This is a genomic window from Hydrogenophaga sp. IBVHS1, assembly GCF_002127265.1.
In the GTDB taxonomy this organism is placed as follows: Bacteria; Pseudomonadota; Gammaproteobacteria; order Burkholderiales; family Burkholderiaceae_C; genus Hydrogenophaga.
The window spans coordinates 277,800-649,053 of the sequence record NZ_NFUU01000002.1; the positions used below are offsets into that span (position 1 = coordinate 277,800).

General features: G+C 65.4%; 346 protein-coding genes, 6 tRNA genes, 1 other RNA gene and 1 pseudogene (1 of these 354 running past the window's edge). 189 read left to right on the forward strand and 165 right to left on the reverse strand.

All coding sequences use genetic code 11. The annotated features are described in order from the left end of the window. Positions 1–1,239, forward strand: the 3' portion of a protein-coding gene (locus CAP37_RS16070) for an MATE family efflux transporter (protein WP_086125238.1). 123 nt of this gene lie to the left of the window's left edge; only the last 1,239 of its 1,362 coding nucleotides appear in the window; its start codon lies off the left edge, out of view; it ends in the stop codon at positions 1,237–1,239. 32 nt (positions 1,240–1,271) lie between these two features. Then, positions 1,272–1,621, forward strand: an RNA gene (gene rnpB, locus CAP37_RS16075) — RNase P RNA component class A. Positions 1,622–1,633: 12 nt separating this feature from the next. Here rnpB and CAP37_RS16080 read toward each other — a convergent pair. Further along, complete coding sequence (locus tag CAP37_RS16080; protein ID WP_086125239.1) at positions 1,634–2,722, reverse strand: alpha/beta fold hydrolase; 1,089 nt, start codon at positions 2,720–2,722, stop codon at positions 1,634–1,636. 157 nt (positions 2,723–2,879) lie between these two features. Between CAP37_RS16080 and CAP37_RS16085 the strand changes: the two genes are divergently transcribed. After that, entirely contained in the window at positions 2,880–3,869 is a 990-nt protein-coding gene (locus CAP37_RS16085) for a hypothetical protein (protein WP_086125240.1), read from the forward strand. 223 nt (positions 3,870–4,092) lie between these two features. On the opposite strand, the gene CAP37_RS16090 is transcribed toward CAP37_RS16085, so the two are convergent. Genes CAP37_RS16090 through CAP37_RS16120 form a run of 7 tightly spaced genes read right to left on the reverse strand, consistent with a single transcriptional unit; the run spans position 4,093 to position 11,477 of the window. Beyond that, positions 4,093–5,814: an MBL fold metallo-hydrolase gene (locus tag CAP37_RS16090; protein WP_086125241.1), complete on the reverse strand. Its 1,722-nt coding sequence runs from the start codon at positions 5,812–5,814 to the stop codon at positions 4,093–4,095. Positions 5,815–5,838: 24 nt separating this feature from the next. Further along, positions 5,839–6,576, reverse strand: coding sequence for an aspartate/glutamate racemase family protein (locus CAP37_RS16095; RefSeq protein ID WP_086125242.1), 738 nt, complete (start codon positions 6,574–6,576; stop codon positions 5,839–5,841). 7 nt (positions 6,577–6,583) lie between these two features. Further along, complete coding sequence (locus tag CAP37_RS16100; protein WP_086125243.1) at positions 6,584–7,288, reverse strand: GntR family transcriptional regulator; 705 nt, start codon at positions 7,286–7,288, stop codon at positions 6,584–6,586. Continuing rightward, positions 7,285–8,181, reverse strand: a complete 897-nt coding sequence (locus CAP37_RS16105) for an ABC transporter permease (protein WP_086125244.1) — start codon at positions 8,179–8,181, stop codon at positions 7,285–7,287. Before CAP37_RS16105 ends, CAP37_RS16100 begins: the two co-directional genes overlap by 4 nt. Before the next feature lie 2 nt (positions 8,182–8,183). Then, positions 8,184–9,083: an ABC transporter permease gene (locus CAP37_RS16110; protein ID WP_086125245.1), complete on the reverse strand. Its 900-nt coding sequence runs from the start codon at positions 9,081–9,083 to the stop codon at positions 8,184–8,186. A 5-nt stretch (positions 9,084–9,088) separates the two neighbouring features. Then, positions 9,089–10,378: a PotD/PotF family extracellular solute-binding protein gene (locus CAP37_RS16115; RefSeq protein WP_086125246.1), complete on the reverse strand. Its 1,290-nt coding sequence runs from the start codon at positions 10,376–10,378 to the stop codon at positions 9,089–9,091. 55 nt (positions 10,379–10,433) lie between these two features. Further along, on the reverse strand, positions 10,434–11,477 hold the full coding sequence (locus CAP37_RS16120; protein WP_373271096.1) for an ABC transporter ATP-binding protein: 1,044 nt from the start codon (positions 11,475–11,477) through the stop codon (positions 10,434–10,436). 182 nt (positions 11,478–11,659) lie between these two features. On the opposite strand from CAP37_RS16120, the gene dapF reads away from it, so the two are divergent. The 5 genes from dapF (at position 11,660) to CAP37_RS16145 (ending at position 15,888) form a co-directional block, all read left to right on the forward strand. Then, complete coding sequence (dapF, locus tag CAP37_RS16125; RefSeq protein ID WP_086125247.1) at positions 11,660–12,535, forward strand: diaminopimelate epimerase; 876 nt, start codon at positions 11,660–11,662, stop codon at positions 12,533–12,535. A 21-nt stretch (positions 12,536–12,556) separates the two neighbouring features. Further along, the gene (locus CAP37_RS16130; RefSeq protein WP_086125248.1) at positions 12,557–13,237 is read left to right on the forward strand and encodes a DUF484 family protein; all 681 of its coding nucleotides are present in this window, start codon (positions 12,557–12,559) and stop codon (positions 13,235–13,237) included. Continuing rightward, positions 13,234–14,235, forward strand: a complete 1,002-nt coding sequence (locus CAP37_RS16135) for a tyrosine recombinase XerC (RefSeq protein WP_086125249.1) — start codon at positions 13,234–13,236, stop codon at positions 14,233–14,235. The genes CAP37_RS16130 and CAP37_RS16135 overlap by 4 nt, the downstream gene beginning before the upstream one ends. Positions 14,236–14,343: 108 nt before the next feature. Then, positions 14,344–14,736, forward strand: coding sequence for a DsrE family protein (locus CAP37_RS16140; protein WP_179190274.1), 393 nt, complete (start codon positions 14,344–14,346; stop codon positions 14,734–14,736). A gap of 84 nt (positions 14,737–14,820) precedes the next feature. Next, entirely contained in the window at positions 14,821–15,888 is a 1,068-nt protein-coding gene (locus CAP37_RS16145; RefSeq protein WP_086125251.1) for a GTP-binding protein, read from the forward strand. Between the two features lie 218 nt (positions 15,889–16,106). On the opposite strand, the gene CAP37_RS22080 is transcribed toward CAP37_RS16145, so the two are convergent. Beyond that, on the reverse strand, positions 16,107–16,271 hold the full coding sequence (locus tag CAP37_RS22080) for a hypothetical protein (protein WP_256927048.1): 165 nt from the start codon (positions 16,269–16,271) through the stop codon (positions 16,107–16,109). Between the two features lie 94 nt (positions 16,272–16,365). On the opposite strand from CAP37_RS22080, the gene dksA reads away from it, so the two are divergent. The 21 genes from dksA to CAP37_RS21750 all read left to right on the forward strand — a co-directional run bounded on the left by dksA (position 16,366) and on the right by CAP37_RS21750 (position 40,443). Further along, a complete protein-coding gene (dksA, locus tag CAP37_RS16150; RefSeq protein ID WP_306297837.1) occupies positions 16,366–17,292 on the forward strand; it encodes an RNA polymerase-binding protein DksA in 927 nt (308 codons plus the stop codon). 41 nt (positions 17,293–17,333) lie between these two features. After that, positions 17,334–19,220: an STAS domain-containing protein gene (locus tag CAP37_RS16155; RefSeq protein ID WP_086125253.1), complete on the forward strand. Its 1,887-nt coding sequence runs from the start codon at positions 17,334–17,336 to the stop codon at positions 19,218–19,220. 102 nt (positions 19,221–19,322) lie between these two features. Continuing rightward, a complete protein-coding gene (gene hslV / locus CAP37_RS16160) occupies positions 19,323–19,880 on the forward strand; it encodes an ATP-dependent protease subunit HslV (protein WP_086125254.1) in 558 nt (185 codons plus the stop codon). Positions 19,881–19,962: 82 nt separating this feature from the next. Beyond that, the gene (gene hslU / locus CAP37_RS16165) at positions 19,963–21,303 is read left to right on the forward strand and encodes an ATP-dependent protease ATPase subunit HslU (RefSeq protein ID WP_086125255.1); all 1,341 of its coding nucleotides are present in this window, start codon (positions 19,963–19,965) and stop codon (positions 21,301–21,303) included. A gap of 270 nt (positions 21,304–21,573) precedes the next feature. Next, entirely contained in the window at positions 21,574–21,999 is a 426-nt protein-coding gene (mraZ, locus tag CAP37_RS16170) for a division/cell wall cluster transcriptional repressor MraZ (RefSeq protein WP_086125567.1), read from the forward strand. Positions 22,000–22,004: 5 nt separating this feature from the next. Next, on the forward strand, positions 22,005–22,931 hold the full coding sequence (gene rsmH / locus CAP37_RS16175; RefSeq protein ID WP_086125256.1) for a 16S rRNA (cytosine(1402)-N(4))-methyltransferase RsmH: 927 nt from the start codon (positions 22,005–22,007) through the stop codon (positions 22,929–22,931). Further along, the gene (ftsL, locus tag CAP37_RS16180) at positions 22,928–23,233 is read left to right on the forward strand and encodes a cell division protein FtsL (RefSeq protein WP_086125257.1); all 306 of its coding nucleotides are present in this window, start codon (positions 22,928–22,930) and stop codon (positions 23,231–23,233) included. Before rsmH ends, ftsL begins: the two co-directional genes overlap by 4 nt. Beyond that, positions 23,230–24,963, forward strand: a complete 1,734-nt coding sequence (locus CAP37_RS16185; protein WP_086125258.1) for a penicillin-binding protein 2 — start codon at positions 23,230–23,232, stop codon at positions 24,961–24,963. Before ftsL ends, CAP37_RS16185 begins: the two co-directional genes overlap by 4 nt. After that, positions 24,963–26,519 carry a UDP-N-acetylmuramoyl-L-alanyl-D-glutamate--2,6-diaminopimelate ligase gene (locus CAP37_RS16190; RefSeq protein WP_086125259.1) on the forward strand — a complete coding sequence of 519 codons (1,557 nt, stop codon included), beginning with the start codon at positions 24,963–24,965 and terminating at the stop codon, positions 26,517–26,519. Before CAP37_RS16185 ends, CAP37_RS16190 begins: the two co-directional genes overlap by 1 nt. Beyond that, positions 26,516–27,952, forward strand: a complete 1,437-nt coding sequence (murF, locus tag CAP37_RS16195; protein WP_086125260.1) for a UDP-N-acetylmuramoyl-tripeptide--D-alanyl-D-alanine ligase — start codon at positions 26,516–26,518, stop codon at positions 27,950–27,952. Before CAP37_RS16190 ends, murF begins: the two co-directional genes overlap by 4 nt. After that, positions 27,942–29,120 carry a phospho-N-acetylmuramoyl-pentapeptide-transferase gene (gene mraY, locus CAP37_RS16200; RefSeq protein ID WP_086125261.1) on the forward strand — a complete coding sequence of 393 codons (1,179 nt, stop codon included), beginning with the start codon at positions 27,942–27,944 and terminating at the stop codon, positions 29,118–29,120. Before murF ends, mraY begins: the two co-directional genes overlap by 11 nt. After that, positions 29,117–30,901 carry a UDP-N-acetylmuramoyl-L-alanine--D-glutamate ligase gene (gene murD, locus CAP37_RS16205; protein ID WP_086125262.1) on the forward strand — a complete coding sequence of 595 codons (1,785 nt, stop codon included), beginning with the start codon at positions 29,117–29,119 and terminating at the stop codon, positions 30,899–30,901. Before mraY ends, murD begins: the two co-directional genes overlap by 4 nt. A 50-nt stretch (positions 30,902–30,951) precedes the next feature. Further along, positions 30,952–32,205 (forward strand): putative lipid II flippase FtsW, encoded by a 1,254-nt coding sequence (gene ftsW / locus CAP37_RS16210; RefSeq protein WP_373271102.1) that lies wholly within the window; start codon positions 30,952–30,954, stop codon positions 32,203–32,205. Beyond that, the gene (murG, locus tag CAP37_RS16215; RefSeq protein WP_086125263.1) at positions 32,202–33,281 is read left to right on the forward strand and encodes an undecaprenyldiphospho-muramoylpentapeptide beta-N-acetylglucosaminyltransferase; all 1,080 of its coding nucleotides are present in this window, start codon (positions 32,202–32,204) and stop codon (positions 33,279–33,281) included. The genes ftsW and murG overlap by 4 nt, the downstream gene beginning before the upstream one ends. Beyond that, positions 33,278–34,687, forward strand: a complete 1,410-nt coding sequence (gene murC, locus CAP37_RS16220; protein ID WP_086125264.1) for a UDP-N-acetylmuramate--L-alanine ligase — start codon at positions 33,278–33,280, stop codon at positions 34,685–34,687. Before murG ends, murC begins: the two co-directional genes overlap by 4 nt. Next, a complete protein-coding gene (locus CAP37_RS16225) occupies positions 34,684–35,661 on the forward strand; it encodes a D-alanine--D-alanine ligase (RefSeq protein WP_179190255.1) in 978 nt (325 codons plus the stop codon). Before murC ends, CAP37_RS16225 begins: the two co-directional genes overlap by 4 nt. A 13-nt stretch (positions 35,662–35,674) precedes the next feature. Then, positions 35,675–36,478, forward strand: coding sequence for a cell division protein FtsQ/DivIB (locus CAP37_RS16230; protein ID WP_086125266.1), 804 nt, complete (start codon positions 35,675–35,677; stop codon positions 36,476–36,478). A gap of 13 nt (positions 36,479–36,491) precedes the next feature. Next, on the forward strand, positions 36,492–37,721 hold the full coding sequence (gene ftsA / locus CAP37_RS16235; RefSeq protein WP_086125267.1) for a cell division protein FtsA: 1,230 nt from the start codon (positions 36,492–36,494) through the stop codon (positions 37,719–37,721). A gap of 164 nt (positions 37,722–37,885) precedes the next feature. Continuing rightward, entirely contained in the window at positions 37,886–39,100 is a 1,215-nt protein-coding gene (gene ftsZ / locus CAP37_RS16240; RefSeq protein ID WP_086125268.1) for a cell division protein FtsZ, read from the forward strand. A 225-nt stretch (positions 39,101–39,325) separates the two neighbouring features. Then, positions 39,326–40,249 (forward strand): UDP-3-O-acyl-N-acetylglucosamine deacetylase, encoded by a 924-nt coding sequence (gene lpxC, locus CAP37_RS16245; RefSeq protein ID WP_086125269.1) that lies wholly within the window; start codon positions 39,326–39,328, stop codon positions 40,247–40,249. A 44-nt stretch (positions 40,250–40,293) separates the two neighbouring features. Beyond that, positions 40,294–40,443, forward strand: a complete 150-nt coding sequence (locus CAP37_RS21750; protein WP_218776878.1) for a hypothetical protein — start codon at positions 40,294–40,296, stop codon at positions 40,441–40,443. Here CAP37_RS21750 and CAP37_RS16250 read toward each other — a convergent pair. The 8 genes from CAP37_RS16250 to CAP37_RS16285 form a co-directional block, all read right to left on the reverse strand. After that, entirely contained in the window at positions 40,440–41,702 is a 1,263-nt protein-coding gene (locus tag CAP37_RS16250; RefSeq protein ID WP_256927026.1) for an MFS transporter, read from the reverse strand. The two genes, CAP37_RS21750 and CAP37_RS16250, sit on opposite strands and share 4 nt — an antisense overlap. 77 nt (positions 41,703–41,779) lie before the next feature. Then, positions 41,780–42,328 carry a crossover junction endodeoxyribonuclease RuvC gene (gene ruvC / locus CAP37_RS16255; RefSeq protein WP_086125271.1) on the reverse strand — a complete coding sequence of 183 codons (549 nt, stop codon included), beginning with the start codon at positions 42,326–42,328 and terminating at the stop codon, positions 41,780–41,782. After that, the gene (locus CAP37_RS16260; RefSeq protein ID WP_086125272.1) at positions 42,325–43,317 is read right to left on the reverse strand and encodes a phosphatidate cytidylyltransferase; all 993 of its coding nucleotides are present in this window, start codon (positions 43,315–43,317) and stop codon (positions 42,325–42,327) included. Before CAP37_RS16260 ends, ruvC begins: the two co-directional genes overlap by 4 nt. After that, positions 43,317–43,934 carry a 1-acyl-sn-glycerol-3-phosphate acyltransferase gene (locus CAP37_RS16265; protein WP_086125273.1) on the reverse strand — a complete coding sequence of 206 codons (618 nt, stop codon included), beginning with the start codon at positions 43,932–43,934 and terminating at the stop codon, positions 43,317–43,319. The genes CAP37_RS16260 and CAP37_RS16265 overlap by 1 nt, the downstream gene beginning before the upstream one ends. Beyond that, positions 43,931–44,677 carry a monofunctional biosynthetic peptidoglycan transglycosylase gene (gene mtgA / locus CAP37_RS16270; protein ID WP_086125274.1) on the reverse strand — a complete coding sequence of 249 codons (747 nt, stop codon included), beginning with the start codon at positions 44,675–44,677 and terminating at the stop codon, positions 43,931–43,933. Before mtgA ends, CAP37_RS16265 begins: the two co-directional genes overlap by 4 nt. Positions 44,678–44,689: 12 nt before the next feature. Continuing rightward, a complete protein-coding gene (locus CAP37_RS16275; RefSeq protein WP_179190257.1) occupies positions 44,690–45,556 on the reverse strand; it encodes an energy transducer TonB in 867 nt (288 codons plus the stop codon). 34 nt (positions 45,557–45,590) lie between these two features. Then, on the reverse strand, positions 45,591–47,663 hold the full coding sequence (locus tag CAP37_RS16280; RefSeq protein ID WP_086125275.1) for a ribonuclease catalytic domain-containing protein: 2,073 nt from the start codon (positions 47,661–47,663) through the stop codon (positions 45,591–45,593). Between the two features lie 41 nt (positions 47,664–47,704). After that, positions 47,705–48,325, reverse strand: a complete 621-nt coding sequence (locus tag CAP37_RS16285) for a YqiA/YcfP family alpha/beta fold hydrolase (RefSeq protein WP_086125276.1) — start codon at positions 48,323–48,325, stop codon at positions 47,705–47,707. 23 nt (positions 48,326–48,348) lie between these two features. Between CAP37_RS16285 and rodA the strand changes: the two genes are divergently transcribed. From rodA to CAP37_RS16310, 5 genes are all read left to right on the forward strand, one after another. Beyond that, entirely contained in the window at positions 48,349–49,503 is a 1,155-nt protein-coding gene (gene rodA, locus CAP37_RS16290) for a rod shape-determining protein RodA (RefSeq protein WP_086125277.1), read from the forward strand. Beyond that, positions 49,500–50,396, forward strand: coding sequence for an NAD(P)-dependent oxidoreductase (locus CAP37_RS16295; RefSeq protein WP_086125278.1), 897 nt, complete (start codon positions 49,500–49,502; stop codon positions 50,394–50,396). The genes rodA and CAP37_RS16295 overlap by 4 nt, the downstream gene beginning before the upstream one ends. Positions 50,397–50,433: 37 nt before the next feature. Then, the gene (gene tldD / locus CAP37_RS16300) at positions 50,434–51,894 is read left to right on the forward strand and encodes a metalloprotease TldD (RefSeq protein WP_086125570.1); all 1,461 of its coding nucleotides are present in this window, start codon (positions 50,434–50,436) and stop codon (positions 51,892–51,894) included. Positions 51,895–52,101: 207 nt separating this feature from the next. Next, complete coding sequence (locus CAP37_RS16305; protein ID WP_086125279.1) at positions 52,102–53,235, forward strand: 3-deoxy-7-phosphoheptulonate synthase; 1,134 nt, start codon at positions 52,102–52,104, stop codon at positions 53,233–53,235. 69 nt (positions 53,236–53,304) lie between these two features. Beyond that, on the forward strand, positions 53,305–53,625 hold the full coding sequence (locus CAP37_RS16310) for a hypothetical protein (RefSeq protein WP_086125280.1): 321 nt from the start codon (positions 53,305–53,307) through the stop codon (positions 53,623–53,625). Here CAP37_RS16310 and mpl read toward each other — a convergent pair. Beyond that, on the reverse strand, positions 53,619–55,007 hold the full coding sequence (mpl, locus tag CAP37_RS16315; protein WP_086125281.1) for a UDP-N-acetylmuramate:L-alanyl-gamma-D-glutamyl-meso-diaminopimelate ligase: 1,389 nt from the start codon (positions 55,005–55,007) through the stop codon (positions 53,619–53,621). The two genes, CAP37_RS16310 and mpl, sit on opposite strands and share 7 nt — an antisense overlap. Positions 55,008–55,096: 89 nt before the next feature. Between mpl and CAP37_RS16320 the strand changes: the two genes are divergently transcribed. The 7 genes from CAP37_RS16320 (at position 55,097) to CAP37_RS16350 (ending at position 61,253) form a co-directional block, all read left to right on the forward strand. After that, positions 55,097–55,723 carry a hypothetical protein gene (locus CAP37_RS16320; RefSeq protein WP_086125282.1) on the forward strand — a complete coding sequence of 209 codons (627 nt, stop codon included), beginning with the start codon at positions 55,097–55,099 and terminating at the stop codon, positions 55,721–55,723. Further along, positions 55,720–56,247 carry a TlpA disulfide reductase family protein gene (locus tag CAP37_RS16325; RefSeq protein ID WP_086125283.1) on the forward strand — a complete coding sequence of 176 codons (528 nt, stop codon included), beginning with the start codon at positions 55,720–55,722 and terminating at the stop codon, positions 56,245–56,247. The genes CAP37_RS16320 and CAP37_RS16325 overlap by 4 nt, the downstream gene beginning before the upstream one ends. 239 nt (positions 56,248–56,486) lie before the next feature. Then, a complete protein-coding gene (accB, locus tag CAP37_RS16330) occupies positions 56,487–56,951 on the forward strand; it encodes an acetyl-CoA carboxylase biotin carboxyl carrier protein (protein ID WP_086125284.1) in 465 nt (154 codons plus the stop codon). 15 nt (positions 56,952–56,966) lie between these two features. Further along, positions 56,967–58,316 carry an acetyl-CoA carboxylase biotin carboxylase subunit gene (accC, locus tag CAP37_RS16335; protein WP_086125285.1) on the forward strand — a complete coding sequence of 450 codons (1,350 nt, stop codon included), beginning with the start codon at positions 56,967–56,969 and terminating at the stop codon, positions 58,314–58,316. 34 nt (positions 58,317–58,350) lie between these two features. Further along, positions 58,351–59,235 carry a 50S ribosomal protein L11 methyltransferase gene (gene prmA, locus CAP37_RS16340; RefSeq protein ID WP_086125571.1) on the forward strand — a complete coding sequence of 295 codons (885 nt, stop codon included), beginning with the start codon at positions 58,351–58,353 and terminating at the stop codon, positions 59,233–59,235. A gap of 36 nt (positions 59,236–59,271) precedes the next feature. Beyond that, positions 59,272–60,348, forward strand: a complete 1,077-nt coding sequence (locus tag CAP37_RS21755; RefSeq protein WP_179190258.1) for a DUF3426 domain-containing protein — start codon at positions 59,272–59,274, stop codon at positions 60,346–60,348. A gap of 17 nt (positions 60,349–60,365) precedes the next feature. Further along, positions 60,366–61,253, forward strand: coding sequence for a carbohydrate kinase family protein (locus CAP37_RS16350; RefSeq protein WP_086125286.1), 888 nt, complete (start codon positions 60,366–60,368; stop codon positions 61,251–61,253). 65 nt (positions 61,254–61,318) lie between these two features. Here CAP37_RS16350 and CAP37_RS16355 read toward each other — a convergent pair whose 3' ends face one another. From CAP37_RS16355 to CAP37_RS16390, 8 genes are all read right to left on the reverse strand, one after another. After that, positions 61,319–61,819 carry a histone H1-like DNA-binding protein gene (locus tag CAP37_RS16355; RefSeq protein ID WP_086125287.1) on the reverse strand — a complete coding sequence of 167 codons (501 nt, stop codon included), beginning with the start codon at positions 61,817–61,819 and terminating at the stop codon, positions 61,319–61,321. Between the two features lie 232 nt (positions 61,820–62,051). Further along, positions 62,052–63,239, reverse strand: coding sequence for a ribonucleotide-diphosphate reductase subunit beta (locus CAP37_RS16360; protein ID WP_086125288.1), 1,188 nt, complete (start codon positions 63,237–63,239; stop codon positions 62,052–62,054). Between the two features lie 142 nt (positions 63,240–63,381). Then, complete coding sequence (locus CAP37_RS16365) at positions 63,382–66,249, reverse strand: ribonucleoside-diphosphate reductase subunit alpha (protein WP_256927047.1); 2,868 nt, start codon at positions 66,247–66,249, stop codon at positions 63,382–63,384. Positions 66,250–66,710: 461 nt separating this feature from the next. Beyond that, complete coding sequence (gene ampD, locus CAP37_RS16370) at positions 66,711–67,325, reverse strand: 1,6-anhydro-N-acetylmuramyl-L-alanine amidase AmpD (protein WP_086125290.1); 615 nt, start codon at positions 67,323–67,325, stop codon at positions 66,711–66,713. Continuing rightward, complete coding sequence (locus CAP37_RS16375) at positions 67,315–68,793, reverse strand: sigma-54 dependent transcriptional regulator (RefSeq protein WP_086125291.1); 1,479 nt, start codon at positions 68,791–68,793, stop codon at positions 67,315–67,317. Before CAP37_RS16375 ends, ampD begins: the two co-directional genes overlap by 11 nt. Beyond that, positions 68,790–70,595, reverse strand: a complete 1,806-nt coding sequence (locus CAP37_RS16380) for a PAS domain-containing sensor histidine kinase (protein WP_086125292.1) — start codon at positions 70,593–70,595, stop codon at positions 68,790–68,792. The genes CAP37_RS16375 and CAP37_RS16380 overlap by 4 nt, the downstream gene beginning before the upstream one ends. A 1-nt stretch (position 70,596) precedes the next feature. Next, positions 70,597–70,842: a PP0621 family protein gene (locus CAP37_RS16385; RefSeq protein ID WP_086125293.1), complete on the reverse strand. Its 246-nt coding sequence runs from the start codon at positions 70,840–70,842 to the stop codon at positions 70,597–70,599. Positions 70,843–70,853: 11 nt separating this feature from the next. After that, positions 70,854–71,654 carry an inner membrane protein YpjD gene (locus tag CAP37_RS16390; protein ID WP_086125294.1) on the reverse strand — a complete coding sequence of 267 codons (801 nt, stop codon included), beginning with the start codon at positions 71,652–71,654 and terminating at the stop codon, positions 70,854–70,856. Positions 71,655–71,807: 153 nt separating this feature from the next. On the opposite strand from CAP37_RS16390, the gene ffh reads away from it, so the two are divergent. Continuing rightward, positions 71,808–73,178: a signal recognition particle protein gene (gene ffh / locus CAP37_RS16395; protein ID WP_086125295.1), complete on the forward strand. Its 1,371-nt coding sequence runs from the start codon at positions 71,808–71,810 to the stop codon at positions 73,176–73,178. A 42-nt stretch (positions 73,179–73,220) separates the two neighbouring features. On the opposite strand, the gene CAP37_RS16400 is transcribed toward ffh, so the two are convergent. Beyond that, a complete protein-coding gene (locus CAP37_RS16400) occupies positions 73,221–73,982 on the reverse strand; it encodes an IclR family transcriptional regulator (protein ID WP_086125296.1) in 762 nt (253 codons plus the stop codon). A gap of 92 nt (positions 73,983–74,074) precedes the next feature. On the opposite strand from CAP37_RS16400, the gene CAP37_RS16405 reads away from it, so the two are divergent. Genes CAP37_RS16405 through CAP37_RS16425 form a run of 5 tightly spaced genes read left to right on the forward strand, consistent with a single transcriptional unit; the run spans position 74,075 to position 79,055 of the window. Further along, entirely contained in the window at positions 74,075–74,890 is an 816-nt protein-coding gene (locus tag CAP37_RS16405) for an SDR family oxidoreductase (protein WP_086125297.1), read from the forward strand. Next, positions 74,887–76,194 carry an NAD(P)/FAD-dependent oxidoreductase gene (locus CAP37_RS16410; protein WP_086125298.1) on the forward strand — a complete coding sequence of 436 codons (1,308 nt, stop codon included), beginning with the start codon at positions 74,887–74,889 and terminating at the stop codon, positions 76,192–76,194. Before CAP37_RS16405 ends, CAP37_RS16410 begins: the two co-directional genes overlap by 4 nt. Before the next feature lie 31 nt (positions 76,195–76,225). Further along, positions 76,226–77,152 carry a bile acid:sodium symporter family protein gene (locus tag CAP37_RS16415; RefSeq protein WP_086125299.1) on the forward strand — a complete coding sequence of 309 codons (927 nt, stop codon included), beginning with the start codon at positions 76,226–76,228 and terminating at the stop codon, positions 77,150–77,152. Beyond that, the gene (locus CAP37_RS16420; RefSeq protein ID WP_086125300.1) at positions 77,149–78,147 is read left to right on the forward strand and encodes an SDR family oxidoreductase; all 999 of its coding nucleotides are present in this window, start codon (positions 77,149–77,151) and stop codon (positions 78,145–78,147) included. Before CAP37_RS16415 ends, CAP37_RS16420 begins: the two co-directional genes overlap by 4 nt. Next, a complete protein-coding gene (locus tag CAP37_RS16425) occupies positions 78,144–79,055 on the forward strand; it encodes an EamA family transporter (RefSeq protein ID WP_086125301.1) in 912 nt (303 codons plus the stop codon). Before CAP37_RS16420 ends, CAP37_RS16425 begins: the two co-directional genes overlap by 4 nt. A 93-nt stretch (positions 79,056–79,148) precedes the next feature. On the opposite strand, the gene mdoH is transcribed toward CAP37_RS16425, so the two are convergent. The 7 genes from mdoH to CAP37_RS16460 form a co-directional block, all read right to left on the reverse strand. Then, the gene (gene mdoH / locus CAP37_RS16430) at positions 79,149–81,128 is read right to left on the reverse strand and encodes a glucans biosynthesis glucosyltransferase MdoH (RefSeq protein WP_086125302.1); all 1,980 of its coding nucleotides are present in this window, start codon (positions 81,126–81,128) and stop codon (positions 79,149–79,151) included. Continuing rightward, complete coding sequence (locus CAP37_RS16435) at positions 81,101–82,621, reverse strand: glucan biosynthesis protein G (RefSeq protein ID WP_086125572.1); 1,521 nt, start codon at positions 82,619–82,621, stop codon at positions 81,101–81,103. The genes mdoH and CAP37_RS16435 overlap by 28 nt, the downstream gene beginning before the upstream one ends. A 242-nt stretch (positions 82,622–82,863) precedes the next feature. Next, positions 82,864–84,297, reverse strand: coding sequence for a sigma 54-interacting transcriptional regulator (locus tag CAP37_RS16440; protein WP_086125303.1), 1,434 nt, complete (start codon positions 84,295–84,297; stop codon positions 82,864–82,866). Positions 84,298–84,311: 14 nt separating this feature from the next. Beyond that, positions 84,312–85,001, reverse strand: a complete 690-nt coding sequence (locus CAP37_RS16445) for a hypothetical protein (RefSeq protein ID WP_086125304.1) — start codon at positions 84,999–85,001, stop codon at positions 84,312–84,314. Next, positions 84,995–86,407, reverse strand: a complete 1,413-nt coding sequence (locus CAP37_RS16450; protein ID WP_086125305.1) for an ATP-binding protein — start codon at positions 86,405–86,407, stop codon at positions 84,995–84,997. The genes CAP37_RS16445 and CAP37_RS16450 overlap by 7 nt, the downstream gene beginning before the upstream one ends. A 109-nt stretch (positions 86,408–86,516) precedes the next feature. Then, a complete protein-coding gene (miaB, locus tag CAP37_RS16455) occupies positions 86,517–87,860 on the reverse strand; it encodes a tRNA (N6-isopentenyl adenosine(37)-C2)-methylthiotransferase MiaB (RefSeq protein WP_086125306.1) in 1,344 nt (447 codons plus the stop codon). Between the two features lie 68 nt (positions 87,861–87,928). Continuing rightward, positions 87,929–88,348 (reverse strand): hypothetical protein, encoded by a 420-nt coding sequence (locus CAP37_RS16460; protein WP_179190259.1) that lies wholly within the window; start codon positions 88,346–88,348, stop codon positions 87,929–87,931. Between the two features lie 107 nt (positions 88,349–88,455). Here CAP37_RS16460 and CAP37_RS16465 point away from each other — a divergent pair, with 107 nt between their 5' ends. After that, on the forward strand, positions 88,456–89,019 hold the full coding sequence (locus CAP37_RS16465; RefSeq protein WP_086125307.1) for a lipocalin family protein: 564 nt from the start codon (positions 88,456–88,458) through the stop codon (positions 89,017–89,019). A 9-nt stretch (positions 89,020–89,028) separates the two neighbouring features. Here CAP37_RS16465 and CAP37_RS16470 read toward each other — a convergent pair whose 3' ends face one another. From CAP37_RS16470 to CAP37_RS16480, 3 genes are all read right to left on the reverse strand, one after another. Further along, positions 89,029–89,589, reverse strand: a complete 561-nt coding sequence (locus tag CAP37_RS16470) for a YaeQ family protein (RefSeq protein WP_086125308.1) — start codon at positions 89,587–89,589, stop codon at positions 89,029–89,031. 58 nt (positions 89,590–89,647) lie between these two features. After that, a tRNA-Met gene (locus CAP37_RS16475) sits at positions 89,648–89,724 on the reverse strand. A 37-nt stretch (positions 89,725–89,761) separates the two neighbouring features. After that, complete coding sequence (locus CAP37_RS16480) at positions 89,762–90,550, reverse strand: enoyl-CoA hydratase (RefSeq protein ID WP_086125309.1); 789 nt, start codon at positions 90,548–90,550, stop codon at positions 89,762–89,764. A 146-nt stretch (positions 90,551–90,696) separates the two neighbouring features. Here CAP37_RS16480 and CAP37_RS16485 point away from each other — a divergent pair, with 146 nt between their 5' ends. From CAP37_RS16485 to CAP37_RS16500, 4 genes are all read left to right on the forward strand, one after another. After that, the gene (locus CAP37_RS16485; RefSeq protein ID WP_086125310.1) at positions 90,697–91,491 is read left to right on the forward strand and encodes an enoyl-CoA hydratase-related protein; all 795 of its coding nucleotides are present in this window, start codon (positions 90,697–90,699) and stop codon (positions 91,489–91,491) included. A gap of 71 nt (positions 91,492–91,562) precedes the next feature. After that, a complete protein-coding gene (gene paaI / locus CAP37_RS16490; protein WP_373271103.1) occupies positions 91,563–91,925 on the forward strand; it encodes a hydroxyphenylacetyl-CoA thioesterase PaaI in 363 nt (120 codons plus the stop codon). Beyond that, positions 91,922–93,217: a phenylacetate--CoA ligase PaaK gene (paaK, locus tag CAP37_RS16495; protein WP_086125311.1), complete on the forward strand. Its 1,296-nt coding sequence runs from the start codon at positions 91,922–91,924 to the stop codon at positions 93,215–93,217. Before paaI ends, paaK begins: the two co-directional genes overlap by 4 nt. 146 nt (positions 93,218–93,363) lie before the next feature. Then, positions 93,364–93,873, forward strand: coding sequence for a hypothetical protein (locus CAP37_RS16500; RefSeq protein WP_143435960.1), 510 nt, complete (start codon positions 93,364–93,366; stop codon positions 93,871–93,873). 6 nt (positions 93,874–93,879) lie between these two features. On the opposite strand, the gene CAP37_RS16505 is transcribed toward CAP37_RS16500, so the two are convergent. Genes CAP37_RS16505 through CAP37_RS16515 form a run of 3 tightly spaced genes read right to left on the reverse strand, consistent with a single transcriptional unit; the run spans position 93,880 to position 97,629 of the window. Continuing rightward, positions 93,880–95,697, reverse strand: a complete 1,818-nt coding sequence (locus tag CAP37_RS16505; RefSeq protein ID WP_373271098.1) for a M61 family metallopeptidase — start codon at positions 95,695–95,697, stop codon at positions 93,880–93,882. Further along, positions 95,694–96,407 carry a DsbC family protein gene (locus CAP37_RS16510; RefSeq protein WP_086125313.1) on the reverse strand — a complete coding sequence of 238 codons (714 nt, stop codon included), beginning with the start codon at positions 96,405–96,407 and terminating at the stop codon, positions 95,694–95,696. The genes CAP37_RS16505 and CAP37_RS16510 overlap by 4 nt, the downstream gene beginning before the upstream one ends. 52 nt (positions 96,408–96,459) lie before the next feature. After that, entirely contained in the window at positions 96,460–97,629 is a 1,170-nt protein-coding gene (locus CAP37_RS16515; protein WP_086125314.1) for an FAD-dependent monooxygenase, read from the reverse strand. Between the two features lie 87 nt (positions 97,630–97,716). Between CAP37_RS16515 and CAP37_RS16520 the strand changes: the two genes are divergently transcribed. Then, on the forward strand, positions 97,717–98,619 hold the full coding sequence (locus CAP37_RS16520; protein ID WP_086125315.1) for an MOSC domain-containing protein: 903 nt from the start codon (positions 97,717–97,719) through the stop codon (positions 98,617–98,619). A gap of 4 nt (positions 98,620–98,623) precedes the next feature. On the opposite strand, the gene CAP37_RS16525 is transcribed toward CAP37_RS16520, so the two are convergent. Genes CAP37_RS16525 through CAP37_RS16535 form a run of 3 tightly spaced genes read right to left on the reverse strand, consistent with a single transcriptional unit; the run spans position 98,624 to position 102,074 of the window. Further along, positions 98,624–99,544: an AraC family transcriptional regulator gene (locus CAP37_RS16525; RefSeq protein WP_086125316.1), complete on the reverse strand. Its 921-nt coding sequence runs from the start codon at positions 99,542–99,544 to the stop codon at positions 98,624–98,626. Next, a complete protein-coding gene (locus tag CAP37_RS16530; RefSeq protein ID WP_086125317.1) occupies positions 99,541–101,607 on the reverse strand; it encodes a xanthine dehydrogenase family protein molybdopterin-binding subunit in 2,067 nt (688 codons plus the stop codon). The genes CAP37_RS16525 and CAP37_RS16530 overlap by 4 nt, the downstream gene beginning before the upstream one ends. Continuing rightward, a complete protein-coding gene (locus CAP37_RS16535) occupies positions 101,604–102,074 on the reverse strand; it encodes a (2Fe-2S)-binding protein (protein WP_086125318.1) in 471 nt (156 codons plus the stop codon). Before CAP37_RS16535 ends, CAP37_RS16530 begins: the two co-directional genes overlap by 4 nt. Positions 102,075–102,224: 150 nt before the next feature. Between CAP37_RS16535 and ychF the strand changes: the two genes are divergently transcribed. After that, positions 102,225–103,316: a redox-regulated ATPase YchF gene (ychF, locus tag CAP37_RS16540; protein ID WP_086125319.1), complete on the forward strand. Its 1,092-nt coding sequence runs from the start codon at positions 102,225–102,227 to the stop codon at positions 103,314–103,316. Positions 103,317–103,321: 5 nt separating this feature from the next. On the opposite strand, the gene CAP37_RS16545 is transcribed toward ychF, so the two are convergent. Next, positions 103,322–103,921: a TetR/AcrR family transcriptional regulator gene (locus CAP37_RS16545; RefSeq protein ID WP_086125320.1), complete on the reverse strand. Its 600-nt coding sequence runs from the start codon at positions 103,919–103,921 to the stop codon at positions 103,322–103,324. A 115-nt stretch (positions 103,922–104,036) separates the two neighbouring features. On the opposite strand from CAP37_RS16545, the gene CAP37_RS16550 reads away from it, so the two are divergent. Then, positions 104,037–105,263: an MFS transporter gene (locus CAP37_RS16550; RefSeq protein WP_086125321.1), complete on the forward strand. Its 1,227-nt coding sequence runs from the start codon at positions 104,037–104,039 to the stop codon at positions 105,261–105,263. Between the two features lie 79 nt (positions 105,264–105,342). Then, positions 105,343–106,116, forward strand: coding sequence for an RNA pseudouridine synthase (locus CAP37_RS16555; protein WP_086125322.1), 774 nt, complete (start codon positions 105,343–105,345; stop codon positions 106,114–106,116). On the opposite strand, the gene CAP37_RS16560 is transcribed toward CAP37_RS16555, so the two are convergent. Both CAP37_RS16560 and CAP37_RS16565 read right to left on the reverse strand, forming a co-directional pair. Then, a complete protein-coding gene (locus CAP37_RS16560; RefSeq protein WP_086125323.1) occupies positions 106,089–107,267 on the reverse strand; it encodes an MFS transporter in 1,179 nt (392 codons plus the stop codon). The two genes, CAP37_RS16555 and CAP37_RS16560, sit on opposite strands and share 28 nt — an antisense overlap. Further along, on the reverse strand, positions 107,264–107,746 hold the full coding sequence (locus tag CAP37_RS16565; RefSeq protein WP_086125324.1) for a YqaA family protein: 483 nt from the start codon (positions 107,744–107,746) through the stop codon (positions 107,264–107,266). The genes CAP37_RS16560 and CAP37_RS16565 overlap by 4 nt, the downstream gene beginning before the upstream one ends. A 179-nt stretch (positions 107,747–107,925) precedes the next feature. On the opposite strand from CAP37_RS16565, the gene dusB reads away from it, so the two are divergent. Genes dusB through purH form a run of 3 tightly spaced genes read left to right on the forward strand, consistent with a single transcriptional unit; the run spans position 107,926 to position 110,813 of the window. After that, complete coding sequence (dusB, locus tag CAP37_RS16570) at positions 107,926–108,957, forward strand: tRNA dihydrouridine synthase DusB (protein ID WP_086125575.1); 1,032 nt, start codon at positions 107,926–107,928, stop codon at positions 108,955–108,957. Continuing rightward, on the forward strand, positions 108,954–109,190 hold the full coding sequence (locus CAP37_RS16575) for a helix-turn-helix domain-containing protein (protein WP_086125325.1): 237 nt from the start codon (positions 108,954–108,956) through the stop codon (positions 109,188–109,190). Before dusB ends, CAP37_RS16575 begins: the two co-directional genes overlap by 4 nt. Positions 109,191–109,226: 36 nt before the next feature. Continuing rightward, the gene (gene purH / locus CAP37_RS16580; protein WP_086125326.1) at positions 109,227–110,813 is read left to right on the forward strand and encodes a bifunctional phosphoribosylaminoimidazolecarboxamide formyltransferase/IMP cyclohydrolase; all 1,587 of its coding nucleotides are present in this window, start codon (positions 109,227–109,229) and stop codon (positions 110,811–110,813) included. A gap of 22 nt (positions 110,814–110,835) precedes the next feature. Here purH and hemL read toward each other — a convergent pair whose 3' ends face one another. Both hemL and CAP37_RS16590 read right to left on the reverse strand, forming a co-directional pair. Then, positions 110,836–112,140, reverse strand: a complete 1,305-nt coding sequence (hemL, locus tag CAP37_RS16585; protein WP_086125327.1) for a glutamate-1-semialdehyde 2,1-aminomutase — start codon at positions 112,138–112,140, stop codon at positions 110,836–110,838. Positions 112,141–112,153: 13 nt separating this feature from the next. Continuing rightward, positions 112,154–113,083, reverse strand: coding sequence for a bifunctional hydroxymethylpyrimidine kinase/phosphomethylpyrimidine kinase (locus CAP37_RS16590; RefSeq protein WP_086125328.1), 930 nt, complete (start codon positions 113,081–113,083; stop codon positions 112,154–112,156). A 154-nt stretch (positions 113,084–113,237) separates the two neighbouring features. Between CAP37_RS16590 and CAP37_RS16595 the strand changes: the two genes are divergently transcribed. The 6 genes from CAP37_RS16595 (at position 113,238) to CAP37_RS16620 (ending at position 123,157) form a co-directional block, all read left to right on the forward strand. After that, complete coding sequence (locus CAP37_RS16595; protein ID WP_086125329.1) at positions 113,238–113,411, forward strand: rubredoxin; 174 nt, start codon at positions 113,238–113,240, stop codon at positions 113,409–113,411. 99 nt (positions 113,412–113,510) lie between these two features. After that, on the forward strand, positions 113,511–113,906 hold the full coding sequence (locus CAP37_RS16600; protein WP_086125330.1) for a PleD family two-component system response regulator: 396 nt from the start codon (positions 113,511–113,513) through the stop codon (positions 113,904–113,906). Beyond that, complete coding sequence (locus tag CAP37_RS16605; RefSeq protein WP_086125331.1) at positions 113,906–114,271, forward strand: PleD family two-component system response regulator; 366 nt, start codon at positions 113,906–113,908, stop codon at positions 114,269–114,271. Before CAP37_RS16600 ends, CAP37_RS16605 begins: the two co-directional genes overlap by 1 nt. A 29-nt stretch (positions 114,272–114,300) precedes the next feature. Then, positions 114,301–114,846 (forward strand): chemotaxis protein CheW, encoded by a 546-nt coding sequence (locus CAP37_RS16610; RefSeq protein WP_086125332.1) that lies wholly within the window; start codon positions 114,301–114,303, stop codon positions 114,844–114,846. A gap of 62 nt (positions 114,847–114,908) precedes the next feature. Next, on the forward strand, positions 114,909–117,161 hold the full coding sequence (locus tag CAP37_RS16615) for a methyl-accepting chemotaxis protein (protein WP_143435961.1): 2,253 nt from the start codon (positions 114,909–114,911) through the stop codon (positions 117,159–117,161). Between the two features lie 41 nt (positions 117,162–117,202). Further along, positions 117,203–123,157 carry an Hpt domain-containing protein gene (locus CAP37_RS16620; RefSeq protein ID WP_086125333.1) on the forward strand — a complete coding sequence of 1,985 codons (5,955 nt, stop codon included), beginning with the start codon at positions 117,203–117,205 and terminating at the stop codon, positions 123,155–123,157. 33 nt (positions 123,158–123,190) lie between these two features. Here the strand turns inward: CAP37_RS16620 and CAP37_RS16625 are convergent, their stop codons facing one another. After that, on the reverse strand, positions 123,191–124,672 hold the full coding sequence (locus CAP37_RS16625; RefSeq protein WP_086125334.1) for a deoxyribodipyrimidine photo-lyase: 1,482 nt from the start codon (positions 124,670–124,672) through the stop codon (positions 123,191–123,193). Between the two features lie 64 nt (positions 124,673–124,736). Here CAP37_RS16625 and CAP37_RS16630 point away from each other — a divergent pair, with 64 nt between their 5' ends. From CAP37_RS16630 to CAP37_RS16655, 6 genes are read left to right on the forward strand one after another with little or no spacing between them, the layout of a single operon-like run. Then, on the forward strand, positions 124,737–125,324 hold the full coding sequence (locus CAP37_RS16630; protein WP_086125335.1) for a YqgE/AlgH family protein: 588 nt from the start codon (positions 124,737–124,739) through the stop codon (positions 125,322–125,324). A gap of 2 nt (positions 125,325–125,326) precedes the next feature. Then, positions 125,327–125,749: a Holliday junction resolvase RuvX gene (ruvX, locus tag CAP37_RS16635; protein ID WP_256927027.1), complete on the forward strand. Its 423-nt coding sequence runs from the start codon at positions 125,327–125,329 to the stop codon at positions 125,747–125,749. Next, positions 125,746–126,261 carry a bifunctional pyr operon transcriptional regulator/uracil phosphoribosyltransferase PyrR gene (gene pyrR / locus CAP37_RS16640; RefSeq protein WP_256927028.1) on the forward strand — a complete coding sequence of 172 codons (516 nt, stop codon included), beginning with the start codon at positions 125,746–125,748 and terminating at the stop codon, positions 126,259–126,261. The genes ruvX and pyrR overlap by 4 nt, the downstream gene beginning before the upstream one ends. A gap of 2 nt (positions 126,262–126,263) precedes the next feature. Continuing rightward, positions 126,264–127,223, forward strand: a complete 960-nt coding sequence (locus tag CAP37_RS16645) for an aspartate carbamoyltransferase catalytic subunit (protein WP_086125337.1) — start codon at positions 126,264–126,266, stop codon at positions 127,221–127,223. A gap of 4 nt (positions 127,224–127,227) precedes the next feature. Continuing rightward, positions 127,228–128,580 (forward strand): dihydroorotase, encoded by a 1,353-nt coding sequence (locus CAP37_RS16650; RefSeq protein WP_086125338.1) that lies wholly within the window; start codon positions 127,228–127,230, stop codon positions 128,578–128,580. Further along, entirely contained in the window at positions 128,577–129,314 is a 738-nt protein-coding gene (locus CAP37_RS16655; RefSeq protein ID WP_086125339.1) for a 1-acyl-sn-glycerol-3-phosphate acyltransferase, read from the forward strand. The genes CAP37_RS16650 and CAP37_RS16655 overlap by 4 nt, the downstream gene beginning before the upstream one ends. Here CAP37_RS16655 and CAP37_RS16660 read toward each other — a convergent pair. Then, a complete protein-coding gene (locus tag CAP37_RS16660) occupies positions 129,311–130,537 on the reverse strand; it encodes a helix-turn-helix domain-containing protein (RefSeq protein WP_086125340.1) in 1,227 nt (408 codons plus the stop codon). The two genes, CAP37_RS16655 and CAP37_RS16660, sit on opposite strands and share 4 nt — an antisense overlap. Positions 130,538–130,781: 244 nt before the next feature. Between CAP37_RS16660 and CAP37_RS16665 the strand changes: the two genes are divergently transcribed. Both CAP37_RS16665 and CAP37_RS16670 read left to right on the forward strand, forming a co-directional pair. Next, positions 130,782–132,917: a PQQ-dependent dehydrogenase, methanol/ethanol family gene (locus CAP37_RS16665; RefSeq protein WP_086125341.1), complete on the forward strand. Its 2,136-nt coding sequence runs from the start codon at positions 130,782–130,784 to the stop codon at positions 132,915–132,917. Then, entirely contained in the window at positions 132,895–135,042 is a 2,148-nt protein-coding gene (locus tag CAP37_RS16670; RefSeq protein ID WP_086125342.1) for a TonB-dependent receptor domain-containing protein, read from the forward strand. The genes CAP37_RS16665 and CAP37_RS16670 overlap by 23 nt, the downstream gene beginning before the upstream one ends. Here the strand turns inward: CAP37_RS16670 and CAP37_RS16675 are convergent. The 3 genes from CAP37_RS16675 to CAP37_RS16685 form a co-directional block, all read right to left on the reverse strand. Beyond that, positions 135,039–136,136, reverse strand: a complete 1,098-nt coding sequence (locus CAP37_RS16675) for a hypothetical protein (protein ID WP_143435962.1) — start codon at positions 136,134–136,136, stop codon at positions 135,039–135,041. The genes CAP37_RS16670 and CAP37_RS16675 overlap by 4 nt on opposite strands. Then, positions 136,111–137,616, reverse strand: coding sequence for an MBOAT family protein (locus CAP37_RS16680; RefSeq protein ID WP_086125344.1), 1,506 nt, complete (start codon positions 137,614–137,616; stop codon positions 136,111–136,113). The genes CAP37_RS16675 and CAP37_RS16680 overlap by 26 nt, the downstream gene beginning before the upstream one ends. Before the next feature lie 206 nt (positions 137,617–137,822). Further along, positions 137,823–138,467, reverse strand: coding sequence for a glutathione S-transferase (locus CAP37_RS16685; RefSeq protein ID WP_086125345.1), 645 nt, complete (start codon positions 138,465–138,467; stop codon positions 137,823–137,825). A 102-nt stretch (positions 138,468–138,569) separates the two neighbouring features. Between CAP37_RS16685 and CAP37_RS16690 the strand changes: the two genes are divergently transcribed. From CAP37_RS16690 to CAP37_RS16700, 3 genes are all read left to right on the forward strand, one after another. Further along, positions 138,570–138,947: a DUF2946 domain-containing protein gene (locus CAP37_RS16690; RefSeq protein WP_179190261.1), complete on the forward strand. Its 378-nt coding sequence runs from the start codon at positions 138,570–138,572 to the stop codon at positions 138,945–138,947. Positions 138,948–139,038: 91 nt separating this feature from the next. Continuing rightward, positions 139,039–139,530, forward strand: a complete 492-nt coding sequence (locus tag CAP37_RS16695) for a copper chaperone PCu(A)C (protein WP_086125347.1) — start codon at positions 139,039–139,041, stop codon at positions 139,528–139,530. 4 nt (positions 139,531–139,534) lie between these two features. Further along, the gene (locus CAP37_RS16700) at positions 139,535–140,947 is read left to right on the forward strand and encodes a PepSY domain-containing protein (RefSeq protein ID WP_218776872.1); all 1,413 of its coding nucleotides are present in this window, start codon (positions 139,535–139,537) and stop codon (positions 140,945–140,947) included. On the opposite strand, the gene CAP37_RS16705 is transcribed toward CAP37_RS16700, so the two are convergent. Continuing rightward, the gene (locus tag CAP37_RS16705) at positions 140,868–142,016 is read right to left on the reverse strand and encodes an ABC transporter ATP-binding protein (RefSeq protein WP_086125349.1); all 1,149 of its coding nucleotides are present in this window, start codon (positions 142,014–142,016) and stop codon (positions 140,868–140,870) included. The genes CAP37_RS16700 and CAP37_RS16705 overlap by 80 nt on opposite strands. Before the next feature lie 78 nt (positions 142,017–142,094). On the opposite strand from CAP37_RS16705, the gene CAP37_RS16710 reads away from it, so the two are divergent. After that, positions 142,095–143,702, forward strand: a complete 1,608-nt coding sequence (locus tag CAP37_RS16710; protein ID WP_086125350.1) for an iron ABC transporter permease — start codon at positions 142,095–142,097, stop codon at positions 143,700–143,702. Positions 143,703–143,753: 51 nt separating this feature from the next. Next, the gene (locus CAP37_RS16715) at positions 143,754–144,194 is read left to right on the forward strand and encodes a hypothetical protein (RefSeq protein ID WP_086125351.1); all 441 of its coding nucleotides are present in this window, start codon (positions 143,754–143,756) and stop codon (positions 144,192–144,194) included. 4 nt (positions 144,195–144,198) lie between these two features. Here CAP37_RS16715 and CAP37_RS16720 read toward each other — a convergent pair whose 3' ends face one another. Then, positions 144,199–144,630 (reverse strand): VOC family protein, encoded by a 432-nt coding sequence (locus CAP37_RS16720; RefSeq protein WP_086125352.1) that lies wholly within the window; start codon positions 144,628–144,630, stop codon positions 144,199–144,201. 155 nt (positions 144,631–144,785) lie between these two features. Here CAP37_RS16720 and CAP37_RS16725 point away from each other — a divergent pair, with 155 nt between their 5' ends. Next, a complete protein-coding gene (locus CAP37_RS16725; protein ID WP_086125353.1) occupies positions 144,786–146,039 on the forward strand; it encodes a nucleoside recognition domain-containing protein in 1,254 nt (417 codons plus the stop codon). On the opposite strand, the gene CAP37_RS16730 is transcribed toward CAP37_RS16725, so the two are convergent. The 3 genes from CAP37_RS16730 to aac(3) all read right to left on the reverse strand — a co-directional run bounded on the left by CAP37_RS16730 (position 146,021) and on the right by aac(3) (position 149,636). Further along, positions 146,021–147,463 (reverse strand): UdgX family uracil-DNA binding protein, encoded by a 1,443-nt coding sequence (locus CAP37_RS16730; RefSeq protein WP_086125354.1) that lies wholly within the window; start codon positions 147,461–147,463, stop codon positions 146,021–146,023. The two genes, CAP37_RS16725 and CAP37_RS16730, sit on opposite strands and share 19 nt — an antisense overlap. Before the next feature lie 8 nt (positions 147,464–147,471). Beyond that, complete coding sequence (locus tag CAP37_RS16735) at positions 147,472–148,752, reverse strand: putative DNA modification/repair radical SAM protein (RefSeq protein ID WP_086125355.1); 1,281 nt, start codon at positions 148,750–148,752, stop codon at positions 147,472–147,474. 71 nt (positions 148,753–148,823) lie between these two features. Continuing rightward, entirely contained in the window at positions 148,824–149,636 is an 813-nt protein-coding gene (gene aac(3) / locus CAP37_RS16740) for an aminoglycoside 3-N-acetyltransferase (protein WP_086125356.1), read from the reverse strand. A gap of 392 nt (positions 149,637–150,028) precedes the next feature. On the opposite strand from aac(3), the gene CAP37_RS16750 reads away from it, so the two are divergent. The 4 genes from CAP37_RS16750 to CAP37_RS16765 all read left to right on the forward strand — a co-directional run bounded on the left by CAP37_RS16750 (position 150,029) and on the right by CAP37_RS16765 (position 154,508). Continuing rightward, positions 150,029–151,075 carry a site-specific integrase gene (locus tag CAP37_RS16750; protein ID WP_179190262.1) on the forward strand — a complete coding sequence of 349 codons (1,047 nt, stop codon included), beginning with the start codon at positions 150,029–150,031 and terminating at the stop codon, positions 151,073–151,075. A gap of 140 nt (positions 151,076–151,215) precedes the next feature. Continuing rightward, complete coding sequence (locus tag CAP37_RS16755) at positions 151,216–152,598, forward strand: hypothetical protein (protein ID WP_143435963.1); 1,383 nt, start codon at positions 151,216–151,218, stop codon at positions 152,596–152,598. A 229-nt stretch (positions 152,599–152,827) separates the two neighbouring features. Further along, positions 152,828–153,963 (forward strand): IS3 family transposase gene (locus CAP37_RS16760; RefSeq protein ID WP_373271099.1). Its coding sequence is split into 2 segments (ribosomal slippage): positions 152,828–153,083 and positions 153,083–153,963, totalling 1,137 coding nucleotides; the frame shifts between segments, so codons are not numbered across the junction. Positions 153,964–154,076: 113 nt separating this feature from the next. After that, complete coding sequence (locus CAP37_RS16765) at positions 154,077–154,508, forward strand: hypothetical protein (RefSeq protein ID WP_179190263.1); 432 nt, start codon at positions 154,077–154,079, stop codon at positions 154,506–154,508. Here CAP37_RS16765 and CAP37_RS21580 read toward each other — a convergent pair. The 3 genes from CAP37_RS21580 to CAP37_RS16775 form a co-directional block, all read right to left on the reverse strand. Further along, a complete protein-coding gene (locus CAP37_RS21580) occupies positions 154,505–155,278 on the reverse strand; it encodes a hypothetical protein (RefSeq protein ID WP_143435966.1) in 774 nt (257 codons plus the stop codon). The two genes, CAP37_RS16765 and CAP37_RS21580, sit on opposite strands and share 4 nt — an antisense overlap. Positions 155,279–156,167: 889 nt before the next feature. Next, on the reverse strand, positions 156,168–157,049 hold the full coding sequence (locus tag CAP37_RS16770; RefSeq protein ID WP_086125360.1) for a hypothetical protein: 882 nt from the start codon (positions 157,047–157,049) through the stop codon (positions 156,168–156,170). Between the two features lie 91 nt (positions 157,050–157,140). Continuing rightward, positions 157,141–157,216, reverse strand: a tRNA-Arg gene (locus tag CAP37_RS16775). A 66-nt stretch (positions 157,217–157,282) separates the two neighbouring features. Between CAP37_RS16775 and CAP37_RS16780 the strand changes: the two genes are divergently transcribed. Then, positions 157,283–157,756: a hypothetical protein gene (locus CAP37_RS16780; protein WP_179190264.1), complete on the forward strand. Its 474-nt coding sequence runs from the start codon at positions 157,283–157,285 to the stop codon at positions 157,754–157,756. Between the two features lie 128 nt (positions 157,757–157,884). On the opposite strand, the gene CAP37_RS16785 is transcribed toward CAP37_RS16780, so the two are convergent. Continuing rightward, positions 157,885–158,856, reverse strand: a complete 972-nt coding sequence (locus tag CAP37_RS16785) for a LysR family transcriptional regulator (protein WP_086125362.1) — start codon at positions 158,854–158,856, stop codon at positions 157,885–157,887. Between the two features lie 126 nt (positions 158,857–158,982). Between CAP37_RS16785 and CAP37_RS16790 the strand changes: the two genes are divergently transcribed. Next, positions 158,983–159,615: an FMN-dependent NADH-azoreductase gene (locus CAP37_RS16790; protein ID WP_086125363.1), complete on the forward strand. Its 633-nt coding sequence runs from the start codon at positions 158,983–158,985 to the stop codon at positions 159,613–159,615. 3 nt (positions 159,616–159,618) lie between these two features. Here CAP37_RS16790 and CAP37_RS16795 read toward each other — a convergent pair whose 3' ends face one another. The 5 genes from CAP37_RS16795 to CAP37_RS16815 are packed head-to-tail and all read right to left on the reverse strand — an operon-like array spanning position 159,619 to position 168,437. After that, entirely contained in the window at positions 159,619–163,743 is a 4,125-nt protein-coding gene (locus CAP37_RS16795) for a translocation/assembly module TamB domain-containing protein (protein WP_086125364.1), read from the reverse strand. Between the two features lie 7 nt (positions 163,744–163,750). Next, positions 163,751–165,775, reverse strand: coding sequence for an autotransporter assembly complex family protein (locus CAP37_RS16800; RefSeq protein WP_086125365.1), 2,025 nt, complete (start codon positions 165,773–165,775; stop codon positions 163,751–163,753). Between the two features lie 7 nt (positions 165,776–165,782). Further along, positions 165,783–166,970, reverse strand: a complete 1,188-nt coding sequence (locus CAP37_RS16805; RefSeq protein ID WP_086125366.1) for a VWA domain-containing protein — start codon at positions 166,968–166,970, stop codon at positions 165,783–165,785. Positions 166,971–166,995: 25 nt separating this feature from the next. Continuing rightward, entirely contained in the window at positions 166,996–167,598 is a 603-nt protein-coding gene (locus CAP37_RS16810; protein WP_086125367.1) for a GNAT family N-acetyltransferase, read from the reverse strand. Then, positions 167,595–168,437, reverse strand: a complete 843-nt coding sequence (locus CAP37_RS16815) for a MoxR family ATPase (RefSeq protein WP_086125368.1) — start codon at positions 168,435–168,437, stop codon at positions 167,595–167,597. Before CAP37_RS16815 ends, CAP37_RS16810 begins: the two co-directional genes overlap by 4 nt. Before the next feature lie 103 nt (positions 168,438–168,540). Between CAP37_RS16815 and CAP37_RS16820 the strand changes: the two genes are divergently transcribed. Further along, entirely contained in the window at positions 168,541–169,209 is a 669-nt protein-coding gene (locus tag CAP37_RS16820; RefSeq protein ID WP_086125369.1) for a cytochrome c, read from the forward strand. A 49-nt stretch (positions 169,210–169,258) separates the two neighbouring features. Here the strand turns inward: CAP37_RS16820 and CAP37_RS16825 are convergent, their stop codons facing one another. Genes CAP37_RS16825 through CAP37_RS16835 form a run of 3 tightly spaced genes read right to left on the reverse strand, consistent with a single transcriptional unit; the run spans position 169,259 to position 170,792 of the window. Further along, positions 169,259–169,693: a DUF1841 family protein gene (locus CAP37_RS16825; RefSeq protein WP_086125578.1), complete on the reverse strand. Its 435-nt coding sequence runs from the start codon at positions 169,691–169,693 to the stop codon at positions 169,259–169,261. A 35-nt stretch (positions 169,694–169,728) separates the two neighbouring features. After that, positions 169,729–170,490, reverse strand: a complete 762-nt coding sequence (locus CAP37_RS16830; RefSeq protein WP_086125370.1) for an IclR family transcriptional regulator — start codon at positions 170,488–170,490, stop codon at positions 169,729–169,731. Continuing rightward, the gene (locus tag CAP37_RS16835; protein ID WP_086125371.1) at positions 170,487–170,792 is read right to left on the reverse strand and encodes an NIPSNAP family protein; all 306 of its coding nucleotides are present in this window, start codon (positions 170,790–170,792) and stop codon (positions 170,487–170,489) included. Before CAP37_RS16835 ends, CAP37_RS16830 begins: the two co-directional genes overlap by 4 nt. A gap of 182 nt (positions 170,793–170,974) precedes the next feature. Between CAP37_RS16835 and CAP37_RS16840 the strand changes: the two genes are divergently transcribed. The 14 genes from CAP37_RS16840 to CAP37_RS16905 all read left to right on the forward strand — a co-directional run bounded on the left by CAP37_RS16840 (position 170,975) and on the right by CAP37_RS16905 (position 185,059). Next, complete coding sequence (locus CAP37_RS16840) at positions 170,975–171,376, forward strand: cupin domain-containing protein (protein WP_086125372.1); 402 nt, start codon at positions 170,975–170,977, stop codon at positions 171,374–171,376. Further along, entirely contained in the window at positions 171,373–173,121 is a 1,749-nt protein-coding gene (locus CAP37_RS16845; protein WP_086125373.1) for an FAD-dependent oxidoreductase, read from the forward strand. The genes CAP37_RS16840 and CAP37_RS16845 overlap by 4 nt, the downstream gene beginning before the upstream one ends. A gap of 116 nt (positions 173,122–173,237) precedes the next feature. Continuing rightward, entirely contained in the window at positions 173,238–174,212 is a 975-nt protein-coding gene (locus tag CAP37_RS16850; RefSeq protein WP_086125374.1) for a tripartite tricarboxylate transporter substrate binding protein, read from the forward strand. Positions 174,213–174,216: 4 nt separating this feature from the next. Continuing rightward, the gene (locus tag CAP37_RS16855) at positions 174,217–174,744 is read left to right on the forward strand and encodes a nuclear transport factor 2 family protein (protein ID WP_086125375.1); all 528 of its coding nucleotides are present in this window, start codon (positions 174,217–174,219) and stop codon (positions 174,742–174,744) included. After that, positions 174,741–175,865: an alkene reductase gene (locus CAP37_RS16860; protein WP_086125376.1), complete on the forward strand. Its 1,125-nt coding sequence runs from the start codon at positions 174,741–174,743 to the stop codon at positions 175,863–175,865. Before CAP37_RS16855 ends, CAP37_RS16860 begins: the two co-directional genes overlap by 4 nt. Before the next feature lie 19 nt (positions 175,866–175,884). After that, a complete protein-coding gene (locus CAP37_RS16865; RefSeq protein WP_086125377.1) occupies positions 175,885–176,655 on the forward strand; it encodes an SDR family NAD(P)-dependent oxidoreductase in 771 nt (256 codons plus the stop codon). 2 nt (positions 176,656–176,657) lie between these two features. Beyond that, the gene (locus tag CAP37_RS16870) at positions 176,658–177,425 is read left to right on the forward strand and encodes an SDR family NAD(P)-dependent oxidoreductase (protein WP_086125378.1); all 768 of its coding nucleotides are present in this window, start codon (positions 176,658–176,660) and stop codon (positions 177,423–177,425) included. 3 nt (positions 177,426–177,428) lie between these two features. Beyond that, complete coding sequence (locus CAP37_RS16875) at positions 177,429–179,240, forward strand: acyl-CoA dehydrogenase (protein WP_086125379.1); 1,812 nt, start codon at positions 177,429–177,431, stop codon at positions 179,238–179,240. A gap of 9 nt (positions 179,241–179,249) precedes the next feature. Further along, entirely contained in the window at positions 179,250–180,098 is an 849-nt protein-coding gene (locus CAP37_RS16880) for a MaoC/PaaZ C-terminal domain-containing protein (RefSeq protein WP_086125380.1), read from the forward strand. A gap of 46 nt (positions 180,099–180,144) precedes the next feature. Continuing rightward, positions 180,145–181,305: a thiolase domain-containing protein gene (locus tag CAP37_RS16885; protein ID WP_086125381.1), complete on the forward strand. Its 1,161-nt coding sequence runs from the start codon at positions 180,145–180,147 to the stop codon at positions 181,303–181,305. Positions 181,306–181,309: 4 nt separating this feature from the next. Continuing rightward, positions 181,310–181,702 (forward strand): Zn-ribbon domain-containing OB-fold protein, encoded by a 393-nt coding sequence (locus CAP37_RS16890; RefSeq protein WP_086125382.1) that lies wholly within the window; start codon positions 181,310–181,312, stop codon positions 181,700–181,702. Positions 181,703–181,707: 5 nt separating this feature from the next. Next, positions 181,708–183,327 (forward strand): class I adenylate-forming enzyme family protein, encoded by a 1,620-nt coding sequence (locus CAP37_RS16895; RefSeq protein ID WP_086125383.1) that lies wholly within the window; start codon positions 181,708–181,710, stop codon positions 183,325–183,327. Beyond that, positions 183,324–184,250: an SDR family NAD(P)-dependent oxidoreductase gene (locus CAP37_RS16900; RefSeq protein WP_086125384.1), complete on the forward strand. Its 927-nt coding sequence runs from the start codon at positions 183,324–183,326 to the stop codon at positions 184,248–184,250. The genes CAP37_RS16895 and CAP37_RS16900 overlap by 4 nt, the downstream gene beginning before the upstream one ends. Beyond that, a complete protein-coding gene (locus CAP37_RS16905) occupies positions 184,247–185,059 on the forward strand; it encodes an SDR family NAD(P)-dependent oxidoreductase (RefSeq protein ID WP_179190265.1) in 813 nt (270 codons plus the stop codon). The genes CAP37_RS16900 and CAP37_RS16905 overlap by 4 nt, the downstream gene beginning before the upstream one ends. On the opposite strand, the gene CAP37_RS16910 is transcribed toward CAP37_RS16905, so the two are convergent. Beyond that, on the reverse strand, positions 185,019–185,711 hold the full coding sequence (locus CAP37_RS16910; RefSeq protein WP_086125386.1) for a TetR/AcrR family transcriptional regulator: 693 nt from the start codon (positions 185,709–185,711) through the stop codon (positions 185,019–185,021). The two genes, CAP37_RS16905 and CAP37_RS16910, sit on opposite strands and share 41 nt — an antisense overlap. Before the next feature lie 92 nt (positions 185,712–185,803). Next, a pseudogene (locus CAP37_RS16915) lies at positions 185,804–186,049 on the reverse strand (ORF6N domain-containing protein); the annotation flags it as partial. A 129-nt stretch (positions 186,050–186,178) separates the two neighbouring features. On the opposite strand from CAP37_RS16915, the gene pcaF reads away from it, so the two are divergent. Next, the gene (gene pcaF / locus CAP37_RS16920) at positions 186,179–187,384 is read left to right on the forward strand and encodes a 3-oxoadipyl-CoA thiolase (protein ID WP_086125388.1); all 1,206 of its coding nucleotides are present in this window, start codon (positions 186,179–186,181) and stop codon (positions 187,382–187,384) included. Between the two features lie 3 nt (positions 187,385–187,387). Here the strand turns inward: pcaF and CAP37_RS16925 are convergent, their stop codons facing one another. Continuing rightward, entirely contained in the window at positions 187,388–188,026 is a 639-nt protein-coding gene (locus CAP37_RS16925; RefSeq protein WP_086125389.1) for a trimeric intracellular cation channel family protein, read from the reverse strand. Positions 188,027–188,046: 20 nt separating this feature from the next. On the opposite strand from CAP37_RS16925, the gene CAP37_RS16930 reads away from it, so the two are divergent. The 3 genes from CAP37_RS16930 (at position 188,047) to CAP37_RS16940 (ending at position 189,941) form a co-directional block, all read left to right on the forward strand. Further along, entirely contained in the window at positions 188,047–188,802 is a 756-nt protein-coding gene (locus tag CAP37_RS16930; protein WP_086125390.1) for a sulfite exporter TauE/SafE family protein, read from the forward strand. 66 nt (positions 188,803–188,868) lie between these two features. Then, positions 188,869–189,486, forward strand: a complete 618-nt coding sequence (locus tag CAP37_RS16935) for a ParA family protein (protein WP_086125391.1) — start codon at positions 188,869–188,871, stop codon at positions 189,484–189,486. Continuing rightward, a complete protein-coding gene (locus CAP37_RS16940) occupies positions 189,486–189,941 on the forward strand; it encodes a MaoC family dehydratase (protein WP_086125392.1) in 456 nt (151 codons plus the stop codon). The genes CAP37_RS16935 and CAP37_RS16940 overlap by 1 nt, the downstream gene beginning before the upstream one ends. A gap of 28 nt (positions 189,942–189,969) precedes the next feature. Here the strand turns inward: CAP37_RS16940 and CAP37_RS16945 are convergent, their stop codons facing one another. From CAP37_RS16945 to CAP37_RS16955, 3 genes are all read right to left on the reverse strand, one after another. Then, positions 189,970–190,206: a hypothetical protein gene (locus tag CAP37_RS16945; RefSeq protein WP_086125393.1), complete on the reverse strand. Its 237-nt coding sequence runs from the start codon at positions 190,204–190,206 to the stop codon at positions 189,970–189,972. Positions 190,207–190,442: 236 nt separating this feature from the next. After that, complete coding sequence (gene trmL / locus CAP37_RS16950; RefSeq protein WP_086125394.1) at positions 190,443–190,916, reverse strand: tRNA (uridine(34)/cytosine(34)/5-carboxymethylaminomethyluridine(34)-2'-O)-methyltransferase TrmL; 474 nt, start codon at positions 190,914–190,916, stop codon at positions 190,443–190,445. Between the two features lie 42 nt (positions 190,917–190,958). Further along, positions 190,959–191,696: a ComF family protein gene (locus tag CAP37_RS16955; RefSeq protein ID WP_086125395.1), complete on the reverse strand. Its 738-nt coding sequence runs from the start codon at positions 191,694–191,696 to the stop codon at positions 190,959–190,961. A gap of 54 nt (positions 191,697–191,750) precedes the next feature. Here CAP37_RS16955 and CAP37_RS16960 point away from each other — a divergent pair, with 54 nt between their 5' ends. The 8 genes from CAP37_RS16960 to CAP37_RS16990 all read left to right on the forward strand — a co-directional run bounded on the left by CAP37_RS16960 (position 191,751) and on the right by CAP37_RS16990 (position 198,179). Beyond that, complete coding sequence (locus CAP37_RS16960; RefSeq protein WP_256927029.1) at positions 191,751–192,659, forward strand: biotin synthase; 909 nt, start codon at positions 191,751–191,753, stop codon at positions 192,657–192,659. 201 nt (positions 192,660–192,860) lie between these two features. Next, positions 192,861–193,292: a DUF2244 domain-containing protein gene (locus tag CAP37_RS16965; protein WP_086125397.1), complete on the forward strand. Its 432-nt coding sequence runs from the start codon at positions 192,861–192,863 to the stop codon at positions 193,290–193,292. A gap of 125 nt (positions 193,293–193,417) precedes the next feature. Beyond that, positions 193,418–194,590, forward strand: coding sequence for a cytochrome c oxidase subunit II (coxB, locus tag CAP37_RS16970; protein WP_086125579.1), 1,173 nt, complete (start codon positions 193,418–193,420; stop codon positions 194,588–194,590). Between the two features lie 40 nt (positions 194,591–194,630). Continuing rightward, complete coding sequence (ctaD, locus tag CAP37_RS16975; protein WP_086125398.1) at positions 194,631–196,256, forward strand: cytochrome c oxidase subunit I; 1,626 nt, start codon at positions 194,631–194,633, stop codon at positions 196,254–196,256. 16 nt (positions 196,257–196,272) lie between these two features. Then, a complete protein-coding gene (locus CAP37_RS21840; RefSeq protein ID WP_218776873.1) occupies positions 196,273–196,386 on the forward strand; it encodes a cytochrome oxidase small assembly protein in 114 nt (37 codons plus the stop codon). A 22-nt stretch (positions 196,387–196,408) separates the two neighbouring features. Next, positions 196,409–197,026 (forward strand): cytochrome c oxidase assembly protein, encoded by a 618-nt coding sequence (locus tag CAP37_RS16980; protein ID WP_086125399.1) that lies wholly within the window; start codon positions 196,409–196,411, stop codon positions 197,024–197,026. Next, the gene (locus CAP37_RS16985) at positions 197,023–197,229 is read left to right on the forward strand and encodes a DUF2970 domain-containing protein (RefSeq protein WP_086125400.1); all 207 of its coding nucleotides are present in this window, start codon (positions 197,023–197,025) and stop codon (positions 197,227–197,229) included. Before CAP37_RS16980 ends, CAP37_RS16985 begins: the two co-directional genes overlap by 4 nt. A gap of 68 nt (positions 197,230–197,297) precedes the next feature. After that, positions 197,298–198,179, forward strand: coding sequence for a cytochrome c oxidase subunit 3 (locus CAP37_RS16990; RefSeq protein WP_086125401.1), 882 nt, complete (start codon positions 197,298–197,300; stop codon positions 198,177–198,179). 87 nt (positions 198,180–198,266) lie between these two features. Here the strand turns inward: CAP37_RS16990 and CAP37_RS16995 are convergent, their stop codons facing one another. After that, entirely contained in the window at positions 198,267–198,503 is a 237-nt protein-coding gene (locus tag CAP37_RS16995; protein ID WP_086125402.1) for a twin transmembrane helix small protein, read from the reverse strand. A 41-nt stretch (positions 198,504–198,544) separates the two neighbouring features. Here CAP37_RS16995 and CAP37_RS17000 point away from each other — a divergent pair, with 41 nt between their 5' ends. From CAP37_RS17000 to CAP37_RS17035, 8 genes are all read left to right on the forward strand, one after another. Further along, entirely contained in the window at positions 198,545–199,285 is a 741-nt protein-coding gene (locus CAP37_RS17000; protein WP_256927030.1) for an SURF1 family protein, read from the forward strand. Further along, on the forward strand, positions 199,266–199,943 hold the full coding sequence (locus CAP37_RS17005) for a hypothetical protein (RefSeq protein ID WP_086125403.1): 678 nt from the start codon (positions 199,266–199,268) through the stop codon (positions 199,941–199,943). The genes CAP37_RS17000 and CAP37_RS17005 overlap by 20 nt, the downstream gene beginning before the upstream one ends. Position 199,944: 1 nt before the next feature. Then, on the forward strand, positions 199,945–201,111 hold the full coding sequence (locus CAP37_RS17010) for a heme A synthase (protein WP_086125404.1): 1,167 nt from the start codon (positions 199,945–199,947) through the stop codon (positions 201,109–201,111). Beyond that, on the forward strand, positions 201,108–202,013 hold the full coding sequence (gene cyoE, locus CAP37_RS17015; RefSeq protein ID WP_086125405.1) for a heme o synthase: 906 nt from the start codon (positions 201,108–201,110) through the stop codon (positions 202,011–202,013). The genes CAP37_RS17010 and cyoE overlap by 4 nt, the downstream gene beginning before the upstream one ends. A gap of 4 nt (positions 202,014–202,017) precedes the next feature. Beyond that, on the forward strand, positions 202,018–202,629 hold the full coding sequence (locus CAP37_RS17020) for an SCO family protein (RefSeq protein WP_086125406.1): 612 nt from the start codon (positions 202,018–202,020) through the stop codon (positions 202,627–202,629). 34 nt (positions 202,630–202,663) lie between these two features. Further along, positions 202,664–203,326 carry a response regulator transcription factor gene (locus CAP37_RS17025; RefSeq protein WP_086125407.1) on the forward strand — a complete coding sequence of 221 codons (663 nt, stop codon included), beginning with the start codon at positions 202,664–202,666 and terminating at the stop codon, positions 203,324–203,326. Positions 203,327–203,328: 2 nt separating this feature from the next. Then, the gene (locus CAP37_RS17030; RefSeq protein WP_086125408.1) at positions 203,329–204,666 is read left to right on the forward strand and encodes an ATP-binding protein; all 1,338 of its coding nucleotides are present in this window, start codon (positions 203,329–203,331) and stop codon (positions 204,664–204,666) included. A gap of 66 nt (positions 204,667–204,732) precedes the next feature. Then, positions 204,733–206,214 carry a Do family serine endopeptidase gene (locus tag CAP37_RS17035; protein ID WP_086125409.1) on the forward strand — a complete coding sequence of 494 codons (1,482 nt, stop codon included), beginning with the start codon at positions 204,733–204,735 and terminating at the stop codon, positions 206,212–206,214. Position 206,215: 1 nt separating this feature from the next. Here CAP37_RS17035 and CAP37_RS17040 read toward each other — a convergent pair whose 3' ends face one another. Further along, a complete protein-coding gene (locus tag CAP37_RS17040; RefSeq protein WP_086125410.1) occupies positions 206,216–207,187 on the reverse strand; it encodes a tripartite tricarboxylate transporter substrate binding protein in 972 nt (323 codons plus the stop codon). A 28-nt stretch (positions 207,188–207,215) separates the two neighbouring features. Further along, positions 207,216–208,250 (reverse strand): CDP-6-deoxy-delta-3,4-glucoseen reductase, encoded by a 1,035-nt coding sequence (locus tag CAP37_RS17045; protein WP_086125581.1) that lies wholly within the window; start codon positions 208,248–208,250, stop codon positions 207,216–207,218. Positions 208,251–208,330: 80 nt separating this feature from the next. On the opposite strand from CAP37_RS17045, the gene CAP37_RS17050 reads away from it, so the two are divergent. Continuing rightward, positions 208,331–209,269, forward strand: a complete 939-nt coding sequence (locus CAP37_RS17050) for an SDR family oxidoreductase (RefSeq protein WP_086125411.1) — start codon at positions 208,331–208,333, stop codon at positions 209,267–209,269. Positions 209,270–209,305: 36 nt separating this feature from the next. On the opposite strand, the gene CAP37_RS17055 is transcribed toward CAP37_RS17050, so the two are convergent. Beyond that, positions 209,306–209,390, reverse strand: a tRNA-Leu gene (locus CAP37_RS17055). Between the two features lie 40 nt (positions 209,391–209,430). On the opposite strand from CAP37_RS17055, the gene cysM reads away from it, so the two are divergent. The 4 genes from cysM (at position 209,431) to CAP37_RS17075 (ending at position 212,304) form a co-directional block, all read left to right on the forward strand. After that, on the forward strand, positions 209,431–210,333 hold the full coding sequence (gene cysM, locus CAP37_RS17060) for a cysteine synthase CysM (protein ID WP_086125412.1): 903 nt from the start codon (positions 209,431–209,433) through the stop codon (positions 210,331–210,333). A 13-nt stretch (positions 210,334–210,346) separates the two neighbouring features. Continuing rightward, entirely contained in the window at positions 210,347–210,901 is a 555-nt protein-coding gene (locus tag CAP37_RS17065) for an NUDIX domain-containing protein (protein ID WP_086125413.1), read from the forward strand. Between the two features lie 86 nt (positions 210,902–210,987). Then, complete coding sequence (locus CAP37_RS17070; protein ID WP_086125414.1) at positions 210,988–211,215, forward strand: sulfurtransferase TusA family protein; 228 nt, start codon at positions 210,988–210,990, stop codon at positions 211,213–211,215. Between the two features lie 45 nt (positions 211,216–211,260). After that, positions 211,261–212,304: a D-isomer specific 2-hydroxyacid dehydrogenase family protein gene (locus tag CAP37_RS17075; RefSeq protein ID WP_086125415.1), complete on the forward strand. Its 1,044-nt coding sequence runs from the start codon at positions 211,261–211,263 to the stop codon at positions 212,302–212,304. Positions 212,305–212,388: 84 nt separating this feature from the next. Here CAP37_RS17075 and CAP37_RS17080 read toward each other — a convergent pair whose 3' ends face one another. The 4 genes from CAP37_RS17080 to CAP37_RS17095 form a co-directional block, all read right to left on the reverse strand. Next, entirely contained in the window at positions 212,389–215,286 is a 2,898-nt protein-coding gene (locus CAP37_RS17080; RefSeq protein ID WP_086125416.1) for a valine--tRNA ligase, read from the reverse strand. Between the two features lie 67 nt (positions 215,287–215,353). Further along, positions 215,354–215,536, reverse strand: a complete 183-nt coding sequence (locus CAP37_RS17085; protein WP_086125417.1) for a DUF2783 domain-containing protein — start codon at positions 215,534–215,536, stop codon at positions 215,354–215,356. Further along, on the reverse strand, positions 215,533–217,263 hold the full coding sequence (locus tag CAP37_RS17090; protein ID WP_086125418.1) for an FAD-dependent oxidoreductase: 1,731 nt from the start codon (positions 217,261–217,263) through the stop codon (positions 215,533–215,535). Before CAP37_RS17090 ends, CAP37_RS17085 begins: the two co-directional genes overlap by 4 nt. A gap of 309 nt (positions 217,264–217,572) precedes the next feature. Beyond that, a complete protein-coding gene (locus tag CAP37_RS17095; protein WP_086125419.1) occupies positions 217,573–218,187 on the reverse strand; it encodes a VOC family protein in 615 nt (204 codons plus the stop codon). A 287-nt stretch (positions 218,188–218,474) separates the two neighbouring features. On the opposite strand from CAP37_RS17095, the gene CAP37_RS17100 reads away from it, so the two are divergent. From CAP37_RS17100 to queF, 6 genes are all read left to right on the forward strand, one after another. Beyond that, positions 218,475–218,897 carry a rubrerythrin family protein gene (locus tag CAP37_RS17100; RefSeq protein ID WP_086125420.1) on the forward strand — a complete coding sequence of 141 codons (423 nt, stop codon included), beginning with the start codon at positions 218,475–218,477 and terminating at the stop codon, positions 218,895–218,897. Positions 218,898–218,998: 101 nt separating this feature from the next. Further along, positions 218,999–220,348, forward strand: a complete 1,350-nt coding sequence (locus CAP37_RS17105; RefSeq protein WP_086125582.1) for a (Fe-S)-binding protein — start codon at positions 218,999–219,001, stop codon at positions 220,346–220,348. An 11-nt stretch (positions 220,349–220,359) separates the two neighbouring features. Beyond that, positions 220,360–220,950: a DUF3501 family protein gene (locus CAP37_RS17110; protein ID WP_086125421.1), complete on the forward strand. Its 591-nt coding sequence runs from the start codon at positions 220,360–220,362 to the stop codon at positions 220,948–220,950. 60 nt (positions 220,951–221,010) lie between these two features. Further along, complete coding sequence (yaaA, locus tag CAP37_RS17115) at positions 221,011–221,787, forward strand: peroxide stress protein YaaA (RefSeq protein WP_086125422.1); 777 nt, start codon at positions 221,011–221,013, stop codon at positions 221,785–221,787. 11 nt (positions 221,788–221,798) lie between these two features. Then, positions 221,799–222,686 carry a 2OG-Fe(II) oxygenase gene (locus tag CAP37_RS17120; protein ID WP_086125423.1) on the forward strand — a complete coding sequence of 296 codons (888 nt, stop codon included), beginning with the start codon at positions 221,799–221,801 and terminating at the stop codon, positions 222,684–222,686. Next, positions 222,683–223,528, forward strand: a complete 846-nt coding sequence (gene queF / locus CAP37_RS17125; protein ID WP_086125424.1) for an NADPH-dependent 7-cyano-7-deazaguanine reductase QueF — start codon at positions 222,683–222,685, stop codon at positions 223,526–223,528. Before CAP37_RS17120 ends, queF begins: the two co-directional genes overlap by 4 nt. A gap of 15 nt (positions 223,529–223,543) precedes the next feature. Here queF and CAP37_RS17130 read toward each other — a convergent pair whose 3' ends face one another. The 4 genes from CAP37_RS17130 to CAP37_RS17145 form a co-directional block, all read right to left on the reverse strand. Then, positions 223,544–224,323, reverse strand: a complete 780-nt coding sequence (locus CAP37_RS17130) for an anti-sigma factor domain-containing protein (protein ID WP_086125425.1) — start codon at positions 224,321–224,323, stop codon at positions 223,544–223,546. A 10-nt stretch (positions 224,324–224,333) separates the two neighbouring features. After that, positions 224,334–224,906, reverse strand: coding sequence for a sigma-70 family RNA polymerase sigma factor (locus CAP37_RS17135; protein ID WP_086125426.1), 573 nt, complete (start codon positions 224,904–224,906; stop codon positions 224,334–224,336). Positions 224,907–225,030: 124 nt separating this feature from the next. After that, a complete protein-coding gene (locus CAP37_RS17140; RefSeq protein WP_086125427.1) occupies positions 225,031–226,095 on the reverse strand; it encodes a histone deacetylase family protein in 1,065 nt (354 codons plus the stop codon). A 54-nt stretch (positions 226,096–226,149) separates the two neighbouring features. After that, the gene (locus CAP37_RS17145) at positions 226,150–227,214 is read right to left on the reverse strand and encodes an ornithine cyclodeaminase (RefSeq protein WP_086125583.1); all 1,065 of its coding nucleotides are present in this window, start codon (positions 227,212–227,214) and stop codon (positions 226,150–226,152) included. A 121-nt stretch (positions 227,215–227,335) separates the two neighbouring features. Between CAP37_RS17145 and CAP37_RS17150 the strand changes: the two genes are divergently transcribed. Beyond that, positions 227,336–227,761, forward strand: coding sequence for an Lrp/AsnC family transcriptional regulator (locus CAP37_RS17150; RefSeq protein ID WP_086125428.1), 426 nt, complete (start codon positions 227,336–227,338; stop codon positions 227,759–227,761). Between the two features lie 19 nt (positions 227,762–227,780). After that, the gene (locus CAP37_RS17155) at positions 227,781–228,311 is read left to right on the forward strand and encodes a cysteine hydrolase family protein (protein ID WP_086125429.1); all 531 of its coding nucleotides are present in this window, start codon (positions 227,781–227,783) and stop codon (positions 228,309–228,311) included. Positions 228,312–228,323: 12 nt separating this feature from the next. Here the strand turns inward: CAP37_RS17155 and CAP37_RS17160 are convergent, their stop codons facing one another. From CAP37_RS17160 to CAP37_RS17185, 6 genes are all read right to left on the reverse strand, one after another. Further along, entirely contained in the window at positions 228,324–229,166 is an 843-nt protein-coding gene (locus CAP37_RS17160; protein WP_086125430.1) for an enoyl-CoA hydratase-related protein, read from the reverse strand. Next, complete coding sequence (locus CAP37_RS17165; RefSeq protein ID WP_086125584.1) at positions 229,126–230,364, reverse strand: DNA polymerase IV; 1,239 nt, start codon at positions 230,362–230,364, stop codon at positions 229,126–229,128. Before CAP37_RS17165 ends, CAP37_RS17160 begins: the two co-directional genes overlap by 41 nt. A gap of 72 nt (positions 230,365–230,436) precedes the next feature. Then, a complete protein-coding gene (locus CAP37_RS17170; RefSeq protein ID WP_086125431.1) occupies positions 230,437–231,720 on the reverse strand; it encodes a S8 family serine peptidase in 1,284 nt (427 codons plus the stop codon). 2 nt (positions 231,721–231,722) lie between these two features. Next, positions 231,723–232,403, reverse strand: a complete 681-nt coding sequence (locus tag CAP37_RS17175; RefSeq protein ID WP_143435967.1) for a hypothetical protein — start codon at positions 232,401–232,403, stop codon at positions 231,723–231,725. Beyond that, positions 232,396–233,010 (reverse strand): RNA polymerase sigma factor, encoded by a 615-nt coding sequence (locus CAP37_RS17180; RefSeq protein WP_086125433.1) that lies wholly within the window; start codon positions 233,008–233,010, stop codon positions 232,396–232,398. The genes CAP37_RS17175 and CAP37_RS17180 overlap by 8 nt, the downstream gene beginning before the upstream one ends. Positions 233,011–233,067: 57 nt before the next feature. Continuing rightward, positions 233,068–233,634 (reverse strand): CARDB domain-containing protein, encoded by a 567-nt coding sequence (locus CAP37_RS17185; RefSeq protein WP_086125434.1) that lies wholly within the window; start codon positions 233,632–233,634, stop codon positions 233,068–233,070. 299 nt (positions 233,635–233,933) lie between these two features. Here CAP37_RS17185 and CAP37_RS17190 point away from each other — a divergent pair, with 299 nt between their 5' ends. Next, entirely contained in the window at positions 233,934–234,386 is a 453-nt protein-coding gene (locus tag CAP37_RS17190) for a hypothetical protein (protein ID WP_086125435.1), read from the forward strand. Between the two features lie 4 nt (positions 234,387–234,390). Continuing rightward, positions 234,391–235,494 (forward strand): beta-propeller fold lactonase family protein, encoded by a 1,104-nt coding sequence (locus CAP37_RS17195; RefSeq protein ID WP_086125436.1) that lies wholly within the window; start codon positions 234,391–234,393, stop codon positions 235,492–235,494. A 10-nt stretch (positions 235,495–235,504) separates the two neighbouring features. Here CAP37_RS17195 and CAP37_RS17200 read toward each other — a convergent pair whose 3' ends face one another. The 8 genes from CAP37_RS17200 to argH all read right to left on the reverse strand — a co-directional run bounded on the left by CAP37_RS17200 (position 235,505) and on the right by argH (position 250,231). Next, complete coding sequence (locus CAP37_RS17200; RefSeq protein WP_086125437.1) at positions 235,505–236,014, reverse strand: anti-sigma factor domain-containing protein; 510 nt, start codon at positions 236,012–236,014, stop codon at positions 235,505–235,507. A gap of 9 nt (positions 236,015–236,023) precedes the next feature. Next, positions 236,024–237,175, reverse strand: coding sequence for an alpha-hydroxy acid oxidase (locus CAP37_RS17205; RefSeq protein ID WP_086125438.1), 1,152 nt, complete (start codon positions 237,173–237,175; stop codon positions 236,024–236,026). 103 nt (positions 237,176–237,278) lie between these two features. Next, positions 237,279–238,832: a bifunctional aminoglycoside phosphotransferase/ATP-binding protein gene (locus CAP37_RS17210; RefSeq protein WP_086125439.1), complete on the reverse strand. Its 1,554-nt coding sequence runs from the start codon at positions 238,830–238,832 to the stop codon at positions 237,279–237,281. Positions 238,833–238,838: 6 nt separating this feature from the next. Next, positions 238,839–239,327: a hemerythrin domain-containing protein gene (locus CAP37_RS17215; protein ID WP_086125585.1), complete on the reverse strand. Its 489-nt coding sequence runs from the start codon at positions 239,325–239,327 to the stop codon at positions 238,839–238,841. Between the two features lie 51 nt (positions 239,328–239,378). Then, entirely contained in the window at positions 239,379–241,547 is a 2,169-nt protein-coding gene (gene pbpC / locus CAP37_RS17220) for a penicillin-binding protein 1C (protein ID WP_086125440.1), read from the reverse strand. Further along, positions 241,544–247,522 (reverse strand): alpha-2-macroglobulin, encoded by a 5,979-nt coding sequence (locus CAP37_RS17225; RefSeq protein WP_256927031.1) that lies wholly within the window; start codon positions 247,520–247,522, stop codon positions 241,544–241,546. Before CAP37_RS17225 ends, pbpC begins: the two co-directional genes overlap by 4 nt. 44 nt (positions 247,523–247,566) lie before the next feature. Beyond that, positions 247,567–248,676 carry an HDOD domain-containing protein gene (locus CAP37_RS17230; RefSeq protein ID WP_179190266.1) on the reverse strand — a complete coding sequence of 370 codons (1,110 nt, stop codon included), beginning with the start codon at positions 248,674–248,676 and terminating at the stop codon, positions 247,567–247,569. Positions 248,677–248,779: 103 nt separating this feature from the next. Continuing rightward, on the reverse strand, positions 248,780–250,231 hold the full coding sequence (gene argH / locus CAP37_RS17235) for an argininosuccinate lyase (RefSeq protein ID WP_086125443.1): 1,452 nt from the start codon (positions 250,229–250,231) through the stop codon (positions 248,780–248,782). Between the two features lie 148 nt (positions 250,232–250,379). Between argH and CAP37_RS17240 the strand changes: the two genes are divergently transcribed. Together CAP37_RS17240 and CAP37_RS17245 are read left to right on the forward strand one after the other, a co-directional pair. Beyond that, positions 250,380–251,441, forward strand: coding sequence for a sensor histidine kinase (locus CAP37_RS17240; RefSeq protein WP_086125444.1), 1,062 nt, complete (start codon positions 250,380–250,382; stop codon positions 251,439–251,441). Positions 251,442–251,477: 36 nt separating this feature from the next. Next, the gene (locus CAP37_RS17245) at positions 251,478–252,218 is read left to right on the forward strand and encodes a LytTR family DNA-binding domain-containing protein (RefSeq protein WP_086125445.1); all 741 of its coding nucleotides are present in this window, start codon (positions 251,478–251,480) and stop codon (positions 252,216–252,218) included. 127 nt (positions 252,219–252,345) lie between these two features. Here CAP37_RS17245 and CAP37_RS17250 read toward each other — a convergent pair whose 3' ends face one another. Further along, positions 252,346–252,840, reverse strand: a complete 495-nt coding sequence (locus tag CAP37_RS17250) for a DNA-deoxyinosine glycosylase (protein ID WP_086125446.1) — start codon at positions 252,838–252,840, stop codon at positions 252,346–252,348. Then, entirely contained in the window at positions 252,837–253,691 is an 855-nt protein-coding gene (locus tag CAP37_RS17255; protein WP_256927032.1) for a TatD family hydrolase, read from the reverse strand. The genes CAP37_RS17250 and CAP37_RS17255 overlap by 4 nt, the downstream gene beginning before the upstream one ends. Before the next feature lie 24 nt (positions 253,692–253,715). Here CAP37_RS17255 and CAP37_RS17260 point away from each other — a divergent pair, with 24 nt between their 5' ends. Next, a complete protein-coding gene (locus tag CAP37_RS17260; protein WP_179190267.1) occupies positions 253,716–254,141 on the forward strand; it encodes an META domain-containing protein in 426 nt (141 codons plus the stop codon). Here the strand turns inward: CAP37_RS17260 and lolD are convergent. Then, complete coding sequence (lolD, locus tag CAP37_RS17265; protein WP_086125447.1) at positions 254,138–254,812, reverse strand: lipoprotein-releasing ABC transporter ATP-binding protein LolD; 675 nt, start codon at positions 254,810–254,812, stop codon at positions 254,138–254,140. The genes CAP37_RS17260 and lolD overlap by 4 nt on opposite strands. Further along, positions 254,805–256,061, reverse strand: a complete 1,257-nt coding sequence (locus CAP37_RS17270; protein WP_086125588.1) for a lipoprotein-releasing ABC transporter permease subunit — start codon at positions 256,059–256,061, stop codon at positions 254,805–254,807. Before CAP37_RS17270 ends, lolD begins: the two co-directional genes overlap by 8 nt. A 36-nt stretch (positions 256,062–256,097) precedes the next feature. On the opposite strand from CAP37_RS17270, the gene CAP37_RS17275 reads away from it, so the two are divergent. Both CAP37_RS17275 and recJ read left to right on the forward strand, forming a co-directional pair. Then, a complete protein-coding gene (locus CAP37_RS17275; RefSeq protein WP_086125448.1) occupies positions 256,098–257,051 on the forward strand; it encodes a hypothetical protein in 954 nt (317 codons plus the stop codon). Positions 257,052–257,076: 25 nt separating this feature from the next. Continuing rightward, the gene (gene recJ / locus CAP37_RS17280; RefSeq protein WP_086125449.1) at positions 257,077–258,813 is read left to right on the forward strand and encodes a single-stranded-DNA-specific exonuclease RecJ; all 1,737 of its coding nucleotides are present in this window, start codon (positions 257,077–257,079) and stop codon (positions 258,811–258,813) included. Positions 258,814–258,979: 166 nt separating this feature from the next. Here recJ and CAP37_RS17285 read toward each other — a convergent pair whose 3' ends face one another. Beyond that, on the reverse strand, positions 258,980–259,801 hold the full coding sequence (locus CAP37_RS17285; protein WP_086125450.1) for a mechanosensitive ion channel family protein: 822 nt from the start codon (positions 259,799–259,801) through the stop codon (positions 258,980–258,982). 146 nt (positions 259,802–259,947) lie between these two features. Between CAP37_RS17285 and CAP37_RS17290 the strand changes: the two genes are divergently transcribed. From CAP37_RS17290 to CAP37_RS17315, 6 genes are all read left to right on the forward strand, one after another. After that, on the forward strand, positions 259,948–260,730 hold the full coding sequence (locus tag CAP37_RS17290; RefSeq protein WP_086125451.1) for a spermidine synthase: 783 nt from the start codon (positions 259,948–259,950) through the stop codon (positions 260,728–260,730). Between the two features lie 7 nt (positions 260,731–260,737). Next, positions 260,738–262,549: a GspE/PulE family protein gene (locus CAP37_RS17295; protein ID WP_086125452.1), complete on the forward strand. Its 1,812-nt coding sequence runs from the start codon at positions 260,738–260,740 to the stop codon at positions 262,547–262,549. Between the two features lie 17 nt (positions 262,550–262,566). Continuing rightward, complete coding sequence (locus tag CAP37_RS17300; RefSeq protein WP_086125453.1) at positions 262,567–263,061, forward strand: tripartite tricarboxylate transporter TctB family protein; 495 nt, start codon at positions 262,567–262,569, stop codon at positions 263,059–263,061. Between the two features lie 17 nt (positions 263,062–263,078). Further along, positions 263,079–264,632, forward strand: coding sequence for a tripartite tricarboxylate transporter permease (locus CAP37_RS17305; RefSeq protein ID WP_256927033.1), 1,554 nt, complete (start codon positions 263,079–263,081; stop codon positions 264,630–264,632). 63 nt (positions 264,633–264,695) lie between these two features. Next, positions 264,696–265,637 carry a DMT family transporter gene (locus CAP37_RS17310; protein ID WP_086125454.1) on the forward strand — a complete coding sequence of 314 codons (942 nt, stop codon included), beginning with the start codon at positions 264,696–264,698 and terminating at the stop codon, positions 265,635–265,637. Between the two features lie 25 nt (positions 265,638–265,662). Next, positions 265,663–266,460 (forward strand): SDR family oxidoreductase, encoded by a 798-nt coding sequence (locus CAP37_RS17315; RefSeq protein WP_086125455.1) that lies wholly within the window; start codon positions 265,663–265,665, stop codon positions 266,458–266,460. A gap of 4 nt (positions 266,461–266,464) precedes the next feature. On the opposite strand, the gene CAP37_RS17320 is transcribed toward CAP37_RS17315, so the two are convergent. After that, positions 266,465–267,406, reverse strand: coding sequence for a DMT family transporter (locus CAP37_RS17320; RefSeq protein ID WP_086125456.1), 942 nt, complete (start codon positions 267,404–267,406; stop codon positions 266,465–266,467). 122 nt (positions 267,407–267,528) lie between these two features. On the opposite strand from CAP37_RS17320, the gene CAP37_RS17325 reads away from it, so the two are divergent. Beyond that, the gene (locus CAP37_RS17325; protein WP_086125457.1) at positions 267,529–268,524 is read left to right on the forward strand and encodes a quinone oxidoreductase; all 996 of its coding nucleotides are present in this window, start codon (positions 267,529–267,531) and stop codon (positions 268,522–268,524) included. Between the two features lie 176 nt (positions 268,525–268,700). Here CAP37_RS17325 and CAP37_RS17330 read toward each other — a convergent pair whose 3' ends face one another. The 5 genes from CAP37_RS17330 to CAP37_RS17350 all read right to left on the reverse strand — a co-directional run bounded on the left by CAP37_RS17330 (position 268,701) and on the right by CAP37_RS17350 (position 276,217). After that, positions 268,701–269,849 (reverse strand): aminotransferase class V-fold PLP-dependent enzyme, encoded by a 1,149-nt coding sequence (locus tag CAP37_RS17330; protein WP_086125458.1) that lies wholly within the window; start codon positions 269,847–269,849, stop codon positions 268,701–268,703. A 73-nt stretch (positions 269,850–269,922) separates the two neighbouring features. Beyond that, positions 269,923–271,581, reverse strand: coding sequence for a Na/Pi cotransporter family protein (locus CAP37_RS17335; RefSeq protein ID WP_086125459.1), 1,659 nt, complete (start codon positions 271,579–271,581; stop codon positions 269,923–269,925). A gap of 70 nt (positions 271,582–271,651) precedes the next feature. Beyond that, positions 271,652–272,161 carry a signal peptidase II gene (gene lspA, locus CAP37_RS17340; protein ID WP_086125460.1) on the reverse strand — a complete coding sequence of 170 codons (510 nt, stop codon included), beginning with the start codon at positions 272,159–272,161 and terminating at the stop codon, positions 271,652–271,654. Continuing rightward, positions 272,161–275,034 (reverse strand): isoleucine--tRNA ligase, encoded by a 2,874-nt coding sequence (ileS, locus tag CAP37_RS17345; protein WP_086125461.1) that lies wholly within the window; start codon positions 275,032–275,034, stop codon positions 272,161–272,163. Before ileS ends, lspA begins: the two co-directional genes overlap by 1 nt. 118 nt (positions 275,035–275,152) lie before the next feature. Beyond that, positions 275,153–276,217, reverse strand: coding sequence for a bifunctional riboflavin kinase/FAD synthetase (locus tag CAP37_RS17350; RefSeq protein WP_086125462.1), 1,065 nt, complete (start codon positions 276,215–276,217; stop codon positions 275,153–275,155). A 182-nt stretch (positions 276,218–276,399) separates the two neighbouring features. Between CAP37_RS17350 and CAP37_RS17355 the strand changes: the two genes are divergently transcribed. After that, a complete protein-coding gene (locus CAP37_RS17355; protein WP_086125463.1) occupies positions 276,400–276,957 on the forward strand; it encodes an HNH endonuclease in 558 nt (185 codons plus the stop codon). Between the two features lie 14 nt (positions 276,958–276,971). Here CAP37_RS17355 and CAP37_RS17360 read toward each other — a convergent pair whose 3' ends face one another. The 4 genes from CAP37_RS17360 to CAP37_RS17375 form a co-directional block, all read right to left on the reverse strand. Next, on the reverse strand, positions 276,972–278,348 hold the full coding sequence (locus CAP37_RS17360; protein ID WP_086125464.1) for an alpha/beta fold hydrolase: 1,377 nt from the start codon (positions 278,346–278,348) through the stop codon (positions 276,972–276,974). Beyond that, positions 278,345–279,460: an acyl-CoA dehydrogenase family protein gene (locus CAP37_RS17365; protein WP_086125465.1), complete on the reverse strand. Its 1,116-nt coding sequence runs from the start codon at positions 279,458–279,460 to the stop codon at positions 278,345–278,347. The genes CAP37_RS17360 and CAP37_RS17365 overlap by 4 nt, the downstream gene beginning before the upstream one ends. Positions 279,461–279,471: 11 nt before the next feature. Continuing rightward, a complete protein-coding gene (locus CAP37_RS17370) occupies positions 279,472–280,653 on the reverse strand; it encodes an acyl-CoA dehydrogenase family protein (RefSeq protein ID WP_086125466.1) in 1,182 nt (393 codons plus the stop codon). Between the two features lie 79 nt (positions 280,654–280,732). Continuing rightward, positions 280,733–281,458, reverse strand: a complete 726-nt coding sequence (locus CAP37_RS17375; protein ID WP_086125467.1) for a YceH family protein — start codon at positions 281,456–281,458, stop codon at positions 280,733–280,735. Between the two features lie 23 nt (positions 281,459–281,481). On the opposite strand from CAP37_RS17375, the gene purN reads away from it, so the two are divergent. After that, complete coding sequence (gene purN, locus CAP37_RS17380; protein ID WP_373271100.1) at positions 281,482–282,066, forward strand: phosphoribosylglycinamide formyltransferase; 585 nt, start codon at positions 281,482–281,484, stop codon at positions 282,064–282,066. Here purN and CAP37_RS17385 read toward each other — a convergent pair whose 3' ends face one another. Beyond that, positions 282,067–283,686 (reverse strand): peptide chain release factor 3, encoded by a 1,620-nt coding sequence (locus CAP37_RS17385; protein WP_086125469.1) that lies wholly within the window; start codon positions 283,684–283,686, stop codon positions 282,067–282,069. It lies immediately after the preceding gene. A gap of 116 nt (positions 283,687–283,802) precedes the next feature. On the opposite strand from CAP37_RS17385, the gene CAP37_RS17390 reads away from it, so the two are divergent. Together CAP37_RS17390 and CAP37_RS17395 are read left to right on the forward strand one after the other, a co-directional pair. After that, the gene (locus CAP37_RS17390) at positions 283,803–285,071 is read left to right on the forward strand and encodes an RsmB/NOP family class I SAM-dependent RNA methyltransferase (protein WP_086125470.1); all 1,269 of its coding nucleotides are present in this window, start codon (positions 283,803–283,805) and stop codon (positions 285,069–285,071) included. A 124-nt stretch (positions 285,072–285,195) separates the two neighbouring features. Further along, positions 285,196–286,422 carry a fatty acid desaturase gene (locus CAP37_RS17395; protein WP_086125471.1) on the forward strand — a complete coding sequence of 409 codons (1,227 nt, stop codon included), beginning with the start codon at positions 285,196–285,198 and terminating at the stop codon, positions 286,420–286,422. An 82-nt stretch (positions 286,423–286,504) separates the two neighbouring features. Here the strand turns inward: CAP37_RS17395 and rpmG are convergent, their stop codons facing one another. From rpmG to trxB, 3 genes are all read right to left on the reverse strand, one after another. Next, entirely contained in the window at positions 286,505–286,675 is a 171-nt protein-coding gene (gene rpmG / locus CAP37_RS17400) for a 50S ribosomal protein L33 (RefSeq protein WP_086125472.1), read from the reverse strand. Positions 286,676–286,687: 12 nt separating this feature from the next. Then, complete coding sequence (rpmB, locus tag CAP37_RS17405; RefSeq protein WP_069045502.1) at positions 286,688–286,921, reverse strand: 50S ribosomal protein L28; 234 nt, start codon at positions 286,919–286,921, stop codon at positions 286,688–286,690. 182 nt (positions 286,922–287,103) lie between these two features. Continuing rightward, positions 287,104–288,051: a thioredoxin-disulfide reductase gene (gene trxB / locus CAP37_RS17410; RefSeq protein ID WP_086125473.1), complete on the reverse strand. Its 948-nt coding sequence runs from the start codon at positions 288,049–288,051 to the stop codon at positions 287,104–287,106. A 155-nt stretch (positions 288,052–288,206) separates the two neighbouring features. Between trxB and CAP37_RS17415 the strand changes: the two genes are divergently transcribed. The 9 genes from CAP37_RS17415 (at position 288,207) to lysS (ending at position 298,718) form a co-directional block, all read left to right on the forward strand. Continuing rightward, positions 288,207–288,881, forward strand: coding sequence for a Crp/Fnr family transcriptional regulator (locus tag CAP37_RS17415; protein WP_086125474.1), 675 nt, complete (start codon positions 288,207–288,209; stop codon positions 288,879–288,881). A gap of 78 nt (positions 288,882–288,959) precedes the next feature. Then, the gene (locus CAP37_RS17420; RefSeq protein WP_086125475.1) at positions 288,960–291,311 is read left to right on the forward strand and encodes a DNA translocase FtsK; all 2,352 of its coding nucleotides are present in this window, start codon (positions 288,960–288,962) and stop codon (positions 291,309–291,311) included. A 45-nt stretch (positions 291,312–291,356) separates the two neighbouring features. Next, a complete protein-coding gene (gene lolA / locus CAP37_RS17425; RefSeq protein WP_086125590.1) occupies positions 291,357–291,992 on the forward strand; it encodes an outer membrane lipoprotein chaperone LolA in 636 nt (211 codons plus the stop codon). A gap of 24 nt (positions 291,993–292,016) precedes the next feature. Further along, positions 292,017–293,309: a replication-associated recombination protein A gene (locus CAP37_RS17430; protein ID WP_256927034.1), complete on the forward strand. Its 1,293-nt coding sequence runs from the start codon at positions 292,017–292,019 to the stop codon at positions 293,307–293,309. A gap of 228 nt (positions 293,310–293,537) precedes the next feature. Next, complete coding sequence (locus CAP37_RS17435; RefSeq protein ID WP_086125476.1) at positions 293,538–294,467, forward strand: branched-chain amino acid ABC transporter permease; 930 nt, start codon at positions 293,538–293,540, stop codon at positions 294,465–294,467. 18 nt (positions 294,468–294,485) lie between these two features. Further along, positions 294,486–295,571 (forward strand): branched-chain amino acid ABC transporter permease, encoded by a 1,086-nt coding sequence (locus CAP37_RS17440; protein WP_086125477.1) that lies wholly within the window; start codon positions 294,486–294,488, stop codon positions 295,569–295,571. A gap of 13 nt (positions 295,572–295,584) precedes the next feature. Next, entirely contained in the window at positions 295,585–296,355 is a 771-nt protein-coding gene (locus CAP37_RS17445) for an ABC transporter ATP-binding protein (protein WP_086125478.1), read from the forward strand. Positions 296,356–296,371: 16 nt separating this feature from the next. Continuing rightward, a complete protein-coding gene (locus tag CAP37_RS17450; RefSeq protein ID WP_086125479.1) occupies positions 296,372–297,088 on the forward strand; it encodes an ABC transporter ATP-binding protein in 717 nt (238 codons plus the stop codon). Positions 297,089–297,164: 76 nt separating this feature from the next. Beyond that, positions 297,165–298,718 (forward strand): lysine--tRNA ligase, encoded by a 1,554-nt coding sequence (gene lysS / locus CAP37_RS17455; protein ID WP_086125480.1) that lies wholly within the window; start codon positions 297,165–297,167, stop codon positions 298,716–298,718. A gap of 66 nt (positions 298,719–298,784) precedes the next feature. Here the strand turns inward: lysS and rpoH are convergent, their stop codons facing one another. Beyond that, entirely contained in the window at positions 298,785–299,732 is a 948-nt protein-coding gene (gene rpoH / locus CAP37_RS17460) for an RNA polymerase sigma factor RpoH (RefSeq protein ID WP_086125481.1), read from the reverse strand. A gap of 274 nt (positions 299,733–300,006) precedes the next feature. On the opposite strand from rpoH, the gene CAP37_RS17465 reads away from it, so the two are divergent. The 3 genes from CAP37_RS17465 (at position 300,007) to CAP37_RS17475 (ending at position 303,441) form a co-directional block, all read left to right on the forward strand. Then, entirely contained in the window at positions 300,007–301,686 is a 1,680-nt protein-coding gene (locus CAP37_RS17465; protein ID WP_179190268.1) for an alpha/beta hydrolase, read from the forward strand. A gap of 120 nt (positions 301,687–301,806) precedes the next feature. Beyond that, positions 301,807–303,144, forward strand: a complete 1,338-nt coding sequence (locus CAP37_RS17470) for a tetratricopeptide repeat protein (protein WP_143435968.1) — start codon at positions 301,807–301,809, stop codon at positions 303,142–303,144. 9 nt (positions 303,145–303,153) lie between these two features. Further along, positions 303,154–303,441 carry a DUF2917 domain-containing protein gene (locus CAP37_RS17475; protein ID WP_086125484.1) on the forward strand — a complete coding sequence of 96 codons (288 nt, stop codon included), beginning with the start codon at positions 303,154–303,156 and terminating at the stop codon, positions 303,439–303,441. A gap of 4 nt (positions 303,442–303,445) precedes the next feature. On the opposite strand, the gene CAP37_RS17480 is transcribed toward CAP37_RS17475, so the two are convergent. The 9 genes from CAP37_RS17480 to CAP37_RS17520 all read right to left on the reverse strand — a co-directional run bounded on the left by CAP37_RS17480 (position 303,446) and on the right by CAP37_RS17520 (position 311,719). Further along, on the reverse strand, positions 303,446–304,777 hold the full coding sequence (locus CAP37_RS17480) for a tetratricopeptide repeat protein (protein ID WP_143435969.1): 1,332 nt from the start codon (positions 304,775–304,777) through the stop codon (positions 303,446–303,448). 6 nt (positions 304,778–304,783) lie between these two features. Next, positions 304,784–304,978: a hypothetical protein gene (locus tag CAP37_RS17485; RefSeq protein ID WP_086125486.1), complete on the reverse strand. Its 195-nt coding sequence runs from the start codon at positions 304,976–304,978 to the stop codon at positions 304,784–304,786. A 61-nt stretch (positions 304,979–305,039) separates the two neighbouring features. After that, positions 305,040–306,098 (reverse strand): aldose epimerase family protein, encoded by a 1,059-nt coding sequence (locus CAP37_RS17490; protein ID WP_179190269.1) that lies wholly within the window; start codon positions 306,096–306,098, stop codon positions 305,040–305,042. A gap of 48 nt (positions 306,099–306,146) precedes the next feature. Then, entirely contained in the window at positions 306,147–307,115 is a 969-nt protein-coding gene (locus CAP37_RS17495) for a tripartite tricarboxylate transporter substrate binding protein (protein ID WP_086125488.1), read from the reverse strand. 27 nt (positions 307,116–307,142) lie between these two features. Further along, positions 307,143–308,429, reverse strand: a complete 1,287-nt coding sequence (locus CAP37_RS17500) for a TRAP transporter large permease (RefSeq protein WP_086125489.1) — start codon at positions 308,427–308,429, stop codon at positions 307,143–307,145. Further along, entirely contained in the window at positions 308,429–308,959 is a 531-nt protein-coding gene (locus tag CAP37_RS17505; protein WP_086125490.1) for a TRAP transporter small permease, read from the reverse strand. The genes CAP37_RS17500 and CAP37_RS17505 overlap by 1 nt, the downstream gene beginning before the upstream one ends. Positions 308,960–308,980: 21 nt before the next feature. Further along, positions 308,981–309,958 (reverse strand): TRAP transporter substrate-binding protein, encoded by a 978-nt coding sequence (locus CAP37_RS17510; protein WP_086125491.1) that lies wholly within the window; start codon positions 309,956–309,958, stop codon positions 308,981–308,983. 46 nt (positions 309,959–310,004) lie between these two features. Next, positions 310,005–310,907: an SMP-30/gluconolactonase/LRE family protein gene (locus tag CAP37_RS17515; RefSeq protein WP_086125492.1), complete on the reverse strand. Its 903-nt coding sequence runs from the start codon at positions 310,905–310,907 to the stop codon at positions 310,005–310,007. Positions 310,908–310,909: 2 nt separating this feature from the next. After that, a complete protein-coding gene (locus CAP37_RS17520; RefSeq protein ID WP_086125591.1) occupies positions 310,910–311,719 on the reverse strand; it encodes an NAD(P)-dependent oxidoreductase in 810 nt (269 codons plus the stop codon). A 145-nt stretch (positions 311,720–311,864) separates the two neighbouring features. On the opposite strand from CAP37_RS17520, the gene CAP37_RS17525 reads away from it, so the two are divergent. From CAP37_RS17525 to CAP37_RS17565, 9 genes are all read left to right on the forward strand, one after another. Then, a complete protein-coding gene (locus CAP37_RS17525; RefSeq protein ID WP_086125493.1) occupies positions 311,865–312,623 on the forward strand; it encodes a FadR/GntR family transcriptional regulator in 759 nt (252 codons plus the stop codon). A 104-nt stretch (positions 312,624–312,727) separates the two neighbouring features. Continuing rightward, positions 312,728–313,312: an NnrU family protein gene (locus tag CAP37_RS17530; protein ID WP_086125592.1), complete on the forward strand. Its 585-nt coding sequence runs from the start codon at positions 312,728–312,730 to the stop codon at positions 313,310–313,312. A gap of 73 nt (positions 313,313–313,385) precedes the next feature. Continuing rightward, the gene (locus CAP37_RS17535; RefSeq protein ID WP_086125494.1) at positions 313,386–314,519 is read left to right on the forward strand and encodes a PQQ-dependent sugar dehydrogenase; all 1,134 of its coding nucleotides are present in this window, start codon (positions 313,386–313,388) and stop codon (positions 314,517–314,519) included. Between the two features lie 4 nt (positions 314,520–314,523). Further along, a complete protein-coding gene (gene egtB, locus CAP37_RS17540; RefSeq protein ID WP_086125495.1) occupies positions 314,524–315,798 on the forward strand; it encodes an ergothioneine biosynthesis protein EgtB in 1,275 nt (424 codons plus the stop codon). Further along, complete coding sequence (gene egtD, locus CAP37_RS17545; protein ID WP_256927035.1) at positions 315,795–316,799, forward strand: L-histidine N(alpha)-methyltransferase; 1,005 nt, start codon at positions 315,795–315,797, stop codon at positions 316,797–316,799. The genes egtB and egtD overlap by 4 nt, the downstream gene beginning before the upstream one ends. 60 nt (positions 316,800–316,859) lie before the next feature. Next, positions 316,860–317,936: a selenide, water dikinase SelD gene (gene selD / locus CAP37_RS17550; protein WP_086125496.1), complete on the forward strand. Its 1,077-nt coding sequence runs from the start codon at positions 316,860–316,862 to the stop codon at positions 317,934–317,936. 16 nt (positions 317,937–317,952) lie between these two features. Next, the gene (locus CAP37_RS17555; protein ID WP_086125497.1) at positions 317,953–318,336 is read left to right on the forward strand and encodes a RidA family protein; all 384 of its coding nucleotides are present in this window, start codon (positions 317,953–317,955) and stop codon (positions 318,334–318,336) included. A 51-nt stretch (positions 318,337–318,387) separates the two neighbouring features. Then, positions 318,388–319,569 carry an ATP-binding protein gene (locus CAP37_RS17560; protein ID WP_256927036.1) on the forward strand — a complete coding sequence of 394 codons (1,182 nt, stop codon included), beginning with the start codon at positions 318,388–318,390 and terminating at the stop codon, positions 319,567–319,569. 13 nt (positions 319,570–319,582) lie between these two features. After that, positions 319,583–320,284, forward strand: coding sequence for a haloacid dehalogenase type II (locus CAP37_RS17565; RefSeq protein WP_086125498.1), 702 nt, complete (start codon positions 319,583–319,585; stop codon positions 320,282–320,284). Position 320,285: 1 nt separating this feature from the next. On the opposite strand, the gene CAP37_RS17570 is transcribed toward CAP37_RS17565, so the two are convergent. From CAP37_RS17570 to CAP37_RS17585, 4 genes are read right to left on the reverse strand one after another with little or no spacing between them, the layout of a single operon-like run. After that, positions 320,286–321,095 carry a DUF4399 domain-containing protein gene (locus tag CAP37_RS17570; protein ID WP_179190270.1) on the reverse strand — a complete coding sequence of 270 codons (810 nt, stop codon included), beginning with the start codon at positions 321,093–321,095 and terminating at the stop codon, positions 320,286–320,288. A gap of 55 nt (positions 321,096–321,150) precedes the next feature. After that, the gene (locus CAP37_RS17575) at positions 321,151–322,299 is read right to left on the reverse strand and encodes an FAD-dependent oxidoreductase (protein WP_179190271.1); all 1,149 of its coding nucleotides are present in this window, start codon (positions 322,297–322,299) and stop codon (positions 321,151–321,153) included. 22 nt (positions 322,300–322,321) lie between these two features. Further along, positions 322,322–323,092, reverse strand: coding sequence for a DUF3047 domain-containing protein (locus tag CAP37_RS17580; RefSeq protein WP_086125500.1), 771 nt, complete (start codon positions 323,090–323,092; stop codon positions 322,322–322,324). Then, complete coding sequence (locus CAP37_RS17585; RefSeq protein WP_256927037.1) at positions 323,089–325,251, reverse strand: FAD-dependent oxidoreductase; 2,163 nt, start codon at positions 325,249–325,251, stop codon at positions 323,089–323,091. The genes CAP37_RS17580 and CAP37_RS17585 overlap by 4 nt, the downstream gene beginning before the upstream one ends. Before the next feature lie 90 nt (positions 325,252–325,341). Between CAP37_RS17585 and CAP37_RS17590 the strand changes: the two genes are divergently transcribed. After that, positions 325,342–326,394, forward strand: coding sequence for a phosphotransferase (locus tag CAP37_RS17590; protein WP_086125501.1), 1,053 nt, complete (start codon positions 325,342–325,344; stop codon positions 326,392–326,394). Continuing rightward, positions 326,391–327,695, forward strand: a complete 1,305-nt coding sequence (locus CAP37_RS21760; RefSeq protein ID WP_179190272.1) for a TIGR04283 family arsenosugar biosynthesis glycosyltransferase — start codon at positions 326,391–326,393, stop codon at positions 327,693–327,695. Before CAP37_RS17590 ends, CAP37_RS21760 begins: the two co-directional genes overlap by 4 nt. Here the strand turns inward: CAP37_RS21760 and CAP37_RS17600 are convergent. The 12 genes from CAP37_RS17600 to CAP37_RS17655 all read right to left on the reverse strand — a co-directional run bounded on the left by CAP37_RS17600 (position 327,682) and on the right by CAP37_RS17655 (position 337,405). Further along, entirely contained in the window at positions 327,682–328,896 is a 1,215-nt protein-coding gene (locus CAP37_RS17600) for an ATP-binding protein (RefSeq protein ID WP_086125502.1), read from the reverse strand. The genes CAP37_RS21760 and CAP37_RS17600 overlap by 14 nt on opposite strands. A 53-nt stretch (positions 328,897–328,949) precedes the next feature. Continuing rightward, positions 328,950–329,243: a hypothetical protein gene (locus CAP37_RS17605; RefSeq protein ID WP_086125503.1), complete on the reverse strand. Its 294-nt coding sequence runs from the start codon at positions 329,241–329,243 to the stop codon at positions 328,950–328,952. After that, positions 329,240–330,079, reverse strand: a complete 840-nt coding sequence (locus CAP37_RS17610) for an undecaprenyl-diphosphate phosphatase (RefSeq protein ID WP_086125504.1) — start codon at positions 330,077–330,079, stop codon at positions 329,240–329,242. Before CAP37_RS17610 ends, CAP37_RS17605 begins: the two co-directional genes overlap by 4 nt. A gap of 50 nt (positions 330,080–330,129) precedes the next feature. Then, positions 330,130–330,735, reverse strand: a complete 606-nt coding sequence (locus tag CAP37_RS17615; RefSeq protein WP_086125505.1) for a CDP-alcohol phosphatidyltransferase family protein — start codon at positions 330,733–330,735, stop codon at positions 330,130–330,132. Then, positions 330,725–331,360, reverse strand: coding sequence for an ATP-binding cassette domain-containing protein (locus CAP37_RS17620; protein WP_086125506.1), 636 nt, complete (start codon positions 331,358–331,360; stop codon positions 330,725–330,727). Before CAP37_RS17620 ends, CAP37_RS17615 begins: the two co-directional genes overlap by 11 nt. Next, entirely contained in the window at positions 331,357–333,006 is a 1,650-nt protein-coding gene (locus CAP37_RS17625; protein ID WP_256927038.1) for an ABC transporter permease, read from the reverse strand. The genes CAP37_RS17620 and CAP37_RS17625 overlap by 4 nt, the downstream gene beginning before the upstream one ends. Next, a complete protein-coding gene (locus CAP37_RS17630; protein ID WP_256927039.1) occupies positions 332,999–334,216 on the reverse strand; it encodes an ABC transporter substrate-binding protein in 1,218 nt (405 codons plus the stop codon). Before CAP37_RS17630 ends, CAP37_RS17625 begins: the two co-directional genes overlap by 8 nt. A 35-nt stretch (positions 334,217–334,251) precedes the next feature. Continuing rightward, positions 334,252–334,740 carry a DoxX family protein gene (locus tag CAP37_RS17635; protein ID WP_086125508.1) on the reverse strand — a complete coding sequence of 163 codons (489 nt, stop codon included), beginning with the start codon at positions 334,738–334,740 and terminating at the stop codon, positions 334,252–334,254. Next, positions 334,737–335,537 carry a DNA-binding domain-containing protein gene (locus CAP37_RS17640; RefSeq protein ID WP_086125509.1) on the reverse strand — a complete coding sequence of 267 codons (801 nt, stop codon included), beginning with the start codon at positions 335,535–335,537 and terminating at the stop codon, positions 334,737–334,739. Before CAP37_RS17640 ends, CAP37_RS17635 begins: the two co-directional genes overlap by 4 nt. Continuing rightward, positions 335,534–336,439: a DUF692 domain-containing protein gene (locus CAP37_RS17645; protein WP_086125510.1), complete on the reverse strand. Its 906-nt coding sequence runs from the start codon at positions 336,437–336,439 to the stop codon at positions 335,534–335,536. Before CAP37_RS17645 ends, CAP37_RS17640 begins: the two co-directional genes overlap by 4 nt. A gap of 25 nt (positions 336,440–336,464) precedes the next feature. Then, positions 336,465–336,746, reverse strand: a complete 282-nt coding sequence (locus CAP37_RS17650; RefSeq protein ID WP_086125511.1) for a DUF2282 domain-containing protein — start codon at positions 336,744–336,746, stop codon at positions 336,465–336,467. Positions 336,747–336,889: 143 nt separating this feature from the next. Further along, a complete protein-coding gene (locus CAP37_RS17655; protein ID WP_179190273.1) occupies positions 336,890–337,405 on the reverse strand; it encodes a TlpA disulfide reductase family protein in 516 nt (171 codons plus the stop codon). A gap of 59 nt (positions 337,406–337,464) precedes the next feature. On the opposite strand from CAP37_RS17655, the gene CAP37_RS17660 reads away from it, so the two are divergent. Beyond that, on the forward strand, positions 337,465–338,046 hold the full coding sequence (locus CAP37_RS17660) for a sigma-70 family RNA polymerase sigma factor (protein ID WP_086125513.1): 582 nt from the start codon (positions 337,465–337,467) through the stop codon (positions 338,044–338,046). After that, positions 338,043–338,246 carry a zf-HC2 domain-containing protein gene (locus tag CAP37_RS17665; protein ID WP_086125514.1) on the forward strand — a complete coding sequence of 68 codons (204 nt, stop codon included), beginning with the start codon at positions 338,043–338,045 and terminating at the stop codon, positions 338,244–338,246. Before CAP37_RS17660 ends, CAP37_RS17665 begins: the two co-directional genes overlap by 4 nt. A gap of 12 nt (positions 338,247–338,258) precedes the next feature. On the opposite strand, the gene ftsY is transcribed toward CAP37_RS17665, so the two are convergent. Further along, positions 338,259–339,272, reverse strand: a complete 1,014-nt coding sequence (gene ftsY / locus CAP37_RS17670) for a signal recognition particle-docking protein FtsY (protein WP_086125515.1) — start codon at positions 339,270–339,272, stop codon at positions 338,259–338,261. A 29-nt stretch (positions 339,273–339,301) separates the two neighbouring features. Here ftsY and CAP37_RS17675 point away from each other — a divergent pair, with 29 nt between their 5' ends. Genes CAP37_RS17675 through CAP37_RS17695 form a run of 5 tightly spaced genes read left to right on the forward strand, consistent with a single transcriptional unit; the run spans position 339,302 to position 343,584 of the window. Next, positions 339,302–340,705: a pitrilysin family protein gene (locus CAP37_RS17675; protein WP_086125516.1), complete on the forward strand. Its 1,404-nt coding sequence runs from the start codon at positions 339,302–339,304 to the stop codon at positions 340,703–340,705. A gap of 2 nt (positions 340,706–340,707) precedes the next feature. Further along, complete coding sequence (locus tag CAP37_RS17680) at positions 340,708–342,069, forward strand: pitrilysin family protein (RefSeq protein WP_086125517.1); 1,362 nt, start codon at positions 340,708–340,710, stop codon at positions 342,067–342,069. A gap of 28 nt (positions 342,070–342,097) precedes the next feature. Then, complete coding sequence (gene rsmD, locus CAP37_RS17685; RefSeq protein WP_086125518.1) at positions 342,098–342,712, forward strand: 16S rRNA (guanine(966)-N(2))-methyltransferase RsmD; 615 nt, start codon at positions 342,098–342,100, stop codon at positions 342,710–342,712. Positions 342,713–342,748: 36 nt separating this feature from the next. Further along, positions 342,749–343,267 carry a pantetheine-phosphate adenylyltransferase gene (gene coaD, locus CAP37_RS17690; protein WP_086125519.1) on the forward strand — a complete coding sequence of 173 codons (519 nt, stop codon included), beginning with the start codon at positions 342,749–342,751 and terminating at the stop codon, positions 343,265–343,267. A 14-nt stretch (positions 343,268–343,281) separates the two neighbouring features. Then, entirely contained in the window at positions 343,282–343,584 is a 303-nt protein-coding gene (locus CAP37_RS17695; RefSeq protein ID WP_086125520.1) for a YfhL family 4Fe-4S dicluster ferredoxin, read from the forward strand. Here CAP37_RS17695 and pth read toward each other — a convergent pair. The 7 genes from pth to CAP37_RS17730 all read right to left on the reverse strand — a co-directional run bounded on the left by pth (position 343,530) and on the right by CAP37_RS17730 (position 349,460). Continuing rightward, on the reverse strand, positions 343,530–344,198 hold the full coding sequence (pth, locus tag CAP37_RS17700) for an aminoacyl-tRNA hydrolase (protein WP_086125521.1): 669 nt from the start codon (positions 344,196–344,198) through the stop codon (positions 343,530–343,532). The two genes, CAP37_RS17695 and pth, sit on opposite strands and share 55 nt — an antisense overlap. Positions 344,199–344,270: 72 nt before the next feature. Further along, positions 344,271–344,906 carry a 50S ribosomal protein L25/general stress protein Ctc gene (locus tag CAP37_RS17705; RefSeq protein ID WP_086125598.1) on the reverse strand — a complete coding sequence of 212 codons (636 nt, stop codon included), beginning with the start codon at positions 344,904–344,906 and terminating at the stop codon, positions 344,271–344,273. A 99-nt stretch (positions 344,907–345,005) separates the two neighbouring features. Beyond that, the gene (locus CAP37_RS17710) at positions 345,006–345,980 is read right to left on the reverse strand and encodes a ribose-phosphate pyrophosphokinase (RefSeq protein ID WP_086125522.1); all 975 of its coding nucleotides are present in this window, start codon (positions 345,978–345,980) and stop codon (positions 345,006–345,008) included. Positions 345,981–346,054: 74 nt separating this feature from the next. After that, a tRNA-Gln gene (locus tag CAP37_RS17715) sits at positions 346,055–346,131 on the reverse strand. A 94-nt stretch (positions 346,132–346,225) separates the two neighbouring features. Then, positions 346,226–347,140 (reverse strand): 4-(cytidine 5'-diphospho)-2-C-methyl-D-erythritol kinase, encoded by a 915-nt coding sequence (gene ispE / locus CAP37_RS17720; protein ID WP_086125599.1) that lies wholly within the window; start codon positions 347,138–347,140, stop codon positions 346,226–346,228. 14 nt (positions 347,141–347,154) lie between these two features. Continuing rightward, positions 347,155–347,667 carry a lipoprotein insertase outer membrane protein LolB gene (locus CAP37_RS17725; protein ID WP_256927040.1) on the reverse strand — a complete coding sequence of 171 codons (513 nt, stop codon included), beginning with the start codon at positions 347,665–347,667 and terminating at the stop codon, positions 347,155–347,157. After that, positions 347,664–349,460 (reverse strand): tetratricopeptide repeat protein, encoded by a 1,797-nt coding sequence (locus CAP37_RS17730; RefSeq protein WP_086125523.1) that lies wholly within the window; start codon positions 349,458–349,460, stop codon positions 347,664–347,666. The genes CAP37_RS17725 and CAP37_RS17730 overlap by 4 nt, the downstream gene beginning before the upstream one ends. 101 nt (positions 349,461–349,561) lie before the next feature. Here CAP37_RS17730 and mutM point away from each other — a divergent pair, with 101 nt between their 5' ends. From mutM to mutY, 3 genes are all read left to right on the forward strand, one after another. Continuing rightward, a complete protein-coding gene (gene mutM, locus CAP37_RS17735) occupies positions 349,562–350,380 on the forward strand; it encodes a bifunctional DNA-formamidopyrimidine glycosylase/DNA-(apurinic or apyrimidinic site) lyase (RefSeq protein ID WP_086125524.1) in 819 nt (272 codons plus the stop codon). A gap of 104 nt (positions 350,381–350,484) precedes the next feature. Beyond that, on the forward strand, positions 350,485–352,428 hold the full coding sequence (locus tag CAP37_RS17740; RefSeq protein ID WP_086125525.1) for a dynamin family protein: 1,944 nt from the start codon (positions 350,485–350,487) through the stop codon (positions 352,426–352,428). After that, complete coding sequence (gene mutY / locus CAP37_RS17745) at positions 352,425–353,495, forward strand: A/G-specific adenine glycosylase (RefSeq protein WP_086125526.1); 1,071 nt, start codon at positions 352,425–352,427, stop codon at positions 353,493–353,495. Before CAP37_RS17740 ends, mutY begins: the two co-directional genes overlap by 4 nt. On the opposite strand, the gene rapZ is transcribed toward mutY, so the two are convergent. Genes rapZ through CAP37_RS17760 form a run of 3 tightly spaced genes read right to left on the reverse strand, consistent with a single transcriptional unit; the run spans position 353,492 to position 356,981 of the window. Then, the gene (gene rapZ, locus CAP37_RS17750) at positions 353,492–354,403 is read right to left on the reverse strand and encodes an RNase adapter RapZ (protein WP_086125527.1); all 912 of its coding nucleotides are present in this window, start codon (positions 354,401–354,403) and stop codon (positions 353,492–353,494) included. The genes mutY and rapZ overlap by 4 nt on opposite strands. A 12-nt stretch (positions 354,404–354,415) precedes the next feature. Continuing rightward, positions 354,416–356,059 carry a DNA repair protein RecN gene (gene recN / locus CAP37_RS17755; protein ID WP_086125528.1) on the reverse strand — a complete coding sequence of 548 codons (1,644 nt, stop codon included), beginning with the start codon at positions 356,057–356,059 and terminating at the stop codon, positions 354,416–354,418. Positions 356,060–356,063: 4 nt separating this feature from the next. Next, positions 356,064–356,981, reverse strand: a complete 918-nt coding sequence (locus CAP37_RS17760; RefSeq protein ID WP_086125529.1) for an NAD kinase — start codon at positions 356,979–356,981, stop codon at positions 356,064–356,066. A gap of 95 nt (positions 356,982–357,076) precedes the next feature. Here CAP37_RS17760 and hrcA point away from each other — a divergent pair, with 95 nt between their 5' ends. The 3 genes from hrcA (at position 357,077) to CAP37_RS17775 (ending at position 358,323) form a co-directional block, all read left to right on the forward strand. Continuing rightward, on the forward strand, positions 357,077–358,096 hold the full coding sequence (gene hrcA, locus CAP37_RS17765; protein WP_086125530.1) for a heat-inducible transcriptional repressor HrcA: 1,020 nt from the start codon (positions 357,077–357,079) through the stop codon (positions 358,094–358,096). A gap of 41 nt (positions 358,097–358,137) precedes the next feature. Then, a tRNA-Ile gene (locus CAP37_RS17770) sits at positions 358,138–358,214 on the forward strand. 32 nt (positions 358,215–358,246) lie between these two features. Then, positions 358,247–358,323 (forward strand) — tRNA-Arg (locus CAP37_RS17775). 103 nt (positions 358,324–358,426) lie between these two features. Here the strand turns inward: CAP37_RS17775 and CAP37_RS22085 are convergent. After that, a complete protein-coding gene (locus CAP37_RS22085) occupies positions 358,427–359,551 on the reverse strand; it encodes a tyrosine-type recombinase/integrase (RefSeq protein ID WP_056269345.1) in 1,125 nt (374 codons plus the stop codon). A gap of 1,516 nt (positions 359,552–361,067) precedes the next feature. On the opposite strand from CAP37_RS22085, the gene CAP37_RS21585 reads away from it, so the two are divergent. Next, entirely contained in the window at positions 361,068–361,751 is a 684-nt protein-coding gene (locus CAP37_RS21585) for a hypothetical protein (RefSeq protein ID WP_143435970.1), read from the forward strand. Here CAP37_RS21585 and CAP37_RS17785 read toward each other — a convergent pair. The 4 genes from CAP37_RS17785 to CAP37_RS17810 all read right to left on the reverse strand — a co-directional run bounded on the left by CAP37_RS17785 (position 361,721) and on the right by CAP37_RS17810 (position 366,598). Continuing rightward, positions 361,721–363,016, reverse strand: a complete 1,296-nt coding sequence (locus CAP37_RS17785; RefSeq protein WP_143435971.1) for a hypothetical protein — start codon at positions 363,014–363,016, stop codon at positions 361,721–361,723. The two genes, CAP37_RS21585 and CAP37_RS17785, sit on opposite strands and share 31 nt — an antisense overlap. Beyond that, positions 363,013–363,921 (reverse strand): hypothetical protein, encoded by a 909-nt coding sequence (locus CAP37_RS21590; RefSeq protein ID WP_143435972.1) that lies wholly within the window; start codon positions 363,919–363,921, stop codon positions 363,013–363,015. Before CAP37_RS21590 ends, CAP37_RS17785 begins: the two co-directional genes overlap by 4 nt. A 96-nt stretch (positions 363,922–364,017) precedes the next feature. Next, complete coding sequence (locus tag CAP37_RS17795; protein ID WP_056269337.1) at positions 364,018–364,206, reverse strand: hypothetical protein; 189 nt, start codon at positions 364,204–364,206, stop codon at positions 364,018–364,020. Positions 364,207–365,512: 1,306 nt separating this feature from the next. Next, positions 365,513–366,598 (reverse strand): plasmid segregation protein ParM domain-containing protein, encoded by a 1,086-nt coding sequence (locus CAP37_RS17810; RefSeq protein ID WP_086125532.1) that lies wholly within the window; start codon positions 366,596–366,598, stop codon positions 365,513–365,515. Positions 366,599–368,214: 1,616 nt separating this feature from the next. Here CAP37_RS17810 and CAP37_RS17815 point away from each other — a divergent pair. Next, positions 368,215–369,645: an integrase domain-containing protein gene (locus CAP37_RS17815; RefSeq protein ID WP_086125533.1), complete on the forward strand. Its 1,431-nt coding sequence runs from the start codon at positions 368,215–368,217 to the stop codon at positions 369,643–369,645. Between the two features lie 93 nt (positions 369,646–369,738). Here the strand turns inward: CAP37_RS17815 and CAP37_RS17820 are convergent, their stop codons facing one another. Both CAP37_RS17820 and CAP37_RS17825 read right to left on the reverse strand, forming a co-directional pair. Continuing rightward, positions 369,739–370,221, reverse strand: a complete 483-nt coding sequence (locus CAP37_RS17820) for a DNA-binding transcriptional regulator (protein ID WP_086125534.1) — start codon at positions 370,219–370,221, stop codon at positions 369,739–369,741. Between the two features lie 176 nt (positions 370,222–370,397). After that, positions 370,398–371,254, reverse strand: an 857-nt coding sequence (locus CAP37_RS17825; protein WP_086125535.1) for a nucleotidyl transferase AbiEii/AbiGii toxin family protein, incomplete at its 5' end; no start/stop codon positions are given.

The window sequence follows — 371,254 nt, forward strand, 5'->3', positions numbered from 1 at the left end:
CAGATGCTGGGCACGCACGCGCTGGCGGCGGTCTCGGGCATGTTCCCGATCGTTTTCTTCTTCATTTCGCTCGTGATCGGCATCGGCGCGGGCGCGTCGGTGTTGATCGGCCAGGCCTGGGGTGCGCGCGAACCGCACAAGGTGAAAGCCATTGCGGGCACCGCACTGGTGCTGGGTGGCTTGATCGGCCTCGTCGCGGCTGGGCTGGGCTTGCTGGTGGCGCGCCCTGCCATGCAGGCGCTGGGCACGCCGCTGGATGTGATCGACGACGCCGTGGCCTACGCCCGCGTGGTGCTGCTCATCATGCCGCTGCTGCTGGTGTTCATTCTGTTCACCCAGTTGCTGCGCGGCGTGAGCGACACCGTGTCGCCGCTGCTGGCGTTGCTGCTGTCGACCACGCTGGGCTTGCTGCTCACGCCGGCGCTTATCAAGGGCTGGCTGGGTCTGCCGCCGCTGGGCATTCAAAGTGCGGCCTACGCGGGGCTGGTGTCCTACGCCGTGGCGCTGGGTTTTCTGGTGTGGCGGCTGCGCCGCCTGCGTCACGTGCTGGCGTTCGACCGCGAGTTGCTGGCCGCCTTGAAGCTGGACCGCGCCATCCTCGCCAAAGTGATGCGCATCGGTCTGCCCACGGGCTTGCAGATGGTGGTGATTTCCCTGTCGGAGCTGGTGATCCTGGCGCTGGTGAACGGCCACGGCTCTCAGGCCACGGCAGCGTATGGCGCGGTCACGCAGATCGTGAACTACGTGCAGTTCCCGGCACTGTCGATTGCCATCACGGCGTCGATCCTGGCGGCGCAGTCCATCGGAGCGGGCCGGGTCGACCGCCTGGGCGCGATCCTGCGCACCGGGCTGTGGCTCAATGCGGCGCTCACCGGCGGCCTGGTGCTGCTGGGTTATGCGCTCTCGCACAGCCTGCTGGGCCTGTTCCTCACCGAGCCCGGGGTGCGCGTGCAGGCCGAGCAATTGCTCCACATCATGCTGTGGAGCATCCTGGCCTTCGGCTTCCAGGCGGTGGTGGGCGGCATCATGCGCGCCAGTGGCGTGGTGCTCGTCCCCATGGCGATCTCCATCTTCTGCATCCTTGGCATCCAGCTCCCTGCGGCCTACGCGCTCGACGCCTACATGGGCTTGCCGGGTGTGTGGGTGGCATTTCCGGTGGCCTATGTGGCCATGCTCGTGCTGCAGACGGCCTACTACCGGCTGGTGTGGCGCCACCGCAAGATCGAGCGCCTCGTCTGAGCGATTCCGAACGCAGGGGATAATCGCGCGGTGAAGCGCACCAGGCCGTCGCTGGCACGATACCCCGAAAGGGAGTGCTGGAGGAACGTCCGGACTGCACAGGACAGCGTAGGAGGTAACACCTCTCCACCGACAAGCTCTGAGAGTTCGCTCGATGGGCCCTAAGGTGAGGATCAGAGCAACAGAGACGAGCCGATTCAGTTCGGGTGAAACGGGCAATCTCTACGCGCAGCAATACCAAATAGGCCAGCGTTGACGTGGTTCCGCGGAGCTGGCGGGTAGGTAGCACCGAGCCGGGGGGTGACCCCCGGCCCAGATGAATGGCGGTCACATCCGGAGCAATCCGGATGCACAGAATCCGGCGTAACGGTGCGCTTCACACTTTTTCTGCCACTCAGGGCTGCCGATCGCGCACGTACACGATCGCCTCCGCCCGCGTGCGCACGCCCAGCTTGTCGAAGATGCTCGACACCTGGTTGCGCACCGTCTTCTCGCTCTTGTTCAACCGCTGCGCGATGGCGGGGTTGTCCAGGCCAAGGGCCACGAGGTGCAAGACCTCGCGCTCGGCCAGCGTCAGCGCCGCACCGCCGGCGTCTTCGGCCGCATCGACCTTCGCGGTGCCCAGAAAGGCACGCAGCTCCGCCAGGAAAGTGGACCACGCCGGCTCGGTGTCCAGCAGCACGTGGTTGTCGCTGTCCAGCGGCACGAAGCGAGCCCCCGGGATCAGCGCGGCCAGCCGCAGCCCTTCGTCGAACGGCACGCGCGCATCGCCACGCGCATGCAGCACCAGCGTGGGCACGCGCAACTGGCGCGCCAGGTCGGTCACGTCGACGCGGTGGAACGCATCGAGCGTGCGGGCAGCGTTCTCGGGGCTGGCGGTCAGGCGCTCCAGTTCGTTCCACCACTGGTGCTGCGCTGGCGTGCCGCCTGGGATGAACTGGTTGGTGAACACCTGGCGGAAGGCCGCGTTGTCGCGCCCCCAGCCCAGGCGAATCAGGTTGACCAGGGTCTCGGCTTCCAGCCGCTCGGCGTCGCTGGTGGCGCGTTGCAGTGCGCCGCGCGCGTAGGCGCCGGGCAGGACGAGGTGCGACACTTTGTCGGGGTGGCGCACCGCGTAGGCGATCGCCACTGCGCCGCCTTGCGACATGCCGATCAGCGGGAAGCGGCGCAGGCCCAGGCTGTCGACCACGGCTTCGAGGTCGCCGACCCAGGCGTCGAGCGAGAAGTCGGCCACCGAGCTGTCGGACAGGCCGCAGCCGCGCTGGTCGTAGCGGATGTAGTAGTGGTCGCGGGCGAGTTCGGCCAGCCAGGGTCGCCAGACCGGGCTGTGCAGGTCGTGCTCGACATGGCTCAGCCAGTGCGCGGCACGCAGCAGCGGCGGGCCAGAGCCGATCGACGCGATCGCGATGCGCGTGCCATCGGTCGCGGTGCAGAAGCGCAGGCTCTGACGCGGGTTCGAGGGCGGACGCTGAACAGCGGGCATGCGCGATTGTCTCGCGCCTGGGTCGTCCGTCCCATGCCATGGAGCCTGCGATCTCCCCCGCTGAGGGATGCGGGACATCCGCCTCATGCGCCGGCGCTCGCACCGGTGAATCCTTGGCTCACGTCGACACGACGGATCCCACCCGAAAGGAAACACCATGGAAACCCAAGCCATTCCCCTGGACATCTCTCGCTACGCGAGGACCATCGAAGTCTCGAAACGCATCCGCTGGGACATCGATCACGATGTGATCCGCGGCCGCAGCTTCGATCTGGACCACACCTTCCTGCCCGACGGGCTGTCGCTGGCCGACGAATTGGCCTTCCTGAGCCCGGCCGAGCACCGCTTCCTGAGTCAGGTGCAGGGCCGCACCTACGCCAACATGTTCGGCGTGGTCGAGCGCTTCATCGGCGCGAAGATGCTGGAGGTGAGCCGCGACCACTGGCTTGGCGACCAGACCGCGCTGGAAGCCCTGGTGCGCTTCACCGACGAGGAGCTGAAACACCAGGAGCTGTTCCGCCGCATCGAGTTGCTGGTGGGCGCCGACATGCCGGCGGGCTACCGCTTCGACGTGTCAGCCAACGATGTGGCCGCCTTCGTGCTGGGCAAGTGCACCTGGGCCGTGCTGGCGCTGACCTGCCACATCGAGCTGTTCTCGCAGGCGCACTACCGCGCCAGCATCGACGCCGCGCCAGACCTGTCGCCGCTCTTCAAGGATGTGTTCCTGTTCCACTGGAAGGAGGAATCGCAGCACGCGATCATCGACGAGCTGGAATGGCAACGTGAAGACGCCAGACTGGCGTCCGAAGCAGAACGCGATGCGGCGGTGGACGACCTGATCGCACTGGTCGGCGGCGTCGACGGCATCCTGCAGGCGCAGGCCCAGGCCGATGCGACGTACTTTTTGACAACCATCGGAATGGCCGGACACAGCGAGCGCGCCGAGCAGATGAACGCCACGGTGCTGAAGGCCTACCGCTGGCAGTACATCGTTTCCGGCACCCTGGAGCCGCGCTTCCAGACACTGCTGGGCAGACTGGTGAGTTCAGCGCAGATGGCACGCATCCAGGCCGCGCTGGCGCCGCTGAGCTACGCGGTACCGGCGCGCGCGGAGGCGATGAACGCGATGAGAGCCACGGTGCACTGAGGCCTCAAGCGCGTGGCTGACCTGCGTGGCGAGGAAGTTGCGAGGGCAGGATGCAACGTCAGGCTTCCGGGCTGTCGGTGTCGGTGCCGCCCCTCTTCAGCCAGACCCCGATGAGCGCGGCCGCCAGCGTGAAGACGCAGGGCCGCCCTCAGAAGTGGGAAGCGGCCTTGGCGAATTGGGAGTACCGGTTGGTGGACTTGGGCATGTCGGGCCTCGATGGCGGTCAGAGGTTGAAGCCGCCCAGGCTCTGGATGCGTTCCACATGCGCCATGAGCGAGCGCTTGGCCACCGGCCACAGGCGTTCGGGTACATCGTCGTAAGCGAGCTCTACCCAGTCGTCGGGCGAACCTTCGGGCAGGGCTTGCAGCGCGCGGGCCACTTTCGCTTCGCGCTTCAAGCGGTGCGCCTTGAGTTGCGCGATCGCGGCGCGTGCGCCACCTTCCGCGGGCGCCGAAGGGTTGTTTTCGCTTCGCCGCAGATCGCCAAGCACATAGCCGTGCGCGGGCAATATGAATTCGATGCCGTGCCGCACGCAGGCCGCGTCGAGCTTGTCGAGCGAATCGAGGTAGGCGCCCATGTTGCCGTCGGGTGGGTCGATCACCGTGGTGCTGCCGTTCAAGATGTGGTCACCGGTGAAGAGCAGGCCGTCTTCTACCAGCGCGAGGCACAGGTGGTTGGCGGCGTGGCCCGGCGTGTGCAGCACCTCCAGCGTGTGCGACACCATGCCGTGCCCCGCTTGCCCCACCAGCATGATCTGCTCGCCATCCGAAAGCGAGCGCTCGGGCGAGAAACGGCTGTTCTCGCGCGCGGTGGCGGCACTGGGCAGACCCAGGATGGGTGGCCGGGCCAGGCCCGCGTCGGTGCACAGGGCCTGCAGGCGGGGTGCACCGGGGGAATGGTCGGGGTGCGAATGGGTGCACACGATGGCGTTGATGCGGCCACCGGTCGCGCGCCACAGGCGTTCGATGTGCTCGGGCTCGTCGGGGCCGGGGTCGATCACCACATGGCCGCTGGCCGGATCGCCCACGATGTAGCTGTTGGTGCCGGGTCCTGTCATGTAGCCGGGGTTGGGCGCGGTCAGGCGTTGCACGTTCTTGAGCAGTTGCACCGGCTGATCGTGCTGCCAGTCCAGCGTGTGCACGATCTGGCCGTCAGGGCAGACCATGGCGAGTTCACCGAAGGGCGCCTCGTGTTCCATGTGGCGCGACTCGGCGCCATGCGTGAGGCCTGCGCGTGGGCAGCTGGTCCACAGCGGTTCGTCATTTTCGGCACAGGCGTCCAGCACTCCCTGCACATCCGCATAGGCCTGCAGCCGCTCCAGCGTGCGGATGGTGGGGAAGATGATGAAGAAACCACCGGCCTTGTGGCGTTCCAGCGCGTCGGCCGGGCGCACCCAGCAAGGCTCGAACTGCTCGGCTTCATCGGCCACCGGGGCCTGGCCCTCGGGCATGCGCGCCACGAGGAAAGGCACGTCGAAACGGCGCGGCAGGTCGCGGTCGGTGATCCAGTGCGCCAGCACGAACACACCGGCACCGTCCAGCGTGAGTCCCCTGGCCTGGCATTGCGCGGCAAACGGAGCCTTGCGGTCGAGCGTGGCGATGTCGCTGTCGTCCACCGGTGTGCCATCGGCCCGGTGCGCCAGCAGCACGCCCAGTTCTTCAAAACTTTCGCGAATGGCCGCAATCGCCTGCGTGAGGTGCAGGTCGCTCTGGGTAGGACGGCGCGAGGCGATGGCGTGCGCCTGCGCGTCGGCCGCGTCGATGCCACCGCCGGGGAACACGTAGGCGCCCGGTGCAAAACTGGCCGTCATCGATCGACGCGTCATCAGCACCTCGATGCCGGGGTTGGCGGCGTCGGTGCTGTCGCGCAGCAGCAGCACGGTGGCGGCGGGGCGAACGGGAACGCTCGGGCGGGGTGGGTGCAGGAGTTGGGTGGGTCGGACCATTTCCGCATTTTGCGGCAAGTGTCCTTATCGCGTTCCGAGCGCAGCCATCTCGGGTGAAAGCCCTTGCCAGGCGACGTCGAAGCCGGCTCGCTCACGCGCGGGTGGCAGCGGTGCGCTGCGCAGGGCCCAGTGCGCGCCCGCCACCACGCTGTCGATCACGGGAATCGGCACCTCGGCCTGTACGAGCGCAGCCATGCCGGCCAGCCCGGCGCCGCCAAGGATGACGGCTTCTACGCCCAACTGGCGCGAGGCGTCGCGGCAGGCCTGGGCCAGCAGGGTGCGCGCGGCCACCGGGTCTGCCGCGAGCTGCGCGCCGGTGGGCGCCACGGTGTGGATGCCGGCGAGTTGCTGAGACTGCCCGAGCGCCTGCGCCAGGCGCTGCAGCATGGGGCCCCAGCGCGCGCCGCCGGTCACGATGGCGTAGCGTCCGTGGCGCGCGGCCTCGATGAACGCAGCCTCGGCCAGACCAGTCACCGGCACCGGGCTGCTCTCGCGCAGGGCCATCAGGCCGGGGTCGCCGAAGCAGCCGATCAGCACGGCGTCGGGGGCACGCGTTTCGCTGACAAGTGCGTGGGCCCAGGCGTCGAGCGCGGCGTGGGACGCCACGGCGTAGCTGGCCTCGTCGGCAATGTAGGGCGAACCGAAGCGGGCGGTGACCGTGCGAACGCTCACATGCAACCCCGCTGCCTGTTGCACATGGGTCTGCAGCAGCTCGCTCACGCTGGCCGAGGTGTTGGGGTTGATGACCAGCAGTTGCCGCATGGCGCGTTCAGAGCGAGGGCGTGAAAAGGCTTTCGAGATCGGGCACCTTGCCGCCAGACGGTGAAAAATCGAGCTGAGACTCCAGCCGGTCCAGGTGGTCGCGCATCAAACGCGCCGCCTCGCGCGCGTCGCGCAGGCGAATGGCGGCGAGCAGCGCACGGTGTTCCACGCAGCCGCAGGCAGTGGCATCGCGCCGCGCCTGCGCATGGCTGCTGCTGTAGGTCATGAGGATGAGCGATGTGCGGGAGACCATCTCGCGCAGGATGCGGCCCATCGTCTGCTGCCCGGCGCGGTCGGCAATGTGCAGGTGGAAATCGCCCGAGAGGCGGATCGCGCGGCGCATCTCGCCGGCTTCCCGTGCCGCTTCCTCGTCGCGAATGCAGCGGCTGAGCAACTGGATGTCGTCGTGCACGGCGCGGTCCACGAAGCGTTCGACCAGTTGCGATTCGATCAGGCGACGCACCTCGAACACCTCGCGCGCTTCCTGCTCGCTGGGCTGGGCGATGGTGGCTCCGCGGTTGGGCGTGAGGGTGACGATGTGCTCATTCGCCAGGCGCACCAGCACCGGTCGGATCAGCGTGCGCGAAACCCCGAAGGCACTGGCCAGGCGGTCTTCCACCAGCTTGGTGCCGGGCGGGAGGCGGTGATCGAGGATGGCGGAGACGACGCGGTCGTAGATGGTGCTGTCGCTCGCCGAGGGAACACCGGTCATTCCGCGCGTCCCTTCTTCTGGCGCTTGCCCAGCCACATCGCCAGCGACACCGCCACCCCCATCACCAGCAGCGAGACCACGGTGGTCACCGTGCCCAGTGCGTAGATGGCTGGCGTGGTCACCTTGGAGGTGAGTCCCTGCAGTTCGAGCGGCAGCGTGTTCACATCGCCGATGGCCTGCGAGGTGCGCGCAATTTCGTCCCAGCTCAGCGTGAAGCCGAACATGCCGATGCCGACCACCGAGGGGCCGATCAGCGGCAGCACGACGTGGCGGAAACCTTGCCAGGGCGTGGCGCCCAGGTCGCGCGCGGCTTCTTCGTAGGCCGGGTTGAAGCGGTTGAACACCGCGAACATGATGAGCAGGCCGAACGGCAGCGTCCAGGTGAGGTGGGCGCCGAGTGCGGAGGTCATGAGGCCCAGCGCGGTGCCGTAATTCTCCAGCGTGCCGGTGGCGCCCATGGCCTCCAGCAGCCATTTGATGCCACCATCGAGCAGACGGAACTGCAGGCCGATGCCGAGCGAAACAATGATGGACGGCATGATCAGGCTCGCCACCGTCAGGTAGAAGAGGGCGTTGCCGCCGCGCAGCGGTTTGCGGAATGCGAGGCCGGCAAGCACCGAGAGCACCACGGTCAACAGCATCACCACGCCGCCCAGCCACAGCGAGCGCAGAAATGCCGCGCCAATGTCCACCGTGCCCAGACCTTCGGCGAGTTTGTAGAACCAGTGCAGCGACACACCTCGCAGCGGAAAGGTGAGGCCGCCTTCGGGCCCCTGGAAGCTGAGCACGAAGATGACGAACATGGGGCCGTACATGAACAGCACGAACAGCGCGAAGACGATCGCCAGCGGCCAGAAGCCGGGCGCGCGGGGTTCTGAAATCCGGCTGGCCATGATCAGAGTTCCTTTCTGATGTCGACCAGGCGCGTCAGGCCCCAGATGATCATGAGCACGATCGCCAGCAGGATCACCGCATTGGCCGCGGCCAGCGGGAACTGCAGGTAAGAGGTCTGCACCTGAATGATCTTGCCTACCGAGGCGATCTGCTGCCCGCCCATCACGCCGATGGTGACGAAGTCGCCCATGACGATGGTGATGACGAAGATCGAGCCGATGATGATGCCGGTCTTGGAGAGCGGCACGATCACGTTCCACAGCGTCTGCCAGCTGCTCGCGCCGCTGTCGCTGGCGGCTTCGAGCAGGCTGCGGTCGATGCGCATCATGCTGTTGAAGATCGGCACGATCATGAACATGGTGTAGAGGTGCACGAACGCGAGCACCACCGAAAAGTCGGAGAACAGCAGCCACTCCACGGGCTCGTTGATCACGCCGATGCCCATCAGGCTCTGGTTGACCAGGCCATTGCGGCCCAGCAGCGGCACCCAGGAAATCATGCGGATGACGTTGGACGTCCAGAACGGCACGGTGCACAGCACGAACAGCAGCGTCTGCATGCCGGGCGAGCGCACGTGGAAGGCGAGGAAATACGCCACCGCGAACCCCACCACCAGCGTGATGCCCCAGACCAGCAGGCAGAACTTGAGTGTGGAGAGGTAGGTGGACAGCGAGACGCAGAAGTCGCCATGCTCGGTGAGCACCGAGCAGCCCTCGAAAATGGCCGCGTAATTGCGCAGCGTGAAGCCGGGAATGAGCTCGTACTCGTTGAAATTCCAGAAGCTCACCATGACGGTGAGCGCCAGCGGAATCAGGAAGAACACCACGAACACCAGCGTGAACGGCGCGGCCTGCCACCAGGCACGCACGGTCTTGATGGGGTTCGTGGTGGTGTTGCTCATGGCATTCAGGCTGCTACGAACTCATTCCACTTGCGAACCATGTACTCGTTCTCGTCCATCACGGCGTTCCAGCAGGCGATGCCACCCATGCGCGCCTCGTAGCTGCCGCCGTCGCGCACCGCGCCGGTCTTGGCCAGCACATCGCCGTTGGGGCTCTTGATGTCTTGCGAGGCGGGTTTGCCTTCCATCCAGTAGGCCCACTCATAGGCTTCCATCTTGGTCTTGGCGGTGTCGAGCACGGCGCTGTAGTAGCCCTGGCGGTTCAGGTAGGCGCCGGCCCAGCCGTCGAGGAACCAGTTGATGAACTCGTAGGCACCATCCTGCTTGCGGCCGCTGAGCGTGGCGGGCAGGCCGAAACCAGCCGCCCAGGCGCGGTAGCCCTCTTTCAGTGGCTGGAAGTTGCAGGCGATGCCCTTGGTGCGCACGGCGGTCACGGCGGGGCTCCACATCGACTGGATCACCACCTCGCCCGAGGCCATCAGGTTCACCGATTCGTTGAAGTCCTTCCAGAGCGCACGAAACTGGCCAGCCTTCTTGGCCTCGATCAGGGTCTTGATCGTCAGGTCGATCTCGGCCTTGGTCATGTTGCCCTTGTCCTTGTACTTGTGGATGCCCTTGGCCTCCACCACCATGGCGGCGTCCATGATGCCGATCGAGGGGATGTTCAGGATCGCGGCCTTGCCCTTGAACTCGGGGTTGAGCAGCTCGGCCCAGCTCTCGATCGGGCGCTTGATCAGGTCGGGGCGGATGCCCAGCGTGTCGGCGTTGTAGACCGTGGGGATCAGCGACATGTACTGCGTGGGCGAGGTCGCGAACTTCTTGCTCTTCTCGCCTTCGAGGTAGATCACCTTCTTGGGCGCCGTGCCCTGGTCACCCACGGTTTTACCGGCCACCGTGCCGGTGGTGAACAGCGGCGTGATCTTGTCGGCTTTCTTGATCTTCTTGGTATCGATGCCTTTGAGGTTGCCCGTGGGCACGATCTTCTTGAGAGAGAAGTACTCGGTGTCGATCAGGTCGAAGCTGTTGGGGGCGGTCACGGCGCGCTTGGTCACGTCGTCGGTGGTCACGGCCACGTACTGGATCTCGATGCCGGTGTCGGCCTTGAACTTCTCGGCGATCGCCTTGTCCTGGTTCACGGCGGTGCCCAGGTAGCGCAGCACGATCTTCTCTTGCGCATGTACGGCGGGCGCGAGCCCCGTGGCCAGGATGCCGGCCATGCCGGCGGTGCCTTGCAGCAGGCTGCGGCGGCTCAGGCCAGCGGCGGCGATGGTGGGCTCTTGATCGGGTTTCGACATGGCAAATCTCCTGCGGTGCGGGTTGGGAAGGAAAGGAAAAAATCCGCCTGGAAAGTCAGGCGTTGAGGGTCGGCGCAAAGCTGTGCGCCTGCCAGGCCGCCCAGCTCAGGCTGACCTGGTCGCCCGGCGCATAGGGGCGCTGGGCAAAACTCGCCTCGGGCAGCATCACCGAGACGTTCTCGCCCGCCTGACCCTCGGCCAGGTGCAGGCCGAGCAGCACATAGCTGCCCTGGTACTCGACATCGTTCACCGTGGCGGGCCAGCCGTTCTCGCCAGCCTCCAGCGGCGCCACGCGTATGTGGTCGTTGCGCACGGCCACCTTGCCCTGCGTCGTCTGCAGCACGTTGTGGCCGCCCATGAACCGCGCCACGAACTCGCTGGCGGGCCGGTTGTAGACCTCGTGCGGCGAGCCGACCTGTTCAATGCGGCCGTGGTCCATGACCACCATGGTGTCGGCCAGCGCCATCGCCTCTTCCTGGGAGTGCGTGACGTGAATGAACGTGAGCCCCAGTTCCTTCTGCCAGCGGCGCAGCTCGGCGCGCATCTGTACGCGCAGGAAGGGGTCGAGCGCGGACAGCGGTTCGTCGAGCAGCAACACGCGCGGCTGCGTGATGAGGGCGCGCGCCAGTGCCACGCGCTGCTGCTGGCCCCCCGAGAGCTCGCCGGGCTTGCGCTGGGCGAGGTGCCCCATGGCCACGCGCTCCAGCAGGTCCTGCGCCTGCCTGTGGCGCGCGTCCTTGTCGATGCCTTTCATCTTCAGGCTGAAGGCCACGTTGTCCAGCGCCGAGAGATGGGGGAACAGCGCAAAGCTCTGGAACATCATGGCCGTGCCGCGCCCAGCGGCTGGCAAGTGGGTGATGTTGCGGTTCTCCAGCAGGATGTCGCCGCTGGTGGTGCTCTCGTGCCCGGCGATCATGCGCAGCGTGGTGCTCTTGCCGCAGCCCGAAGGCCCCAGCAGACAGCAGTAGCTGCCACTGGCAATGCGCAGGTTGATGCTGTCCACCGCCACGCTGCCTGCGGCGTACTGCTTGGTCAGCGCGATCAGTTCAATGCCGGCGGCCTGGGGCGTGGGATCGTTCATGACGATCGCTGTTTGCATAAGCCGTGCCAGCCGTTTTGTACGCACTTTTCTTCAGATTGCGTACAGAAAAGCACCCCGTTTGTGCGCAGTGTTGCGGGACCGGCGCCGTTCAAGTCATCGCGGTGCGCCCGCTGTGCACCAGCTTGTGGCCCCGCGCCAGTGCGGTGCGCGCCAGACGGGCTGGACGGATAATCCCGTCCATGCACATCCGATTCACCAAGATGCAGGGCGCGGGCAACGATTTCGTTGTGCTCGACGAGACGCAGGGACGCCTGGGCCTGAGCGCGGCCCAGTACCGTTTCCTGGCCGACCGGCATTTCGGTGTCGGCGCCGACCAGATCCTGAGCGTGCGGCCTTCGCCGGGCGCGGGGCTGGATTTCGAATACGCCATTCACAACGCCGACGGTGGCGAGGTGGAGCACTGCGGCAACGGGGCTCGCTGCTTCGTGCGCTACGTGCACGACAAGGGACTGAGCCAGAAGAACCCGCTGCGCGTGAAGGTGATCAATGGCGAGCTGGAACTGCGCATGCACGGCGACGGCCGAGTGACAGTGAACATGGGGCCGCCGGTGTTTGAACTCGATCGCGTTCCTTTCCTGGCCGAGGGCTTCCAGCCCGAGCCCATGGGCGACTTCGAGCGCTGGCCGCTGGCGCTGCCCTACGCCGGCGATGTGCCGGTCGCGGTGCTCTCCATGGGCAACCCCCACGCCGTGCTGCTGGTGGAAGACGTGCAGACTGCGTCGGTGCAGGCCTGGGGTCCGTGGATCGAATCGCACGAACGCTTTCCCCAGCGCGTGAACGCCGGCTTCCTGCAGGTGGTCAACCGCGGCGAGGTGCGCCTGCGGGTGTACGAGCGCGGCGCGGGTGAAACCCTGGCTTGCGGCACCGGCGCCTGTGCCGCTGTGGTGGCCGGCATTCGCCTCGGCCTGCTTGATGCGAGGGTGGATGTGCACACGCGCGGCGGCGTGCTCAGCATCGAATGGGAGAACACGCCGGGCCACGATCAGCCGGTGTTCATGACCGGCCCGGCCACCACCGTGTTTGACGGTGAGATCGAGCTGCCCGACCTGGCGTGATGTCGTCTACAGTGCAGCACCATGAACCCCAACCAGATTCCCCCCATCACCGAAGACGACATCGCCAATTACCTGGCGAACACGCCCGACTTCTTTGAGCGCCACGCCAGCCTGCTGGCCGCCGTGCAGCTCACCAGCCCCCATGGCCAGCGCGCCGTGAGCCTTCAGGAACGCCAGGCCGAGATGCTCCGCGAGAAGATCCGTGGCCTCGAGCTCAAGGCGGCCGAGATGATCCGCAATGGCCACGAGAACACCACCATTGCCGACAAGCTGCAGCGCTGGACCCGTGAACTGCTGCTGACCCGCGAGGCCAACGATCTGCCGACCGTGGCCGCGCGCGCCATCGGCGAGCACTTCCTGGTGCCTCAGGTGGCGATCAAGGTGTGGGACGTCTCGCCTGAGTTCGCAGACGAACCTTTTGCGCAGGGCGCGAGCGAAGACGTCCGGTCTTTCGCCTCGTCGCTCATGCATCCCTATTGCGGCGCCAACCCCGGCCTGGAGGCTGCGCAGTGGCTCGCCGACCCGACCTCGGCCGCCTCAGTGGCCCTCATTCCGCTGCGCGCAGGTCTGGCGCCCCAGGCGTTCGGATTGCTGGTGCTGGCCTCTGCCGACCACCAGCGCTTTGCTGCCGACATGGGTACCGACTTCCTGGAGCGCATTGGTGAACTCTCCAGCGCGGCGCTCTCCCGCTTGCGCCCATGAACATCCCCACCAGCGTTGAAGATGCTGCGCTGGTGACGGCCTACCTGAACCACGTGCGCGTGGAGAAGCGCCTGGCCGAGCGCACCGTCGAGCTTTACACGCTGGATCTTGAAAAACTCGCCGCCCATGCGCGCGAGGCCGGCGTGGCGCTTACGGCAGTGCAGAGTCCCCACATCCGCCGCTGGGTGGCGAAGATGCACGGCGGTGGCCGCAGCGCGCGCGGCATTGCACTCATCCTCTCGGGCTGGCGAGGGTTTTATGTGTGGCTGGGTCGCCAGGCCCTGATCAACCACAACCCGGTGCAGGACGTGCGCGCGCCCAAGGCCGGCAAGCCCCTGCCCAAGGCGCTCGGGGTGGACGAGGCGGTTCAGCTGGCCTCGCACCATGAAGCGGCCGACCCTCCGTCGCTGGAGGCGCGAGATGCCTGCATCACCGAATTGCTGTATGGCTGCGGCATGCGCATTGGCGAGCTGGTGGGGCTGGATGTGGCGGCCAGCGCCAGCGCGCGCGGCTGGATCGACGCGCGGGACGGCGAGGCCCATGTGCTGGGCAAAGGGGCCAAGCGGCGCAGCGTGCCGGTGGGCCGCCAGGCGCTCGATGCCCTGGCTCGCTGGCTGGAGCTGCGCGCCGCCTGGGCGAGCGACAACCCGGCGTTGTTCATTGGCGCGCGTGGCCAGCGTTTGACGCCTCAGCACATCCGGCTGCGGCTCAAGCGCCGATCCCTGCTCGCCGGCCTGGCCACACCGGTGCACCCGCACATGCTGCGGCACTCGTTTGCCAGCCACGTGCTGCAGTCCAGCGGCGATCTGCGCGCCGTGCAGGAACTGCTCGGTCACGCCAGCATCAGCACCACGCAGGTCTACACCCGGCTGGATTTTCAGCACCTCGCCAAGGCCTACGACGCGGCGCACCCCCGGGCGCATGCGAAAGGTGCTGCGCCCGGGGCGGCCGACGATTCGCTGGCACCCGCAGCGCCTCGCGTCCGATCTCCCCGCTGAGGCCCCGGTCGGGCCGATGCTTGTAGGATGCGCCCTTGCCTGCATCCATTGGAGACCACCGTGTTCAAATTTCTCGCCGCTTTCAAGTCCCTGTTGCTTGCCGCCGTGATGGCCACGACGCTTCAGGCGCAGGCCCAGACGCCGCCGGCCGTGAAGGTCGTCTACCACCTGAGCGACGGCATTCCTCAAGCCTCGCGCGCGATCCAGAACATCCGGAATCACCTGGCTGCCGACCCCACCGCCAAGATCGTGGTGGTGACGCACGGCGCCGGCATCGATTTCCTGCTCGACGGTGCCAACAACACGGCCAACCAGTCCTTCGCCGGGGCCATCGGCGACCTGTCCGCCAAGGGCGTTGGGTTCTTCGTGTGCAACAACACGCTGGTCTCGCGCAACATCGATGCGTCCAAAGTGGCGATGGAAGCCAAGGTGGTGCCCTCGGGCGTGGCCGAGGTGGCCCGTTTGCAGGCCCGTGAAGGCTACGTCTACCTGCGCCCCTGATCCCGGCCTGCGCAACCGACCGGGCTCGCATACACTCCCCGGTTTGCTTCCGCTCCCCCCTCCACCGATCGCCGCGCCCGCCCCATGTCACTCATTCCCGCCACCATACTCACCGGCTTTCTGGGCTCGGGCAAAACCACGCTGCTCAAGCGCGTGCTCTCGGAGGCGCATGGTCAGAAGATCGCCGTGGTGGAGAACGAATTCGGTGAAGAAAATATCGACACCGAAATTCTCGTGTCGGACACGCAGGAAAACATCATCCAGATGAGCAATGGCTGCATCTGCTGCACGATTCGCGACGACCTGCGCGCCACGCTGCAGGACCTGGCGCAGAAGAAGCGCAAGGGCGAGCTCGATTTCGACCGGGTGGTGATCGAGACCACGGGTCTGGCCGACCCAGGGCCTGTGGCGCAGACGTTCTTCATGGACGACGAAATCGCCGAGCAGTACCTGCTGGACTCCATCCTCACGCTGGTGGATGCGAAGCACGCCGCCGATCAGCTCAACGACCGGCAGGAAGCGCGCCGACAGGTGGGCTTTGCCGACCAGATCTTCATCAGCAAGGCCGATCTGGTGACTGGCGAGGAGCTGGACGCGCTGACCCACCGCCTAAAGCACATGAACCCGCGCGCACCCATGCGACCTGTGCACTTCGGCGAGGTTTCGCTCAAGGAAGTGTTCGACCTGCGCGGCTTCAACCTCAACGCCAAGCTCGACATCGACCCCGACTTCCTGAAGGTCGATGACCACGACCACGACCACGACCACGATCACGAACACGAACATGGTGAGCACTGCGACCATCCCTCGCACCAGCACGACCACGGAGACCACGGTCACCACCACCATCACGACGACGATGTGAAGAGTTTTGTGTATCGGGCCACCAGACCCTTCAGCCCCGCCAAACTCGAAGACTTCCTGGGCGCCATCGTTCAGGTGTATGGCCCGCGCATGCTGCGCTACAAGGGCGTGCTGCATATGGATGGCACCGACCGCAAAGTAATCTTCCAGGGTGTGCACCAGCTCATGGGCAGCGACCTCGGACCGGTCTGGGCCGAAGGCGAGCCTCGGGTGAGCAAGATGGTGTTCATCGGCATCGACCTGCCCAAGGACATCCTGATCCAGGGTCTGGACCAGAGCCTGGCCTGAGGGTGCGAGTCCGCAGGTCCGTGCTTCTCCATCAGAACCAGGTCCGAACGTGTTGTTTGTCTCGCTTCTCCAACGTGTCGGGTTGCCCCCGGGGCAGGAATCCGGGCCGCTTGGAGCAGTCTCGTTACAATCGCGGCCCAAGTCGGCAGGCCGGCGGTCTGCAACGCTTGACCTCCACCCGCCTTCAAAGGCGTTGGGCAATGGGGGTATAACGACCCTCAGCGGCGCCCCGGCCCCAGATCCCGCATCGTCAGGTACACAGAGGAGACCGTTGTGAAAGCCCCGGCAACCAGGACAGCGAAATCAGGCAAACCCGCCGCACCGGGAGCCAAGTCACGCGCGCCGGTGGCCAGCAAGACCGCCACCACCAGGTCGGCGGTCAAGTCGAAGCCTCCTGCCAAGGCCGCCACCAAGTCCAAAGTGACGGCGAAACCCGCCGCCAAAGAGCCTGTCAAGAAGGCTCCAGTGAAGGCCGCTGTGAAACCTGCCGCCAAGAAGCCCGCTCCCAAGCCGGTCGCCAAGAAAGTGGCGGTCAAACCTGCCGCCCGACCTGCGGTCAAGAAAAGCGCTCCCCTGCCGGTGCCGAAGGCGTCAGCCAGGAAGCCCGTGCCCTCCAAGACGACCCAACCGGCGGCCCAGGCCGCCAAAACCAAGATCCAGCCCGTTGCCAAGGCGGCTGCCCCCAAAGTGATTCCTCCGGTTACCAAGGCCGCGCCCGTCGCAGCGCCTGCTCCCAAGCCCTCCAGCGCCAAGCGCGCGGCCACTCCCGCACCTGTGGTGGTGGAGCCCACGCCGCGCCCATTGGGCAAGCGGGCCGCCAAGAAAGTCATGATGGAGCAGATGACCCAGGCCGCGGTGGTTCCCACCCACGCCCCGGACGCTGCCAAAGCGACCTTTTCCCAAATGAACGAACGCGCCGTCATGACCCCTCCCGTCCCCTCATCCATTCAGAAAGATCCCAAGCGGGCCAACAACTGGAAGACCCTGTCGGTGGAACAACTCACCGACCAGGATGTGCAGGCCATGCCCGACACCGAGTACATGAGCGACTTGCAGCTGGCCTTCTTCCGCCGCAAACTCTCTCAGCTCAAGGCCGACATGCTGGCCAATGCCGGCGAAACCACCGAGCACCTCCGCGAGGACACCGTGGTCGTGCCCGATCCGGCCGATCGCGCCACCATCGAAGAAGAGCACGCGCTCGAGCTCCGCACACGGGACCGTGAACGCAAGTTGCTCAAAAAGATCGAACAGGCGATTGCCCGCATTGATTCTGGCGACTACGGCTACTGCGAAGAAACAGGCGAGCCCATCGGCGTGGGCCGGCTCATGGCCCGCCCCACCGCGAGCCTGTCGCTCGAGGCGCAGCAGCGCCGTGAGCTCAAGCAGAAGATGTTTGGCGACTGAACCCGGTCCGGCACGCTTTCTTCATTGCGATAACAGCACCCATGTCCAAGGACGACTCCAACGGCGGTTTCCTGTCCAAGGTGGTGAAGTTCGTCCGCCACCCGACGACGAGCTGGTCGGATCTGGACACGCGTTCTGCGGACCGCGAGAGCGAGTACAGCAAGGCCGCGCTCAAGGAAATGATCGAGCGCAAGCGGCGAAACGATTTCGTGCGCAAGCGCGAGTTCGACATGCTCCGCAAGATCCGCAGCCGTGAAGGCACGCCGGGCGAAGGTCAGGGCATGCGCCCGTCTTTCTTCCAGAGCAGCCTGCCCTCAAAGCCGGACGATCGCGCCGAGACGCTGAAGAAGATCGACGAGATCGAAGCCCAGATGTCGATGCAGTGGTGGAAGACCAAGGGACCGGACTCGCTGGTGAGCACGGGCTCGGGTTTGAACACCGCGCCGCATGGCCCAGGTGGCCCGTCCTCCAAAAAGGACGACTCCAGCTCGGTGCCGGCCGCACCAGACCCCAACGTCAAGCAGCGCAAGGCCCAGTACGACGAAACCGAACCCGGCCCGCTGCCCAACCCGGCGTCGGCCGGCCCGAACTCGGCCAGCCAGAGGCTGGAGCGGTCGATGCTCGACACCCAGCCGGGGAGTGCCCCGGTGCCGCTCCGCAAGACCTGGTCACCCTCTCGTGAGCGTCAGGTGGCCGACGCACCACCGCCGCCCGCGGCCACGCCACCCGCGCGCACCGGCCTGATGGCGCCCACGTCGCAGCGGCAGTCGGGCAGTCCCGCTTCCCTGTTCTCTGCCTCGCATTTTTTTGCGCTGGATGTGCAGGAGATTGCGCAGGATCCCGAGGTCGAAGAGGCCGCGATCCGCTTCGCGAATGGCGACGATGCCGGTGCGGAGCAGGGCTTGCTCGAGGTGTTGAACGAGGGAGGCAGCAAGGCCGACCAGCAGGAAGACTGGCTGGCTTTGTTCGACCTATACCGCGCCACCGGCCAGCTCGCACCCTTCGAAAGCCGCGCGGTGGACTTCGTCAACCGCTTCGACCGCTCGGCACCGCAGTGGTACGACATGCCCGATGCGGTGTCCCGCATGACGGGCAAGGTCTATACCCCCTCCACCGGTCAGAACCGCGCGGTCTGGGTCAGCGAAGCCGAACTCGACGCGCATGCGGTGGGTACCCTGCAGAACGTGCTTTTGCGCGCGCCACAGCCCTGGGTGCTGGACTGGACGCCACTGGAAAGCATGGACCTCAAGGCCGCTCGTGCCCTGTTGGGCATGTTCACGCTCTGGGGCGACCAGGATGTGGAGCTGCGTTTTCAGGGCGCAGCTTCGTTTCGTGACCTGCTGAAGAGCCAGACACCTTCGAGTCGGCGCGACGTGGAGCAGCTCTGGTGGGAACTGCGCATGGCCGTGCTGCGCATCATGAACCGCCCGGATGAATTCGAGCTGACCGCGCTCGATTTTTGCGTCACCTACGAGGTGTCGCCACCGGGCTGGGAGAAGCCCCGCTGCCACTACACGTCGGTGTCCAACAGCAAGCCCGGTGACGCTGGGCAGTCTGTGCTGGGCGAATCGGTGCTGGAACAGGTGGCCTCGGGCTACCCTGGCGGTGGCGAGTCGCTGCTCGACAGCCAGGGGTCGGAGACCAGCCAGCTGGGTCTGGTGGAACTCTCAGGCGAGATTCGTGGCGATCCGCAGACCACGCTCGATGCGCTGGAGCGCAAGCTCAAGGGCGCCGACGTGCTCATCATTTCCTGCCGCCACCTGATCCGGGTGGACTTTTCTGCAGCGGGCACCCTGCTCAACTGGGTCTCCAGCCACCACGCCGAAGGCCGTCTGGTGCAGTTCGTGGACGCGCACCGCCTGGTGTCGGCTTTCTTCCACGTGATCGGCATTACCGAATACGCCAAAGTGGTTGTTCGCGTCGACTGACACTTCGCGTCCGCTGGCCTTGGGCCGACCCCGGTACCATCCGTTGCAAAACCCGCCATGCCCGGCGGTTGCAATTTCTTCCCAAGACCCCAACTCGAATCCATGGAATCCTTTCACGGCACCACCATCATCTGCGTTCGCCGGCAGACACCCCAAGGCGTGCAGGTGGCCATTGGCGGCGATGGCCAGGTAACCTTGGGCAACATCGTGGTCAAGGGCACGGCGCGCAAGGTGCGCAAGCTCTACCACGAGAAGGTGCTGGCTGGCTTCGCAGGCGCTACCGCCGACGCTTTCACCCTTTTTGAACGCTTCGAGGCCAAGCTGGAAAAGCACCAGGGGCATCTGGTGCGGGCCGCCATCGAACTCACGCGCGACTGGCGCACCGACCGCGTGCTCCGCCGCCTGGAGGCCATGCTCGCGGTGGCAGATCACAGCGCCTCGCTCATCATCACCGGCAACGGCGACGTGCTCGAACCTGAGCACGGCATCGTCGCCATTGGCTCGGGCGGTGCCTACGCTCAGGCGGCCGCTAAAGCCCTGGTCGACCACACGGAACTCAGCGCCGAAGAGGTGGTGCGCAAGTCGCTGGCCATTGCCGGTGAGCTGTGCATCTACACCAACATGAACCACACCATCGAAACGCTGGAGACAACGACATGAGCGCCGCGCCGGGCCGCCCCAAGCAAGCTCGCACCCCCTTGGGGGGCAGCGCAGTACACGGAGTGACAAGCGAGGGGGCTTCATGTCTTCAATGACTCCGCAGGAAATCGTTTCCGAACTCGACCGTTTCATCATCGGCCAGAAAGGCGCCAAGCGCGCTGTGGCCATTGCTCTGCGCAACCGGTGGCGGCGCCAGCAGGTCGACGACAAGCTGCGCCCCGAGATCACGCCCAAGAACATTCTCATGATCGGCCCGACCGGCGTGGGCAAGACCGAGATCGCGCGCCGTCTGGCTCGGCTGGCTGATGCACCGTTCATCAAGGTGGAGGCCACCAAGTTCACCGAGGTGGGCTACGTGGGCAAGGATGTGGACAGCATCATTCGCGACCTCGCCGAAATCGCCATCAAACAGACGCGTGAAGTGGAGATGCGAAAGCAGCGCACACGCGCGGAAGACGCCGCCGAAGACCGCATCCTCGACATCCTGATTCCGCCGCCGCGCAGCATGGCGGCCGAACCGGCCAGTGTGGTGGCCACCACTGAAAGCACGGCGCGCCAGAACTTCCGCAAGAAGCTGCGCGAAGGCGAGCTGGACGAGCGGGAGATCGAGATCGATCTCATCGAGCAGCGGCCGCCGATGGAGATCATGGGTCCGGCCGGCATGGAAGAAATGGCCGAACAACTGCGCGGCATGTTCAGCCAGATGGGTGCAGGCAAGCGCCAGACGCGCAAGCTGCCCATCGCCGAGGCGAAGAAGCTGCTCATCGAAGAAGAGGCCGGCAAGCTCGTCAACGAAGACGAGATCCGCACGCGCGCGCTGCACAACGCGGAGCAGAACGGCATCGTGTTCATCGACGAGATCGACAAGGTCACCTCGCGCAACGAAGGCGGCGGCAACGCCGAGGTTTCCCGCCAGGGCGTGCAGCGCGACCTGCTGCCGCTGGTGGAAGGCACATCGGTCACGACCAAATACGGTGTGATCAAGACCGATCACATCCTGTTCATCGCCAGTGGCGCCTTCCATCTGGCCAAGCCGAGCGACCTGATCCCCGAATTGCAGGGCCGCTTTCCGATTCGTGTGGAGCTACAGTCGCTGTCGGTCGACGACTTCGAGGCCATCCTTACGCAGACGCACGCCTCGCTGGTGCGCCAGTACCAGGCGCTGCTGGCGACCGAGGGTGTCACGGTCGAATTCAGCCCCGAAGGCATCCGCCGCCTGGCGCAGATCGCCTGCGATGTGAACGAGCGCACCGAGAACATTGGCGCGCGCCGCCTGGCCACTGTCATGGAGCACCTGCTCGACGAGGTGAGCTTTGGAGCGGCCCATCTGAGTGGTCAGACCATCGCCATCGACGCCGCCTACGTGGACGGCCGGTTGAGCGAACTCAGTCAGAACGAAGACTTGTCTCGCTACATCCTCTGAGTTCCAGGCGCGAGACTGCCGCGCAGACACCTGATTGCCCGTACAGCCCTCTCTGCCAGAGGGTTTTGAAGCATCACATGCAGTGATTCGTCTAAGTGCTTGCTTTTAATGCGCTTTTGTCGATTCAACATCCGCTTGCATGTTTGCGCCCTAAGTGGTTGATTTCATTGAAAAAAACTGTAGCCACGCGCTTGCAGCGCGACTGTTTCCTGCTAAAGTGGGGAAAAGTGCAATTAAGTGGTGAAAAGTGTTTTTCAAGGATTGGCTGCGGTGTTCCAGGGTGCGTCTTCTCTCAATCTCGATGTCAAGGGTCGGCTCTCCGTGCCGACGCGGCACCGTGACGCCCTGGGTGCGGGTTCCAACCAGCTCACCATCACCAAACACCCCCATGGTTGCCTGATGATTTTCCCGCGCAGTGCGTGGGAAGAGTTCCGTGATCGGATTGCAGCTCAGCCCATGGCAGCGCAGTGGTGGAAGCGAATTTTCCTCGGCAATGCCATGGACGTCGAGATGGACAGCACGGGACGCGTGCTGGTCTCGCCCGAACTGCGCGCGGGCGCCGGCATCACCCGCGACGTGATGCTGCTGGGCATGGGTTCCTACCTTGAGTTGTGGGATGCCTCGACCTACGCGGCGCAGGAATCCGAAGCCATGAAGGCCGACATGCCCGATGTCTTCAAGGACTTCTCCTTCTAAGGGCGATGGTGCAAGGCACATGGACTCACCACACCGTCCTGTTGAACGAAGCTGTGCAGGCGCTGTCGATCAACCCGGATGGTCATTACGTGGACGCCACATTCGGACGCGGTGGTCACACGCGCCTGATGCTGGAGAGCCTGTCTGCGAAAGGCCGGCTGACCGCCTTCGACAAAGACCCACAGGCCGTGTCGGTGGCGCAGGAACTGGCGGCCAGCGATGGCCGTTTTTCCATTCGGCACGAAGGCTTTGCCCATCTGGCGGAGCTGGGCGCAGCGTGCGCAGATGGCGTGTTGATGGATCTGGGCGTGAGTTCGCCGCAGATCGACGATCCCCAGCGGGGATTCTCTTTTCGCCACGATGGTCCTCTGGACATGCGCATGGATACCACGCGCGGACAGAGCGTGGCGCAGTGGCTGGAGACGGCCGATATTTCCACCCTGGCGGAGGTCATTCGTGACTATGGCGAAGAACGGTTTGCTCAATCGATTGCAAAGGCGATTGATCGTCGCCGACAGGAACGGGGCCCTTTTCGAACCACCAGCGAGCTGGCCGAAATCGTGGCTGGCGCGGTCAAAACCCGCGAGCCGGGCAAGGACCCTGCAACGCGCACATTTCAGGCTCTTCGGATTTTCATCAACGCCGAGCTTGAAGAGTTGCAACAAGCGCTAGAAGCCAGTCTGAAAGTATTGCGCCCGGGAGGAAAACTGGTGGTGATCAGCTTCCATTCGCTCGAAGACCGCATGGTCAAGCAGTTCATGGCGCGCCATTCGCGCGCCGTGGTGGATCGCCGCGTGCCGTTTGCCGAACCCGCCCCGATGGCCCTGCGCGGTCTGAAGCGCGTGATGCCCTCTGACGAAGAAGTCAAAGGCAACCCGCGTTCACGCAGTGCGGTGATGCGGGTGGCCGAACGAACCGAGGCGGCCGCATGATCCGTCTCAATCTCGTCCTGCTGGTTGTGGTGATCGCGAGCGCGTTCTACCTGGTGCACACGCAGTACGAATCGCGCCGTCTGTACGCAGCCGTGGACCGCGCGCAGGCGCAGTCGCGCAAGCTGGAATCGGAGCACGAGCAGCTGCAGGTGCAGAAGCGAGCCCAGGCCACGCCCGCGCGCGTGCAGCTGATCGCCTCGCGCCAGTTGCAGATGCGGCCCGTCACACCGGGCATCACGCAGTACGTCACCGTATTCGAGCCGCAACCGGCTCTGGCGCCCGTGCCGGAGCGCAGGCCATGAGCCGCAGCATCAACTATTCCGCGAGCCCCTTGCTCGCCAGCCGCACGCCGGTCTGGCGCAGCAAGTTCATCGTTGCCTGCCTGGCCGTGGCCTTCGCGGGCCTCGCGGGGCGCGCCGCCTACGTGCAGGTGTTCGGCAACGATTTCTTCCAGCGCCAGGGCGAAGTGCGCTTTGCCCGCACGCTGGAACTGCCCGCCAACCGTGGCCGTGTGCTCGACCGCAATGGCCTGATCCTCGCGTCCAGCGTAGTGGCGCAGAGCATCTGGGCGATTCCCGAGGACGTGGACCGCGCCGATCCCAAGCTGCGCCAGCTCGCGAAACTGCTGGAGATGCCGCTGGCCGATCTGCGCAAGCGCCTGGCCCACGAAGACAAGACCTTTGTGTGGGTCAAGCGACAGGTGGACGATCCCGTGGCCAAGCAGATTGCCGCACTCGACATCAAAGGCATCTACCAGCGCCGCGAGTACAAGCGCGAATACCCCGAAGGCGAAGCCGGTGCGCACGTGGTGGGCTTCACCAACGTGGAAGACATCGGCCAGGAAGGCGTGGAGCTGGCCTTCAACGCACAGCTGGCGGGCAAAAGCGGTTCGCGCCGCGTGATCAAGGACCGCCTCGGGCGCGTGGTGGAAGATGTGCGCGATGTGGTGCCGCCGGTGGATGGACCGGACCTGCAGCTCTCGATCGACAGCAAGGTGCAGTACTTCGCCTACCAGAAGCTCAAGGACGCGGTGCTGCAGCACAAGGCGCGCGCGGGCAGCGTGGTGGTGATTGACACGCTGACGGGCGAGGTGCTGGCACTGGCCAACTACCCGAGCTACAACCCCAACCGGCGCCAGAACCTCACCGGCGAGCAGCTGCGCAACCGAGTGCTTACCGACAGCTTTGAACCGGGCTCGACCATGAAGCCGTTCATCGTCGGGCTGGCGCTGGACAAGGGGCTTGTTACGCCCAACACGCCCATCAACACCGCCCCAGGCCGCATCACGATCGGCGGATCCACCATCAGCGACTCGCATCCGAACGAGGTGCTTACGGTGTCGCAGGTGATCCAGAAGTCGAGCAACGTGGGCACCGTCAAGATGGCGATGCAGATGAGCCCGCGCGAAATGTGGGAAACGTATGCCCAGGTGGGCTTCGGGCAGAAACCGCAACTGCCCTTTCCCGGTGCTGTGGCCGGCCGGCTGCGGCCTTACAAGAGCTGGCGCCCGATCGAGCAGGCCACCATGAGCTATGGCTATGGGTTGTCGACCTCGTTGTTCCAGTTGGCGCAGGCCTACACCGTGTTCGCGCGCGACGGCGAGCTGATTCCCGTGACGCTGCAGAAGTCGGCCGATACCGTGGCAGGCGTGCGCGTGTTCAGCGCAAAGAACGCGGTCGCCGTGCGCCAGATGCTGGGTCTGGCCGCCGGCCCGGGCGGCACCGGTTCACGCGCGCAGACCATGGGCTATTCGGTCGGCGGCAAGAGCGGCACGGCGCGCAAGCAGGAAGGCAAGGGCTACGCCGACAAGAAGTACCGCAGCTGGTTCGTTGGTCTGGCGCCGGTTGAATCGCCGCGCATCGTGGTGGCGGTGATGGTGGACGAACCCAGCAACGGCGCCTTCTACGGCGGCGTGGTGGCGGCCCCGGTGTTCAGTGAGACGGTGCAGCAGACGCTGCGCATTCTCGGCGTGCAACCGGACATGAACGTCAAGCCGCAGATCGTCACCGAAGTGGTCGAGGAATCCTTCTGATGCGCACCATCCTCCATCCCCACGCGGTGGCCGAATGGCTGCGTGAGCGTGTGACGGGCGAGCTGCATTGCGACAGCCGCCGCCTGCGCGCGGGCGATGGATTTGTGGCCTGGCCAGGAGCGGCCACCGATGGCCGCCGCTTCGTGGCCGATGCCCTGCGTGCCGGCGCCAGCGCGGCGCTGGTCGAGCTCGACGGCGTGGAGGCCCACGGCTTCACCGATGAGCGGATTGCCGCCGTGCCGGGCCTCAAGGCTTCGGCGGGTGCCATCGCCAGCGCTTTTCACAGCATGCCCAGCGCAGCGCTGGACATGGTGGCCATCACCGGCACCAACGGCAAGACATCCACCGCCTGGTGGACCGCCCAACTGCTCTCGGCCTGCCAGAAGCCCTGCGCGGTGGTGGGCACGCTGGGCATGGGCCAGCCGCCAGTGGCGGCGGAACGCGGCGAGGCGCTGGTGCCCACCGGACTCACCACACCCGACCCGGTGATGCTGCAGACGCAGTTGCGCCGATTTGTCGATGAGGGGCTGAAGGCCTGCGCGATCGAGGCCTCATCGATCGGGCTGGTGGAAGGTCGCTTGAACGCCACGCGGCTGCGCGTTGCTGTGTTCACCAATTTCACCCAGGACCACCTCGATTACCACGGCAGCATGGAAGCCTACTGGGCTGCCAAGGCGGCCCTGTTCGACTGGCCCGCGCTGGTCAGCGCGGTGGTGAATCTGGACGATCCTCGTGGCGTGTCGCTGGCGGCCTCGCTGGCCAGCCGAGGTCTCGATCTCTGGACAGTGGCCATCGAGACCGAAGGTGTGGGCACCGAACGCCTGGCGCGTTCGCGCCTGTTCGCCACGGGCCTGCGCTTCACACACGAAGGCATGGCCCTGCAGGTCGGTGAACGCCACACGCAGGGCCAGGTGCTCGAGAACCACGAACTGACGTTGCCCCTGGTCGGCCGCTACAACGTGTCCAACCTGCTGTGCGTGCTCGCCACGGCACGCGCGCTGGGTGTGTCGCTGCGCGAAGCGGTGCGCGCCTGTGCGGCCCTCACGCCGGTGCCCGGCCGGATGGAGCAGGTGGCTGCCCCTGCGCCGGGGCAGCCCCTGGTGCTGGTCGACTACGCACACACCCCCGATGCCCTGCAGAAAGCATTGCAGGCCTTGCAGCCGCTGGTGCAGCAGCGCGGCGGTTCGCTCTGGGTGGTGGTGGGCTGTGGCGGCGATCGAGACGCCAGCAAACGCCCGCTGATGGCCGCTGCCGCCGAGCACGAGGCCGGGCAGACCGTGCTTACCAGCGACAACCCGCGCAGCGAAGACCCGCAAGCGATCCTGCTCCAGATGGTGGCAGGCCTGTCGAGCCCGGACGCGGCACGGGTCGAACCCGATCGTGCGCGCGCGATCGACCTGGCGGTGTCCCAGGCTGACGCACGCGACGTGGTGTTGATCGCCGGCAAGGGCCACGAGGACTACCAGGACGTGATGGGCGTGAAGCGCGCTTTCTCCGATGTGCACGAAGCGCGTGACGCGCTGCAGCGGCGTGCGCGCCAGGGAGCCACTGCATGAAGACCATGGGCCAGCTTCTCTCGCAACTCAGCGGCGCTCAGGTGGTGGGCCAGGTGGATCTTCCGTTCATCCGGGTGCACACCGACACGCGCAGCCTGCAACCTGGCGATCTGTTCGTGGCGCTCAAGGGCGAGCGTTTCGACGCGCACGAATTTTTGCCCCAGGCACACGCACAAGGCGCGCTGGCCGCCATCGCCGATCATGGCCTGGTCGAGGCCGGCCTGCCCGGCGTGCTGGTGGCCGACACACGGCGCGCGCTCGGCGAACTGGCGCGGCTGTGGCGCAACCAGTTCACACTGCCATTGATCGCCGTAACGGGCAGCAACGGCAAAACCACGGTCACGCAGATGATTGCGTCCATCCTGCGCGCGGCCGCTGGCGAGTCCGCACACGCCACGCAGGGCAATTTCAACAACGACATCGGCGTGCCGCTCACGCTGCTGCGCCTGCAGGCGGGGCACCAGCTCTCGGTGGTCGAGCTCGGCATGAACCACCCGGGCGAGATTGCCGAGCTCGCGCTCCTGACCCAGTCCACCGTGGCGCTGGTGAACAACGCGCAGCGCGAGCACCAGGAGTTCATGGCCAGCGTGGAAGCGGTGGCGCTGGAAAACGGACAGGTCATCCAGGCACTGGCTGCAGACGGCGTGGCGGTTTTCCCATCGGACGACACCTACACGCCGCTGTGGCGCAAGCTGGCTGCGCAGCGTCGTGTGCTCACCTTCAGCGATACCGACCCTGGTGCAGACGTCACCGCTGTCAGTGCGGAGTGGCAGGGTGGCGCCTGGGAACTTCGGTTCAACTCATCCGCCGGGCAAGCCAGCGTGCGCCTGCGCATCGCTGGGCGCCACAACGTGCGCAATGCGTTGGCGGCGACCGCCTGTGCCCTGGCCGCCGGCGTTCCGCTCGAAGCCGTGGCGCGCGGGCTCGATGCGTTTGAACCCGTGGGCGGCAGATCACGCGCACTCTCGCTGCGGCTGGGTGAGCGTCAGCTCACGCTGATCGACGACACCTACAACGCCAACCCCGACTCCGTGCGCGCCGCCATCGACGTGCTGGCCGAACTGCCGGCGCCGCGCCTGCTGGCGCTGGGCGACATGGGCGAAGTTGGTGAACAGGGCCTGGCCTTTCATGAAGAAGTGCTTCGCCATGCGCAGGCGCGAGGCATCGAAGCGGTCCACGTCACCGGCGAATGGATGTCGCGGGCCTGTGCCGCGCTGCGTGAAGCCGGTGCGCCGGAGCCCGTGCATTGGGTCGAAGTGCCCGCCATGGCTGGCGCCATCTGCGCCGCGGTGAGCGACGACCGCCCGGTGTTTCGCAGCGTGCTCGTCAAGGGTTCGCGGTTCATGCGCATGGAGCGCGTGGTGCAGGCCTTGCAGGGGCTTGAACACGCACGTCAGCCGGACCATCTCAAGGACAACGCCCATGCTGCCTAGCCTGGCCCTCTGGCTGCAAGGCCTTTCGCCCGAATTCGGTTCCCTGCGGGTGTTCCAGTACCTGACCTTTCGCGCCGTCATGGCCGCGCTCACCGCCTTGCTCGTGGGCCTGGTGGCGGGTCCCTTCTTCATCCGCCGGCTGGCCGCGCTCAAGATCGGCCAGCCGATCCGTGAGTACGCGATGCAGACGCACCTGAGCAAGGGCGGCACGCCCACCATGGGCGGCGTGCTGATCCTGTTCGCCATTGCGCTCTCCACCCTGCTGTGGTTCGACCTGTCCAACCGCTTCGTGTGGATCGTGTTGCTGGTCACGCTCGGTTTCGGGGCCATCGGCTGGGCGGACGACTGGCGCAAGGTGGTGCACAAGGACCCCGAGGGCATGCGCTCGCGCGAGAAGTACCTGTGGCAATCGGTGATCGGGTTGGTGGCGGCGTTCTACCTGGTGTTCAGTGTGTCCGAGAGCAACAACCTGCGCGTGCTCGAACTCTTCGTCGCCTGGGTGCGCTCGGGCTTTACGGTCGACCTGCCGCCGCAAGCCGGGTTGCTGGTGCCGTTCTTCAAGGAAATCAGCTACCCGCTGGGTGTGTTCGGTTTCGTGGTCATGACCTACCTGGTCATCGTGGGTTCCAGCAACGCCGTGAACTTGACCGATGGCCTGGACGGCCTGGCCATCATGCCTGTGGTCATGGTGGGCTCGGCACTCGGCGTGTTCGCCTACGTCACCGGCAACGCGGTGTTCTCGCGCTACCTGCTGCTGCCGCATATTCCGGGTGCCGGTGAGCTGCTGATCTTCTGCGCCGCCATGGCGGGCGCCGGTCTGGCGTTCCTCTGGTTCAACACGCACCCCGCGCAGGTCTTCATGGGCGACGTGGGCGCGCTCGCACTCGGCGGTGCGCTGGGCACCATTGCCGTCATCGTCCGCCAAGAAATCGTGCTCGCCATCATGGGCGGCATCTTCGTGGTGGAAGCGCTCTCGGTCATGCTGCAAGTGACCTGGTTCAAGTACACCAAACGCCGCTATGGCACCGGCCGCCGCCTGTTTCAGATGGCGCCGTTGCACCACCACTTCGAGAAGAAGGGATGGAAGGAGACGCAGGTCGTCGTGCGTTTCTGGATCATCACCATGCTGCTGTGCCTGGTGGGTCTGTCCACCCTCAAGCTGAGATGAAAGACCAGGCCGTCCTCATCCTTGGGCTCGGGGCCTCCGGCCTGGCCATGGCACGCTGGTGCCAACGGCAGGGCGCGCGCGTGACGGTGGCCGACACACGCGAGTCACCCCCGCAACTCTCGGCCCTTCAGGCTGAGTGTCCGCAGGCCAGTTTCGTGGCGGGTCCATTCGACGAATCCCTGCTGGCGCGTGGTGACTGGCAACTGATCGCCCGCAGCCCGGGTCTGGCACCGGCTTCGTTGCAGGCGGTGTTCAGCTGGGCCCGGCAGCGCAGCGTGGCCGTGGTCGGTGAACTGGATCTGTTCGCACGCTCGCTGGGCGAACTTGCCCAGCGCGAACGCCTGCCGTACCGGCCCCAGGTGCTCGCGATCACCGGCACCAACGGCAAGACCACCGTGACCTCGCTCACCGGCCTGCTGCTGCAGCGCGCAGGGGTGAACGTGGCGGTGGCCGGCAACATCGGCCCGGCGCTGCTCGATGTGCTTGGCGCCGCGCTGGACCACGAAGCGATCGCCCAGCAGGCCGACGACGAGCGTGCGGCAGCCGAGGTGCAAGCCGATACGCCGCCCGAGGTGTCGCCCGAGGTGTCGCCCGAGACGCCGGTGGTCGCTGCACCGCTCGATGACATCGCGGACGAAGCAGCGAGCGAAGAAATGTTGCCGCCTGCCGCCGAAGGCGATGACGAAGGACCGACACAGCTGGTGCCGCCACCCATCGCGCCGCCGCAACCCGCCCACCTGCCATCGACGTGGGTGCTCGAACTCTCCAGCTTCCAGCTCGACGGCACGGCCGGTGGCGACTGGGACCGCGTGCCCACGGCGGCGACCGTGCTCAACCTCACCGAAGACCACCTCGACTGGCACGGCGACATGCCGGCCTACAGCCAGGCCAAGGCCGCAGTGTTCGGCGCGCAGGCGCTCATGCTGCTCAACCGGGACGACCCGCTGGTGATGGCCCTGCAACCTGGTCTGGTGACCGTGAAGGTGGGCAACCGCAACCGCAAGCAAAGCGCCCGGCCCTGGGCCAGCTTCGGCCTCGACGTGCCGACGCGCGCGGGGGACTGGGGCATCGAGACGGTCAACGGCATGGCCTGGCTGGTGCGGGCGTTGGCACTGGATGAAACGCGCAAACGGGGCCGCACGGCCGACGATGACGAAGAGGTCTATTTCCAGCGCCTCATGCCGGTGGACGCGCTGCGCATCCGCGGCCGCCACAACGCCGCCAATGCGCTCGCCGCGCTCGCGCTGGCCACCTCCACCGGCGCTGCGCTGGGCCCCATGCTGCACGGCCTGCGCGAGTACCGGGGTGAGCCGCACCGCGTGGAGCCGGTGGCCATCGTCGACGAGGTCGAGTATTTCGACGACAGCAAAGGCACCAACGTGGGCGCCACGCTGGCGGCGGTGAATGGCCTCGGTGCCGAACGGCGACTGGTGGTCATTCTGGGTGGCGATGGCAAGGGGCAGGACTTCTCGCCTTTGGCCGCACCGCTGGCGCGGCATGCCCGCGCGGTCGTGTACATCGGCCGCGACGCCGCATTGTTGCGCGCAGCGTTGGGTGCGGCACTTGAAGACGCCGGAACGCCCCAGCTCGATGCCAGCACATTGCCAGAGGCCGTGACCCTGGCCGCGCAGCAGGCGCGTTCGGGCGATGCGGTGCTGATGTCGCCCGCCTGCGCCAGCCTGGACATGTTCGACAACTACGTGCACCGCGCACGCGTGTTCGTGGAAGCCGTCCAGTCGCTGGCGCTTGAGCACGGTGTGAGCCTGGAGAGTGGCCAGTGAAAAAGAAACCTGCACCCACCAAGCCCTGGCTGCAGCGCCTGCGCGAGAGCCTGCCGCATCTGGGTGGTCGCGACCTTGCGGGTGCGCTGGCGGGTGGTTCCTCGCGCGACGACCTGCCGGTGCGGCTGTCCAACCGCACCTACGCCGGCACGCGCAACGTGGCCGTGCGCGAACTTGGCTTTGACCAGCCCTTGCTGTGGGTGGTGGTGGCGCTGCTGGCCTGGGGCCTGGTGATGGTGTATTCAGCCTCCATCGCCTTGCCCGACAACCCGCGCTTTGCCAACTACGCGCACACGCACTTTGTGCTGCGGCACGGCATTTCCATGGTGATCGGTGTGATCGCCGCCATGGTGGTTTTTCAGTTTCCGCTGCGCTCCTGGGAAAAGATGGCGCCATGGCTGTTCGCCGCCGCGCTGCTGCTGCTCGTGCTGGTGCTCATTCCCGGCATTGGCAAGGGCGTCAACGGAGCGCGGCGCTGGATCTCGCTGGGCATCATGAATTTCCAGCCCTCCGAACTCGGCAAGCTCGCCGTGCTGCTCTACGCCGCCAGCTACATGGTGCGCAAGATGGAAGTGAAAGAGCGCTTCTTCCACGCCGTGGCGCCGATGGCGGTGGCCGTGGGCGTGGTGGGCATGCTGCTGCTGGCCGAGCCCGACATGGGCGCCTTCATGGTGATCGTGGTGATCGCCATGGGCATCCTGTTCCTGGGTGGCGTGAACGCGCGCATGTTCTTCCTGATGGCTCTCGTGGTGGTGGGCGCGTTTGCGCTCATGGTCATGACCAGCGACTTCCGGCGCCAGCGCGTGTTCGCCTACCTCGATCCCTGGAGCGTGGAGCATGCGCTGGGCAAGGGCTACCAGCTCTCTCACTCGCTCATTGCCTTCGGCCGCGGCGAGATCTTCGGCGTGGGGCTGGGTGGCAGCGTGGAGAAACTTCACTGGTTGCCCGAAGCCCACACCGACTTCCTGCTCGCCGTCATCGGCGAGGAGTTCGGGCTCATCGGTGTGGTGGTGCTCATTGCCCTGTTCCTCTGGCTCACGCGCCGCATCATGCACATCGGCCGCCAGGCCATCGCGCTCGATCAGGTTTTTGCCGGACTGGTAGCCCAGGGCGTGGGCCTGTGGATGGGGTTCCAGGCGTTCATCAACATCGGTGTGAACCTCGGTGCATTGCCCACCAAGGGTCTCACGTTGCCGCTCATGAGTTACGGCGGCTCGGCCATCCTGCTCAACCTCGTGACCATCGCCATCGTGCTGCGCGTGGACTACGAGAACCGCCAGATGATGCGGGGAGGGCGTGCATGAAACAGCAACCCTGCGCGCTTGTCATGGCCGGCGGTACCGGTGGGCACATCTTCCCCGGCCTTGCGGTGGCGGAAGCTCTGCGCGAGCGCGGCTGGCGCGTGCACTGGCTGGGCGCGCCCGGCAGCATGGAAAGCCGGCTGGTTCCGCCGCGCGGCTTCCCGCTGGAGACGATCGACTTCGGCGGCGTGCGCGGCAAGGGCGTGATCACGCTGGCCTTGCTGCCGCTGCGCCTGCTGCGCGCTTTCTGGCAATCGCTGCAGGTGGTGCGCAAGGTGCGGCCCGACGTGGTGCTGGGCCTCGGTGGTTACATCAGTTTTCCGGGCGGCATGATGGGCGTGCTCGCCGGCAAGCCGTTGGTGCTGCACGAGCAGAATTCAGTGGCCGGCATGGCCAACAAAATCCTGGCGGGCGTCGCTGACCGTGTGTTCACCGCCTTCCCCAACGTGTTCAAGAAAGCCGAGTGGATCGGAAACCCGCTGCGCGCACCCTTCCTGCGCCAGCCCGAGCCCGCCACGCGCTTTGACGGCCGCACGGGCCCGCTGCGCCTGCTGGTGGTGGGTGGCAGCCTGGGGGCAAAAGCGTTGAACGACACCGTGCCGCAGGCGCTGGCGTTGCTGCCCGAGGCCGAGCGGCCACAGGTCACACACCAGAGCGGCGAGAAACAGATCGACGCGCTGCGCGCCAGTTACGCCGCCGCGGGCGTGAAAGCCGAACTCACGCCCTTCATCGACGACACGGCCCAGGCCTTTGCCGATGCCGATCTGATCGTCTGCCGCGCCGGCGCCAGCACCGTGACCGAAATCGCCGCCGTGGGTGCTGCTGCGCTGTTTGTGCCTTTCCCGGCGGCGGTGGACGACCACCAGACCACCAACGCCCGCTTTCTGGTGGATGCCGGTGCTGCCTGGCTGGTGCCCCAGACACAGTTCACGCCCCAGGCGCTGGCGCACACGCTTCAGACCGTGGCCCGAGCTCAATTGATGGCGATGGCGCAAAAAGCCTTGCAGATGAAAAAAACAGAAGCCGTGGCGGCCGTGGTGTCCGCCTGCGAGCAACTCGCGAAAGTTCAGAAGACATGAAACACGCCATACGCCACATTCATTTCGTTGGCATCGGCGGTGCCGGCATGAGCGGCATCGCCGAGGTGCTGCTCAACCAGGGCTACCGAATCTCGGGCAGCGACCTGGGCGAGAGCTCGGTCACGCGCCGGCTGGTGGCATTGGGGGCCGAGGTGTTCGTCGGCCACGACGCGGCGCACATTGAAGGTGCCGATGCCATCGTGACTTCCACGGCGGTCAAGGAAGACAACCCCGAGGTGATCGCAGCGCACGCGAAGCTGATCCCCGTGGTGCCACGGGCGGTGATGCTGGCCGAACTGATGCGCATGAAGAAGGGTGTGGCCATCGCCGGCACCCACGGCAAGACCACCACCACGAGCCTGGTGACCAGCGTGCTGGCCGCGGGGCACCTGGATCCCACCTTCGTGATTGGGGGACGCCTGAACAGCGCGAACGCCAACGCGCAGCTCGGCTCGGGCGAGTACATCGTGGTCGAGGCCGATGAATCCGACGCCTCCTTCCTCAACCTGCTGCCCGTGCTCTCGGTCGTCACCAACATCGACGCCGACCACATGGACACCTACGGTCACGACTTCGGCAACCTCAAGACCGCCTTCGTGGAGTTCCTCCACAAGATGCCGTTTTACGGAGCGGCCGTGGTGTGCGTGGACGATCCCGCCATCCGCGAGATCCTGCCGCGCATTGCACGGCCCATCACCAGCTACGGCTTCTCGGAAGACGCGCAGGTGCGCGCCGTCAACGTGCGCGCGGTCGACACCCAGATGCACTTCACGGTGCAGCGCCGCAACGGCGTTGAACTGCCCGATCTGGACATCGTGCTCAACCTGCCCGGCGAGCACAACGTGCTCAACGCGCTGGCGGCCATCGGCATTGCGGTGGAGCTCGGCGTGGAAGACGCAGCAGTGCAGCAGGCGCTGGCCGAATTCAAAGGCGTGGGCCGGCGCTTCCAGCCCTATGGTGAAGCCGCATTGCCTGGTGGCGGCAGCTGCACCGTGGTGGACGATTACGGCCACCACCCGGTGGAGATGGCGGCCACGCTGGCTGCGGCGCGCGGTGCGTATCCGGGTCGGCGGCTGGTGCTGGCGTTCCAGCCGCACCGCTACACCCGAACGCGCGATTGTTTCGAGGATTTCGTCAAGGTCATCGGTCAGGCCGACGCCGTGCTGCTGGCCGAGGTTTACGCCGCTGGAGAGGCCCCGATCGTGGCGGCCGATGGCCGCTCCCTGGCGCGCGCGCTGCGCGTGGCGGGCAAGCTGGAACCGGTGTTCGTGGACGACATCACCACCATGGCGCAGGCGGTGCTGGACAACGCGCGAGACGGCGACGTGGTGCTGTGCATGGGCGCGGGCACCGTGGGCAACGTGGCGGGGCAGGTAATCGAACTGGCACAGGGAGTCCAGGCATGAACGGAATGGAGAACACGGTGGTGAACGTGCAGGCGCTGGGCAAGGTGGCGGTGCTCATGGGCGGCAGCTCGGCCGAGCGTGAGGTTTCCATGATGTCGGGCACGGGTGTGCTGGCTGCGCTCAAGTCCAAGGGCGTGGATGCGCACGCTTTCGACCCGGCCGAGCGCGATCTGGGGGACCTCAAGCGCGAGGGCTTCCAGCGCTGCTTCATCACGCTGCATGGCCGCCACGGCGAGGACGGTACGGTACAGGGCGCGCTGGAACTGCTGGGCATGCCTTACACCGGCCCGGGTGTGCTGGCATCGGCCATTGCCATGGACAAGGTGATGACCAAACGCATGTGGATCGCCGAAGGCCTGCCCACGCCGCGCTACGTGGTGCTGGCGCCGGAGCACCAGACGCGCGAGGACGCCCGGGGTGTGCCCGACGTTCTGGGTCTGCCCCTCATCGTCAAGCCCCCGCGCGAAGGTTCCTCCATCGGCGTCACCAAAGTGCGCGGCTACTCGGACATGCAGGACGCGGTGGCGCTCTCGGTCCGTTACGACCCCGATGTGCTGTGCGAAGAGTTCATCGAGGGCGAGGAAGTGACCTGTCCGGTGCTGGGCACCGGCGAACAGGCCCGAGCCTTGCCGGTGGTGCGCATCGTGGCACCCGATGGCGCCTACGACTACCAGAACAAGTACTTCACCGATGCGGTCAAGTACCACTGCCCGAGCGGCCTGCCGCAAGCGGAGGAACGCGAGATCCAGCGCATCGTGCTGGCCAGTTACCGCGCCCTGGGTTGCCGCGGCTGGGGCCGCGCCGACGTGATGATCCGCGCGAGCGACCGCAAGCCCTTCCTGCTCGAGATCAACACCTCGCCCGGCATGACCGGCCATTCGCTCGTGCCCATGTCGGCGAGGGCGGCCGGTCTGTCTTACGAAGACCTTTGCCTGCAGATCATCGCGTCTGCAGCGCTGGACAACCCGGCCTGATCCCGCTCCAGCCATGGCCACCACCCGCCCGACCCCGCTGCCACTGGACGTCAGACTCATGACGCTGGTGACGCACGTGCTCGTGGTGGTGTTCGTGGTGCTTTGCACGGCCCTGTTCGCCACCTGGCTGGTGCAGCACCCGGTGTGGTCGGTGCGCGCCATCACCGTGCAGGGCGATGTGGCCCACCAGAATGCGGTGACCTTTCGGGCGCAGTTGGCCACCCAGATGAAGACGCGGCTGACCGGCAGCTTCCTCACCGTCGACCTGGGCCAGGTGCGTGAACTGTTCGAGTCGGCACCCTGGGTTCGCAAGGCCGTGGTGCAGCGCGAGTTCCCGAACCGGTTGCGCGTCACGATTGAAGAACACCAGGCCGTGGCCTGGTGGGGCCAGTCCGGCTCGGGGCAGCTGGTCAATCAGCAGGGCGAGGTTTTCGACGCCAGCCCCGACGACGGCGACGGCTTGCCCGAACTGGCGGGCCCGGCCGAGCAGTCGAATCGCGTGTGGTCGCTCTACCAGACTCTGGGCGCGGAATTCGCGCGCCTTCAACTGGGGCTGGAGCGCCTTGAACTCAGCGAGCGCGGTGGTTGGCAAGCGCGCCTGGACAACGGCGCCGTCATCGAGCTGGGCCGTGGCACGCCAGAAGAACTGATGGAGCGCACCCGCCGTTTCACCGCCACGCTGGGCCAGCTGACCGAGCGCTACGCCGGCGCGGTGCAGTCCGCCGATCTCCGCTATCCCAACGGCTACGCCCTGCGCATGCGAGGCGTGACCACCGTCACCGACCTGCCGGCCGGGACAACGCAATCACCGAGGTAATCAAGAAGCAATCATGGCCAAGGAATACAAGGATTTGGTGGTCGGACTCGACATAGGCACCGCCAAGATCATGGTGGTGGTCGCCGAGGTCCAGCCCAATGGCGATCTCAAACTCGCGGGGCTCGGCGTGTCGACCAGTCATGGCCTGAAGCGCGGCGTGGTGGTCAACATCGACGCCACCGTGCAGAGCATCCAGCAGGCGTTGAAAGAGGCCGAGCTGATGGCCGACTGCCGCATCGCGCGCGTCTACACCGGCATCACCGGCAGCCACATCCGCGGCATCAACTCCAGCGGCATGGTGGCCATCAAGGACCGCGAGGTGAGCGCCACCGACGTGGCTCGCGTGATCGAAACCGCCAAGGCGATCAACATCTCCACCGACCAGCGCCTGCTGCTGGTGGAGCCGCAGGAATTCGTGATCGATGGCCAGGAGGTCAAGGAGCCGATCGGCATGAGCGGCATCCGGCTGGAAGCCAAGGTGCACATCGTGACCGGCGCACAGAGCGCGGCGGAAAACATCATCAAGTGCGTGCGGCGTTGCGGGCTGGAAGTGGACCAGCTCATGCTCAATCCGCTGGCCTCCAGCCAGGCCATCCTGACCGACGACGAGAAGGAGCTTGGCGTGGCGCTGGTGGACATCGGCGCGGGCACGACCGATGTGGCGATCTTCTCGGGCGGTGCGATCCGCCACACGGCGGTGATTCCGATTGCAGGCGACCTCATCACCAGCGACATTGCCATGGCCTTGCGCACCCCCACCAAGGACGCCGAAGACATCAAGGTGGAAAGCGGGTGCGCCAAGCAGCTGCTGGCCGACCCGGATACCCAGGTGGAAGTGCCTGGCCTGGGCGACCGGGGGCCGCGCATGCTGAGCCGCCAGGCGCTAGCCGGCGTGATCGAGCCGCGCGTGGAAGAAATCTTCTCGCTGGTGCAGCAGGTGCTGCGCGATTCGGGCCACGAAGAAATGCTGTCCTCGGGCATCGTGCTCACGGGCGGCAGCGCGGTCATGCCCGGCATGGTCGAGCTGGGCGAGGACATCTTCCTGAAGCCGGTGCGCCGAGGCATTCCGAACTACACCAGCGCGCTGTCGGACATGGTGGCCCAGCCCCGCGCGGCCACGGTGATGGGCTTGCTTGAAGAAGCCCGCCTGGCGCGCGTGCGCGGGCACAAGGTGTCGCAAAAGGCGGGCTCCATGCAGGGCGCCTTTGAACGAGTGAAAAACTGGTTTGTAGGGACATTCTGATGAACACGATCACCTGGGTTCCCTTCCGCACGCCACGCACCCGACCAAGACCCCGATGCACGGAATGCACGGGACCGCCTGGCTGAAGCCCGATCCCTTTCCTGAATCCGAAGCGTTTTTCTGAATCACTGGCGCCCTGAGAAGGGCCACACAAGGAGCACCAAATGAGCATCGAAATGATTGAAGTCGAGGAATTCAACCTGGGTACGCAGATCAAGGTCATCGGGGTGGGCGGCGGCGGCGGCAATGCGGTCGAACACATGATTTCGCGCAGCGTGCAGGGCGTGGAATTCATCTGCGCCAACACCGATGCGCAGTCGCTCGCACGCAGCGCTGCCCACAAGACCATTCAGCTCGGCACCAGCGGCCTGGGCGCGGGCAGCAAGCCGGAAAAGGGCCGCGAAGCCGCCGAAGTGGCCGTGGACGACATCCGTGAAGCCATCGCTGGCGCGCACATGCTGTTCATCACCGCCGGCATGGGCGGCGGCACCGGCACCGGTGCAGCACCCGTGATCGCCCGTGTGGCCAAGGAGATGGGCATCCTCACGGTGGGCGTGGTCACCAAGCCGTTCGACTGGGAAGGCGGCCGCCGCATGACCAACGCCGACAACGGTCTGTCCGAGCTGGAAGCCAATGTGGACTCGCTGATCGTGGTGCTGAACGAAAAGCTGCTCGAAGTGCTGGGCGACGATGTGACGCAGGACGAGGCCTTTGCGCATGCAAACGACGTGCTGAAGAACGCGGTGGGCGGCATTGCCGAAATCATCAATGAGTACGGTAACGTGAACGTGGACTTCGAGGACGTGCGCACCGTGATGGGCGAGCCCGGCAAGGCCATGATGGGCACCGCCGTGGCTTCGGGTCCGGACCGCGCGCGCATCGCCGCCGAACAGGCCGTGGCCTGCCCTCTGCTCGAAGGCATCGACCTCTCTGGCGCCAAGGGCGTGCTGGTGCTGGTCACCGCCGCCAAGGGTTCGCTCAAGCTGTCGGAATCGAAGCTGGCCATGAACACCATCCGCGCTTACGCATCGCCGGAAGCGCATGTGATCTACGGCGCGGCCTACGACGACAACCTGGGCGACGAGATGCGCGTCACGGTGGTGGCCACGGGTCTGTCGCGTCATGGTGCTCGCCGCACGGCGCCTCCGCTGCAGGTGCTGCGCACCGGTACCGACAACGTGCCGTTCAACGTGCCCACCGTCAATGCCGCCGTGAGCGGCCCAGGCGTGGGTTCGGCTCAGCCGGACTACAACTCCATGGCGGTGCCCAGCGTCTGGCGCACCAACCGCACGCAGGCGGCAGCGAAGGTGGATGCGCTGGCTTCGGGTGGCATGGACGATTTCGAGATTCCTGCTTTCTTGCGCAAGCAGGCGGATTGATCGGGGTTGGGGGTGTTTCGTGCGTGAGACCTCGCAGGCGCGCAGACGCATGGCGCTCTGCTCCGCGAATGTCCTCCGGCGGCGGGAGGCCGCCTCCCCCTTTATTTCGCTGTGCAGAGCGCCATGCGCCTGCGCGCCCGGGGGACATTGGAGCAATGCCTTTCTCAATCGCGGCCATCACCTTTCCCAACAGCACGCAGGCACCGTAAAACTTAAAATCACCGAATGCTCGCGCAACGCACCCTCAAATCCCTGACCAAAGCGGTCGGCGTCGGCCTGCACAGTGGTCAGCGCGTGGAGCTCACCCTGCGCCCCGCTGCGCCCGACACCGGCATCGTGTTCCGTCGGGTGGATTTGTCGGCGCCTGTGGAGATTCCGGTTAATGCGCTGGCAGTGACCGACACACGGCTGGCCTCCACCATCTCCACCGGCGGCGTCAAGGTTCACACCATCGAGCACTTGATGAGCGCGTGCGCCGGCCTGGGGCTGGACAACCTTTATGTAGACATCACGGCCGAGGAGGTGCCCATCCTCGACGGATCGTCCGCCTCCTTCGTCTACCTTCTGCAAAGCGCCGGCATTGTGCTGCAGAACGCGCCCAAGCGCTTCATCCGAGTGACCAAGCCGGTGGAGGTTCGCGAGGGTGAGGGACGGGGACTCAAGTGGGCACGGCTCGACCCCTTTCATGGCTACAAGCTCGCCTTTGAAATCGAGTTCGATCATCCGGCCGTGACCTCCACCGGCCAGCGCGTGGAGTTCGATTTTGGCAGTGGCCAGTACGCCCGCGAAATCGCCCGGGCGCGCACCTTCGGTTTCACGCGCGACGTGGAAATGATGCGCTCCAATGGCCTGGCCATGGGCGGTGGGCTGGACAACGCCATCGTGATGGACGACGTGAAAGTGCTCAATGCCGACGGATTGCGTTACCGGGACGAGTTCGTCAAGCACAAGATTCTGGACGCCATGGGCGACCTCTACATCATCGGCAAACCCCTGCTGGCTGCGTACAGCGCCTTTCGCAGCGGCCACGCCATGAACAACCAGCTGCTGCGCGCGCTGCTGGCGCGGCCCGACGCTTACGAGGTGGTGAGTTTCCAGCAGGATCGCGAAGCGCCCAGCGGTTTTGCGCAGCTCGCGCCGGCCTGGTAAGCCGTCGCTCGTTCGACATGCTGTTGTTCCGCTGGACTGTCCTGTTGCTGCTGATCGCTGCGGGCGTGTGCTTCGCGTTCTACGTCGGCACCGGCCAGATGCGTTTTCGCACCTGGGGAATCATCATTTTGAAATGGACCGTGCTCGCGGCGCTCGGCTTTTTCGCCGTGCTGATCCTCGAGCGGGTGATCTAGCCTGGGTTTACCCGCGCCGGCGCCGGCTTGATCCGCACCGGCAGGCTCATCGACACCACGGCCGCGGCCACCAGCAGTGCGCTTGCCGAGCCAAACGAAACCCAGTGCGTGCCGAAGGTGTCGAACGCCCAGCCGCCCATGAGCGAGCTGATGGTGGCGCCCACCTGGTGCCCCAGGTAGGTCCAGCCGTAGAGCACGCCAACCAGGCGCACGCCGTAGGCATCGGCCAGGATCGCTGAAGAGAGCGCGATGCTGCCGGCCCAGGCCAGACCGCCAATGGCCGCCGTGGTGTACAGCTCCCAGTGGAGCGTGACGGCGGTCATGGCGAAGAAGCCGATGCCACGCACCAGATAGATGGCGGCCAGCAGCGTGCGGCGTGGCAGCACGTCTGAAAGCCGACCCAGCACGAGCGTGCTGAAGATGGCCACCAGCCCGATGGTGCCGATGCCCAGCGAACTGGTGACGGCATCGAAACCATGGTCCATCAGCATGGGCATGCCGTGTGTGCCCATCAGGTTCATGCTGAAGCCGCAGGTGAACAGGCCGAAGCCGATCTGCCAGAAGGTGGCCGTGCGCAGCGCGTCGCGCACTCGGGTGAACGGCGCCGGCGCGGTGCCTGCATTGGCCGCTGCGGCGGCGATGTCCTGCGGTCGCTGGTCGGCGTGGATGGGGGCGTCGTCGCGCACCACGAACAGCACGGTGGGCAATGCGAGCAAGGCGAACGCCGCCGCGAAGCCCAGCAGCGTGGCTTGCCAGCCAAACGCCGCAATCGCCCACGAAAACACCGGCGTCAGGATGGCAATGCCCGCCATGGAACCGGTGGAGAGGAAGAACAGCGCGGTGCCCCGGCGCCGCACGAACCAGCGGCTGAGCACCGGCGTGAGTGCCACCGGGCTGGTGAAAGCCAGCCCGATCGACGAACACACACCAAAGGCCAGGAAGAAGCTCACCGGATCGCGCGCGAGCACGGTCCAGATGGTGGAGGCGATGATGATGGCTGTGCCGGTCAGCAGCACGAAGCGGGTGCCGCGAATCGCCACCAGGTAGCCCGCCAGGGGCATGCCGATGCCGTAGCACAGCATGCCGGCGGCCACGATGCCCGAGAGCAGGCTGCGGCTGAAGCCGAGGTCTTCGGCCATGGGCAGAAAAAACGGACCGATGCTCATGCGCATGCCCACCGTGAGCAGCGTCAGCACGGTGGCGGCGGCCACGATGTTCCAGCCGAAATACCAGGCTTCCTTGGGTCGCTCGGGGGTCACTTTGTCGTCTCCTTTGAGTCGGGCCAATATACCCGAGAGAAACAAAATGGTCATACCAATTCTGCCGGTCTCCGGCGTCAGTAGCTCCGGCCCCCCTTGTAAGCGCCGTGGGTGCGCGCTTGCAGGGTGGATACCTTGTTGATCGCCATCATCGTGCGGCTCACCTGAGCGTGGGTGATGGCCAGACCCAGCGCATCGGCCGCGTCCTTGCCGGGCAGGCCGGGCAATTGCAGCAGCCGCTTCACCATTTCCTGCACCTGCGGCTTGGCGGCCTTGCCGTAGCCGACCACGGCTTTCTTGAGCTGCAGGGCGGTGTACTCGGCCACCGGCATGCCGTTGGCCACCAGTGCGGTCAGGCAGGCGCCGCGCGCCTGGCCCAGCAACAGCGTGGCCTGCGGATTCACGTTCACAAACACGATCTCGCAGGCGGAAACATCGGGTTGGTAGCGTTGCACCACCTCCGAAATGCCGTCGAAAAGCACCTTCAGGCGCGCCGGCAGCAGCGCGCCGTCTTTCGGGCTGGTCTGGATGGTGCCGCTGGCCACGTAGCGCAGGCTCCCGCCCTCGGTGTCGATGACGCCGAAGCCGGTGCATTGCAGGCCCGGGTCGATGCCGAGGATCCTCATAGGTTGAACGTCCAGCGCACCGAGTGGAAAAACACAGGCGCGGCGAAGCACAGCGCGTCCACGCGGTCCAGCAGCCCGCTGGCACCCGTCACGGATCGACCCCCCAGGCCCCAGTGCGTCACGCCGCGGTCGCGCTTGATGGCTTTCATGACCAGGTGGCCCAGGCTGCCGGCCACGCAGGCAACCAGCGCCATGGCCAGCGCAGGCAAAGGCTTGAAGGGCGTGAAGCCGGACAGCGCCGCGCCCAGCAGGCCACCTGCGGCCAGGCCCAGGGCCCAGCTGCGCCAGTGAAAACTGTTGCTGATGGCCGGGGCGGCTGGCTTGCGCAGTCCGCGTGCCGCCAGATGCTGCACCAGCATGCAGGTCTGAACCACCAGCACCAGGAAGAACACCAGAAAGGCGGTCTTGCCCGCGAAACCGGGGAAGTTCAGCAGCAGCAGCGCGGGCACGTGGCTCATGCCATAGACGCAGACCATGATGCCCCACTGCAGCTTGGCGTTGCGTTCCAGAAAACGCTGCGGGTCGTTGCCCAGGGCGCTCACCACCGGAATCAGCAGGAACACATAGACCGGAATGAACACGGTGAACAGGTTGAATCGCTCGGTCCAGACCAGTGCGTACTGCAGCGGCAGCACGATGAAGAAGGCCAGCACCAGGCTGCGGTGGTCGCCCCGGCGCGTGGGCGAAAGGCTGATGAATTCGCGCAGCACGAAGAACGAGACCAGGCCGAACAGCACGATGGCGAAGCCTTCGCCCATCGCCCAGCCCACCCAGAACACCAGCATCATCATCCAGGAGCTGCGCAGCAATGCCTGGTTGTCCTGCAGGAACAGCGCGCGCAAGCCGGTAGCGTCTTCATCGGCCGCGCGCCTTTCGCGCAGCGAAAGCAACACGCCCACGCCGCTGGCGATGAGCAGCAAGCCGAACAGCACCACGAAGACCAGGCTGACCTGCTGGTCGGGGGTGAGGTTGCGAAGGAAGGAGCCCATCAGACTTCCCGAAGAGCGATCACGGCGTCGCGCGCACGCGCGAGGAAATCGGCACGAGGCTCATCGGCCCCGAGCGCGACCGGTTCACCAAAGGTGACCGAGCACAACACTGGCACCGGCACCACCTCGCCCTTGGGCATGACGCGCTGCACGTTGTGGATCCACGCGGGCACCAGCACCACGCCGGGGAAGCGCTGCGCCAGGTTGTACAGGCCCGACTTGAACGGTTGTGGATCTTCTTCGTGGCCACGCGTGCCTTCTGGAAACAGGATCAGCGAATCGCCGCTCTCCAGCGCCTGGATCAACGGGGCCAGTGGGTCTTCGTCGCCCTTGCGCTCCCGCTCCACATAGACGGCGTTGAACACCTCGGTGGTGATCCAGCGCTTGAAGCTCGAGGCGGTCCAGTAGTCCTTGGCGGCGATGGGGCGCGTGATGCTGCGCAATTCCTGCGGCAGCGCGGCCCAGATCAGCACCAGGTCCGCATGGCTCTGGTGGTTGGCGAAATAGATGCGCTGCTCGGCCTTGGGGGGGCAGCCATGCCAGCGCGCCTGCGCACCGGTGAGCAGGCGCACCAGACCTAGCAGGAACACGCTCATGACGGTGGCGGGGATTCTCATGGTGGCGTGACGGCGCCCATGCGGGCGACGATGGTGCCGGTGCGCCGCGCGAGATACGCCGAGCCCTGACGCGTTTCGAAAAACTTGGGCGAAGGCAGCATCACGGCCAGGCGCGCGGCTTCGTGGGGGGTGAGGCGGCTGGCCGGTTTCTTGAAGTAACGCTGCGCCGCCGCTTCGGCGCCGAACACGCCCTCTCCCCATTCGACGCTGTTGAGGTAAATCTCCAGGATGCGTTGCTTGTCCAGCAAGGCTTCCAGCAGCAGCGCCAGCACCAGTTCCTGTCCCTTGCGGAGAAATTGCCGTTCACCCGAAAGCAGAAGGTTCTTGGCGAGCTGCTGCGTGATGGTGGACCCGCCCACGATCTTCGGCTCACGGGCCGGTTTTTCGGGCTGGCGCTCGGCGCGTTTCTCGGCCTGCTGCTGACGGCGCTCGTTCTTCTGCCAGGCGCCTTCGATCGCGGCCCAGTCCACGCCGCCATGGTCGATGAAACCGGCATCCTCCGAAGCGATGACCGCCCGCTTGAGGTGAGGGCTGATCTGCGCATCGTCCACCCACTGGTGAGACCAGTTCCACGGTTTGTCGCTGCCGCGGCTGCTGCCGGCGGTGCGCCAGGCCTCGGAGCGCATGAACGTCGTGCTGGCCGGGTCCACCGCCACCATCAGCGCGATGCGCGCCACGAAGAACAATTGCAGGGACACGCCCGCGAGCAGGATCCAGAGCAGCCAACGTCCGAACGATCTCATGCGGTGCGGCGCCTATTGGCTCGTCATCTGGGTCTGCAGCGTCTCGTCGCGCGTGAAGCGGAAACGCGACACCACGACGATCTGGTCGGCCTGACGGCGCATGCCGTCGTTGAAGCGGCCAAACACCAGGCTGCGCACGATGGCCTGGGCCCGACGGTCCAGCAGCGGCGTGCCGGAGCTCTGAACCACCTCGGTGTCGAGCACGGCACCGCTGTGGTTGACCGTGATGATCATGGTGAGCTCGCCATACAGCTTGCGCCCGCCGGCTTCAGGAAAATTCGACGTGCCACGGTCCTCGATCTTGCGGCGCAGTTCGTCGTAGTAGACGGCGTATATTTCCTCGCGCGTGGCCGGGCTGATGTAGCGCTTCTTCGGGCGTGCGTTCTCTTCGTTGATGCGCTTTTCGATCTCGGCGAGGATCTTCACCAGCGCCTTGCGCTTCTGTTCGCGCTCCACCGAATCGCGGCTCGGCGTGACCGATTCCGTATCGGGCGGCGGCATGTTGGCGAGCTCACGCCGAACCTGCGCGAGCAACTGGCTCTGCTGCTCGCGCAGCGCCTCGATCATGCGTTCGTCTTCCTCGGGGGTGTCGCCGATGCGCGCCACCGTGGCCGGTGGCAGTGGGGATGTGGCCCTGCCACGCTCGACATCGCCACCGCCGGCGAGCGAAGCCTGTGCAATGGCCGTGGCCTTCTCGGGCTTCTCGTCGCTGCGGGCATTGACGAGGATCACTTCCAGGGGCGTGTCCTGGAACACCCGGTTGAAGCCTTCGGGGTTCACGAAACGCACCGTGAGCAAAGCCGCGTGCACCGCCACCGAGACGGCCAGCGCCAATTGCAGCGTGCTCAGTTGTTTCAGGAACTTGGCGGGGGACTTCACGGGCGCATTATCTGTGGTGAAAGCGGTGGGGCTGTCAGTGGGTTGCCGGGTCGGGCGTTTGAGGGGACTGGGCGGTTTCTTCGGCCTCGTTCACGTCGATCGCCAGTGCCAGCGGAGCCGCCAGTTCCTCGTCGTCGCCGTCTTCTCCCGAGCCGCTGTCCTCACTCATGTCGTCCGCCGGCAAGTCCAGCCGCTCAATGACCGTGCCGTGCACGTCGAGCGTGATGTCGTCGATGTCACCCAGCCGCACCCGCACGTGCGCGCCGCGTGGCAGGCCGTCCGCACCCATCACCGGCAGCACCAGCGGCAGCGAGTCGGCGCGCACCAGGTTGTCCTTGATCAGCGTGGCGGTAATTTCGGTGGTGCCGTTCTGGCGCAGGTGCTGCAGCGTCCAGTAGCGTTCCATGCCGTTCTGGAAGCCGTTGTAGGCGGTGTAGGCGGCGTCGAACGCGCTGATCACCGAGAACAGGTTGGCGTCTTTGGGTTTGAACGGCGCTGCCAGCGCAGCGGTGCGGCCGTGGCGCGCGCAGGCAATGATCTGCCACTGGTTCACCAGATCGACATAGCGGCGCAGTGGCGATGTGCTCCAGGCGTAGCTTTTCACGCCGATGCCGGCGTGCGGCTGGGCCTTGGTGCCCATGCGCACCTTCACGCCTGGCGCCATGCTGGCCTGGCTGCGGTAGATGCCGGGCACACCGCACTCGGCCAGCCAGTTGCCCCAGGTGCTGTTGGCCAGAATCATGGCCTCGGCCACCATCAGGTCCAGCGGGGCGCCGCGCTGGCGGGTGCCTATCACCACGCGTTCGTCGCCCGCCGGCGCGTCGCCCTGCACGCCTTCAAGGCGGAAGGTGTAGTCGGGCCGGTTGAAGTTCTCGGGTTTGCCACGCACCACCTCGCGCTGCGCCTTCAGGTGCCGCGCCAGGCGGTGAAGGAAGGCGAGTGAGGGTTGCAACGCAGCGATTTCAGGCGCGGCCTGGGTCGCAGGGGAATCGCCGTTGAGCCAGGTCTCGGTGATCACTGTGTCGAGCTGGTCGTGTCGCAGGTTGAGCGCGATCGGCACGCGCTCCAGCACGGTGCGGGTCTCGCGCTGCTCCAGCGTGGCTTCGTCAAAACTCACGTACAGCGAGACAGCAGGGCAGTCGCGACCGGCCATGAGGGTGTAGGCCTGCACCACCTCGTCGGGCAGCATGGTGATCTTGTGGCCCGGCATGTAGACGGTGGACAGGCGGCTGCGCGCCATCTGGTCCAGTGCGCCTTCGGGCTGGACGGCCAGGCCGGGCGCCGCGATGTGAATGCCCAGCGTGATGGTGCCGCTGCCCAGGCCCTGCACCGAGAGCGCGTCGTCGATCTCTGTGGTCTGCGAATCGTCGATGGAGAAGGCCTGCACTGCGGCCAGCGGCAAATCGTCGGTGATGGCGGGCGCTTGCAGCACCGGAAAACCCGTGCCCTTGGGAAACTGATCGAACAGAAAACGCTGCCAATGAAACTGGTAAGCGCTGGTGATGGCGCCCGCTTTCTGCAGCAGCACCAATGGCGCGGTGTGGCTCAGGTGAGCCGCTTCCACCACCGCCTTGTATTCCGGCGCGTTCTTGTCGGGCTTGAAGAGGATTCGGTAGAGCTGTTCGCGCACTGGCACCGGGCACTGGCCCGCAGCAAGCTCGGCGGCCCAGGTGTCAATTTGCGCCTGCACCTGCTTTTTCTTCTCGATGGCGGCGAGCGCCTGTGCGAGGACTTCGGGCGGTGCCTTTTTGTAGCGGCCTTTGCCGGCGCGGCGGAAGTAGTGGGGAGCACCCTGCAGGCAGAGCAGCGCAGCCACCTGCTCGGACGTGCCCGCGCTGGTGCTGAAGTACTCGTGCGCGAGATCGGCAAAACCGAACTCGTCTTCTGGCGCGAACTCGTAAGCCAGTTCCAGTTCCATGGATTCGGCCAGGGCGGTGGCGGCAGGCATGAGCTGGGCGGGCGCGGGTTTGTCAAAGCGCAGCAGCGCGTTGGCGGCCTTGACCTTGACGCGCTTGCCCGAATCGAGCTCAACCTGGAGCGAGTTTTCGGCTTCGGACAACAGGCGGCCGGTCATCAACTTGCCGGCTTCATCAAACAGAATGTGCATGGCGGCGATTGTCCCATGCGGGGAACCGCGCCCTGGCCAATTCAGGTGGGGTTGAAAAGGAATTGCACAACAGCGTCGATGTGGTCATCGAAGTCGCTGATGGCGTGGTCGCTGTCGGGCAGAAGGCGGAGGGTTCCGCCGTGGCAAAAGGCCTGCATCTCGCGCCAGTCCAGCACCTCGTCGCCCTGCGCCACGATCGCCATCTGGCGCTCGGGCGTCGCCGGTTGCCCCGGTGCCAGTTTTTCAATGTCCGCCTGCAGGGCGAGCAGCTCATCGACATAGCTGGCCTGGAAGAAGAACCGCTCGCCTGGGTCGTGCCAGGAGGTCTGCTCGCCGATGTACTTCGAGAGATCGCGCGCAGGAAAAGCCGCCGGGTTGAGCAGCACCGAGCGGCAGCCGGTCTGCAGCGCCACCCAGCGGGCGTAGAAGCCGCCGAGGGAGGAGCCCACCACCACCATGTTCTGGCGCGGCCAGTCGGCAACACCCTGCATCACCTGCGCCATGGCCTCGGCCGGGGAGGGCGGCAATTGCGGACACCACCAGCGCACCTGCGGATGCCGCTCGCTCACCAGAGCTCCGACCTTCTGCGCCTTCATGGACCCGGGAGACGAACGGAAGCCGTGCAGGTACAGCAGGTGGGTGGTGGGGGCGGTCGGCTTCATGGAGAGAAGGATAATCGGCGTCCATGGCCGTCGTTTTTGACAAACCTTCCCCGCTGCAGCGAATCGCCCCGATCTTCCAGGGCTTCGACCTGCCCTTGTTGCTGGCGATCCTGATCATGGCCGGTGCGGGCCTGCTCACCATGTACTCGGTGGGCTTCGACCACGGCACCCGCTTCGCCAACCACGGCCGCAACATGATGCTGGCGGCTGGCGTGCTGTTCATCGTCTCGCAGATTCCGCCGCACCGCCTCATGACGCTGGCCGTGCCCATCTATGTGCTGGGCGTGATGCTGCTGCTGGGGGTCGAGCTGTTCGGCATCGAGCGCAAGGGGTCTCAACGGTGGCTCAATGTGGGCATCGTCATCCAGCCCAGCGAGCTGCTGAAAATTGCCATGCCGCTCATGCTGGCCTGGTGGTTCCATCGGCGCGAGGGTCAGCTCAAGCCGCTGGATTTCGTGGTGGCGGGCATCCTGCTGCTGTTTCCGCTGGCTCTCATCCTGAAACAGCCCGATCTGGGCACCTCGCTGCTGGTGCTGTCTTCGGGGCTGTTCGTCATTTTTTTCGCCGGACTGAGCTGGAAGCTCATCCTGCCCCCCGTGGTGCTGGGCGTGGTGGGCGTGGTGGTGCTGATCTTCATGGAGCCCCAGCTGTGCGCCCCCGACGTCGACTGGCGCGTGCTGCACGAGTACCAGCGCCAGCGCGTGTGCACGCTGCTCGATCCTTCCAAGGACCCGCTGGGCAAGGGCTTTCACATCATCCAAGGCATGATCGCCATCGGCTCCGGCGGGGTCTGGGGCAAGGGCTTCATGCAGGGCACGCAGACGCACCTGGAGTTCATTCCCGAGCGCACCACCGATTTCATCTACGCCGCCTTCTCCGAAGAGTTCGGCCTGGTGGGCGTGCTGGCGTTGATGGCCGGCTTCCTGTTCCTCATCGCGCGCGGTCTGGTCATCGCCGTGGAGGCGCCCACGCTGTTTTCCCGCCTGCTGGCGGGCGCCATCACGCTCAACATCTTCGTGTACGCGTTCGTCAACATGGGCATGGTCAGCGGCATCCTGCCGGTGGTGGGCGTGCCGCTGCCGTTCGTGAGCTACGGCGGCACCGCGATGGTGACCATGGGTGTCGGACTGGGCATTCTGATGTCGACCGCCAAGTCGCGAAGGTTCATGCAGTCATGACGCGCACACCAGTGGGCGTGATCGGTGCCGGCAACATGGGCGGGGCCATGGTGGAACGCCTTTGCAAGGCGGGCTGGGCCCTGACGGTGTGCGATATCGATCCGGCACGGCAGCGTCAGGCCACCGCCGCGGGCGCTTCCGTGGTCGGGGCACCCCTGCAGGCGGCACAGGCACTTGGGCCTGGCCATGCCCTGATCGTGGTGGTGGTCGACGCCGCCCAGGTTCGGCAAGTTCTTTGGGGTCCGGCCGGGGCCGCGCAGGCGTTGCAGCCTGGGCAGACCGTGCTCCTTTGCCCCACCATTTCCCCCGAAGATGTGGAGGCCATTGCGGCCGATCTGGCCCGGCAAGGTGTGGATTGCATCGATGCGCCGCTGTCAGGTGGGCCGGTGCGTGCACGCGACGGCCGCATGAGCCTGATGGTGGCTGCCCCCGAACCCGTGCTGGTGCGTCAGACGGCGCTGTTGTCTGCCCTGTCGGACCATGTGATGCGCATCAGCGAACGGGTGGGCGATGGCGCCCGCACCAAGCTGGTCAACAACCTGCTCGCCGGCATCAATCTGGTGGGGGCCGCTGAGGCGCTGGCCATGGCCGAGCGCATGGGGCTGGATGTGACCACCACGCTGGACGTGATCGAGCGCTCCAGCGGTCAGAGCTGGATCGGCAGCGACCGCATGCGACGCGCGGTGACCGGCGATTTCGAGCCGCGCGCCCATGTGACGCTGCTGGAAAAGGACACCCGCCTGGCCGTGGCGGCTGCGGCCGCAGCAGGATTTGAAGGGCCGCTTGGAGCGTGCGCAGCCCGTGTGTTTGCGCAAGCCCATGAAGCTGGCATGGCTGATCTGGACGATGGCGCGCTGCTGGATCTGCTGCGCCGGGCGCCACCAAGACCCTGATGGTCGTGCGCGGGGCAGAGGTTCTTACAATGGCCCGATGATTGCTCGCGAACCCACCCTGGCCCGACTGGCCACCGCCCAAAGCCTCCTGCTCGAACCCTTTGGCCTGAGTCCCTCTCACCTCCAGCGTGCGCTGGGCGAGATCATGTCGCATGGCGTGGACGATGCCGACCTCTATTTCCAGACCACGCGCAGCGAAGGCTGGAGCCTGGAAGAGGGCATCGTGAAGACCGGCAGCTTCAGCATCGACCAGGGTGTGGGCGTGCGTGCCGTCAGCGGTGAGAAAACCGCCTTCGCCTATTCCGACGACCTGTCGTGGGACTCGTTGCTCGATGCCGCCCACACGGTGCGCTCCATTTCCGCTCAGGGCCAAGGCCGCAAGGCGCGCGTGCCTTCCACCAAGGTGGCGAAGTCCCGCTCTCTCTATCCGGGCATCGACCCCATCGCCACGCTCGACAGCACCGCCAAGGTGGCCCTGCTGGAGAAGGTGGAGCGCATGGCCAAAGCCAAGGACCCGCGTGTCAAGCAAGTCATGGCCGGCCTGGCGAGTGAATACGACGTGGTGCTGGTGGCGCGCGCCGACGGCACGCTGGCGGCCGATGTGCGCCCCCTGATCCGCCTCTCGGTCACTGTGATCGCCGAACAGACGGGGCGGCGTGAATCCGGCTCGTCGGGCGGCGGTGGCCGCTACGGGCTGGCCTATTTCGACGACGCCATGGTGCAGTCTTATGTGGACGAAGCCGTGTCCTACGCGCTCACCAACCTGGAAGCGCGCCCTGCACCCGCAGGCGAAATGGTGGTGGTGCTGGGCGCTGGCTGGCCCGGCATCCTGCTGCACGAAGCGGTGGGCCACGGACTGGAAGGCGACTTCAACCGCAAGGGCTCCAGCGCGTTTGCCGGCCGCATCGGCCAGCGCGTGGCGTCCAAAGGCGTGACCGTGCTTGACGACGGCACCATCGCCGACCGGCGCGGCTCGCTCAACGTGGACGACGAAGGCCATGCCTCGCAGCGCAATGTGCTGATTGAAGACGGCATCCTGCGCGGCTACATCCAGGACTCGATGAATGCGCGCCTGATGGGCGTGAAGCCCACGGGCAATGGCCGGCGCGAGAGCTACGCCCACGTGCCCATGCCGCGCATGACCAACACCTACATGCTCGGCGGCGACAAGGCGCCCGAAGAAATCGTGGCCAGCATCAAGAAGGGCCTGTACGCCACCAACTTCGGTGGCGGCCAGGTCGACATCACCTCCGGCAAGTTCGTTTTCTCCGCCAGCCAGGCCTACTGGGTGGAAAACGGTCAGATCCAGTACCCGGTGAAGGGCGCCACCCTGGTGGGCAACGGCCCCGACGCGCTGACCCGCGTTTCCATGATCGGTAACGACATGAAGCTCGACAGCGGTGTGGGCACCTGCGGCAAGGAAGGCCAGAGCGTGCCGGTGGGCGTGGGTCAGCCCACGTTGCGCATCGATGGGCTCACCGTGGGTGGTACCGCCTGAGCGGCACTTCCAATTGCCTGTGCTACATTTCGTCCCCATGTCCCCGCGCTTCGCCTTTTTTGCCTTTTACTTCTGGTTCTCTGTCCCCGGCGGACGAGAGGCGAGGCTGTAAGCGCATCACCGAATCTCGAAACAACCGCCGGAGCCCAAAGCCCGGCGGTTTTTTTTCGTCCTCTTCCCACTCATTCCATCCTCAGGAGCACCGTGATGAACGCGAAAACCGTCCCCGCCAGCAGCGACGCCTGGCATGCCCGTCCTGTCGACAAGACCAGCCAGACCGACGACGAACGCATCAAGGACATCACCGTGCTGCCCCCGCCAGAACACCTCATCCGCTTCTTTCCCATTGGCGGCACACCGGTGGAGGCCCTGATCAGCCAGACCCGTCGGCGTGTTCACCGCATCCTGCACGGCCAGGACGACCGCCTGCTGGTGGTCATCGGACCCTGCTCCATCCACGACCCAGCCGCCGCGCTGGACTACGCGCGCCGCCTCAAGACCCTGCGCGACAAGTATGCTGATTCGCTGGAGATCGTGATGCGCGTGTACTTCGAGAAACCGCGCACCACGGTGGGCTGGAAGGGACTCATCAACGATCCCTATCTGGACGAGAGCTTCCGCATCGATGAAGGCCTGCGCATCGCCCGCCAGTTGCTGATTGACATCAACCGCCTGGGCGTGCCGGCCGGCAGTGAATTCCTCGATGTGATCTCGCCGCAATACATCGGCGATCTGATCGCCTGGGGCGCCATCGGCGCGCGCACCACCGAGAGCCAGGTGCATCGCGAACTCGCCTCGGGCCTGTCGGCGCCCATCGGCTTCAAGAACGGCACCGACGGCAACATCCGGATCGCGACCGACGCGATTCAGGCTGCGTCGCGCGGTCACCATTTCCTCTCGGTGCACAAGAACGGCCAGGTGGCCATCGTCCAGACCAACGGCAACAAGGACTGTCACGTCATCTTGCGCGGTGGCAAGACACCCAACTACGACGCCGCGAGCGTGGCCGCTTCAGTGAAAGAACTCGAAGCAGCGAAGTTGCCACCGCGCCTGATGGTGGACTGCAGCCATGCGAACAGCAGCAAGCAGCATGAGAAGCAACTCGAGGTGGCGCGAGACATCGCCGGGCAGATCGTCGGAGGTTCACGCAGCGTGTTCGGCGTGATGATCGAAAGCCACATCGAAGCGGGTGCACAGAAGTTCACGCCTGGCAAGAACCGCATTGGCGATCTGAAGTACGGGCAGAGCATCACCGACGCCTGCCTGGGCTGGACCGACTCGGAGCATGCGCTGGAAGTGCTCTCTGATGCAGTGCTGGCGGCGCGCAGCGCGCGGGCCTGAGCCATCGGGGTTTTACGGGTTGGATGACGAGGGTGCGCGGTCCACAATGCACGCAACAGGAGAATCGCCATGCGCAGCCAAGTCATCGTGAGCTGGGGTGAACCGTCCACCTACCACTTCGACCTTGAAGAAGTGCAGCCCATGCCGCACGACCTCGCGCGAAGCTGGCTAGACGAGCAGTTCACTTTTCTGGGCTGCGACCCGATCCGGCCGACCGGCAAGGTGCTGACGGCCGACAAGATCCTTTGCGTGGCTCAGGCGGCAGGCGAAGTGCGTTTTCGTGACGCCGCGCACCGGCCATGGGCCATGGCCTTCGCGCGTGCAGCCAGCGCCGCGCTGGCCAAACCGGTGGTGTCGGTCGATGTGCCTGGGCAGGCGTTGAACTATTGAGATGCAAGCGCTTTGAGCAGGCGCTCGTGCACGCCGCCAAAGCCGCCGTTGCTCATGCACACGATGTGGTCGCCCGCCCGGGCGGCGGCGCTCACCATGTCCACCAGTTCCTCGATGTTGCGCGCCACCATGGCGCTTGAACCCATGGGCGCCAGGGCCTCCGCGGCATCCCAGTCCAGCCCGCCCGAATGGCAGAAGGACAGGTCTGCCGCCTCCAGACTCCAGGGCAATTGAGACTTCATGGTGCCCAGCTTCATCGTGTTGCTGCGCGGCTCGAACACGGCCAGGATGCGACCGGGCGAGGTGCCGAGTCGGCGGTGCAGTCCATCGAGCGTGGTCCGGATGGCGGTGGGGTGGTGGGCGAAATCGTCGTAAACCGTGATCTCGCCACCGGGACGCGCCACCGTGCCTCGCACTTCCATGCGGCGGCGCACGTTCTCGAACGAGGCCAGCGCGCGGGCCGCATCCGCAGGCGTCACGCCCACGTGTTCGGCCGCCGCGATGGCCGCCAGCGCATTCAGCTGGTTGTGAGTGCCTGTGAGCGCCCACTCCACCCGACCCACAGCCTGGCCCTTGTGAAGCACATCGAACGCATGCGGTTCGCCATGCGCGGTGAAGTCGCTCACCGCTGCGCCAAAGCTGCGCACCTCGCTCCACAGGCCCTTGTGCAGGACGCGCTCCAGACTGTCCTCCAGACCGTTGACGACGACGCGGCCGGTAGAAGGCACGGTGCGCACCAGGTGGTGGAACTGGCGTTCGATTGCGTGCAGGTCGTCGAAGATGTCGGCGTGGTCGAACTCGAGGTTGTTGAGGATGGCGGTGCGCGGCCGGTAGTGCACGAATTTGCTGCGCTTGTCGAAGAAGGCCGTGTCGTACTCGTCGGCTTCGATGGTGAATGTGTTTCCGGTGCCCAGGCGAGCCGAGAGGCCGAAATTCATCGGCACGCCACCGATCAGGAATCCGGGCTGCAGACCTGCGGACTCCAGAATCCACGTCAGCATGGCGGTGGTGGTGGTTTTGCCATGGGTGCCCGCCACGGCAAGCACATGGCGACCCTGCAGCACGTGCTCGGCCAGCCACTGTGGTCCGCTGCTGTAGGCGGCTCCGCTGTCCATGATGGCTTCCATCAGGGGAAACTTCGGTGATCCATCCGCTTGCCGGGCCCTGCTGACCACGTTGCCCACCACGAAAAGATCGGGCTTGAGCGCCAGCTGGTCGGCGCCGAAGCCTTCAATGAGGTCGATGCCGAGCGCGCGCAACTGATCGCTCATGGGCGGGTAGACGCCGGCGTCGCAGCCGGTCACGCGGTGGCCCGCTTCGCGGGCGAGAGCGGCGAGGCCACCCATGAAGGTGCCGCAAATGCCCAGAATGTGAATGTGCATCTGGCGATTCTAGGGGGCGGCAGCGGCGTCTCTGTGGGCATGGCCGCGCGCTGGGCGCTTCCCCGTTTGAGCGGGCACAATCCCTTCCCATGGATTTGCGTCGAGACGTCATCACCGCCGAGATCGCCGCCGTGGCCGCCCGCTTCGTGGTGGACGAAGGCCTGGAATACGCGGCGGCCAAGCGCCGCGCGGTGAAACAGATGGGCTTGCCGGCACGCACGGCCTTGCCCGACAACGCGACGCTCGATGCCGCGGTGCGCGAAGACATCGCGGTGTTCTGCGCCGACACCCAGCCCGTTGAACTGCGTGCCCTGCGCGAACGGGCCCTGGTATGGATGGATCGCCTGGAGGCATTTCGCCCGCACCTGGGCGGCGCCGTGTGGCAGGGCACCGCCACGCGACACAGCGACATTTACATCCAGCTTTTTTGCGACGACCCCAAGGCCCCGGAGTGGGCGCTGCTGGATCACCGTGTGGAATACCACCCCGGCGAAGTGTCCGGCTGGCGCGGTGAACCGGTGCAGGCACTGAGCCTGCGCGACCGCAGCGAGGCCTTGGGCCAATGGGTGCTGGTGCACCTGATGGTGCATGCGCACGACGACATGAGAGGTGCCTTGAAGCCCGACGCGCAAGGCCGGAAGCCGCGGGGTGATGCGACCGCATTGCGCCGTCTCATGGCCGTACAGGGCGAATCAGGCAACGAGGCGGCCGCATGAAAGTGCAGCGTCGCACGGTCTTGGTGGCGGGCGTGGCGCTGGCCGCTGCCGGGGCGGGCGCGTGGTGGTCACAGCGCCGGCTGCAACTCCAGCCAGCGCTGGACGAGGCGCAGGCGGCCTTCTGGCTGAGCGAATTCGATGGACCCAACGGTGAGAAGGTGCGCGTGGCCGATTTCCGGGGTCGGCCGCTGCTGGTGAACTTCTGGGCCACTTGGTGCCCTCCCTGTGTGGAAGAGCTGCCCATGCTCAACACGTTTCAGAAAACCCAGGCAGCGCGCGGTTGGCAGGTGCTGGGCCTTGCGGTGGACCAGCCCAGTGCGGTGCGCAGCTTCATGAAAAAGCTGCCGCTTGATTTTCCCGTGGGCATGGCCGGCTTCGGTGGCACCGAGCTCAGCCGCACGCTCGGAAATCCCGCAGGCGCATTGCCCTTCAGTGTGGTGTTCGGCGCGTCGGGTGAGCTTCACCACCGCAAGTTGGGCAAGCTCACCGAAACCGACCTGAGTCAGTGGGCCATGCTGGTTTAGTCCCGGGCTGCCTTTGGTCATTCCACAGGAACTGAGTCGAAAATCAGGGTAAATTCCGACTTCTTGCAAAAAAGCGGCATGACACGGGTTGGCTCAACGCACCATCGAGACCACCTGGATCGAGGCACCAAACGGATTGCTCTCGTGTACACTGCGGCACCCCGGCGGGTTGATGTGCTTCTACTTCGATGAAGTTAAATGCTTTTAAATCAATTTGACCGAAATTCGTTGGAGAAATCATGGATTTGCGAAAACTAAAGACTTTGATCGACCTCGTTTCCGAGTCGAACGTGTCAGAACTTGAAATCACCGAAGCCGAAGGCAAGGTCCGCATTGTCAAGAGTGCCCCGGTTGCCATGGCAGCCCCCGTGACCTACAGCATGGCCCCCGCGCCAGTGGCCCCCTCCCTCGTGCCTGCCGTCGAGGTGGCGCCCGCGCCGGTGGTCGCGGCCGCTCCGGCAGCACCTGCCGGGCACACGGTGAAGTCGCCCATGGTGGGCACCTTCTACCGCGCATCCAGTCCAGGTGCCAAAGCCTTCGTCGAGGTGGGTGACACCATCAAGGAAGGCGAGACGATCTGCATCGTCGAGGCCATGAAGATTCTCAACGAGATCGAGGCCGACAAGTCCGGCACCGTGACCCAGATCCTGGTGGAGAACGGCCAGGCGGTGGAATACGGTCAGCCTCTCTACGTGATCGAATAAAGAAGACGACGATTCATGTTCAAGAAAATCCTGATCGCCAACCGGGGGGAGATCGCGTTGCGAGTCCAGCGCGCCTGCCGGGAAATGGGCATCAAGGCGGTAATGGTGTACTCGGAGGCCGATCGCGACGCGAAGTACGTGCGGCTCGCTGACGAGGCGGTTTGCATCGGCCCGGCGGCCAGTGCGCACAGCTACCTCAGCATGCCAGCCATCATTTCGGCCGCCGAAGTGACCGATGCCGAGGCCATTCACCCCGGCTACGGCTTCCTGTCGGAAAACGCCGACTTCGCAGAGCGCGTCGAAAAGAGCGGCTTCACCTTCATCGGCCCCTCGCCGGACTCGATCCGCATGATGGGCGACAAGGTCTCGGCGAAGCAGGCGATGATCCGGGCGGGCGTGCCTTGCGTGCCGGGCTCCGAGGGCGCGCTGCCCGACGATCCCGTGGTGATCAAGCGCACCGCCAAGGCGGTGGGTTATCCCGTGATCATCAAGGCCGCCGGCGGCGGCGGCGGGCGTGGCATGCGCGTGGTGCACACCGAGGCGGCCCTGCTGCACGCGGTGCAGACCACCAAGGCAGAAGCTGGCGCGGCCTTCGGTAACCCCGAGGTTTACATGGAGAAGTTTCTCCAGAACCCGCGCCACATCGAAATCCAGATCCTGGCCGATCAACACCGCAATGCCGTGTACCTCGGCGAGCGCGACTGCTCCATGCAGCGGCGCCACCAGAAGGTGATCGAAGAAGCGCCCGCGCCAGGCATTCCACGCCGCTTGATCGAAAAGATCGGCGAGCGCTGCGCAGCGGCTTGCAAGAAGATCGGCTACCGCGGGGCGGGCACCTTCGAGTTCCTGTTTGAAAACGGCGAGTTTTACTTCATTGAAATGAACACGCGCGTGCAGGTGGAGCACCCGGTAACGGAGTGGATTACCGGGATCGACATCGTGCGCACGCAGATTGCCGTGGCCGCGGGTGAGAAGCTGCCGTTCACGCAGCGGCAGATCCAGTTGCGTGGGCATGCCATTGAGTGCCGCATCAACGCCGAGGACGCCTACAAGTTCACGCCCTCGCCGGGTCGCATCACGACCTGGCATGCGCCGGGCGGCCCCGGTGTTCGGGTGGACTCGCATGCCTACGCCAACTACTTCGTGCCGCCCAATTACGACTCCATGATCGGCAAGATCATCGTGCATGGCGACACGCGCGAACAGGCACTGGCGCGCATGCGCACAGCGCTGGCCGAGACGGTGATCGAAGGCATCAAGACCAACATCCCGCTGCACCGGGAACTGATGGTGGACGCCAGCTTCGTGGCCGGTGGCACCAACATTCATTATCTGGAAGAGTGGTTGTCCCAACGTGAGCGCTGAAGCCTCCATGCTGACCCTGCCGCCGGCAGGGACCCTGTTCGAGCTCGTGCTCCTCGTGCCCGAGGCGGCCGTGGACGACGTGGGTGATGCCTTTGTGGCGCTCGATGCGCTGAGCGTGTCGGTGGAAGACGCTGACGCCATGACGGACGCGGAAACGGCGCTGTTCGGTGAGCCGGGCATGCCTCCGCCCAAAGAAGGCTGGCAACGATCGCGCGTGGTGGCCCTGTTTCCCACCGAGACCGCCGCGAAGGAAGCGGCCGCCTTGCTCAAGCTGCAGGATTTCTTTGAAGGCTGCGTGGTGCAAGGCGTGCGCGCGGTGCTGGAGCAGGACTGGGTGCGCCTGACGCAGTCGCAGTTCGAGCCGGTGGCGATCACGCCCGAGTTCTGGATCGTGCCCACGTGGCATGAGCCCCCTGCGGCCGCGCAGAAGGTGATCCGGCTCGACCCCGGTCTGGCCTTCGGCACTGGCACCCATCCCACCACACGCATGTGCCTGCGCTGGATTGCCCAACACCCGCCCACGGATCAGCGTGTGCTCGACTACGGCTGCGGCTCGGGCATTCTGGCCATTGGCGCCGCGAAGTTCGGCGCGCGCGCCATCGTGGCGGTGGACATCGATCCCTCGGCGGTCGAGTCGACCCGATTGAACGCGGAAGCCAACCAGGCGCGACTCGACGCCGGGCTGCCGAATCTGGCCACAGGCGAGCACGACCTGGTGCTGGCCAACATCCTGGCCACACCATTGCGCGTGCTGGCTCCGCTGCTCTGCGCGCACGTTCGGCGGGGCGGGCAGCTGGTGCTCGCCGGCATCCTGGCGCGCCAGGTTGACGAACTGCGCACTGCTTATGCGCCCTGGGTGGCCCTGGACGTGAGCGACGAAGAGGATGGCTGGGTCCTCATGACCGCACGCAAGGCCTGATCTTTTCGGGCGGCACCCGCCTGCAATAATCGGCGCATGAGTTTCACCACCCGTTGCCCCGCGTGCGGAACGATGTTCAGGGTCGTCGCCGACCAGCTGAAGATCTCCGAGGGCTGGGTGCGTTGTGGCCACTGCGCCGATGTGTTCGACGCCACGCTTTACCTGCAACCCTGGACGGCGCCTGGCTCCTCCGCCGAACCCGAAGGTCAGGTGGACCCGGCTCCCGAGCCCGAGTACGACCCCGAGGAAGAACCCGAAACCGCCATCATGGAGGATTCGGAAATGTCGGGCGAGTGGGGCCAGCTGGAAGGTTCCCGAAGGTTCCAGGATTCGCAGGAATCGTCCCCGCCGTCTTCGGTGCCTGAAGTTCAGAGCTCGGCATCCGGGTACGACGATTCAGAGGTGTCGGATTTCCATACCGATCTGCAGCGCTTCGCTGCCGGCGTGGGTCGTGCTGGGGAAGACGAGTTCGAGGACTCGTCGGATGGGATTGCGGCCGAGGTCAGCGCCGCGGCGCAGGCCGCGCGCGGCGTTCCCAGCACCAACTCAGGCGCCTCGGATTTCGAGCGCAGTGAACTCGAGGACCCACTATCAGTGCCCGGCTTCGTTCGCCAGGCGCGCCGCCGAGCGTTCTGGTCCTCGAACGGCATGCGCGCCGCGCTGGCCGTGCTGATGTTGCTGCTCGGCGCCTTGCTGATGGCGCAAGTTGCCCTGCACGAACGCGACCGACTGGCGGCGGCGCGGCCCGATCTTCAGCCCCTGTTGCAGCGCGCCTGCGATGCACTTGGTTGCCAGCTGGCGCCCGTGCGCCGCATCGATGCCATCGTGATCGACAGCACGGCGCTGGTCCGGCGGCTGGGCGATTTCTACTCTTTCGACCTCGTGCTCAAGAACACCGCATCGACGCCCCTGGCTTTGCCCGCGCTCGAACTCAGCCTCACCGACACGCGTGATCAGGTGATTGCGCGCCGCGTTTTTCTGCCCGAAGAGTGGCCCGATTCGCCATCCCTGTTGCCCGCTCAGGGTTCGGTCAGCGTGAGCCTGCGGCTCGCGCTCGCGCTGGGAGATGCCACGCCCATGGCAGGCTACCGCGCTCTGGTTTTTTATCCCTGACCCAAGGAACCCTTCCCATGCCCATTCTTGTCTGCGGCTCGCTGGCCTTCGACACCATCATGACCTTCGAGGGCCGCTTCGCCGAGCAGATCCTGCCCAGTCAGCTGCACATTCTCAACGTATCTTTTCTTGTGCCCGGGCTGCGCCGCGAGTATGGAGGCTGCGCCGGCAACATCGCTTACGGCTTGCGCCAGCTGGGTGCACAGGCCGTGCCGCTGGCCACGCTGGGCAACGACGGACACGAATACCTGGAGCGCTTGCAGGCCTTGGGCGTGGACACGCGCCACGTGTCAAAGGCGGCCGACAGCTACACCGCGCAAGCCATGATCATGACCGACCGCGACAACAACCAGATCACCGCGTTCCATCCTGGGGCGATGTCGATGGCGCACGACAATCCGGTGCCACAGCGCGACGACCTCTCTGTGGCCATCATCTCGCCCGACGGCCGCGACGCCATGCTCACCCATGCGCGCCAGTTGCATGCGGCCGGTGTGCCCTTCGTGTTCGATCCGGGCCAGGGCCTGCCCATGTTCAACGGTGAGGAGTTGCGCCAGTTCATCGAACTGGCCACCTGGGTCACGCTCAACGACTACGAAGCGCAGATGCTGTGCGACCGCACCGGTCTCACGCTCGATGCCATCGCCACGCAGGTGAAGGGGCTCGTCGTCACGTTGGGCGCGCAGGGTTGCGATGTGTGGGATGGCGGGAGCAAGGTGCACGTGCCTGGCGTGGTTGCGACCGAAGTGGTGGACCCCACCGGCTGCGGCGACGCGTTCCGCGCAGCACTGCTGCATGGCCTCGAACAGGGCTGGTCGCTGCAACGTTGTGTTGAGCTCGGCAACCGCATGGGCGCTACCAAGATCGCCAGCCGAGGTGGCCAGAACTACACGTACGCGATCTAGGCTCTCCAGAAAAGAAAAAGCCCGGCGCTTTCGCGCCGGGCTGCAGGGTCATCTCAACGAGAGACTCAAGGCTTGCTGGACGTGGGGAACGGCCAGGCAGCCTGAGGGTTGAGCTTCGTCTGCGCCGCAGGTGCTGCAGCAGGGGCTGCCGGCTTCTTGGCCGGCTCAGCTTTTTTTGCTGGGGCTGCCTTCTTCGCAGGGGCCTTCTTCGCAGCGGCCTTTTTCGCAGGAGCCTTCTTCGCAGCGGCTTTCTTCGCCGGCGCTTTCTTGGCAGCAGCCTTCTTCGCAGGCGCCTTTTTCGCGGCGGCCTTCTTGGCAGGCGCCTTCTTGGCAGCGGCCTTCTTCGCCGGAGCCTTCTTCGCTGCGACCTTCTTGGCCGGAGCCTTCTTCGCCGGAGCTGCCTTCTTCTTCGCCGGTGCGGCTTTCTTCGCCGGGGCCTTCTTCACAGCGGCCTTCTTGGCCGGAGCCTTTTTGGCCGGAGCTGCTTTCTTCGCAGCGGGTTTCTTGGCCGGAGCCTTCTTAGCCGGTGCGGCCTTTTTGGCCGGGGCTTTTTTTGCAGTTGCCATTGTTTTCTCCTTGATCAAGTTGCAAAGAGCACTTCATCCGGTCTTGACGCCGGTGAAGTGATTCAGCGCCCTGGAGTCGCGCAGATGCATCCGCGACTGGCCCCAAGGTGTTGAATCCTGTGACAAGACTCCGCCACCGCCGCCATCGCGTCGGGTACAGAGTCTTGAATGTTCAAAATACATTTCAATTTCAGGTTTTTACGGGCAATGCAGCCCCGGCTGTGGTGTGGCATCAATCCCAGGAAAGTGCCCCGCCGGACTGGTATTCGATGACGCGAGTTTCAAAGAAATTGCGTTCCTTCTTGAGATCGATCATCTCGCTCATCCAGGGGAACGGGTTCTCTTCATTGGGGAACATCGGCTCCAGGCCGATCTGCGTGGCGCGCCGATTGGCGATGTAGCGCAGATAGCCCTTGAACATCGAGGCATTGAGGCCGAGCACGCCGCGCGGCATGGTGTCTTCGGCGTATCGGTACTCGAGTTCAACGGCCTTCAGAAACAGTTCCTTGATCTCGGCCTTGAATTCGCTGGTCCACAGCATCGGGTTTTCCATCTTGATCGCGTTGATCAGATCGATGCCGAAGTTGCAGTGCATGGACTCGTCGCGCAGGATGTACTGGTACTGCTCGGCGGCACCGGTCATCTTGTTCTGGCGACCCAGCGCCAGGATCTGCGTGAAGCCAACGTAGAAGAACAGACCTTCCATCAGGCAGGCGAAGACGATCAGGCTCTTCAGGAGGCGCTGGTCGGTCTCGGGTGTGCCGGTGTGGAAGTGGGGGTCCATGATCGCCTCGATGAAGGGGATCAGGAACTCGTCCTTGTCGCGAATGGACTGAACTTCGTTGTAGGCGTTGAAGATCTCGGCTTCGTCCAGGCCGAGCGACTCCACGATGTACTGGTAGGCGTGTGTGTGGATCGCTTCTTCGAATGCCTGACGAAGCAGGAACTGGCGGCACTCGGGCGCAGTGATGTGGCGGTAGGTGCCCAGCACGATGTTGTTGGCGGCCAGCGAATCGGCCGTGACGAAGAAGCCCAGGTTGCGCTTGACGATGCGGCGCTCGTCTTCGGTCAAGCCGTTGGGATCTTTCCAGAGCGCGATGTCGCGGCTCATGTTCACTTCCTGCGGCATCCAGTGATTGGCGCAGGTGGCGAGGTATTTTTCCCAAGCCCACTTGTACTTGAAGGGGACCAGCTGGTTGACGTCGGTCTGGCCGTTGATGATGCGCTTGTCGGCCACATTGATGCGGCGTGCAGGCGCGGTCGTTGCGGCGGCCTTGGGTGCGGTAGCGGTCGGAATCGAAGCGGAGAAGATGGGAGCGCGCTCACTGGACAGTGAGGCTTGCAGTCCCGACATGCCGGAGGGCAGTGGGCTGATCGCTGGCTTCGATGAGGGCGTGATTTGGTCGTCCCAGGTCAACATAGATTTGTCCAATGCTCGGATTATCAAAGTGTCTGCTTGAAATGCAAAGTGATCATGTGCGTTGAGCGCAATTTGTGTTGCGGTGTTGCATCGAATGCGACCCGCATCGGATCGCATCGACGTGCGTCAACGCACACACGCATCACTGGCAAGCCTCGCATCCGGGGTCGTCGATGGCGCAGAACTTGATGTCGGTCGCGGGCTCTGCGTCGATCGTCGGTGCGCTCATCGGTGCAGCTTGCGCGACAGCGGGACTGAGTGACACAGCGTTGAGCTGACCAGTGCGACCGGTCGATTTTTCGACCTGAGTGGCAGAGGTGGTGCGCAGGTAGTACGTGGTCTTCAGACCGCGCAACCACGCGAGCTTGTAGGTGTCGTCGAGCTTCTTGCCCGATGCACCCGCCATGTAGATGTTCAGGCTCTGCGCCTGGTCGATCCACTTCTGGCGGCGCGCTGCTGCTTCCACCAGCCACAGCGGTTCCACTTCGAAGGCCGTGGCGTACAGCGCCTTCACTTCTTGCGGCACGCGGTCGATGGGACGCAGCGAGCCATCGAAGTGTTTGAGGTCCATGACCATCACGTCGTCCCACAGACCCAGGCGCTTGAGGTCTTTCACCAGGTAGCTGTTGATGACCGTGAACTCGCCCGACAGGTTGGACTTCACCGAGAGGTTGCCGAAGCAGGGCTCGATGGAGGCGTCCACACCGATGATGTTGGAGATGGTCGCGGTGGGCGCGATGGCCACGCAATTGGAGTTGCGCATGCCGTCGGCGGCGATCTTCTTGCGCAGCGCATCCCAGTCCAGCGTGCTGGAGCGGTCCACGTCCACATAGCCGCCGCGTTCGCGGGCCAGCAGGTCCAGCGTGTCGGAGGGAAGAATGCCCTTGTCCCAAAGCGAACCGCGGTAGCTGGCATAGCGGCCGCGCTCGCGGGCGAGTTCGGTGGACGCCCAGTAAGCGTAGTAGCAGACGGCTTCCATGGAGCGGTCGGCAAACTCCACCGCGTCGTTGGATGCATAAGGAATGCGCAGTTCGTAGAGCGCGTCCTGGAAGCCCATGACACCCAGACCCACCGGGCGGTGGCGCATGTTGGAGTCGCGCGCCTTCTTCACGGCGTAGTAGTTGATGTCGATCACGTTGTCGAGCATGCGCATGGCGGTCTTGATGGTGACCTGCAGCTTGTCGTGGTCGAGCACCTTGGTGCCGTCGTCGGTGCGCTTGATGTGGTTGAGCAGGTTGACCGAGCCCAGGTTGCACACGGCGGTTTCGGTGTCGCTGGTGTTGAGCGTGATCTCGGTGCACAGGTTGGAGCTGTGGACCACGCCGGTGTGCTGTTGCGGGCTGCGCACGTTGCAGGCGTCCTTGAAGGTGATCCAGGGGTGGCCGGTCTCGAACAGCATCGAGAGCATCTTGCGCCACAGGTCGCTGGCGGGCACCTTGCGGTAAGGCTTGATCTCGCCGCGCGCGGCTTTTTCTTCGTAGGCCACATAGGCCTTCTCGAAGTCTGCACCAAAAAGGTCGTGCAGATCGGGCACGTTGTTGGGCGAGAACAGGCTCCATTCGCCTTTTTCCATCACGCGCTTCATGAACAGGTCGGGAATCCAGTTCGCCGTGTTCATGTCGTGGGTGCGGCGGCGGTCGTCGCCGGTGTTCTTGCGCAGTTCCAGGAACTCTTCAATGTCCAGATGCCAGGTTTCCAGGTAGGTGCAGACGGCGCCCTTGCGCTTGCCGCCCTGGTTCACGGCCACAGCCGTGTCGTTGACCACTTTCAGGAAAGGCACGACGCCTTGCGATTCGCCGTTGGTGCCCTTGATGTGGCTGCCGAGGGCGCGCACGCGCGTCCAGTCGTTGCCCAGGCCACCCGCGAACTTGGAGAGCAGCGCGTTTTCCTTGATGGACTCGTAGATGCCGTCGAGGTCATCGGGTACGGTGGTCAGGTAGCAGCTGGAAAGCTGCGAGCGCAGCGTACCGGCATTGAAAAGGGTGGGTGTGGACGACATGAAGTCGAACGAGGACAGCACTTCGTAGAACTCGATGGCGCGGGCTTCGCGGTCGATCTCGCCCAGCGACAGGCCCATGGCCACGCGCATGAAGAACGACTGGGGCAGCTCGATGCGGGTCTTGCGCACGTGCAGGAAGTAGCGGTCGTACAGCGTCTGCAGGCCGAGGTAGTCGAACTGAAGATCGCGCTCGGGCTTGAGCGCAGCGCCGAGGCGAGCCAGATCGAACTGCAGCAGTTTTTCGTCCAGCAGGTCGTTGTCGACACCCTTCTTGATGAAGGTCGGGAAGTACTCGGCGTAGCGCCCGCCCATTTCGGTGGAAGGCACTTCCTCGCCCATCACTTCCTTGACGATGGTGTGCAGCAGCAGGCGGGCCGTGGCGTAGGTGTAGTCCGGGTCTTTTTCAATCAGCGTGCGCGCGGCCAGGATGGACGCCTTGTAAACCTCCTCGATCGGCACGCCGTCGTACAGGTTGCGCTTGGTCTCGGCCACGATGGGGTCGGCCTTCACGTCTTTGCCCAGGCCCTTGCAGGCGTCTTCGATCAAACCTTGCAGGCGCTGCAGGTCCAGCGGCACGCGCTCGCCGCCGTCGATCACGTGCAGGATGGGTTCGGCTGGCTGGGCGGCCACGGCCTGGTGTGCGCGTTCCTGGGTACGGCGCTCACGGTAGAGCACGTAAGCCCGGGCCACCTCGTGGTGACCGCTGCGCATGAGGCCCAGCTCGACCTGGTCCTGCACGTCTTCTATATGGAAGGTACCGCCGCCGGGACGCGAACGCATCAGCGCGCGGGCCACGTTCTGGGTGAGTTCATCCACCGTTTCCCGCACGCTGGCCGAGGCCGCACCTTGCGTGCCGTGCACGGCCAGGAAGGCTTTCATCATGGCCACGGCGATCTTGCTGGGCTCGAAAGGCACCACAGCGCCGTTGCGCCGGATGATCTGGTAGTGGGCGAAAACCGAGCTGCTCGCTGTAGGAGAAGCCGCGCCAGTCATGCCGGCAGTGGACTTCATCTGGGCTTGTGCGGGGGTGTGAACGGGAGAAGCGGTCAGCATGTTTCCTCTTTCATTTGTTGTGTGGTGACTGCGCCTGGTGCTCGGCGTCAGGGATGGTTGCGGGTCGGGTGCCGTCGTCAGGGCAGGGTGCGCAGAGGCTCGACGAGAGCCGCCTGAATGCCAGTGTTCAGACGGTGTCGTTGCTGGACGGGGATGGTTCCGAAACTCACAGCGCACACTATATATGGTGTGCCGCCCCCATTCAAGCCACTACAGGTAGTGTTTCTTAAATACCACCGGGAGAAGTGCGCCGACGAAACCGTCGGCCTGGTGGGCCGTGTGCAGAGGGCCGGCGGGAAGCGCTGATCGTTGCTGACGTTGATTTTTCAGACGCAGTCGGGGCGCGCCATTCCGGCCGATTTGTCGCCGCATGCCGCGCCGTTGCGTGGCTCTCTCGCCAGGCCGCTTCGCGGGGTTGCTCATGCTTGCGGCGTGGCCCGTTCGTCGCTCAACGCAGACTCGGGAAAACACGCAGACACCCAACCGAGTTCCCGGCGAAGACGGGCCCACTCGAACCCCGGCCCCGGGTCCTGCTTGCGTTGCGGTGCAATGTGTTCATGGCCCGCGATGTGCGCCACCGGGTAGCGGCGTGCCAGTTCGGTGCACAGGCTGACCAGGCTCTGGTACTGGGCTGGTTCGAAGGTGTCGCCCTCCAGGCCTTCAAGCTCGATGCCGATCGAGTCATCGTTGCGGTTGTCGCGACCCTGCCAGTGCGAAGCGCCCGCGTGCCACGCACGGGCTTCGACATCGACGAACTGCACCAGCTCGCCATCGCGTCGAATGAAGAAATGGGCCGACACCTCCATGCCCCTGATCTGCTCGAAGTAGGGATGTGCCTGCCAGTTCAAGACATTGGTGAACAGGTGTTCCACTTCGGGGCCGCCGTACTCGCCGGGTGGCAGGCTGATCGAATGGATGACGACGAGGTCGATGTGAGCGCCGTCCGGGCGTGCACCGTGGTTGGGTGACGGGCTGTGGCGAGCGCTTAACAGCCAGCCACCGCGCCAGGATGGGGTCGCCTCCTCAGGCTGCATCGTCGTCCGCAGTGGGCATGGCGATGCCCAGCCGCTGGATGCGGTAGCGGATCTGCCGCAGGTTCAAGCCCAGGCGCGCCGCCGCCGCCGTGCGGTTGAAATCGCATTCGCGCAAAGCCTTGAGCAGCACCTGGCGCTCTTGCTCGTCCAGGTACGCCTGCAGGTCGGCGGGGATCTGCTCCGGGGGGCGGGATGCCACCGCGATGGGTGCGCTGGGTTCGGGCAACTGGTCGGGCTGTGTGGGCACCTCGGATCGGTCGTCGACATCACCGAAATCCTCGGGCTCCAGGGTCTCGCCGCTGCTGAGGGCGAGCGCGCGTTGCAACAGGTTTTCAAGCTCGCGCACGTTGCCTGGCAGGTCCCGGGCTTGCAGCCAGGCAAGTGCGCGCGGTGACAGCGCGGGCACGTTCTGCGCAGATTCGGCGCACAGGCGGGTGAGCAGCGCGCCCACGAGGCTGGCCAGATCTTCGCGGCGCTCGCGCAGCGCGGGCGTGCGCAGTTCGATCACATTGAGCCGGTAGAACAGGTCCTGGCGAAACTGGCCGATCTGAACCAGCGCGGTGAGGTCACGGTGGGTGGCGCTGACCAGCCGCACGTCCACCGTCTCTTCCTGAACGCCACCGAGCGATCGCACGCGCCGCTCCTGGATCACCCGCAACAGCTTGGCCTGCATGGCCAGCGGCAGGTCGCCGATTTCGTCGAGAAACAGGGTGCCCCCCTTGGCCGCCTGGAAGTAACCCTCGCGGTCTTGCGTGGCGCCGGTGTAGGCGCCCTTGCGCGCGCCGAAGAACTCGGCCTCAATGAGATTTTCAGGGATGGCGCCGCAGTTGACGGCGACGAAAGGGCCGCTGCTGGGGTGGCTGCAGTCGTGCACGGCGCGGGCCACCAACTCCTTGCCGGTGCCCGATTCGCCCAGAATGAGCACCGGCGCCATGCTGGTCGACACCTTCTCGATGCGGCCCTTGATCTGCACGATGCTGGGCGAATGGCCGACGATGCGGTTGAGCGACTGCACGCCGCTGGGGGGAGGCGAAACCTTGCGCGTGGGTTCGCCGTTGGGGGTTGTGGTGGCGGCGGAGCCTGGCACGGGCCGCTGGCTTTGCACCGCCGCGCTGACGGCGCCGCGCAACTGTTTGAGGTCGACCGGCTTCGTGAGGTAGTCGAAGGCGCCCGACTTGAGCGCTTCCACCGCGTTCTCGGCCGACCCGTAAGCGGTGATCACGATGCATTTTTCGCTGCGTTGTTGCTCACCGAGTTCGCGCAGCAGCTCCAGGCCCAGGCCGTCGGGCAGGCGCATGTCGGTGATCAGCACGTCGAAGCGCCGCTGCGCCAGCCATTCGCGCGCCTGCGTCAGGTCGGGCGCGGCGACCACCGCATGGCCTTCGCGCAGCAGAGTGAGTTCGTACAGGGTGCGCAGGTCGGGTTCATCGTCGACGACCAGCACCGAGGCGGGAGAGGTGGCGGTCATCGGGTCGCCAGAGGGGGATCGCCCGAGAGTGTGCTGCCTTGCGTGCCGGAGCGCGTGGCCAGCGAATCGATCACGGGGTACGACAGACTCTGCTGCACCGGCTGCTGGCCTGCAGAGGATTGCACGGAGGACGGCATGAGCACGTAGAACTCGTTGCCTTCGCGCTGGTCCAGGCGCGTGCGCTGGTAGGCGATCTGTGCGCCATAGCGTTCGCACAGCTCGCGGCAGATGTAGAGCCCCAGCCCGCTGGAGCGGCTCTCGGACGAGAAGAAGGGTTCAAACAGGTGGCGCATCACGCTCGCCTCCAGCGGCTGGCCATCGCTCCAGACCGACATGCGGATGTGGTCGCTGCCACTGGGTTGCGTGATCAGCCGGATGGACGAAGGCTTGCCGCTGGCGTGGCGGATGGCGTTGTCCAGCAGGTTCACGAGCAGGCGGCGAAGGTGTTCGGGATCGAAGCCCACGTGCGATGCGGGCGCGTGCGCGTGCACACCCAGGGTGCGCTGGGCCTGGTTCTGCCGCGCCCATTCGTGCGTGATCTGGCGCACCATCTGGTCCAGCGGCAGTGAGGTGGCCGCGCCCACACCCTGGCTGGGCTGGGCCCGCGCCACGTTCAGAATGTCATCGACGATGCGCGAGAGGCGTTGCGCGTTCTGCTCAATCATGCTGGTCAGGCGTTTCTGTCCCGGCTCGCGCACTTCCTCGTCCAGCAAGGCATTGGCCTGCGAGATCGCCGAGAGCGGGTTGCGAATCTCGTGCGCCACAGCGGCGGACATGCGCCCCATGGAGGCGAGCTTCTCGGTGCGCACACGTGCCTCGACCTCGCGCAGGTCTTCCAGGAACAGCACGCACAGGCCAGAGCGCCGACCACCTTGCGCCGTGAGTTTGGTGCGCGCGTGCAGGCGCTGGCTCGGGCGTTCCTCGTTGTCGATGGTGGTTTCGGCTTCGAGCGACTGGCCCGAGGCGAAGGTTTCATGCACCAGCGCGGCCAGGTGGTGCCAGCTGGAGCGGGCGGACAGCAGCAACTTGGCGGGCTCGGCCGACACTTCACCCAGCAGCATCGCCTGCGCGGCCGGGTTGGCATTGCGCACCACGCCGTGCGGGTCCACCACCAGCACGCCCACGCTCAGGCTTTCGATCACCAGTTCGTTGACCTGAGCTTGCGTGCGGGCTGCCGCCTGGCTGCTGGCGGCCAGTGCTTCCTCGCGCGCCAGCCGCAGCGCGAGCTGGTTGGCCAGCACCGCGACCAGAAAGAAACCCGTGCCCGTCAGGCCGGTTTGCAGAAAACGCGCCGTGGACACATCGCTCAGCAAGGGCGCGCTCACCCACGCCTCGCCCAGCAAATACAGCGTGACGCTGGCGGCTGTGGCCAGCGCCAGCAACAGCGGGCCCAGGATGGAGGCCAGCAGCACGGGCAGCGCGAACAGCGCCGTGTAGTTGATGCCGCCGACCTGGAAGAACTGCAACAGCGCGAACACCACCACATCGACGCCAATGGTCACCAGCCATTGCACCTTCATGGGCTTGCCTTGTTCCACCGGGCGCCAGAAGTAAAGCACCGCGAGGCTGGCGCACAGATGCAGCGCGCACAACAGCACCAGCCAGTCCGGGCCACCGGTCTTGGTGACCACCACGACCACCTGCAGCGCCAGCAGCACAGCGGCGATGAACACACGCGCCCGCATGAAGGCGCGCCACAGGCGCACGAAAGCGCGCATGCGCTGCTCGCGGCTCTGCGTGGTGGTGCCCTCGAAGGCGGAATACCACGAAGGGGCGAACTGCGAGCTGTTTTCCCTGGCCATGTCAGTGCGCGGCGCCTTCGTGTTGACGCTGGTGCTCGATGCTGCAGTACGCCCCCTGGCGGCCCCGCACCGAATCGGTGTCGGGCAGATGGGTGCCGCATTCGAGGCAAGCCACCATGATGGCCGGCGGATTCGGTTTCCCGGGAGGTGCCTTGGGGGCGGCTGCGTCGCTCCGGTCGGTCTGGCGGTTGTTGCGCCATATATAGAAGGCGAACAGCACGACGGCCAGGACGAGCAGGTATTTCATGGGAGACGGCCCTAGCTGCGGTTCAGCAGCACTTCAAGCACAAACCGCGAGCCGACGTAGCCCAGCAGCAGGAATCCGGCGCCCAGATACAGCGTGCGCACCGCCACGCGACCACGCCAGCCCAGTTGCCAGCGGCCCCACAGCAGCACGCCCATGGTGAGCCAGGAGAGCACCGAAAAGGTGGACTTGTGATCCCAGACCCAGCGGTGGTTGAGGCTTTCGGAGAAATACCAGCCTGCCAGCAGCGTGGCGCTGAGCAGCGCAAACCCAGCCGCCACGAAGCGGAAGGTGAGGCGCTCGAGCGTGAGCAAGGGCATGGAAGATTCTGCGGTGGTGCCCAGGCGCATGGCGCGTTCGGCGCGTTGCATCAACCACGCATGCACGACCGCCGCAGCAATCAGGCCATAAGAGGCGATGCCCAGAGCCCAGTGAAGTGGCAGCCAGTTCGAGCGCAGCGCCGGGTAGGGTGAACCGGGAAACACCAGGGCGAGCAGCACCACCACCGTGCCCAGCACCGCCAGCGTCCAGCGGGCGCGCAGTTGCGGGAACAGGCGACTCTCGACGAGGTAGACGGTGAGCACCAGCCAGGCCGTGACGGAAAGGGCGGGTGCAAAGCCAAAGCGCGCGGGCTGTTCAAACAGCCCCAGCACCAGCACCACCAGATGCAGCAGCCAGGCCAGACCCAGCAACGCCCGGCTTTGTGGCGCAGACATGCGGGGGTGGGCCAAGGCCAGGCCGGCATAGGCCAGCGCCGCTGTACCGGACAACACAGTGGCCGGCAGGTTGGACGCGAGCGCGGGCAAGAGGCTCATCCAGGGTTACTTTGATCAGGCTCTAAAATCATCCGCACAGTTTAACGGGCCTTGTGCGCCCTGGCCGCGCCGACCCGCTGGCCAATCCGGCCGCTGGCCGGCCCGCGCGCCGCGGGCGCCGCGGCAATTTCCCTTGTCCAACCCGAGCGCAGCATGGCCTCAGCCCTATCAGATCGTCTCTCACGCATCGTCAAGGAAATGCGCGGCCAGGCCCGCATCACCGAAAGCAATGTCACCGACATGTTGCGCGAAGTGCGCATGGCCCTGCTGGAGGCCGACGTGGCGCTGCCCGTGGTGCGCGACTTCATCGCCCGGGTCAAAGAGAAGGCGCTGGGCCAGGAGGTGGTGGGCTCGCTCACGCCCGGGCAGGCGCTGGTGGGCATTGTCAACCGCGAGCTCGCGGCCACCATGGGCAATGGCGTGGCCGACATCAACCTCGCGGCGCAGCCACCAGCGGTGATCCTCATGGCGGGCCTGCAAGGCGCGGGCAAGACCACCACCACGGCCAAGCTGGCCAAGCACCTGATCGAAAAGCGCAAGAAGAAGGTGCTCACTGTTTCTGGCGACGTCTACCGCCCGGCGGCCATCGAGCAGCTCAAGACCGTGACGGCGCAGGCCGGCGCCGAGTGGTTTCCGAGCACGCCCGACCAGAAGCCGGTCGACATCGCACGCGCCGCCCTCGACTACGCGCGCAAGCACTACTTCGATGTGTTGCTGGTCGACACGGCCGGGCGCCTCGCGATCGACGAAGCCCTGATGCGCGAAATCCAGGAACTGCACGCGGTGCTGAACCCGGTGGAGACGCTGTTCGTCGTGGACGCCATGCAGGGCCAGGACGCCATCAACACCGCCAAGGCGTTCAAGGACGCCCTGCCGCTGACCGGCATCATCCTCACCAAGCTCGATGGCGACTCGCGCGGTGGTGCGGCGCTGTCGGTGCGGCAAGTGACGGGTGCGCCCATCAAATTCGCTGGTGTGTCCGAGAAGCTCGACGGGCTGGAGGTGTTCGACGCCGAGCGCCATGCGCAGCGCGTGCTGGGCATGGGCGACATCCTGGCGCTGGTGGAGCAGGTCACGGCGGGTGTGGACGTGGCCGCGGCGCAGAAACTGGCGGCGAAGGTGAAGAGCGGTGAGGGCTTTGACCTCAACGACTTCCTGGACCAGATTCGCCAGATGAAGCAGATGGGCGGGCTCTCCAGCTTCATGGACAAGCTGCCGAGCGCGATGGCGGCGAAGGCGAGTCAGGTGGACATGGGCCGCGCCGAGAAGGACATCAAGCGCAAGGAAGGGATCATCTGCAGCATGACGCTGAAGGAGCGCCGCAAGCCCGAGATCATCAAGGCCACGCGCAAGCGCCGCATTGCTGCCGGCGCGGGTGTGCAGGTTCAGGAGGTGAACCGTCTGCTCAAGGAGTTCGAGCAGATGCAGGACATGATGAAGAAGATGAAGGGCGGCGGGATGATGAAGATGATGAAGCGCATGGGGGGCATGAAGGGCATGCCCAAACTGCCTGGGATGGGGTGAAGCCCGGTTTGCGTTTGCTTGCCGGAATCTCCGGCGAATACTTCAACCCAAGGTACGGGCAAGCGCCTGCGCAGCCACCTGCAGACGCGGCAACTGCAAGCGCGCCTGCACCAGCGTCATCCGCGCGGCCGGCGCCTGCAGGGCCAGTGCGCAGCGCACTTTGCGGTGACCCGGTGCAAACACCGGAACCGCCACACACACCAGGCCTTCGACAAACTCTTCTGCGTCCACCGAATAGCCATCGCGGCGGATCGCATCGAGTTCTGATTCAAGCGCCTTGCGCTCGGTCAGCGTATGGGCGGTGTAGCGGGTGAGCGTGAGGCCGTCGAGCAGGGCGCGGCGCTGGCGCGTGGTCATCCAGGCGAGAAAGAGTTTGCCGCTGGCAGAGCAGTGTGCAGGCACCCGCGTGCCCGGGCGAAGCTCCAGCCGCAACGGAAATGCCGCCTCCACGCGGTCGAGGTAAACCACCTCGGCACCCGACAGGGCGGTGAGGTTGCAGCTCTCGCCCACTTCGCTCACCAGCTGGCGCAACACCGCGTGCCGCACACCTTGCTGGGTGCTGTTGGAGAGCACCGATTCGGCGAGGCGCAGCAGGCGCGAGGCCATCGCGTAGCGCCTGCCGTCGGGCTCGCGCACCAGCCAGCCACCGCCCTCGAGTTGTGCCAGCATGCGGTGTACCGTGGGCTTGGGCCAGCCCGTCAGCGCCACCACTTCGGGCAACGCCATGGGCTTGCTCTGGCGGGCCAGCTGGTCCAGCAATTCAAGAAGGCGCAGGCCAGGGCTGTTGTCGGGTTCGGTGCTCATATCTCGAAAAGTGAGACGAATCGGTAAATTATTTCGAGACGAATTCTAGGCCCCACTACATTGCGGGCACAAGGTTCTGGAGGCATGGGGTTTTGCCAGTTTCGAGTTTTCACAACGCGGTGGTGACCGGTGCCTGTGGTGGCCTGGGGCAGGCGCTGGCGCGCGCGCTCATCACCGGTGGCGCGCGCGTGGCGCTGGTGGGTCTTCAACGGCCGGCGCTGAATGCCCTGGCCTCATTGGCGCCGGATCGCTGCGCCATCTACCTGCCCGACGTGTCCGATGCCAGCGCCATGCAGGCCATGGCCGCCGACTTCATGGGCCGCTTCGGTGTGCCCGATCTGGTGATTGCGAACGCCGGCGTGGCCGGGGGCTTCGATACGGCGCAGGCGAGCGACCTGGCGGTGATGCGCCGCATGCTGGAGATCAACCTGCTCGGCGTGGCCACCACCTTCCAGCCCTTTCTGGAACCCATGCGCGCCAGCGGCCGAAGCGGTGCGCTCGTGGGTGTGGCCAGCCTCGCGGGCTGGCGCGGCATGCCGGGCAATGGCGCCTACTGCGCGAGCAAGGCCGGGCTCATTGCGTACCTGCAGAGCCTGCGTGCCGAGCTTCGGCCCACCGCGCTCACGGTGCACACCATCAGCCCCGGCTACCTGCGCACCGCGCTCACCGCCGGCAACCGCTTCGCCATGCCCGGCCTGCTCGAACCCGATGAGGCCGCGCGCCGCCTGCTGGCCGGTGTGGCGGCTGGCACCGAACACATCGTGCTGCCGCGTCGCATCGGCTGGCTCTCGCGCCTGCTGGGCATGCTGCCGGCGCGGCTGCACGATCACATTCTGCTGGGCCAACCGCGCAAACCGCGTGTGGGCGAAGCTGGCGCGACCGAAATTCCCGGCATCCGCAAACCATGAACACCACCGAACAGATCGCTCTCATCGGCGCCGGGCCTTCGGGTCTCGCTGGCGCACGCTGCCTGCAGAAGCACGGCATTCCGTTTCAGGGTTTCGAAGCCCACACCGACGTGGGTGGCCTGTGGAACATTCACAACCCTCGCTCCACGGTGTACGCCTCGGCGCATCTGATCTCCAGCAAACGCATGACTGAGTTCAGTGAATTTCCCATGGGCGAGCGGGTGGCCGATTACCCGAGCCACCGCGAACTGCTCGATTACTTCAGCGCCTTCGCCGAGCACTTCAAGTTGCGCGAGCACTACCGCTTCGGCACCCGTGTGCTGAAGGTGGAGCCGGTGAGCGATGCGCCAGACACGCTCTGGCGCGTGACGACCGAAGCCGCTGACGGGCAACAGCAAGTGGACGACTACAAAGGTGTGGTGGTGGCCAACGGCACGCTGGCCGAACCCAACATGCCGAGCTTCGAGGGTCGCTTCGCGGGCGAGTTGCTGCACACCTCGGCCTACAAGCACGCTGACCTGTTCAAGTACAAGCGGGTGCTTATCGTGGGCGCGGGCAACTCGGGCTGCGACATTGCGGTGGACGCGGTGCACCAGGCGCGCAGCGTGGACATCTCGGTGCGCCGTGGCTACTACTTCGTGCCCAAGTACGTGTTCGGCAAACCGGCTGATTCGGTCGGCGGCAAGATCACGTTGCCGCCGTGGCTCAAGCAGAAAATCGACAGCACGGTATTGAAGTGGTTCACCGGCGACCCGGTGCGCTTTGGCTTCCCCAAGCCGGCCTACAAGATGTACGAATCGCACCCCGTGGTGAACTCGCTCATCCTGTACCACATCGGCCATGGCGACGTGGGCGTGCGCGCTGACATCGCCCGGCTCGATGGTCACACCGTGCACTTCAAGGACGGCACTCAGGGCGAGTACGACCTCATCCTCGCGGCCACGGGTTACAAGCTGCACTACCCCTTCCTCGACCATGCGCTGCTGAACTGGAAGGGCATGGCTCCCTCGCTCTACCTCAACATCTTCGCGCCGCGATTCGACCGCCTGGCCGTGCTCGGCATGGTGGAGGCCAGTGGCCTGGGCTGGCAGGGCCGCTACGAACAGGCTGAACTGGTGGCGCGCTTCTTCAAGGGGCTGGACGAAGGGAAGGCGAGCGCGGCCGCGTTGAAAGCCGCCAAAGCCGGGCCGCCGCCGGATCTTTCGGGCGGCTACAGATACCTGCAGCTCGAGCGCATGGCCTATTACGTCAACAAGGACGCCTACCGCAAGGCGGTGCGCGAGGCGGTTGCCGCCCAGCGCTGAGCCCACACAAGAACACAACAGGAGACCACGCATGCTGCCCGTCGATGAAATACGGTTGAACTTCAACCCGGCCTCGCTCGCTGTGCTCAATGGTGTGCTGGCGTTCCTCATGTTCGGCATTGCGCTGGACACGCGCATCGACGATTTCCGCCGCGTCATGCGCATGCCGGTGGCGTTCACCGTGGGCATCGTGGCGCAGTTCATCGCGCTGCCGGCCATCACGTTTGTGCTCACGCTGGTGCTGCAGCCGGGCCCCAGCATCGCGCTGGGCATGATCCTGGTGGCCTGCTGCCCGCCGGGCAACGTGAGCAACATCCTCACGCACCGGGCCAATGGCAACGTGGCGCTCAGCGTGTCCATGACGGCGGTGTCCAATGCCATCGCCATTGTGGCGATGCCGCTGAACTTCGCGTTCTGGGGCGGCATGCACCCCACTGCCGCGCCGCTGCTCAAGACGATTGCGCTCGATCCGCTGGAGATGTTCGGCCACATCCTGCTCATCATCGGCGTGCCTTTCGTGCTCGGCCTGTGGTGTTCGCACCGGTTCCCGAACTGGACGCTGCGCTTCAAGAAGCCGGTGCGCATCCTGAGCTTCCTCGCGCTCATCGCTTTCATCGTCGGTGCCATCGCGGGCAACTGGCGTTACTTCCTGGATTACGTCGGCCTGGTGCTGCTGGCGGTGGTGATCCACGACGCGTTGGCTTTCGGCACCGGCTATGTCATCGCGCGGGCCGCCGGCCTGCCGGACTACGACCGGCGTGCGCTGTCCATCGAGGTCGGCATCCGCAATGCGGGCCTGGGGCTGGTCATCATCTTCAGTTTCTTTGGTGGCCTGGGCGGCATGGCCGTGGTCGCCGGCGTCTGGGGTTTCTGGGACATCATCGCCGGCCTGATCCTGGCGGGCTGGTGGGCAAAACGGCCTTTGAAGGGCGGCATTCCCGCCGCGTCAAAACCATGACAACGGGCCAAGCGGCCCGGCGCGTGCTGGTCACGGGCGCCGATGGTTTTCTCGGGCGCGGCCTCATCACGGCATTGGCGCAGCGGTCGCCCATCGAGCAGGTGGTGGCGATGGATGTGCGCGAGGTGCCTTCCGAGCGCCGCCTGCCGGGTGTGCTCTACGTGGCGCAGGATGTGCGTGACGCCGCCCTGGCCGACACCGTGGCGCGCCACGCCATCGATACCGTGGTGCACCTGGCTTCCATCGTCACGCCCGGCAAGGGCTCGAACCGCGAGTTCGAACACTCGGTGGATGTGGGCGGCACGCAAAACGTGATCGCGGCCTGCCTGGCCCATGGCGTGGCGCATCTGGTGGTTTCGTCCAGCGGCGCCGCGTATGGCTACCACGCCGACAACCCGCCCTGGCTCACCGAATCGCACCCGCTGCGCGGCAACAAGGTGTTCGCCTATGCGCACCACAAGCGCCTGGTCGAAGAGATGCTGGCGCAGACGCGCGCGAGCCGCCCCGGCCTGCGCCAGACCGTGCTGCGCATCGGCACCATCCTGGGCGAGCGGGTGGACAACCAGATCACCGCGCTGTTTGAAAAGCCCCGCATTCTGGCGATTGCCGGCAGCGACAGCCCGTTCGTTTTTGTGTGGGACGAAGACGTGACCGGTGCCATCGTGCACGCCTTGAGCGGCCACGCCGAGCCGGGTTGCTACAACCTCGCGGGCGATGGCGCGCTCACTTTGCTGGAGATTGCACGCCGGCTGAACAAAAAGCCGCGCGTGCTGCCTGCCGGCCTGCTGCGCACGGGGTTGCGCGTGGGCTCGGCGCTGGGGCTTACACGCTACGGTCCCGAGCAACTCGACTTTTTGCGCTACCGCCCGGTGCTGCTCAACACCGCTTTGAAAGAACGCTTTGGCTACACGCCGCGCAAGACCAGCGCCGAAGCGTTCGAGGCGTTCGTGGCCGCGCGCGAGGCGCAAGGCCGCCCGGTGAAGGCGCCCGCATGACGGTGTTGCCGTTGTCCCGTGGTGATCTGCTGCGCGCGCTGGGCGTGGTGGTGATCTGGGGCCTGAACTTCGTGGTGATGAAGGTGGGCCTGCAGGATGTGGGCCCCATGCTGCTCGGCGCCATGCGTTTTGCGCTGGCCGCGCTGCCCTTTCTTTTGTTCGTGAAGTTTCCCAACCTGCCGTGGAGGTATGTGATCGGCTATGGCCTGGCGCAGGGGCTGGGTCAGTTCGGGTTTCTGTTTCTCGGCTTGAAGCTGGGCATGACGGCGGGCATGGCTTCGGTGGTGATGCAGACGCAGGCGTTCTTCACGCTGCTGCTCGCGGTGCCGGTGCTGGGCGAGCGCGCAAGGGGCGCGCAGTGGCTGGGGTTGGGTGTGGCGCTGGCGGGTTTGCTGCTGATCGCCACCGCGCATGGCGACGGGCCCGGGCAAATGACGCTGGCCGGTTTCGTGCTCACATTGTCGGCGGCCTTCATGTGGGCGGTGTCGAACCTGGTGGCGCGCCTGGCGAACCGCGTGGCCGACTACGACCCCTTGCCCTTCATTGTCTGGAGCAGCCTGTTCCCCATTGCGCCGTTCCTCTTGCTGGCGGTCTGGATGGATGGTCCGCAGCTCGTGTGGCTTCAGGTGGCGGGCTTGACCTGGCGCTCCATGCTCGTGGTGCTGTTCCTGGCCTGGTTCGCCACGCTGCTGGCCTACAGCCTGTGGACGCGCCTGCTCAAGCGCCACCCGGCCGGGCGTGTTACGCCGTTTTCACTGCTGGTGCCCGTGGTGGGCTTGTGGGCGGCGTGGGTGTTCTTCGGCGAGTTGCCGTTGCCGCAGCAGTGGCTGGGTACCGGGCTGGTGCTGATGGGTCTGGTGGTGAATCAACTGGGGAGTGTGTTGATGGCCAGGTTCGGCAAGAGGTAACGCCCGTCCAGTGACACCAAGGGTCCGGCTCCGCCGGCCCAAGGTGTCGCCCCCCTTGAGGGGGGTGGCGCCGAAGGCGACGCGGGGGGTGCTTCAAGTCAGCGCAAACCGGCTGGCATGCCGCCAGGCGCGGCGCAACACCGCAGGCGACCAGGATTCCTCAGGAATCAGTAGCACACCCCGCGAGCGCATCCACGCACCCAGGTCCACATGGCTGGTGGCCACGGTGAGCGGCACGGCCAGCAGCAGCGGCAGGGCGACAGGTGCGAGCCAGATCAGGGCCATCGGGTTGATGGCGGTCACGCCCAGACCCAGCAGGCCGATCACGAGCGACATCGGGGCCAGACTCGTCAGGGCATCGCGCCAGCTCACGCCATTGGCTTCACGCGGGGGCGACTTCCATTCCAGCTTGATGCCCGTGATGGCCACCAGCACGAACAGCGAATGCGCCAGCATGCGGATGGGGGCTTGCAGCAGTGCCAGCACGGTTTCCACCACCGAGCTGCCCAGCAGCGCTGCGGTGCCGCCAAAGGACTTCTGCTCGCGCTTCATGAACACCGCCAGCAGACCCAGCACGCGCGGCAGGAACAGCATGGACAAGGTCCAGGCCCACAGCGCGCGAAGCTCGTCCGGCAGCGCCTGCCAGAACGTGGCCATGCCCGCGTCCGACACCCACAGCGCGGTGCCGAAGCTCAGGAACGCCAGCCACAGTGGGGCGGAGATGTACGACATGGCGCCAATGGCGAACATGGTGCGGTGCACGCGGTGAATGCCGGGCTCGGCCATCAGGCGCGAGTTTTGCAGGTTGCCCTGGCACCAGCGGCGGTCGCGTTGCAGCTCGCTCAGCAGATCGGGCGGCTGCTGCTCGTAGCTGCCGGTCAGGTCGGACACCAGCCACACGTGGTAGCCGGCACGGCGCATCAGCGCGGCTTCCACGAAGTCGTGCGACATGATGCCGCCGGACATGCCGCCCGTGCCCTTGATGGGCGCCAGCGCGCAATGTTTCATGAACGGTTCGACGCGGATGATGGCGTTGTGGCCCCAGTAATGCGATTCGCCGAGCTGCCAGAATTGCATGCCCAGCGTGAACAGGCGACCGGTCACGCGCGAGCCGAACTGCTGCGCGCGAGCGTGCAGCGTGGCGTGGCCAATGGCTTGCGTGGCGGTCTGCACGATGCCGGCCTGGGGGTTGGCTTCCATCAGCTTCACCATGGACACGATGCAGCTGCCGCTCATGACACTGTCGGCGTCGAGCACCACCATGTAGCGGTAGTCGTTGCCCCAGCGGCGGCAGAAGTCGGCCACGTTGCCGGCCTTGCGGTGGCTGCGGCGGGTGCGCAGGCGGTAGTACACCTCGATCTGCGGCAGATCCGGCTGGGCGGCCAGCGCGGCGCGCAGGTCTTCCCAAGCCGATTTTTCAGCCGCTGCAATGGCCGGGTCGTAGCTGTCGGAGAGCACGAACACGTCGAACTGGCGTGCGTGGCCGGTGGCAGCCAGCGATTCGCAGGTGGCACGCAGGCCGGCGAACACCGTGGGCACGTCCTCGTTGCAGATCGGCATGATGATCGCGGTGCGTGCATCCGGGTTCATCGGATCGTTGCGCACGGAAGCTGCCGAGAGGGTGTGGGCGTCGCCACGCAGCGAGACCCAGAAGCCCATGAGCGCGGTGACGAAACCGGTGACCACCCAGGCCGAGAGCAGGGCGAACAGCGCGAGCTGCCCGTATTGCAGCCAGGGGTTGGGGTGCACGGGTTGTGCATCGGCAAACAGGCTGGTGGCAAACGCGGTGCTCAACACCGTGAGCAGCGCGAACACCGCGCGGCGGCGGTTGGCTGCGCGTTGCCAGGCCATGGTCGGTTCGGCCGCTTCGGCAGCTGCAGCGTCCCGGTTGTAAGGGGGCAAGGCGCGGCTCGCCGTGCTCAGCAACGCGGTGCCGATGCTGTTCCAGAAACCGCGCCAGGGGCGGGGCACCATGGAGCCACGGTTGATCGGCGGCGCGGTGACCGAGTTCGGATGGCGCTCTTCGCGCAGGTGGGCGTTGACGCTCACTCGGGTAGCAGCAGATGTGTCCATGTTTCGCTCACGGTGTCGTTGGAGTGTTGGAGGTAGGCGCGCAGCTCGACGGGCTGAGTCGCATCGATGCGCTCAACGCGCAGGCTCACGCGCCAGGAGCGCGTGGCGGGATTGGGGTAAGCCAGGGCTTCGATCACGCGGCCGTTGGCGTTGGCGGTGACCACGGCACGCACGGGCGCGTCGGCGGGCAACGCGTCCAGCGCGGGCCCGGTGAAATCGAGCACGTACTGCGGCTGCTTGATCTGTTCTGCTGCAGTGAGGCGCGTGAAGCCGTAGCCGCGCCGCGTCTGCGTGACCCAGCTCGACGGTGGGCGCTGCTGGGCATCGCCCTGCCAGGCCATTTCGTAAGCCACTTCCAGCGGCTGGCCTGGTGCGGGCAAGGCGCTGGGCACCCAGTAAGCCACGATGTTGTCGTGTGTCTCGTCGGGCGTGGGCAGCTGCACCAGTTCCACCCGGCCGGCGCCCCAGTTGCCCAGCGGCTTGATCCACGCGCTCGGGCGACGCTCATAGCGCGCTTCCACGTCTTCGTAGCTGGCGAAGCTGCGGTCGCGCTGCATGAGGCCAAAACCGCGCGGGTTCTGCATGACAAACGAACTGACGGCGATCCCCTTCGGGCGCTGCAGCGGCCGCCACATCCACTCACCTTCGCCGCTGACCATCATCAGGCCGTCGGAATCGTGCACCTCGGGTCGGAAGTCGCCCGCAGCGGGCTGGTTCTCGCCCGAGAGAAACATGCTGGTGAGCGGCGCGATGCCCAGAGTGTTCACGGGACCGGCGCCCGCGCGAAGGAAGATGCGAGCGTGTACCGTGGTGGTGGTCTGCTGGCCCGGGCGCACCACGAAGCGGTAAGCGCCGGTGGCGCGCGGAGAGTCCAGCAGCGCCAGCACGGTCACCTCGGTGGCGCCGGCCGCCGGGCGCTGGATCCAGAACTCGGAAAAGCGCGGAAATTCCTCGCCGCTGCCGCCGACGGTGTCGATGGCCAGGCCGCGCGCTGACAGACCATATTGCTGGCCTGCGCCGAGTGCGCGAAAGTAACTCGCGCCCTGAAAGACGATCAGTTCGTCCTTGTAGGCGTTGCCGTTGAGCGGGTAGTGCAGGCGAAAGCCCGCGTGGCCCAGGTCGCCCCAGGGCGCAGGATCAAAGGTGTTCTTGCCGTAGTCGAAGTCGGCGCCCCGGTAGGGCAGATGCCGCACGGTGCCCTGCGGCGTGATTTCGTGGATGCGCACCGGCTCGGTCTGGTACAGGCCGAGGTGGAAGAACTGGGCCTCAAAAGGCAACTGCTCGGCACGCCAGACCGACTGCGCCGGCTTGAACCGGATGTCGCGCAACTGGTCATATGTGATGTTGGCGAGCTCGGCCGGCAGCTTGTCGCTGTTTGGGCGGTGCGGTTCGCTGGCGCGGGTTTGAGCCAGCCGGCTCACGCTGTCGAAATCAAAGGTCTGAGCGTGTGCCGACGCCCCGAGCAGCAAGGCCTGCAGCGCGCCCAGCACCATCCAGCCGCGTGCGCGCTGGAGAAGATGGAACGGTGAAAAAAGGCGGGTCATGCCCTGTAGAGGGCAAACCCTGTGCCAACCTGAAAATCCCGTTGTGAATCAACGGTCTGCGGTGTGCAATTGGCCTGAGGCGGGGCTCAGGGTATTCCCGAGTGGTCAAAAGACCACGTTTTTGTCGCCGTTCGGCGACAGCACAGCGCTTAAAAGGTGAAAAAGCCTTTTAAAACAAGGGCTTGAGCCTGTCACTCATCGGCGACAGTATCGCTGCCAGCGCCGTTGGGGAGCGTCGGTGCATCGCTCTTGAACGAACCCGGGGTGAGGGCGTGTTTTTGCAGCAAGCGGTAGAACTCCGTGCGGTTGCGCTGCGCCAGTCGGGCCGCGTCGGCCACGTTGCCATCGGTCATCTTGAGCAGGTCCACCAGGTACTCGCGCTCGAAGCGCTGCTTGGCATCGGCAAAGCTGAGCACCTCCACCGAAGGCGTGCGCAGCGCGCGCTGCACCAGCGCCAGCGACACCAGCGGCGTGGTGGACAGGGCGCACACCTGCTCCACCACGTTGTAGAGCTGGCGCACGTTGCCCGGCCAGGCGGCCATGGTCAGGGCCTTGAGGGCCTCGGGTGCAAAGCCGGAGCTGCGCTTGCCGTACTTGGCGGCGAGCTTGGCCAGAAAGTGGTTGGCCAGCAAGGCGATGTCTTCGCGGCGCTCGGCCAGCGTGGGCAGGGTGAGCGTGACCACGTTGAGGCGGTAGTACAGGTCCTCGCGGAACTGCGCCGTCGCCATGGCTTCTTCAAGATCCCGGTGCGTGGCCGAAATGATGCGCACGTTCACCGGCAGCGACTGGCTGGAACCGAGCGGGCGCACCGCGCGCTCCTGCAGCACGCGCAACAGCTTGACCTGCAGCGCCGGTGGCATGTCACCAATCTCGTCGAGCAGCAGCGTGCCGCCATCGGCCGTCTGGAACAGACCCTTGTGGTTCGCCACGGCGTCGGTAAAGGCGCCCTTCATGTGGCCGAACAGTTCGGATTCGAGCAGCGCCTCGGGAATCGCGCCGCAGTTCACCGCCACAAAGGGCTTGTTCGCACGCGCGCTGGCCTTGTGGATGGCGCACGCCAGCATCTCCTTGCCCGTGCCCGAATCGCCACGCAACAGCACGCTCGCGTCGCTCTGCGCCACCATGCGCGCCTCGGCCAGCAGGTCGGCCATGCGGTTGGAGCGGCTCACGATGTCGCTGCGCCAGGCTTCGTCGATGTGGGTGTTCTGGTGGGCCGGTGCGCCCAGTGCCAGCGCCTGGGCGATTTTCTCCAGCAGCTCTTTGGCGTCGTAGGGCTTGGTGAGGTAGGTGAACACGCCGCGGGCCGTGGCCTCCACCGCGTCTGGAATGGTGCCGTGCGCGGTGAGCAGGATCACGGGCAGTGAAGGGTGGCGCGAGCGGATCTCGTCGAACAGCGACAGGCCATCGCGGCCGGGCAGGCGCACGTCGGACAGCACGAGTTGCGGGCGTTCCACCGCGAGCTGGGCCAGCGCGGCCTCGGCCGAGCCGACCGAAGTCACCTGGTACCCGGCCGAGCCCAGCCGCATCGCCAGCAGGCGCAGCATGTCTGCGTCGTCGTCGACCACCAGCACGCGCGCGCGCGGTGAGCCCGTGGAGCTGGCGGTGGTGGTGACGGCGGCGTTCATCGGGATGCTGTGGGTCAGGGTGCTGGCCGGGCCGCTCCCGGCGCCGAGGCGGGTGCCGCCGGGGGCGCGCTCGGGCGGGAGTTCAGACTGCGCTCGATCGCGCGCATGGCTTCCAGGCGCTCGTTGAGTTGTTCGATGCGGCGCGCGCTGTCGCGCAGTTGCTGCGCCTGCCGATCGTTCATCTCTTCCACGCGGCGCAGTTCAGTGAGTCGCGCGGCCAGCAGGCGCGCGAGTGGCTTGAAGGGCACGCTCTCAGGCCCCGGGTGCCCCACCACGCGCTGCACCAGAGCGAGTGCGCGCACGGTGTCGGCCGCCTGATTCGTGTGCGTGAGTGCCAGCGCCAGCTGCATCTGGCGCAGCGGCACATTGCCGGGGTCACCCTGCACCACGATCTCGGCAGCGAGGTCGGTCGGGCTGAGCACGCGCAGGCGTTCGGCGTAGGTGAGCAAGGCGGTGATGACATCGGGCACCGGGGGCGTTTCCGAGTCCAGCACCACCGGAGGTTGAACCGGTGTGGGCTGCAGCGGCGTGACCGTCAATGGCGGCGGCGGGGCAGGGGTTGCGAGGGTGACGCCGCTCGGCGTGCCTGCGGCTGGTGGCGCGGCCGGCGCCGTGCCGCAGGCGGCCAGGCCCAGGGCCAGAACGGCGAGCAAGCCGGTGCGCGCCGCGCGAGGCGATTTCAATCGGAGGGAGGTGGTCAGCATGGGAGTTCGATACGGATATGGGCGCCTTGGCGCCGGGGCAGCAATTCGATGCGACCCCCGTGGGCAACAATGTACTCGTGCACGATGGACAGGCCGATGCCGGTACCGCGCGGGGCGCCTTGCGGCTGGCGTTCGCCGCGGTAGAACGGCTCGAAGATGCGGTCGCGATCGGCCTCGGCCACACCCGGACCCTGGTCCATGATGTCGAGACAGGCGCGTCCTGGCAGCTCAACCAGCGTCAACCGGATCTCGCCACCCTGGGGTGAAAAGCGGATGGCGTTGGAGAGCAGGTTGCCCACGGCAGAAGCGATCTTCTCGCGGTCGATGGGCAACACCACGGGCACCCCCTCGACGCGCACGCGCAAACCCTGGGCCTGCCACTGCAGGCGTTGCGTGTCGATCTGGTCCTCCACCAGCGCGAGCAGATCGGTGCGCTCGCGCTTGAGCTGGCGCGCTTCAAAGGCGGCGGCGTTGAATCGCAGCAACGCCTCGATCTGGTGCTGCAGCAGCTGCGTGTTGTGCCGCAGGATCGTCACCACCTCGGCCTGATTGGGGTTGAGGGGGCCGGCCACGCCATCACCCAGCACCGCCACGCCCTCGTGCATCGACGCCAGCGGTGTCTTGAGCTCGTGCGACACGTGGCGCAGGAACCGCGCCTTGTCGGCATCGAGTTCGGTGAGGCGCAGGCGCAGCCAGTCCAGCTGCTGGCTCACGCGGCGCACATCCGACGGGCCGGGAATGTCGATCGGCACGTCCAGCCGGTTCTCGCCCAGGCCTTGAATGGCCTTCTCCAGCCGCTGGAAAGGGCGCGCCAGCCAGATGCCGAAGGCCAGCGCCATCACGGCCGCGACGCCGATTGAGCCCACCACCTGCTGGGTGAGTTCCTGGCGGCTGGTCTCGAAGCGGGCCTGCAGCGCGTCGTTGCGCGCGCCGATGATCGACTGCACCTTCTGCGCAATCGATGCGCTGTGGCCATCGACCTCGCGAAACACGCGCGCCACCTCGCGCTCGCGGTCCAGCGCGGTTTCGGGTGGGCCGTCGAGCAGCTCGGAGATGGCGCCCAGCCGTTCGCGCCAGTTGTAGGCGAACTCGGGGGGCAGCTCGTTGTCTTCGAGCCGGCGCAGGATGTCGCGCGCATTGCCAGCGGCTTCGTCGAAGCGCTGGCGCAACTGACTGTCGCGCAGCACCAGCGATTGCCGCGCCGCGCGTTCCATGGTCAGGCTGCGTTCAGAAAGCGATTGCGCTGCGGTGGACAACGCAATCGCCTGTGCCGCGCTGTCGCGGCTCTGCGCCATGAGCGTCTCCAGCGAAAACAGCGCGCGCAAGGCCGCTGCGCCGAGCAGCGCACCGATCAGCAGGAAGGCCACCAGCAGCAACTGCTGGAAGGAAAAGCGCATGGGCTTCATCTCGCAAGCCTCTTGGAGGCGGGCATCATCGAGAAACACCGCGGAACTGGCTTTGCCAGGCCGCAGGTGTTGCCCCCTTGAGGGGGTGGCGCGAAGCGCCGCGGGGGTGTCATACCGATTCGCGTACCAGGACTTCACCGCGCAAAGAGTGCGGTCGCGTTTCGGTGATCCGCACGTCGACCATCTGGCCGATCAGGCGGTCGGCCAGCGCGCCACCGTCGAAGTTGACGATGCGGTTGCACTCGGTGCGGCCCATCAGTTCGGCCTCGCTCTTGCGCGAGCGACCTTCCACCAGGATGCGCTGCACCGTGCCTTCGCGGCTCGCGCTGATGCGTTTCACGTTGTCTTCGATCACGGCCTGCAGGTGCTGCAGGCGTCGCAGTTTTACGTCGTGCGGCGTGTCGTCGGGCAAATTGGCTGCCGGCGTGCCCGGGCGTGGGCTGAAGATGAAGCTGAAGCTGGCATCGAAACCGACGTCGTGGATGAGCCTCATCATCTTGTCGAAGTCCTCGTCGGTCTCACCGGGGAAGCCGACGATGAAGTCGCTGCTCATGGCCAGCTCGGGCCGGATGGCCCGCAGCTTGCGCACGGTGCTCTTGAACTCCATGGCGGTGTAGCCGCGCTTCATGGCCATGAGAATGCGGTCGCTGCCGTGCTGCACCGGCAGGTGCAGGTGGTTCACGAGCTTCGGGATCTTTGCGTAGGCCTCGATCAGGCGCGGTGTGAATTCGTTGGGGTGGCTGGTGGTGTAGCGCACGCGCTCGATGCCGGGAATCTCGGCCACGTATTCGAGCAGCAGCGCAAAGTCGGCGATGTCGCTGGTGCCCCCCATGGCGCCGCGATAGGCGTTCACGTTCTGGCCCAACAGCGTCACCTCCTTCACGCCCTGGTCGGCCAGACCCGCCACTTCCACCAGCACGTCGTCGAAGGGCCGGCTCACTTCTTCACCCCGCGTGTAGGGCACCACGCAATAGCTGCAGTACTTGGAGCAGCCCTCCATGATCGACACGAAGGCCGAGCCACCGTCCACCTTGGCCGGCGGCAGGTGATCGAACTTTTCGATTTCGGGAAAGCTGATGTCCACTTGCGGCAGGGCCTGGCGCACGCGCTGATTCAGCAGCTCGGGCAGGCGGTGCAGGGTCTGCGGGCCGAACACCACGTCCACATACGGCGCGCGCTTGATGATCGCCGCGCCCTCCTGGCTGGCCACACACCCACCCACGCCAATCAGCACGCCCTTTTCCTTCAAGTGCCTCACACGGCCGAGATCGGAGAACACCTTCTCCTGTGCCTTTTCACGCACCGAGCAGGTGTTGAAGAGGATGAGATCGGCTTCCTCCACATCCTGCGTCTGCTGGTAGCCCTGGGCAGCGCCCAGCACGTCGGCCATCTTGTCCGAGTCGTACTCGTTCATCTGGCAGCCGAAGGTTTTGATGAAGACTTTTTTGCTCATGGGAAATTCCGTTCGGAAATGGCTGCGGCCTGCCGGGCGTTGCCGGCGACGAAGACCGCGCGGGACGCTCAGTTGGAGTTGACGGGCGCCGTGGTGCCGGCAGCCGGTGGGGTCTGCTGCGACTCGAAGGTGTAGTTGCGCTGCACGCCGCTGCCGGCGCGCTTGACCTTCGCCTCGGCCTCGGACAACAGCCAGACCTGGTGCACCTGCCCCCGCAGATCGAGCGTGTAGTTCACCGTGAGTTCCTGATTGACCAGGGTGGCCGACTGCACCAGCCGGTTGCTGGTGTCAAGAATGCGCGCGCCAGGCGCGAGCCGCGTGGGCTTGTCGTCCATGGCGACCAGCGGCGGCTGCACGATCACCATGGAGCCACGCAGGGCCTTGGCAGGGAATTCGCGTTGCACGGCCTGGGCGTGAACCAGCGACAACGGCGAGAGCGAGAAGAGCAGGACGGCGATCAGGCCCGTCGGGAGCAAGCAGCGGTTCATGGTGTGTGTCCAGAGGCTGTGGGGAGGGGAAATCGCACCGCACGACAGGGGTATGCGGGAGGCTGCGATTGTCTCACGCGAGCCCTGGCGCACAATGCCGCGACACCATGAAACCACACCGTCCATCGCGCCTCCCGCACCGCTGGCTCCTTGCAGCCTGTCTTGCTGTGCTGCCGTTTCTCGGCGGCTGTTTCACCACCCCGCCCGACGGCGTGAAAGTGGTCAGCCCGTTCGATGTGCAGCGCTATGCCGGCAAGTGGTACGAGATCGCCCGGCTGGACCACGGTTTCGAGCGCGGCCTGAGCGACGTGAACGCCACCTACAAGCTGAACGCAGACGGATCGGTGGCCGTGATCAACCGGGGGTACGACACCTCAAAAGGCGAGTGGAAAGAGGCGCTTGGCGTGGCGCGGTTCACGGGCGACGCCAGCACCGCTTCACTGAAGGTCTCGTTCTTTGGCCCGTTCTACGGTGGTTACCACGTGATCGCGCTTGACCCGGGCTACCGCTGGGCCATGGTGATCGGCCCGACCACGGGTTACCTCTGGATTCTTTCGCGCGACAAGCAGTTGCCCGAAGGCGTGCGCGAGCGGCTGGTGGCGCAGGCGGCCGCGCTGGGCGTGGACACGCGCGAGTTGATCTGGGTCGAGCACCGCCGCAGCGACAGCTGAGGCCTTTCGCTACTTCCAGCGAACCGGCTCGATGTGCACGCTGCCGCGCTCGCTGGAAAGCGTGAGCGAGCCTTCCTGCACCGTGGCCTGAAGCTGCATGCTGCGTTCGGCCAGCTGGGCCAGCGCCGGCGCCACCTCGGTGGGCAGGCGCCAGGCCTGCAGGCGGTCCAGGCGCGAGAGCTTGCCCTCGATGCCTCGCCACCACACGTCGGCTGCGCTGCCGAAGGCATACACCACCACCGCATCGGCCTTGCTGCACGCCTTGGCCAGTGGCTTGTCTTCGGGCTGACCGACCTCGATCCACAGGCGCTTGCGGCCGGTGAAGTCGGTCAGTGAGACATCGGGGTCATCCGGGTCGGACAGACCGGAGCCAAAGGCCAGCGTGCCGTCACCCCGGCAGGTGTCCTGCAGCTCGTGCGCGTGGATCGCCAGCGCCACCAGCCGAACCATCATGCGTTCATCGGTCTCGCTGGGGTGGCGGGCGAGGGTGAGCGCATGGTCGGCGTAGTAACCGTGGTCGATGTCGGCGATCTGCAGGTGGGCTTTGAAGATGGTGGACTTGATCGCCATGGGGAGGGCCCGAAATGAAAAAAGCGGACTCCGTTGCCGGAGTCCGCTTCTGGAATGCTGGTGGCGATAGGTGGACTTGAACCACCGACATCAGCATTATGAATGCTGCGCTCTAACCAACTGAGCTATATCGCCAGCGAAGCGCGCATTATAGCCAGCTTTTCCGGGCCTCTCAGCGGTGCTGGAAGCTCGTCGGGCGCTTGTTCACGAAGGCGTCCATGCCTTCCTTCTGGTCCTCGGTGGCGAACATGGCGTGGAACAGTCGGCGCTCGAACATCACACCGTCGGAGAGGCTGCTTTCAAAGGCGCGGTTGACCGATTCCTTCGCGGCCATCACGCTAGGCAGCGAGAAGCCGCAGATGATGAGCGCCGCGCCGAGCGCTTCGTCCATCAGCTTTTCCAGTGGCACCACGCGGCTCACCAAGCCGGCGCGTTCGGCTTCGTTGGCGTCCATCATGCGGCTGGTGAGCACCATGTCCATGGCCTTGGACTTGCCCACCGCGCGCGGCAGGCGCTGCGTGCCGCCGGCGCCGGGAATGATGCCGAGTTTGATCTCGGGCTGGCCAAACTTCGCGTTGTCGGCGGCGATGATGAAGTCGCACATCATGGCCAGCTCGCAGCCGCCGCCGAGCGCAAATCCGCTCACCGCTGCGATCACCGGCTTGCGGATCGAGCGGATGGTTTCCCAGTTGCGTGTGATGTAGTCGCCCTTGTAGACATCGGCGAAGGTGTAGCTGGCCATGGCGCCGATGTCCGCGCCCGCGGCAAAGGCCTTCTCGCTGCCCGTAACGATCATGCAGCCGATGTCTTCGTCGGCGTCGAACGCCTTGAGCGCGGTGCCGAGTTCGTCCATCAAGCCGTTGTTCAGGGCGTTGAGCTGCTTGGGGCGGTTCAGCGTGACGATGCCCACTCGGCCTTCGGTGCGCACAGTGATGAATTCGGGTAGGGTGGCTTCGGTCATGGCATCTCCTGGGGGCAACGGCACCGGGTTGAAAGTCCGTGACTATATATAGACACGCTCTGCCCCCGGGAAAACATTAACCGACCGAGTGGTTGGTTAATGTTAAATTGCGACGCAGGCCACCCATTCGAGGAGACAGCACGACCATGAACGCCACCACCGTCGCGTACGAAGAGCGCGGGGCTGTTGCCCTGCTCACGCTCAACCGCCCCGAGGCGCTGAACAGTTTCACCCGCCAGATGCACCGCGATCTCTGGGCCGCGCTGGACCGGGCCGAGGCCAACCCGGCGGTGCGCGCCATGGTCATTACCGGTGCCGGGCGCGGCTTCTGTGCCGGCGCCGACCTGGCCGAGTTCGACTTCGAGCCTGGGCCGGACCTGGTGCAGCGCGCCGATCCCGGGCCGGTGATTGATCAGGCCTTCAATCCCACCGTGCGCAAGCTGCAGGGGCTGCGCATGCCCACCATCGCAGCCGTCAATGGCGTGGCGGCCGGCGCTGGCGCGTCGCTCGCCATGACCTGCGACATCGCCATTGCCGCCACGGGCGCCAGCTTCATCCAGGCCTTCAGCAAGATCGGCCTCGTGCCCGATGCGGGTGGCAGCTGGTTTCTGGTCGAGCGGCTGGGCTTGCCGCGCGCCATGGCCCTGGCCATGACGGGCGACAAGCTGCCGGCCGCACAGGCGAAAGAGTGGGGCCTGGTGTGGGATGTATCGGACGACGCTGTGGGCGCAGCACTGGCGCTGGCCGATCGTTTGGCGGTGATGCCGACCAAGGCCCTCGTGGCCACGCGCGCGCTGCTGCGCGACGCCAGCACGCGCACACTGAACCAGCAGCTCGACGTGGAGCGCGACACCCAGTCGGCGCTGGGACGCACGCACGATTACATCGAGGGTGTGATGGCCTTCCGCGAGAAGCGGCCAGCGAAGTTCAAGGGGGAATGATGAGTCCGCTCGAGAAAGCCAGAAAGGTCGGAGAGACCATGTTCGCGGTCGACACCGCGAGCAAGGACACCATGGGCATGGAGCTGCTGGCCTGTGAACCCGGCCGCGCCGTGCTTCGGATGGAAGTGAAACCGCTGCACCTCAACGGCCACCAGATCTGCCATGGCGGTTTCATTTTCACGCTGGCCGATTCCACGTTCGCCTTTGCGTGCAACAGCCACAACAAGAACGCTGTGGCCGCAGGCTGCAGCATCGAATTCCTGCGGCCTTCGCATGCAGGCGACATGCTGACCTGCGAAGGCGTGGAGCAGACGCTTTCCGGTCGCCATGGCATCTACGACATGAAGGTCACCAACCAGCGGGGCGAGGTGGTGGCGATGTTCCGCGGCAAGAGCGCGGTCATTCAGGGCACGGTCTTCCCGGAGGCGGCATGAACACATTCCCACTCGAACCCATCGAGAAGGCCAGCGTGGACGAGCTGCGTGCGCTGCAGCTCAAGCGCCTGCAGGGCACGCTGCGCCACGCCTACCAGAACTCGCCCGTGTACCGCGCCAAGTTCGACGCGGCCGGGGTGCACCCGGACGACTGCCGCAGTCTGGCGTACTTGGCCAAGTTTCCCTTCACCACCAAGAAGGACCTGCGCGACAGCTACCCCTTCGGCATGTTCGCCGTGCCGCGCGAACGCTGCGCACGCATCCACGCCAGCAGTGGCACCACCGGCAAGCCCACCGTGGTGGGCTACACGTTGAAAGACATCGACACCTGGGCCGGCGTGATGGCGCGCAGCATCCGCGCCAGCGGAGCCCGCCCGGGTGAGCTGGTGCACGTGAGCTACGGCTACGGCCTGTTCACCGGCGGGCTGGGCGCGCACTACGGCGCCGAGAAGCTCGGGCTCACGGTGGTGCCTTTCGGCGGTGGCCAGACCGAGCGGCAGGTGCAGCTCATCCAGGATTTCCGGCCCGACATCATCATGGTCACGCCCAGCTACATGCTGGCCATCGCGGATGAATTCGAGCGCATCGGCGTGGACCCGCGTGAGAGCAGCCTGCGACTGGGCATCTTCGGTGCCGAGCCCTGGACGAACGACATGCGCATGGCGATTGAGGCGCGCATGGGGATCGATGCGGTGGACATCTACGGCTTGTCGGAGGTGATGGGCCCGGGTGTGGCCAACGAGTGCGTGGAGACCAAGGACGGCCCCACCATCTGGGAAGACCACTTTTACCCCGAGATCATTCACCCCGAGACCGGCGAGCCGGTGGCGGACGGCGAAATGGGTGAACTGGTCTTCACCAGCCTGACCAAAGAAGCGCTGCCCATCATCCGCTACCGCACGCGCGACCTCACGCGCCTGTTGCCAGGCACCGCGCGCACCATGCGCCGCATGGAAAAGATCACCGGCCGCAGCGACGACATGATGATCGTGCGTGGCGTCAACGTGTTTCCTACCCAGATCGAGGAACTCATCCTCAAGCGGCCTGAGCTGAGCGCGCACTACCAGTGCGTGCTCACGCGCGAAGGCCCCATGGACAACCTCACCGTGGCTGTGGAAACGCGCGCAGGACTCGCCCCCGACAGCATCGAGGCGCGTGCGGCGGCGCAGCTGTTGCAGCACGAGATCAAGGTGTATGTGGGCAGCAGCGTGGCAATCGAGCTGAAGGCCGAAGGCGGCGTGGAACGCAGCCAGGGCAAGGCCAAGAGGGTGGTGGATCTGCGACAGCGCTAGTGTGTGCGGCTCCTCTGGGGCTGTGCGAAAAGTCCCCTCTTGCGCGGATGCATCGCCGCAAGAGGCGCGGAAATCGACCGTTGAGGGCCAACCCGCTTGGCACGTCCCCGGCCTGCGCTTACATTTCGGCAAAGTTTGGGATGCCCATGGACAAAAACACACTGTTCGTCAAAACCGATCAGGGTCGCGAAGCCCTGACCAGTCGACCGCCTGGTCTTGGTCCCAGGTTGCGCTCGTTGCTCATCATGGTCGATGGCAAACGCCCGGTGTCCGATCTGGACAAGCTCGCCGGCGGCGAAGGCAGTGCCGCGCCCCTGCTGGAGCAGCTTGAGGCGGCGGGATGGGTGGAGCAGGTCCAGACGGGCGGTGCTGCCGCCCAACCGGCTTTTTCCGTCACAGTGCCTTTGACCGAGGCCGAACCGGTGGCGCTGCCGCCGCTGCCTTTCAGCGAAGCGCGCCGCATGATGGTGCGTTTCCTCAATGACCAGCTCGGGCCCATGGGAGAGCCCCTCGCCATGCGGGTCGAAGCGTGCAAGACGCCGGTCGACCTGCTGACCGTGTTGCCCCGGATTCGCGACGGCCTCTCCAACCTCAAGGGTCAGGCCACCCTGCAACGCTTCGACCAGGAGCTGGTCGCGCGTTTGCCGCGCTACTGAATCACGTCACTCCTGCAGCCAGGGTGCCAGCCGCGCTGCGTCGGCCACGCCCAGACGCACTGTTTGCGATTCGGTGGGCCACTGCAGCACACAACGCAGCAGGCGGCGATCGCGCGAAACCACGGCGGTCAGTGTGGGTTGAACACCCCGGAGCTCGGCCACCTCGTCGAGTTTGTGGATGCGCCAGGCCTCGGCCAGGGTGCCGCGCTTGACAGCAGGCAGTTCAATCGCCAGCCATTCGTCACCCGGCGCCATGCCGGCCGCTTCGGCGGCGCTGCCGCGCAGCACGGTCTTGAGCACCACGCTGCCATTGGTTTCTGCCACGCGCAGGCCCAGTTGCTGCGCTAGCGGGGCTTTTTCGTGCGTCACTTTGGCGCCGGCATCCTGCAGCAGGGAGGGCAGCGGCAGCTCGGCGGTGCTGTGCACCCAGGCGGCGATCTCGCCGTCGAAGCCGCGCCGCCCCAGGCGCTTGAGGGCGCGCAGCAGATCGGCCTCGCGCATCGGCCCGCCCTTGCAGCGCTGCCAGAGTTCGCGCATCACGCCGTCGAGCGAGGTGTGGCCTTCGGCGCGCAGGGTGAGGTCGAGGCACAGCGCAACGAGCGCGCCTTTGGTGTAGTAGCTCACCGTGGCGTTGGGCGTGTTCTCGCCCACCCGGTAGTACTTCACCCAGGCATCAAAACTGGCTTGCGCCACGGTCTGCACCAGGCGCCCAGGTGTCTGGCGCACCTGGTTGAGCGTCTTGGCCACGAGCTGCAGGTAGCAGGCTTCGTCGATCAGGCCCGCGCGCCGCAGCATCAGGTCGTCGTAGTAGCTGGTGAAGCCTTCGAAGAACCAGAGCAGCTCGGTGTGGTTCTCGGTGTTGTAGTCGTAGCGCGCGAACTCGGCCGGGCGCAGACGCTTGACGTTCCAGGTGTGGAAGTACTCGTGGCTGATGAGGCCCAGCAGCGTGGTGTAGCCGTCGGTGGCTTTCAAAGGCGCGGGCTTTTCGCCCGGCGCGCGTTGACGCGGCAGGTCGCTGCGCTGGCAGATCAGGGCGGTGGAGTTGCGGTGCTCCAGCCCGCCGTAGCCGTCGCCACTGGCGTACAGCATGAACACGTAGCGGCCGAAAGGGGGCTGTTCACCCTCGTGGCCATGCCAGAACGCGATCTGCGTCTCGCAGATGCGGCGCACGTCCTCCAGGAGGCGCTGGCCATCCATCCACGCGCCGGCACCACTGACCACGAAGCGGTGTTCCACGCCGGCGGCGGTGAACTGGCCGCTCCAGAAGCGGCCCATCTCCACCGGGCAGTCGGCGAGCTCGTCGTAGTCTTTCGCCTGGTACCGACCGAAACCGTCGGGGTCCACGCGCAATGGCGCGAGGCCTGTGGCCACCTGCCAGCCGGCGGTGGCCGGAACGGCCTCGATCTCCAGCTCATGCGGCTGGTCTTCCTGGCCCAGCACCTGCACACACAGGCTGGTGGCGTTGAAGAAGCCACGGGTGGCGTCGAGAAAGGCGGTGCGCACGGAAGGATCGAAGGCGTACACCTCGTAGCGCAGTTCGAGTGGTTTGCCGGCTTCGCAGTCCACCTGCCAGCGGTGTTTGTCGAGCTGCTTCAGCGTGGCGGGCTGGCCAGCCTGCCAGGCGCACAGGTTTTGCAGGTGCTGGGAAAACTCGCGCACCAGGTAGCTGCCGGGAATCCACACCGGCAGGCTCACGCGCTGGTTCTTCGCCGGGCTCTGCACCTGCAGCGTGATGGCAAAGAGGTGGGCTTGGGCGTTGAGGATGGAGACGGTGTAGCGCACGGCGGCGCGGGCGGACGGGGAGCGGCGTCGCGCTGTCGTCACGGCTTGGCTTCCTTCAGCATCGCCTCGATGCGATCGGCCGTGATGAAGCCGGGCACGCGTTTGTCGTTGGTGAAGAACAGCGTGGGTGTCCCGCTGATCCCGTGCTCGCTCGCCAGTTTGCTGTTGCGCTCAATGGCCGCAATGTCGCAACTCGCCGGCTCAGGGGGCTGGTTGTTCAGCATCCAGCCGGCGTAGGTTTTTGACTTGTCTTTGGCGCACCAGATGCGCTGGGTTTTCTCCACCGAGTCATCGCCCAGCACCGGAATCAGGAACACATGGATGGTGAGGTCGTCGATCTTGGCGAGTTCGCGGTGCAGGCGCTTGCAGTAGCTGCAGTTCGGGTCCTCGAACACGGCCATCTGGCGTGTGCCCTTGCCCTTGACCAGCTTGAAGGCGTCTTTCAGGGGGAGGTCTTTGAAGTCGATCGCTGTGAGTTGCCCGATGCGTGCCTCCGTGAGGTTGACGCGGTTGCGCGCGTCAATCAGGGCGCCCTGAAAGATGTAGTTGCCGCTGTTGTCGGAATAGAGCAGGCGGTTGCCGGCCAGGCGCACTTCCCAGATGCCGGGCACCGGGGTTTTGGTGACTTCCTCGATGTTGGGCAGGTTGGGCAGGCGCTCGACCAAGGCCTTGCGAATCGCGGCCTCTTGCGCCAGCGCGCCCAGAGACAGGGCAGCCAGCGCCGCCAGCAGAAGGGTTCTGAATAGTTTCATCGGGAATCCGGTGTGGGCTGATCGGGGAGTAGGTGGCAAGCAGCTCAGCCACTCAGGCACTGGGTTGCCCCATGGCCTGGCGGGCGATCCAGCGCTTGAGCGGGCCGCTGCGGTCGAAGCCGGAAAGGCCCCAGTTGCGCAAGGCCTGCACGCGCGTGTCGTCGTGAGAGAACATGCCGAACAGGCCGTCAGTGACCCAGCCCATGGCACCCACTTCGGCCGCGCGGGCACGTTCGTAGCGGCGCAGCAGTTTCAGGTCGCCGAGATCTCGCCAGTACTCGCGGTGTTGCAGCACACGCGCGAGTTCGGCCACGTCGGCCAGGCCCACATTGAGGCCCTGACCTGCCAGCGGGTGCATGGCGTGGGCCGCGTCGCCCGCCAGCGCCACGCCGCCCTGTGCGGTGCGGGTGATCCAGCGCTGGGCGCGGGAGAGTTCGAGAGGCCAGGCCTGGGCGGGGCTTTCCATGTGCATGTGGCCCAGGGCCTGCGCGCTGCGCGCCTGCACGGCCTGGGTAAAGGTGTCGGGATCGGCTTGCAGCCAGGTGTCGGCCTGCTGTGCAGGGACTGACCACACCAGCGCCACGGAGTTCCCGGCCTCGCCGCCCAGCGGCAGCAGGGCCATCACTTCGCCGTTGGCAAACCACTGGCGGGCGATGCCGCCGTGCGGCTGCTCGCAGCGCAGGCGCGCCGCCAGCGCTTTGTGCGGATAGGGGCGCACGTCGAATTCCAGCCCGAGTTCGGCCCGCGTCTGGCTCCGCTTGCCCTCGCAGATCACGGTAAGCGCGGCGATCGGTGCCTCGCTCACGCGCTCGATGCTTCCCTGGAAGCCCACCGCGTCGGTCAGGCGCTGTTCCAGCGCGGGCACGTCCACGATCCAGGTGAGGGCTTCGGCGCCCTGGTCTTCGGTAGAAAAACGCAGCTCGCCGCCGTTGTCGCCCCAGACCTGCATGGCGGTCACTGGCGTGATGGGGGGCGTGCGTTCGTCTTGCGGGCCCGCCTCGGGCCAGGCGCGCACCGAGCGCAGCAGATCGCGCGAGGCGGCGTTCAGGGCATAGGCGCGCACATCGGGCTGGCCGGACTCGGCTCGGGTCTCGCCGATCAGCGCCACGCGCAAGCGGTCGCGCGCCAGCAGCAGCGCCAGGGTCTGGCCCACCACGCCGGCCCCTCGGATGGCGACGTCGAAACGCCGGGTCGAGCCGGGGCGGGGAGCGGTCGGGTTCATGCAGCGATTCTAGGAGCAGGGCACAATCCGGGCCTTCGCACCCAGGCAAGCCCCGCGCCCGCCGGTCGCCTTCAGCAGCCCACCACCATGACAGAAGCCCAATCCAACTCCGCCGCCGACGTGCAGGCCACCATCGACCAGCTCTGGATTTACCCGGTGAAATCGTGCGCCGGTGTGAAGGTGCAAGAGGCCGAACTGACCGACACCGGCCTGCTCTTTGACCGCGCCTGGATGGTGGTGGACAGCCAGGGCGACTTTGTCAGCCAGCGCGAACTGCCCCGCATGGCGTTGATCCAGCCCACCTTCAAGATGGGCCAGCTCGTGCTGCGTGCCCCGGGCATGCTGGCTCTGCACCTCGAACTGAACGCCGCCGAAGGCCCGCTGAAGGTGCGCGTGTGGGACGACGAGGTGCAGGCCTGCGACATGGGCGATCTGGCGGCCCAGTGGTTCAGCGATTTCCTGGGCCGCGACGCCCCCGAGGGCTTGAAGCAGTTGCGCCTGGCCCGATTCGACCCCGAGGTGCGCCGCCCCAGCAGCGCGCGCTGGCTGGGCGGCCGCGAGGCGGGCACCCAGTTCGCCGATGGTTTCGCGCTGCTGGTGACCAGCACGGCATCGCTCGAGGGCCTCAACGAACGCCTGACGGCGGCCGGTGAGGCGCCGGTGGACATGCGGCGGTTTCGGCCCAACATCGTTTTGCACGGCGTGGACGCGCACGACGAGGACCGTGTGGGCCCCATGCGCATCGCCACCGGCGGCGACGGCGCGGCCGTGATCGAGACCGTCAAACCTTGCGCGCGTTGCCCGATCCCCAATGTGGACCCCGACACGGCGAGCTCCAGCCCCGCCGTGAGCGACGCCCTGCAGGGCTACCGGCAGGACAGGCGACTGAACGGTGCCGTGACCTTCGGCATGAACGCCATCGTGATCGAAGGCGACGGACAGATGTTGCGGGTGGGTCAGTCGGTGAACGCCGACTGGACATTCGACTGAGGCATCAGGCCCCGGCGCGCAAAGCGAACGCGTTGCGGTAGGAGCCCGGTGTCATGGCGGTGTGGTGCTTGAACTGGCGCGTGAAATGCGCCTGGTCGGCATAACCGCACACATAGCCCACCTCGGCCGTTGGCAGGGCGCTCACCGCCAGCAGGCGAGCTGCGCTGGTGAGCCGGGCATCACATAGCAATTGCGTGAAGCTCAGTTGGCGCAGTGCCAGCCGGCGCTGCAGCGTGCGCGGCGAGGAGGCCGCTGCAAGAGCCAGCGCCTGCACAGTCCAGCTGCGCCCCGGGTCTGCGGCCAGCCGGGCTTGCAGGTGCGCGATCCAGCCATCAACGTCGGCGGGCGGGGCCTCGACCACGGGGTTGGCGCAAGCCGCCTGCCATCGCAGGTCCCAGACCGAAACGTCGTGCGGCCAGGCATGCGGGCGCCACGCGCGCTCGCTGCGGCTCCAGCCGCGCAGGGCGGTCGGGCGTGCCTGCACATCCCGCGTCTCAAGGCGTTCGCACAGCGCCACGAGGAGTCCGAACACCAGCAGGTCTTCGGCGGGCGTTGGCGCCTGGTGCGGGTCGAGCGATATGTGCTGGATGCGCAGCCACCCCGGTTCGGGCTGGATCACGCGCGTGCGGTGGCGCGAGTGCACGAAGCGCTCCAGGCGCTGCCAGCGTTGCAGCAGATCGGCCGGGTCGCGCGCGAGCGAGAACGCCAGCAACAGAGGCTCGTCGTCCATGCCATGCACCGCCTCGCCCAGTTGCACGATCGCATCAGGCCCATGGGCCTGCCACAGGCGGTGCAGCCAGGCGCGCTTGTCCGCCAGTGGCACGAGAGCCTGCCTCACCGGTGGCGGGCCGTCCATGGCCAGACCCTGCCGCTTGAGACCGGCGCGCACCACGCGCAGCATGGCTTCGGAGGCGAAGTCGTTCATGTGTTGGCAGGTTTGACCAGGAGGCTGGGGTCGATCGGGAACCGCTGAACGCGCACACCGGTGGCCTCGCGCACGGCGTTGGCGATGGCCGCTGCCGTGCACACAATGGCGGTCTCTCCGGCCCCGCCGGGTGCGCCGCCTTCCTCCACCAGCACCACGTCCATCGGCGGAATCTGGTTCATCAATGGTATCGGCGCCTCGCCAAAGCTGCCTGCACCGATGCGAGTGCTGGCGGCCTCCAGCCGGTCGCTCAGCGCCATGCCCAGCCCCCAGACCAGATTGCCCGCGCACTGCGCGCGCACCTGATCGGGGTTGATGACCGTGCCGCAGTCGTGGGCGCAAACCAGACGCGTGACGCGCGTGAGGCCTTGCGCGTTGACCTCGACCTCGGCCACCACCGCGGCGTAGCTCACCTGCTTGTAGATGCCGCAGGCCACGCCGCGCCCCCGTCGCAAGCCGGGCGGCGCAGCCGGCAGCGTGCCGGCGCGGTCCACCGCTGCGCGCAGCACGCGGGCCAACCGTGGGTCCTCGGCGTGTTGCAGGCGAAACGTCACGGGGTCCACACCCGCCTGGCGCGCGCATTCGTCGATCGCCGATTCCATGGCCAGGCCGTTGGGCCCGGCACCGAGCCCGCGCCAGGGGCCGGTGAACACGGGCAGGCGGTGCAGCGCGAACTCGGCGCGCCTGCGCGTGCATCGGTAGGGCAGCGACGCACCACGCGCCACGCCGGCGTCGGTCACGAAATCGGTGAGGCGCTGCATCCACGCGGGCAGCCCCGCGTTGGTGAAAAGAATGTGGCTGCTCACGAACACATGCCACCACTGGTCGAGTCGGCCATCGCGCAGGCGCGCGCGGATGCGGTGACTGGATGGCGGGCGGTGGAAGCCCTGACGAAATTCCTGCGCGCGGGTCCACTGCAGTTTCACAGGCCGCTGCACCGCCTGCGCCAGCACCGCGGCCTCAAACTCGACGGTGCAGATCGTCTTGCCGCCAAACGCGCCGCCCACGCGGGTGGCGTGCACCCGCACGCGGTCTTCGTCCAGTCCGAGCTGTTTGCAGATCACGTCACGCTGGTAGAACACGTCCTGCGAGCCCACCCAGACGTCCAGTCCGCCTTGAGCGTCGAACGCGGCCACGGCAGCGCGCGGCTGGATGGGCGCGTGTGCCGCCAGCGGGATGTCGATGCGCAGGTCCACGTCCCATTTCCCCTGGCTCTCAATGGTGTCTTCGTGCACGCTGTACCTGAATCCGTCGCCCGCGAGCTGGTGGTCCACGTCCACCGCGCGATCGATGCCGGCCTGGTCGAACCCGCCCTGCGAAAGCCAGCGCGCCTCCAGCGCGGCCTCTACCCGGTCGAGTGCGCCGGGCGTGCGCGCCACGATGCCAATGCCTTCGCTCAGGCCCTGCTGCAGGCGCTGGTCGCGCACCACCGCCACCCAGCCCGGCACCTGCCGCGCGGCGACCTCGTTCATCGAGGCCAGGGTGGATTTCAGCTCGGCCGAAACCGGCGCGCGCAGCACCCGGCCAAACAGCATGCCGGGCAGGCGCACGTCGGCGACAAACACCGGCGCACCGGTGACGATGGCGTGTCCCTGCTCGAGCGCCACCGCCTGGCCCATGTGGCGGGCACCCGGCTGAAAGGCGCGCAAGCTGGCCACAGGGCGTGGCTCGGCCCCTCGTTCGCCTTCAGTCTGGCCTGCGGCGAGGGCGTCGCGCAGGGTGGCGCAGGCCTGCGCCAGTGGCACGGCAAAGTCCTTCACGGATTCACTGCCCACCGTGGCGCGCACTCGCGCCATCTCGCCGGTGTGCGGCAGTCGCAAGGTGAGCTGATCCCATTCAATACCCAGCTCGGCACACGCCACCTGCTTGAGCGCGGTGCCGATGTTCTGGCCCATCTCCACGCGCGGCAGCAGCAGCTCGTAACGGCCCTTGTGGTGGCGAATCCAGCCCAGTGCGTCCTGGTACTGGGCGACGGGTCGTTTGGGAATCACCGGCAAGGCACAGCCGCTCAGGATGGTCACGCTCAACACGCCACCGGCTTGAAGAAACTGGCGGCGCTTCATGACCGTTGCCCCTGCAGCACCACGGCGCGCTGCACGCCGGCGCGAATGCGCTGCTGAGTGCCGCAGCGGCACAAGTTGCCTGAGAGCGCTTCATCGACGCGCGCCGCGCTCGGTGCGGCGTCCTGCCGTAGCAGAGCCACGGTGGCCATGATCTGACCCGCCTGGCAGTAACCGCACTGCGGCACGCGCTCGTCCAGCCAGGCTTGCTGCACTGGGTGCAGGCGCCCGTCTGCGTTGCTCAGGCCTTCGATGGTCTCCACGGCCTGCTGGCCGACGGCCGTGACCGGGACCAGGCAGCTGCGCTGGGCGCGTCCGTCGAGCAGCACGGTGCAGGCGCCGCACTGACCGACGCCGCAGCCGAACCTGGTGCCCACGAGGCCCAGGTGTTCGCGCAACACGGTGAGCAGTGTTTCCTCCTGCCATTCGGGCGGGATCTGGAAGCGCTGGCGGTTCACGAGGACGTTCATGGAAGTTCTCCGGAGGGGTTGACGATGGGCGCACTGTCGCCGCCACCGGGACCGCCGTCTTGAAGATTCGCGCCATGTGCCGCAGGGCGGCGGGAGCCGGGCAGAAAACGGGCATCGCATACACTGCACGGCTGTTTTTCGAGGTATTCCATGAGTCTCCAATGCGGCATCGTGGGCCTGCCCAACGTCGGCAAGTCCACCCTTTTCAACGCGCTGACCAAGGCCGGTATCGCGGCCGAAAACTACCCCTTCTGCACCATCGAGCCCAACACCGGCGTGGTCGAGGTGCCTGACCCGCGTCTTCAGCAGCTCGCCGAGATCGTCAAGCCCGAGCGCGTGGTGCCGGCCATCGTGGAGTTTGTGGACATCGCAGGCCTGGTGGCGGGCGCGAGCACCGGTGAAGGCCTGGGCAACAAATTTCTTGCCCACATCCGCGAGACCGACGCCATCGTCAACGTGGTGCGCTGCTTTGAAGACCCGAACGTGATCCACGTCGCCAACAAGGTCGATCCCATCGCCGACATCGAAGTCATCCAGACCGAGCTCTGCCTGGCCGATCTGGCCGCTGTGGAAAAGGCCGTTCACCGCGTGAGCAAGACCGCGCGCTCTGGCGACAAGGAATCCATCAAGCAGCTCGCCATCCTGGAGAAATGCCAGGCCGCGCTGAACGACACCCAGCCGGTGCGCACCATCGACTTCAGCAAGGAAGAGCAGGCCCAGCTCAAGCAGTTCTTCCTGATCACCGCCAAGCCAGCCATGTTTGTCGCCAACGTGGCTGAAGACGGCTTCGAGAACAACCCCTTCCTCGATCGCCTGCGCGCTTTCGCCGAAAAGCAGAACGCGCCCGTGGTGGCCATCTGCGCCAAGATCGAGGCCGAGCTCTCCGAAATGGAAGATGCCGACCGGCTCGAATTCCTGAAGGAACTGGGTCAGGACGAACCCGGCCTGAACCGCCTGATCCGCGCCGCCTACCAGTTGCTTGGTCTGCAAACCTACTTCACCGCTGGCGTGAAGGAAGTGCGCGCCTGGACCATCCACGTGGGCGACACGGGGCCGCAGGCGGCGGGCGTGATCCACACCGATTTCGAGAAGGGCTACATCCGGGCCCAGACCATCGGCTTCGACGACTTCATCGCCTTCAAGGGCGAGCAAGGTGCCAAGGACGCGGGCAAGATGCGCGCCGAAGGCAAGGACTACGTGGTCAAGGACGGTGACGTGATGAACTTCCTGTTCAGCAGCTGATTCGCTCAGTCGGCGGGCGGACGCCGCAGCAGACCTTCGAGCAGCAATCGAAAACCCTTCACGGCCTGCGCCGAGGTCGTGCCAGGCTCGGAGGAGCTGGCAATCCAGGCTGCAGCATGGCTGCTGGCGCCGTTGATGAGTCGGGCCAGCGCCGCCGGTTCCGCGTCGATGATCACCTCATCGTCTCTCAGCGCCCGCAGGCTTTCCGTGAGTGCCTCGATGCAGCGCTGCGCGCTGGGCCGCTGGGAGAAATCGCCCAGAACGGCCGGTCCATCGCGAAACATGATGCGCTGGATCTCGGGTTCCAGTGCCATCTCGATGTAGGCGATCCACTCGTCCACAACGCCGTGCCAGCGGTCGGGCGCGCGATCAGAAATCACCTTCAGGCGCTGGCACATCTCGTCGTCGATCTCGTCGATCACGGCCTCCAGCAAACCCTTCTTGTCGCCAAAATGGTGATAGAGGGCGCCACGGGTCAGGCCCACGGCGGCGGTGAAATCGTCCATCGAGGCTGCCGCGTAGCCCACCGTTCCAAAGGCGTGGCGGGCCGCAGCGATGAGCTTGGCGCGCGTCTCGGCAATCATTTCGTTGCGGGGTTTGATCATTTCGCCAGTCTTTGAATCACATACGATGCGTAGGTGAATTGACATACGCGTCGTATGTCAATAGGATGCATACGCCGCGTATGTTAACGCGGACTCCCCATTCAAGGATCAAGTGATGTCGAACCCCTATTCCAGAATCTTCAGCGAGCCCGGCGCCAAGGGATTCTCTGCTGCCGCCTTCCTGGGCCGTTTGCCAATCGCCATGGCACCCATCGGTATCGTCGCCATGCTGTCTCAGACCCTGGGTGAATACTGGCTGGCGGGGGCCGTAGCGGCCACCTACGGATTGACCAACGCCTTTCTTTCTCCCCAGATTTCTCGGCTGGTCGATCGGTTTGGCCAGAGCCTGGTGGCAGCACCCGCAACTCTGGTGTCTGCGGCAGGGTTCTTCCTGCTGATGTTGGCGGTCGACCAGCAATGGCCCACCTGGACCCTCTTTGCCACCGCTGTCGCGGCGGCCACCATGCCCAGCATCTCGGCACTCGTGCGCGCCCGCTGGGTCGAGCTCTTTCGGGATCGACCCGAGCTGACGACGGCCTTTGCGTTCGAGTCGGCTGCGGATGAGCTGATCTACATCGCCGGTGCGTCGCTCTCGGTGGGGCTCGCCGCGGCGCTGTTTCCAGAAGCCGGGGTGCTCGCCTCCACCCTCTTCCTGGTGGTGGGCGGAGCGGCGTTCCTGCTCCAGCGCAAGACAGAGCCCCGTGTACGGCCCGCTCAGATGAACGGGCCCAAGGGATCTGCCATTCGCCTGCCGGCCGTCCAGATCGTGACGCTGGCGCTGGTGTTCGTCGGCGCCATCTTCGCGACCGCCGAAGTATGTGCGATCGCCATCACCAAAGAGCTTGGGCAACCGGCTGCCGCCAGCTTCGTGATCGGTGTGTATGCGGTCGGGTCCTTCGTGCTCGGCCTGGTGCTTGGCGCGCTCAGCCTCAAGACGCCGCTGCAGCAGCTGCTGCTGATCGCGGTGTGTGTGCTGGGGATCACCACTTTGCCGCTGGTCGTGGCAGGTTCCTCGGTGACCCTGCTGGCAGCAGCCGTGTTTTTCAGCGGCGTGGCCATCTCCCCGACGTTCATCACGGCATTCGGTCTGATCGAACGGCTTGTGCCGGAATCGATGCTCACCGAGGGCGTGACGTGGGTCATGACCGGGATCGGCATCGGTATGGCGCTGGGCGCCTTCGTCACCGGCTGGGTGGTCGATCATTTCGGTGCGCAGAACGGATTCTGGGTGTCGGTGGTGGCCGCTGCCGCCACCGTGCTGACCGTGGCGCTGGGGCAGCGCACCCTCTCGGGCGAACGCATTTCCACGGGTGGCAGCGCCGCAGTGGTGCCAGCCAAGTGAAGGGTGCATGAACGGCGGGCTCGGGCAGGTGGTAGCCTCGTTGGCCTCCAGTTCAAGTAACCACCTCCGTATTTCATCCATGTCTCAGCTACCGACGCCCGAACCCCAGCGCCTGGCCAAACGCCTTGCAGCGCAGATTCCGTGCTCGCGCCGCGACGCCGAGCTCTACATCGCCGGCGGTTTTGTGCGCGTGGAGGGCAAGGTGGTTGAAGAGCCCATGGCGCGCGTGAACGACGATCAGATCGTGACACTCGACGCCAAGGCGCGCCTGGAGCCGTTGCTGCCGGTCACCCTGATCTGGCACAAGCCTTTGGGTCAGGCACTTCCCGAAGAGGCATTTCTGCCAGACGAACTGGCCGGCCGCTGGCTCTCGCCAGCCGCGCGGTTCAAGGGCGATCGTTCGGGCGTGCGACCGCTCAAGGCCCATGGCCACCGGCTGATTCCGGTGTCGCCGCTGGAGGCAGAGGCGAGCGGGCTGATGGTGTTCACCCAGAACCCGGGTGTGCAGCGCAAGATCACCGACGGCTCTGCGCCGCTCGAACACGAGTGGCTGGTGGAGGTGCAGGACGACGCCGAGCTCGATGACGCTGCGCGACGCGAGGCGGTGCTGCAGTCGCTCGGCAAGCTGATGTTCTTCGAGGGCACCAGCCTGCCACTGGCGCGCGCGAGCTGGCAGAGCGAGCGGCGCCTGCGCCTGGCGATCAAGGGCTCGCTGCCCGGTCAGGTGCAATTCCTGATCGAGCGCGCGGGCCTGAAGTCGGCGGGAGTGCGCCGCCTGCGACTGGGTCGCATCGGGCTCGACGGCCTGCCCTCAGGCCAGTGGCGCTACCTGGCCGCGCAAGAGCGTTTCTGAAGTCGCGCGGCCCACACGCTCAGGGCCATCGCCAGCAGCAGCACCCACAGGCCCACTTCGTTGAGCCGCAGCATGTGGCCTTGCGCGATCATCACGCCGCCCAGCGCGGCGCCCAGCGCCTGCCCGGCGTAGATGCCTGAGCTGTTGAGTGCCACTGTGGCCGGGGCGAGCGCGGGCGAAATGTGCACCAGCCTTGCCTGCTGCGCAGAGTTCATCGAAAAACACCCCAGCGCCCAAGGCACAAGCACCAGCGCCTGTTGCCACAGCCCGCCCTGGCCGAGCGGCCACATCAGCAGGCTCAGCGCCATGGCACCGAGGGCGATGAGCACCGATTGCGGCGCGCCGATGCGGTCGATCCAGCGCGACATGACCACATTGCCCAGCAGACCAAACGCGCCGAACCACAGGAACAGCAGCGACAACCCGCCGCCGCCCAGACCGAGCGTCTGCGCGAAGTACGGTGCAAAGTAAGAGAACAGCACGAACTGGCCAAAGCCACCGAGCAGCGTCACGCCGACCGCCATCATCAGCGGCGCCGAACCCAGCGTGGCCTGCCAGGACTGGCGCGACAGAGCGGCCGGCTTGATGCCGTTGGGCATTTCGCGCCAGACCCACCAGCCGCTGGCAAACGCCATCAATGCCACCAGACCGAATGCCCAGCGCCAGCCGAACTCGCCACCGATCCAGGCCGCCAGCGGCATGCCCATGACCGAGGCCACCGACCAGCCGAGAAACACGAAGGTGATGGCTCGGCCCCGCTGTGCGGGAGAGACCAGCAGGCCCACGCTGGCCGCGGCCTGCGGCGTGAAGATGGCGGGCGCGATCACCGCCAGCACGCGCAGCGGCAGCAGGGTGGCGTAGCTCGGCGCCAGTGCACATGCGCCAGTGAGCAGGCCGTACCAGATCAGCGAGAGGGCGAGCAGGCGCCGCCGGTCCCAGCCGGCCACCAGGCTTGCAAAGGCCGGTGCGCCCAGGCCCATGAGAATCGCGGCTGCGGTGATGAGCTGGCCGGCCTGCGGGATCGACACGTTCAGCGAGCTGCTGATGTCGGTGAGGGTGCCGGGCACCACCATGACACCGGTGCCGATCACGAAGTTGCCCACCATCAACGCCCACAGGGCACGGGGCATGGCGGGGGAGGCAACGCTCATGGCTGGAAGGTTCCGGGGAAGAACCACAACAGCGCCGCCGTCATGGTGAGGTAGCGGGCGAACTTGCCGATGGCCATGTAGAGCAGGCAGGGCCAGAAAGGAAACTTCATCCAGCCGGCCACCGCGCACAGCGGGTCGCCCACCACGGGCAACCAGCTCATGAGGCAGGCCTTGGGGCCGAAGCGTTCCAGCCAGTGCAGCGCCCGCAGCTCGGTCGAACTGCCGCGTGCCCGATCCACCGCCTTGTGGGTGTAGAGGCCCATGAACCAGCTCACGGCGCCGCCCAGTGTGTTGCCGGCGGTGGCCACCAGAATGGCGGGCCAGAACATGTCGGGGTTGAGCTTGACGAGGCCGAACACAGCCGGTTCCGAGCCCAGGGGCAGCAGCGTGGCCGAGACGAAGGCCACCACGAACACCGTGCTCAGCCCGAACTCGGGCAGCGACAGCAGTTCCATCAGGTGGGTCATCCAGGCGGGCATGAGAGGCGGCAGTGGCGCGGCGAAAGACCGGCGCGATCGGCTTGGGCAGGTGGATGGAAAAAAGTTCGGGGCGATATCGTCTGCTGAAAAAACAGGCAGATACAATCGCGTTCCTCTCGCACCCTGCCTGGGCAGGGCTCGCGGCCGTTCAACCGCTCGACGCCGATTCTCCCACCGCCATGCAAATCGGGGCCTTCACCCTGCCCAATGCCCTGTTTGTCGCACCGATGGCGGGTGTGACGGACCGGCCGTTTCGCAAGCTGTGCAAGCGTCTGGGTGCAGGCTACGCGGTGAGTGAGATGGTGACCTCGCGCCCCGATCTGCAGGACAGCCTCAAGACCTCGCGCCGTGCCAACCACGAAGGCGAGGCCGCACCCATCGCCGTGCAGATCGCCGGCACCGACGCGCAGATGATGGCCGACGCGGCGCGCTACAACATCGACCGCGGCGCGCAGATCATCGACATCAACATGGGTTGCCCGGCCAAGAAGGTATGCAACAAGTGGGCCGGTTCGGCCCTGATGCAGGACGAGGCGCTCGCCATCGAGATCGTTGAAGCGGTGGTGGCCGCCAGCGAGCCACACGGCGTGCCCGTGACGCTCAAGATGCGCACCGGCTGGTGTGCCAGCGTTCGCAACGCGCCCACGCTGGCGCTCGCTGCCGAAGCCGCAGGTGTGCAGATGCTCACCGTGCACGGCCGCACGCGAGAGCAAGGCTACAAGGGCCAGGCCGAGCACGACACCGTGGCCCACATCAAGAGCCGTGTGCGCATTCCGGTGGTGGCCAATGGCGACATCGATTCCCCCGAGCGAGCGCGCGAGGTGCTGCAGCGCACCGGCGCCGACGCCATCATGATCGGCCGCGCCGCGCAGGGCCGGCCCTGGATCTTCCGCGAGCTCGCGCACTTCCTGGCCACCGGCGAGCACCTGCCGCCACCCACGCTGGCCGAGGTGCGCGTCTGGCTGCTCGACCATCTGCACGACCACTACGACCTGTACGGCGAATACACCGGTGTGCGCAGTGCGCGCAAACACCTGGGCTGGTACGCGCAGGCGTTGCCCTTGCCCCCGGGCGCGGGCGCCGTTTTCCGTTCACGCGTCAACGCCACCACCAGCGTCGAGGCGCAGTTGCGCTGCGTGAGCGACAGCCTGGACGAGTGGTCCGCCGACACAATAACCATCCCGAGAGACAACTGGAAACTGGCCGCATGAAACAGAGCAAACTGCACGACTGTGTGCGTGCCAGCATGGAAGACTTCTTCCGCGACCTCAACGGCACCGACCCGGACAACCTGCACGAGATGCTGGTCAAGGCGGTGGAAAAACCGCTGCTGGAGGTGGTGATGGAGCAGGCGCAGCACAACCAGTCGCGCGCCGCGCAGTGGCTGGGCCTGAACCGCAACACGCTGCGCAAGAAGCTGCTCGAACACAAACTCATCGATTGAGCGATTCCGTTTCCAAACTCTCCTCCCCATCCTTTCATGCGCGCACTCATCTCCGTATCCGACAAGACCGGCATCGTCGAACTCGCCCAGGCCCTGCATGGGCTGGGCGTGTCGCTCATTTCCACCGGCGGCACCGCGAAACTGCTCGCAGAACAAGGTCTTCCCGTGACCGAGGTGGCCGAGGTCACCGGCTTTCCCGAAATGCTCGACGGCCGCGTGAAAACCCTGCACCCCAAAGTGCACGGTGGCCTGCTGGCGCGGCGCGACCTGCCCGAGCACATGGCCGCACTCAAGACCCACGGCATCGACACCATCGATCTGTTGATCGTCAACCTCTATCCCTTTGAGTCCACGGTGGCCAAGGCGGGTTGCACGCTGGAAGACGCCATCGAGAACATCGACATCGGCGGTCCGGCCATGGTGCGCAGCGCGGCCAAGAACTGGAAAGATGTGGCGGTGCTCACCGACGCGGCGCAGTACCCGGCCGTGATCGATGAACTCAAGGCCCATGGCCAGCTCAGCCTCAAGACACGCTTTGCGCTGTCGGTGGCCGCTTTCAACCGCATCAGCAATTACGACGGCGCCATCAGCGACTACCTCTCCAGCGTCGAGTTCGACGAAGCCGCCGCTGTGCCCCGGCGCAGCGAGTTTGCCGGCCAGTCCAACGGCCGCTTCGTCAAGCTGCAGGACCTTCGTTACGGTGAGAACCCGCACCAGAGCGCCGCGTTCTACCGCGACCTGTACCCCGCGCCCGGCTCGCTGGTGAGTGCGAAGCAACTGCAGGGCAAGGAACTCAGCTACAACAACATCGCCGACGCCGATGCCGCGTGGGAATGCGTCAAGAGCTTCGAAGCCCCGGCCTGCGTGATCGTCAAGCACGCCAACCCGTGTGGCGTGGCGGTGGGCCAGGATGCCGCCGAGGCCTATGCCAAGGCTTTCCAGACCGATCCCACCAGCGCCTTCGGCGGCATCATTGCGCTCAACCGCGTTCTCGATGTTGCGGGCGCGCAGGCGATCAGCAAGCAGTTCGTCGAAGTGCTCATGGCGCCGGGTTACACGCCCGAGGCGCTCGAAGTCTTCAAGGCCAAGGCCAATGTGCGCGTGCTGCAGATCGATCTGCCACCGGGTGGTCCCACCGCCTGGGACCAGGGTCGCAACTCGCACGACGTCAAGCGCGTCGGCTCGGGCCTGCTGATCCAGTCCGCCGACAACCACGAGCTGCAGCGCGCCGATCTGAAGGTGGTGACGAAGCTGCAACCCACCGAACAACAGATCGAAGACCTGCTGTTCGCCTGGAAAGTGGCCAAGTACGTGAAGTCCAACGCCATCGTGTTCTGCAAGGACGGCATGACCATGGGTGTGGGCGCGGGCCAGATGAGCCGTCTTGATTCGGCGCGCATCGCCAGCATCAAGGCCGGTCATGCCAAGCTCTCGCTGCAAGGCACGGCGGTGGCGAGCGACGCCTTCTTCCCGTTCCGCGACGGGCTCGACGTGGTGGTGGATGCGGGCGCGAGCTGCGTGATCCAGCCCGGCGGCTCGATGCGCGATCAGGAAGTGATCGACGCGGCGGACGAGCGCGGCGTCGTGATGGTCTATTCAGGCGTCAGGCATTTCCGCCACTGAGCACGACCAAAGACATCGCGCGTTACAGCTTCTTGAAGATGTCGCGCGCCGCGCTCACGGTGTCGGCAATGTCCTGCGCGGTGTGCGCCGCACTCACGAAGCCCGCTTCGTAGAGTGCCGGTGCGATGTAGATGCCCCGGTCGAGCAGACCATGGAACAGCGTGTTGAAGCGGGGGCCGTCGGTGGTCATCACCTTGGCGTAGTTCTGCGGCAGTTCGTCGAACAGGAAGAAGCCGAACATGCCGCCCTCGCTGTCGCCACTGAGCGCGACGCCTTCGGCCGCCGCAGCGCCCTTGAGTCCATCGACCAGTGAGCGTGTGGTGGCCGAGAGCGCTTCAAAGAAGCCGGGTTTGCGGATCTCTTTCAGCGTGGCGAGGCCACAGGCCGTGGCCACCGGGTTGCCCGACAGCGTGCCGGCTTGATACACACCCCCCAGCGGTGCGAGTTGTTCCATCACGGCGCGCTTGGCACCAAAGGCCGCCAGCGGCATGCCACCGCCAATCACCTTGCCCATCACCGTCATGTCGGGCTCGAAGCCCGGGATCAGCCTGGCATACACGCTCTGCGCGCCGCCCAGCGCCACACGGAAACCGGTCATGACCTCGTCGAAGGCCAGCAGGGCGCCATGCTGTGTGCACAGCTCGCGGCAGCGTTTCATGAAGGGCACCGAGGCGCGCACGAAATTCATGTTGCCCGCAATGGGTTCGATCATCAGGCAGGCCACTTCGGCGCCGTGCTCGGCGAACGCCGCCTCGAGTTGCTCCACGTTGTTGTATTCAAGAACCAGCGTGTGCTGCACTACCTCGGGCGGCACGCCCGCACTGGTGGGGTTGCCGAAGGTGGCGAGCCCGGAACCTGCCTTTACCAGCAGCGCATCCGCGTGGCCGTGGTAGCAGCCTTCAAACTTGATGATCTTCTTGCGCCCGGTCGCGCCGCGCGCCAGCCGGATCGTGCTCATGCCGGCCTCGGTGCCCGAACTCACCAGCCGCACCATGTCGATGCTGGGCACAAGCTCGATGATGGCTTCGGCCAGCTCGACCTCGCGCTCGGTGGGCGCGCCAAAGGAGAAGCCTTCCAGCACAGCCTTCTGCACCGCCTCCACCACCGCAGGGTGGCCGTGGCCGAGGATCATCGGTCCCCAGGAGCCGATGTAGTCGATGTAGCGCTGGCCGTTGGCATCCCAGAAGTAGGCGCCCTGGGCGCGCTGTACGAAGCGCGGCGTGCCGCCCACGGCACGAAACGCGCGCACTGGCGAATTCACTCCGCCCGGAATCAGGGCCTTGGCGCGGTCGAAGAGTTGCTGGTTGCGGTCGGTCGTGGTGGTCATGCGTGAACAGGCCCTAGTGTCGTGTGGTGTCGAGCGGGAAATCGTCGGCGTCGAGCGTGTTGTCGGACGCACTTTCTTCTTCGGTGCCGTCGTCTTCGTGTGCCCAGAACATGCGGTCGGGCACGGCGTGGCCCATGCCAGGCTGGAAGCCTGCGTCCAGGCACTGGTCGAGGTAGGTCAGTGCCTCTGCGCACGCCGCCTGCAGATCGGTGCCGCCCGCGATCAGGGCGCACAGCGCGGCCGACAGCGTGTCGCCCGCACCGGTGAAGGTGGCCTCGAAGCGCTCGTAGCGCGCCGTTGCCAGCACGGTCTCGGGCGTGGCAAGGTGACTCTCCAGGTATTGATCGGCGGCGTTGAAGCCCGTCACCAGCGTGTAAGGCACGCCGTGCACCGCGGCAGCGCGTGCCACCTCGCGAGGGCTCGGTGGGCGGTCCCCTTCCCACTCGGGCAGCAGCCAGCGGCACAGCGTGCTGTGGTTGCCGACCAACACCGTGGTCTGTGGCAGCAGCAGTTCGGCACAAGCGTCCAGGTAGGTCTCGATGGCCACTTCGTCCCACCAGGAGAGGTCGGGCATGTAGGTGATCACCGGCACTTCCGCGTAGTCGGTGGTGATCTCGGCAATCGCGCTCAGGTTCTCGGGACTGCCGACGAAGCCGACCTTGAAGGCTTGCACCGGCATGTCTTCCAGGGCGCAGCGCGCCTGATCGGCCACGGCTTCTTCGTCGAAGGCAATGTGGTCGTGAATGTCGCTGGTGTCGCGCACGTAGGCGCCCGTCACCACGGGCAGCACGTGGGCCGAAGCGCTGGACATGGCGGTGATGTCGGCGCTGAGTCCACCCGCGCCGCTGGGGTCGCTGGCGTTGAAGACCATCACGCAGGGAAGAGAGGATTCGCCAGGCGCCGCGACCACGGAAGAGGCGGGCGTATCGGGTGTATCGGGCATGAAATTTGTGAGAGGGTCAGGGGGTGCGGCGCTCATTCAGGCAATGCGTCACGCCGTGTTCCAAGTGTGATCGACAGCCGGCCGAAACGGCCCGTGGAGCGGTACACATGGCTCGATACAATGCTTGCATTCTAGAACAATGCCTCCTATAACCATGACCGAAACCAAGACTTGGATGTGCCTGATTTGCGGGTGGATTTACGACGAGGCAACCGGCGCGCCGGACCACGGCGTGGCACCCGGCACACCCTGGAGCGAGGTGCCGATGAACTGGACTTGTCCTGAATGCGGCGCCCGCAAGGAAGATTTTGAAATGGTGCAGATCTGAGTCTCGATCGGCGCGCGTGATGGTCTTTTGAAGAGCCCCGGTTGGTGCAAGCGACCCGGCCCGTTTTCCACCTGTCCCATACCCTGGAGCGAGTGAACTGTGAGCACTACACCTGCCCTGAAAGTCCTGGTGGTTGATGACAGCAACACCATTCGCCGAAGCGCCGAGATTTTCCTGAAGCAGGGTGGCCACGAAGTCCTGCTGGCCGACGATGGCTTTGATGCCCTCGCCAAGATCAACGACTACCAGCCCGATCTGGTGTTCTGCGACATCCTCATGCCCCGGCTTGATGGCTACCAGACCTGCGCCATCATCAAGCGCAACCTGCGCTTTGCCAGCATTCCGGTGGTCATGCTCTCGTCCAAGGACGGCGTCTTCGACAAGGCGCGCGGCCGCATGGTGGGCTCACAGGACTACCTCACCAAACCGTTCACCAAAGACCAGTTGCTGCAAGCCGTGCAGCAGTTCGGTACCAACCTAACTGGAGCACTCTGATGCCCATCCGCAAGATTCTCGTGGTCGACGACTCGAAGACCGAACTCATGGTGCTCTCCGACCTGCTGGGTAAAAACGGCTACACCGTGCGCACCGCTGAGAATGCGGACGAGGCCTTCCGTCGGCTAGGCGAGGAAAAGCCCGACTTGATCCTGATGGACGTGGTGATGCCCGGTCAGAATGGTTTTCAGCTCACGCGTGCCATCACGCGAGACCCCCAGTTTTCGAGCATTCCCATCGTCATGTGCACAAGCAAAAATCTGGAAACCGACCGTGTCTGGGGCATGCGCCAGGGCGCGCGCGACTACGTCACCAAGCCGGTCAATGCAGAAGAGTTGCTGTCCAAGATCCGGGCGCTCGGCTGATCGCCGCACAGACCTGATTCACCCACAGCATGGCCAAACGTCAGTCCCTCAAGGAACTCCAGGAACGATTGGCCCAGCGTTTGACGGTCGCCAAGACCGAAGCCGTCACAGCGACCTGGCTGGCGGTTGAAGCCGAAGGGAGGCGCTACCTGCTCCCGCTCGTGCAATCCGGCGAGATCTTTCCGTGGGCCCCTGTTCATCGGGTGCCCTACACCAAGCCCTGGTATGCCGGCGTGGCCAGCCTTCGCGGCGGCCTGCATGGCGTGATCGACCTGGCGCGCCTTGTGGCCCTCTCGGCCGAGCCACCCGCCGCTGGCGCCGTGCCCGCCGAACGCGTGACGTCCGAGTCCCGCCTGGTAAGCCTTCACGCGGCGCTCGGGGTCAATGCGGTGATGTGGATCGATCGCCTGCTGGGTCTGCGCAACCCCACCATGTTCAGTGCCGTTGGCGACGCTCCCGCGAATGCGCCCGGCTATTTCACGCGTTCGCTGGTGGACCTCCAGGGCCAGTCCTGGCAGGAGATCGATCTGCAGGCGCTGGTGACCGAACCCGAGTTTCTGGCGATCGCGGCCTGAAGGCCGGTTCCCCCGGCTCGCCTGGGTCTTTTTCGTTTCGTTATCTGTTGGAAGGTTTTTACATGGCCATGCTTGATCGATTCCAGGGACTCTTCAAGAAGAAGGCCGGTGACGAACCCGATCTGTCCCATGCCAGCGACCAGGAGGTGGCCGAACTGGCTGCGGCGCGTCTGGCGCCGGACCCAGCGGGCGACGCCTTCGGCGGCAGCCCCATGCTGGACGACGAGGACGATGCGGCCAACCAGGCCGGCCTGGTATCCCTGCCCATCCTCGGACGCCGTACGGCAGAACAGCACCAGCGTTCACTGGCTGTGCTGTTCACCTTTGCGCTCGTGGTGCTCGGTTCGGTGACGCTGTTTGCGTTGAGCCAGACCGACAAGGTCGGTAAGCAGGTGGCTGCAAGCGGTCAGGCCCTGATGCAGTCCCAGCGCCTGGCCAAGAGCGTGTCGCAGGCCATGATCGGCAGTGCGTCGGCATTCCCCGAGGTGCGCGACAGCTCCGATGTGATGGCGCGCACGGTGCGTGGCCTGAAGCAGGGCGATGGCGAACTGGACCTCGACTCTCTGGGACCGGAGTATTCGAGCGAGCTCGATGAGCTGCTGCCCAAGATCGATCTGGCCGAGCGCAACGCCTCGGCGGTGCTGGCGCAACAGAACATCCTGACCCAGGTGGGCACCGCGCTGCGCACCATCAACCGCCAGTCTTCCGACCTGCTGGAGATTGCCGAAACTGTGTCCTCGCTCAAGCTGCAGCAGAACGCACCGGCCGCTGAAATCTCCGCTTCCGGTCAGCTCGTGATGTTGACCCAGCGCATCGGCAAGTCGGCCAACGAGTTTCTGACGATGGAAGGCGTGAGCCCCGAGGCCGTGTTCCTGCTGGGCAAGGACTTGAACACCTTCAAGGAAATCACCGAAGGCCTGCTCAAGGGCAGCGATGAACTGCGCCTGCGCGCCGCAGCGGATCCCCAGGTGCGCGAGCGCCTGGAAGCATTGCTCAAGCTGTATGAAGAAACGCGGGTGGAAGCGGGCGCCATTCTGGGCAACCTGCAGGGTCTGGTGTCTGCGCGCGAAGCGCAGGCCAGCATCATCGCGGACAGCGAGCCTCTGCGCCTGGGTCTGCAGAAACTTCAGGGCGACCTGTCTTCCCGCTCCGGTCTGGGCGGCGGCGAACTGATTGCACTGGCGCTGTCGGCTGCTTTTGCGCTTTTGTGCGCTGCAGGCTTCGCCGTGGTCCAGTTGCAGGACAGCCGCAAGCGCCAGATGAGCGCTGAATCGATGCGCCTGGCGGCTGAGTCGCAGGAGCAGGACGCCAAGCGCGTCAACGACGCCAACCAGGCGGCCATTTTGCGGCTGATGAACGAACTGCAGACGGTGGCCGAAGGCGATCTGACGCAGGAAGCCACGGTGACCGAGGACATCACCGGCGCCATCGCCGACTCGGTGAACTACACGGTGGAAGAACTTCGATCGCTGGTGGGCAACGTGCAGGCCACGGCCACTCGCGTGGCGCAAACCACGTCGGCGGTTGAAAGCACTTCCACCGAGCTGCTGGCGGCTTCGACCGAGCAGCTGCGCGAGATTCGCGAAACCGGCCAGTCGGTGCTGGACATGGCGCAGCGCATCAACCAGGTCTCGGGCCAGGCGCAGGAATCGGCCACGGTGGCGCGTGCGTCGCTGCAAGCAGCCGAGTCGGGTCTGCAGGCCGTGCAGGACGCCATCGGCGGTATGAACGCCATCCGCGACCAGATCCAGGAAACCTCCAAGCGCATCAAGCGCCTGGGCGAGTCGTCGCAGGAGATTGGTGAAATCACCGAGCTGATTTCCGACATTACCGAACAGACGAACGTGCTGGCCTTGAACGCCGCCATCCAGGCGGCCTCTGCCGGTGAAGCCGGTCGCGGCTTCTCGGTGGTGGCGGAAGAAGTGCAGCGACTGGCCGAACGCTCGGCCGATGCGACGCGCCAGATCTCGGCGCTGGTGAAGGCGATTCAGACCGACACGCAGGATGCGGTGGCCGCCATGGAGCGCTCCACGCAGGGTGTGGTCGAAGGGGCCAAGCTGTCGGACAACGCAGGTACCGCGCTGTCCGAAATCGATCGCGTGTCGCGCCGTCTGGCAGACCTGATTGAACAGATTTCCAACGCCACGTCGCGCGAAGCCGATTCGGCCAACGAAGTGGCCGGCAACATCCAGCACATTTTTGCCGTGACCGAACAGACCGGTGAGGGCACGCGTTCCACGGCCCAGCAGGTGCGCGAACTCTCGGCCATGGCCGAGGAACTGCGCCAGTCGGTGGCCCGATTCAAGATCGCCTGAGTCCAGCCCGCTCCCAAGGCCCGCTTTTTTCCTGGATCACCATGTTCGATTCCGCCACCGACACCACCGACAGCCAGCCGATGGACACGGTCGCCGACCTGGGTCCCCTGGCGTGGGTGTTCGATGAACTGCGCAAATCGCTCGACGGCGCCAACAAGGCCATCAAGCGTTTCGTGCGCGAAACCGAGCAGTCGCGTCAGAACGACCTGGAGGCGGTGGACCCCGGTTCGCTGCGCCTGGCTCGCCAGCAGCTGCACCAGGCCGTGGGTGCGCTCGAGATGGTCGGGCTCGGTGCGCCGGCCCAGGTGCTGCGTGGCATGGAAGCTGCCGTGCAGCGTTTCGTGCAGCGCCCCAACTCCTGTAACGAGGAAGCTGCTTCCAAGGTTGAGCGCGCGAGTTTTGCGCTGGTGGAATACCTCGAAGCCGTTCTGAACAACAAACCGGTGCAGCCGGTTGCGTTGTTTGCCCAGTACCGCGAGGTGCAGGAACTTGCGGCGGCAGAGCGCGTGCACCCGGCCGATCTCTGGCCGTTCGAGCACCGAGGTGTCGAGGTGGGTGCGCCCGCTGGTGTGGCGCCACTGCAGGTCAATCCCGCCATGCGCTCGCTGTTCGACCGGCTGGTGCTGCTGGTCGTCAAGACACAAAGCCCGGCCGCCGCGCAACAGCTGGCCAAGCAGTGCGCTGGCCTGTGCGCGGGCGCGGAAGATGCGCGCGTGCGCACCTTCTGGCGCGTCGCCGCAGCGCATTTCGAGTCGGTCGCCCAGCGTTTGCTGCCGGCCGATGTGTACGTCAAGCGCGCGGCCTCTCGCATCCTGCTTCAGTTTGCCGGCCTGGCGCAGGGCAAGAACCAGATTTCCGAGACGCTGCTCCACGACCTGCTTTTCTTCTGTGCCCAGCCTGTTTCGGTGTCGGCCGCCACCACGCCGCACCTGGCGGCGGTGCGCGAAGCCTTCGGGCTGGGCGGGCTCACGCCGGTGGATTACCACCAGGCCACGCTTGGCCGCTTTGATCCCGCTGTGCTGGCGCAGGCCCGCAAGCGCATCCACACCGCCAAGGAAGTGTGGTCGCTGTATTCGGGTGGCGACCAGAGCCGCGCCCGCCAGGTGGCCGACCAGTTCGGCCTGATCGGGGATTCGCTGCTCAAGCTGCACCCGGCCAGCACCGTGCTGGCCCAGGCGCTGGTGAAGGCGGCCGATGCGGCCGTGCACGAGCCCGGTGGCGTGCGGCCCGAGCTGGCCATGGAAGTGGCCACCACCACGCTCTACCTGGAAGCCGCCTTCGAGGATTTCGATCCCAGCGCGCCCGAACTCACCGAGCGCACGCAGGCGCTGGCCGAGCGCCTGGAAGGTGTGCTGGCGGGTGCGCCCGCCCAGCCACTGGACGCCTGGATGGAGCAGCTTTACCGCCGCGTGAGCGATCGCCAGACCATGGGCAGCGTGGTCGGCGAACTGAAGGTCTCGCTGGGCGAAGTTGAAAAATCGCTGGACCAGTTTTTCCGCACACCGCAAGAGAAGGCCGGCCTGCACGTGGCCGTGTCCCAGCTCGGGCAGATGCGCGGTGTGCTCTCGGTTCTCGGCCTGGAACAAGCCGTGCACACCGTGGCGCGCATGCGCAACACGGTCGACCAGATCCTTGACACCGAGGTCGACGAGGCGATGGCCCGCGAGGCCGGCACCTTTCAGCAGCTTGGCAACAACCTGAGCGCCCTGAGTTTCCTGGTGGACATGCTCAACTACCAGCCTGCGCTGGCGAAGAAGCTGTTTGTATTTGACGAAGAAAAGGGCGAACTGCTGCCCCTGATGGGCCGCACCGTGAGCGCCCAGGCCATGCACCAGCCCGCGCAGGACGATGCGCGCGCCATCAGCGATGGAGTGCAGCGTGTGGTGGACAGCGTGCAGGACGGCGCCAGCCTGATCGACCTGAGCCAGCAACTCGATTCCCTGGCCGACCAGGCCTCGCTGGCCGAGCAGTCTGGCGTGGCCCGCGCCGCGCGCGAAGCCGCTGAAGCGGTGGTCAATGACAATGCCGCCGCCGGTGCACAGGCGCTGGTGGGCCTGTCCGAGAGTTCGCACATGGCGCCGCTGGAGCCTGAGGCCACCGCCGCCGAAGACAACGACGAAGAAGACCTGCTGGACATCTTTCTGGAGGAAGCGCGCGAGGTGGTGGCCAATGGCCTGCTGGCGGTGGCGAACCTGCAGGCGCAGCCCGGCGATCTGGAGCACCTCACCACATTGCGGCGCGCTTTCCACACGCTCAAGGGCAGTTCGCGCATGGTCGGGCTCGACGAGTTCGGCGAAGCCGCGTGGGCCATGGAGCAACTGATCAACACCGTGCTGGCCGAGCAACGTCCGGCCAGCCCGCCTTTGCTTACCCTGGCCGGCGAGGCCATGAGCCAGTTTGGTCGCTGGGTGGCCGACATTTCCGCGCGGCAGGCCGACGCCTGGCGCTCGCAGCCGTTCCGCGCCAGTGCCGAGGCGTTGCGCGAGCAGGGCCAGTACCTGCCGCTGGCGGTGCCGCCGCAGGCCCGCGCCGAAGCCGTCACGCTGAGCGTGCCCGAGCCGGTCGAAGTGCCGGTGCCTGCTACCGTCGAACCGGACTTCAGTTTTGATCTCGATGCGCTCGCCAAGCCCCCACCGGTGGTTGAGCCTGAGCCCGAGTCGGTACCCGATTCAACGTTTGATGAAGCGCTGGCTGCGGAGTTTGAACCGACCAACATCCAGGCCCTGGTCGAAGTACCCCCTGTTGCTGTCAGCGACGAGCCGCCCTCCCTGCTGGCCGACATCGACTTCGAGAGCCTGGCGGCGGTGTCGTCCAGCCAGCAGGCCGAGCTGCCACCCGAGATGCCGGTAGAGCCCGTGCCAGAACCTGTTGCCGAGCCTGCAGCGGAAGCAGAACTGGTGTCGGACTGGGCCGAGCCTGTGGCCGAGCTGCCGGCCGAACCGTTCACGCCGCCGGTGGCAGAGGTGCCGCCACCCGAAGAGCCCGCCCCTGCAGCGGAGGTCGAGTCCATGCCGGACGACCAGACGCGCGTCATTGGCTCGCTGCGCATTGGCCACAAGCTCTACAACGTCTACCTCAACGAGGCCGACGAGTGGTCCCGCCGCCTGAGCACGGTGCTGGCCGAATGGGCGCTGGAGCGCCACGAGCCGGTGCCCGAGCAGGCTGAGGCGCTCGCCCATTCGCTGGCCGGCAGTTCGGCCACCGTGGGTTTTGAATCGCTCTCCCACATCGCCCGGGCGCTCGAGCACGCCATTGAATCCGTTGCGCTGCACCAGCAGGCTGGTCGCGCCGCCACCGCCGAACAGGCGCTGTTGTTCGAGCAATCCGCCGACGACATCCGCCGCCTGCTGCACCAGTTCGCCGCCGGTTTCCTCAAGGAGCCCAACCCCGATCTGCTCGCAGCGCTGTACCGCGTGGTGCACGATCCCGAGCCGGAACCCGAAGCCGAACCCGAGCTGCTGGTCGAGGCGTTCGATGTGCCGGAAGACGAGCCGGTATCGCCCGTGTTGTCGCTCACCGGCTTCGAGGTCACCAGCCACGACGACCTCACGACCGGTTTCACCTCGCCGCATGCCGACATGAGCCGGCCGCACGGTCCGGTGCAGGACATCGACGACGACATCGATGCGCTCGATACCATCGACGTCGACCTGTTCCCGATCTTTGCCGAAGAGGCGATGGAGCTGCTGCCTCAGCTGGCAGGTGCCCTGCGCCAGTGGGTTTCGCGGCCCGACAACGGCAGCGCGCGCGCCGAGGTGCTGCGCAACCTGCACACGCTCAAAGGCAGCGCGCGTCTGGCTGGCGCGCTGCGGCTGGGTGAAATGGCGCACCGCATGGAAACCACGGCCGAGCGCCTGGGCTCTGACGTGCAGCGCAGCGCCGATCTCGAACCGCTTCAAACCGCGTTCGACGCCATCAGCGCGCGCTTCGATCTGTTGCGCAACACCGATCCCCAGACCGAAGACGTGGTGCAGACCGCACCCGAGCAGGTGGTCAGTTCGGCACCCGCCGTGGTCGAGCCGGTGCAGCCGGAGGCAGCAGCACCCGTTGGCGACGAACCTGCGCGGGCCGAAGCCGCTGCGCAGGTCGGGCTGGCTGGCCTCAGCTTGCCTCAGGCGCCGATACCGATTCAGGCACGCGCCGGTGCCGCGGTGCGTGTGCGCCCCGAGCTGCTGGACCGCCTGGTCAACCAGACCGGCGAAGTGATGATCACGCGCTCGCGCATGGAGGCCGAACTCGTCACCCTGCGCGGCTCGCTCAAGGACCTCACCGGCAACCTGGACCGCCTGCGTGGGCAGTTGCGCGACATCGAGCTGCAGGCCGAGACGCAGATGCAGTCGCGGCTGGCCCAGGCGCGCGACGCCGACCAGTCATTCGACCCGCTAGAATTCGACCGCTTCACGCGGGTGCAGGAGCTCACGCGCATGATGGCCGAGTCGGTCAACGACGTGGCCACGGTGCAGCGCAACCTGCAGCGCGCAGTGGAGTCCACCGAAGACAATCTGGTCGCCCAGGCGCGCCAGACGCGCGAACTGCAGCGCGACCTGCTGCGCACGCGCATGGTGGAATTCGAAGGCATTTCCGAGCGCCTTTACCGTGTGGTGCGACAAGCCTCCAAGGAAACCGGCAAGCAGGTCCGGCTGGACATCACTGGCGGCAACATTGAAATGGACCGCGGCGTGCTCGACCGCATGACCGGTGCCTTTGAACACCTGTTGCGCAACAGCGTGGTGCACGGCATCGAAGCGCCCGAGGCGCGCCAGCAGGCCGGCAAACCGGTGGAAGGCCAGATCGAGATCAGGCTGGCGCAGGAACTCAATGATGTGTCGGTGGTCTTCACCGACGACGGCGGCGGGCTGGACCTGGAGCGTTTGCGCGACAAGGCCGAGGCGCTGGGGCGCATCGCCCCGGGCGCGCAACTCAGCGACGAGGAAGCAGCGCAGCTGGTCTTCGAGCCTGGCCTGACAACAGCGCGCGAAGTTTCCGAACTCGCTGGCCGTGGCATCGGCATGGACGTGGTGCGCAGCGACGTGGTGGCGCTTGGCGGTCGCATCGAGACCGCCACCCAGCGAGGCCAGGGCAGCAGCTTCAAGCTGGTGCTGCCCCTCACCACCGCCGTTACGCAGGTGGTGATGTTGCGCGCAGGCTCACTCACGCTCGGCGTTCCTTCCAACCTGGTGGAGGTGGTGCGCCGCCTGAGCACCGACGATCTGAACAAGGCTTATGCCAGCGGCGCGCTCAACGTGGCCGGCGAAGAGGTGCCGTTCTACTGGACCGGCGCACTGCTGCAGTCGTCTGCCCACTCACAGGAAGTGCACGGGCGCACGCAGCCGGTGGTGATTTTCCGAAGCGCCGCGCAGCGCGTGGCCATGCACGTGGACGAAGTGCTGGGCAACCAGGAAGTCGTGGTCAAGAACCTGGGCACGCAGCTCTCGCGGTTGCCCGGGCTGGCTGGCATGTCGGTGCTGGCGTCGGGCGCGGTGGCGCTGATCTACAACCCGGTGGCCCTGGCCACGGTGTACGGCAGCCAGGTTCCGGCGTGGGTGGCTACCCATCAGCGCAGCGGCAGTGCCCGCGCCTCGGATGCCGCTGCCGCCAGCGAACTGGAAATGAGCGCCGTGCCGCTGGTGCTGGTGGTGGACGACTCCATCACCGTGCGCCGCGTCACCCAGCGCCTGCTGCAGCGAGAGGGCTACCGCGTCACGCTCGCGGCCGATGGTCTGCAGGCGCTCGAAAAACTCCAGATGGAGCGGCCCACCGTGGTGCTGTCCGACATCGAGATGCCGCGCATGGATGGCTTCGACCTGGTGCGCAACATCCGCAGCGATGTGCGCCTGTCGGACCTGCCGGTGATCATGATCACTTCGCGCATTGCCGAGAAGCACCGCGAACACGCGCGCGAACTCGGTGTGGACCACTACCTCGGCAAGCCGTACGCGGAAGACGAGTTGCTGGCCCTGATCGGGCACTACGCCAAGGTGTCTGCGGAAGCCTAGCGAGCGACCCGGGAAGCGGAGGAGCGTGGGGGCCTACAGCTTGCCGGGGTTTTTCACCACGGCGTAGCGCAGCAAGGTGCGCTCCCGCGCCAGGGCATGGTCCACGATCGGCAGCGGGTAATTCTTGCCCAGCTCCAGCCCGGCAGACGCCAGCTCGATCTCGTTGGCCTTCCACGGCGCATGGATCACCGCATCGGGCAGGCCGGCGAGCTGCGGCAGGTAGCGGCGGATGAACTTGCCGCTCGGGTCGAACTTCTCACTCTGCGTCACCGGGTTGAAGATGCGGAACCAGGGTTGCGCGTCGCAGCCACTGGAGCTGGCCCACTGCCAACCCCCATTGTTGGCCGCCAGGTCGAAGTCGATCAGGTGCTCGGCGAAGTAGCGTTCGCCCCACTGCCAGTGAATGCCGAGGTCTTTCACCAGGAAGCTCGCCACCACCATGCGCAGGCGGTTGTGCATGTAGCCGGTCTGGTTGATCTGCGCCATGGCCGCGTCCACCAGCGGGTAACCGGTGCGGCCTTCGCACCAGGCAGCAAACTGTTCCTTGGCGTGCTTGTCGCGCTCGAACTTGATGGTGTCGTACTCGGATCGAAACGCCTTGTCGACCACATGCGGAAAGTTCGCCAGGATCTGGTGGTAGAAATCGCGCCAGATGAGTTCCGACAACCAGGTGCTGGCGCCCGCGATGCCCTGCAGGTGCATCTGGTAAGCCACCGATGCCAGGTACCGGATCGAGATGGTGCCGAAGCGCAGGTGCGCGCTCAGGTAGCTTGGGCCTTTCACGGCGGGGAAATTGCGCGCTTCGTCGTAGCGGTCGATGCGCTCCACGAAATCCTCGAACAACTGGTGCGCGCCGGTTTCGCCCGTGGGCATGGGCAATTCAGAAAGGTTGGTGGGTGTGAAGCCGATGTCGGCCAGGCGCGGCACCGGCGCTGTGTGAGAAGTGGGCACCGGTGCAAGGGCCTTGGTGTAGTTCGCCACCGGGTAGGCCTGAAGCTGGAACGGCGTGATCGCCTTGAGCCAGGCGTTCTTGTAGGGCGTGAACACACCATAGGCTTGCCCCGCCTGCGTGAGCACTTCACGCCGCTCGAAGATCACATGGTCCTTGTGGCTGTGCAGCAGGATGCCGGCGTGCGCCAGGTCGCCGAACACGCGGGCGTCGCGCGCCAGTGCGGCCGGCTCGTCGTCGTGGTTGGCAAACACCGCCTGCACGCCAAGCTGCTGCGCCAGCGCCGGAATGGCCTCAGCTGCACGCGCGTGCAGCACGATCAGCCCGGTGCCGCGCACGCCGTGTTCGCGCCCCAGCTCACGCAGCCGTTCGTCCAGCTCCACCAGCGATTCGCGGATGAACTCCACCCGGCGGTCGGCCCGGGGCAGATCGTCGAGGATGTCGGTATCGAACACGAACACACACCAGACGCGTCGGCATTGTTTGAGCGCGTGGTAGAGCGCCGCGTTGTCCTGCGTGCGCAGATCGCGGCGAAACCACATCAGGCCCTTGTCGTACTGGTTCATGGCTTTGTCGGGTGTTGCTCCCGGCGTGCGGCGCCCGGCGGGGTGGGCGGCTTAAAATCCCGCCATGTCCGCTGATTCTGCCTCCATCAATCTGACCAATCATTTCCTGATTGCGATGCCCGGCCTCAGCGACGAGCTTTTTGGCCGCAGCGTGGTGTTCATGTGCGAGCACAGCGATCGCGGGGCGCTGGGTCTGGTGATCAACAAGCCGAGCGACATCCTTCTGCCCCGGCTGTTCGAGAAGGTCGATCTGCCCATGGGGCGCAACGACCTGGCCACGCTGCCGGTGTTCCAGGGCGGTCCGGTGCAGACCGAGCGCGGTTTTGTGCTGCACGAAGCCGTGTCGGGCGAGGGCGAGTCGGTCTATGCCTCCACCCTGTCCATTCCCGGCGGCCTGGAGATGACCACCTCCAAAGACGTGCTCGAGGCCATGGCCTCGGGCGCCGGGCCCCGCCGGGTGTTCGTCTCGCTGGGCTACGCCTCCTGGGGCCAGGGCCAGCTTGAATCGGAAATCACCGAAAACAGCTGGCTCACCGTGGAGGCCGACCCCAGCCTGATCTTTGATGCGCCGGTTTCCGAGCGCTACGAGCGCGCCATGGGTTTGCTCGGCCTTCAGCCGTGGATGTTGTCCCCCGACGCGGGCCACTCATGACCGTGAACACACCCGCGCCCACGACCCTTGAAGTCCCGGCGCATTGCCAGTTGTTCCTGGCGTTCGATTTCGGACTCAAACGCACCGGCGTGGCCACCGGCAACCGCCTCACGCGCAGCGCCACACCGCAGGCCACCATCGCCGCCGAAGGTGATGCGCGTTTCGAGCTGATCGCCCAACGCCTGAAAGAATGGCAGCCCGACGCGCTGGTGGTGGGCGTGCCCTTCCACCCCGATGGCGCGCCCCACGAAAACACCGCCCGTGCGCTGAAGTTCGCCCGTCAGCTTCGGGGCCGCCATGGCCTGCCGGTGTTCGAGGTGGACGAGCGCTACAGCACCACCGAAGCCCACAGCCTGGGCGCGAAAGACGCCGACGCCGCATCGGCCTGCATCATCCTGGAACAGTTCCTGAGGAGCCTGCCTTGACTTCTTCTTCCCTGCCCGACGCCGAGGCGCTCTACGCGGAGCTGCTGAGCGGCGTCAAGGCACTCATCTCGGCGGCGCCCCATCCGCTGGTTCTGGCCGGCATCACCTCGGGCGGCGCCTGGCTCGCCGAGCGCCTGCAGCGCGACCTTGGCCTGCCTGGGGGCGCTGGCGTGATCTCCTCCAGCATGCACCGCGACGATTTCGCCCAACGCGGCCTGGCCGCCAGCGCGCAGACCGTGCTGCCCTTTGACGTGAACGGTGCGCATGTGCTCCTGATCGACGACGTGCTCTACACCGGCCGCACGCTGCGTGCCGTGATCAACGAACTTTTCGACTACGGCCGCCCGGCCAGCGTACGGCTGGCGGTGCTGGTCGACCGGGGTGGGCGCGAGCTGCCCATCGAAGCCAACTTCTGCGCTGCGCGGGTCCAGCTGCCTCAGGGTCAGTCGCTCGATCTTGCGCGCGACGACGGTGGCCGCCTGAGCTTCGTGCTGGAAAAAGAGGAAGTCTGAACGTGACGCAACGCAATCCCCAGCTCAACAAGAATGGTGAACTGATTCACCTGCTCTCCACCGAGGGCCTCTCGCGCGACATCCTCACGCAGATTCTGGACACCGCGGCCAACTTCGTGAGCGTGAGCAATCGCGAGGTGAAGAAGGTGCCGTTGCTGCGCGGCAAAAGCGTGTTCAACCTGTTCTTCGAAAACAGCACCCGCACCCGCACCACCTTCGAGATCGCCGCCACGCGCCTGAGTGCCGACGTGATCAACCTCGACATCGCGCGCAGCTCCACCGCGAAGGGCGAATCGCTGCTCGACACCATCGCCAACCTCAGCGCCATGGCGGCCGACATCTTCGTGGTGCGCCACAGCGAGTCGGGCGCGCCTTATCTCATTGCGCAGCATGTGGCACCGCATGTGCACGTGGTCAACGCTGGCGACGGTCGCCACGCGCACCCCACGCAGGGGCTGCTCGACATGTACACCATCCGCCACTACAAGCAGGACTTCACCAAGCTCTCGGTGGCCATCGTGGGCGACGTGCTGCATTCGCGCGTGGCGCGCTCCGACATCCACGCCCTGACCACGCTGGGCTGTCCCGACGTGCGTGTGGTCGGCCCGCGCACGCTGGTGCCGAGCGATCTCTCGCACATGGGCGTGCGCGTGTGCCACACGCTGGAAGAAGGCATCAAGGGCTGCGACGTGGTGATCACGCTGCGCCTGCAGAACGAGCGCATGAGCGGTGCGCTGCTGCCGTCCAGCCAAGAGTATTTCAAGAGCTTCGGGCTCACGACCGAGCGCCTGCGCTGGGCCAAACCCGATGCCATCGTCATGCACCCGGGGCCGATCAACCGGGGCGTGGAGATCGACTCGGCGGTGGTGGACGGGCCGCAGAGCGTGATCCTGCCGCAGGTGACTTACGGCATCGCGGTGCGCATGGCGGTCATGGGCATCGTTGCAGGGAACGAGGCATAACAACATGAAAATTTTGATCCAGAACGGTCGGGTGATGGACCCGGCCACCGGTCGTGACGAGATGGCCGATGTGGCCATCGCCGCGGGTCGCATCATCGCCATCGGCAATGTGGGTGCGGACTTCCATGCGAACCGCACCATCGACGCCACCGGCTGCGTGGTGGCGCCTGGTCTGGTGGATCTCGCCGTGCGCCTGCGCGAGCCGGGCCAGGAACACGCCGGCATGCTGGAAAGTGAGATGGCGGCGGCCGTGGCGGGTGGCGTGACCTCGCTGGTTTGTCCGCCCGACACCGACCCCGTGCTCGACGAACCCGGTCTGGTGGACATGCTCAAGTTCCGCGCCGAGAAGCTCCATCTGGCGCGCGTGTTTCCGCTGGGTGCGCTCACGCGCGGTCTGCAGGGCGAGGTGCTCACCGAAATGGCCGAGCTCACCGAATCCGGCTGCATCGGGTTCGGCCAGGCCGAGGTGCCCATCGTCAATGTGCAGGTGCTGCAGCGTGCGCTGCAGTACGCCGCCACCTTCGGCTACACGGTGTGGCTGCGCCCGCAAGACTTCTGGCTCGGCAAGGGCGTGGCCGCCAGTGGCCCGCTGGCCACGCGCCTGGGCCTCGCGGGCATTCCCGCAGCGGCCGAAACCATTGCGCTGCACACGCTGTTTGAACTCATGCGCGGTGTGCAGGGCAAAACGCCCGGCAGCCCGAATGCGCGCGTGCACCTGTGCCGCATCAGCAGTGCCGCCGGTCTTGCGCTGGTGCGCCAGGCCAAGGCCGAAGGCCTGCCCGTCACTTGCGATGTGAGCGTGCACAACCTCCACCTGACCGACGTGGACATCGGCTTCTACGACAGCCGCCTGCGCCTGCAGCCACCGGTGCGCCAGCAGCGCGACAGAGACGCCCTGCGCGCCGGTCTTGCCGACGGCACCATCGACGCGCTGGTGTCCGACCACAACCCGGTGGACAGCGACGCCAAGACGCTGCCCTTTGCCGAGGCCGATCCCGGCGCCACGGCGGTCGAGCTGCTGCTCGGCCTGGCCTGCACCTGGGCTCAGCAGGACGGCCTGGGGCTGATGCAGGCGCTGACGGTGCTCACCAGCGGTCCGCAGGCGGTGCTGGGTGCCAGTCTGGGCACGCTGCAGGCCAGCGTAGGCCGGCTGGCAGTGGGCGGCGTGGCCGACATCTGCATCTTTGACGCGAACAGCCCCTGGACAGTGAGCCCTTCGGCGCTGCGCAGCCAGGGCAAGCACACGCCCTTTGGTGGCCACGAGCTGCCGGTGTCGGTGCGAGCCACGCTGGTGGGTGGGCAGCTCGCACATCAAGCGGGTGCGGATCAGCAGGCCGAAGGCGCCTCGACCGCGTGAAGCACCTGCGCGCGCTCTGGCGTGTCGTGCGCGCCACGGGCCACGTGGTGCGCGGTCTGTGGATCATCCGCACGGAGTTTGGTCGCCTCACCCCATCGCAGACCGAGCTGCTGGTGCGCGAATGGTCCCGCCAGATGCTGCGCATCATGGGGGTGGAGCTGGTGGTGCGCGGTGATCCCCCCACCAGCGGCCCGCTGCTCGTGGTGGCCAACCACATGTCGTGGCTCGACATCCTGGTGATGAATGCCGCCCAGCCCGCTCGCTTTGTGTCCAAATCCGACGCGAAGCACTGGCCGCTGCTCGGCGCGCTCATCACGGGTGCCGGCACGCTCTACATCGAACGCGGCAACCGGCGCGACGCGATGCGCATGGTGCACCACATGGCCGAGCGCCTGCGCGAGCGCGACATTCTGGCCATCTTTCCCGAAGGCACCACCGGCGACGGCCGTGCCTTGCTGCCCTTTCACGCCAACCTGTTCCAGGCCGCCATCTCGGCCAACGCCCCCATCCTGCCGGTGGCCCTGCGCTTCATCGACAGCCGCACCGGCGAACGGCACGACGCACCGGTGTTCGTGGGTGATGCCACCTTGGTGGGCTCGATCTGGGCGACGCTGTGCGCCGATGGTGTGCAGGTGGTGGTGCGCTACGGCGAGCCGCAGATGCCGCAAGGGCGGGACCGGCGAACCTGGGCGCGCGACATGCAGGACGAGGTGGCGCGGCTGCTGGCGTCCTAGCGAGCGTCGCCTTCCTGCCCTCGCGCCTTCTGCAACCGCCGATACAACATCCCCCGCGAAACCCCCAGCGCCCGCGCCGCCTTGGCGATGTTCCCGCCGCATTGAGCCAGCGTGCTCTCGATCAACCGCTGGCTGTGGTCCACCAGGGTGGAGCGTGAGGCCGTGTTGTCGGATTCGGCCTCGGGGATGGCGGCCTGCAACTGGGGCTGCACGGCGGCCTGCGGCGTGGGTCGGGACACCGGCACGGCGTGCTTGAAGTCGGCGCCATCGGGGGCTGTGAGCCGGCCTTTGATCCACACGCCCAGGCCATGCGGCAGGTGCAGCGTCTGCACCGAGGTCTGCCGTGGCAGGCCGAGCAGCCAGCCCAGCGTGGCACCAAACACGTCTTCCACCATGGGTTGACCCTGCGCGGTGCAACCGGTGAGTCGGCGCGCCACCGCGTTGAGCCAGAGCACGCGGCCACTGGCATCGATGCCGGCGAGCGCTTCAAGCGGCGTGTCCAGCAGCGTGGGGCTGGCCTGGAAGTGCAGCACCAGGTGTTCGACCGACTGCAGCTGGAGCAAGCGGTTTTCGATGGTGGTGGCGTACAGGCCCACCACCGAAGCGGCGTCGAAGTGGAACGGCCCACCTTCCACCGAGATGTCGAGCACACCGGCGAGCTGACCGTGGATGTCGTGAATGGGCGCGGCGGCGCAGTGCAGGCCTTGCAGGCACTGAAAGAAATGCTCGGCACCGGCTACCGTGCAGGCCTCGCCACTGCGCACCACGATGCCGGGCGCGGTGGTTCCAATGTGCGTTTCCGCAATGTTCACGCCCACGCGCGAGGCGGTCTTGAGCAGCGGCTGGCCTGCAGTCGGCGTGAGTTCGGTGGCATGAATGATCACGCCGTGCGCGTCGGTCAGGAGGACCCGGCAGTCGGTTCCACTGAGGGCCGCTTCCATGTGGTTCAGCTCGTGGTTGCCGGCCTGCATGAGCTGTCGGTTGCGGTTCAGCGTGGCGTGCGCGCGGCTGCGCGTGACCTGCTCGAAACTCACCCGTTCACCCGGGTCCTGGCGGGCCTTGCAGCAGCGCAACCAGGACTGGATGACCGCCTCGCCGACCAGGCCCGAAGGCCGTGCGCCTTCGTCGAAGAATTGCTGGCGCGCCAGCGCTGTGCGCTGTTCTGCGGTTCGAAAAAAAAGCTGGTGCGGCGCGTGCTGGCGTCCCGTCGATGTCTGGGGCATGGCGGTGTCCTCGCGTGGTCCTGCGGTTGTCTCGGAACGCAGTATCCGGCCCATCGAAACGCCCGCGCATGCGGGTAAGCCCTTGGCCCTCCTCGCATGTGTTCCACGCCGGAACACATTGGATTAAGGGAAATCCCGAAGGTGAAACGTTGGCGCCGGAAGACGACGATTTGTCTGCCCTGCGCCCGAATGGCGGGGCACCCCACGCCAGGCCCGTTGCCATCGGGCCGCACCAGGAGACACGATGAAACCGAATCCATTCCCCGTCATCGGGCGGCGCACACTGGCCTGCCTTCTCACCCTGCTGGCCTTCGCGGGCAGCGCACTGGCGCAGCAAGCCCCGGCCAAGGGTTCGGCGGCGCACATCAGCACCACGGTGAACAAGGTGAACGCCGCGTTCATGAAAAACAACGCGAAGCAGACCGCCGACTGGCCCAGCTACGGGCTGGATTACGCCGAGACGCGCCACTCGAAGCTGAACCAGATCACCACCAACAACGTGAAGGAACTCGGCCTGGTCTGGTCGTACAACCTCGAATCCTCGCGCGGCGTGGAGTCCACACCTCTGGTGGTCGACGGCATCATGTACGTCACGGCGTCCTGGAGCATCGTGCACGCGGTGAACGTGCGCACCGGGCAGCGCATCTGGACGTTTGACCCCAAGGTCTCGCGCGAAGCCGGCTACAAGGGCTGCTGCGACGTGGTCAACCGCGGCGTGGCGCTGCACGAGGGCAAGGTGTTCGTGGCCGCGTACGACGGCCGCCTGATCGCGCTGGACGCGGCCACCGGCGCCAAGGTGTGGGAGAAGGACACCATCATTGACCGCAAGTTCAGCTACACCATCACCGGTGCGCCGCGCGTCTTCAAGGGCAAGGTGATCATCGGCAACGGCGGTGCCGAGTACGGCGTGCGCGGCTACATCACGGCCTACGACGCGAAGACCGGCGACCAGAAATGGCGCTGGTTCACCGTGCCGGGTGACCCGAGCAAGCCGTTTGAAGACGAATCGATGGCCAGGGCCGCGAAGACCTGGGACCCCGCCGGCAAGTGGTGGGAGGCCGGTGGCGGCGGCACCGCGTGGGACGCCATGGCGTTCGACCCCGACCTCAACCTGATGTACATCGGCACCGGCAACGGTTCGCCGTGGGCGCAGAAGAAGCGCAGCCCGGCCGGCGGCGACAACCTCTACCTCGCCTCCATCGTCGCGCTCAACCCCGACACCGGCAAGTACGTCTGGCACTACCAGGAAACCCCGGGCGACAACTGGGACTACACCTCCACGCAGCCGATGATCCTGGCCGACATCAAGGTCGGCAACAAGCCGCGCAAGGTGATCCTGCACGCACCCAAGAACGGTTTCTTCTTCGTCATTGACCGCACCAACGGCAAGTTCATCTCGGCGAAAAATTTCGTCGACGTGAACTGGGCCACCGGCTACGACAAGAACGGCCGCCCGATCGAGACCGCTGCCGCCCGCACGGCCGACCGCCCGCGCGAAATCATCCCCAGCGCCTTCGGTGCACGCAACTGGCATTCCATGTCGTACAACCCGGCCACGGGCCTGGTCTACATGCCGGTGCAGGGCGTGCCACTCACGCTCATGGACAACAAGGACTGGAAGTTCAACGCCGACCGACCCGGCGAGCCGCACGCCAACATGGGCTGGAACCTGGCCACCTTCGCCAACGTGGAGCCGCCCACCAGCAAGCCCTTCGGCCGCCTGGTGGCCTGGGACCCGATCAAGCAGGAGGCGCGCTGGACCAAGGAGCAGATCTCGCCCTGGAACGGGGGCACCCTCACCACCGCCGGCAACCTTGTGTTCCAGGGCACGGCCGACGGCCGCTTCATCGCCTACAACGCCGCCACGGGCGAGCAGCTGTGGGAAACGCCCACCGGTACCGGTGTGATTGCCGCGCCATCCACCTACCTGGTCGACGGCAAGCAGTACGTGTCCATCGCGGTGGGCTGGGGCGGTGTGTACGGTCTGGCGCAGCGCGCCACCGACCGGCAAGGCCCGGGCACGGTCTACACCTTCGCGGTGGGCGGCAAGGCGCAGCCCCCGGCGTTCGTCAATTACCAGCTCGGCAAGCTTGTGGCGGGTGTGAAGTACGACCCCGCCCATGTGCCCGCCGGCACCGGGCTCTACGTGAGCAACTGCGTGTTCTGCCACGGCGTTCCCGGTGTGGATCGGGGCGGCAACATTCCCAACCTCGGCTACATGGACGCGTCCTTCATCGAGAATCTCGACAAGTTCGTGTTCAACGGTCCGGCCTCCGCGCGCGGCATGCCGGACTTCACCGGTAAGCTCAGCCCCGATGACGTCCAGAAAATCAAAGCGTTCATTCAAGGCACAGCCGATGCCATTCGGCCGAAGAACTAGATGCGCCTGTCTTGTTCTGCTGGCGACAAGCAGCTTTGCACACGCCCAGACCCCTGAGCGCGAGGACACCGCTGGCGCGCTGGCGCCAGTGATCGTGACGGGGGAGAGCGCCTGGCAAAGCAGCTGGCGCTCGCCGGGTTCGGTGGAGGTGATCGAAGGCGAAGAGCTGCGCGCCGGCCAGTTGCAGATCAACCTCTCCGAAGGCCTCGGCCGCGTGCCGGGCCTCGTGGTGCGCAACCGCCAGAACTACGCGCAGGATTTGCAGATTTCGGTGCGCGGGTATGGCGCCCGTGCGCCGTTCGGTGTGCGCGGCGTGCGCCTGTATGTGGACGGCATTCCGGCCAGCGCGCCGGATGGGCAGGGCCAGGCGGCGAATTTTCCGCTGGGCAGTGCCGAACGCATCGAGGTGATCCGGGGGCCGTTCTCCGCGTTGTACGGCGCTTCCGCAGGCGGCGCCATCGCGCTCTACACGCAGGACGGCCAGGAGCCCACCGAGTGGCGCACCGGGGTGGCCACGGGAGCCAACGGTTTGTGGCGCCTGTCCACCCAGCTCAGTGGCCGCACGGGCAGCGAGGCCGCGCCCGGCTGGGGCTACACACTCGACGTGGGCAAGTTCGCCACCGGCGGCGAGCGTGCGCAATCTGCGGCCTCGCGCGCCAGCGGCAACCTCAAGCTCACGCGCGCCCACGAAGGCGGGCGCAGCGTGCTGGTGTTCAACCGCCAGATCAGTGCCGCGCAAGACCCGCTGGGCCTCACGCGCGCCGAGTTCAACGCCGACCCGGGCCAGACCACGGCCGTGGCCACCCAGTTCGACACCCGCAAGACCGTTTCGCAAACCCAGCTTGGGCTGGCGTGGGAACAAGCGCTGGGGCAGGGCCACCGCATCGAGCTCATGGGCTACGGCGGCCAGCGCGGCGTGCGGCAGTTTCAGGCCATTCCCACCGGCGCGCAGATTCCACCCGGCAGCGCTGGTGGCGTGATCGACCTGGCGCGCGACTACTGGGGCTGGAACGCTCGCTGGCGTCTCGACCGCACCTACGACAACGGGCAGCGCCTCACCGTGAGCGCCGGCCTGGCGCTGGACCGGCAGAGCGAAGTGCGCCGGGGGTACGAGAACTTCATCGGCCCCACGCTGGGTGTGCTGGGCAACCTGCGCCGCGACGAGACCAACCGTGCCAGCACGCTCGACCCCTACGTGCAGGCCGAGTGGCGCACCGACGCCACCACGCTGATGGCGGGCCTGCGGCATTCCACCGTGCGCTTCACCTCGGCAGACCGCTACATCGCCGCGGGCAACCCGGACGACAGCGGGAGCGTGCGCTTCGATGGTTTCAGCCCCGTGCTCGGCGTGCGCCGCGAGATCACGCCGCAGCTGCAGGCTTTCGCCAGCCTCGGCCGTGGTCTGGAAACGCCCACGCTGAACGAAGTGGCCTACCGTGCTTCGGGCCTCACGGGTCTGAACCCCGCGCTCAACGCCTCGCGCAGCTTGAGCGCAGAAGGGGGCTTGCGCGGCCGGCAGGGCTGGGGCACCTGGAGCGCAACGCTGTTTGAAACCCGCACGCGCGATGAAATCGTGGTGCTCTCCAACAGCGGCGGTCGGTCCACCTTTCAGAACGCCGGGCGCACGCGCCGCCACGGGCTGGAGCTCTCAGGCGTGCTCGAGTGGGGGCCGTTCACCGTGACCCCGGCCTACACCTGGATGGACGCGCGCTACCGCGACGGTTTCCTCACCTGCACCGCCACGCCCTGCGCCACGCCCACCGTGCCAGTGGCAGCCGGCAACCGCATGCCCGGGCTGGCAAGGCAGCAGGCCTTTGTGCAGGTGGCGTGGAAACCGGGCTGGGCCGGCAGCGTGTTTTCGCTGGAAGCCACGCACACCGGGCGCATGGCAGTGAACGACCGCAACACCGATTTCGCCGAGGCCAGCACTTTGTTCAACCTGGGCGTGCGCTTCGAGCAGAACCGGGGCGACTGGACCTGGCGCCAGTTCCTGCGCATCGACAACCTCACGGATCGCGTGCATGCGGGTTCGGTGATCGTCAACGAAGGCAACGGCCGCTTCTTTGAACCTGGCGCGAGACGCTCGGTGTTCGTGGGCGTGGAGCTGGTGCGGCGGTTTCCCTAGGGCCGCGCCGGCAGTTTCATGAAATCGATCAGCGTCTGCGCGACCACCAGGTGCCCGCTGGAGCCCCAGTGGGTGTTGTTGGGCAGGTAGACGTCCTGGTGCCCCCGGTCGATAGCGGAGATCAACGCCTGGTCCAGGCGCGGCATCACCGCGGGGTGCCGCTGCGAGAGCTCTGCGAGCTGGCTCAACGATTGGAGATCCCGGCGGGTTGTCCAGGGGCTGTAGGCGGTCAGTTTGTCGGGCGGCACCAAGAGAATGAATCGGGTGTGGCCGTTGGCTTCCACCCTTTGCCGCAGCTTCTCGATGCGGCAGCTCAACTCGTCGAGCCCTGCCTCCCGCCACTGGGCAACTTTCTCCACATCGCCACGGAACACCAGCGTGCTCGATGGTTTTGCGCTGGAGAACAAATCTGGCCGACTCAGCCCGATGATCAGCGCCTTGGTGGGCTCGTAGTCGAAAGCCCTGCGGACCACGCTGTACACCACATGTTTTGCGGCGTGGGCCAGTTTGACATCCCGCCAATCGCTCCAGTGGGTCTGCCGGTGCAGGATTCGGGGATGGTCGATGGTGGGCAGGGCCGATGCAGGTTTCGCCGCGACAGGGCGGAGGATGGGCAGCACAGGAACGAAACCGTCGCACTGAACATCCTTGCCGATCTGTGAGGGGAAGTGCCGCTCGGTGTAGGTGAGCACGAAGTACCTCGGTGGCTGCAAAGCAAAGACGCTGCTCTGCAGAATCTCTTGCACCGTGGTGGTGTACGAACTCACCGTGACGATCGACATGCCAGTGGCTGCGGCGACCTGGTTCTGCCATTGGTGAAGCGGCATGGCCATGGCGAACGAATCGCCGACCACCACCATGTCGTGCTTCCGGGTGTAGTCCTCCTGGGTGTACCGTGGTTGATCGAACACCGCCTGCGGTCCATTCCAGCCATGGTCCCGCTCCGCATGCGAGCCGATTCGGGTGAGATCCCCGTCCAGGGGTTGCAGGTAGATGCCGACGCAGAAGAACAGTGCCGCCGGCAGGAACGCCAGCAGGAGGATTCCGATGGAGAAGTTCCGGTGCGCTCTAGAACTGGAAGTAGAGAAACTCACTGACTTGACCCATGTCGAGTATGGCCTTGAAGAGAGACAGTGCGATCAGCACGGTCCACAAGAGGGTGGGCCGCCAACGGATGCGACTGTTCGTCGTCACGGAGGCGAGGGCAGGTTGGTGGTCGGCCAGGATCTCCTGTGAGTTCGGAAAGAACCACACCACGGTGGCACACAGAATCAGGGCGAGAAGCAGCTTCGAAGGCGCCGAAGAGATGTGGTTGTAGGCGGTGAAATCGTCCGTGCTGATGGGAATGCCGTTCAGACCCGCCATGGCCTCGATCATGGTCATGGCGGCCGGCATGTTTGCGGCCCTGAAGAACACCCAGGCGATCACCACCGCCACGAAGGTCAGGCCGGTGGCCAGCCACCGGCCCGCGGCTGTTGGCGTTTGCAGGCCGTCCCCCTGCCGCGCGCGCCAGCTGCGCCAGGCATGGTTGACCATGAGGTACAGGCCGTGCAGCGCCCCCCACGCCACAAAGGTCCACCCGGCGCCATGCCACAGGCCGCCCAGCACCATGGTGATGAACAGGTTCAGATGCCTTCGCCACTTGCCCCTGCGGTTGCCGCCCAGCGAAATGTAGAGGTAGTCGCGCAGAAAGCGAGACAGGGTCATGTGCCAGCGCCGCCAGAACTCGATGATGTTGACGGCCTTGTACGGCGAGTTGAAATTCAGCGGCAACCGGACACCGAACAGGCATGACAGGCCGATCGCCATGTCGCAATAAGCCGAAAAATCAAAGTACAGCTGAAACGAAAATGCGAGCGCGCCGCCCCAGGCCTCGAACATCGAAAGCGCATGGCCCGCTGCGGCGGCATCGAATGCCGGGCTGGCATACGGGGCGATGCCGTCCGCAATGACCACCTTCTTGAACAACCCGATCGTGAAGATCGCGATGCCGGCAGCGAACTGATCCCACTTCGGTCTGTAGGTGAGCTTGTTCGCGAACTGCGGCATCATTTCCTTGTGGTGCAACACCGGCCCCGCGATCAGGTGGGGGAAGTAGGTGACGAACAGACCGTAGTGAATGAAGTTGGTCTCCTTCACTTCGCCTCTGTGCGCATCCACCAGGAAGGCAATCTGCGTGAAGGTGAAAAAGGAAATGCCGATGGGCAGGATGATCTGCTCGATCTGCCAAGGATCACCCAGCAGGGCTCCTGTACTCGACACGAAGAAGTTGGCGTACTTGTAGTAGCCCAGCAGCAGCAGGTTGCTCGTGATTCCGAAGCGAATGAGCCATTTCGCTTTCAGATCCTGCCCCCCGGCGGCATACCGGCTGAGGTTGACGCCGACGATGTAGTTGAAAGTGATCGAGCCCAGCAGCAACGGCACGTAGGCCACATTCCACATGCCGTAGAACACCAGCGACGCACCGAGCAGCCATGCAGCGGCGGCGGTGGTGTGGTACCTCCCGACCAGAAAAAAACCGCCAAGAGCGACCGGGAGGAAGAAGAAGAGAAAGGTGTAGGAGTTGAACAGCACGTCGCATCAAGTGAATTGATGGAATGCCGCGTCGCCTGGCCTGAGAGGGCCTGGACGAGCGCGGACGGTGCTGGAATCTAGCGATTGCGGGCGGCGGCAATCAGCAAAGTGCTGAAGCGCTGCGCAGAGGGCACGAAGGGTGCTGCTTCAGGTCTGGGAAGGGCGATTCATCCCACGAGCATGTCGCTCGGTGAGGGAGGTGGGTGTTACTTCTTTACCCGCGCAAGCATCAGCTCGGTGTTCGCCTTGCGGTCCGCGTTCACCTTCTGCACGGTGGCGCGCTCGCCCACCGTCTTCAGGTACTCGCGCACCGGCAGACCGGCCATGTAGTCGCGGCCATAGATGATCTTGGTGGCGCTGGCCACCAGTGGCAGGTGCACGGCGGCCGCGCAGTCGGCCAGGGTGAACTGGCTGCCAGCCACGAAGGGAGAGAACTTTGCGATCTGGCCGAACGCTGCAATGTTCTTTTCCAGTTGCTGGCCAATCTTCTCCTTGGCCGTCTCGCTCACCTTGCCGCCGAAGAAGGCCTCGGGGTAGAGGTTGCGGGCCACGAGCTCGAGGTGCAGTTCGATGTAACGCAGCAGCTCGCGCACCTTGGCCGCCTCGAACGCGTCCTGTGGCATGAGCGGTTTCTGCGGGTAGGCGTCTTCCACGTACTCCAGGATCACGGTCGATTCCGACATGGCGCCCTGGTCGGTCTTGAGGTAGGGCACCTTGCCCAGCGGGCTGCAGGCAATGTCGGTTTCGCCGACCCAGTCCAGTTCCTCTTCGAACGGCACGCCTTTTTCCAGCAGCGCGAGTTTGACCTTGTTGTAGTAGTTGCTGGCCGAGAAGCCGCAGAGGGTGAGCATGTGGGTGTCTCCTGGGGTGGTTTTGTTGAACGATCCTAGCCTTGCCCTGGCCGCGCGGGCGTCCCGCAGTTGACGCGCTGATAAACTTGCCGGCTCATGCCGATGTCCCGATTCACCCGCCGTTTTGCCGCCTGGCTGGCCATGCTTGCCATGCTGATGGGCGCGTTCGCGCCCGCCGTGGCGCAGGCGGTGGTGGCTTCACAAGGTGGAGAAGGCTGGGTGCAGGTTTGCAGCGCCAGCGGCATGGTGTGGGTAAAGGCCGATGGTCTGGAAGACCCGGCTGCCGGCAAACCCATGGCCGATGCCTCGCGCCACTGCCCGTGGTGCAGCCTGCAAGGTGCAGCTGGTCTGCCACCCTTGATCAGTTCGACATCGTTCGCGCTGGCCATGCCGACCGGGTTGCCGCAGGCGCGTTTTCAATCGGCGATTCCCGCGTCGCCATGGCCCGCCGCGCTGTCGCGCGCGCCGCCCCGGGTCTAGCGAACCGCGCGGCGTTTTCGCTGCGCTGCCTGTCGTGCCCCCGCCGCTTCGCGGCCCGGGCCATGCCCTCCCTCATTCGCTGGATTCCGTCATGAACAAATTTCTCATCGCTTCGCTGCTGGCCCTCACCTCCAGCGCCTGGGCTCAGGCCCCCGCCGCCAACGTCGAAGTCAAAGACGCCTGGGTGCGCGCCACCGTGGCCCAGCAGAAGGCCACCGGTGCCTTCATGCAGCTCACCGCAAAGGTCGAAACGCGCCTGGTGGCGGTGAAGTCTCCCGTTGCTGGCGTGGTCGAAGTCCACGAAATGGCCATGGAGAAGGACGTGATGAAAATGCGCGCCCTCACCGCCGGCCTGAGCCTTCCCGCAGGCAAGGCAGTCGAACTCAAGCCGGGCAGCTACCACGTGATGCTGATGGACCTGAAGGGACCCGTGAAGGCGGGCGACGTGGTGCCTGTTACGCTGGTCTTTGAAAGCCAGGACGGCAAGCGCGAGACGCTGGAGGTGAAAGCCACGGCTCGCCCACTGGGCGGTGCCGGTGGCGCCGCACCTGCCGCCGCCGATCACGGCAAACACAAACACTGAGGCTATGGCTTCCCTTGAACACGCGTCCATGCGGGACGCGGGGATCAGGCCGTCCCACGCCTCCGGTTTTCATGCGGTGGCCTGGCGCTGGCACTTCTACACAGGGCTCTACGTGGTGCCCTTTCTGCTCATGCTCGCGGTCACCGGCGCGGTGATGGTGTTTTTTACCGGCTTCCAGACGCGGCTCGGCCCGGTGGTTCATGTCACGCCGCAGGCGGTGGCCCAACCGGTGAGCGCGCAGGCGCAGGCCGTGATGGAGCTGCGCTCGCAAGGCGCGCTGCTCGAATATGTGGCCCCGCGCGCCCCTGACCAGGCCAGCTGGTTCGTGGTGGCGCGCGACGGCCTCACCGAAGCGGTGGCGGTAGACCCCTACAGTGCGCGCGTGCTGCACCTGGTCGACAAGGACGACACCGTGTTCGCCTGGGCGCAGCGCATCCACGGCACCCTGCTCATGGACGATCTGGGCGACCGCCTGATCGAGATCGCCGCCGGCTTCGGTGTGGTGATGATCCTCACCGGCATCTACCTGTGGTGGCCACGCGGTGGCACGCGCTGGGCTCAGGTGCTGGTGCCGGATCTGCGCCTCAAGGGCCGTCTGTGGTGGCGTTCGCTGCATGGCAGCGTGGGGTTCTGGATCAGCGCGGTTTTGCTGGCCTTTCTGCTCACGGGGCTGTCGTGGGCCGGCATCTGGGGTGGCAAGGTCGTTCAACCCTGGGGATCTTTCCCCGCGGAGAAATGGGACAACGTGCCCATGTCCGATGCCACGCACGCCCGTCTCAATGCGACAGGCCAGCACGAAGTGCCGTGGGGACTCGAGCAGACGCAGCTGCCCGCTTCTGGCTCCGATGCGGGCACAGTGGGCGTGCCTGCCGGTCAGCCCGTGAACCTGGACACCGTGGCCGCGCTGGCGAGGCAGCTCGGCTTTGAAGGCCAGCACCACATCCAGTTGCCGCAGGAAGACAACGGTGTGTTCACGATCTCGGCCGACACCATGAGCGGTGACCTGCGCAACCCCACGCGCGACCGCACGGTGCATGTGGACCGGTACAGCGGCCGCGTGATTGCCGAGGCCGCGTTCGCCGACTACTCGCTGGTGGCGAAAGGCATGGCGGTGGGCATCGCACTGCACCAGGGCGACCTGGGGCTCTGGAACGCAGCGCTCAACCTGCTGTTCTGCGCGGGCGTGGCGTTGCTGTGCATCAGCGGCATGGTGATGTGGTGGAAGCGGCGGCCTGCTGGCAGCGGCTGGCGCATCGTGGCACCGCCTGTGCCGCGCGATCTGCCGTTGTGGAAGGGAGGCGCCGCCTTGATGTGCGCAGTGGCACTGGCGTTCCCGCTCAGTGGCGCGGTGCTGCTGGCGCTGCTGTTGCTGGACTGGCTGGTGGTCTCGCGCCTGCCGGTGCGGGTGGCGAGTTAGCGCCCGATCCGCGCTCGAAGGTGACCACATGGTCCACCTCGGCGCGGATGCCGATCCACTCGCCCACCGCGTGGTTGTGGTGCGATGGCACGTGCGTCATCAGCACCTCGCCGCTGGCCAGGCGCAGGGTGTACAGAAACTCCGAACCCCGGAACGCCTTGCGCAGGATCTGCGCCTTCACCGGCGCATGGTCGTCGTGCACGATGTCGTCGGCGCGCAGCAGCACATCGCACAGCCCCGCCTCGTAGGCCGTGGGCAGCGGGCATTCCTCCACGTCTTGCAGCGCGCCCAGCGGCGTCTGCACCGTCACATCGTTGCCATCCATGCGGATCTGCGCTGGTGCGAACACGCCGTGCCCGATGAACTCGGCCACGAAGCGCGTGGCCGGGCGGTGGTAGAGCGCATAGGCGTCTTCCCACTGGTGCAGGTGGCCTTCGTGCATCACGCCGATCACGTCGCCGATGGCAAAAGCCTCGAGCTGGTCGTGCGTGACGAAGAGGGCTGTGGCACCGGCCGCTTTCAAGATGCCGCGCACCTCGTGTGCCAGCCGCTCGCGCAGGTCCACATCGAGATTGGAAAAGGGTTCGTCGAGCAGCAGCAGGCGAGGGCGCGGTGCCAGCGCGCGCGCCAGCGCCACGCGCTGCTGCTGCCCGCCCGAGAGCTCGTGCGGGTAGCGCGCCTGCATACCGGCCAGGCCCACCAGGCGCAGCACTTCGGCCACGCGCTCTTCGCGCTCGGCGCGCGGCAGCTTCTGGATGCCGAAGGCAATGTTTCGGCCCACGTCGAGGTGCGGAAAGAGGGCGTAGTCCTGGAACACCATGCCGATGCGGCGCTGCTCGGCCGGCATGTGGTGCTGGCCATCGCTCACGGTCTCGCCGCCAAGCACGATGCTGCCGCTGCTGGCGCGCTCCAGGCCGGCCACGGCGCGAAGCAGCGTCGTCTTGCCGCAACCCGATGGCCCGATGAGCACGCCGATGTCCCCCGCGCGCAGCCCGAGCGACACGCCATCCACGGCGGCCTGGGGCAGGCCGGCATAACGCACACTGAGCTGGGTGAGGTTCAGGAACATGGATGAGGCATTGTAGATAACTACAATTCTCATTTGTGTTGACGTGGGTCATAGGCCCTTCCATCTCTTCCCCTGCCCATGCCACGCTGGTTGTCTCCGACCCTTTTGATCCTGCTCGCTCTGGCACTCACGCTGCCGGTGCTGGCGTTGGTGGGGTCGTGGTTCCAGTTCGATGCCGTGGCGCGCGATGTGCTCGGGCAGATGGCGCAGACCGTGCTCCCGGAGTACGCGCTCACCACCCTGCTGCTCTGCGCGAGCGTGGCGGTGGGTGTGGGGGTGGTCGGCATGGCCACCGCCAGCATCGTTACCTTGTTTGAGTTTCCTGGCCGCCGCTTTTTCGAATGGGCGCTGTTGCTGCCGCTGGCCATGCCTGCCTATGTGGTGGCCTACGCCTACACCGACTTTTTGCAGTTCAGCGGTCCGCTGCAAGTCTGGTTGCGCGAAGGTTTTGGCCTGTCGGGCCGGGTGTTCCCCGAAATCCGCAACACGCCCGGGGCGGTCTGGGTCTTTACCTTTTCGCTGTATCCCTATGTGTACCTGCTCGCCCGCACCGCGCTGGGCGAGCGCGCCGCGCAACTGATGGAAGCCGCGAGGTTGCTGGGTGCGCCGCTGGCGCGCCGCATCCGCGAGGTGGCGCTGCCGCTGGCCCGCCCGGCCGTGGCGGCGGGCGTGGCGCTGGCGCTCATGGAAACGCTGGCCGACTTTGGCGTGGTCAGCTATTTCGGCGTGCAGACCTTCACCGCCGGCGTTTACAAGGCATGGCTTGCCATGGACAACCGCGCGGCGGCGGCCCAGCTGGCCACCATGCTGCTGGCCGTGGTGGCACTGCTGCTGTGGCTGGAGTTCCGTGCACAGCGCCGCATGAGGTTTGCCACCTTGCGCGGCCAGCGCGCGGGCAGTGCCGAGGCACAACCCGTGCGCCTGATCGGCGGTCGCGCGGTGGCCGCGGTGGCGGTTTGCGCGCTGCCGATCCTGTTCGGCTTCGTGCTGCCGGTGGTGTTCATGCTGCGGCCACTCGTGGGCGGCTGGGACACCCTGCCCTGGACCGCGTTTCTGCAGTGGTCTCGCAACAGCGTGTGGCTCGCGGGGCTGGCTGCCGCACTGGCCACCGGCATCGCGCTGGCATTGGCCTTTGCGCTGCGCGCGCGTCCCGGCCCGCTCACGCGTGGCGTGGTACAGCTCGCCAGCCTGGGCTACGCCGTGCCCGGCGCTGTGATTGTGGTGGGCCTGCTTCTGCCGGTGGGCTGGTTGCAGGCCGTCAAGCCCGACACCAGCGTGGGCTATTTCGTCACCGCCACCGTGCTCGGCATCGTGTGGGCCTACCTGGTGCGGTTCACGGCGGTGGCGCTGCAATCGGTGCAGAGCGGCTACACGCGCATTCCCGCCAGCCTCGACGATTCCGCCCGCATGCTCGGCACCACCGGGCTGGGTCTGGCCATGCGCGTGCACTGGCCGCTGCTCAAGCGCTCCACCGCAGCGGCTGCGCTGCTGGTGTTCGTGGACGTGATGAAGGAGCTGCCCGCCACGCTCGTGCTGCGCCCCTTCAACAGCGACACCCTGGCCGTGGTGACCTACCAGCTCGCGCGCGACGAGCGTCTGGGCGAGGCCGCGCTGCCCGCGCTCACGCTGGTGCTGGTGGGCCTGGTGCCGGTGATTCTGCTGAGCCGCACCTTGCGACAGCGGTAAGCGGGTGTTGCGCAGCTTGTGCCGTGCATGGCGCGCTGCTTTAATGCCCCGATGAAAAATTCCACTGAAGATCGCCGTCAGTTCCTCTCACTGGCCGCCGTCACCAGCATCGGTGCCTTCCTCGCCGGCTGCTCCATCCGACCTCCGCTGCCAGGGCAGGCGCCCGCCAGCCCTGCCTACAAGCGTGAAGCCGCGACCCATCTTTACCGCAAATACCCTGATCGCATCCACCACGGCAAGTTGCCTCCGATGCTCTACGCCATCGGTGTGCTTGAGATCGAGGTGCTGCAGGGTGGGCGCGTGGGCGCCACGCGCTGGCTGCGCGGGCCGAGCCATGCGCCCGAGGTGATGGCCGAGATCGAACGCCTGGTGCGCGCCGCCGCGCCGTTTCCCTCGCCTGGCGGGTTCGGGCGGGTGCAGTACGTGGACACCTGGCTGTGGGACCGCAGCGGGCGCTTCCAGCTCGACACGCTGACCGAAGGCCAGCTCTGAGCGCTCAGCCGGCCGGCATCTCCCTCGGTCCGCCGTTCACGCCCCATGGGGTGCCGAAGCGGTCGGTCACCATGCCGAAGGTATCGGCCCAGAAAGTTTCGCCCAGCGGCATGCCGACTTTGCCGCCTTCAGCCAGCGCGTTGAACACGCGCGTGGCTTCGGCCACGGTGGGGTAGGTGATGGCCATCATGCAGCCCTGAATGCCCTGGAACGGCACGCCGGGTGGCGCGTCGCCGGCCATGATGGCGAAGTCGGGGTGTACCAGGTAGGCGTGCATGATGCGGTCGGCCTGGCCGGGTGGCACGGGTTCGCCACCGGGCATCTCGCCGTAGGTGATGAGCGCTTCAAGCTTGGCGCCAAGCACCTTGGCGTAGAACTTCATGGCTTCGGCGCAGTTGCCGTCGTAAGACAGGTAGGCAGATAGCTGAACTGACATGGACATCTCCGGATGAGTTGAGGGAATCCCGGGTCTCGAGGGAGCCCGGTTGCTCTGTCGGCATGGCTACGACGAAGCGGGCCGGGGCGTTTCGACAGCGTTGCAGAGGCCGGCGACGAATGGTCGGCAGGGTCCAGCGGCTACCATCGCTCCCCATGGCGCTGAACTGGGTCTGGATCGGATTCTTCACCGTGGCGTTCGCCACCGCTGTGGTGCGCTGGTTGCTCGGCGAATACGGCATCCTGCAGGCCCTGATGACCGCCATGTTCGATGGCGCGCGTTCCGGCTTCGAGATCTCCCTCGGCCTGGCCGGCATCATGGCGCTCTGGCTGGGGCTCATGCGCGTGGGCGAGCGCGCCGGCATGATCGAGCTGCTCGCCCGGCTGGCCGGTCCGCTGCTGCGGCGCCTGTTCCCCGAGGTACCCCAGGGCCACCCCGCGCAGGGCGCCATGACCATGAACATGTCGGCCAACCTGCTGGGGCTGGACAACGCCGCCACGCCGCTGGGCCTGAAGGCCATGCGCGAGCTGCAGACGCTCAACACCGAACCTCCGGGCACGGCCAGCCACGCGCAGATCATGTTCGTGGTGATGAACACGGCCGGCCTCACGCTGATTCCCACCTCGGTCATCGCCATCCGCCAGAGCATCGCCCTCAAGCAGGGCCTGGGGGCGGGGTTCAACGCGGCAGACATCTTTCTGCCCACTTTGCTGGTCACCTTCATGGCGCTGCTGGCTGGCGTGCTCGCGGTGGCGGTGTGCCAGCGCCTGCCGCTGTGGCGCGCGCGTTTTCTGCTGCCGGTGCTGGCGGTGGGTGGGCTGCTGGCGGCGGCCGTCACGGCGCTCTCGCAACTGCCCGCAGAGCAGGCGGCGCGGGTGGCGGGCACCACCGGCGCGGCCGTGATCCTGGGCGTGGTGATGCTGTTTGTGCTGGCGGGTGCCTGGAAGCGCATCAACGTGTACGACGCCTTCATTGAAGGCGCCAAGGAAGGCTTTGGCGTGGCGATCCAGATCGTGCCGTACCTCATCGCCATCCTGATTGCCATCGGCGTGTTTCGTGCCGCCGGCTGCATGGACTTTCTGCTCTCGGGCATTGGCGCGGCCGTGGCCGCCATGGGCTGGAACACCGATTTCCTGCCGGCGTTGCCGGTGGGTCTGATGAAGATCCTCTCTGGCGCGGGCGCACGCGGTCTGATGATCGACGTGATGCAGACGCACGGCGTGGATTCGTTCGCCGGGCGCCTGGCCGCCATCGTGCAGGGTTCCACCGAAACCACTTTTTATGTGCTCGCGGTGTACTTCGGCAGCGTGGGCGTGCAGCACGCGCGCTATGCCCTGGCCTGTGCGCTGTTTGCCGATGCCGTGGGGCTGGCGGCGGCCATTGGCGTGGGCTACGCCATGCTGCGCTGAAGCGCCGGGCGCATTGCTTCCACCCAGGCTTCAAAATCTGGCGCGCCCGACTCCGCACGCCGCAGCACCGCTGCCGGGTGGTGCACCACCCACACCGGCAGACCGTCGGCCCGTTGCCACCAGCTGCCCAGGCTTTGAGCCACGCCCACACTGCGACCGAGCACACTGGACGCAGCGGTGGCGCCCAGCGCGAGGATCGCCTGCGGTGCCACTAGCCGGATCTCCGCCTCCAGCCACTGTTCGCACGCCTCGGCCTCGCGCTGGCCGGGCGTCTTGTGCAGGCGGCGTTTGCCGCGCGGCAGGAAATGGAAATGCTTCACCGCGTTGGTGAGGTAGAGCTGCCCGGCAGGCCAGCCGAGTTCGACCAGGGCCCGGCGCAGCAGCTGGCCCGCAGGCCCCACGAACGGACGGCCCGCCAGGTCCTCCTGGTCTCCGGGTTGTTCGCCCACGATCATGAGTTGCGCGCCCACCGAGCCTTCGCCCCACACGGTCTGCGTGGCGGCCGCAGCCATGGGGCAATCGGTGCAGTGGCGCGCGCGCCGGCCCAGATCGGACAGTTGTTCCTGCGGTGTGCGCGGCGCTCGTTCGGCCACGCGGGGCACGCCGATGGGCATGCGCCGCTGCGATTCGCTGGCCTGCGCCACCATGCGCGCACTGCGCTCGGGCGCTTGCTGCAGCAAACCGGAGATGGCCTGCGTTTCGGGCAGGTTGTGCCAGTAGCGGCGCGGCATCTCGCGCAACATGGCGGCGGTCTTGACGCGCGAGGGGTTGAAGATGCTGCGGTAGTAGTCGAGCCAGAGCGCCTCACCGGCGTCGGGCGGCGGCGCCTCAGAGCGGTCCACGCCGGGTGTGAATTCCAGCCCTTCGCGGTTCCAGTGCACGCACAGCGCCGGGGTGAGGATGGCCCAGTGCATAGCGGCGAAACGCCTGGCGAAGAACGGCGCAGCGGCGCGCACGATGTGGTGCACCGGTTCGAACCACGCCACGTAGTGCACCTCGCCGTTGCCTTCGTCGAGCTGGCGAAAGCGCACGAAGGCGTGCATCTTGTGAATCTCGCGCCGAACCTCGCGCGCCATGCGCTCCAGCGAGAGTCGGCGCGGGTCCAGCGCGTCGCGCCAGCGACGCGGATCGTCAGCGAGATCGATGGCCAGTTCGTGCAGCCGCTCGTACCGGTCGGCTTGCGCGTGCAGGGCCACGGTCTCGGCCAGGGGCATGAAGCCGACAGGCAACTGCCGCAATGCGCGCCCTGGCACCGCCTCTGTGGGCGGCGGGGGCGCTGCTGTTCCATCGAGCAGGTCGCCTTGCGCTGCCTCACCCTCCGTCCACTTCACGTCTTGTGGCGCCGCGCCGCAGGCGAGCACGGCCGAAAGCGCGCGCAGCGCGTGCGTCACGTCGTTGGGTTGGTGGTCAACCTGCCAGTGCATGTCAATGCTCAGGCGCTGACCCCGGCGGCTTCAAACAAATCCGGCTGTGCCAGCTTCCTGGGCGTCGGCGGCGTCTGGAGGGTGAGCGCCACCGCGCCGGGCCGGTGATCCGGCAGGTGCACGAAGTCCAGCGCCTTGCGGCCTGCGTTGCCCAGGCGCTCCATGTCGGCGCGGCGCAGCTGGCGCACGCGGCGCGCATCCAGCAGCCGCTGCACCGAGCGAACGCCCAGGCCCGGCACGCGCAGCAGCGCCTCGCGCGAAGCGCGGTTCACGTCCACCGGAAACAACTCCGGGTGCGCCAGCGCCCACGCCAGCTTCGGGTCCGTTTCCATCGACAGCATGCCGCCGGGCAGCACCAGTTCGGCGGCGTCGAAACCGTAGAAACGCATGAGCCAGTCGGCCTGGTACAGCCGGTGTTCGCGCACCAGCGGCGCGGCCTGGCCGGGCAGTTTGGCGCTGGCATGCGGGATCGGGCTGAAAGCCGAGTAATAGACGCGCTTCAGGCGGTACCCGGCGTACAGCGCGGCGCTGGTCTGCAGGATGCAGCGGTCGTCTGAGTCGTCGGCGCCGATGATCATCTGCGTGCTCTGGCCGGCCGGCGCAAAACGCGGCGGCGTGGCGCCGGTGCCTTGCTGGCCGGGCAGGGAGCGGATGCGCTGTGACTGCACCTTCTGTTCGCGCGCATCGTCCAGCCGCAACCGGATGCCCGCCATTGACTGCCGGATCTGCTGGCTGCTCTTGCCCGGTGCCAGTGCATCGAGCGAGGTCTGGCTGGGCAGCTCGATGTTGATGCTGAGGCGATCGGCAAACCGCCCGGCCTGCGCGAGCAAAGCCTCGTCGGCATCGGGAACGGTCTTCAAGTGGATGTAGCCGCGAAAGGCATGCACCTCGCGCAGTTGCCGCGCCACCTCCACCAGCTGCTCCATGGTGTAGTCGGGCGAGCGGATGATGCCCGAGCTGAGGAACAGACCCTCGATGACATTGCGGCGGTAGAAATCGAGCGTGAGGTTGACCACCTCTTCCACCGAAAAGCGCGCGCGCTCCACATCGCTGGAGATGCGGTTGACGCAATAGAGGCAGTCGTACACGCACCAGTTGGTGAGCAGGATCTTCAACAGCGAGATGCAGCGGCCATCGGGCGCGTAGCTGTGGCAGATGCCCATGCCTTCGTTGGAGCCCAGGCCCTTCTGGTCGCTGGAGTTGCGTCGCGTGCCACCGCTGGAGGCGCACGAGGCATCGTATTTGGCGGCATCGGCCAGGATGCGGATCTTGCGGGCCACGGTGTTCATACTGTAAGGATATACAGTCTTTTGGCGCTGCTGGCCAGCGCATCGCAAACCTCACCGCGACCGTGGGTCTTTCAGCGGAAACGTGCTTCGAGCCAGCCCTTGCCGAAGGCCACGATGTCCTGTGCATCGAACAAATGGCAATCGGCCCGACCCACGCGTCCGGTGCGGTGCCGGCCTTCTGACGCATACGCCCTGGCAATGGTTTCCACCGCATCCATCGCGCCCTCTTCGGAGAAGCAGTCGAGGATGCCGTTGGAATCCCATTCATCGGCGCACCGCCACACCTTGCGGCCGTGTTCGTCCAGCACCGGTTGCTCGTAGCTCACGCGCCGCTTGCCGGGAATGTCGGCGATGGCCTCTGCGTAATGCAGCACGGTGACCGAGTCCAGCGGCGCACCGAGCATCAGCACCTGTCCGCCCGCTTGCACGAAACGTTCGAGTGGCGATCCGGGACCGTAGGCCTCACCCAGCGCGTGCTCGCTGACCAGTTCATGCGCCTTCGCACCGATCGCGGCCATATTGGCGTCGGGGTGTGCGCTGCGCACGGCACCGGGCAGCTGGCAAAGAAACTCATTGAGCAAACCGAAGCCGCGGTAGGTGCCTGAAGTCTGCGGATCGAACGCGGGCCAGGCCTCGCGTTCCGCAGCGCCCAATTGCGCACCGTTCAGCGTCTCTTCGTAGGGCGATCGGTCCCAAGACACATAGGCCATGAGCGAGCCGCCGGGGCTCACGCTGTCCATCAGGGCGTGAGCGACGTCGGCGGCACCGCCTTGAACCGGGCCGAGGGCCTTGAGCGATGCGTGCACCATCACGGTATCGCCGCTGCGCAGGCCCAGCGCGCGCAGTTGTTCAACGAGCTGATCGCGTGTCAGCGGTGTGTGCATCGAAGGGATGGGGCTGGTACACCAACAGGAATCGAACCTGTATCTAGCGCTTAGGAGGCGGTCGTTCTATCCATTGTAGTCTTATATCTAAAATGTTAGTGTCTACTTGCATTGTAGGACCCGTGTTTGCTAGATTCTAAAACAAAGTAAAAACGGTCGACACTCGCTTTTGTATGTGCTGCCCAACACGCCAAAAAGCAGTGACAAAATTCGCCGATTTCCTGCTAAAAACAGGTCGTAAAAAGTAGAACAACTCCGTAGCATTTAAAGCAGCCGTCGTGACAAAATCGTGACAGTCCGTCCGTGCGCTACAGCGGCAGCTACAGAGGAAAAAAATGGGGAAGAGTGCGACGAACTACGGCGGGCTGTTGCTACGCGGCGGGACCTGGCACATGCGTTTCATTGTGAAGGGGCAGGTGGTAGCGGAGAGCACGCACACGAGTGTCCGCCGTGACGCTGAGCGCATCTTGGCCAAGCGCAGAGCTGAAGTGGTGCAGGAAGTTGTGTTGGCGGGCAAGAAGCCAATCAAGCTGCATGACGCTCTCGACTTGTTCATCAAGAGCAGGTCACACCTTCCAAGTCATCAGGGCTGTGAGATTCACCTTCGGTACTTCCGCGAAGCCCCAGACCACTACTTGGACAGGATCACTGATGCAGACCTTCAGAAGGTGCTTCAGGACAAGCGTGATGAAGGGTATGCGGAGAGCACGCTGAAGGTCAGCGTCTCCTACTTCAACGCGATGATCGCGCATGTGGGCGACATGGGCTACACGGTGCGCAAGAAGATGAAGCGCATCAAGCATGACAGTGGTCGCTTGCGTTGGCTCACGAAGGATGAGTACGCGGCATTGGTTGCTGTTCTTGATCCTCAGCTGGTCAACGACCCAATACTCAAGGCACAGAGGCAGGAGAACTTTGACCTCGTGAAGCTGCTTTATGAGACCGGGTGCCGCTACAAAGAGATATCAGCGATGCGTTGGAATCAAGTGGACCTGAAGAAGGGAACAGTGTTCATCAAACGGCTTAAGGGCAGTGTGGATGGAACCCTCTTCATGACGGCCACGATGAAGGAAGTCTTTGCTCGTCGTCGCGCTATGGACAAGGGTGATCTTGTCTTCGGCTCAAAGGAGGGTCGTGACAATGAAGGTGCTTGGGTTCGGAAGGCAGTGGGGAGAGCCAAGCTGAATCAGTCCGAAGGCAAGGTCGTGTTGCACACACTGCGGCACTCAAGGGCCGTTCACTTGCTCCAGGCAGGAATGAACTTGGTGGAGGTCCAGAAGTTCTTGGGTCACAAGACCATTCAAAGCACGATGCAGTATGTGCATGTCATTGAAGACGATGTGATGCGGAAAGCTGTTCGTTTGACTGATGGGGAACAGGAACCCGCGCTGCAAGCAGAGCCCAATCCAGCTACCCAGGCCTTGCGCTTGGTCGTTTAAAGCGCTGTAGGGCTTTTTTGACCCCATGTAGAGCCCGCTGCGTGCGGGCTTTTCCTTGGCGACTGCACGATTGAGTAGAGCGAAGCCAAAAGAACGGGACCTCATTGTTGCATCGGTATAGTCCAGTTAAGGGGACAAAAATGACACCGACTGATGCAGATGACTATTTAGATCTCGTAGCAAGGCATTGGTATGAGCTTCGTGGTCTGTTGACGGCCGAAGTATTCGCACTGCTTGTATCAGTGGCGGTCATCAATGCACTCAACTTCCCGACACTTGCAGGTGCGCTGACCATTCTTGCAACTTTCGCAGCAGTCTTGATAGCGTGGCATGTGTCTCGGAGACTACCAAAGAATAAGCCAGGGAGACTCGGAGTTGTAGTTTCAATTGCATGTGAAGACGATGCGGAGAGTAGGCGCATTCGGAGTGATTTCATTGCTCCGTTGCGTTCGAACATCGAGTCTGGGTCAGCGGGCGAAATTCTTTATCTGCTTGAGATGCCCGACCATGTGACCAAGCGAGTGCATCGACCAGAAGATGCAATGCGCATTCGCCAGGCAACCAACGGTCACTTCATGATCTTCGGTCGCGTGAAGATGCGCCGCTTAGAAGGAAAGATGCAGCATGTTGTGGAGCTGGAAGGCTTGGTAGCTCACAGGGAAGCGTCGATGGAAATCCGACGCCGATTTGTCAAGGAGTTCACCGAGCTGCTTCCGCGTAGGTTGATGATCGCGGAGGACAACGACCTACTGAGTTTTAGGTTCACTGCTGAATGGGCGGAGGTAGTTGCCAAATACATTCTCGGCGTTGCTGCTGCGATGTCCGGTGACCTTGACGTTTCGGAAACCTTATATCGTGACGCACAAGAGAGGCTTACGCAAAAGGACAAGACGTTTGGAATCTACCGCGTTCTTAGCGAGCGGCTACCATTGCGAATAGCTGAGCTGTATGAGGCAAAGGCTTCCTGGGCATATCGCGAATGGCTCAATACATTCGCGGACGAGCTTCTTGAAACTTTCAGAGAGTCGTTGAACAAGTTCAACGAGATGAAGGTTCCAGTCACTTTACGTGTGCGGTTCCTTTTGGCGATCAAGCTCTTTGTGTGCGACCGGGATGTAAGAGGTGCGCTCACCGCCTTGAAACCCTTGAAGAACAAGTTCGACCCGCTATGGAACTACAACATGGCGTTCTTGAAGGGGTACAGCGGAGACCTAAAGTCCGCAGCGAGACACTACCGGTACGCATCTAAGAGTGAGATCGATGCAGACATACTCATACAGATTGAAGAGTTCCTATTCTGGATTATTGAGAAGGAGCCTGCAAAGGAGCATGTTCACTTTTGTCTTGGCATGTTCTACCAGTTGGCAAAGGGCGACTTGGTCAGTTCAGTCAACCACTTTGAATTGTTTCTGAAGGCAAAGAACATAGCGTCCTTTCCAGCTGAGGCAGCTCTCGCAACAAGCTGGATCGAAGAGATTAAGAAGGATGCAAGCTGGCCGGCTATACCGTTTTCCCCAGCGTAGCTCAATGAAGATACCGGAAACAGATAGGAAGTGCCAAAAATGGATGCAGTCACATTCTTCCAAGCACTCGGGATCGGCTCCCTGTCGGGTCTTGCTGTTGCTGTCGCAGTGCTGTGGTTCGGTCGCACGTACCTGACCGGGTACCTTGACGAAAAGGGTGACCTGCCCCCCACCAGCCGTACCAAGCTGAAGTTAGTGAAGTCCGTCAACCACCAGGAGAATGACGGACATGAAGAAGAGCAGATTCACCGAGGAACAAATCATCGGCTTCCTCAAGCAGGCCGAGGCCGGCATGCCGATCAAGGAGCTGTGCCGCAATGGCGGCTTCAGCGATGCGACGTTTTACAAGTGGCGCGCCAAGTTCGGCGGCATGCAGGTTTCGGAGGCCCAGCGCCTGCGTGAGCTGGAGTCCGAGAACGCCAAGCTCAAGCGGCTGCTGGCCGAGGCGCATCTGGATATGCACGCGCTCAAGAGCGTTCTGGGGGTAAAGCGCTAGCCCCACAGGCCAGGCGTGAGGCGGTTGGGCGCATGGTGAGCGAGCACCATCTGTCCGAACGCCGAGCGTGCCGGCTTGTGGGGCTCTCCCGCGACAGCTACCGACATCCACCGACGGCCGACCAAGCCACGCTGGATCTGCACGAGAAGATCGTGGAGATCGCGCATGTGCGTCGCCGCTTTGGCTACCGACGCATCCACGACCTGTTGCGCCCCCAATTCCCCGGCGTCAATCACAAGCGCGTGTACCGCCTCTACCGGCAAGCCAACCTAGCCGTGCGCCGGCGCAAGAAGAGCAAGCGGCCCATCAATGAGCGCGTGCCGCTGCAGCTGGCACGCACGGTCAACGAGGTGTGGAGCATGGATTTCGTGAGCGACAGCCTCTCGGGTGGACGGCGTCTGAAGTACCTCACGGTGGCCGACGACTTCAGCCACGAGAGCGTGGACATCGTGGTGGACTTCGGCATCTCGGGCCAGTACGTCACCCGTGTCCTGGACCGCGCTGCGCTGTTTCGCGGGTATCCCAAGGCGGTGCGAACCGACAACGGGCCGGAGTTCACCAGCCGAGCATTCATGGCCTGGGCTCAGGCGCATGGCATCCGACACATCCTGATCCAGCCGGGGCGCCCGATGCAGAACGGCTACATCGAGAGCTTCAATGGCAAGTTCCGCGATGAGCACCTCAACGAGTGCTGGTTCCAGACCTTGCATCAGGCCAGGATGGCGGTGGCGGTCTGGCGCACCGACTACAACGAGGTCAGGCCACACAGCAGCCTGGGGCGAATGCCACCGGCTCGTTTCGCTGAGCTGCATCGCCAGCGCGCTGGCGATGCAGCTCAATTCCCATCAACCCACCACCCCATCGATTAACCTTCAACCCCGGGCTTCCTACTTTCGATTGGTATGGCAGAAGGGGGCAGGTCAAGGGGAAGAACCTCGCAACGAAGGAAGACATCGGGCACCTCACTACGTTGGTCGAGGAAGTGAAGCACAAGTTCTCCATCGACTTGGAAGAACGTCGCACTACGAATCAGCTTCGAATGGCTGCTCTTGATCGACGACTACAGGCGCATCAAGAGGCCTTCTCACTCTGGAGGCAGTTGTACCTTAGGATGAATACAACCACAGATGATGAGCTTCATGCCTTCAGCGAGCTGATCACTACTTGCGAACAATGGTGGAACGACAACTGCTTGTACCTTGAGCCAGAAGCGCGTCAAGCGTTTAGTGACACCTACTACTTTGCAAGCATGTATCGCACTTACCTAAAGATGGGAAAGGCGGAGCTTGCTCAAACGAATGCAGAAAAGGTACTGAACGCTGGTGACGTGATCTTGAAGGCAGTGCAGTTGCCCGGTCTTTCTGAGCGAGAGAAGAAAGAAATGCCAAAGGTGGACTCAGGCGCAAAGACTTAGAGTTCGTTAGAAAGCGTCAATGCGTAGGTGTCCACCGAGTAGCCGCCTGTGGCCGTTACAGTGCAACGGGCGTAGACCGCGTCATAGTCCGGGAACAAGAACAGCACGCTGCTGTTGACGTAGTTCGGCGTCCCGACAACTGTCGCTGATGCTGTAGATGGGTCGCGGATAGGTTGCTTGTATGCGAATCTATCAACATAGGCTGCGCCGCCTGCGCCTGGGAAGTAGTGAATCAACTGTCCCGGACCGCGTTGAAAACGCTGGAAGTACCGGTGGCACAGCGCGAGTTCGTGGCCATATAGTCGATGCTCAAAAGGCGAAGCAACTGCACCAACTTCAAGTTGCACACCTGTGATGGCAAACAAGTTGCTGGGATTGTCGAGGCAATTTACCTGACCTGATGTGCCTACGAAGTTGCCTGTTTGCCAAGCCCCTGCTGTTGTCTGGAAGGTGGAACCGCAAACCAGCGTGAAGTCCACATTGAGACCAACTCCGGTGGTCCAGTTCCAAGTTCCTGCAGTTATCAAGCCGCCAGTGACAGTGACCGACTTCTTCTCCCATGTGTCGGCTGCCGACACAGTGTAGGTCGCGACATAGGTTCGATCCGCACCAGCGTTCTTGAACGCCACGCAGTGCGTACCTGTCTTGGATGAACGCACCCAGAACGAAAGTGTGAAGGTTCTACCTATAAGGTCACGTGCGTTGTAACCCTCGATGACTTGGCGTATCTTTGCTTCATCACCGGCCGCGACAGATGCGTCGGCAGTCATTACTGCTACGCGCAACGAACTTTGAAACTCATTGTTTGATGGAGCGTCAGCCTGCTGGAATATCGCTACGACTTCGTCCTGACTCAGTGCAAGAGAGACATGCAGTCAGTTTTGATCGATGTGAAACTGATCAATTGAAGGCATGACAGGAGGGAGATAGAAAGGGTATCGTGAAGCCACAAACAAAAAAATCTGCTTGATTCACGATACCCCTTGCTCACGACAGTCTGGTCTGATGAGATTGAAACAGAACTTTATCGGAGCGTGGTTTGCTTATATCTACTCCTGGCGCAACATGACTTGGAAGCCGTCCTCGGATGGGCCGCTTGAGCGCGGACACTACATGGTGCAGCTTGTCTTCAATCACTTGCTGCGTAGCTTGGGAGCCAATACCTTACTTTCACATACTCCCAACACATTCTTTCTTGCATGCAGTTCATCAACTGCTTCTCTAACGCATAAGTGGGATGTAGATCTTGTCGTCCCCAGAAGCCGTGTTTCACGGCCCTTCACTCTTGGCGAGTGTGTGCGTTATGCCCCGCGTTGGCTCGCAGGATGAAGGCTTCTCAGCTTCTTGATGAGCGGCTACTGCTCTGTAGCTTCATTCCGACACGATTCAGGGGTGTGTTAGCCCACATATGACCAAGTAAGTGACGAAGCTGTAAGCCATCAACTGGTCAATGTGGATTGACGAAGGGCTTTGCGAACGACTGCACAGAAGCGAAGAAAGACATTTGTTGGGTAGCCATGATTGATTCCTTGTGGATCACTGCAACATCGCAGCTCCACAACTTTGCTACCTCGACCTATGGAAGGTCGACCGAAGATAGAGTCAGACTATCGTGTCGGGCTTCTTCTCGTGGGGTGCTGTCGACTGCGAAATACGAACTCATTTGAGGCGGATTAAACGAGCGCTAGCGTTATCCCACACCAGATCAGATGGTGCCAAATTCGGGAATCGTGCCGCGTATGCAGTCCAGATGGCCGTGAACGTCATGCAAGTCGCGATAGCGCCCACAACGAGGTAGCCCCAGATGAAGAGCAGGTATGAGGCAACGGCGAATGGCAGTATTGAGAGATTGTTGATTCGAGTCATCCACACATGCACTTTGTGACGGAAGACTACATAGGTGCCCGCGACCGCATCCGGATACCCAGGAAGTGAAGTTTTGATCGCGATGTCATCGCCGTGCGCCGCTCCGTGTCTGACAGATATCAAGATGCCTTTGCCCGGTCGCATAAGGTCGAATGCGAGACTGATGTTTCGGCGTTGTGTGTCGACGTTATATGTAGAGCGGGAGAGGTGCATCTCGATGTCTGGATCATTGCTCAGCATCGACGTGAAGTCGTAGTGAATGCCGCTACCTGTCGGCACTGAGATCGATATTCTTATGGCGTGGTTCAGTAGTGGCCCAGTGATGGAGCCCTTGCCAGCATTCCACACTCGGATGTTGGTGACTGTGTAGCAACCATCTTCTGCTGCGACGCGTTTGCTCAGTTTTGATGGAATGAATGGAAACGACGCGAGAGCATCGAACTCGCGGATCGGCATGATTGGAAATTTAGACGACGCGTCCCATGAGGTGATGTCAGTGGCAAGTTGAGGCGCACTCTTCATGCGTTCTGCGCGAATTCTGAGATATGCCCCGAACAAGCCGCCTATGACAACTGCGGCTTTGCCCACGTCCAAAAAAAGCTGCTTATTGGCTGGGTTTGTGAAAAAACTCCAGACTGCCTGAAACGGAGCAAGGGCGGCCTGCAGGTCGTTCATTGGTCACCTTCTTGGTCAGATTTGCTTCTGGCCTATACCTGTCACCGTGTCCGAGCAGCACAGCGGCAAGCTCGATCAAACAGCGATGTGATGGTGCGGCCGGAAGGACTCGAACCTTCGACCCTCTCCTTAGGAGGGAGATGCTCTATCCCCTGAGCTACGGCCGCACAGGGCGAAGTGTACCGGCCAGAAGTAGCCGTTAAAGTTCACAAGTGAACAAAGGGAGGACTTGAATGAAGAGGATGGGATGGATTGCAGGAGTCGTGCTCGCCGTCTTGGCCGCGTTCTTGGTGTACGGCAACTGGAAGGATCGTCAGTTGGCTGCACAGCGATCAGCGACTATCGACGAATGGCTTGAGCAAAGGAACACGATCGGAGACTTGCTGAACCAGTTCAAGGACGCAGCAGAGCTGGCCGATGCAGTGCCGGCTTCACAGATGGCCCCATATGTTGAGAAGCTTCAAGCAGTGAATCGAGAGCTTTACAAGACGCCGCTGCCGCCTTGTCTCGACAGTCACGCGAAGCTGGACGCAACCGACAGCCTGATATCTGTGTACTTAACGTACATGAAGGACCCATCTGATCGTGGCACCTTCCTTCGGAGCAAGAACGAGGCTACGCTGGCCTTGCGTCAAGCAATAAACGCTCTCACATCAGAGTGCTCAACGATGAACGCCACTCTGCGCGTCTACCGCGAAGTGAAGTAGCGCAGCGCAAAGTTTCCAACTGCGCGAATAAAAGCGAAGGCCGTGACAAAACAGTGACAGCTGGAAATAAACGTCGCTAACTCATTGTTTTTACGTAACTTTTTTATACCGTAGTTCTATCCATTGAACTATGGCGGCGAAAAAGAGCCCGCATTGTACGGGGGCCTGTCTGGCCGCAAGGCCGCTGGCATGCGCAGCAGGTTGCCGCAGACCGGCACGTATTCGCCCAGAAAGTCGAGGAAACTGCGCACCGCGGGCGACAGGCCACGGCGCGACGGAAACACCGCGTGCACCACGCCCACCGGCCGCGTCCATTCGGGCAGCAGTTGCACCAGGCGGCCGTCGCGCAGTTCGTCTTCGCACATGTAGTCGGGCAACGAGCACATGCCGGTGCCGCCGAGCACCGCGAGCTTGAGCGTGAGCAGGTCGTCGGCGATGAGGCGGGGGCGCAATTGCAGCACCGCTTCACGGCCGTCGGCGTGCGAGAGGGGGATGCTGACCGCGCCGTCGATGGCCGACATCGCCACGCTGTCGAGCCGGCTGGCTTCTTCCACCGTGGCTGGCGTGCCCTGGCGCGCCAGCAAGGCGGGGCTCGCCACCAGCACCGAACGCGCCTCGTCCAGCCGCTTGATCACCAGGCTGCCACTTTCCTCCAGCGTCAGGCGCACGCGCAGCGCTACGTCCACGCCTTCTTCCACCAGGTCCACCACGCGGTTGTTCACCTCCATGTCCACCTGCACCTGCGGGTGGCGCGCCAGGTAGATGGGCAGCACATCGCCCAGCACGGTCTGCGCCAGCGTCACCGGGCACACCACGCGGATGGTGCCGCGCGGCTCGGTCTGCACCTCGGCCACGGCATCGGCCGCAGCCTGTGCCGATTCACGCAGCGCCAGGCAATGCCGCAGGTAGGTTTCGCCAATGGCCGTGAGGGACAGCTTGCGTGTGGTGCGCTGCAGCAGGCGCACACCAAGCTGGGCTTCCAGCTCGGCCACGCGGCGCGACAGCCTCGACTTGGGCACGCCCAGCGCGCGGCCCGCCGCCGCGAAGCCGCCGCGCTCCACCACCTCGGCAAAGAAGAGCATGTCGTTGAGGTCTTGCATGGCGGGTTCCTGATTGTCCTGTTGGTGGAACGATGTGGCGTGATTTTGCCGACTTATCAAGGAATCGATGCGAAATCACAATCTATCCATGGCCACGGACGTGGCTTTCAACCTCAGGAGCCCTCCATGAAACTGCTGCACATCGATTCCTCCATCACCGGCGACCAGTCGGTTTCCCGCGATCTGACCGCCCGCACCGTGGCCGCCTGGGTGGCCACCCACCCCGGCACACAGGTGGAATACCTGGATCTGGCCGCCGACGTGGTGCCCCACCTGAGCGCCGAAGCGCTCGGGTTTCGCACCGGTCAGGCCGCCTCCACCGACGCGCAGCGCCGGGAAAACGCGCTGTCTGAAGCGCTGGTGAGCCAGTTCCTCGCCGCCGACGTGGTCGTGATCGGCGCGCCGCTCTACAACTTCACCATTCCGACCCAGCTCAAGGCCTGGATCGACCGCCTGGCCCAGGCCGGCCGCACCTTCAAGTACACCGACAAGGGCGCCGTGGGCCTGGCCGGCGGCAAGACCGTGATCGTGGGCTTGAGCCGCGGCGGCGTGTACTCCACCAGCGAAGGTGGCCGCGCCATGGAACATCAGGAAACCTACCTGCAGACCGTGCTGGGCTTCTTCGGCATCACCGACGTGCGCTTCGTTCGCGCCGAAGGCGTGGCCATGGGTCCGGAACCGAAGGCGAAGGCCCTCGCTGCGGCCGGAGCCGAGATTCACGCCCAGGTGAACGAGGGTGTGGTGGCTGAAGCGGCCTGAGCTTCAGTCGTATTGATGGGTGAAGATCAGGTCGATGGCGTTCTCGTCACCCGCCCGCGCGCGCACCGTCACGCGGCGTGAGAGGTCGTAGAAGATCGACACCGTGCCCATCGCACCAGCCAGGCTGCTCTCGAAACTGAGGTAGAGGCGGTTGGACAGCCGCTTGCCCAGCGTGACGGCGGCCGAGGCGGTGGAGCCGTCGGCATTGGTGGAGCTGCCCGCAAAAGACAACTCGTCCAGACCCAGCGCGCCGGCCAGGCCACCATCGAGCCGGCCGCCGCTGCGCGCCAGCAGCGCCAGCGCGGCTTGCTGGAGCACGGCGGCTTCCGCCCCCGCGCCGCTGGCGGGGCGGCCCAGCACCAGCCAGGCGAGTTTCTCGCTGTCGGGCATTTCGGGGTCCGAGAACAGCCGCACGCGGGGCACTTGCGCGGTGCCGCTGATGATCACGCCCACGCGTTGCGTGGTGTTGGGGCGCACGGCGGTGATGTCCAGCGTGGGGTTGTCGTAAGGCCCGGTGAAGCGCAGCACGCCGGTCTCGATGTTCAGCGCCTGGCCGTAGGCGCGGTAGGTGCCGCGCACGGTGCGCACTTCGCCGAGCACCCGTGGCGTGGGCTGCTCGGGCGTGCTGCGCAGGTTGATCTGGCCGATGAGGCGTGTTTGCAGCCCCTGGCCGCGCACCTCGAAGTTGTCGCCCAGATCCAGGTCCACCAGCACGTCGGGCTGAACGCGGTACGCGTTCGGATCTTCCAGTGGAATTTCGGTGCCGCGCACCACCACATCCTTGCCCAGCGTGGGGGTGGTTTCGTCGGCCAGCACAAACAGGGCTTCATCGGCGGTGAGCTGCCCGCGCAGTTTCAGGGCGGGGCCGTCGAGATCGGCCTGGAGCTGTCCGGATATCGTGAGCCGGCGGTCGGCCCGACTGGACACGCGCAACTTGGTGGCCGTGGCCTGCAGGCTGATGACGGGCTGGCGGCGCGACTGGCCGTTCACCGTGACGCTGCGCCACTCGGTGGTGCCGCTGGCCAGCAGCGTGCCGCCGTTCTCCACGCCACCACGCCCTTGCAGATAGAAGCGATCGATGGTGATGCGCTCACCGGCCAGCGTGGCGCGCAATTGACCGCGCGAGAACGAGATGCCGTTGACGAGCGAGCGCAGCGCCAGGTCGTCGGCGTTGAGCTTGCCGTTGAGCAGTGGCGCAGCGCGGGTGCCGGCCACGGTGAGATCGGCCGAGAGCGTGCCGCGCACGCGCCAGCCCGGCGGTGCCAGCGCCGACCACACCCCCACCTGCGGCAGGTTGGCCTGAAGGGTGCCGCGCAATGGCGCCTGCTCGGGCCAGTGCCAGGCCGGCTGGTCCCCGCTGGGTGGGCTCAGCGTGGTGGACAGATCGGCGGTGGCCAGGCCCAGCCGTTCGCTGTCCCAGCGAAGGCGGGCCTGCACATTGGCACCCTGCGTGTCGATGTTCAGGCGCGCTTCGCGAATGCCGGTCTGCAGGCGTTGGGTGGAGGTGGTGTTCTCGTCGAAGGCGCCATCGGTCTGCACCGACAGGTCGCCGCTGCGGCGCTGCAACTGCGCCGACAGGCGCGGCGGCGTGCCCGCATCGGCCGGCAGGAACAGGTCCCACGAACCGTCGAACACCACGTCGCCACCCAGGCCGGCCTGGCTCAGCGGGCCGTAGCGCGCACCTTCGGCAGTGGCCAGCGCGTCCACCCACGACAGCGGCAAACCCGTGAGCTGGCCGCGCGTGTCCAGCGCGCCGGCCTTCCAGGTGAGCCGCTCCCAGGCAAGGGTCATGGGGCTGGTGGTGCTGGGCGTAGTGGCGGCTGCGGCGGCGGCCACGGTGTTGCCCGGTGCGGGGGGTGCCGTGGCCGAGCGGCGGTTGAACGAAGGTTGCAACCGCAGCCTGCCCGGATCGGCCTGCAGGCGGAGGCTGCCGCTGCGCGCGCCTTGCCATTGCACGCCCAGCACGGCCGCGCTCTCCAGCGTCCATTCCACGGTGCGGTCGGCGCGCGCGCTGTCGGTGGCCTGCAGCTTGAAGCGGTTGAGGTCGATGCGCCCGGTGTCGATGTCGGGCTGGCGCGCGGTGCCGAGTTGCAGCGAGCCCTGGGTGTCGAGCGTGGCGCGCCAGGGCCCTTGCTCGGCGCGGCCGGCCAGCTCCAGCGCCAGCCGATCGGGCGTGCCGCTGGCCTGGAGCTTGAGTGCGCTGAGGTCGATCCGTTGCGGGGTGGTGGGGGCGGCGGGGTTACCGCTGGCCACATCGCGCGTGAGGCGAAGGCGCGGCGATTCCAGGTTCACGCTCAAGCGGGGTGCCGCAGCGGGGGTGGCGCCGGTGGCGGGCGCCGGGTAGCCCAGCAAGCCCAGACCGCCTTGCCAGCCTGCGCGCAGGCGCGCGCTGCCTTCTGCGGCCAGACCGGGCTGGCCTTCCAGCGCGCTGCGGATCGGCGGGCCCACCACGGGCAGCGTCTGCAGGCTGCGCACCCAGTCGAGCACGCGGCTGGCGTCGGCGAGTTGCAGGTCCAGGTCGCCACCGCCCTGCGCATGCGCTGCCTTGCCTTTCCAGTCGGCTTGTGCGCCAGGTACCTGCAGGGCGAGCTGGCCGTCGAAACTGCGCGCTGCGGTGTCGAAGGTGCCTCGGCCTTCGAGTGTGGCGTCGGCCGCACTCAGGCGCGCTTCGCGCAAGTCGAGCATTCCTTGCGCGGCGTTGCCGGTGGATGGGCGCCACAGGCCTTGCACGTCGAGCTCTCGCAGGCGCAGGCCGGCCAGGGCGCTGGCCCTGGGTTGCGTGCCGGAGGGCCGCACGCGGGCCACCAGGTCAATGGCCGCGCGCGGGGTGTTGGCGTCCACGGCGCGCGCCGTGAACTGACCATCCAGCGCCGCCGGAGCAATCGTGCTCCAGAGCTGGGCGGGGTTGATGCGGCTGGCTTTGAATTCGCCCTGCCACTGGCCGAGCGGTGACGCCTGCGCGCCGGTGGCGGGCTGCCACCAGCCTTCGCCCTGCACGGTTCCGCCGCCCAGTTGCGCGTCGATTCGGGTGAGCGTCCAGCGCGCGCCGCGTTGTTCCAGGTCGGCATTCAGCCGCTCCAGCGGCAGGCGCTGCTGGTCGGCCGGGCCGCTGGCGGCGTTGGCCAGTCGCACTTCAGCGCGCCAGGCGTCGCCATCGGGCCGCGCCTGCACGGTGCCGCTGAGCAACGTGGCGGGCGCCTGCGGCCAGAGCGCGGCCAGGTCGAGCCGGTTCATGGTGGCGTCGGCCGACTCGATCGGCTGGGGCAGCCACGGGCGCAGGCGCGCCTTGGCGTCCAGCGTGGTCGCCTCAGCGCCGGCTGCTGCGCTGCGCAGGCTCGCAGTGGCGGCGAGCGCGGCGTCCACCGTGGCCAGCGTGCCGGTGATGCGGGCCACTGCGCTGAGCGTCGCGGCCTCGCCGCCGCCGGGCACGGTGGTTTGTACTTCGCCCTGCGCGTCCACGCGCAAGGGCATGGGGGCTTGCGCGCCCAGCACCGCCTGCACCTGGTAGCGTCCGCCGGCCACCTGCAGGTTCTCCAGGTCGATCTGGTGTGCGTCGGCCACGCCCAGGCTCCACACGCTGTCGGCCGGGCGGTACCGGTACTGGCCCTTGAGACCAGTGAGCGTGAACGGGTTCTTGCCCTCCATCACCAGCTCGCCAATGGACCAGGGCAGGGTGACGGGCAGCGGCAGCGTGATGGGTTGCAGCGGCTCCAGGGGGCTGGGCGGGCGCTGGTCGTCGATCTGCAGGCGGGCGATGTCGAGTTGGGAGAGGCGCACACCGCGTCCGAGCAGCGCGTCGGCCCAGAACCAGGTGCTCAGACCGATGCGGGTTTCGGTGGCCTGCACGTTGAGGCCGTCGCGCTGCCAGCTGAGGCGGGCGATGCGACCACCGCGCAGCAGGCTGCCTTCCACCTCGGCCACTTCGATCGTTCCGGCTTCAATGCCCTGGTTCGCCATGAACGACTGGCCCCAGCGAATGGCCTGCGCCAGCGAGCCCGGCGATGCCGCCCAGAGGCCAAACCCGAGCAGCAACAGCACCAGCAGCGCCGCCAGCGAACCGAACACCCAGCGCACCACACGGCCAACGCGCGAAGGTGGTGGGGAGATGATGTCGGGCGCTGAACTCATGCTCAGGTCAGAACTTGAAACCCACGTTCAGGTGGATGCGGAAGCGCTTAGTCTTCAGGCCGTAGGCCAGGTCCAGCTGGAGTGGGCCGACCGGGCTGTTGAAGCGGATGCCGGTGCCCACGCCCCACACGGGCTCAAGATCGCCCGCCTTGTTGGCCACCGCACCGCCGTCGATGAAGACCACGTTCTCCCAGTTGGAGCGGTTGTCGCTGTTGAAGATCGGGCGCTGCCACTCGAGGCTCACCACCGCCTTGTAGCGGCCGGGGCCGATGGTGCCGTCGGGGCGCTGCACGCCGATGTCGCGAAGACCGTAGCCGCGCACGGAGTTGTCGCCGCCGGTGATGAAGAGCTGCGTGTCGGGGATGGGTGCGGCGTCGCGCGCGATCACGGCACCCCCTTCCACCCGCAGCGCCAGGCGGCCCAGCTGCGTGCGGCGAGAAGCCGTGCTCACTTCCCGGGCCTGGCCGGGCACCGGCGTGGCCACGGGCGCCAGACCGCCGAGTGGCCAGTAGGTGAGCCAGCGGGCCTGGGTGCGGCCGAAGGGCAGGCGCGTGGTGCCCAGCGTGTAGCCGGCGCCCAGCTCCACCGCCAGGCCGTAACCCCGCTGGGGAAAAATCAGGTCGTCGAAGCGCCGGCGCGTCCACGCGTAGTTGGCCGTGATGGAAGAGTCGGCGATCTCGGTGGCAGCATTGCGCGCCGCCTCGTTCACCACGCGTGCGCGGTCGTATTGAAGGTAATAGCTGCGGTCGTATTCCACCCCCAGCTGTGTCTGGCCCAACCGCATGCGCTGGCTGCTGGTCACCGTGGTGTCGTTGAGCTGTTTGGCGAGTTGCGCGCCCACAATCTTGCGCCAGCCGTCGCCGTCCGGCGGCGAGCTCCAGTCGGTGCTGGCCAGCTGGTCGATGCGCTCGAGCTGCAGCTTGCTCAGGGCGCGCCAGCCGATACCTGGCACGCTGTTGTGCGTGTGTTCGAGCGACAGGCGTGCGCCGTTGTCGGTGCTGCCCCCCACGCCGATCACCACCTTCTGCTTCTTGCTCTCGCGCAGTTGCACCATCACCGGCAAAGACTGGCCGTCGAGCGTGGGCTCCACGTAGACGAACACCGAGTCGTAGTAACCGCTTTCAGCAATGCGCCGCTGGGCGTCCTGCAGCTTCGCCAGGTCGTAGTCGCTGCCCGGGGTCAGGCCCGAGAGCCGGACCAGCCGCTCGGCGGTCGCCGCGTCGTAGCGCTCAGCGCCCTGCACCACCACGTCGCCAATGCGCATGGCCTGGCCCGAATGGAGTTCGATGTAGAGGTTGGCGGTTCGCTGGGTGTTGTCGATGTCGGCCAGGCTGTTCTGGATGGTGCCAGACGGGTAGCGCTGCGCGATCAGGCGACGCAACGCGGCGGACTTGGTGCGGTCCCAATCGGCCTGCGAGAAGGGCAGGCCCTGGCTCAGCGCGGCCTCGCGCTGGATGTCGGCTCGCTGATCTGCGGCCTCCGGTGCGGTGGCAATGTCGCCCACGAAGGACACGTTGACGCTGCCGATCTGCGTCACCGGGCCCGGCTCGACCCGGATCGTCACTGTGCCCAGCGGCACGGATGCTGCCGCGCCGTTTTGCGTGGCGGTGGTCTCGCCCAAACCGGGCGGGCCGGTCACTTCGATCACGGGGGTGAAAAACCCCAGCGTGGCCAGCAGCTCGCGCAAGTTGGCTGGCGCCTGCACCAGCAGGCGGCCCAGTTCGTTGGCGTCGAGGTTGCGTTGCTCGCGAAACCGCTGCAGCTCCATGTGGCGCAGCAGAAAATCGCGGATGGCATCGGGCGCCTGCACGTCGATCTCGAAGCGCGGGCCGGCCGGCGGGCGGGCCGCACGCGTGCGCCGCGTCTCTTCGCGGGAAGGCTCGTCATCGGCGGCGTCATCGCCTGTGGCCTCGGCCGGGGCGGCCACAGGCTCTGCCGGCGTTTGCGAAAGCGCCGGCAGCGGTGACAGAAGCAACCCGCAAAGCAGGTAGAAGCAGACCCGGCCAGCCCGGTCCGCATTGGCCAATTTCATTCGGGGGTTATTTCGAGAGCAAACGCATCGTGTCCTCCAGCCCCTTCAAGGTCAGCGGGTACATGCGCTGGCTCATGAGTTGCTGGATCACGCTGATGCTCTGTCGATACTGCCACACGCCCTGAGGTTCCGGATTGATCCAGGCGAACTTGGGAAAAGCGTGCGTGAGGCGCTGCAGCCACTCGGCGCCAGCTTCCTCGTTGTTGTATTCCACGCTGCCACCAGGTTGCAATATTTCGTAAGGACTCATCGTCGCATCGCCAACGAAGATCAGTTTGTAGTCCTTGTTGTACTTGCGGATGATGTCCAGCGTGGGAAACTTTTCCGCGTAGCGGCGGCGGTTGTTCTTCCACATGAAGTCGTAAACGCAGTTGTGGAAGTAATAGAACTCCAGGTGCTTGAACTCGCTCTTGACCGCCGAAAACAGCTCCTCCACGCGCTGAATGTGCTCGTCCATCGTGCCGCCCACGTCCATCAGCAGCAGCACCTTCACGTTGTTGTGCCGCTCCGGGATCATCTTGATGTCCAGGTAACCGGCGTTGGCGGCGGTGGCGCGGATGGTGTCGGGCAGGTCGAGCTCGAAGTCGTTGCCCTCGCGCGCGAACTTCCGCAGCCGGCGCAATGCCACCTTGATGTTGCGCGTGCCGAGTTCCTGCGTGTCGTCGTAGTCGCGGTAGGCGCGCTGCTCCCACACCTTCACGCCACTCTTGTTGCCGCCTTTGCCGCCGATGCGCACACCTTGCGGGTTTTGCCCGCTGTTGCCGAATGGCGACGTGCCGCCGGTGCCGATCCACTTGCTGCCGCCCTCGTGGCGCTCCTTCTGCTCCTCCAGGCGCTTCTTCAGCGTCTCCATGAGCTCGTCCCAGTCCATCTTGGGCGCATTGGCTTTCTGCTCTTCCGAAAGGATGCGCTCCATCTCCTGGCGCAGCCAGTCGGCGGGAATGGGCTTGGTGAAGTCCGCGATCATCTCCACGCCCTTGAAGTAAGCAGCGAAGGCGCGATCGAACTTGTCGTAGTTTTTTTCGTCCTTCACCAGCGCGGTGCGCGCCAGGAAGTAGAAGTCATCCATGGAGCAGGCCTCGGGGTTGCGCGGCCCCACCACGTCGGCCTGCAGCGCTTCCAGCAGCATCAGGTATTCCTTGACCGAAACCGGCAACTTGGCCGAGCGCAGGGTGTAGAAGAAGTCGATCAGCATGGTGCGATCTCCTTGAGGCAGTTGATCAAGCCCGGGGCTTGTTGAGTTGCCAGCGCAGGTGGGCTTTCACCGTGGGCCACTCGCTGGCGATGATGCTGAACACCACCGTGTCGCGCAGCGTGCCGTTGGGGCTGATCTGGTGGTTGCGCAGCACGCCGTCCTGCTTGGCGCCCAGGCGGGCAATGGCTTCACGGCTGTCGAAATTGAACCAGTGCGTGCGGAACTCAACAGCCACGCAGTCCAGTTTTTCGAACGCGTGCTTGAGCAAAATCAGCTTGGCTTCGGTGTTCAGGCCGGTGCGCTGAACGCTGCGGCTGTACCAGGTGTGGCCGATCTCCAGGCGGCGATTCTTCGCGTCCACATTGAAGTAGCGCGTGGACCCGACCATCTTTCCATCCGCCTTGCGGCGCACCACGAAGGGCATGGCGCCCAGTTCGTCGCGCATGCGCATGGCCGCGTCCATGTAGCCCATCACGGCGTCGGGCGTGGCCACGCCGGTGTACCAGAGGTTCCAGAGCTCGCCATCTTTCGCCGCGTCCAGCAACTCGTCAGCATGGCGGCGCTCCATGGGCTCGAGCACCACCCAGTTGCGCCCGGTCAGGGTGACGGGTTCGATGAAACGACTCATCGGTTTCTCTGGTTCATGAACACCAGCTTCTCGAACAGCGTGGTGTCCTGCTCATTCTTGAGCAGCGCGCCCACCAGCGGCGGCACGCTGACCTTGCTGTCGGCGCTCTGCAGGGCTTCCAGCGGAATGTCTTCAGCCATCAGCAGCTTGAGCCAGTCCAGCAACTCCGAGGTGCTGGGCTTCTTTTTGAGGCCGGGCAGGTTGCGCACGTCGTAGAAGGTTTTCATGGCCGCAGCCAGCAGTTCCTTCTTCAAGTTGGGGAAGTGCACGTCCACGATGCGCTGCATGGTCTCGGCATCGGGGAACTTGATGTAGTGGAAGAAGCAGCGGCGCAGGAAAGCGTCCGGCAGCTCCTTTTCGTTGTTGGAGGTGATGAACACCAGCGGGCGGTGCTTCGCACGGATCAACTCGTGCGTTTCGTAGCAGTAGAACTCCATGCGGTCGAGCTCGCGCAGCAGGTCGTTCGGGAATTCGATGTCTGCCTTGTCGATCTCGTCGATCAGCAGGGCGACCGGCTCATCGGCCGTGAAGGCTTGCCAGAGCACGCCCTTGACGATGTAGTTGTGAATGTCTTTCACGCGCTCGTCGCCCAGCTGCGAATCGCGCAGGCGGCTGACGGCGTCGTATTCGTACAGGCCTTGCTGCGCCTTGGTGGTGCTCTTGATGTGCCACTGCAGCAAAGGCAACTTCAGCGCCTGCGCCACTTCTTCCGCCAGCATGGTCTTGCCCGTGCCCGGCTCACCCTTGACGAGCAGCGGGCGCTGCAGGGTGATGGCGGCGTTCACCGCCAGCATCAGGTCCTGGGTGGCGACGTAGTTCTCGGAGCCTTTGAATTTCATGGAAGCGCTTCGTGCAAGGGTTGGGGGGTAGGGTGGCGTTCGACCAGTCTATATAATCAGCGGTTGATTTTTCATCAGCCGTCCCTTTCATTGTGCTTGCAAAATGATCCAAACGTTGTCCACGATCGCCCGTAACCTTGTCGCCGCTGCGACGTTTTCCGTGGTGGCCATCTCCGCCCAGGCCCAGGGCGCAACGGGCGATGTGCAGGCCGGCCAGAAAAAGGCCGAAATGTGCATCGGCTGCCATGGCATCCAGGGCTACCAGAACAGCTTCCCCGAAATCCACAAGGTGCCCAAGATTTCTGGCCAGTCGGGCGTGTACATTTTCTCCGCGCTGAACGCCTACAAGAAGGGCGATCGCAAGCACCCCACCATGCGCGGCATTGCCGCCTCGCTGAGCGAGCAGGACATGGCCGACCTGGCCGCCTTCTACGCGTCGCATGCCGACAAGACCGCGCCTGAAACGCCGAAGACGGCCAGCACGACCGCAGCGGCGCTGGTGGCCAAGGGCGCTTGCGCTTCGTGCCACGGCGCCAACTTCAGCAAGCCCATCGACCCCAGCTACCCCAAGATCGGTGGCCAGCACGCCGACTATCTGTTCTTCGCACTCAAGGCCTACACAGTTGAAGGCAACAACGTGATCGGCCGCTCCAACGGCATCATGGCCGGCATCGCCAAGCAGTACACGCCCGCCGAGATGCGCGAAATCGCCAAGTACATGGCCTCGGTCGAAGGCGAACTCAAAGTCGTTCCGCAGCCGCGCTTCAAGTAAGCCGGGCTCCACCCGATCAAAAGCCGCTCTGTGAGCGGCTTTTTTTGTTTCAGTCGCGGGTTGCTCGCTGCCGCACCGCCTCGATGTAGGCCTGCCCATCGGGCGGCCGCCCGGCGCGCTGGCTCTCCCACAGCATGGTGCCCAGGCACTCCATCACCTCGTGGTGCGCCGCATGCAGGTCGCCGCGCCGCGCCGCCAGCAGCTCCACCGCCTGCCGGATGCCGGGTGGCTGGTCAATGCTGCACTGCTCGCTGATCGACAGGTGCATCGACAGGTGCAGGAAGGGGTTGTCGCGCGCCGGGTCGGCCTCACCCAGCCGTGCGAGCGCGGCATCCACATCGGACAGTTCGGCGTGGTGCTCGGGATGCTCCGCGATCCACTGCGCCGCCAGGGTCTCGATGGCTTCCATCGGCTCATTGCTGCGGGATTTGTCGTAGACCGCGCAATAGAAGCGCCTGACGTCGGCTTGTGAGGGATTGAACATGGTTTTTAGCGTAGCACGCACCAGCGAGCCGATCGTCATTCCCCGCTGACGACCAGCTCGCTGATTTCAGCCGCAGCGGCGCGGGTCACGCGGATCACGCGCGCCAGCTCGGCATCGCTCACCCGGCGCAGCGGCATGATCGTGGTTAGGCTGCCTTCCACTTCGCCTCCCGGGCGCAGGATGGGCACGCCGATGCCCATCAACTCGGGATCGATCTCGCCGAGCCCCATGTAGTGGCCCTGGCTGCGGATGGCCTTGAGCTTCTGGCGAAAGTCGATCCAGTTGTCGCCCAGGCCGGCTTCGCGGATCTCGTGCGCGTGCAGCAGCATCAGGTTGCGCAGCCGGCTTTCGGGCAGCCAGGCCAGGATGGCGCGTGAGGGCGAGCCACGGAACAGCGGAAAAGGCCGGCCGCGTTCCATGCTGGAGCGGATGCGCGGATCGACGCGCTCCTGGTGGATGCACAGCACCTCTGAGGCAAAGTAGGTGCACAGCAGTTGCGCGCTGCCCAGCTCCGCGCAGGCCCGCTGCATTACCGGTGGGCCGTGGTGAGACAACGGGTCTGACAGGCGGATCTGCCGGTCCAGCACCACGAAGCGTGGGCCCAGCCGGTAGCGGCTCTCGCCGGCGGGGGCCAGCAGACCCGCGTTCATCAACGCCTTGATGTAGCGGTACTGCGTCGCGCGCGAGACGCCCATGACCTCGCCGATGCGGTCTGCCGTCCACTGCGGCTGCTCGGGCGTGAACAGGTCAATGACGCGGAGCAGCCGATCCAGGCTGCTGGGCGGCGCAGCGCTCAAAGCAGCTGGTTCATGAGCCGGTTGCTCATGGACTTGATCATCGGGCGCACCTCGGCCAGGTAGCTCTGCCAGCCTGTCTCGGCGGCGAGTTCCGCGCGACGCTTCATCCGCTCCTCGAACGACTCGTAGCGCCAGATGCTGACGATGGCGTTGAGCTCACCGACTTCCGTGGCGTAGTAGCCCACCAGCCCGCCGAGGATTCGTGTCTGCAGTTCCATGCCGCCGCTGCGGCGGTAGGCCGCCATGAAATCGGCGGGAGACGAAGTGGCGTGAAGCACATAACAGCGTTCTTCGATCAGCATGTCTTTTCTCTTCTGTTTGGTTGGGTTCGTATCTTAAGAGTGATAACCGGTGCAAAGAATCTACCAGCAAAATTCGCACAAAAATCTCGTAATAAGAGACCGTAAGTCGGAATGTGCTTGTTAAACTAACAAACGTAAGTTAAAAATGTGCCCCTGACGCAGACCCCAGGAGACAACAAGCCATGAACGCCACCACGCCCTTCCACCCGCAGCACGACCAGCTCGGCGATGACGAGTCGCGCTATGTGGATGTGCAGAGCATTCCCTGGAAGCCCACGCCCACGCCCGGCATCGACATGAAGGTGTTGATGCAGGACGAGAGCAGTGGCTTGCTGACGGCGCTGTTTCGCTGGCAGCCGGGCACGCAGCTGCCACTGCACGAGCACGTGGAGATCGAGCAGACCTATGTGCTCTCGGGCAGCATCGTGGACGACGAAGGTGAAGTGCGCGAAGGCGACTACGTGTGGCGCCCCAAGGGCAACCGGCATCTGGCGCGTTCGCCCAACGGCGCGCTGGTGATTTCTTTTTTCCTCAAGCCCAACAAGTTTCTGGAAGGCGAGTTCGCCGGCAAGGAACTGAAATGAAGGACCGCTATGACGTGATCGTGGCCGGCTCGGGCGCGGGTGCCCTGGCCACCGCCGTGACGGCCGCCAAGGCGGGCCTCTCCGTGCTCGTGGTGGAGAAGGAGCCGCTGTTTGGTGGCACCACCGCGCGTTCGGGCGGCGTGCTGTGGATTCCCCGCAACCCGAAGTCGAAGGCGTTGGGCATTGAGGATTCGCCCGATGCCGTGCGCACTTACCTGCGGCACGAAACGGGCGCCCACTACGACGAGAAGCGCATCGAAGCCTTTCTGGATGCGGGTCCGAAAGCGGTGGAATTCTTCGAGCGCGAGACCGCGCTGCAGTTCGTCGCGGTGCCCGAGTTCTCCGATTACCACCCCGATGCCCCGGGCGGCCGACCGGGGGGCCGGGCCATTCTGGCCGCGCCGTACGATGCCGGTGAACTGGGGGCCGACGCGAAACGGCTGCGCCCGCCGCTGAAGGAAATCACCTTCGTCGGCATGATGTTCAACGCCAGCCAGGAGGTGCAGCACTTCTTCAACGTGACGCGGTCCTTGACTTCAGCGAAATACGTCGCACGCCGCCTGTTGACGCATGCGAAGGAAATGCTGGTGCATGGCCGTGCCCAGCGCCTCACCAACGGCAACGCGCTCGCGGCCCGTTTGTTCCGCAGCGCCAGAGATGCGGGTGTGGAGGTTGTGACGAGTGCGCCAGTATGCGAGCTGGTGATCGAATCGGGTGCCGTGCGCGGGGTGGTGGTGGAGGTAGACGGCCAGCGCCGCACGGTGCGCGCGAGCCGGGGCGTGGTGCTGGGCACTGGCGGCTTTCCGCAAGACCCGGCGCTGCGCAAGCAACTCTTTCCGCATGCGCCCACGGGTGCCGAGCACTGGTCGCCCGCGCCCCCCGGCAACACCGGCGATGGCTGGCGCATGGCCGAGGCCGCTGGTGCGGCCACGCAAGGCAACCTGCCCAACAACGCGGCGTGGATTCCGGTGTCGCGCGTGCCCCGCTCGGATGGCAGCTTCGGTGTGTTTCCGCACCTGATCGATCGCTACAAGCCAGGTGTGATCGCGGTGGGCCGCAATGGCCGGCGCTTCGTGAACGAGGCGAACTCGTACCACGACTTCGGCCAGGCCATGCAGCGCATCGGCCGGGAGCAAGGCGAAACAGCCGCGTGGCTGGTGGCAGACCACCGGGCCTTGCGCCGCTACGGCCTGGGCTTTGTGAAACCCTTCCCGCTGCCCCTGTGGCCGCACCTGCGCAATGGTTACCTGCTGCGCGGCAGCACACCGGCCGAGCTGGCCCGCAAGGCCGGGCTCGACGCTGCCGGGCTGGAGCAGACCATCGCTGAATTCAACGGCCCCGCCGCACGCGGACTGGACCCTGCCTTCGGCAAAGGCACCACGGCCTACAACCGGTACCTGGGTGATGCGAAGCACCCCATCAGCCATTGCGTGGCACCGCTGGACCAGGGGCCGTGGTACGCCATCAAGCTGCTGCCCGGCGACCTGGGCACCTTTGCCGGCATTCGCACCGACGAATTCGCGCGCGCCCTGGCCGCCGACGGCAAGCCGGTTCCCGGCCTGTACGCCGTGGGCAACGACGCGCTGAGCGTGATGGGTGGCAACTATCCCGGTGGTGGCATCACGCTCGGGCCGGCGCTGGCCTTCGGCTGGATCGCCGGGCGCCACCTGGCCGAGGTTTCAACGCAAGACAGCGCCGCGCCACTGCGTGCGGTTCAGAGAGAGGGAGATGCGGTGGTGGCCTGAGCAATCGGGTCGCGCGCGCTGAGTCAGTTTTTTCGTCAGTCAGTCAGTTTTGTTTGTTTGTTTGTTTGTTCATCAATCGGAAACCGTCCCTTGCGGGACTTCAGGAGACAAGAACCATGTTCAAGACCATCAAGATCGCGAAGGCGTTCGTGGCCGTTGCCGCGCTGGCCACCGCCTTTGGCGCTGCCGCGCAGCCCTTTCCCAACAAGCCGATCCGCGTGATCGTGTCGTACGCCGCGGGCGGCGCCACCGACAACCTCACGCGCCAGACCGGCCAGGTGCTTTCTGAAAAGCTCGGCCAGCCCATCGTGGTCGACAACAAGCCGGGTGGCAGCACCGTGATTGGCGCGCAGACGCTGATTGCCGCGCCGCCTGATGGCTACACCATGGCCATCTTCGATCCGTCCACCGTGGCCATGAACCAGTTCCTGTTCAAGAAGCCGCCGTACGACCCCATCAAGTCGTTCCAGCCGGTGACCGTGCTCACGCGCATTCCGTTCGCCATCATGGTGCGCGCCGATCACCCCGCCAACAACCTCAAGGAATTCGTGGCACAGGTGAAGGCCAAGCCCGGACAGAGCTTCGGCCATTCGGGCGCGGGCAACCCGGTGCACCTGGCCATGGAGTCGTTCAAGGCGGCAGCCGGGCTGGACCTCCAGCACGTGCCCTACCGCGGCGGCGCACCGGCGCTGGCCGATCTGCTGGGTGGACAGATTCCGATCCTCATGATGGACGTGCCCAGTGCCATCCAGCACATCAAGGCCGGCAAGGTGCGGGTGATTGCCCTCACCAGCGCACAGCGCTCCGATCTGCTGCCCGATGTGCCCACCATCGCGGAGTCTGGCTACCCCGGCTTCGAGGCCAGCAGCTGGTTCGGTGCCTTCGTGCCCGCTGGCACCCCCGCACCCGTGGTGGCCCGCCTGAATGCGGCGCTGCGCGAGACCATCGCCACGCCGCAGATGCAGACCTGGATCAAGGCCCAGACGCTGGAAGCTGTGACCTCCACGCCCGAAGAATTCGGCGCGCTGGTCAAGAGCGATTCGGACAAGTACGGCAAGCTCATCAAGCAGCTCAACCTGTCGCTCGACTGAACCCGTGGCGCCCACCAGTGAACAGTCGCTGCAGTACCTGCTGGATCGTCAGGCCATCCTGGACTGCATCCACCGGTACTGCCTGGGAGTCGACCGGCACGACGCGGCCATGATCGCGAGCGCGTTCCACCCGGACGCGATCGACGAGCACGGCCCGTTTACCGGCGGACCCGGCGCGCTGGCTGACTGGGCCAATACCTTCCATGCGGCGCGGTTCCTGGCCCACACGCACCACATCACCACGCATGGCTGCGAGATCGATGGCGACACGGCGCATGCCCAGAGCCACTGCCTCTACGGCCTGCGACGCAAGGACGGCGAGACCGTGGCACTGGGTGCGGCGCGCTACATCGACCGGCTGGAACGCCGCGGTGGTGAATGGCGCATCGCGCACCGTCGCACACTGATCGAGTGGCGAGGCGAACTCAAGGCGCACATGCCCGAAGGCTATGCACAAGGCAGCTGGGACCGCAGCGATCCCTCTTACGAACGACCCCTGGCCAGCACGGCCAGTCACCAGAAGCATCCATGACCTCCCCCGTTTCGCAGAATGCCCTGTTCGAGCCAGGCCGGCTCGGCACGCTCGTGGTGAAGAACCGCGTGGCCATGGCACCCATGACGCGCTCGCGCGCCACCGACGACGGCACACCCACGCCGCTCATGGCCGAGTACTACGGCCAGCGCGCCGGCGCGGGTGTCATCGTGTCCGAGGGCGTGAACATTTCCCCGGGTGCACAGGGTTTCCTGAACGTGCCGGGCATCTGGACCGACGCCCATGTGGCGGGCTGGCGCGAGATCACGCGCCGCGTGCATGCCGAGGGCAGCACCTTCTTCATGCAGCTCTGGCACACCGGCCGCATCGGCCACCCCGACAACATGCAGCCTGGCCTGCACCCGGTGGGGCCGAGCGCGCTCAAGCACGAGCGCACCCTCGTTACGCCCAGCGGGCTGCAGCCTTCGGTGGTGCCGCGCGAATTGAACAGCGCAGAGATCGAGCAGGTGATTGCCGACTACGCGCAGGCCGCGCGCCGCGCGCTGGAGGCGGGTTGCGACGGCGTGGAAATCCACGCTGCCAACGGCTACCTGCCGAGCCAGTTTCTGCATGAAAGCTCGAACCAGCGCACCGACGCGTGGGGCGGCAGCATCCCGGCGCGAGCGCGATTTCTGGTGGAGGTGGCGCGGGCATGCGCCGCCGCCATCGGCGCGGAACGGGTGATCGTTCGGCTCACGCCGTTCTCGGAATTCAATGGCGCGAAAAGCCCCGACGACGCGCCGGTGTACGACCACCTCATCGCCGAACTGGCGAAGCTCTCGCTGGGTGCCCTGCACGTGGTGGGCGCCGAAGTATCAGGCAACCAGACGGTGCAGCGTGGCGAGGGCGAGCGCGCACCCGACGTGCTGGGTTTTGTGCGGCCGCGCTGGCCCGGCACCCTGGTGGCGGCGGGCAACTACGACCTGGCGCGCGCGCAGCGCGACATTGGTGAGGGCCGCGCCGACCTGATCGCCTTCGGCCGCGACTTCATTGGCAACCCGGACCTGGTGGAGCGCCTGCGCGATGGCCACCCGCTGGTGGAGCGCCTGCCAGCCGACTGGTACGGGCCGTCCGCGCAGGGCTACACCGATTACCCCCGCTGGCAGCAACCCACCGCCTGAACACGACGGACACTTTTCAATGACAAGTTTTTCTTCCAACGCGCTGGCGGGCCGCACCGCTGTGGTCACCGGTGCCGGTGGCGGCCTGGGTGGCGCCATCGTGGCGCAGCTCGCCGCCATGGGTGCGCGCGTGCTGTCGCTCGATCTGCGCGCTCCCGTTGCCGACACGGCCGCGGGCCATCACGCTCTGGCCTGCGACATCGGCCGCGAAGACGATGTGGCCGAGGCAGCGCACCAGTGGGACGCGCTCGCCGGTCGCTGCGACATTCTGGTCAACAACGCGGCCGTGATGCCGCCCCCCATGCCGCTGGCCGACATGGTCGACGCCGATTGGGACCGCGTGTTTGCCGTGAACCTGAAGGGCGCCTACTTCTGCGCCAAGCACTTCGGTGCGGCCATGCGGCGCGCCGGGCGCGGCAGCATCGTCAACCTCGCGTCCATTGCCGCCAGCGTGCCCAACGCGATCGGCGCCTACGGCCCCAGCAAGGCCGCGGTGCTCGCGCTCACGCGGCAGATGGCGGTGGAGTGGGGCCCGCTGGGGCTGCGCGCCAACGCGGTGAGCCCCGGCCTGGTGCGCACGCCCATGTCCGAACCGTTCTACGCTCAGCCAGCCAACCTCGCGGCGCGCGAGGCGGTGGTGGCGTCGCGGCGCATCGGCGTTCCTGAAGACATCGCCTCGGTGGTGGGCTTCCTGGCCTCCGACGCCTCGGCCTACGTGAATGGCCAGGAAATCACCGTCGATGGCGGCTTCATGGCCACGCCGCTGATGAACATCCAGAAGAGGGACTGAGCATGACCACCGTCACCGTTCAGGATCTGCTCAGGGACCGCATCGCCGTGATCACCGGTGGTGGCGGCGGCATTGGGGCCGGCCTGGCGCTCGGGCTGGCCGCGCATGGCGCCACCGTGGTGGTGACCGGGCGCACCGAAAGTTCGCTCGATCACACCGTGGCTGCGGTGCGCGCCGCCGGTGGCCGCGCCCACGCGGTGGCCATGGACGTGACCGACGCCGCTTCCTGTGCGGCGGCGGCCGCGCGCATCGCCGCCGAGATCGGCGAGGTGTCCATCCTCGTCAACAACGCGGGCGTCATCGAATACGTGCCGATGGAGGACGACGCCGTGGGCGATGCGTGGAAACACACCATCGAGACCAACCTCAACGGTCCTTTCAACACGGCGAAGGCATTCCTCGCGCCGCTCAAGGCCACGCGCGGTGCCATCATCAACATTGGCTCCATCGCGGCCACGGTCTACACCGGCAACACGGTGGGCTACTCGGCGTCCAAGGGCGGCGTGCACATGCTCACGGTGGCCCTGGCGCGCGAGCTCGGCAAGGACGGCGTGCGGGTGAACACGGTTGCGCCCGGCGCCATCGCTACGCCCATGTCGCCATCGGCCGGAGACGAGACCCGCATGGCCAACCTGATGCGCCGCGTGCCGCTGGGCCGCATCGGCCAGCCAGAAGACCTGGTGGGCCCGGTGGTGTTCCTCGCCTCGCCCCTGGCCGCCTACGTGACCGGCGCCACGCTGCGCGCCGACGGCGGTTACCTGACCAACTGACCCATGAGCCTTTCCAGCACCCTGCCCACCGTCGACCGGCGCGACCTCGACTTCCAGTTGTTCGAGGTGCTTCAGGCGCTCGACCTCACGCAGCGCCCCGAACACGCCGACCACGACGCCACCAGCTTTGCCGCCGTGCTCGACGTGGCGCAGACGCTGGCGGCCGACAAGTTCCAGACGCATTACCGCGAATCCGACCTGGATGAGCCGCGCCTGGAGAACGGCAAGGTTCGCGTGGTGCCGCAGGTGCGCGAGGCCTTGCGCGCCTTTGCCGAAGCCGGCTTCATGGCCGCCGACCGCCCGTTCGACGAAGGCGGCCAGCAACTGCCCTACACCCTGCTGCTGGCTTGTCTCGCGTGCTTCCAGGCCGCCAACATCGGTACCTCCAGCTACAACTTCCTCACCATCTCCGGTGCGGCAGTCATCCGCGAGTTCGGCACCAAGGCTCAGCGCGCGAAGTACGTGCAGCCGATGCTGGACGCGCGCTTCCTCGGCACCATGTGCCTGAGCGAGCCGCACGCCGGCTCGGGGCTGGCCGACATCCGCACGCGCGCCACGCTGCAGCCCGACGGCACCTACCACCTCAAGGGCACGAAGATGTGGATCTCGGCCGGCGAGCACGAGCTGTCGGAAAACATCGTGCACCTGGTGCTCGCACGCATCGACGGCGCGCCCGCCGGTACGCGCGGCATCTCGCTGTTCATCGTGCCGCGCAAGCGCCTCGATGAACAGGGCCAGCCGGCCGAGTCCAACGGCGTCACGCTGGTGGGCTTGAACCACAAGATGGGCTACCGGGGCACGGTCAACACCTTGCTGAACTTTGGCGAGAACGAAGCCTGCGTGGGCGAGCTGGTGGGCGAGCCTCACCAGGGTCTGCGCTGCATGTTCCACATGATGAACGAGGCGCGCATCTCGGTGGGCGCTGGGGCGGCCATGCTGGGCGTGGCCGGCTACCTCTACAGCCTCGACTACGCGCGCGGCCGGCCGCAAGGCCGGTTGCCCGGCTCCAAAGACCCGAGCACGCCGCCGGTGCCCATCATCGAACATGCCGACGTGCGCCGCATGCTGCTCACGCAGAAGGCGTACGCGGAAGGCGGGCTGGCGCTGTGCCTGTACGCCGCAAGGTTGGTGGACGACGTGCGCAGTGGCGAAACGCGTGCTGCAAAGGATCGCGCCAACCTGCTGCTTGAGATCCTCACGCCGCTGGTGAAGAGCTGGCCGAGCGAGTTCTGCCTGGAGGCCAACAAACTGGCCATGCAGGTGCTGGGCGGCTACGGCTACACGCGCGATTACCCGGTGGAGCAGTTCTACCGAGACAACCGCCTGAACCTGATTCATGAAGGCACGCACGGCATCCAGGCGATGGACCTGGTGGGTCGCAAGATCCGCATGGCCGACGGCGCCGCTTTCCAGCTGCTCCTTCGCGCCATGCGCGAGGACATCGATGCATGGCGCGGCGACGAGCAGGCGGGCGGCTTTGCGAGCCAGCTCGACGACGCCCTGGACCAGGTGGAAGCGGCCACGCGTGCCATGCAGGCTCACGCCGCCGATGAGCGCCGCTACACCGCCAACGCCACCATGTACCTCGACATGCTGGGCCATGTGGCGGTGGCCTGGATGTGGCTGCGCCAGGCGGGGGCGGCATCGCGCGGCCTGGCCGCCGGCGCATCCGGCGATCAGCGCGCCTTCTACCAGGGCAAGCTGGCGGCGGCGAACTACTTCTACCGCTTCGAGCTGACGCGCCTGGCGCACTGGCTGCCGATCCTCGGCAGTGCCGATCCGCTGTTCGTCGAACTCGACGTGGCCACGCTCTGAGGAAACGGCATGGCCATCGACCACGCCGCCCTGATGCGGCTCACCTTTCCCGAGCGCGAGTTCCACTGGACCGAGCGCGACACCCTGCTTTACAACCTGAGCGTGGGCATGGGCCGCGACATGCCGGCCGACCTGGGGTTCGTGTTCGAGCGCGGCCTTCAGAGCGTTCCCACTCAGGCGGCGGTGGTGGCCTGGGAAGACACCTGGCAGGAAAGCGCGGGTGTGGACATCACGAAGATCGTGCACGGCGAACAGCGCGTCACGCTGCACCGGCCTTTGCCGAGTCAGGGCCGGGTGCGCTCGGCGTTCCGCATCGCCGCCTGTTACGACAAAGGCCCCGGGCGCGGCGCCGTGCTGCTGGCCGAAACCGTGTTGCGCGAGCCGGGCATCGATGCCCCTTTGGCCACGCTGCTCTCCACCGTGTTTGCGCGCGGTGATGGTGGCTTCGGCGGCCCCGCCGGACGCGGACCCGACCCGCACCCGGTGCCCGAGCGCGCGCCCGATCGCACGGTGCACATCGACGTTCGCCCCGAGCAAGCCATGTTCTACCGGCTCACCGGCGACCGCAACCCGCTGCATGTGGACCCCGCGTTTGCCACAGCCGCCGGTTTTGACCGGCCCATCCTGCACGGCCTGTGCAGCTGGGGCATGGCCGCAGCCGCCGTGGTGCGCGAAGCTTGCAACCGCGATGCCTCGCGCCTGGCGCATTTCGAGGCGCGCTTCACCGCACCGGTGTACCCGGGTGAGGCGCTGGCCTTTGACCTCTGGTTCGACGGCGACGCGGTGTCGCTGCGCGGCCGGGTGCCGCAGCGCGGTGTGACCGTGCTCGACCACGGCCAGGCGCTGCTGCGCCATTGACCCATTTTTGCCAACCCATCTACACAAGAGAAAGCAGGTAACTCCCATGGCAAGCCAGGCCAATGCCTACATCGTGGGTGCCTACGAGCACCCCACCCGCAAGGCCGACGACAAGTCGCTCGCGCAACTGCACGCCGACGTGGCCAAAGGCGCGCTGGAAGACGCGGGCCTCACCAAGGACGACATCGACGGCTACTTCTGCGACACCGAAGCGCCGGGCCTGGGCGCACTGTCCATGGTCGACTACCTCGGCCTGAAGGTGCGCTACATGGACAACACCGACACCGGTGGCTCGGCCTACCTGCTGCACGTGGCGCATGCGGCGAATGCCATTGCGCAGGGCAAGTGCAGCGTGGCCCTGATCACGCTGGCTGGCCGGCCGCGCGCCGCTGGGCTGAACGCCGAGCCGGTGGTGGACTGGAACATTCCCGACATGCCGTTCGAGCAACCCTATGGCCCCACGGTGGTGAACACGTATGGCCTGTGCGCCATGCGGCACATGCACGAGTACGGCACCACCAGCGAACAGCTCGCCTGGATCAAGGTGGCCGCTTCGCACCACGCACAGCACAACCCCAACGCCATGCTGAAGAAAGTGGTCACGGTGGAAGAGGTGGTGAACTCGCCCATGATCTCCGACCCGCTGCACCGGCTCGATTGCTGTGTGGTGAGCGATGGTGGCGGTGCGCTGATCGTGACCAGCGCCGAGATCGCGAAGACGCTCAAGCGCAAGAGCGTGCGCGTGATCGGCACCGGCGAAGCGGCCAAGCACCCGAGTGGCGGTCAGATCGACCTCAGCTACTCTGCTGCCGCGTGGGCGGGTCGGCAGGCGTTCGAGCAGGCGGGCGTCACAGCGGCCGACATTCAGTACGCCTCCATCTACGACAGCTTCACCATCACCGCGCTGATGCAGATCGAGGACCTGGGTTTCTGCAAGAAGGGCGAGGGCGGCAAGTTCGTGGCCGATGGCGGGCTGATCTCTGGTGTGGGCAAGCTGCCTTTCAACACCGATGGAGGTGGGTTGTGCAACAACCACCCGGCCAACCGCGGTGGTATCACCAAGGTGATCGAGGCCGTGCGGCAATTGCGCGGCGAAGCGCACCCGGCGGTGCAGGTGAAGAACTGCCAGCTGGCGTTGGCCAGCGGCATGGGCGGCTGGATGGGCAGCCGCCATGGCGCCGGCGTCCTCATCATGGAAGGGGTTTGACATCATGACCACAGAACAGCGCACGCCGGCGTGTCCCGGTACCAACATCGAGAACCAGCCATTCTTCGACGCGGCGGCCGACGGCCGATTCGTGCTCAAGCACTGCGAGGGCTGCGGCCAATTCCACCACTACCCGCGCGCCATCTGCCCGCACTGTTTCAGCGACAAAACGAGCTGGAAGGACAGCGCCGGCAACGGCACGATTTATTCTTTCAGCGTGATGCGGCGCGTGCCGCAACCCTATGCGCTCGCGTACGTGACGCTGGACGAAGGCCTGACGCTGATGAGCAATGTGGTGGACGCAGACCTGGATGCGCTCGCTATCGGCCAGCGGGTGAAGGTGGCGTTTCGCAAGACCGATGGCGACGTGACGGTGCCGGTGTTCGTGCCCGCCTGAGGCCCATGTCCACCGCTGCCCTCAACGCCTTGCCCCGGCGCCGTGAGCGCCACTTTGGCGACCGCGTCGTCTGGTGTTTCCAGGACCGTGCGCGCAACGTGTTCGCTGGTTTCTCGGCGGCGGTGCGCGCCCACGGCGACCGCACGGCCCTGGTGTTCGGCGAGCACCGCTGGACCTACCGCGAACTCGATGGCGAGATCGCGCGCATGGCCGCCGGCCTGCACGGGCTGGGTATTGCACCGGGTGACCGCGTGGCCCTGCAGGTGCGCAACCGCGCCGAGTTCGTGGCGCTGTTCTATGCGATCCAGCGCCTGGGCGCGGTGGCCGTGCCGATGGACGTTCGCCTGCAGGGGGCCGAAGTGGCCCACGTGGTGGCCGACGCCGGTGCGCGGCTGCTGCTGCACGACGCCGAGCTGGCCGATCGCGCGCGGACCGCGCTTGAGCAAGTCCCAGCGCTCGCCGTGGTGCCCCTGCCCGAGCCGGGGCAAGGCCGTCTGTTCGCCAGCGCCGACGGTGCGCTCGCGCCGCCGCCGCACGAAGGCATGGCCGAAGACGACGTGGCCATGATCCTCTACACCTCGGGCACCACCGGCAAGCCCAAAGGCGCCGCCATCGCGCACCTCAACGTCGCGCATTCGGTGATCCACCACGCGGGCAATCTTGGCCTCGGGCCAGACGACCAGTCGGTCGTTGCGGTGCCGATCAGCCACGTGACCGGCCTGCTGTGCGGGGTGATCGCACCGCTGTGGACCGGCGGCACGCTCACGCTGCTGCCGTACTTCAAGGCCAAAGAATTCCTGCCAGTGGCCGCCGCCGCGCGCATGACCTACACCATCATGGTGCCGGCCATGTACAACCTGTGCCTGCGCGTTGAGGGCTTCGACTGGTCCACGCTTTCGGCCTGGCGCCTGGGCCACTTCGGCGGCGCGCCCATGCCGGGCGCGACCATTGAGGCGCTGGCGGCGAAGCTGCCCGGGCTCACGCTGGTCAACGGCTACGGCGCCACGGAAACCTGCTCCCCCGCCATCATGCTGCCGGTCGGCGCCGGGCCGTCGAACCTGGCTTCGGTGGGTCGGCCGCTGGCCTGCGTGGAGATCCTCATTGCCGACCCGGAGACGGGCGTGGAAATGCCGACCGGCGAATCGGGCGAGATCTGGTTGCGTGGCCCGATGGTGATTGCGCGTTACTGGAACGACCCCGATGCCACGACCAAGGGCGTGGTCGCAGGCTGGTGGCGTTCGGGCGACATTGGCAGCGTGGATGCAGAAGGCAACGTGTTCGTGCACGACCGCCTGAAAGATCTCATCAACCGCGGTGGCTACAAGATCTACAGCGCCGAGGTCGAGGCCGTGCTGGCGCGCTGCCCGGGTGTGATCGAGTCCGCCATCGTCGCGCGCGCAGACGCTGTGCTGGGTGAACGCGTGCATGCCTTCGTGTGCGTGACCGAAGGCACCGCGCTCGCGTCCCTGGCGGAGTTCTGCGCTGCGCAGCTCGGCGACTACAAGGTGCCCGAAAGCTGGACGCTTGGCACCGAGCCCTTGCCGCGCAACCCGACCGGCAAGCTGGACAAGAAAACGCTGCGCGAACGCGCGGCAGAAATTCAAACAGGAGTGAAACCCAAATGACAATCCGATTCGACAACCGAGTGGCCATCGTGACGGGCGCGGGCGCCGGCCTGGGTCGCAGCCACGCGCTGCTGCTGGCCGAGCGTGGCGCCAAGGTGGTGGTGAACGACATGGGCCGCTCACGCGAACCCGGCCGCGAAAACGAGCGAGTGGCCGACCAGGTGGTGGCCGAGATCCGCGCCGCCGGCGGGCAGGCCGTGGCCAACTTCGATTCCATCGCCGAGTTCGGGGGCGCCCAGCGCCTCGTCGATCAGGCGGTGAGCGAGTTCGGCCGGCTCGACATCCTGATTAACAACGCCGGCTCCCTGCGCGACAAGACCTTCGGCAAGATGGACATGGCCGATTGGGACTTCGTGCTCAAGGTGCATCTCTCCGGCACCGCCTACTGCACCCGCGCCGCCTGGCCGGTGATGCAGAAGAATGGGTATGGTCGCGTGGTGTTCACCACGTCCAACTCGGGCCTGTACGGTTCGTTCGGCCAGTCCAACTACGCGGCGGGCAAGATGGGCATGATCGGCCTCATGAACACCCTGAAGCAGGAGGGCGGCAAGTACGGCATTCTGGTCAACACCATCGCACCGGTGGCGGCCACCAACATGACCGAAGGCGTCCTGCCGGCCGACATCGTTCCCCACTTCAACCCGGCCCACGTGTCGGCGGCCGTGGCGGTGCTGTGCAGCGAGCAGTTCAAGCAGGCGGGCGTGATCTGCTCGGCCGCTGCGGGGCACTACGCGCTGGTGCAGGTGTGCAGCACGATGGGCCTGCAACTCGATCCTTCTGCCGCGCCAGAGCCTGAGACGCTGGTGGAGCGCTGGGAAGAAATCGCCGACGACCGCGCGATGCGGGTGTTTCCGAACGCCGGGGCCGAGACCACCGCTATTCTGGAGGCCATCCAGGCGCTGCGCTCGGGCGTGACGCCGTGAGCGCTGCTTTCGCCGGGCGCTGTTGCGTCGTGACTGGCGCCGGGGGTGGCATTGGTGAAGCGGTGAGCCGCGCGTTCGTCGTGCAAGGCGCGCGCGTGGCCCTGCTCGATGTGGACCTGGCGCGCGCGAGCGCCGTGGCGCAGACCCTGCCGGACGCACGGGCCTATGCCTGCGACGTGGCAGACTCGGGCGCGGTGCAACGCGCCATGGAGGCGGTGGCCAGCGACCTCGGCCCCATCGACGTGCTGGTGAACAACGCCGGCATCATCGGCGGCGCCGAATACGCGCGCAACCTGGCCAGCCGCACGGCCCAGCTCGAGGAGCTGCAGCAGGGCCGCACCATCAGCACGCCCACCAACGCCACCGCCAGCATGACCGACGCGCAATGGCGCGCCATGCTCTCCACCCACCTCGACGGCACTTTCTACTGCACGCGCGCCGTGCTCTCGGGCATGCAGTCGCGCCGCTCGGGCGCGATCGTCAACATGAGTTCCATCATGGGGCTTTCGGGTGGCAACGGCGTGCCGCATTACGCGGCGGCCAAGGCCGGCATCATCGCTTTCACCCGCGCCGTGGCGCAGGAAGTGGCGCCGTTCGGCATCCGCGTCAACGCGGTTGCGCCGGGCTTCATCGACACGGCCATGCGCTCGCAGTTGCCGCCTGCCATCGCGGCCGGCCATGTGCGCGCCACGCCCATGGGCCGCCTCGGGACTGCACCTGAAATTGCCGATGCCGTGCTCTACCTTTGCGGCCCGGGCGCTGCGTTCATCACGGGGCAGGTGCTGGGGGTGAACGGCGGCTACCTTTGACGCCCGTAGCAGCCGGTGGCGGCTGGGTGAAATCCCGACTGCGCAGCAGCTCCTGAACGGCCGGCGAGGTACCCAGCAGGTTGAGCGTGAGCTCCACATACATGCGTTGCAGATCGGGAATGGAATGGCGCCCGTTCTTGCGGTACCAGTTGGCCACGCCGTTGAGCAAGGCGAGGATCGCGAAAGTGGCCACCCGAGCGCTCGGCACGGAAAAGGCGCGTTCCCGAATGCCCGCATCCACCAGGCTCTGCAGCAATTCCTCGTGCCGGTCGCGCAGCGCCACGAGCACGAGGCGATTTTCAGGCAGCAGGCTGCGCAGCTCCATGGTGCCGATGAACACCTCGGGCTGGCGACGCGCGTGGAACTCCACATGCGCCGCCACGAAGGTGCAGAGCTTGGAGAGCGTGCCCTGTTCCTGCGCCACCTTCTGCGCCACCTCGGCCACCAGGTCTTCCATGATCCCGCGCAGCAGCACGAAAAGCAGGTCCTGCTTGTTCTCGATGTGGTTGTAGAGCGATGCCGCCTGAATCCCGATCTCGTCGGCCAGCGTGCGCAGGCTCACGCCGTGGTAGCCGTGCCGCGCGATCAGGCGGATGGACGCCTCGCGAATGGCCTTCTGCGTGATCTCGCCGCTGACGCGTCCTTTGGCCATGGTGTCGGTTCCCTTGCTGACTATCGAAGGGCTCCCCGGCTGAATGAAATCGCACGGGGCGCAAAGCGCTTGTTTATACCAAGCGCGCCCACTCAAGAAGGCTGCTTGTTGCTCGTGGCCCTGGCGTTCTCGACGGCTTGACTGGAGGCGAGCACGTTGGCCAACGCGATTGCACCAAACTCGGTAAACGCAAATGGAAGCGCCCGCGAAAATTTGAGATTGGATAGGTGGTCACAGTTTGTGACCACCTCGGCTTTTTCGGCGACATCCAGGCGAAACAAGAAATCCGTTGGAAAGCGCGCTGCGTTTCTTTTTACGGCTTGGTTGAGTGCCTTCGTGGGCGCGCGGAAGCAATATTTCTCTCATGCTCTTCCTGTGTTGAATCCCGTTGGCGCTGGATTGTAGTGAGTGCTTTTTTCTACAGTCCCGCTTGGTTACAGTCATGGACCGACCCGAGGAAAACCGACATGAACCGACAAGCTTTCATCTGCGATGCCATCCGCACCCCCATCGGCCGCTACGGCGGCGCCCTGTCCAGTGTGCGCACCGACGACCTCGGTGCCATTCCACTCAAAGCCCTCATGGACCGCAATCCTGGTGTGGACTGGGCGACCGTGGTCGATGTGATTTACGGCTGCGCCAACCAGGCCGGCGAGGACAACCGCAATGTGGCGCACATGGCCAGCCTGCTGGCGGGTCTGCCGGTCGAGGTGCCGGGCGCCACCATCAACCGCCTCTGTGGCTCGGGGCTGGATGCCGTGGGCACCGCAGCGCGCGCCATCAAGGCCGGGGAGGCCGGGTTGATGATTGCGGGCGGTGTGGAGAGCATGAGCCGCGCGCCCTTCGTGATGCCCAAAGCCGAGTCGGCCTTCAGCCGCAACAACGCGGTGTACGACACCACCATCGGCTGGCGCTTTGTGAACAGGCTGATGAAGGCGCAGTACGGCGTCGATTCGATGCCCGAGACGGCCGAGAACGTGGCCACCGACCACAAGATCGAGCGCGAGGCGCAGGACCGCATGGCGCTGTCCAGCCAGTTGAAGGCCGTGGCCGCCCAACAGGCAGGTCACCTCGCGCGCGAGATCGTGGGCGTGACGATTCCGCAGAAGAAGGGCGATGCCGTCGTCGTGGATCAGGATGAGCACCCACGCGCGACCAGCCTGGAATCTTTGGCGAAACTGAAAGGTGTGGTGCGGCCTGACGGCACCGTGACCGCCGGCAACGCGAGTGGCGTGAACGACGGCGCGTGTGCGTTGCTGCTGGCCGATGAAGCCTCGGCTGCGAAAAACGGTCTCACGCCCAAAGTGCGCGTGGTGGGCATGGCCACGGCCGGCGTGGCGCCGCGCGTCATGGGCATCGGTCCCGCGCCGGCCACGCAGAAGGTGCTGGCGCTCACGGGCTTGAAGTTGGAGCAGATGGACGTGATCGAGCTCAACGAGGCGTTTGCCGCGCAGGGCATTGCGGTGCTGCGCATGCTGGGCCTGAAGGACGACGACGAGCGCGTGAACGCCTGGGGCGGCGCCATTGCGCTGGGCCATCCGCTGGGTGCGAGCGGTGCGCGCCTGGCCACCACGGCGATCAACCGGCTGCACCACACGGGCGGTCGCTATGCGCTTTGCACGATGTGCATCGGGGTAGGGCAGGGCATTGCGCTCATCCTCGAGCGCGTTTGAACGCTACAGCCGCCAGGCCGGTAGCTGCCAGTTGCGCCACAGCGCGAGGCCGCGCAATCCGGCCGTGAACACCACGCAGGCGACCAGTGAAAGCCATCCTGGCGCCTCGATCTGCCACAGTCCCACATAGAGCCAGCCACCGGCAAACGCGCACAGCGCGTAAGGCCGGTGGTCTTTGAACGCGGTGGGAATCTCGTTGCACACCACGTCGCGCAGCACGCCGCCAAACACACCCGTGATCAAACCCATGAGCACCGCCACCAGCGCCGGCATATCCAGCAGCAGCGCCTGGTGCACGCCCGTGGCGGTGAACAGGCCCAGGCCCAGCGCGTCGGGCCACTGGATGGCGCGCTCGGTCAGCTTCACATGCCGCCCGCGCAGGAAAAGCATGGCAAGTGCACACAGCGCGAGCACGCCCCACAGCATTTCCACATGGCGTACCCAGAAAAAGGGGCGCTGGTCCAGCAGCAGATCGCGCAGCGTGCCGCCGCCGAACGCCGCCAGAAACCCCACCACCGCCACGCCCACGGCATCGAGCCGCATGCGAGCGCCCATGAGGATGCCCGAGAGCGCAAAGGCGGCGGTGGCGGCGAGCTCGACCAGCAGGCGCAGTGTTTCGCCCCAGAATTGAACGTTGTGCATCGTCCGGATTGTCCTCTTCCATGCCCCTCATCACTGACCCGTATTTTTATCTCGTCGCCATTCCTGCGGTGCTGTTGCTGGGCCTGAGCAAGAGTGGCTTTGGTGCCGGCTTCGGCTCGCTGGCGGTGCCCATGATGGCGCTCGCGGTCACCGTGCCGCAGGCCGCGGCCATCCTCATGCCGGTGCTGCTGCTCATGGACCTGCTGGGCATGGCGGCCTTTCGCAAAGACGTGGACCGTCGCCTCCTGATGTTCCTGATTCCCTGGGGTCTGGCGGGCATCGTGATCGGCGCACTGCTCTTCAAGGTGCTGGACGCCCGCCTGGTGGCCGGCATCGTGGGTGTGTTCACCTTGCTGTTCCTGGCGCAACGGCTGCTGTTTCCGCCGCGCGCAGACAGCGCTCCTCCACCGAAATGGGTGGGCGCGCTCCTCACCGTCGCTTCGGGTTTCACCAGCTTCATTGCGCATGCGGGCGGCCCGCCCATCAACGCCTACGTGATCCCCATGCGACTCTCGCCGGTGCTGTTCACGGGCACCATGGCGTTCTTCTTTTTCTTCGTCAACCTCTCGAAATGGATTCCCTACGCCTGGCTGGGCCTGCTCGATCTGCGCAACATGACCACCTCGCTGGCACTGCTGCCGTTCGCACCCATCGGCGTGTGGGTGGGCGTGCGCGTGGCGCATCGCATCAAGCCCGTGGTGTTCTATCGGCTGGTCTATACCGGCATGTTCCTCACCGGCTGCAAACTGGTGTGGGACGCCGTGGCGATACCATAGGGCTCCATTCCGCCTTCCCCACCGCGCCATGCGGCCGGGGTGTCTACACGCACAAAGGAGCTTCACATGCCCATCGTGGTGGTTGCCAATCCCAAAGGAGGCGTGGGCAAGTCCACGCTGTCGACCAATGTCGCCGGCTACTTCGCCCGCCAGGGTCATGCGGTCATGCTGGGGGATGCCGATCGGCAGCAGTCATCGGCCTTGTGGCTCAGTTTGCGCCCGCCCACCGCGCGCCCCATCCAGACCTGGGACATCTCCGAAGAGCTGGTCGGGCGGCCTCCGAAGGATGTGACCCATGTGGTGCTGGACACACCCGCCGGGCTGCAGGGCGCGCGCCTCAAAGAAGTGCTGAAGGTGGCCGACAAGGTGCTCGTGCCCTTGCAGCCCAGCATCTTCGACATGTACGCCACACGCAGTTTCCTTGATGAACTGGCGCAGTCCAGTCGCGCCAGCAAGGTGCAGGTCGGCCTGGTGGGCATGCGCGTTGACATGCGCACCATCTCCGCCGACAAGCTGCGCGAGTTCGTGGTGTCGCTCGGCCTGCCGGTGCTCGGGGCATTGCGCGATACGCAGAACTATGTGCACCTGGCCGCGCGCGGCCTCACGCTGTTCGACGTGACGCCGGGTCGCCTGCAAAAAGACCTGGCGCAGTGGGAAGGCATCTGCCAGTGGCTTGACCGGTGATGCGCACCTTCGAGACCCTGGCCGAGCTGGCCGCCTGCGTCGGGCAAGAGGTCGCGGTGAGCGACTGGACCGTGGTGACACAGGAACAGGTGAATCGCTTCGCCGAAGCCACCGGCGATCACCAGTGGATCCATGTGGACGTGGAACGCGCGAAGGCCGGGCCGTTTGGCGCGCCGATCGCGCACGGGTTCCTGACGCTGTCGCTGCTGCCCGCGTTTTTCGACGCCGCGCTGGATATCAAGGGTGCCCGCATGGGCGTGAACTACGGCCTGAACCGCGTGCGTTTTCCCTCTCCCGTGCCCGTGGGCAGCCGGCTGCGAGCTCGGTTGACGCTTCAGGCGGCCGAACCGATAGAACGCGACGGCTTGCAGATCACCTGGGCCGTGGTGGTGGAGCGTGAGGGAGGCGACAAACCGGCCTGCGTGGCCGAATCCATCGCGCGTCTGTATCCCTGAAGAGGGACGCAGCGGCGGGGGGGTTTCTCTACTTGATGCGAACCAGCTGCTTGGGCTCGAGCCAGCCATCGAAACTCTGGATCAGCGCATTGATGCGCTCGGCGGCAATGGACTGGTTGTGCTGCTGGGAAATGATCTGGAAGGCGTCGTTGCGCAGCATCCAGAGTTCCTGCGCGGTCCGGGCCTGATCGATCTTGGTGCGCAGGCGTTGTGCGGCCTGGGCCGTGCAGTCCGCGATGCTGCGCATCAACTGATTGCGGATCATGGCCAGGTCTTTCAGACTGGCCGACCGGGTTGAGCGCTGATGCGGCGCCGAGTTCACCCCGAAGATCCGGGCAAGAGAAGTAATCAATGTGGTCTCCGTGCAGCCCGCAGGTTGGCGGTTAGCTGGTCGGGCGATGCCATTGGATGATCGGCATGGCCTGTAACAGGCTGCAGGCGCGATGTTGCGCGTTTCGCGGGCGTTGTGAAGCAGGCTCCCCCGCACCCGCGTGACCTGCATCACGGAACCGGTCGGGAAAATTGAATCTGGCGCCAGGCCTCGTACACCGTGACCGCCACGGCATTCGACAGGTTGAGGCTGCGCTGGCCTTCCACCATGGGCAGGCGAAGCCGCTGCGGGGCGGGAAACGTTTCGCGCAGGGCTTCGGGCAGGCCACGGGTTTCGGAGCCGAACACCAGCCAGTCGCCCGCGGCGAAGGCGTTGTCGAACATGCTGTGGCTGCCGCGCGTGGTGAAGGCGAACAGGCGCTGCGGATCGGGCGACTCGGCCTTCAGGAAGGTCGCCCAGTCGGCGTGGCGGCGCACATCGGCGTACTCGTGGTAGTCCAGTCCGGCGCGGCGCATGTGTCGGTCGTCCATCGAAAAACCCAGCGGCTCGATCAGATGCAAGGTGCAGCCGGTGTTCGCACTGAGGCGAATCACATTGCCGGTGTTGGGCGGAATCTCGGGTTCAACGAGGACGATGTGGAACATGGCACGGACGGTGGTGTGGGCAGCGACTGTACCTCGGGCGGGTCAGTCGGGCGGCGGCGTTCTTGCGAACACCAGGGCGCTCACCCGTGCCGCACCGGCCTGCAGCAGCGCCTGCGCGCCGGCGTGCAGCGTGGCACCGGTGGTGGTCACGTCGTCCACCAGCAGCACGTGGGCAGCGCGAATGTGAGCCACGCGATCGGGGTGCGCGGCGAACACCCCGCGCAGGTTCTGCAGGCGCTGTTCGCGCGAGAGGCTGTGCTGGTCCGGCGCTTCGACCAACCGCACCAGCGCGTCCGGGCTGGCCAGGGCGGGCAGGGCCATGCCTTGCAACCGGGCCTGCTGTTGCACAGCCTTCACCAGCTCCCAGGCCTGGTTGTAGCCGCGTTCGGCCAGCCGGGTGGACGTGAGCGGCACCGGCACCACCAGCCCGCACTGCGTCAGCAGGTCGCGCGCGTGCGCCGACTGCAGCATTCGTTGTGCGAAGGGGGTGGCCCAGCCCGGTTCGCCGCGAAACTTGAAGCGCGCGATCAGGCGGTCCCAGGGATAGGTGTAGTCCACCGCGGCGGCGCAGGCCTGCAGCGGCTGCGGTTCGATGCGCGTCAGGCAGGCGCCGCAGCGGGAGAGGCCTTCGGGCACCGGTGCAGCGCAGCCCCTGCATCGCGCTGCTGGCCCGGCAAAGCGCCGGGCGCAGTTTTCGCACACCGGGCGTGTGGGCCACCCGCCGCACACCTGGCAAATGCCCGGGAGAGGTTGCAGCAGGGTGCGCCAGGTGGAGAGCATGGGGCGCCAATATACTGGGCCGCTTTTCCCAGTACTCCCCCACAGGCCCCCCGATTGAATCCGTCTCCCGTTCCCGAAACCGCCGTGCCCGGGCTGGATCCGGTTGCCGCGCTGCGCTGGCGGCGGCACCCTCGAAGCGAAAGCCCCTGGTTGCACGAAGAGGTGGCCACGCGCATGGCCGAACGGCTGCAATGGTTCCGCGAGCAACCCGCCAGCTGGTTGCACTGGGAGCCAGTGGCTGGCGGCCTGCGGGCGCACCGGAATTTGCGCGGCCTGTTGGCAGAAGCCCGCTGCTTCGTGGCGGCCGAGCGACTGCAGGACGCGCTCGAGGCCACGCGCGAAAACGCCGGACCAGCCTGGAATCCTCTCAAGTGGGGACGAGACAAAGGCGCCCAGCCCGCCGATGCGCAGACCCGGGTGCGCATGGTCTGGGCCAACATGCTGCTGCACATGGAGCCGCGCCCACAGACGCTGATCCAGCGCTGGAACGCGCACATCGAGACCAATGGCTTCCTCATGTTCTCCTGCCTGGGTCCGGACAGCCTGCGCGAACTTCGGCCGGTGTACGCCAGGCACGGCTGGCCGGCGCCCGCACACGCCTTCACCGACATGCACGACTGGGGCGACATGCTGGTGCACAGCGGTTTCGCCGAGCCGGTGATGGACATGGAGCGCATCACGCTGTCTTACAGCGGGGCTGAGCCCCTGCTCAAGGAATTGGGGGAACTCGGGCGCAACCTGAGCACCGATCGCTTCCCGGCCTGCCGTTCGCGCGCCTGGCGAGAGCGCCTGTGCGAGGCCATCGAAGCCGAGCTACCCCGAGCGCCCGACGGGCGGTTGTTACTGACCTTCGAAGTCATCTACGGCCACGCCTTCAAGCCCGTGCCCCGCGTGGCACTTGGCCCCTCAACGACAGTGCCTGTGGACGACATGCGTGCCATGTTGCGAAATCCGCGCCGCTGATTCCATCCCATCGCACTCGGATGTGCTGGTACTGCCCGGGGCAGCGGGTGAGCGCCGCTACAATCTGCGGTTGTCGTTTCGTCAAGGGCATCTTCCCTGCATCGGCGCGTCGGCCTTTGGGTCGGCGGCAGCTTGAATCGGTGGTGGTTGGTGAGCCATACCTGCAGCGTCTATCGCTTCGCGACTCAGTCTGAGCAAGGCATGGAGTGGTCGCTCAAGCGCAACTGTTCGGTCACACCCGCTCAGCTGGGCTGGCTTTACGCCTCGCTGTGTGTGGTGTCGCTGGGTGTCGCGGCGGGTTTCTGGTCGCAGGGCGCCACGCTGGTGCTGCCTTTTGCGTTGCTGGAACTGGTGGCCGTGGGGTCGGCTTTCCTGCTGTACGCCCGCCACGCCACCGACCGCGAGCGCATCCACTTGTTGGAAGGCCAGCTGGTGGTGGAGCAGGAGACGGCGGGCAGGATCAAGCGGAGCGAGTTTGCCCGCGAGTGGGTGCGGGTGGAGCCGCGAGGGGATGCCGGTCAGTTGATCGAAGTCCGGGTTGGAGGCCAGTCGGTGCGAGTCGGGCGCTACCTTCGCTCCGATCTTCGGCCGGCGCTGGCGAGGGAAATCCGCCTGGCCTTGCGCGGAGTGTGACGTTTGCGTTGGGTGGGGTTTCGATGGGCGAGCCCGGGAAAATTTGTTCTAATCGGCATTGATATAAATCAATACTTATATTTGAGGCGCTTAAAGTGAGTACGACGAAGAAAACGGTGCATTCCCTGCGAAATCGGTGGTCCGCGCTTCGCGCAGCTGGTGCCTCCCTGGTGCTGGGCGTTGGTGCCTGGACCTCGGTGGCGGCCCAAGTGAAGGACCTGCCGGGCGGCCCGGCGGTCAATCAGCTGAACTTCCACCCCCCGGTGACCCGCATCGCAGTGGAACAGCACTGGTTGCACTGGTTCATGATGGTTCTTTGCGCCGTCATCTTCGTCATCGTCTTCGGCGTGATGTTCTATTCCATCCTGAAGCACCGCAAGTCGGTCGGCCACAAGTCGCAGGCCCTGGCCGAGCCGATCTGGGTGGAGCTGGGCTGGACCATCGTCCCCCTGCTCATCGTCATCGGCATGGCGCTGCCCGCCACCAAGGTGCTGGTGGCCCAGAAAGACACCACCAACAGCGACCTCACCATCAAGGCCACGGGCATGCAGTGGAAGTGGGGCTACGACTACATCAAGGGTGAAGGCGAGGGCATCGGCTTCGTCTCCACGCTGGACAACAGCCACCGCGTCATGTCCAACAGCGGCAAGCCCGAGGCCACCGACGACTACCTGCTCAAGGTCGACAACCCGCTCGTGGTGCCAGTGGACCGCAAGGTTCGCATCATCACCACCGCCAACGACGTGATTCACGCCTGGATGGTGCCGGCCTTCGGCGTCAAGCAGGACGCCATCCCTGGCTTCGTGCGCGACACCTGGTTCCGCGCCGAAAAGACCGGCGATTTCTACGGCCAGTGCGCCGAGCTCTGCGGCAAGGAGCACGCCTACATGCCCATCCACGTGAAGGTGGTGACGGCCGAGCAGTACACCGCCTGGGTGACCGAGCGCCAGAAGGCCATGGCCGCTGCGGCCGACGATCCCAGCAAGGTCTGGACGCTCACCGACCTCGTCAAGCGCGGCGAGTCGGTCTATGCCGCCAATTGCGCTGCCTGCCACCAGGCCAATGGCAAGGGCGCTGGCCCCATCAAGCCGCTGGACGGCTCGGCCATCGTGACCGATGCCGACCACCTCAAGATGACCACCGTGATGCTCAACGGCGCCGCTGGTGGTGCCATGCCGGCCTGGAAGCAGCTCTCGGACACCGAGCTGGCAGCGGTCATGACCTTCGCCAAGAACAGCTGGTCGAACAAGACCGAAAAGATCGTTCAGCCCGCCGAAGTGCAGGCCGCCCGCAAGTGATCCGTCTGGCTGAATAACTAGAGTCTCAAAGGAATCGATGATGAGTGCAGTTCTTGACCACCACGACGCGCACGGCCACGACCACGATCACGACCACCACGCCCCTTCGGGCTGGCGTCGCTGGGTCTACGCCACCAATCACAAAGACATCGGCACGCTGTACCTGCTGTTCGCCTTCACCATGCTCATGGTGGGCGGCGTGCTCGCGCTGCTGATCCGTGCCGAGCTGTTCCAGCCTGGCCTGCAACTGGTCAACCCCGGGCTGTTCAACCAGCTCACCACCATGCACGGCCTGATCATGGTGTTCGGCGCCATCATGCCGGCCTTCGTGGGTTTTGCGAACTGGATGATCCCGCTGCAGATCGGGGCCGGCGACATGGCTTTTGCCCGCATGAACAACTTCAGCTTCTGGCTGATGATTCCGGCGGCCATCATGCTGGTGGCGTCGTTCTTCATGCCCGGTGGTGCTCCCGCCGCCGGCTGGACGCTGTACGCGCCGCTGACCCTGCAGATGGGCCCCAGCATGGACGCCGGCATCTTTGCCATGCACATCCTGGGCGCCTCGTCCATCATGGGTTCGATCAACATCATCGTCACCATCCTGAACATGCGCGCACCCGGCATGACGCTGATGAAGATGCCCATGTTCTGCTGGACCTGGCTGATCACCGCCTACCTGCTGATCGCCGTGATGCCCGTGCTGGCTGGCGCCATCACCATGACGCTGACCGACCGCCACTTCGGCACCAGTTTCTTCAACCCCGCTGGCGGCGGCGACCCGGTGATGTACCAGCACATCTTCTGGTTCTTCGGCCACCCCGAGGTCTACATCATGATCCTGCCGGCCTTCGGCATCGTCAGCCAGGTAGTGCCCGCCTTCGCGCGCAAGAAGCTGTTCGGCTACGCCTCCATGGTGTACGCCACCGGCTCCATCGCCATTCTGAGCTTCGTCGTGTGGGCACACCACATGTTCACCACCGGCATGCCGGTGACGGGCCAGCTGTTCTTCATGTACTCCACCATGCTGATTGCCGTGCCCACGGGCGTGAAGATCTTCAACTGGATCGCGACCATGTGGAAGGGCTCCATGACCTTCGAGACGCCCATGCTGTGGGCCGTGGGCTTCATCTTCGTGTTCACCATCGGCGGCTTCACCGGTCTGATCCTGTCGGTCGCACCGATCGACATCCAGATGCAGGACACCTACTACGTGGTGGCGCACTTCCACTACGTGCTGGTCGCTGGCTCGCTGTTTGCCATGTTTGCCGGCATCTATTACTGGCTGCCCAAGTGGACCGGCGTGATGTACAAGGAATCGCGCGGCAAGATCCACTTCTGGTGGTCGATGATCTCGTTCAACGTCACCTTCTTCCCGATGCACTTCCTGGGTCTGGCCGGCATGCCGCGCCGCTATGCCGACTACCCGATGCAGTTCGCCGACTTCAACGCCATTGCTTCGGTGGGCGCCTTTGGCTTCGGCATCGCGCAGGTGTACTTCTTCCTCTTCGTCGCATTGCCCGCCATGCGCGGCCAGGGCGAGAAGGCTTCACAGAAGCCCTGGGAAGGCGCTGAAGGCCTGGAATGGGAAGTGCCTTCGCCGGCTCCTTTCCACACGTTCGAGAACCCGCCCAAGCTGGACGCCACCGCCACCCGCGTGATCGGCTGATTTGAAGGTGATGGACATGACGACATCCGAACAGAAGAAGAACAACCGCCGCCTGGGCCTGATCCTGGCCTCGGTGGCTGTGGTGTTCTTCTTCGGCTTCGTGGGCAAGCGGTTCCTGCTGGGTTTCTGACCCGACGAACTGGACACATTCCGTGGCACTTCAGCGCGAAAACCTCAAGATGGTGGCCAAGCTCAGCGTGATCGCGCTGGGCATGTTCGCCTTTGGCTACGCGCTGGTGCCCATTTACCGCCACATCTGCGAGGCCCTGGGCATCAATGTGCTGGCGGTGTCCGAACTGCGGGTGCCCGGCGCGGCGCCCTCCAGCATGCCCGCGAACTCCCAGGTGGACCGCACACGCACCATCACCGTGGAGTTCGATGTGAATGCCCGGGGTCCCTGGCATTTCAAGCCGGCAGTCCGGTCGTTGCAGGTGCACCCCGGTGAGCTCACCACGGTGATGTACGAATTCCAGAACATCCAGAACCGCACCATGGCCGCGCAGGCCATCCCCAGCTACGCGCCGAAACAGGCTGCGGCCCATTTCAACAAGCTGGAGTGCTTCTGTTTCACCCAGTACACGCTTCAGCCCGGTGAAAAGAAGGAATGGCCAGTGGCCTTCGTGATCGACCCGCGGCTGTCGAAAGACGTGAGCACCATCACCTTGTCCTACACCTTCTTCGAAGTGGGCGGCAAGGTGCCCGACGCGCCCAAGGACGAGATGCCGCAGGCCTTGAGCCCGGTGATCGTCAAACCGGTGGGAGCGGTATGAAAACCCCCGTTCATCGACGCAAAGGTTCGTTCCTCGGCACCGTCAGGGCGGTGCTGTGGGGTTTTCTGGGGGTGCGGCGTAACGCCGACTACCAGGACGACATCGCCAAGCTCAACCCGTTGCACCTGATCGCAGTGGGCCTGGGCATGGCGGCGCTCTTTGTGCTGGGCCTCATCCTGCTGGTGAACTGGGTGGCCGGCTGAGGTCAGCGAAGCGCCGATTTTTTTGATTTCTAGACATTGATACAAGCGAAAGCAATACAGGAGTGAGCATGTCAGCAGCATCCCACGGCACGACGCCCTACTACTACGTTCCCGGTCCCTCCCGCCATCCGGTGATGGCCGCCATCGGCCTTTTCTTCGTCATTCTTGGCGCGGGTCAATGGGTGAACGGCGCGGGGTGGGGTGCCTACTCGCTGGCCTTCGGGCTGGTGTTCTGGCTGGTCGTGCTGTTCCAGTGGTTCAGCCAGTCGGTGGGTGAGAGCGAAAGCGGCATGTATGGCCGCAAGATCGATCTCTCGTTCCGCTGGAGCATGAGCTGGTTCATCTTCTCCGAGGTGATGTTCTTCGGCGCCTTCTTCACCGCCCTGTGGTGGACGCGCACGCACTCGGTGCCTGCGCTGGGCAGCTTCGAGAACTCGCTGCTCTGGCCCAACTTCACGGCCGTGTGGCCCAGCGTGCAGGCCGGTGCCACCGCATCGCCTGGCGGCATCGTCGAACCCTTCCAGACCATGGGCCCGTTCTGGCTGCCCACGATCAACACCGCACTGCTGCTCACCTCGGGCGTCACCCTCACCATCGCTCACCACGCGCTTCAAGTGGGCAACCGTGCTCGCACCATCGGCTTCATGTGGGCCACCGTGCTGCTGGGCATCATCTTCCTGTGCGTGCAGGGCTACGAATACGCCCACGCCTACGCCGACCTGAACCTCAAGCTCTCGTCCGGCGTGTTTGGCTCCACCTTCTTCATGCTCACCGGCTTCCACGGCTTCCACGTGTTCGTGGGCATGCTGATGCTGCTGTTCATCACCTTGCGCCTGCAGAAGGGCCATTTCACCGCCCAGCGCCACTTCGGCTTCGAAGGTGCGGCCTGGTACTGGCACTTTGTGGACGTGGTGTGGCTCGGCCTGTACATCCTGGTTTACTGGATGTGATGCATCGCAGGGGCGGGAACTCCGCCCCTGAATGTGGCCCAAAGAAAAAGCGCCTTCCGGCGCTTTTTTGCTGAGAGGGTGGGCGGTTCAACCTCGCAGGGGGAGGCCGGTGGGCTGGATCCAGCCCATCAGGTAGCTGATGAGCACCACCACGAAGAGCAGGATGGAGAAACCGACCCGGAATGCCAGCGCGCGTGCCATGTGGTTCTTGCGCGGCGCGCCACCTTCTGCGGCGTCACCCTGGCCACCGCGCATCATGTAGACCAACGCGGCACCCAGGCTTCCGATGATGGCAACGAACGCCACAATGACCAGATATTTCATCTCCCGGATTATCGGTGCCTCGCGCACCTGGTGCTGAACCCATGCCGCGTTCCCGCATGCGCTTCTGGATCGTCACCGCCGCCACGGCCTTCACCATGGCGGTCACAGCCTCGCTGGGTCTGTGGCAGCTGGATCGTGCGGGTCAGAAGCTGGCGCTGCAGGCCCAGATCACCGACCGCAGTGGCCTGTCTGCCTGGGGCAATGCCGATCTGTTGCAAGCCGCAGACCCGAGGACCGGTGTGCATCGACCGGTGGATCTGGTGGGTGAATGGGTGCCGAATGCCAGCGTGTTCCTGGACAACCGACAGATGAACACCCGTGTGGGCTTTTTCCTGGTCACGCCTCTCCGGCTGCAGGGCAGCGAGCGCGTGGTGCTGGTGCAGCGCGGCTGGGTGCCGCGCGATTTCACCGACCGCACCCGCGTGCCCAACGTTCCAACGCCCACTGGCACGGTGCGCCTGCAGGGACGCTTGGCCCCGCCCCCGGGCAAGCTATACGAGCTGGGTGAGGCGGGCGCAGGCCCGATCCGGCAAAATATCGACCTCGCGGCGTTCGCGCGTGAAACCGGCCTGTCGCCGCTGGACGTTTCGGTCCTGCAATCCGGTGATGCCTCCGATGGCCTGTTGCGCGAGTGGCCGCAAGTGGCCCTGGATGTGAGCAAGCACCACGGTTACGCCTTCCAATGGTTCGCCCTGTGTTCCCTCGCGGGCATCCTCTTTGTCTGGTTCCAGATCCTATCCCCCCGCCGAAAGCGCAGACCCGATGGCACAGACGCCCGATGAACCCCTGACCATGACCGTGCACAGCCTGCCCCGCCTGGATGAGGCCGGCGCCCAGGCGGTGGCCAGCACGCGTGCTGGCCGCTGGAAACTGCTGGGCCTCATGCTGGTGTGCGCCGCGCCGGTGATTGCCTCGTACTTCACCTATTACGTCATCCGTCCGGAAGGCCGGCGCAACTACGGCGAACTCATCGATCCGCAACGCCCACTGCCCAACTGGAGTGGCACCAACGCGCAGGGCCAGCAGGTGCCGCTGACGTCGTTGAAAGACCAGTGGTTGCTGGTCAGCGTGGCCGACAGCGCTTGCGCCGAGGCCTGCCAGCAACACCTGTACCTGCAACGCCAGTTGCGCGAGACGCTCGGCCGCGAGAAGGATCGTCTCGACTGGGTGTGGCTGCGCACCGGGGACACCATGCTCTCCGAGCCGCTGAAGCAGGCCACCGCTGCCGCGCAGGTGCTGCATGTGGATGCGCAGGCACTGGGCACGTGGCTCCAGCCTGCGCCGGGCCAGAAGATCGAGGACCACCTGTATGTGGTCGATCCGCTGGGCAACTGGATGATGCGGTTTCCAGCCAACCTCGATCCCGCGCAAGCCAAGCGCGATCTCGACCGCTTGCTGAGAGCGTCCGCCTTCTGGGATAAAGAAGGCAGGCAAAACTGACATGGACGCGCAACCCCTGTACGACCTCGCGCCCGTCGCCCGCCTCATGCTCCTGGGCGTGGTGATCGCGCTCGGGCCGCTGGCCTGGGTGTGGCTGCGCAACCGCCATGCGCCGCCCGCGCACCGCCTGCGCGTGCTCACGCTTGTCACGCTGTTCCTGACCTTCGATCTGGTGCTCTTTGGCGCCTTCACGCGCCTCACCGACTCGGGCCTGGGCTGTCCCGACTGGCCGGGGTGCTACGGCAGCGCGAGCCCGGTGGGTGCAAGCGCCTCCATCGCGGCGGCGCAGCAGGCCATGCCCACGGGGCCGGTCACCTTCTCCAAGGCCTGGGTCGAAATGATCCACCGCTACCTCGCCACTGCGGTGGGCGTGCTCATCCTGGTGCTGGCGCTGGTGAGCTGGATCGAGCGTCGCCGCCTCGCGGTGTCTTTTGTGTGGCCGCTGGTGACGCTGGTGTGGGTGTGCCTGCAGGGCGCGTTTGGTGCGCTCACCGTCACCATGAAACTCTTTCCGGCCATCGTGACCCTGCACCTGCTGGGCGGCATGGCCCTGCTGGCGCTGCTGCGGGCGCAGTCGGTGAGCTATTCGCTGGCGGAGCCGGGCAGCAAGGGGCCTGTGGCATTGCGCGGCCGGTTGCGCCTGGCGCTGGGTCTGGTCACTGCCTTGCTCTGGGCACAGATTGCGCTGGGTGGCTGGGTCAGCACCAACTACGCTGTGCTGGCCTGCAGCGAGTTTCCCACCTGTCAGGGCAGCTGGTGGCCTGTCATGAACTTCAGCGACGGCTTCACGCTCTGGCGAGAGCTCGGCCAGAACCGCGCAGGCGACGCCATCGCCTTTCCTGCGCTCACCGCCATTCACTACGTTCACCGCCTCATGGCCTACGCCGTGCTCGCCGCCATGATCTGGCTGGGCTGGCGTCTCCTGCGCGAGCCGGACCTGCGTGGCACTGCGCAGGCGTTGCTGTTGCTTGCCGCGTGGCAGTTCGCCAGCGGACTCACCAACGTGGTGCTGGACTGGCCCTTGCTGGCCGCCGTGGGCCACACGGGTGGCGCCGCGGCGCTGGTGATTGTGCTCACCGGCGCCATGGCGGGTACTCGCCGCGCCCGTCAGCCCGAGGCCTCCTCCGTGGGTTCGTCTCCCCTGCATTTCTCCCGGCCCACCTCATGACCGCTGCGTCCACCCCTCCTGTTGCCTTGCCCTTGCCCTCGGTCTGGCGCCAGTACCACGCGCTCACCAAGCCGCGCGTGATCCAGCTCATCGTGTTCTGTGCACTGATCGGCATGGTGCTGGCGGTGCCCGGCACACCGAGCTGGGCGCAGGTGCAGCTGGCGGCCATTGCCTGCTTCGGCATCTGGCTGGTGGCGGGCGCGGCAGCGGCCTTCAACTGCGTGGTCGAACAGCACATCGACGCGAAGATGAAACGCACCGCCTGGCGCCCCACCGCCAAAGGCGAACTCACCAACTTCAAGACGCTGAGCTTCTCCGCCGTGCTGTGCGCCGCAGGCTCCGCCGTGCTGTATTACTGGGTCAATCCACTCACCATGTGGCTGACCTTCGCCACCTTCGTGGGTTACGCCGTGGTCTACACCGTGATCTTGAAGCCGCTGACGCCGCAGAACATCGTGATTGGCGGGGCTTCGGGCGCCATGCCGCCTGTGCTCGGCTGGGCCGCCATGACCGGCGTGGTCGCTCCCGAGGCGCTGATCCTGTTCCTCATCATCTTCCTCTGGACACCGCCCCATTTCTGGGCGCTGGCGCTCTACCGTGTGGAGGACTACCGCAAATCCGGCCTGCCCATGCTGCCGGTCACGCACGGCTCGGAGTTCACGCGGCTGCAGATCCTGCTCTACACGGTGGTGCTGTTTGCCGCTTGCCTCATGCCCTTCGTGATGCGCATGAGCGGCTGGATCTACCTTGCCGCCGCCATTGTGCTGAGCATCGGCTTCTGTGGCTACGCCTTTGCGCTCTGGCGCAACTACTCCGATGCGCTGGCCCGCAAGACGTTTCGCTTTTCCCTGATCCACCTCTCGTTGTTATTCGCCGCCTTGCTGGTGGACCACTACATCTGACGTCATGACGCCTTCGCACTTTCAACGCCGCCAACTCCTGCTCGCCTCGCTCGGTTGCGCCGGCCTGCTGCTCGCAGGCTGCTCCGACGACGTGGCCGAGTCTTTCGCCGCCATCGACATCACCGGCGCCGACTACGCCACCGGCTTCTCACTCACCGACCACAACGGCCAGGCGCGCACGCTGGCCGACTTCAAGGGCAAGGTGGTGGTGATCTTTTTCGGCTTCACCCAATGCCCTGACGTGTGCCCCACTTCTCTCAGCGAACTGGCCGAGGTCAAGCGCCTGCTGGGGTCCGATGGCGATCGCCTGCAAGGGCTGTTCATCAGCGTCGACCCGGAACGCGACACGCCGGAGATCATGAAGCAGTACATGGCCAGTTTCGACCCCACGTTCCTGGCCCTGTACGCCGCGCCCGACGCGCTGGCCGAGCTGGCGAAGAGCTACAAGGTCTATTACAAAAAGGTGGATGGCCCCACGCCCACCAGCTACACCATGGACCACTCGGCCGGCAGCTACGTGTACGACACGCAAGGCCGCATCCGCCTGTACCACCGCTATGGCAGCGGTGCCGCTGCGCTGGCGGGCGACGTGAAGAAGCTGCTGGCGCAGTCCTAAGGCCGGTCTAAGTCGACCCCGGCACCATCCACCCATGAGGCTGCTGCTGGTTGAAGACGACACCATGATCGGCGAGGCCGTGCTCGACCTGCTGCGCGCCGAGCACTACGCGGTGGATTGGGTGCGAGATGGCGAAATGGCCGGCACAGCGGCGAGATCCCTCCAGTACGACCTGGTGCTGCTCGACCTGGGCCTGCCGCGCCGCGATGGTCTGGAGGTGCTGCGCGAGCTGCGCGCGCGCAAGGATCGCGTGCCGGTGCTGATCGCCACCGCGCGCGATTCGGTTGAGCAGCGCGTGCAGGGTCTCGATGCCGGTGCGGACGACTACATTCTCAAACCCTACGACATGGACGAGCTGCTGGCGCGCATTCGCGCCTTGCTGCGCCGCGCTTCGGGCCGCGCCGAGCCGGTCTACGAGCACATGGGTGTGAGCATCAACACCGCCACGCGCGAGGTGAGTGCGCAAGGGAAACCGGTGGTGCTCTCGGCGCGAGAATGGGCCGTGCTCGAACCGCTCATTGCGCGCCCGGGCCTGGTGCTTTCGCGAGAACAGCTTGAGGAAAAACTCTACGGCTGGAAGGACGACGTGAGCAGCAACGCGGTCGAGGTCTACATCCACGGCGTGCGCAAGAAGCTCGGCGCCGGCCTGATCGTGAACGTGCGCGGTGTGGGTTACATGGTGCCCAAGGGCAGCTGAACATGCGCGGCGTGTCCACCCGTTCTTTGCGCACCCGCCTGCTGGGGCTCTTGCTGCTGGCCATCGTGGGCGCGGCCTGCCTGCAGGCGGCCATCGTCTACCGCCAGGCCCGAGCCGAGGCCGATGGCATTTTCGACTACCACATGGAGCAGATGGCGCAGGCCCTGCGCGCCGGCGTGCCCTTGCCAGGGCTGGGTCTGCCGGGCCAGGAACCGATGCCGCAGGAGAGCTTCGATTTTTTTGTGCAGGTCTGGACACACGATGGCCTGCGCGTGTTCCAGTCCGGAACAGGCGCCGACCTGCCGCAGCGCGCGGTGCTGGGTTTCTCGAACATCGAGGTCGATGGCAAGCCTTACCGCGTGTATTCGATGCGGGCGCGATCGCAGGTGATCCAGGTGGCGCAGGACATGCGACCGCGCCAGACCATGGCGCGCAACCTGGCCTGGCGCACGGTGTGGCCCATCGCCTGGATGGCCCCGCTGCTGATGCTGGTGGCCTGGTGGGTGGTAAGTGCTTCGCTGGCACCGGTGGCGCGCGTGCAGCGCCAGCTTGCCCTGCGCGATGCCGATGCGCTCACGGAGGTGGGCGAAGAAGGCTTGCCAGACGAAGTGCGTCCGCTGGTGCACGAACTCAACCTGTTGCTGGGTCGCGTTCGCCACGCCTTCGATGCCCAGAAGCACTTTGTGGCCGAAGCGGCCCATGAACTTCGCTCGCCGCTGGCGGCGTTGCGACTGCAGGCGCAAAGCTTGCAGCGAGCGCGGGACGATGCCACGCGCGACCTCGCGGTGGAGCGTCTGCTGGCCGGCATCGACCGCGCTACCCGCCTCGTGGAGCAGTTGCTGGTGCTGGCGCGCCAGCAGGCGCACCGACTGGAGGAAGCACCGGCCCAATCGCTCTCGCTGGCGGCTGTGGCAGCCCAGGTGGTGGCCGACGCCGCGCCGCTGGCTGCGGCCAGACGTATCGACCTGGGTTTGAGTGAAAACGATCCCGCGCTGGTGATGGGGCATGCCGAGCCGCTGCGCATTCTGCTGGCCAATCTGGTGGACAACGCCGTGAAGTACACGCCTGAAGGCGGCACCATTGATGTGGCGGTGCGGCGCGAGGGCTCGCAACTGGTGCTGACGATCGATGACAGCGGCCCGGGTATCGACGAACCCGACCGTGCCCGCGTGCTCGACCACTTCTACCGCGTGCCCGGCAGCACCGCCACTGGCAGTGGCCTGGGGCTAGCCATCGCCAATGCCATTGCGCAGTTGCATGGCAGCAAGCTGATGCTGGAGCGGTCGCCCCGACTCGGAGGCTTGCGCATCGGTCTGCGCTTGCCCGTGCTCACCGCCTAAGACTGGTCTAACTCTGCAGGCCCAAAGTAGCGACATGTTCAACCTGTCCCTGCTGAAGGAGCCTTCATGAAAACCTTGTCACTCACCGCCTCGCGTCTGGTGCTTTCGCTGGCGGCGGCCGGCATTGTGGGCGGTGCCAGCGTTGGCCTGGCGACGGGCTACCACGCCAACGCCGCCGTGCCTGCCGTTGCAGTGCCGTCACCGGCGGTGGCCTCGGTCGCCATGCCCGACTTCGCGCAGATCGCACAGCGCCACGGCGCGGCCGTGGTCAACATCAGCGTGATCGGCAAGGCGGGCGCAGACGAAGAGCCACAAGCCACCGCCCGTCGCGCACCCGGCATCGATCCCGACGACCCGTTCTTTGAATTCTTCAAGCGTTTTCAGGCGCCCGATGCGCCTGGTGGTGGCGGGCGCCAGATGCCCGCGCGCGGTCAGGGCTCGGGTTTCATCATCAGCGCCGATGGCCTGGTGCTGACCAACGCGCACGTGGTGAAGAACGCCGAACGCGTCACCGTCAAGCTGACCGACCGGCGCGAGTTCGTGGCCAAGGTGCTGGGCAGCGATCCCCGGACCGACGTGGCGGTGCTGCGCATCGAGGCGAAAGATCTGCCGGTGGTGCCGCTGGGCAGCGCGCGCGACCTGCAGGTGGGTGAATGGGTGCTGGCGATTGGCTCACCGTTCGGTTTCGAAAACAGCGTGACGGCGGGTGTGGTCAGTGCCAAGGGACGTTCACTGCCCGACGACAGCTTCGTGCCCTTCATCCAGACCGACGTGGCGGTCAACCCGGGCAATTCGGGTGGCCCTCTGTTCAACTCGCGCGGCCAGGTGGTGGGCATCAACTCGCAGATCTACAGCCACACCGGCGGTTACCAGGGCCTGTCCTTCGCCATTCCCATGGAAACCGTGCTGCAGGTGAAAGACCAGATCGTGGCCCACGGCAAGGCCCGTCATGCGCGGCTCGGTGTGGCGGTGCAGGAGATCAACCAGACCCTGGCCGAGTCCTTCAAGCTCGACACGCCGGAAGGGGCGCTGGTCTCCAGCGTGGAGCGCGGCGGCCCGGCAGACAAGGCGGGTCTCCAGGTGGGCGACGTGATTCGCAAGGTGAACGGCCAGACCATCGTGGGCTCGGGCGACCTGCCGGCCCTCATTGGCCAGACCGCGCCGGGCGCAGAAGTGCGGCTGGATGTGTGGCGTGAAGGCAAGGCCGTGGCGATGAACGCGAAACTCGGGGATGCCGCGGACAAAGCCGTGAAGGCGGCGCGCGCCGACACCCCGGCTGACCAGGGCCGCTTGGGCCTGGCCTTGCGTCCGCTGGCACCACAGGAGCGGCGGGAAGCGGGTGTGGAGGGTGGCCTGCTGGTGGAAGACGCCCGGGGCCCCGCTGGGCTGGCCGGCGTGCAGCAGGGCGATGTGCTGCTCGCCGTCAATGGTGAGAAAGTGCAGAGCGTGGATCAGGTGCGCGCGCTGCTCGGCAAGTCCAGCAAATCGCTGGCTCTGCTGATCCAGCGCGATGGTGAGCAGATCTTCGTGCCGGTGCGTCTGGGCTGAGTCAGTCGACCTTTGCGCCCGAGAGCTTGACCATGCGCTCGTACTTGACGCGCTCGCGCTTCATGAAGTCGTCGAACTGCTCGGGCGTGCTGGGCGCGGGTTCGGCCAGCAGCAGCGCGAAGCGCGCCTTCACATCGGGCGAGTTCAGCGCGGCATTGAAAGCCGCGTTGAGCTTTCGCACGGTCTCGGCTGGCGTGCCGGCCGGAGCGATCAGGCCCCACCAGGTGTCGATCTCGAAACCGGGCAGGGTGGCGGCAACGGTGGGCACATCGGGCATCACGGCCGTGCGCTGCGGCGTGGTCACGGCCAGCGCCTTGAGCTTGCCCGAGCGGATGTTGGCCGCAGCGGTCGCGAGGTTGTCGAAGTTGAAATCCACCTGGCCCGAGAGCAGACCGAGCTGTGCCGGGTTGCCGCCGTTGTAAGGAATGTGCACCGCGAAGATGCCGGCCTGGTTCTTGAACAGCTCGCCAGCCAGGTGGCCCGCGCTGCCGTTGCCGCCGGAGCCGTAGTTGAGCTTGCCGGGGTTGGCCTTGCCGTACGCGATGAGGTCGGCCACGGAGTTGACCTTCAGGCGCGCTGCGGTTTCGGCGTTCATGACCAGCACGTTGGGCACGCGCAGCATCTGGGTGATGGCGGCAAAGTCTTTGGCCGGGTCGTAGGGCAGTTGTTTGAACAGCCAGGGGTTGATGCCGTGCGAGGCCGTGGTGGCAATGCCCAGCGTGAGGCCGTCCGCTGGCGCCTTGGCCACCGCGCTCACGCCGATGTTGCCGCCCGCACCCGGGCGGTTCTCCACGATCACCGTGCCCAGTGTGCCCTTGACAGCCTCCGCGAGGACGCGCGCGGTCACGTCGATGGGACCACCGGCGGCGAACGGCACGACGATGCGCGTGGGAGCGGCCTGTGCCCAGCTGACGCTGGGCGCGGTGAGGCTGGCGGCGGCCAGAACAGCAATGGCTTGTCGGCGGTTGGTCATGTCGTTGTCTCCTGGGGTCTTGGAAAAATCACGCCACCTTGTCGGCCGCGCTGGTGAAGGAATCGGCGAAGAAGCATTCGTCGGGCAGGCCGGCCAAGGCCACGTAGTCGCGATGTGCCGACTCCACCACGATGGGCGCACCACACGCGTACACCTCATGGCCTGAGAGATCGGGGAAGTCCTGCAGCACGGCCTGGTGGACGAAGCCGGTGCGGCCTGTCCACGCGTCTTCGGGCAGCGCATCGGACACCACGGGCACATAGCGCAGGTTGGGCATCTCGGCCAGGCGCGCCTGGATCCAGGCATCCTGGTAGAGATCGGTCGGCCTGCGGCCACCCCAGTACAGCGTGGCGGCACGCTCGATGCCCTTGTGCAACATGTGCTCAATCACCGCCTTGATCGGCGCGAACCCGGTGCCCGAGGCCAGGAACACGATTGGCTTCTCGCTGTCTTCGCGCAGGAAGAAGCTGCCGTACGGCCCTTCGATGCGCAGGATGTCCTTTTCCTTCATGGCGCTGAACACATGGTCGGTGAACTTGCCACCCGGCATGTGGCGCAGGTGCAGTTCCAGCCCCGGCTGTGTGGCCTGCAGGTGCGGCGCGTTGGCCATGGAGTAGCTGCGGCGGTCGCCGTCGCGCAGCAGGAATTCGACGTACTGGCCAGCGTGGTACTGGAACACGTCGCTCGCGGGCAGTTGCAGCCGCAGCACGATCACGTCGTGCGAAGCGCGCTCCAGCGAATTCACGCGCACCGGCATTTTCTTGATCGAGAAGGCGCCGGCTTCGGTCACCTGGCGCGATTCAAGCACCACATCGCTGTGGGCCACGCCACAGCAGGTGAGCACGTAGCCTGCGGCTTCTTCATCGGCGCTGAGGGCCTTGCTCTGGTGCGGGCCGTGCACCACGTGGCCCGAGACCAGCTTGCATTTGCAGGAGCCACAAGCCCCGTCCTTGCAGCCGTAGGGCAGGCCGATGCCCTGGCGGATGCCGGCCGCCAGCATGGCTTCGTCGGGTTCGGCTGCGAACTGGCGCCCACTGGGCTGCACGGTGATCTGGAATGTCATACTGGCGATCTGGTCTTTGAACGGCCCGCGCGCATGGTGCGCTCGCGGCAATCGGGCATTGTCTCAAATTCGGATTTCGCATGAGCCTCCTGGGCGCATTGCCCGCGCGCTTCCGGCGTGAGCGGGTTCTGATCATTGGTTGCGGCGACGTCGGCACACGCGCCGCGCGCCTGCTTGCGCCAGCGCGGCGCGCTCGCGTGATCGCACTCACTTCCAGTCCCGAACGGGTGACCGCTCTGCGCCAGATCGGCATCACACCGCTGCAAGGGGATCTGGACGACGCTCGTGCCCTGCGCCGCCTGGCCGGTATCGCCACCCGCGTGTTGCACCTCGCGCCGCCCCCTTCGGGCGAAACCACCGACTGGCGCCTCGATCCGCGAATCCGCGCCCTGGTGCGTGCCCTGGTGCAGCGCTCGTTGCCTGCTGCGCTGGTGTACGGCTCCACCAGTGGCGTGTATGGCGACGCGCAAGGCCGCTGGGTGAGCGAGGCGACGCCCGCGCGCCCGATGACGCCGCGCGCCTGGCGCCGGGTGGACGCCGAAGCCACGGTGCACTGGCTGGGCCGCGCCACCGGCGTGCGCACCACGGTGCTGCGCATCCCCGGCATCTACGCACCCGATCGGGCAGGTGGCACGCCGCGCGAGCGCCTGCAGCGCGGCACCCCCGTGTTGCGCGCCGAGGACGACGTCTACACCAACCACATCCACGCCGATGATCTGGCGCGCGCCTGTGTGCTGGCACTCTGGCGCGGCCGCACGCAGCGTAACGTCAACGTGGTCGACGACACCGACCTCAAGATGGGCGACTACTTCGACTTCGCAGCCGATCTGTATGGTCTGCCCCGGCCCCAGCGCATCGCGCGCGACGCGGCGGGCGATCTGTTGCCGCTGTCCCTGTTGAGCTTCATGGGCGAGTCGCGCCGACTGCGCAACGACCGCATGAAGCACGAACTGCGGCTGCGGCTGCGCTACCCGACGGTGGCACAGGGGCTGAGCCTTGAGGCCCCTGAGCGGGCATGAAAAAAGCCGTGCAGTAGAACTGCACGGCTTCGTATCTGGTGCCCGGGGTCGGAATCGAACCGACACTCCTTTCGGAACCGGATTTTGAGTCCGGCGCGTCTACCAATTTCACCACCCGGGCTGCTCGGAACGGCGACCGGAAATTATGGCACAGTGACGCCATGAATTACCCGACGATTGAAGACGCCATCGGCAACACGCCCCTGGTGGTATTGCAGCGCATCGGCGCTGCGCAGAACGCCTCGCGCGGCAACGTGATTCTGGGCAAGCTGGAGGGCAACAACCCGGCCGGTTCGGTGAAGGACCGGCCTGCGGTGTCGATGATCAAGCGCGCAGAAGAGCGCGGCGACATCAAGCCCGGCGACACGTTGATCGAAGCCACGTCCGGCAACACCGGCATTGCGCTGGCCATGGCTGCGGCCATCAAGGGCTACCGCATGGTTTTGATCATGCCGGAAGACCTGTCCATCGAGCGCGCGCAGACCATGAAGGCTTTCGGGGCCGAACTCATCCTCACACCCAAGAGCGGCGGCATGGAGTCGGCGCGCGATCTGGCCGAGCGCATGCAGGCCGAAGGCAAGGGTCGCGTGCTCGATCAGTTCGCCAACGAAGACAATCCGCGCGTGCACTACGAAACCACCGGACCGGAAATCTGGGCACAGACCGGCGGACGCATCACGCATTTCGTGAGTGCCATGGGCACCACCGGCACCATCACCGGCGTCTCCCGCTTCCTGAAGGAAAAGAACCCGGCCCTGCGAATCATCGGCGCGCAGCCCAGCGAGGGGTCGCGCATTCCGGGTATCCGAAAATGGCCGGTGGAGTACCTGCCGAAAATCTACGACCCGAGCCGGGTGGACGAACTGGTCTATGTGGATCAGTCCGATGCCGAAGAGATGTGCCGCCAGCTCGCGCGTGAAGAAGGCATTTTTGGCGGCATTTCGGCGGCCGGCGCCTGCTGGGTGGCGCAGCAGATTGCGCGCCAGGTCGAGAACGCCACCATCGTCTTCATCGTGTGCGACCGGGGTGACCGCTACCTGTCGACCGGCGTTTTTCCGGCATGAGGCGCTGCCGATCATGAGCAGCGAATACCGCTTCTGCCCGAGCTGCGCCACACCGCTTGAACTGCTCGGCCTGCAGGAAGACAGCGGCCTGGTGGAGCGCATGCGCTGCCCGGCCTGTGGCTTCACGCATTGGAACAATCCCACACCGGTGCTCGCGGCCATCGTCGAGCTCGACGGCCGGATCCTGCTGGCGCGCAACGCGGCCTGGCCGCGGCCAGACATGTTCGGCCTCATCACCGGTTTCATGGAAGCGGGCGAAACGCCCGAAGAGGGCATTCGGCGGGAGATCGCCGAAGAGACCACCCTGGTGGTGGACGAACTCTCGCTTGTGGCGGTGCACGATTTCCAGCGCATGAACCAGGTCATCATCACCTACCACGCCCGCGTGCACGGCGACGTGAAGCTCTCGCCGGAGCTGGTGGAGTACAGGCTTTTGCCACCTGAGCAGGTGCTCTGCTGGCGCGCCGGCACCGGGCTGGCACTGGCGCAGTGGCTGCGCGCGCGCGGCATTGAACCCGGGTTTCGGGACGATCCGCCACGCCCGGGCGCCGCAAGTCCGGCGGCTTGAACCGGTCAGCGGGCGCATGGGGGCAGCGCTGGCTGCAGCGGCCGTGCGCCCGGCTTAGAATGTCAAGAACCCAGGAATACCCCCCCATGAATGCTGATCGAGAACTCGACGCGCGCGGTCTGAACTGTCCGCTGCCCATCCTGAAGGCGAAGAAAGCCCTGGCCGACATGCACAGCGGCCAGACGCTAAAGGTGATTTCCACCGATGCCGGCTCGGTGCGCGATTTCCAGGCCTTTGCCAAACAGACCGGCAACGTGCTGCTGGAGCAGGCCACTCTCGGTGGCGACCACATCAGCGTGCTCAAGCGTCGCTGATCGGCCATTCACCTCCCCTCAACGACCTCCAACCCGCCCTGCACCATGGAAGTCCTGCTCCTTGATCCGCTTGTGCCCGAGGCGCTGGCCTGGCTGCAGGAACGCCATGAGGTGAGTTTCCGCCCGGAACTGGCCGACGACCTGCCGGAATTGCGCAAGAGCACCTACAAGTCGCGCGCCATCGTGCTGCCGCCGCATGTGGTGGTTTCGCACGAATTCCTCGATTTCGCGCCCAAGCTCGAAATCGTGGCGCGCATGCAGATCTCCAGCGACAACACCGATCTGGATGCCTGCGCACGGCGCAACGTGCGTGTGTTGCAGGCGCGCAGCGCCACGGTGCGCTCCAATGCCGAGTACCTGCTGTATGGCCTGCTCATGCTGTACCGCCGCGGCATGATCAGCGCGCTGCTGGGTCGCAAGATTTCGCAGGTGCGCATGGGTCGCGAGCTTTCAGGCAGCACCGTGGGTCTGCTGGGTCTTGCCCCTGTGGCGCACACGCTGGCGCCCATGCTGCGCAGCCTGGGCGTGCGCTTGCTGGGCTACGACCCGGCGGTGCACCATGCCGCCGACATCTGGGACAAGCTCAAGGTTGAACCCGTTTCGCTGCAGGAGCTGCTGAACCACTCGGACGCGATCTCGCTGCAGATGGTGTACGCCTCGCGCTTCAAGGGCTGGATCAACGAGCGCCTGCTCAACCACTGCAAGCCGGGCCAGTTGTGGGTGGGTGTGAGCCGCAGTTCGCTGTTCGACGCCGAGGCGCTGGCGCTGGCCCTGTGCGATGGCCGGATCGACGCCTGCCTGCTCGATGGCGCCAACCCGCAGTTCGCGGCAGAAGGCACGCCGCTGCACGGCATACCCAACCTGCACCTCACGCCGCGCCTGGGTTCGCACACCCGGGAAGCCAAGCTGCGCGCCAGCTGGTATGTGGCGCACCGCATCCACGAGACGCTGTCACCGGGTGCGGCCGCGCATGCCGAGAACCGCGTGAGCGATTTCTCGGTGCTCGACAGCCTGGACTACCAGGAGCCGGGTGATCCGCAGACGGTCACGCCGTCACAGTGGAGCTCCATCGCTCTTCATAGGAACTGACTACCCCCTGCGCCGCTTCGCGGCTCCCCCCTGGAAGGGGGCGACACCTGGAGCCGGCGGAGCCGGACCCTCGGTGTCTCTGGTTTACAGGCGCTGAAGCTGTTCGCGCACCTTGACCAGCGTGGCTGAAAAGTCGGCCACCCGCTTCTTCTCCTGATCGATCACCGCCGGCGGTGCTTTGGCCACGAAGGCTTCGTTGCCGAGCTTGGCGGTGGCCTTGGCGATCTCGCCTTCCAGACGGGCAGCTTCCTTCCCCAGGCGAGCCTTCTCGGCCGCCAGGTCAATCTCCATGAACAGGCACAGGCGGGCGTCACCCACCATGGCGACCGGTGCGGCCTGCGCGGCGTCGGCCCAGGCGGCTGCATCGTCGAACACGCGCACCTCGCTCAACTTGGCCAGCGCTTGCAGCACCGGGCCAGCGGCGCGCATGAAGTCAGCGTCGCCCGAGACATAGAGCGGCAAACGCGTGGCGGGTGAGACGTTCATTTCGCCGCGAAGCGTGCGGCAGGCATCCACCAGCGACTTGAGTTTGGCCACGTGGGCAATCGCCGTTTCGTCGATCTTGCTGGGCTGGCTCTCGGGGTAGCGCGCCACGCTCACCGTGGGGCCGGGCAAACCGGCCACGGGCGCCACCTTCTGCCACAGCTCTTCGGTGATGAACGGAATGATGGGGTGGGCGAGCCGCAGGATGGCTTCGAGCGTGCGAATCAGCGTGCGGCGCGTGGCGCGCTGTTGCGACGCGTCGCCGGTCTGAATCTGCACCTTGGCGATCTCCAGGTACCAGTCGCAGAACTCGTTCCAGACAAAGTCGTAGAGCGTGTTGGCCACGTTGTCGAGCCGGTATTCGGCGAAGCCCTTGGCCACCTCGGCCTCGACCTTCTGCAGCACCGAGCTGATCCAGCGGTCGGCCTGGCTGAAGTGCATGTAGTTGTGGAACGGACCGCCCGGCTCGCATTCGGCCTTGGTGTGCTCTTTCAGGCCGCAGTCCTGGCCCTCGCAGTTCATCAGCGTGAAGCGCGTGGCGTTCCAGAGCTTGTTGCAGAAGTTGCGGTAGCCCTCGCAGCGCTTGGAATCGAAGTTGATGCTGCGGCCCAGCGAGGCCAGCGCGGCGAAGGTGAAACGCAGCGCGTCGGCACCGTAGGCTGGAATGCCCTCGGGGAATTCCTTCTCGGTGTCCTTGCGCACCTTGGGCGCGGTCTCGGGCTTGCGCAGGCCGGTGGTGCGCTTCTCCAGCAGTGGCGCCAGCGAGATGCCGTCGATCAGATCGACCGGGTCGAGCACATTGCCTTCGCTCTTGCTCATCTTGCGGCCCTGCGCGTCGCGCACCAGGCCGTGGATGTAGACGTGTTTGAACGGCACGCGGCCGGTGAAGTGCGTGGTCATCATGATCATCCTGGCCACCCAGAAGAAGATGATGTCGTAGCCTGTAACGAGCACGCTGCTGGGGAGATAGAGGTTGTAGTCCTCGGTCTCTCCGTCTTTCTGGTTCGGCCAGCCCATGGTGCTGAAAGGCACGAGGGCCGACGAATACCAGGTGTCGAGCACATCGGGGTCGCGCGTGAGCGTCTGGCCCGGGGCCTTGGCCTGCGCTTCGGCTTCGTTGCGCGCCACGATCACGTTGCCGGCTTCGTCGTACCACGCGGGAATCTGGTGGCCCCACCAGAGCTGGCGGCTGATGCACCAGTCCTGGATGTTGTTCATCCACTGGTTGTAGGTGTTGACCCAGTTCTCCGGCACAAAGGTGACTTCGCCAGACTGCACGGCGGCAATCGCCTTTTCGGCGATCGACGTACCGCTGGTGTTCTGCTCGTTGCCTTTGGACTGCATGGCCACGAACCACTGGTCGGTGAGCATGGGCTCCACCACCTGACCGGTGCGCGCGCAGCGCGGCACCATGAGCTTGTGCTTCTTGGTTTCCACCAGCAAGCCAGCGGCTTCCAGGTCGGCCACCACCGCCTTGCGGGCCACGAAGCGGTCCATGCCCTGGTATTTTTCGGGCGCGTTTTCATTGATGGCCGCATCGAGCGTGAGCACGCCGATGATGGGCAGCTGGTGGCGCTGGCCCACCGCGTAGTCGTTGGTGTCGTGCGCCGGCGTGACCTTCACCACGCCGGTGCCGAATTCGCGGTCCACATAGGCATCGGCAATCACGGGAATGTCGCGGTCGCACAGCGGCAGCTTCACGGTTTTGCCGATGAGCGCGGTGTAGCGCTCGTCTTCGGGGTGCACCATCACCGCCACGTCGCCCAGCATGGTCTCGGGGCGGGTGGTGGCCACGGTGAGCGACCCGCTGCCGTCGGTGAGTGGGTAGGCGATGTGCCAGAGGAAACCATCTTCCTCCTCGCTTTCCACTTCGAGGTCGGACACGGCCGTCTTGAGCACCGGGTCCCAGTTCACCAGGCGTTTGCCGCGGTAGATCAGACCTTGCTCGTACAGGCGCACGAAGGTTTCGGTGACGATGGTCGAGAGCTTCTCGTCCATGGTGAAGTATTCGCGGCTCCAGTCCACCGTGTCGCCCATGCGGCGCATCTGCGTGGTGATGGTGTTGCCGCTCTGTTCCTTCCACTCCCACACTTTGGCCACGAAGTTCTTGCGCGCTTCGGCCGGCGTGGGTCCCATGTCGTGGCGGCTGATGCCTTGCGCCTGCAGCTGGCGCTCCACCACGATCTGGGTGGCAATGCCCGCGTGGTCTGTGCCGGGCACCCAGACCGTGTTCGCACCCGCCATGCGGTGGTAGCGGGTGAGGCTGTCCATGATGGTCTGGTTGAACGCATGGCCCATGTGCAGCGTGCCGGTGACGTTCGGCGGCGGCAACTGAATGGAGAACGAAGGCGCGCCCGCCTTGGGTGCGCCCGTGCCCCGAAAACCCGCCACGCCCACGCCGCGCTGTTCCCATTCCGGGCCCCAGCGGGCTTCGATGGGGGCGGGTTCGAACGATTTGGCCAGGGATTGCAGGCCAGGCTGGTTCAGGGTGTCGGTCATGGGGCGCGCCAGAATGGAAACGGCATCCCGCAGGATGCCGTCAGGGAGAACAGGGGAGCCGTCGATTCTATCGTTGCGCTGCTGCGGCGATGCATTCGCGCAGCACGCGCTCATCGCCGATCTGGTTGGCCAGCAGCAGGATCAGGCGGGCGTTGAAGAGCTCGGCTTCGTCGCGACTCAGGCCGGCCTGCGCGTCGAGCAGTTGCTCGTAGAACGCGTCGGGGTCCTGGAACTGGGGTGTCGTCTTCATGGGGTGTCTCCTCGCAGGCCCAGCGAACGTTCGATGGCCTCGACCAGGCCGCCGTTGATGGCGTCTCCGCTCGCGGCGAGATAACCGTCGGGTCGCAGCAGCGCCCAGCCGTGGCCGGACATCTGGCAGGCACCTTGCAGCTGGCCTTCGGAGTCAAGCACATGTTCCGCTGCCTGCGGTGCAGACCGGGCATCGACCACCTGCACGCTGCGAACTGGCGCGGTCGCGGCCAGTCGGCGCAGGCGCTGCAGCCCGGTGTGGCTCGGTTCGCCAAACACCAGCAGCAGCAGGTCGCCCGCCGCCCAGTCCAGCAGGTCATTCACCTTGCCAGGCTGGCCGTCAGCCCAGGCGAAGTGCACGTTTTGTACCGACTGACCGGCCGCGCTCCCGGGCGCGTAGCTGCAGACGGACGACCGGCTGTATGGGTTGGCCACCGCCATGCGACCCGTGTTGATGAGGCTGCGCGCGAACGGGTATTGCTTGGCCAGGCCGATGGCGGCCTGGCGGAACAGCCGCTCGCTGCCATCGGCAGGGCGCAGGAAACGCGCGGTGCGGTTGGTGACGTTCACGTTCTGTTGCGCGGCCTCCAGCCGCTCCTGGTTGTAACTCTCCAGCAGCGCGGGCGCAGCCTTGCCACGCAACACGGCGGCCAGCTTCCAGGCCAGGTTGTCGGCATCGGCCACGCCGGTGTTGCCGCCACGCGCACCAAAGGGGCTGACCACCTTGGCCGAGTCGCCCATGAGGTACACATGCCCGTGGCGCATGCCGTGCACGCATTCGCTGCGGTAGGCGTAGGGGCCGACCCAGACGATGTCGACCTGCACGTCGGCGCCGAACTGGCGCTGCAGGCGCTCGCGCACCACGTCTTCGCGGCTCACGTACTCGGGGTCTGCGTTGGGCGCCATCTGGTAGTCGATGCGCCACACATCGTCTGCCATCAGGTGTTGCCAGACCGCGCGGTTCTCGTTGAACGGTGCTTCGATCCAGGTATGGCGCTCGAGCGGTGGGCGGGTGCTGAAGCGCACGTCGGCAATGCACCAGCGATCGTCGCCCCGGCGGGAGTCGAACGGCACGTCGAGCCATTTGCGCAGCGGGCTGTGCGAGCCGGTGGCGTCAATCACATGTTCGGCCTCGATGGGGTAGCTGCCGGCCGGCGTTTCCACGGTGAGCGTGGCGCATTCGGCGTTCTGCTCAAAGGCGGTGAGGCGGTTCTGCCAGCGCAGGTCGACCACGCCGAGTTCCTGAATGCGCTCGACCAGGAAGCCTTCGATGTAGAACTGCTGGATGTTGATGAAGGGCGGCTGGCTGGAGAGGTGGAAGTTGCCTTGCTGGCGAAGGTCGAAGCTGTAGACCTCGTCTTCACCGGCGAAGGTGCGGCCCACGCTCCACTGCACGCCTTTGGCGGCGATGCGTTCAAAGATGCCGAGTCGTTCAAAAATCTCCAGCGATTTCTGCGTGTAGCAGATGCCGCGTGAAGAAGCGCCTTTGACACCCACGGTGTTGTCTTCGTCGATCAGCACGGCTTTGACACCGAGGCGGGCGAGTGAGCAGGCCAGGGTGAGGCCGGTGATGCCACCGCCCACGATGACCACCGGGTGCCGCACTGCCTCTTTACTTTGCAGTTCGGGTGGTGCAACGAACGGATATTCGGGAAGTTCGTACCCTGTTCCGGCGGTGAACTGGTAGCTGTTGGTGTGGGCGGTTTCTTTGTACGCTGTCAGGGACATGCGTTGCTCCTTCTTGCTGATTCCATTCGACTACCTCGCGTTGCTCGTTGACCTCAGGCGCTCTGCTCCGCGAATGTCCCCCGGCGGCGGGAGGCCGCCTCCTCCTTTATTTCGCTGCGCAGAGCACCAGAGGTCAACGAGCCTGTGAAGCACTGGCTGGCCTACAGTCGCGTGCCCAGAGGTTGGCGCAAGCGGGGGAGAAGGGCGCAGCGAAATAAAGGAGGAGGGGCGGCGAAGTCGACCCGGGGGACATTCGCGGAGTCCTTCTCCCCCGCTTGCGCCAACCGGAATCACCACAACGCCAAGAAATCAGGCCTTCACTCGCGCAGCCACCTCAGGCCGGTCGTTCTGCTGTGGCTTCAGCGGTGCAGCGGACTTACCCTCGGCGCGTTCCTTGCGCCACTGTTCCTTGCGCGCATTCCATTCGCCCAGCCTCGCATGCGCCGTCTTGCTCTCTTTCAGCATCTCGAACTCATCGGCCAGTTGCGCCGTGAGCTCCAGACGGATGCCGTTGGGGTCGAAGAAATAGATGCTCTTGAAGATGTGGTGGTCCGTCACGCCCAGCACTTCGATGCCATGCGCTTCCAGACGTGCCTTCGTGTTCTCCAGCTCCTGCTCCGTATTCACGCGGAAGCTGATGTGGTTCACCCACTTCGGCGTGTTCGGGCTCGGCTCGGCGGCCTCGTCGTCACCCAGATCAAAGAACGCAATGAAGGAACCATCCTGCAGGCGGAAGAAGAAGTGCGTGTACGGGCAGTACTCACCCGTGCTGGGCACGTAGTCGCTCTGAATGATGTGGTACAGCGGCAGACCGAGGATGTCCTCGTAAAACCGCCGGGTTTCTTCCGCATCCCTGGCGCGGTAAGCGTAGTGGTGCAGCTGCTGGATGGGAGCGGGTGCGGGCAGCGTGGCGTTGGACGGCATGGTTGTCTCCTGAAGCGGCTTATCGATTCACCATTATGCAATGCATTTCCCTTATCGTAATTAAAGGGCCTGCGGCGCGCTCCAGTTTGCGGCTTTCCAAGGGGTGTGTCGATGTTGTTGAGAACGGTTATCAATTCGTCCGCATCAATAGTCGACTCCAATGGGGTGGATAGTCCAGAACAATTAGACCTTCCTCCCCAGCCGGCGTAACGTGCTCAGGCTCCAGGAGAACGAAAGTGCTTTTCGGGCTTCTGGGCGTTTCTTCCACCCACGCAAGGAGATACCAAATGCCCGCATTGAAAGGCTCGAAGACCGAGCAATGCCTGAAGGACGCCTTCGCCGGCGAGTCCCAGGCCAACCGCCGCTACCTGTACTTCGCAAACAAGGCCGACGTGGAAGGCCAGAACGATGTGGCGGCGCTGTTCCGCTCCACCGCCGAGGGTGAGACCGGCCACGCGCACGGCCACCTGGAATTCCTGGAGCAATCGGGCGACCCGGCCACCGGGCTGCCAATCGGCTCCACGCGCAACAACCTCGCATCAGCCGTGGCCGGCGAAACGCACGAGTACACCGACATGTACCCCGGCATGGCCAAGACCGCACGCGAAGAAGGTTTTGATGAAGTGGCCGACTGGTTCGAGACGCTGGCCAAGGCCGAGCGCTCGCACGCCAACCGCTATCAAAAAGCCCTGAACGAACTCGTGGATTGACCCACGCCCGCGCCGCGCTTGCGGCGCGTTCATGAAAGGGCTCTTGGCCGAGCCCTTTCATGAACCCGCGACAAAAACCCGCACGAGACGAGGACGACAACATGGCCACCGAAGGCAACCTGCAGGCACCCACGCGCCATCCGCTCGACTGGAAGAACCCCGATTTCTACGACGAAGAAAAGTGCTTCCACGAACTGGAGCGCATCTTCGACATCTGCCACGGCTGCCGCCGCTGCGTGAGCCTTTGCGGTTCCTTTCCCACGCTGTTCGATCTGGTCGATGAGAGCTCGACGATGGAAGTCGACGGCGTGGACAAGAAGGACTACTGGAAGGTGGTCGACCAGTGCTACATGTGCGACCTGTGCTACATGACCAAGTGCCCCTACACGCCGCCGCACGAATGGAACCTGGACTTCCCGCACACCATGCTGCGCGCCAAGGCCATCAAGTTCAAGAAGGGCGAAGTCGGCCTGGCAGAGAAATTTCTCGCCTCCACCGATGTGCATGGGCAGTTTGCGGGCATACCCATCGTGGTCCAGGTGGCCAATGCGGCGACCCACACCAAGGCGGCGCGCAGCATCATGGAAAGTGTGGCCGGTGTCGACAAGGACGCCTGGCTGCCGGATCTGGCCAGCAAGAAGTTTCGCTCCGGCACACCGGTGGCAAAGGCCACGGTGGTGACGGACGGCGAGAAGACACCAGGCAAGGTCGCCATCTTTGCCACTTGCTACATCAACTACAACGAACCCGGCATTGGCCTGGACCTGCTCAAGATCCTTGACCACAATGAAATTCCTTATGTGATCGTTGAGAAGGAGCAGTGCTGCGGCATGCCGAAGCTCGAACTCGGCGACCTCGACTCGGTGCAGAAGAGCCAGGCCGCCAACATCCCGGTGCTGGCGAAGTACGCGAAAGACGGCTACGCCATCCTTGCCGCTGTGCCCAGCTGTGCGCTGATGTTCAAGCAGGAAATCCCGCTCATGTTTCCCGACGACGCCGACACGCAGCTGGTGAAGGAGCATCTGTGGGACCCGTTCGAGTACTTCATGGCGCGCAAGCGGGACGGCCTGCTCAAGACCGAGTTTCCGCAGAAGCTGGGCAACGTGAGCTACCAGATTCCCTGCCACGGCCGCGTGCAGAACATCGGGCGCAAGACCGAAGAGATGTTGAAGATGATTCCCGACACCACGCTCAACACCATCGAGCGCTGTTCGGGGCACGCTGGCACGTTCGGCGTGAAGAAGGCTTACCACCAGACGGCGATGAAGATCGGCAAGCCCGTTTTCAAGGCCATGGCGAACATGAAGGACGGCAGCAAGCCCGACTACATCAGTTCCGATTGCCCGCTCGGCGGCCACCACATTGCCCAAGGCTTCGAGGTCAATGGCCTGGGTGCCCCCACCTTGAAGCACCCGCTCAGTCTGGTGGCCCAGGCCTACGGATTGAAGTAAGGAGAACCCGCATGCAACTCACCGGCCGCATCACCGCCGACACGCTCATGAGCCTGGAGGCCTACACCAAGTGGCGCAAGGTGCACAAGCCTGAGGTCATCGCGCACCGCAAGCTGCGCAGCGTGCAGCTCGGCGAGCACATCCATCTGCAGTTCGAGAGCGAGACCACCATCCGTTACCAGATCCAGGAGATGCTGCGCATCGAGAAAATCTTTGAGGAGGAAGGCATCGAACAGGAGATCGAGGCCTACGCGCCACTGGTGCCCGATGGCACCAACTGGAAAGCGACCATGATGATCGAATACACCGATGTGAATGAGCGCAAACGCGAACTCGCGCGCCTCATCGGCGTAGAAGACCGCATGTTCGTCGAAGTGGAAGGCCATGCGCGTGTCTACGCCATTGCCGATGAAGACCTGGACCGCGAGAACGACGAGAAAACCTCGGCGGTGCACTTCGTGCGCTTCGAGTTCACGCCCACCATGCGCGCGGCGGTGCAGGCGGGTGCGGCGGTGAAGATCGGTTGCGATCACACCCATTACCCTGCGCACATGCAGGTGCCGATTGAGACCCTGGCGAGCCTGGCCGGTGATCTGAAGTAAATCCCACCCGTGGTCATAATCAGGGCTTCCTTCGGGAAGCCCTTTTTTCATCTTTTCGCCATGCTGTTTCTGATCTCCCCCGCCAAGGCGCTCGACTACGAGACGCCGGCCCACGTGGCCACCCACACCCAGCCGCTGTTTCTGAAGCAGGCCAGCGAACTCGTGGGGGTGATGCGCGAGAAATCGCCGCAGCAGATTGCCGAGCTCATGGACCTCTCCGATGCGCTGGCCGGCCTGAACGCCGCGCGCTACCAAGCCTGGCGGCCCCGCTTCACCCCGAAGAACGCCAAGCAGGCGGTGCTGGCCTTCGATGGCGATGTGTACGGTGGCCTGGACGCAAAGAGCCTGCACGAGTCCGACCTGGACTGGTTGCAACAGCACCTGTGCATCCTGAGCGGTCTGTACGGTGTGCTTCGCCCGCTCGATCTGATGCAGGCCTACCGCCTGGAGATGGGCACGCGGCTCAAAACCGACCACGGCACCAACCTCTACCAGTTCTGGGGCAAGCGGGTCGCCGAGCACCTCAATCAGCGCGCCGCCGCCGAACTGAGCCCGGTGGTGGTCAACCTGGCGAGCGAAGAGTATTTCAAGGTGGTCGACCGCAAGGCGCTGGTGCCGCGCGTGGTCACCTGCACTTTCGAGGAGCGCAAGCCCGATGGCTACAAGGTGATCAGCTTCATGGCCAAGCGCGCGCGCGGCCTGATGGTGCGCTACGCCGTGCAGCACCGGGTCACTGTTGTCGAGCAGCTCAAGCGCTTCGATCTTGAAGGCTACCGGTTCCACGGGGCCGAATCCACCACGGAGCGGCTGGTGTTCCGCCGCGACGCCCGAACCTGATGAGGTTTCAAATGGCCCACCAGACCATCACTCCCGAATTGCGCCGCTGGATCGTCGAACAGGCTGCGGCCGGTTTCACCCCAGACGTGGTACTGGCCTCCATGGTGGCCTCGGGCTGGAGCGAGTCGGTGGCGATGAAAGCACTCGACACCACGCTGCGCGAGCACTTGCGCACGCAGGCGGCCACCAGGCCGGTCGCTGCCGCCCCGGTGGGCAGCGTTGCCGCTCCGGCGCAGGTAGGCGTGCCCGTGCCCGATCTGGACCTGAGCCAGTCCCCGCGTCAGATCGACGCGGGCGACCGGGTGGTGGACATCATCGCCACGCTCAACAACCCGCGTGTGGTGGTGCTGGGCAACCTGCTGAGCAGCGAGGAGTGCGATGCGCTCATCGAAGCGGCTCGGCCACAGCTGGCGCGGTCGCTCACGGTACAGACCAAGACCGGCGGTGAGGAAATGAACCCCAACCGCACCAGCAGCGGCATGTTCTTCACGCGCGGCCAGATTCCCGAGGTGGCGCGTATCGAGGCGCGCATTGCCCGGCTGGTGCGCTGGCCAGTGGAGAACGGCGAGGGCTTCCAGGTGCTGCGTTACCACCCCGGCGCCGAGTACAAGCCGCACTACGATTACTTCGACCCGGCGGAACCCGGTACGCCCACCATCTTGCGGCGTGGTGGCCAGCGCGTGGCCACGCTGGTGATGTACCTCAATGAACCCGCGCGTGGCGGCGGCACCACCTTCCCCGATGTGGGCTTCGAAGTGGCGCCCGTGCGCGGCAACGCGGTGTTCTTCAGCTACGACCGACCCCACCCCTCCACGCGCACCCTGCATGGCGGCGCGCCGGTGATCGAGGGCGAGAAATGGGTCGCCACCAAGTGGCTCCGAGAACGAGAATTCGTGTGAACACCCCTGAACAATCCCAGCTCGGCCGAGCCTCGGCCTACATCGATCAATACGACGCGTCGTTGTTGTTCCCCCTGCCTCGCGAAGGCAAGCGTCGAGAGATCGGCATCACCGGCAGCGTGCCATTTCTCGGCGCCGATCTCTGGACCGCTTTCGAGTTGAGCTGGCTCAACCCGCGCGGCAAGCCGCAGGTGGCGCTGGCCCACATCACCGTGCCGTGTGAGAGCACGCACATCGTGGAGAGCAAGTCCTTCAAGCTCTACCTCAACAGCTTCAACAACACCTGCTTCGCCGGCGCCGATGCGGTGCGTGAGCGCATCCGCAACGATGTGAGCGCCGCCATCTGGCATGGCGGGCCGGTGCAGGCCAGCGCCGGGCTGAAGTTGTTGCTGCCCGAGCATTTCGATGCCGAACCCGTGCACGAACTGAGCGGGCTGTCGATCGACCGACTCGATGTGGAGTGCACCCACTACCAGCCTGCGCCCGAGCTGCTCACGGCGGCGCTCGATGAAAAACCAGTGAATGAAACGCTGGTCAGCCATCTGCTGAAGAGCAACTGCCTCGTGACCGGCCAGCCCGACTGGGGCAGCGTGCAGATCGCGTACAGCGGACCGCAGATTGACCAGGGCGGGCTGCTGCAGTACATCGTGAGTTTTCGCAACCACAACGAATTCCACGAGCAGTGCGTGGAGCGCATCTACATGGACATCTGGCAGCGGTGCAAGCCCGCCAAGCTCACGGTGTATGCGCGCTACACCCGCCGGGGCGGGCTGGACATCAACCCCTGGCGCAGCAGCCACCCGCAGTCGCCACCCGCCAACGTGCGCACCGCGCGGCAGTGAGCCTGCGGGCCGGGTTCAGAGCATCTTCTGGATCAACGCGCCCTTGAACAGCACCGGTCCGGTCGGGCCGCGTTCGCTGGGCACACCGCCCTTGGGTTCCAGGCTGATGGCCAGCGCCGGCACTTCGCGCACATCGGTCTGATCGGCAGCCAGCTGCAGCAGCCGTTCCTGAGTCAGCACACCGAGCGAGCGTGGTCCGCCTGAAGGTGGCAGAGCCCAGAGCTGCAGCGACTTGTCGCTGGCTTCCTGGAAACCGCCCACGCGCTGTAGTGTCAGCTTCTTGCTCTTCGGATCGAAGGTCACCAGCATGGACGCGCTGGCCTTGTCGTCGTTGAGCACAGCGACGTACTCGATCGCTGGCGTGGCTTCCAGTCTGGCCTGCAGTTCACCGATCTGTGCGCCCAGGTTGTCGCGCAGGCCCACGGCAGTAACAACCGCCAGCACCGTGGCGAGCGCACCCGCAGCGGTGGTGCCGCGCCAGAGCGCCAGACTGCGCAGCCAGCCGCCGGCCTGAGGTTTTTTGGGTGCGGTGCGGGCGGCGGCCATGGCCTGCTGCTCGCCTTCGGCGCGCACCAGGTTCTCGATGCGCGTCCACACCGCCGGTGCGGGTTCGCTGGGCGCCTGCAATTCGTTCATGCTGGCCACACGGCTCTGCCACACGAGCGCGGCGGCGCGCACCGGCGCCTGCTCGCGGGCCAGTGCCTCGAAGCGGCGCCGCGCGCCGCCTCGCAGGGTGCCCAAGGCATGGGCAGCGGCCAGTTTGTCGAGCAGCTCGGGGTTTTGCAGAAGGTTCACGGGGCGGCCCTCACGCGAAACGCGCCATGCAGGTGCGCAGCTGCTCGAGCCCGCGCCGGATCCAGGTCTTCACCGTGCCGAGCGGCAGCTTCAGCTGCTCGGCCAGTTCGCTGTGCGAGAGGTCGCGCAGGTAGGCCAGGCTCACCACCTCGCGCTGCTTGCTCTCCAGCTTGCCGAGGCACTGGTGCAACGCCCAGGCCTGCTGGCTGGCCAGGCTCACGTCCATGGGGTTGGGCGAATCGCCCTCCATCGTGTCGGCCATGACGTCGTCGATCTCGTCGGTCAGATGGGTGCGCTCGGCGCGGCGGCGGCGCAGCAGGTCCAGCGAGCGGCTGCGCACGATCAGGCCCAGCCAGGCCATTGGCGGGCTCAGGCTGGCGTGGTAGTCGCCGGCGGCCCGCCAGATGTGCAGAAAAGTCTCCTGCAAGGCGTCTTCCGCCCACTCGTGCTGCCCGACCACGCGCAGGGACAGGCCATACAGCTTGGACGAGGTTCGGTCGTACAAGGCCTTCAGGGCCGCCTCGTCGCGCAGCGCGACGCGCTCGATCAGGGCGATCAGTTCGTCGTCGGGTTGTGCGCTCATGGGCGCATTGTGCGGTACGACCGGCGGGGGTCATGGTGGGGGCTCACGGATGGTGGATGGTGGTGGTGGGACATGGGCGCGCACGCCCGGCTGTTCTGGATACGCACCGGGCCGTGAGATGGATTCAGGGGCATGCCCGCTGGAACCCTTCCAGCAGGTTGACCGCGTTGGTGCCGACCTCGGCCACGGCGTAGCCTCCTTCAAAGGTGAACACCGTGGGCAGCCGGGCCGACGCGAGCGCCGCGCCCACCGCGAAATAATCCTCACTTCGCAAAGTAAACCCCGAGATCGGATCGCCTTCAAACGTGTCCAGCCCCATGGGCACCACCAGCGCCTGTGCCCCGAAATCGCTCACCGCCTGCAGCGCCTGGTCCAGCTGCGCTCGCCATACGGCCACGCCGCTGCCGCGCGGCAACGGCAGGTTCAGGTTGAAGCCCGCCCCCGCGCCCGCGCCGCGCTCGTCGGCGTGTCCCAGGAAAAAGGGGTACTCGGTCACCGGATCGCCGTGGATCGAGACCGTCAGCACATCGGCGCGTTCGTAAAAGATGGTCTGCGTGCCGTTGCCGTGGTGGTAGTCCACGTCCAGCACGGCGACCCTGGCGTGGCCCGCGTCGCGCAGCGCCTGCGCGGCAATGGCCGCGTTGTTCAGGAAGCAGTAACCGCCCAGAAAGTCGGCGCCCGCGTGGTGCCCTGGTGGACGCGTGAGCGCGAACGCACTGCGCGCGCCGCTGGCCACCGCGGCCGCTGCCGCCAGCGCGCAGGCGGCGCCGCCGCGCGCGGCAGCCCAGGTGCCGGCCGTGAGGGGCGAGCCCGAGTCGAACGAGAACAGGCCCAGCCGGGCCGCGAAGTTGGCGGGCGGCACGTCCCGCCGAAAGGCATGCGGGTTGCCCAACGGCCACACCGAAGGCAGGGCGTCTCGCTGCGCGTTGGCCGGGTCCATGGCCACCCACTCGGTCCACGCGCTGGCCAGGAACGCCAGGTACCGCGCGCTGTGCACACGGCCGATGCCCTCGTCGAGCGCGGCATCGCTCAGGGTCGGCACATCCAGCGCGCCCAGGGGCCGGCGCTGCAGCTCGGCCAGCACATAGTCCAGCCGCGCCGGCACCTCGTGGCAAGGCACCATGCGGCCCCGAAACATTTCCTGTTGACCAGCGTGGCCGGCGTGGTGGGGGTTGTGGAAGGTCTGCATGGCGTGCGCTGCGATAGGGGATGTCCATCGTAGCGAAAGAGCGGCTCGCCGCGTTCAGGCCGCCAGGGCCAGCGTGGGCGTTTGCACGCGCAGCAATGCGAACAGGTCCTTAGGGTCGGCCAGCGCAGGAATCAACGGCAGCGCCTGGCCCAGGCCCAGCTCGCCGGCCGCCTCGCGCAGGAAGCGCAGCGCCGAGTAGTCCTCCAGCGCAAAACCTACCGAGTCGAACAGCGTCACTTGTTCGGCGCTGGTACGGCCAGCGGTGTTGCCGGCCAGCACCTGCCAGAGCTCGGTCACGGCGAAGTCGGCGGGCAAGTGCTGCAGATCGCCTTCAATGCGGGTCTGCGGCTCGTATTCGACGAACACCGACGCCATGCGCAGCACATCGGGGTGCAGCTCGGTCTTGCCGGGGCAGTCGCCGCCCACGCCATTGATGTGCATGCTGGGCTCGATCATGTCGGGCGTAAGGATGGTGGCGTTGGTCTTGTCGGCGGTCACCGTGGTCACGATGTCGGCGCCGCGCACGGCTTGCGCGATGCTCTCGCAGGGGATCAGGCGCAGGCTGGTTTGCCGCAGGTTGTTCATCAGCTTGCGGGTGGCGGCGGCATCGGTGTCGTAGAGGCGGATTTCCTCGATGCCCATGAGGTGGTGAAACGCCAGCGCCTGGAATTCGCTCTGCGCGCCGTTGCCGATCAACGCCATGCGGCGGCTGTTCGGTCGGGCCAGCGCGCGCGCAGCCACCACCGACATGGCGGCGGTGCGCAGTGCGGTGGTGAGCGTGAGCTCGCTCAGCAACACCGGCACACCGGTGGCCACATCGGCGAGCACACCGAAGGCCATCACCGTGGGCAGGCCGCTCTGGGTGTTCTTGGGGTGGCCGTTGACATACTTGAAGGCGTAGGTGGTGTCGTCGGCGATCGGCATCAGCTCGATCACGCCATCGGCAGAATGGCTGGCCACGCGGGCCGATTTGTCGAAATCCTTCCAGCGCAGGTAGTCGGCGTGAAGGGTGCCGGCCAGGCGGTCGAGAGCGGCGGGCAGACCGAGGCGATGGACCAGCGTGGCGACATCCTGGGCGCTGAGGAACAGGGTGGGCAGGGAGGTGGCGGAAGTTTTCATGGCGTGATCCTTGGGGTAGCCCACAGTGTCCCCAAGCGCTGTTTCAATGTAAATCGTCAATGTTGCGTAAATTTCGTCTGAAAACTGGCAAAAAGCCATCCTGAATTAGCATAATGTGCAAATGGACGCCATCGACCAGCAGCTCATTTCCCTCTTGCGCAAGGACGCGCGCACCAACGTGGCCGCGCTCGCGAAGAAGCTCGGCGTCTCGCGCGGCACCGTCACCAACCGCATCACACGGCTGGAGGACGGCGGCGTCATCGTTGGCTACACCGTGCGCTTGCGGCCCGACGCCGAGCCCAATGAGATCAGCGCCTGGATGAGCGTGGCCGTGGAAGGCAACCAGACCCGCGCGGTGATCGCCAGCCTGCTCGGCGAGCCTGGCGTGGCCGAGCTGTACGACACCAATGGCCGCTGGGACCTGCTCGCCGAACTGCGCGCCACCAGCCTCACCGAGCTCTCGCAGGTGCTCGAGCGCATCCGCCTCATCCGCGGCATCAGCGGCACCGAGACCAGCCTGCACCTGGCCACCTACCGCCTGTCCTGAAACCCTTTGAGGAGCGCCCATGACAACCACCGCTGTGCTGGTCATCGACATGCAGCAAGGCCTGTGTGAAGGCGAGGGGCGAGCCTGGGCATCGGACGCCGTGATCGCGCGCATCAACCAGCTGACGCACCGGCTGCGCGAGGCCGGCGTGCCCATCGTCTTCATCCAGCACGAGTCCACCACCGGCTACCTGGCGCACGGCACGCGCGAATGGCAACTGGCCGATGGCCTGCAGGTGCAACCTGGTGATCTGCGGGTGCGCAAGAAAACGCCCGACGCCTTCCTGAACACCGACCTTGAAGCCCTGCTCAAGGCGCGTGGCGTGGACGAAGTGATCGTCTGCGGCATGCACACCGAGTTCTGCATCGACACCACCACGCGCCGGGCGCTGGCGCTGGGTTATCCGGTCACGCTGGTGGCCGACGCGCACACCTCGGCGGGCAACGCGGTGTTGAGCGCACCGCAGGTGATCGCCCACCACAACGCCACGCTCACCAACATCTCCAGCTTCGGGCCGCGCGTGAGCGCGGTGGCCAGCGCAGACCTGTGATGCGCGGGGCGCTCAGCCCAATGATTTGAACGGTTGCAGGCCCGTCAGCGGCGTGAACTGGCCGGCGCGTTTTTCTTTCGCGGCGGTGATGGCTTCGCGCACATGGGCGTTGCTCCACACCGCCCCTTGTAGCCAGCCCATCTGGCGCAGGCTGTCTTCCACCGAATGGTCGATCGCGTAGTTCACCGCCTGCTTGGTGCCCCAGATGGCGACCGGTGGCTTGGCTGCAATTTCCTTCGCGCACTGCAGCGCGGCAGCCACGGTGGCCACGTGGGTGTCGAACACCTCGTTCACCAGCCCGTAGGCCAGCGCGCGGGCCGCTGGCAGGCGACGGCCGGTATAGGCCAGCTCTTTCACCACGGCCAGCGGCATCAGCTTGGGCAGGCGCTGCAGCGTGCCCACATCGGCCACCATGCCGATGTTGATTTCCTGAATGCAGAAGAACGCGTCGGCGCTGGCGTAGCGGATGCAGGCGGCCGTGACCATGTCGACCGCGCCGCCGATGCAGCCGCCCTGGATGGCGCAGATCACCGGCATGCGCAGGTTCTCCAGCTTCGTGAACGTGGCCTGCATGTCGGTGAGCAGATCGAACATGGCAGCGCGGCCTTCCGGGCTCTGGTCGTCCATGCTGATGGCGCCCGCAAAGGTGTCGAGCGACATGCCGGCGCTGAAGTGTTTGCCGGTGCTGCTGATCACCAGCGCGCGCGCCGTGCCTTCGCGGTGAATCCGGGAGAGCACGTCGTCGAGCTCGCGCCAGAAGGTGGGGTTCATGGTGTTGAGCTCGGCGGGCCGGTCCAGCACGAGGTGAGCGACGTCAGCCGTCGAGCTCAGGGAAAAGCAGGTCAGTGTGTTCATGGCGGTGTTTGTCTCGGTGGCGTTGTCGAGGCTCAATGTAGCTGGCGGTGGCGTCCCCTTCTGTCCCGGGCTTGACGAGTTTCCCCACCCGCACGCCCAGCAGGCGGATGCGCCGGCTCAGGTCCACCCGCTTGAGACACAGGCCGGCCTGGCGCCGAATGGTGGCAGCGTCGCTCGTGAACGCGTCGATGGTCACGTCGCGCGTGACGATCTGAAAATTGTCGTAGCGCAGCTTGATGCCGATGGTCTTGCCCGCGTAACCCTTGCGCTGCAGGTCGTCGGCCACCTGCTCGCACAGCCGGGTGAACACGGCGCCCAGCTCGCTACGGTCGCGCACGGCGTGCAGGTCGCGGTCGAAGGTGGTCTCGCGGCTCATGCTCACCGGTTCGCTTTCGGTTTGCACGGCGCGCTCGTCTCGACCCATTGAGACCTCGTGCAGCCAGGCGCCATAGCTCTTGCCAAAATGTTCGATCAGCCACCCGCGCTCGCGCTGGGCCAGGTCGCCGATGGTGTGGATGCCGTGGCCCTGCAGCTTCGCATCGGCCTTCGGGCCCACACCGTTGATCTTGCGGCAGGGCAGCGGCCAGATGAGGCTCTGCAGATCGTCGATCTGCACGATGCTGATGCCGTTGGGTTTTTTGAATTCGCTCGCCATCTTGGCGATCAGCTTGTTGGGCGCCACCCCGATGGAGCAGGTGAGGCCCGTGGCCTGGAAGATGCTTTTCTGGATCAGCCGCGCCAGCACGCGCCCGCCTTCGCGCTGGCCGCCAGGCACGTCGGTGAAGTCGATGTAGACCTCGTCCACGCCCCGGTCTTCCACCACGGGTGCGATCTCGCGGATGGTGCTCTTGAACAGGCGCGAAACCCGTTTGACCTCGTCGAAATCCACCGGCAGCAGGATCGCCTGCGGACACAGTTTCGCGGCCTTCATGAGTCCCATCGCCGAGCCCACGCCGAACTGCCGCGCCGCGTAGGTGGCGGTGGTGGCCACGCCGCGGCCTGCGTAGTGCTCCAGCCGGGGAAAGAACTCCGGCGGGATGCGAGCGAGATCGGTGCCGCTCCAGTCGCGTTCGGGGTGTGTCTGCCGCAGGCGCTCGAACATGTCGTCTTCGCGCCTTCGCCCACCACCAATCACCACCGGCAGGCCCTTGAGCTGCGGGTAGCGCAACAACTCGACCGACGCGAAGAACGCGTCCATGTCCAGGTGCGCGATGCGGCGAGGCAGAGGGGAAGGCGAAGAAGCAGGCTCGGTCACGCGGCAAGCATAGCTTCAGGGGCGAAGCGCCGCATTCACCTGCAGGAGCCCGTCGCCAAACGACTCGTCGCGTCCCGTGGGTCCGAGGTCGCGCGCGGTGGCACGCAGGCGGCGGGTGGCGGTGGCCGCACCCTGACCCGGGTTGGTGGCCAGCCAGCGCGCCACCGCGCCGGCCGCGTAGGCGCTGGCGTACGAGGTGCCGCTCACGTACCGCGCACCCACCGCACCAGCGGCCGAGGTTGCCGCAGGCACCCAGATCTGCACGCCGGGCGCGGCGGCGGACACATAGCCACCCCGGTTCGCCTGCTCGTACAACTGCCCCTGCACGTCCACCGCCGTCACCGCCAGCATGCCGGCATGGTTGAGGGCGTAAGCGGCAGGGTAGGCGGGTGGGGCGCTGCTGCCCTGGTTGCCTGCTGCGGCAACCACGATCACTTCGCGCCGCATGAGTTCGTCCACCGTGGTGGCGAGGTTGATATCGGGGCGGCCGGCGAGGCTCATGTTGATGGCGCGCACCTGGTGGCCGAGCAACCAGTCCACCCCTTGAATAAGCCGGTAGCTGTTGGTCACCGTCTTGTCGCCGCGCGCGGCCATCACTTCGGCGGCGAACATGCGCACCTGCGGTGCCACACGCGCCACCAGGCTCGCAATGGCGGTGCCGTGGGCGGGCGACGCCGGCACATCGGGCTCTCGGGCGGAGGCGTCGTTGATGAAAGGCCTGCGGATGAGCGTGGCCTGCTTCAGCCAGTCGGTGGCTTCCACCCGGGTGTCCAGCATGCCGATGCGCACGCCTGCCCCCGGAACGGATGGCGCGGGCTGCGGCAGATCGAGCATGCGCAACGCGTACTCGCGCCCTTCCACGTCAGACTGCGCCAGATAGAGGTGGTTGAAGTCCACGCTCAGCTGGGGGAACCGCTGGCGCCACTGCAGCAGCCGCTCGAGCGCGGCTGCGTGGTCGGCGAACTGGAACAGCGCGAGGTCCCAGCCCAGCGTGCGCAGGCGCGCGGTGGCCACCGGGAGCACGGCCTCGGCCTGCAGCGTGCCGAGTACCTGTCGCGTGATGCGGAAATCCCGCGACAGCAGCAGCAACTGTCCTTGCTCCACCTCGTGGGGTTGAGACGCAGCGGGCGTGGGCGTGGGCACCACCACGGCTGGCGGCGGGGTGCGCACAGCCGGGGGTGCGCGCCAGTCGCCACCGCGGGCGCCGCCACCCGTGCCGCGCCCGCCGCTGGTCTGTGAAAAAGCAGTGCTGGCCCAGCAGGCATGCAGGAGGACCACCAGCAGCAGTGCGGTGCGCATGGTCAATCTTCCTTTGCCGGTGCGGCGCTGTCGAACACGCCACCGGCTTCACTCATCAGGCGCTGCGACAGCCCACGGGCGTCTGGCGCCGAGCCGCTGCCCGCCACGCGCAAGGTGTAAATGCCCAGCGCGCTCGGGCCTTCCACAATGCTGGCGTTGAAGCGCCCGAGCGCTTCGCGCAGCTGCAGCTCCGTGACACCAGGGCGCACCGTGACGTGCAGCAACACGCCCGACGCCACCGCTGCCCCCGGCGACCCTCCACCGGCCGCCTCAAAGGTCGATTCCTGCCGCATCAAGGTGCCGATCAGCACCGTTTGCGCCACCATCAGCACACAGGCCGTGACCAGAACCGGTCCGAAGTTCGCTTGCAGCCAGTCCCGCAACCGCGAGGCCCAGTCTTGCGATGGCACCGGCACAACGGACTTTCGTTTCGCGCCATCGGCAGACAGGCGCCGTTCCAGCTTCGACCAGCCCAGATCACCACCGGGCAGGGGGTCAAGCGGTGCGGTCTGCACGGTCTGGCGCAGCGTCTGCAGCCAGAGCAGTTCGTGGCGCAGGTCGGGGTGGCTCACCAGGCCCGATTCCAGCTGGGCGAGCAGTTCGGGCGACAGCGTGCCGTTGGCCGCCAGCGGCAACCATTCGCGCAATTGCTGCCGGTCGGGATCGATCAGGTCGTCAGCCATGACCGGCTCCCGCGAATGGGCCATTGACGTCCTTGAAGAGCCGCTGCAGGCATTCCTTCATCTTGCGGCGCGCGTGGAACAGACGCGTCTTCACCGTGTTTTCCGGGCAGGCCTGCACCAGCGCAATGTCGGCCAGCGGCAGGTCTTCGTACAGCGCCAGGTGCAGGGCCTCGCGTTGATCCTCGGGCAGCTTGCCGGCACAGTGCACGATCATGTCGTGGTGCTCACGCCGGGCCACCCGCTCGAAGCCCTCGGGGGCCTCCGACTCCGCATCGTTGCCGCCTTCGGCTTCGTCATCGAGCGACTCGTGCTGGTGCCGGTAACGGTCGCGCAGCTTGTCCAGCAGCTTGTGGCGGGCAATGCCCAGCACCCAGGTCCGGATGGTGGACTGCCCTGCATAGCGGCTGGCATGGCACCACACTTCGTACATCGTCTCCACCACCACCTCCTCGGCCTGCACCGGATCGCTCAGGCGGCGCATGGCGAACTGGAAGGTGGACGGCGCAAGGGCCAGGTAGAAACGCTTCATGGCCTGCGCATCCTGTTCGATGATCGCGTCGAGATCGGCTCGGAGATCGGACTCGTCCTGGCGCGATGAAGCGTGCATGCGGAGGCAGTATAGGACTGCAATGCCGTGCGGCAAGGGGCGTTCATCGGGACCTCATCAAAAAGAGGGACCCACGCAATACGAGCGCTGCGCATTGTTGTTCTCGAAGCGTTCCGCCACCTGCTGGTCGGGGTCGGCGGTGATGGTGAAGTTGCACTGCGCGTTCGAGCCGGCCGAGTAGCAGCCGGGTGGAATGGCCACCCGCTTGACCAGATTGGCGTGGGGTGCAAGGGGTGCCACCGCCACGTCTACCACGCGAACTTGCTGGGTCTTCGGGTTGGTGAACTGCACACGCACCTGGCTGGCCGGCGAGGCCACCCCGCCGCGGTTGAAGACCTCGAAGTACACGCGCCGGGCCGGGCCGCCCTGTCCGTCGTGCCCACCGCAGAACTCCACATGGGGGAAGCCGCGCGGCGAGCCGGCTTCTTCGGGCGTGCCGTAGTGGCGGTAGATGAAGAGATCGGGCTTGTCGTTCGAGGCGAGTGCGGCCGGAACTGCGGGAAAGACGGGACTCTGTGCGGCGCTCTGCGCACGCGCGCCGTGGCTGGTGGCGGCTGCAATGCACAGCACCAGCAGCAGACGGCGGGCCTGCCAGGCGGTGGGTTGGATGGCGGTGGTGTTCATGGTGCGCTCCTGTTCGGGGGGTGAATGGGTTGTCGGGTTGCTGCCCTGACGCCCACTGAGTCGTGCGCTGGCGGCGACCGGTTCATTCTTTTTTCTTTGAACCGGATTGCTGGTCGGGGCGACTCAGGTGGCACCTCAACGCCGCCCCAAGGAGCCCGCCATGAAAACCCCGCTCATCACTTCCGCGCTGGTGCTTTCCGCCTTGCTGTTGCAAGGCTGCGCCTACCGCAGCCACGCCGAAAACGTGTACGCCGACACCGAAACCCAGCGCGCCCACAGCCTACCGCAACCACAAGGGCGTGGAAACGCCTTCGCGCACGCTCAAGACCGACCACTCCAGCACCGTGATGTTTGTCGACGACATCGATTTCAACAAGGGCAAGGGCGACGGCCCTTCGCTGACCACGCCGGTGGCCACCCCCGCGCCCGGCAACCCGACCGGCAGCTTCGCGCCCAACGCTTCCACCGCGCAGTACAGCGGCTGGTACCAGATCGTGGGCAAGAACTTCAGCTTCCAGTCGAACAAGGCCGAATACAACTTCGACTGCCAGGCCAAGCCACCCGGCGGCATTCAGGCCGCGTCGCCCGTGTCGCCCGCTTCACTGGCGATGCCTGCGGCGAGGCTGGTCGCGCCTGCTGCGCCCCGTGCCCTGCCGCAGCGTGCCGTGCCGGCGCAAACTGTTCGGATGCCGGCTGCGCGGGCCTCGGTGCCGTCTTCCGCCGCCCGTCGCGCCACTGGCGCCAGGGAGTGACACCATGAAACACCAACTGATCATGATGGGCCTGACGCTTGCGCTCACCGCCTGTGGCGGTGGTGGCGACGAGATGGGCGAGGGCGCACCTCTGCAGGCGCAGGGACTCGACCTGGCCTATGCGGTCAACACCTTCGACCACACCATCTCCAGCTTCACCGCCAACGGCGCCACGGGTGCCTTGAGTGCCGTGGGCCCGGCGCTCCCCACGGGCAGCGGCCCTGCTGCGGTGGGCGTGCATCCGGCAGGCCGCTTCGTGTACGTCGCGAACTTCGGCGGTGACAGCGTGTCGGCTTACAGCGTGGCCATCAACGACGGCGCCCTCACCCCGGTCGGCGAGTTTGCTGCTGGCGACGGGCCTCGCTCGGTGACAGTCTCTCGCGACGGCCGCTTCGTCTACGTGGCCAACGACCTGTCGGACGATGTCTCGACCTACGCCATCAATGCCGCAACCGGCGCGCTCAATGCCGTGGGCCTGGCGGTGGCCACCGGCACCAACCCGCGCTCGGTGGTGGTCGATCCGCAGACCCGCTTTGCCTGGGTGGCCAACCTGTTGTCGGACTCGGTGTCGGCCTACACCATCAATGCCCTGACAGGCGCGCTGAGTCCGATCGGCGTGCCGGTGGCGGCGGGGGACGGCCCCACCGCGCTCGGCATCGATCCCACGGGGCGTTTCGCCTACGTGGTCAACACCAACGACGACACCGTGGTGAGCTACGCCATCGACGCCGTGACGGGTGCGCTCTCGCCACTGGGAGCGCCCGTGGCCACGGGCGATGCGCCGGCCGCCGTGCGCGTGCATCCCGGGGGGCATTGGCTGTACGTGGCGAACCGGTTGTCCGACGATGTCTCCGTCTACGCCATCGATCCAGTCAGCGGCCAGTTGAGCGCAGTGGGTGTGCCGGTGACGGCCGGTGACGGGCCGCAGTCGATGGGTGTCAGCCCCGATGGCCGGTTTGCGTACGTGGCGAATGCGACGTCCGACGACGTGTCCAGCTACGCGATTGATGCGGGTTCCGGCGCCTTGATTGCGGTCGGGCCGCCGGCACCTGCCGGGGACGGACCGGTGGGCATCGACGCCACCAACACCAGCCTGCTGCTGCAGTGAGGCCCCGGCCTCAGATCGCCCGCTGAATCAGCCAGCCCTGGAAAAGGTAAGGCTGGCGCGGGCCCGCGGTTTCCGGCACCCCGCCCTTGACCTCCACGCTGACGGCAAGCTGCGCGGCGGTCTTCAGGGCGGATTCGGTGGTGGGCAACTGGGCCGTGCGGATTTTGGCCGGGATGATGCCCAGCGAGCGCGGTGGATGCCCGGCGGAAAGGGCCCAGAGCTGCATGGTGTCCTCGGGCCCTTCCAGCAAATGGTTGAGCCGCTGCAGCTCCAGCATGCCGAGCTGCGGATCGAGTGTCACCAGCAGGGCCGGGAGCTGCTTTTGATCCAGCAGCACGGCGACATAGCGGATCTGTGGTGTGGAGGTCACCTGGCCCTGCAGGCGCTCCAGCTGCGCCTTCATCTGCTCGTACAGGCTCACGGTGGCCGCGCCGCCCAGCAGCAGCGCCAGCACGAGCAACACGCTGACGGAGAGCCAGAATTTCGAGGTGCGGGGGCGCGGCGGGACAGGCGAGTTCATGGACGAAGACTAGGTGGGGTAGGTGCCGGGCAACAGGATGCTTTTGTCCACGTTCTCGATGTTGGTGTGGCCGCAGAAGGCCATCGTCAGATCGAGTTCGCGGTGAATGATCTCCAGGCATTTGGCCACACCGGCTTCACCCATGGCGCCCAGGCCGTACAAAAATGGCCGACCGATGTAGACGCCGCGCGCACCCAGGGCGCGTGCCTTGAGCACGTCCTGACCGCTGCGCACGCCGCCGTCCATGTGGATCTCGATCTGGCCGCCCACCGCGTCCACGATGGCCGGCAGCGCCTCGATGCTGCTTTGCGCCCCGTCGAGCTGTCGCCCGCCGTGGTTGCTCACGATCAGTGCGTCGGCACCGGAGGCCACAGCGAGTTTTGCGTCTTCCACGTCCTGGATGCCCTTGAGGATGAGCTTGCCGCCCCAGCGCTGCTTGATCCATTCCACGTCGCCCCAGTTGAGTGCGGGGTCGAATTGCTTGGCGGTCCATTCGCCCAGGCTGCTCATGTCGGCCACACCACTCACGTGGCCGACGATGTTGCCGAACTGGCGGCGCTTGGTGCCGAGCATGCCCAGCGCCCATCGCGGCTTGCTGGCGATGTTGATCATGTTGGCAATGGTGAGCTTGGGCGGCGCCGAGAGACCGTTCTTCAGGTCCTTGTGGCGCTGGCCAAGAATCTGCAGGTCCAGCGTGACCACCAGCGCCGAACAACGCGCGGCCTTGGCGCGGTCGATCAAGCGCTCGATGAAGGAGCGGTCCTTCATCACGTAAAGCTGGAACCAGAACCCGTCGCCAGCGTGGTGCGCCACGTCTTCGATCGAGCAGATGCTCATGGTCGACAGCGTGAACGGCACGCCCATGGCTTTGGCGGCGCGTGCGGCGAGAATTTCGCCGTCGGCGTGCTGCATGCCGGTGAGACCGGTGGGTGCGATCGCCACCGGCATCGCCACCGACTGGCCGACCATGGTGCTGCGGGTGCTGCGGTTCTCCATGTTCACCGCCACCCGCTGGCGCAGCTTGATCTTCTGGAAGTCTTCTGCGTTGGCGCGGTAGGTGCTCTCGGTCCACGAGCCGGAATCGGCGTAGTCGTAGAACATGCGCGGCACACGCTGCTGGGCGAGCACGCGAAGGTCTTCCACGGTGGTGATGACGGTCATGTGGCTTGTCTCCAATGGGTTATTGGCCTGCATGTTAGCCGCGAGCCCGGGCCATGGCCCGTGAAAGCGCGACGCGGGTTTGTGAATTTTCTTGAGCGCGCCGTCAATCCGGCAGGGGAAGACACAGGGCACGTTCGGCCGCGTCCAGCGGCTCAAGCCAGCCCAGTTGCTGTTCCAGCACCGCCAGCGTGGCCTCCGAAGCGTCGTTTCCCTGTGCCTGACGCTGCCGGATGCGATCGCGCAGCACCTCCAGCGGTGCCTCTGGCGCAAGCAGATGAAGCGGGCAACCCAGCTCTTGAGCCAGCGACGCAAACACGTCGCGTTCGTGGCGGCGCAAGAAAGCCGCGTCCACCAGCACCGTCCAGCCGTCCTGCAACAGTGCGCGTGCGCGCAGCAACAGCTGGCCGTAGGTGTCCTGGTGGGCCTGCGGGCTGTACAGCCCGGTGTTCAGGCCCGAGCCGCTGAGCGCCTGGGCGCCGAGTCCGTGCAGGCGCTTGCGCTCCACGTCCGAGCGCAGGCGGACTACCCGCCCGCTGCCTTCTTCCTGCAGCCAGCGGCGGGAGGCGTGCGACTTGCCGCTGCCCGACAGACCGTGGGTGATGAGCAGGCGCGGCGCGGCGGGGTGCGCCAGGCGGTGGGCTAGTGCGATGTAGTGGCGCGCCTCGGCCAGTGCGGCATGGCGGTGGGCGCCGGGCTGCGTGCTGCGAATGGCGGCCACCTTGGCGCGGACCAGGGCGCGGTACACCGCGAAAAAGGGCAGCACGAAGGGGGCCGTGGTGTCCCCGCTGGCGTCCAGCCAGTCGCTGAGGAAACCATTGGCAAGACCTGGCCTGCCGTGGTCCTGCAGGTCCATCCAGGTAAAGGCGATGTCGCTGGCCACGTCGATCCAGCGCAGCGCGTCGTTGAACTCAATGCCGTCGAAAGGCACCACCTCTTCACCGATGAGCACCAGGTTGGCCAGGTGCAGATCGCCATGGCCCTCGCGCACCCGGCCCTGGAACTGCCGCTGCGCGAGTGCCGGGGCCAGCGCCGCGAAGCGCATCGCCGTCCAGCTTGCCAGGGCGTCCAGGCGGGCGCGGCCCTCGGGCGGGTGGGCCGTGGCCTGCAGGCTGCTCAGGTTGTTCTGCGCAAACGCCAGCACCGATTCGGGGCTTCCCCAGGGTCCGTCGGCGCGCGTGCACGCGCTGCGGGCCTGGAATTCGGCCAGGCGCCGCGCCAGCGATGTCAGGTGCGCGGGCTTCAACGCCCCGCGCTCGCACAGGTGGTCGAGCCGGTGGGCCTGGTCAAAGCGTCGCATGTGCACGGCGTATTCCAGCGCGTGTTCGTCGTCCTCACCGGGGCGGCCCCAGACCGGTTCGGTGGGCGTGCCGATGATGGGCAGCACGTCGAGATAGAGGCGGGTGGCCGGGTCGCTGGTCTCGAAGCGGCGGTTCAGCCGCAGCTCGGCCTGGCAGGCCACGCGGCGCTGCTCCAGCGTGCCGAAATCCATAAAGGGCAGCTGAACCGGTTTCTTGATCTTGTAAGCGTGTTCTCCGGCCAGCAGTACCCAGGCGCCATGCGTCTCCATGAGCTGCACTTCGTCTGCCTCATGCGGGTATCGCGCCGGGTTCTGCAACGCCTGCAGCAGGGCGGGGAGGTCTGCCCGGCGTTGTTCCATCAGGGCCTAACCGCTGCAGCTCACGCTGCCGCAGCCGGACATGGTGGCGGGCCGAACCGGTGAGTCTTCGGGCAATGTTTCAGTGCGGGTGTCGTAGCCCAGACTTTGCAGGTGCAGGGCAAGGCCGGCGTCCATGGTGGCGGCGTGCTGCGGGAACCACTCGGCCAACGCAACGGCCAGCCGGCCGATCAGGGTGTTGTCACCCTGGTCGGTATGCGTCCGGACCGCCTGCAGGGTCTCCAGAATGCTGGCGTGCTGCAGCGCGTGGCAGTTCTCGGGCGCGAAGCCGGTGGCCAGCATCCAGCGTTCTTCCTGCGCGAAGTGTTCCACCGTGTGGTCGATGACGCGCAGATACAGGGGCATCTGGGCTTCGGGTGGCAAGGCCATCAGCTGGTTGAGGAGTTCGACGAACGTTTCGTGGGTTGCGTCCATTCGGGCGTCGCCCGTGGTGAGTTCGGGGCCCCAGGCGAGGCTGTGCAGTGCGGTTTGTTCCATGGGGTGCCACTCTACGGCCAGCATGGCTGGCGCGCCTTGACGCGCATCAAGTCAGCGTGCCTGCCCGGTGCTTTTCACGCCCGCCCCGCGCACCTCAAACCGAACCTCGTCGAGCACCTTGCCGCGAGCATCGGTGAGCTGCATCACATGGCGGCCCGGCCACGGCAGCCACTGCACCTGTGTGCCCTGCGCCAAGGGCTTGCCATCCAGCCGCCAGCGGCCGCCGTTGCCGCTGGCCGTGAAGGTCAGGCGCTGGCGGTTGGGCGGAATGTCCGGGTCCAGCGCAATGATGGTGCCGGGGGCGGGTGCGCGGATGCGCAGCGGGGCGCGCGTGCCGGTGGCGGCGGGCGCGTGCATCGCAAAACTGGTCTGCTCGGTGCCGGCCATGAACCACTCGCTGCGCGCCGCTTCAAGACTTCGACCGCCATCGGTGTCGCCGAAGGTGGCGCGCGCCTGCACGAGACCTTCAGGTGCGGCCGGCGCGCGGCTGGGGGTGCTCGCGTGCAGGTGCTGCATCACCGCCGCCCACACCGGTGCCGCACCGCTGGTGCCGCTCACGTCCCACATGGGCGCACCGTCCGCATTGCCCACCCACACGCCCACCGTGTAGCGCTCGGACCAGCCCACCGCCCAGTTGTCGCGCATGTCCTTGCTGGTGCCGGTTTTCACGGCCGCCCAGAAGCGCGTGGCCAGGATGCTGTCGGTGCCGAAGGTGCGGGCGCGTGCGTTCGCATCGCTCAGGATGTCGCCCACGATGTACGCCGCGCGCGGGTCGATGGCGGGCAAGGCTTGGGGCCGCGACCCCACTGGGCCATACCGGCCGCCATTGGCCAGCGTGCGGAAGGCGTTCGTGAGCGACAGCAGTGACACTTCGGCGCTGCCCAGTGCCAGGCTGTAGCCGTAGTAGCCGCCGGACTCGCGCAGCGGGAGCCCGATGGTCTTGAGCTGCCGGTGGAAGGCATCGGGCGACACCATGACCAGCGTGCGCACCGCCGGCACGTTGAGCGAAGAAGCCAGCGCCGTGCGCGCAGACACCCAGCCCTTGAACAGGCGGTCGTAGTTCTGCGGGATGTACAGGCCGCCAGCGGTCGGGATGTTGGTGGGTGAGTCCTCCAGCAGGGAAGCCGCCGTGATGCGCCGCTCGGCGATGGCCTGCGCGTAGAGAAACGGCTTGAGGGTGGAGCCGGGCTGGCGCTGCGCCAGCACCCCATCCACCTCGGACGCCGCGCTCATCTCGCCCGACGAGCCGACCCAGGCCAGCACCTCGCCGCTGGCGTTGTCCAGCACCACGAGCGCGCCATCGTGGACGTTGCGGCCTCGCAGCTCGCGCAGGTGTCGCTGCAGGGTCTGCACACCGAAGCGCTGCAGCGGCGCCGAGAGGGTGGAGTTCACCGTGGTCGGCATGGTGGCTCCGGCCTTGGTGGCGGCGGTGAGCAGCCGCCGAGCGTGGTGCGGCGCGATGCCTTCGCTGGCGTCGAAACTGCGCTGGGGCAGGGAGGCGGTGGCAAACATGTCCAGCCCGGCGCAATCGACCGGCGTGCCAGCCTGCATCAGCTTCAGCACACCACAGGCGCGCTGGCTCACCACGCGCGGTCTGGCGTTTGGTGCCCTCACCAGCGCTGCGGCCACGGCGGCTTCGCGCTCGTCCAGGCCGTGCGCGGCCTTGCCGAACAGGGTGCGGGAGAGCGCGTCGATGCCGACCACCTCGCCCCTGAAAGGCACGAGGTTCAGGTAGGCCTCCAGGATCTGATCCTTGCGCCAGTGGCGTTCCAGCCGCTGCGCGGCCACCGCCTGCCCGAGCTTTTGCGGCACGCTGCGGCCACCCGCGCCGCGTTGCAGGAAACCGCCTTCGTCTTCCAGCAGCGCGGCCAGCTGCATGGTGATGGTGGAGGCGCCGCGCGTGCGCGTGTTCCAGAGGTTGCCCCAGGCAGCGGCTGAAATGGCGCGCCAGTCGACGCCGCTGTGTTCGTGGAATCGCTTGTCCTCGCTGAGCAACATGGCCGTTCGCAGCGCGGGAGACACGTCCTGCAACGCCACCCATTGCCCGCGGCGCACGGTGGCATCGGTGCGCAGGCGCTGCAGGAATTCGCCGTGGCGGTCGACCACGGTGGTGTCGGACGGTTGCCAGTTCCTGCGCACTTCATTGAAGGAGGGCAGGGCGTGCGCCACTGCCGCTACGCCCAGCAGCGCCATGGCAGCGGCCGCGCGCAAGGCGTTCATCGCGGCATCTCCACCTTCACCCGGGCGTTCGGCGTCTCACCGAACATCTCGGGCGCGTACATCGCTTCCACCCGGCTGGGTGGCAGCGAGAACTCACCGGCGTTGTTCAGGCGCACCGTGTATTCCATCTTGATGACGCCCTTGGGCACGTACTCGTAGTAGCTGCGGTAAGCCTCGAAGCTGCGTTCCTCGAACGCCGGCCAGGCGTTGCCGGTCGGGCTGTTCTGGCCCGAGGTGGCGATCTGGGAATCGCGCCCGAGGCCACCGCCCAGAATGGTCGCGCCACCCGGGATGGGATCGGTGATGACGACCCAGGTCATGTCGGCCGAGGCATTCACCTCCAGGCCAACGCGCAGCACGTCGCCGCGCGTGTACCGGCCCGCCACCGCCTGTTCCACCGGGGTGATGGTTTTCTTGATGGTGTAGCCGGCGCTGAATGGCGCCTTGAGCTGGACCGCCGCGACCGACTGCAGCGTGAGCCAGGGTTTGCCGGTGCCCTGGTGCGTCACGGTCAACGTGTCCTTGCCGCCGCTGGCGTTCCACGGCAGGAAGCCGGTGTTGTTGCGGAGGTTGCCGGGGCTGGCAGGCGCACCGAACCACGGCACGCCACGGGTGCCATCCTGTTGCATCTGGTTCGGGGCGCCGGTGGGGTCGGTGGTCTTCACGCGGTCGACCTTTGCCCAGTCAATCGCGGCTGCGCCCGTGCCCATGGCCGCGCGCGTCACGCCCGCCACCGGCACCGCCTCGAACTTCGCCGAAAACTTCTCCAGCGCCAGGCCACCCCACAGGTTGGCCGTGGTGGTGTGCCAGGCGCCGCCTTGCTGACGGCCAATGAAGCCATTCGCCAGGCGTCCCATGTCGTCCTGCCAGGCCGGATCGTCCATCACCGCCAGCATGAGCCGCGCGGTGTTGACGTCGCCGTTGGTCATGAGCCACCACCAGTAGTCGTCCTGCTCGGTGCTGAACGCGAGCTTGGTGCCCTGGAAGCTCAGGCGCGCGCGCAACACCTGCGTGGCCTCGGCCATGCGCTGCTCGCGCTGCGGCACATCGGTCACGCGCTTCAGAATGTTCAGCCAGTCGATCACCGCGCTGGTGGGCCACTGGTTGGGCGCGATGGTGATGCTGCCCACCATGCGACTGCGCGCCTTGCCGTAGCGCGACAACGCCTCGATGGCGGCGAGCTTGCGCACGTCGAGGTCTTTGCGTGGGCTCCAGAACTCCCGCGTGATGCGGCCTTCGACAAAAGCGATCAGGCCGCGCTCCATGGGTGCGCGCACGTCGTCGGGCAGACCAAAAGCAGCGTCGATCGTCGAGGCCTCGTGGGTGGCCGCCAGCAGGTAGGCGGTGAGCGTGTCGCTGCCCCGGTTGGCGTCGCCTTCGCGCGGTGGAAAATAGCTGGCCAGGCCATCGGCGTCGAGGTAGTTGGGCAACTGCGCCACCACACCCTGCCACAGTTTTGCATCGCGCAGGCCCACGGCCTTGCTGGTCTTTTGTTCCAGACAGACGAAGGGGTAGTTGGCGAACCAGTCGCGCACGCCCGGCAGGCCTTCGGCCAGTCTGGGCTGCAACGCGAGCTTCAAGCCGCCGCGCCCCGGCACGGCGTTGGCCGGCGGGTTCACGTCCAGGGTGAACGCGCCATCGAGCTGCACCAGCGTGGCCTGCTGCACCGTGAGCGGCACGGCGGGCACGATGCGCTGACGGGCCTTGAGCGCGTCCTTCGCGCCACCCAGCGTGTCTTTCGCTTCAATCTCCCACAGGATTGCTTCTGCACGCGTCTGCGCCAGCTGGGCGGGCGCGGTCACCGTCCATGCCACCTCGCGCGCTTCGCCCGCAGGAATGTCCACCGTCTGCGGTTTCAGCTCGATCAGCGTCGCGCGCGGCGCCACCTCCACTTTCATCGCTTTGGCCGTGGTGTTGCGCAAGGTGAGCTGCGCGCGGAACTCGTCGTCCTCGCGCACCAGCGGTGGCAGACCGCTGATGATCTGCAGGTCCTGCGTGGCGCGGATGCTGGTCTGACCGGTGCCGAACATGCCAGTGCCCAAGTCGGCCACCGCGACGATCCGGAAGGTGGTGAGCGCGTCGTTGAGCGGCACCGTTACCACCGCCTGACCGTTGGCGTCCAGCACCACCCGTGGGTTCCAGAGCAGCAGGGTGTCGAGCAGTTCGCGCGCGCCGCTCTTGCCGCCACCACCGCCGGCGGGCACCGCCTTGCGGCCGTAGTGCCGCCGGCCGATGATCTCCATCTGCGCGGTCGATGTTTCAACGCCCCACGAGCGCCGCTGCAGCATCGCATCGAGCAGGTTCCAGCTGCTGTTGGGCATCAGCTCCAGCAGCGCCTGATCCACGGCGGCCAGCGCCACTTCGGCATTGGCAGCGGGCTGGCCGTTGGGCAACTTCGCGCTGATGGTGACCCTGGCCTGCGAACGCACAGCGTAGCTCTCCTGGTCGGCCTTCACGCTCACGTCGAGCTGGTGCGCCTGCGTGCCCACGCGAATCTCGGCCAGACCGAGTCGGAACGCGGGCTTGCTCAAGTCCACCAGCGCGGTGGGCGCCACGTACTCGCGGCCCTCGTACCAGAACGAAGTCCACCATTCGCGCGGGGCCTTGTAGCCCCAGGTGAAAAAGGAATACCAGGGCACCTCGCGCAGCCGGCCGCGCAACGCGAGCACGCTCACATACACGTTGGGTCCCCAGCCTTCCTTGATCTGCAGGCGCACCGTGGGGTCCTGCCCGTTGAGCTGCACCACCTGCGATTCCACAATGCCTTCGCGCTCCACCGTGAGCAACGCAGTGGCAAACCGGAACGGCATGCGCACCTGGAAGATGGCCGTCTCGCCGGGCTGGTAGGTTTTCTTCTCGGGCAGCAGGTCGATGCGGTCGTGGTTCTCGCCGCCGAACCAGAGCTCGCCCTGGCGCGTGACGTACACCGAGCTGGCGGCCTGGATGCTGCGGCCCGACGCGTCTTTCGCCGTCACGATCAGCTCCACCTCGCCCGGTTCGCCCAGCTTCGCCTCGCACAGCAGCAGGCCGCGCGCGTCGCTCTTGCCGCTGCACACCGAGCCCAGCTCTTTGGTCTGCGTCTGGTTGTCGTAGGTGTAGAAGCCGCCCACCATGCGCTTGCGGCTGGTGGTGACGATGCGGGCCACTGCTTTCACGTCCAGCGCAACACCGGCGGCGGGCTTGCCCGTGAGATCCAGCGCCAGCGCCTGGAATTTGATCTTCTGACTGGCCGACACCCAGCCTTCGGTCTTGATGCCTGCCACCACCGAAGCGGGCCATAGGGTGGACACGCTGCGCAAGGTCTGCACCTCGCCATTGGGGTCGGCGTAGGTGGCTTCCAGCAGCAGCTCCTGCGGCTGTGCCGCCGTGGGCACCTGGTCGATGGCGATCTTGCCGGCGCCATTGCGGTCCAGCGTGACGGGCAGCTTGTCGGCAATGACGCGCTGGTCCTGCGCGGCGGCGGCTTCTTCCTCGCCACCTTCACCGCCTTCAGTGCCGGCATCGCCGGTGCGCGGCGGCTGGAAACTGAAGGCCTCGAAGTCGCTGTAGTACAAGGATTTGCCGCGCACCAGGGCCGACACGCGCACCGGCAGGTTGGCCGCACCGCCGCCCGAGACGTAGTTGACCTGCAGGTCCGTGGGCACCGACTGCACGTTGACCAGTGCCTGCTTCGCCTGCGGCGTGATGCGGCCCTCCAGCACCGGCAGGCGGAATTCCTCGACGCGGAACTCACCCGAGCTGAACTGGCGCTCGCGCTCATCCGCGCTTTTCAGCATCACCTGGTAGGTTCCCAGCTTGGCGCTGGCGGGCACCGCAAAGGTGTTCTCCGCGCTCTGGCCGCCGGTGGCTGTTCGGCGCCACGCCACGGGCTGTGTGAACTGCTGGCCACTGCCGAGGTGGGTGATCAGCAGCGTGTCGGGCTGGGTGGCCGGCACGCCAAAACCCTGGCTGGTTTCCGTGCGGATCAGGTGCTTCATCGACACCGTTTCGCCGGCTCGCAGCAAGGTTCTGTCGAACACCGTGTGGGCGCGTTCGTCGGGCCGGGCGTCGCGGCTGGTGGGCACGTTGAAGCGCCAGGGTTCGATGCCGCGGTGCCAGTCGCTCCAGGTGAAGGCCATGTCCTCGATGGCGCCGTCTTTCGCACGGGCGCTGACGAAGTAAGCCCGGCGGCTGTCGTCGCCGCCCTCGTCGACGCCGCCGGCACGGCAACGCGCCGCCTCGGGCGGTACGCCCTTGATGTCCACCACACCCTGTGCGTTGGTGGTGCCGCTGGCCACCTCCTTGCCCGTGCAATCGGACACGCGCACCAAGGCCCCAGTCACGGGCTTGCCCTTGTCCAGCGTGGTGACCCAGGCCAGCGCGTTGTCGCGGCCGAGCTTGAAGTGCACGCCCAGGTTGGTCACCAGCGCCGAGGTGCGCACATACATCGTGCGTGAGGTGCCGTAGCGTTCGTCCAGCAGCGCGCCGCCCAGCGCTGGCGAGGCGATCTCGATCACATGGAAACCTGGCGTCAAGGGGATGCCCACCACCTCGAACGGGCGCGGGTCGTTGTTGGCGGGCCGGGGCAGGTCCAGCATCTTTACGCCGGCCTGGCCCTGCAGCAACGTCACGGCGCGCGATTCGACCCAGCGCTTGTCGCGGTCCTCCAGCACCTTGGGCAGCGGCCCCTTGGTGTCCGCCTGTGCCTGCTGGCGCGAGACGTTGAACTGGTCGTAGCGCTGCACCTTTCGGAACCACGCAATGATGTCGGCGTCGGTTCTGGGCTGCAGATCGCTCACCTGGCCCGCCTGAATGCCTTGCACCTGAAGTGTGGCTTCCACGTTGCGCAGCGTCACGGGCAGCAGGGGTGTTCCACCGGGCTCGGCGAAGCGTTCGACGATGCCGAACGGCGACGCCGCAAACTTGGCGAGTGGCGGCATCGGGCCTGTGCGCACCGGCAGCGGGAAGCTGTCGGCGTTCACCGGCGCGCGATCAGATGCATCCTTGAAGTCTTTCGGCAGCTCGATGGTGAAGGCGGCCTGCTCGGCGAAGGGCGGCTTGAACGACACCTCGGAGACGACGCTGTCGCCATCGGCGCTTTCGTCTTCGAACACCGGCTTGTGCGTCTGCTGCGCCGACTTCAGGCGGATGCCTTCGGCCACCTTGCGTGGCACGGGCGCGTTGAAGTCCAGCCGCATCGGGCGGATCGGCAGGCAGGCGGCCTGCGCGTTCTCGCGTTCACAGCTGAAGCTCAACTCAAAGGCCTCGCGCACCTGGTAGTCGAAGCGCTTCTCCACCGTATTCGCCACGCCCGATGGGGTGGCCACGCCCTTGCCGAACACGATCGACACCCGGGAATCGGGCGTGAAGCGGCGGTTGCACGCCAGCGTCACGTAGCGCAGCGGGTCCTGGGTGGCGAGCTTGTCCAGGTGTTGCGACTTCAGCAGCGCGGTGCGGTCGTTGCCTTCGATGAGGCGCACCGGCACGCGCTCGCCCAGACCTTCCACCGCGCACCACACGCTGGCCCGCACGCTGGCTGCGGTCGCCGCTCCGTTCAACTGGAGGACGAAATACTGTTCTTCGTCAATGCGTGCCGAGGGGCCGGGGCGCATGTTCTGCACGAAAGGCCCACCGGTGCTGAACTGGTAACTGCTGGCGGCGAGTTCGATGCCCTGGGGCGACTTGAACCCGCTCTTGACCTGCACGCCGCACTTCACGCCCGGTGGCAGGTCGTTCTCGAACTCAAAGGCCCATTCCCGGTCGCTGATCCAGCGGCCATTGCCCCTGGTGGCTTGCGCATCGCTGCAGCTGAGCGACACCGGCGCCGGCGCGCTCGCATCACCGAAGCGGATGGCGCTTTCATTGAACTTCACGACCACCTGTCGCACCCGGGCGACTTCGCCCTGGGGCGAGAGGTTGACGATCTGGAGCGCAGAGGCGGGAAAGGCGCAGGCGAGCAGGGCGGCTGCGATCCAGCGGGACGGTGTGTTCTTCAAGGGTTCCTCCATGGCCGAAGCCAAGGGTAGCCGAAAGAACCGGGTCAGTCTGGCGTGGCGGGCGCCTGCATCTGTGCGACCGCGCGCAACAACTCGGGCGCGTGCAGCGCCGCGTTCAGGCGGCTCAACGCCGGGTGGGCAAGGCAGGCCCGCAGGTGGTGCATGTCGGCCGACTCGTCCTCGGACGGCAGGTAACTTTCGAGCGAGTGCAACTGGCCCAGAGCAAGCCGTTCGCCCAGGTGGGCGCACAGGTACGCCAGCGCCAGCCGGGGCACACGCTCGGGCCCAAGGGCCTGCGGCGGTGTCACCAGCAGACGGCTGCCGTCGCGCACGTCGGCCACCAGCGAGGCCGGCAACGCCCACCGGTTCGTTAGCAGCAGGTGACCGATCTCGCCGCTGCACAGGCCCAGCAGGTCCTGCTCCAGCCGGGCGCGGCCCAGGCGGTCTCGCTGCAGCCACGCGGACACCCCGGTGGGTGGAATGACGGAGGCGGTGGCCAGCAGGCCCACGAAGCTCAGCACCACCTGGGTGGCTAGAGAACCCTGCGCGGGCAGGTGCAGCGCCTTGTCCAGGCGCGAAGCGATCTCGCTGGCGATGGCGCTGGCTTTCCACAAGGTGTCGAAGGTCTTCTGCACGCCAGGCAGTTTCGGTTTGAACGATCCGGCCAGCATGTGTTGCAGGCAGGTGTTGTGCACGCTCTGGATGCCAAGGAACGTGACCGCCTGGCCGAGGTCTGTGACCGGCGTGTGCAGGCCGTAGAACGGGCTGTTGATCGAAGCCACGACCTTGGCCGCGATCAGGGGTTCGCCCATGATCACTTCGCGCAGCTCGGTCGAGCTGGCGCGGGCCATGAAATCGGGTGCCAGGATCCGTTGCAAGGCTTGGGGTGGATGCGGAATGTCGCGGATGGCGGCCATCAGCCGGTCGCGCTTGTCGGGCTCCATCTCGGCTTCAGTGCGCCAGTGAAACCGGGTAAGCGCCTCGGGGGCAAGGGCTTCTTCGCGCACCACGGGCGCCATCGCGCTGCTGGCAGGCGCACGCAGCACCACGGCCTTGGGCGCTGGACGAACGGCTTGCAGGCTCGACCGGCGGAACCCCCACCAGGCCAGCGCGAGCAGCGGCACGGCCGCGATGGAGAGCAGCAGACTGGACATGGGAAACCTCCTGAGAGGGGCGGACAGCCTCATCTGCCAGTGGCGGACGAGGGGCTTCCCAGCTTATCGACGCGGCAGGGCGCCGACTTGAGCGACCCGGTTTTCAGCCCAGGCGCGCCCGGTGCCGCGCGATCTGCGAGCGCACCTGCGCGGGCGCGGTGCCGCCCAGGGTGTTGCGCGCATTCAGGCTGCCGCGCAGGCTAAGGCACTCGTACACGTCCTTCTCGATCGACGCGTTGAAGCCCTGCAGCACGGCCAGCGGCAGTTCTGACAGGTCGCAGTTGTGCGACACAGCGGCTTTCACGGCATGGGCCACGGTTTCGTGGGCGTCGCGGAATGGCAGGCCCTTCTTCACCAGGTAGTCGGCCAGGTCGGTGGCGGTGGCGTAGCCCTTCTTGGCAGCATCTTCCATGGCAACGGCATTCACCGTGATGCCGCCTTCCTTGGTGCCCGTGGCCGGGTTGAGCTGGCCGCCCACCATCTCGCAGAAGATGCGCAGCGTGTCTTTCAGCGTGTCCACGGTGTCGAACAGCGGCTCCTTGTCTTCCTGGTTGTCCTTGTTGTAGGCCAGCGGCTGGCCCTTCATGAGTGTGATCAGGCCCATGAGATGGCCCACCACGCGGCCGGTCTTGCCACGCGCGAGCTCGGGCACGTCGGGGTTTTTCTTCTGCGGCATGATCGAAGAGCCGGTGGTGAAGCGGTCGGCAATCTTCACGAAACCGAAGTTCTGACTCATCCACAGAATGAGTTCTTCGCTGAAGCGGCTGATATGCACCATGCACAGCGAGGCGGCGGCGGTGAATTCGATGGCGAAGTCGCGGTCGCTCACGCCGTCCAGGCTGTTCTGGCACACCTGCGGCTCGCCGCGCTCGTCCACCATGCCCAGGCTGCGCGCCACGAGTTCACGGTCCAGCGGGTAGGTGGTGCCGGCCAGCGCGGCCGACCCCAGCGGCAGGCGGTTGGTGCGGCGGCGCACGTCGACCATGCGCTCGGCATCGCGCGAAAACATCTCCACATAGGCCAGCAGGTGGTGCGCGAAGCTCACCGGCTGTGCCACCTGCAGGTGGGTGAAGCCGGGCAGGATCACCTCCACGTTCTTCTCCGCCACGTCCACCAGCGCGGCCTGCAGCTCATTGAGCAGCGGGATGATGAGGTCGATTTCGCTGCGCAGCCACAGGCGCACGTCGGTGGCCACCTGGTCGTTGCGGCTGCGGCCGGTGTGCAGGCGCTTGCCCGCGTCGCCCACCAGCTGGGTCAGGCGCGCCTCGATGTTCAGGTGCACGTCCTCCAGGTCGAGCTTCCATTCGAAGCTGCCGTCTTCGATCTCGGCGCTGATCTGCGCCATGCCGCGCTGGATGGACTCGAGGTCGTCGCGGCCGATGATTCCTTGCGTGGCCAGCATGTCCGCGTGGGCCAGGCTACCGGTGATGTCGGCCTGCCACAGGCGCTTGTCGAAGAACACGCTGGCCGTGTATCGCTTGACCAACTCGCTCATGGGCTCCGAGAATAGGGCGGACCAGGCTTCGGATTTCTTGTCGAGTTGATTGGTGGACATGGTGTTGCCAGCGGCTGGATGGGAGACGAATGAAGCGGATGTCCGCCAGGGAAGGGGCCACGAGGTGCTTGCCCGGGCCGGTGGACGGCGCGATGGTTCCCTGTGCTGGCCCTCATGTTGGCCGACCCGAGGACGGAAAACGCTTCCCATGAAAGATTCCAGAATTTTATCGAGCTTCCAGGAGCTCGCGCATGCCGCGGGTGCGCGGCCGCTCTCGGAGATGCCTGAGCACATGCGGGCTCGCGTCCAGGTGTTCGACACTTGCCAGGTGGGCACGGTGCTGCGCGCAGTGCTGTTTGTGCAGGCCGTGGTGGCGGTGGCCTCCATGTTCGGCGTCCACACCGTGGTGGGCTGGGTGACACAGATGGCCATTCTCACCGGGGCGGCCTTGCCGGCTGTGCTGGCCTGGCTGCTCACGGTTTGCGGCCTCAAGCGCCAGCTCGGCTTGCTGCCCATGCCGGGGCAATGGGTCGCGGCCACGGCCCTGGGTGCGATCTCTGGCCTGTACGGCTGCGGCCTGCTGGTGCTGATGGGCCTGGCGGATCTTGCGCCCTGGGTGGCCAGCGCGGCCGCCGGTGCGCTGGTGTCTGCGGTGCTGGTGGCCGCCCTCATGTGGCGTGCCAAGGCGCGCACGCCCGCTGGCACCACCGCGCGGCTGGCCGAGCTGCAGGCCCGCATCCGTCCGCACTTCCTGTTCAACACGCTCAACAGCGCCATTGCCCTGGTGCGCGAAGAGCCGGCCAAGGCCGAGAGCCTGCTGGAAGACCTGAGCGAGCTGTTTCGCCATGCCCTGGCCGACCCGAAGGAGGCCGTGCCGCTGTGGCAGGAACTTGAGCTGGCCGAGCACTACCTGGGCATCGAACAGGTACGGTTCGGTGAGCGGCTCAAGGTGGAGTGGAGCGTGGACGAGTCGGCTTCCAAGGCCAAGCTGCCCCCGCTCATCCTGCAGCCGCTGGTGGAGAATGCCGTCAAACACGGTGTGGAGCCCAGCCCCACAGGTGCCATCGTGCGCATCAGCACGCAGCGCCGGGGCAGTGTGGTGGTGATCAAGGTGACCAACACCGTGCCGGCGGGCAGTGGTCGCCCTGGCAACGGTCTGGCGCTGGACAACGTGCGCCAGCGGCTGACCCTCCTTCACGACGTGGAGGGCCGGTTTCAGAGCGCGCTGGTCAACGGTGTGTTTCAGGTTCGGCTCGAAATACCGGTATAAGCGCGTATTGGACGGGTTCTGGATACGGAGCGTGACATGGCATTGAAGGTATTGATCGTTGACGACGAAGCGCTGGCCCGATCGAGGCTGCGTGCGTTGCTGGCCGAGTGCACCGAGCCGCGCACCGACGTGGTGGGTGAGGCATCGAACGCGGTGCAGGCGATGGAGCAGATCCAGCGCACGCAGTGCGATCTGGTGATGCTCGACATCCACATGCCCGGGGTGGACGGCATTGCGCTGGCCAACACCCTGCGCGAAATGGCCAGGCCGCCGGCGGTGATCTTCGTCACGGCGTACGCGGAACACGCGGTGCACGCCTTTGAACTCGAAGCCATCGACTACCTCACCAAGCCGGTGCGGCGCGAGCGCCTGCAGCAGGCGCTGCAGAAGGCGCAACGCCTGCTGACGGCAAGCGAAGGCAACGGCGACGGAGGCTTGCCCGAGAGCCTGATCATTCAGGAACGCGGCCGCAGCGAACGCGTGGCGCTGACCGATGTGATCTACCTCAAGGCCGAGCTGAAGTACATCACCGTGCGCACGGCCGACAAGGAACACATTTACGACGGCGCGCTCAGCGACCTGGAGCAGCGCTATGCCCACCTGTTCGTGCGCGTGCACCGCAATGCGCTGGTCTCGCGCCGGGCGGTGCGGGCGGTGGAGAAGCACAACGACCCGGTGGAGGGCGAGGGCTGGATGGTGCGGCTGGATGGCGTCGAAGAACGGCTGGCCGTTTCGCGCCAGCAGCTGGCGGCCGTGCGCGAAGCCCTGATGAGCTGAATTAAGCCACCCCCCGCGCGCCTTCGGCGCTCCCCCCTGGAAGGGGGGCGATACCTGGGGCCGGCGGAGCCGGACCCTCGGTATCTCTGGACAAGACGTCTCCCTGCGGTACGTGTCGCTTTTGTAGTCAGGCCACGCCGTGGCGCCGCAGCACCTCGGCCCAGGCCGCCAGTTTGCGGTCAAAGCTCCAGCTGGCGTTGGCCGGGCTGGTGGACGGCAGCTTGTAGACCGGCAACCCCAGCAGCTCCGTGTGCCGGGCATGGCGAAAACTCTCGCCACCGTTGTGCGCAATCGCCTCCAGCAAAGGACACGCTCGCCGCAGGGCCGCGAAGTCGTTGAGCTCGGCGTTCTCGATCGAGGTGTCCAGGCTGCCTTCGCGTTCGCAGGCCCGGTACACGTCCCACACACCCATGCCTCGCTCGTGCAGCACCGCTACGCGCTGTTCGTAGGGCATGGCGGGCAGGGGCAGGGCCCACAGGGCGCCGAGGATTTTCCAGAAATGGTTCTGCGGATGGCCGTAGTACTGCTGCGCCCGCAGCGAAGCCACGCCGGGGAAGCTGCCGAGCACCAGCACGCGCGTGTGCGCGTCAAGCAGCGGCGGCAGGCCCACCAGGCGTTTCATGCGAGCGCCTTCAACCGGGGCAGGGCGGCCCACGCGTTGGCCTGCGCGGCCGCCTTCATAGCGTCCACACCCATGCCGCGCAACTCGGCCACCACGGCACCGATGCGCGGCAGCTCGGCGGGTGTGTTCACGCCCTGTGCGCGACCCTCGGCGCGTTCGGCCGCTGTGGCGTAGAGCCACTGCGGCGGAATGTCGGGCGAGTCGGTCTCCAGCACCAGCGCACCGATTGGAAGGGCACTGGCGAGGCGGCGCAGTTGTTTCGCGGGTTCAAACGTCACCGCGCCACCGAAACCCAGCTTGAAGCCGAGGTCCAGAAAGGCGTTCGCCTGCTGTTCGCTGCCATTGAACGCGTGCGCGATGCCGCCCCCGGTGGGCAGCTCGCGCAGGTGCTTGAGCAACACATCGGCGCTGCGGCGCACGTGCAGGATCACCGGCAGCTGGTGCTTGCGCGCGAGCCGGAGCTGGGCTCGGTAAAAGACCTCCTGCCGCTCGCGCATCTCGGGTGTGCACAGCGCCGGCACGAAAAAATCCAGCCCGATCTCGCCCACCGCCACCAGCCGCGGGTCGTCTCGGTGTTCGTTCAGCGCCGCATCCAGCGCGTCCAGGTCGCTCTTCTGTGCCTGCGGCACGTACAGGGGATGGATGCCCAGTGCGTAGGCGTCGCCCAGGCGGTGGGCCAGCGCGCGCACGGTGTCGAAGTTGGCGCGCTCCACGGCCGGGATCACGCAGCGGCCCACGCCCAGCGCCCGGGCGCGTTCGCGCGCGGCCACCGCCAGCGCGTGGTCCGCGCCGAACTCGGGAGCATCCAGATGGCAGTGTGTGTCGATCCACATGGCGGTATAACGGGCCATTGTGCCGTCACGAAAGGGATCTCCATGTCGTCAACCTTCCGCCTCGCCGGGCTCGCTGCTCCCGTGTTGATGGTTCTTTCCGCCTGCGCCATGCCAGGCACGCCCGCTGCCGCGCCGCTGGTGGGGAGCGAATGGCGCCTGGAGGACCTGGGGGGCACCGGGGTGCTGGATCGCGTGGAGGCCACGCTGGCGTTTCCAGAAGCGGGGCGCGTGGCCGGCAATGGCTCGTGCAACCGCTTCTTTGGCTCCTACACCCTCATGAGCGACCGCATCGCCATCGGCCAGATGGGCGCCACGCGCATGGCCTGCGCGGGTGCGGTGGGCGAGCAGGAGGCGCGCTACCTCGGCGCGCTGGAGAAGGCCGAGCGGGTGGAAGTGCAGGGCAAGACGATGCGAGTGCATGTGAAGGGGATGGACAAGCCCCTTCGGTTCACAAGAACAAAACCTTAAGTCAGCACACCCGTCGTCAGGCGAAGCACTCGGCCGCAGCGCGCCGCCAGTGCTTCATCGTGCGTGACCACAATGAAGGCCGTGCCCTGGTCGCGGGCGAGTTCCATCATCAGTTGAAACACACCCTCGGCGGTGTTGCGGTCCAGGTTGCCGGTGGGTTCGTCGGCCAGCACGCAGGCGGGCTGTGTGACCAGCGCGCGAGCGATGGCCACGCGCTGGCGCTCGCCACCCGAGAGTTCGGCCGGGCGGTGGCCCAGGCGGCTCGCCAGCCCCACACGATCCAGCATCTTCGATGCGCGTTCGGCCGCTTCGGCGCGAAGCATGCGGCGAATCCACAGCGGCATGGCTACGTTGTCGCGCGCGCTGAACTCGGGCAGCAGGTGGTGGAACTGGTACACGAAACCCAGGTGGCGGTTGCGCAGATCGCCCTGTTGCGCAGCGCTCAATCCCGACATCGCTTGCCCCATGAGCTGCACGCTGCCCTGCGTGGGCGCGTCCAGCCCGCCGAGCAGGTGCAGCAGCGTGCTCTTGCCCGAACCCGACGCACCCACGATGGCGACCGTTTCGCCGGCGCGCACGGTCAGATCCACGCCGGTGAGCACGGTCACGTCGAGCCGGCCTTCGTGGAAACGTTTGGTGAGGCCCTTGGCCTGAAGAACGATGTCACTCATAGCGCAAGGCCTCGGCAGGATTCACGCGGCTCGCGCGCCAGCTCGGGTAGATGGTGGCCAGGAAGGACAGCACCAGCGAGATCACCGCGACGGGCATGATGTCGGCCTGCTGCGGATCGCTGGGCATGCGGCTGATGAGGTAAATGTCCTGCGGGAGGAAGCTCGCGCCCAGCAGCTTTTCGAGCGCGGGCACCAGCGTGTCGATGTTGAAGGCCACGCCCAGGCCGAGCAGCAGGCCCGCGCCGGTGCCGATGATGCCGACCATGGCGCCCTGCACCATGAACACACCCATGATGCTGCGCGGGCTCGCACCCAGCGTGCGCAGGATGGCGATGTCGGCACGCTTGTCGGTCACGGTCATCACCAGCGTGGACACGAGGTTGAACGCGGCCACCGCCACGATCAGCGTGAGGATGATGAACATCATGCGTTTTTCGAGCTGCACGGCGGCAAACCAGGTGCGGTTCTGCCGCGTCCAGTCGCGCACCAGCAGGCCAGGATCAAGCCCGGCGGCGATGGAGATGGCGACCTCGCGCGCCGCGTGCAGGTCCTTGATCTTGATGCGCACGCCGGTCGGGCCTTCCACGCGGAAGATGCGCGCGGCGTCTTCCTGGTGCAGCAGGGCCAGGGCAGAGTCGTATTCAAAATGGCCGGAATTGAACACCCCCACCACGTTCATCTGCCGGATGCGCGGCACCACACCGGCGGGCGTCACCTGGCCGCTGGGGGCAATGAGGGTGACGCTGTCGCCCACGATCACGCCCAGGCTGCGCGCGAGTTCGCCACCGAGGATGACGCCGTATTCGCCCGGCACCAGGCGCGGCAGCACGGTGGCAGCGAGGTCGGCGGCCAGATCGGTCACCTTGGGTTCCAGCGCCGGATCGATGCCGCGCACCAGCGTGCCCTTCATGTCTTCGCCGCGCGCAATCAGCGCCTGTGCACCCACAAAGGGCGCTGCACCCAGCACCTCCGGGTGGCCTTCAATGCTGGCCAGCACGCGGGGCAGGTCGGGAATGGCCTGGCCGCCGGGCTCGAACACCTCGATGTGCGCGAGCACGCCGAGCATGCGGTCGCGCACCTCTTTCTGGAACCCGTTCATGACCGAGAGCACGATGATGAGTGCGGCCACCCCCAGCGCAATGCCCAGCATGGAGACACCGGAAATGAAGGAAATGAAGCCGTTTCGCCGGGTGGCACGGCCAGCGCGCGTATAGCGCCAGCCCAGAATGAGTTCGTAGGGGGTTTGCATGGCAGCCGGCATTGTGGCATCCCCCACAATCCCTTCATGTCTGCCGCCGCACGCCACCTTCTCATCCCCTTTGCCACCGCCGGCGCCTCCGACCAGCAACCCCTTTGGCCGGCCCCGGCCGTGGAAGACCTGCCGAACCTGGTCGCCTTGTTGAACGGGATGCAGGCGGTTTCGCACACCGAGTGCGGACCGGACACGCCGTCGATGCCTTACGAGCTGGTGCTGGCGGGCTTGCTCGGCCTGCCCGCAGAGCCAGGCCGTGTGCCCTGGGCCGCCTTCGAAACGCGAACCGTGGGCGAGCCCTGCGGCTGGATCAAGCCCTGCCACCTGCAGGTAGGGGGCGATCAGGTGCGCCTGGGAGACGCCGCGCTGCTCGGGCTGCAGGAGGCCGACTCCCGTGCCTTGCTGGAAGCCGCCGCACCCTATTTCGCGGAAGACGGCATGCGCCTGACTTACATGAGCCCCGGCGCGTGGCTGGCCACGGGCGAGCCTTTGCGCGACCTCACCACCTGGTCCACCGACCGCCTCGCCGGTCGCCAGCTCACGCCCGATGTGTTGCAGCACAGCGCAGGCAGCTTCGGGCCGCTGTGGCAACGGCTGCACAACGAAATGCAGATGCTGTTCTACACCCACCGCGTCAACGACGAGCGGACCCGGCACGGCCAGTTGCCTGTGAATGCGGTCTGGCTCACAGGCGCGGGCGCGCTCAGTGCCATGCCCGCACCCGTGCCGCAGCTGGTGGTTGAAAACCGCCTGTGTGCCAGCGCACTCGCGCTGGACGCCGCCGCGTACCAGCAGGCCTGGCGGGTTGTGGATGCGGACGCCTGTGCGATGTTGCTTCGCGCCTGCCGAGCGGGGGAGCAAGTGAAGCTGACGCTGGCCGGCGAGCAACGTGCCATCACCTACGAGCCGCGCCCCACGTCGATCCGCGCGCGCATCGCCTCCATGTTTTCTGCGCGGCCGTCTCTGGCCGTGTTCGATACCTTGTGAACCCCATGAAAGACCTCTTTTCGTCATGAAGATCATCACCCGCGACGTGCCACCGCGCGCAGCCTGGGCGCTGGAGCAAGGCGGCCTGCACCCCCTGCTGGCGCGTCTGTTCGCCGCACGCGGCATCACCAGCAAGGACGAACTCGACGACGCGCTGGCGCGCCTGATTCCACCCACCCAGATGCTCGGCGCACAGGAGGCCGCGCGCGCACTGGCCGACGCCATGGCTTTGAAACAGGCCATCTGCATCGTGGCCGACTACGACTGCGATGGCGCTACCGCCTGCGCCGTGGGACTGCGCGGCTTGCGCCTGCTCGGCGCGCCCATGGGCTTCGACCGCGTGAACTACCTCGTGCCCGACCGCGTGACCGATGGCTACGGCCTGACGCCCTCCATTGCGAAGCGCGTGAAGGCCCAGGGGGCAGACGTGCTGGTGACGGTGGACAACGGCATCGCCAGCGTGGAGGGTGTGCGCGCGGCGCGCGAACTCGGCCTGCAGGTGATCGTGACCGACCACCACTTGCCTGCCATGAAAGATGGCGAGGTCACGCTGCCGCAGGACTGCATCATCGTCAACCCCAACCAGCCCGGTTGCACCTTCGAGAGCAAGTCGATTGCGGGTGTGGGGGTGATGTTTTATTTGTTGCTGGCGCTGCGGGCGGAGTTGCGCGAGCGCGGCGTGTTTACCGCGCAGGAACAACCGCGCATCGACGCGCTGTTGCCGCTGGTGGCGCTCGGCACCGTGGCCGACGTGGTGAAGCTCGACGCCAACAACCGACGCCTGGTCGCGCAGGGTTTGAAGCGCGTGCGCGCCGGTGCCATGCCACCGGGCATGACGGCGCTGTTTGGCGTGGCGGCGCGCAAGCCGGCCACCGCCACCGGCTTTGATTTCGGCTTTGCGCTTGGCCCGCGCCTGAACGCCGCGGGCCGCCTGGCCGACATGACGCTGGGCATCGAATGCCTGACGACCGACGATGCCTTGCGGGCGGATGAACTCGCGCGCACGCTCGATGGCATCAACCGCGAACGCAAGGTGATAGAGGGCGACATGCGCGAGCAGGCGCTGCAACTGGCTGAGGAGATGTTCGACGAAACCGAAGAGCCGCCGCCTGCGCTGGTGGTGTTTGATCCGGACTTCCACGAAGGCGTGGTGGGCATCGTGGCATCACGCCTGAAGGACAAGCTGCACCGGCCAACGTTTGTGTTCGCGGCCAGCGGCGCCGATGGCAAGGAGAACGAGCTCAAGGGCTCGGGCCGTTCCATTGCAGGCTTTCATCTGCGCGATGCGCTCGACCTCGTGGCCAAGCGCCACCCGGGGGTGCTGCTGCGCTTTGGTGGCCATGCCATGGCAGCAGGCTGCACCATCGACGAAGAGCACCTGGAAACCTTTGAAGCCGCGCTGCAGCAGGTGGCACACGAATGGCTGGACGCCGCCACGCTGCAACGCCGTATGGAGGCGGATGGTCCGCTGGAGACGAAGTACCGCCGGCCCGATCTGGTGGACACGCTGCACCAGGAGGTGTGGGGTCAGGGTTTTGCGCCACCGGTGTTCTGCGAGGAAGTGCAGGTGGTGTCGCAGCGGCTGGTGGGTGAGAAGCACCTGGCGCTGAAGCTCAAGCACCAGGGCGAGCCGGTCGACGGCATCTGGTTCAGCCACACCGAGCCGTTGCCCGAGCGCGTGAAGATTGCGTTTCGGCTGGACGCGGATGAGTGGCAGGGGCAGCGGCGGGTCCGGTTTCTTGTTGAGGCGGCTGAGATCTGACTTTCAGGATCTCGCTCATTGACCTCGCGGGCTCGGAGCGACTGGGCGCTCTGCTCCGCGAATGTCCTCCGGCGGCGGGAGGCCGCCTCCCCCTTTATTTCGCTGCGCAGAGCGCCCAGCCGCTCCGCGCTGAACCGGTGTAGTTGCGCGGCCGCCGTTGAAAAAATCAGACTGTCGTGGCCACGGTCCGATGCAGCACAGGCGTCTCAGGCACTGGGTACCCTGCTGCGCCGAACGTGCTCACCACCGCCTTGTGCGTGTCGAAGTAGACCTGCCAGTAGTGGTCGGTGTGCGTGTAGGGGCGCACGCAAAGCAAGGGGCCTTCCGGTGTGAACTGCAGAATTTCCACATCGGGGGCGGGTGACGTGACCACATTGGGAATGGCCGCCACGGCGGTGCGCAGGCGCGCCATGGCGTCGTTCACATCCACGCCATTGGCCACCTTCGCCACGCAGTCCACCCGGCGAAACGGTTCGTGGCTGAAGTTCTGGATGTTGTCGGCAAACACCTTGTTGTTGCCCACGATGGTCGTCACGTTGTCGGGGGTGAGGATGGTGGTGGCGAACAGACCCAGTTCCTTCACCGTGCCGGTCACACCGCCCGCACAGATGAAATCGCCCACCTTGTAGGGGCGCAGCACCTGCAGGAAGATGCCTGCCGCGAAGTTGGCCAGCATGCCGCTCCAGGCCACGCCAATCGCCAGGCCCGCGCCCGCGAGCAAGGCCGCGAACGACGTGGTGCGCACGCCGAAGATGTCGAGGATCGCCAGGATCAGCACGATCGTGAGCAGCACCGAGATGATGGACTTCAGGTACTGGATCAGCGTCTGGTCGAGCTTGCGGCCCTTTTCCATGGCCCGGCCAATCAGCCCCACCGCAATGCCGATGAGCCAGCGGCCCACGATCCAGGCCGCGATGGCGCCCAGCACCTTGAGGCCGAAATCGGCGCCCTGTGTGACGAGGAAATTCCAGATGACTTCCGTGTTCATAATGTTTTCCTTTAGTAGAAGGTGATCCAACAGATGCAGCATTCACACCCACCTGGCCAACCTTGCGGTGGCGTCCCCCCCAGGACCCTGCAGGCCGACGGATTGTGCCTCTGCCGATGTGTGGCGGATAGCCGGGGTATCGGCTCATGAAGGCCGGAGCCAACGCTGCAGCCCTCAAGCGGCGCACGCCGCAAACCCTGCCCGAAGTCACGGTGTCCGAGGATGGCGAAGTTCGCTTCCTGCATCTCGGCACCGAATGGATTCAGGGCTCCATGCTGCTCGATGCACCATTCGACATCGAGCTCGATTACGTCCAGCGCATGATGGCCTGGCTGCTGTTCGTGGAGCCGGATTCGGTGGCGAAGCGGCGCGCGTTGCAACTGGGTCTGGGCTCGGCCGCGCTCACCAAGTTCTGCTTCAAGAAACTGCGCATGGACACCACGGCCATCGAGATCAATCCGCAGGTGCTGGCGGTGTGTCACCAATGGTTCAAGTTGCCGGCAGACGGACCGCGCCTGCGCGTGCTGCTGGCCGATGCGGGTGAAGAGATTCGCCGCGCCGACCACATCGCCGCCTACGACGCGCTGCAGGTGGACCTGTACGACCACGAGGCCGCCGCGCCGGTGCTCGACAGCCCCGACTTTTACGCCGATTGCCGAGCCGCATTGACCGACGACGGCGCGCTCACTGTCAATCTGTTTGGCCGCGACGCGAGCTACGAACGCTCCCTGCAAAGCATCTGCGCGGCATTTGGTGCCGACGGCGTGTGGGCCTTCAAACCCACGCGAGAGGGCAACACTGTGGTGCTGGCCCAACGCACGCCCGAGCGGCCCACCCGCATGGCGCTGCTGGCGCGCGCCGAAGCGGTGCAGACGCGCTGGGGTTTACCCGCTGTGAAGTGGCTGCGCCTGTTCAAACCGGTATCCTGACTGTCGCATGAAGACCTCCCAGCCGACCACCCCGATCAAGATCATCGAAGCCCCGCTGGACTGGCGCAGCCTGGTGGACTGGTTGCGCGAAGACGGTGTGATCTCCGCCGAAGAATCCGAGCGTACGATTGCACGCTGCGCCTCGGCCCACAGCTCGCAGCATCCCTTGCAGCGCCTTGCCGTGGTGGGCATGTCGCGCAAGGCCGATCGGCATGTGCTCGATGTCGAGGAGCTCACGCAATGGCTGGCCACGCGCAGCGGCCTGGAGTACATGCGCATCGACCCGCTGAAGGTGGACGTGGGCAAGGTGGCCGACGTGATGAGCGCGGCCTACGCCGAACGCCACAAGGTCTTGCCGGTGCTGGTGAGCCCCACCGAAGTGGTGGTGGCCACCGCCGAGCCCTTTCTGCGCGACTGGGTGCCCGAGGTGGAGCGCCAGACACGCCGCACCGTGCGCCTGGTGCTCTCCAGCCCGCAGGCCATCAGCAGCTTCACGGCCGAGTTCTTTGCGCTCGCCAAGTCGGTGCGCGCAGCCAACAAGAGCGGGGGCCAGGCCGGCTTTGGCAGCTTCGAGCAACTGGTGGAGATGGGCAAGGCCAACAAGCAGCTCGACGCCAACGACCAGGGCGTGGTGCAGGTGGTGGACTGGCTCTGGCAATACGCCTTCGATCAGCGCGCGAGCGACATCCACCTGGAGCCCCGGCGCGAGCAGGGCGTGATCCGCTTCCGCATCGACGGTGTGCTGCACCCGGTGTACCAGATGCCGATCGGCGTGATGAACGCCATGACCGCGCGCATCAAGCTGCTCGGCCGCATGGACGTGGTGGAACGCCGCCGCCCCCAGGACGGTCGCATCAAGACCCTCAGGCCAGGCGTGGGCCAGGCGCGTGGCGAGGAGGTGGAAATGCGCCTGTCCACGCTGCCCACGGCGTTCGGCGAGAAACTCGTCATGCGCATCTTCGACCCCGACTCCACCGTGAAAGATCTCGCCGCGCTGGGCTTCGCCGCGCACGACGCGCAGCGCTGGGAAGGGCTCACCAAACACCCGCACGGCATCGTGCTGGTGACGGGTCCCACCGGCTCCGGCAAGACCACCACGCTCTACGCCACGCTCAAGCGGCTGGCCACCGAAGAGGTGAACGTGAGCACGGTGGAAGACCCGATCGAGATGATCGAGGCGGCCTTCAACCAGACGCAGGTGCAGCCGCACCTGGACCTGGACTTTGCGCAAGGCCTGCGCGCCCTCATGCGGCAGGACCCGGACATCATCATGGTGGGCGAGGTGCGCGATCTCGCCACCGCAGAAATGGCGGTGCAGGCCGCGCTCACCGGCCACCTGGTGTTCACCACGCTGCACACCAACGACGCGCCCTCGGCCATCATGCGGCTCATGGAGCTGGGCATTCCGCCCTACCTCATCAACGCCACCGTGCTCGGCGTGCTGGCGCAGCGGCTGGTGCGCACGCTGTGCCCCGCGTGCCGCAAGCCGCAAGACAAAGAAGAAGTGGCCGCTTCGCGCGAAACCCTGGCCGAGCTGGTGAAGCCCTGGCAGGTGAGCGGCAGCTACCGCCCTTATCAGCCGGTGGGCTGCGTCGATTGCCGCATGACCGGGTTTCGTGGGCGCATGGGCCTGTATGAATTGCTGGTGGTCACCGAAGGTTTCAAGGACAAGGTCAGCCGCGAGCCGCGCCTGGACGTGCTGCGCAAGCAGGCCGTGCAGGACGGCATGCGCCCGCTGCGCCTGGGCGGCGCGGCCCGCGTGGCCGAAGGCCTGACCACCATGGACGAAGTGCTGGCCTGCACGCCGCCCGTGCAGTGAGCCGCTGAGCGCAGGCCATGATCAAGAACCTGCAGGACTTTCTGGCTGGCCTGCTGTTTCTGGCCTTCGGTGTGGGTTTCGGCTGGGCCGCCACGCGGCACCCGCTGGGCTCGGCTGCCGACATGGGGCCTGGCTTTTTTCCCCTGCTCATGGGCCTGTTGCTTGGCCTGCTGGGCGTGCTCATTTTGTTCAAGGCCCTCACCTTTGAAGCCGTGGGGGGCGGGCGCGTGCCGCATTGGGGCCTGGGGCCGATGCTGCGAGTGCTGGGCGGGCTGGTGTGGCTGGCGTTGTGCACCGGTCCTTCGCAATGGCCCTGGTTCGGGTCCGCCCTGCAAGGTTTTCCCACCCTCGGCCTGGTGCTCGGCGTGGCCGGCCTGCTGCTGGCGGTGGCCGTGGGTGGCGGTGCGCGTGCCGCGTGGTGGTCTTTCTCGCTGGCGCTGCTGGTCAGCGTCGTCTGGGTCGGTTTGCTTGGGCTCCACGTGCCCCTGTGGCCCGGGCCTGGCGCGGGTTGAACCCCGAGGCGCTGACCATGTCGCTTTCCTTGTGGGATTCCTTGATGTTGGGCGCCACCGCCGTGGGGGCGTTGCAGCCGCTGATGCTCATTGCCTTGGGAGTGCTGGTGGGCAGCGTGTTTGGCCTGCTGCCCGGCCTGGGTCCGGTCACCGCCATCGCGCTGCTGCTGCCGGCCACGCTCGGCCTGCCACCGCTGCCCGCGTTGCTGGTGCTGGCCGGTGTTTACTACGGCGCGCAATACGGCGGCTCGCTGCCAGCCATCGTGCACAACCAGCCAGGCGAGGCTTCGTCCGTCATGACCAGCCTGGACGGCCACCCGCTGGCGCGCCAGGGCCGGGCCGGCGCGGCGCTCACCATGGCCACCGTGAGTTCGTTCGCGGCCGGTTGCCTCGGCATCGCGGTGGTGGCTGCGCTCGTGTTGCCCGTGGTTTCGCTCGGCCTGCAGTTTGGTTCGGCGGAGCGCTTCATGCTGCTTGTGGTGGGCCTCATGGGCGCCACTGTGCTGGCCTCGGGCTCGTTCCTCAAGGCGCTGGCCATGGCCGTGCTCGGCATCCTGCTTGGCCTCACCGGCTGGGATGTGCACACCGGCACAGCCCGCTTCGTGCCCGAAGCGCTGGAACCGTTGATGGGTCGGCAACAAGGGCTCACCGATGGCGTGGGCTTCATCGCGCTTGCGTTGGGCTTCTTCGTGGTCGCACCCGTGGCCGCCGAACTGGCCGGGTTGTCCATCCTCGCACCTGCAACCGGTGAATCACCCGCACAGGAATCGCCAGGCATGGACGACAGCCCCACGCGCGCGGAATGGCGCGACGCCGTGCCCGCCCTGCTGCGTGGCACCGGCCTGGGCGTGGTGCTCGGCGTGGTGCCCGGCGGCGGCGCGCTGCTGTCTTCGCTGGCGGCGTACCAGGTGGAAAAAGTGGCATCGAGAAACCGCACGCCGCCGCTGGGCGAAGGCAACCTCCGCGGCGTGGCCGCCCCCGAAGCCGCCAACAACGCCGGCGCACAAACCGCCTACCTGCCCATGCTGGCCCTGGGCCTGCCGCCCAACGCCGTGATGGCGCTCTTGCTCGGTGCACTCGGCCTGCACGCCATCGAGCCCGGCCCTTCGGTGATGAAAGTGCAGCCCGCGCTGTTCTGGGGGTTGCTGGTGTCCATGTGGGTCGGCAATGTGCTGCTGATCTTGCTCAACCTGCCGCTCGCGCGCTGGTGGCAGCCGGCGCTGCTGCGTGTGCTGCGCATCCCGCGCCGCGCGTTGCTGGCGGGCCTCATGGTGGCGTGTGGCCTGGGAGCGCTTGCCCTTGGACCGCACGGCTGGGGCGTGTGGCTCGTCATTGGCCTGGGCTTGCTGGCCTTTGTGCTGCAACGCCTGGGCTGTGAGGGCGTGGCGCTGCTGCTGGGCTTTGTGCTCGCGCCCGGGCTAGAGGAACACTTGCGCCGTGCGCTGCAGCTTTCGCGTGGGGACTGGTTCGTTTTCCTTGAACGACCGGTGTCTGCCTTGCTGCTGATGGCAGCGATCGGGCTGCTGTTGGTGGTGGTGCTGCAGCCGGGGCGGCGTGGGGTGGGGCGCTGAAGAGCATTGTTGGGCTCGATCGTGTGGATCGCAAGGGAATAGGATGTCCCGATAATCGGGCGAATGTCCGTTTCAGCGCCCCATCCCAGCCCGCACCTCGCCACCGGCCTCATGCTCGCCATTGCGGGCTCCATTGCCTTCAGCGCCAAGGCCATCATCGTCAAGCTGGCCTACCGGTACGGCGTGGATGCGGTCACGCTGCTTATGTACCGCATGCTGTTCTCCTTGCCGCTGTTCCTGGCGCTGGCGTGGTGGGCGTCTTACCGGCAGGGCGGGCAGACCGCGCGGCGGTTGACGCTGAAACGGCGCGACTGGCTGGGGGTGATCGGCCTCGGTTTTACCGGCTACTACCTGGCCAGTTTTCTGGATTTCTGGGGTCTGCATTTCATCAGCGCGAGCCTGGAGCGGCTGATCCTTTACCTCAACCCCACGCTGGTGCTGGTGCTGGGCTGGGTCATCTACAAGCGGCGCATCACGGGTCTGCAGGCCATTGCCATGGCGGTGAGTTATGGCGGCGTTCTGCTGGTGTTCGGTCACGAGGCTGGCCTGCAGGGGCCCGACGCGTTGCTGGGTGCGGCGCTGGTGTTTGGCAGTGCCATCAGCTACGCCATCTACCTCGTCTACAGCGGCGAAATCGTGAAGCGCCTGGGCTCGATGCGACTGGTGGGTCTGGCCACCAGCGTGGCCTGTGTGTTGTGCATCGTCCAGTTCGCGCTGTTGCGCCCATTGAGCGCAGCGCTGGTCGCGCCTGAGGTGATCTGGCTCTCCCTGCTCAACGCCACGCTGTGCACGTTTGCGCCGGTGGTGATGGTGATGATGGCGATCGAGCGCATTGGCGCGGGCCTGGCGGCACAGACCGGCATGATCGGCCCCATGTCCACCATCGTCATGGGCGTGCTGATTCTGGGTGAACCGTTCAACAGCTGGATCGTGGCGGGCACCGTGCTGGTGCTCTCGGGCGTGTTTCTGGTGACGCGCTTCGGCTCGTCCGCCGCGAGCAAATAAACCTTCTTTTTCAGGAGATCGACGCATGGACATGGGTATCAAGGGCAAGTGGGCGCTGGTGGGTGGCGCGAGCAAGGGGCTGGGGCTGGGCTGCGCGCAGGCGCTGGCGGCCGAAGGCGTGAACGTGGTCATGGTGGCGCGCCGTGCGCGCGACCTGGAGGAAGCGGTGGCTGGCGTGCGCGCGGCGTCGCCAACGGTCACGGTGCTCGGTGTGGCGGCCGACATCACCACGCCCGAAGGTCGTGCGGCCGCGTTCTCGGTGAGCGGTGGGCCCGGCACCGCGTTCGACATTGTGGTCACCAATGCCGGCGGCCCGCCTTCTGGCGATTTCAGGGCCTGGGACCGCGAGGTGTGGATCAAGGCGCTGGACGCCAACATGCTCACCCCGATTGAACTGATCAAGGCCACGGTGGACGGCATGGCGCAGCGCGGCTTTGGCCGCATCATCAACATCACCTCGGGCGCGGTGAAGGCGCCGATCGACATTCTGGGCCTGTCCAACGGCGCGCGCAGCGGCCTCACGGGTTTCATTGCGGGCGCGGCGCGCAGCCCGCTGGCCGCACAAGGCGTGACCATCAACAACCTGCTGCCCGGTGCGTTCGACACCGACCGCCTCAAGAGCCTGTTTGCGGGGACCTCCGCCAAAACCGGCGAGCCCGCCGAGGCCGTTGCCGATGTGAGGCGCAAGACCATACCGGCCAAGCGCTTCGGCGACCCGCAGGAGTTCGGTGCCACCTGCGCGTTTCTGTGCAGCGTGCACGCGGGCTACATCACGGGCCAGAACATCCTGGTGGATGGTGGCGCCTACCCGGGCACGTTCTGACGTTTCAGCGGCGCGACGAAACCAGGATGCCTCCCACGATCAGCACAAAGCCCACCGCGTGGTACAGGCGCGGTGGTTCGCCGAGCAGCGTGGCCGACATGAGCGCCGCAAACAGGGGCGTGAGGTTGGAGAAGAACGCGGCCATGGCCGGGCCCACGCGGGCCACACCCGCGCCCCAGCAGCGGTAGGCCAGCAGCGAAGGCCCCACAGCCACATACACCAGCGCCGCAGCCAGCGGCCAGCCCCATTGAATGGCCGATGTTCCGGCCGCAGGCTCGGGCAAGGTGAGCCACTCGCCGGCCGCGAACAGGCCCGACCACGCCACACCCATGACCACCTGCGCCAGCAGAAACGCGGCCCAGTCGGATTTGATGTGGGGCGGGTCTTCACCCGGGCGCGGGCGCGCCAGCAGCCAGCTGTACCAAGACCACAAGATCGCCGCGAGCAGGATCCAGGCGTCGCCAGGCACCAGCTGCAAGGCCTTGAGCTGCGCGAGTTCACCGCGCGTGAGCACCACCACCACCCCCGCAATGGACAACGCCGCACCCACGGCAGCAAGGCGCGATACGGCCACGCCGTAAAACAGCCGGCCCAGCAGCAGCATCCACACCGGCATGCTCGCAGCGACCAGCGTCACGTTGATGGGCGTGGAGGTTTTGAGGGCGACGTATTGCAGCGCGTTGTAGCACCCCACCCCCAGCAAACCGAGCAGCGCGAAACGCCTCCAGTGCGGCCACATGCTCCTGGCGCCCGGCCGCAGCACCCAACCCGCCAGGGGCAGCAGCAAGGCCAGCGCCAGCGTCCAGCGAAGGAAGTTGAGCGTGACGGGCGGCACGATACCTTGCATGAGGCGGCCGACGATGGCGTTGCCGGCCCACAGCAGTGGGGGCGCCAGCAACAGCAAGGTGGTGGGGAGGGAAAGGCGGGGACGATCAGACTCGGACATGGCTGCACTGTAGCGGCCCCTTCAAGACCGGCCACCGGCCGGGGATGCTGCGCACGAGCGAGCGCGAGCTCCCGGATTCGTGGCAGCATGGCCGCTTTCGTCATCACAAGAGGAGACCCGACATGAGCGAACAGTCCAGTCGCGCCGTGCGCATCCACGCCGCCGGCGGCCCTGAACAACTGGTGATCGACACCGTGAGCGTGGGCGATCCTGGCCCGGGGCAGGTGCGCATTCGCCACCACGCGGTGGGGCTGAACTACATCGATGTCTACCAGCGCACCGGCCTCTACCCGTTTCCCATGCCGCTGGCGTTGGGCATGGAGGGTGCGGGTGTGATCGAGGCCGTAGGGGAAGGTGTGACACACCTGAAAGCGGGCGACCGCGCCGCGTACGCCGCCAACCCGCCGGGCAGCTATTGCGATGTGCGCGTGATGCCTGCCATGAACGTGTGCAAATTGCCAGACAGCATCGATTTTGAAACCGGCGCGGCCATGATGCTCAAGGGGCTCACGGCTCAGTACCTGCTCAAGCGCTGCAAGCCGGTGGAAGGTCTGGAGGCCGGCGACTTTGTGTTGTTCCATGCAGCCGCTGGCGGTGTGGGCCTGATCGCCTGCCAGTGGGCCAAGGCGCTGGGCCTCAAGCTCATTGCCACGGCCGGATCGGACGACAAATGCAAGCTGGCGCTGGAACATGGCGCGAGCCATGCCATCAACTACCGCACCGAAGATTTTGTGGCCCGTGTGAAGGACATCACCGGTGGTCAGGGCGTGAAGGTGGTCTACGACTCGGTGGGCAAGGACACCTTCGAGAAGTCACTCGACTGCCTGAAACCTTTTGGTCTGCTAGCCAGCTTCGGCAATGCCTCGGGCCCCGTGCCGCCCTTCGCGCCGGGCATTCTGGGTGCCAAGGGTTCGCTGTACCTCACGCGCCAGACCCTGTTCACCCACATCACCAGCCGCGAACGCACCCAGTCAATGGCCGACGACCTGTTCGCGGTGATCGCGAGTGGTCAGGTGAAGATCCGCATCGACCAGCGATTTGCGCTCGCCGATGTGCGCAAGGCGCATGAGAGCCTTGAGGCGCGTTCCACGACGGGCTGCACGGTACTGTTGCCCTGAGCATCGAGCCTGCGTGAATTCAAAAACGTCACAGATTGGGGCGTGATGGTGTTCTGCGCAGCGAAATAAAGGAGGAGGGGCCTCCAGCCCCGGGGGACATTCGCGGAGCAGAGCGCCATCACGCCCCAATCCTGCGAGGTCACTGCACGCGATGCGCAGCGAGCAAAAAACCCAACTCAAGCAGGCTGTGCCTGCTTCGGAGCCACCTCGGCCAGCGCCCGCTCCAGGTGCTTCAACGTGCCCGGCACGTCGTGCCACTTGTCCAGGCCGAATAGGCCGATGCGGAAGGTCTTGAAATCAGCTCCTTCGTCGCATTGCAGCGGCACGCCGGCGGCGGTCTGCAGGCCTTGTGCCAGGAATTTCTTGCTCGACTGGATGTCCGGGTCGGTGGTGAAACTCACCACCACGCCGGGTGCCTGGAACCCCTGCGCCGCCACGCTCGGGAAACCATGGCGTTGCAGCAAACCGCGCACCTGTGTGCCCAGCGCGATCTGTTCCTGGCGCACGCGCTCGACGCCATAGGCCTCGGTTTCCTTCATGGTGTCGCGCAGGCGCGTGAGTGCGTCGGTGGGCAGGGTGCTGTGGTACGCGTGGCCGCCTCCTTCGTAGGTCTCCATGATCTGCAGCCATTTTTTCAGGTCCATGGCAAAGGTGGTGCTCTGGGTGCCGTCGATGGCCGCGCGTGCGCGCTCGCTGAGCATGACCATGGCGCAGCACGGCGAGCTGCTCCAGCCCTTTTGCGGCGCGCTGATGAGAATGTCCACACCCGTGGCCTGCATGTCGACCCACATGGCGCCCGAGGCGATGCAGTCCAGCACGAAAAGACCGCCCACCGAGTGCACCGCGTCGGCCACGGCGCGAAGGTAGTCGTCGGGCAGCATCATGCCGGCAGCTGTTTCCACGTGCGGGGCAAACACCAGCGCAGGCTTCTCGCGGGCAATGGTGGCCACCACTTCCTCGATGGGCGCAGGCGCCCAGGCAGCCTGCGGGCCTTCGCCCACACGCCGCGCCTTCATCACGGTGTGGCTGGCGGGGATGGCGCCCATGTCGAAGATCTGCGTCCAGCGGTAGCTGAACCAGCCGTTGCGGATGACCAGAACGTGTTTGCCGTGGGCAAATTGCCTCGCCACCGACTCCATGCCAAAGGTACCGCTGCCCGGCACCAGCACCGCGGAGCGGGCTCCGTACACGCGCTTGAGCATGGCCGAGATGTCGGTCATCACGCCCTGGAAGCGCTGGGACATGTGGTTGAGCGCGCGATCGGTGTAGACCACCGAGAACTCGAGCAAGCCATCAGGGTCGACGTGGGGCAGCAATCCGGGCATGTTGGTCTCCTGTTTCAACGCGCTTGAAAAAGCGGCCTGTCAGCGTAGCACAGCAAGCTTTTCGCTGCCGGCGTCAGGTCCGGTCGGTCGCTTCTACAGGTGGGCGCAGGCGGCTGGGTGCGAGCACACCCGCGGAATCGAGAATCGGATAAGCGATGGAGCAGATGTGCGAGTTGATCCGCTTCAGGTCGCTGATCAGGTCCAGGTGCAGCGCGCTGGTGTCCATGCTCTGCATGCTCTGGTCGGACAGGCGGTTCAGGTGGGTCGCGGCGTATTCGCGTTCCATGTCGCGGAAGCGCACCTTTTCTTCCAGCAGACGCTGGGCGTCGCGCACATTGCCATTCAAAAACACGCTCATGCCCAGGCGCAGGTTGTCGATCAGGCGCGCATGCAGCTCGGTGATCTCGGCCATGCCGGCCTCTGAGAAATCGCGCCCCTTGCGGATCTTCTTGTCCTCGATGTCGAGCAGCACGCGCTCCACGGTGTCGCCGATCTGCTCCATGTTGATGGTGAAGCTGATGATGTCGGTCCAGCGCCGGCCTTCTTCTTCGCTCAACTGCTGGCGCGAGATCTTGGTGAGGTAGTACTTGATGGACGAGTAGAGGCTGTCCACCGTGTCGTCCAGCTTGCGGAGGTCCTGCGCAAGTTTCAGGTCGTTGGTCTTGAGCACGGTGACCACGCCGCGCAGCATGGTTTCCACAATATCGGCCTGGTGCATGGCCTCGCGCGCCGCGCAGGAAATGGCCAGCGAGGGTGTGGCCAGTGCCGAAGGGTCAAGGTGCTTGGGCCGGTCCAGCGGGCTGTTGCCGGCCTGCAGCGGCAGCAGCCGGTCCACCATGCGCGCAATGGGTTTTGTGAGGCCGATGAACACCAGGCCAACCATGACGTTGAAGCTCAAGTGGAACAGCACAGTGAGCGTGGCCGGGTCCTGCACGAGGGGTTGCACCAGCCTCAGCCAGAACGGGATCAGCCACGGCGCAATCGCCACGCCGAACACCTTGAACAGCAGGTTGCCCAGCGGCACCTGGCGCGTGCTGATGCCCGATTTGGCCGTGGTGATGACGGCCAGCACGCCACTGCCCAGGTTGGCGCCCAGCACCAGGCCCAGCGCCACGTCCAGACCGACCACCTGCGTGGCCAGCGTGGCCGAGAGCAGCACCACCGCCAGGCTGGAGTACGACAACACGGCGAGCGTCGCCCCCAGCAGGATTTCCAGCAGCCGGTCGCTGCCCAGCGACTCCAGCATCAACTGCACGGCGGGGTTCTGCGTCAGCACACTGGTGGACGCCGACACCAGCCGCAGCGCCAGCAGCATCAGGCCCAGGCCAATCAGCACACGCCCGAAATCGCCCACCTGCGTGCCCTGGCGCGAGATGAAGAGCGTGACGCCGATGAAGATGAACAGCGGCGAGAGCCAGGACAGATCGAAGTGGAACAGCACCGCCATGAGGCTGGTGCCGATGTCGGCCCCCAGCATCACGGCCAGTGCGGCGGGCAGCGCGATCAGGCCGCGGCCTACAAAGGAGCCGGTGATGAGCGCAGTGGCGGTGCTCGATTGCACGAGGGCCGTGACGCCCAGCCCAGAGAGCGCAGCGGCAAATCGGTTGCCGGTGCTGGTGGCCAGAATCTGGCGCAGGTTGCTGCCGAAGACGCGGAGCACGCCAGTGCGAACCAGGTGGGTGCCCCATACGAGCAGGGCCACGGCGGCCAGAAGATCCAGGAGATGTTTCATGAACTCCAAAACTATACGCGTCGCGCGTGACGCCGGTCCCCGGGCCTGACCCGAGGAGCGGCACGGGTTCTCAGCGGCTGCGGCGCAGGCGCAGGATCTCGTCCAGGATCAGCGTTACGGCGCCCACGCTGATGGCCGCGTCGGCTATGTTGAACGCGGGGAAATGGCCACCCGGGAACATGCCTTCGAGAAAGCGCCAGTGGAAATCGAGGAAGTCCACCACGTAGCCGTGCACCAGCCGGTCGATCACGTTGCCCAGCGCGCCGCCCAGAATGCAGGCGAGGGCAAAGGCAAACAGCTTCTGGCCGGGATGCGACCGCAGCATCCAGACAATGAAGACCGATGCCGCCACGCCCACTGCCGTGAAGAACCAGCGCTGCCAGCCGCCGGCTTCGGCCAGAAAGGAAAACGCGGCACCGGTGTTGTGGGCGCGCACGATGTTGAAGAAGCTCGTGACATAGGTGCTGTCGCCGAGCTGGTAGCTGGCGAGGATCACCTGTTTGGTGACCTGATCCAGCACCAGCAGCAGCGCCGCCAGACCGAGCCAGGGCCAGATACTCGCCGTGGAAGTGCGCGACATCAGGCCACCAGGCGGGTTTCGCCCGCACCATACAGGTTGCTGTTGCAGCGGCCGCACAGCGTGGGGTGCGCGGCATCGGCGCCCACATCGTCGCGGTAGTGCCAGCAACGCTCGCACTTCGGCGCGGTGGCCGGCGTCACCTCGATCGAGAGTTCGGCGCCCTCCACCGCGACCAGCGTCACCTTCGAGGTGATGAACACGAACTTCAGGTCCTCGCCCAACGAGGCCAGTTCGGCCAGCTGGCTCGAAGGCGCGCGAATGGTGAGTTCGGCTTGCAGCGAAGAACCCACCTCGCTGGCCTCCCGGCGCTTCTCGATTTCCTTGTTGGCCAGATCGCGCAACTGGTGCAGACGTTCCCACTTGTCCAGCAAGGGTTGATCAGGTTCGGGCAGCCTGGCGAAGGTCTCGAAGAAGATTGAACCCTGGCTTTGCGAACCCGCCAGCACTGGCCATGCTTCCTCCGCCGTGAAGCTCAGGAAAGGTGCCATCCAGCGCAGCATGGCGTGGGTGATCTGGTGCAGCGCGGTCTGCGCACTGCGCCTCGCGAGGCTGTGGGGTGCCGTGGTGTAGAGGCGGTCCTTGAGCACGTCGAGGTAGAACGCGCCCAGGTCTTCCGAGCAGTAGATCTGCAGTTTGGACACGACCGGGTGGAATTCGTACACCTCGTAGTGCGCCAGCACCTCGGCCTGCAGCTGCGCCGCCCGCGAGAGCGCGTAGCGGTCCACCTCCAGCAGTTGATCGAATGGCACCGCGTCCTTCGCTGGATCGAAGTCGCTCACGTTGGCCAGCAGGAAGCGCAGCGTGTTGCGGATGCGGCGGTAGGCGTCGGTCACGCGGGCGATCACCTTCTTGTCCATCGGCGGATCGCCCGAATAGTCGGTGGAGGCCACCCACAGGCGTGCGATTTCAGCGCCCGGGTCCTTGGCAAAGGTCTCGATCTCGATCACGTTGCCCAGCGACTTGCTCATCTTGCGGCCCTGGCCGTCCACATTGAAGCCGTGCGTGAGGATGCTGCGGTAAGGCGCGCGGTCGTACAGCGCGCAGCCGAGCAGCAGCGAGCTGTGGAACCAGCCCCGATGCTGGTCATGGCCTTCCAGGTACAGGTCGGCCTCGGGGCCCTGCGCGTGGTAGGGCAGGCGGTCGTAGGCGCTGGCGTGGCTGCCGCGCAGCACGTGCTGAAAGGTGGAGCCCGAGTCGAACCACACCTCCAGGATGTCGGTGCTCTTGGTGTACTGCTTCGCGTCTTCGGCGCCCAGCATCTCTTCGGTCGTGACGCGACTCCAGGCCTCGATACCGCCTTTTTCCACGATGGTGGCTGCCTGGTCGAGGATCTCCATGGTGCGCGGGTGCAGCTCGCCGCTGTCCTTGTGCAGGAAGAACGGGATCGGCACGCCCCAGCTGCGCTGGCGCGAGATGCACCAGTCGGGCCGGTTGGCGATCATGTCGTGCAGGCGCGCCTTGCCATTGGCCGGGAAGAACTGGGTCTGCTCGATCGCGTCCAGCGCGGTCTGGCGCAGCGTCTTGGGCGCCTTCTCTTTGGTGAACACGCCTTCGCCATCGTCCATGCGCACAAACCACTGCGCGGCGGCACGGTAGATCACCGGCGTCTTGTGCCGCCAGCAGTGCGGGTAGCTGTGCGTGATGGTCTGGGTGGCCATGAGGCGGCCAGCGTTCTTCAGCGCCTCCAGAATGACCGGCACTGCCTTCCAGATGTGCAGGCCGCCAAACAGCGGGAAATCGGGCGCGTAGGCGCCGTTGCCTTGCACCGGGTTGAGGATGTCCTCGACCTTCATGCCGTGGGCCGTGCAGGAGTTGAAGTCGTCCAGGCCGTAAGCGGGTGACGAGTGCACGAGGCCGGTGCCGTCGGCGTCGCTCACGTAGTCGGCCAGGAACACGGGCGAAAGGCGCTGGTAGCCGGCGTCCACGTCGAACAGCGGATGGCGGAAGTTAAGGCCGCCCAGCGCCTTGCCCGAGGCGGTGGCGAGCACCTTACCAGTGAGGCCGAAGCGCTCCAGGCATTTCTCGACCAGCGTCTCGGCCAGCACCAGGCAGCCCTTGGGCGTGTCGACCAGGGCGTAGGTAAAGTCGGGGTGCGCGTTGAGCGCCTGGTTGGCGGGGATCGTCCACGCGGTGGTGGTCCAGATGACGGCGAAGCCGGACTTGCCCGCGGGCATGGATGACAGGCCGAAGGCGGCAGCCAGCTTCGCGCTGTCGTCCGACTCGAAGGCCACGTCCAGCGTCTCGCTCTTTTTGTCGGCGTACTCAATCTCGAATTCGGCGAGCGACGAGCCGCAGTCGAAACACCAGTACACCGGCTTCAAGCCACGGTAGACAAATCCGCGCTCGATCACGCGCTTGAAGGCCCGCAACTCGCCCGCTTCGTTGGCCGGGTCCATGGTGCGGTAGGGGCGCTCCCAGTCGCCGAGCACGCCCAGGCGGCGGAAGTCTTCGCGCTGCTGGTCGATCTGCCCGGTGGCGAAAGCGCGGCTTTTGGCCTGCATGTCGTCGCGGCTCAGGTTGCGGCCATGCAGCTTCTCGATCGCGTTTTCAATCGGCAGGCCGTGGCAGTCCCAGCCGGGGATGTATTGCGCGTCAAATCCGGCCAGCTGGCGGCTCTTGACGATCATGTCCTTGAGGATTTTGTTCAGCGCGTGGCCGATGTGCAGCTTGCCGTTGGCATAGGGCGGCCCGTCGTGCAGCACGAACAGCGGTGCGCCGGCGCGGGCGACGCGCAGCCGCTGGTACAGGCCTTCTTCCTTCCAGTCCTTGACCCAGCCCGGCTCGCGCTTGGGAAGGTCGCCGCGCATGGGGAAGGGTGTGTCGGGCAGGTTGAGGGTGCTGCGGTAGTCGGTGGTGGAGGTGGTGTCGGACATGACCGGATTTCCGTGGTGGCTACGACAAGCTCAGCCCGAACGGGGAATGAGGGGGACGGGAGACTGGAAACCGTTCGCCCTGAGCCTGTCGAAGGGCGGCGACCGGACGGACAGGTCGTTAAATTCGGTCGCGCGTGGTCTGCCGGTGGGTCTGCGCGTGCAGCGAAGCGAAATAGGCGCGCGCGTCGTCGCAATCCCGCGCGATGCCCTGGGTCAGGGCGTCGAGGCCGTCGTATTTCAGCTCGTCGTGCAGTTTGTGCAGAAGTTCCACGCGCACGATTTTACCGTAGGCCTCCCCGTTGGGCAGGCTGCGGGCAAAGGCTTCGGGCCATTGCAGGCAATGGGTCTCCAGCAGCACGCGCCCGCCATTGACATCGTCCGGATCGAGCGAGGGGCGCACGCCCAGGTTGGCCACGCCCGGCAACGGCGGTGAGGCCGGGGTGGGGCCAAGCCCATGCACGAGGACTGCAAAAATGCCGCTGGCAGCGGGCTTCCAGTGGGAAAAACGCAGATTGAGCGTGCGAAAACCGTCGCCCCGACCGGGCGCACTCTCGGCCAGCTGGCGGCCGAGCCGTCGGCCGTGGACTACGTGGCCGCTGATGCTGTAGGGCCGGCCCAGCAGGGCGGTCACGACGTCCATGCGGCCAGCGCCCAGCGCTTCGCGCACCGCCGAACTCGATACCCGCATGCCATGCACCTCGTAGCTCTGCATGCGGGCCACGTCGAAGCCCAGGCGCGTGCCTGCCGCATCGAGCATGGCGTAGTCGCCTGCGCGCTTCGCGCCGAAGCGGAAATCGTCGCCCACCAGCACATAGCGCACGCCGAGCGCTCGCACCAGCGTTTCCTCAATGAAGGCCTGCGGGGCCTGGTTGGCCAGCTTGGCATTGAACGGCAGGACCACGCACTCGTCGACGCCGCAGCGTTCGAGTTCCTGCAGTTTGTCGCGCAGTGTGGCGATGCGGGCCGGCGCGAGCTCGGGTTTCTGGTGCAGGGCGGCGAAGTAGTCGCGCGGATGCGGCTCGAAGGTCATGACGCAACTGGGTACGCCACGGTGCTGGGCTTCGCTGTTGAGCAGCGCCAGCATGGCCTGGTGGCCTCGGTGCACGCCGTCGAAATTGCCAATGGTCAGTGCGCAGCCGGGAGAACTGGCGTGTTGGGAGCGCAAACCGCGAAAGATTTTCATGCCATCAAGGGGTGTTGGAGGGGTGCCATCTGTGGCTTATGCGCCCGCTGCCATGGCCCGCTCACAAAGTCTTGCTATATTGGTGCACGATCATATGCGCCCGCAGCCCCGTGCTGCAGCCGCCGGACGGCTCCCCACGGAGCCGCCCTTCCTGTTGACTAGTTCGATAGAAGGAGCCCGTCTTGAAGGTCTTGAAACTCTCCGCGCAGGGCTTGCCACAGTCGTGGATCAGCCTCGAAGAAGCCGTGCTGCATTACGCCGCCGACGAAGTGCGCTGGGAGATGGGCGCGGAGATCGCCGTGTTCCATGGCGGGCACAACGCCATGACCGGACGCCAGTCCATCATCACGGTCAATTCCATCATTGGCACCCAGGGCGTGCCGCGAATCAACCCGTTCGATCTGCGCCCCACGCTGACCAACAGCAAGTTGTTTGCGCGTGACCGCAACATTTGCGCCTACTGCGGTGACCATTTCCATGAGGAAGAACTCACCCGTGAGCACATCGTGCCGCTGGGGCAAAACGGCCGGGATCTCTGGATGAACGTGGTAACGGCGTGCCGCTCGTGCAACCACCGCAAGGGCAACCGGACCCCCGAGCAGGCCAACATGGGCCTGCTCTACACACCCTACGTGCCCAGCCTCTGGGAAGACTTCATTCTGCGCAACCGCCGCATTCTGGCGGACCAGATGGAGTTTCTGATGTCCCATCTGCCCAAGACCTCGCGGCTGCACGCCTGAGGCTGGGCCCGGGCTCAGTAGGTCAGCTCGAGCACCACCAGGTGGTTGTCGGTCGCCGGCCAGGTCCGCCCGGTGATCTTCTCGCCGTTGAACTCCGCTGAAATCGCCCGCACGCCGTCTTCCATCAGCTTGATTTTCGAGCTCGACATGCCGGCGCCGGAAGGCGGCACGCCCGGCAAAGCTTTGCCGTCAAACGCCATCTTGTCGCGCTCGCCATCGAAATAACCGCGAGGCCGCGTGAGCGTGACGGTGGATCTGGCGTCCTTATCGGCCGCCAGCGGCCGCTCGGCGCGCAGGTGGATGAGCTCGCTGCTGCGTGGGAAAGGGCTGCGGTAGATGTGGGTGGTGGCGTAGCCCGGGGCACTGATTGCAAATTCGTAGGGCACACCGGCTTGCGCCGTGAAGGGCCCCCACAGGCCGTCGGCACCAACGGTCTTGCGGTGAACAGCCGCACCCCGGCGTTCGCCACTGGCTGGGTCGGTGGCGTAGATCTCGATCTGCGCGCCGGGGAGCGGCAGGTTGTTCGAGTAGTTGCCCGACGCGGGATCGGTCGATGACAGCCCGAGGCCGGTGATCTTCCCGTTGAGCACTGGCTGGGCTTGCGGCGCCACGACCAGTGTTCTGGGCGCCTGGCCGGTGATGAAGCGCCAGGTGGCGTCAAAGGCTGCTGGCGAGAACGCAGTTTCGCGGTGGTCGACGCGCGGCAGCACGACGTTTTGGGCGCCCTTGAGCGCCGGGCCGTCGAAGGTGACGTTGGTGGGCGTGCCCTTCGCGCCTATCCACAGGCCGTCGGGCTGGGCGAACTTGTCGTTGTTGTCGGAGCGGATGGTCAGCCATTTCACCGGGCCCACCACTTCATCCCCTGCCGCGTTCTTCGGGGCATTCAGCGCGGTGAGGAACGGGCCGGTGCCAGCGAACTCGTTGGCCTCCCGAAAGCCTTTGATGGCCCAGACGCCGTGGTTGGGCACACCGCCCAGCACCGCGTGGCTCACGGTCTTGTCGCCGCCGCCGTTCTGAATGTAGTTGCGCACGGCATAGCCACCGCGCGAATTGGCCACCAGTACCACCTGGCTTGCTCCCGTCGCTTTCATGACCTTGTCCACTTCGGCCTTCAGGAACGCCATGTGCTCGCCGGTGGACGTACGACCCGGCAGGGCTTTGCCGTCGTCGTCGCGCGCCAGCGGGTAGGGCAGGTCGATGGCGTGCAGGCGCTCGCGTGGCCAGCCGTTCGCTTCAAAGCGCCACACCGTGGTCTGCCAGATCGAGGCCGAATCCCCGTTGCCGTGCACGAACACGATGGGGGGCTGTGCGTTGTTGTGCTGCGTGCTGGCACAGGCGGCCAGCAGCAGGCTGGCGCCGGCCAGGGCAAAGACGGTGCGGCGGGTGGTCATGCAAACACCCCGGCGGTGTCCTGCATGCGGGCAGACACTTCACCCAGGTGGTGCAGCGTGTCGCCAAACGTCATTTCCAGCTGCGTGAGCTTCTTGAAATAGTGGCTCACGATGTACTCATCGGTCACGCCGATACCACCATGCAGCTGCACCGCCTGCTGGCCGACGAAGCGCATGGACGTGCCCAGCTGCACCTTGGCGCGTGCCACGGCGGCGCGCCGCTCGGGTGCAGGGGCGTTGAGCTTGAGGCTGGCGTAGTAGCTCATGGAGCGCGCCAGCTCCAGTTGCATCTTCATGTCTGCCACGCGGTGGCGCAGCGCCTGAAAGCTGGCAATGGCCACGCCAAACTGCTTGCGGGTGTTCATGTACTCGACCGTGATGGCGAGGGTCTTGTCCATCACGCCCACCGCTTCGGCGCAGGCGGCGGCAATGCCGATGTCCACCGCGTGCTCCAGTGCAGTGAGGCCCTGTGCGGTGATTCGTTGCGCTGGTGCATCCTTGAAGGTCACGTCACCGGCGCGTCCGCCATCCTGCGTGAGGTAGCCACTGGTGCTCAAACCCGGGGCGCCGCGCTCGACGAGGAACAGAGCGATCTGGCCCCCGGCCATGGCGGGTACGACGAAGGCATCGGCCTGGTCTGCGGCGGGCACCATGTTTTTGGTGCCGGCGAGCTTCCAGCCTTCGCCCGCCTGTGTGACGGTGGTTGAGCACACGTCGAGCCGGTAGCGCGCCTTGCGTTCCTGGTGCGCCAGCACCACCAGCGCTTCCCCCGATGCCATTCGGGGCAGCCAAGCGGCTTTGATCTCTGCAGTGGCATAGCCACCCAGCAAGCCCGATGTGATGAGCGTCTGCGCAAGCGGCTCGAGCACGATGCCACGGCCGAGCTGCTCCATCACCACCAGGCCTTCCACCGGGCCCATGCCCAGGCCACCGTCGTCTTCGCTCACGTAGAGGCCAGTGAGGCCGAGTTCGGCCAGCTCGCCGTAGGCCTTGCGGTCGAAGCCGCCGGCCTCCACGATGGCGCGGCGGCGCTCGAAGCCGTAGCCCTTCTCCACCCACTTCTGCACCGCGTCGCGCAGCGCGCTTTGATCGTCGGAAAAATCGAAGTCCATCTGTGTGCTCCTCAGCCCAGAACCGTCTGCGCGACGATGTTGCGTTGCACTTCGTTGCTGCCACCGTAGATGGTGGTCTTGCGCATGTTGAAGTAGGTCGAGGCCAGCGGCGCGTTGGCGTTGACGCTGCCTGGGAAGTTGCCTTGCCAGCCGGCTTCCATCGCTTCTTCGATGAAGGGCAGGCTGTAAGGGCCGGCCGCGAGCATCATGAGTTCGCTGTAGCGCTGCTGGATCTCGCTGCCTTTGATCTTGAGCAGGCCCGCAATATCGAGCGAGTTCTTGCCCGACTTTTCTGCCGAGAGCACGCGCAACACCAGCATCTCCAGCGCCACCACGTCCACTTCCAGCAGCGCGATCTGGTCTCGGAAACGCAGGTCGTCCCACACGCCCTCGGCCTTGGCAATGCGCTTCAGGCGCTCGAGTTCGCGCTTGGCGCGGTTCACATCGGCGATGTTGGTGCGCTCGTGGCTCAGCAGGTGCTTGGCGTAGGTCCAGCCCTTGTTCTCCTCGCCGATCAGGTTTTCCGCCGGGACCTCGACGTTGTCGAACCACACCTCGTTGACCTCGCACTCACCATCGAGCAGCTTGATCGGCCGCACCGAGACGCCGGGCGATTTCATGTCGATCAACAGGAAGGAGATGCCGGTCTGCGGTTTGCCTTCGTTGCTGGTGCGCACCAGGCAGAAGATCCATTCCCCGTACTGACCCAGCGTGGTCCAGGTCTTCTGGCCATTCACGATGAACTTGTCGCCCTGGCGCTCGGCGCGGCATTTCACCGAGGCCAGATCCGAACCCGAGCCCGGTTCGCTGTAGCCCTGGCTCCACCAGACTTCGCCGCTGGCGATGCCGGGCAGGAAGCGCTGCTGCTGTTCCTTGTTGCCAAAGGTCATGATGACCGGCGCCACCATCACCGGGCCAAACGGCACCACGCGCGGCGCGCCGGCCAGGGCGCATTCTTCCTCAAACAGGTGCTTTTGCACCGCGTTCCAGCCCGGGCCACCGAATTCCTTCGGCCAGCCCCATCCCAGCCAGCCTTTGCTGCCCAGAATTTTTGCCCAGCGCTGCAGATCGTCGCGCGTCAGGCGCAGGGCGTTGTGCACCTTGTGCGATATCTCGGCCGGGAGGTTGGCCTTGACCCAGGCGCGGATGTCTTCGCGGAACGCCTGCTCTTCCGGCGTGAATGCCAGATCCATGGGGTTGTCTCCTGAGGGCCGCCACCCCGGGGTGCCGGCAAGTTGATCGACGCCGGCCAGTTTCGCACGACCGTTCGTTTTACGGCTGTCCGGGCTGCGACAAGCCGAGTTGTTCGTTCAGATTCTGCAGCTGGTCCTGCAAGCCAGCCACCGTGTTTTCCAGAGCCGTGAGGCGGCGGGTGAGGGCGATCAATTCGTCTTCAGTGGCGGCGGTGGAATGCGGGGCAATTGACATAGCTGCCAGGTCGACCGGGCCGCAGAGCAGGTGCGCCCAACGCTGCTCCCGGGCGCCCGGGGCGCGCGACATCTTCACCACCAACGGGCCGCCTTTTTCAAGGCTGCGGTCCTGCAGCTCCTCCAGGAAACCGTCCACCGAGGCGATGTCGAGGAATTTGTACCAGCGCTCGGTGTTCAGCCGGAGCTCGCCCGCGGTCTGCGGTCCGCGCAGCATCAGCATGCCGAGCAGTACGGCAGATTGTTCGGGCACGCCGACGGCGCGAGCAAAGTTGTGTTCGTAGCGCGTGACGCGGCTGCCGCTGCCCTCCAGCACCATGTGCAGCGAGCGCAGGTTGTCCAGCGCTTCCAGCACCTGCGCATCGGCGAGATTCATCACCGGTTCGCGGCTGGATTTCTGGTTGCAGCCCGTTACGAGCGCATTGAGCGTGAGCGGGTAGCTGTCGGGCACGGTGCGCGCCTTTTCCATCAACGTGCCGAGCACGCGGGCTTCAGCGGCAGAGAGCGGGCGCAGCGCGAAATCGTGGCCGCGCGGGCGAGGGGTTGCGGGGTATGTCGAGTCTGAGGTCATTACACTTCCCGGCCATGTCTGGCGTGAACAAAAACATTGTGATTCTGATCTCTGGCAGCGGCTCCAACATGGCTGCCATCGTGGAGGCAGCGCGTGCGCGGCGCTGGCAGGTGCGGTTTGGCGCGCGCGTGGTGGCGGTGATCAGCAACAAGGCCGCTGCGCAAGGTCTGGCCTGGGCGCAGGCGCACGGTATCGCCACGGCCACGCTGGACCACGCCGCCTATGAGAGCCGCGAGGCATTCGACGCGGCCTTGATGCGCGAGATCGATCGCCACGAACCCGCGCTTGTGGTGCTGGCCGGCTTCATGCGCATCCTCACGCCCGGTTTCGTGCGGCACTTCGAGGGCCGCCTCGTGAACATCCACCCCAGTCTGCTGCCCGCATTCACCGGCTTGAAGACCCATCAGCGCGCGATCGACATGGGCTGCCGCTTTGCGGGCGCCACGGTGCACCGAGTCACGCCTGAACTGGACCACGGTGAAATCCTGGCGCAAGCCGTGGTGCCGGTGCTGCCAGGCGACACGGCGGAAATGCTGGCTGCGCGGGTGCTGACGCAGGAACACGCCATCTATCCGCGAGCCGTGGAGAGGCTGCTCTCCGTCGGTTGATCAGACACCCTTCGCAAACACAAGCCCCGCGTGCTCCCGCATCGCGTGGAACTTGATCTTCGGCCAGTTCGCCTCCACCGCGCGCAGCGTCGCTGCGTGGTCCACCAGCAACGTGGGCGCGTCCACGGCGTCCAGCGCCACGCGGTGGCTGTTGGCGTCGATGAAACGTTTGAGTTCGATGTCGCCGCCGTCTTCAGGCGCACACGTCACCCAGCGCGCAACCTGGTAAGGGCTGTTCATGATGCGCGCCTTCACACCGTATTCGTGCTCCAGCCGGTGTGCCACCACTTCGAACTGCAGCTGACCCACAGCACCCAGCAACAGCACCGAGCCCGCCACGGGGCGAAACACCTGGATTGCGCCTTCTTCGCCCAACTGCGTCAGGCCGGCGCGCAGTTGCTTGCTGCGCAGCGGGTCCGCCACCTCGACGCTGCGGATGATTTCCGGCGCGAAGAAGGGCAGGCCGGTGAACTGCAGGCTTTCGCCTTCGGTGAGCGTGTCGCCCAGCTGCAGCACGCCGTGGTTCGGGATGCCGATGATGTCGCCGGCAAAGGCTTCGTCCAGCAGCTCGCGCCGTTGCGAGAGAAAGCTCACCACGGTGTTGGGCCGCAGGTCTTTGCCCGAGCGCACCACCTTGAGCTTCATGCCGCGCTCGAAATGGCCGCTGGCGACACGCACGAAGGCGATGCGGTCGCGGTGCGCCGGGTCCATGTTGGCCTGGATCTTGAACACCACGCCGCTGAACTTCGGCTCATCGGGATGTACCACGCGCTGGATCGCGGCGCGGTCGCCCGGTGGTGGTGCCAGATCCACCAGCGCGTCGAGCACTTCACGCACACCGAAATTGTTCACCGCCGAGCCGAACAGCATGGGCGTTTGTTTGCCCGCCAGGAACTGGTCTTCCTCGAACGCAGGTGAGGCGCCTGCCACGAGCTCCAGCTCGTCGCGCGCCTGTTCGAACTCGGCGCCGAATCGCTTGACGCTCTCGGGGTTGTTCAGGCCGACCAGCACATCCTCGTCACCACCGCGCCGATCTTCGCCCGCGGCGAACACGCGCATCTGGTCGGTGCGGCGGTCGAACACGCCACGGAAAGTCTTGCCCATGCCCACGGGCCATGTGAATGGCACCACGGTCATGCCGAGTTCGCGCTCGATCTCATCCATCAGGTCCAGCGGGGCCTGCACTTCGCGGTCCATCTTGTTCACGAAGGTCAGGATGGGGGTGTTGCGCGCACGGCAAACCTGCAGCAGCCGTCGGGTCTGCGGCTCCACGCCATTGCCGGCATCGATCACCATGAGCGCAGCGTCCACAGCCGTGAGCACCCGGTAAGTGTCCTCACTGAAGTCCTGGTGCCCGGGCGTGTCGAGCAGGTTGATCACGCAGTCGCGGTATTCCATCTGCATCACCGACGAAGCCACCGAAATGCCACGCTGCTTTTCGATCTCCATCCAGTCGCTCGTGGCGTGCCGCGCGGCTTTGCGCGCCTTCACACTGCCGGCGATGTTGATGGCGCCAGAGAAAAGCAGGAGCTTCTCGGTGAGGGTGGTTTTGCCGGCGTCGGGGTGGGAAATGATGGCGAATGTGCGGCGGCGGCGCACCTGATCGGAGATTTCAGACATAACCGCGAATTATCGTGCCCCACGCTCCGCTGCTTTGCGGGTCGCTGCCCCCAAGGGGTGGGTCTCGCCTTGGGACGGCCCGGCGCCGTGCCCACCCCAGAGGACAATACGCACCTATGCACCCCAAAGCCTTACTGGACGAAAGCGCCGCCCTGATCGAGCAGGTCTTCAAATTCGAGCACCCCGCCGACGCGGTCGTCGCGCGTCATTTTCGAGAGAACCGGTCGCTCGGTCCGCGCGAGCGCGCCACCTTGTCCGACAGTGTTTACGCCATCCTGCGCGAGCGCCTGAAGCTGGAGTGGCTGGCCAGGTCCGGCAGTGGCTCCAAGTGGCGCCGACTGGCGATCCTGGCGTTTCCAGGGGATCGCGCCTTCGTCAAGAGCGCGCTCACCGAGTCAGAAAAGAGCTGGCTCGACCATTGCGATGCCGTGTCCGACGCCGACCTGATGTCGCAGCACAGGCACAACCTGCCGGATTGGCTGGCGGCCGCCCTGGGCGAACAGGTGGGCGATGAATTCGATGCGCTGGTGGCGAGCCTGAACCAGCCAGCACCGCTGGATTTGCGGGTGAACCTGCTCAAGACCAAGCGCGAAGCGGCGCTCGCTTCGATTCGCGAGGCGGGCCTGGCCGCTGAACCCACGCCCTATTCGCCGCTGGGCATTCGTCTGGTGGGCAAACCCTCCCTGGCCAAGCTGCCTGCATTCGTGCAGGGCGAGGTTGAGGTGCAGGACGAAGGCTCGCAACTGCTGGCCCTGTTGCTCGATGCCAAGCGCGGTGAGATGGTGGTGGATTTCTGCGCCGGAGCGGGCGGCAAGACGCTGGCCATCGGCGCTGCCATGCGCAACAGCGGCCGGCTGTACGCCTTCGACACTTCCGGGCACCGCCTCGATGCCCTCAAGCCAAGGTTGGCCCGCAGTGGCCTCTCGAACGTGCATCCGGTGGCCATCGCCCACGAACGGGACGACCGCATCAAACGGCTGGCCGGCAAGATCGACCGCGTGCTGGTGGATGCACCTTGCTCCGGCCTGGGCACCCTGCGGCGCAACCCCGACCTGAAATGGCGACAGACGCCCCAGACCGTGGCGACGCAGGCCGAACTGCAGCAGGCCATCCTGACCAGCGCGGCCCGTCTCCTGAAGCCAGGTGGTCGGCTGGTCTACGCCACCTGCAGCCTGCTGCCGGCAGAGAACGAGGCTGTGGCCGATGCATTTTCGAGCGCCCAACCGGGGTTCGAGACCTTGCCCGTCCGTGCCTTGCTCGACGACCTCGGCGTAAAAGACGCCAACTCCTTGTGTGCGGGAAACTCCGGCCAGTGGCTTCGTTTATGGCCTCATCGGCACTCAACTGACGGCTTCTTTGCCGCCGTCTGGCGGAAAAAGCCTTGAAGTCTCGGAAAATCGCACCATCTTAAACTCGCCTTTTCACATCGTGGACCGCTGAGTTGGAGAAATGAAGCCCCTCCTTTAAAATGGGGAGCTTCTCGTGCCGCTCGCGCCTTATAGGAATTCAATGTCTTCTTCTGCTTTCGAGGTCTTCTTGTCGCTCTGGGATGGTCTGGTCCGTTTTCTGGATCAGGGCCTGACTGGTGCCACTTGGTGGCAGGCCATCCTCGTGGCCCTGGTCTTCGCCCACGTGACCATTGCCAGCGTCACCATCTATCTGCATCGACATCAAGCTCACCGCTCGCTGGACCTGCACCCGATCGCCTCGCACTTCTTCCGTTTCTGGCTGTGGATGACCACCGGCATGGTGACCAAGGAGTGGACTGCCATTCACCGCAAGCACCACGCCAAGTGCGAACACGAGGGTGACCCGCACAGCCCCGTGGTGTTCGGCATCAAGAAGGTGTTCTATGAAGGCAGCGAGCTCTATCGCCTCGAAGCCAAGAACCAGGAAACCCTGGAGCGTTACGGCCACAACACGCCCACCGACTGGATCGAGAAGCACCTCTACACCGGTCAGTCGAAGCTGGGCGTTAGCCTGATGCTGATCATCGACGTGGCCTTGTTCGGCGCGCTGGGCCTGACCGTCTGGGCCATCCAGATGATCTGGATCCCGGTCACGGCAGCCGGCATCATCAACGGCATTGGCCACTGGTGGGGCTACCGGAACTTCGAGGCCGCAGATGCGAGCACCAACGTGTCGCCCTGGGGCATCCTGATCGGTGGCGAAGAACTCCACAACAACCACCACACTTACCCGACGTCGGCCAAGCTGTCGGTCAAGCCATACGAGTTCGACATCGGCTGGATGTACATCAGCATGCTGCGCTCTGTCGGCCTGGCGTCGGTCAAGAAGGTGCCGCCCAAGATGGCCTATGGCGATGTGCGCCCTGTGGCAGACGAAAAAACGCTGGAAGCCATCATCGCCAACCGCTACGAGGTGATGGCAGGTTACGCCCGAGAGATGCGCGCAGCCTGCAAGCGCGAGATCGACAACCTGCAGAGCCGGCGCGGAGACGCCACGGTGCTGCAGGCCGCCCGCCACTGGTTGCATCGCGACGACGACAAGGTGCCTGCGAACGTGAAGCCTCAACTGGCGCAGGTGCGGGCCGAGCACCCGGTGCTGGACAAAATGGTGACCATGCGAGAGGAACTGCGTGCCCTGTGGTCGAGCACCAACGCCACGCGAGAGCAGCTCGCCACCGACCTGCAGGCCTGGTGTCGCCGGGCCGAGGAAAGCGGCATTGCCGCCCTGCGCGACTTCTCGATCCGCCTGCGTTCGGCCCACGCTTGAAACCTTGACTTCCGGGCATCGCGCCCGGAATGCAAAAAGCCCGCTGTTTTCACAGCGGGCTTTTTGTTGGGGAATCGCTCAATTACTTGAGCTTGATTTCCTTGTAGTCCACGTGCTTGCGTGCCTTCGGATCAAATTTCTTGATCAGCATCTTGTCGGGCGTGGTCTTCTTGTTTTTGGTGGTGGTGTAGAAGTGACCGGTTCCAGCAGTGGATTCCAGCTTGATCTTCTCGCGTGAGCCTTTGGTAGCCATGTGCGTTTCTCCTTAAGCCTGACCGCGTGCGCGCAGGTCGGCGAGCACGGCGTCAATGCCGTTTTTGTCAATCAGGCGGAGTGCGGCGCCAGAGACGCGCAGACGCACCCAGCGATTTTCAGTCTCGACCCAGAAACGGCGGTATTGCAGGTTCGGCAGGAACCGGCGCTTGGTTTTGTTGTTGGCGTGGGAAACATTGTTCCCGACCATGGGCTTCTTGCCCGTGACGTCGCAGACGCGTGCCATAAGGACACTCCGATCATTTCAAACAGCTGTGGACCACGTCCCGGATGTGCATCCGGATGGGCCCAACAGCCTCACCTCGCCAGGAATGGGTGGCGGTAACCCGAAATCTGCTTCAAACCCGGACAAGCCAGTCGTTCTCAGCAAAGCCCGCCATTATAGCCAAGACAGGGGAAACTGGCGAATCAGGCGGGCGCTTGCTCCAGAAAGCGCTGGGCGTCGAGCGCGGCCATGCAGCCTGTGCCAGCACTGGTGATGGCTTGGCGGTAGACATGGTCTTGCACGTCACCCGCGGCGAAAACCCCCGGCACACTGGTCATGGTGGCCATGCCTTGCAGCCCCGAGCGGGTGGTGATGTAACCGTCCTTCATGTCGAGCTGGCCCTGGAAGAGGTCGGTGTTGGGCTGGTGGCCGATGGCGATGAAGCAGCCCTTGACGGCCACGTCTTCTGTGGCGCCGGTCTTCACGCTCTTCAAGCGAACGCCGGTCACGCCGGTCTGGTCGCCCAGCACTTCATCCAGCGTGCTGTGCAACTTGAGCTCAATCTTGCCGGCGGCGACCTTGTCCATCAGTTTGTCGACCAGGATTGCCTCGGCCTTGAAAGTGTCGCGTCGATGCACCAGCGTGACCTTGCTGGCGATGTTGGAGAGGTAGAGCGCCTCTTCCACGGCCGTGTTGCCACCACCGATCACGCTGACTTCCTGCTCGCGGTAGAAGAAGCCATCGCAGGTGGCGCAGCCCGAGACACCTTTGCCCATGAAGGACTCTTCGGAGGGAAGGCCCAGGTACTTGGCCGATGCGCCGGTCGCGATGATGAGTGCGTCGCAGCTGTACTCGCCGCTGTCGCCTTTGAGCACAAAGGGCCGCTTGCTGAAGTCGACCGCGTTGATGTGGTCGAAGATGATTTCTGTCTTGAAGCGTTCGGCATGCGCCAGGAAGCGCTGCATGAGTTCAGGGCCTTGCACACCTTCCGCATCGGCGGGCCAGTTGTCCACGTCGGTGGTAGTCATGAGCTGGCCACCTTGAGCAATGCCTGTGATCAGCACCGGGTTGAGGTTGGCACGAGCGGCATAGACGGCGGCCGTGTAGCCTGCTGGGCCCGAACCCAGGATGAGTACTTTCGCGTGTTTCATGTGGCGCGCCCCATCGGATTTGGAGCCAAGTGGTTTAGAGTAGTAGGGTATATGGGCGCCAGCAGGCAAAAAACCAGTCCCGCAGCGTGCCCAGGGTGTGACGGTCATTGTATGAAAGAGCGCCATGAGCGCCGACTGAACCAAGGAATACACGCATGTCGCTTCTGTCCAATCTCGATCTGATCCGCCGGGTGCCTTTGTTCTCCACCCTGACACAGGCTCAGGCCGAGGCGGTCGCCGATTCGGTCATCAAGCGCCGCTTCAAGCGCGGCGAGTGCATCGTCGAACAGGGCAAAAAATCCAACTGCCTGGCCATCGTGCTCACGGGGCGTGCGCGCGTGGTGACCACCGATACCCGTGGCCGCGAAGTGATTCTGGCGACCATGAACCCGGGCGACTATGTGGGCGAGATGAGCCTGATCGACAACCAGCCCCATTCCGCCACGGTGAAGGCTGAGGTGCAGACCGACGTGCTGATTCTGGGCCGCACCGAATTTGCGCGCTGCCTGCCCGAGAACACGTCGATGGCCTACGCCGTCATGAAGGGCCTGGTGCAACGCTTGCGCCACGCCGACCGGAAAATCGAGTCGCTGGCGCTGATGGATGTGTATGGTCGGGTGGCCCGTGCGCTGCTGGAGTTCGCAAGGCCCGACAAGGACGGGCAGCTCGTCATCAAGGACCGCGTCTCGCGCCAGGACGTGGCCAAGATGATTGGTGCGTCGCGGGAGATGGTCAGCCGGGTCATGAAGGATCTGGAAGACCGTGGCTTCATCGAGCTGGCAGAAGACGGCAGCACCATCATCAAGGAACGCCTCAATTCGCTCGGCTGAGCCCTTAAAGGGGCCTTGCCCGCGCCTGGTCCAGGCCCCTCCATGGGGTAAGCTTGCGGCAGAAAATCCGCAAGGCTCATGACCTATTCACTGAACACCCTCAATGCCGATCGCAGCGCCGCGCCTGCGGTGGGCGTGTCGCGTTTTGCCCAGGAGATCGTTCTGGTGCTGGGGGCTGCGGCGTTGCTTTTCTGGCTGCTTGCCCTGTTGAGTCATTCGCTCGCCGACCCGGCTTGGAGCACCACCGGAACCTCGGCCGAAGTGGGCAATTGGGGCGGTCGCCTGGGTGCGCTGTTGTCCGACGGGAGCTACTACCTGCTGGGCTTTTCGGTATGGTGGTGTTTCCTGGCTGGTGTGCGGTCCTGGTTGTCGGCGCTTGCGCGCTGGATCCGGGGCACGCCAGAGCCTACGGCGCAAGAACTCGACGCCTTGCGGCCTTGGCAGCGTCCGTGGGCACGCCGTGGCTTGTATGCGCTGGGGCTGGCGATGATGCTGGTGGCCAGCACGGTGCTGGAGTGGAGCCGCTTGTACCGCCTGGAAGCGTTGCTGCCCGACCATGCCGGCGGCGTGCTGGGACATGCATTGGGATCGGTGACCACACGCTGGCTCGGCTTCAACGGCGCGGCCATCGCCATGCTGGCTCTGTTGCTCGCCTGTCTGCCGGCCGTGTTCCGCTTTTCCTGGGGCCATTGGGCCGAGGTGGTGGGGCACACGCTGGATGGCTGGTTTGAAGCTCGCCGCGAAAAACGCGAGGCGGTGGAAGATCAGCGCATTGGCGAGAAGGCGGCGCGCGAGCGCGAAGAGGTGGTGAAGGTTGAACGCGTCGAGATCGAGGAACTGCATCCGACGCCAGTGGTGATCGAACCCGCCCTGGTTGATGTGCCCAAGAGCGAGCGCGTGGCCAAAGAGCGCCAGAAGCCGCTCTTCTCCGAGATGCCCGACAGCAAGCTGCCTCAGGTCGATCTGCTCGACAGCGCACCGCTGCATCAAGCCGGCGTGGACAGCCAGACGCTGGAGATGACCAGTCGCCTCATCGAGAAGAAGCTCAAGGATTTCGGCGTCGACGTGCGCGTGGTGGCTGCCGCGCCAGGTCCGGTGATCACGCGCTACGAAATTGAACCGGCCACGGGTGTGAAGGGCTCGCAGATCGTCAACCTCGGGCGCGATCTGGCTCGCTCGCTCTCGCTGGTCTCCATCCGGGTGATCGAGACCATTCCCGGCAAGAACCTGATGGCGCTGGAACTGCCCAATGCCAAGCGCCAGACCATCAAGCTCAGCGAAATCCTGGGCTCTCAGGTCTACAACGATGCGAAGTCCATGTTGACCATGGGCTTGGGCAAGGACATTGGCGGTCAGCCCATCGTGGCCGACCTGGCCAGGATGCCGCACTGCCTGGTGGCGGGCACCACCGGCTCGGGCAAGTCGGTCGGCATCAACGCCATGATTCTCTCGCTGCTGTACAAGGCCGACGCGCGCGATGTGCGCTTGCTGCTGATTGATCCGAAGATGCTGGAGATGAGTGTCTATGAAGGCATTCCGCACCTGCTTGCGCCGGTGGTCACGGACATGAAGCACGCGGCCAACGGGCTGAACTGGTGCGTGGCCGAAATGGAGAAGCGCTACAAGCTGATGAGCAAGCTGGGCGTGCGCAACCTTGCGGGCTTCAACGCCAAGATCGACGATGCCACAGCGCGCGGCGAGATCATCGGCAATCCGTTCAGCTTGACGCCCGAGCAGCCGGAACCGCTGGAGCGCCTGCCTTACATCGTGGTGGTGATCGACGAACTCGCCGACCTGATGATGGTGGTGGGCAAAAAGATCGAGGAACTCATTGCCCGCCTGGCACAAAAGGCGCGCGCGGCCGGCATTCACCTGATTTTGGCCACGCAGCGACCCAGCGTGGATGTGATCACCGGTCTGATCAAGGCCAATATTCCCACACGCCTTTCTTTCCAGGTGAGCAGCAAGATCGACAGCCGCACCATTCTCGACCAGATGGGCGCTGAGAGTTTGCTCGGCATGGGTGACATGCTCTACATGCCGTCGGGCTCCGGCTTCCCGATCCGCGTGCACGGCGCTTTTGTGAGCGACGAGGAAGTGCACCGCGTGGTGGCCTACCTGAAAGAACAGGGTGGTGAACCCAATTACATCGATGGCGTGCTCGAAGGCGGTACGGGCGATGGCGACGGTGGCGACCTGTTCGGCGAGGGTGGAGGCGAGAGCGGAGGTGAAAAGGACGCGCTCTACGACCAGGCGGTGGAGATCGTGCTCAAGGACCGCAAGGCCAGTATTTCCTACGTGCAGCGCAAGCTCAAGATTGGTTACAACCGGGCCGCTCGGCTGCTGGAAGACATGGAGAAGGCGGGATTGGTGAGCTCGCTCACCTCCAGCGGCCAGCGCGACATCCTCATGCCGTCGCGTGGCGATTGAACCCGCCTGCAACCAAATGAGCGCCAACGGGTCAGACACTTCATGATGAAACAACTACTTCTCGCTGGTGTCCTCGCTTGGTCCAGTTTCGGTGCGCAGGCCGACGGTTTGCAGGATCTGGAAAAATTTCTGCGCGAGGTCAGCAGCGGCCAGGCCAGCTTCACGCAAGTGGTGACCTCGCCCAAGCGCAGCACTGAAACCACGGCGCGCAGCAAAACCTCCAACGGCCGCTTCGAGTTTCTGCGCCCCAATCTCTTCCGGTTCCAGTACACCAAGCCATTCGAGCAGACCATCGTTGCCGATGGTCAGACCCTGTGGTTGCACGACGTGGATCTGAACCAGGTCACTTCGCGTTCGCAGAAGGACGCGCTGGGCAGCACACCTGCGGCGTTGATCGCATCGGGCGCCGATATGAAGGGCTTGTCGGAGGCGTTTGAGCTCAAGGCCGCCCCCGCTCGCGACGGCCTTGAATGGCTGGAAGCCAAGCCGAAGGACCGCAATGGCCAGCTGCAGATGGTGCGCGTCGGCTTTCGCCAGGGCCGGCTTTCGGTGCTCGACATCGAGGACAGCCTGGGCCAGCGCTCGGTGCTCACCTTCAGCGAGTGGCGCGACAACGCCGCCCTGAAGACAGCCGATTTCAAGTTTCAGCCACCGCCCGGCGCTTCGGTCATCCGGCCCTGAGCCGGTTTTTCGCGAGTCATCCCCGTGTCTGTTGCCGGTGACCACGTTCCGCTGGCGGAGCGCCTGCGCCCTCGAACCCTGGCCGACGTGGTTGGACAGCAGCACATGCTGGGGGAGGGCATGGCCTTGCGCCTGGCCTTTGAATCCGGCCAGCCGCACAGCTGCATCCTCTGGGGGCCGCCCGGCGTGGGCAAGACCACCATCGCACGTCTGATGGCAGACGCCTTCGATGCCCAGTTCATCACCATCAGTGCGGTGCTCGGCGGCGTCAAGGACATTCGCGAGGCGGTGGAGCGTGCCGAACTGGCACGCAGCGGTCTCACCTCGCAGCGCACCATCCTGTTCGTTGACGAAGTGCACCGTTTCAACAAGAGCCAGCAGGACGCGTTTCTGCCGCATGTGGAGAGCGGGTTGTTCACCTTCATCGGTGCCACGACCGAAAACCCATCGTTCGAGGTCAATTCGGCCTTGCTGTCGCGCGCGGCGGTGTATGTGCTTCAGCCCCTCACTGAAGACGACCTGCGTCTGATCGTGGCGAAAGCCCGCGCCATCGACGCTGTGCCGCCGGTAGAAGCAGCGGCGGCCGATCGGTTGATTGCCTACGCCGATGGTGACGCGCGCCGTTTGCTCAACACGCTGGAGACGCTGGCGGTGGCGGCCGCTAGAGAGAAGCTGGCCGAAGTGACGGATGAATGGCTGCTCAAGGTGCTGGGCGAACGCATGCGCCGCTACGACAAAGGCGGCGAGCAGTTTTACGACACCATCAGCGCACTGCACAAAAGCGTGCGTGGATCGGACCCGGACGCCGCACTGTATTGGCTCGTGCGCATGCTGGATGGGGGCGCCGACCCTCGGTACATGGCCAGGCGACTCATCCGCATGGCCAGCGAAGACATCGGTCTGGCCGATCCGCGGGCCCTGCGCCTGGCGCTGGACGCAGCCGAAGTCTACGAACGGCTGGGCAGCCCGGAAGGCGAGTTGGCGCTGGCCGAATGTGTGATCTATCTGGCGGTGGCTCCCAAGTCCAACGCGGTCTACAAAGCGTTCAACGCCGCCAGGGCGTTCGTCAAGAAGGACGGTACGCGACCCGTTCCGATGCATTTGCGCAATGCGCCGACCCAGCTGATGAAGTCGCTCGACTACGGCAAGGGATATCGGTACGCGCACGATGAAGAAGGCGGCATTGCGGCGGGTGAGCGCTACCTGCCGGAGGGTATGGCCGATCCTGGTTTCTACCAGCCGGTAACTCGTGGCCTGGAATTGCGCATTGGTGATAAGTTGCGGGAGATCAAGGCCCGTAACGATCACAATAGCTAATGGAATGGGTAACCCGCTGATGCAGCTCCACTGGCGTCGTCGAATTCAGGGTTAACCCGCGCCTGCTAGGGGCTTACACGCATGGGGAGCCCGAAACCGCCTAGCTACAATCGCCCACCAACCCGCAGTCTGTCCTGTTACTAGGTCAAGTCTGGCGGGTTTTTTGCTAGCTTGAAGCAGGCCCTGGCGCACAACGCAAGTGGCTGATCACAAACACGGAGAACCTTCATGGAAGTTTTGCTTCAGCAGATCATCAACGGTCTGGTGCTGGGCAGCATGTATGCGCTGGTAGCCCTGGGTTACACCATGGTCTACGGCATCATCGGGCTGATCAACTTTGCGCACGGCGACGTGCTGATGGTGGGGGCCCTCACCAGCTGGACCGTCATTGGCTGGATGATGGACGCCTCCACCGGCATGCCGACCTGGATGGTCCTGCTCTTTGCCACGGTCATCGCCATGGTGGTTTGTGCCATCCTGAATTTCTCGATCGAGAAGCTCGCCTACCGGCCTCTTCGCAACTCGAACCGGCTCGCGCCCCTGATCACCGCCATCGGCATGTCGCTGCTGCTACAGACCTTCGCGATGATCATCTGGGCGCCGAATCCGAAGTCCTATCCGTCCATGCTGTCGCGTGAGCCGATCGAGTTCGCTGGCGCCGTGGTGTCCGTCACTCAAGTCGTCATCCTCGCGACCACGGCGATCACGCTGGCAGTCCTCATGTGGCTGGTCAACCGCACCAACCTGGGCCGCGCCATGCGGGCCACGGCAGAAAATCCCCGCGTCGCCGCGCTCATGGGCATCAAGCCCGACGTTGTCATCTCCGCCACCTTCATCATCGGCGCCATGCTGGCGGCCATTGCCGGCGTGATGTGGGCTTCCAACTACGGCACCGTGCAGCACGCGATGGGCTTCATGCCGGGGCTTAAGGCCTTTGTGGCGGCTGTCATGGGCGGCATCGGCAACCTTGCCGGCGCCGTGGTGGGCGGCATCGCACTGGGGCTGATCGAGTCGCTGGGTGCGGGTTACCTGGGCAAGCTGACCGGTGGCGTGCTGGGCAGTCAGTACACCGATATCTTTGCCTTCATCGTGCTGGCCATTGTGCTCACGCTGCGCCCCTCGGGCCTGCTGGGCGAACGCGTGGCCGACCGCGCCTGACCGGAAGGGAGAAGCACCATGCTGAACACGAAAACCGGCAAATTCATCGTCTTCCTGATCGCGGCCGCGGCCTTGCTGCTGTTGCCCATCATCCTGCAATCCACCGGGAGCAATTCCTGGGTCCGCATCCTGGACATCGCCCTTCTCTACGTGCTGCTGGCCCTGGGCCTGAACATCGTGGTGGGTTACGCGGGTCTGCTCGACCTTGGATACATCGCGTTCTTCGCCGTGGGTGCGTATGTCTTTGCGCTGTTGGGTTCGCCCCATCTGGCCGACACATTCCCCGCCATCAAGGCGATGTTTCCGGACGGGCTTCACTACAGCATCTGGTGGGTGATGATTCTGGCGGCAATCGTTGCGGGCGTGGTGGGCATGATCCTCGGTGCGCCCACGCTCAAGCTGCGTGGCGACTACCTGGCCATCATCACGTTGGGCTTCGGCGAGATCATCCGCATCTTCCTGCTGAACATGGACCGTCCGGTGAACATCACCAACGGCCCCAAGGGCATCAGCCAGATCGACACGATCTCGGTGTTCGGCCTGGACCTCGGCAAGCGCCTGACCATTGGTGACTACTCCTTCCAGCCAGTCACGCTGTATTACTACCTGTTCCTGTTCTTCGTGGTGCTCGCGGTGATCATCTCGTACCGCCTGCAGGACTCGCGCATTGGCCGCGCCTGGATGGCGATTCGTGAAGACGAGATTGCCGCCAAGGCCATGGGCCTGAACACGCGCAACCTCAAGCTGCTGGCTTTCGGCATGGGTGCTTCGTTCGGTGGGGTTTCCGGCGTGCTGTTCGCGTCGTTCCAGCGATTTGTCTCCCCCGAATCCTTCTCCCTGATGGAGTCCGTGATGGTGGTGGCCATGGTGGTGCTCGGCGGCATCGGCCACATTCCAGGTGTCATCCTCGGCGCCTTGCTGCTGGCCGGTCTGCCCGAACTGCTTCGCCATGTGGCGCACCCCTTGACGGCCATGACCGACGGCCGCCTGGCGCCCGAGATCCTGAGGCAGTTGTTGATCGCACTGGCCATGGTGGTCGTGATGCTCATTCGACCCAAAGGCTTGTGGCCAGCGCCCGAGCACGGCAAGTCCTTGAGCAAGTGAGCGGAGAATAAAAATGAGCGACACCATCCTCAAGGTAGCGAACGTATCCAAGCGCTTTGGCGGCCTGCAGGCGCTGAGCGACGTGGGTATCGAAATCAAGCGCGGGCAGGTCTACGGCCTGATCGGTCCCAATGGCGCCGGCAAAACCACGTTCTTCAACGTGCTCACCGGCCTGTACACGCCCGACAGCGGCTCTTTCGAACTCGCGGGCAAGCCTTACACGCCCAGCGCTGTGCACGAAGTGGCCAAGGCCGGCATCGCCCGTACCTTCCAGAACATCCGGCTTTTCGCCGAAATGACAGCGCTGGAAAACGTGATGGTCGGGCGCCATGTGCGCACCCATTCGGGCCTGATCGGCGCGGTGCTGCGCACGCCCGGGTTCAAGCGCGAAGAGGCGGCCATTACCGCCCGGGCGCGCGAGCTGCTCGCCTACGTGGGCATCGAGAAATTTGCCGACTACAAGTCGCGCACCCTGAGCTACGGCGACCAGCGTCGCCTGGAAATCGCCCGAGCGCTGGCGACCGACCCTCAGTTGATTGCACTCGACGAGCCTGCTGCCGGCATGAACGCCACCGAGAAGGTTCAGCTGCGCGAACTCATCGACCGCATTCGCAAAGACAACCGCACCATTCTGCTGATCGAGCACGACGTGAAACTGGTGATGGGTCTTTGCGACCGCGTCACCGTGCTCGACTACGGCAAGCAACTGTCTTCCGGCTCTCCCGCGGACGTACAGAGGGACCCCAAGGTGATCGAGGCCTACCTCGGCACGGGCGGCCACTGATCAAGGATTCATGCATATGGCAAACACACTCCTCAAAATCAGCGGCCTCAAGGTGTCTTATGGCGGCATCAAGGCCGTCAAGGGCGTCGATCTGGAAGTGCGCGAGGGCGAACTGATCTCGCTCATTGGCTCCAACGGCGCCGGCAAGACCACCACCATGAAGGCGGTGACGGGCTCGCTGGCCTATGAAGCCGGCGACATCGAATACCAGGGTCAAAGCATCAAGGGCAAAGGCGCCTGGGACCTGGTCAAGCAAGGCCTGGCCATGGTGCCGGAAGGCCGTGGCGTGTTCACGCGCATGACCATCACCGAAAACCTGCAGATGGGCGCCTACATCCGCAGGGACAAGGCCGGCATCGCGCAGGATATCGAGCGCATGTTCGGCATCTTTCCTCGGCTGCGCGAACGCAAGGACCAGCTGGCCGGCACCATGAGTGGAGGCGAGCAGCAGATGCTCGCCATGGCGCGTGCACTCATGAGCCAGCCCAAGGTGCTGTTGCTCGATGAGCCATCCATGGGCCTTTCGCCCATCATGGTCGACAAGATCTTTGAAGTGGTTCGCGATGTGTCCTCACAGGGCGTGACCATCCTGCTGGTCGAGCAGAACGCTCGCCGTGCACTGCAGATCGCCGACCGCGCCTATGTCATGGACTCCGGCGAAATCATCATGACCGGCGTTGGCCGTGACATGCTGGACGACCCCAAGGTGCGGGCCGCTTATCTAGGCGAATGAGGCCGGGGCGGACGCAAGCCCGCTCAAAACTACAATCGAGGGTTGCGCACACCAGTGCTCAACCCTCTTTTCATTCATGACCCAAGCCCACACCCCCGATTCCGGCGCGTCCGCGCACGACGAAAACCAGCTCATCGCCGAACGCCGCGAGAAGCTCAAGGCCCTGCGGGAGTCGCAAAAACAGGGGCTGGGTGTGGCGTTCCCCAACGACTTCAAGCCGGCGAACAGGGCCGCTGATCTGGTCGCGAAGTACGGCGAGGCAACCAAGGAAGCGCTGGAAGCCGAATCCGTGAAGGTCAGCGTGGCTGGGCGAATGATGCTCAAGCGCGTGATGGGCAAGGCCAGTTTTGCCACCGTGCAGGACGCATCGTTTGGGCCTTCTGGCGGCCGCATTCAGATTTATGTGAACAACGATGGCGTGGGTGAGGACATCCACAACGCGTTCAAGCATTGGGACCTCGGCGACATCATCGCGGTCGAAGGTGTGCTGATGCGCACCCGTACCGGTGAGCTCACCATTCAGGCCAACCGCATCCGCCTCATCACGAAAAGCCTGCGTCCTCTGCCCGACAAGTTCCACGGCATCGCCGACCAGGAAATCAAGTACCGCCAGCGTTATGTGGATCTGATGACCGACGAGGCGGCGCGCAAGCGCTTCGTGGCGCGCAGTCAGGCGCTTTCCAGCATCCGCGATTTCATGGTGAGCCATGGCTTCCTGGAAGTGGAGACGCCGATGCTGCACCCGATTCCCGGTGGTGCGAATGCCAAGCCGTTCAAGACGCACCACAACGCGCTCGACCAGGAGATGTTTCTGCGCATCGCGCCCGAGCTGTACCTCAAGCGCCTGCTGGTGGGTGGATTCGATCGCGTGTTCGAGATCAACCGCAACTTCCGCAACGAAGGCATCAGCGTTCGCCACAACCCCGAGTTCACCATGATGGAGTTCTACGCGGCGTACTGGAACTACCAGGACCTGATGGACTTCAACGAACAGCTCATTCGCCACGTGGTGCGCCAGGTGCGAGGCAACGAGCCGCTCACCTACCAGGGCCAGCCGGTGGACGTGGAGTCGCCCTTCGAGCGGCTGACGATTCGCGAAGCCATCGCGAAGTACACCGACGCCGGCGACCAGGTGGACGATTCCGCATGGTTGACAGGCCAGTTGAAGAAGCTGGGCTTGAGCGAAGAGAAACACCATCTTTCAGGCCGCAGTCTGCCGAGTTTGCAGGTCTTGTATTTCGAAGAGAAGGTCGAAGACAAGCTCTGGAATCCGACCTTCATCATGGACCACCCCACCGAGATTTCGCCGCTGGCTCGCGCCAACGATGCGAACCCGGAGGTCACCGAGCGCTTCGAGCTCTACATCACCGGCCGCGAGTTTGGCAACGCGTTTTCGGAGCTGAACGATGCCGAAGATCAGGCAGCGCGATTCCAGGCGCAGGCTTCAGCCAAGGACGGCGGCGATGAGGAAGCCATGTTTTTTGATGCCGACTACATCCGGGCACTGGAGTACGGCATGCCGCCGGCAGGTGGTTGCGGCATCGGAATTGACCGCTTGATGATGCTGTTGACCGACAGCCCCAGCATCCGGGACGTGATCCTGTTTCCCGCGCTGCGCCGCGAGCACTGATCTGCCACGGGCTCACCATGAAAGAAGCCGCCCTCGGGCGGCTTCTTTTCTTTGGGATGAAAACGTTCAGGCGTAAGCGGCCAGCGCCTTGCGCATCTTCTTCATGGCCGCCACCTCGATCTGGCGCACCCGCTCGGCGCTGACGCCGTACTCGGCCGCCAGCTCGTGGAGTGTCATGCCGCCGGACCCGTCGTCGTTCACCTTCAGCCAGCGTTCGCTGACGATGCGGCGCGAACGCTCGTCGAGTTCGCCCATCGCCATGGCCACGCCCTCCGTGGCGAGCAGGTCGCGCTGCGCGGATTCGAGCACGGCGGTGGGTTCATGCGTGGCGTCGGCCAGGTACGCGATGGGGCCGAAGCTGTCCTCGCCGTCGTCACCCGGAGCGGGGTCGAGCACCACGTCACCGCCAGAGAGGCGGGTTTCCATCTCGCGGACTTCTTCCGGCTTCACGTTGAGCTCGCGAGCCATCACGCCCACTTCGCCGTCGGACAGCACATCGCGGTGGGTGTCACCATCGAGCGCGTCGGCCCGGAAGCCCTGCTTGCGCGAACGCAGGTTGAAGAACAGCTTGCGCTGTGCCTTGGTGGTGGCCAGCTTGACCATGCGCCAGTTCTTGAGCACGTATTCGTGAATCTCGGCCTTGATCCAGTGCATGGCGTAGCTCACCAGCCGCACGCCCTGATCGGGATCGAAGCGCTTCACGGCCTTCATCAGGCCCACGTTGCCCTCCTGGATCAGGTCGCCATGGGGCAGCCCGTAGCCCAGGTACTGGCGGGAAATGGAAACGACCAGGCGCAGGTGGGACATCACCAGCTGGCTGGCGGCCTCCAGATCGTTGTTGTCGCGCAGGCTGCGCGCAGCCTGCTGCTCCTGCTCCAGCGTGAGCAGCGGCAAGCGGTTCACCGCGGAAATGTAGGCGTCCAGATTGCCCAGTGGCGGCACCAGCGCCCAGGGGTTGGCCACGGCGAGCGAGCCATTGGTGGCGGAAGCGATAGGGGCAAGAGAGTGAGACATAGGAACCCTCCTCAGGTATTCAGTCAAGAATATTAGCACTCTCTATGAGCGAGTGCTAAGAGACAAGTTCCTGGCCACTGATGGGCTGCGGTTTCTGGCTGTGGCGCTGGGGAAATAGCGGCGGCCTGCGCCCAGCGCAGTGTGGTAAATCGTTGATTTATATAAAATTGATAGCGAGTTTGCGCTAACTTTCAGTTGACGCTCATGCCAGGCGCCCGCGCTCCGCCCGACGCACGGGCGCATGGTGGTCTGCCTGGCACCTACAATTTTTTCCATGGTCACCGCTGCGACGATCGATGCAAAGCATGCCGCCGCCTCGCTGGAGGCCGGTGTGCGGGGCCGCGTCGACATTCGTTGCAAAGGCTACCCGGAGATCTGGGTTGACGGTCATCCCAGACCCCTGAAGCTCAAGCGAGGGCTGGCCTTGCTGGTGTACCTGAGCGAACTGGCGCGCAAGGTGGCCCGGACTCAGCTGGCCGAAACGCTGTGGCCCGACGCACCACCGGAAACCGCGCGCGCCCGTTTGCGCCGCTTGTGTCACGAGGTCAACGGTGTGCTTGGGCTCGATCTGCTGCTGGGCGACGCCGATGCGCTGTGGCTCGACGGCATGGGAGAGGGCGCGATGTCCGACGTTGCCCGCGTTCGCCAGGGCGCCCAGCAATGGCTGGCCACACCCCCCGGCGCCCGTGCCCGAGAGTCACTGGAGGACTTGCTGACGAGTGATTCGCACCAGGTGCTGAACGGCTTCGAGCTCGACTCCGATGTGTTCAGCGCCTGGCTGGATGCACGCTCCGGCGAGCAGGAACGCCTGGTGGTGCGCGCGCTCAGCCGCGCGGCGGAACATCTGTGCGCCAGCGGCGAGCCCGCACTCGCCGCCGAAGTCGCCATCCGGTTGATCGATATCGATGCGCTGTCTGACCTGGGCCACGCCGTGCTGCTCACCGCGCGTTCCCGGCTCGGTGATGCAGCCGGCGTCGAGGCCGCTTACTTCGCCTGTGCCGAAGTGCTGCGCAGCGAGCTGGGCATTCGGCCTTCAGCTCAGATCGAGGCGGCCTATGCGGACGCCAGGGCGCAGCTCACCGTGTTGCCTGAGCAGCGCGCGGCACGCCCCAGCCTGTCGCCACCCATCCGGTTTGCCGATACGGTGGATGGCTCGGTGGCCTATCTCGAGCTGGGCGGTGGCGACACCACGCTGGTGATCCTTTTCGGGCTCTGGTCGCACCTGGAGGTGTCGTGGGAAGAGCCGCGCATCCGCGCGATTCTTGATCGCCTGGCGCGCTCCTTTCGAGTGGTGCTCGTCGATCGCCGAGGCACTGGCCTGTCCGATCGTGTCGATCAGCAGCAGTCCACGCGCGCGGGGGTGGAAGACATCGATGCGGTGCGCCGGGCGCTGGGTGTGGAGCAGTTGTGGCTGCTGGGCAATTCGGTCGGTGGGGCCATCGCGGTCGAGTACGCGTCGGTGTTCCCCACTCGCGTGCAGGGCCTCATGCTCTACGGAAGCGGGGCGCGCGGCACCTGGTCACCCGACTATCCATGGGCACTCACCGAGCAGCAGCAGAAAAAATGGTTGCACGAGCTGCAATCATCCTGGGGCGGTGCCACCAGCCTTGCGCAGTTCGCCCCCTCGATGGCGAACGACCAGCCCACCCGCGACTGGTGGGCGCGCATGTTGCGCCAATCGGCGTCCAAGAACGGCATTCCCTTGTTGCTGCGCGCGCTCGGCGGCATGGACGTGTGCGATCGCCTGCCCGCGCTGCGCGTGCCCACGCTGGTGCTGCAGCGCGAGGGCGATCTCATCGTGCGCGAAGGCGCGGCGCGCTACCTTGCCGAGCACATTCCGGGCGCCCGACTCGTTCTCCTGGAGGGCGTCGACCATCCCCTCTGGTATGGCGACACCAGCGCCGCGCTGGACGAGATCGAGCGCTTCGTGCGGGCGCATCGCCAGGTTCCCTGAGCCAGAGGACTGTCAGCGGACGGTCGCTTCCTAAGCTGGGTGCATCGGTTGGCCACAGGGCCGCTGCCGATGCCCGACGCACACGTCGGGCCCACCTTCATCACCCTCTGGAGAATCACCGTGACTTTCAAAGACCTTCGTGGCGAAACGCTGTCCACCGTGCACGCCAACTCGGCACGCGCCTACGACCAGACGCTCGATCTGCTCAACAGCTACCGCGCCGATCCCGTCGCCGTGCTCACACCGGCCCTGCAGCAGGACCCCGACTTCATTTCTGGTCATCTGTTGATGGCCGGCATGATGCTGGCCACCTACGACCCGCAGATGAACGCACCAGCGCTCGCCAGCCTGGAGCAGGCCGCAGCCAGCCCGCTTGCACCGACCGCGCGCGAACAATCGCTGCACGCTGCGCTGCGCGCCTGGGCCGCTGGCGACATGAACGATGGGAACCGCCAGCTCGATCGACATCTCATCGAGCATCCGCGCGACCTGCTGGCCCTGCAGCTTGCGCACACCGCCGACCTGGCGCTGGGCCGCACCACGATGCTGCGCGACCGCATTGCCCGGGTGCTGCCCGCCTGGAGCGAGAGCGACGCGGGCTACGGCTATGTGCTGGGCATGCAGGCCTTCGGTCTGGAAGAGTGCTTCGCTTACGAACAGGCCGAAGAGGTGGGGCGCCGCGCGGTGGTGATGCAACCGCACGACACCTGGGCGATCCACGCCGTGGCCCATGTGTGCGAAATGCAGGGTCGCGCGGCCGACGGCATCCAGTGGATGAACGCCACCCGCAGCGCCTGGGAAGCCAACAACGGTCTGGCCGTGCACAACCACTGGCACCTGGCGCTGATGCACCTGGCCCGTGGCGAGCACGCCGCCGCACTGGCGCTCTATGACCAGGCCGTGACGCCGTCGCCCACCGCGCTGGCACTGGACCTGGCAGACGCCAGCGCGCTGTTGTGGCGCCTGGCGATGCGAGGCGTGGATGTGGGCCCGCGTTGGGCGACGCTGGCGCAACGCTGGCGCACGCAGGGCCTGTTTGGCGCAATGGGGTTCTTCGATGTGCATGCCGCCATCAGCTTTGCCGCTGCGGGAGACGAAGAGGGCATGCGTCAACTGGAGCGGGCCGCCGCCGCCGCAGAAGCGCGCCCCGGTGCTTACGCCGAATGGAGTGCTGTGACCATCCCCGCTCGCAACGCCATGGCCGCCATGGTGGCCGGGCAGCACGCACTTTGTGTTGACCTGCTGTTGCCGGTGTTGCCGGTGGCGCAGGCGCTCGGCGGCAGCCACGCCCAGCGTGACCTGCTCACGCTGACCGCGCAAGAGGCGGCCCGGCGCGATGGACAGCACGCATTGGCCAAGGCACTGCAGGCACAGCGGCAGGTGCACCAGCTGCCGATCACGCCGCTGCAAAGCACAAGACCCTGGAGCCTGTCTGAGCGCCGCACCACGCCGGCCTGAGAGAACACCGTGAACAGCACGCACACCTTGCCCATCTTCCAGCGGCTGCAAGGCCGCGCTTCGGCCGGCGTGAAGCACCAGACGAAGGCGATGAAGAAGAACGAGCTGCTGTCGATTGCGCGGCCCCTGGGCTACCGCATCGACTGCCTGCAGGGCGGCCTGTGGATCACCCAGGACGGTGATTCCCGCGACACCCTGCTGTCCGCTGGCGAACACCACATTGCCGACGGCCGCACGCGGCTGATCGTGCAGGCGCTGGAAGCCGGCGTGGTGCGGATCGCCGCTCGGGCGACGTAACGGGTCAGTGCGCGATCGGTCGGCAGCGCCGGTCGCGCCTTTCGCAGCGCCGAATAAGGCGGTGGTTCATCTCGCTGTGGGGCCGTGCCGCAATGCGCTCCTCGACCAGCGAACGCGCCAGTTCCCACTGGCCGTCGCGCATTGAAGCCTCGAGCAACGTCTGTTGCACCAGATCGCACTGAGCCCGGCTGCCCCCGCAGTGCTGCGCCAGGTGGCGGTGTTGCAGCAGGCTTTGCACCGCAGCGGCATAGTCGCCCGCGCCAAATCTCATGGCCGCCTCGCACACCGGCAACGCCGCGTGCGCAATCAGCCCCTGCAGGTCTTGCGTGCGCTCGGCGCTGGCGCGCAGGGCTTTCATCAACCGCTCGGCTTGTTCCTGCCGACCCGCGCCCACATACGCCAGGATGGCGTGCGTGTCGTTGAACGGCCGCAGTCCTCGCTCGGGTGTGACCGCCCACGCGCTCGCCACTCGTTGCCAGCGCTCGGCCGCATCAATGCCCCGCAGCTGCAGTCGCCACAGCAAGGCCGACGCGTCCACCAGCGCGGGCGCCCCAGCGCTTTCGCCGGTGGGCAGGTGCGCATCGAGAATGCGCAGGGTTGAATCGATGTCGTCCAGATCCAGATGGCACAAAGCCTGGTGCCACCACAGGTGCGGCGCGTAACTCGCGCTGCAGGTCCAGTCAGACGATGTGCCTTGCAGCCATTCGATGCCCTCGCGGGACTGGCCCTGCATGTCCAGCGCGTGCGCCACGGCGTGCACCGCGCCAGCGTTGCGCTTGTCGAAACTCAAGGCGCGCCGACCCACCTCAGCCGCTTGGGCGTGCTCTGCGTTTTCAGCCAGACCGAAGGCGTACATGCCCAGCACGTGGCCGTATCCTGGCATGCGGTCGTTCCAGTGCGGCAGTGCCGCGGCAATGCGGTCGCGCAGTTGCGCGGTGCGGCCCCACTGCAGGTCGCCAAAATGCGCCACCCGAAGCGCCAGGGTGTCCAGTGGATTGTTGGCGGCGATGTCGCCGTACAGCTGCAGGGATTCCTTCAGATCGCGTTCGAGCCAGGCGCGGGCTGCCGACAGGTGGTGGCGTTCCCGCTCGCTGACGGTGCCGGCGGGCAAGGCCTCAGCCCGTTGCAGGGTGTGGGCCAAAGCCGGCAGCGCGTCTTCGCTGCCGGCCATCACCAGCAGGGCGGCGTGCAGGCAGTGGCCAGCCACGAAAGCAGGATGCGCGCGCAACAGCGCTTGCGCGCCCGAAAGCGGATCGCCCTGGCCGGTGTGCAGCATGGCAAGCAGGTCGGCCAGTGTGTCCTGTGGCCGGACATGGACGGGGGCGGTGGAGCACATGGCGTGTCACCTCACCTGCGGGCCGAGGGCCAGCCCCATCAGCACAAGGGAACACAGAGCCAGGCAGAAATGAACCACCGAGGCAAGCAGCTCGCGGCCACGCCACCATGGGGCACGCGTGGCCCGATGAGGAAAACGGGGCAACCCGACAACCATCACAGCCGACACGGCGGTCAGCATGAAACCCACAAGCCAGGACATGGCGAACTCCATCGACAAAGATGGAGGCGAGCTTAGGAAACGGGGGTCCGCTGAGCGTCCCTCAGTTCGTGCCGAAGCGGTACACCGTGGTGCCCCTGTAAGGCTGCCCGGGCGCCACCAGGTTCTGGGGCAGCGTGGGGCAATTGGGCGCGTTGGGGAAGTGTTGCGGTTCCAGGCAGACCGCCCCGCGCGGGCGGTGGGCAACGCCTTGTTTGCCCAGATCCGGTTTTTCGGAGACGCCGAGCTGCCCAGCGGTGTAGACCTGCAGCAGTGGCTCGCTGGTCCACACCTCGAGCGTTCGACCGTTGGTGGGGCTGTGCAGATGCGCGCACAGTCGCGTCGCGTGGGCGGGGTTGGGCTCCAGCGGGTAGCTCAGGTCGATGTCGGGCAGCGTGCCCAGCGTTTTCGGCGATCGCAGGTCGTGCACGTGGCCTTCGAGCGGGACCAGAGCGCCCGTGGCGATGCCATCGGTGCCGGTGGCCAGAACCGTGTTCGCATGAGGCACCTGCAGCACCTGGCTGTCGATGCGCTGGCCTGCGTCGACGCCATCGAGGTTGAAATAGATGTGGCTGGTGAAACTTGCCGGGCCAGCGTCGTCGAGTGCGGTGGCCAGGTGTTCGATCGAGAGCGCGTTGTCGTCGGTCAGGTGGTAGGTGAGCTGCAGGTCGAGCGTGCCGGGAAAGCCATCTTCCGGGGAAAGAAAGCGGTGGTGCAACTGCAGCGTCCGGGCATCGGTCTGCGTGGCTTTGAACACGCGGTGGCGCGAGCCGCGTGGGCCGCCGTGGATGCAGTGGGCGCCGGCGTTGGGCACGAGGCGATGCTCGCGCCCGTTGAGCATGAAACGCGCGCCGCCAATGCGTCCGGCGTACCGCCCCACGAAGGCGCCCATCGAGGGGGAGCCCGCGAGCACGGCGTCGAGCGAGTCGTAGCCCAGCGCCACATCGTCCAGCACACCGTCGCGATCGGGCACCACGATCTGCAGCACCTTGGCGCCCAGGTTGGTGATGGCCACCACCGCGCCGTGCGCGTTGCGCAGGAAGTAGAGCGCAGTGGAGCTGCCATCCACCTGGCCCTGAAAGCGGTCGGGGTCGAGCAGATTGGGAAAGTGCGCTGGATTCATCCGCCGCATTGTGGCCCGGGTGCGGCGTCGCACACGGGGGCGTTCACGTCAGTCGAGCTTGATGTTGGCCTGCGTGACCACCTCGGCCCAGCGCTTGCGCTCGCGCTCGAAGAAGCGGTCCTGCTCGGCGGATTGCATGGTGACAACCTCCGCGCCTTGCCCGGTAAGCCGGGCGCGCACGTCGGGGCTGCGAATGGCCTTGATCAGCTCGGCGTTGAGGCGCGCAAGGGTGGCGGCCGGTGTGCCATTGGCCACCAGCGCACCCTGCCAGGTGCCGGATTCAAAATCGGTCACGCCCTGCTCGGCCAGCGTGGGCACGTCGCCCACCAGCGGCATGCGCGTTTTCTTCGAGATACCCAGCACCTTCAGGCGCCCGCTCTGCACATGCGGCAGTGTGGCCAGCATGCCGTTCATGATCACCTGGGTCTGGCCGGCCACCGTGTCGGCCACGGCCTGCGAACCGCCTTTGTACGGAACGTAGATCCACTTCGCGCCCGTGGCGCGCTCCACCGCCACACCGGCCACGTGGGGCGCGCTGCCCACGGCGGTCACGGCAAAGTTCAGGTCGCTCGTTTTCGACAGTGCCACCAGCTCCTTGAGCGAATTCGCCTTGACGGATGGGTGCACCGCCAGCATGTGCGGCGAGTAGGCCAGCATCGTCACGCCGCGCAGGTCCTTGCCCGGATCAAAAGACAGCTTGGTGTAGACCGAGGGGCTGATCGCGAGCGCGCCGACATCGCACAGCAGGATGGTGTGACCGTCGGGCGTGGACTTGGCCACCAGATCGGCGCCCAGGTTGCCGTTGGCGCCCGGGCGGTTCTCCACAATGACCGACTGGCCGAGGCCTTCGGACAGCGGCTGGCTGATGGCGCGAGCAATGATGTCCGAAGAGCCACCGGGTGGGTAGGGCACGATGATGCGCACTGCCTTGTTGGGGAAGCTTTGTGCGTGTGCGGGGAAACCTGTGGCGGCCAATGCTGCGGAGGTTGCGAGAAGTTGTCGGCGGTTCAATGGCATGGGAATCTCCAGGGAAGTGAGAGTGGGTCAGCGGCCGAGCACGGTCTGCGGCAGCCAGAGAGAAATGGCGGGGAGGTAGGTGACTGCCATGAGCACGCCGAACAGCGCCACATAGAAGGGCAGCAGGGCCTTGACCACCGATTCGATCGGGAGTTTGGCCACCGCGCTGCCCACGAACAGCACCCCACCCACCGGGGGTGTGATGAGACCCATGCCCAGATTCACCATCATGATCATTCCAAAATGGACCGGGTCCACACCAATGGCCTTGACGACGGGCAGCAGGATGGGCGTGAGGATGAGGATCAGCGGTGCCATGTCCATCAGCGTGCCCAGGGCGAGCAGCATCAGGTTGATCATCATCAGGATCACGTAGCGGTTGTCCGAGAGCGTGGTGAACGCGGTGGTGATCTGCAGCGGAATCTGCATGAGCGTCATGATGTAGCCGAAGCCTGCCGCGAAAGCGATGAGGATCATCACGATCGCCAGGGTCTTCACAGTGCGGTGCACCAGCTTGGGCAACTCGCGCCACTTGTAGTCGCGGTAGACGAACATGGTCACGAGAAAAGCCCACACCACCGCCACCGAGGCGGACTCGGTCGCTGTGAACACGCCCGAGAGAATGCCGCCGAGGATGATCACCATGGTCATCAGGCCCCACAGCGCGTCAGCGCAGGTGCGCAACGCCTGGCGCATCGGAATCACATCGCCCTTGGGGTAGTTCTTCCGTTTGGCGATCACGAGGCACATCACGGCCAGGGTCAGGCCGAGCAGAAGCCCAGGCAATACGCCTGCCAGGAAGAGCGCCGCGATGGACACCGAGCCTCCCGCCGCGAGCGAATAGATCACCGCGTTGTGGCTGGGCGGGATCAGAATGGCCTGCACGGAACCGCTGACCGTGACCGCGGTGGCAAATTCGCGTGGGTAACCTTTCTTCACCATTTCCGGAATGAGCACCGTGCCCACCGATGCGGTGTCCGCCATGGACGACCCGGAGATCGCGCCGAAGAAGGTGGAGGCGAGGATGTTCACCAGCGACAGACCGCCTCGAATGAAGCCGACCAGCACGTTGGCAAAGGCCACCAGTCGCCGTGCCATGCCGCCTTCGGCCATGATGGCACCCGCCAGCACGAAGAAGGGAATGGCCAGCAGCGAGAACTTGTTGACGCCGCTGCTGATGGCGATCATCACGGCGTCGAGCGGGATGTCGATCCACCAGGCGCCAATGAGGGCTGAAATGCCCAGCGCATAGGCCACCGGTGTGCCGATGAGCATCAGCACGAAGAAGCTGCCGAGCAGGATGAACGCGTCCATCAGGCGGCACCTTCCTGCGCGTCATCGATCTGGTCGAAACGCACCACATCGCGCTGGCTCTGGTCGCCCGATACGAGATATTCCAGGACGAACAGCAGCGTGATGAAGCCGCCCAGTGGCACGGGCACATAGGTGAGCCCCACTGGCATCCACGGCAGGGCAGGAATCGATTGTTGCCACGTTCCGATGCACAGGGACGTGCCGTAATACACCATGAACAGGCTCACCAGCAGCATGAGCACGCTGACGGCGGAGGCCATCACGCGCCGAACTTCGGGTGGCACGCGCTCGGTGAGCATGGCCACAGCAATGTGAGCGCCGGCGCGGTAGGCCGCGGCTGCGCCGAGGAAAGTGAAGATCACCATGAGCAGGATCGAAATGGGCTCAGGCCATTGCGAGCCCGTGCCCAGCACATAGCGCGCGAAGATGCCCCAGGGGATGAAGAGCGACATCAGGAAGATGCATGCTCCTGCGACCCAGATGCACGCGAGGTAGATTGCGTCCAGCGCGCGATGAATCGTTTCTGCCATGGTGATGTCGTCAATGCCGCTTCACTTGACCGCGTCGATGCGCTTCATGAGGTCGGCAAGTTGCACGCCGTACTTCGCGCGCACCGGGGCGGTGGCGTCGTAAAAAGGCTTCTGGTCGACAGTGATGAACTCCACCCCGGCAGCCTTGAGCTTGGCGCTGTAGTCCTCCACGCTCTTGTCCCACAACACCCGTTGTTCCAGTTGCGCTTCGCGCGCGAACTTCTTCACCAGTGCCTGGTCGGCGGGCGTGAGCTTGTCCCAGGTGACCTTGGACATCACGAAGATTTCCGGAATGATCAGGTGGTTCGTTTGCGCGTAGTACTTGGCTGGCGTGGTGTAGTGGTTGGCGGTGAAGTAGCTGGGCGGGTTGTTTTCCGCGCCGTCGATCACGCCGGTCTGCAGCGAGGTGAACACTTCGCCGTAGGCCATGGAAATGCCGTTGCCGCCCATGGCGTTCATGGTGTCCACAAACAACGGGTTGCCCATCATCCGGATCTTCTGGCCCTTCAGATCGGCCGGGCTGCGCACCGGCTTCTTGGTGTAGAGGCTTCGGGAGCCGCCGTCCATCCAGCCCAGCGCCACAAGGCGTGAAGAACTCTTGGTGACCTTGTCCAGCAGTTCGGCGCCAACGTCGCCGTCGATCACCTTGCGCATGTGGGCGACGTCCCGAAACACGAAGGGCATGTTGAAGACATTCACCTCCGGCACGATGGGCCCGATCACGCCCAGTGAAATGCGCGCAATCTGGATCGCTCCCAGTTGCGTCTGCTCCACGGCTTCCTTTTCCTCGCCGAGCACGGCGCCCGGGAACATCTGAAGCTTGATGCGGCCGCTGGTCGCGACTTCCAGCTTCTTGCCCATGCTTTCCACGGCTGCCACCGTGGGGTAGCCCGCGGGGTGCGTGTCGTGAGCCTTGAGCACCATGTTCTGTGCATGGGTGCTCAAGGGCAGCAGGCCGGCCATGGCCAGGCTCAGAATCAGTCGGCGATGCGTTTTCATGGTGTCTCCGTTGGTTGATGTGTCGAGGTGAAAATGCCGGGCTGCTTCAAAGGAAGCACTTCGGCTCGTCCAGGCCCCTCACGCCGGGACGCAAAGCAAACACGCCACCGGCCAGCGGCTGGTCCGCCAGATCGCCGCCGGGCCGGATCGAGGTGACGAACAGGATGTCCATGCCCGGGCCGCCGAACGCGCACATGGCGGGTTTCTTCACCGGTACCGCGAGCGAGCGGTCGAGCCGGCCGTCGGGCGTGAAGCGGTGCACCAGGCCGGCGTCGTTGGCGCAGATCCAGTAGCCACCGTCTTCGTCCACCGCAGCGCCATCGGGGCGGCCGGGCAGGGGCTTCATGTCGATGAACACGCGTTGCCGGTGCGGCGTGCCGGTGTCGGTGTCGTAGTCGAAGGCCCACACGGTCTGCACTTGAGGGTGCGAATCGGAGAGGTACATGGTGCGGCCGTCGGGGCTGAAGGCCATGCCATTGGGCGTGATCATTCCGCTCAGCAGGCTGCTCAGCACGCCGCCGTTCAAGGCATACACACGGCCCACTGCGGCGGCCAGCGTCATGTCCGACACCATGGTGCCGGCGCGCAGGCGGCCCTGGCGGTCGCAGCGCCCGTCGTTGAAGCGCATGCCGGTTTGCGGATGCTGAACGGGGGCCAGGTGTTCCAGTTCGACGGTCCCCTTTTCCAGTGGCGTGAGCACGGCCACACCGGTTTCCATGGCGGCCACCCAGCGGCCGTGCGGCTCGACCTCCGAGCCGTCCAGCAGCGCGATGCAGCCCGTCATTTCAGGTGTGGGCCACTGGCGCGTCTGGCCGGTGCTGGCGTTCCAGCACCACAGCGAGCGGCCGGGAATGTCCACCCAGATCAGACACTGCCGCTGCGCATCCCAGACGGGGCTTTCGCCCACGCCGTTGCGCGCGTCGACCAGCAGTTCGGCGGACGTGTTCATGATCAGAAAGGACCGGCCTTGACGAAGGCGCCGCCCTGGTAGATGGCCGCCGCGTCGTTCAGATCGGGCGCGCTGGTTCGCGCAAACACGGCGTCGCGGAACACATCGGAGGTGTCTCGCGGCACAAAGCCGATGTGGCGCGCGCGGCTGTTGTCCCACCAGGTCACCGCGTTGTTCGACATGCCGAAGACGATGCTGTGCCCAAGCACCGGGGTGCTCAGGCAGGCGGTGATCAGGCGGTGCAGGTCGTCGAAGCTCAGCCACGTGGCCAGCATGCGGCGGTCCTTGGGCTCCGGGAACGACGAGCCGATGCGCACGCACGCGGTCTCGATGCCGTGGCGGTCGAAGTACAGCCGGGCCAGGTCTTCACCGAAGGCCTTGCTCAGGCCATAGAAGCCATCGGGGCGTGCCGGGTGGTCGGCATGGATGGTCTCGCTTTGTTTGTAGAAACCGGTCACATGGTTGGAGCTGGCGAACACGATGCGCTTCACGCCGTGGCTTCGCGCGGCTTCGTACAGGTGGTACGCGCCCAGGATGTTGGCCTGCAGGATCGCCGCGAAAGGCGCTTCCACCGAGATGCCGCCCATGTGCACGATGGCGTCCACGCCTTCCACCATCGCGTCCACCTCACTGGCGCTGGACAGGTCGGCCTGCACGATTTCTTCGCCCGCCCTGGCGATGCCCAGGTCGGCCTTGTCCGAGAGCCGAAGCACCTCGCAGTTGCCCTTGAGACGTTCGCGCAGGGCCGTGCCCAGGCCGCCGGCGGCGCCGGTGAGCAGAAGGCGGTGATGGGTCTTGAGCGTCGGTTCCATGGGGTGTGCGATGGCGGCGGGCAAAGGGCTTGGACTTTGGCAACGGGTTTGTTACAGTGCGCTCAAAACCAGTTGTCTGTTGTCGGTTGTCAGACAACTTGGGCGGATTGTGTGAACGCGAGAATGGCGTGTCAAGGAAAAAACCATGCTCTCAGTGAAAACCCTAGACCCGGAAGCCACGGCGCTGCCGCGTCCCCGCCGCCAGCGCGGCCTGGTGCCCGAAATCGTCGACACCCTGGCCGCCGACGTGCGCGAAGGCCGGCTGCAGACCGGCGACAAGTTGCCCACCGAATCCGAGTTGATGGCCCGCTTCGACGTCAGCCGAACCGTGGTTCGTGAAGCCATTTCCCGCCTCCAGGCTTCCGCCCTGGTGGAGACGCGGCATGGCATTGGCACCTTCGTGATGGCGCCGGCCGAGCAGAGCAATTTCCGGGTGGCCCCGGAAGATTTCGCCACTGTGGCCGACGTGATCTCGCTGCTCGAGCTGCGCATCAGCCTCGAGAGCGAGGCCGCCAGCCTGGCCGCGCAACGGCGCGACGAGAGCCACCTGCAGAACATGGAGAACGCGCTGGCCGCGTTCGAGGCGTCGATTGCCGAGTCGTCCGATGCCGTGCCCTCGGATTTCCAGTTTCACATGGAGGTGGCGCGGGCCACCGGCAACCGCCATTTCGCCGACCTCATGACTTACCTCGGCACCATGATCATTCCGCGCACCCGGCTCAACACCGCGAGCAGCGCGCCCGAAGGCCGGCTGGCCTACCTGAAGCGCGTGCACGGCGAGCACCAGAACATCTACCAGGCCATTCGACAGCACGACGCCGATGCCGCGCGCAAGGCCATGCGGCTCCACCTGTCCAACAGCCGCGAACGCCTGCGGCGCGCGCAACCTGAAACGCCTGTCTGAGGGCTTGACCTTCACCTCGCGCCGGCGCGCCATCGGCGCTACAGTGCCCCTTCCTTGAAGCCGTGCCGGGCGTTCCGGTGCGGCGATCACAAGAGGGGATGCTCATGGTGTGGCTCATCGTCGGTCTGGTCTTGTTCCTGGGTGTGCACTCCGTGTCCATCGTGTCGCCGCAGGGGCGCCATGCGCTGGCTGGGCGCATGGGCGAAGGCGGGTTCAAGGGCTTGTATTCGCTGGTGTCGTTCGTCGGTCTGGCGCTCATGGTGTGGGGCTATGGTCTGGCGCGCCAGGCGCCAGTGGTGATCTACACACCGCCCACTGGCCTGCGCCATGCGGCCTTGCTGCTCATGCTTCCGGTGTTTGTGTTGCTGCTGGCCGCCTACCTGCCCGGGCGCATTCAGCGTGCAGCGAAGCACCCCATGCTGCTGTCGGTGAAGCTGTGGGCCACGGCGCACCTGCTGGCCAATGGCACCCTGGCCGATGTGTTGCTGTTCGGCGGCTTTCTCGCCTGGGCGGTGGTGGACCGCATTTCGGTGAAGCGACGTGCGGCGGCCGGCCTGGTCCGTCCGGCGCCCGCGCTTCCGGGCAGTGCGGCCAACGACGCCATCGCGCTGGTGCTGGGTCTGGGTATTTACGTGGTCTTTGTGTTGTGGGCGCATGCCTGGTTGTTTGGTGTGAAGCCCATGGGCTGATGCCGGGAACCCTGCGCGGTGTGGGCGCACCAACCCAGTTGCCGCCGACTTTTCCGCAATTTCTTCCCCCACCATGACACCTTCATTCCCCTCTCCGTTGCTGCCCCTGCTGGCCCTGGTGGGTACGCTGATTGCCCCAGCGTTGCATGCCCAGTCGCCCACCCTCACCACCGAAGTCGTTGCCCGCGGGCTTCAGAACCCCTGGGGCCTGGCCTTCATTGGCGAGGGCCGCATGCTGGTGACCGAGCGCCCCGGCCGCATGAGGGTGGTCGAGGCCAACGGGCGTGTGGGGGAGCCGCTGGCGGGTGTGCCCAGGGTCGATGCCGTGGGGCAGGGCGGTCTGCTCGATGTGGTGGCCGACCGCGACTTCTCTCGCAACCGCACCGTTCACTTCTGTTACGCAGAACCTGGCGCGGCGGGCTCGGGCAACTCCACTGCGCTGGCCTCCGCCCGGCTGTCGACCGACAGCAAGTCACTGGAAGACGTGAAGGTGGTCTTCAGCCAGCAACCCAAGTTCAGCAGCCGCCTGCACTTCGGTTGCCGCATCGTGCAGACCGATGATGGCCACCTCTTTCTGGGGCTCGGGGACCGCTTTCAGCGCATGGCCGATGCGCAGACGCTGGACAACCACCATGGCAAGGTGGTGCGCATCCGGCCCGACGGCAGCGCACCGCCCGACAACCCGTATGTGGGGCGCGCCGGTGCCTTGCCCGAGATCTGGAGCTTGGGGCACCGCAACGTGCAGGCCGCCACGCTCGCACCGGACGGTCGCCTCTGGACCATTGAACACGGCCCGCAAGGCGGCGATGAAATCAACATCACCGCAGCGGGCAAGAACTACGGCTGGCCGGTCATCACCTACGGCGAGAACTACGGTGGCGGCCAGATTGGCGACGGCATCACCAGCAAGGCCGGACTGGAGCAGCCGCTGCATTACTGGAAGCCGTCGATCGCGCCCTCGGGCATGGCTTTCATCAAGGGCGACCGATACGGCAAGGACTGGCGGGACAGTCTGCTGGTCGGCTCGCTGAAGTTCCGCTACCTGGCTCGCCTGGTGCTCGATGGCGAGCGCGTGGTGCGGGAAGAAAAACTGTTGCCCGAGCTGGGTCAGCGCGTGCGCGACGTGCGCGAAGGCCCGGACGGATTCATCTATTTGCTGACCGACGACCGCGACGGCCAGCTGCAGCGACTTCGACCTGGAGCCTGACGCCATGCACGCCCGAACCTCACCGCATTCCGCGCCGCACCCGCTGGCCACGCATTACGCCGAAGTGAGGGCGCGCAGCCGGGCACTGGCGGCGCCGTTGTCGGCTGAGGATTGCCAGGCCCAGTCCATGCCCGACGCCAGCCCGGTGAAATGGCATCTGGCGCATGTGACGTGGTTCTTCGAGACTTTTGTGCTGGAGGTCTTTGAGCCTGAGTTCAAGCCCTTCAATCCGGCGTTCCGGGTGCTCTTCAACAGCTACTACCAGGGTGTGGGCGAACAGTTCTCCAGACCGCAGCGCGGTCTGATCACGCGGCCCGATCTGGCGGAGGTTTGGCGCTGGCGCGATGAGGTGGACGAGCGCATCACGCGCCTGATCCACAGCGGTGCCGCCGAGCCTGCGCTGCGTTTGATCGCGCTGGGGCTGCAGCACGAGCAGCAGCACCAGGAGCTGCTGCTCACCGACGTCAAGCACCTCTTGTCGATCAACCCCTTGCGGCCGGCCTACCACCGTCCCTGGCCATTGACGCCGGTCAGCCGAGTGAACTCGGCCTGGGTGGACATGGAAGGCGGCCTGGTCGAGCTGGGTCACGAGGGAAGCGGATTTGCTTTCGACAACGAGACACCTCGTCACCGGCAATGGCTGGAACCCTACGCGCTGATGAACCGGCCGGTGACGCATGGGGAATGGCTGGCGTTTGTGCAGGACGGCGGCTACCAGGAGCCGCGCTGGTGGCTTGCCGCCGGTTGGGACTGGGTGCGATCGCAGGGCATTCGCGCGCCGATGTACTGGACGCTGCCGACGGAGGCAAATGCGCTGCCCACGGTGTTCACCCTGCACGGCGAGATGCCACTCGACCCGCACACACCCGTGACGCACATCAGCTACTTCGAAGCCGATGCGTTTGCCCGCTGGTCGGGCGCCCGCCTGCCCACCGAAGCCGAGTGGGAAGCCGCCGCCGCGCCTTTGCCCGTGCAGGGCAACCTGCAGGATGGCAACGCGCTGCACCCCATGCCCGCGCGCCAGGCCGGCAGTGGTCTGGTGCAGATGTACGGCGACGTGTGGGAGTGGACCTCCAGCAGCTACGGCGCGTATCCCGGCTACCAGCCAGCGGAGGGCGCGGTGGGTGAGTACAACGGCAAGTTCATGGTCAACCAGTACGTGTTGCGCGGCGGTTCCTGTGCCACGCCCGCCTCGCACATCCGCGCGAGCTACCGCAACTTTTTCCCCACCGATGCGCGCTGGCAGTTCAGCGGGCTGCGACTGGCCAGAAGCCTGTGAAACAAGACACCATCCCCACACCCCAGTTCGTCCAGTTCGAGCTGCCCGCCGCCAGCGTGGTGCGCGCCGAGTTGCTCGCCGGCCTCGGCGAAACGCCGCCGCGGATCGCGCCCAAGTTTCTGTACGACGCGCTGGGTTCGCGCCTGTTCGATGCCATCACCGAACTGCCCGAGTACTACCCCACGCGCACCGAAGCCGCCATCTTCGCGCGCCACGGTGCCGACATGGCGCGCCACGTGCCCGAAGGCGCGGTGATGATCGATCTCGGCGCCGGCAGCTGCGAAAAGGCCACGCGCCTGTTCCCGGTGCTGCAGCCATCGGCCTATGTGCCGGTGGACATTTCGGTGGACTATCTGCGCGACACCCTCGCCGCCCTGCAGGAGCGCCACCCCGATCTGCCCATGCTGGGCATGGGGATGGACTTCTCGCAGCGTTTCACGCTGGGCGCGACGGCCACCCAATGGCTCGCCGACCGCGCGTTGGGCCAGCACCCTCGCTGCGTGTTCTACCCGGGTTCGAGCATCGGCAATTTCCTGCCTGATGAAGCGCTGGCGCTGTTGTGCCAGGTGCACGAGGTGTGTGCTGCCGGCGGCCCCGGCAGTGGTCTGCTGATCGGTGTGGATCGGCTCAAGCCGCGCGCCGTGCTCGAACCCGCTTACGACGACGCGCTGGGTGTCACCGCCGCGTTCAATCGCAACCTGTTGCTGCACGTCAACCGCCTGCTCGGGGCCGATTTCGCGCCCGCAGCCTGGCGACACGTGGGCCTGTTCAATGCCGAGCTCTCGCGCATCGAAATGCACCTGCAAGCCGAGACGCCGCAGACAGTGCGCTGGCCGGGCGGCGAGAGGCGCTTCGCCGCTGGCGAACGGCTGCACACCGAGAACTCCTGCAAGTGGGAGCCGGATGATTTTCAGGCGCTGCTTCAGGAGGCCGGCTTCGGCGCCGCACGCCACTGGACCGACGAGCGCGGCTGGTTCAGCGCGTTCTGGGCGCCGGCCTGAGGCCTGTCGCACAATGGGCGTCCGGCGCGGACCTGCGCGCCATGCCACGGATGCCCGACCATGAACGCTCCCCTGCCTGAATCCGCCCGCAAGGAACCCCGCCTCACCAGCCTCTCGCACGGTGGCGGCTGTGGTTGCAAGATCGCCCCCGGTGTGCTCAGCGAAATCCTCAAGGGCACCAGCGCCATGCCGGTGCCGCCGGAGCTGCTGGTGGGCATCGAGACCGCCGACGATGCGGCCGTGTACCGGCTCAACGATCAGCAGGCGCTCATTGCCACCACCGATTTTTTCATGCCCATCGTCGACGACCCGTTCGACTTCGGCCGCATCGCCGCCACCAACGCCATCAGCGACGTGTACGCCATGGGCGGCACGCCCATCATGGCGCTCGCGCTGGTGGGCATGCCCATCAACGTGCTGTCCACCGAGACCATCGGCCAGATCCTCGCCGGCGGTCAGAGCGTGTGCCGCGAGGCCGGCATTCCGATTGCAGGCGGCCACACCATCGACTCGGTGGAACCGATCTACGGCCTTGTCGCACTCGGCCTGGTGCATCCCGGCCGCGTGAAGCGCAACGCCGATGCGAAAGTGGGCGACCGGCTGATTCTGGGCAAACCCCTCGGCGTGGGCGTGCTCTCCGCCGCGCTCAAGAAAGACGCGCTGCCGCCCGAGGGCTACGCCCGCATGATCGCGAACACAACGAAGCTCAACACCCCCGGCCCCGACCTCGCCGCGCTGGATGGTGTGCACGCCCTTACCGATGTCACGGGCTTTGGCCTGGCTGGCCACGTGCTGGAAATGGCGCGCGGCTCGAACACCACGGTGCGCATTGACATGGCCCGCGTGCCATTGATCGAGGGTGTGAGAAGCCTGGCCGGCGCCGGCATGGTGACCGGTGCCTCCGGCCGCAACTGGGCCGCCTATGGGCACGAGATCCACCTGGGCAATGCGTTGCAACCGGTGGATCGGGCGCTGCTGTCCGACCCGCAGACCAGCGGTGGCCTGCTGGTGGCCTGCGCGCCCCACGCGGTGGCCGAGGTGCTGGCCGTGTTCGAGCGCCATGGCTTTGCCGTGGCGGCCGAAGTGGGCGAGATCGTGGCGGCGCGCGCCGATGGTGTGCGCCTGCAAGTGGATTGATCACGGAGAACGCAACATGAACCGTCAACGCATCAGCTCGGGCTCCCCCTTCGAAGCGCAACTCGGCTACTCGCGCGCCGTGGTCGCGGGCGACTGGGTGTTTGTGGCCGGCACCACCGGCTACGACTACGCCACCATGACGATCTCGGACGACATCGTCCAGCAGACCGAGCAGTGTTTCCTGAACATCCAGTCCGCTCTGCAACAGGCTGGCGCCAGCCTTGACGACGTGGTGCGCGTGAACTACGTGGTGCCAGACGCCTCGCAGTTCGAAGCCTGCTGGCCCGCGATGCGCAAGCACCTCGGCCGTGCACTGCCGGCCGCCATGATGATCTCGGCGGGCCTGCTGGATGAGCGCATGAAGATCGAGATCGAGGTGACAGCGATCAGGGGGCGCTAAAGAGATTTCTGCAAATTCAAGAAAATTTCTTGAATTTGCAGAAATCAAGCTATGCTTGCCGGCATGGTTTCACGTGCAATTCAACCCCTGTTCGAAAAGCTGGCCCGCCAGTACCCGGTGGTCACGCTGACTGGTCCGCGCCAGAGTGGAAAGACGACGCTGGCTCGCACCGTTTTCCCCGAGTTGCCCTATATCACGCTGGAAGACCCTGATGTTCGGCGCTTCGCGCTGGAAGATCCGAGAGGCTTTTTTGCCAACTTGCAGGATGGCGCCATCCTCGACGAAATACAGCGTGCACCCGAGCTCACGTCGTACCTGCAGGGCTTGGTGGATGAGGATTCCAGGCCTGGCCGGTACATCCTGACGGGCAGTCAGCAGTTTGAGCTCATGCGCGGTGTGACCCAGTCGCTGGCCGGTCGTACAGCTGTGCTGCGTCTGTTGCCATTCACAGCGGGCGAAGTCATTCGCTTGAACCCCTTGGCCGAAAAGCGGTCTTTGTCGCAATGGATCCAGACCGGGTTTTATCCCCGCATCCATGATCGGGGGCTGGAACCCGCGCAAGCGCTCGGCGACTATTTTTCAACCTACGTCGAACGCGATCTGCGACAACTGACGGCGGTGCACGATCTACAACGCTTTGAACGCTTCGTGCGCCTGTGCGCCGGCCGCGTTGGAAATTTACTCAATCTATCCAGCCTGGCCAACGACGCGGGAATCTCACAGCCGACGGCAAGCGCATGGATGGACCTTCTGCAGACGAGCTTCATCGTGCATTTGTTGCCGCCCTGGTTCACCAATACCAGCAAGCGCTTGATCAAGAGTCCGAAGCTGTATTTCCATGATGTGGGGCTGGCCTGCTGGCTCCTGGGTTTGCGTGAACCCGATCAGGTAACTCGCGATCCTCTTTGGGGCGGACTGTTTGAAAATTTCGTCGTGATGGAAGCGATCAAGGATCGTTACAACCAGGGTGAGAACGCTCCTGTGTATTTCTACCGGGACGCGACGGGCCATGAAGTGGATTTGCTGTTGCCCACAGCTGGAAGATTCCGCGCTCTGGAGATCAAGGCGGGGGCTACCGTGAACCCCGACTACTTCAAGACCTTGAGGCAATTTTCCCGGGACCATCCGAACCAGATGGATTCGGGCGGCGTGCTCTACGGTGGTCAGCAGAATCAGTTGCGCAGCGACTGGCCCGTCTGGTCCTGGCAGACCTTGTTTCACCCCCCTCGGTGAGGAGCAATTCCACATGCATCACCTGCCCACCCCCATCCTCGCCTTCGACATCTTCGGCACGGTCGTGGACTGGCACGGCAGCATCTCGCGGGAAGTGCAGGCGTTGTACCCGCAGGTGGATGGCGATGCGTTTGCACTGGCCTGGCGCGAGGGCTATCAGCCGGCGATGCAGCGGGTGCGTTCGGGCGAGCTGGGCTGGACGCGCATCGACGACCTGCACCGCATGATTCTGGACGGCCTGCTCCCCCGCTATGGCCTGGCGCATCTGGGCGAGGCGGAGCGCGATCACCTCAATCACGTGTGGCACCGGCTCGACCCGTGGCCCGACACAGTGCGCGGACTCACCCGCTTGAAGGCCAGGCACACCATCTGTTCCTTGTCGAACGGCAACCTGGGTTTGCTGACGAACATGGCCAAGCGCGCCGGCCTGCCCTGGGACTGCGTGCTCTCGGCCGAGGTGTTCCGCGCCTACAAACCCGATCCGCGCACCTACCTCGGCGTGGCGGATGTGTTTCGCGTGCCGCCGGCTCAGGTGATGCTGGTGGCCGCGCACCAGGACGACCTGGCCGCTGCGCGCGGCTGCGGGCTTTCCACCGCCTACGTGGAGCGACCGCAGGAGTTCGGCGCGGCGCGCACAAAGGATGTGTCGCCGGACCCGGCCAACACCCTGCACGCCCGCGATTTCCTGGATCTTGCCGACCAGCTCGGCTGCTGAGTTACTCGACGCGAACGCTGGCGACGGCGGGCGTGGTGAGCCGCTTGGCGCCATCGACGTTGTCCACCAGCTCCAGCCGCAGGTTGTAGTTGCCCACCGGTGGGGCGAGCCAAACTTCCGTCTGGCCTTCGGCGAAATCGATCACGGTCGGCGTGCCCGAGCCGGTCGCTGGTGAGGCGGTCAGACGGAAATGCCCGGTGTCGGGGATCTTCTGTGCCTGGTGCGCCACGTTGAGCGCCGAGGCGTGGAACTGCACGCGAAACGGCGTTTTGACCACCGGACCGTCCAGCCCGAGACTGAGTCCCTTGACGGACAAGGTGGCGGGATCGACAGGGTTCTTCTTCGTGACGGTGATGGTGGCCGGCTTGCTGTAAACGAAATGGGGCAGGTGTTTCTGGTCCGCCAGCAGCATGCGCAGTGTGTAGGTGCCGGGCTCCAGCGTGAGCACGGTTTCCATCTGGCCCTTGCCGAAGTGGATGTACTGGTCGTTGAAGGGCAGAGCTTGCTTGAAGTTCAAAGGCAGATCCCGGTTCACCAGCAGGTGATGGTGGCCGCTGCGCGCCCGACCTGCCTGTGCAATGGGCGCCAGGCCCCAGCCACCCGACAGCCCGAACTTGAGAAGGTAAGGCGTCTCAATGCGGTCGCCGTCCTTGAGATTGGTGAAGTAGGCCTCGGCCGTCAGGCGCGGTGGGGCTGCCTGCCAGGGATGGATTTTGTCGGGGGTGGCCGCAGGAGCCTGGGCCGAAGCGGTGCTGGCGACGGAGACCAGCAACAAAGATGCAAGAAAGCGGGCGGCGGATGGCATGGGCATGGTGTGTCTGCAGAATGGCTGGACCAAGTCTACCCAGAGCCCACCCCGCGCGCGGCTACCGCCGGTAGCGCGCCATGAACCCTTGGTCGATCCGGTTCTTCCACCACCAGGCCCAGGCACCTTCCAGATGCAACGGGCCATAGCTTGCAATGGCATGGCCGGTGCCGCAGGACAACAGGTTGAGCGAATGGTGCGGCGGCTGATGGGGCTTGAGCGGCTGGCGCTCGTGCGCGGCGAGCAGGTTGTGCGCCAGCGGCGGGCCGGCCCGCACGGCGTAGACCCCGCTTCGGGGATGCGCCTGGTCCATTCGATTCGCCACGTCGCCCGCAGCGAACACATTCGGGTGGCTGGTGCTCTGCTGAAACTCATTGACCTGCACATGACCCGCTTCGGATAGTGCCAGCCCGCTGCCTTGCAACCAGGCCGGCGCGTGTGTGCCGATGGCCAGCAAGGGCACATCGCAAGCCAGGCGGGCGCCGTTGCCCAGGTGCAGCTCGCCTTCGCTCACGCCAGTGCAGGCTTCGCGCAGCACGGTGATGCCGCGCCGCTTGAGCTGGCGCAACACGCGCCTTTGAACGCCCGGCGAATAGCCTGCCGCCACTTCAGGACCGCCCGTGATGAGTGTGAAGCGAGCGCCCACATGACCATGCAACCGGATGGCCTGCTCGGCGGCAAACACCAGTTCGATGCCGCCCGCGCCCGCACCCACCACGGCCAATGACACCGCCTGGCGCTGTGCCAGTTCCATCACTTGCGGCCAGAAGGTGGTGAAGGCCTCGATGGGGCGCACCGCCAGTGCATGCGTGGCAGCACCCGGCATCTCGGCTTCCAGCCGGGCGCGGTCAAGCACGGCCCCGGTGTCGATGGAAAGCAGGTCATAGGCCAGTGTGGCCGGCACGCCCTGAGTGCCGCCGGTGGCGAGCACCTGGACGCCGCGCGCCTCGGCGTCCAGGCCGTTGCAGCGCCCTTGAATCCACCGGGCGCCGGCCGCGCGCATCAGGGGCTCCAGCGCAATCCGGCAATCGGCCTCGCTGTAGTGGCCTGCTACAAAGCCGGGCGTCATGCCGCTGTAGGTCTGGTGCGGGTAGGGCGTGAGCACGGTCACGTCGAGGTTGCCCGGGCGGCGCTCTGCCAGGCGGGCGAGCACTTCCACATGCGCGTGGCCGGCGCCGAGCAGCAGGAGTTTCTTGATGCCGTGGTGCATGCGCCCGATGGTACGGCCTGGCTCAGGGCGCGTCTGCCGCCCAGCGCACATCGGCCACCCAGCCGCTGCTGGTGCTGCCGGTGTTGTCGCTGTCGGCACCGATCAGCACACGCGTCACGGCGGGCACCGCGGTGCGCGTTGTGGCCCGGCCTTCGGGCAGCTCGTCGGCAAAGAGATCGATGAAATCCCTGGCCACGTCGCGCGATTCTTCCACCCAGCGCACGAGGGGTGCACCGCGACCTTGCAGACTGATGAAACGCACGCGCCTGGTGTAGGGGTTGGCGCCTTGCGTGAGCGCTGGATGCGTGCTGTCCCACACGTAGCACACGGTGGCAGCGGGCAGGGCCTCGCCGCTCACGCTGCGCGCGATGCGAAGCGCCGTGCGTTCCAGAAAAGGCACGCGGTCCAGGCCATGGTCGAACATCAGGCAGACCTTGAGCGCCGCGTCGTCTCCGGCCTTGGTGAGGATGTCTGCCGCTGCCTTGCCACCGGAGAGCGGCTGGTCCAGCCGCCAGCGCCACTGCAGGCGCGCGGGCGCCGGGCCGCGCGCATCGTGCACCAGCGTGCCGTAAGAGGAGGCGGTGAGCACCTGCACGGCGGCCACGCCTTGTGGGCTGCCCGCTTCAAAGCGCGTGGGCGGCAGATCGGCGTGCTGTTTGGGAAACCCCACGTAGCGCCACGCCGGGTTGAGCGTGCCATTTGCCTGCAGCAAAGCCGGCAGGGGCGCGGGCTGTGCCCACAGGTTCGAGCAGGTCAGCAACAGCAGAAGCAGAACCGCCCGGCGCGATGTCATGCGCGCTTCCAGTCGTGGTATTTCTTCACCCAGTTCAGCAGCTTCTCTGGCGCGTGGGCGCGCTTCCACTCGCCCGCGGCGTACTTGTTGGCCTCGGCCAGCGTGGGGTAGGTGTGGATGGTGCCCAGGATCTTGTTGAGTCCCAGCCCGTGTTTCATCGCCAGCACGTACTCGGCCAGCAGATCGCCCGCGTGCGTGCCGACGATGGTCACCCCCAGGATGGTGTCCTTGCCGGGCACGGTGAGCACTTTCACGAAGCCGTGAGCCTCGCTGTCGGCGATGGCGCGGTCCAGGTCGTCAATGCCGTAGCGCGTCACTTCCACTGCGATGCCTTTTTCCTTTGCTTCCTGCTCGTTCAGGCCCACGCGCGCCACTTCCGGGTCGATGAACGTGGCCCAGGGAATCACGCGGTAGTCGGCCTTGAATTTGCGAAACTCGCCGAACAGCGCGTTGACTGCGGCGTACCAGGCCTGGTGCGCCGCGACGTGGGTGAACTGGTAGGGGCCGGCCACATCGCCCGCGGCGTAGATGTTCGGATAGATCGTCTGCAGGTACTCGTTGGTGTCCACCGTCTTGTTCGTGGGGATGCCGAGTTCCTCCAGACCGTAGCCTTCCAGCCGCGCGCTGCGACCCACGGCGCAGATGAGTTCGTCGTAGGCGATTCGTTGCTCCACGCCGGCGTGCTCCACCACCAGCACCTTCTGATCACCCTCGCGTTCGCAGCGCAGCGCCTTGTGACCGGTGCGCACCTCCACGCCATCGGCCACCAGGGCCTTGCGCGCGAGTTCACTCACCTCATCGTCTTCGCGCAGCATGAGGCGCGGCGCCATTTCCACCTGCGTCACCCGGGAGCCCAGCCGGGCAAACGCCTGCGCCAGCTCGCACCCGATCGGACCACCGCCCAGCACCACCAGGCGGCGCGGCAATTCATCGAGTTCACCGAAACGTTCCCACATCGTGTCGCTGGTCACATAGCCGCTGTCGTCCAGGCCTGGCAAAGGCGGCACGAAGGGCCGAGCACCCGTGGCCAGCACGATGCTGCGGGCCGTCAGGGTCTGCGTGCTGCCGCCGTTGAGTGCGATCTCTACTGTCCAGGGGTTGGTGAGTTTCGCGTAGCCCTGCAGCACCTCCACGCCCAGCCCGGTGTAGCGCTCCACGCTGTCGTGTGGCTCGATGGCGCGGATGACATCCTGGATGCGCTGCATCACGGCCTTGAAACTGAATGCTGGCTCGGTGCCGTGCAGGCCGTAGTTGTCGGCGTGGCGCATCTGGTGGGCGAGCTTGGCACTTTTGATCAAGGCCTTGCTCGGCACACAACCGTAGTTAAGGCAGTCGCCGCCCATCTTGTGCGCTTCGATCAGTGTCACCCTGGCCTTGACCACGGCGGCGATGTAGGCCGATACCAGGCCGCCCGCGCCCGCGCCGATCACGATCAGGTTGCGATCGAAACTGGCGGGCCGCTGGCCCTTCCAGCGGGCGTACACCTGGCGCCTGCGCACCGCGCCCACGATCCAGCGGGCGATGAATGGGAACAGGCCCAGCAGCACGAACGAGCCCAGCATCGCCGGGCTGAGGATGCCTTGCAGCGAATCGAGCCTCGCCAGCTGCGTGCCGGCGTTCACATAAACCAGTGTGCCCGCCAGCATGCCGAGCTGGCTCACCCAGTAGAACGTGAGCGCCTTCATGCGGGTCAGGCCCATCACCAGATTGATCACGAAGAACGGCACCACCGGAATCAGCCGCAGCGTGAAGAGGTAGAAGGCGCCGTCCTTCTCGATGCCTTTGTTGATCTCGGTCGGGCGTGAGCCGAAGCGCGCCTGAATGCCATCGCGCAGCACAAAGCGAGAAACCAGAAAGGCCAGCGTGGCGCCCATGCTGGAGGCGAACGACACCAGCACCGTGCCCCAGAACAGGCCGAAGATGGCGCCTCCGGCCAGGGTGATGATGGTGGCCCCGGGCACCGAGAGTGCGGTGGCCGCCACATAGACGGCAAAATACGCCAGCGCCACCTGGAGCGGCGAGCGTGCATGCAGTTCGGCGAACGCGGCCTGGCTTTGCTTGAGCTGCTCCAGGCTCAGGAAGCGGTCCAGATCGAACGCAAAAAAAGCCACGATGCCCAGCAACACCACCACGAGCAGCAGGATTCTTCGAATGTTCACGATGGTTCCAGTGGAGGGGTTGCAGATCGGTCGTTCGGCGCTGGCCATTCTTACACTCTTGGGCACTCGGGACAGCGAGGGCCCCGAGGTTTGAAGCGCTCTGAGGACATCGTTCAGAGCTTGCGCGACGCCCTGCGGGCTGCCGGGCACACCGCAGCAGCGCTGCCGCTGGAGCACCTGCGAGACAAGGGCCTGGCGCACGACCATGTGCGCCTGGTGGGCAGCGGGTTGCTGGCGCGCATTCCCAAGCAGAGTCAGATGGGGCTGGCCGCGTTCGACAACCTCACCTACCAGCGCGCGTGTTTCGAGCGTGCCGTGGTCAGCGCCCACACCCCCGCGCTGCAAAGCTGGCTGCAGCCTTCAACCTGCCTGCCACGAGGAGCGCTGCTGGTGCAGGAAATCGAAGGCCGCCCGGCCCAGCTGCCGGCCGACCTGGGCGCCATGGCCACGGCGCTGGCGGCCCTGCACGCCTTGCCTGTGCCGCGTGAGCGCGCTCCGCTGCTGAGCCCGTCAGACCCGCTGCGCCACTTGTGCGATGAGGTTGCGGCGCAGATGCAGCACCTGCCAGCGGCCTCACTCGAACCCTCCGTGGCCCGGGTCATTGAAGGCGAATGGCGCAGCGTGCAGACGCTGCTGGCCTCCAGCGCGAGGCCACCGCAGTGCCTGATCGCCTTCGACGCCCATCCCGGAAATTTCATCGTGCAGGCCGATGGGCGGGCCATGCTGGTGGACCTGGAGAAATGCCGCTACGCCTACCCCGGGCTGGATCTTGCGCACGCCACGCTCTACACCTCCACCACCTGGGACGTGGAGACGCGCGCTGAGCTCACACCTGAGCAGGTCGGCCTTTTCTACGCCGCCTGGACCGGTGCCGCCGGTTCAGCGAGTGAAGGTGCGGCAGCCTGGCACCTGCCGTTGCGCCGGGCGATGTGGTTGTGGTCGCTCAGCTGGTGCGCCAAGTGGCGGGCCACCTCGGGCGCAACGGCGAGTGCGCGGCCCGACGGTGAGGACTGGTCCAGCCAGCACAGCGAAGCTGCGCTGGTGGCCCACGTGCGGGATCGGGTGGACCACTACCTGAGCTTGCCGGTCGTGTCCCGGGTGCGCGATGAATTCACCGCGCTCGAACAGCTGCTGCCCGCATGAAGCTGACCATCGTCGTCCCCGTGTTGAACGAAGCCACCACGCTGGCCGCGCGCCTCGCTGCGCTGGCGCCGTTTCGCGAACGCGGCGCCGAACTGCTGGTGGTGGACGGTGGCAGTGAGGACAACACGCTGTCCCTCGCCAGCGTCCACGCCGATCGGGCACTGGAGGCGCCACGCGGTCGTGCTTCGCAGCTCAACGCGGGCGCCTGTGCGGCGCAGGGCGAGGTGCTGCTGTTCCTGCATGCCGACACCCAGCTGCCCGCCAACGCCGACGCCTTGATGGCGAACTGCATCGACAGCGGTCACCATTGGGGCCGCTTCGATGTGCGCATCGAAGGCCATCACCCGCTGCTGCCGCTGGTGGCCCTGCTCATGAACCTGCGCTCCCGCCACACCGGCATCGCCACCGGCGACCAGGCCATGTTTGTGCGACGCGACACGTTCCAGGTGCTGGGTGGCTTTGCGCCCCTGCCGCTGATGGAAGACATCGACCTCAGCCGACGCCTGAAGCGCATCGGCCCGCCAACGTGCTTGAATCAACGCGTCACCACCTCGGGCCGACGCTGGGACCAGCAAGGCTTCTGGCGCACCGTGGCGCTCATGTGGCGCTTGCGCGCTGCGTTCTGGCGCGGCGTCGATGCCCACACGCTCGCCCGGCGTTACGGCTACCACCCGCGTGCGGGTGCGGCCGTGGCTGTGTTGGCCAAGGCGCCCGTGGCGGGTCTGGCCAAGACGCGATTGATCCCCCTGCTCGGCGCGGCAGGTGCGGCCCGTGCCCAAAGAGTGTTTGCGCTGCAGACGCTGGCCACGGTGCGCGCCGCCAGCATCGGGCCACTCACTCTCTGGTGCGCTCCGGACGATACCCACCGCTTCTTCCGTGCATTGAGTTCTCGCCATGGCGTGCCTGCCGTGCCGCAGGCCGAAGGCGACCTGGGCCACCGCATGGCCAACACCATGCACTCGCACTTCGAGCGCGCGACCGGCATGCCCCTCATCATCGTGGGCACCGACTGCCCGGTGCTCAGCGCCCACCACCTCCAGCAAGCCGCCGATGCCCTGCAATCGCACGACGCGGTGTTGATCCCGGCCGAGGATGGTGGCTATGTGCTGATCGGTTTGCGCAGACCTGTGCCCGAGGTGTTTGAGCGTGTCGACTGGAGCACGCCGCAAGTGCTCCAGCAGACGCTGGATCGCCTTCGCGAAGCCGGGGCAAGCTACCGGGTTTTGCCAACGCTGTGGGATGTGGACGAGCCTGCGGACTGGTTGCGCTGGGAGACAACGCGAAGGCTCAGGCCGCGCTGAACCACGTTTCCAATGACAGGCCACCTGTGCCCAGCACTTGGGGACGCGCTGAGGGAAAGGCGGCGGTGAAGGCGTCCAGCCCCGATACGTTCCCCTGATGCATGCCGCTCTTCACTTCCAGCGCAAAAAGATCGGCGCCCTGACGCAGCACGAAGTCCACCTCCCGGCCCGCTTCGTGCCAGTAGTGAATCAGCGGTTGCGAGCTGCCATGGTTGAGATTTCGTGCGAGCAACTCGGCTCCCACCGCGCTCTCCACCATGCGCCCCCACAGCTCCGGCGTGGCGCGCATGCGTTCATAGCCAAAACCTTCGGAAGCAGCAATGGCTCCCATCAGAGCGGTGTTGAACACCTGTAACTTTGGGCTGGATGCCCGTTGCCGAATGGCCTGACCCGAGTACTTCTGAAGTCCGCAGACCATGCCCGCGCCTTCCAGCAATTCGAGGTAGTGAGCGAGCGTGGTGGTGTTGCCGGCATCGGTCAGCTGGCCCATCATCTTCTGGTAGCTCAGCATCTGTCCGCTGTAGCGGCACGCCAGGTCGAACAGACGGCGCAGCAGGGCCGGCTTCTGCACCGGCGCCATGAGCAGCACGTCCTTGGATATCGTGGTTTCGATGAGGGCGTCACGAACATAGGCCGCCCAGCGAGACTCGTCGTCGATCAGCGGTGCAGCTCCCGGATATCCGCCGTAGAAGATGTACTGCTCCAGTGAAAAGCCGAAAGCCTCGCGCATCTCGTTGTAGCGCCAGTGCCCCAGGCGGGTCATTTCGAATCGGCCTGCCAGGCTTTCGGTCAGCCCTCGTGCAATCAACAGCGGCGCCGAGCCAAGGACGACCACGCGAACGTCGCGTTTTTCGGCTGTGTCCTCATCCCAAAGTCGTTTGACTTCTTCGGTCCAGCGAGGAATTTTCTGCACTTCGTCGAGCACCAGCACACAGGCGCCCACTTGCGTCGCCAGCGAACGGGCGGTTTCCCATTGAGTGGACAACCAACTCGCACCCTGCAAGCCCGGGTTGTCTGCGCTCACGCTGTGCTGCGCCATGGCCTGACTCTCCGGCGATGCGCGAAGTGAGTCAAGAGCCTGTCGCACCAGTGTCGTCTTGCCGACCTGGCGTGGCCCTGCGACGACCTGAAGAAAACGACGCGGTTCGCGCATGCGCTGGAGGAAACGGTCCAGGCCCTGGCGACGGATTTCGTTGGACATCTGATTTACTCAATCGGTTGAGATAATTTACTCAATGCATTGAGATAATTATCTCAGACCACCAGCATTCCCGCAAACCAGGCCCCGGCCCCCGCCATGGCCCAGCCTGGTTTTGGTCGGGTGAGCCACAGCGAGCGCACCAGGAAGGCGTTGTAGGGCACTGGCGCGAAATGCACGGCCACTGCCCACCACACGGGCTGTCCTTGCGAGAGGAGGAAGAGCGCAACAAAGCCGGTGAAGAGATTGAGGGCGCTGCCCACGGCGACGATGTCGCGCCAGAACAGCGTGCGCCAGGGCGCCAAGCCCCTCCAGCGCAACGACCAGTAGCCGGAGTCTGCGGTGCTCAATGGGCGCTCAACACGCCCGCGCCCAGCAGCCCGAAGACCAGCAGGCCCAGTGCAATGCGGTAGTACACGAAGGGCATGTAGCTCCGCGTGGACACCAGCTTCAGGAACACCACGATCACGCCGTAGCCGACGCCGAAGGCGATCACCGTGGCGAGTGCCGTGGGCCCAGGGGCCACCGGGCTGCCGTGTTGCCAGCTCCTGAGAAGCTGGTAGAAGCCCGAGCCCATTACTGCAGGAATGGCCAGCAGGAACGAGTAGCGCGCAGCGGCCTCGCGGGTGTAGCCCATCATGAGGCCGGCGGTGATGGTGCCGCCCGAGCGCGAGACGCCGGGAATCAGCGCCATTGCCTGGGCCAGCCCGAACAGCACGCCGTGGGTCCAGGTCAGCCGATCCAGCGTGCGTTCACGCCGGCCATAGCGGTCGGCTGCCGCGAGGATGAGCGCGAAAACGATCAGCATGGTGGCCGTGATGTACAGGTTGCGCAGCGAGCCTTCGATGGCGTCCTTGAACAGCAGGCCCAGCACCACGATGGGCACCGAGCCGATGATGATCAACCAGCCCATGCGCGCGTCCGGGTCCTGGCGTTTGGCGGGTTGCGTGAGGGACGCCCACCAGGCCAGGAAGATGCGCGCAATGTCGTGCCGGAAGTACAACAACACGGCCGCTTCGGTGCCGATCTGGGTGATGGCGGTGAAGGCGGCGCCAGGGTCGCCACCGGAGGGCAGCAGCGGGCCGATGATGCGCAGGTGGGCGCTGGAGGAGACGGGGAGGAATTCGGTGAGTCCCTGGATCAGACCCAGGAACGCGGCTTCCAGCCAGGCGGTGGCAGGACTCATGGCAGATGTTGGTGCAGAGAGAGGGTGCGGGAAGTATAGGCAGCCCGCGGTCAATCGAAGCGGCTGTAACCCCAGCCGATGCGCAGCACCGTGGTGATGGCGCACAGTGCAGCGAAGCCGTAGGCGATCTGCGAGAACCAAGCGGGCCACAGACACATGGCGGCAAACGCGATCAAGGTCTCCGTGGCCTCGGTGAGGCCGCCGAGAAAATAGAAACCTTTGTCGGGGAAGTTCAGCGAGCTCATTTTTCGCTGCGCCGCGACGATGGCAAAGGCCAGGAAACTGCTGCCCGTGCCAATGAACGTGGTGAGCAGCACGGCGGCGGGCAGGGCGTTTGCGGCCGGGGCGGCGAGCGCGAAGGCCAGCGGGATGGAGGCGTAGAACAGAAAGTCGAGCGTGATGTCGAGGAAGCTGCCTCGATCCGTGGGCTTGGTCGCGCGCGCCACCGCGCCGTCGAGCCCATCCATCAGGCGCGAGAGCAGCATGAGCGCCAGGCCGGTGAGGAAATGGCCGAATGCGATCGATGCCGCCGCCGCGACGCCCAGGCCGAACCCGATGAAGCTGAGTGCGTTGGCGCCGATGCCCAGCGCCACGAACAGGCGGGCCGCGCGCGCCAGTGGCGCTCTCAGCGCGCCCTGCAAGGCCTTATCGAACATGCGCGAGCTCCACCACCAGCTCGGTGTCGGCCACATCGGCCGCGTCGTGCGTGACCAGCACGGCGGGGATGCCCATGTCGCGCAGGTGGTCGAAGACGAAGGCGCGGAACTGCTCGCGCAGCGCAGCGTCCAGCCGGGAGAAGGGCTCGTCCAGCAAAAGCGCTCGAGGCCGGGCGAGCAGCGCACGCATGAGCGCCACCCGCGCGCGCTGACCACCCGAGAGCGTGGCCGGGTCGCGCGCGCCGTAGCCCGCCAGACCGGCTTCGGACAGCGCGCGCTCCACTTCCGCATGGCGCTCGGCCTTGGGCCCGGGCGGCACGGCGAACAACAGGTTCTCGCCCACCGTCATGTGGGCGAACAGCAGGTCGTCCTGGAACAGCAGACCAACGCCTCGCTGCGAAGTGGGAAGGGCGCCAATGTCGCGCCCGTCCAGTTGCACACGGCCTTCAAAGCGAAGGGCCTGGGTGTCCAGCGTGCCAGCAATCGCCGCCAGAACCGAGCTCTTGCCGCAGCCACTGGGGCCCATGAGCGTGAGGACTTTCCCCGGCGCGACGTCCAGCATCAGGCCCTCCACCAGCGTGCGGTCGCGCGTGGCCAGGCGTTGGATGTGTACAGAGAGCGTCATGAGCCGGGAGCATGCCTGAAACGGCGTGGCCGGCCCAGCCAGGCGGCGAGCGCGAAGACCAGCACCGGCAGCAGGATCTGCAGGCCGGCGTACGCGCTGGTGAGCGAACGCTGGCCGCCCGATGCCAGCGTGACGGCTTCGGTGGTGACGGTGGCGAAACGCCCCGCGCCGACATACAGCGTGGGCAGGTATTGCGCCACGCTGACCGCAAAGCCCACGGCCGCCGCCGAGGCCAGCGAGCGCCGCAGCAAGGGCCATTTCACCCGCCACAGGAATCGCCAGCCGCCGTGGCCCAGGCTGGCATTGAGCTGGGCGTAGCGCGGATCGAAGCCGAGGTAAGCGGGACTCAGCGCGAGCAGCACATAGGGCAGCACCATGAGCGTGTGCGCCAGCAGCAGACCGGTGGCGCTGCCTTCGAGTTGCCAGCGCAGGCCCACGCCATACAGACCCACCACCCACAGCACCGCCGGCAGCACCAGTGGCAGGTAGAGCACCGGACGCAAGGCCTGGTCCCAGCGGCGCGGGGCGAGTTCGAGCCAGGCCATGCTCCAGGTCAGTGCGATGGCGCTGCTGAGTGAGGCGAGCCACAGCGTCGTCCAGGCGGTGCCGCTGCTCTGCACCACCTGCTCCCAGGCTTCGAGCGTCCAGGTCTGGGGCCAGAGGGCGGGAAACGCCCAGACGCCGCTGACGCTGCCCAACAAGAGCGCGATCAGCACCCCGGCATAGAGGCCACCCAGCAACCACAGACCCGCGCCCGCTGGCTCACGGGCTGAAGTCGCACGGCCCCGTTGACCGCGACCGTTCGCCTGCGCCTTTTGGGCCAGTGATTGCCCGGCGAGCCAGAGCACTCCGCACGCCATCACCAGCAGGGCCAGCAACACGCCCGCGGCGGCACCGCGGGCGTAGGTGGCAGGCTCCACATCCTGAAGCCATTGCCAAGCCAGCACCGCCAGCGTGGGTGGCGTCGCGGGTCCGATGACCAGGGCCATGTCGACCACGGTCAGGCTGTAGGCCAGCACCGCCAGCAAGGGCCAGCGCAGCCGCACCGCCAGTTGGGGCCAGAGCACCAGCCAGAAGGCGCGGCGCGGCGTGTAGCCCAGCGTCTGCGCCAGCGCGTGTTCGGCCCGCCAGCGCTGGCTCACGTCGTCGCGCTGCAGTTGCGTGGCGGCGGTCCAGAGCAGAAAGGGAATTTCCTTGGCCACCAGCGCGAGGATCAGGCCCATACCCCAGGGGTCCTGCGTGGTGGGCCATGGGGGTGGGCTGTCGAAGCCCGTGAGCCAGGGTGAAAACGCGCGCAGCAGCCAGCCGCTTGGCGAGAGCAGAAACAACAGACCGATGGCCAGCGCCGCATGCGGCGTGGCCAGCATCAGGGGCAGGCCGCGCAGAACGCGGGCGAGCTGGTGGCGCACGAAACCTTGCGCCAGCAGCGCCGCCGCGCACCACCAGGCCAGCAAGGTCGAGGCCAGGCCAGTCCACAACGTGAGTGCCAGGGCATGCCACAACGCAGGCTCCTGCGGCAAGGCGCGCCAGGCCGCAGCTTGCGAGCCGCTGCGCAAGGCTTCCAGCGCAGTCCAGAGCATGGGCACGGCCGCCAGCAGCAGCAAGGCGGCCGCCATCAGGCGGCGGGCAACTCCGGTTTCAGACACCGTAGCGACGCGTCCATTCCTTCTCGATCGGGTCCACCCAGGAGGCATGCGGCTCGGGCAGCGTGGGCGCCGGCTTCAGCACCAGGCCGGGCAAGGCGCCGGTCTGGAACCGTGCACGCTCGGCGGCGGGCAGGCGCGGGATGTCGAGCACCGTGGGGTCGCCCCAGTGCGCGATGTCGGCCTTGCGCGCCTGCGCGGTGGGCGAGAGCAGGAAATTGGCCACCACCTGGGCCGCCGGCTTGGCGCGCGCGTTGTACGGAATGGCGACAAAGTGCGTGTTGCCGATGGTGCCTTTCTCGAACTGCCAGCTCACCACGGTGGCAGGCAGGCGCTTCGCGGCGATCTCGTTGGCCGCTTCGTTGGGGTTGAAGGTGATCGCCAGCAGCAGCTCGCCGTCGGCCATCATCTGGCGCACCGCAGCCGCGTTCTGCGGGAACTGTTTGCCGGCGCGCCACAGGTGCGGGCGCAGCGCGTCAAGGAACGGCCAGAGGGCGGCGGTCTGTGCGGCAAACGCCGCATCGGTAACCGGCCTGGCCAGCGCGTTGCGGTCGGCGGCGAACTCGACCAGTGCCTGCTTGATGAATGTGGTGCCGTGAAAATCGGGCAGGCGCGGGTGCGTGACGCGCCCAGGCTGGCTGCGCGCCAGCGCCAGCAGGGCCTGCATGCTCTGCGGCGGCTGCGGCAGGCGCTTGCTGTCGGCAAACAGTGTGAACTGCGCCATGCCCCAGGGCGATTCCATGCCTTCAGTGGGCACCGAGAAATCGTTCTGCGTGGTCGGCTTGCCCTCGGTATCCACCCAGCGGAAATTGGGCAGAGCCTCGGCGAAGGGCCCGTGCAGCAAGCCTTCGCGCTTCATGGCGGCAAAGTTCTCTCCATTGATCCACACCAGGTCCACCGTGCCTTCGCTGGTGCCACGCCCGGCTGCCTTTTCGGCCCGCACGCGCTTCACCACATCGGCCGTGTCGGTGATCTTCACATGCTGCAGCGTGATGCCATTCAGGGCGCTCATCTGCTGTGCCACCCACTGGATGTAAGTGTTGGTCTGGGCGCCACCGCCCCACGCGTTCCAGTAAACAGTCTGGCCGCGCGCGGCCTGCTCCAAAGCAGCCCAGGCCGTGGCATTCGTCTGCGCCAGGGCGGGGGCCAGTGCGCCTGCACTGGCGGCCAGCATCAGTTGGCGGCGGTTGATTTGAGGGGTGATCAAGGGCACGGGTCATTCTCCGGTGGGTGCTTCAGTGCGCCAGCTTAGTTCATGGCCATGCCCGAGCGCGCCGTACGGTTGAGTCTCGGATGAATCCAGGCGCAGTCCAGCGACCATTTCCCCACGCCATACAGCGCCAGCGTCGCCAGCAGCACGCCCCAGGTGATGTGTTGCTGCAGCGCCGCGGGTGCGATCTCGGCCAGGCTGATCACCGCGACCGCGTTCACCACCGACAGGCCGAGTGCGGCGAACCGACCCGCCAGCCCCAGCAGCAGGAGCACCGGCAACACCAGTTCGCCCGCGGTGCCCGCCACAGCCGCGATCGATGGCGAAAGCAGCGGCACGCGGTATTCCTCGGTGAACAGCAGCAAGGTGGTGTCCCAGTCGCGGACCTTGGTCAACCCTGCCAGGAAGAACACCTGCGCCAGATAGAGGCGAGCGGCCAGCGCCCCGGCGGGGCGGGCCAGATCGAGTGCGTGGGTCAGGCCGGACCAGAGCGCGAAGCCGCGTTGCAGCAAGGTGGGTGAATTCATGACGGTTCCTGGTTGGAGAGCGGGAGGGAGACCACGCCGAGCACTACGCCTTGTTGCACGGCCTGCTGCAGCCAGTGGCTGAGATTGAAATCCGTGCCGGCGACAGCGCTCAAGGCTTGCGGCAACGAGCTTCCCTGGCTCAGCGCCTCCAGCCACGCGGCTTCGGCGGGCGAGCATGCCGCCACACAAGGGCGCAGGCCCTGGCGCCACACCACGGCGCACTCGGCCACGCCCGCTTGCAGGCGCTGGGCAGCTTGCGCCAGGCTGGGCGTGCGCTCGCGATGCGCCTGCACCAGGCTCACCACGGGCCAGGGGCTCGAGATGATGGCCATGCCCGGCGCCAGCCGAAGCCCCAGGCCTTGCGGGTCGTCCTGTGCAAGGCGCTCGAAGCTCGGGAGATCCAAGAACGCATCGGGCGCGCCCGACGCCTGGTGCAGCGCCCACTCCACGCGTGCCAGGTCTGGCAGGCAAGGTTCGTCGGCGAGTGCGGCGAGCGAGCCGAGCAGATCGGGCAGCGCCTCGCCCCAGCGCCCCAGGTCGCCGCATCGGGGAGGATGCGAATGCCACAGCTCCCGTGCCAGCGGCCCGAAATTTTCGCTGCCGATGAACTCGGCGAGCACCGGGTAGGCTGCCTGCAACGTGCGCTCGGCCAGGGCGTGGCCATGGGCCCGGTAGGCCGCATGGCCGCGTGTGGCATCGGGCACCAGCAGCGCTTGCAAACGGTCTTGCACCTCCAGCGAGGCGCGAGTGAACAGCGCATCCAGCAGGGCTTGCTGTTGAACCATCAGCGCCGTCATGCCATCTCCAGCCTCGGGGCAGTGCCCTGCAGGGCCCAGGCGGCGTGGCTGCGTGCGCGGGCTGCTTCGTCGAGCAGCACGTCCAGTTCAGGCACGTCGGTGTCCCATTCGATCAGGGTGGGTACGGCGCCGAACCGCTTCAACGCTTGGCGGTACAGCGTCCACACCGGGTCCACCACCCGGCTGCCGTGGTCGTCGATGACGATATCGCCGCAATCCACATGGCCGGCCAGGTGCAGCTCGGCCACGCTGCTGGGCGCGATGTCATCAAGCCACTGCATGCAAGCCGTCAGTGGGTCGGGGAGTGCGGCATTGAGCGCGTTCACATAGATGTTGTTCACATCGATCAGCAACTGGCAGCCGGTGCGGCGGGCCAGCTGGTTGAGGAATTCAGGCTCGGCCATCTCGGCACCTTGCCATTGCACATAGGCCGAGAGGTTTTCGACCGCGATCGGGCGGCGCAGGCGCTCCTGAACATGCAGGACGTTGGCGCACAGCACATCCAGCGCTTCGCGCGTGAAGGGCAGCGGCAGCAGGTCGGAGGCGTGCACCACGCCCGCGCTGGCAGTAACGCCCTGCGCAAAACAGGCATGGTCGCTCACGCGCACCGGGTCCATCTCATGCACCAGGGCGGCGAGCAGATCGAGGTGTCGCTCATCGATACCACTGGCCGAGCCCAGCGACAAACCCACACCATGCAGGCTGACCGCATAGCGCTCTCGCCCCTGTCGCAGCACCGCACGCGCGGCACCACCGGGTGCAAAGAAATTTTCGGAATGAACTTCGATGAAATCCAGCGCCGGCCGTTGTTCGAGCAGGCTGGCGTAGTGAGCGTGCCGCCAGCCGATGCCCGTCTCGCAAGCCCAGGCGGGCTGGCACACGGAGCGGTCGGCGGCGGTCATGGGAAAGCCGGTGAAAGGGATGCGATCAGGACTTCTTGGCGCCCATCTTCGCCTCATCCATCGTCATGCCCTTCATCTGCTTGCAGGTGCCTGCGGCCACGTACTTCCACTCGCCCTTGTCGTTGTCAACCTTGGCCTGGCCTGCGCAGGAATGGGTGCCCGCCAGATTGGCGCAATCGTTTTGCCCGGCCTTGGCGATGCCGAAGCACTTCTCTTTGGCGGCGTTCTGGGCGAGGGCCGGCGAGGACAACAGGGCCATCGACATCAGCGAGGTGGCGGCGGCGGCGATCAGTTGGCGTTGGTTCATGAGAAAACTCCTGGTGGTTGAAGAAGAGACAAAAGGGCATCAACCAGTTCGCAGGTCCGGCAGGCGATGTTCCTTGCGGGCTGGTTGATGGTTGGTCCGCCAATGCGGCGCTTTCTTACGCATGACCAAAAGTTTTTTTCTGATCACAGCAGATCGGCAATGCGATCCCAGGCCTCGGCGGGTACGCGTCCCTGATAGCGTTGAACCTCACGGCCGCTCTTGTCGAGCAGGAACACCGCGGGCAGGGTGCCGGGCGAGCCAAAGCTGTCGCGGTACGCCGGATCGCCCGCCCAGAGACTGACGAAGCGCTGGGCGGGCGGCACGGTGAGTTGCACCAGCTGGTGGTAGGTTTCGGCGGCACGGCGATCCCGGTCGGTGCTCACGGTCACGAGCTCGAAGGCCTGACCCTGCCAGCCCTTCACGTTGGCCCGCAATTCGGGCATCTTGTCGCGGCAGACCGCGCAGTCGGTGGCCCAGAAGAGCACCATCACCACCTTGCCGCGCGACCGGGCGAGGTCATAGGGTTGACCGTCGAGCGTGGTTCCCTTGAGTTCGGGCAGGGCCTGTGCGCTGGCGGACGCCATGCACAGCGCCATGGCGCAACCCAGCAAGAAGCCGGCGATGGGTCGTGTGCTGACCGAGGAGAACGGGTGGGACATGAAAACCTCCTTGAAGTGCTTTCGTCGTCCGTCATGCCGTTTCATTACACTCAGCGCCCATGCCCCAGCCCAACGCCGCCTCGTTCGAGCAACAAGTTGCCGATTTGCGTGCGTATTTGCTCAAATTCGCCCGCATGCAGCTTCGAAACGAAGCCTGGGCCGAAGACGCGGTGTCGGAAACCATGCTGGCCGCACTCTCCCGACCGCAGGGTTTTGAGCAGCGTTCGCAGCTCAAAACCTGGCTGGTGGGCATCCTCAAGCACAAGATCATCGATGCCCTTCGCCACCACCGCCGCGAGGTCTGTTCATCCAGCGGATCGGACGACGAACAGGCCGATCCGCTGGAAGACATGGCCTTCCGCGTCGATGGCCACTACGCGGAGAGTCCGGCCGATTGGGGAAATCCGGAACAGGACTTGAACAGCCGGCAGTTCTTTGCGATCCTCGAAGCCTGTACCGACAAACTGCCCGCCGTGCAGGGACGTCTCTTTCTCATGCGAGAGTGGCTGGAACTCTCCAGCGAGGAAATCTGTAAGGAACTGTCGCTCACGCCGACCAACCTCTACGTCCAGCTGCACCGCGCCCGTCTGCGGCTGCGTGAATGTCTCGAACTCAACTGGTTTGCCCGTAAAACGCCATGAAGCCCGTCTACCCACTGCGCAGAACATGCAAAGAGGTCAGCGCCCTGCTGATCGCCAGGGAAGACCGCGCCTTGCCGCTGGTGGAGCGCATGGCCCTGCGGCTGCACATGGCGATGTGCCAGGCTTGTCCGAAGTTTGAACGCCAGTTGCTCACCATGCGCAATGCCATGGGGCGGTGGCGGCACTACTCTGAAGATTGAGGCCGGCTTCGTTCAGGCCAGCAGGGCCTGTGCGAACTCGCGCGCGTCGAAGGTTTCGAGGTCTTCGAGCTTTTCGCCCACGCCAATGAAATAGACCGGCACCGGCTTCTCGCGCGCAATGGCGCACAGCACGCCACCCTTGGCTGTGCCATCGAGCTTGGTGATGATCAAACCCGTGAGCGTGAGCGCTTCATCGAACGCCTTCACCTGATGCAGGGCGTTCTGGCCCGTGTTGCCATCGATCACCAGCAGCACCTCATGCGGCGCTGAAGCGTCGGCCTTCTGCACCACGCGCTTGATCTTGCGCAGTTCTTCCATCAGGTGCAGTTGTGTGGGCAGACGCCCTGCGGTGTCCACCAGCACCACGTCGCGCCCGCGCGCCTTGCCGGCGGTGACGGCGTCGAAACTCACGGCGGCCGGGTCACCGCCTTGCTGCGTGATGATCTCCACCGTGTTTCGGTCGGCCCAGACGGCGAGCTGCTCGCGCGCGGCGGCTCGAAACGTGTCGGCAGCCGCCAGCAGCACGCTGGCACCCCCATCGGCCAGATGGCGCGTGAGTTTGCCGATGGAGGTGGTCTTGCCGGCGCCATTCACGCCCGCCACCATGATCACGGTGGGCTTGTGCTCGCCGATCACCAGCGGCTTCTGCAAGGGCTTGAGCAGATCCGCGATCGCGTCGGCCAGCAAGCCCTTGACGGCTGCGGGGTCGGTGGTCTTGCTCTCCTTCACGCGGCGCTTGAGGTCGGCGAGCAGGTGCGTGGTGGCTTTCACACCGGTATCGGCCATCAGCAAGGCCGACTCCAGTTCTTCGTAGAGCGCATCGTCGATCTGCGTTCCCGTGAAGACGGTGGCAATGCCACTGCCGGTCTTGCGCAGCCCGGTCTTGAGCTTGTCGAGCCAGCCCTGGCGTGGCGTCGCGCTCTCCGGAATCGCCACCGAAGCGGGGATGACGGGCGGCGGCAACTCGGCTGGTGGAGCGACGGCGGGGGAGGGTGCGGGGGATTTTTTGCGGAAGAACGAGAACATTTTCGAATCTCTAGAATCCATTGCATTCTATGAAACGCTCCCCACGCCTGCTCTTCGCCCGCCTGGGTGCCTGCTTTTCCCCTCTGGTTCTGGTCCTTGCGCTCACGCTGCCGGGTGGTGCGGGTGCGCAGGCTCCACCGGCATCCGCTGCGCGTTCCTTCACGCTGGCCAATGGCATGACGCTGATCGTGCGGCCCGACCGGCGCGCGCCCACGGTGGTGCACATGCTCTGGGTGCGGGTGGGCTCGATGGACGAGGTCGATGGCACTTCCGGCGTGGCACACGTGCTGGAACACATGATGTTCAAGGGCACGCCCGATCTGGCGCCCGGCGAGTTCTCGCGCCGCGTGGCCGCACTGGGCGGTCGCGAAAATGCCTTCACGAGCCGCGACGCCACGGCCTACCACCAGCAGGTGCCGGCGGAACGTCTGGAGGACGTGATGAAGCTCGAGGCCGATCGGTTTGCGCGCAACCAGTGGGACGATGCGGAGTTCAAGCGCGAGATCGAGGTCATCAAGGAAGAACGTCGCCAGCGCACCGAGGAATCACCTCGCTCGCGCATGTATGAAGCGCTCAATGCCATGGTGTATCAGGCCAGCCCTTACCGCCGGCCCATCATCGGCTGGATGAGCGACCTGGACGCCATGACGCCCGACGACGCGCGCAACTTCTACCGCCAGTGGTACAGCCCATCCAACGCCGCCGTGGTGGTGGCTGGCGACGTGGATGTGGACCAGGTGCTGGCGCTGGCGCAGAAGCATTACGGGGCGATTCCTGCGCGCGTTGTGCCGGCGCGCAAGCCGCGCGAAGAGCCTCCGCAGCTGGGACCGCGCCGCATGGAATACCGCGCCGTGGCCGAGCAGGCCGTGGTGGCGCTGGTGTACAAGGCACCGCGCTGGGTGGGCGACGACAGCAGCAAGAGCCAGGATGCCCTTGCGCTCACCGTGCTGGCCGCTGTACTGGATGGCTACAGCGGTGCGCGCCTCGACCGCGCCCTGGTGCAGGGCGCTGGTCATGGCGGCAAGCGCTTCGCCGATGGCGCCAGTGCATCCTTTGGTCTCATGGGGCGCGGCCCGCAGGAGTTCTCGCTGAGCGCGGTGCCCGCCCGGGGCGTGAGCGCCGAGATGGCCGCCGCCGCGCTCAAGACCGAGGTGGCGCGCATTGCGCGCGAAGGTGTGAGCGATGCCGAGTTGCGACGCGTCAAGACCCAATGGACGGCGAGCGAGGTGTACAAGCTCGACTCGGTGGTCAACCAGGCGCGCGAGCTGGGCAGCTACTGGATCAATGGCATGGGGCTGGACGCCGGAGAGCGCCTCATGGCACAACTGCGAGGCGTGTCCGCCGCGCAAGTGCAGTCGGTTGCACAGCGTTATTTTTCCGACGATCAGCTCACCACCGCCGTGCTGGTGCCCACACCGCCTGCAGCGAAGTGACCATGACCTTCTCCACCCAACCGTCCCGCACGCTTCTGATCCGATGGGCGACGCTGACCGCCAGTGCACTGGCCCTGCTGGCCGCGCTGCCCGCGCACGCCGCCATTCCGATCGAACACTGGACCCACGCCAGCGGCGCGCGCGTCTATCTGGTGCCCAGCCCGTCGATTCCCATGCTCGACGTACAGGTCGATTTCGACGGTGGCAGTCGCCGTGACCCGGCGCGGCAGGCGGGTCTGGCCAGCGCGACGGCTGGCCTGTTGTCGGATGGCGTGGCGGCACAGGGCGGTCAGCCCGCGCTGGACGAGAACCAGTTGAGCGAAGCCTGGGTGGACCTTGGTGCCCAGTTTGGCGCGCAGGCTGGTACCGACCGTTTCAGCGTGTCTCTGCGCACGCTCACCGAACCCGAGTTGCTGGACCGCGCCGTGGCCCTCGCTGCGCGGCAACTCGCCGCGCCAGCCTGGCCCGAGCGCGTGTGGCAGCGCGATCGCGAACGCATGCTGGCGTCTCTCAAGGAAGCAGAAAACCGGCCCGGCACCCTTGCGGGTCGTGCGTTCGCTCGCGCGGTCTATGGCAGCCATCCCTATGGGCAGCAGACCGATGCCGCCACGCTGCAGGCCATTGGCGTGGCCGACATGCAGGCCTTCTACCGGCGGCATGTGGTTGCCTGCCGGGCGCAGGTCACGTTGGTAGGCGCCATCGACCGTGCCCGTGCCGATCGCATGGTGGGCCAGCTCATGGCGGCTGTGCAGCCGCACGGCTGCGCACCTCTGCCCAGCGTGCCCGAGGTGTCCGATCTGCCACGTGCCGTGGAAGAACGCCTGCCGTTCGATGCCGCCCAGGCCCAGGTGCTGATCGGCCAACCCGGCATCGCGCGCGACCACCCGGATTTTTTCCCCCTGTTCGTGGGCAACTACATCCTGGGTGGCGGCGGTTTCGTCTCGCGGTTGACGACCGAGGTGCGCGAAAAGCGCGGTTTGAGCTACAGCGTCTACAGCTACTTTTCACCCGGTCGACACGCCGGGGCCTTTCAGATCGGCCTGACGACACGGCCCGACCAGGCAGCGCAGGCGGTGGACGTGTCGCGAGAGGTGGTGCGCAACTTTGTGGCGCAAGGCCCCACCGAGGCCGAGCTGCAGGCGGCCAAGGACTTTCTCATCAACGGCTTCGCGCTGCGCATCGACAGCAACCGCAAGCTGCTCGACAACGTGGCCAACATCGCCTGGAACGGTCTGCCGCTGGACTATCTGGACACATGGACCGATCAGGTGCGGCGCGTGAGTGTGGCCGACATCCGGCGCGCCTTCGCCCAAGCGATTCGGCCCGATCGCATGGTCACGGTGGTGGTGGGCGCGAAGCCCTGAGTCACGCGCTGACGTTAAGCTCGGCAGCATGAAGAAATCACCTGCCAGCGCCACGCGTGCACCCGTCACCACCCCGCACGAGGTCCGCATCATCGGCGGCCAGTGGAAACGCACGAAACTGCCCGTGGCCGATCGGCCCGGACTTCGACCCACGCCCTCGCGAGTTCGCGAAACCCTCTTCAACTGGCTGGGGCAGGACCTGACAGGATGGCGCTGCCTGGATGCCTTCGCCGGCACGGGCGCGCTCGGGCTCGAAGCCGCCTCGCGCGGTGCCGCCGAGGTGGTGCTGGTGGAGCAGGACGCCGCCCTGCTGAACAACCTGAGCCGGATCGTTACAAAACTGAAGGCTGGCGCGGTGCGTGTGGAGCGGGGCGACGGCGTGGCGGCGCTGCGCCAGCGGCTCGGCCAGGGTCTGGACGTGGTGTTTCTGGATCCACCCTTCGCCGAAGGCCAGAACGACGCTCTGGTGGTCGCGGCTCTGGCCGCCGCGCGCCAGGCGGTGCGTGAAGACGGCCTGATCTACCTGGAAGCCTCCCGCCCCTGGCTGCAAGACGAACTGGCGCAACTCGGCCTGGAGATGCACCGACAGGGCCGCGCCGGCGCGGTGGCCTTTCACCTGTTGCGGCCATTGCCTGCGCAGTAAAGAGCCCCCTGCGGGCCCTCGCGCATAATCTTCGGGATGACCCCAGACCCCGTTTCCACAGCCCGCCAGCCCCGCGTGGCGGTCTACAGCGGCACCTTCGACCCCCTCACGCTGGGTCATGAGGACGTCACGCGCCGTGCCGCGCTGCTGTTTGACGAAGTGATCGTGGCGGTGGCGATTGCGCACCACAAGAAGACCCGGTTTTCGCTCCAGGAACGGCTGGACATGGCGGCAGAGGTCGCTGCGCGCATGCCGGGCCAGGTGCGCGTGTTGCCGTTCGAAGGCCTGATCATGGATTTCTGCCGGCGGCAAGGCGCCTGCGCCGTGGTGCGCGGCATCCGCAACCTCACCGACTTCGATTACGAAGCCCAGATGGCGGCGATGAACCGCAAGCTGAACCCCGCGGTGGAGACGGTCTTCCTGCTGCCGCAAGCCGAGCTCCAGTGCATCTCCAGCACGCTGGTGCGCGAGATATCGCAGCTGGGTGGAGACGTCTCGCAGATGGTCAGCGAACCGGTGGCGAAGCGACTCAAGCCCCGACCCTTGCAAGCCTGAACAGGAGCCGAGACGTGGCCCTGCTGATCACCGACGAATGCATCAACTGCGATGTGTGCGAGCCCGAATGTCCGAACCAGGCCATTTACATGGGCGTGGAGATCTACGAGATCGACCCGGCCCGATGCACCGAATGCGTGGGCCATTTCGACGAGCCGCAGTGCGTGCAGGTGTGCCCGGTGAGCTGCATTCCCGTCGATCCGGCGCACATCGAATCGCGCGAGACGCTGTGGCAGAAATACCAGCGGCTGCAGAAGGCGGGTCAGCCCTTGTCGGCGGCTGGTGAGGCTCCGGCGCCTCCGCCCACGTCGGGCTGAGCGGCAGGCACTTCTGCAGGCCGCGGCGGTTTCGGACGAGGCGGTTTACTGGTGTGAATCAGCGCAGTGGCCTTGTCCATTTCGCCTGCGATCAAATGGGGCAGGGCCTTGAGGCTGCGATCCAGCGCCTGCGCAATGGCGATGCGATCGTCCGGCGATGGCTTCTTCAGCACCCAGCTCGCCACCTCGTTCTTGTTGCCCGGGTGTCCGATGCCCACGCGAAGCCGCCAGTAGTCCGGGCTGCCCAGTTGGGCATGGATGTCGCGCAGCCCGTTGTGACCGGCATGACCACCACCCTTCTTCAGCTTTGCTTCACCGGGCGGCAGATCGAGTTCGTCGTGCACCACCAGCACTTCCTCGGGCGCGATCTTGAAGAAGCGCGCCACCGAAGCCACCGACTTGCCCGACAGGTTCATGAAGGTCTGCGGTTCCACCAGCCACACGCTCTGGCCCGCCACGCTGGCGCGTGCCACCAGCCCAAAATGGCCGCGTTCCATTTGCAGTGAGGTTTTCAGCAGCCGCGCTGCTTCGTCCACCCACCAGAAGCCGGCGTTGTGGCGCGTGTGTTCGTATTCCGGTCCCGGGTTGCCCAGGCCGGCGATGAGCTTGATCATGGGGAGGGATTATCGAGGGGGAAAACAAAAAGGCCCGCGCGAGCGGGCCTTTTGAACTGAAGAGGCAAAAGTTTACTTTTTGCCTTTGCCCTTGGCAGGAGCCTTCTTGTCGTCCACAGGCGCGGCGACCGGAGCGGCCACCACTTCTTCCACCGGCTCGACCACGGTCGCCACGGTGAGGTTCTTGCGGCCGTGCATCACGAGCTTGATGCCCTTGGGCAGCTTGATGTCGCCGGTGTGCACGGTGGCGCCCTTGGTGACTTCGCCGAGGTCGATTTCAATGTGCTCAGGCAACTTGTTGGCCAGGCATTCGATTTCGATGTCGTTCATCACGTGGCTGATCACGCACTTGTCGGTCTTGACCGCAGGCGAGTTCTCCGCATTGACGAAGTGCAGTGGCACCTTCTTGCGCAGGCGGGTCCGGTCGTCCACGCGCTGGAAGTCCACGTGCAGCACTTGCGGCTTGTACGGGTGGTACTGCACATCGCGCAGCAGCACTTTCTGCACCTTGCCAGCGAGTTCCATGTCGAGGATGGACGAGTGGAACGCTTCCTTCTTCAAGGCGTGCCAGAGGGCGTTGTGATCGAGCTCGATGGTGGCAGCCGGCGTTTCACCGCCGAAAACGATACCGGGCGCGCGACCGGTGTTGCGGAGACGGCGGCTCGCACCCGTACCCTGCTTGGCGCGCTCAAAAGCGACGAATTGCATGTCATTCTCCATTGGAGGGGTTCCGCGACCAGAACGCCTCTGTTTCAAAAGAGCGACGCCCACCATGGACGCCACCCGCTTTTTGCCGCCTTCAGGAACCTAGAAAAGGTTGTCCTGATCGGCGAACAAACTCATGACCGACTCTCCGGAAGCAATGCGCGCGATGGTTTCGGCCATCAGCGGCGCCACGGAGAGCTGGCGAATCTTGGAGCAGGCCTGTGCGGCCTGCGAAAGGGGAATGGTGTTCGTCACCACGACCTCGTCGAGCGCGCTGCCCTTGGCAATGCGTTCAATGGCCGGACCCGAGAAAATGGGGTGCGTGCAATACGCATACACATTCTTGGCGCCGCGTTCCTTAAGCACTTCGGCCGCTTTCACCAGCGTGCCGGCGGTGTCGATCATGTCGTCCATGATCACGCAGTTGCGGCCGTCGATGTCGCCGATCACGTGCATGACTTCCGACACATTGGCCTTGGGCCGGCGCTTGTCGATGATGGCCATGTCGCAGTTGAGCTGCTTGGCCAGAGCGCGTGCGCGAACCACGCCACCCACGTCGGGTGAGACCACCAGCAGGTCTTCGTAGTTCTTGGTGCGCAGGTCGCCCAGCAGAACAGGCGAGGCGTAAATGTTGTCGACCGGGATGTCGAAGAAGCCCTGAATCTGGTCGGCGTGCAGGTCCATGGTGAGCACGCGATTCACGCCCACCGTCTGCAGCAGGTTGGCCACGACCTTGGCCGAGATGGGCACACGCGCCGAACGCGGGCGGCGGTCCTGGCGGGCGTAACCGTAGTAAGGAATGACCGCCGAGATGCGCTCGGCCGAGGCGCGCTTGAGCGCGTCGACCATGATGAGCAGTTCCATCAGGTTCTCGTTGGTCGGTGCGCAGGTGGACTGCACCACAAAGACGTGGCGAGCGCGCACGTTCTGGGTGATCTCGACCGTCACTTCGCCGTCGGAGAAGCGGCCCACGTTGGCCGCGCCGAGTTGCGTGCCCAGATGCTGGGCGATCTCGGATGCCAGCACCGGGTTGGCATTGCCGGTGAAGATCATGAAATCCGGGGGCTGAACTTGCATGGTGTTCCCAGCGGTTTGAACGACGGCCGCGTCCGGCGTGGCCGTGTGCCTACCTGATTGGCTCGAAAAATGGGTGGCAGGGGAGGAAGGACTCGAACCCTCGCATGCTGGAATCAAAATCCAGTGCCTTTACCAACTTGGCGACTCCCCTACGCAGGAAGACTGCTCGACGCGATGCCGGTCAGCCCACCAAAAAAACGTCGCTGGTTGCGCAGCCACTGCCTGGGCTGTTGCGCAGGCCGATTCTAGTCGGCGCACCAGTCGAGCAATGGATGTGCATCCATGTTGGCGCATTCCCGGACCATCCAGCCGCCAGGGGCGGGTGTCAGGTTCGTGGCCTGCGCCAGGTGCGCAAACACCGCGGTCCCCGATCCGGTCATGCGCGCCTGCAGCCCCTGGCTTTCCAGCCATTGAATGCAGTGGCCCACTTCGGGGCAGATCGCCTGAGCCACGGGTTGGAGGTCGTTGTGCCCGAAAGCCAGGATTTCCCGGACTTCAAGCGTCCCAGAAACCTGGAACCTCCCACCCATTTCGTTTCGCGCGTCGTTTGCAGCAAAGCCTTGGATTGTAGCAGTTTTTGTATCTCGCTTGAGCTCTGGCGAGCTGAATATGCGTTGCGTCGACGCCCCGCCGGGAGGCTTCACCACGACAAATCTCGCCGGCGACAGGTCCAGTGGCGTGATCTGCTCACCCACGCCTTCCACCCAGGCGTTGCGCCCACCGACGAAGAACGGCACGTCGGCGCCGAGCTGCAAGCCGATGGCGGCAAGGTCGCGGCGCGTCAGGCCCAGGCCCCAAAGCCGGTTGAGTGCCAGCAGCGTGGTGGCCGCGTCCGAGGAGCCCCCTCCCATGCCGGCCTCGGCGGGCAACCGCTTTTCCAGACCGATACGAACGCCCTGGGTGCAGCCGGTGGCCTGGCGCAGCGCCTTGGCGGCGCGAACCGAAAGGTCTTCAGCCGGCAATTCGGCCGACGACACGCCGGGACCAATGTCTTCACGGTCGATTTCACCATCGCTCCGCCTTTCAAAGTGCATGAGGTCGCACCAGTCGACCAGCATGAACACGGATTGCAGCAGGTGGTACCCGTCGTCGCGGCGGCCGGTGATGTGCAGGAACAGGTTGAGCTTCGCCGGCGCGGGGACATCGAGCAGGCGCCGCAGCGGGAGGCGTCCGGTCATGGCTGAAGGACGACGCGCAGTTCCGCGGTGGGCAAGGGCTCAGTGCGGCGCGCACTGATGCGACCTTCCGGCTGGCGCGTGAGATCGGCTTGCCAGCCGGGCACATCGCCGGGCTGGCCGTTCAACCAGCCGAACAAAGCCGCCACGGGCACTGCCGTGCCGCTGAGCTCGGTGGTGAGTTCGTCCAGGCTGCCGCGCCGCGTGACCTGCCCGCCCTGGCGGAGTTCGGCGCCAGCGCGGTCCCAGACCACGAGCGCCAGGGTGTTGCCCAAGGGAGAGATCAGCTGCAGTTCGCCGGCCACGGGGGAGCCTCGAAGGTCGAATCCGGCGGAGAAAGACTGAGGGGGCTGGCTGTCGACATTGAGGGCGAGGCGCCCGCTCCAGGCCAACTCGCCCGGTTGTACCGGCTTGAGGGCGGTCGCACAGCCACCGAGCACGGCTGCCAGGGTCAGTGCACCCAACAGGCGCCACCCAGGGCCGCCGCTCAGGTAGGGGCGCCACAGCGTCATGGCTTCACTTGCAGGCGCTTGAGGGTTTCCTGCAGGGTCTCGTTGTCGCTTGACAGCAGCAGACCTTCGCGCCAGATCTTCAAGGCCTGGTCTCGCTGGCCTTGCGCCCACAGCACTTCACCCAGGTGTGCCGCGATCTCGGCGTCCGGGCGCTTGGCGTAGGCGGCCTGCAGGATGCTCAGGGCACGGGCGCCGTTGCCGAGCCGGAACTCGACCCAGCCCAGGCTGTCCTGAATGTAGGCGTCGCCGGGGGCCAGAGATACCGCCTTTTCAATCAGCTGCTTGGCCTCGGGAAGGCGCACCTTGCGATCGGCGAGCGAGTAGCCCAGGGCGTTGTAGGCGTGGTGGTAGTCGGGCTTGGCGGCAATGAGCTGGCGCAGCAACCTTTCCATCTCGTCGCTCTTGCCCGCCTTTTCGGCCATCATGGCCTGGTCATAGATCAGGTCGGTGTCTTCTGGAAACCGTTGCGCCGCCTCGCCGTACACCTCGTAGGATTGCTGGTAAGCCTTGAGGTCGCGCAGCAACTGTGCCTCGGCCACGAGCTTGAGGCGCGCGTCCTCTGGCCGGCGCTCAGGCTGGTTGCGCAACAAGGCACGCGCCTGCGGTAATTGACCCTGACGCGCCAGCAGTGATGCGCGGCGCATCTGTGCGGCCATGATGTCGTCCGCGTTTTCGATGCGGTCCAGCCAGGCGTTGGCGGCGGTGAAATCGTTCTGCTTTTCCGAAACTTGAGCCATCAGCAGGTAGGCCTGCGTGAGGCCGCGGGCGGAGCGTTCGTCGCCAGAGCGTCGCGCCAGTGCCATGTAGCGCTGCAGGGATTCGGTGGCAGCGGGCAGGGTGCCTTCCTGCACCTGCAACGAACCCAGCAACAGCCAGGGCTCTGCCTGGTCCGGCTGGCGGGCTGTGAGCTGTTCGAGCTGCGCGCGCGCGTCGCCGTTGCGCTGAAGGTCGAGCAGGATGCGGGCATAGGCGAGCGCCACGGCGGAGTCTTCCGGTGATGCGGTGGTGCTCACCAGCAATTGCCGGCGCACCAGCGGTTCGGCATCCGTCTGGCCACGCTCGAGCAGTTCCAGTGCCAGCAGGGCGGGGTAGGGCGAGGCGGGCTCGGCCTCGTGGCCCTGCCGCGCTGCAGCGAGCGCCTGTGGCAGGCGGTCCTGCGCCAGCTCCATTCGTCCCACGGTGGTCCAGGCCACTGCAGCGTGGGCTGGTTGCTTCAACCAGGGCTCCAGCGCCTCGCGCACGACCGCCGCCGCCAGAGCCTTGTCGGTCACGCGCGCATAGGTTTGGGGGATGGCGTTGATGGTGTCGTTTCGCTCGCCGGCTGTGGCCTGCAGGATGGAACGGAGCACCGGCGCCGTTTCGCTGGCGCGGTCAAGGGCCAGCAGGATCTGCAACACGTAGCGGTTGGCTTCCGTGCCGCCGGGCAGTTCCTGCGACCAGGCGCGCGCGGCAGTCAGTGCAGCGTCGCCCGAGCGCGCTTGCAGCGCCAGATCGACCGCACGGCGGTAAAGGTTGGCGTCGCGCTGCTTTCGGGCGGCATCGAGGATGAGCGAGTAGCCGGTGCCCGGCTCACCTGCGCGCACATTGAGTTCACCCAGCAGCAACTGGTAGAACAGCGGCGCGTTGAGTCCGGAGTTGACGACCTCCGGTGAAGCCTGCGCGGCTTCGCGGGTGGGCGAGGGCGGGGCGGGCGTCTGTGCTGCGGCGCCCAGCGCTGTGCAAAGCAATCCGGTGGCAATCAGGCCGGCGGCAAGTGAGGATCTGGCAGCGGCGTGGCAAGGCGCGTTTTTCATCGGGTCATGATAATGGAAGGGTCCTTGGGCGACCCGGTGTGATCCGAAGACCTCACTGCCGTTCCACGCCATTCAGAATTAGCGAAAAATAGACCGGTCTTATGCCCGAATTGCCTGAAGTCGAAGTCACCCGGCGCAGCTTTGCCGACCGCATTGCGGGCGCCAAGGTGGAGCATCTCCAGATGGGCAAGCCCCTGCGCTGGCCCCTCGGCTGCGAACCGGCTGACCTGGTGGGGCGCGAGGTCCTGTCGGTAGCGCGCCGGGGCAAATACCTGCTGATCCACCTGGACCAAGGGTTGCTGCTGTTGCACCTGGGCATGTCGGGCAGCCTGCAGTTCGCGCCTTCCCTGCCGCCACCCGGCACGCACGACCATTTTGAACTGCGCACCAGTCTGGGCGTATTGCGCCTGCACGATCCACGGCGTTTTGGCGCGGTGGTCTACGCCTCTTCCCTGGACGACGGGCGGGCGCGCAAGCTGCTCGGTGGTCTGGGCGTGGAGCCGCTGGAGGAAGGTGCTTTCGATTCACGCAGTTTCCACCTCGCGCTGCGCCTGCGCCGTGCCGCCATCAAACAGGTGCTGCTGGCGGGTGACATCGTGGTGGGCGTGGGAAACATCTATGCCTCCGAGGCTCTTTTTATGGCCGGGATCCGGCCCACCCTGCGGGCCGATCGTCTGAGCGGTCCGCGCGCGGTCAGGCTTCATGCGGCCATCGTTGCCGTGCTGCAGCGCGCGGTGGCGCTTGGCGGCAGTACCTTGCGCGATTTCTCGAGCGCCGAAGGCCAGAGCGGCTACTTCCAGCTTGACGCCATGGTCTATGGTCGCCAGGGCCTGCCTTGTCGTGCATGCGGGACACCCATCAAGACCATTCGCCAGGGTCAGCGATCCACGTTTTTCTGCCCGGTCTGCCAGAAGGTCTGAGCGCCGTTGATGCGGCTGGGGCGCCCGGCTGTCGGCCTTGGAAACCGTCCCGCATTCTCAGAGTTGGCGATGCTATATTGGCCGATTCAAGGACCATCGCCCGTATGAGTTTCAATCAGGACTTCGAGCAACACGGTGTGTGGCGCAAGCAGTTTGCCTTGCGCCTGAGGCTGTTGTCTGAATGGCTGACGGACCACGACCTGATGGAGTCCGGTGTGCGCGAGCGGCTGGACCAACTGCACGCGCAGGTAAAGAACGACAAGATCATGGTGGCCTTCGTGGCCGAGTTCTCGCGTGGCAAGTCCGAACTGATCAACGCGGTTTTCTTTGCTGGCTATGGGCGTCGCATCATGCCGGCGAGCGCGGGGCGCACCACCATGTGTCCCACGGAGCTCGGCTACGACGCCGATATTCCCCCTTGCCTCCGGCTGCTGCCAATCGAGACGCGGCTGCAGCCGCAGTCGTTGCTGGACTGGCGCAACGCGCCGGACAAATGGGAGCGTGTCGACCTTGACGTCACCGACGCCAAGCAGCTGGCGCGCGCGATCCAGAAGGTGGCTGAAGTGCGCCGGGTGACGCAGGCCGAGGCCGCCGCGCTCGGCTTCTGGCACGAAGAGGTTCCCGAGGACAACCCCCTGCCCGGTGCCGATGGCCTGATCGAGGTGCCGCGCTGGCGCCATGCGTTGATCAACATGGCGCATCCCTTGCTCAAGCAAGGCCTGGTGATTCTGGACACGCCTGGCCTGAATGCCATCGGAGCCGAGCCTGAGCTCACCGTGAGCCTGTTGCCTCAGGCGCATGCGGTGGTGTTCATCCTGGCCGCCGATACGGGCGTGACCAAGTCCGACCTGACCATCTGGCGCCAGCATCTCGCGGTGCTGGGTGAGGGTCGCGAGTCGCGCCTGGTGGTGCTCAACAAGATCGACACGATGTGGGACGCGCTCAGTTCACCCGAGCAGGTGCAACTGCAGATTGCGTCCCAGCGCACCGACTCCGCCGAAATTCTGGGCCTGGAGCCGCGGCAGGTGCTGGCGGTGTCTGCACAGAAGGGCTTGCTGGCCAAGGTGAGCCGCGACAAGAAGCTGCTGCAGGCCAGCAACCTCATGGAGCTGGAAACCGCGCTGGGTGTGGACCTGCTGGGCCAGCGTCGCAAGATCCTGGGTGCGGCAGTGGCCTCGGGCATCCAGTCACTGCGCATCGAAACCGGCCGCATGGTGCACACCCGCGCCCGCGATCTGGTTGAACAGATCCAGGAACTCGAAGGTCTGCGCGGCAAGAACACCGGCGTGATCAAACAGATGCGTCTGCGCATCGAGCAGGAGCAGGCCGATTTCGATGCCAGCGGCGCCAAGATCCAGGCGGTGCGGTCGGTGCACCTGCGCTTGCTGAAAGACCTGTTTGCGCTGCTCAGCTCGACACACCTCAAGGCGGAGGTGGGCGTGCTGGGCAAGGCCCTCAAGCAACCCGGTATCAAGCTGGGTGTGCGCCGCGCCTACGACCAGACCTTCGATCGCCTGCGTGCCGACCTCATCAAGGCCGACCGCATGGCTGGCGACATCCAGTCCATGCTTGAGGGCAGCTTCAAGAATCTCAACGCCGAGTACAGCTTCTCGCTTCAGGCGCCCACGCCGCCGAGGCTGGGTCAGTACGTCAAAGACCTCGACCTGATTGAAAAGAGCCACCTGCAATACCTGAGCCTGGGCAACGCTTTGCGTCTGGCGCAGCCCGAGTTTGCGGAGCGCCTGGCGCGGGCGCTCATGAGCCGCCTGCGCGTGGTGTACGACACCGCCGTCAATGAGGTGGAGTTGTGGAACAAGTCGGCCGCCGCCCAGCTTGACGCGCAATTGCGCGAACGCCGGCGAAATTTCAGCCGTCGGATCGAGGCGGTTGCGCGCATCCAGCAGGCCGCTGGCGGCCTCGACGAACGCATTCGTGAGCTGCAATCCCTGCAGGCTGATCTCAACCAGCTCGAGACCAAGCTGGCCGAGCTCACCGACCATCTGCTGGAAGCCCCAGAGGACGAACCCGCCGAAGCTCTGGCGGCATGACGCGCCCGGCCTTGCCGCGCGAGTTTGCATCGCGCCTCATCGAGTGGCAGCGCAGCGCGGGTCGCAGCGGGCTGCCTTGGCAGGGGACGCGCGATCCCTACCGCGTGTGGCTCTCTGAAGTCATGTTGCAGCAGACGCAGGTGAGCACGGTGCTGTCTTATTTCCCCCGGTTCCTCGCACGCTTTCCCGATGTGAAGGCGCTTGCTGAGGCATTGCCAGACGACGTGATGGCCCTGTGGAGCGGTCTTGGTTACTACAGCCGGGCGCGCAACCTGCACCGTTGCGCTCAGGTGGTGATGACCGAACACGCCGGCGTGTTTCCGGACACCGCCGAGGTGTTGCAGACGCTGCCGGGTATCGGCGCCTCCACGGCGGCTGCGATTGCAGCGTTCTGTCATGGTGAGCGCATTTCCATTCTGGATGGCAACGTGCGACGCGTGCTGTCGCGGCTGCTGGCATTTGAAGGCGATCTGGCGCAGGCCGGACCGCAGCGCGAGCTCTGGGGCATTGCTCAGGCGCTGCTGCCCGACGCGCCCACGCCAGACGACATGACCGCCTACACACAGGGACTGATGGATCTGGGGGCGACGCTGTGCCAGCGCAGTCGACCAGCCTGTGCACGGTGTCCGGTGCGGTCGATCTGCCGCGCCCACGGCGCGGGAGAGGAACAGCGTTTCCCGGTGAAAACCCGGCGTCTGGTGCGCAAATTCGAGCGTTGGTGGTTGCTGCTTTTGCGAACAAAAGACCCCAGCGGGCAGGAACGCTTCTGGCTGGAGCGCCGGCCCGCTCCGGGGATCTGGGCCGGCCTGTATTGCCCGCCGGTGTTCGCCGAAGAAAAAGCCCTTTTCGACGTGTTACCCCCATTGCTCCGCGAGAAGCTGCAACCTCTGGAGCCCGTGGCACACAGTCTCACCCACCGGGAGCTGCACCTTCACCCCATGTTGCTGGACGCGATCCCCGATTCGGATCTTCCGACCATGGCCACAGGCCAATGGGTCGAGGCCGACGCGCTGATCGACCATGGCTTGCCCACGCCAGTTCGCCAACTGCTTGGCCGCCTGATTTAGGGAGCAGCGCGCAGCCAGGCGTCCAGCTCGCGGTGGCGGACCCGCGTGGACCATTCCGCACGAAAAGCCTGCGCCAGGCGCTCCGCCAGATACACCGAACGGTGCTGACCGCCCGTGCAACCAAGGGCCACCGTGACGTAGCTGCGGTGGTCGCGCAGCATATGTGGCATCCAGTGCCGCAGAAAGTCGCTGATCTGCTGCTCCATCTGGACCACCTCTGGCTGTGCCGCCAGATACGCGGCCACAGGCACGTCCAGTCCGCTCAGGGGCTTGAGCTCGGTTTCGTAGTGCGGGTTGGGCAACATGCGCACGTCGAAGACGAAATCGGCATCCATGGGGACACCCCGCTTGAATGCAAAGGACTCGAAGACCAGCGTCAGTGGGGCTTGTGTTGCGCCCAGCATGTCCTTGACCTGGCTGCGCAACCGCATGGGGCGGATCAGGCTCGTGTCGATCACCAGCGCCTGCTCGCGCAACTCGGCCAGCAGCTCGCGCTCGTGCTCGATGGCATCCACCAGGGCGCGGTGCTGGTCGTTCACCACCTTGAGCGAGAGCGGATGCAACCGGCGAGTTTCGGAGAAGCGACGCACCAGGGTTTCAGTGGTCGCATCCAGGAACACGGTGGTGAGGTTGACGGGACGGTCGGGATCGTTCTGCAGGCGAGCCAGGCGTCGCGGCAGACCGGGCAGCGAGGAAGCGCTGCGCACGTCCATGGCGATCGCCACCTTGTCCGCGCGCTGGTTCTGCTCCAGTTCAATGAAGGCTTCCAGCAACTCGGGTGGCAGGTTGTCGACGCAGTAGAACCCCACATCCTCCAGCGCGGTGAGCGCCACCGATTTGCCCGAACCGGACATGCCTGTGATCAGAACCAGTTGGGTTGGTGAGTCAGGGGTGAGCGGCGCGTTCATCTCAGTGGGCACTCAGGTGGTCAACATCTCGCGCGCATGCGCCAGCGAAATTTCCGACTGCTCGCCACCGCCCAGCATGCGGGCGAGTTCGCGGACCCTAACTTCGTGTTCGATGGGCGCCACCGTGCTCTGGGTCTGCCGTCCCACGGCCTGTTTGCTGACCAGCAGGTGGTGGTCAGCGCAAGCGGCCACCTGGGGAAGATGTGTCACGGCCAGCACCTGACGGTCTTTGCCAAGCTGCCGCAGCAACTGGCCCACCGTGTGCGCAACGGCGCCGCCGATGCCCGAATCCACTTCGTCAAAGATGAGCGTGGGCGCCTGGCCCAGGCGGCTGGTGACGACCGAGATGGCCAGCGCAATGCGCGAGAGTTCGCCGCCCGAGGCCACCTTGCCCACTGGCTTGGGGGTGGCGCCGGCATGACCCGCGACGCGGAACTCCACCTGCTCGGCGCCATGCGCCTGGGGCTCGTCCAGCGGCAACAGCGCCACTTCAAAGGTACCGCCTTGCATGCCCAGGGTCTGCATGGTCTGAGTGACCGCCCTGGAAAGCTTGGGTGCCGCCTTCTGACGTTCTTTGGAAACCGACTGCAACGCGGCGGAAAACGCTTTCCAGCCGCTCCGCTCGGCCTTCTGCAGCGCGTCGATGTCGAGCGCCTGGTCCACGCGGGCAAGCTCTTCCTTCCATTGCGCGTGCACCTCGGCCAGCTCCTCCGGTGCGCGCCGGTAGCGGCGTGCCAGTGAGACCCAGAGCGCGAGGCGCTGGTCCAGGGCCTCAAGATTTCCCGGATCCTGATCAGCGTGGCGCACGTAGTGGTGCAGCCCATGCACCGTGTCCTGCACCTGGGCCAGCGCGCCTTCAAGCGCTTCAACACTGCTGATGAACTGCGGTTCGATATGGGCCTGGGCCTGCAGCGCTGCCAGCGCGCGATGGATGAGGCCAGCCGCATTCGTGTCGTCGTCGTCCAGCGCGTTGATGGCGGTTTGGGCCGCTTCCATCAACGCTTGCGAGTTCGCGAGTCGACCGTGCTGTGCGTTGAGCTCGCTCCACTCGCCGATCTGTGGCGCGAGCTTGTCGAGTTCGGCGATCTGCCAGGACAGGCGTTCGCTTTCCTGTTGCAGCGTAGCCTGCTTCTCGATGGCTGCATCCAGCGCCTTGCGGCTCTGGCGCCATTGGGTCCAGGCTCTGGAGGCGGGCGCGGTGTCAATGCCGGCGTAGGCATCCAGCAGCTCGCGCACTGCGTCGGCGCGGGTGAGGCTCTGCCAGGCATGCTGGCCATGGATGTCGACCAAACCATCGGCCAGTGTCTTGAGTTGAGCCACCGTGGCCGCGCTGCCGTTGATCCACGCGCGGCTGCGACCATCGGTGTCCACCGTGCGGCGCAACAACAAGCCGTCCTCGATGGGGAAACCCTGCTCTTCGAGCCATGGCCCCAGCGAGGCCGGCGCGTCGAATTCGGCCGCGATGTCACAGCGTGCCGCGCCTTCGCGCACCACACCACTCTCAGCCCTGGCACCCAGAGCGAGTTGCAACGCGTCGATCAGGATGGACTTGCCGGCGCCGGTTTCGCCGGTGAGCACGCCGAAGCCGCCCTCCAGTTCCAGGTCCAGCGATTGCACGATGACAAAGTCTTTCAGGACAATGCGTCGAAGGCTCATCGGGTCATGCTCCCTCGTTCCAGTGCAGCTTTTTGCGCAAGGTGTCGAAATAGCTCCAGCCCAACGGGTGCAGCAGGCGAAGCGCGTGCTCGGAGCGGCGCACCACGATTCGGTCGCCGTGCAGCAGGCTGGTGAGCGACTGCATGTCGAAATTGGCGCTGGCGTCGCGACCCGAAACGATCTCGACCGCGATCTCACAGTCCGAAGGCAGAACCACCGGCCGGTTCGACAGCGTGTGGGGTGCAATGGGCACCATCACCCAGCCACCCAGGGAGGGGTGCAACATGGGCCCGCCGGCCGACAGCGCGTAGGCGGTGGATCCGGTGGGTGAGGCAATGATCAGGCCATCGGCCCGCTGGTTCGCCACGAAGTGACCGTCGACCTCGACGCGCAGCTCGATCATGCTGGCCACGCCGCCCCGGTTGACCACCACGTCGTTGAGTGCGGTGGCCTCGAACACACAGCGCCCGTCGCGCCACACCGTGGCCGCCATGAGGGCACGCGGGTCTTCCTCAAAATGGCCATGCAGGATGGGCCGGAGCTTGTCCCGGTAGCTGTCGAAAGGAATGTCGGTGATGAAGCCAAGACGACCCTGGTTGATGCCCACCAGCGGAACGCCGTAGCGTGCCAGACGCCTTCCGATACCCAGCATGGTGCCGTCGCCACCCACCACCAAGGCCAGGTCGCAGTGCTCGCCCATCGCGGGAACGTCCAGGGCCGGGTACTGCAGCAAGCCGGTGTTGAGGGCAGTTTCCTGTTCCAACGAGACGTCGCACCCTTCTTCCAGCAGGAAGTTCGCGATCTCCTCCACCGCGTGGCGCGCGCCCGGCGCATGGTATTTGCCGATGACGACAACGTGCGCGAATCGAAGGGGATGGTCTTTGGCGGAAGGCGCGGACCGGGTCTCGGGGGGCAGGCTCATGCGGCAAATTACAACATAGCTTGTTTGTGGGGGATTGCCCGAAAACCCTCGTACTTCGCCGGTTGGAGCCCACCGACCTTCCTTAAAATGAAACGATGTTGGATGACCGCGCCAAGTTGCTCCTCAAGGCCCTCGTCGAGCGATACATCGCCGACGGTCAGCCCGTGGGCTCGCGCACGCTCGCCAAGGCCGCGGGCATGGAACTCTCGCCCGCCACCATCCGCAACGTGATGAGCGACCTGGAAGAACTGGGCCTCATCGCCAGCCCGCACACGTCGGCCGGCCGCATACCCACCGCAAAGGGTTACCGGCTTTTCGTGGACACCATGCTCACCGTGCGGCGCGAATCACTGTCGCCCGTCAGCGAAATGACCGCCCCGGGCCTGGACGCTGGCCAGCCGCACCGGGTCATCAGCCAGGCCGCGCAGATGCTGTCGAGCCTGTCTCAGTTCGTCGGCGTCGTCATGGCACCTCGTCGCACCTCGGTGTTTCGCCATATCGAATTCCTCAGCCTCTCTGACAGACGGGTGCTCGTCATCCTGGTCTCGCCCGATGGGGAGGTTCAGAACCGCATCATCCACACCCAGGTGAGTTTTACCCAGTCCCAGTTGCTCGAAGCGTCGAATTTCCTCAACACCCATTACGCCGGCCTCACCATGGAAGCGGTGCGCGAGCGCCTTCGCACCGAGGTCGATGCCCTGCGCGGCGAGATCGCCGAGCTCATGAAAATGGCCGTGGACATCGGCACCGAGGCGAGCCAGGCCCAGGACGAGGTGGTGGTGTCTGGCGAGAGAAACCTGCTTTCGGTGAGCGAGTTCTCCAGCGACATGGGCAACCTGCGCCGCATGTTCGATCTGTTCGAGCAGAAGACCCAGCTTATCCGTCTGCTGGATGTCTCTGCCCAGGCCGATGGCATTCGCATCTACATTGGTGGTGAGAGTCAGGTCGTGCCCTACGAAGATCTTTCCGTGGTCACCGCGCCCTACGAGGTGGATGGGCAGGTGGTTGGCACGCTGGGCGTGATCGGGCCGCAGCGCATGTCCTATGAACGCATGATCCAGATCGTGGACGTGACGTCAAAGCTGGTGGGCAATGCGCTCAGCCACCACAAGTGAATGAAATGGTGCTCGGCGCGGCACCTACAATCGCCGCTTCCGGGCCGTTAGCTCAGTTGGTTAGAGCAGAGGACTCATAATCCTTTGGTCGTTGGTTCAAGTCCAACACGGCCTACCAGCGTAAAAATTGCTGCTACAATCTGAGGCTTCGCGGCTGTAGCTCAGTTGGATAGAGTACTTGGCTACGAACCAAGGGGTCGTGGGTTCAATTCCTGCCAGCCGCACCAGAACATCGTTCTAGATCAACGGGTTAGCTCCAAAAGAGCTAGCCCGTTTTTCTTTGCTGCGGGACTTTTGCGGGACTCGGAATTGATCATCAGCATCCGAGGCTCAAGTCCGTGTGCCAGCTTTCCGCACCGCATGCTCCGCTTTCAGCGCCTGGAGGCTCTTGTTCCAGCCATTGGTCGGCTGTGTGATCTTCTCCAGAGCTTCATGAAGTTCTCGAATCTGGGCCATTGAGTAGTGGTTGGTGACGGAGCGATTGCTGTGCCACAACACGTCTCGTCGAGTCGACTCACTGACTCCTGCCTCACGCAGTCGCATGCCCACGGTGTGTCGAAGGTCGTGGACACGCAGATCGCCCAGTGCTGCTCTTGAGCGTGCTGCCTGCCACGCACTGTTGTTCATTGCCTTAATTGGGCCCAGTTCACGGTGGCGCCAAGACATTGCAAAAACGTGGGTAGGGTGATGTCCTCGTGCTTCCTCAATCACCGCCTGAGAAATGCGGTTGCACACCACCAGCTTTGAAGTGCGGCGACCTTTGACGTTTTCTGGTGGAGTCTCGAACACAGAGATGTTGAGCTCCGGTACTGGGATCTCCCAATCCCATTGGAGATTGCAAACCACGTCATCTCGTACGCCACTGTGCAGGATAAACAGCGCCATGTCGTGAAGATGTTTCGGCAACTCCTTGAGCAAACGCTCCTGCTCGTCCCAGGTGATCGGTCGCGGCGACCGCTGATAACCTGTCAAAGGCAACATGGTGATTAGTGGGGCCGAGGCCAGCCAAGGCTTGCCCGACTCGGAGTCGCGCCATGTGCCCGCTGCCAGATTGAGCACTCGACGCACCGCTCCCAAGCTCAGATTAATCGTTTTGTGTGAGATCTTTGCCTTGCGTCGAGCATCGATGAAAGGCTGCAGTGTTCCGGAGTGAACTTGCTCAAGCAGAAGGTCGCCAACGTACGGCATCACCGCCTTCAGGTGATAGCCAGATGACTCTACTGACGGAAGATGCACATTCTCTTCAATGTAGCGTCCAGCTGCTTGGTCGAAGGTGATCTGCGGGGTGCCGCCATGGACGCGCGTCTGCCGTAGTACCTCTAGTTCCCGGGTGAGCCACGCTTCTGCGTCTTCATACGATTCAAAGCTTTGGTAAAGACGAACGCCTTCGACGAATTTGTCGACGACCCAGCTACCGTTTTGACGTTGATAGATGCCGGTTGATTTTTTTCCCATGGTGTTGCACTCGTTTTCTCAGGTTTGGTTTGCGTGTCGTCGGCGCGAGGGAACTCAGTGCCGGGTGCATTGAACATTTCGTATGCAATTGCCTTCACTTCTTCGCAAAGGAACAGGAGAGAAGTGCCTTGCTTTGTTGTTCTCAGGCGCGGCCTGATGTGCGTGTCGAAGTAGTTTGGCTTGACGCAAAGTGCTTGAATGGCACGCTGGCGGTTCATGCAGTACAGAGGGAGCTCATCGTCGAAGTCGTGCCGTGGTTTTTCTTTCATGTGTGGTTCTCTCTGATCAAGATTGCATAGGTCAGTCACTTGTCAAGAGCGCGGCAGTACGCAAGCGCCTCAGTGAGGCAAAGCCGAGCCTGGGCACAGACAACTTGCCCAAATGATGAAAAGGAAAAAAATGAACAGCCCGCTTTGCGAAGAGCGGAACGGAAAATGCCTGTGTGGCCTGCGCAGAAGGCGGCCGGTGCGGAGCTGGCGCGTGAATGGCTGTAGCTCGCGATGATTGAAGGATTTCGCCTTCACGCACTTGCGTGCGCCGACCTAGGTATCTTGGTCAGATCAGAATCAATCAGACGACCATGACCAGTCTTTTCATTCGAGACTTGTCACAACGCTGATCCATGCAGAGTTCACTCATCATTAACGGTGAACTCAAGTTGAAGGAAGGCATGTGCCTTCACGTACTCTCGTACGGTGACTAGAAATGTATTGGGCAGACCGAACCTGGTCAATCGATCCCGACCAGTCCCGCGCACTTACCCTTGTCAGCGACGACTGCCAGCTGCTCCTAAGAACACGACACGCGCTGAACAAGCGACTTCATTGAGGTGCTTTGTCCTAGAGCTATTCCAAGGTTCCATGAGAGCACTGCTTTCTAGAGAGCTCAGCACCAACGTGTGCACCTGCTTGGTCGACACGTGATGCCCCAGAAGTTGCGCAAGTGATGTTGCCAGCCGGCGTGTAGGGCGCTTGGATTGACGGGCAGCGCCGCTCAGGGTTTCCATGTTCACCTCAAGGAGGCGGTACATCCGATCCTCCGGGTTAAGGCAGTGATTGCGGGGGAACTCGGTGTGCCCCGGTGTGTTCCTGACTCGTTGCTGGGCGGACGCGTTTTGCTCGTCTTTCGTCACGGTGAGAATCGACCCAACGGCGGTGTCAAGATCATTTTTTTGAGCGTGATTGAAGTCATGGTCGAGGCTCGTGTGAGGAAAACATGGGCGTGGACATGGCGTATGGGCGTAGCAGTCGATCGAGAGACTCTCTTATGGTTCAGAACTAGCGACAGAAGTGTCAATCCGTCCTCTCGCGCCCAGCGCGGGCATCTGACATTCACCCGTTCAATTTTGTACGTCGAAACGATGCAGCTCTAGTGAATTTAATCAACAGGGGGTCGATATCGGTGGGTTCTCCCCGCGTTAGGCGGGGGAGCGTGACGAGGGAAGGGCATTAATGTTGAGGTGCTTTCAAGGGCCTAGGCTCTTTTTACCCCCAACTACTGCACTGGAACAGTTCAAATGCAAGACGATATCCCGAAGAATCCCAAGCGACAGAGGGCCATGCGCAATCCCGACGTTGAGAACACCAGATGTATGTCAGTTGTAGATTGGCTGGCAAGGGCAAGGGCAAGTTCAAGAGAGTTCATAGCCGAGTGCGAAGAACTAATAGCGAGGGTGGCAACAACTAGCCCTCATGAGGCGTTGTTGTGTGAGCTGATGCTGGTGTCTGGTCTTGAGCTATCCGAGGCTCTGAACTTTAAGCCGCTCGAATCAATTACGCCTGATGGATTGCTTATCAAATCGAGGGAAACAAATGGGCGGTCACGTTTAGTCCCTTTTGCGAAGTTGCCCCGTTCGCTACATCGTCAATGTAAGGTTTACTCTCGCTGTTTGCAACATTCAGTGAAAATTTCCGGCAATACAATGAGATATGAAGGTTTGTCTAAAGATCAGAGCTATCGAAGGTTTGAGCGTACGCTCGCAGTCCACTATATCTCTACCAGTTCAATGCAGATAACCTATCAAGACCTGCGTCTTGCGTATGCTCGCCTCATGTTTGAGGAATGTATAGGTTACCGGCAGACCGCCGAAAGCCAAAATACGCTCCAATCGATGCTAATAAACTATTTTGGGGTGCAGCCGGCCATCAAAGCGGTCATGCAAGCGCTGGGCTACAGTCCTCCGACTTCCACATTTGGTTGATTTGGGTGGCCAATGACAGCGCCGCTGCGCGTGGCCCAGGCGACGGAAAGCACGTGTTTTGCTGCAAAACGGATGGTGTGGGCCATCCAAGGGATATCGCCCGGGTTACTGAGAACGACGATACGCGCCTGACTGCCCGATGCCGCGAGTGAAGACCAGAGCTCCAGAGACGGCTTCAACTCGTACTGCGGCCAACGTTGATACGCAACTTCAAAGCGTGGAAGCGGCGGTCGATCGGCAGCACGGCCAGTGTTCTCTCGAACAGATGAGTTTATTGCTATCACCTCGACATTGCAGACGCGATTCAGCATCGTGATTGAGATGGCCACCGTATTCGGGAGCAAAGCTGTGCAGTCCGAAGAACTTGTTGGCGAGGGTTCCGAGATCGCAGTGGCCAAGTTCACTACTAGCCCGATCTTGTGGTGAGTCACTGCCGTACGAAGTTCCTTTAGGACCGCCTCCCGTTCTGTGGAAAGCTTCACCCCGAAGTGCCACTGGGGTGTGAACACCAGCAGGATCGGTTCATACTGCAAATTGACCAAGGCGAGCTTGCCGAGCAGCGCATCCAGACGCATGGCTTGATTACGCTGTATGTCGGACCTTTGAAGCTCCACCTGAGATCGATTGGTCGGCATCGCTGCGACCGGACCTGCGTGGCTCGGCGCGGCCGTCTGATCGAAGGTCCCTCCCAATATCACAGTGGTGCAGATGGCAAAGGCGAGCGATCGCCCGGAGATCACGCTCACCGGTGCTTGCTGCTCACGTTCTCTGCGAATGGCGGTGACCAGCAGCGAGGTCAATACGCCAGCAACGACAAAGGTCAGCGCGCCCATTCCCCCTTTGCCGATGAAGAGCCAACCCAGGCCAGGATGCGCCAAACCCCATCCACCCATCGGCGTGATGAGTGTCACGAACCAAACGCCCAACAATGTGATGAACGGTCGAAATGCTGTCGGGTGGTGGCCACCATTGAGCGACCATACCGCCGAAGAGAAGGCCAGAACCAGGCTAGTGGTCACCAGCCTTTCCCACCCATCTATGCCCTGCGTGACCAGCAGCTCGCTGATCGCATAGGGACTCAGCGCGCCAAGGTAATAGCCAGCAGAGATTGCTAAAGCTCGCAGACGCGTCGGCTGAAGTCCGCACATGAAAGGCAGCAGGATGCTGAGAGCGCCGCCCCATGCGGTCCCAGGCCAGGCCACATAGCCAAGGGAGAGTCCACAGACGCCAAGCGCAAGCAGATACATCTCAAGACAGCGCTTCACTGCCGTACCTCGGGGTGGCGCGCGGCTAGCAGGCCCAGGTGGGAGACGATTCGTGACAGGCCCGTCGAGCCAATCAGATGGGACCGGAGGGGGACGCGAAGCTTTGACGCTGCATCGCCAGCTCGCGCGATATGGATCCACCTGCGATCCGCATCGCATCGGTCGAGACGAAGATCCCAGGTGTCATGGCCTGAGAGCTCGATCTCCAGCGTCAGCCAGTCGCAGATTCCCTTGGAAAATGCCTCTGCGGCGGGTAATACCGGACCTACCTTCGCGACGCATGCACCGTCTATCTCCAACACGAATTTCAGGACAGCTCTAAGGCGTTCGTCTTCGTGCAAACGGCTGAGCCATCTGCTTGGCCAGCCTCGTTCACTGCTTGCCACGAGCAGGATGAAGCCGACGCGCAGCGCTGAGTTGTTTTCGGGTTGATGTGCCTGAAGCGCCAGCCTATGTTGAAACGTGGCACCTCCGGGCAGCGCGTGTTCCAGCAAGAAGCGGGTGGTCTCAGGCCCCCAGTGCTCAAGCTCTGCAACCCACGGTAGCCGGCGCAGGACATTTGTGCGAACGCCTTCGGGTGCCCAATGTCGCAGGCCATCCTGAACCAAGTCCCAATGTGTTGAGCGCGGTGATAGAGCTGGGCCACTTTTGACGCTCACAAGGTCCATCTCGCTGAACAGTGCGGGGATCACCAAGAGTTCATTGAATGTGACTTTTTGGCGGTGCCGGTATGCCAGCCGAGTCGCTGTGACTGCGACTTGGTCCAGATCCTCTGCAGCTTGTACCCTGGGATGCATAGCGTGCTCGCACGTGAGCTTGGAAGTACGCCCAGCATCCCTGGTTTGGCGTCCTTGTTCCATCTTGCTCAAACACCACACATTTGGTGGTTGTGGTTTTTCGTTCATGGCATCTCTCCAGCTCGACGGGTGGACTGTTTCGCACGAATCCAGTCGCACGCCTTTTGGCTTTGGCTTATCGGTGATGACTTTGTCATGACTGAATCAGTAGTCGCTGTCCTGCCAGAGGCGGTACAGGTGGTCCTCCTCCATCTGATCTTGAATCTGCTTGTAGGGATCGTCATCGTCGTCATCGGAGTTTGATGATCGGCCTCTCGCGCTGCTGTTGCCTTGAAACGCGATTACGACAACAAAAATCATGAACCCGAGCACCAGCCAAGTTGTGGAGTTCATACCCGAGCTCCTGTGAGGAAGGAACCTCGGCCAAGCGAGCGCCGTGGTTCCCTCGCGATGATTCGTGCAAGGGCCCAACGCAGAAAGCAAATCTGCTCTTGCAGGTTGCTAGGTTCAGGCATCGTGCGCAGCCCAAGCTCGTCGACCATGGCCTCGAGCAGGGGATCCAAAGCACTACTGGTCGCCCAGAACGAGAATGCCAGGCCGGGCCGCAATTGACGCAGCTTCTGCACGAGCAGGTTGCGTCCGCACACTGACTTTAAGAGCCAGTGGGGTGCCCTGGTCATAGATCGATTCAGCGCGGCAACGTCGAAGTGCTGTCTCAGGCTGCGGCGCCACGCCGTGGCGCGAATCGCTTCTTGGTGAGTGGGAGTCATTCGTTCCTCTTGCGTGTGGATTGGTCAGACCAAGTTCGCACAAGAGGCCCTGATGTCAAGGCCGCGCGGACAATGTTTCGTCGACTGCAGCTCGCCCTGCAGGCCGCTGGCGAGCGGAGTACATCGGGTGAATGGAAAATCTAGGGGCCCGTTGCCAATGCTCAACAAACCAAGTTGCGATGACATTCGCAGGAGCACGCTTTTCCGCTGCGCTCAGCTTGCTTTCTGAGCATGGACGCCTAGAATATTTTTCAACGATTGTGTTCAACCAGGAGTTCAAATGTCGGCGCCAGATCTGCTCAAGGTATTCATGCTTGTTGGAATCCTGTTGGCCATTTGTGGAATCCGTTGGTTGAACAGAGAAATTGCAAGGCTTGCAGAGGAGAATCGGCGCAAGCGTACTTGTATGGGTTGCAGTGAAGAGTCACCCTGAAGTATTCACCTCACCACGATCTGTTGTTGATCGAGCTGATGGTGACTACGTCACTTCATCCCACTCCTGGCCAAGTCAGGCCGACGCCTTTCGGTTCCTTGTTCGTTCGTACGCGGGTCCGAATATGCTCTTAAAGCTTGCATCGAACGGGCTGGCAACGGATGCTCCTTCCTCCAAGGGATTGGCAGCATTGACTTGGATGTTTTCAGGTACGCCAGTGGGAACCGATAGATTCAGGGGAGCGACTGACGCTTTAACTGCAGTTGGCGTGGGATGCAGTTGGCCGAAAGGCGGCAAGCTCCAGCGGCCCATGGCCATTCGGAACTGGTAGCCCAAGTGGACCAACTGCAGGATCTCCATGTTGAGACCTGCAGGGCTGATCCCCTTGAGATAGTCCAGGACTCCAACTCCATCGGGGGGAATCGTGACTCGGACCCGCAGAGCTTCGTCTGGATTCTGTGATCGTTTTCGTTGCGCCATGGTGTGATCCCTTTGATCAACCGTTCGCGTAGGCTTCATTCGCAGCGTAGTCGGCGACTACTTGGAAGCCGCGCACGTTGGAGAAGGTTGAGCCACCATCCATCTTCAGGCGGCGCCGCAGTCCGGGTGCGTGTTCACGGAGAAATTCAAAGAACACCGCACCACCACCACCGCAGACCAAGATGTTGTCAAAGTCATTCAAGGCGCCCACCGTGTTTAGCATTGCCTCGTAACCCCTGCGCAGGACCTCGTTGATGGCACCCTTGTATCGGGCCATTTCGTAGTCCTCGCCGCCAATGCGAACGGTTTCCCGGTTGTCGCGGATGGCCAGGTCAATCGCCTGAATCACACCGTATTGATTCTTGAGCTCCGGATTGATCGCTTTGGCCACTTCGTACGCGCACGCCAGCATCGACTCTGGATGAGCACCCGACCGTTCGTAGTTGGGGACCTTGTCGTAGGCCGCCAGAAAGTCAATCGTTCCGCCGCCCACGTCGACCACGAGATTCCAACCGCTCATCTCGAAGTCCTTGTGCGTGAGGCCGTAGTAGTAAAGGGCTCCTAGGGGTTGCACCATGACGGAGGCGTCCAGCACCGTTACGTGCCTTGCACCCACTTCAGGATTTGGGCTGTTCAGTGCGTGTCGGCCGATGACCAGCTCGCGCAGGTGGTCACCGTATGCGTCAAAGGTGTTGAGGGGGAGTCCTACGGTCAGGTGCTGAATCGTCATCTCTTTCGGATTCCCTTCGTCACTGAGCATGTAGTGCATGGCTCCCCGCATGAGCGCGAGATAGGAGGGAGAGGTGCAGTAGTCCTTCATGACGTGCCGTGGCTGGAGCCCCTTGAGGTGCATCTCGACCCCACGACCGGCAAAGTGAGGCACCCCATTGATTTCGCTGATGCAGCCGTCGGCTCCAAGGGTGCCGGGGGCATGTCGGAAAGTAGCGCCTGCCCGTAAGGTGGCGGTGATCGACGGAAACAGGTCCGCATGGATGAGTGGGACACCTCGTGCCACCTTGTGGCCACAGGTGAACTTGGTATTGGCGTAGCCCACGTCGATGGCTCGTGCGGGAACAGTGATCAGATGTGCGTCGCGTTTCATAGGTCTCTCCAGGTTTCTTGCCTGCACAAAATTGTGCTGCTGGGAATTCTGTTGGGGCCTTCGCACCTCTGCAAGCGATGCGGACCAGTTGCTGGCCACGGGAGGCCAAGTCGGGCCAGTGCAGGCCACAAACTGCAACTCTTGCGAAGCGAACCCTTGTCCACGCTGTTGTAGTGGCCAGGGCGGGCCACCTGAGGTCACTGGCGGCCACAAAGCATCCGCGCGGGAGGCGAGTCCCGGCAACCACGTCAGGGTAGGGGCCGTAGGAGGCCATGGCAGGCCAGTTGCGGCTACGACGCGCAGTGCGCACGCAGGGCTGAAGCTGGCTTCTTCGAAAGTGAGGCCACGAGTGGCCATGGGCGGTCACAACGTGTGGGTCAGCTAGAGAATCGCGCCTCACTGCGGTGTGAACCTTCGTGTGGATACGCGCAATCAGGTGGCTCTATTGATGTAGGGAGCTAGAGGGCAGGGCTGCCACTTCTTGTTTCCTCAATCGAAGAATCGTTTTACGCGTTCAAGTACCGTGTTGATGGCGAGATATCCACAGGGCCCTTTCACCCAACCCACTTTGTGTGTCTGCAGGAGTGGTGGCAACCAGAGTGATATGAAGGCTTTTGATCTGAAATGACTTTTTTGCCTTTTGGCATGAATGACACGCTGCGGGAGAGTGTTTTGCCATCTGTGGACAAGGGCTCGGGCAGCCTGCGTTGAGCGGTATCTGTCCCCAACTGGTCCGCATCACAAGACAAGACTGCAAACAGCATCTACTATTCGCTCACCTGTACCTCTGGTACTTAGACATCCCAGTGATGTCCCACTCCCTACACAGGGAAAACTGCTAACCGACGCTTCACCATGAGTGTCCTAAGGCAACAAGCCGACTTCCCACGTTGGAAGTCGCAAACCAAGACGGTGCTCTGTATGGAGCGCCGCAAAACAGGTCGAATAACGACCAGCTGCTGAGCCCGCGACGCGGTTCAGAAGTGGCGACCCCGAATGGGGACTGCCCGCAGCAAGCCAACCAGGCCTTCCTTCTTGGAAGCCGCCAGCCAACGCTCTGAGCTACGGAGCGGGTGTGGACGCGTAAGCGTATAGATCAACTCACGTTTTGACTTTGCACTGACGACTACCTGCGGGTGGTTTGTCACAAGTACCTCCCGCCTGGCGCGTTAGCCGGGAGCCCTCAGGGCCTAAAAAGGGGCAGGTTGGACAAGCAGCAAAGGACAACGCCGCCAAATCAGTCTGGCGGTGAAGTGAGTTCACCCGGGTAGTGAATAACTACCCCGGTCTAGCCAGCCCACATGGCTCTGTCTGAAAAAGACAGTACCCCCCCAACGCCGTAACTGCGTTGGGGTGCTCATCCAGCAAGGATGGGGGTCACACGGGGATTCCACCTGTGCCGGCAGGACAGCTTGCTAACGAAAAACGGAAATCACCGAAGACTGACGTGCCATGCCCAGGGGCCTTGTACCGGGCGACCAGTAGCAAAAAGACGAATGAAAAGCCAGAGCGATCTGGCGGTTTGGGCCTGCCTGAAGGTTTAGGCATGCGGGTGCGTTGGGCGCCCGCAGGTGTTAACCCTCATCACGACGAAAGTCACAACAGGAGAAAGAGAAATGGCGAAAGCATCAGGCAATGGTCGCGGCAAACGTCGCGCACACCAAGTGAAGTCACGTGCGGAAACGCTCACCAGGGGCGGCCCGGGCAGTGCACAGCTGCGCGCCCAAGAAGCGATCAAGGCGCATCCCAACGACCCGCGGCGGCAGATGACGTATTTTCTGCAGGATCTGGACCTTCAGTCCTTCACCGGCCGCAAACGAGTCGTCGCTGAGAAGACTCGCACGGCGTTCGGACGCACTCTGATGAACATCATTCAGGATCTGCGAAAGCTGAACATGCCTATTCAGCGCATCGACGAGATTGGGCAGCGTCACGCTGTGGTGCTAACTGCGTACTGGGCAAATGATCTGGGTCACAGCAGCTCGACGATTCAAAACAAGTTGTCGGCGATTCGCAAGTTTTGCGAACTCATCGGCAAGATGGAAGCGATCCCGAAGCGCGAAAAGCTCTACGTGGCACTGGAGGCGAAAGGTGTTGAAAAATCCGCCGTGACGCGTGCGCAGGTGACTCACGGCAGCAAGAGCTGGAAGGCGGCCGGGGTGGATGCCCAAGCGATCATCGAAGTGGTCGCCGTCGAAAACCCTCAGGAGGCCATCCTGTTCGAGCTCGAACTGCACTTCGGCTTGCGCGTCAAAGAGGCGCTTTGCTTTCGCCCGCGTGAGGCCGAGCGCCGTGATGGCATTGCGATCAATCTGGGCACGAAGGGTGGTTTGGGCCGCTTTGTGCCCTTCATGAAGGATCCTGTGAAGCAAGCCAAACAGCGCGATGTTCTTGAGCGCGCGCGCGCCTGGGCTGATAAGCACAACAACAAAGGTGAGATGGGCTACGAGCGCATGACGATGGAAGAGGCGCGGACCAAGTACTACCACGTGCTGCGCAAGTACGGCATCAACCAGAAGGCTATGGGGGTCTCGAGTCACGGCCTGCGTCACCAGTTCGCAGCAGACATGTTCGAGGACATCACTGGCCACCGCCCGCCAGCCGAGGGTGAGGAGACGCCAGCGTGGTTCAAACAGAACCGTGAACTGGTTGACCACGCGTACAAGAAGGTGTCAGAGGCTCTGGGCCACTGGCGCAAGGACATCTCCACGGCCTATCTCAGCTCGGTCTCTATGATGAGTAAGCTGCAAAAGCTGCGCATCGAAAAGCGGATCGAGATGTTTCAGAACACGCCCGGCGTCGCCACGGGTTTGCTGATGCTTGGTGTGGAGCGTGCGTGGCTGACCGGGCGTGCAGCATTGGGGATCGAAATGCCACACAACGAGCGCATCGTTCTCACCGTGAACCTTGAGGAGGGGGTCAAGTTGGAAGTGCTCAAAGATGTCCACGCGCTACTTCAAAAGTTGCTTCCCGGCCGCGTCCTCGTCGTCCCGCTCTTGGGCGGCGGCGTTCAGCCTGAGAACGGTGTTGAGGTGTCTCTGCGCTGATGAAGAAGGTGGGCAGGTGCAAGCCTGCCCACCGTATGGTGATGCACGATGCCTAGTTCTCAGAGCGCATTTATTCGACCTAAAGCGGGTTCTTTAGGCCGCGTGCTGTTCAATGAGCGACAAGGCTTCACGCTTGCCCATTGCAATTCTTCCCAAAATTTCCGGGACACGCGCAGCCCTTGGCGAGGCGCCGCCGGACTCCCACTTCCATATTGACAAGGAAGAGACGCCCAGCAGCTGTCCCATTTGTTCCTGGGTGAAGCCGAGTCGGGCGCGTTGGGCTTTCAGACGCTCCGCAGTGAACATCACCTTGCGACCTGGTTTTCCCCGGGGTGTATCGGGAGTGGGCTTGACCGCCGGCAAAGGTTTGGTCAAGGAGCCAGAGGAGGAGGGTGCCGCGCGCAACTTCTCCAGTTTCTTCAGACTCGACTGAAGCGACTTGACCTCCTTCTTCAAGGCCGAGAGGTCGGAACGCTGGGTCGTGCTGAGCTTGCGCAGCGATGTGATCTCCTCGCGCAGTTCCTTGCGAGCCACGCGGGCGATCTCTTTTTTGAGGGTTTCGGCAAAGGTGGTCATACATACATATTACGACAGAGCCCGCGCCGCACCCATACTTGTATGAAAGCCGGCGGATTTTTCTGGCCGGCGCGTCGGTATTGATAATGGGTGTTTTCAACACCATTCCTACGGGGATACTTTGAATCAGCACCGCGGGCGCATTCGAGATTGGCGTCGCTATCGAACGACCAGGTTTATGTCCGAGCGGCAGCGTTGGCCCGAGCCTGCACCTGGGCGCAGGCCTGCATCAGTTGATCGAAGGGCAGGGCATCACCCACCACGACCTCGTCCTCCAGCATCTTGGCGTAGTCAGCGGCCAGCGCGTCTCGTGCGCCCCCCTCGGGCACGATCCGCAACGCGCCCAGGACGGCGAAGGTGTAGTTGATGGTCTTGTTGTCGGCGGCCTTCTCGCTGAAGAACCAGGACTTGTGTTCCGCTACCTCCCGAGCCACGGCGCGATCAGCAATCACAGCATCAAAGTGTTCACTGCGCATGATGGCCGCCAGGTCGTGCCAATGGCGCGCGTACCGCTCACCTCGGATTCGTCCCTGCGCGCAGTAGACGTGTGTCGCTGTCGCCTTCTCCCAAAAGGTCCGTGCCACACCCATCACCTGCGGCAGTGCCTGGGGGAACGACACGCCATCGACATGACCGGCCATGTCGCAGGTGATGGGGAGCACGCCATGCGGCTCCCCAGTGGCGCGGCCACCAAACTCCAGCGTGATGACGGGTGAAACATACCCAGTGCCCTGCTTGATTGCCGGGTAGTGCAGTTGGAGTGTGTCGTGCTCCGCGCCTGCGATTTCCAGCGTTGCCCCAAGTCGCTCGCGCTCAAGCGCTGCCTGCAGATGGGGCTGTACGGTCGATCCGATCCAGTCGGGGAGCCGATCCCTGACGGCCTTGCTCCATTTGCTGGCCTGGCTGCGGCTTGCCGGGAGAAAGTACCCGTCACCGGTGAGATCCGGGATCAGTTTGCGGATGTCGTAGGTGAGGTCGATGTCCTCGGAGAACCGCTCGATGATCTTGTACGCCTTGGACAGCGATGTGCCAC

Bases quoted from the DNA above. Each gene is read 5' to 3' on its own strand.
- CAP37_RS17050 (WP_086125411.1), top strand. From the start codon at position 208,331: ATGAGCCTCCTGGGCGCATTGCCCGCGCGCTTCCGGCGTGAGCGGGTT.
- CAP37_RS16465 (WP_086125307.1), top strand. From the start codon at position 88,456: ATGAAACCACACCGTCCATCGCGCCTCCCGCACCGCTGGCTCCTTGCA.
- hemL (WP_086125327.1), bottom strand. From the start codon at position 112,140: ATGACCACCACGACCGACCGCAACCAGCAACTCTTCGACCGCGCCAAG.
- CAP37_RS17245 (WP_086125445.1), top strand. From the start codon at position 251,478: ATGGCATTGAAGGTATTGATCGTTGACGACGAAGCGCTGGCCCGATCG.
- CAP37_RS16470 (WP_086125308.1), bottom strand. From the start codon at position 89,589: ATGGCGATCAAGTCCACCATCTTCAAAGCCCACCTGCAGATCGCCGAC.
- CAP37_RS17615 (WP_086125505.1), bottom strand. From the start codon at position 330,735: ATGTTCGATAAGGCCTTGCAGGGCGCGCTGAGAGCGCCACTGGCGCGC.
- CAP37_RS17260 (WP_179190267.1), top strand. From the start codon at position 253,716: ATGTCGTCAACCTTCCGCCTCGCCGGGCTCGCTGCTCCCGTGTTGATG.
- CAP37_RS16510 (WP_086125313.1), bottom strand. From the start codon at position 96,407: ATGAAACTATTCAGAACCCTTCTGCTGGCGGCGCTGGCTGCCCTGTCT.
- CAP37_RS21840 (WP_218776873.1), top strand. From the start codon at position 196,273: ATGACGACATCCGAACAGAAGAAGAACAACCGCCGCCTGGGCCTGATC.
- pcaF (WP_086125388.1), top strand. From the start codon at position 186,179: ATGAACCGACAAGCTTTCATCTGCGATGCCATCCGCACCCCCATCGGC.
- CAP37_RS16115 (WP_086125246.1), bottom strand. From the start codon at position 10,378: ATGTCGAAACCCGATCAAGAGCCCACCATCGCCGCCGCTGGCCTGAGC.
- CAP37_RS17330 (WP_086125458.1), bottom strand. From the start codon at position 269,849: ATGCCCGGATTGCTGCCCCACGTCGACCCTGATGGCTTGCTCGAGTTC.
- CAP37_RS17165 (WP_086125584.1), bottom strand. From the start codon at position 230,364: ATGGACGCGTTCTTCGCGTCGGTCGAGTTGTTGCGCTACCCGCAGCTC.
- cysM (WP_086125412.1), top strand. From the start codon at position 209,431: ATGAATTACCCGACGATTGAAGACGCCATCGGCAACACGCCCCTGGTG.
- CAP37_RS16940 (WP_086125392.1), top strand. From the start codon at position 189,486: ATGCGCACCTTCGAGACCCTGGCCGAGCTGGCCGCCTGCGTCGGGCAA.
- CAP37_RS17740 (WP_086125525.1), top strand. From the start codon at position 350,485: ATGAGTTTCAATCAGGACTTCGAGCAACACGGTGTGTGGCGCAAGCAG.
- CAP37_RS17110 (WP_086125421.1), top strand. From the start codon at position 220,360: ATGCAACTCACCGGCCGCATCACCGCCGACACGCTCATGAGCCTGGAG.
- CAP37_RS16850 (WP_086125374.1), top strand. From the start codon at position 173,238: ATGTTCAAGACCATCAAGATCGCGAAGGCGTTCGTGGCCGTTGCCGCG.
- CAP37_RS17480 (WP_143435969.1), bottom strand. From the start codon at position 304,777: ATGTGCTCCACCGCCCCCGTCCATGTCCGGCCACAGGACACACTGGCC.
- CAP37_RS16140 (WP_179190274.1), top strand. From the start codon at position 14,344: ATGGCCACGACGCTTCAGGCGCAGGCCCAGACGCCGCCGGCCGTGAAG.
- CAP37_RS16730 (WP_086125354.1), bottom strand. From the start codon at position 147,463: ATGCACTGGCAGGTTGACCACCAACCCAACGACGTGACGCACGCGCTG.
- CAP37_RS17155 (WP_086125429.1), top strand. From the start codon at position 227,781: ATGACAACCACCGCTGTGCTGGTCATCGACATGCAGCAAGGCCTGTGT.
- CAP37_RS17810 (WP_086125532.1), bottom strand. From the start codon at position 366,598: ATGAAACGCGACGCACATCTGATCACTGTTCCCGCACGAGCCATCGAC.
- CAP37_RS16825 (WP_086125578.1), bottom strand. From the start codon at position 169,693: ATGTTCAATCCCTCACAAGCCGACGTCAGGCGCTTCTATTGCGCGGTC.
- lpxC (WP_086125269.1), top strand. From the start codon at position 39,326: ATGCTCGCGCAACGCACCCTCAAATCCCTGACCAAAGCGGTCGGCGTC.
- CAP37_RS17300 (WP_086125453.1), top strand. From the start codon at position 262,567: ATGATCAAGAACCTGCAGGACTTTCTGGCTGGCCTGCTGTTTCTGGCC.
- CAP37_RS16190 (WP_086125259.1), top strand. From the start codon at position 24,963: ATGCGCACCATCCTCCATCCCCACGCGGTGGCCGAATGGCTGCGTGAG.
- CAP37_RS16105 (WP_086125244.1), bottom strand. From the start codon at position 8,181: ATGGCCAGCCGGATTTCAGAACCCCGCGCGCCCGGCTTCTGGCCGCTG.
- CAP37_RS16910 (WP_086125386.1), bottom strand. From the start codon at position 185,711: ATGGCCAAAGGACGCGTCAGCGGCGAGATCACGCAGAAGGCCATTCGC.
- CAP37_RS16860 (WP_086125376.1), top strand. From the start codon at position 174,741: ATGACCTCCCCCGTTTCGCAGAATGCCCTGTTCGAGCCAGGCCGGCTC.
- CAP37_RS16800 (WP_086125365.1), bottom strand. From the start codon at position 165,775: ATGAAATTGGCCAATGCGGACCGGGCTGGCCGGGTCTGCTTCTACCTG.
- CAP37_RS17500 (WP_086125489.1), bottom strand. From the start codon at position 308,429: ATGGACGCGTTCATCCTGCTCGGCAGCTTCTTCGTGCTGATGCTCATC.
- CAP37_RS17620 (WP_086125506.1), bottom strand. From the start codon at position 331,360: ATGACGCTCTCTGTACACATCCAACGCCTGGCCACGCGCGACCGCACG.
- CAP37_RS16355 (WP_086125287.1), bottom strand. From the start codon at position 61,819: ATGGCAACTGCAAAAAAAGCCCCGGCCAAAAAGGCCGCACCGGCTAAG.
- CAP37_RS21760 (WP_179190272.1), top strand. From the start codon at position 326,391: ATGAAGCTGACCATCGTCGTCCCCGTGTTGAACGAAGCCACCACGCTG.
- ffh (WP_086125295.1), top strand. From the start codon at position 71,808: ATGGCCTCAGCCCTATCAGATCGTCTCTCACGCATCGTCAAGGAAATG.
- CAP37_RS17005 (WP_086125403.1), top strand. From the start codon at position 199,266: ATGGCACAGACGCCCGATGAACCCCTGACCATGACCGTGCACAGCCTG.
- accB (WP_086125284.1), top strand. From the start codon at position 56,487: ATGGATTTGCGAAAACTAAAGACTTTGATCGACCTCGTTTCCGAGTCG.
- CAP37_RS16820 (WP_086125369.1), top strand. From the start codon at position 168,541: ATGATCCAAACGTTGTCCACGATCGCCCGTAACCTTGTCGCCGCTGCG.
- CAP37_RS17210 (WP_086125439.1), bottom strand. From the start codon at position 238,832: ATGGAACAACGCCGGGCAGACCTCCCCGCCCTGCTGCAGGCGTTGCAG.
- CAP37_RS17660 (WP_086125513.1), top strand. From the start codon at position 337,465: ATGCCCCAGCCCAACGCCGCCTCGTTCGAGCAACAAGTTGCCGATTTG.
- CAP37_RS17730 (WP_086125523.1), bottom strand. From the start codon at position 349,460: ATGAAAAACGCGCCTTGCCACGCCGCTGCCAGATCCTCACTTGCCGCC.
- CAP37_RS17240 (WP_086125444.1), top strand. From the start codon at position 250,380: ATGAAAGATTCCAGAATTTTATCGAGCTTCCAGGAGCTCGCGCATGCC.
- CAP37_RS17650 (WP_086125511.1), bottom strand. From the start codon at position 336,746: ATGAACCAACGCCAACTGATCGCCGCCGCCGCCACCTCGCTGATGTCG.
- CAP37_RS16710 (WP_086125350.1), top strand. From the start codon at position 142,095: ATGCCACGCTGGTTGTCTCCGACCCTTTTGATCCTGCTCGCTCTGGCA.
- CAP37_RS16815 (WP_086125368.1), bottom strand. From the start codon at position 168,437: ATGAAATTCAAAGGCTCCGAGAACTACGTCGCCACCCAGGACCTGATG.
- CAP37_RS16945 (WP_086125393.1), bottom strand. From the start codon at position 190,206: ATGATCCGCAATCAGTTGATGCGCAGCATCGCGGACTGCACGGCCCAG.
- pth (WP_086125521.1), bottom strand. From the start codon at position 344,198: ATGATCAAGCTCATCGCCGGCCTGGGCAACCCGGGACCGGAATACGAA.
- CAP37_RS16875 (WP_086125379.1), top strand. From the start codon at position 177,429: ATGAGCCTTTCCAGCACCCTGCCCACCGTCGACCGGCGCGACCTCGAC.
- ftsY (WP_086125515.1), bottom strand. From the start codon at position 339,272: ATGTTCTCGTTCTTCCGCAAAAAATCCCCCGCACCCTCCCCCGCCGTC.
- lolD (WP_086125447.1), bottom strand. From the start codon at position 254,812: ATGAGTGACATCGTTCTTCAGGCCAAGGGCCTCACCAAACGTTTCCAC.
- CAP37_RS22085 (WP_056269345.1), bottom strand. From the start codon at position 359,551: ATGGGAAAAAAATCAACCGGCATCTATCAACGTCAAAACGGTAGCTGG.
- CAP37_RS17575 (WP_179190271.1), bottom strand. From the start codon at position 322,299: ATGCACCACGGCATCAAGAAACTCCTGCTGCTCGGCGCCGGCCACGCG.
- CAP37_RS16590 (WP_086125328.1), bottom strand. From the start codon at position 113,083: ATGCCCGATACACCCGATACGCCCGCCTCTTCCGTGGTCGCGGCGCCT.
- CAP37_RS17820 (WP_086125534.1), bottom strand. From the start codon at position 370,221: ATGACCACCTTTGCCGAAACCCTCAAAAAAGAGATCGCCCGCGTGGCT.
- CAP37_RS17610 (WP_086125504.1), bottom strand. From the start codon at position 330,079: ATGAGTCCTGCCACCGCCTGGCTGGAAGCCGCGTTCCTGGGTCTGATC.
- CAP37_RS17795 (WP_056269337.1), bottom strand. From the start codon at position 364,206: ATGAACTCCACAACTTGGCTGGTGCTCGGGTTCATGATTTTTGTTGTC.
- CAP37_RS17120 (WP_086125423.1), top strand. From the start codon at position 221,799: ATGGCCCACCAGACCATCACTCCCGAATTGCGCCGCTGGATCGTCGAA.
- recN (WP_086125528.1), bottom strand. From the start codon at position 356,059: ATGAGCCTTCGACGCATTGTCCTGAAAGACTTTGTCATCGTGCAATCG.
- CAP37_RS17490 (WP_179190269.1), bottom strand. From the start codon at position 306,098: ATGAATCCAGCGCACTTTCCCAATCTGCTCGACCCCGACCGCTTTCAG.
- murF (WP_086125260.1), top strand. From the start codon at position 26,516: ATGAAGACCATGGGCCAGCTTCTCTCGCAACTCAGCGGCGCTCAGGTG.
- CAP37_RS16785 (WP_086125362.1), bottom strand. From the start codon at position 158,856: ATGCAAGACCTCAACGACATGCTCTTCTTTGCCGAGGTGGTGGAGCGC.
- CAP37_RS17315 (WP_086125455.1), top strand. From the start codon at position 265,663: ATGGACATGGGTATCAAGGGCAAGTGGGCGCTGGTGGGTGGCGCGAGC.
- CAP37_RS17105 (WP_086125582.1), top strand. From the start codon at position 218,999: ATGGCCACCGAAGGCAACCTGCAGGCACCCACGCGCCATCCGCTCGAC.
- CAP37_RS17565 (WP_086125498.1), top strand. From the start codon at position 319,583: ATGCATCACCTGCCCACCCCCATCCTCGCCTTCGACATCTTCGGCACG.
- CAP37_RS16530 (WP_086125317.1), bottom strand. From the start codon at position 101,607: ATGAAGCGCCGCCAGTTTCTTCAAGCCGGTGGCGTGTTGAGCGTGACC.
- CAP37_RS21755 (WP_179190258.1), top strand. From the start codon at position 59,272: ATGAGTTTCACCACCCGTTGCCCCGCGTGCGGAACGATGTTCAGGGTC.
- CAP37_RS16700 (WP_218776872.1), top strand. From the start codon at position 139,535: ATGGCTTCCCTTGAACACGCGTCCATGCGGGACGCGGGGATCAGGCCG.
- CAP37_RS16425 (WP_086125301.1), top strand. From the start codon at position 78,144: ATGACGGTGTTGCCGTTGTCCCGTGGTGATCTGCTGCGCGCGCTGGGC.
- mraY (WP_086125261.1), top strand. From the start codon at position 27,942: ATGCTGCCTAGCCTGGCCCTCTGGCTGCAAGGCCTTTCGCCCGAATTC.
- CAP37_RS17070 (WP_086125414.1), top strand. From the start codon at position 210,988: ATGAATGCTGATCGAGAACTCGACGCGCGCGGTCTGAACTGTCCGCTG.
- rpmG (WP_086125472.1), bottom strand. From the start codon at position 286,675: ATGGCTACCAAAGGCTCACGCGAGAAGATCAAGCTGGAATCCACTGCT.
- CAP37_RS17705 (WP_086125598.1), bottom strand. From the start codon at position 344,906: ATGCAATTCGTCGCTTTTGAGCGCGCCAAGCAGGGTACGGGTGCGAGC.
- CAP37_RS17360 (WP_086125464.1), bottom strand. From the start codon at position 278,348: ATGACCACCCGCCGCACCGTCTTTGCCCTGGCCGGCGCCAGCCTGCTG.
- coaD (WP_086125519.1), top strand. From the start codon at position 342,749: ATGACCCCAGACCCCGTTTCCACAGCCCGCCAGCCCCGCGTGGCGGTC.
- CAP37_RS17025 (WP_086125407.1), top strand. From the start codon at position 202,664: ATGAGGCTGCTGCTGGTTGAAGACGACACCATGATCGGCGAGGCCGTG.
- CAP37_RS16560 (WP_086125323.1), bottom strand. From the start codon at position 107,267: ATGAGCGTTGCCTCCCCCGCCATGCCCCGTGCCCTGTGGGCGTTGATG.
- CAP37_RS16130 (WP_086125248.1), top strand. From the start codon at position 12,557: ATGAACCCCAACCAGATTCCCCCCATCACCGAAGACGACATCGCCAAT.
- CAP37_RS16965 (WP_086125397.1), top strand. From the start codon at position 192,861: ATGGAGTGGTCGCTCAAGCGCAACTGTTCGGTCACACCCGCTCAGCTG.
- CAP37_RS16260 (WP_086125272.1), bottom strand. From the start codon at position 43,317: ATGGGCTCCTTCCTTCGCAACCTCACCCCCGACCAGCAGGTCAGCCTG.
- CAP37_RS16435 (WP_086125572.1), bottom strand. From the start codon at position 82,621: ATGGTGCTGGGCGCGCTGCAGGCCTTGCTGCTCGGGGCGTCGGCACAC.
- CAP37_RS16555 (WP_086125322.1), top strand. From the start codon at position 105,343: ATGTCTCAGCTACCGACGCCCGAACCCCAGCGCCTGGCCAAACGCCTT.
- CAP37_RS17310 (WP_086125454.1), top strand. From the start codon at position 264,696: ATGTCCGTTTCAGCGCCCCATCCCAGCCCGCACCTCGCCACCGGCCTC.
- selD (WP_086125496.1), top strand. From the start codon at position 316,860: ATGAACGCTCCCCTGCCTGAATCCGCCCGCAAGGAACCCCGCCTCACC.
- CAP37_RS16930 (WP_086125390.1), top strand. From the start codon at position 188,047: ATGCCCCTCATCACTGACCCGTATTTTTATCTCGTCGCCATTCCTGCG.
- CAP37_RS16145 (WP_086125251.1), top strand. From the start codon at position 14,821: ATGTCACTCATTCCCGCCACCATACTCACCGGCTTTCTGGGCTCGGGC.
- CAP37_RS16310 (WP_086125280.1), top strand. From the start codon at position 53,305: ATGCGCAGCCAAGTCATCGTGAGCTGGGGTGAACCGTCCACCTACCAC.
- CAP37_RS16725 (WP_086125353.1), top strand. From the start codon at position 144,786: ATGGCGCTGAACTGGGTCTGGATCGGATTCTTCACCGTGGCGTTCGCC.
- CAP37_RS17275 (WP_086125448.1), top strand. From the start codon at position 256,098: ATGTCTGCCGCCGCACGCCACCTTCTCATCCCCTTTGCCACCGCCGGC.
- CAP37_RS16985 (WP_086125400.1), top strand. From the start codon at position 197,023: ATGAAAACCCCCGTTCATCGACGCAAAGGTTCGTTCCTCGGCACCGTC.
- CAP37_RS17160 (WP_086125430.1), bottom strand. From the start codon at position 229,166: ATGAACACACTGACCTGCTTTTCCCTGAGCTCGACGGCTGACGTCGCT.
- hslV (WP_086125254.1), top strand. From the start codon at position 19,323: ATGGAATCCTTTCACGGCACCACCATCATCTGCGTTCGCCGGCAGACA.
- CAP37_RS17285 (WP_086125450.1), bottom strand. From the start codon at position 259,801: ATGAACACGGAAGTCATCTGGAATTTCCTCGTCACACAGGGCGCCGAT.
- CAP37_RS17185 (WP_086125434.1), bottom strand. From the start codon at position 233,634: ATGAACACCACCGCCATCCAACCCACCGCCTGGCAGGCCCGCCGTCTG.
- CAP37_RS17255 (WP_256927032.1), bottom strand. From the start codon at position 253,691: ATGGCCCGTTATACCGCCATGTGGATCGACACACACTGCCATCTGGAT.
- murG (WP_086125263.1), top strand. From the start codon at position 32,202: ATGAAACAGCAACCCTGCGCGCTTGTCATGGCCGGCGGTACCGGTGGG.
- CAP37_RS17815 (WP_086125533.1), top strand. From the start codon at position 368,215: ATGGCGAAAGCATCAGGCAATGGTCGCGGCAAACGTCGCGCACACCAA.
- CAP37_RS17320 (WP_086125456.1), bottom strand. From the start codon at position 267,406: ATGTCCGAGTCTGATCGTCCCCGCCTTTCCCTCCCCACCACCTTGCTG.
- CAP37_RS21590 (WP_143435972.1), bottom strand. From the start codon at position 363,921: ATGAACGAAAAACCACAACCACCAAATGTGTGGTGTTTGAGCAAGATG.
- CAP37_RS17335 (WP_086125459.1), bottom strand. From the start codon at position 271,581: ATGAAACATCTCCTGGATCTTCTGGCCGCCGTGGCCCTGCTCGTATGG.
- CAP37_RS16990 (WP_086125401.1), top strand. From the start codon at position 197,298: ATGTCAGCAGCATCCCACGGCACGACGCCCTACTACTACGTTCCCGGT.
- CAP37_RS17100 (WP_086125420.1), top strand. From the start codon at position 218,475: ATGCCCGCATTGAAAGGCTCGAAGACCGAGCAATGCCTGAAGGACGCC.
- murC (WP_086125264.1), top strand. From the start codon at position 33,278: ATGAAACACGCCATACGCCACATTCATTTCGTTGGCATCGGCGGTGCC.
- CAP37_RS17045 (WP_086125581.1), bottom strand. From the start codon at position 208,250: ATGACATTCCAGATCACCGTGCAGCCCAGTGGGCGCCAGTTCGCAGCC.
- CAP37_RS17420 (WP_086125475.1), top strand. From the start codon at position 288,960: ATGACCTATTCACTGAACACCCTCAATGCCGATCGCAGCGCCGCGCCT.
- CAP37_RS17495 (WP_086125488.1), bottom strand. From the start codon at position 307,115: ATGCCATTGAACCGCCGACAACTTCTCGCAACCTCCGCAGCATTGGCC.
- CAP37_RS16460 (WP_179190259.1), bottom strand. From the start codon at position 88,348: ATGAACCGCTGCTTGCTCCCGACGGGCCTGATCGCCGTCCTGCTCTTC.
- CAP37_RS16390 (WP_086125294.1), bottom strand. From the start codon at position 71,654: ATGAGCCTCTTGCCCGCGCTCGCGTCCAACCTGCCGGCCACTGTGTTG.
- CAP37_RS17665 (WP_086125514.1), top strand. From the start codon at position 338,043: ATGAAGCCCGTCTACCCACTGCGCAGAACATGCAAAGAGGTCAGCGCC.
- CAP37_RS17635 (WP_086125508.1), bottom strand. From the start codon at position 334,740: ATGAATTCACCCACCTTGCTGCAACGCGGCTTCGCGCTCTGGTCCGGC.
- CAP37_RS17440 (WP_086125477.1), top strand. From the start codon at position 294,486: ATGCTGAACACGAAAACCGGCAAATTCATCGTCTTCCTGATCGCGGCC.
- CAP37_RS17570 (WP_179190270.1), bottom strand. From the start codon at position 321,095: ATGCCCATGCCATCCGCCGCCCGCTTTCTTGCATCTTTGTTGCTGGTC.
- CAP37_RS16845 (WP_086125373.1), top strand. From the start codon at position 171,373: ATGAAGGACCGCTATGACGTGATCGTGGCCGGCTCGGGCGCGGGTGCC.
- rpoH (WP_086125481.1), bottom strand. From the start codon at position 299,732: ATGTCTCACTCTCTTGCCCCTATCGCTTCCGCCACCAATGGCTCGCTC.
- CAP37_RS16665 (WP_086125341.1), top strand. From the start codon at position 130,782: ATGAAACCGAATCCATTCCCCGTCATCGGGCGGCGCACACTGGCCTGC.
- CAP37_RS17510 (WP_086125491.1), bottom strand. From the start codon at position 309,958: ATGAAAACGCATCGCCGACTGATTCTGAGCCTGGCCATGGCCGGCCTG.
- CAP37_RS17325 (WP_086125457.1), top strand. From the start codon at position 267,529: ATGAGCGAACAGTCCAGTCGCGCCGTGCGCATCCACGCCGCCGGCGGC.
- CAP37_RS17675 (WP_086125516.1), top strand. From the start codon at position 339,302: ATGAAACGCTCCCCACGCCTGCTCTTCGCCCGCCTGGGTGCCTGCTTT.
- CAP37_RS17395 (WP_086125471.1), top strand. From the start codon at position 285,196: ATGTCTTCTTCTGCTTTCGAGGTCTTCTTGTCGCTCTGGGATGGTCTG.
- CAP37_RS17030 (WP_086125408.1), top strand. From the start codon at position 203,329: ATGCGCGGCGTGTCCACCCGTTCTTTGCGCACCCGCCTGCTGGGGCTC.
- CAP37_RS17215 (WP_086125585.1), bottom strand. From the start codon at position 239,327: ATGGAACAAACCGCACTGCACAGCCTCGCCTGGGGCCCCGAACTCACC.
- CAP37_RS16515 (WP_086125314.1), bottom strand. From the start codon at position 97,629: ATGAACCCGACCGCTCCCCGCCCCGGCTCGACCCGGCGTTTCGACGTC.
- ftsL (WP_086125257.1), top strand. From the start codon at position 22,928: ATGATCCGTCTCAATCTCGTCCTGCTGGTTGTGGTGATCGCGAGCGCG.
- CAP37_RS16535 (WP_086125318.1), bottom strand. From the start codon at position 102,074: ATGAACGTCCTCGTGAACCGCCAGCGCTTCCAGATCCCGCCCGAATGG.
- CAP37_RS16755 (WP_143435963.1), top strand. From the start codon at position 151,216: ATGACACCGACTGATGCAGATGACTATTTAGATCTCGTAGCAAGGCAT.
- CAP37_RS16750 (WP_179190262.1), top strand. From the start codon at position 150,029: ATGCGTTTCATTGTGAAGGGGCAGGTGGTAGCGGAGAGCACGCACACG.
- paaI (WP_373271103.1), top strand. From the start codon at position 91,563: ATGGGCATGGAGCTGCTGGCCTGTGAACCCGGCCGCGCCGTGCTTCGG.
- CAP37_RS17010 (WP_086125404.1), top strand. From the start codon at position 199,945: ATGGACGCGCAACCCCTGTACGACCTCGCGCCCGTCGCCCGCCTCATG.
- CAP37_RS17535 (WP_086125494.1), top strand. From the start codon at position 313,386: ATGACACCTTCATTCCCCTCTCCGTTGCTGCCCCTGCTGGCCCTGGTG.
- CAP37_RS17365 (WP_086125465.1), bottom strand. From the start codon at position 279,460: ATGGACTTCGATTTTTCCGACGATCAAAGCGCGCTGCGCGACGCGGTG.
- CAP37_RS17195 (WP_086125436.1), top strand. From the start codon at position 234,391: ATGAAACACCAACTGATCATGATGGGCCTGACGCTTGCGCTCACCGCC.
- CAP37_RS16595 (WP_086125329.1), top strand. From the start codon at position 113,238: ATGACCGAAACCAAGACTTGGATGTGCCTGATTTGCGGGTGGATTTAC.
- CAP37_RS16895 (WP_086125383.1), top strand. From the start codon at position 181,708: ATGTCCACCGCTGCCCTCAACGCCTTGCCCCGGCGCCGTGAGCGCCAC.
- CAP37_RS16575 (WP_086125325.1), top strand. From the start codon at position 108,954: ATGAAACAGAGCAAACTGCACGACTGTGTGCGTGCCAGCATGGAAGAC.
- CAP37_RS16085 (WP_086125240.1), top strand. From the start codon at position 2,880: ATGGAAACCCAAGCCATTCCCCTGGACATCTCTCGCTACGCGAGGACC.
- CAP37_RS17175 (WP_143435967.1), bottom strand. From the start codon at position 232,403: ATGGCTGACGACCTGATCGATCCCGACCGGCAGCAATTGCGCGAATGG.
- CAP37_RS16360 (WP_086125288.1), bottom strand. From the start codon at position 63,239: ATGTTGACCTGGGACGACCAAATCACGCCCTCATCGAAGCCAGCGATC.
- CAP37_RS16955 (WP_086125395.1), bottom strand. From the start codon at position 191,696: ATGCTCTCCACCTGGCGCACCCTGCTGCAACCTCTCCCGGGCATTTGC.
- hrcA (WP_086125530.1), top strand. From the start codon at position 357,077: ATGTTGGATGACCGCGCCAAGTTGCTCCTCAAGGCCCTCGTCGAGCGA.
- CAP37_RS17180 (WP_086125433.1), bottom strand. From the start codon at position 233,010: ATGCACGCTTCATCGCGCCAGGACGAGTCCGATCTCCGAGCCGATCTC.
- CAP37_RS17230 (WP_179190266.1), bottom strand. From the start codon at position 248,676: ATGTCCAGTCTGCTGCTCTCCATCGCGGCCGTGCCGCTGCTCGCGCTG.
- CAP37_RS16890 (WP_086125382.1), top strand. From the start codon at position 181,310: ATGACCACAGAACAGCGCACGCCGGCGTGTCCCGGTACCAACATCGAG.
- CAP37_RS16805 (WP_086125366.1), bottom strand. From the start codon at position 166,970: ATGCTGATCGACTTCTTCTACACCCTGCGCTCGGCCAAGTTGCCGGTT.
- CAP37_RS16185 (WP_086125258.1), top strand. From the start codon at position 23,230: ATGAGCCGCAGCATCAACTATTCCGCGAGCCCCTTGCTCGCCAGCCGC.
- mpl (WP_086125281.1), bottom strand. From the start codon at position 55,007: ATGCACATTCACATTCTGGGCATTTGCGGCACCTTCATGGGTGGCCTC.
- CAP37_RS16120 (WP_373271096.1), bottom strand. From the start codon at position 11,477: ATGCAAACAGCGATCGTCATGAACGATCCCACGCCCCAGGCCGCCGGC.
- CAP37_RS17035 (WP_086125409.1), top strand. From the start codon at position 204,733: ATGAAAACCTTGTCACTCACCGCCTCGCGTCTGGTGCTTTCGCTGGCG.
- CAP37_RS16770 (WP_086125360.1), bottom strand. From the start codon at position 157,049: ATGAACGACCTGCAGGCCGCCCTTGCTCCGTTTCAGGCAGTCTGGAGT.
- CAP37_RS17000 (WP_256927030.1), top strand. From the start codon at position 198,545: ATGCCGCGTTCCCGCATGCGCTTCTGGATCGTCACCGCCGCCACGGCC.
- ychF (WP_086125319.1), top strand. From the start codon at position 102,225: ATGAGTCTCCAATGCGGCATCGTGGGCCTGCCCAACGTCGGCAAGTCC.
- CAP37_RS16280 (WP_086125275.1), bottom strand. From the start codon at position 47,663: ATGCACATTCTGTTTGATGAAGCCGGCAAGTTGATGACCGGCCGCCTG.
- CAP37_RS16620 (WP_086125333.1), top strand. From the start codon at position 117,203: ATGTTCGATTCCGCCACCGACACCACCGACAGCCAGCCGATGGACACG.
- CAP37_RS17295 (WP_086125452.1), top strand. From the start codon at position 260,738: ATGAAGACCTCCCAGCCGACCACCCCGATCAAGATCATCGAAGCCCCG.
- CAP37_RS17520 (WP_086125591.1), bottom strand. From the start codon at position 311,719: ATGGAACCGACGCTCAAGACCCATCACCGCCTTCTGCTCACCGGCGCC.
- CAP37_RS16295 (WP_086125278.1), top strand. From the start codon at position 49,500: ATGACGCGCACACCAGTGGGCGTGATCGGTGCCGGCAACATGGGCGGG.
- ileS (WP_086125461.1), bottom strand. From the start codon at position 275,034: ATGTCCGACACCACCTCCACCACCGACTACCGCAGCACCCTCAACCTG.
- lspA (WP_086125460.1), bottom strand. From the start codon at position 272,161: ATGTCGCGCACTTCCACGGCGAGTATCTGGCCCTGGCTCGGTCTGGCG.
- yaaA (WP_086125422.1), top strand. From the start codon at position 221,011: ATGCTGTTTCTGATCTCCCCCGCCAAGGCGCTCGACTACGAGACGCCG.
- hslU (WP_086125255.1), top strand. From the start codon at position 19,963: ATGTCTTCAATGACTCCGCAGGAAATCGTTTCCGAACTCGACCGTTTC.
- rsmH (WP_086125256.1), top strand. From the start codon at position 22,005: ATGGTGCAAGGCACATGGACTCACCACACCGTCCTGTTGAACGAAGCT.
- CAP37_RS16900 (WP_086125384.1), top strand. From the start codon at position 183,324: ATGACAATCCGATTCGACAACCGAGTGGCCATCGTGACGGGCGCGGGC.
- CAP37_RS17655 (WP_179190273.1), bottom strand. From the start codon at position 337,405: ATGTCCCACCCGTTCTCCTCGGTCAGCACACGACCCATCGCCGGCTTC.
- CAP37_RS16155 (WP_086125253.1), top strand. From the start codon at position 17,334: ATGTCCAAGGACGACTCCAACGGCGGTTTCCTGTCCAAGGTGGTGAAG.
- CAP37_RS16320 (WP_086125282.1), top strand. From the start codon at position 55,097: ATGGATTTGCGTCGAGACGTCATCACCGCCGAGATCGCCGCCGTGGCC.
- CAP37_RS16110 (WP_086125245.1), bottom strand. From the start codon at position 9,083: ATGAGCAACACCACCACGAACCCCATCAAGACCGTGCGTGCCTGGTGG.
- CAP37_RS16500 (WP_143435960.1), top strand. From the start codon at position 93,364: ATGGACAAAAACACACTGTTCGTCAAAACCGATCAGGGTCGCGAAGCC.
- CAP37_RS16410 (WP_086125298.1), top strand. From the start codon at position 74,887: ATGAACACCACCGAACAGATCGCTCTCATCGGCGCCGGGCCTTCGGGT.
- lysS (WP_086125480.1), top strand. From the start codon at position 297,165: ATGACCCAAGCCCACACCCCCGATTCCGGCGCGTCCGCGCACGACGAA.
- CAP37_RS16650 (WP_086125338.1), top strand. From the start codon at position 127,228: ATGAAAATTTTGATCCAGAACGGTCGGGTGATGGACCCGGCCACCGGT.
- CAP37_RS16550 (WP_086125321.1), top strand. From the start codon at position 104,037: ATGTCGAACCCCTATTCCAGAATCTTCAGCGAGCCCGGCGCCAAGGGA.
- CAP37_RS16835 (WP_086125371.1), bottom strand. From the start codon at position 170,792: ATGCTGATCGAAGAACGCTGTTATGTGCTTCACGCCACTTCGTCTCCC.
- CAP37_RS16810 (WP_086125367.1), bottom strand. From the start codon at position 167,598: ATGAGTCGTTTCATCGAACCCGTCACCCTGACCGGGCGCAACTGGGTG.
- CAP37_RS17075 (WP_086125415.1), top strand. From the start codon at position 211,261: ATGGAAGTCCTGCTCCTTGATCCGCTTGTGCCCGAGGCGCTGGCCTGG.
- CAP37_RS16925 (WP_086125389.1), bottom strand. From the start codon at position 188,026: ATGCACAACGTTCAATTCTGGGGCGAAACACTGCGCCTGCTGGTCGAG.
- CAP37_RS17390 (WP_086125470.1), top strand. From the start codon at position 283,803: ATGCACCCCAAAGCCTTACTGGACGAAAGCGCCGCCCTGATCGAGCAG.
- CAP37_RS16565 (WP_086125324.1), bottom strand. From the start codon at position 107,746: ATGCCCGCCTGGATGACCCACCTGATGGAACTGCTGTCGCTGCCCGAG.
- CAP37_RS17205 (WP_086125438.1), bottom strand. From the start codon at position 237,175: ATGACCGTCATCACCACCGTGGAAGACCTTCGCGTGCTCGCCCAGCAG.
- CAP37_RS16670 (WP_086125342.1), top strand. From the start codon at position 132,895: ATGCCATTCGGCCGAAGAACTAGATGCGCCTGTCTTGTTCTGCTGGCG.
- CAP37_RS16375 (WP_086125291.1), bottom strand. From the start codon at position 68,793: ATGACCGCCACCTCTCCCGCCTCGGTGCTGGTCGTCGACGATGAACCC.
- CAP37_RS17145 (WP_086125583.1), bottom strand. From the start codon at position 227,214: ATGAAAACTTCCGCCACCTCCCTGCCCACCCTGTTCCTCAGCGCCCAG.
- CAP37_RS17580 (WP_086125500.1), bottom strand. From the start codon at position 323,092: ATGACATCGCGCCGGGCGGTTCTGCTTCTGCTGTTGCTGACCTGCTCG.
- rodA (WP_086125277.1), top strand. From the start codon at position 48,349: ATGGCCGTCGTTTTTGACAAACCTTCCCCGCTGCAGCGAATCGCCCCG.
- CAP37_RS16445 (WP_086125304.1), bottom strand. From the start codon at position 85,001: ATGCTGACCACCTCCCTCCGATTGAAATCGCCTCGCGCGGCGCGCACC.
- ctaD (WP_086125398.1), top strand. From the start codon at position 194,631: ATGAGTGCAGTTCTTGACCACCACGACGCGCACGGCCACGACCACGAT.
- CAP37_RS16225 (WP_179190255.1), top strand. From the start codon at position 34,684: ATGAACGGAATGGAGAACACGGTGGTGAACGTGCAGGCGCTGGGCAAG.
- CAP37_RS16480 (WP_086125309.1), bottom strand. From the start codon at position 90,550: ATGACCGAAGCCACCCTACCCGAATTCATCACTGTGCGCACCGAAGGC.
- CAP37_RS17150 (WP_086125428.1), top strand. From the start codon at position 227,336: ATGGACGCCATCGACCAGCAGCTCATTTCCCTCTTGCGCAAGGACGCG.
- pbpC (WP_086125440.1), bottom strand. From the start codon at position 241,547: ATGAACGCCTTGCGCGCGGCCGCTGCCATGGCGCTGCTGGGCGTAGCG.
- trmL (WP_086125394.1), bottom strand. From the start codon at position 190,916: ATGTTCCACATCGTCCTCGTTGAACCCGAGATTCCGCCCAACACCGGC.
- CAP37_RS16865 (WP_086125377.1), top strand. From the start codon at position 175,885: ATGACAAGTTTTTCTTCCAACGCGCTGGCGGGCCGCACCGCTGTGGTC.
- CAP37_RS16450 (WP_086125305.1), bottom strand. From the start codon at position 86,407: ATGAAGCCCATGCGCTTTTCCTTCCAGCAGTTGCTGCTGGTGGCCTTC.
- rpmB (WP_069045502.1), bottom strand. From the start codon at position 286,921: ATGGCACGCGTCTGCGACGTCACGGGCAAGAAGCCCATGGTCGGGAAC.
- CAP37_RS16935 (WP_086125391.1), top strand. From the start codon at position 188,869: ATGCCCATCGTGGTGGTTGCCAATCCCAAAGGAGGCGTGGGCAAGTCC.
- CAP37_RS17415 (WP_086125474.1), top strand. From the start codon at position 288,207: ATGTCGCTTCTGTCCAATCTCGATCTGATCCGCCGGGTGCCTTTGTTC.
- CAP37_RS17645 (WP_086125510.1), bottom strand. From the start codon at position 336,439: ATGACCGCCGCCGACCGCTCCGTGTGCCAGCCCGCCTGGGCTTGCGAG.
- CAP37_RS17485 (WP_086125486.1), bottom strand. From the start codon at position 304,978: ATGTCCTGGCTTGTGGGTTTCATGCTGACCGCCGTGTCGGCTGTGATG.
- CAP37_RS17515 (WP_086125492.1), bottom strand. From the start codon at position 310,907: ATGAACACGTCCGCCGAACTGCTGGTCGACGCGCGCAACGGCGTGGGC.
- CAP37_RS16780 (WP_179190264.1), top strand. From the start codon at position 157,283: ATGAAGAGGATGGGATGGATTGCAGGAGTCGTGCTCGCCGTCTTGGCC.
- ruvC (WP_086125271.1), bottom strand. From the start codon at position 42,328: ATGAGGATCCTCGGCATCGACCCGGGCCTGCAATGCACCGGCTTCGGC.
- CAP37_RS16285 (WP_086125276.1), bottom strand. From the start codon at position 48,325: ATGAAGCCGACCGCCCCCACCACCCACCTGCTGTACCTGCACGGCTTC.
- murD (WP_086125262.1), top strand. From the start codon at position 29,117: ATGAAAGACCAGGCCGTCCTCATCCTTGGGCTCGGGGCCTCCGGCCTG.
- CAP37_RS17350 (WP_086125462.1), bottom strand. From the start codon at position 276,217: ATGAAAATCTTTCGCGGTTTGCGCTCCCAACACGCCAGTTCTCCCGGC.
- CAP37_RS17600 (WP_086125502.1), bottom strand. From the start codon at position 328,896: ATGTCCAACGAAATCCGTCGCCAGGGCCTGGACCGTTTCCTCCAGCGC.
- CAP37_RS17305 (WP_256927033.1), top strand. From the start codon at position 263,079: ATGTCGCTTTCCTTGTGGGATTCCTTGATGTTGGGCGCCACCGCCGTG.
- CAP37_RS17270 (WP_086125588.1), bottom strand. From the start codon at position 256,061: ATGCAAACCCCCTACGAACTCATTCTGGGCTGGCGCTATACGCGCGCT.
- CAP37_RS16625 (WP_086125334.1), bottom strand. From the start codon at position 124,672: ATGAACCAGTACGACAAGGGCCTGATGTGGTTTCGCCGCGATCTGCGC.
- accC (WP_086125285.1), top strand. From the start codon at position 56,967: ATGTTCAAGAAAATCCTGATCGCCAACCGGGGGGAGATCGCGTTGCGA.
- CAP37_RS16135 (WP_086125249.1), top strand. From the start codon at position 13,234: ATGAACATCCCCACCAGCGTTGAAGATGCTGCGCTGGTGACGGCCTAC.
- argH (WP_086125443.1), bottom strand. From the start codon at position 250,231: ATGTCCACCAATCAACTCGACAAGAAATCCGAAGCCTGGTCCGCCCTA.
- mutM (WP_086125524.1), top strand. From the start codon at position 349,562: ATGCCCGAATTGCCTGAAGTCGAAGTCACCCGGCGCAGCTTTGCCGAC.
- CAP37_RS16615 (WP_143435961.1), top strand. From the start codon at position 114,909: ATGGCCATGCTTGATCGATTCCAGGGACTCTTCAAGAAGAAGGCCGGT.
- CAP37_RS17680 (WP_086125517.1), top strand. From the start codon at position 340,708: ATGACCTTCTCCACCCAACCGTCCCGCACGCTTCTGATCCGATGGGCG.
- CAP37_RS17135 (WP_086125426.1), bottom strand. From the start codon at position 224,906: ATGAGCGCACAACCCGACGACGAACTGATCGCCCTGATCGAGCGCGTC.
- CAP37_RS16880 (WP_086125380.1), top strand. From the start codon at position 179,250: ATGGCCATCGACCACGCCGCCCTGATGCGGCTCACCTTTCCCGAGCGC.
- CAP37_RS16840 (WP_086125372.1), top strand. From the start codon at position 170,975: ATGAACGCCACCACGCCCTTCCACCCGCAGCACGACCAGCTCGGCGAT.
- CAP37_RS17530 (WP_086125592.1), top strand. From the start codon at position 312,728: ATGGTGTGGCTCATCGTCGGTCTGGTCTTGTTCCTGGGTGTGCACTCC.
- purH (WP_086125326.1), top strand. From the start codon at position 109,227: ATGCGCGCACTCATCTCCGTATCCGACAAGACCGGCATCGTCGAACTC.
- rapZ (WP_086125527.1), bottom strand. From the start codon at position 354,403: ATGAACGCGCCGCTCACCCCTGACTCACCAACCCAACTGGTTCTGATC.
- mdoH (WP_086125302.1), bottom strand. From the start codon at position 81,128: ATGGACACATCTGCTGCTACCCGAGTGAGCGTCAACGCCCACCTGCGC.
- CAP37_RS17080 (WP_086125416.1), bottom strand. From the start codon at position 215,286: ATGACCGACACCCTGAACCAGCCTGGCCTGCAATCCCTGGCCAAATCG.
- CAP37_RS16870 (WP_086125378.1), top strand. From the start codon at position 176,658: ATGACCACCGTCACCGTTCAGGATCTGCTCAGGGACCGCATCGCCGTG.
- CAP37_RS17450 (WP_086125479.1), top strand. From the start codon at position 296,372: ATGGCAAACACACTCCTCAAAATCAGCGGCCTCAAGGTGTCTTATGGC.
- CAP37_RS16440 (WP_086125303.1), bottom strand. From the start codon at position 84,297: ATGAACGCCGCCGTCACCACCACCGCCAGCTCCACGGGCTCACCGCGC.
- CAP37_RS16605 (WP_086125331.1), top strand. From the start codon at position 113,906: ATGCCCATCCGCAAGATTCTCGTGGTCGACGACTCGAAGACCGAACTC.
- CAP37_RS16100 (WP_086125243.1), bottom strand. From the start codon at position 7,288: ATGACCGGTGTTCCCTCGGCGAGCGACAGCACCATCTACGACCGCGTC.
- CAP37_RS16720 (WP_086125352.1), bottom strand. From the start codon at position 144,630: ATGTCAGTTCAGCTATCTGCCTACCTGTCTTACGACGGCAACTGCGCC.
- dusB (WP_086125575.1), top strand. From the start codon at position 107,926: ATGCAAATCGGGGCCTTCACCCTGCCCAATGCCCTGTTTGTCGCACCG.
- CAP37_RS17095 (WP_086125419.1), bottom strand. From the start codon at position 218,187: ATGCCGTCCAACGCCACGCTGCCCGCACCCGCTCCCATCCAGCAGCTG.
- CAP37_RS16695 (WP_086125347.1), top strand. From the start codon at position 139,039: ATGAACAAATTTCTCATCGCTTCGCTGCTGGCCCTCACCTCCAGCGCC.
- CAP37_RS17200 (WP_086125437.1), bottom strand. From the start codon at position 236,014: ATGAACTCGCCTGTCCCGCCGCGCCCCCGCACCTCGAAATTCTGGCTC.
- rsmD (WP_086125518.1), top strand. From the start codon at position 342,098: ATGAAGAAATCACCTGCCAGCGCCACGCGTGCACCCGTCACCACCCCG.
- mutY (WP_086125526.1), top strand. From the start codon at position 352,425: ATGACGCGCCCGGCCTTGCCGCGCGAGTTTGCATCGCGCCTCATCGAG.
- CAP37_RS16630 (WP_086125335.1), top strand. From the start codon at position 124,737: ATGTCCGCTGATTCTGCCTCCATCAATCTGACCAATCATTTCCTGATT.
- CAP37_RS16610 (WP_086125332.1), top strand. From the start codon at position 114,301: ATGGCCAAACGTCAGTCCCTCAAGGAACTCCAGGAACGATTGGCCCAG.
- CAP37_RS17170 (WP_086125431.1), bottom strand. From the start codon at position 231,720: ATGCGCACCGCACTGCTGCTGGTGGTCCTCCTGCATGCCTGCTGGGCC.
- recJ (WP_086125449.1), top strand. From the start codon at position 257,077: ATGAAGATCATCACCCGCGACGTGCCACCGCGCGCAGCCTGGGCGCTG.
- tldD (WP_086125570.1), top strand. From the start codon at position 50,434: ATGATTGCTCGCGAACCCACCCTGGCCCGACTGGCCACCGCCCAAAGC.
- CAP37_RS16715 (WP_086125351.1), top strand. From the start codon at position 143,754: ATGAAAAATTCCACTGAAGATCGCCGTCAGTTCCTCTCACTGGCCGCC.
- CAP37_RS16420 (WP_086125300.1), top strand. From the start codon at position 77,149: ATGACAACGGGCCAAGCGGCCCGGCGCGTGCTGGTCACGGGCGCCGAT.
- CAP37_RS21585 (WP_143435970.1), top strand. From the start codon at position 361,068: ATGCAAGACGATATCCCGAAGAATCCCAAGCGACAGAGGGCCATGCGC.
- ftsA (WP_086125267.1), top strand. From the start codon at position 36,492: ATGGCCAAGGAATACAAGGATTTGGTGGTCGGACTCGACATAGGCACC.
- CAP37_RS16325 (WP_086125283.1), top strand. From the start codon at position 55,720: ATGAAAGTGCAGCGTCGCACGGTCTTGGTGGCGGGCGTGGCGCTGGCC.
- CAP37_RS17290 (WP_086125451.1), top strand. From the start codon at position 259,948: ATGAAGGCCGGAGCCAACGCTGCAGCCCTCAAGCGGCGCACGCCGCAA.
- CAP37_RS17465 (WP_179190268.1), top strand. From the start codon at position 300,007: ATGGTCACCGCTGCGACGATCGATGCAAAGCATGCCGCCGCCTCGCTG.
- CAP37_RS17065 (WP_086125413.1), top strand. From the start codon at position 210,347: ATGAGCAGCGAATACCGCTTCTGCCCGAGCTGCGCCACACCGCTTGAA.
- dapF (WP_086125247.1), top strand. From the start codon at position 11,660: ATGCACATCCGATTCACCAAGATGCAGGGCGCGGGCAACGATTTCGTT.
- ampD (WP_086125290.1), bottom strand. From the start codon at position 67,325: ATGCAGCCTGAGGAGGCGACCCCATCCTGGCGCGGTGGCTGGCTGTTA.
- CAP37_RS17085 (WP_086125417.1), bottom strand. From the start codon at position 215,536: ATGAAGACGACACCCCAGTTCCAGGACCCCGACGCGTTCTACGAGCAA.
- CAP37_RS16400 (WP_086125296.1), bottom strand. From the start codon at position 73,982: ATGAGCACCGAACCCGACAACAGCCCTGGCCTGCGCCTTCTTGAATTG.
- CAP37_RS17385 (WP_086125469.1), bottom strand. From the start codon at position 283,686: ATGTCTGAAATCTCCGATCAGGTGCGCCGCCGCCGCACATTCGCCATC.
- CAP37_RS21580 (WP_143435966.1), bottom strand. From the start codon at position 155,278: ATGACTGCCGACGCATCTGTCGCGGCCGGTGATGAAGCAAAGATACGC.
- CAP37_RS16305 (WP_086125279.1), top strand. From the start codon at position 52,102: ATGAACGCGAAAACCGTCCCCGCCAGCAGCGACGCCTGGCATGCCCGT.
- CAP37_RS17370 (WP_086125466.1), bottom strand. From the start codon at position 280,653: ATGGATCTGGCATTCACGCCGGAAGAGCAGGCGTTCCGCGAAGACATC.
- CAP37_RS16485 (WP_086125310.1), top strand. From the start codon at position 90,697: ATGAACGCCACCACCGTCGCGTACGAAGAGCGCGGGGCTGTTGCCCTG.
- CAP37_RS17525 (WP_086125493.1), top strand. From the start codon at position 311,865: ATGCTCTCAGTGAAAACCCTAGACCCGGAAGCCACGGCGCTGCCGCGT.
- egtB (WP_086125495.1), top strand. From the start codon at position 314,524: ATGCACGCCCGAACCTCACCGCATTCCGCGCCGCACCCGCTGGCCACG.
- CAP37_RS17020 (WP_086125406.1), top strand. From the start codon at position 202,018: ATGACGCCTTCGCACTTTCAACGCCGCCAACTCCTGCTCGCCTCGCTC.
- CAP37_RS16660 (WP_086125340.1), bottom strand. From the start codon at position 130,537: ATGCCCCAGACATCGACGGGACGCCAGCACGCGCCGCACCAGCTTTTT.
- CAP37_RS17710 (WP_086125522.1), bottom strand. From the start codon at position 345,980: ATGCAAGTTCAGCCCCCGGATTTCATGATCTTCACCGGCAATGCCAAC.
- CAP37_RS16090 (WP_086125241.1), bottom strand. From the start codon at position 5,814: ATGGTCCGACCCACCCAACTCCTGCACCCACCCCGCCCGAGCGTTCCC.
- CAP37_RS17505 (WP_086125490.1), bottom strand. From the start codon at position 308,959: ATGGCAGAAACGATTCATCGCGCGCTGGACGCAATCTACCTCGCGTGC.
- CAP37_RS16705 (WP_086125349.1), bottom strand. From the start codon at position 142,016: ATGTTCCTGAACCTCACCCAGCTCAGTGTGCGTTATGCCGGCCTGCCC.
- CAP37_RS16080 (WP_086125239.1), bottom strand. From the start codon at position 2,722: ATGCCCGCTGTTCAGCGTCCGCCCTCGAACCCGCGTCAGAGCCTGCGC.
- CAP37_RS16795 (WP_086125364.1), bottom strand. From the start codon at position 163,743: ATGAGTTCAGCGCCCGACATCATCTCCCCACCACCTTCGCGCGTTGGC.
- CAP37_RS16265 (WP_086125273.1), bottom strand. From the start codon at position 43,934: ATGAGAATCCCCGCCACCGTCATGAGCGTGTTCCTGCTAGGTCTGGTG.
- CAP37_RS17560 (WP_256927036.1), top strand. From the start codon at position 318,388: ATGCTTGCCGGCATGGTTTCACGTGCAATTCAACCCCTGTTCGAAAAG.
- CAP37_RS16350 (WP_086125286.1), top strand. From the start codon at position 60,366: ATGCCCATTCTTGTCTGCGGCTCGCTGGCCTTCGACACCATCATGACC.
- CAP37_RS16790 (WP_086125363.1), top strand. From the start codon at position 158,983: ATGAAACTGCTGCACATCGATTCCTCCATCACCGGCGACCAGTCGGTT.
- ftsZ (WP_086125268.1), top strand. From the start codon at position 37,886: ATGAGCATCGAAATGATTGAAGTCGAGGAATTCAACCTGGGTACGCAG.
- CAP37_RS16380 (WP_086125292.1), bottom strand. From the start codon at position 70,595: ATGGCCAGGGAAAACAGCTCGCAGTTCGCCCCTTCGTGGTATTCCGCC.
- CAP37_RS16685 (WP_086125345.1), bottom strand. From the start codon at position 138,467: ATGCTCACCCTCTGCGGCTTCTCGGCCAGCAACTACTACAACAAGGTC.
- miaB (WP_086125306.1), bottom strand. From the start codon at position 87,860: ATGAGCAAAAAAGTCTTCATCAAAACCTTCGGCTGCCAGATGAACGAG.
- CAP37_RS16690 (WP_179190261.1), top strand. From the start codon at position 138,570: ATGTCCCGATTCACCCGCCGTTTTGCCGCCTGGCTGGCCATGCTTGCC.
- cyoE (WP_086125405.1), top strand. From the start codon at position 201,108: ATGACCGCTGCGTCCACCCCTCCTGTTGCCTTGCCCTTGCCCTCGGTC.
- CAP37_RS17640 (WP_086125509.1), bottom strand. From the start codon at position 335,537: ATGACGGCGCTGATGGTTCAACAGCAAGCCCTGCTGGATGCGCTGTTC.
- CAP37_RS16365 (WP_256927047.1), bottom strand. From the start codon at position 66,249: ATGAAGTCCACTGCCGGCATGACTGGCGCGGCTTCTCCTACAGCGAGC.
- CAP37_RS17555 (WP_086125497.1), top strand. From the start codon at position 317,953: ATGAACCGTCAACGCATCAGCTCGGGCTCCCCCTTCGAAGCGCAACTC.
- lolA (WP_086125590.1), top strand. From the start codon at position 291,357: ATGAAACAACTACTTCTCGCTGGTGTCCTCGCTTGGTCCAGTTTCGGT.
- CAP37_RS17760 (WP_086125529.1), bottom strand. From the start codon at position 356,981: ATGAGCCTGCCCCCCGAGACCCGGTCCGCGCCTTCCGCCAAAGACCAT.
- CAP37_RS16520 (WP_086125315.1), top strand. From the start codon at position 97,717: ATGACAGAAGCCCAATCCAACTCCGCCGCCGACGTGCAGGCCACCATC.
- mtgA (WP_086125274.1), bottom strand. From the start codon at position 44,677: ATGAGATCGTTCGGACGTTGGCTGCTCTGGATCCTGCTCGCGGGCGTG.
- paaK (WP_086125311.1), top strand. From the start codon at position 91,922: ATGAACACATTCCCACTCGAACCCATCGAGAAGGCCAGCGTGGACGAG.
- CAP37_RS16995 (WP_086125402.1), bottom strand. From the start codon at position 198,503: ATGAAATATCTGGTCATTGTGGCGTTCGTTGCCATCATCGGAAGCCTG.
- CAP37_RS16415 (WP_086125299.1), top strand. From the start codon at position 76,226: ATGCTGCCCGTCGATGAAATACGGTTGAACTTCAACCCGGCCTCGCTC.
- CAP37_RS17445 (WP_086125478.1), top strand. From the start codon at position 295,585: ATGAGCGACACCATCCTCAAGGTAGCGAACGTATCCAAGCGCTTTGGC.
- CAP37_RS16885 (WP_086125381.1), top strand. From the start codon at position 180,145: ATGGCAAGCCAGGCCAATGCCTACATCGTGGGTGCCTACGAGCACCCC.
- CAP37_RS17250 (WP_086125446.1), bottom strand. From the start codon at position 252,840: ATGAAACGCCTGGTGGGCCTGCCGCCGCTGCTTGACGCGCACACGCGC.
- CAP37_RS16385 (WP_086125293.1), bottom strand. From the start codon at position 70,842: ATGAAATACCTGCTCGTCCTGGCCGTCGTGCTGTTCGCCTTCTATATA.
- CAP37_RS17090 (WP_086125418.1), bottom strand. From the start codon at position 217,263: ATGTCCCTGACAGCGTACAAAGAAACCGCCCACACCAACAGCTACCAG.
- CAP37_RS16095 (WP_086125242.1), bottom strand. From the start codon at position 6,576: ATGCGGCAACTGCTGGTCATCAACCCCAACACCTCGGCCAGCGTGAGC.
- CAP37_RS16525 (WP_086125316.1), bottom strand. From the start codon at position 99,544: ATGAACGACTTCGCCTCCGAAGCCATGCTGCGCGTGGTGCGCGCCGGT.
- CAP37_RS17435 (WP_086125476.1), top strand. From the start codon at position 293,538: ATGGAAGTTTTGCTTCAGCAGATCATCAACGGTCTGGTGCTGGGCAGC.
- CAP37_RS17140 (WP_086125427.1), bottom strand. From the start codon at position 226,095: ATGCAGACCTTCCACAACCCCCACCACGCCGGCCACGCTGGTCAACAG.
- CAP37_RS16735 (WP_086125355.1), bottom strand. From the start codon at position 148,752: ATGAACACCGTGGCCCGCAAGATCCGCATCCTGGCCGATGCCGCCAAA.
- CAP37_RS17375 (WP_086125467.1), bottom strand. From the start codon at position 281,458: ATGACCTCAGACTCGACATACCCCGCAACCCCTCGCCCGCGCGGCCAC.
- CAP37_RS16545 (WP_086125320.1), bottom strand. From the start codon at position 103,921: ATGATCAAACCCCGCAACGAAATGATTGCCGAGACGCGCGCCAAGCTC.
- CAP37_RS17040 (WP_086125410.1), bottom strand. From the start codon at position 207,187: ATGACCAACCGCCGACAAGCCATTGCTGTTCTGGCCGCCGCCAGCCTC.
- CAP37_RS16230 (WP_086125266.1), top strand. From the start codon at position 35,675: ATGGCCACCACCCGCCCGACCCCGCTGCCACTGGACGTCAGACTCATG.
- trxB (WP_086125473.1), bottom strand. From the start codon at position 288,051: ATGAAACACGCGAAAGTACTCATCCTGGGTTCGGGCCCAGCAGGCTAC.
- CAP37_RS17725 (WP_256927040.1), bottom strand. From the start codon at position 347,667: ATGACGCTGTGGCGCCCCTACCTGAGCGGCGGCCCTGGGTGGCGCCTG.